The 452500-nt window shown below is 70.5% G+C and carries 417 protein-coding genes, 1 tRNA gene, 3 pseudogenes and 1 riboswitch (2 of these 422 cut by a window edge); of the genes and pseudogenes, 176 read left to right on the forward strand and 245 right to left on the reverse strand.

What is annotated here, in order from left to right; all coding sequences use genetic code 11:
* Together ACIGEP_RS08170 and ACIGEP_RS08175 are read right to left on the reverse strand one after the other, a co-directional pair.
* Positions 1–1082, reverse strand: partial view of a DUF4012 domain-containing protein gene (locus ACIGEP_RS08170; protein ID WP_396661128.1) — the 5' portion only. It extends 700 nt beyond the left edge of the window; only the first 1082 of its 1782 coding nucleotides appear in the window; the start codon lies at positions 1080–1082; its stop codon lies beyond the left edge, outside the window.
* Between the two features lie 10 nt (positions 1083–1092).
* On the reverse strand, positions 1093–3207 hold the full coding sequence (locus ACIGEP_RS08175; RefSeq protein WP_396661129.1) for a hypothetical protein: 2115 nt from the start codon (positions 3205–3207) through the stop codon (positions 1093–1095).
* A 101-nt stretch (positions 3208–3308) separates the two neighbouring features.
* On the opposite strand from ACIGEP_RS08175, the gene ACIGEP_RS08180 reads away from it, so the two are divergent.
* Positions 3309–5645 carry a glycosyltransferase gene (locus ACIGEP_RS08180; RefSeq protein ID WP_396661130.1) on the forward strand — a complete coding sequence of 779 codons (2337 nt, stop codon included), beginning with the start codon at positions 3309–3311 and terminating at the stop codon, positions 5643–5645.
* 14 nt (positions 5646–5659) lie between these two features.
* Here the strand turns inward: ACIGEP_RS08180 and ACIGEP_RS08185 are convergent, their stop codons facing one another.
* Positions 5660–7453, reverse strand: a complete 1794-nt coding sequence (locus tag ACIGEP_RS08185; protein ID WP_396661131.1) for an ATP-binding cassette domain-containing protein — start codon at positions 7451–7453, stop codon at positions 5660–5662.
* A 7-nt stretch (positions 7454–7460) separates the two neighbouring features.
* Complete coding sequence (locus tag ACIGEP_RS08190; RefSeq protein WP_396661132.1) at positions 7461–8315, reverse strand: ABC transporter permease; 855 nt, start codon at positions 8313–8315, stop codon at positions 7461–7463.
* 244 nt (positions 8316–8559) lie between these two features.
* Here ACIGEP_RS08190 and ACIGEP_RS08195 point away from each other — a divergent pair, with 244 nt between their 5' ends.
* Genes ACIGEP_RS08195 through ACIGEP_RS08220 form a run of 6 tightly spaced genes read left to right on the forward strand, consistent with a single transcriptional unit; the run spans position 8560 to position 17790 of the window.
* The gene (locus tag ACIGEP_RS08195) at positions 8560–9666 is read left to right on the forward strand and encodes a polysaccharide pyruvyl transferase family protein (protein WP_396661133.1); all 1107 of its coding nucleotides are present in this window, start codon (positions 8560–8562) and stop codon (positions 9664–9666) included.
* Between the two features lie 26 nt (positions 9667–9692).
* Complete coding sequence (locus tag ACIGEP_RS08200) at positions 9693–12056, forward strand: glycosyltransferase (protein ID WP_396661134.1); 2364 nt, start codon at positions 9693–9695, stop codon at positions 12054–12056.
* Complete coding sequence (locus ACIGEP_RS08205) at positions 12053–12985, forward strand: glycosyltransferase (RefSeq protein WP_396661135.1); 933 nt, start codon at positions 12053–12055, stop codon at positions 12983–12985. Before ACIGEP_RS08200 ends, ACIGEP_RS08205 begins: the two co-directional genes overlap by 4 nt.
* Positions 12986–13034: 49 nt before the next feature.
* Positions 13035–15650, forward strand: coding sequence for a glycosyltransferase (locus tag ACIGEP_RS08210; protein ID WP_396661967.1), 2616 nt, complete (start codon positions 13035–13037; stop codon positions 15648–15650).
* Positions 15647–16723: a hypothetical protein gene (locus ACIGEP_RS08215; protein WP_396661136.1), complete on the forward strand. Its 1077-nt coding sequence runs from the start codon at positions 15647–15649 to the stop codon at positions 16721–16723. The genes ACIGEP_RS08210 and ACIGEP_RS08215 overlap by 4 nt, the downstream gene beginning before the upstream one ends.
* Positions 16720–17790: a glycosyltransferase gene (locus ACIGEP_RS08220; protein WP_396661137.1), complete on the forward strand. Its 1071-nt coding sequence runs from the start codon at positions 16720–16722 to the stop codon at positions 17788–17790. The genes ACIGEP_RS08215 and ACIGEP_RS08220 overlap by 4 nt, the downstream gene beginning before the upstream one ends.
* 7 nt (positions 17791–17797) lie before the next feature.
* Here the strand turns inward: ACIGEP_RS08220 and ACIGEP_RS08225 are convergent, their stop codons facing one another.
* From ACIGEP_RS08225 to ACIGEP_RS08275, 11 genes are all read right to left on the reverse strand, one after another.
* Positions 17798–18766, reverse strand: a complete 969-nt coding sequence (locus ACIGEP_RS08225; protein WP_396661138.1) for a glycosyltransferase — start codon at positions 18764–18766, stop codon at positions 17798–17800.
* Complete coding sequence (locus ACIGEP_RS08230; RefSeq protein ID WP_396661139.1) at positions 18763–19854, reverse strand: glycosyltransferase; 1092 nt, start codon at positions 19852–19854, stop codon at positions 18763–18765. Before ACIGEP_RS08230 ends, ACIGEP_RS08225 begins: the two co-directional genes overlap by 4 nt.
* Positions 19855–19979: 125 nt before the next feature.
* On the reverse strand, positions 19980–20195 hold the full coding sequence (locus ACIGEP_RS08235) for a hypothetical protein (RefSeq protein WP_396661140.1): 216 nt from the start codon (positions 20193–20195) through the stop codon (positions 19980–19982).
* A gap of 137 nt (positions 20196–20332) precedes the next feature.
* On the reverse strand, positions 20333–21526 hold the full coding sequence (tuf, locus tag ACIGEP_RS08240) for an elongation factor Tu (RefSeq protein ID WP_064003334.1): 1194 nt from the start codon (positions 21524–21526) through the stop codon (positions 20333–20335).
* Positions 21527–21673: 147 nt separating this feature from the next.
* Positions 21674–23788 carry an elongation factor G gene (gene fusA / locus ACIGEP_RS08245; RefSeq protein WP_396661141.1) on the reverse strand — a complete coding sequence of 705 codons (2115 nt, stop codon included), beginning with the start codon at positions 23786–23788 and terminating at the stop codon, positions 21674–21676.
* Positions 23789–23865: 77 nt separating this feature from the next.
* Entirely contained in the window at positions 23866–24336 is a 471-nt protein-coding gene (gene rpsG, locus ACIGEP_RS08250; protein ID WP_018187368.1) for a 30S ribosomal protein S7, read from the reverse strand.
* Positions 24337–24341: 5 nt separating this feature from the next.
* Positions 24342–24710: a 30S ribosomal protein S12 gene (rpsL, locus tag ACIGEP_RS08255; protein ID WP_018171438.1), complete on the reverse strand. Its 369-nt coding sequence runs from the start codon at positions 24708–24710 to the stop codon at positions 24342–24344.
* Positions 24711–25015: 305 nt separating this feature from the next.
* Positions 25016–26410 carry a DUF5684 domain-containing protein gene (locus ACIGEP_RS08260; protein WP_396661142.1) on the reverse strand — a complete coding sequence of 465 codons (1395 nt, stop codon included), beginning with the start codon at positions 26408–26410 and terminating at the stop codon, positions 25016–25018.
* Between the two features lie 52 nt (positions 26411–26462).
* Positions 26463–27122, reverse strand: coding sequence for a spermidine/putrescine ABC transporter substrate-binding protein (locus ACIGEP_RS08265; RefSeq protein ID WP_396661143.1), 660 nt, complete (start codon positions 27120–27122; stop codon positions 26463–26465).
* A gap of 63 nt (positions 27123–27185) precedes the next feature.
* The gene (locus ACIGEP_RS08270) at positions 27186–27653 is read right to left on the reverse strand and encodes a hypothetical protein (RefSeq protein WP_396661144.1); all 468 of its coding nucleotides are present in this window, start codon (positions 27651–27653) and stop codon (positions 27186–27188) included.
* Between the two features lie 16 nt (positions 27654–27669).
* Positions 27670–28755 (reverse strand): ABC transporter, encoded by a 1086-nt coding sequence (locus tag ACIGEP_RS08275; RefSeq protein WP_396661145.1) that lies wholly within the window; start codon positions 28753–28755, stop codon positions 27670–27672.
* Positions 28756–28885: 130 nt separating this feature from the next.
* Between ACIGEP_RS08275 and ACIGEP_RS08280 the strand changes: the two genes are divergently transcribed.
* Positions 28886–29494: a hypothetical protein gene (locus tag ACIGEP_RS08280; protein ID WP_396661146.1), complete on the forward strand. Its 609-nt coding sequence runs from the start codon at positions 28886–28888 to the stop codon at positions 29492–29494.
* Between the two features lie 3 nt (positions 29495–29497).
* On the opposite strand, the gene ACIGEP_RS08285 is transcribed toward ACIGEP_RS08280, so the two are convergent.
* The 6 genes from ACIGEP_RS08285 to pxpA form a co-directional block, all read right to left on the reverse strand.
* Positions 29498–30091: a hypothetical protein gene (locus ACIGEP_RS08285; RefSeq protein ID WP_396661147.1), complete on the reverse strand. Its 594-nt coding sequence runs from the start codon at positions 30089–30091 to the stop codon at positions 29498–29500.
* A 100-nt stretch (positions 30092–30191) separates the two neighbouring features.
* A complete protein-coding gene (rpoC, locus tag ACIGEP_RS08290) occupies positions 30192–34067 on the reverse strand; it encodes a DNA-directed RNA polymerase subunit beta' (protein ID WP_396661148.1) in 3876 nt (1291 codons plus the stop codon).
* 41 nt (positions 34068–34108) lie between these two features.
* Positions 34109–37609 (reverse strand): DNA-directed RNA polymerase subunit beta, encoded by a 3501-nt coding sequence (locus ACIGEP_RS08295; RefSeq protein WP_396661149.1) that lies wholly within the window; start codon positions 37607–37609, stop codon positions 34109–34111.
* 234 nt (positions 37610–37843) lie between these two features.
* Positions 37844–38449: a hypothetical protein gene (locus tag ACIGEP_RS08300; RefSeq protein WP_396661150.1), complete on the reverse strand. Its 606-nt coding sequence runs from the start codon at positions 38447–38449 to the stop codon at positions 37844–37846.
* A 27-nt stretch (positions 38450–38476) separates the two neighbouring features.
* The gene (locus tag ACIGEP_RS08305; protein ID WP_396661151.1) at positions 38477–40015 is read right to left on the reverse strand and encodes a carboxyltransferase domain-containing protein; all 1539 of its coding nucleotides are present in this window, start codon (positions 40013–40015) and stop codon (positions 38477–38479) included.
* Positions 40009–40764, reverse strand: coding sequence for a 5-oxoprolinase subunit PxpA (gene pxpA / locus ACIGEP_RS08310; protein WP_396661152.1), 756 nt, complete (start codon positions 40762–40764; stop codon positions 40009–40011). The genes ACIGEP_RS08305 and pxpA overlap by 7 nt, the downstream gene beginning before the upstream one ends.
* A gap of 130 nt (positions 40765–40894) precedes the next feature.
* Between pxpA and ACIGEP_RS08315 the strand changes: the two genes are divergently transcribed.
* Both ACIGEP_RS08315 and ACIGEP_RS08320 read left to right on the forward strand, forming a co-directional pair.
* Positions 40895–41731, forward strand: a complete 837-nt coding sequence (locus ACIGEP_RS08315) for an alpha/beta fold hydrolase (RefSeq protein ID WP_396661153.1) — start codon at positions 40895–40897, stop codon at positions 41729–41731.
* A 120-nt stretch (positions 41732–41851) separates the two neighbouring features.
* A complete protein-coding gene (locus tag ACIGEP_RS08320) occupies positions 41852–42373 on the forward strand; it encodes a hypothetical protein (protein ID WP_396661154.1) in 522 nt (173 codons plus the stop codon).
* Positions 42374–42375: 2 nt separating this feature from the next.
* On the opposite strand, the gene ACIGEP_RS08325 is transcribed toward ACIGEP_RS08320, so the two are convergent.
* From ACIGEP_RS08325 to ACIGEP_RS08335, 3 genes are read right to left on the reverse strand one after another with little or no spacing between them, the layout of a single operon-like run.
* Complete coding sequence (locus tag ACIGEP_RS08325) at positions 42376–43323, reverse strand: DNA-methyltransferase (RefSeq protein ID WP_396661155.1); 948 nt, start codon at positions 43321–43323, stop codon at positions 42376–42378.
* Positions 43320–44369, reverse strand: coding sequence for a biotin/lipoate A/B protein ligase family protein (locus ACIGEP_RS08330; protein WP_396661156.1), 1050 nt, complete (start codon positions 44367–44369; stop codon positions 43320–43322). The genes ACIGEP_RS08325 and ACIGEP_RS08330 overlap by 4 nt, the downstream gene beginning before the upstream one ends.
* 4 nt (positions 44370–44373) lie before the next feature.
* A complete protein-coding gene (locus ACIGEP_RS08335; RefSeq protein ID WP_396661157.1) occupies positions 44374–45270 on the reverse strand; it encodes an alpha/beta fold hydrolase in 897 nt (298 codons plus the stop codon).
* A 74-nt stretch (positions 45271–45344) separates the two neighbouring features.
* Between ACIGEP_RS08335 and ACIGEP_RS08340 the strand changes: the two genes are divergently transcribed.
* Together ACIGEP_RS08340 and ACIGEP_RS08345 are read left to right on the forward strand one after the other, a co-directional pair.
* Complete coding sequence (locus ACIGEP_RS08340; protein ID WP_396661158.1) at positions 45345–45791, forward strand: MarR family winged helix-turn-helix transcriptional regulator; 447 nt, start codon at positions 45345–45347, stop codon at positions 45789–45791.
* Complete coding sequence (locus ACIGEP_RS08345) at positions 45788–47128, forward strand: MFS transporter (RefSeq protein ID WP_396661159.1); 1341 nt, start codon at positions 45788–45790, stop codon at positions 47126–47128. The genes ACIGEP_RS08340 and ACIGEP_RS08345 overlap by 4 nt, the downstream gene beginning before the upstream one ends.
* Positions 47129–47293: 165 nt before the next feature.
* On the opposite strand, the gene ACIGEP_RS08350 is transcribed toward ACIGEP_RS08345, so the two are convergent.
* A complete protein-coding gene (locus ACIGEP_RS08350) occupies positions 47294–49705 on the reverse strand; it encodes a glycoside hydrolase family 2 TIM barrel-domain containing protein (RefSeq protein ID WP_396661160.1) in 2412 nt (803 codons plus the stop codon).
* The gene (locus ACIGEP_RS08355) at positions 49702–50373 is read right to left on the reverse strand and encodes a TetR/AcrR family transcriptional regulator (protein WP_396661161.1); all 672 of its coding nucleotides are present in this window, start codon (positions 50371–50373) and stop codon (positions 49702–49704) included. The genes ACIGEP_RS08350 and ACIGEP_RS08355 overlap by 4 nt, the downstream gene beginning before the upstream one ends.
* Positions 50374–50557: 184 nt before the next feature.
* Here ACIGEP_RS08355 and ACIGEP_RS08360 point away from each other — a divergent pair, with 184 nt between their 5' ends.
* The 8 genes from ACIGEP_RS08360 to ACIGEP_RS08395 all read left to right on the forward strand — a co-directional run bounded on the left by ACIGEP_RS08360 (position 50558) and on the right by ACIGEP_RS08395 (position 64032).
* The gene (locus ACIGEP_RS08360) at positions 50558–52090 is read left to right on the forward strand and encodes an ABC transporter substrate-binding protein (RefSeq protein WP_396661162.1); all 1533 of its coding nucleotides are present in this window, start codon (positions 50558–50560) and stop codon (positions 52088–52090) included.
* Positions 52091–52151: 61 nt separating this feature from the next.
* Positions 52152–53093 (forward strand): ABC transporter permease, encoded by a 942-nt coding sequence (locus tag ACIGEP_RS08365; RefSeq protein WP_396661163.1) that lies wholly within the window; start codon positions 52152–52154, stop codon positions 53091–53093.
* Positions 53090–54979 carry a dipeptide/oligopeptide/nickel ABC transporter permease/ATP-binding protein gene (locus ACIGEP_RS08370; RefSeq protein WP_396661164.1) on the forward strand — a complete coding sequence of 630 codons (1890 nt, stop codon included), beginning with the start codon at positions 53090–53092 and terminating at the stop codon, positions 54977–54979. Before ACIGEP_RS08365 ends, ACIGEP_RS08370 begins: the two co-directional genes overlap by 4 nt.
* Positions 54976–55833, forward strand: a complete 858-nt coding sequence (locus ACIGEP_RS08375; RefSeq protein WP_396661165.1) for an ATP-binding cassette domain-containing protein — start codon at positions 54976–54978, stop codon at positions 55831–55833. Before ACIGEP_RS08370 ends, ACIGEP_RS08375 begins: the two co-directional genes overlap by 4 nt.
* Before the next feature lie 69 nt (positions 55834–55902).
* On the forward strand, positions 55903–58329 hold the full coding sequence (locus tag ACIGEP_RS08380; protein WP_396661166.1) for a beta-glucosidase: 2427 nt from the start codon (positions 55903–55905) through the stop codon (positions 58327–58329).
* The gene (locus ACIGEP_RS08385; protein ID WP_396661167.1) at positions 58326–59438 is read left to right on the forward strand and encodes a serine hydrolase domain-containing protein; all 1113 of its coding nucleotides are present in this window, start codon (positions 58326–58328) and stop codon (positions 59436–59438) included. The genes ACIGEP_RS08380 and ACIGEP_RS08385 overlap by 4 nt, the downstream gene beginning before the upstream one ends.
* Before the next feature lie 17 nt (positions 59439–59455).
* Entirely contained in the window at positions 59456–62242 is a 2787-nt protein-coding gene (locus ACIGEP_RS08390) for a family 78 glycoside hydrolase catalytic domain (protein WP_396661168.1), read from the forward strand.
* 17 nt (positions 62243–62259) lie between these two features.
* Complete coding sequence (locus ACIGEP_RS08395; RefSeq protein ID WP_396661169.1) at positions 62260–64032, forward strand: DUF5605 domain-containing protein; 1773 nt, start codon at positions 62260–62262, stop codon at positions 64030–64032.
* A 42-nt stretch (positions 64033–64074) separates the two neighbouring features.
* Here ACIGEP_RS08395 and ACIGEP_RS08400 read toward each other — a convergent pair whose 3' ends face one another.
* The 3 genes from ACIGEP_RS08400 to ACIGEP_RS08410 form a co-directional block, all read right to left on the reverse strand.
* The gene (locus ACIGEP_RS08400) at positions 64075–64650 is read right to left on the reverse strand and encodes a TetR/AcrR family transcriptional regulator (RefSeq protein ID WP_396661170.1); all 576 of its coding nucleotides are present in this window, start codon (positions 64648–64650) and stop codon (positions 64075–64077) included.
* The gene (locus tag ACIGEP_RS08405) at positions 64643–66502 is read right to left on the reverse strand and encodes a glycoside hydrolase family 3 protein (protein WP_396661171.1); all 1860 of its coding nucleotides are present in this window, start codon (positions 66500–66502) and stop codon (positions 64643–64645) included. Before ACIGEP_RS08405 ends, ACIGEP_RS08400 begins: the two co-directional genes overlap by 8 nt.
* A gap of 189 nt (positions 66503–66691) precedes the next feature.
* Positions 66692–67429: a FadR/GntR family transcriptional regulator gene (locus ACIGEP_RS08410; protein ID WP_396661172.1), complete on the reverse strand. Its 738-nt coding sequence runs from the start codon at positions 67427–67429 to the stop codon at positions 66692–66694.
* Between the two features lie 113 nt (positions 67430–67542).
* Between ACIGEP_RS08410 and ACIGEP_RS08415 the strand changes: the two are divergent.
* The 8 genes and pseudogenes from ACIGEP_RS08415 to ACIGEP_RS08450 all read left to right on the forward strand — a co-directional run.
* Positions 67543–69252 (forward strand): annotated as a pseudogene (locus tag ACIGEP_RS08415) (dihydroxyacetone kinase family protein); the annotation flags it as partial.
* A 48-nt stretch (positions 69253–69300) separates the two neighbouring features.
* Entirely contained in the window at positions 69301–69771 is a 471-nt protein-coding gene (locus tag ACIGEP_RS08420) for a ribose-5-phosphate isomerase (RefSeq protein ID WP_396661968.1), read from the forward strand.
* Entirely contained in the window at positions 69771–70535 is a 765-nt protein-coding gene (locus ACIGEP_RS08425) for a triose-phosphate isomerase family protein (protein ID WP_396661173.1), read from the forward strand. The genes ACIGEP_RS08420 and ACIGEP_RS08425 overlap by 1 nt, the downstream gene beginning before the upstream one ends.
* On the forward strand, positions 70532–71326 hold the full coding sequence (locus tag ACIGEP_RS08430) for a sugar phosphate isomerase/epimerase family protein (RefSeq protein ID WP_396661174.1): 795 nt from the start codon (positions 70532–70534) through the stop codon (positions 71324–71326). Before ACIGEP_RS08425 ends, ACIGEP_RS08430 begins: the two co-directional genes overlap by 4 nt.
* Positions 71323–72171, forward strand: coding sequence for a phosphogluconate dehydrogenase C-terminal domain-containing protein (locus ACIGEP_RS08435; RefSeq protein WP_396661175.1), 849 nt, complete (start codon positions 71323–71325; stop codon positions 72169–72171). Before ACIGEP_RS08430 ends, ACIGEP_RS08435 begins: the two co-directional genes overlap by 4 nt.
* 16 nt (positions 72172–72187) lie before the next feature.
* The gene (locus tag ACIGEP_RS08440; RefSeq protein WP_396661176.1) at positions 72188–72943 is read left to right on the forward strand and encodes an SDR family NAD(P)-dependent oxidoreductase; all 756 of its coding nucleotides are present in this window, start codon (positions 72188–72190) and stop codon (positions 72941–72943) included.
* A gap of 13 nt (positions 72944–72956) precedes the next feature.
* A complete protein-coding gene (locus ACIGEP_RS08445; RefSeq protein ID WP_396661177.1) occupies positions 72957–74705 on the forward strand; it encodes a hypothetical protein in 1749 nt (582 codons plus the stop codon).
* Entirely contained in the window at positions 74702–75967 is a 1266-nt protein-coding gene (locus tag ACIGEP_RS08450; protein ID WP_396661178.1) for an MGH1-like glycoside hydrolase domain-containing protein, read from the forward strand. Before ACIGEP_RS08445 ends, ACIGEP_RS08450 begins: the two co-directional genes overlap by 4 nt.
* A 22-nt stretch (positions 75968–75989) precedes the next feature.
* Here the strand turns inward: ACIGEP_RS08450 and ACIGEP_RS08455 are convergent, their stop codons facing one another.
* Positions 75990–77006: a LacI family DNA-binding transcriptional regulator gene (locus ACIGEP_RS08455; protein ID WP_396661179.1), complete on the reverse strand. Its 1017-nt coding sequence runs from the start codon at positions 77004–77006 to the stop codon at positions 75990–75992.
* A gap of 160 nt (positions 77007–77166) precedes the next feature.
* On the opposite strand from ACIGEP_RS08455, the gene ACIGEP_RS08460 reads away from it, so the two are divergent.
* From ACIGEP_RS08460 to ACIGEP_RS08470, 3 genes are all read left to right on the forward strand, one after another.
* Positions 77167–78486: an ABC transporter substrate-binding protein gene (locus ACIGEP_RS08460; RefSeq protein ID WP_396661180.1), complete on the forward strand. Its 1320-nt coding sequence runs from the start codon at positions 77167–77169 to the stop codon at positions 78484–78486.
* Positions 78487–78571: 85 nt separating this feature from the next.
* Positions 78572–79453 carry a carbohydrate ABC transporter permease gene (locus ACIGEP_RS08465; RefSeq protein WP_396661181.1) on the forward strand — a complete coding sequence of 294 codons (882 nt, stop codon included), beginning with the start codon at positions 78572–78574 and terminating at the stop codon, positions 79451–79453.
* Between the two features lie 10 nt (positions 79454–79463).
* Positions 79464–80372: a carbohydrate ABC transporter permease gene (locus ACIGEP_RS08470; protein ID WP_396661182.1), complete on the forward strand. Its 909-nt coding sequence runs from the start codon at positions 79464–79466 to the stop codon at positions 80370–80372.
* An 8-nt stretch (positions 80373–80380) separates the two neighbouring features.
* Here the strand turns inward: ACIGEP_RS08470 and ACIGEP_RS08475 are convergent, their stop codons facing one another.
* Positions 80381–81211, reverse strand: coding sequence for an NAD-dependent epimerase/dehydratase family protein (locus ACIGEP_RS08475; RefSeq protein ID WP_396661183.1), 831 nt, complete (start codon positions 81209–81211; stop codon positions 80381–80383).
* 125 nt (positions 81212–81336) lie between these two features.
* Between ACIGEP_RS08475 and ACIGEP_RS08480 the strand changes: the two genes are divergently transcribed.
* From ACIGEP_RS08480 to ACIGEP_RS08505, 6 genes are all read left to right on the forward strand, one after another.
* Positions 81337–83946, forward strand: coding sequence for a family 78 glycoside hydrolase catalytic domain (locus ACIGEP_RS08480; RefSeq protein WP_396661184.1), 2610 nt, complete (start codon positions 81337–81339; stop codon positions 83944–83946).
* Positions 83943–84605 carry an aspartate/glutamate racemase family protein gene (locus tag ACIGEP_RS08485; protein ID WP_396661185.1) on the forward strand — a complete coding sequence of 221 codons (663 nt, stop codon included), beginning with the start codon at positions 83943–83945 and terminating at the stop codon, positions 84603–84605. The genes ACIGEP_RS08480 and ACIGEP_RS08485 overlap by 4 nt, the downstream gene beginning before the upstream one ends.
* Positions 84602–86566, forward strand: a complete 1965-nt coding sequence (locus ACIGEP_RS08490) for a glycoside hydrolase family 127 protein (RefSeq protein ID WP_396661186.1) — start codon at positions 84602–84604, stop codon at positions 86564–86566. The genes ACIGEP_RS08485 and ACIGEP_RS08490 overlap by 4 nt, the downstream gene beginning before the upstream one ends.
* Positions 86563–87816 (forward strand): RuBisCO large subunit C-terminal-like domain-containing protein, encoded by a 1254-nt coding sequence (locus ACIGEP_RS08495; RefSeq protein ID WP_396661187.1) that lies wholly within the window; start codon positions 86563–86565, stop codon positions 87814–87816. The genes ACIGEP_RS08490 and ACIGEP_RS08495 overlap by 4 nt, the downstream gene beginning before the upstream one ends.
* A complete protein-coding gene (locus tag ACIGEP_RS08500; RefSeq protein ID WP_396661188.1) occupies positions 87809–89080 on the forward strand; it encodes a four-carbon acid sugar kinase family protein in 1272 nt (423 codons plus the stop codon). The genes ACIGEP_RS08495 and ACIGEP_RS08500 overlap by 8 nt, the downstream gene beginning before the upstream one ends.
* Before the next feature lie 192 nt (positions 89081–89272).
* Entirely contained in the window at positions 89273–89416 is a 144-nt protein-coding gene (locus tag ACIGEP_RS08505) for a hypothetical protein (protein WP_396661189.1), read from the forward strand.
* Positions 89417–89528: 112 nt separating this feature from the next.
* Here the strand turns inward: ACIGEP_RS08505 and ACIGEP_RS08510 are convergent, their stop codons facing one another.
* The 5 genes from ACIGEP_RS08510 to ddaH are packed head-to-tail and all read right to left on the reverse strand — an operon-like array spanning position 89529 to position 95115.
* A complete protein-coding gene (locus ACIGEP_RS08510) occupies positions 89529–90374 on the reverse strand; it encodes a transglutaminase N-terminal domain-containing protein (RefSeq protein ID WP_396661190.1) in 846 nt (281 codons plus the stop codon).
* The gene (locus tag ACIGEP_RS08515; protein WP_396661191.1) at positions 90371–91303 is read right to left on the reverse strand and encodes an alpha-E domain-containing protein; all 933 of its coding nucleotides are present in this window, start codon (positions 91301–91303) and stop codon (positions 90371–90373) included. The genes ACIGEP_RS08510 and ACIGEP_RS08515 overlap by 4 nt, the downstream gene beginning before the upstream one ends.
* Complete coding sequence (locus ACIGEP_RS08520; RefSeq protein ID WP_396661192.1) at positions 91297–92982, reverse strand: circularly permuted type 2 ATP-grasp protein; 1686 nt, start codon at positions 92980–92982, stop codon at positions 91297–91299. The genes ACIGEP_RS08515 and ACIGEP_RS08520 overlap by 7 nt, the downstream gene beginning before the upstream one ends.
* 49 nt (positions 92983–93031) lie before the next feature.
* Positions 93032–94252: an ornithine--oxo-acid transaminase gene (gene rocD, locus ACIGEP_RS08525; protein ID WP_396661193.1), complete on the reverse strand. Its 1221-nt coding sequence runs from the start codon at positions 94250–94252 to the stop codon at positions 93032–93034.
* Positions 94249–95115 (reverse strand): dimethylargininase, encoded by an 867-nt coding sequence (ddaH, locus tag ACIGEP_RS08530; protein ID WP_396661194.1) that lies wholly within the window; start codon positions 95113–95115, stop codon positions 94249–94251. The genes rocD and ddaH overlap by 4 nt, the downstream gene beginning before the upstream one ends.
* Positions 95116–95280: 165 nt before the next feature.
* Here ddaH and ACIGEP_RS08535 point away from each other — a divergent pair, with 165 nt between their 5' ends.
* Entirely contained in the window at positions 95281–96030 is a 750-nt protein-coding gene (locus ACIGEP_RS08535) for a hypothetical protein (protein WP_396661195.1), read from the forward strand.
* A 202-nt stretch (positions 96031–96232) separates the two neighbouring features.
* Here ACIGEP_RS08535 and ACIGEP_RS08540 read toward each other — a convergent pair whose 3' ends face one another.
* Together ACIGEP_RS08540 and ACIGEP_RS08545 are read right to left on the reverse strand one after the other, a co-directional pair.
* Entirely contained in the window at positions 96233–99949 is a 3717-nt protein-coding gene (locus ACIGEP_RS08540) for a proline dehydrogenase family protein (RefSeq protein WP_396661196.1), read from the reverse strand.
* A gap of 44 nt (positions 99950–99993) precedes the next feature.
* Positions 99994–100554 (reverse strand): acyl-CoA thioesterase, encoded by a 561-nt coding sequence (locus ACIGEP_RS08545; protein WP_396661197.1) that lies wholly within the window; start codon positions 100552–100554, stop codon positions 99994–99996.
* Positions 100555–100686: 132 nt separating this feature from the next.
* Here ACIGEP_RS08545 and ACIGEP_RS08550 point away from each other — a divergent pair, with 132 nt between their 5' ends.
* Positions 100687–101196, forward strand: a complete 510-nt coding sequence (locus ACIGEP_RS08550) for a GNAT family N-acetyltransferase (RefSeq protein WP_396661198.1) — start codon at positions 100687–100689, stop codon at positions 101194–101196.
* A 200-nt stretch (positions 101197–101396) separates the two neighbouring features.
* On the opposite strand, the gene ACIGEP_RS08555 is transcribed toward ACIGEP_RS08550, so the two are convergent.
* From ACIGEP_RS08555 to ACIGEP_RS08580, 6 genes are all read right to left on the reverse strand, one after another.
* Positions 101397–103058 (reverse strand): cytochrome b/b6 domain-containing protein, encoded by a 1662-nt coding sequence (locus ACIGEP_RS08555; RefSeq protein ID WP_396661199.1) that lies wholly within the window; start codon positions 103056–103058, stop codon positions 101397–101399.
* Positions 103059–103085: 27 nt separating this feature from the next.
* Complete coding sequence (locus ACIGEP_RS08560) at positions 103086–104075, reverse strand: electron transfer flavoprotein subunit alpha/FixB family protein (RefSeq protein ID WP_396661200.1); 990 nt, start codon at positions 104073–104075, stop codon at positions 103086–103088.
* 17 nt (positions 104076–104092) lie between these two features.
* Positions 104093–104869: an electron transfer flavoprotein subunit beta/FixA family protein gene (locus ACIGEP_RS08565; RefSeq protein WP_396661969.1), complete on the reverse strand. Its 777-nt coding sequence runs from the start codon at positions 104867–104869 to the stop codon at positions 104093–104095.
* A gap of 158 nt (positions 104870–105027) precedes the next feature.
* Positions 105028–105348 (reverse strand): SH3 domain-containing protein, encoded by a 321-nt coding sequence (locus ACIGEP_RS08570; protein WP_396661201.1) that lies wholly within the window; start codon positions 105346–105348, stop codon positions 105028–105030.
* Positions 105349–105355: 7 nt separating this feature from the next.
* Positions 105356–105760, reverse strand: a complete 405-nt coding sequence (locus tag ACIGEP_RS08575; protein WP_396661202.1) for a RidA family protein — start codon at positions 105758–105760, stop codon at positions 105356–105358.
* A complete protein-coding gene (locus tag ACIGEP_RS08580; protein ID WP_396661203.1) occupies positions 105757–106533 on the reverse strand; it encodes an enoyl-CoA hydratase-related protein in 777 nt (258 codons plus the stop codon). The genes ACIGEP_RS08575 and ACIGEP_RS08580 overlap by 4 nt, the downstream gene beginning before the upstream one ends.
* 143 nt (positions 106534–106676) lie before the next feature.
* On the opposite strand from ACIGEP_RS08580, the gene ACIGEP_RS08585 reads away from it, so the two are divergent.
* Positions 106677–110363: a choice-of-anchor I family protein gene (locus tag ACIGEP_RS08585; RefSeq protein ID WP_396661204.1), complete on the forward strand. Its 3687-nt coding sequence runs from the start codon at positions 106677–106679 to the stop codon at positions 110361–110363.
* A gap of 24 nt (positions 110364–110387) precedes the next feature.
* On the opposite strand, the gene ACIGEP_RS08590 is transcribed toward ACIGEP_RS08585, so the two are convergent.
* The 6 genes from ACIGEP_RS08590 to ACIGEP_RS08615 all read right to left on the reverse strand — a co-directional run bounded on the left by ACIGEP_RS08590 (position 110388) and on the right by ACIGEP_RS08615 (position 118049).
* Entirely contained in the window at positions 110388–111581 is a 1194-nt protein-coding gene (locus ACIGEP_RS08590; protein WP_396661205.1) for a thiolase family protein, read from the reverse strand.
* A 57-nt stretch (positions 111582–111638) separates the two neighbouring features.
* The gene (locus tag ACIGEP_RS08595) at positions 111639–113489 is read right to left on the reverse strand and encodes a hypothetical protein (protein ID WP_396661206.1); all 1851 of its coding nucleotides are present in this window, start codon (positions 113487–113489) and stop codon (positions 111639–111641) included.
* A 97-nt stretch (positions 113490–113586) separates the two neighbouring features.
* Complete coding sequence (locus ACIGEP_RS08600) at positions 113587–114777, reverse strand: bifunctional 2-methylcitrate synthase/citrate synthase (RefSeq protein ID WP_396661207.1); 1191 nt, start codon at positions 114775–114777, stop codon at positions 113587–113589.
* 23 nt (positions 114778–114800) lie between these two features.
* Positions 114801–115700, reverse strand: a complete 900-nt coding sequence (gene prpB / locus ACIGEP_RS08605; RefSeq protein WP_396661208.1) for a methylisocitrate lyase — start codon at positions 115698–115700, stop codon at positions 114801–114803.
* A 160-nt stretch (positions 115701–115860) separates the two neighbouring features.
* Complete coding sequence (locus ACIGEP_RS08610) at positions 115861–117387, reverse strand: MmgE/PrpD family protein (RefSeq protein WP_396661209.1); 1527 nt, start codon at positions 117385–117387, stop codon at positions 115861–115863.
* Positions 117384–118049, reverse strand: a complete 666-nt coding sequence (locus ACIGEP_RS08615) for a GntR family transcriptional regulator (protein WP_396661210.1) — start codon at positions 118047–118049, stop codon at positions 117384–117386. Before ACIGEP_RS08615 ends, ACIGEP_RS08610 begins: the two co-directional genes overlap by 4 nt.
* A 113-nt stretch (positions 118050–118162) precedes the next feature.
* Between ACIGEP_RS08615 and ACIGEP_RS08620 the strand changes: the two genes are divergently transcribed.
* Together ACIGEP_RS08620 and ACIGEP_RS08625 are read left to right on the forward strand one after the other, a co-directional pair.
* Entirely contained in the window at positions 118163–119077 is a 915-nt protein-coding gene (locus ACIGEP_RS08620; RefSeq protein ID WP_396661211.1) for an ATP-binding cassette domain-containing protein, read from the forward strand.
* Complete coding sequence (locus tag ACIGEP_RS08625; protein ID WP_396661212.1) at positions 119074–120687, forward strand: polyketide antibiotic transporter; 1614 nt, start codon at positions 119074–119076, stop codon at positions 120685–120687. Before ACIGEP_RS08620 ends, ACIGEP_RS08625 begins: the two co-directional genes overlap by 4 nt.
* 1 nt (position 120688) lies before the next feature.
* Here ACIGEP_RS08625 and ACIGEP_RS08630 read toward each other — a convergent pair whose 3' ends face one another.
* Positions 120689–121276, reverse strand: a complete 588-nt coding sequence (locus tag ACIGEP_RS08630) for a TetR/AcrR family transcriptional regulator (RefSeq protein WP_396661213.1) — start codon at positions 121274–121276, stop codon at positions 120689–120691.
* Between the two features lie 67 nt (positions 121277–121343).
* On the opposite strand from ACIGEP_RS08630, the gene ACIGEP_RS08635 reads away from it, so the two are divergent.
* Positions 121344–122321, forward strand: coding sequence for a zinc-binding dehydrogenase (locus ACIGEP_RS08635; RefSeq protein ID WP_396661214.1), 978 nt, complete (start codon positions 121344–121346; stop codon positions 122319–122321).
* Between the two features lie 49 nt (positions 122322–122370).
* Positions 122371–122904, forward strand: a complete 534-nt coding sequence (locus ACIGEP_RS08640) for a ribonuclease H (RefSeq protein ID WP_396661215.1) — start codon at positions 122371–122373, stop codon at positions 122902–122904.
* Between the two features lies 1 nt (position 122905).
* Here ACIGEP_RS08640 and ACIGEP_RS08645 read toward each other — a convergent pair whose 3' ends face one another.
* The 3 genes from ACIGEP_RS08645 to rlmN all read right to left on the reverse strand — a co-directional run bounded on the left by ACIGEP_RS08645 (position 122906) and on the right by rlmN (position 125749).
* Entirely contained in the window at positions 122906–123382 is a 477-nt protein-coding gene (locus ACIGEP_RS08645; protein WP_396661216.1) for an NUDIX domain-containing protein, read from the reverse strand.
* A gap of 16 nt (positions 123383–123398) precedes the next feature.
* The gene (locus ACIGEP_RS08650) at positions 123399–124412 is read right to left on the reverse strand and encodes an aldo/keto reductase family protein (RefSeq protein ID WP_396661217.1); all 1014 of its coding nucleotides are present in this window, start codon (positions 124410–124412) and stop codon (positions 123399–123401) included.
* An 80-nt stretch (positions 124413–124492) separates the two neighbouring features.
* Positions 124493–125749 carry a 23S rRNA (adenine(2503)-C(2))-methyltransferase RlmN gene (gene rlmN, locus ACIGEP_RS08655; RefSeq protein WP_396661218.1) on the reverse strand — a complete coding sequence of 419 codons (1257 nt, stop codon included), beginning with the start codon at positions 125747–125749 and terminating at the stop codon, positions 124493–124495.
* A 104-nt stretch (positions 125750–125853) separates the two neighbouring features.
* On the opposite strand from rlmN, the gene ACIGEP_RS08660 reads away from it, so the two are divergent.
* Positions 125854–126549, forward strand: a complete 696-nt coding sequence (locus tag ACIGEP_RS08660; protein WP_396661219.1) for a GntR family transcriptional regulator — start codon at positions 125854–125856, stop codon at positions 126547–126549.
* On the forward strand, positions 126546–127739 hold the full coding sequence (locus ACIGEP_RS08665; protein WP_396661220.1) for an amidohydrolase family protein: 1194 nt from the start codon (positions 126546–126548) through the stop codon (positions 127737–127739). The genes ACIGEP_RS08660 and ACIGEP_RS08665 overlap by 4 nt, the downstream gene beginning before the upstream one ends.
* A gap of 92 nt (positions 127740–127831) precedes the next feature.
* On the opposite strand, the gene ACIGEP_RS08670 is transcribed toward ACIGEP_RS08665, so the two are convergent.
* The 13 genes from ACIGEP_RS08670 to ACIGEP_RS08730 form a co-directional block, all read right to left on the reverse strand.
* The gene (locus ACIGEP_RS08670) at positions 127832–129265 is read right to left on the reverse strand and encodes an amidase (protein ID WP_396661221.1); all 1434 of its coding nucleotides are present in this window, start codon (positions 129263–129265) and stop codon (positions 127832–127834) included.
* Positions 129266–129273: 8 nt separating this feature from the next.
* The gene (locus ACIGEP_RS08675; protein ID WP_396661222.1) at positions 129274–130305 is read right to left on the reverse strand and encodes a D-2-hydroxyacid dehydrogenase; all 1032 of its coding nucleotides are present in this window, start codon (positions 130303–130305) and stop codon (positions 129274–129276) included.
* Positions 130302–131996 carry an ABC transporter ATP-binding protein gene (locus ACIGEP_RS08680; protein WP_396661223.1) on the reverse strand — a complete coding sequence of 565 codons (1695 nt, stop codon included), beginning with the start codon at positions 131994–131996 and terminating at the stop codon, positions 130302–130304. The genes ACIGEP_RS08675 and ACIGEP_RS08680 overlap by 4 nt, the downstream gene beginning before the upstream one ends.
* Positions 131993–132934 (reverse strand): ABC transporter permease, encoded by a 942-nt coding sequence (locus tag ACIGEP_RS08685; RefSeq protein WP_396661224.1) that lies wholly within the window; start codon positions 132932–132934, stop codon positions 131993–131995. Before ACIGEP_RS08685 ends, ACIGEP_RS08680 begins: the two co-directional genes overlap by 4 nt.
* On the reverse strand, positions 132931–133881 hold the full coding sequence (locus ACIGEP_RS08690; RefSeq protein ID WP_396661225.1) for an ABC transporter permease: 951 nt from the start codon (positions 133879–133881) through the stop codon (positions 132931–132933). The genes ACIGEP_RS08685 and ACIGEP_RS08690 overlap by 4 nt, the downstream gene beginning before the upstream one ends.
* A 111-nt stretch (positions 133882–133992) precedes the next feature.
* Complete coding sequence (locus ACIGEP_RS08695) at positions 133993–135561, reverse strand: ABC transporter substrate-binding protein (RefSeq protein WP_366222840.1); 1569 nt, start codon at positions 135559–135561, stop codon at positions 133993–133995.
* A gap of 79 nt (positions 135562–135640) precedes the next feature.
* A complete protein-coding gene (locus ACIGEP_RS08700) occupies positions 135641–136042 on the reverse strand; it encodes a RidA family protein (RefSeq protein WP_396661226.1) in 402 nt (133 codons plus the stop codon).
* Positions 136035–137300: a pyridoxal phosphate-dependent aminotransferase gene (locus ACIGEP_RS08705; RefSeq protein WP_396661227.1), complete on the reverse strand. Its 1266-nt coding sequence runs from the start codon at positions 137298–137300 to the stop codon at positions 136035–136037. Before ACIGEP_RS08705 ends, ACIGEP_RS08700 begins: the two co-directional genes overlap by 8 nt.
* A gap of 48 nt (positions 137301–137348) precedes the next feature.
* Positions 137349–138380 carry a ketopantoate reductase family protein gene (locus ACIGEP_RS08710; protein ID WP_396661228.1) on the reverse strand — a complete coding sequence of 344 codons (1032 nt, stop codon included), beginning with the start codon at positions 138378–138380 and terminating at the stop codon, positions 137349–137351.
* Positions 138377–139597, reverse strand: coding sequence for a M20 family metallopeptidase (locus ACIGEP_RS08715; RefSeq protein ID WP_396661229.1), 1221 nt, complete (start codon positions 139595–139597; stop codon positions 138377–138379). Before ACIGEP_RS08715 ends, ACIGEP_RS08710 begins: the two co-directional genes overlap by 4 nt.
* Complete coding sequence (locus tag ACIGEP_RS08720; protein WP_396661230.1) at positions 139594–140700, reverse strand: dipeptidase; 1107 nt, start codon at positions 140698–140700, stop codon at positions 139594–139596. The genes ACIGEP_RS08715 and ACIGEP_RS08720 overlap by 4 nt, the downstream gene beginning before the upstream one ends.
* Positions 140693–141520 carry an SDR family NAD(P)-dependent oxidoreductase gene (locus tag ACIGEP_RS08725; RefSeq protein ID WP_396661231.1) on the reverse strand — a complete coding sequence of 276 codons (828 nt, stop codon included), beginning with the start codon at positions 141518–141520 and terminating at the stop codon, positions 140693–140695. The genes ACIGEP_RS08720 and ACIGEP_RS08725 overlap by 8 nt, the downstream gene beginning before the upstream one ends.
* Complete coding sequence (locus tag ACIGEP_RS08730; RefSeq protein WP_396661232.1) at positions 141513–142424, reverse strand: isoaspartyl peptidase/L-asparaginase family protein; 912 nt, start codon at positions 142422–142424, stop codon at positions 141513–141515. Before ACIGEP_RS08730 ends, ACIGEP_RS08725 begins: the two co-directional genes overlap by 8 nt.
* Positions 142425–142586: 162 nt before the next feature.
* Between ACIGEP_RS08730 and ACIGEP_RS08735 the strand changes: the two genes are divergently transcribed.
* The 4 genes from ACIGEP_RS08735 (at position 142587) to ACIGEP_RS08750 (ending at position 147970) form a co-directional block, all read left to right on the forward strand.
* Positions 142587–143435, forward strand: coding sequence for a MurR/RpiR family transcriptional regulator (locus tag ACIGEP_RS08735; RefSeq protein ID WP_366222827.1), 849 nt, complete (start codon positions 142587–142589; stop codon positions 143433–143435).
* Between the two features lie 58 nt (positions 143436–143493).
* Positions 143494–144387 carry a PRD domain-containing protein gene (locus ACIGEP_RS08740; RefSeq protein WP_396661233.1) on the forward strand — a complete coding sequence of 298 codons (894 nt, stop codon included), beginning with the start codon at positions 143494–143496 and terminating at the stop codon, positions 144385–144387.
* A 217-nt stretch (positions 144388–144604) separates the two neighbouring features.
* A complete protein-coding gene (locus ACIGEP_RS08745; protein WP_396661234.1) occupies positions 144605–146464 on the forward strand; it encodes a beta-glucoside-specific PTS transporter subunit IIABC in 1860 nt (619 codons plus the stop codon).
* An 87-nt stretch (positions 146465–146551) separates the two neighbouring features.
* Positions 146552–147970 (forward strand): glycoside hydrolase family 1 protein, encoded by a 1419-nt coding sequence (locus tag ACIGEP_RS08750; RefSeq protein ID WP_396661235.1) that lies wholly within the window; start codon positions 146552–146554, stop codon positions 147968–147970.
* A 65-nt stretch (positions 147971–148035) separates the two neighbouring features.
* Here the strand turns inward: ACIGEP_RS08750 and mmuM are convergent, their stop codons facing one another.
* Complete coding sequence (gene mmuM / locus ACIGEP_RS08755; protein WP_396661236.1) at positions 148036–148914, reverse strand: homocysteine S-methyltransferase; 879 nt, start codon at positions 148912–148914, stop codon at positions 148036–148038.
* A gap of 55 nt (positions 148915–148969) precedes the next feature.
* On the opposite strand from mmuM, the gene ACIGEP_RS08760 reads away from it, so the two are divergent.
* Together ACIGEP_RS08760 and ACIGEP_RS08765 are read left to right on the forward strand one after the other, a co-directional pair.
* Positions 148970–149437, forward strand: coding sequence for a GNAT family N-acetyltransferase (locus ACIGEP_RS08760; RefSeq protein ID WP_396661237.1), 468 nt, complete (start codon positions 148970–148972; stop codon positions 149435–149437).
* A 46-nt stretch (positions 149438–149483) separates the two neighbouring features.
* Entirely contained in the window at positions 149484–150332 is an 849-nt protein-coding gene (locus tag ACIGEP_RS08765; protein ID WP_396661238.1) for a Cof-type HAD-IIB family hydrolase, read from the forward strand.
* Positions 150333–150437: 105 nt separating this feature from the next.
* Here ACIGEP_RS08765 and ACIGEP_RS08770 read toward each other — a convergent pair whose 3' ends face one another.
* Genes ACIGEP_RS08770 through ACIGEP_RS08780 form a run of 3 tightly spaced genes read right to left on the reverse strand, consistent with a single transcriptional unit; the run spans position 150438 to position 152828 of the window.
* Positions 150438–151268 carry an SDR family oxidoreductase gene (locus tag ACIGEP_RS08770; RefSeq protein ID WP_396661239.1) on the reverse strand — a complete coding sequence of 277 codons (831 nt, stop codon included), beginning with the start codon at positions 151266–151268 and terminating at the stop codon, positions 150438–150440.
* A gap of 14 nt (positions 151269–151282) precedes the next feature.
* Complete coding sequence (locus ACIGEP_RS08775; protein WP_396661240.1) at positions 151283–152053, reverse strand: enoyl-CoA hydratase/isomerase family protein; 771 nt, start codon at positions 152051–152053, stop codon at positions 151283–151285.
* A gap of 13 nt (positions 152054–152066) precedes the next feature.
* Positions 152067–152828: an SDR family NAD(P)-dependent oxidoreductase gene (locus ACIGEP_RS08780; protein WP_396661241.1), complete on the reverse strand. Its 762-nt coding sequence runs from the start codon at positions 152826–152828 to the stop codon at positions 152067–152069.
* Positions 152829–152937: 109 nt separating this feature from the next.
* On the opposite strand from ACIGEP_RS08780, the gene ACIGEP_RS08785 reads away from it, so the two are divergent.
* The gene (locus ACIGEP_RS08785) at positions 152938–153663 is read left to right on the forward strand and encodes a phosphotransferase (protein WP_396661242.1); all 726 of its coding nucleotides are present in this window, start codon (positions 152938–152940) and stop codon (positions 153661–153663) included.
* Positions 153664–153667: 4 nt separating this feature from the next.
* Here the strand turns inward: ACIGEP_RS08785 and ACIGEP_RS08790 are convergent, their stop codons facing one another.
* The gene (locus ACIGEP_RS08790) at positions 153668–154012 is read right to left on the reverse strand and encodes a hypothetical protein (RefSeq protein ID WP_396661243.1); all 345 of its coding nucleotides are present in this window, start codon (positions 154010–154012) and stop codon (positions 153668–153670) included.
* A gap of 47 nt (positions 154013–154059) precedes the next feature.
* Here ACIGEP_RS08790 and ACIGEP_RS08795 point away from each other — a divergent pair, with 47 nt between their 5' ends.
* The gene (locus ACIGEP_RS08795; RefSeq protein ID WP_396661244.1) at positions 154060–154464 is read left to right on the forward strand and encodes an MmcQ/YjbR family DNA-binding protein; all 405 of its coding nucleotides are present in this window, start codon (positions 154060–154062) and stop codon (positions 154462–154464) included.
* A 9-nt stretch (positions 154465–154473) separates the two neighbouring features.
* A complete protein-coding gene (locus tag ACIGEP_RS08800; RefSeq protein WP_396661245.1) occupies positions 154474–154977 on the forward strand; it encodes a GNAT family N-acetyltransferase in 504 nt (167 codons plus the stop codon).
* Positions 154978–155165: 188 nt separating this feature from the next.
* Here the strand turns inward: ACIGEP_RS08800 and ACIGEP_RS08805 are convergent, their stop codons facing one another.
* The 3 genes from ACIGEP_RS08805 to ACIGEP_RS08815 all read right to left on the reverse strand — a co-directional run bounded on the left by ACIGEP_RS08805 (position 155166) and on the right by ACIGEP_RS08815 (position 158041).
* Positions 155166–155954 (reverse strand): energy-coupling factor transporter transmembrane component T family protein, encoded by a 789-nt coding sequence (locus tag ACIGEP_RS08805; RefSeq protein WP_396661246.1) that lies wholly within the window; start codon positions 155952–155954, stop codon positions 155166–155168.
* Positions 155951–157405, reverse strand: a complete 1455-nt coding sequence (locus ACIGEP_RS08810) for an ABC transporter ATP-binding protein (protein WP_396661247.1) — start codon at positions 157403–157405, stop codon at positions 155951–155953. Before ACIGEP_RS08810 ends, ACIGEP_RS08805 begins: the two co-directional genes overlap by 4 nt.
* 3 nt (positions 157406–157408) lie before the next feature.
* Positions 157409–158041, reverse strand: a complete 633-nt coding sequence (locus ACIGEP_RS08815; protein ID WP_396661248.1) for an ECF transporter S component — start codon at positions 158039–158041, stop codon at positions 157409–157411.
* A riboswitch (TPP riboswitch) is annotated at positions 158035–158144 on the reverse strand. (Overlaps the previous gene by 7 nt.)
* Positions 158145–158182: 38 nt before the next feature.
* Between ACIGEP_RS08815 and ACIGEP_RS08820 the strand changes: the two genes are divergently transcribed.
* Positions 158183–159568 carry a D-alanyl-D-alanine carboxypeptidase family protein gene (locus ACIGEP_RS08820; RefSeq protein WP_396661249.1) on the forward strand — a complete coding sequence of 462 codons (1386 nt, stop codon included), beginning with the start codon at positions 158183–158185 and terminating at the stop codon, positions 159566–159568.
* 3 nt (positions 159569–159571) lie between these two features.
* Here the strand turns inward: ACIGEP_RS08820 and ACIGEP_RS08825 are convergent, their stop codons facing one another.
* The 8 genes from ACIGEP_RS08825 to ACIGEP_RS08860 all read right to left on the reverse strand — a co-directional run bounded on the left by ACIGEP_RS08825 (position 159572) and on the right by ACIGEP_RS08860 (position 165747).
* A complete protein-coding gene (locus tag ACIGEP_RS08825) occupies positions 159572–160504 on the reverse strand; it encodes a DnaJ domain-containing protein (protein ID WP_396661250.1) in 933 nt (310 codons plus the stop codon).
* A gap of 1 nt (position 160505) precedes the next feature.
* On the reverse strand, positions 160506–161567 hold the full coding sequence (locus ACIGEP_RS08830) for an enoyl-CoA hydratase/isomerase family protein (RefSeq protein WP_396661251.1): 1062 nt from the start codon (positions 161565–161567) through the stop codon (positions 160506–160508).
* 45 nt (positions 161568–161612) lie between these two features.
* Positions 161613–162089, reverse strand: a complete 477-nt coding sequence (locus ACIGEP_RS08835) for a hypothetical protein (RefSeq protein WP_396661252.1) — start codon at positions 162087–162089, stop codon at positions 161613–161615.
* A 72-nt stretch (positions 162090–162161) separates the two neighbouring features.
* Positions 162162–162989 (reverse strand): uroporphyrinogen-III synthase, encoded by an 828-nt coding sequence (locus ACIGEP_RS08840; protein ID WP_396661253.1) that lies wholly within the window; start codon positions 162987–162989, stop codon positions 162162–162164.
* 183 nt (positions 162990–163172) lie between these two features.
* Positions 163173–163439 carry a hypothetical protein gene (locus ACIGEP_RS08845; protein WP_396661254.1) on the reverse strand — a complete coding sequence of 89 codons (267 nt, stop codon included), beginning with the start codon at positions 163437–163439 and terminating at the stop codon, positions 163173–163175.
* Positions 163429–163839, reverse strand: a complete 411-nt coding sequence (locus ACIGEP_RS08850; protein ID WP_396661255.1) for a phage holin family protein — start codon at positions 163837–163839, stop codon at positions 163429–163431. Before ACIGEP_RS08850 ends, ACIGEP_RS08845 begins: the two co-directional genes overlap by 11 nt.
* Positions 163836–164252, reverse strand: a complete 417-nt coding sequence (locus ACIGEP_RS08855; protein ID WP_396661256.1) for a hypothetical protein — start codon at positions 164250–164252, stop codon at positions 163836–163838. Before ACIGEP_RS08855 ends, ACIGEP_RS08850 begins: the two co-directional genes overlap by 4 nt.
* 88 nt (positions 164253–164340) lie before the next feature.
* Entirely contained in the window at positions 164341–165747 is a 1407-nt protein-coding gene (locus tag ACIGEP_RS08860; RefSeq protein WP_396661257.1) for a protoporphyrinogen/coproporphyrinogen oxidase, read from the reverse strand.
* A 51-nt stretch (positions 165748–165798) separates the two neighbouring features.
* On the opposite strand from ACIGEP_RS08860, the gene ACIGEP_RS08865 reads away from it, so the two are divergent.
* The gene (locus ACIGEP_RS08865) at positions 165799–166374 is read left to right on the forward strand and encodes an HhH-GPD-type base excision DNA repair protein (protein WP_396661258.1); all 576 of its coding nucleotides are present in this window, start codon (positions 165799–165801) and stop codon (positions 166372–166374) included.
* A gap of 129 nt (positions 166375–166503) precedes the next feature.
* On the opposite strand, the gene ACIGEP_RS08870 is transcribed toward ACIGEP_RS08865, so the two are convergent.
* Both ACIGEP_RS08870 and ACIGEP_RS08875 read right to left on the reverse strand, forming a co-directional pair.
* Positions 166504–167892, reverse strand: a complete 1389-nt coding sequence (locus tag ACIGEP_RS08870; RefSeq protein ID WP_396661259.1) for a glycine--tRNA ligase — start codon at positions 167890–167892, stop codon at positions 166504–166506.
* Between the two features lie 101 nt (positions 167893–167993).
* Complete coding sequence (locus ACIGEP_RS08875; protein WP_396661260.1) at positions 167994–168371, reverse strand: DUF4870 domain-containing protein; 378 nt, start codon at positions 168369–168371, stop codon at positions 167994–167996.
* 128 nt (positions 168372–168499) lie between these two features.
* Between ACIGEP_RS08875 and ACIGEP_RS08880 the strand changes: the two genes are divergently transcribed.
* The 3 genes from ACIGEP_RS08880 (at position 168500) to ACIGEP_RS08890 (ending at position 172370) form a co-directional block, all read left to right on the forward strand.
* On the forward strand, positions 168500–169954 hold the full coding sequence (locus tag ACIGEP_RS08880) for an SPFH domain-containing protein (RefSeq protein WP_396661261.1): 1455 nt from the start codon (positions 168500–168502) through the stop codon (positions 169952–169954).
* Between the two features lie 143 nt (positions 169955–170097).
* Positions 170098–170898 (forward strand): SDR family oxidoreductase, encoded by an 801-nt coding sequence (locus ACIGEP_RS08885; protein ID WP_396661262.1) that lies wholly within the window; start codon positions 170098–170100, stop codon positions 170896–170898.
* 71 nt (positions 170899–170969) lie between these two features.
* On the forward strand, positions 170970–172370 hold the full coding sequence (locus ACIGEP_RS08890) for an MFS transporter (RefSeq protein ID WP_396661263.1): 1401 nt from the start codon (positions 170970–170972) through the stop codon (positions 172368–172370).
* A gap of 159 nt (positions 172371–172529) precedes the next feature.
* Here the strand turns inward: ACIGEP_RS08890 and ACIGEP_RS08895 are convergent, their stop codons facing one another.
* Positions 172530–173735 (reverse strand): MFS transporter, encoded by a 1206-nt coding sequence (locus ACIGEP_RS08895; RefSeq protein ID WP_396661264.1) that lies wholly within the window; start codon positions 173733–173735, stop codon positions 172530–172532.
* A gap of 56 nt (positions 173736–173791) precedes the next feature.
* Between ACIGEP_RS08895 and ACIGEP_RS08900 the strand changes: the two genes are divergently transcribed.
* Together ACIGEP_RS08900 and ACIGEP_RS08905 are read left to right on the forward strand one after the other, a co-directional pair.
* Positions 173792–174166 carry a MerR family transcriptional regulator gene (locus ACIGEP_RS08900; protein ID WP_396661265.1) on the forward strand — a complete coding sequence of 125 codons (375 nt, stop codon included), beginning with the start codon at positions 173792–173794 and terminating at the stop codon, positions 174164–174166.
* Positions 174167–174228: 62 nt separating this feature from the next.
* Positions 174229–174498 (forward strand): hypothetical protein, encoded by a 270-nt coding sequence (locus ACIGEP_RS08905; protein ID WP_396661266.1) that lies wholly within the window; start codon positions 174229–174231, stop codon positions 174496–174498.
* A gap of 17 nt (positions 174499–174515) precedes the next feature.
* Here ACIGEP_RS08905 and menC read toward each other — a convergent pair whose 3' ends face one another.
* The 3 genes from menC to ACIGEP_RS08920 are packed head-to-tail and all read right to left on the reverse strand — an operon-like array spanning position 174516 to position 177261.
* The gene (menC, locus tag ACIGEP_RS08910; protein WP_396661267.1) at positions 174516–175649 is read right to left on the reverse strand and encodes an o-succinylbenzoate synthase; all 1134 of its coding nucleotides are present in this window, start codon (positions 175647–175649) and stop codon (positions 174516–174518) included.
* 4 nt (positions 175650–175653) lie between these two features.
* Positions 175654–176355 carry a GNAT family N-acetyltransferase gene (locus tag ACIGEP_RS08915; protein ID WP_396661268.1) on the reverse strand — a complete coding sequence of 234 codons (702 nt, stop codon included), beginning with the start codon at positions 176353–176355 and terminating at the stop codon, positions 175654–175656.
* 18 nt (positions 176356–176373) lie between these two features.
* On the reverse strand, positions 176374–177261 hold the full coding sequence (locus tag ACIGEP_RS08920; protein WP_396661269.1) for a WcbI family polysaccharide biosynthesis putative acetyltransferase: 888 nt from the start codon (positions 177259–177261) through the stop codon (positions 176374–176376).
* Between the two features lie 111 nt (positions 177262–177372).
* Here ACIGEP_RS08920 and purU point away from each other — a divergent pair, with 111 nt between their 5' ends.
* Positions 177373–178251, forward strand: a complete 879-nt coding sequence (gene purU / locus ACIGEP_RS08925; RefSeq protein ID WP_396661270.1) for a formyltetrahydrofolate deformylase — start codon at positions 177373–177375, stop codon at positions 178249–178251.
* 82 nt (positions 178252–178333) lie between these two features.
* On the opposite strand, the gene ACIGEP_RS08930 is transcribed toward purU, so the two are convergent.
* Entirely contained in the window at positions 178334–179113 is a 780-nt protein-coding gene (locus ACIGEP_RS08930) for an SDR family NAD(P)-dependent oxidoreductase (RefSeq protein WP_396661271.1), read from the reverse strand.
* A gap of 78 nt (positions 179114–179191) precedes the next feature.
* Here ACIGEP_RS08930 and ACIGEP_RS08935 point away from each other — a divergent pair, with 78 nt between their 5' ends.
* Entirely contained in the window at positions 179192–179674 is a 483-nt protein-coding gene (locus ACIGEP_RS08935) for a MarR family winged helix-turn-helix transcriptional regulator (RefSeq protein WP_396661272.1), read from the forward strand.
* A 10-nt stretch (positions 179675–179684) separates the two neighbouring features.
* Here the strand turns inward: ACIGEP_RS08935 and ACIGEP_RS08940 are convergent, their stop codons facing one another.
* The 4 genes from ACIGEP_RS08940 to ACIGEP_RS08955 are packed head-to-tail and all read right to left on the reverse strand — an operon-like array spanning position 179685 to position 184859.
* Complete coding sequence (locus ACIGEP_RS08940; protein ID WP_396661273.1) at positions 179685–180488, reverse strand: MerR family transcriptional regulator; 804 nt, start codon at positions 180486–180488, stop codon at positions 179685–179687.
* A 36-nt stretch (positions 180489–180524) separates the two neighbouring features.
* Positions 180525–181055 carry a 2'-5' RNA ligase family protein gene (locus tag ACIGEP_RS08945; protein ID WP_396661274.1) on the reverse strand — a complete coding sequence of 177 codons (531 nt, stop codon included), beginning with the start codon at positions 181053–181055 and terminating at the stop codon, positions 180525–180527.
* Positions 181052–183034: a M13 family metallopeptidase gene (locus ACIGEP_RS08950; RefSeq protein ID WP_396661275.1), complete on the reverse strand. Its 1983-nt coding sequence runs from the start codon at positions 183032–183034 to the stop codon at positions 181052–181054. The genes ACIGEP_RS08945 and ACIGEP_RS08950 overlap by 4 nt, the downstream gene beginning before the upstream one ends.
* 34 nt (positions 183035–183068) lie before the next feature.
* Positions 183069–184859 carry an alpha/beta fold hydrolase gene (locus ACIGEP_RS08955; protein ID WP_396661276.1) on the reverse strand — a complete coding sequence of 597 codons (1791 nt, stop codon included), beginning with the start codon at positions 184857–184859 and terminating at the stop codon, positions 183069–183071.
* Positions 184860–184977: 118 nt separating this feature from the next.
* Between ACIGEP_RS08955 and ACIGEP_RS08960 the strand changes: the two genes are divergently transcribed.
* The 4 genes from ACIGEP_RS08960 to araA all read left to right on the forward strand — a co-directional run bounded on the left by ACIGEP_RS08960 (position 184978) and on the right by araA (position 189898).
* The gene (locus ACIGEP_RS08960; protein ID WP_396661277.1) at positions 184978–185970 is read left to right on the forward strand and encodes a LacI family DNA-binding transcriptional regulator; all 993 of its coding nucleotides are present in this window, start codon (positions 184978–184980) and stop codon (positions 185968–185970) included.
* Positions 185971–186039: 69 nt separating this feature from the next.
* Positions 186040–186735, forward strand: a complete 696-nt coding sequence (locus tag ACIGEP_RS08965; protein WP_396661278.1) for an L-ribulose-5-phosphate 4-epimerase — start codon at positions 186040–186042, stop codon at positions 186733–186735.
* The gene (locus ACIGEP_RS08970; protein WP_396661279.1) at positions 186732–188399 is read left to right on the forward strand and encodes a xylulokinase; all 1668 of its coding nucleotides are present in this window, start codon (positions 186732–186734) and stop codon (positions 188397–188399) included. Before ACIGEP_RS08965 ends, ACIGEP_RS08970 begins: the two co-directional genes overlap by 4 nt.
* Entirely contained in the window at positions 188396–189898 is a 1503-nt protein-coding gene (gene araA / locus ACIGEP_RS08975) for an L-arabinose isomerase (RefSeq protein ID WP_396661280.1), read from the forward strand. The genes ACIGEP_RS08970 and araA overlap by 4 nt, the downstream gene beginning before the upstream one ends.
* 177 nt (positions 189899–190075) lie before the next feature.
* On the opposite strand, the gene ACIGEP_RS08980 is transcribed toward araA, so the two are convergent.
* The 8 genes from ACIGEP_RS08980 to ACIGEP_RS09015 form a co-directional block, all read right to left on the reverse strand.
* Positions 190076–190627 carry a hypothetical protein gene (locus ACIGEP_RS08980; RefSeq protein WP_396661281.1) on the reverse strand — a complete coding sequence of 184 codons (552 nt, stop codon included), beginning with the start codon at positions 190625–190627 and terminating at the stop codon, positions 190076–190078.
* On the reverse strand, positions 190627–191037 hold the full coding sequence (locus tag ACIGEP_RS08985; protein ID WP_396661282.1) for a DUF4383 domain-containing protein: 411 nt from the start codon (positions 191035–191037) through the stop codon (positions 190627–190629). Before ACIGEP_RS08985 ends, ACIGEP_RS08980 begins: the two co-directional genes overlap by 1 nt.
* Positions 191038–191229: 192 nt before the next feature.
* On the reverse strand, positions 191230–193164 hold the full coding sequence (locus tag ACIGEP_RS08990) for a DUF2264 domain-containing protein (RefSeq protein ID WP_396661283.1): 1935 nt from the start codon (positions 193162–193164) through the stop codon (positions 191230–191232).
* Positions 193165–193178: 14 nt separating this feature from the next.
* Entirely contained in the window at positions 193179–194285 is a 1107-nt protein-coding gene (locus ACIGEP_RS08995) for a glycerate kinase (protein WP_396661284.1), read from the reverse strand.
* Entirely contained in the window at positions 194282–195325 is a 1044-nt protein-coding gene (locus tag ACIGEP_RS09000) for a LacI family DNA-binding transcriptional regulator (protein WP_396661285.1), read from the reverse strand. Before ACIGEP_RS09000 ends, ACIGEP_RS08995 begins: the two co-directional genes overlap by 4 nt.
* 45 nt (positions 195326–195370) lie before the next feature.
* On the reverse strand, positions 195371–196243 hold the full coding sequence (locus tag ACIGEP_RS09005; protein ID WP_396661286.1) for a sugar phosphate isomerase/epimerase family protein: 873 nt from the start codon (positions 196241–196243) through the stop codon (positions 195371–195373).
* Positions 196240–197442 carry a dihydrodipicolinate synthase family protein gene (locus tag ACIGEP_RS09010; protein WP_396661287.1) on the reverse strand — a complete coding sequence of 401 codons (1203 nt, stop codon included), beginning with the start codon at positions 197440–197442 and terminating at the stop codon, positions 196240–196242. Before ACIGEP_RS09010 ends, ACIGEP_RS09005 begins: the two co-directional genes overlap by 4 nt.
* Before the next feature lie 3 nt (positions 197443–197445).
* On the reverse strand, positions 197446–198573 hold the full coding sequence (locus tag ACIGEP_RS09015; RefSeq protein ID WP_396661970.1) for a Gfo/Idh/MocA family protein: 1128 nt from the start codon (positions 198571–198573) through the stop codon (positions 197446–197448).
* Positions 198574–198962: 389 nt separating this feature from the next.
* Between ACIGEP_RS09015 and ACIGEP_RS09020 the strand changes: the two genes are divergently transcribed.
* The 5 genes from ACIGEP_RS09020 to ACIGEP_RS09040 are packed head-to-tail and all read left to right on the forward strand — an operon-like array spanning position 198963 to position 206856.
* Positions 198963–200237, forward strand: coding sequence for an ABC transporter substrate-binding protein (locus ACIGEP_RS09020; protein ID WP_396661288.1), 1275 nt, complete (start codon positions 198963–198965; stop codon positions 200235–200237).
* A 19-nt stretch (positions 200238–200256) separates the two neighbouring features.
* Positions 200257–201210 (forward strand): carbohydrate ABC transporter permease, encoded by a 954-nt coding sequence (locus tag ACIGEP_RS09025; RefSeq protein WP_396661289.1) that lies wholly within the window; start codon positions 200257–200259, stop codon positions 201208–201210.
* Positions 201204–202097, forward strand: coding sequence for a carbohydrate ABC transporter permease (locus tag ACIGEP_RS09030; RefSeq protein ID WP_396661290.1), 894 nt, complete (start codon positions 201204–201206; stop codon positions 202095–202097). Before ACIGEP_RS09025 ends, ACIGEP_RS09030 begins: the two co-directional genes overlap by 7 nt.
* Positions 202097–205159, forward strand: a complete 3063-nt coding sequence (locus ACIGEP_RS09035) for an alpha-mannosidase (RefSeq protein ID WP_396661291.1) — start codon at positions 202097–202099, stop codon at positions 205157–205159. The genes ACIGEP_RS09030 and ACIGEP_RS09035 overlap by 1 nt, the downstream gene beginning before the upstream one ends.
* Complete coding sequence (locus ACIGEP_RS09040; RefSeq protein WP_396661292.1) at positions 205156–206856, forward strand: hypothetical protein; 1701 nt, start codon at positions 205156–205158, stop codon at positions 206854–206856. Before ACIGEP_RS09035 ends, ACIGEP_RS09040 begins: the two co-directional genes overlap by 4 nt.
* Before the next feature lies 1 nt (position 206857).
* Here the strand turns inward: ACIGEP_RS09040 and ACIGEP_RS09045 are convergent, their stop codons facing one another.
* From ACIGEP_RS09045 to ACIGEP_RS09070, 6 genes are all read right to left on the reverse strand, one after another.
* Entirely contained in the window at positions 206858–207517 is a 660-nt protein-coding gene (locus ACIGEP_RS09045) for a hypothetical protein (RefSeq protein ID WP_396661293.1), read from the reverse strand.
* A gap of 5 nt (positions 207518–207522) precedes the next feature.
* A complete protein-coding gene (locus tag ACIGEP_RS09050) occupies positions 207523–208455 on the reverse strand; it encodes a carbohydrate ABC transporter permease (RefSeq protein WP_396661294.1) in 933 nt (310 codons plus the stop codon).
* The gene (locus tag ACIGEP_RS09055) at positions 208452–209444 is read right to left on the reverse strand and encodes a carbohydrate ABC transporter permease (RefSeq protein ID WP_396661295.1); all 993 of its coding nucleotides are present in this window, start codon (positions 209442–209444) and stop codon (positions 208452–208454) included. The genes ACIGEP_RS09050 and ACIGEP_RS09055 overlap by 4 nt, the downstream gene beginning before the upstream one ends.
* Positions 209445–209532: 88 nt before the next feature.
* Positions 209533–210822, reverse strand: a complete 1290-nt coding sequence (locus tag ACIGEP_RS09060; protein WP_396661296.1) for an ABC transporter substrate-binding protein — start codon at positions 210820–210822, stop codon at positions 209533–209535.
* A 209-nt stretch (positions 210823–211031) separates the two neighbouring features.
* Positions 211032–211925: a hypothetical protein gene (locus ACIGEP_RS09065; protein WP_396661297.1), complete on the reverse strand. Its 894-nt coding sequence runs from the start codon at positions 211923–211925 to the stop codon at positions 211032–211034.
* A complete protein-coding gene (locus tag ACIGEP_RS09070) occupies positions 211922–213697 on the reverse strand; it encodes an ABC transporter ATP-binding protein (protein WP_396661298.1) in 1776 nt (591 codons plus the stop codon). The genes ACIGEP_RS09065 and ACIGEP_RS09070 overlap by 4 nt, the downstream gene beginning before the upstream one ends.
* Positions 213698–213776: 79 nt before the next feature.
* Here ACIGEP_RS09070 and ACIGEP_RS09075 point away from each other — a divergent pair, with 79 nt between their 5' ends.
* The 3 genes from ACIGEP_RS09075 (at position 213777) to ACIGEP_RS09085 (ending at position 216679) form a co-directional block, all read left to right on the forward strand.
* The gene (locus ACIGEP_RS09075) at positions 213777–214262 is read left to right on the forward strand and encodes a fluoride efflux transporter FluC (protein ID WP_396661299.1); all 486 of its coding nucleotides are present in this window, start codon (positions 213777–213779) and stop codon (positions 214260–214262) included.
* Positions 214259–214642 (forward strand): fluoride efflux transporter CrcB, encoded by a 384-nt coding sequence (crcB, locus tag ACIGEP_RS09080; RefSeq protein WP_396661300.1) that lies wholly within the window; start codon positions 214259–214261, stop codon positions 214640–214642. Before ACIGEP_RS09075 ends, crcB begins: the two co-directional genes overlap by 4 nt.
* A 78-nt stretch (positions 214643–214720) precedes the next feature.
* A complete protein-coding gene (locus tag ACIGEP_RS09085) occupies positions 214721–216679 on the forward strand; it encodes a DUF6807 family protein (protein WP_396661301.1) in 1959 nt (652 codons plus the stop codon).
* 158 nt (positions 216680–216837) lie between these two features.
* Here ACIGEP_RS09085 and ACIGEP_RS09090 read toward each other — a convergent pair whose 3' ends face one another.
* Together ACIGEP_RS09090 and ACIGEP_RS09095 are read right to left on the reverse strand one after the other, a co-directional pair.
* The gene (locus ACIGEP_RS09090; RefSeq protein ID WP_396661302.1) at positions 216838–217755 is read right to left on the reverse strand and encodes a carbohydrate ABC transporter permease; all 918 of its coding nucleotides are present in this window, start codon (positions 217753–217755) and stop codon (positions 216838–216840) included.
* Entirely contained in the window at positions 217745–218680 is a 936-nt protein-coding gene (locus tag ACIGEP_RS09095; RefSeq protein ID WP_396661303.1) for a carbohydrate ABC transporter permease, read from the reverse strand. Before ACIGEP_RS09095 ends, ACIGEP_RS09090 begins: the two co-directional genes overlap by 11 nt.
* A gap of 125 nt (positions 218681–218805) precedes the next feature.
* Between ACIGEP_RS09095 and ACIGEP_RS09100 the strand changes: the two genes are divergently transcribed.
* The 4 genes from ACIGEP_RS09100 to ACIGEP_RS09115 all read left to right on the forward strand — a co-directional run bounded on the left by ACIGEP_RS09100 (position 218806) and on the right by ACIGEP_RS09115 (position 222944).
* The gene (locus tag ACIGEP_RS09100; RefSeq protein WP_396661304.1) at positions 218806–219936 is read left to right on the forward strand and encodes an acetylxylan esterase; all 1131 of its coding nucleotides are present in this window, start codon (positions 218806–218808) and stop codon (positions 219934–219936) included.
* A gap of 238 nt (positions 219937–220174) precedes the next feature.
* Positions 220175–221458 (forward strand): ABC transporter substrate-binding protein, encoded by a 1284-nt coding sequence (locus ACIGEP_RS09105; RefSeq protein WP_396661305.1) that lies wholly within the window; start codon positions 220175–220177, stop codon positions 221456–221458.
* 69 nt (positions 221459–221527) lie between these two features.
* Positions 221528–222202 (forward strand): rhamnogalacturonan acetylesterase, encoded by a 675-nt coding sequence (locus tag ACIGEP_RS09110; RefSeq protein ID WP_396661306.1) that lies wholly within the window; start codon positions 221528–221530, stop codon positions 222200–222202.
* A 25-nt stretch (positions 222203–222227) separates the two neighbouring features.
* The gene (locus tag ACIGEP_RS09115) at positions 222228–222944 is read left to right on the forward strand and encodes a class I SAM-dependent methyltransferase (protein ID WP_396661307.1); all 717 of its coding nucleotides are present in this window, start codon (positions 222228–222230) and stop codon (positions 222942–222944) included.
* 184 nt (positions 222945–223128) lie between these two features.
* Here the strand turns inward: ACIGEP_RS09115 and ACIGEP_RS09120 are convergent.
* Together ACIGEP_RS09120 and ACIGEP_RS09125 are read right to left on the reverse strand one after the other, a co-directional pair.
* Positions 223129–223743, reverse strand: a pseudogene (locus tag ACIGEP_RS09120) (HNH endonuclease signature motif containing protein); the annotation flags it as partial.
* A 43-nt stretch (positions 223744–223786) separates the two neighbouring features.
* Positions 223787–224743: a M24 family metallopeptidase gene (locus tag ACIGEP_RS09125; RefSeq protein WP_396661971.1), complete on the reverse strand. Its 957-nt coding sequence runs from the start codon at positions 224741–224743 to the stop codon at positions 223787–223789.
* A gap of 171 nt (positions 224744–224914) precedes the next feature.
* Between ACIGEP_RS09125 and ACIGEP_RS09130 the strand changes: the two genes are divergently transcribed.
* The 7 genes from ACIGEP_RS09130 (at position 224915) to ACIGEP_RS09160 (ending at position 232675) form a co-directional block, all read left to right on the forward strand.
* Entirely contained in the window at positions 224915–225907 is a 993-nt protein-coding gene (locus ACIGEP_RS09130; RefSeq protein WP_396661308.1) for a LacI family DNA-binding transcriptional regulator, read from the forward strand.
* 107 nt (positions 225908–226014) lie between these two features.
* Positions 226015–227361 (forward strand): Gfo/Idh/MocA family protein, encoded by a 1347-nt coding sequence (locus ACIGEP_RS09135; RefSeq protein WP_396661309.1) that lies wholly within the window; start codon positions 226015–226017, stop codon positions 227359–227361.
* Positions 227358–228290, forward strand: a complete 933-nt coding sequence (locus ACIGEP_RS09140) for an NAD-dependent epimerase/dehydratase family protein (RefSeq protein WP_396661310.1) — start codon at positions 227358–227360, stop codon at positions 228288–228290. Before ACIGEP_RS09135 ends, ACIGEP_RS09140 begins: the two co-directional genes overlap by 4 nt.
* Entirely contained in the window at positions 228287–229186 is a 900-nt protein-coding gene (locus ACIGEP_RS09145; protein ID WP_396661311.1) for a 5-dehydro-4-deoxyglucarate dehydratase, read from the forward strand. The genes ACIGEP_RS09140 and ACIGEP_RS09145 overlap by 4 nt, the downstream gene beginning before the upstream one ends.
* Positions 229183–230274 (forward strand): mandelate racemase/muconate lactonizing enzyme family protein, encoded by a 1092-nt coding sequence (locus tag ACIGEP_RS09150; protein ID WP_396661312.1) that lies wholly within the window; start codon positions 229183–229185, stop codon positions 230272–230274. The genes ACIGEP_RS09145 and ACIGEP_RS09150 overlap by 4 nt, the downstream gene beginning before the upstream one ends.
* On the forward strand, positions 230271–231719 hold the full coding sequence (locus ACIGEP_RS09155) for an aldehyde dehydrogenase (NADP(+)) (protein WP_396661313.1): 1449 nt from the start codon (positions 230271–230273) through the stop codon (positions 231717–231719). The genes ACIGEP_RS09150 and ACIGEP_RS09155 overlap by 4 nt, the downstream gene beginning before the upstream one ends.
* Positions 231716–232675, forward strand: coding sequence for a serine hydrolase domain-containing protein (locus tag ACIGEP_RS09160; RefSeq protein ID WP_396661314.1), 960 nt, complete (start codon positions 231716–231718; stop codon positions 232673–232675). Before ACIGEP_RS09155 ends, ACIGEP_RS09160 begins: the two co-directional genes overlap by 4 nt.
* Before the next feature lie 154 nt (positions 232676–232829).
* Here the strand turns inward: ACIGEP_RS09160 and ACIGEP_RS09165 are convergent, their stop codons facing one another.
* Together ACIGEP_RS09165 and ACIGEP_RS09170 are read right to left on the reverse strand one after the other, a co-directional pair.
* Positions 232830–233870, reverse strand: a complete 1041-nt coding sequence (locus ACIGEP_RS09165) for a hypothetical protein (RefSeq protein WP_396661315.1) — start codon at positions 233868–233870, stop codon at positions 232830–232832.
* A 49-nt stretch (positions 233871–233919) separates the two neighbouring features.
* A pseudogene (locus tag ACIGEP_RS09170) lies at positions 233920–236051 on the reverse strand (beta-galactosidase).
* A 252-nt stretch (positions 236052–236303) separates the two neighbouring features.
* Between ACIGEP_RS09170 and ACIGEP_RS09175 the strand changes: the two are divergent.
* From ACIGEP_RS09175 to ACIGEP_RS09185, 3 genes are all read left to right on the forward strand, one after another.
* Positions 236304–237629, forward strand: a complete 1326-nt coding sequence (locus ACIGEP_RS09175; RefSeq protein WP_396661316.1) for an ABC transporter substrate-binding protein — start codon at positions 236304–236306, stop codon at positions 237627–237629.
* A 68-nt stretch (positions 237630–237697) separates the two neighbouring features.
* Positions 237698–238609 carry a carbohydrate ABC transporter permease gene (locus ACIGEP_RS09180; RefSeq protein WP_396661317.1) on the forward strand — a complete coding sequence of 304 codons (912 nt, stop codon included), beginning with the start codon at positions 237698–237700 and terminating at the stop codon, positions 238607–238609.
* Positions 238603–239469 (forward strand): carbohydrate ABC transporter permease, encoded by an 867-nt coding sequence (locus tag ACIGEP_RS09185; RefSeq protein WP_396661318.1) that lies wholly within the window; start codon positions 238603–238605, stop codon positions 239467–239469. The genes ACIGEP_RS09180 and ACIGEP_RS09185 overlap by 7 nt, the downstream gene beginning before the upstream one ends.
* 7 nt (positions 239470–239476) lie before the next feature.
* Here ACIGEP_RS09185 and ACIGEP_RS09190 read toward each other — a convergent pair whose 3' ends face one another.
* Complete coding sequence (locus ACIGEP_RS09190) at positions 239477–240340, reverse strand: helix-turn-helix domain-containing protein (RefSeq protein ID WP_396661319.1); 864 nt, start codon at positions 240338–240340, stop codon at positions 239477–239479.
* Positions 240341–240433: 93 nt separating this feature from the next.
* Between ACIGEP_RS09190 and ACIGEP_RS09195 the strand changes: the two genes are divergently transcribed.
* Positions 240434–243676 carry a DUF5107 domain-containing protein gene (locus ACIGEP_RS09195; RefSeq protein ID WP_396661320.1) on the forward strand — a complete coding sequence of 1081 codons (3243 nt, stop codon included), beginning with the start codon at positions 240434–240436 and terminating at the stop codon, positions 243674–243676.
* The gene (locus ACIGEP_RS09200) at positions 243673–244977 is read left to right on the forward strand and encodes a cellulase-like family protein (RefSeq protein ID WP_396661321.1); all 1305 of its coding nucleotides are present in this window, start codon (positions 243673–243675) and stop codon (positions 244975–244977) included. Before ACIGEP_RS09195 ends, ACIGEP_RS09200 begins: the two co-directional genes overlap by 4 nt.
* A gap of 191 nt (positions 244978–245168) precedes the next feature.
* On the opposite strand, the gene ACIGEP_RS09205 is transcribed toward ACIGEP_RS09200, so the two are convergent.
* Positions 245169–247463, reverse strand: a complete 2295-nt coding sequence (locus tag ACIGEP_RS09205) for a rhamnogalacturonan lyase (protein WP_396661322.1) — start codon at positions 247461–247463, stop codon at positions 245169–245171.
* A gap of 291 nt (positions 247464–247754) precedes the next feature.
* Here ACIGEP_RS09205 and ACIGEP_RS09210 point away from each other — a divergent pair, with 291 nt between their 5' ends.
* The 6 genes from ACIGEP_RS09210 to ACIGEP_RS09235 are packed head-to-tail and all read left to right on the forward strand — an operon-like array spanning position 247755 to position 255215.
* Entirely contained in the window at positions 247755–248936 is a 1182-nt protein-coding gene (locus ACIGEP_RS09210; RefSeq protein ID WP_396661323.1) for a glycosyltransferase family protein, read from the forward strand.
* A complete protein-coding gene (locus ACIGEP_RS09215; protein ID WP_396661324.1) occupies positions 248926–250164 on the forward strand; it encodes a glycosyltransferase in 1239 nt (412 codons plus the stop codon). The genes ACIGEP_RS09210 and ACIGEP_RS09215 overlap by 11 nt, the downstream gene beginning before the upstream one ends.
* Positions 250164–251300 (forward strand): glycosyltransferase family 4 protein, encoded by a 1137-nt coding sequence (locus tag ACIGEP_RS09220; protein WP_396661972.1) that lies wholly within the window; start codon positions 250164–250166, stop codon positions 251298–251300. The genes ACIGEP_RS09215 and ACIGEP_RS09220 overlap by 1 nt, the downstream gene beginning before the upstream one ends.
* Positions 251297–253153: an ABC transporter ATP-binding protein gene (locus ACIGEP_RS09225; protein ID WP_396661325.1), complete on the forward strand. Its 1857-nt coding sequence runs from the start codon at positions 251297–251299 to the stop codon at positions 253151–253153. Before ACIGEP_RS09220 ends, ACIGEP_RS09225 begins: the two co-directional genes overlap by 4 nt.
* Positions 253150–254220 carry a phosphotransferase family protein gene (locus ACIGEP_RS09230; protein WP_396661326.1) on the forward strand — a complete coding sequence of 357 codons (1071 nt, stop codon included), beginning with the start codon at positions 253150–253152 and terminating at the stop codon, positions 254218–254220. The genes ACIGEP_RS09225 and ACIGEP_RS09230 overlap by 4 nt, the downstream gene beginning before the upstream one ends.
* Entirely contained in the window at positions 254217–255215 is a 999-nt protein-coding gene (locus ACIGEP_RS09235; RefSeq protein WP_396661327.1) for a hypothetical protein, read from the forward strand. The genes ACIGEP_RS09230 and ACIGEP_RS09235 overlap by 4 nt, the downstream gene beginning before the upstream one ends.
* Before the next feature lie 150 nt (positions 255216–255365).
* Here the strand turns inward: ACIGEP_RS09235 and ACIGEP_RS09240 are convergent, their stop codons facing one another.
* Complete coding sequence (locus tag ACIGEP_RS09240; protein ID WP_396661328.1) at positions 255366–256367, reverse strand: LacI family DNA-binding transcriptional regulator; 1002 nt, start codon at positions 256365–256367, stop codon at positions 255366–255368.
* Positions 256368–256473: 106 nt separating this feature from the next.
* Here ACIGEP_RS09240 and ACIGEP_RS09245 point away from each other — a divergent pair, with 106 nt between their 5' ends.
* Genes ACIGEP_RS09245 through ACIGEP_RS09265 form a run of 5 tightly spaced genes read left to right on the forward strand, consistent with a single transcriptional unit; the run spans position 256474 to position 261663 of the window.
* Positions 256474–256839, forward strand: coding sequence for an L-rhamnose mutarotase (locus ACIGEP_RS09245; RefSeq protein WP_396661329.1), 366 nt, complete (start codon positions 256474–256476; stop codon positions 256837–256839).
* Positions 256836–258002: an L-rhamnose isomerase gene (gene rhaI / locus ACIGEP_RS09250; protein WP_396661330.1), complete on the forward strand. Its 1167-nt coding sequence runs from the start codon at positions 256836–256838 to the stop codon at positions 258000–258002. The genes ACIGEP_RS09245 and rhaI overlap by 4 nt, the downstream gene beginning before the upstream one ends.
* 7 nt (positions 258003–258009) lie before the next feature.
* Positions 258010–258867: an alpha/beta hydrolase fold domain-containing protein gene (locus ACIGEP_RS09255; RefSeq protein WP_396661331.1), complete on the forward strand. Its 858-nt coding sequence runs from the start codon at positions 258010–258012 to the stop codon at positions 258865–258867.
* Positions 258864–260285 carry a rhamnulokinase family protein gene (locus ACIGEP_RS09260; RefSeq protein WP_396661332.1) on the forward strand — a complete coding sequence of 474 codons (1422 nt, stop codon included), beginning with the start codon at positions 258864–258866 and terminating at the stop codon, positions 260283–260285. The genes ACIGEP_RS09255 and ACIGEP_RS09260 overlap by 4 nt, the downstream gene beginning before the upstream one ends.
* Positions 260286–260343: 58 nt before the next feature.
* On the forward strand, positions 260344–261663 hold the full coding sequence (locus ACIGEP_RS09265; protein ID WP_396661333.1) for an MATE family efflux transporter: 1320 nt from the start codon (positions 260344–260346) through the stop codon (positions 261661–261663).
* Positions 261664–261783: 120 nt separating this feature from the next.
* On the opposite strand, the gene ACIGEP_RS09270 is transcribed toward ACIGEP_RS09265, so the two are convergent.
* On the reverse strand, positions 261784–263304 hold the full coding sequence (locus ACIGEP_RS09270; RefSeq protein ID WP_396661334.1) for a CitMHS family transporter: 1521 nt from the start codon (positions 263302–263304) through the stop codon (positions 261784–261786).
* Between the two features lie 152 nt (positions 263305–263456).
* On the opposite strand from ACIGEP_RS09270, the gene ACIGEP_RS09275 reads away from it, so the two are divergent.
* From ACIGEP_RS09275 to ACIGEP_RS09290, 4 genes are all read left to right on the forward strand, one after another.
* Positions 263457–265127 carry an ATP-binding protein gene (locus ACIGEP_RS09275; RefSeq protein WP_396661335.1) on the forward strand — a complete coding sequence of 557 codons (1671 nt, stop codon included), beginning with the start codon at positions 263457–263459 and terminating at the stop codon, positions 265125–265127.
* Complete coding sequence (locus tag ACIGEP_RS09280) at positions 265120–265767, forward strand: response regulator (protein WP_396661336.1); 648 nt, start codon at positions 265120–265122, stop codon at positions 265765–265767. The genes ACIGEP_RS09275 and ACIGEP_RS09280 overlap by 8 nt, the downstream gene beginning before the upstream one ends.
* A 37-nt stretch (positions 265768–265804) precedes the next feature.
* The gene (locus tag ACIGEP_RS09285; protein WP_396661337.1) at positions 265805–267229 is read left to right on the forward strand and encodes an AAA family ATPase; all 1425 of its coding nucleotides are present in this window, start codon (positions 265805–265807) and stop codon (positions 267227–267229) included.
* Between the two features lie 177 nt (positions 267230–267406).
* A complete protein-coding gene (locus tag ACIGEP_RS09290) occupies positions 267407–267631 on the forward strand; it encodes a hypothetical protein (protein WP_396661338.1) in 225 nt (74 codons plus the stop codon).
* Between the two features lie 81 nt (positions 267632–267712).
* On the opposite strand, the gene ACIGEP_RS09295 is transcribed toward ACIGEP_RS09290, so the two are convergent.
* Positions 267713–268354, reverse strand: a complete 642-nt coding sequence (locus ACIGEP_RS09295; RefSeq protein WP_396661339.1) for a TrmH family RNA methyltransferase — start codon at positions 268352–268354, stop codon at positions 267713–267715.
* Positions 268355–268457: 103 nt separating this feature from the next.
* Between ACIGEP_RS09295 and ACIGEP_RS09300 the strand changes: the two genes are divergently transcribed.
* Both ACIGEP_RS09300 and ACIGEP_RS09305 read left to right on the forward strand, forming a co-directional pair.
* Entirely contained in the window at positions 268458–269726 is a 1269-nt protein-coding gene (locus tag ACIGEP_RS09300; RefSeq protein ID WP_396661973.1) for an Nramp family divalent metal transporter, read from the forward strand.
* A 10-nt stretch (positions 269727–269736) separates the two neighbouring features.
* Complete coding sequence (locus ACIGEP_RS09305) at positions 269737–270381, forward strand: metal-dependent transcriptional regulator (RefSeq protein ID WP_396661340.1); 645 nt, start codon at positions 269737–269739, stop codon at positions 270379–270381.
* 2 nt (positions 270382–270383) lie between these two features.
* On the opposite strand, the gene ACIGEP_RS09310 is transcribed toward ACIGEP_RS09305, so the two are convergent.
* Positions 270384–270728, reverse strand: a complete 345-nt coding sequence (locus ACIGEP_RS09310) for a TfoX/Sxy family protein (protein WP_396661341.1) — start codon at positions 270726–270728, stop codon at positions 270384–270386.
* Between the two features lie 155 nt (positions 270729–270883).
* Positions 270884–271837 carry an SDR family NAD(P)-dependent oxidoreductase gene (locus tag ACIGEP_RS09315; protein WP_396661975.1) on the reverse strand — a complete coding sequence of 318 codons (954 nt, stop codon included), beginning with the start codon at positions 271835–271837 and terminating at the stop codon, positions 270884–270886.
* 83 nt (positions 271838–271920) lie between these two features.
* Here ACIGEP_RS09315 and ACIGEP_RS09320 point away from each other — a divergent pair, with 83 nt between their 5' ends.
* Positions 271921–272067: a hypothetical protein gene (locus ACIGEP_RS09320; protein WP_396661342.1), complete on the forward strand. Its 147-nt coding sequence runs from the start codon at positions 271921–271923 to the stop codon at positions 272065–272067.
* Positions 272068–272070: 3 nt separating this feature from the next.
* Here ACIGEP_RS09320 and pyrE read toward each other — a convergent pair whose 3' ends face one another.
* Complete coding sequence (pyrE, locus tag ACIGEP_RS09325; protein ID WP_396661343.1) at positions 272071–272649, reverse strand: orotate phosphoribosyltransferase; 579 nt, start codon at positions 272647–272649, stop codon at positions 272071–272073.
* Positions 272650–272701: 52 nt separating this feature from the next.
* On the opposite strand from pyrE, the gene ACIGEP_RS09330 reads away from it, so the two are divergent.
* The gene (locus ACIGEP_RS09330; protein ID WP_396661344.1) at positions 272702–273544 is read left to right on the forward strand and encodes an exodeoxyribonuclease III; all 843 of its coding nucleotides are present in this window, start codon (positions 272702–272704) and stop codon (positions 273542–273544) included.
* Positions 273545–273580: 36 nt separating this feature from the next.
* Here ACIGEP_RS09330 and ACIGEP_RS09335 read toward each other — a convergent pair whose 3' ends face one another.
* Positions 273581–274207, reverse strand: a complete 627-nt coding sequence (locus tag ACIGEP_RS09335; RefSeq protein WP_396661345.1) for a dihydrofolate reductase family protein — start codon at positions 274205–274207, stop codon at positions 273581–273583.
* 120 nt (positions 274208–274327) lie between these two features.
* Here ACIGEP_RS09335 and ACIGEP_RS09340 point away from each other — a divergent pair, with 120 nt between their 5' ends.
* Both ACIGEP_RS09340 and ACIGEP_RS09345 read left to right on the forward strand, forming a co-directional pair.
* The gene (locus tag ACIGEP_RS09340; protein WP_396661346.1) at positions 274328–275572 is read left to right on the forward strand and encodes a sensor histidine kinase; all 1245 of its coding nucleotides are present in this window, start codon (positions 274328–274330) and stop codon (positions 275570–275572) included.
* Positions 275569–276231, forward strand: coding sequence for a response regulator (locus tag ACIGEP_RS09345; protein ID WP_396661347.1), 663 nt, complete (start codon positions 275569–275571; stop codon positions 276229–276231). Before ACIGEP_RS09340 ends, ACIGEP_RS09345 begins: the two co-directional genes overlap by 4 nt.
* 58 nt (positions 276232–276289) lie before the next feature.
* Here ACIGEP_RS09345 and ACIGEP_RS09350 read toward each other — a convergent pair whose 3' ends face one another.
* Entirely contained in the window at positions 276290–276859 is a 570-nt protein-coding gene (locus ACIGEP_RS09350; RefSeq protein ID WP_396661348.1) for an NADPH-dependent FMN reductase, read from the reverse strand.
* A gap of 214 nt (positions 276860–277073) precedes the next feature.
* Here ACIGEP_RS09350 and ACIGEP_RS09355 point away from each other — a divergent pair, with 214 nt between their 5' ends.
* Both ACIGEP_RS09355 and ACIGEP_RS09360 read left to right on the forward strand, forming a co-directional pair.
* A complete protein-coding gene (locus tag ACIGEP_RS09355) occupies positions 277074–277958 on the forward strand; it encodes an ABC transporter ATP-binding protein (RefSeq protein WP_396661349.1) in 885 nt (294 codons plus the stop codon).
* Entirely contained in the window at positions 277955–279040 is a 1086-nt protein-coding gene (locus ACIGEP_RS09360; protein ID WP_396661350.1) for an ABC transporter permease, read from the forward strand. Before ACIGEP_RS09355 ends, ACIGEP_RS09360 begins: the two co-directional genes overlap by 4 nt.
* 62 nt (positions 279041–279102) lie before the next feature.
* On the opposite strand, the gene ACIGEP_RS09365 is transcribed toward ACIGEP_RS09360, so the two are convergent.
* Together ACIGEP_RS09365 and ACIGEP_RS09370 are read right to left on the reverse strand one after the other, a co-directional pair.
* A complete protein-coding gene (locus ACIGEP_RS09365; RefSeq protein ID WP_396661351.1) occupies positions 279103–280632 on the reverse strand; it encodes a serine/threonine-protein kinase in 1530 nt (509 codons plus the stop codon).
* A complete protein-coding gene (locus ACIGEP_RS09370) occupies positions 280589–282388 on the reverse strand; it encodes a glycoside hydrolase family 15 protein (RefSeq protein WP_396661352.1) in 1800 nt (599 codons plus the stop codon). The genes ACIGEP_RS09365 and ACIGEP_RS09370 overlap by 44 nt, the downstream gene beginning before the upstream one ends.
* 79 nt (positions 282389–282467) lie before the next feature.
* Here ACIGEP_RS09370 and ACIGEP_RS09375 point away from each other — a divergent pair, with 79 nt between their 5' ends.
* The 6 genes from ACIGEP_RS09375 (at position 282468) to ACIGEP_RS09400 (ending at position 288192) form a co-directional block, all read left to right on the forward strand.
* On the forward strand, positions 282468–283832 hold the full coding sequence (locus ACIGEP_RS09375) for a glucose-6-phosphate dehydrogenase (RefSeq protein WP_396661353.1): 1365 nt from the start codon (positions 282468–282470) through the stop codon (positions 283830–283832).
* Between the two features lie 43 nt (positions 283833–283875).
* Positions 283876–284448 (forward strand): nitroreductase family protein, encoded by a 573-nt coding sequence (locus ACIGEP_RS09380; protein ID WP_396661354.1) that lies wholly within the window; start codon positions 283876–283878, stop codon positions 284446–284448.
* A gap of 60 nt (positions 284449–284508) precedes the next feature.
* Entirely contained in the window at positions 284509–285192 is a 684-nt protein-coding gene (locus ACIGEP_RS09385; protein ID WP_396661355.1) for a hypothetical protein, read from the forward strand.
* A gap of 75 nt (positions 285193–285267) precedes the next feature.
* Positions 285268–286389 carry a type III polyketide synthase gene (locus ACIGEP_RS09390; protein ID WP_396661356.1) on the forward strand — a complete coding sequence of 374 codons (1122 nt, stop codon included), beginning with the start codon at positions 285268–285270 and terminating at the stop codon, positions 286387–286389.
* Positions 286386–287078: a methyltransferase domain-containing protein gene (locus ACIGEP_RS09395; protein ID WP_396661357.1), complete on the forward strand. Its 693-nt coding sequence runs from the start codon at positions 286386–286388 to the stop codon at positions 287076–287078. The genes ACIGEP_RS09390 and ACIGEP_RS09395 overlap by 4 nt, the downstream gene beginning before the upstream one ends.
* Entirely contained in the window at positions 287071–288192 is a 1122-nt protein-coding gene (locus ACIGEP_RS09400) for an FAD-dependent oxidoreductase (protein ID WP_396661358.1), read from the forward strand. The genes ACIGEP_RS09395 and ACIGEP_RS09400 overlap by 8 nt, the downstream gene beginning before the upstream one ends.
* 179 nt (positions 288193–288371) lie before the next feature.
* Here ACIGEP_RS09400 and ACIGEP_RS09405 read toward each other — a convergent pair whose 3' ends face one another.
* From ACIGEP_RS09405 to ACIGEP_RS09420, 4 genes are read right to left on the reverse strand one after another with little or no spacing between them, the layout of a single operon-like run.
* Positions 288372–289202, reverse strand: a complete 831-nt coding sequence (locus tag ACIGEP_RS09405; RefSeq protein WP_396661359.1) for a UbiA family prenyltransferase — start codon at positions 289200–289202, stop codon at positions 288372–288374.
* Between the two features lie 50 nt (positions 289203–289252).
* Positions 289253–289786, reverse strand: a complete 534-nt coding sequence (locus ACIGEP_RS09410; protein ID WP_396661360.1) for a GNAT family N-acetyltransferase — start codon at positions 289784–289786, stop codon at positions 289253–289255.
* The gene (locus ACIGEP_RS09415) at positions 289783–291999 is read right to left on the reverse strand and encodes an ATP-dependent Clp protease ATP-binding subunit (protein WP_396661361.1); all 2217 of its coding nucleotides are present in this window, start codon (positions 291997–291999) and stop codon (positions 289783–289785) included. The genes ACIGEP_RS09410 and ACIGEP_RS09415 overlap by 4 nt, the downstream gene beginning before the upstream one ends.
* Positions 292000–292047: 48 nt before the next feature.
* On the reverse strand, positions 292048–293013 hold the full coding sequence (locus ACIGEP_RS09420) for a GlxA family transcriptional regulator (protein WP_396661976.1): 966 nt from the start codon (positions 293011–293013) through the stop codon (positions 292048–292050).
* Between the two features lie 97 nt (positions 293014–293110).
* On the opposite strand from ACIGEP_RS09420, the gene ACIGEP_RS09425 reads away from it, so the two are divergent.
* Together ACIGEP_RS09425 and ACIGEP_RS09430 are read left to right on the forward strand one after the other, a co-directional pair.
* Positions 293111–293242: a hypothetical protein gene (locus tag ACIGEP_RS09425; protein ID WP_396661362.1), complete on the forward strand. Its 132-nt coding sequence runs from the start codon at positions 293111–293113 to the stop codon at positions 293240–293242.
* Positions 293243–293268: 26 nt separating this feature from the next.
* A complete protein-coding gene (locus tag ACIGEP_RS09430) occupies positions 293269–293667 on the forward strand; it encodes a hypothetical protein (protein WP_396661363.1) in 399 nt (132 codons plus the stop codon).
* Between the two features lie 18 nt (positions 293668–293685).
* On the opposite strand, the gene ACIGEP_RS09435 is transcribed toward ACIGEP_RS09430, so the two are convergent.
* From ACIGEP_RS09435 to ACIGEP_RS09445, 3 genes are all read right to left on the reverse strand, one after another.
* Positions 293686–294780, reverse strand: a complete 1095-nt coding sequence (locus tag ACIGEP_RS09435) for a glycosyltransferase family 4 protein (RefSeq protein WP_396661364.1) — start codon at positions 294778–294780, stop codon at positions 293686–293688.
* Between the two features lies 1 nt (position 294781).
* On the reverse strand, positions 294782–295981 hold the full coding sequence (locus ACIGEP_RS09440) for a glycosyltransferase (RefSeq protein WP_396661365.1): 1200 nt from the start codon (positions 295979–295981) through the stop codon (positions 294782–294784).
* Between the two features lie 147 nt (positions 295982–296128).
* Positions 296129–297343: an endonuclease/exonuclease/phosphatase family protein gene (locus tag ACIGEP_RS09445; RefSeq protein WP_396661366.1), complete on the reverse strand. Its 1215-nt coding sequence runs from the start codon at positions 297341–297343 to the stop codon at positions 296129–296131.
* 31 nt (positions 297344–297374) lie between these two features.
* Here ACIGEP_RS09445 and ACIGEP_RS09450 point away from each other — a divergent pair, with 31 nt between their 5' ends.
* Positions 297375–297965, forward strand: coding sequence for a hypothetical protein (locus ACIGEP_RS09450; protein ID WP_396661367.1), 591 nt, complete (start codon positions 297375–297377; stop codon positions 297963–297965).
* A gap of 43 nt (positions 297966–298008) precedes the next feature.
* Here the strand turns inward: ACIGEP_RS09450 and ACIGEP_RS09455 are convergent, their stop codons facing one another.
* From ACIGEP_RS09455 to dnaK, 5 genes are all read right to left on the reverse strand, one after another.
* Entirely contained in the window at positions 298009–298929 is a 921-nt protein-coding gene (locus ACIGEP_RS09455; RefSeq protein WP_396661368.1) for a hypothetical protein, read from the reverse strand.
* Between the two features lie 162 nt (positions 298930–299091).
* Complete coding sequence (locus ACIGEP_RS09460) at positions 299092–299532, reverse strand: heat shock protein transcriptional repressor HspR (protein WP_064002620.1); 441 nt, start codon at positions 299530–299532, stop codon at positions 299092–299094.
* Positions 299533–299542: 10 nt separating this feature from the next.
* Positions 299543–300523 (reverse strand): DnaJ C-terminal domain-containing protein, encoded by a 981-nt coding sequence (locus ACIGEP_RS09465; RefSeq protein ID WP_396661369.1) that lies wholly within the window; start codon positions 300521–300523, stop codon positions 299543–299545.
* A gap of 11 nt (positions 300524–300534) precedes the next feature.
* Complete coding sequence (locus tag ACIGEP_RS09470) at positions 300535–301134, reverse strand: nucleotide exchange factor GrpE (protein ID WP_396661370.1); 600 nt, start codon at positions 301132–301134, stop codon at positions 300535–300537.
* Positions 301135–301136: 2 nt separating this feature from the next.
* Positions 301137–302996 (reverse strand): molecular chaperone DnaK, encoded by a 1860-nt coding sequence (gene dnaK, locus ACIGEP_RS09475; protein ID WP_396661371.1) that lies wholly within the window; start codon positions 302994–302996, stop codon positions 301137–301139.
* Positions 302997–303178: 182 nt separating this feature from the next.
* Between dnaK and ACIGEP_RS09480 the strand changes: the two genes are divergently transcribed.
* The gene (locus ACIGEP_RS09480; RefSeq protein ID WP_396661372.1) at positions 303179–303721 is read left to right on the forward strand and encodes a GNAT family N-acetyltransferase; all 543 of its coding nucleotides are present in this window, start codon (positions 303179–303181) and stop codon (positions 303719–303721) included.
* Between the two features lie 53 nt (positions 303722–303774).
* Positions 303775–305181 carry an MFS transporter gene (locus ACIGEP_RS09485; RefSeq protein ID WP_396661373.1) on the forward strand — a complete coding sequence of 469 codons (1407 nt, stop codon included), beginning with the start codon at positions 303775–303777 and terminating at the stop codon, positions 305179–305181.
* A gap of 88 nt (positions 305182–305269) precedes the next feature.
* Here the strand turns inward: ACIGEP_RS09485 and ACIGEP_RS09490 are convergent, their stop codons facing one another.
* Both ACIGEP_RS09490 and ACIGEP_RS09495 read right to left on the reverse strand, forming a co-directional pair.
* Positions 305270–305905 (reverse strand): NADPH-dependent F420 reductase, encoded by a 636-nt coding sequence (locus ACIGEP_RS09490; protein WP_396661374.1) that lies wholly within the window; start codon positions 305903–305905, stop codon positions 305270–305272.
* A 59-nt stretch (positions 305906–305964) separates the two neighbouring features.
* Complete coding sequence (locus ACIGEP_RS09495) at positions 305965–308313, reverse strand: glycosyl hydrolase family 95 catalytic domain-containing protein (RefSeq protein ID WP_396661375.1); 2349 nt, start codon at positions 308311–308313, stop codon at positions 305965–305967.
* Positions 308314–308512: 199 nt separating this feature from the next.
* On the opposite strand from ACIGEP_RS09495, the gene ACIGEP_RS09500 reads away from it, so the two are divergent.
* The 4 genes from ACIGEP_RS09500 to ACIGEP_RS09515 are packed head-to-tail and all read left to right on the forward strand — an operon-like array spanning position 308513 to position 314328.
* Entirely contained in the window at positions 308513–309697 is a 1185-nt protein-coding gene (locus ACIGEP_RS09500; RefSeq protein WP_396661376.1) for an ROK family protein, read from the forward strand.
* A complete protein-coding gene (locus ACIGEP_RS09505) occupies positions 309690–310634 on the forward strand; it encodes a BadF/BadG/BcrA/BcrD ATPase family protein (protein ID WP_396661377.1) in 945 nt (314 codons plus the stop codon). Before ACIGEP_RS09500 ends, ACIGEP_RS09505 begins: the two co-directional genes overlap by 8 nt.
* Entirely contained in the window at positions 310631–311389 is a 759-nt protein-coding gene (locus ACIGEP_RS09510; protein WP_396661378.1) for a glucosamine-6-phosphate deaminase, read from the forward strand. Before ACIGEP_RS09505 ends, ACIGEP_RS09510 begins: the two co-directional genes overlap by 4 nt.
* On the forward strand, positions 311386–314328 hold the full coding sequence (locus tag ACIGEP_RS09515) for a glycoside hydrolase family 2 TIM barrel-domain containing protein (protein ID WP_396661379.1): 2943 nt from the start codon (positions 311386–311388) through the stop codon (positions 314326–314328). The genes ACIGEP_RS09510 and ACIGEP_RS09515 overlap by 4 nt, the downstream gene beginning before the upstream one ends.
* 15 nt (positions 314329–314343) lie before the next feature.
* Here ACIGEP_RS09515 and ACIGEP_RS09520 read toward each other — a convergent pair whose 3' ends face one another.
* Positions 314344–316011: a BCCT family transporter gene (locus ACIGEP_RS09520; protein WP_396661380.1), complete on the reverse strand. Its 1668-nt coding sequence runs from the start codon at positions 316009–316011 to the stop codon at positions 314344–314346.
* 69 nt (positions 316012–316080) lie between these two features.
* Complete coding sequence (locus ACIGEP_RS09525) at positions 316081–316590, reverse strand: MarR family winged helix-turn-helix transcriptional regulator (protein WP_396661381.1); 510 nt, start codon at positions 316588–316590, stop codon at positions 316081–316083.
* A gap of 144 nt (positions 316591–316734) precedes the next feature.
* On the opposite strand from ACIGEP_RS09525, the gene ACIGEP_RS09530 reads away from it, so the two are divergent.
* The gene (locus ACIGEP_RS09530) at positions 316735–317250 is read left to right on the forward strand and encodes a hypothetical protein (protein WP_396661382.1); all 516 of its coding nucleotides are present in this window, start codon (positions 316735–316737) and stop codon (positions 317248–317250) included.
* Positions 317251–317256: 6 nt separating this feature from the next.
* Here ACIGEP_RS09530 and dcd read toward each other — a convergent pair whose 3' ends face one another.
* Both dcd and ACIGEP_RS09540 read right to left on the reverse strand, forming a co-directional pair.
* Complete coding sequence (gene dcd, locus ACIGEP_RS09535) at positions 317257–317862, reverse strand: dCTP deaminase (protein ID WP_396661383.1); 606 nt, start codon at positions 317860–317862, stop codon at positions 317257–317259.
* 136 nt (positions 317863–317998) lie between these two features.
* Positions 317999–320020, reverse strand: coding sequence for a beta-galactosidase (locus ACIGEP_RS09540; RefSeq protein ID WP_396661384.1), 2022 nt, complete (start codon positions 320018–320020; stop codon positions 317999–318001).
* Between the two features lie 61 nt (positions 320021–320081).
* Between ACIGEP_RS09540 and ACIGEP_RS09545 the strand changes: the two genes are divergently transcribed.
* Complete coding sequence (locus ACIGEP_RS09545; RefSeq protein ID WP_396661385.1) at positions 320082–320690, forward strand: TetR/AcrR family transcriptional regulator; 609 nt, start codon at positions 320082–320084, stop codon at positions 320688–320690.
* On the opposite strand, the gene ACIGEP_RS09550 is transcribed toward ACIGEP_RS09545, so the two are convergent.
* Both ACIGEP_RS09550 and ACIGEP_RS09555 read right to left on the reverse strand, forming a co-directional pair.
* Positions 320671–321708, reverse strand: coding sequence for a zinc-dependent alcohol dehydrogenase family protein (locus ACIGEP_RS09550; protein WP_396661386.1), 1038 nt, complete (start codon positions 321706–321708; stop codon positions 320671–320673). The two genes, ACIGEP_RS09545 and ACIGEP_RS09550, sit on opposite strands and share 20 nt — an antisense overlap.
* 53 nt (positions 321709–321761) lie before the next feature.
* On the reverse strand, positions 321762–322640 hold the full coding sequence (locus ACIGEP_RS09555; protein WP_396661387.1) for a LysR family transcriptional regulator: 879 nt from the start codon (positions 322638–322640) through the stop codon (positions 321762–321764).
* A gap of 69 nt (positions 322641–322709) precedes the next feature.
* Between ACIGEP_RS09555 and ACIGEP_RS09560 the strand changes: the two genes are divergently transcribed.
* From ACIGEP_RS09560 to ACIGEP_RS09570, 3 genes are all read left to right on the forward strand, one after another.
* The gene (locus ACIGEP_RS09560; protein ID WP_396661388.1) at positions 322710–323882 is read left to right on the forward strand and encodes an MFS transporter; all 1173 of its coding nucleotides are present in this window, start codon (positions 322710–322712) and stop codon (positions 323880–323882) included.
* Positions 323883–323910: 28 nt separating this feature from the next.
* Positions 323911–324198 (forward strand): hypothetical protein, encoded by a 288-nt coding sequence (locus tag ACIGEP_RS09565; RefSeq protein ID WP_396661389.1) that lies wholly within the window; start codon positions 323911–323913, stop codon positions 324196–324198.
* 65 nt (positions 324199–324263) lie between these two features.
* Positions 324264–324337 (forward strand) — tRNA-Gly (locus ACIGEP_RS09570).
* A gap of 111 nt (positions 324338–324448) precedes the next feature.
* Here ACIGEP_RS09570 and ACIGEP_RS09575 read toward each other — a convergent pair.
* The 5 genes from ACIGEP_RS09575 to ACIGEP_RS09595 form a co-directional block, all read right to left on the reverse strand.
* Positions 324449–325486 carry a family 43 glycosylhydrolase gene (locus ACIGEP_RS09575; protein ID WP_396661390.1) on the reverse strand — a complete coding sequence of 346 codons (1038 nt, stop codon included), beginning with the start codon at positions 325484–325486 and terminating at the stop codon, positions 324449–324451.
* A gap of 21 nt (positions 325487–325507) precedes the next feature.
* Positions 325508–328105 (reverse strand): family 78 glycoside hydrolase catalytic domain, encoded by a 2598-nt coding sequence (locus tag ACIGEP_RS09580; RefSeq protein ID WP_396661391.1) that lies wholly within the window; start codon positions 328103–328105, stop codon positions 325508–325510.
* Position 328106: 1 nt separating this feature from the next.
* Positions 328107–329015: a carbohydrate ABC transporter permease gene (locus ACIGEP_RS09585; protein ID WP_396661392.1), complete on the reverse strand. Its 909-nt coding sequence runs from the start codon at positions 329013–329015 to the stop codon at positions 328107–328109.
* A 2-nt stretch (positions 329016–329017) separates the two neighbouring features.
* The gene (locus ACIGEP_RS09590; protein ID WP_091358116.1) at positions 329018–329905 is read right to left on the reverse strand and encodes a carbohydrate ABC transporter permease; all 888 of its coding nucleotides are present in this window, start codon (positions 329903–329905) and stop codon (positions 329018–329020) included.
* A gap of 70 nt (positions 329906–329975) precedes the next feature.
* The gene (locus tag ACIGEP_RS09595; RefSeq protein ID WP_396661393.1) at positions 329976–331295 is read right to left on the reverse strand and encodes an ABC transporter substrate-binding protein; all 1320 of its coding nucleotides are present in this window, start codon (positions 331293–331295) and stop codon (positions 329976–329978) included.
* Between the two features lie 179 nt (positions 331296–331474).
* Between ACIGEP_RS09595 and ACIGEP_RS09600 the strand changes: the two genes are divergently transcribed.
* The gene (locus ACIGEP_RS09600) at positions 331475–332524 is read left to right on the forward strand and encodes a LacI family DNA-binding transcriptional regulator (RefSeq protein ID WP_396661394.1); all 1050 of its coding nucleotides are present in this window, start codon (positions 331475–331477) and stop codon (positions 332522–332524) included.
* A gap of 47 nt (positions 332525–332571) precedes the next feature.
* Here the strand turns inward: ACIGEP_RS09600 and ACIGEP_RS09605 are convergent, their stop codons facing one another.
* From ACIGEP_RS09605 to ACIGEP_RS09640, 8 genes are all read right to left on the reverse strand, one after another.
* A complete protein-coding gene (locus tag ACIGEP_RS09605; protein ID WP_396661395.1) occupies positions 332572–333426 on the reverse strand; it encodes a sulfurtransferase in 855 nt (284 codons plus the stop codon).
* Between the two features lie 111 nt (positions 333427–333537).
* On the reverse strand, positions 333538–334926 hold the full coding sequence (locus ACIGEP_RS09610) for an NtaA/DmoA family FMN-dependent monooxygenase (RefSeq protein WP_396661397.1): 1389 nt from the start codon (positions 334924–334926) through the stop codon (positions 333538–333540).
* A gap of 22 nt (positions 334927–334948) precedes the next feature.
* Entirely contained in the window at positions 334949–336142 is a 1194-nt protein-coding gene (locus ACIGEP_RS09615; RefSeq protein WP_396661398.1) for an acyl-CoA dehydrogenase family protein, read from the reverse strand.
* The gene (locus tag ACIGEP_RS09620) at positions 336139–337152 is read right to left on the reverse strand and encodes an aldo/keto reductase (protein WP_396661399.1); all 1014 of its coding nucleotides are present in this window, start codon (positions 337150–337152) and stop codon (positions 336139–336141) included. The genes ACIGEP_RS09615 and ACIGEP_RS09620 overlap by 4 nt, the downstream gene beginning before the upstream one ends.
* Entirely contained in the window at positions 337149–338318 is a 1170-nt protein-coding gene (locus ACIGEP_RS09625) for an acyl-CoA dehydrogenase family protein (protein WP_396661400.1), read from the reverse strand. Before ACIGEP_RS09625 ends, ACIGEP_RS09620 begins: the two co-directional genes overlap by 4 nt.
* Positions 338315–338980 carry a methionine ABC transporter permease gene (locus ACIGEP_RS09630; protein WP_396661401.1) on the reverse strand — a complete coding sequence of 222 codons (666 nt, stop codon included), beginning with the start codon at positions 338978–338980 and terminating at the stop codon, positions 338315–338317. Before ACIGEP_RS09630 ends, ACIGEP_RS09625 begins: the two co-directional genes overlap by 4 nt.
* The gene (locus tag ACIGEP_RS09635) at positions 338973–340022 is read right to left on the reverse strand and encodes a methionine ABC transporter ATP-binding protein (protein ID WP_396661402.1); all 1050 of its coding nucleotides are present in this window, start codon (positions 340020–340022) and stop codon (positions 338973–338975) included. Before ACIGEP_RS09635 ends, ACIGEP_RS09630 begins: the two co-directional genes overlap by 8 nt.
* 80 nt (positions 340023–340102) lie before the next feature.
* Positions 340103–341092, reverse strand: a complete 990-nt coding sequence (locus tag ACIGEP_RS09640; RefSeq protein WP_396661403.1) for a MetQ/NlpA family ABC transporter substrate-binding protein — start codon at positions 341090–341092, stop codon at positions 340103–340105.
* 284 nt (positions 341093–341376) lie between these two features.
* On the opposite strand from ACIGEP_RS09640, the gene ACIGEP_RS09645 reads away from it, so the two are divergent.
* The 3 genes from ACIGEP_RS09645 (at position 341377) to ACIGEP_RS09655 (ending at position 343746) form a co-directional block, all read left to right on the forward strand.
* Entirely contained in the window at positions 341377–341784 is a 408-nt protein-coding gene (locus tag ACIGEP_RS09645) for a hypothetical protein (protein ID WP_396661404.1), read from the forward strand.
* Positions 341785–341871: 87 nt separating this feature from the next.
* Positions 341872–343233, forward strand: coding sequence for a Na+/H+ antiporter NhaA (gene nhaA, locus ACIGEP_RS09650; RefSeq protein WP_396661405.1), 1362 nt, complete (start codon positions 341872–341874; stop codon positions 343231–343233).
* 12 nt (positions 343234–343245) lie between these two features.
* On the forward strand, positions 343246–343746 hold the full coding sequence (locus ACIGEP_RS09655) for a hypothetical protein (RefSeq protein WP_396661406.1): 501 nt from the start codon (positions 343246–343248) through the stop codon (positions 343744–343746).
* A gap of 23 nt (positions 343747–343769) precedes the next feature.
* Here the strand turns inward: ACIGEP_RS09655 and ACIGEP_RS09660 are convergent, their stop codons facing one another.
* Entirely contained in the window at positions 343770–344114 is a 345-nt protein-coding gene (locus ACIGEP_RS09660; protein WP_396661407.1) for a hypothetical protein, read from the reverse strand.
* 109 nt (positions 344115–344223) lie between these two features.
* Positions 344224–345270 (reverse strand): NAD(P)-dependent alcohol dehydrogenase, encoded by a 1047-nt coding sequence (locus ACIGEP_RS09665; RefSeq protein ID WP_396661408.1) that lies wholly within the window; start codon positions 345268–345270, stop codon positions 344224–344226.
* A gap of 121 nt (positions 345271–345391) precedes the next feature.
* Between ACIGEP_RS09665 and ACIGEP_RS09670 the strand changes: the two genes are divergently transcribed.
* Entirely contained in the window at positions 345392–346270 is an 879-nt protein-coding gene (locus ACIGEP_RS09670; protein ID WP_396661410.1) for an aldo/keto reductase, read from the forward strand.
* Between the two features lie 9 nt (positions 346271–346279).
* Here the strand turns inward: ACIGEP_RS09670 and ACIGEP_RS09675 are convergent, their stop codons facing one another.
* From ACIGEP_RS09675 to ACIGEP_RS09685, 3 genes are all read right to left on the reverse strand, one after another.
* Positions 346280–348532: a family 78 glycoside hydrolase catalytic domain gene (locus ACIGEP_RS09675; protein ID WP_396661411.1), complete on the reverse strand. Its 2253-nt coding sequence runs from the start codon at positions 348530–348532 to the stop codon at positions 346280–346282.
* A gap of 35 nt (positions 348533–348567) precedes the next feature.
* Complete coding sequence (locus tag ACIGEP_RS09680) at positions 348568–348927, reverse strand: hypothetical protein (RefSeq protein WP_396661412.1); 360 nt, start codon at positions 348925–348927, stop codon at positions 348568–348570.
* Between the two features lie 81 nt (positions 348928–349008).
* A complete protein-coding gene (locus ACIGEP_RS09685; protein WP_396661414.1) occupies positions 349009–349515 on the reverse strand; it encodes a MarR family winged helix-turn-helix transcriptional regulator in 507 nt (168 codons plus the stop codon).
* Positions 349516–349646: 131 nt separating this feature from the next.
* On the opposite strand from ACIGEP_RS09685, the gene ACIGEP_RS09690 reads away from it, so the two are divergent.
* A complete protein-coding gene (locus ACIGEP_RS09690) occupies positions 349647–349988 on the forward strand; it encodes a hypothetical protein (RefSeq protein WP_396661415.1) in 342 nt (113 codons plus the stop codon).
* 107 nt (positions 349989–350095) lie between these two features.
* Here ACIGEP_RS09690 and ACIGEP_RS09695 read toward each other — a convergent pair whose 3' ends face one another.
* Both ACIGEP_RS09695 and ACIGEP_RS09700 read right to left on the reverse strand, forming a co-directional pair.
* Positions 350096–350971, reverse strand: coding sequence for an EamA family transporter (locus tag ACIGEP_RS09695; protein ID WP_396661416.1), 876 nt, complete (start codon positions 350969–350971; stop codon positions 350096–350098).
* Entirely contained in the window at positions 350968–352221 is a 1254-nt protein-coding gene (locus tag ACIGEP_RS09700) for a serine hydrolase domain-containing protein (protein WP_396661417.1), read from the reverse strand. Before ACIGEP_RS09700 ends, ACIGEP_RS09695 begins: the two co-directional genes overlap by 4 nt.
* A gap of 83 nt (positions 352222–352304) precedes the next feature.
* On the opposite strand from ACIGEP_RS09700, the gene ACIGEP_RS09705 reads away from it, so the two are divergent.
* Complete coding sequence (locus ACIGEP_RS09705) at positions 352305–352616, forward strand: DUF2470 domain-containing protein (protein ID WP_396661418.1); 312 nt, start codon at positions 352305–352307, stop codon at positions 352614–352616.
* Positions 352617–352663: 47 nt separating this feature from the next.
* A complete protein-coding gene (locus ACIGEP_RS09710; protein WP_396661419.1) occupies positions 352664–353317 on the forward strand; it encodes a heme oxygenase (biliverdin-producing) in 654 nt (217 codons plus the stop codon).
* 22 nt (positions 353318–353339) lie between these two features.
* On the opposite strand, the gene ACIGEP_RS09715 is transcribed toward ACIGEP_RS09710, so the two are convergent.
* A complete protein-coding gene (locus ACIGEP_RS09715) occupies positions 353340–354722 on the reverse strand; it encodes an ATP-dependent RecD-like DNA helicase (protein ID WP_396661420.1) in 1383 nt (460 codons plus the stop codon).
* A 44-nt stretch (positions 354723–354766) separates the two neighbouring features.
* Here ACIGEP_RS09715 and ACIGEP_RS09720 point away from each other — a divergent pair, with 44 nt between their 5' ends.
* Positions 354767–355909: a hypothetical protein gene (locus ACIGEP_RS09720; protein ID WP_396661421.1), complete on the forward strand. Its 1143-nt coding sequence runs from the start codon at positions 354767–354769 to the stop codon at positions 355907–355909.
* 6 nt (positions 355910–355915) lie between these two features.
* Here ACIGEP_RS09720 and ACIGEP_RS09725 read toward each other — a convergent pair whose 3' ends face one another.
* From ACIGEP_RS09725 to ACIGEP_RS09765, 9 genes are all read right to left on the reverse strand, one after another.
* Positions 355916–357907 (reverse strand): cytochrome c oxidase assembly protein, encoded by a 1992-nt coding sequence (locus ACIGEP_RS09725; protein ID WP_396661422.1) that lies wholly within the window; start codon positions 357905–357907, stop codon positions 355916–355918.
* Between the two features lie 82 nt (positions 357908–357989).
* Positions 357990–358268, reverse strand: coding sequence for an HU family DNA-binding protein (locus ACIGEP_RS09730; protein ID WP_064002669.1), 279 nt, complete (start codon positions 358266–358268; stop codon positions 357990–357992).
* Between the two features lie 339 nt (positions 358269–358607).
* Complete coding sequence (locus ACIGEP_RS09735; protein WP_396661423.1) at positions 358608–359543, reverse strand: alpha/beta fold hydrolase; 936 nt, start codon at positions 359541–359543, stop codon at positions 358608–358610.
* Positions 359544–359581: 38 nt separating this feature from the next.
* Positions 359582–360613, reverse strand: a complete 1032-nt coding sequence (locus ACIGEP_RS09740) for an alpha/beta hydrolase (RefSeq protein WP_396661424.1) — start codon at positions 360611–360613, stop codon at positions 359582–359584.
* An 86-nt stretch (positions 360614–360699) separates the two neighbouring features.
* Complete coding sequence (gene rpsN / locus ACIGEP_RS09745; RefSeq protein WP_018187657.1) at positions 360700–361005, reverse strand: 30S ribosomal protein S14; 306 nt, start codon at positions 361003–361005, stop codon at positions 360700–360702.
* 4 nt (positions 361006–361009) lie between these two features.
* Entirely contained in the window at positions 361010–361180 is a 171-nt protein-coding gene (gene rpmG / locus ACIGEP_RS09750) for a 50S ribosomal protein L33 (RefSeq protein WP_005051772.1), read from the reverse strand.
* Positions 361180–361416 (reverse strand): 50S ribosomal protein L28, encoded by a 237-nt coding sequence (rpmB, locus tag ACIGEP_RS09755; protein ID WP_018187658.1) that lies wholly within the window; start codon positions 361414–361416, stop codon positions 361180–361182. The genes rpmG and rpmB overlap by 1 nt, the downstream gene beginning before the upstream one ends.
* Positions 361417–361588: 172 nt before the next feature.
* Entirely contained in the window at positions 361589–362227 is a 639-nt protein-coding gene (locus ACIGEP_RS09760; protein ID WP_396661425.1) for a HEAT repeat domain-containing protein, read from the reverse strand.
* A 98-nt stretch (positions 362228–362325) separates the two neighbouring features.
* Positions 362326–363570, reverse strand: a complete 1245-nt coding sequence (locus tag ACIGEP_RS09765; protein WP_396661426.1) for an MFS transporter — start codon at positions 363568–363570, stop codon at positions 362326–362328.
* 82 nt (positions 363571–363652) lie between these two features.
* On the opposite strand from ACIGEP_RS09765, the gene ACIGEP_RS09770 reads away from it, so the two are divergent.
* On the forward strand, positions 363653–364528 hold the full coding sequence (locus ACIGEP_RS09770) for a LysR family transcriptional regulator (protein WP_396661427.1): 876 nt from the start codon (positions 363653–363655) through the stop codon (positions 364526–364528).
* A 9-nt stretch (positions 364529–364537) separates the two neighbouring features.
* Here the strand turns inward: ACIGEP_RS09770 and ACIGEP_RS09775 are convergent, their stop codons facing one another.
* From ACIGEP_RS09775 to ACIGEP_RS09815, 9 genes are read right to left on the reverse strand one after another with little or no spacing between them, the layout of a single operon-like run.
* The gene (locus tag ACIGEP_RS09775) at positions 364538–365230 is read right to left on the reverse strand and encodes a DNA-3-methyladenine glycosylase (RefSeq protein WP_396661428.1); all 693 of its coding nucleotides are present in this window, start codon (positions 365228–365230) and stop codon (positions 364538–364540) included.
* Positions 365203–366591: a hypothetical protein gene (locus ACIGEP_RS09780; protein ID WP_396661429.1), complete on the reverse strand. Its 1389-nt coding sequence runs from the start codon at positions 366589–366591 to the stop codon at positions 365203–365205. The genes ACIGEP_RS09775 and ACIGEP_RS09780 overlap by 28 nt, the downstream gene beginning before the upstream one ends.
* Positions 366581–367327 carry a TIGR03943 family putative permease subunit gene (locus ACIGEP_RS09785; protein ID WP_396661977.1) on the reverse strand — a complete coding sequence of 249 codons (747 nt, stop codon included), beginning with the start codon at positions 367325–367327 and terminating at the stop codon, positions 366581–366583. The genes ACIGEP_RS09780 and ACIGEP_RS09785 overlap by 11 nt, the downstream gene beginning before the upstream one ends.
* Positions 367328–367331: 4 nt before the next feature.
* Positions 367332–368363 (reverse strand): permease, encoded by a 1032-nt coding sequence (locus ACIGEP_RS09790; protein ID WP_396661430.1) that lies wholly within the window; start codon positions 368361–368363, stop codon positions 367332–367334.
* Positions 368353–368766, reverse strand: a complete 414-nt coding sequence (locus ACIGEP_RS09795) for a Fur family transcriptional regulator (RefSeq protein ID WP_396661431.1) — start codon at positions 368764–368766, stop codon at positions 368353–368355. The genes ACIGEP_RS09790 and ACIGEP_RS09795 overlap by 11 nt, the downstream gene beginning before the upstream one ends.
* Positions 368767–368776: 10 nt before the next feature.
* Complete coding sequence (locus tag ACIGEP_RS09800) at positions 368777–369676, reverse strand: metal ABC transporter permease (protein ID WP_396661432.1); 900 nt, start codon at positions 369674–369676, stop codon at positions 368777–368779.
* Positions 369673–370485 (reverse strand): metal ABC transporter ATP-binding protein, encoded by an 813-nt coding sequence (locus tag ACIGEP_RS09805; protein ID WP_396661433.1) that lies wholly within the window; start codon positions 370483–370485, stop codon positions 369673–369675. Before ACIGEP_RS09805 ends, ACIGEP_RS09800 begins: the two co-directional genes overlap by 4 nt.
* Entirely contained in the window at positions 370482–371471 is a 990-nt protein-coding gene (locus tag ACIGEP_RS09810) for a metal ABC transporter solute-binding protein, Zn/Mn family (protein ID WP_396661434.1), read from the reverse strand. Before ACIGEP_RS09810 ends, ACIGEP_RS09805 begins: the two co-directional genes overlap by 4 nt.
* Positions 371472–371504: 33 nt before the next feature.
* Positions 371505–371708 carry a hypothetical protein gene (locus ACIGEP_RS09815; protein WP_396661435.1) on the reverse strand — a complete coding sequence of 68 codons (204 nt, stop codon included), beginning with the start codon at positions 371706–371708 and terminating at the stop codon, positions 371505–371507.
* 159 nt (positions 371709–371867) lie between these two features.
* Here ACIGEP_RS09815 and ACIGEP_RS09820 point away from each other — a divergent pair, with 159 nt between their 5' ends.
* Positions 371868–372296, forward strand: coding sequence for a BLUF domain-containing protein (locus ACIGEP_RS09820; RefSeq protein WP_396661436.1), 429 nt, complete (start codon positions 371868–371870; stop codon positions 372294–372296).
* A gap of 13 nt (positions 372297–372309) precedes the next feature.
* Here the strand turns inward: ACIGEP_RS09820 and ACIGEP_RS09825 are convergent, their stop codons facing one another.
* The 5 genes from ACIGEP_RS09825 to ACIGEP_RS09845 are packed head-to-tail and all read right to left on the reverse strand — an operon-like array spanning position 372310 to position 375643.
* Positions 372310–372519: a ferredoxin gene (locus ACIGEP_RS09825; RefSeq protein ID WP_396661437.1), complete on the reverse strand. Its 210-nt coding sequence runs from the start codon at positions 372517–372519 to the stop codon at positions 372310–372312.
* Positions 372516–373715, reverse strand: coding sequence for an NADH-ubiquinone oxidoreductase-F iron-sulfur binding region domain-containing protein (locus ACIGEP_RS09830; RefSeq protein ID WP_396661438.1), 1200 nt, complete (start codon positions 373713–373715; stop codon positions 372516–372518). The genes ACIGEP_RS09825 and ACIGEP_RS09830 overlap by 4 nt, the downstream gene beginning before the upstream one ends.
* Complete coding sequence (locus ACIGEP_RS09835) at positions 373712–374293, reverse strand: ferric reductase-like transmembrane domain-containing protein (RefSeq protein WP_396661439.1); 582 nt, start codon at positions 374291–374293, stop codon at positions 373712–373714. Before ACIGEP_RS09835 ends, ACIGEP_RS09830 begins: the two co-directional genes overlap by 4 nt.
* Entirely contained in the window at positions 374286–375221 is a 936-nt protein-coding gene (locus ACIGEP_RS09840) for an FAD:protein FMN transferase (protein ID WP_396661440.1), read from the reverse strand. Before ACIGEP_RS09840 ends, ACIGEP_RS09835 begins: the two co-directional genes overlap by 8 nt.
* Positions 375221–375643: a hypothetical protein gene (locus ACIGEP_RS09845; RefSeq protein WP_396661441.1), complete on the reverse strand. Its 423-nt coding sequence runs from the start codon at positions 375641–375643 to the stop codon at positions 375221–375223. Before ACIGEP_RS09845 ends, ACIGEP_RS09840 begins: the two co-directional genes overlap by 1 nt.
* Positions 375644–375810: 167 nt before the next feature.
* Between ACIGEP_RS09845 and ACIGEP_RS09850 the strand changes: the two genes are divergently transcribed.
* Positions 375811–376419 (forward strand): TetR/AcrR family transcriptional regulator, encoded by a 609-nt coding sequence (locus ACIGEP_RS09850; RefSeq protein ID WP_396661442.1) that lies wholly within the window; start codon positions 375811–375813, stop codon positions 376417–376419.
* A 1-nt stretch (position 376420) separates the two neighbouring features.
* Entirely contained in the window at positions 376421–376957 is a 537-nt protein-coding gene (locus ACIGEP_RS09855) for a PaaI family thioesterase (protein WP_396661443.1), read from the forward strand.
* On the opposite strand, the gene ACIGEP_RS09860 is transcribed toward ACIGEP_RS09855, so the two are convergent.
* The 12 genes from ACIGEP_RS09860 to ACIGEP_RS09915 form a co-directional block, all read right to left on the reverse strand.
* Entirely contained in the window at positions 376927–377640 is a 714-nt protein-coding gene (locus ACIGEP_RS09860; protein ID WP_396661444.1) for an SDR family oxidoreductase, read from the reverse strand. The genes ACIGEP_RS09855 and ACIGEP_RS09860 overlap by 31 nt on opposite strands.
* A 2-nt stretch (positions 377641–377642) precedes the next feature.
* Positions 377643–378497: an alpha/beta fold hydrolase gene (locus ACIGEP_RS09865; protein ID WP_396661445.1), complete on the reverse strand. Its 855-nt coding sequence runs from the start codon at positions 378495–378497 to the stop codon at positions 377643–377645.
* 45 nt (positions 378498–378542) lie between these two features.
* Positions 378543–379538, reverse strand: coding sequence for an NADP-dependent oxidoreductase (locus ACIGEP_RS09870; protein ID WP_396661446.1), 996 nt, complete (start codon positions 379536–379538; stop codon positions 378543–378545).
* A gap of 111 nt (positions 379539–379649) precedes the next feature.
* Positions 379650–379925 (reverse strand): DUF6510 family protein, encoded by a 276-nt coding sequence (locus ACIGEP_RS09875; RefSeq protein WP_396661447.1) that lies wholly within the window; start codon positions 379923–379925, stop codon positions 379650–379652.
* A complete protein-coding gene (locus ACIGEP_RS09880; protein ID WP_396661448.1) occupies positions 379922–380656 on the reverse strand; it encodes an FAD-binding oxidoreductase in 735 nt (244 codons plus the stop codon). The genes ACIGEP_RS09875 and ACIGEP_RS09880 overlap by 4 nt, the downstream gene beginning before the upstream one ends.
* The gene (locus ACIGEP_RS09885) at positions 380653–381246 is read right to left on the reverse strand and encodes a molybdopterin-dependent oxidoreductase (protein WP_396661449.1); all 594 of its coding nucleotides are present in this window, start codon (positions 381244–381246) and stop codon (positions 380653–380655) included. Before ACIGEP_RS09885 ends, ACIGEP_RS09880 begins: the two co-directional genes overlap by 4 nt.
* Before the next feature lie 57 nt (positions 381247–381303).
* Positions 381304–382638 carry a dihydrolipoamide acetyltransferase family protein gene (locus ACIGEP_RS09890; RefSeq protein ID WP_396661450.1) on the reverse strand — a complete coding sequence of 445 codons (1335 nt, stop codon included), beginning with the start codon at positions 382636–382638 and terminating at the stop codon, positions 381304–381306.
* A 124-nt stretch (positions 382639–382762) separates the two neighbouring features.
* A complete protein-coding gene (locus ACIGEP_RS09895) occupies positions 382763–383686 on the reverse strand; it encodes an alpha-ketoacid dehydrogenase subunit beta (RefSeq protein WP_396661978.1) in 924 nt (307 codons plus the stop codon).
* A gap of 56 nt (positions 383687–383742) precedes the next feature.
* Positions 383743–384882, reverse strand: a complete 1140-nt coding sequence (locus ACIGEP_RS09900; RefSeq protein ID WP_396661451.1) for a thiamine pyrophosphate-dependent dehydrogenase E1 component subunit alpha — start codon at positions 384880–384882, stop codon at positions 383743–383745.
* 91 nt (positions 384883–384973) lie between these two features.
* Complete coding sequence (locus tag ACIGEP_RS09905) at positions 384974–385486, reverse strand: ASCH domain-containing protein (protein ID WP_396661452.1); 513 nt, start codon at positions 385484–385486, stop codon at positions 384974–384976.
* Positions 385487–385552: 66 nt separating this feature from the next.
* Positions 385553–386740, reverse strand: coding sequence for a glycoside hydrolase family 1 protein (locus ACIGEP_RS09910; protein ID WP_396661453.1), 1188 nt, complete (start codon positions 386738–386740; stop codon positions 385553–385555).
* A complete protein-coding gene (locus ACIGEP_RS09915; RefSeq protein WP_396661454.1) occupies positions 386737–388350 on the reverse strand; it encodes an alpha-amylase family glycosyl hydrolase in 1614 nt (537 codons plus the stop codon). The genes ACIGEP_RS09910 and ACIGEP_RS09915 overlap by 4 nt, the downstream gene beginning before the upstream one ends.
* Before the next feature lie 173 nt (positions 388351–388523).
* Between ACIGEP_RS09915 and ACIGEP_RS09920 the strand changes: the two genes are divergently transcribed.
* Both ACIGEP_RS09920 and ACIGEP_RS09925 read left to right on the forward strand, forming a co-directional pair.
* Positions 388524–389933 (forward strand): carboxylesterase/lipase family protein, encoded by a 1410-nt coding sequence (locus ACIGEP_RS09920; protein ID WP_396661455.1) that lies wholly within the window; start codon positions 388524–388526, stop codon positions 389931–389933.
* 40 nt (positions 389934–389973) lie between these two features.
* Positions 389974–390405 (forward strand): GIY-YIG nuclease family protein, encoded by a 432-nt coding sequence (locus ACIGEP_RS09925; RefSeq protein WP_396661456.1) that lies wholly within the window; start codon positions 389974–389976, stop codon positions 390403–390405.
* Between the two features lie 392 nt (positions 390406–390797).
* Here the strand turns inward: ACIGEP_RS09925 and ACIGEP_RS09930 are convergent, their stop codons facing one another.
* Positions 390798–391376: an NAD(P)H-dependent oxidoreductase gene (locus ACIGEP_RS09930; protein WP_396661457.1), complete on the reverse strand. Its 579-nt coding sequence runs from the start codon at positions 391374–391376 to the stop codon at positions 390798–390800.
* A 114-nt stretch (positions 391377–391490) separates the two neighbouring features.
* On the opposite strand from ACIGEP_RS09930, the gene ACIGEP_RS09935 reads away from it, so the two are divergent.
* The 6 genes from ACIGEP_RS09935 to ACIGEP_RS09960 are packed head-to-tail and all read left to right on the forward strand — an operon-like array spanning position 391491 to position 399253.
* Entirely contained in the window at positions 391491–392540 is a 1050-nt protein-coding gene (locus tag ACIGEP_RS09935) for a LacI family DNA-binding transcriptional regulator (RefSeq protein ID WP_396661458.1), read from the forward strand.
* Between the two features lie 46 nt (positions 392541–392586).
* Positions 392587–394290, forward strand: coding sequence for an ABC transporter substrate-binding protein (locus tag ACIGEP_RS09940; RefSeq protein WP_396661459.1), 1704 nt, complete (start codon positions 392587–392589; stop codon positions 394288–394290).
* 3 nt (positions 394291–394293) lie between these two features.
* Positions 394294–395277: an ABC transporter permease gene (locus tag ACIGEP_RS09945; RefSeq protein WP_396661460.1), complete on the forward strand. Its 984-nt coding sequence runs from the start codon at positions 394294–394296 to the stop codon at positions 395275–395277.
* Positions 395278–395292: 15 nt separating this feature from the next.
* Positions 395293–396297, forward strand: a complete 1005-nt coding sequence (locus tag ACIGEP_RS09950) for an ABC transporter permease (protein ID WP_396661461.1) — start codon at positions 395293–395295, stop codon at positions 396295–396297.
* Positions 396297–397988, forward strand: a complete 1692-nt coding sequence (locus tag ACIGEP_RS09955) for an ABC transporter ATP-binding protein (RefSeq protein ID WP_396661462.1) — start codon at positions 396297–396299, stop codon at positions 397986–397988. The genes ACIGEP_RS09950 and ACIGEP_RS09955 overlap by 1 nt, the downstream gene beginning before the upstream one ends.
* Positions 397985–399253, forward strand: coding sequence for a glucoamylase family protein (locus tag ACIGEP_RS09960; protein WP_396661463.1), 1269 nt, complete (start codon positions 397985–397987; stop codon positions 399251–399253). Before ACIGEP_RS09955 ends, ACIGEP_RS09960 begins: the two co-directional genes overlap by 4 nt.
* Before the next feature lie 3 nt (positions 399254–399256).
* Here the strand turns inward: ACIGEP_RS09960 and ACIGEP_RS09965 are convergent, their stop codons facing one another.
* On the reverse strand, positions 399257–400027 hold the full coding sequence (locus tag ACIGEP_RS09965) for a hypothetical protein (RefSeq protein WP_396661464.1): 771 nt from the start codon (positions 400025–400027) through the stop codon (positions 399257–399259).
* Positions 400028–400118: 91 nt separating this feature from the next.
* Here ACIGEP_RS09965 and ACIGEP_RS09970 point away from each other — a divergent pair, with 91 nt between their 5' ends.
* Positions 400119–401579: a sugar porter family MFS transporter gene (locus ACIGEP_RS09970; protein WP_396661465.1), complete on the forward strand. Its 1461-nt coding sequence runs from the start codon at positions 400119–400121 to the stop codon at positions 401577–401579.
* Between the two features lie 100 nt (positions 401580–401679).
* Here the strand turns inward: ACIGEP_RS09970 and ACIGEP_RS09975 are convergent, their stop codons facing one another.
* Complete coding sequence (locus ACIGEP_RS09975; protein ID WP_396661466.1) at positions 401680–402744, reverse strand: histidinol-phosphate transaminase; 1065 nt, start codon at positions 402742–402744, stop codon at positions 401680–401682.
* 72 nt (positions 402745–402816) lie between these two features.
* Between ACIGEP_RS09975 and ACIGEP_RS09980 the strand changes: the two genes are divergently transcribed.
* Positions 402817–403209, forward strand: a complete 393-nt coding sequence (locus tag ACIGEP_RS09980; RefSeq protein ID WP_396661467.1) for a phage holin family protein — start codon at positions 402817–402819, stop codon at positions 403207–403209.
* Here ACIGEP_RS09980 and ACIGEP_RS09985 read toward each other — a convergent pair.
* Positions 403181–404482, reverse strand: a complete 1302-nt coding sequence (locus tag ACIGEP_RS09985) for a hypothetical protein (RefSeq protein ID WP_396661468.1) — start codon at positions 404480–404482, stop codon at positions 403181–403183. The two genes, ACIGEP_RS09980 and ACIGEP_RS09985, sit on opposite strands and share 29 nt — an antisense overlap.
* Positions 404482–404775: a hypothetical protein gene (locus ACIGEP_RS09990; protein WP_396661469.1), complete on the reverse strand. Its 294-nt coding sequence runs from the start codon at positions 404773–404775 to the stop codon at positions 404482–404484. The genes ACIGEP_RS09985 and ACIGEP_RS09990 overlap by 1 nt, the downstream gene beginning before the upstream one ends.
* Before the next feature lie 113 nt (positions 404776–404888).
* On the opposite strand from ACIGEP_RS09990, the gene ACIGEP_RS09995 reads away from it, so the two are divergent.
* Entirely contained in the window at positions 404889–405389 is a 501-nt protein-coding gene (locus ACIGEP_RS09995; RefSeq protein ID WP_396661470.1) for a low molecular weight protein-tyrosine-phosphatase, read from the forward strand.
* Between the two features lie 26 nt (positions 405390–405415).
* Positions 405416–406798, forward strand: a complete 1383-nt coding sequence (gene purB, locus ACIGEP_RS10000) for an adenylosuccinate lyase (RefSeq protein ID WP_396661471.1) — start codon at positions 405416–405418, stop codon at positions 406796–406798.
* A gap of 21 nt (positions 406799–406819) precedes the next feature.
* On the opposite strand, the gene ACIGEP_RS10005 is transcribed toward purB, so the two are convergent.
* Positions 406820–407182 carry a hypothetical protein gene (locus tag ACIGEP_RS10005; protein ID WP_396661472.1) on the reverse strand — a complete coding sequence of 121 codons (363 nt, stop codon included), beginning with the start codon at positions 407180–407182 and terminating at the stop codon, positions 406820–406822.
* A complete protein-coding gene (locus ACIGEP_RS10010) occupies positions 407179–407820 on the reverse strand; it encodes an acyl-CoA synthetase (protein WP_396661473.1) in 642 nt (213 codons plus the stop codon). Before ACIGEP_RS10010 ends, ACIGEP_RS10005 begins: the two co-directional genes overlap by 4 nt.
* 94 nt (positions 407821–407914) lie before the next feature.
* Between ACIGEP_RS10010 and ACIGEP_RS10015 the strand changes: the two genes are divergently transcribed.
* Entirely contained in the window at positions 407915–409054 is a 1140-nt protein-coding gene (locus tag ACIGEP_RS10015) for a PQQ-dependent sugar dehydrogenase (protein WP_396661474.1), read from the forward strand.
* Here the strand turns inward: ACIGEP_RS10015 and ACIGEP_RS10020 are convergent.
* From ACIGEP_RS10020 to ACIGEP_RS10035, 4 genes are all read right to left on the reverse strand, one after another.
* Positions 409029–409481: a hypothetical protein gene (locus tag ACIGEP_RS10020; protein WP_396661475.1), complete on the reverse strand. Its 453-nt coding sequence runs from the start codon at positions 409479–409481 to the stop codon at positions 409029–409031. The two genes, ACIGEP_RS10015 and ACIGEP_RS10020, sit on opposite strands and share 26 nt — an antisense overlap.
* A 127-nt stretch (positions 409482–409608) precedes the next feature.
* On the reverse strand, positions 409609–410601 hold the full coding sequence (locus ACIGEP_RS10025; RefSeq protein ID WP_396661476.1) for a DUF2332 domain-containing protein: 993 nt from the start codon (positions 410599–410601) through the stop codon (positions 409609–409611).
* 30 nt (positions 410602–410631) lie between these two features.
* Positions 410632–411429: an alpha/beta fold hydrolase gene (locus tag ACIGEP_RS10030; RefSeq protein ID WP_396661477.1), complete on the reverse strand. Its 798-nt coding sequence runs from the start codon at positions 411427–411429 to the stop codon at positions 410632–410634.
* A gap of 29 nt (positions 411430–411458) precedes the next feature.
* A complete protein-coding gene (locus ACIGEP_RS10035) occupies positions 411459–412073 on the reverse strand; it encodes a MerR family transcriptional regulator (protein ID WP_396661478.1) in 615 nt (204 codons plus the stop codon).
* A 67-nt stretch (positions 412074–412140) separates the two neighbouring features.
* On the opposite strand from ACIGEP_RS10035, the gene ACIGEP_RS10040 reads away from it, so the two are divergent.
* Positions 412141–412608 carry a DUF4188 domain-containing protein gene (locus ACIGEP_RS10040; protein ID WP_396661479.1) on the forward strand — a complete coding sequence of 156 codons (468 nt, stop codon included), beginning with the start codon at positions 412141–412143 and terminating at the stop codon, positions 412606–412608.
* Between the two features lie 6 nt (positions 412609–412614).
* On the opposite strand, the gene ACIGEP_RS10045 is transcribed toward ACIGEP_RS10040, so the two are convergent.
* The 6 genes from ACIGEP_RS10045 to ACIGEP_RS10070 form a co-directional block, all read right to left on the reverse strand.
* Positions 412615–414126 (reverse strand): MATE family efflux transporter, encoded by a 1512-nt coding sequence (locus ACIGEP_RS10045; protein ID WP_396661480.1) that lies wholly within the window; start codon positions 414124–414126, stop codon positions 412615–412617.
* Positions 414127–414253: 127 nt separating this feature from the next.
* Complete coding sequence (locus tag ACIGEP_RS10050; protein ID WP_396661481.1) at positions 414254–415084, reverse strand: aldo/keto reductase; 831 nt, start codon at positions 415082–415084, stop codon at positions 414254–414256.
* A gap of 71 nt (positions 415085–415155) precedes the next feature.
* Positions 415156–415914, reverse strand: coding sequence for an ABC transporter permease (locus tag ACIGEP_RS10055; RefSeq protein ID WP_396661482.1), 759 nt, complete (start codon positions 415912–415914; stop codon positions 415156–415158).
* Entirely contained in the window at positions 415911–416705 is a 795-nt protein-coding gene (locus ACIGEP_RS10060; protein WP_396661483.1) for an ABC transporter ATP-binding protein, read from the reverse strand. The genes ACIGEP_RS10055 and ACIGEP_RS10060 overlap by 4 nt, the downstream gene beginning before the upstream one ends.
* Complete coding sequence (locus ACIGEP_RS10065; RefSeq protein ID WP_396661484.1) at positions 416702–417076, reverse strand: DUF1048 domain-containing protein; 375 nt, start codon at positions 417074–417076, stop codon at positions 416702–416704. Before ACIGEP_RS10065 ends, ACIGEP_RS10060 begins: the two co-directional genes overlap by 4 nt.
* A 1-nt stretch (position 417077) precedes the next feature.
* A complete protein-coding gene (locus tag ACIGEP_RS10070) occupies positions 417078–417422 on the reverse strand; it encodes a PadR family transcriptional regulator (RefSeq protein ID WP_396661485.1) in 345 nt (114 codons plus the stop codon).
* A gap of 138 nt (positions 417423–417560) precedes the next feature.
* On the opposite strand from ACIGEP_RS10070, the gene ACIGEP_RS10075 reads away from it, so the two are divergent.
* Positions 417561–418076 (forward strand): sigma factor-like helix-turn-helix DNA-binding protein, encoded by a 516-nt coding sequence (locus ACIGEP_RS10075; protein ID WP_396661486.1) that lies wholly within the window; start codon positions 417561–417563, stop codon positions 418074–418076.
* A gap of 8 nt (positions 418077–418084) precedes the next feature.
* Here the strand turns inward: ACIGEP_RS10075 and ACIGEP_RS10080 are convergent, their stop codons facing one another.
* From ACIGEP_RS10080 to ACIGEP_RS10095, 4 genes are all read right to left on the reverse strand, one after another.
* A complete protein-coding gene (locus ACIGEP_RS10080) occupies positions 418085–419737 on the reverse strand; it encodes an FAD-binding dehydrogenase (RefSeq protein WP_396661487.1) in 1653 nt (550 codons plus the stop codon).
* Positions 419738–419921: 184 nt separating this feature from the next.
* The gene (locus ACIGEP_RS10085; protein ID WP_396661488.1) at positions 419922–420782 is read right to left on the reverse strand and encodes an SDR family oxidoreductase; all 861 of its coding nucleotides are present in this window, start codon (positions 420780–420782) and stop codon (positions 419922–419924) included.
* Positions 420779–421573, reverse strand: a complete 795-nt coding sequence (locus tag ACIGEP_RS10090; RefSeq protein ID WP_396661489.1) for a thioesterase family protein — start codon at positions 421571–421573, stop codon at positions 420779–420781. Before ACIGEP_RS10090 ends, ACIGEP_RS10085 begins: the two co-directional genes overlap by 4 nt.
* Positions 421574–421615: 42 nt before the next feature.
* On the reverse strand, positions 421616–422623 hold the full coding sequence (locus ACIGEP_RS10095) for an SDR family oxidoreductase (protein WP_396661490.1): 1008 nt from the start codon (positions 422621–422623) through the stop codon (positions 421616–421618).
* Between the two features lie 199 nt (positions 422624–422822).
* On the opposite strand from ACIGEP_RS10095, the gene ACIGEP_RS10100 reads away from it, so the two are divergent.
* Positions 422823–423068, forward strand: coding sequence for a hypothetical protein (locus ACIGEP_RS10100; protein ID WP_396661491.1), 246 nt, complete (start codon positions 422823–422825; stop codon positions 423066–423068).
* Positions 423069–423099: 31 nt separating this feature from the next.
* Here the strand turns inward: ACIGEP_RS10100 and ACIGEP_RS10105 are convergent, their stop codons facing one another.
* Positions 423100–424350 carry an FAD-binding protein gene (locus tag ACIGEP_RS10105; protein WP_396661492.1) on the reverse strand — a complete coding sequence of 417 codons (1251 nt, stop codon included), beginning with the start codon at positions 424348–424350 and terminating at the stop codon, positions 423100–423102.
* 31 nt (positions 424351–424381) lie between these two features.
* Entirely contained in the window at positions 424382–424939 is a 558-nt protein-coding gene (locus ACIGEP_RS10110) for a M15 family metallopeptidase (protein ID WP_396661493.1), read from the reverse strand.
* Positions 424940–425025: 86 nt separating this feature from the next.
* On the opposite strand from ACIGEP_RS10110, the gene ACIGEP_RS10115 reads away from it, so the two are divergent.
* Both ACIGEP_RS10115 and ACIGEP_RS10120 read left to right on the forward strand, forming a co-directional pair.
* A complete protein-coding gene (locus tag ACIGEP_RS10115) occupies positions 425026–425691 on the forward strand; it encodes a response regulator transcription factor (protein WP_396661494.1) in 666 nt (221 codons plus the stop codon).
* Positions 425688–426767 carry a sensor histidine kinase gene (locus ACIGEP_RS10120; RefSeq protein ID WP_396661495.1) on the forward strand — a complete coding sequence of 360 codons (1080 nt, stop codon included), beginning with the start codon at positions 425688–425690 and terminating at the stop codon, positions 426765–426767. Before ACIGEP_RS10115 ends, ACIGEP_RS10120 begins: the two co-directional genes overlap by 4 nt.
* A 40-nt stretch (positions 426768–426807) precedes the next feature.
* On the opposite strand, the gene ACIGEP_RS10125 is transcribed toward ACIGEP_RS10120, so the two are convergent.
* Both ACIGEP_RS10125 and ACIGEP_RS10130 read right to left on the reverse strand, forming a co-directional pair.
* Complete coding sequence (locus ACIGEP_RS10125) at positions 426808–428130, reverse strand: Nramp family divalent metal transporter (protein ID WP_396661496.1); 1323 nt, start codon at positions 428128–428130, stop codon at positions 426808–426810.
* 133 nt (positions 428131–428263) lie between these two features.
* Positions 428264–429199 (reverse strand): dihydrodipicolinate synthase family protein, encoded by a 936-nt coding sequence (locus ACIGEP_RS10130; protein WP_396661497.1) that lies wholly within the window; start codon positions 429197–429199, stop codon positions 428264–428266.
* 110 nt (positions 429200–429309) lie between these two features.
* Here ACIGEP_RS10130 and ACIGEP_RS10135 point away from each other — a divergent pair, with 110 nt between their 5' ends.
* The gene (locus tag ACIGEP_RS10135; RefSeq protein WP_396661498.1) at positions 429310–430332 is read left to right on the forward strand and encodes a LacI family DNA-binding transcriptional regulator; all 1023 of its coding nucleotides are present in this window, start codon (positions 429310–429312) and stop codon (positions 430330–430332) included.
* Between the two features lie 13 nt (positions 430333–430345).
* On the opposite strand, the gene ACIGEP_RS10140 is transcribed toward ACIGEP_RS10135, so the two are convergent.
* The 4 genes from ACIGEP_RS10140 to ACIGEP_RS10155 all read right to left on the reverse strand — a co-directional run bounded on the left by ACIGEP_RS10140 (position 430346) and on the right by ACIGEP_RS10155 (position 433294).
* Positions 430346–431023 (reverse strand): cation diffusion facilitator family transporter, encoded by a 678-nt coding sequence (locus ACIGEP_RS10140; RefSeq protein ID WP_396661499.1) that lies wholly within the window; start codon positions 431021–431023, stop codon positions 430346–430348.
* Positions 431005–431340: an ArsR/SmtB family transcription factor gene (locus ACIGEP_RS10145; RefSeq protein WP_396661500.1), complete on the reverse strand. Its 336-nt coding sequence runs from the start codon at positions 431338–431340 to the stop codon at positions 431005–431007. Before ACIGEP_RS10145 ends, ACIGEP_RS10140 begins: the two co-directional genes overlap by 19 nt.
* 38 nt (positions 431341–431378) lie before the next feature.
* A complete protein-coding gene (locus tag ACIGEP_RS10150) occupies positions 431379–432746 on the reverse strand; it encodes an APC family permease (protein ID WP_396661501.1) in 1368 nt (455 codons plus the stop codon).
* A gap of 83 nt (positions 432747–432829) precedes the next feature.
* Complete coding sequence (locus ACIGEP_RS10155) at positions 432830–433294, reverse strand: DUF2975 domain-containing protein (protein ID WP_396661502.1); 465 nt, start codon at positions 433292–433294, stop codon at positions 432830–432832.
* Between the two features lie 94 nt (positions 433295–433388).
* Here ACIGEP_RS10155 and ACIGEP_RS10160 point away from each other — a divergent pair, with 94 nt between their 5' ends.
* A complete protein-coding gene (locus ACIGEP_RS10160; protein ID WP_396661503.1) occupies positions 433389–434207 on the forward strand; it encodes an EI24 domain-containing protein in 819 nt (272 codons plus the stop codon).
* Positions 434207–435142 carry an aldo/keto reductase family oxidoreductase gene (locus ACIGEP_RS10165; protein WP_396661504.1) on the forward strand — a complete coding sequence of 312 codons (936 nt, stop codon included), beginning with the start codon at positions 434207–434209 and terminating at the stop codon, positions 435140–435142. The genes ACIGEP_RS10160 and ACIGEP_RS10165 overlap by 1 nt, the downstream gene beginning before the upstream one ends.
* A gap of 9 nt (positions 435143–435151) precedes the next feature.
* Here the strand turns inward: ACIGEP_RS10165 and ACIGEP_RS10170 are convergent, their stop codons facing one another.
* From ACIGEP_RS10170 to ACIGEP_RS10180, 3 genes are all read right to left on the reverse strand, one after another.
* A complete protein-coding gene (locus ACIGEP_RS10170) occupies positions 435152–435490 on the reverse strand; it encodes a DUF6804 family protein (RefSeq protein WP_396661505.1) in 339 nt (112 codons plus the stop codon).
* Entirely contained in the window at positions 435487–436773 is a 1287-nt protein-coding gene (gene nhaA / locus ACIGEP_RS10175) for a Na+/H+ antiporter NhaA (protein WP_396661506.1), read from the reverse strand. The genes ACIGEP_RS10170 and nhaA (ACIGEP_RS10175) overlap by 4 nt, the downstream gene beginning before the upstream one ends.
* Positions 436774–436902: 129 nt before the next feature.
* Entirely contained in the window at positions 436903–437352 is a 450-nt protein-coding gene (locus ACIGEP_RS10180; RefSeq protein WP_396661507.1) for a DUF805 domain-containing protein, read from the reverse strand.
* 183 nt (positions 437353–437535) lie between these two features.
* On the opposite strand from ACIGEP_RS10180, the gene ACIGEP_RS10185 reads away from it, so the two are divergent.
* Genes ACIGEP_RS10185 through ACIGEP_RS10195 form a run of 3 tightly spaced genes read left to right on the forward strand, consistent with a single transcriptional unit; the run spans position 437536 to position 439353 of the window.
* Positions 437536–438006 carry an Asp23/Gls24 family envelope stress response protein gene (locus ACIGEP_RS10185; protein WP_396661508.1) on the forward strand — a complete coding sequence of 157 codons (471 nt, stop codon included), beginning with the start codon at positions 437536–437538 and terminating at the stop codon, positions 438004–438006.
* Between the two features lie 41 nt (positions 438007–438047).
* Positions 438048–438296 carry a hypothetical protein gene (locus tag ACIGEP_RS10190; protein WP_396661509.1) on the forward strand — a complete coding sequence of 83 codons (249 nt, stop codon included), beginning with the start codon at positions 438048–438050 and terminating at the stop codon, positions 438294–438296.
* A 52-nt stretch (positions 438297–438348) separates the two neighbouring features.
* Positions 438349–439353 (forward strand): adenosine deaminase, encoded by a 1005-nt coding sequence (locus ACIGEP_RS10195; RefSeq protein WP_396661510.1) that lies wholly within the window; start codon positions 438349–438351, stop codon positions 439351–439353.
* Between the two features lies 1 nt (position 439354).
* Here ACIGEP_RS10195 and ACIGEP_RS10200 read toward each other — a convergent pair whose 3' ends face one another.
* The 8 genes from ACIGEP_RS10200 to ACIGEP_RS10235 all read right to left on the reverse strand — a co-directional run bounded on the left by ACIGEP_RS10200 (position 439355) and on the right by ACIGEP_RS10235 (position 446697).
* Positions 439355–439807 (reverse strand): MSMEG_6728 family protein, encoded by a 453-nt coding sequence (locus ACIGEP_RS10200; protein ID WP_396661511.1) that lies wholly within the window; start codon positions 439805–439807, stop codon positions 439355–439357.
* Between the two features lies 1 nt (position 439808).
* Complete coding sequence (locus ACIGEP_RS10205; protein ID WP_396661512.1) at positions 439809–440183, reverse strand: DUF3253 domain-containing protein; 375 nt, start codon at positions 440181–440183, stop codon at positions 439809–439811.
* A gap of 73 nt (positions 440184–440256) precedes the next feature.
* Positions 440257–440907 (reverse strand): GNAT family N-acetyltransferase, encoded by a 651-nt coding sequence (locus ACIGEP_RS10210; RefSeq protein ID WP_396661513.1) that lies wholly within the window; start codon positions 440905–440907, stop codon positions 440257–440259.
* 49 nt (positions 440908–440956) lie between these two features.
* The gene (locus tag ACIGEP_RS10215) at positions 440957–441754 is read right to left on the reverse strand and encodes a DNA-formamidopyrimidine glycosylase family protein (RefSeq protein ID WP_396661514.1); all 798 of its coding nucleotides are present in this window, start codon (positions 441752–441754) and stop codon (positions 440957–440959) included.
* A gap of 76 nt (positions 441755–441830) precedes the next feature.
* The gene (locus tag ACIGEP_RS10220; protein ID WP_396661515.1) at positions 441831–443525 is read right to left on the reverse strand and encodes a glycoside hydrolase family 13 protein; all 1695 of its coding nucleotides are present in this window, start codon (positions 443523–443525) and stop codon (positions 441831–441833) included.
* A 27-nt stretch (positions 443526–443552) separates the two neighbouring features.
* Entirely contained in the window at positions 443553–444473 is a 921-nt protein-coding gene (locus ACIGEP_RS10225; protein WP_396661516.1) for a carbohydrate ABC transporter permease, read from the reverse strand.
* The gene (locus tag ACIGEP_RS10230; RefSeq protein ID WP_396661517.1) at positions 444473–445396 is read right to left on the reverse strand and encodes a carbohydrate ABC transporter permease; all 924 of its coding nucleotides are present in this window, start codon (positions 445394–445396) and stop codon (positions 444473–444475) included. The genes ACIGEP_RS10225 and ACIGEP_RS10230 overlap by 1 nt, the downstream gene beginning before the upstream one ends.
* Positions 445393–446697 (reverse strand): ABC transporter substrate-binding protein, encoded by a 1305-nt coding sequence (locus ACIGEP_RS10235; RefSeq protein WP_396661518.1) that lies wholly within the window; start codon positions 446695–446697, stop codon positions 445393–445395. The genes ACIGEP_RS10230 and ACIGEP_RS10235 overlap by 4 nt, the downstream gene beginning before the upstream one ends.
* A gap of 127 nt (positions 446698–446824) precedes the next feature.
* Between ACIGEP_RS10235 and ACIGEP_RS10240 the strand changes: the two genes are divergently transcribed.
* Entirely contained in the window at positions 446825–448018 is a 1194-nt protein-coding gene (locus tag ACIGEP_RS10240) for an ROK family protein (protein ID WP_396661519.1), read from the forward strand.
* Between the two features lies 1 nt (position 448019).
* On the opposite strand, the gene ACIGEP_RS10245 is transcribed toward ACIGEP_RS10240, so the two are convergent.
* Positions 448020–449012 (reverse strand): alpha/beta fold hydrolase, encoded by a 993-nt coding sequence (locus ACIGEP_RS10245; protein ID WP_396661520.1) that lies wholly within the window; start codon positions 449010–449012, stop codon positions 448020–448022.
* Positions 449013–449140: 128 nt separating this feature from the next.
* On the opposite strand from ACIGEP_RS10245, the gene ACIGEP_RS10250 reads away from it, so the two are divergent.
* Together ACIGEP_RS10250 and ACIGEP_RS10255 are read left to right on the forward strand one after the other, a co-directional pair.
* The gene (locus tag ACIGEP_RS10250) at positions 449141–450691 is read left to right on the forward strand and encodes a cryptochrome/photolyase family protein (protein WP_396661521.1); all 1551 of its coding nucleotides are present in this window, start codon (positions 449141–449143) and stop codon (positions 450689–450691) included.
* Between the two features lie 14 nt (positions 450692–450705).
* Positions 450706–451443 carry an SDR family NAD(P)-dependent oxidoreductase gene (locus ACIGEP_RS10255; RefSeq protein WP_396661522.1) on the forward strand — a complete coding sequence of 246 codons (738 nt, stop codon included), beginning with the start codon at positions 450706–450708 and terminating at the stop codon, positions 451441–451443.
* A 1-nt stretch (position 451444) separates the two neighbouring features.
* Here ACIGEP_RS10255 and ACIGEP_RS10260 read toward each other — a convergent pair whose 3' ends face one another.
* Positions 451445–451876: a hypothetical protein gene (locus ACIGEP_RS10260; protein WP_396661523.1), complete on the reverse strand. Its 432-nt coding sequence runs from the start codon at positions 451874–451876 to the stop codon at positions 451445–451447.
* Positions 451877–451953: 77 nt separating this feature from the next.
* On the reverse strand, positions 451954–452382 hold the full coding sequence (locus ACIGEP_RS10265; RefSeq protein WP_396661524.1) for an SRPBCC family protein: 429 nt from the start codon (positions 452380–452382) through the stop codon (positions 451954–451956).
* A 48-nt stretch (positions 452383–452430) separates the two neighbouring features.
* Between ACIGEP_RS10265 and ACIGEP_RS10270 the strand changes: the two genes are divergently transcribed.
* Positions 452431–452500, forward strand: the 5' end (the start) of a protein-coding gene (locus ACIGEP_RS10270; RefSeq protein ID WP_396661525.1) for a hypothetical protein. Its footprint extends 299 nt past the window's final position; 70 of the gene's 369 nt are visible here — the first part of the coding sequence; the start codon lies at positions 452431–452433; its stop codon lies beyond the right edge, outside the window.

Genomic DNA, 452500 nt, shown 5'->3' on the forward strand with positions numbered 1-452500 from the left:
CACTGGTAGACGTCGCTGAGCAGTGTCGTGACGGCGTTCTTGTTGTCGAGCGTCTTGCCGTCCACCTCGATAGGGCCGGTCGCGAGAAGGATGCGCTGAAGCGCGATGGGATCGACCGAGATGACGCCGTCGATGTGCGTGTCGTCGATGTCGCGGTTCCAGAAGGCCTTCACCATCTCGGACACACCCGGCCAGTCAGGCTGGGAGGGAGCAAGGTTGATGTAGCTGCCGTATCGGCTGCCGTACAGCGCCTTCGCCGACTCTGAGATGTCGAGATCGAGTGCCTCGCCCTCCACGAACGAGGCGCTGCTGGCCTGCCCGGCGATCTCGAGGTCGCCCTTGTCCGCGGTGATGAGCGTCTGTGAGGCCGAGCTGCCGCCGAGCGGCAGCGCCTCGGCGTTGTTCTGGAAGACCAGGAGGTAGTTCTGCTTCTCGTCCGCTCCGAGGAGCTTCGGCAGGAGCGTGAACATCGGACCGGCGGCGCCGGCCACCTCGGACACCTGATCGACGCCCGAACGGACGGGGCCGATGAGGGCGTCGGATCCCGCGACATCCTTCAGCTCGGAGCTCAGCTTGGAGATCTCCGGGGCGGCCGCTTCGATCAGCGGGAGAGCCCGGGCGAGGATCTTGCCCTGACCGTCCTCCTGCATCTCGAAGACCGGTCCACCGACGTCGTTCGCGAACACGTCGAGAGTCTCGGCGGCCAGGCGCACCCCGCGCAGGTTGTCTCCGGCGCCGGGAATCAGCTCCGCCATCCGCCACACCGGGTCCGCCGCCGCACCGGCCGCATCCGCCGCGCCGGAGGACAACTGCGGAAGCGCGTCCGAGACGCTCTCACCCTTCTGGATCGAGCTGACTGCGGCCTGCGCCGATTCGAGACCGTTCTTCGCGATCACGACCTTGATCACGAGCCACACCGCGAGGGCAAGGAGAAGGATCACGACGATCAGGATCACGCGTCCGACGATGCGGCCACGGGACGTCCGGGGAATCTCGTCGTCAGAGTCGTCGGGCGCGGCGGAACGTTCGGCCGCGTCCCGCTCGGCCGCCTCGCGGGCGGCGCGTCGGGTCTCGGGAGGCATGGGTCACATCCTAATCAGCGGGCGTCTGGGAGACCGTCGGGGAGGGGGTCGGGGTGGCGGGCTCGAGCGCGCTCTCGACGAACTGCGGGCGAACGGTCACCGGAATCGTCGCCACGCCGTCGACCGGCTCGATGGTCTTCGCGGCGCCGTTCATGGTCGTCACCGTCACTGCGACGTCGCTGCGGACGGACAACGTCGCCTCGCCCTTCGGTGCCCAGACGACGCGGACGGCATCCTTCTCGTCGCCGAAGAGCACCGAATGGACACCCTTGGCCGATTCATCCGCCGCCAGGGCACGCCCACCGAGGCGAGCGATCATCAGCGCCTGGGCGTATCCCACGGGCTTGGGCTGGAAGGCGGCCACACCTGATGCCTTCTGGTAGTACATGCCGAAGTTGCCCTCGTGCTTGGCCGGGTCCGGGTCGTCGTTGATGAGGTCGTACCAGAAGAACTTCTCGGCACCGCCGGCGAGCGCCGTGATCGACGTCCGCACCAGGTAGTCGGCTTGCGCGGAGACGCTCCGGCCACCGGTCTTCGAGGAGCTGCCCAACTCGGTGATCCAGATCGGGCGGGTCGTTTTGCCGTTGTCCGTCATGCTGCGGTTCGCCTCGGCGATCACGTCGGCGAGCGACTCGGGATCGCTCGTGACCTCGTAGGGGTGGAAGCTCATGGCGTCCGCGTACTTCATCCCTCCGGCGCTCCACAGCCCGTCGAACCACGGAGCGTCGTAACGCGCCGTCGAGCCCGCGATGATCGGGAGGTCCGGGTCCACCTTCTCGACCGCGGTGTGCACCGAGTCGAGGAGCGGCACGTAGCACGACGGCTTCGTCCCACAGGCGGTCTTGTTGAAGCGCGTGTGGTTGAACTCGTTGAAGACCTCGAGTCCGACGAGATCGAAACGGTCGGCGATGGCTGCTGCATAGTCACCGTAGGCGGCGATCGCCGCCTTGCTGGTGGGCACCTTGCCGTTGCCGTAGAGCTCGTTGCCGTAGTTGACGATGCCCAGGAGGTGGATGCCGTGCGCGTGAAGACGGTCGAATCCGTCGACGTAGTGGTCGGCCCAGTCGTATTCGCCCTTGGTGGTCTCGTTGAAGCGCCACAGAACGTCGTTGCGCGCAAGACCGAGACCGAGCGAAGCGGTCAGATCGGCGGCGTCGGTGTAGAGGTCGTTCTCCACGTGCAGACCGACACCGAAACGTGGGTCGGCGGCGATCGTCGTGCCCTCGTAGTCGATGACTCCGAGCAGCGTCGTCACCTTGGATGCGCCCGTCGTCAGCGCCACGCTGTAGTACCCCTCCGCAAGGCCGGTCAGCGGGACCGCCTCCAGCGAGTTGGAGACCTTGGCCGTGCCCTTGGCCGCGACGTTGCCACCGGCATCCGTCGCCGTCCATGACACGTCGCCGGCCGGCGCACGGACGGCGAGCATCGGATTCGACGCAGGGAGGATGAGGGAGCGGTTGACGATGGTGTTGTTGCCCTCGACCTTTTCGAAAGACGGGTTGGGGACGACGTTCTTCCCATCGGCGCCCACAAGGGAGACCGCGTCGATGCCGAGAGCCTCGACGGGGCCGTCGAGGACGACGCGGACCTGCGCGACCTCCGCATCCTTCGGAGCGACGAACGTTCCGGACACCGTCGACCAGGCCGCGCTCAGATCCGGCAGGGCCATGCGCTGACCGTCGATCTCGATCGCGGCATCCACCGCTTCGGGCAGGGGCGTCAGGGAGCGGACCTGCGCGGAGAACTCGTAGGACGCACCGGCGACGACTGCGGCATCCACGGCGAGGGCGGCCGTCTTGCCGTCGATGACCGGCGCATCGATGTACGCGGCGACCGAACCGTCCGCAGCCTGGCCGACCTGGGGGACGACGCGCGCGACCTTGGTTGTGGGGGCACGCTTCCACGAGGCGAACTGCCCCGCCGCAGCGACGGATTGGGGCGCCGCGACCGGGGTGGGCTCAGGAGTCGGCGTCGGGGTGGGGGCGGCAGCCGAGGTGGACGGCGCCGGTCGCGCTGCCGGCGGTGCCGACGAGCCGCTGGTCGTGAGCGCGACGGCGGTCCCGGTGAGGGCCCCGACGAGAACGATAGCCGCGCCGATGTAGATGGTTCGCCGGCGAATCTGCATGGCGATGCCCCTCCAAGGGTGTGGGAAGTGAGCGTCCATCATCACAGACCAGCCTGCGAGCGCAGAATCGACCGCGGATGCCGGGCCGTATGATCTGTGCGATGTCACCTGCACCTCTCGTCTCCATCGTCGTCCCCGTGCACAACGACGAGGGCACCATCGAGGCGGCCCTCGCGTCCTGCCTGGCACAGACGCTCCGGGAGATCGAGGTCGTCTGCGTCGACGACGCATCCGACGACGGTACGGTCGCCGCCATCGAGCGGATGCAGCGGAAGGACAGCCGCATCCGCCTCGTCCGTCACGAGGAGAACCGGTCGGCGTTGCAGGCGCGCCGGACCGGTGTGATGCAGGCACGCGGCGACGCGGTGCTGTTCCTCGATGGAGACGACGAACTCGCCGCGCGAGCGGCGGAGGTGTCGTCGGCTCTCATGCGATCTGCGGACGCCGACCTCGTCCAGTTCGACGTCAGTGTCATCGACCGTCACGGGCGCTCCGGCGGCACCTACGAGCAGCGGCTCGCTCCTCGGCACTCGGGACTGGTCGGCAGCGACATCCTCGGGGAGCTCTTCGCGCCGGGGACGCCCGCACAGGGTCAGCTCTGGCGCTACCTTTTCCGCACGGCCGTGGTACGCCGGGCATACTCTCTTATCCCCGACGGGCTGATCCTCGTCCGGGTCAATGACCTTCCGCTCATGTTCCTCGTCGCGGCCCTCTCGGAGCGTTTCGTTTCGACGAACGAGAAGCTCTACCGTTATCACCTCGGGCGCGGCGGGAGCGGGCACGACGTCGACACGATCGAGCGCGCAGAGTTCTACGCGGCCGCGATCGACTCGATCGAGAGCATCCGCGGCGCCGTGGAGGCGATCGCGTCTGCAGCCGGCGACCCTCATCAGATCCTCACGTCGTACAGCGCCGCGCGCCGCTGGATCATTGGGTACGTCTGCCTCCAGTTGATCGAACGGGCGGATCCCGTGATCGTCGATGCGGCGATCGATCACGTCCGCTCGAGGGTGGCCGATGACGACCTGCTAGCGGCCGCTGCGGCTTTCTCGCCGCGGTCCCTCACAGCCCTCGCACGTCACATGTCGCCAGTGCCGCTCAGCGGACGCCCCCTTCGTACCGTCCTCCTGGCCACGTCGAGCTGGCGAACGGGCGGGGTCGCGGCGGTCCTGGCGACGCAGGCTCGCCACCTGATGGACGCCGGCTATCGAGTCGTGGTCGTCGCCCGCAACGGCGGTAGCGATCTCAGCCTCGTCCCAAAGGGGATCCAGTTCGTGGAGCTCACCGAGGGGAATCTCACGCGACGCCTCGAGGCGTGGGCAGATCTGTGCCGCCGTTTCGCGGTTGACCTCGTCATCGATCATCAGATGCTCTACACCCGGTACTGGCCGGAGTTCGCGGCGATGGCACGCGCACACGGCGCCGCGACCGTCGGATGGCTGCACAACTTCGTCGCGAGGCCGTTGCTGGACCGTGACGATCGTCTCCGCATCATCGAGGAGAACGCCGGCGTCCTTGCTCACGTCGTCGCACTCTCGCCGCTGGATGTCGCCTACCTGAAGCTGAGGGGCGTGTCGCATGCGTCCTACGTCCCGAATCCCCCCTCCGCGATGCTGTCAGAACCTGCCCACCCCGCGCCTCGGGCAGTAGGAAAGGGTCCGCTCCGCCTGGTCTGGTGGGGACGGCTCGAAGAGGGAACCAAGCGGGTGAGCGAACTCATCGAGGTCGCCGTCCACCTCCGGCGGCATCGGGAGAATTTCACGCTCACCGTGATCGGCCCGGACTGGGAGGGCTCCACCGCAGCGAAGTTCAACGCAGCGGCGAAACGCAGGGGTGTCGGCCGACACGTCACAGCTGTTGGACCCCGTCGCGGCGCAGACCTCGTGAGGTTGATCGACGGAGCCCACGGCTTCGTGTCCACGAGCATCATTGAGGGTTACCAGCTGACCATCGCGGAAGCCCAATCTCGCGGACTGCCCGTCTTCATGTACGAGCTGCCCTGGCTCACGCTCGTGCAGGGCAACGAAGGCATCATCGCGACGGCCCAATCGGATGCCGCGGCCCTCGCCGCGGCGATCGTGCGCGCCACGAGCGATCCCACGGAGTATGCGAAGCTCTCGGGCGCGTCGTTGATCGCAGCAGAGCGCGCCGCCGCATTCGATTTCACACACCTCCTCCAGGACGTCATCAGCGGAACAGTGACACCGGACTTCACGCCAGAGCCGACGATTGATGACGCACAGACACTGCTCGGCCTGTTCCGCTTCTATGCGGAGGCGGGCGCTGCCACGGTCGTTTCGCGTCCGGCTACGGATTCCTGGATCGGCGCGCGGCTGTGGCGAGCAGTCGCCCCGGTCGGGCGCCGCGCGCTGGAAACGTTCCCCGGACTTCGTCCCCTCGCCCACCGGTTGAAGAAGCGACTGGGTATCGGCGGCTGACGACGATGACCAGCTCAGCCGGTCGGCTCAGATGAGCCGGGCAGCGGGAGGTCGATCGTGGGCAGAGGATCTGGCGTCACGACAGGCTCCGGATTCGCGGTCGGCTCAGGCGTCGGCTCGCTGGGTTCCGGGTCAGGCACCTCGGTCGGCTGCGGGTCCGGCACCGGCGAGGTGGGAGACGGCTGGGCCGAGGGAGCGGGTTCCGGATCGGACGAATCGCCGGGGACTTGAACCGGGTCGGACTGCGGCACGGATCCGCTGACGGGCGCGTCAGGCGAGGTGGTCTCGACGTCTCCGGACGAATCCGCCACCGCAGACACTCGCTCGACCACCAGCGAGGCACTCGTCCGGCTTCCATCGGAACTCTGCGCCGTGAGTGTGTAGGCGTGCGTTGCGTGGGCGCAGGGATACTTCATCGTCTGGGCCACACTCTGCTTCGGCAGATCCTCCAGCGTGGGAGATTCCAACGCATCGACATGGGTCGTCGCTGACGCGAGAGCTATCTTGACGGCACCGGACACCGTCCAGGACAGCGCGACGGCTGATTCGGTCGCACCGTTCTCGCACATGGTTGTCGGTTCCGCCACTGCGAAGGAATCGATGGTCGGGGCGTGCGCGGTCCGGTTTTCGGACGTCACAGCCGCCGCGGGGGCAGTCGCCGGTTCGGGCGCGTTGGCGAGCAGTGCGATGGCCGCACCGGCGGCGGCGGCCACCAGCAAAGTCACGATCGTCGCCACCACCGCGATCACGCGGCGACGCTTGCGCGCGCGCACCGTCTGCCGATAGCGCTCGCGCCGCGCGATGGTACGCGAGCTTTCTGGAGCGGGCGCAGTGGACACGACGCCGGCCGGTTCGATCAGGCCTCCAAAAACTTCCTCGATGCCGCCGGAGGAAGCCTGATCGGCCCGACGCGAACGACCAGCGGGCACGCGGGGCACCACTTCCACCGGGGAAGACGTGCGCTCCACCTGCCGGGGGCGGGGGTTCGGCTTCACCATGTGTGTGCCGCCCACCGCGAAGCTCTGCGGGTCTTTGGTCCACTTGATGTAGTCCCGTATCACTGGTCCGGCGGGGCCGTCGGCACGGAGCTCGCCCTTGTGGATCCAGAGGACGCGTTCGCAAGAATCTCTGAGCGAGCTGACGGAATGGCTCACGATCATGACGAGCCCGGCACTGTCTCGCAGGTTCCGGATGCGCTGCTCACTCTTCGTGCGGAACTTACGGTCCCCGACGGCGAGGGCTTCATCGATCAAAAGGATCGAGTGTGTCTTCGCTGAAGCGATCGCGAACCGCAACCGCGCGCCCATTCCAGAGGAATACGTTCGCATCGGGTGGTGGATGAACTCGTTCAACTCCGCGAAGTCCGCGATCTCGTCGACGTGTTCAGCAGCTTCGGCCTTGCTGAAGCCCATCGCGAGAAGGCCGAGCTTGATGTTGTCCTCGCCCGAAAGCTCGGGGACGAGCGCAGCGTTGACCCCGAGGAGAACGGGACGATCTCTCGCCCAGATTCGCCCCTCCGACGTCGGAATGAGCCCGCTCATCGCCTTGAAGAGCGTGGACTTTCCGGAGCCGTTGTGCCCGATTACACCGATGGTCTCGCCCTCGCGGGCTGTGAAGGTGACTCCACGCAGGGCGTGCACAGCCTTCAACTCCCGGCCGCCGCGGGCTGCGCTGAGGCTGAGGAGGCTCTCCCTGGGTCCGACTCGCTTGCCCGACGCGTGAACTCGATACGTGACGTGAGCATCGTCCGCGACCATCATCGGTAGCGGTTCGCGCCCCTGGTCGTCCGCAGCGACGTCGCCGGGCATTGTGGAACTACTCACTGAGCCCGTACCTAGCCTCCGCCTGCCAGAAGTACACCGCCCCGACGATCAACGTCACGATCGCCCAGGCCGGAGCAGCGATCCACGCAAGAAGCGGCGCATCGTGCGAGTCCAGGAGCACCGCCCGCGCAATGGCGATGAAGTCGTATGTGGGCACCAGGTGGGCAACGGTGAGGAGAACGGGCGCGTCTGCCAGTGCTCCATCCACGTCGAAGAAGATCCCACTGACGTAGAAGAGCACCCGATTGATGATGGGGATCAGCTGCTGAACGTCTCTCGCGTGGACGGACAGGCGCGCGACGATCATCGCCACACCGAGGTTGAAGACTCCCATCGTGAACAGGATCGGGATCAGGAGGCCCCATGAGAGACGGGGCGGTACTCCCAGCACGATCAGGAGGACCGCAAGGAGCAACATCACGGGGATGATTCGCAGCGCCTGCTCGATGACCACAGCGACGGGAAGCAGGATACGGGGGAAGCCGATGCTCTGGACAAGCTTCGCGTTCCCGGTGATCGACTTGGCCCCGGCCCCGAACGAGCCGGTGAAGAACTCGAAGATGAAAACTCCGACGATCAAGAAAGGCACGAAATCCGCTGGGCGTGCAGCGCCAGAGAGGACGAAGTGGAAGATCGTGCCGTAGATGATCGCCAACGCCAGCGGCTTGATCACGATCCACAAGACGCCCAGTCGGTTTGGGAGCAGGCTACCGACCAGACGATGGCTGGCGAGGGTGAAGGCAAAAGACCTACGCTGCCAGGCGTCCCTGAGGTAGGCGAAAAAAGGCGGTCTCTGACCGACGAGGGTCAACCCCTCGGCGTCGAACTGAGGAAGAGCGCGAACCATCTAGCCGCCCCTTCCACGACGTAATGAATCGGCGCGTTCCCCAACTTGCACGAACGCACGCCGAATCAATCATACCGCCGCGTCTCAACGCAGCCCCGCAGAGACACCGCGAGACGCCGATGCGCGGCGAAGGGGGCGAGCACGCTCTCGACCGACGGCCCAAGTCGACTCGTGCATGAAGGCGACATCTATATGCTGGTGCACGCGCCCACTGATCGTGGGCGCGTGCTTTCGAAGGAGACTCATGCTATTGCTCGTCGGCGGCGGGGGAATTCCCAACTACGGGGATGAGCTCATCATTCGCAATTGGCTTACCTGGCACGATTCTCACTCGACTGCCGCTCGAGACATCGTGGTGGAGGGTTACCGCTCACGAGTTCTGCAGAGCACCTTCAGCGACTCGTTCCCACGGGCGAAGTGGTCCCACAACGTGCGCAACGCTCGCCTCGCCTTCCGTGAGAAGGGCTTCTGGGGCGCCCTCGGCGGTGGGCTGACTTCAGGCGACAGCGAAACGGCGTCGGTCAAGTCGGCGTATGCGCAGGCGAAGTCGGCATTGGTCTTGCACATCCACGGTGGCGGGTACATCAACCAGAAGTGGCCGAGTCACGCGTTCGTGCTGGGTCTTGCAGCGGCTGCGCATTCAGCATCGGGCACGCACGCCGTGGCGACCGGGCTCGGGTTGGGGCCGTTAGACGACCCGAACCCCGATCAGCAGCGACTGCTCGATGAGGTGGTCGAAGCGTTTGAGCTGATCGAGGTCCGCGACACTTTCTCGTACAACTATCTCCAGCGAAATCTCACCGGAAGCCGCAGGGACAAGATCATCCAAGGTCTCGACGACGCTTTCCTCTACCCCGTGCCTCCCCAGCAGTCATCCCGCCGCACCCTGCATGTGTCGTTGCGGGACGACAGCGCCGGTGAGGGGATGATCCAGCGGATGTCACCGGAGTTTGTCGGGGCGTTCGAGCGTCACGTCTTCTGGGCATGTAAGCCTGCCGACACCGTGGCGTACGCCAAGTTGGCGAAGAAGTACCCCTTCTTCGAGTCAGCCGGCGTCCGACAGCTCCTCGAAGAGCCTCGTCTCGGCGCTCGCGACGTCATGATCACCGAACGATTCCACCCGCACCTGATGGCGGCGCGCGCCGGTGCCAGCGGCGTTTTCTGGTCCGGCTCCTCGTACTACGACACCAAGCACGGCTCTCTGGTCGAACTCGGTTCACCCTTCACTCCAGACGAGGGGGGCGAGTTCAGCGTTCCGGAGCACGGCCAGGCGTCTCGAATGGCCCTCAACGACGCGATGAACGTTGCTCAGAAGCAAGCCGTTGGATGGCGGATCAGCACGCTGTCGTGACACGCTCAGGACAGGAGATTTCCCGCATGTCTACCGCCCCCTTGGTCTCCATCGTTGTCCCCCTCTTCAACGACGAGGAGCACGTAGCTGCAGCGCTCGAAAGTTGTCTGCGGCAGACATCGGGCGACTTCGAGGTGATCTGCGTAGATGACGCCTCAACTGACGCGACAGTCACGATCGTGAGGGGTTTCTGCGACCGAGACTCACGAGTTCGACTCATTGAGCAGACCAATAACGCGTCCGCGTTCCAGGCTCGGCGAGTCGGTATCCAGGCTGCCCGCGGTCGTTTCATTCTCTTCCTCGACGGGGACGATGAACTCGCTGCGGAGGCGGTCGCGAGCAGTTCCAACACAGCAGAGCGGACGGGTGCCGACCTCGTCGGAATCGGGGTGCAGATCGTCACGGAGACAAGCGACTTTCCTGCCCGCTTCCAAGCAGCCCTGCAGCCACAGTTCGATGAACTCCATGGCCGCGAGATCGTGCCATCCCTCTTCCCGCCGGGCAAACCCGCGAACGGACACCTGTGGCGCTACCTCTACCGTCGACACCTGTTGGAGGCGGCATACGCGGGCATGCCCGTAGATGCGAAGTTCTACCGCGCGAACGACCTGCCTATTGCGTTCCTCGCCGTCGCTGCAGCAAAGGATTACGTCTCCACCAAGGAGCTGCTTTACCGTTACCACTTCCGCCGCGGGACAAGCGGTCACGCCATCCAGAATGTGAGCCATTTCGACTTTCTCGCGAGCGGCCTTCAACCCTTTACGGAAGCTGAGGGCGAGGTGCTGCGAGTCGCCTCGACGCTCGATGAGCCAGAACTACTGGTGGACAGTTACCGGTCCGCCCGCCGATATCTTGTCGGCAGCCTCCTGCGCACGTCCGCCGCAATCGATGACCGGAATCTGCGACGCACATGTGTCGACCAGCTTGCCGAGCTGGTAGGCGATCAGACGCTGGTAGAGAGTGCTGTCGAATTCGCGCCAGACACGCTCCCGCTTCTCACCGCTCGCGCAGCAGCGCTACCCGCCCCCCACCGGGAGGTCAAACATGTCCTCCTCACCACTGCCCACCTCGGCACCGGAGGACTTCAGGGAGTACTCATCGAACAGGCCGGCGCCTTGGCGCGTCGAGGGTACCGGGTCACTGTGGCGCTGACACGGGACGTCGAGCATGAGATGGAGTTGCCAGCGGGTGTATCGCGCGTCGTCACAGGGAATGCGCGCCTGCCGGAGCGCCTCGCTCGATGGCGAGAACTCTGCACAGAGCTCGAGATCGACGCGATCCTCGATCACCACATCCTGTACAACGAAAACTGGCCATGGTTCGTCCTGATGGCGCGGTCGGCGGGCGTACCGACGCACGGATGGCTTCACAACTTCGCGCTTCGACCCGTGTTCGATGGGACGACACGCATCGAGTTCCTTTCGAAGCATCTGGGCTCCCTCGCCAACGTCGTCACTCTCTCAGCCACCGATGTCGCCTTCTGGAAACTTCGCGGGCTGGGTAATGTCGTGTATCTCCCAAATCCGCTCTCCCGCTTGGCGCGCGAAGCGCTCGAGACGCCTCCGACTCGGAGTCTGGCGGAGGGACCGATCGAATTGGTGTGGTGGGGACGATTCGACCCGAGCACAAAACAAGTGCTCCACCTCATCGAGGTCGCGGAGCGGCTCCGAACGCGAGGTGTGGATTTCATACTGACCTTGATCGGGCCGGATTCCGCCGCGTTGTCCAATAGATCCGTTCTCGAATACGCAAAGAAACGAAACGTCGCCGAGCGCGTACGACTGGTGGGGGACCAGACGCCATCAGAACTCCTCACGGTTTTGTCCACGGCTCATCTCATGGTTCTCACAAGCGCGATCGAAGGCTCGCCACTCACCTTGATGGAAGCTCAGGCTTTGGGGCTGCCCGTCATCATGTACGACCTGCCATGGATCTCCAGCACTCAGGAGAGCCCCGCGATCATCCCCGTTCCCCAGGACGATCGCGACGCGATTGCCATTGAGATCTCAAAGATCGCAACCTCGCCTGAGCATTACGCCCACCTTTCCGAATCGGCCGTGTCGTTTGCCCGACAGGTCGCGGCAGTGGATATCGGCGCGCTCATCGTCGACCTGCTCGACGGGAAGCTCAGCCGTGAGTTCTCACCCGAGCCTTCGGTAGACGACGCCCGGTTGCTCCTGGCGTGGATGGTGCGGTTCTCGGAACGGAACGCGCGATACATGCGACGCACGCGCGATGCACGCAAGGATGGCGATCGTCTGCGACGGAAGATCCAGCAGGTCGAGAACGGTGCCTCGTTCCGCATCGGGCGGGCCGTCACCTACATTCCGCGGGCCGTGAGGGAATTCTTCACGCGCCAGAATCCGGCGCGGAGGCGGCGGTCAGCGTGACGGCCGACCCCGACATTTCACTAGTCGTCCCGCTGTTCAACGCGGCCCCGTGGATCGAAGAATGTCTTCGAAGCCTTCTGGGGCAGACGGGACTTGATCTTGAGGTCGTCTGCGTGGACGACGGCTCGACGGATGGCAGCGCGACCCTCGCCGGAAGAATGCGCGACGAGGATTCACGCATCACACTGATCCACCAGGCGAACGCGGGCCAATCTGCCGCTCGCAACCGGGGCATGGATGCCGCACGCGGACGTTACATCGCCTTTGTGGACAGCGACGACTACTGGATCTCCGATGTTGCGGCCACCCTCGTAGCCCAAGCGGATGCCGACCGGCTGAACGTCCTCCTCTTCGACGGTCGAGCGGAGCTGGACGGCGAGGTAGACCCGTCGCTGTGGTCCTGGTACTCCGGCTACTACGCCCGGAAGAAGTCCTATCGACGTGTGCTGGGGGGTGCCCAGCTCGCAGCGCGCATGCGTCGCAAGGGCGATTACAAGCCGCACGTGGGTCTCTACTTGACCAATCGAGACTTCCTGGCCGAGGTGGGCCCGCGCTTCATCCCCGGCATCGTCCATCAGGACAACCCCTTCACTTTCCGCCTTCTTCTCAGCGCTCAGCGCGCGGCGCACACGGCCACGGATGCGTATGCGCGCCGCCTGCGGCCCGGCTCCACGATCACGACTCTCCAGGCCAAGCGCTCCATAGAGGGCTACCTGACCGCGCATGAGGACATGCGTGACGCTCTCGATGCACACGACACTCCGCTGTCCGGCCGAGACCGACGGGCGCTCCGCGCCATCGTCGACTCGACGCTGCGCGGCGCGCAAAAGCAACTCGCGACCCTCGACGACGATGACCGCGCTCAGTTCCTCACGGACCTCGACGCCCGCGGCATCTCTAGACGTCGCCCGGGCGACGGGCCTTTCTGACCCACCGCCGACGGATGCCGCCCGGCATACGAAAACCGAAAGTACTCGCATGAAGCCCCGCGTCTCCATCATCATCCCGCTGTACAACGATGCCGATCACGTCGCCGCTGCCCTCGAGAGCAGCCTGTCTCAGACGATCAAGAACATCGAGGTGATCGCCGTCGATGACGCGTCAACGGACGACACCGCGTCGATCGTCGAGGCCTTTGCCGAGCACGACGGCCGCCTCCGCCTGGTGCGGCTGGAGATCAATCGATCAGCGTTCGTCGCGAGGCGTGTCGGCATCGAGACCGCCAGTGCAGACCACGTGCTCTTCCTCGACGGCGATGACGAACTTCACCCTCGGGCCGCGGAGATCGCTCTGGGGCTCGCGGGCGAGGAGTCGGCGGACGTCGTCGGGTTCGGTTGCACGGTGATCAGAGCAGACGGACGGCCAGGAGGCCGATACGAAGAAAGCATGCAGCCGGTCCATCCGAACCTGCGCGGGGGCTCGATCCTCACTCATCTGTTTCCACAGGGTGCCCGCGCCCAGGGCCAGCTCTGGCGTTACCTCTTCGACCGGTCGCTGCTCCTTCGCGCGTACGAGTCGCTGTCCCGCGACCTCCGCCTCGCCAGGGTGAACGACCTGCCCCTGGTGTTTCTGGCGCTCATGCATGCGAAGCGTTATGTCTCCACAACCGAGAAGCTCTACCGGTACCACTTCCGCCGCGGCGCGAGTGGGCACACGATATCGTCGCGGGAGGATTTCGACTTCCTGAGCAGCGCCATCGGCTCGATCGACGCGATCTGTGACGCTGTGCACGATGCAGCGGCCACGGTTCAAGACTCGCAGACCGTGGTTGCGACCTATGAATCGGTCCGGTTGAGTGTCATCGGCTTGATCCTCGACTACATCGTCGATATCCGGAACATCCCGCTGCGGGAGTGGTGTCTGGAGGCCCTGGTGGGTCGAGTCGGTGCGCAGACTGTCATCCTCGCAGCTGCGGACCACTGTCGCCGAGCGCTCCCGGTACTCACAGATCGCGCGGGCGCCGCCGCGCTCGGTCGGAGGCCACCGCGACACATCCTGATCCGCGCGTCGAACCTCGGAACGGGTGGTGCGCAGGGCGTCGTCGTCGCGCAGGCTCGGCATCTCGCGCGGGCCGGGTTCCGCGTCACCATCGCGGTCGAGTCCACACCGGCTGCTGCCTTCGCCCTGCCCGACGGCGTGGATGTCTTCCAGATCACGGGCCAGATCAGGAGCCAGCGTCTGCAGGCGTTCGCCAAACTTTGCGCTGAGGGTGACGTGGACGTGATCATCGATCACTACATCTTCTACAACGAGACATGGCCCTACTTCGCACTGATTGCCGCGACGCGCGGCATCCCCACGATCGGGTGGCTGCACAACTTCGCACTCAGACCGATCGTCGACGGATCGACCCGGCTGTCGTTTCTCGACCGGCACCTCCATATCCTGGCGACTGTGGTCGTCCTGTCGGAGGCGGATGTGGCGTACTGGAAGCTCCGCGGGTTCCCACAGGTCACCTACCTGCCGAACCCGCCGTCACCACTGCTGGAATCGATCGATCCAGCGCTGTCGACGAGAGACGCACCGGACCACGGGATCGAACTCGTGTGGTGGGGACGTCTGCAACAGTCCACCAAGCAGGTTCGAGAGATCATCGAGATCACCGCGCTGCTGCGTTCCAGGGGCATCCCGGCTAGAGCGAAGATCGTCGGGCCCGATGGACCGGACCTGAGTGCTGAGCAGCTCGCATCGCTCGCCGCGGAGCGTGGCATCGGAACCGACGTGGAACTGGTCGGCGCCGTCAACGGCCCCGAACTGCTGAGCCTGGCCGCCCAGGCGCACATCTACGTGAGCACCAGCGTCATCGAGGGCTACCCCCTAGCCCTGGTCGAGGCTCAGGCGCTCGGTCTGCCGATCGTCATGTACGAATTGCCCTGGCTCGCGACCGTGCAAGGTAACGAAGGGATGGTAGCTGTTCCGCAGGGCGATCGTGAGGCTGCGGCGGACGCCATCGCCGACCTCGCAAGCGACCGGGACGCGTACGTGAGACTGTCCGCGGGTTCACGTGCAGCGGCGCACCGTGCGACCGCTCACGACTACGACCGCCTGTACGCGGATCTGATCCACGGGCGCCTCGCCAAGGACGAAACGGAGGCACCGAGCGCGGCCGCGACCCGCGTGCTGTTCCATCAGAACGTGCTGTTCCTCGAACGCCTGATCAGGCGGGAGCGGAGGGCCCTTGACCGCGCCCGGAGCGAGCGCGACCGCGAGAAGCGAGCAGTCCGACGAGCTCAGGCGAGGCTCGCCGAGGCCGAGATGGAGATTGAGCGCCTCCGGGAAGAGAATGCCGCCTCGATGACGGCGCCCGTGTCTCGCGAAACCACTGAGCGCCCTCAGATCATGCCGCCGTCCATTGCGCGGACCGGTATCCGCCGACTTCTCAGCAGAATCATTCCGGCGTCCATGTACCAGGCGAGCTTCTATGCGCGTCACGAGTACGGGGTCTCCCTCCAGCAGTATGAGCGCCTCGTCGCTAACCAGACGGCCCTGAGGGACCAGATCGATCAGCTGCAGGCTCTGATGCTGACGGGTCTGGCGGAGCCCGGTGGACGGCGGGGAGGCTCAGGGGAGGAGAGATCGGGGAGACAGCCATGACCGCACGCCCCACCCGCACCCTCGTCTCCGCAACCGGTCCGGCCGGCAACATCGGCGACGCGCTCATCCGGCGCGGGGCGGTCCGGTGGGCGGCGGGCACGTCCGACGAGCTCGTCGTCTACGTCGGCGAGGCGCCGGACACCTGGCTGCACCAACTCGGCCTCCCCTCCGGCACCCGCGTGCTCCGCTCGAAGCGGAGCGTCGCGAGGTGGCTCTGGCTCATCGCGACGGCGCCGCGGCATCCGGTGCTCGTGTTCGAATCCGGCGAGATCCCCCTCGACCGCGGCAACGTCCTGCGCGAGCTGGTCTTCCTCGCTGAGACACTCCTCGTCCGACTGAAGGGTGGCGTGGTGGTCCGGCCGCCGCGCGGCATCCGTGCAGCCACCCAATCGGCAGCAGCGATCCACTCGGTCGCGGCCCGTCTGTCTCAGTTCGCCCTCTGGCGGGATGCCGCGAGTGCGGTCCTCGCCGGCGGAGCCCGCGTCGTGCCCGACATCGGCTTCGCCGCCGGCATCCGCCCCGGGACCCCGTGGGCGGACCGCCGCGATCTCATCGTCAGCCTCCGCGGCACGCGACCGATGCCCGACGGGAACTGGCACGAGGCCGTGCACGCCTTCGCCGCATCCGAGGGGCTCCGCATCCGCACGGTCGTTCAGGTCCGCGAGGACGAGACACGCGCCCGCGAGCTCGCCGACGCCCTCGGCGGCACCTTCGAGCCCTGGGGCGACGCCGACCCGCTCGCCCGCGAAGCCCGCCTGCGCGAGCGCTACGACGATGCTCGCCTGGTGATCAGCGACCGCATGCACGTGCTCGTCCTCGCCGCCCTCTCGGGCGCGGCTCCGCTCGAGCTCGTCCCCTCCCCGACCCACAAGATCACCGCGGCGTTCGCCACCATCGGGCTCACCGAGCTCACCGCCGACGCGGCGACCCTAAGCCCCGCCGAGATGCAGGAGCGGATGCGGCGACAGATCGACCGCGCCGACGAGGTCACCGACCGGGTCGCCGCCGCAGCCGCCGACCTCACGGCGCTCGAGGACGAGATCCGCACCGCGATCCGAAAGGCACGGGCGTGACCGGCGCCCGCATCCTCTTCCTCTCGCACACGCACGTCTTCGGCGCCTTCCGCGTCGGCAGCCACCACTACGCCCGCGAACTCGCCCGCCTGGGCGCCGAGGTCGTGCACCTGTCCACGCCGATCTCCCTCGCTCACCGGGTCACCGGACGCGTGCCCCCGGGCGTGGCTGCAACCGTCCCTCGCGACGCACACCGCGACGCCGACGGCGTCACCCATCTGGTCCCCCGCACTCTCCTCCCCCGCCCGTGGGGGTCCTTCCGGGTCGCGCGCGCGCTCACCCGCGCCGGGATCGAGGCGCGCTTCGACGCGATCCTCATCGACCAGCCCCTTCTGTGGGACGACACCGTCCGCGACCTGAGCGACACGCTCGTCTACCGGCCCACCGACCTCTATCCGGACGGACTCAAGCGCTCGCTGCAAGAACGGATCCTCGCCTCCGCAGATGCCGTCGTCGCCACCTCGGGCGCCGTCCTGCAGGGCCTCGGCCACCTCACCCTCCCGTCGCTCGTCATCGAGAACGGCGTCGACCTCGGCGCGTTCACCGACACGACGACGGATGCCGAGACCCGCCCCGTCGTGTGCGTGTACGTCGGCGCCCTCGACGCCCGCTTCGACTGGCAGCAGGTGCGGACGTGGGCGACCGCGCACCCGGACGTCCCCTTCGTCATCGCCGGCCCGCAGCCCGCACCGCCTGCTTCCCTGCCGCAGAACGTCGAGCTCGTGGGACCGGTGCCGTACGCGGAGCTCCCCCGACTCCTGCACGGGGCCCGTGCCGGGCTCCTCCCCCTCTCAGACGACCCATCCAACGAGAGTCGCAGCCCCATGAAGCTGTACGAGTATCTCGCCGCGGGCCTGGCCGTCGTCTCGCGGGAGACCCCCGGCATCCGAACCGACACCGAGGCCGGGATCCACACCTACGACTCGCCCGAGACGGCTGACGCGGCGCTCGTGGCCGCGCTGCGGCATCCCTCCCCCAACGTCGCCGGTCGGCGCGCGGCCGAGAACCACTCCTGGGCGGCGAAGGCCGGCGAGCTCGCGACCTTCCTCGCCGGGCTCGCCGACTGAACGCGCGTCACCCCCGCGCCGCGGCGAGGGTCTCGGACACGATCCGAGCCGTCCGGTCCCAGTCGTAGACGCCGACGGGGGCCGAGACCGTCCGCGGCGATCCGACTGCCTCGACCATCGCCGCCGCCCACTCCCGCGCGTCGTGCGCATCCGCCAGGGACCAGCCGCGCTGCGCCACGATCTCGGCGACGGCGCGGCATCCACTCCAGTGGATCACCGGCGTTCCGCTGGCCACCGACTCGAGCGCGGGCAGGCCGAACCCTTCGAGCAGCGACGGCATCACGGTCGCCGCAGCGCCGCGGTACAGCTCGGCGAGCCGCTCGTCCTCGACCCCCGTCAGGACGTCGACCCGCGAGGAGACGCCTGCGGCCGCGGCCAGACTACGCACCTCATCCGCCTCGTCCGCGGGGACGACGGTGCGCAGACGCACGCCCGGCGCCACGGCCACACCGCGCAGCACGACGTCGAGGTTCTTGTGCGCCCGCGTGTTCCCGACGAAGAGGACGTAGGGATCGGATGCCGCCTCCCGCGGCCCCTCGGGCGTGAACGCCGCCGAGCATCCGTTCCCCGCATTGACGACCCGCACCGCGTCGTCCCGCACCCACGCACGGATCGCCTCCGCCGATGTCTCGGACACCGTGAGGACGACCCCCGCACGCCGCACGACCCGGCGCACCGGCCCGTTGTAATAGGCGAGGAACTTCGCGCGCCCCGGCAAGGCCGACTGCAGTTGGATCAGATCGTGCACCGTGAGCACCTGCCGCGGGGCGCGCAGCAGCGCGCCGTACCCCGGCGAATAGACGACATCGTCGGCCGCGACCCCGCTGAGCCGTCGGAAGGCATCGAGCGGCGCGTACGGGGTCCCGCTCAACCCCAGGCCCCGCCACGGCACCTCGACGCGGCCGAGCACCTCGCGCGCGTAGCGCCCGATGCCGTGAGCGCCGCGATACCGGTCGTCGACGAACACCCCGCTCATCCGGTCTCCCGCGCAACCCAGGCGGCGATCTCCGCCTCGAACACGGGCCGGTCGAACTCGTACGCCCGGCGCACGCACACCTCACGATCCGACGCGGCTGCGCGTCCTACCGCAGCGGCGAGCTCAGACGCCGTCCACTCGTGCACCAGTGCGCCGGTCACCCCGTCGACGACACTCTCCGCCACACCCCCGACGGCGTTGCCGACCACGGGGGTACCGGTCGCCATCGCCTCGACGGGCATGATGCCGAAATCCTCGACGGCAGGGAACACGAGCGCGACGGCGGCGCGGTACAGGGCGGCCAACAGCGTCGACGACGGATCCCGCACGATCGTAACGGGGTGGCCTCGGTCATCCGCATAGGCGCGCAGCCGCGCTTCGTCGGCCCCGCCACCCGCGAGCACCACCGGCAGCCCCGACGCGATCCCGGCATCGATCACCAGCTCGAGCCGCTTGTACGGGACGAACCGCGAGACCCCCAGCAGGTAGTCGCCCGGCAGCGTCGCGAGCACCGCCTCGGTCTGCTCCGTCGCCCGGGCCTCGGCGAACCGCGCCACGTCGATCGGCGGATGGATGACCGTCGCCTCGCGTTCCCACGCGCGGGCGACACGCTCGGCGATGAACGCGCTGTTGGCTGCGATCGCCACCGGCTCTGCCGCGCGCCGACGATCGAGCGGCTTCAGCAGCGCCGACGCCGCACGTGCCGCCACCCCCTGGCCGCGACCGTCGAGCTCGGGCGCCCAGATGTACCGCGCCGGTGTGTGGGCGTACACGAGCTTCGGCGCCTCGCCGGCGCGCCCATCGAAGCGCGCATGATGGGAGAAGAGGTGACTGCTGCACAGGACCCAGTCCGCGTCGCGCTCCGGCAGCATCCGCCAGGCGAACGGCATGAGCGGGAGGGCAGCGGCCTTGCGCCCCTTCAGCGGGGTGCGCGCCAGCACGGTCTCTTCGACCCCCTCGAACCGTCCGCCGCTCTCGTTCCACAGGCACCAGCGCTCCGCGTCGGGGAACACATCACCGAGCACCGCGAAGACGTTCTCGGAACCGCCCCGGGGAGAGAGCCACTCGTGGACCAGGATGCCGCTCACGATGCGACCCGCTTCACCTGCGTCATCCGATCCTCACCATCCGACGTTCATTCTGTCAGACGTGCAGTCCCCGGCCGGGCAGAGCAGAGGGGCCGGATGCGGCTGCATCCGACCCCTCGCAGACCTCACTCGTTCCCGATGCGCCGATCGACGTTGTCGCGAACCTCGTCGACCTTCGCGTCGACCGAGTCGGGAGCCACCTTCTTCACGAACTCGGCCGCAGCGTCGAGGACCTTGTCGCTCACGTCCTCTGCCTTGTCCGACTTCAGGTTGCGGTCGATCTCGTCCTTGTGCTGCTCGAGGAACTGCTTGCCCTTGTTGACCACGTCGTCGATACCCATGGGATTCCTTCCGTCTCGGACCGCGGTGGCCGCGGCGCGGTCAGTCTAGGACGAGCGCAGGAGCCCCGCACCCCCTTTCCGGGACGGCGAAGGGGCCGGGCCCGAAGGCCCGACCCCTGTCGGTGAGTCCGAAGGACTTACTTGATGATCTTGGTCACCGTGCCGGCGCCGACGGTGCGGCCACCCTCACGGATCGCGAACCCGAGACCGTCTTCCATGGCGATGGGCTGGATGAGCTCCACCGTCATGTCCGTGGTGTCACCGGGCATGACCATCTCGGTGCCCTCGGGCAGCGTGATGACGCCGGTGACGTCCGTGGTACGGAAGTAGAACTGCGGGCGGTAGTTCGTGTAGAAGGGGTTGTGACGGCCACCCTCCTCCTTCGAGAGGATGTAGGCAGTGCCCTCGAAGTTGGTGTGCGGGGTAACCGAACCCGGCTTCACGACGACCTGGCCACGCTCGACGTCGTCGCGCTTGAGGCCACGGAGGAGCAGACCACAGTTCTCGCCGGCCCAGGCCTCGTCGAGCTGCTTGTGGAACATCTCGATACCCGTGACCGTGGTCTTCTGCGTCGGGCGGATGCCGACGATCTCGACCTCGGAGTTGATGGCGAGGGTGCCACGCTCGGCGCGACCGGTGACGACCGTGCCACGACCGGTGATCGTGAAGACGTCCTCGATCGGCATGAGGAAGGGCTTGTCCTTGTCGCGGACCGGGTCGGGGATCGACTCGTCAGCGGCGTCCATCAGGTCGAGGATCGACTGGACCCAGGTCTCGTCGCCCTCGAGAGCCTTGAGGCCCGAGACGCGGACGACCGGAGCGTCGTCGCCGGGGAAGCCCTGGCTGGACAGCAGCTCGCGGACCTCGAGCTCGACGAGCTCCAGGATCTCCTCGTCGTCGACCATGTCGGACTTGTTCAGCGCGACCATCAGGTACGGAACGCCGACCTGCTTGGCGAGCAGGACGTGCTCACGCGTCTGAGCCATCGGGCCGTCGGTGGCGGCGACCACGAGGATCGCGCCGTCCATCTGAGCCGCACCGGTGATCATATTCTTGATGTAGTCAGCGTGACCCGGGGCGTCGACGTGTGCGTAGTGACGCTTCGGGGTCTCGTACTCGACGTGCGAGATGTTGATCGTGATACCACGCTGACGCTCTTCGGGAGCCGAGTCGATCGACGCGAAGTCACGCTGCACGTTGGTGGCCGACGGGAACTTGTCGGCGAGCACCTTCGAGATGGCAGCGGTGAGCGTGGTCTTGCCGTGGTCGACGTGACCGATCGTTCCGATGTTGACGTGCGGCTTGGTCCGCTCGAACTTGGCCTTGGCCACTGGGTCCTCCTCAGGACTGTCGTGTAGTCATCCGGGCGCTGGATTGCGACCGGGTTTCTACGGGGATGTTGTCAGTGTAGTTGACGTGTCGATATTCAGTTTGGGCGGATGCCGGGGGCCGGGCCCCCGGCATCCGAAGAACGAGTGTTACTCGCCCTTGGTCTTCTGGACGATCTCGTCGGCCACCGCGCGCGGGACCTCGGAGTAGCTGTCGAACTCCATCGCGTAGACCGCGCGGCCCGAGGTCTTCGAGCGCAGGTCACCGATGTAGCCGAACATCTCCGACAGGGGGACGAGAGCGCGGACGATCTTGATGCCCGAGCCGTCCTCCATCGACTGGATCTGGCCACGACGCGAGTTCAGGTCGCCGATGACGTCGCCCATGTACTCCTCGGGAGTACGGACCTCGACGGCCATGAGCGGCTCGAGCAGCACGGGGCTCGCCTTGCGGACGGCCTCCTTGAAGCCCATGGATCCGGCGATCTTGAACGCCATCTCGGACGAGTCGACGTCGTGCGACGCGCCGTCCGTGAGGATCGCCTTCACGCCCACCATGGGGAAGCCGGCGAGGACACCGACCTGCATGGCGTCCTGGAAGCCCTGGTTGGTCGGCTCGATGTACTCGCGCGGGATGCGGCCACCGGTGACCTTGTTCTCGAACTCGTACGTCTTGTCGGCCGTGACCTCGAGGGGCTCGAGCGCGAACTGGATCTTCGCGAACTGACCCGACCCACCGGTCTGCTTCTTGTGCGTGTAGTCGTAGCGCTCGACGGTCTTCTTGATCGTCTCGCGGTACGCGACCTGCGGCTTGCCGACGTTCGCCTCGACGCGGAACTCGCGCTTCATGCGGTCGACGAGGATGTCGAGGTGCAGCTCGCCCATGCCCTTGATGACGGTCTGACCGGTCTCGGGGTTGAGCTCGGTGCGGAACGTCGGGTCCTCTTCGGCGAGCTTCTGGATCGCGATGCCCAGCTTCTCCTGGTCGGCCTTGGTCTTCGGCTCGATGGCGACCTCGATGACGGGCTCGGGGAAGGTCATCGACTCGAGGACGACGGGCTCGTTCGGGTCGGCCAGGGTGTCACCGGTGGTGGTGTCCTTCAGGCCGATGACGGCGTAGATGTTGCCGGCGGTGACCGCGTCGACCGGGTTCTCCTTGTTGGCGTGCATCTGGAAGATCTTCCCGATGCGCTCCTTCTTGCCCTTGGTCGAGTTGATGACCTGCGCACCCGAGTCGAGCTGACCCGAGTAGACGCGGATGTAGGTCAGGCGACCGAAGAACGGGTGCACGGCGACCTTGAAGGCCAGGGCGGCGAACGGGTCGTTGGCGTCGGGGTGACGCTCGATGACCTTCTCCTCGTCCTTCGGGTCGTGCGCCTCGATGGCGGGCACGTCGAGGGGCGACGGCAGGTAGTCGACGACCGCGTCGAGCATCGGCTGGACACCGCGGTTCTTGAACGCGGAGCCGCAGAGCACGGGGTAGAGCTCGCCGGCGACGGTCATCTTGCGGATGGCGCCCTTGATCTCGGCGACCGAGAGCTCCTCGCCACCGAAGAACTTCTCGAGGAGTTCCTCGTCGCTCTCGGCGACGGTCTCGAGCAGCTGCTGACGGTACTCGTCGGCACGGTCCTTGAGGTCCGCGGGGATCTCCTGGACCTCGTACTTGGCGCCCATAGTCACGTCACCCTTGGCGTCGCCGGGCCAGACCAGCGCGCGCATCTCGACGAGGTCGATGACGCCGACGAAGTCGTTCTCGGCACCGATCGGGAGCTGCAGCACGAGCGGCTTGGCGCCGAGGCGCTTGATGATCGTGTCGACCGTGAAGTAGAAGTCGGCGCCCAGCTTGTCCATCTTGTTGACGAAGCAGATGCGGGGGACGTCGTACTTGTCGGCCTGACGCCACACGGTCTCGGACTGGGGCTCGACGCCCTCCTTGCCGTCGAAGACGGCGACGGCACCGTCGAGGACGCGGAGCGAGCGCTCCACCTCGACCGTGAAGTCGACGTGACCGGGGGTGTCGATGATGTTGATCTGGTTCTTGTTCCAGAAGCAGGTCACGGCGGCCGACGTGATCGTGATGCCGCGCTCCTTCTCCTGCTCCATCCAGTCGGTGGTCGAGGCACCGTCGTGGGTCTCGCCCAGCTTGTGGTTGACACCCGTGTAGAAGAGGATGCGCTCGGTCGTCGTCGTCTTGCCGGCATCGATGTGCGCCATGATGCCGATGTTGCGGACCTTGTTGAGGTCGGTGAGCACTTCTTGTGCCACGGGGTGTCCTTACGTGTAGTGACGGATGTCGCGGGGCGACCGGCCGGGGGTTGCCCGGCCGGTCGCCGAGGTGCTGATTACCAGCGGTAGTGCGCGAAGGCGCGGTTCGACTCGGCCATCTTGTGGGTGTCCTCGCGGCGCTTCACCGCGGCACCGAGGCCGTTCGAGGCATCCAGGATCTCGTTCTGGAGGCGCTCGGTCATGGTCTTCTCACGGCGACCCTTCGCGTACGAGACGAGCCAGCGCAGCGCGAGCGTGTTCGCGCGGTGCGGCTTGACCTCGACGGGAACCTGGTAGGTCGAGCCACCGACGCGGCGGCTCTTGACCTCGAGGGTGGGGCGGACGTTGTCGAGCGCCTTCTTGAGCGTCGCGACGGCGTCCTGGCCGTTCTTCGCCTCGACACCCTTGAGGGCGTTGTAGACGATGGCCTCGGCGATGGACTTCTTGCCATCGACGAGGATCTTGTTCACCAGCTGGGTGACGATCGGAGCACCGTAGACCGGGTCGTTGACGACGACGCGGCGGGGTGCGGGTCCCTTGCGAGGCATCTAACTCAACCCTTCTTCGCGCCGTAGCGGCTGCGAGCCTGCTTACGGTTCTTGACGGCCTGGGTGTCCAGGGCGCCGCGGACGATCTTGTAACGCACACCGGGGAGGTCCTTCACACGACCGCCGCGGACGAGCACCAGCGAGTGCTCCTGCAGGTTGTGGCCCTCACCGGGGATGTAGGCGGTGACCTCGGTCCCGTTGCGGAGCTTCACACGGGCGACCTTGCGCATGGCCGAGTTCGGCTTCTTGGGCGTGGTCGTGTACACGCGGGTGCAGACACCCGCCTGCTGCGGGTTCGCCTTCAGGGCGGGCGCCTTGGTCTTCGAGACCTTCGGCGAGCGACCCTTGCGAACCAACTGCTGAATGGTTGGCACGTTCTCTCCTTGTCGATCTGCGCGCGACTCTCGCCTCGCACAGGTGCTGCACGGTGACAGCGTTCGTGGTTTCACCACAGATCCATCGGCACGCCGCGACCGCGACGAACGGGAGTGATGGATATGCCGTGGGGGTGGCCTGTTCGCAGGCCCTGTCCCTGATGCGCTCGCCTCGCCTGTCCCGTGCCGGGGCACGTCGCAGGGCGCGCGTGTGCGCACACCCGATCAATGATACGCGGGATCGCGAAGGTGGGTCAAACGAGGGCGGACTTCACCGCGACTGCTCAGCTGGGCGCTGCGACCGGTCAGGAACCGGCTTCCGTCCGCTGCAACCGGAGGGCCGCGTCGCCGAGGAGGAACCGATCGGCCACCTCTGCCTCTCCGCCGGCGTCCACCTCGACGTCGGCACCGAGTGCATTCGGCAACAGGATGCCGTTGGTCGAGCGCAAGTCGATGATGCGCCAGGCCTCGCCGCGTCGCTCGAGCCGCGCGTGCGTCTTCGAGACGGTGCGTGTCGGGTCGGCGATCGCGATCAACTGTGCGCTGGGGCGTGCGGGGTCCGCGAGGGGGTTGCGCCCCAGGATGACGACGTCCGACGAGAGCGCAGTGGTCGTGCCGTCGGGGAGCACGAGCTCCCACCGGGCGTGACCGCGGCGCACGACGACGGTGCGCTCGAGATCCTCGTCCCACGACGACGATGCCTCCGCCTCGCGGTTCTCGCGCTCCTGCGCGGAGACCGACGCCGCCGCCGACACCGGTGCGCCGGCTGCAGGCGATCCGGGCACGGCCGACACCTCGCCCGTCAACTCGGGGAACACGTCGCTCTCGTCGCGCTCGGCGCCGACGGCGGGCGGGCGCAGCCGGGTGACCGGCGCCTCCTCCCGCCCGGGGACGGAGGAGACGATCCCCGGCGCGGCGGCGATCGGGGGGCTGACGTCGCGCGGCGCGTGCGGTGCCGCGTGCGGCGGGAAGGGAGCCTGCGGGCCGGCGGGTGTCTCACCGGCGGCGACCCAGCCGGCCGCCGAACGCAGCGTGGGCGTGGGCGCGGTCGGATCGGGCCGCTCGTCGGCGCCCGTCGGCTCCGGAGTCGTCCCGCGCGCTTCACCGGGAGCCGCGAATGCGGCGGACTCGGGCACCCACGGCTGCGGCGCGACGGATGCCGCCGGTGCCGGCGCGGACCCCGACCGGAGATCGCCCGTCGCCGGGGCCGGTCCCGGCAACGGCGGCGGCGGCAACGGCGCACCGAACTCCGGCGCGATCGATCCGAAGGGCGCGTACGGCGGCGACGCGGGACGCGGGTCGATCCGGAGGTGTGCGGGTCGGGCACCCCGCCAGTCCGCCGGACCGAAGCCCACGATCGTCGCCCACACCGGGAACAGCAGAGCGCCGACGACCGTCATCCCCGCGCCGTAACCGAAGCCCGGGTTGATCCGGTGCACCGCGAGGATGACGAGGATCCAGACGGCGATCGTGCCCGGCCCCGGCACGAGTGCGAGGAGCGCCAGCCACATCGAGAAACCGGCCCAACGGAGCAGCACCGCGATGTTGAGCAGGGGGACCCAGGCGCGCCACGACTCCTCGCCCATCTTGCGGAACGCGGCGGACAACGCGAGCGCCACCCAGACGTAGACCGCGACGCTCAGGATGACGGCCAGGAGTCCGAGGACGACACCCGCACCGCTGTCGACACCCGTGATCATCCCCCCACCCTAAGCGAGCCCGCCCCGCGCCTTCCGGCACGTCGACGACACGTCAGACCCCGGGCAGGCCGTCGCCCGCATCGAAGGGGGCGTCGAGGGACCGCGTCAACTCGTCGAGGAGCGCGGCGATCTGCGGTTCGACGTACTGCGCGACGGCGGTCTGGATGCGCAGGCGGTGGCGCAGCAGGATCGTGCACACCTCGCGCCCCACCATGCTGGCGTACTCGTCCGCGAGCCTCACCTCCTGCCGGAGCGCCGCCTTCGCGTCCTCGGTGAGGGGAGGGAGGGCGGGCACCTCGGCATCCGCTTCGTCCGCCATCCCGGCGATCGTGAACAGGAACGGAGCGCCGGGAACCGGGTCGGGGTCCATCGGGAGCCCGTCGAACTCGGGCTCGAGCCCTTCGGCGGGGCGGTAGGTCCGGGAGCGGTTGCGATCGGCCTGCTGGTCGAGCTCCGCCTGCAGCATTGGCAGATTGCGGGCCGTGTAGTGGGCGACGGCGGTGTCGACGATCGTCTTGATCCGCGTCGATAGGCCGTGCTGCACACCGTGCGGCACGTCCGAGCCGAGCCCGGCGGCCGAGAGCACAGGAGAACCCAGACATCGCCGGCAGGGGGCCACCCGTCCGCGGTGCGTCGCGGGCTCCCAGCGCGGCAGCCAGCGCAGCCAGGCGTCGACGGCCTGGCTCACCTGCGTCTCGAGCGAGCGCTCCACGGCTCCATTGTCGCGGAGATCCGCGCCGATCGGGGCATTTCCGAGGTGCGGGATGCCGCCGCGTCAGCCGTCCTCGTCCTCGCGCTCCCACGGCCACTCGGGTCGGCTCGCGCGGGTACGACCGAGGGCGATCCCCGCCCAGGCAGCCACCGCCGCGGTCGCCGCGAGCACGAGCGCGTACCACGACAGCGCGAACTCGCCCGCAACCCCCAGCGCGAGCGCAGGGTCGGCACCGGTGAGGATGCCGCCGAGCACGACGCCGACGAGGTAAGCCGCCACCGTGGCCACCATGACCCAGACCGCACCGGCGTAGCGTGCGCGACGGATCGCGCCGAACACCGTCGCCGCGAAGACGACACCGGCCAGGAGCATCGCCGTGATGCCGGCGCCCTGCCCGAGCCTCGGCTCAGCGATCACGTCGGTGTCGGTCAGCAGGCTCGTGAACCCGAACCCGCAGATCGCGAGCGCCGCGAAGCCGATCGTCGCGAAGAACGCGGCGATCGGCCGCGCGACGCCCTCGGACGGCGACATCGGTCGCGTTGGGCCGTCAGTACTGGTGCAGCTGCGGGCCGGCCTCGAGGGTGCGCTCGTACTCGCGCTGCGCCTCGTCGTTGAGCTCGGTCACGCGGCGGCCGCGTCGGGCCACCCAGGCACCGAACCACACCGTGATCTCGCGCCCCAGGACGAAGGCGATGACCGCGAGCGGGGCGAGCAGCTGCTCCCCCACGATCTGCGCCGCCTGCGACGGTGCGATCGACCAGAAGGGAGCCTGGAACAGCTGGCCGAGCAGGTGCCCGCCGTAGGCCGCGGCACCCACGAGCAGTCCGAAGACCACCCACAGACCCCACCGGCCGCGGTTGATGAACGCACCGAGGATCCAGAAGCCGAGGAAGAAGACGGCGACCGGCACCCAGAAGGCCCAGGTGGTGAGGATGTCGAGGGTCCGCTGGCCCAGGTCGGCGACCGCGATCGGCTCGTCGAGCGCATCGAGTCCGAGCGTGGCGGCCAGGTAGAGAAGGGCGAAGACGACCGCGGCGACGAGACCGATCGCACCGGCAGCGCCGCGGTTGCCGCGGGGGCGCGGGGCTTCGGGAGCCTGCACGAAGATCGGCTGCTGAGAGTAGACCGCAGTGGGCGCCGGCGCGGCGGCAGCTGGCGGCTCGCTCGAGGTGACCGTCGTCGGAGTCTGGTCGGCGTGCGGGTACGCGGCCGTCGCGGCGGCGGGGGCTGCCGCAGTGGCGTGCTCCGCATCGTCGTCGTGACGGGCGGGCGCGTCGACGACGGCGGTGTCGGCCGTGGGCGACGACCCCTCGGCGGGCTCCGTCGCAGCCGGGCGATAGAGGGGCTCATCGTCGACGGCCGATGCCGTGACGGGCGCATCCGGCTCGCTGTACTTGCCGTAGTCGATCGAGAGGTCCGAACCGCGATCGGCCGCGGTGAACTCGGCGTCACCGCGGGGGCGGTCGTCGGTGGCGCGCGAGGCGGCCTCCGCCTCGGCGAGGCTGTCGTTGGCACTGCCCACGACGTGGTCGACGTCGCGCGGCTCGCCGGTGGACGTGGGCTCCTCGACGGGCTCACCGTAGGCAGGCTCGCGCGTCCGTTCGTTCCGCTCGCCGAACTGGGGGTCGCTCATGGCGGTGTCACTCCTCACGCGGAGGCGTGGGCCACCGCTGCAGTGAGCGTATCCTCGGCGTCCGCACCTGCCGCGGAGGCGCCCCGACGTGTCTCGACGTGGCGTCCACCCCGCGACGTATCGTGGACGCATGACGAGCCGACGCCCCCGGATCCGCCGCGCCCTGGTCGGTGCGATCGCGGGGCTCGCCCTCACGTTCGTCACGGCGGCCTGCGCCCCCGAGCCCGACAGCGTGCCGCCCGCGCCGACCGACGCGGCATCCGGAACACCCACGCCCGTCGTCACCCCGGTCGCGATCGCGGAGTTCCCGTTCGGTCCGTCGACCTCGACCACCCCGCTGCCGAAGGACTGCGAGAGCATCCTGACCCCGGACATCCTCGCCACCCTGCAGGGGATCCCCCTCAACGCACCCGGGATGGGCGGCGGCATCCGTCCCGACAGCAGCCGCGTGTGCGTCTGGGCGGACCCCGGCGCGAGCCGGACGAGCCTGGTCACCGTGGTGGGCTACTCCCCCGAACGCGAGGCACGTGACGCGCTCTACCTGCTCGGCGTCGACGAGGGCTACACCTGCTACGAACCGGATGAAGGGCTGCGGTGCGAGAAGAGCGGCACCGACGAACTAGGACTCCCTGTGGGGCGCACCGTCTACTGGCGCGACGGGGTGGCCATCGACACGCAGTACTCGAACCTCGCCCCCCAGGGCTACACGGCGGCGATCGTCCGGTCGATCTGGGGCTGACCCTCAGCCTTCGCGTGACCAGACGGCGGCGGCGACTCCGTCGGCGTAACGGGTCGGATGCCACGCCTGCTGCGACGTCGACACCCACCGCCCACCGCCGGCTTCGATCGTCTCGAGCAGCTCACCGTCGGTGCGCGCGCAGCGGGTGCGGTCGCCCTCGGGGCCGCACTCGAACCCGAGCGGCGGAAGCGCGGCCGTCGCGATGGCCCCGGCATCGGGTGGCACGGTCGCGACCGTCGTGGAGATCTCGCCCCGTGCGGAGGTCCATGTGCACGTGACGAGCACCTGGGGCTCGAGAGCCGCGACGAGGTCGGAGGCCGTCGACACCGGTGCGTCGGTCGAGGCGACCATCTCGGCGCCCTCCGTCCACCGCAGACCCGCCCAGGCCGCCTCGTTGTAGAGGTCGCGGCAGCCGAGCGGCGCCGAGGTCGGAGCAGCGGATGCCGTGGGCTGCGGCACACCTGCCGCCTCGGCGATCCAGCGCGATGCGGCCGGGAACATCGGGACGGCCAGGACCAGGAGCGTCACGACGATCGCTGCGCTGACCACGCCGACGAACCACGCGAACCCGGCGTTGCGCCCTCCCACCCCTGCCATGCGTCCCAGGGTAGCCGTCCCCCGCGCCGGTTCCCGCGCCGACGACGCCGAAGGCCCCCGGGAGATCCCGGGGGCCTTCGGTCAGACGATCAGACCTCGATCAGTTGTAGCTGCCGGGGGTGAAGTCGTCGGTCGAGAAGCTGTCGAAGTCGACGTAGCTCAGGTCGGCGTCGCTGTAGGCGCCGTCCGAGGCGAAGATGCGGTTGGGGTACCGCTCGCTCTTGGCCTCCTCCGTCGCCTCGACCACGACGTTGCGGTACTTCGCAAGGCCGGTGCCGGCGGGGATGAGCTTTCCGATGATGACGTTCTCCTTGAGGCCGACGAGCGGGTCGCTCTTGCCCTCCATGGCCGCCTGCGTGAGGACGCGGGTGGTCTCCTGGAACGATGCGGCCGACAGCCACGACTCCGTCGCGAGCGACGCCTTCGTGATACCCATCAGCTCGGGGCGACCCGAGGCGGGGCGCTTGCCCGCCGCGACCGCCTCGCGGTTCATCTGCTGGTAGCGCTTGAAGTCCACCAGCTCACCGGGAAGCAGGTCCGTCTCGCCGTGGTCGACGACCGTGACCTTGCGCAGCATCTGGCGCACGATGACCTCGATGTGCTTGTCGTGGATCGGCACACCCTGCGAGCGGTACACGCCCTGCACGCCGCCGACGAGGTACTTCTGCACCTCGCGGGCACCCTGCACGCGCATGACCTCCTTGGGGTCGAGCGTTCCGACCTGCAGCGGCTGACCGACCACGACGCGCTGCCCGTCCTCGACGAGGAGGGTGGCGCGCTTGAGGACCGGGTAGACGTGCGGCTCGTCGCCGTTGTCCGGGGTCAGGATGACCTTCTTGGCCTTCTCGGTCTCGTCGATCTTGATGACACCGTCGGCCTCGGCGATCGGGGACGCACCCTTGGGGGTACGGGCCTCGAACAGCTCCTGGACGCGGGGAAGACCCTGGGTGATGTCATCCGCCGACGCCGAACCACCGGTGTGGAAGGTACGCATCGTCAGCTGGGTACCGGGCTCACCGATCGACTGAGCGGCGATGATGCCGACGGCCTCGCCGATGTCGACGAGCTTGCCGCTGGCCAGCGAACGGCCGTAGCACTTCGCGCACACACCGACGGCCGAGTCACAGGTGAGGACCGAGCGCACCTTGATGCTCTCGATGCCACCGGCGACCAGCTTGTCGATGAGGACGTCGCCCACGTCGTCGCCGGCGTCGGCCAGGACGGTGCCCTGCGCGTCGACCACGTCGGCGGCGAGGGTACGGGCGAACACCGAGTTCTCGACGTTGGCGTCACGCACGAGCGTGCCGTCGGTGCCGGGAGCGGCGATCGTGAACTCGAGACCCTTGGTCGTGCCGCAGTCCTCCTCGCGGATGATGACATCCTGCGAGACGTCGACGAGTCGACGGGTGAGGTAACCCGAGTCGGCGGTACGGAGGGCCGTGTCGGCCAGACCCTTACGCGCACCGTGCGTCGCGATGAAGTACTCCGCCACCGACAGACCCTCGCGGTACGAGGAGATGATCGGACGGGGGATGATCTCACCCTTGGGGTTGTTCACCAGGCCTCGCATACCCGCGATGTTGCGGATCTGCAGCCAGTTACCACGGGCGCCCGAGCTCACCATGCGGTTGATGGTGTTGTCGGCCGGGAAGTTGTCCCGCATCGCCTTCTGGACCTCGTCGGTCGCCTCGGTCCAGATCTTGATGAGCTCCTGACGACGCTCGGCGTCGGTCGTGAGACCCTTCTCGAACTGGCCTTGGACCTTCGCGGCCTGCTTCTCGTAGGCGGCGACGATCTCCTTCTTGTTCGGCGGCGTGAGGACGTCGCTGAGGGCGACGGTCACACCCGAACGGGTGGCCCAGTAGAAGCCGGCGTCCTTGATCCGGTCGAGGGATGCCGCGACCTCGGTCTTCGGGTACTCCTCGGCCAGCTTGTTGACGATCTGCGACAGCTTGCCCTTGTCGGCCTGCTCGCGGACGAACGGGTACCCCTTGGGGAGCGTGTCGTTGAAGATCGCCTGGCCCAGCGAGGCGTCCACGAGACCGTGGCGCTCGTAGCCCTCGGGGGCTTCGCCCTCGAGGAAGGTCAGACCGGGGACGCGGATGCGGACCTTGGCCTGCAGGTCGAGGGTGCCCTCGTCCTTGGCCAGGATCGCCTCGCCGACGGAGCCGAACACGCGACCCTCACCGGCAGCACCCTCCTTGATGGTCGTCAGGTGGTGCAGACCGATGATCATGTCCTGCGAGGGCAGGGTCACCGGGCGGCCGTCCGACGGCTTGAGGATGTTGTTCGAGGCGAGCATCAGCACGCGGGCCTCGGCCTGAGCCTCGACCGACAGCGGCAGGTGGACGGCCATCTGGTCACCGTCGAAGTCCGCGTTGAAGGCGGCGCAGACGAGCGGGTGGAGCTGGATGGCCTTGCCCTCGACGAGCTGCGGCTCGAACGCCTGGATGCCGAGACGGTGCAGCGTGGGCGCACGGTTCAGCAGCACGGGGCGCTCGCGGATGATCTCCTCGAGCACGTCCCAGACCTCGGGACGGGTGCGCTCGACGGCGCGCTTGGCGGCCTTGATGTTCTGCGAGTGACCCAGGTCGATGAGGCGCTTGATCACGAACGGCTTGAACAGCTCCAGCGCCATCTGCTTGGGCAGACCGCACTGGTGCAGCTTCAGCTGCGGACCGACGATGATGACCGAACGGCCCGAGTAGTCGACGCGCTTACCGAGCAGGTTCTGGCGGAAACGACCCTGCTTACCCTTCAGCATGTCGCTGAGGGACTTCAGGGCACGGTTGCCGGTGCCGGTGACGGGACGACCGCGACGGCCGTTGTCGAACAGGGCGTCGACGGCCTCCTGCAGCATCCGCTTCTCGTTGTTGACGATGATCTCGGGGGCACCGAGGTCGATCAGGCGACGGAGGCGGTTGTTGCGGTTGATGACGCGACGGTAGAGGTCGTTCAGGTCGGAGGTGGCGAAACGGCCACCGTCGAGCTGGACCATCGGGCGCAGCTCCGGCGGGATGACCGGGACGACGTCCAGGACCATCGACGCCGGGCTCATGCCGGTCGACAGGAACGAGTTGACGACCTTGAGTCGCTTGATCGCACGGATCTTGCGCTGGCCCTTGCCCTCGGAGATCTGCAGGTGCAGCGACTCGGCCTCGGCGGCCAGGTCGAAGGCCAGCAGGCGACGCTTGATCGACTCGGCGCCCATGTAGGCCTCGAAGTACTGACCGAAGCGGTCCTGCAGCTCCTGGAAGATGTCGTCTTCCTGCTTGAGCTGACCGACCTCGAGGTTACGGAACTCGTCCCACATCCGCTCGAGCTTGGCGACCTGCTCGTCGCCGCGCTTGCGGATGGTGGCCATCTCCTTCTCGGCGGCGTCCTTGGCCTTCTTCTTCTGGTCGGCCTTGGCTCCCTCCGCCTCGAGGGCGGCGAGCTCGTCTTCCAGCTTCTGCAGGCGGTCGGCGACGCGGGCGTCACGACGGTCGGCGATGTTCTTGATCTCGAGACGGAGGTTCGCCTCGTGGGTCGGCAGGTCGCGGTGGCGTGCGTCCTCGTCGACCGAGATCACCATGTAGGCGGCGAAGTAGATGACCTTCTCGAGGTCCTTCGGCGCCATGTCCAGCAGGTACCCGAGGCGCGAGGGCACGCCCTTGAAGTACCAGATGTGGGTGACGGGGGCGGCGAGCTCGATGTGCCCCATGCGCTCACGGCGGACGGAGGACTTGGTGACCTCCACGCCGCAGCGCTCGCAGACGATGCCCTTGAAGCGGACACGCTTGTACTTGCCGCAGGCGCACTCCCAGTCGCGGGACGGTCCGAAGATCTGCTCTCCGAAGAGGCCGTCCTTCTCGGGCTTCAGCGTGCGGTAGTTGATGGTCTCGGGCTTCTTGACCTCGCCGAAGGACCAACGACGGATGTCGTCGGCGGTGGCGAGACCGATGCGAAGCTGATCGAAGGTGTGTGACTCGAGCACTGATTCTCCTGTGTCGGAATTCTGTTCGTTGCCGGTACGGGTCAGATCTCGTCGATCGACGTCGACTCGAACCGGGTGGAGATGTTGATGCCGAGCTCCTCCGCTGCGCGGAAGGCCTCGTCGTCACTGTCACGCAGGTTCACCTCGGTGCCGTCGGCCGAGAGGACCTCGACGTTCAGGCAGAGGGACTGCATCTCCTTCATGAGGACCTTGAACGACTCCGGGATGCCGGGCTCCTGGATGTTCTCGCCTTTGACGATGGCTTCGTAGACCTTGACGCGACCCACGATGTCGTCGGACTTGATCGTCAGCAGCTCCTGCAGCGCGTAAGCGGCGCCGTAGGCCTCGAGCGCCCAGACCTCCATCTCACCGAAGCGCTGGCCACCGAACTGGGCCTTACCGCCGAGCGGCTGCTGGGTGATCATCGAGTAGGGACCCGTCGAGCGTGCGTGGATCTTGTCGTCGACAAGGTGGTGCAGCTTCAGGATGTACATGTAGCCGACCGAGATCGGAGCCGGGAAGGGCTCACCGGAGCGGCCGTCGAACAGCTTCGCCTTGCCGGAGCTGTCGATCAGACGCTCTCCGTCACGGGTCAGGTTCGTGGAGTCGAGGAGACCTGCGATCTCCTCCTCGAACGCACCGTCGAACACCGGGGTGGCGACCTTCGTGCCGGGAGCGGCCTCGCGGGCCTGCTCGGGGAGCTTGGCAGCCCACTCCGGCGACCCTTCGACCTTCCAGCCCTGCTTCGCGACCCAGCCGAGGTGCGTCTCGAGGACCTGACCGAAGTTCATTCGACCGGGGATGCCGAGCGGGTTGAGCACGACGTCGACCGGGGTGCCGTCGGCGAGGAAGGGCATGTCCTCGACGGGCAGGATCTTCGCGATGACACCCTTGTTGCCGTGGCGGCCGGCGAGCTTGTCACCCGCGGTGATCTTGCGCTTCTGGGCGATGTAGACCACGACGCGGCGGTTGACGCCCGAGCCGAGCTCGTCGTCGCCGTCCTCGGCGTTGAACTCCTTGACGGCGATGATCGTGCCCTGCTCGCCGTGGGGCACCTTCAGCGAGGTGTCACGGACTTCGCGGCTCTTCTCGTTGAAGATCGCGCGGAGCAGGCGCTCCTCGGCCGAGAGCTCGGTCTCGCCCTTGGGCGTGACCTTGCCGACCAGGATGTCGCCGGGGCGGACCTCGGCGCCGATGCGGATGATGCCGCGCTCGTCGAGGTCCTTCAGCAGGTCGGGGCTGACGTTGGGGAGGTCACGGGTGATCTCCTCCTTGCCCAGCTTGGTGTCGCGAGCGTCGACCTCGTACTCCTCGATGTGGATCGAGGAGAGGGTGTCATTCTTGACGAGCTCCTGGCTGAGGATGATGGCGTCCTCGAAGTTGTGACCCTCCCACGTCATGAACGCGACGAGGAGGTTCTTGCCGAGCGCCAGCTCGCCGTCCTCGGTGGCGGGGCCGTCGGCGATGACCTCGCCGACCTCGACCCGGTCGCCGGCCGAGACCACGACGCGCTGGTTGTAGGACGTGCCCTGGTTGGAGCGGTCGAACTTGCGCAGGAAGTAGTCCTGCGTGCCGCCCTCGTCGAGCTGCACGGTGACGACGTCGGCCGAGACCTCGGAGACGACACCGGCCTTGTCGGCGGTGATGACGTCACCCGCGTCGATGGCGGCGTAGCCCTCCATACCGGTACCGACGATCGGCGACTCGCTGCGCAGCAGCGGAACGGCCTGACGCTGCATGTTGGCACCCATGAGGGCGCGGTTCGCGTCGTCGTGCTCGAGGAAGGGGATGAGGGAGGTCGCGACCGACACCATCTGGCGGGGCGAGACGTCCATGTAGCCGATCTCGTCGACCGGGAACAGGTCGACCTCGCCGCCCTGGCCGCGGCGGGCCAGGATGCGGTCGTTGACGAACGTGCCGTCGGCGTTGAGCTCGACACCGGCCTGGGCCACGACGTAGTCGGCCTCTTCTGCGGCGGTCAGGTAGTCGATCTGGTCGGTGACCTTGTTGCCCACGACGCGGCGGTACGGCGTCTCGATGAAGCCGAACGCGTTGATGCGCGCGAACGAGGCGAGCGAACCGATGAGGCCGATGTTCGGGCCTTCCGGCGTCTCGATCGGGCACATGCGGCCGTAGTGCGACGGGTGGACGTCACGGACCTCGACGCCGGCACGCTCACGCGAGAGACCGCCGGGGCCGAGCGCCGAGAGGCGACGCTTGTGGGTCAGACCCGCGAGCGGGTTGTTCTGGTCCATGAACTGCGACAGCTGCGACGTTCCGAAGAACTCCTTGATCGCGGCCACGACGGGGCGGACGTTGATCAGGGTCTGCGGCGTGATCGCCTCGATGTCCTGCGTGGTCATGCGCTCGCGGACGACGCGCTCCATACGGGACAGACCGGTGCGGACCTGGTTCTGGATGAGCTCGCCGACGGCGCGGATGCGACGGTTGCCGAAGTTGTCGATGTCATCGACGTCCAGGCGGATCTCGGCGGCCTTGCCGCTGCGGACGCCGTCGTAGCTGACGTCGCCGCGGTGCAGGCGGACGAGGTACTTGATCGTCGCGACGATGTCCTCGACGGTCAGGACCGAGTCGCTGAGCGGCTTGTCGATGCCGAGCTTCTGGTTGATCTTGTAGCGACCCACCTTGGCCAGGTCGTAGCGCTTCGGGTTGAAGTAGAAGTTGTCCAGCAGCGCGCGGGCGGCCTCGGCGGCGACCTGCTCGCCCGGACGGAGCTTGCGGTAGATGTCGCGGAGCGCGTCCTCCTTGGTGAGGATCGTGTCCTTCTCGAGGGTCTCCTCGATCGAGCTGAAGCCCGCGAACTCCTGCATGATGTCCTCGCTCGAGAGGCCGAGGGCCTTGAGGAAGACGGTCACGGACTGCTTGCGCTTGCGGTCGATGCGCACGCCCACCTGGTCGCGCTTGTCGATCTCGAACTCGAGCCAGGCACCACGGCTCGGGATGACGCGCGCCGAGACGATGTCCTTGTCGGAGGTCTTGTCGGGCGTCTTGTCGAAGTAGACACCGGGCGAACGCACGAGCTGCGAGACGACGACGCGCTCGGTGCCGTTGATGATGAACGTGCCCTTGGCGGTCTGGAGCGGGAAGTCGCCCATGAAGACCGTCTGCGTCTTGATCTCACCCGTGAGGTGGTTCATGAACTCGGCCTCGACGTAGAGCGGGGCGGCGTAGGTCTTGCCGCGCTCCTTGCACTCCTCGATCGAGTACTTCTCGGGCTCGAGGTAGGGGTTCGTGAACGAGAGCTGCATCGTCTCGCCCAGGTCCTCGATCGGCGAGATCTCCTCGAAGATCTCCTCGAGGCCGCTGATCTCGGGCACATCGGTGCGGCCGGCGGCCTGCGCCTCGGCGACGCGCGCCTTCCACGCCTCGTTGCCGACGAGCCAGTCGAACGACTCGGTCTGCAGCGCGAGAAGGTCGGGGACCGTCAGCGTGTCGGAGATCTTGGCGAACGAGAGGCGGGATGCCCCGCGGCCGTTCTTGGTGGTGGTGGTGGTGGAAGTTGCGTTGCGCGCAGCAGCCAAGGGAATTACCTCCGTGAGCCCGGGGAGGGCTGGTTTTCCTTGTCGTCAGGTGGAGTACTCCCGCATCCACGCCTGCGGCGCGCGCCGACGGGGACCGTCGGGGGCGCAGGCACAAGCCGACCACCATATGAGGGCAAGTAGAGGGGAGCGCAACTACCCACTATAGGACGCGCGACGCGCCGTGTCCAGTCGGATCGTTGACGACTTTCGGATGCTGCGGTATAACCTGCGCGCTCAGACCCACTGCCACGTCGAAAGGACCGAGAGCGCGAGCGCATCGCGGTCCTCCTGCGGGACGTCGACACTCGACGAGAACGTGACGATGTAGGTCTGCCCCGCGTCGACGAGGTAGTACTGGTCGATGACGTAGGGGACCTCGCCCGTCGACACGGTCGCGGTCAGGTGCGCGGACTCGGACCCCGCCGCGGTGACCCGAGCGAGCGCCCGCGCGTCGGTGGCGCCCGCACCCTCGAGCTCGGCGATGCCGGTCTCCTCGACCTGGTCGGAGGTCACCTCGCCGCCGGGCGAGACGAGGATGTTGACGTTGTCGGGGTAGTCGTCGCCGTCCTGAAGATCGGCGGCGAAGGTCGTCGGATCGAAACCGTCCGGTGCGCCGTCGGGGAAGCCCCACCCCTCGGGCAGGCGGAACGTGTACTCGTCGGTCGCGACCTCCGCCCCGGTCGCGGGGGCGAACTCCACCGCGTCGGTCTCGGAGGGCGCAGCGGACTCCGACTCGGCGGGCGGCGCGGACTCCGGTGTGCACCCGGTCAGCCCCAGCACCGACGCTCCACCCAGGACGGCGACGAGCGCGAGTGCGGCGGAGGCGCGACGGAAGGGCATGGGGCAGACCCTACGCGCCCGCGACGATCACGGCCGAGGGCTTGCGCTCCGCAGCCGGAGATGCGATCCGGGGCGGGCCTGTGCGAGCGCCGCGCGCCCTGCGGCCATCACGACGCCGATCACGGGGTACCCCCCGGTCACGGGTCCGTCGGGTCCGAGGATCACCGGCTGACCGTCGGGCGGCACCTGGACGGCGCCCGGCAGCATGCCCTCGCTCGCGAGTTCGCGGCCGACCGCATCCGGAAGGCGCTCCAGGGGCGGGCCGTCGAGTCGGATGCCGACGCGGTCGGCGCGGGCTCCCACCATCCATCCCGTCTCGAGAAACGCGCGTCGCACCTCCGGAGGGAACCAGTCGGCGCGCGGCCCCGCCGCGACGGGGACGTCGAGGACGGCCGGCGGCGGGGTCCACGGCCACAGATCGACGGGCGGGACCGGATGCCGCGCGGCATCCGCCGTCGTGATCCCGTCGCCCGCGCGCAGCGGCGGGACGCCGAGACCCGCGAGGGTGTCGGCGGCGATCGACCCGAACACGGGCGACCCCGAGATGCCCCCGCGGACGGCGAGCACGGCGCGGACGCCGGCGCGGAAGGCACCGAGGGTGAGCTCCGCGTCGGCGGGCCAGAGGACCGGCCGGTACGGATCGACCTCGCGACCCGCGACGTGGATGCTCCCCCACGCCCCGGTGACGGCGATCCACAGGTCGCGGACGGCCGTCGCGCGGAATCCGCCGAGGGTGACTTCGATCGCCGCGGCGCCCGGCGCGTTGCCGACGAGACGGTTCGCTGCGGCGAGGGCGGGGCGGTCGGCGGCCCCGGAGATCGACACGCCGTCGGCGAGCGCGCCGGGGCGACCGGCATCCTGCACCGTCGCGAGCGGACCCGGGTCCAGGACGACCGCGGCGGGCGTGCCCGCCGGCGCGGCCTCAGGTGGGACGAGCGATGCGGGCGCCGCCTGTGCGCGCCGGAAGCGCACGCGCGCGCCGGGGCGTAACAGGGCGGGGCGCTCGGCGTGCGGGTCGAACAGGGGCGCGTGCGTCGTGCCGATGAGCTGCCAGCCGCCCGGGGTCTCGCGGGGGTAGGCGCCCGTGAACTCCCCCGCCAGCGCGACGGCCCCCCGCGGCACCCGCGTGCGGGGCGTCGCCCGGCGCGGCACGTCGAGCCGCCAGTCCTCGCTCACCAGGTAGCCGAAGCCGGGGGCGAACCCCGTGAACGCGACGCTCCAGCGCGCGGCGAGGTGCCGGCCGATGAGGTCGTCGCGCGTCAGTCCGAGCAGCGATGCCGTCTCGTCGAGATCAGGCCCGTCGTAGACGACCGGGATCTCGATCTCGTCGGTCGACGCATCCCGGGCCGGGGGGCCTGCGGCATCCACCCCTTCCATCCAGGCGCGCGCGGCGGCCAGCGGCAGGACGGCCGGGTCCAGGTGGACGAGCACGGTGCGCGCAGCGGGGACGAGGTCGACGACGCCGCGGGGCCGGGTCCGCGCCAGGGCGGCATGGAGCGCGAGGACGTCGGCGAGCGCAGCGACCTCGGCGAGCAGCGCGCTGTCGCCGAACGGGCGGATCACCACGGCGCGCGCACCTCGACCCCCGCCGCGTCGAGGGCCGCCCGCACCGCGCGCGCCATCGCGACCGAGCCGGGGGTGTCGCCGTGAAGGCAGAGGGATGCCGCGTCGACCTCGATGATCGAGCCGTCGACCGCCGCCACGCCGCCGCCGGTCGCGAGCGTCACGGCGCGGGCGGCGACGACCTCCGCGTCGTGCAGGAGGGCGCCGGGATCCGAGCGGGGGACGAGGGCGCCCGACGGCAGGTAGCCGCGGTCGAGGAAGGCTTCGACGAAAAAGGGGATGCCGCGGCTCGCGGCGGCATCGACGATCGCCCCCGGCATCCCGAGCAGCGGGAGCGTGCGCCCGAGGTCCGCGGCGACGTCCGCGACGGCGGCGGCGACGGCGCCCGCCGCCTCGGGGTCGGCGGAGACCGCGTGGTACAGCGCGCCGTGGGGTTTGACGTAGCGGAGGTCGGCACCGACTCTCGCCAAGGCCGCGATCTGTGCCCGCACCTGCTCGCGGAGGAGGTCAGGCGGGACGGCGAGCGCCACCCGGCCGAACCCGGCGCGGTCGACGAAGGAAGGGTGCGCCCCGACCGCGACGCCCTGCGCGACCGCGCCCCTGACAGCATCAGTCATCGATGCGACGTCGCCGGCGTGGCCGCCGCAGGCGACGGACGCACTCGAGACGACGGCGAACATCGCCTCGTCGTCGGCGGTGGGCACGCCGTCGACGGTCTCGCCGAGGTCCGCGTTGAGGTCGATCGCCGCCATGAGGCCACGGTACCGGCGTCGTTCCATGAACAGCGGGCGAAGGATCCGTCAAGCGCTAGTCACGGCCGGGCGGGAAACATAGCGTCGGGGATGTCGCCGGACGACCGTTCCGGCGGGAAGGAGCGCCGTCGTGGCGTACATCACCGTGGGGACCGAGAACTCGGTCGACGTCGACATCTTCTACACCGATCAGGGGTCGGGTCAGCCGGTCGTGCTGATCCACGGATTCCCCCTCAACGGCGAATCGTGGGGCAAGCAGCAGGCCGCGCTCCTCGACGCCGGCTACCGCGTCATCGCCTACGACCGGCGCGGATTCGGGGCTTCGACGAAGACCGCATCGGGCTCGGACTACGACACCTTCGCGGCCGACCTGCACGCCCTCATCGAGGAACTCGAGCTCACCGACGCCGTGCTCGTCGGGTTCTCGATGGGCACCGGCGAGATCGCCCGCTACCTGTCGCGCTACGGCGCCGACCGCATCGCGAAGGTCGCCTTCCTCGGTTCGCTCGAGCCGTGGCTGCTGAAGACCGAGGAGAACCCCGACGGCGCCGGCGACCAGGCGTTCTTCGACGGCACCTCCGCGGCCGTCGCCGAGGATCGCTACGCGTTCCTGACCGGCTTCTTCCGGGACTTCTACAACCTCGACGACTACCTCGGGAACCGCATCTCGCAGGAGGCGCTCGACGCGTCGGTCGGCGTCGCCAATCAGGCGGGCAACGCCGCGATCGCGGCCGCCCCGCTGACCTGGGCGACGGACTTCCGCGCCGACATCCCCGCCGTCACCGTGCCGGCACTGATCCTGCACGGCACTGCCGACAACATCCTCCCGATCGACGTGACCGCCCGCCGCTTCCGCGAGCTCCTCCCCGAGGCGACGTACGTCGAGATCGAGGGCGCCCCGCACGGCCTGCTCTGGACCCACGGCGCCGAGGTCAACGAGGCGCTGCTGAGCTTCCTGCGCGGCTGAGCCCTCCCGCCGAGGAACGGCGTCCGGGATGCGTGTCCTCCCGGACGCCGTTTCTCGATCCGGTGGTGGAACCGCGAGCGCGGGTCATGTCACGATGAGGGCACGAGCGAGGGGGTCGCGATGACGGATGCCGCGGTGCAGCACACGGATACGAGCAAGAGCATGCTCGTCGGTCACGCGCTCTCGAGGCGTCTCGCGCGGGACCACCAGCGGAAGAAGCAGCCGGCGCTGTGGATAGGCGGGACGGCGATCGTCCTGCTCTTCGGATTCGGCATCTTCGCGCTCAACGGGAACGCCCGCTCCCTCATCATGGCCGCGTTCTGGGGGCTGGTCATCGCGATCGGGTTCGTCGCGATCCGCCACCTCGGCACGCAGAAGCTCACCCGCGTCATCGAGGGCCTCTATCCGGCGGGCGATCGCCTGACCGTCACCGTCTCCGACACGGGACTGACGGTGACCACGTCGGCCACGAGTCTCACGGTCGCGGCATCCGCTCTCTGGCGCATCTCGACAGCGCCGCACTCGGTGATGGTGCGCATCCACGGACTCATCGGGCCGGCGATGATCCTGCCGCGCGAGCTGCTGGACGACGCCGACGTCGCCCGGCTGCGCGCTCTGGCCCCTCGCATCCGTCGCGGCTGAGCTCAGCCGACCACGAGCGCATCGGGGATGCGTGCACGCATGACCGCGAGCGCGTCGGGACTGTGGTCGACGAGGACCGCGTCGCGCCCGAGGGCGTCGGCGACGGCGCCGGTGGTCCCGGAGCCGGCGAAGAGGTCGAGCACACGGTCGCCGGGTCGGCTGGAGGCCTGCACGATCCGCCGCAGGATGCCCTCAGGCTTCTGCGTCGGGTAGCCGGTCTTCTCCCGCCCGGACGTCGGGACGATCGTGTGCCACCAGACGTCCGTCGGCAGCTTGCCGCGCGCGGCCTTCTCGGGCGTCACGAGTCCCGGTGCCATGTAGGGCTCTCGGTCGACGGCATCCGAGTCGAAGAAGTACGCGGACGGGTCCTTCACGTAGACGAGGATCGTGTCGTGCTTGCTCGGCCAGCGTTTGCGCGACTTCGCACCGTAGTCGTAGGCCCAGATGAGCTCGTTGAGGAAGCAGTCCCGCCCGAAGACGGCGTCGAGCATGACCTTCGCGTAGTGCGCCTCGCGGTAGTCGAGGTGCAGGTAGAGCGTGCCGTCATCGGCGAGCAGCCGCCACGCCTCGCGCAGCCGCGGCTCGAGGAAGCCCCAGTAGTCGTCGAATCGGTCGTCGTAGAGCTTCAGCGCGCCGCGCGTGCGGGCGTAGGAGCTGCCTCGGAACCCGCCCTTGACCGGGCCCGCCGGCGGCCGCGGAGCATCGGGGTCGGGCACGAGGTGTCCCGTATTCAGTCCGGTCGGCGCCGCGGCGGCGCCGGCGGGGCGGGAATCCGCGGATGCCGGGGCCGCGGCATCCGCTGCGGACTGAATACGGAGCGCGGACTCGATCGCACGCTCCTGGGTGCGGCCGGTGTTGAAGGGCGGGTCGAGGTAGACCAGGGCGAACGAGGCGTCCGGCAGGCGCCGGGCGACCTCCAGGTTGTCGCCGAGATGGATCTCGACGGTCACGGGACGCGGCGCAGCCAGGCGTCCGTCGAGAACTTGGACTCGACGAGCGCCTCGGCCTCGGCGTACTCCTCCTCGGAGATCGACCCGGGCTTCGCGCCGTAGAGCGAGGTGAATGTCTCCGTGAACCGTTCGATGATCTCGGCGCGCGGCAGACCGGTCTGGCTGCGCAGCGGGTCGACGCGCTTCGCAGCCGATGCCGTCCCCTTGTCGGACAGCTTCTCGCGACCGATCCGGAGGACCTCGGTCAGCACCTGGCCGTCCATGTCGTAGCTGAGGGTGGCGTGGTGGAGCACTCCCCCGTTGGCGAGACGCTTCTGCGCGGCGCCTCCGATCTTGCCCTTCGACGAGGCGATGTCGTTGAGCGGCTGATAGGTCGCGTCGATGCCGAGGGAGCGGAGCGCGTGCAGCACCCAGTCGTCGAGGAACGCGTACGAATCCGCGAACGTCATCCCCGCGACGAGGGATGCCGGGACGTACAGCGAATAGGTCACGATCGACCCGGCGGCCATGAGCATCGCGCCGCCGCCGGAGATGCGCCGGACGACCTGGAAGCCGTGCCTCGCCGCTCCCTCGGGGTCGACCTCGTTGCGGAGGGACTGGAAGGAGCCGATGACGACGGCGGACTCGTCCCACTCCCAGATGCGGAGCGTCGGCGTGCGGCGACCGTCGCCGACGCGGGTCGTGAGCACCTCGTCGAGCGCGAGGTTCATCGCGGGCGACACGGCCTTCTCGTGGACGACCTCCCAGTCGAACTCGTTCCAGCCCGGCGCCACGATGAGCGCGCGACGGACGGCGGTGGCGACCGACTCGGGGGTGAAGCCGAGCAGCTGCGCGCCCTCGGGGAGCGCGCCGCGCACCGCGGCGGCGATCGTGGCGACGTCGGCCTCGGCCGGGAGCCCGGTGACGGCCGCGTCGATGTCGGCGAGGGCGTCGTCGGGCTCGAGGAAGAAGTCACCCGCCAGGTGGAAGTCCGCGATACGGCCGTCGGCCACCTCGAGGTCGACGACGACCAGCTTGCCGCCAGGAACCTTGTACTCGCCGTGCATGCCCCTATTCTCCCGTCTCCGCAGTGCCATCGGCGCCGGGAGCGGATGCCGCGTCGCGCCGCGCGATACGCGCGTCGAGCCACGCGAGCAGGTCAGCGCGCACCTCGGCGGCGCAGTGCTCGTTGAAGATCTCGTGGCGCGCGTCGGGGTACACGAGGGTCGTGACATCCGACAGCCCCGACCGGGTGCGGTACGCGTCGGCGAGACGGTGGACGCTGCGCGGCCCGCCGACGGGGTCGTCCCGCCCGACCATGAGGAGGACGGGGACGTCGACGCCGAGATTGCGCGTCGGCTTGCCGATCAGCCGCACCGTGTCGGCGGGCCCGAAGAGCGTCGGCAGCGGCGTCATGGTCGTCAGGGGGTCATCGAGGAAGGCGCGGCCGACCGCGGCATCCGTGGACAGCCATTCGACGCCCGTCGCGCCGGCACCTGCCCACCGCTTGTTCAGCGGCGCGGCGTTGAGCGCCCCCGGCCAGAGCAGCGATGAGCCGGACAGGACGACGGCGTCGTAGGCGCGGGGATCCGCGTTCAGGAGCTTCTGCGCGAGGAAGGATCCCCAGGAATGGCCGAGGAGGACCAGCGGCAGATCGGGATGCCGGCCGCGGATGAGCTCGGTGAACTGCCGGCACGCCGCGATCGCGGCGCGCAGGCCACCGGGCCCGAGTCGGCCGAGGCGCGAGTGGTCGCCGTTCCACTGCCGCAGGCCGGTGCGGCCGTGACCGCGGTGGTCGTCGGCGTAGACCGTGAAACCGTCGGCAGTGAGGGCGGCGATGAGGGCGCCGTACCGACCGGCGTGCTCGCCGACCCCGTGGAGCAGCTGGACGACGCCGCGCGGCGTCCCCTCGGCGGGGTAGACGTCGTAGACGATCGCGATGCCGTGTGCATCGATGAACTCGGGCATGGCTCGAATCCTAGGCCCGGCCCGGCAGGTGACTCCGAGCCGTTAGCAAGACTAATGAGCTAGGCTAAAAAAACATGAGCGATGCGACCGGTGACCCGACCCAGGACCTCGCTCACGCGGCATCCGACTTCCGGATGGCGACCTTCCGTCTCGCGCGGCGCCTGCGATCGCAGCGCGCGGTCGACACGATGAGCGACGGGCAGTTCGCCGTGCTGGCGGCGCTGAAGGTGCACGGTCCGCACACACTGGGCGAGCTCGCCGAGCGCGAGCGCGTCTCAGCTCCCTCGATGAACCGCACGGTCAACTGCCTCGAAGAGCTCGGTTACCTGAGCCGCACCCCCGACGAGAACGACCGTCGCAAGGTGGTCATCGACCTCACCGACAGCGGACGCGAGGTCGTCGTCGAGACCGTCCGCCGTCGGGACTCCTGGCTCGAGCACGCGTTCGGGGAGCTCACCGCCACGCAGCGCGCGACCCTCGCGAAGGCCTCCGCGATCATGCAGGAGGTGGCCGAACGATGAGTTCCGCGATGTTCCGCTCCTTCTCCGTCTTCAACTACCGCGTCTGGTTCATCGGCGCGCTCGTCTCGAACGTCGGCGCGTGGATGCAGGCGACCGCCCTCAGCTGGGTGGTGCTGACGCAGCTGACCGACAACGACGCGACCGCCATGGGCGTCACGATGGCACTGCAGTTCGCGCCTCCTCTGCTGCTCGTGGGCGTCACCGGACTCGTCGCCGACCGGTTCGACCGCCGCAAGCTGCTGTTCGTCACGCAGGGTTCGCTCATGCTGCTCGGGGTCACGATCGGCGTCCTGCTGCTGATCGGCGCGATGGACCTGTGGACGATGTACGCCTTCGCCTTCGCGCTCGGCGTTGTCGCCGCCTTCGACAACCCGACCCGGCAGGCCTTCGTCTCGGACCTCGTCGCCCGCGAGAACGCGTCGAACGCGGTCGCGCTGAACGCGGCATCCTTCAACACGGCCCGCATGATCGGCCCGGCAGTCGCGGGCCTCGTGATCGTCGCGGTCGGGACCGGATGGGTCTTCCTCGTGAACGCGTTGACGTTCCTCGCGATGCTCGTCGCGCTCCTGCTCATCCGCTCGTCCGAACTCGTTCCGCGCCCGAAGCTGCGCAGCTCCGCGCGGATGGCGGACGGGCTGCGCTACGTGGGCAGCCGCCCCGACCTCGTCGTCACCTTCATCATGGTGTTCCTGCTCGGCGCCTTCGGCATGAACTTCCCGATCCTCGCCTCGACCATGGCCCTCGAGTTCGGTCAGAACGCGGACGGCTACGGCGTGCTCAGTTCGATCCTCGCGATCGGGTCGCTCGCGGGCGCGCTGCTCGCGGCCCGGCGCGACCGCGCCCGGATGCGGCTCGTGATCGGCGGACTCGGTCTGTTCGCGATCGCGTCGGTGCTGTCGGCGGCGATGCCGGTGTACATCGCCTATGCGGCGACCCTGATGCTGATCGGGTTCGCGACCGTCACGACGCTCACGACCGCCAACGGCTACGTGCAGACCACGACCGAACCCGCTCTGCGGGGTCGCGTGCTCGCGCTCTACATGGCGATCCTCATGGGCGGCACGCCGTTCGGCGCCCCGATCGTCGGTTGGGTCGCGGACGCGTTCGGCCCGCGCACGGCGATCCTGCTCGGCGCCGCCGCGGCCCTCGTGGCGTTCTGCGTCGGCGGCGGCTGGCTGCTGTTCTCGGGTCGCCTGCACCGTCACGAGACGCGCCGCTTCGCGATGACGATCGACGAGACCCGCCCGATCAGCGTCATCGCCCCCGAGGAGTTCAGCGACGAGGTCGCCGCGACGACGCCGATCCGGTTGCCCGAGGGCGAGACGCGGCGCAGCTGAGCCGGTTCCGGGGACGCGATGTGTCGCATCCCCGGCGTGCGAGCGACAGGCGGCGTCCCCGGGGCAGAGCGCGCGCGGGTTCCGGGGACGCGAAGCGTCGCGTCGCGCCGCCGGGAGCGGCATCGTGAGTCCCCGGACCGGGAGGGGGATGCCGCGCGGCGCCGCTCAGACGCCGGTGACCACCGTGCGCACGGCGTCGAACCCCGCTGCGGAGGCGGTGACGACCACCTCGCCCGGCCCGTCGACGCGGACCACGGCGAGCAGGCGGCCGTCGTAGGTCGTGTAGGCGCTGTCGCCGAACGACTCCTCCGTCCGGGCACGGCCGGAGCCCAGACCCGCCAGGAGCCCGGGACCCGAGACCTGGACCTCTACCCGCACGTCGCGGTCGACGACGGCGATGCCGTCGTCGTCCGCGAGGGTGATCGCGACGAACGCGAGCCCGCCGACCGCGACCTCGTCGCGTTCGGCGTGCGCCTGCAGGCGCGGGGTGCCGGCCGTGCGCAGGACGTGGCGACCGGTCTCGCGGGCACCGCGGCGAGCGACCGCGACGAGCTCGCCCGGGTGGAACGGGGTCTCGAAGCGCGCCACGAACGCCTTCTCGGCGCCCACCGGTGCGATGCCCAGGCTCTCGCCGTCGAGGAGCAGTTCGACCTCGTCGGCATCCACGTAGACGTCGACCGTCACGGGAACGCCGGGCGCGGCATCCCAGCTCCACGTCGACACGGTGTCGGTCCAGGACCACGGCGTCGTCGCGGTCGGCCGGCCGTGGTGCTGCGGGCGGTGGACAGCGATGTACGGCTCGGTGCGCAGGCCGTAGACGATCTCGCGGTAGTACGAGATCGTCCGCCGGTACCCGGTGATGTCGAGGTCGCCCGACTCGGCCAGTCGGTACGGGTACGGGCCCGCGGTCCCGGTGTCGGTGTAGCCGGGCTCGTCGGTGTAGTCGACTCGGCCGATGCCGGCCTCGCCCAGGTAGTCCCAGCCCGTCCAGGTGAAGTCGCCGATGACGTGCGGCAGCTCCTCGACGAGCCCCCACATCACGTCGATGCGCGCCGGGAACGTCTCGGAACCGACGATGACGCGGTTCGGGTGGTCGACGGCATCCTGTCGGTACCGGGAATCGGCGTAGTTGAACCCGACGATGTCGAGCACCGCGGCCGACTCCTCGATCGAGGCGCTCACCAGCGGCGACGCGTTCATGAGCCCCATCTGGTCGCCCATGTTCGCCATCATCGTGTTCGCGTCCTCTACCTGCTCGCGGGCCTCGGCCATGCGCGGCAGGTTGGCGATGATCCCGTTGATGCCGTTCGTCACGAAGCGGGTCGGATCCGCCGCACGGACGGCCTCGGCGAGCCGCCGACTCCACGTCGATCCGATCGGGGTGCCGAGTTCGAGGATCTCATTCCCGATCGAGTACATGATCACGCTCGGGTGGTTGCGGTCCTTTTCGACCAGTGAGCGGATGTCGCGCTGCCACCGCTCCGGGAACGTGATCGTGGCGTCGAAGGGCGCCTTCGCGCGCGTCCAGGCGTCGGCGAGCTCGTCCATGACGAGCACGCCGTGCCGGTCGCACGCGTCGAGCATCGCTCGGCTCATCGGGTTGTGCGCGCTCCGCAGCGCGTTGAACCCGGCGTCCTTGAGGAGTCGCACGCGTCGATCCTCGGCGTCGTCGTGCGTCGCCGCACCGAGCACGCCGTTGTCGTGGTGCACGCATGCGCCGCGGAGCTTCACCGGCTGCCCGTTGATGCGGAGGCCCCGCACGGGGTCGACCTGCAGGGTCCGGATGCCGAAGGTCGTCGACTCCTCGTCGAGCACCGCACCGGCGGCGTCCGTCACCGTCGTCCGCACCGCGTACAGGTGCGGGTGATCGGGGTGCCAGCGGTGCGGCGCGGTGACGACGAGACGCGCGCGGGCGACGGCATCCACTCCGGGCAGCACCGTCGCGGGAGACGTGCCGGAGGCGACCGGTGCGCCGTCCGGTCCGACGATCGTCCACTCGACCCGCGTCTCGCGCGTATGCCGTGCGGCGTTGCGCACGGTGACCGCGACCTCGACGATCGCGCGCTCTTCGTCGACGTCGGGGGTCGTGACGATGACGCCGTGGGTCGGGATGTGTACCGGATCGGCGACGACGAGGTGGAAGGGGCGGTAGATCCCGGCGCCGCTGTACCAGCGGCTGTCGCGGTGCGCGCGGGCCTCGACGGTCAGCCGGTTCGTCTCGCCGAAGCGGAGGTAGGGGTCGAGCTCGGCGGTGAACCCGGCGTAGCCGTTCGCCTCGTGGGTGACGACCTCGCCGTTCAGGAGCACGACCGCGTCGCGATAGACCCCTTCGAACTCGAGTCGGACGGTCTTCTCGCGCCACGACTCGGGGACGTCCAGCTCGCGGACGTACTCGAACGCGCCACCGGGGGTGTAGCCGGAGTGGACGCCCTGGACCTCGTCGGCGGAGCGGGGCAGATCACGCAGCGCGTCATGCGGCAGGACGACGGGCACGGGTCCGTGGCCCTCGGCGGGCGATTCGAAGGGGCCGAGTTTGGGGCCTGCGGTCCAGCCGTCGTGAAGGAGCAAACGGGTCATGATGCGACCTCGGCGGTTTCGTCATCCCCAGCCGTGTCGACGTCCCAGTCGATGTCGGCGAAGGTCGCGAAGAGGGCCTTCAGTTCCTCGGCCATGTCCAGAACGGAGCGGTCGAGGAGCCACTGGACCTGAAGTCCGTCCATCATCGCGATGATGGTGATGGCGGCACGGCGCGGCGTCATCCCGTGCCGGAGGCGACCGTCCCGCTCGAGGTTGTCGAGGGCACGCTCGATCGTGGTCCGGGTGAAGTTGTAGCGGCGGACGAAGTACGCGTGCGCCGGATGGTCGGGCGCGGTCGCCTCGCCGGAGAGCGTCGCGAACAGCTCGACGACGCCGGGGATCGACGCGTTGTAGGCGGCGAGATCCACGAGGCCGCGCAGGACCGCTGCACCATCCTCCGAGCCCGTCGGGACGATGGTCCGCGCACGTTCGTCTTTCTCCTCGAGCACCGCCTCGAGGAGGGCGCTCTTGTTGCGGAAGTGGTGCAGCAGCCCCGCCTCGCTCATGCCGACACGCAGCGCGATCTCGCGCAGCGACCCGGCCCGGTACCCGGAGCCGGAGAAGACCTCAAGCGCCGCGTCGAGGATCGCCTGACGTGTCGCCTCGGTCTTGGCGTAGGTGCCGCGCCGGCGTCCCTGCGCCGTCGCCGTGGTGTCCGTGTTCGTCATCACCGTCATTCTCTCCAGACGCCCCCGTCGGCGCCTGTCGCGGCCCAGTCTGCACGGTTCGATAACGAAAACCTAGCGATGACTAGATTTTTGTTTTGAAAACCTAGTCCTCGTTCGGATTTGCTGCTAGCGTCCGTCGGCAGAGCGATCCGCAGGGGTATCGCCACCCGAAATGAGGACAAAGATGTTCCGATGGAAGGCCACAGCAGCCGTCGCCGTCGTCGCAGCACTCGCACTGACCGGATGCGCCGGCGGTGGGGAGACGACGAACTCCAGCGGGGAGGGTGGGAAGGCTGACCGCCTGACCCTCATCTCGATCGCCGCGCCGACGAGCTACGACATCGGCGCCGGCGCCGAATGGGGTAACCGCAGCGAGTTCTTCGAGGCGGTCTTCGACACGCTGCTGCGCAAGGACTCCTCGGGCGAGATCCAGCCCAACCTCGCCACGGCGTGGGAGTACAACGAGGACAACACCGTCCTGACCCTCACGCTCCGCGATGACGCGAAGTTCACGGACGGCACCGCGGTCGACGCGGAGGCGGTCGTCGGCAGCCTCGAGCGCTTCCGCGACGGCACCTCGCCGCAGGCCGCCACGCTCGCCGGCAAGGAGTTCGCCGCCGTCGACGCGACCACGGTCACCATCTCGCAGGACGCCCCGGACCCGTCGCTCGAGAACCTCCTCTCCATCGCCCCCGGCCTCGTGCAGGCCCCCTCGAGCTTCGACGACGAGAACTCCGCGACCACTCCGGTCGGCTCGGGCCCCTACATCCTCGACAGCGCGTCGAGCGTCACTGGCACCACGTACAACTACACGGCGAACCCCGACTACTGGAACAAGGACGCCGTCAAGTACGAGAACCTGACGATCAACGTCATGGAGGACACCACCGCCATCCTCAACGCCATCAAGGCCGGCGAGGCGAACGGCGCCAAGATCGCCGACAACAACACCATCGCCGAGGTGGAGGGCGCCGGCTGGACGATCGAGTCGAACGAGCTCGACTTCCAGGGTCTGCTCCTGCTCGACCGCGCCGGAACGATGGCGCCCGAGCTCGCCGACGTCAAGGTCCGCCAGGCGATCAACATGGCCTTCGACCGCGAGGCGCTGCTGCAGTCGCTGCAGAGCGGCTACGGCACCGTGACCGAGCAGGTCTTCCCCGCGACGAGCGAGGCGTACGACGAGTCGCTCGACAGCACGTACGCGTACGACCCGGATGCCGCCAAGGCGTTGCTCTCCGAGGCGGGCTACCCGAACGGGTTCACGCTGAACATGATGTCGACTCCGGCCTTCCAGACCACGTTCGACCTCGTCGCCCAGCAGCTCGCCGACATCGGGATCACGGTGAACTACACCGACCCCGGAACGGGCAACTTCATCACCGACATGCTCGCGCCGAAGTACCCCGCGACGTGGATGGCCCTGGAGCAGAACCCCGACTGGCAGCTCATCAACTTCATGATCGCGCCGAGCGCCACCTTCAACCCCTTCAAGTACCAGGACGACACCGTCGACGGCTACATCTCGACGGTCCAGAACGGCACGGAGGAAGAGGCGACCGCCGCGGTCAAGGAGCTGAACAAGTACATCGTCGACCAGGCCTGGTTCGCCCCGTTCTTCCGGGTGCAGGGCTCGTTCGGTGTGGACGCCAACACCGATCTGGCCTTCTGGCCGACCAACGCCTACCCGTCGATCTTCGACTTCTCGCCGAAGAACTGATCGATCCGGCAGATGGCGGCGTCCGCGCCGCCATCTGCCGGCCATGCCCGGGAAGGTCATCATGCTGTCATTCATCGTCAGACGCGTCGTGTCCGGCGTCGTCCTCGTCGCGGTCATCTCCGCCGTCGCCTTCCTCCTGCTCTACGCAGGTGGCGGTGACATCGCCCGTCGCATCCTGGGTGAGAACGCGACCGCTGAGACGGTCGCCAAGAAGACCGAGGAGCTCGGTCTCAACCGGCCGCTCCTCACCCAGTACACCGACTGGCTGACCTCGGCGATCACGGGCAACCTCGGTCGCAGCTGGTTCACCGGCGAGCTCGTCAGCGTCAGCGTCACGAACCGCCTCGCGGTCACGCTCTCGCTCGTGATCGGCGCGACGCTCATCTCGGCGGTCATCGCCATCGTGCTCGGCGTCCTCGCCGCCCGCCGCGGCGGCGCCATCGACGGGACCGTCCAGATCCTCTCGCTCATCGGCTTCGCCGTGCCGGGCTTCCTCATCGCGCTGATCCTCGTGCTCGTCTTCGCCGTCAACCTCCACTGGTTCAAGGCGACCGGGTACGTCCCGATCGCGACATCCTTCAGCGGGTGGCTCGCCTCGGTGACGCTGCCGATCATCGCGCTCTCGATCGGGGCCATCGCCTCGGTCGCCGTGCAGGTACGCGGATCCGTGATCGACGCGACCTCCCGCGACTACGTCCGCACCCTCCGCGCCCGCGGCCTCAGCGAGACGTCCGTCATCTACAAGCACGTGCTGCGGAACGCCGGCGGACCGGCGCTCGCCGTCCTCGCCCTGCAGTTCGTCGGTCTCCTCGGCGGCGCCGTCGTCGTCGAGCAGATCTTCTCCATCCCCGGGATGGGACAGCTGAGCGTCCGCTCGACCGTCCTGGGCGACATCCCGGTGGTGATGGGGCTCGTGATCGCGTTCGCCATCCTCGTCGTCATCGTCAATCTCCTGATCGACCTCGCCCAGGCCGCTCTGAACCCGAAGGTGAGGCTCTCATGACCGACACGATGGGCTCCCCCGCCAACCCCGCCCTGTCGCTCGCCCCGGCGAACGCCGCGCCGGTGCGCATGCACCTCGCACGACGTCTGCTCAAGCGTCCTGTCGGGGTCGGTGCCGCACTCTTCCTCCTGCTCATCGCCGTCATCGCCGTCATCGGCACGACGATCGCACCGCTCGACCCGAACTACGCCGACATCCGCAACGTCCTCGCCGCCCCGGGTGGTGAGAACCTGCTCGGTACCGACAGCAGCGGTCGTGACGTCTGGTCGCGACTTCTCGCCGCCACCCAGACGAGCGTCCTCGCCGCCCTGCTGGCGGTGATCGTGGCCATCGTCATCGGCGTGGTGAGCGGCCTTATCGCCGGCTACTACCAGGGGTGGTTCAACGCCGTCGCGACGTGGGTCACCGAGCTCAACATGGCGCTTCCCGGCATCGTGATCCTGCTCGCCGCGAGGGCCGTCCTCGGCCCATCGGTCTGGATCTCGATGTTCATCTTCGGCATCCTGCTCGCCCCCTCCTTCTTCCGGCTCGTCTATGCCGCTGTGACCGCGGTGCGCGGCGAACTGTACGTCGACGCGGCGCGGGTGTCGGGCCTCAGCGACACCCGGATCATCGGGCGGCACGTCCTCTCGGTCGTGCGGGCGCCGATCATCATCCAGGCGGCGATCATCGCCGGCATCGCCCTCGCGATCCAGTCCGGGCTCGAGTTCCTCGGCCTCGGCGACGTCAAGGTCCCCACCTGGGGGTCGATGCTCAACGACGGCTTCAAGAACATCGCCCGGACACCGCTGCTCCTGATCTGGCCGTCGCTCGCGATCGCGCTCACCTGCATCGCCCTGACGCTGCTCGCCAACGTCATGCGCGACGAGCTCGAGCGCACCGTCTCGGTCCGTCGCAAGCGGCGCCGCGCCGTCACGACCGCGACCGGCTCGATCGCCGCGGTCACGACCTCCGTCTCCCTCAGCGGGGGCGAGCCCATCGAGGATCCCGACGAACTGCCCGTCATCGAGAACGAAGGTGTCATCCGTCACGCCGAGGATGCCCGCAGCAAGGCGACGGAGAAGGTGCTCGAGGTCCGCGATCTGCGGGTCGGCTACGACCAGCCTGACGGGTCGCACATCGAGGTCGTCCACGGCGTCTCGCTCGACATCCGCAAGGGTGAGGTGCACGGCCTCATCGGCGAGTCCGGCTCGGGCAAGACCCAGACCGCCTTCGCGGTCCTGGGACTCCTTCCCCGCGGCGGCCATGTCACGGGCGGCTCGATCCTGTACGAAGGCACCGAGCTGGCGGATGCGTCGGAGCGCACGTACGCGGGCATCCGCGGCAAGCGCATCGGCTACATCCCGCAGGAGCCGATGAGCAACCTCGACCCGTCGTTCACGATCGGCAGCCAGCTCGTCGAACCGCTGCGCAAGCACCTCGGACTGTCCAAGAAGGAGGCGACGGAGCGTTCGCTGGACCTGCTGGCCCGTGTCGGAATCCCGCAGCCCAAGCGCACGTTCGACGCCTACCCCTTCGAGGTCTCGGGCGGCATGGCGCAGCGTGTGCTCATCGCCGGCGCCGTCTCGACCGACCCCGATCTGATCGTCGCGGACGAGCCCACGACGGCGCTCGACGTGACGGTGCAGGCCGAGGTCCTGGATCTGCTCCGCGACCTGCAGGCCGAGCGGAACATGGCGATGCTGCTGGTGACGCACAACTTCGGTGTCGTCGCCGACCTCTGCGACCGGGTGACGGTCATGCAGAACGGCCTGTTCGTCGAGCAGGGTCCGGTGCGGAGCATCTTCCACCAGGCCCGCCACCCGTACACCCAGGCGCTCCTGGACGCGATCCTCGACGAGGGTCCCGCCCGCCCGCCGCTGGCCACGAAGGGAGCACGGGCATGACCGCTCCGCTGCTCGAGGTGAAGGACCTCGTCGTCGAATACCCCGGCAAGGGCTTCCGCGCCGAACCCTTCCGCGCCCTCAAGGGCGTCTCGCTCGACATCCTGCCCGGCGAGACCGTCGGCCTCGTCGGCGAGTCCGGGTCGGGCAAGACCACCCTCGGCCGCGCCGCCCTCGGGCTGGCACCTGTCACCGAGGGGACGATCACGTACGACGGGCGTGACATCTCACACCTGTCGCGGCGGCAGCGCCGCACGCTCACCTCCGAGATTCAGGTGGTGTTCCAGGACCCCTACTCGTCGCTCAACCCGTCGATGACGATCGAGGAGATCCTCATCGAGCCGCTGACGGCGGCGGGGGTCGCCAAGAACATCGCCCGGACGCGGGTGCGCGACCTTCTCGACCAAGTGGGCCTGCCGTCGGATGCCCGGAGCCGACTCCCCCGCGAGTTCTCGGGCGGCCAGCGCCAGCGCGTCGCGATCGCGCGCGCCCTCGCGCTCGAGCCACGACTGATCGTCTGCGACGAACCCGTCTCGGCGCTCGACCTGTCGACGCAGGCGCGGGTGCTCGACCTCTTCGTCGAGATCCAGGAACGCACCGGCGTGGCCTACCTCTTCGTGACGCACGACCTCGCCGTCGTCCGCCACGTGAGCCACCGCGTCGCGGTCATGTACCGCGGCGAGATCGTCGAGTACGGCGACGGCGACCGGGTGACCTCCGAGCCCGAGCACCCCTATACGCAGCGGCTGTTCATGGCAGCGCCCGTGCCCGACCCCGACAAGCAGGAGGAGCGCCGCGCCGCGCGCAAGGCGTTCCTCGCGTCGGAAGCCGGCTCGTCCGTCGCCGGCGCCGCCTGATCGGATGCCGGCGCACAGACGCTCGCGCGTCGGCATCCCCCACCTCCTCTTCGACTGCAAGGAAGCACCGTGACTGACACGACGACGTCGACCGCGTCCACCGACCACCTCCGCCCGCTCCTCGAGAAGCTGACGCTCGAGCGGAAGTCGGCCCTCGTCCAGGGCGCGGACTTCTGGACGACGGTGCCGCTGCCCGAGATCGGGCTGCGCGCGATGACCCTCTCGGACGGTCCCGCTGGCGTCCGCGGACCCCGTTGGGACGAGCGCGACCCGTCGCTCAACATGCCCTCGGGGTCGGCGCTCGCGGCATCCTGGGACGTCGACCTCGCCCACCGGTACGGTGCCGCAGCCGCCGCGGAGGCGCGCCGCAAGGGTGTCGACGTCGTCCTCGGCCCGACTATCAACCTGCACCGCTCGCCCCTCGGCGGCCGCCACTTCGAGTGCTTCTCGGAGGATCCCGAGCTCTCCGCCGGCCTCGGTGCCGCGTACGTCCGCGGCCTGCAGGACAACGGCGTCGCCGCCACCCCCAAGCACTACGTCGCGAACGACTCCGAGACCGACCGCTTCACGGTCGACGTCCAGGTCGACGACCGCGCCCTGCGCGAGCTCTACCTGGCGCCCTTCGAGCGCACCGTCGAGGCGGGCACGTGGAGCGTCATGAGCGCCTACAACTCCGTCGACGGCGTCACCATGACCGAGAACGACCTGCTCGAGACGCCGCTGAACAGCGAGTGGGGCTTCGACGGCGTGGTGATCAGCGACTGGACGGCCGTGCGCTCGCTGGGCTCCGTCCCCGCCTCGCAGGACCTCGCCATGCCGGGGCCCGCGCCGGCATGGGCGGACCTCGCCGACGCCGTGCGCGACGGCCGGCTCGACGAAGCCGATCTCGACCGCAAGGTGCTGCGGATGCTGCTGCTCGCCGAGCGCGTCGGCGCACTCGCCGGCCACGAGGCGGCCGAGCCGGACGCGGTCGACGGCGTCGCCTTCGTCCGCGAGGCCGCCGTGGAAGGCTCCGTTCTCCTGCGCAACGAGGGCGTGCTGCCTCTGGACGCCGGCGCGCTCCGCCGCGTCGCGGTGATCGGCCAGAACGCCCGCGACGCCCGCACGCAGGGTGGTGGTTCGGCCACGGTCCTTCCCGAGCGCACCGTCTCGCCGCTCGACGGCATCCGCGAGGCGCTTCGGGGGGCCGACGTGGTCTACGAGATCGGCGCGGTCGTCCAGGAGGGCGTCGCCGAGCTCGACCTCGACCGCATGACGAACCCGGCGACAGGCGAATCCGGCCTGCGGGTCACCTTCCTCGGCGACGACGGCGAGGTCCTGTTCACCGAGGACCGCCGCTCGAGCGCCCTCGTCTGGTTCGGCGGTGACGCTCCGATCGCCGCGAGCCGCACGGTCGTGTTCGAGACCCGTTACACCCCGGAGTCCACCGGCGACGTCGAGCTCGGGTTCGCCGGCGCGAACCCCGGCCGGCTGCTGGTGAACGGCGACCTGCTGCTGGACGACTCGCCCGTGATCGAGGGAACGGACCTCGGCGCCGCCTTCCTCAACCCGCCTTCGCTCACCGCCACCGTCGCGGTGCAGGAGGGGAACCCGATCGACGTGCGGGTCGAGTTCGACCGCGCCGACATGGGTGCACTGTCGGGTGCGATGTCGGCCACCGTCGGGATCGCCCCCGAGCGCACCGACCCCGCCGAGCTCATCGCCCGGGCCGTCGAGGCGGCGACCGCCGCCGACGTGGCCGTCGTGGTCGTCGGCACCAACGCGAAGGTCGAGTCCGAGGGGTACGACCGCACCGACCTCGACCTGCCGGGCCGCCAGGACGACCTCGTCCGCGCCGTCGCCGCCACCGGCACCCCGGTGGTCGTCGTCGTGAACGCCGGCTCCCCCGTCGTCCTCCCCTGGGCAGACGACGTCGCCGCCATCCTGCAGGGCTACTTCGGCGGTCAGGAGTTCGGGCACGCCGTCGCCGACATCCTCACGGGTGCCGCCGAGCCCGGCGGCCGCCTCCCCACCACGTGGCCCGCCTCGCTCGCCGATGTCCCGGTCACGCAGGTCACGCCCGACGAGGGCGTCCTCCGCTACACCGAGGGCATCCACATCGGCTACCGCGCGTGGCTGCGCGCGGGTGCCGAGCCGGCGTACGCCTTCGGCCACGGACTGGGCTACACGACCTGGGACTGGGAGTCCGCGACCCGTCAGGGCGACACCCTCGAGGTGACCGTGCGCAACACCGGCGCGCGCGCCGGCAAGCAGGTCGTGCAGGTCTACGCCGAGCGCGCGGACTCGTCCGTCGAGCGCCCGGTGCGATGGCTCGTCGGTCACGCCGTCGTCCGAGCGGATGCCGGGGCCACCGCGACGGCATCCGTTCCGCTGCCGCCCCGCCGCTTCGCGTACTGGGCGGACGGCTGGGTTGTCGAGCCCGGCGTCTTCACGCTCGGCGTGGGAGCGTCGGTCGCTGATCTGCCGCTCGAGCTCGCGTGGGAGGCGGACGCGTGAGCCTGCTCGACGGCACGGTCGACGACCGGCTCTCGGGGATCGCCGACCGTCTCGACGGCTGGCTGCAGGCGGACCCGGACCTGTCGTTCCAGGTCGCGGCGTATCACCGCGGGGAGCTCGTCCTCGACGCGTGGGGCGGCCCGCACCTCGGGCGCGACTCGGTCATGGTTCCGTACTCGGTGACGAAGAACACGATCGGCCTGTCGGTCGGCCTGCTCGTCGAACGCAGCGAGCTGGACCTCGACGAGCGCGTGTCCACGTACTGGCCCGAGTTCGCCGCGAAGGGCAAGGGGGCCGTCACCGTCCGCCAGCTGCTGTCGCACCAGGCCGGCCTGCCCCAGGCCGACACGAGCCTCACGTGGGACGAGCTGCTCGACAACCACGCGGCGGCGGCACGCCTGGCGGAGTCGACGCCGTTCTGGCACCCGGGAAGCGCGTTCGGGTACCACGCCATCACCATCGGGAATCTCGGCGACGAGCTCGTGTACCGCGTCACCGGCCGCACGCTCCACGAGTTCTACGAGCAGGAGATCCGCGCTCCGCACGGCATCGACTTCTACCTCGGCCTCCCGGCGGAGCTCGAGGACCGGCGCACGGACGTGCTCCCGATGATCCGCCCGGTGTCGGACACCCTCGTCCGCGAGTACTCCGCGCTCGGCCCCCTCGTCTTCGGATCGATGAGCGGAGACGTCGATCTGGGCAACTCGCCCCGGAGCTGGCGCTACGGTCACCCGGGCGGCAGCGGCACCGGCAGCGCGCGCGGCCTCGCCCGACTCTTCGCCTCGGCGGTCACCGGCGTCGACGGCGCCGAACCGTTCCTCCGCGCCGACACCGTGTCGCAGATCGGGCAGCAGCAGATCCGCGGATACGACGAGGTGCTGCACCAGCACGACCGTGCGCACGCGATCGTCTTCCAGAAGCCGTCGCAGCAGCTCGCCTTCGGCGGTCCGCGCTCGTTCGGCCACGACGGCGCGGCGGGCGCGCTCGCGTGCGTCGACCCCGACACCGGTGTCGCCTTCGCCTGGACCATCGCCCGCGGGCCGTGGCCCGGGGGCGCCGATCCGCGTGCCGTCGCCCTCGCCGCCGAGCTCGGCCGCGTCCTCTCCTGACCCCGACCGGAGACCCTGTGACCCCCGCATCCCGCATCGCCGCCTTCCGCGCCGAACTGCGCGACGACACCGCGTTCGTCGCCACGCCCAGCCCCCGGCTGAGCTGGACGGTCGACACCGACGAGCCCGGCTGGATGCAGGTCGCGGCAGACGTCGACGACGGCACCGGCATCGTCGCGCTCACCGGCGAGGAGAGCGCCCTGATCGCGTGGCCGTTCGCGCCGCTGTCGGCCGGGGAGCAGCGCGAGGTGCGGGTGCGCGCACAGGCGGCATCCGGCACGTGGACGAGCTGGTCGGAGCCGCTCACCGTCGCCGCCGGCTTCCTCGCACCGGGCGAATGGGTCGCACAGCCGGTCGGACTGGCCGCCCCCGACCGCGACGCCCAGCCGACCGTGGTGCGCACGCGCTTCCGGCTGGGGCGACCGGTCACCCGGGCGCTGCTGTTCTGGACGGCGCTCGGCGTCGCCGAGCCCGAGGTGAATGACACCCCCGTGTCGGAGGATGTGCTCTCACCCGGCTGGACGGCGTACCGCGACCGGCTCGTGCACGAGACCGTCGATGTCACGGCGCTGGTCCGGGAGGGCGAGAACGTGCTCTCGGCGACGCTCGCGGGCGCCTGGTACACCGAGAAGTACGGCTTCTTCGCCTTCGCCGACCGGCTCTACGGGACGCAGCCCTCGTTCCTCGCACAGCTGCGAGTGACCTTCGACGACGGCACGACCACGACCGTGGCCGCGACCGGCGAGGGGTGGCAGGCAGCATCCGACGGCCCGATGGTCGACAGCGGCATCTACGCGGGCGAGCATCAGGACCTGCGCCGCGACGTGGGCGGGTTCTCGCCCGTCCGCGTGGGAGCCGCCGCGAAGCCGGGCTACGAGAACATCCCCGTGCCCGAGGCGCGCATCGCCCCGCCGGTGCGCCGGATCGAGTCCCTCCCGGTGGTGGGCACCCTCGCCACGCCGTCCGGCGGCACGATCCTCGATCTCGGCCAGAACCTCGTCGGACGTCTCCGCGTGCGGGTGCGCGGCGCCGCCGGCACGACGGTGACGATCCGTCACGCCGAGGTGCTCGAGGATGGCGAGCTCGCGCTCCGGCCGCTGCGCAACGCGGCGGCGACCGCGACGTTCGAGCTCTCCGGCGGCGAGGACGTGCTCGAATCCCGCTTCACCTTCTACGGATTCCGGTACGCGCAGATCACGGGTGCGGAGGTGGACCCCGCCGACGTCGAGGCCGTCGTGGTCCACACCGACATGACGCGGACCGGGTGGTTCGCGGCATCCGATCCGCTCATCGACCGGCTGCACGAGAACGTCGTGTGGGGCATGCGCGGCAACTTCCTCTCGATCCCGACCGACTGCCCGCAGCGCGATGAGCGCCTCGGCTGGACGGGCGACCTGCAGGTGTTCGCACCGACGGCATCCTTCCTCTACGACAGCGCGGGGTTCCTCACGTCCTGGCTGCGCGACCTCGCGCACGAGCAGGCCCGCAACGACGGATCGGTGCCCGTGGTCGTGCCCTCCGCCCTGGGCGGGTTCACCGGAGGCGGTGCCTCCCCCGCCGCCTGGGGCGACGCGGCCACCGTGGTGCCGACCGTGATGCACGAGCGCTTCGGCGACCGCGACATCCTCGCCGCACAGTACGAGAGCATGCGCGCGTGGGTGGATGCCGTGGGGCGCGACGCCGGCGAGGGCGGCCTGTGGGCGGGCCGCATGCAGCTCGGCGACTGGCTCGACCCGTCGGCACCGCCCGACAAGCCGGGCCAGGCGAAGGTCGACAGCGACATCGTCGCCTCCGCGTACTACGCCAGGTCGCTGCGTCAGGTCGCAGAGGCCGCACGGCTGCTCGGGCTGGAGACGGATGCCGCGCACTACGGCACGCTCGCCGAGCGCAGCCGGCGCGCCTTCGTCGCCGAATACGTCACCCCCGCCGGTCGCATGATGAGCGACGCCCCCACCGCGTACGCCCTCGCCCTGGAGTTCGACCTCGTGACCGACACCGCGGTGCGCGGGTCGCTCGCCGACCGCCTCGCGGCGCTCGTGCGCGAGGGCGGGTACCGGATCGGCACGGGCTTCGTCGGCACCCCGCTCGTGGCCGACGCCCTCACCGGGGCCGGTCATCTCGCGGCGGCCGAGCGCCTGCTCACCCAGACCGAGTGCCCCTCATGGCTTTACCCCGTGACGCAGGGGGCGACGACCGTCTGGGAGCGCTGGGATTCGCTGCTGCCGGACGGCAGCGTCAACCCGGGCGAGATGACCTCGTTCAACCACTACGCGCTCGGCGCGGTCGCCGACTGGCTGCACCGCACGGTCGCCGGGCTCGCACCCGCTGCGCCCGGGTACCGACGGCTGCGGATCGCGCCGCAGCCGCTCGAGAGCCTGTCGTCCGCCTCGGCACGCCACCTCACGCCGTACGGCGAGGCGTCCGTGTCGTGGCGCCGGGACGGCGGCGAAATCGTCGTGATCGCCGTCGTGCCCGCCAACACGCGCGCCGAGGTCGCGATCCCCGGCGCCCCGGACGAGGTCGGTTCGGGCAGCCACGAGTGGCGCTTCGCCGCGCCGACGGCCCCGGCCCGCCCGGAGCTCGACGGTCTGCACGCGTCGCTCGCCGACGTCATCGACGACCCGCGCGCCCACGCGGCGCTCATCGACACGATCGCTGCGGTCGACCCGGATCGTGCGCAGGCGATCCGGTCCGAGACCCGCTGGGGCGCCGGGCGCCCCGTCACGACCGCACTCATGTTCACCCCGCCCGACCTGCTCGCGTCCGTCGACGACGCGATCCGGCGGGCGACGGCATCCGCCTGACCCTTCGAGGAGACACCATGTTCGATCGCGCCAGCACCTTCGGCGAGGCCCTCGACGACCCCGACGCCCGCGCGATCCTCGAGCGGTATCTGCCGGGCGTCGCCGCCTCGCCGATGGCGACGCAATTCCGCGGCGGCCGTCTGGGGCAGCTCGTCGCGATCGTCCCCGCCCTCGAGGACCTCGAGGTGCGCGAGCAGTTCTTCGCCGCGCTCGCCGCCGTCGGGTCCGGAGCCGGGCGCCCGCCGTACGCGCCGGCGATCGCCCCGGATCCCACGTACGAGGGCGACGACGTCGCGCGGGCGTCTGCGACCGTGACGGTTCCGGGGCCGGCGCCGCTGTGGGATCCGCTCGAGCTGCGCTTCGCCGGGCCCTCGCACGGTAACCCGTTCGTCGACGTCGAGCTCGACGCGGTCTTCCGCCGCGGCGAGGACGAGATCCGGGTCGGCGGCTTCTACGACGGCGACGGCGTGTACATCGTCCGGGCCCTGGCCGACACGGTCGGCACCTGGACGTTCGAGACGCGGTCCACGGCACGGTCGCTCGACGGCATCACCGGGTCGGTCGAGGTCGTCGGCGCACGGGAGGGCTCGCACGGTCCGGTGCGGGTCGACGGGTTCCACTTCCGGCACGCGGACGGCACGCGCCACCGCCCGATCGGCACGACCGCGTATGCGTGGACCCACCAACCCGACGAACTGCAGGGGAAGACCCTCGAGACGCTCGCCGAGGCTCCGTTCGCGAAGCTCCGCATGTGCGTCTTCCCGAAGTCGTACCTCTACAACGCGAACGAGCCGGCCGACTTCCCGTTCGTCGGGAGCCTGAAGGGCGGTTTCGACCACACCCGGTTCGACCCCGCGCACTTCCGGCGGCTGGAGCAGCGGATCGGCGAGCTGGCGGCCCTCGGCATCCAGGCCGACCTCATCCTCTTCCACGCGTACGACCGGTGGGGGTTCGCCGACCTCGGCCCCGCCGTCGACGAGCGGTACCTGCGGTACGTGGTGCGGCGCCTGTCGGGATTCGCCAACGTGTGGTGGTCGATGGCGAACGAGTACGACCTGCTGTGGTCGAAGGACCTCGACGATTGGGAGCGTCTCGCTGCGGTGGTGAGCGAGGAGGATGCCTTCGGTCACCTCAACTCGATCCACAACTGCCGGCCCGTCTACGACTACACGAAACCGTGGATCACCCACGTCAGCATCCAGCGGGTCGACGTCTACCGCACGGCCGAGAACACCGACCAGTGGCGCGAGGAGTGGGGCAAGCCCGTCGTCATCGACGAGTGCGCCTACGAGGGCGACATCGACCAGGGCTGGGGCAACATCACCGGCGAGGAGATGGTCCGCCGGTTCTGGGAGGGCGCCGTCCGCGGCGGGTACGTCGGCCACGGCGAGACCTACTACCCGCCCGCGCTCGAGGGCGCGGCATCCGTCGGCGACGACGACGAGGTGCTCTGGTGGTCGAAGGGCGGCGCGCTGCACGGCACCTCGCCCGAGCGCATCGCCTTCCTCGAACGGCTGCAGGCCGAGGCGCCGGACGGGGTCTGGGATCCGCTCCCGAGCGACTGGGACGTGCCCTGGGGCGGCGCCGCCGGGCAGCAGAAGGTGGCGTACTTCGGCTTCAACCGGCCGCGGTTCCGCAACGTCATCCTCGACGAGGGCGACTGGCGCGTCGAGGTCATCGACACCTGGGGGATGACGGTGGAGGAGCTGCCCGGGACGTACCGCGGCCAGGTGCGCGTCGAGCTGCCGGGACGGCAGTTCATGGCGATCCGGGTGACGCGCGCCGACTGAATACGGTACGCGAGCCGCGGGCGCGGCCCAGGCGCGGGCCGCTCAGTTCGCCGCCGCGATCCGCTCCCAGGTCCACGCGAGGACGGCGGCGATGTCGATCGACGGGTCGACCCCCTGCTGCAGCTGCAGGCCGTCCGAGAGGGCGAGCAGCACCGTCGCAGCCGTGTCGGCGTCGAGGCCGGATGACATCTCACCGGCGTCCTGTCGCGACCGGATGTCGGCCGCGACGACCGCGTGCACACTCCGCTGGCGCTCCTCGAAGAAGACGCGGGCGGGGTGGTCTGCAGCGGATGCCGCCGACTGCAGGCTCGTGTAGAGGTGCACGAGCGCGGGGGTCTCCGCGTTGCGACGCGCGACCCGCACCGAGGGAGGCTCGTCGCCGTCCTGCTCGGTGAGCGCCTCGCGCGTTGCGACGTCGCGCTCCCGGAGCACCTCGACGAGCAGGTTCTCCTTGGTGCCGAAGTGGTGGAGCATGCCGGCCTGCGTCATCCCGACCTCGGCGGCGATGTCGCGGAGCGAGGTGGCGCCGTATCCGCGCCGCCCGATGACCTCGAGCGCCGTCTGCAGGATCAGCTCCCGACTCTCCCGACCCTGCGCCGAATTCCGCCGTTCACGCATCCGCGGTCACCACGAGCGAAGGGGTGCCCGCCTCGTACACGGGGTCCGCCGTCCCACCCGGGACGTCGGACTGACCCGCGAGCACAGCCGCCTCGTCGCGCGGGATCTCGAACGGCAGTCGCCCTGCGGCGGGCACCCGGCCGGTGAGCACGTCGAGGAGCGCCTGCTCCGACGCGCCGAACGTCGCGACGACCGCGTGGGCGTGCGCCGCGACGGGCGCCAGCAGCGCGGGGCGCTCGAGGTGGATCGCCACGACGGCCGGGGTCGCCTCCGCGACCTCGGCGACCTCCGCGACGACGCGGTCGTCGAAGGCGAGCGAGCCGGCGTGGAAGTGCGCCTCGAGCATGTACTCGTCGCGCGGGTCGAACGGCGGCTGCAGCCTCACGACGCTCACGTCGGCACCCGCGGCATCCGCGGCCGGCACCAGCCCCGCCGCACGGAGCGCATCGTCCGAGACCTCGGGTGCGTGCACCGCCGTCCCCGGACGCAGGGGCAGGACGGATGCCGCCTCCCCCGCCCCACCGGGCAGGATCACCGCCGAGCGGGACTGGGCCCGGTCCCCGGCCGCCCGGAACTCGGCGCTGCCGACGATCTCGCCCGCGGCATCCTCGTCGACGAACGGGTCGTCGAACAGGCCGAGCTCGAACTTGACGGTCAACAGCCGCGCGACCGAGACGTCGAGGCGGGACTCCGGAACGGCTCCCGAGCGCACGAGCTCGAGCACGAGCGCCGGGTCGTCCTCGCCGCCGAACTGGTCGACGCCGGCGTCGAGAGCCTTGCGCACCCGCTCGATCTCGCTGAGGTGTTCGACGCCCCACGACCGCGGCGGCAGCACCTTGCCCATCAGCCGCGACTCGGTGATGAGCCCCCAGTCGGTGCAGACGACCCCCGTGAACCCGAGCTTCTCGCGCAGCAGCCCGGTGATGATCTGGTGGTTGAAGCCGAAGGCGACCTCCTCGACCCGCTCACCGTCGAGGACGACACCCCGGGGGATCCCGTAGGACGGCATGATCGCCGAGACCCCGCGGTCGATCACGCGGCGGAACGGCTCGAGGTGGTACTCGAACATGCCCCCGGGGTAGACCTGGTCGGTGCCGTACGGGAAGTGCGGGTCCTCGCCGTCCTTCTCGGGCCCGCCGCCCGGGAAGTGCTTGGCCATGCAGGCGACGCTCGCCGCCGTCAGCCGGTCGCCCTCGAAGCCGTCGACGTAGGCGACCCCGAGGCGTCCGACGAGCTCGGCATCCTGCCCGAACGTGCCGTACTGACGCGGCCAGCGCGGTTCGGTCGCGACGTCGAGCATCGGGTGCAGGGCCGAGCGGATGCCGACGGCCAGGTACTCCTGCCGTGCAATGTCGGCGAACTCCCGCACGGAGCCCGGGTCGGCGAGCGCGCCGAGGCCCAGCGGCTCTGGCCAGGCCGAGAGGTGGCCGGCCGTGAACGAGGCGCCGACGTTCTCGGTGAACGAGTGGCGGGGGTCGGTCGAGATGGTGACCGGGATGCCGTGGCCCGATGCGGCGGCCACGCGCTGCAGCCCGTTCACCCAGCGGGCCATCGCCCGGGGGTCCGGGATCTGGTGGATGTTCAGGTGCGTGACGTGCATGCCCTCGATGAACTCGCGCGCCGAGGTGCGCCCCGGCATCGTCGAGGGCCCGTCGACCTCGCCGTCGGTCGTCGTCGGGACGATCGTCTGGATCATGAGCCCCGCCTTCTCTTCGAGCGAGAGTCGTGCGACGAGGTCGGCGACGCGCTCGGCGATCGGCAGGCGCGGGTCCTCGTAGGGGTCCATCACGCCGTTGCGGTTCAGGTCGCGGTAGCGCGTGCCGTCGGGGGCGGTGGAAAAGGATGCGGTCACTGCGGTCTCCTGCGACGTCGTCGTGGCGGCGGGACGCGGCATGGTCCCGACGTCGAAAGACTAAATAACGTTCAGTGGTTTCCGCAACGCGGTGCGCATGCGCTTCCGGGGACTCGTTGTGCCGCGTCGGTGCGACACGGGCGACAGCTCGCGTCCCCGGAGCGTCGGTGGCGTGCGACGCCGGGCGCGTCAGTCCCGCGACGACGCGGCGAGACGGGCGGCCGCCGTGGCCATGTGCACGGCCATGGCGGATGCCGCGGCATCCTCATCCCTCGCCTCGACCGCCCGGAACACGGCGTCGTGCTCGGCGATCGCGAGGCGCGCGGCGTCGTCGTCGTGCACGGCGCGGTCGGCGTAGACCTGCAGGAGCGAGCGGACGACGTGCAGCAGATCGACGAGCGCGTCATTGCCGGCGGCGCGGGCGAGCGCATCGTGGAACGCCGCGTCCGCGCGGGCGAAGGCCGCCAGGTCGGTGCCGGCCGAGTTCATGCGCGCGAGCGACTCCGCCAGGCGGGCGATGTCGCCGGCATCCGCTCGTGACGCGGCGAGGCGGGCGCAGTAGATCTCGAGCCCGGAGCGGACGTCGAGCAGGTCGTCGGTGCTGCGCTTTCCGATCAGCAGCCCCCAGCGCAGCGTCTGCGGCAGGAGGTCGCTCGCCGTTCCGCGCAGGTACGTGCCCGAGCCCGGGCGTACGTCGACGATCCCCAGGATCTCGAGCGCGGCGAGCGCCTCGCGCACCGCGGAACGGCCGACACCGAGCGTGAGCGACAGCTGCCGCTCGGGGGGGAGGCGGGTCCCCGGCTCGATCTCGCCGCTCGTGAACAGGTCCATCAGGCGGCGCGCGACCTCCGAGACGGGGGTTCCCGAGGGAAGCGCACCGAGGGCGGCCGTAATCTCAGCCGAACGGTCGGAGGGGTAAGCGGGCACGGCCCCAAGATACGGGAGCGGGAGCCCGAGGCCGACCCCGACGCGCTTGCAATTGGTCAACCGGTTGTGCACAATAGCGACCAGGACCCATCCAACCCGAGGAGCAGAACGCGATGACGCGCCTGTGGAACGACCCGGCCGATTTCGCCGATGAGATGATCGACGGCTTCGTCGCCGCGAACGGCCGCTACGTCGAACGCGTCACGGGCGGCGTCGTCCGCAGCACGCGGGTTCCCGAGGGTCAGGTCGCCGTGGTCATCGGCGGCGGCTCAGGGCACTACCCCGCGTTCGGCGGGCTCGTCGGCCCCGGCCTCGCCCATGGCGCTGCGATGGGCAACCTCTTCGCCTCCCCCTCGACCCAGCAGGTCCACGCCGTCGCGCGCGCGGCCGAGACCGGCGGCGGGGTACTGCTGAGCTATGGCAACTACGCCGGCGACGTGCTCAACTTCGACGCTGCACAGGAGCGGCTGCGCAGCGACGGGATCGCCTGCGAGACCGTCGTCGTGACCGACGACATCGCGAGCGCGGCACCCGGTGAGCGCGAACGCCGGCGCGGCATCGCGGGCGATCTGACCGTCTTCCGAGCCGCGGCCGCCGCGGCCGCCTCGGGGTACGACCTCGCCGGCGTCGCCCGGGTCGCGCGTCTCGCGAACGACCGCACCCGCTCCTTCGGCGTCGCCTTCACGGGGTGCACACTGCCGGGTGCCGAGGCACCGCTGTTCTCGGTGCCCGACGGGCGCATGGCGGTGGGCCTCGGCATCCACGGCGAACCCGGCATCGACGAGACCGACATCCCCACCGCCGACGGCCTCGCCGAGATGCTCGTGGCGCGGCTGCTCGCCGAGCGGCCCGAGGGCGCCGACGGCCGGATCGTGCCGCTGCTCAACGGACTCGGCTCACTGAAGTACGAGGAGCTCTTCGTCGTCTACCGCCGGGTCGCCGCACTCCTCGACGCGGCGGGCCTCGAGATCGTCGACCCCCACGTGGGCGAGTACTGCACGAGCTTCGACATGTCGGGCACGTCGCTGACCCTGTTCTGGCTCGACGACGAGCTCGCCGAGCTGTGGGAGACCCCGGTCGATACGCCGGCGTACCGTCGCGGCGCGGTTCCGACGGCCGAGCGACGGGATGCCGCAGCAGCCGACACGTCCGTCGTCGCCGACGAGGTCGCCGGGGATGCGGCATCCGTCCTGCTCGCGTCGACGGTCGTGGCCGCCCTCGACACCGTCGCACGGACCGTCGACGAGAACGTCGACGAGCTCGGCCGCATCGATGCGGTCGCGGGCGACGGCGACCACGGCATCGGGATGCAGCGCGGCTCGCGCGCGGCCGCCCGCGCCGCGCGGCAGGCTGCCGCATCCGGTGCGGGCGCGGCGACGACCCTCGCACGAGCGGCCGACGCCTGGTCGGACCGGGCCGGTGGCACGTCCGGAGCGCTCTGGGGCCTCCTCCTCGCCGAGCTCGCCTACCGCCTCGGCGACGCAGGCCGACCCGACGCGACACGAATCGCCGCCGGGGTCGCCGCCGGCGTCGGCGCGGTCGTCGCGCACGGCAAGGCCGAGATCGGCGACAAGACCATGGTCGACGCGCTGCTGCCCTTCACCGAGACGCTCACGCGCGGGGTCGCGTCGGGTGCCCGTCTCGCGGATGCGTGGCGCACCGCTGCCGCAGCCGCGACCGCCGCGGCCGCCGCGACGGCGGACCTGCTGCCCCGCAAGGGCCGCGCCCGCACGCACGGCGAGCACGCCGTCGGCACCGTCGATGCCGGCGCCCACTCCTTCGCCCTCATCGTCACCGCCGTCGGCGACACCCTCGCCGCGGCCCCCGTCATCAGCCGGACGGCGACGCCCGACTCCCCGAGAGGATCTGACATGACCGCACCCCTGCGCATCGTCATCGGCAGCGACGACGCCGGTTACGACTACAAGGAGATCCTCAAGCGCGATCTGGAGCAGAGCGACGGCGTGGTCTCGGTGCTCGACGTCGGGGTGGATGCCGACGGGCACACCGCCTATCCGAAGGTCGCGATCGAGGCGGCCGAGCGTGTCGCGCGCGGCGAGGCCGACCGCGCCCTGCTCATCTGCGGCACGGGCCTCGGCGTCGCGATCGCCGCGAACAAGGTCGCCGGCATCCGTGCCGTCACCGCGCACGACTCGTTCTCCGTCGAGCGCGGCGTCCTCTCCAACGACGCCCAGGTGCTGACGATGGGCCAGCGCGTCGTCGGCATCGAGCTCGCCCGCCGCCTCGTGCGGGAGTGGCTGACCTACCGCTTCGACCCGTCGTCGGCGTCGGCCGAGAAGGTGGCCGTCATCGACGAGTACGAGACCACCGGATCCTGCTGATGGCGCCGGTCCTCGTGGGGGTGAGCCTGAAGGCATATTTCGGACGCCGCCAGGCGCGCGTCTGGTTCGCGGCGGCCGCGGCAGTGCTGCGCGCGCACGAGGGCGTGCGATCCGGAGCCGTCGAGGCGTTCGTCATCCCCACGTACCTCCAGCTCGAGGACGCCGCGGGCGCCTTCGCCGGCACCCGCGTGCACCTCGGCGTACAGGACGTCTCGGCGTTCGAATCCGGTGCGTACACGGGCGAGGTGACCGCGGCGGAGGTCGCCGAGTCCGGCGCGGCGTACGCCGAGGTCGGCCACGCCGAACGCCGCCGGCTCTTCGGCGAGACCGACGCCGACGTCGCCGCCAAGTCCGCCGCCGCGCTCCGCCACGGGCTCGCCCCCCTGCTCTGCCTCGGCGAGGACGAGCGGACGGATGCCGCCGGTGCCGCCGCGGCGACCGTCGCCCAGCTGGGCCGTAGCCTCGCCGGTGCTCCCGCCGGACCGGTCGTCGTCGCCTACGAACCCGTCTGGGCGATCGGCGCCCCCTCCCCCGCGCCGATCGACCACATCACGACCGTCGCCGGCGCCGTGCGCGACGCCCTCGCCGCCGACCCGGCTCGCGCCGGCTCGCGTGTCATCTACGGCGGCTCGGCGGGACCGGGCCTGCTGACCGCTCTCGGCCCCGCGGTGGACGGGCTCTTCCTCGGTCGCTTCGCCCACGATCCGGCTGCGTTCGGTGACGTGCTCGACGAGGCGTACGCCCTCGCGCGGGGTGGGTCGTGATCGGGCTCGGCACCTACGCCTTCTTCTGGCAGCACTCCGATCGCGTCCCCGAGCCGCTCAGCCTCATCGGAGCGTTCGAAGCCACGCGCGAGCTCGGGGTCGACCTCTTCCAGATCTGCGACTTCGCACCCCTGACGACGATGACCGATCACGAGGTGACGGATGCCGCCCGCGCCGCCCGCGAGCTGGGCCTCACGATCGAGCTCGGCACGAAGGGCATCGAGACCGCGCATCTGCAGCGGTTCCTCTCCCTCGCCGACGCCTTCGGCGCCCGTCTCGTGCGGAGCATGGTCTTCGGGGCCGGGTCCCGGCCGTCGCTCGCCGAGGCGGGTGCGCTGCTGCGCGGCATCCTCCCCTCGTTCGAGGCTGCGGGGGTGACCCTCGCCCTCGAGACGTACGAGCAGATCGCGACGACCGACCTCGTCGGGCTCGTGCGCGAGGCGGAGAGCCCGAACATCGGGATCTGCCTCGACCCCGCCAACGTCGTCGCCCGGTTGGAGGCGCCGCGCGCCTGCGTCGAGACGGCCGCCGACCTCGTCGTCAATGTGCACGCGAAGGACTTCGCCTTCGCGCGGCAGCCGGGCTGGGTCGGCTTCACCTACTCGGGCGCCCGCATGGGCGAGGGCCTCCACGACTACCGCCACCTGCTCGACACGGTCCGGCCGCGCACGCGCGGCGTGAACGAGATCGTCGAGCACTGGTTGCCCTGGCAGGGCGACCCCGAGACCACCGTCCGCACCGAGCGGGACTGGACCCGCACCACCCTGAGCCACCTGAGGAGCTTCGAATGAGCCACACCATCGCCGTCATCGGCGCCGGAGGGAAGATGGGCATGCGCGTGTCCGACAACCTCGTGAAGACCGACCACATCGTCCGCTACGTCGAGAACTCGTCCGCCGGCCGCGAGCGGACGATCGCAGCGGGACGCGAGTTGACCGAGGCATCCGTCGCCGTCGCGGACGCCGACATCCTCGTGCTCGCCGTTCCCGACTTGGCCCTCGGCGCCGTGACCGCCGAACTGGTCCCTCAGCTGAAGCCCGGTGCGATCGTCCTCACGCTCGACCCGGCGGCCGCCTACGCGGGGCTGCTAACCACGCGCGAGGACGTCGTCCAGGCGGTCGCGCACCCGTGCCACCCGTCCGTGTTCCTCGAGCGCACGACGAAGGAGGAGTGGGCCGACACCTTCGGCGGCATCGCCGCGCCGCAGGACGCGATCGCCGCCGTCGAGTCCGACGACCCCGAGCATGCCCGCATCGTCGAGGAGACGGTCCGCGCCATCTACGCTCCGGTCATCGACGTCCACTTCGTCACCGTGAAGCAGCTCGCCCAGCTCGAGCCCACACTCGTCGAGACGGTCGCGTGCATGATCGGATCGCTCCTGAACGAGGCGCTCGACGAGGCGATCCACACGATGGGCGTGCCCGAGGCGGCGGCCCGCAGCATCCTCTACGGGCACACCCAGGTGGCGCTCGCGAACGGCCTGCGCGGCGACAACCCGTTCAGCGACGCGTGCCTGATCGCCATGGACTACGGTCGCGAGAGCATCATCAAGGAGGACTGGAAGAAGATCTTCCGCGACGACGAGCTCGACAGGAACCTCGCGCGCATGCTGCACCTCGACCACATCGAGCGCTGACCCGGAGATGACCGACATGACACGACTCGCCGGCAGGACCGCCCTCGTCACCGGGGGCGCCCTCGGCATCGGCGCGGCCGTCGCCGAGCGGTTCGCCCGCGAAGGCGCGCGCGTGATCGTCGCCGACCGCAACGGCGAGGGTGCCGAGGCCACCGCCGCCCGCATCGGCGGCGCCGCCATGGCCGTCACGATGGACATCTCCGACGAGGCGTCGGTAGCAGCCGGCTTCGCCGCGGCGACGGATGCCGGATGGGCACCGAACGTGGTGGTGGCCAACGCCGGCATCCAACTCTTCGGAGAGGACGCCCCCGCTGCCGACCTCGACCTCGACGTCTGGCGCCGCACGATCGACGTCAACCTGACCGGCGCCTTCCTCACGGTGAAGTACGCCGTGCGGACGATGCTCGCCCTCGGCGGCGGATCGATCATCCTCACCGGCAGCCCGACGGCCGTCAACGGCGAGGGCAAGGACTTCACCGCCTACAGCGCCTCGAAAGCCGGCACGCACGGACTGTCGCGCACCGTCGCGGCGGCCTACGCCGATCGCGGCATCCGGGTGAACACGGTGCAGCCCGCCTACACCGAGACACCGCTCGTCTCGGCGATCAGCGAAGACCCCGCCTCGCGCGCCGCGATCGTCGGCCGTATCCCGATCGGTCGCGCCGGAACGCCCGACGACGTCGCGGGGATCATGGTCTACCTAGCCAGCGACGACGGCTCGTTCGCGACCGGTGCGACGTTCCAGGTCGACGGCGGGATGACCTCGCTCTGATGCCGGCGCCGTCATGAGCTGGTGGAGCGAGGGGATGCCGTGGCGCAGCGGCCCGTGGTCGTTGACGCTCCGCGGCGACGAGCTCGCGGACGTCGCGTACGAGGGCCGCGCGGTGCTGCGGAGCGTCCGCGCCGTCGTCCGTGACGCCGACTGGAACACCGCCGACCTCGTCGTCGACCGGGTGAGCGAGACCGACACGTCCCTCACGCTCCACGTCCGCTCGGAGGGTCTCGGCTCCTCGTTCGCCGGGGTGGTGCGGGTCGAGAGGCGAACCGCGGGACTGCGGGTCGTCCTCGACCTCGAGACCGCCGACGCGTTCGACACGAATCGCACGGGGCTCGTCGTGCTGCATCCGCCGTCCGTCGCCGGGGCGCCGCTCGAGGTCCATCACACCGACGGTCGCGCGTCCCGGACCGCGTTCCCCCGACGGATCAGCCCGCACCAGCCCGTGACCGACGTCGCCGCCCTGAGCTGGCCCGTCGCGGGAGCCGAGATCGGCGCGCGCTTCGACGGCGACGTGTTCGAGATGGAGGATCAGCGCAACTGGACGGACGCGTCGTTCAAGACGTACAGCCGGCCGCTCGATCTGCCGTTCCCCTACCGCCTCGCCGCCGGGGAGCGGGTGCGGCAGAGCATCGCCCTGACGGTGACGGGACAGATGCCTCCCCGCGAACCCGCCGGCGACACCGCCATCGGCCTGCGACCGGGCGGCGTGTTCCCGGCCATGCTCCTCGGTGCGGCCACCGCCCCCGACCCGGCGCCGCCGACACGCCCCGTGGGCGACGGCGTACTCGTCGAACTCGACCTCGGCACCCCCACATGGCGCGCCGCACTGGCCCGCGCCCGAGAAGCGGGCCTCCCCCTCGACGTCCGGTTCACGATCGGCGACGATCCGGCAGCGGCAGCGGCCGTCCTGGGCGACGCCGTCGCGGCGCTCCGCGGCATCCCGCTCCTGCGCATCGCCGTGTTCCACTCGGCGGGCCCTGCCCGGCACGTGTCGGACGTCGACGCCGTCGCCGCCCTGCGTCGGGCGATGGCGGATGCCGGGATCGAGGCGCCCGTCGTCGGCGGGTCCCGGTCGCACTTCACCGAGCTGAACCGCGAACGCCACCGCCTGCCCGCCGACCTCGACGCCCTCACCACGACCGTGACCCCGCTGTTCCACGCGACCGGCACGGACCAGCTCGTCGAGTCCGTCGCGATGCAGCGTCTCGTCGCCCGCCAGACGGTCGACACGGCGGGCGGTCTGCCGGTGCACCTCGGTCCCATCGCCCTGCGCCCCCGCTTCAACGACGTCGCCACCGGCGCGCAGCCCGCCCCCACGCGCCCCGACCTCGCCGAGGGCTACGGCGCGGCCTTCACCGGCGGCACCGACCCGCGGCAGGATGCGCCCAAGCTCGCCGCCTGGACGATCGCGAGCGCCGCGGCTCACGCCGTTCCCGGGGTCGCCTCGCTGGCCTGGTTCGAGGAGTGGGGACCCCGCGGCATCCGCTCATCGGACGGCACCGACCGACCGGTCGCGGCCGCGCTCCGCGACCTGGCCGCACTGTCCGGCGCCGAGCTGCTCACGGGAGAGAGCCCCGACGGGCTCGTGTGGGCGGTCGGGGCGCGGCGCGAGGACACCGCCACCGTGCTGGCCGCCAACCTCGACCGGGTGCCGCGGACGGTCACCGTCGACGTCGCCGGGCGACCGATCGACCTCGCTCTCGCGGCCGGGACCTTCCGGCGCACCGACCTCGCCCCGAACCAGGAGTCACCATGATCGAGCGCTGGATGCGGTCGCTGACCGAGCATGTCCACGAGCACGGCGCTCAGATGACCCGGGAGCCCGGCGGCGTCCTGACCCACCCGTACACGGTGCCGAGCTCCCCCGACTCGCCGTACTACTCGTCGGCGCTGTGGGACTGGGACTCGTGGTTCATCAGCGTCGTCCTCGGGCAGATCGAGGCCGACCGCGGCGAGCCGGGGCGGTTCGCCGCCTACGAACGCGGCACCATCCAGAACTTCCTCGACCACACCGACGCCGACGGCGTGATGCCGATCCTGCTGAAACCCGACGGGCCGCTCCGCCACGGCGACCCGAGCAGGGCGGGCGGATTCGCCGAGAACATGCACAAGCCGGTGATCGCGCAGCAGACGGCGCTGCTCGCCCGGCGCGGCGGGCACGACGCCTGGGTGGCTGACGCGCTCCCCGTGATCGAGCGCTTCCTCGAGCGCTACCTCGAGAGCCACGTGCACGCCGAGACCGGTCTCGCCTATTGGCAGAGCGACTTCGCGATCGGCGTCGACAACGACCCGTCGGTCTACTACCGGCCCGGCCGCAGCACGGCGTCGATCTACCTCAACTCCCTCCTCTACCGGGAGCTGCTCGCGTTCGGTTCGCTGCTGGAGGATGCTGACCGCCCGGCCGAGTCGGTGCGGTGGCGTCGACGGGCGCAGGACCTCGCCGACGCGGTCGACGAGCACCTCTGGGACGAGCGGGACGGCACGTACTACAGCGCCGACCTGAACCTCCGGGCGATCGACCCCGACGACTGGCTCCACCGGGGTGCGCCGCGCGCCTGGTCGGCCGTCCTCCTGCGCGTCGACTCGTGGTCGAGCTTCCTGCCGATGTGGGCGGGCATCGCGTCGCAGGAGCGCGCCGACCGCATGCGCGCGCGGCTGCAGGAGCGACGGACCTTCCGCGCCGGGTACGGGGTACGCACCCTCTCCGCGCTCGAGAAGCAGTACGACCTGCGCGCCTCGAACAATCCCTCCAACTGGCTCGGACCGGTCTGGGGGATCAGCAACTACCTGGTGTTCCGGGGGCTGCAGAAGTACGGCTTCACCGACGACGCGCGCGCCCTCGCCGAGGAGACCGTCACCCTTTTCGGTCGCGATCTCGAGACCACGGGCTGCCTGCACGAGTATTACCACCCCGACACCGGCGAGCCGATCATGACGAGGAACTTCCAGAACTGGAACTTCCTCGTGCTCAACATGATCGCCTGGCTGGAGGGACGCCCCGTCGTCGCCGAGTTCTGACCGGATGCCCCGCTGCGGCGTCTCAGCCGACGCCGAAGCCCGTCGTGCTCGCCCGGACGACGAGTTCGGGGTCGAACATCCGGTGCGGTTCGGCGATCTCGCGGCGTTCGATGGCGTCGAAGAGCAGGTCGACGACGGCGACACCGAACCCCTCGTGCCGGCCGCGGACGCTCGAGAGCGGGATGAGGGATGCCTCGGCGAACTCGTTGTCGTCGTACCCGACGATCGCGACCTCGCGCGGCACGGTCACGCCGGCGAGCACGAGCTGCTGCATGATGCCGATGGCGAGCAGGTCGTTGACGGCGAAGATGCCGTCGGGACGCTCGGATGCCGGGCGGGCGGCGAGGGCGCGTCCGACCTCGATCCCGCCCTGGACGGTGCGGTCGGGCTGATCGATGACCTCGAGGGTGGCCGGTCCCGACGACCGCACTTCGGCGCTCGCCCCGCTCAGCCGATCGGCGACCTGGGGGATCCCGACGGGCCCGCCGACGAACGCCACACGGCGGCAGCCGACCTCCAGCAGGTGGCGCATCGCCTGGCGTCCGCCCGACACGTCGTCGAGCGACACCGACGCCTGCTCATCGGTGTGCGCGCGCTGCCCGACGAGGACGGAGGGCGTGCCGCGACGACGCAGCTGCGCCAGGCGGTCCTCGATCGGCAGATGCGACGAGACGAGCATGCCCTTGACACGGTGCTGCTCGAAGACGGCGAGGTACGCGTCCTCGCGCTCGCGGCTGCGGTGCGAGTTCGCGAGGAAGACGGTCACCCCGCGCTCGTCGGCACGCCGCTCGACGCGCTCGGCGATGCCGGCGAAGTACGGATTGCTGACGTCCGGGGCCAGATATCCGATCACCTGGCTCGTGCCGAGTCGGAGCTGGCGGCCGGCGTTGCTGGGGACGAACCCGAGGGTCTCGATGGCCGATCGGATGCGCTCGGCCTTGTCGCTCGAGACCCGATCGGGATGGTTGAGGTAGTTCGACACCGTGCCGACGGCGACCTCCGCCAGGACCGCAACGTCGCGGATGCCCACTCTGGCCATGCGTCGACTCCTTGTCTTGCGCAGGCCGTCAGACTATCCCACCCGTTACGTCTTTGTGACGTTTCAAGTTTGCCCGAAGGCTATTGACGGCGCGGTGCGTGCGTCCTAACATCACTTTTGAAACGTCTCAAAGCTGAGGCGACATTTTCAAGGAGGAAAAGTGTTCACAGCAGAACGTCGCCGTCTCCGCGGGCCGGTCGTCGGCACCGCCGCATTGATCGGTGCGAGCGTCCTGGTCCTGGCCGGTTGCTCGGGCGGCGGCGGGCAGGGCGGCGAAGCCGAGGCCCCCTCGTCCCTCGAGTTCCTGAAGAACGCGGAGAACACCACGACCCAGCCCGTCCTCGACGCGCTCGCCGCAGGTTCGTGCGAAGCCGAGAACGAGGCCATGCCGCTCGAGGTCAACTCGATCCCGCAGGCCGAGCTCGACGCACAGGTGCAGCTGCTCGCCACGCAGGACGGCCTGCCCCCGATGTTCTCCGCCGGCGGCAACCCGGCCGAAGGTGCGAAGCTCGCCGACGCCGGCTACCTCGTCGACTTCGACGAGGCGCTCGAGGAGCTCGGCGTCCGCGACAAGGTCGCCGAAGGTGCCGTCTCGACCATCAAGAAGCTCTACGGCGGCAAGTTCAGCTTCCTGCCGTTCCAGTACAACATCGAGGGCATCTTCTACAACAAGACCGTGTTCGAGGAGAACGGCTGGGAGGTCCCCGAGACGTGGGACGACCTCCTGACGGTCGCCGGCGAGGCGCAGGATGCCGGGCTCACCGCGTTCGCCGCCTCCGGCGAGCAGGGCTGGCCCCTCACGCGCCTGGTCAGCGGATACCTCTTCCGCTCGCTCGGACCCGACGCGCTGCAGAAGGTCGCCGACGGCGACGCGAAGCTCACCGACCCCGAGTACGTCGAAGCCGCACAGGCCATCGCCGACCTCGGTGAGGCCGGCTACTTCGGCGACAACGTGGCCTCGCTCGACTACGACGCCGCCTCGAACGAGTTCCTCACCGGCAACGCCGCGATGATCTACATGGGCAGCTGGCTGCTCGGCAACATCAACGCCGAGGGCAACGCGATCGGCGCCGAGAACGTCGGGTTCTTCAAGTTCCCCGCCGTCGACGGCGGCGCGGGCTCGATCGACGAGTACCCGTCCAACGTGGGCCTCCCGGCGACCTTCAACGCCGCGACGTACTCGGCCGACAACGGCGTGGGCGACTGGCTCGCCTGCATCGTCGACAACTACGGCACCGAAGCACTCGCCCAGGGCCAGATCACGGGCTTCATCTCCGACGAGGAAGCCGATCTGCCCGAGATCTCGCAGACGGTCGCCGACGAGATCGCCGGTGCGACCGACAGTGTGCTCTGGTTCGAGGCGCTGTTCAACGCGAAGGCGAGCAGCATCTCGTCGACCAACGCCGCTCTGCTGGTGACCGGCCAGCTGTCCGCGGAGGAGTTCATGAAGCTCGTCCAGGACGCGCTCGACGCGGGCTGACCCCGACCTCGGCCCGGGATGCCCGTCGCGGCATCCCGGGCCGATCCTCGCCCGCCCGCCCGAACCGCACCCGAAAGGCCGCCTCATGAAGTCCGTCCTCGGCGACCGCAAGGCGATCGTCCTCCTGCTCGCCCCCGCCCTGCTCGTCTACACGCTGATCATGATCGTGCCGGTGGCGTGGTCGTTCGGCCTCACCTTCTTCACGGGAAGCGTCCTCGGCGGCTTCGAGTTCAACGGTGTCGAGAATTTCACGCGACTGGCCGGCGATCCCTACATCTGGGACGCCTTCTGGTTCACGGTCCGCTACGCGCTCGTGACGACGCTGCTGCAGGTCGTCATCGGCTACGGGCTCGCGCTGCTGTACCAGTACGTCCTGCGGCGGTCGTCGGTGATCGTGCGCACCCTCGTCTTCTTCCCCGTCGTCCTGCCGACGGTGGCCATCGGCATCCTGTACCAGAAGCTCTTCCAGTCCGCCCCGAACGACGGTCTCGCCAACGAGCTCCTCGTCAACGTCGGACTCTCCTCGGTCGACTGGCTCGGCACCGGCGACTCGGCGTTCTACGTCGTCGTCATCATGGACGTCTGGCGCTCGGTCGGCTTCTACGGCGTCCTCGTGTTCTCGGGGCTGCTCGACATCCCGGACGACATCATCGAGTCGGCGCGTCTCGACGGCGCGCAGCGGTTCGGCCTCTTCCGCCACATCATCCTGCCGATGTCGCTGCCGATCCTCTTCGCCTCGTTCATCTTCAGCATCAACGGCACGATCAAGGTGTTCGACTCGGTCTTCGCCCTCACCGGCGGCGGTCCCGGCAATCAGACGACGCCGCTGACGCTGTACATGTACCGGACCGCGTTCCAGTACAGCGATTTCGGCTACGGCTCGACGATCGCCCTCCTGCTGACGATCATGTGCCTGCTCGTCACCCTCGCCATCTTCCGCTCGTCGCGTCGCGACAACACCGTCTGAGGAGCACGCGATGACCTCCACCCTCGAGACGACCGCCGTCCACACGTCACGGGCCTTCGTTCCCCCGCACCGCTCCACCGGGGCGAACGCACTCCGGCTGCTGGGGAAGATCCCCGTGGTCCTGACGACCACGTTCCTCATCGTGGTGACGGCCTATCCGCTCTTCTGGATGTTCATCAACTCGCTGAAATCCAACAGCGACTTCCTGAACAATCCGTCGTACACCTTCCCGGAGGAGTGGCGCTGGGACAACTACGCGAACGCGTGGGAGACGGGCAACCTGTCGACCACGGTGCTCAACTCCGTGATCGTGACGGTCCCCTCGCTCGTGTTCATCGTGCTGCTCGGGACGGCGGCCGGCTTCGCGCTCGAGGTGCTCGTGTTCCGGGGCCGCGGAGGCATCCTGCTGCTGTTCCTCGCCGGCATCATGATCCCCGGGCAGATGATCATCCTGCCGCTGTTCAACACGTTCTACGAGCTCGGTGTGAACGGCTCGCACCTGCCGATGATCCTCATCTACATCGCCAGCGGCCTGCCGCTCACCGTGTTCATGATGGCGACCTACTTCCGAGCGATCCCGCGTGAGATCTTCGAGGCCGCGACGATCGACGGCGCGTCGATGATCCGCGCGTTCTTCTCGATCGGCTTCCCGATGATGCGGAACGCCATCCTCACGGTGGCGATCGTGCAGTTCTTCCTCATCTGGAACGACCTGCTCATCGCGCTCGTCTTCGGCGGCAAGCGCAGCCTCAACACCATCCAGGTCGGGCTGCTCAACTTCTCGGGCGAGTACGGCGCGATCAACTACGGTCCGCTTTTCGCCGCGATCTGCCTGACCGTCTTCGGCATCCTGTTCCTGTACCTCTTCCTGAACCAGCGCATCATGAAGGGCCTCGCGGCCGGCGCTGTGAAGGGGTGAGGCCGGTGTCAGCGCCAGTCGTAGCGGGCGCGGAAGCCGAGACGATCCCGGATGCGGCGCGTCGAGAGCAAGGACTCGAACTCGCCCAGGTCGTCGGCGACCGGCGTGCCGGGGAACCATCGCTCGGCCACCTCTCGCGACGGCGCCGCAGTGCCCGAGGTGGGGGCGGCGACGTTGTAGACCTCGAAGCCGGGCTGCGCGGCGCCGAGCGCGAGCACGACCGCCTCGGCGCCGTCGCGGGCGTCGACCCACGAACCGACGAGGTCGCGACGGTAGTCGGGTTCGGCGGCGCGCATGAACGTGTCATACGCCTCGGGGGCGACCACGTTGGTGAAGCGGAGCGCGGTGATCGAGAGGTCGTCGCGCCAGCCGACCAGCTGTGCCGCCATGGCCTCCTCGACCACCTTCCCGAGTCCGTAGGTGGTGTGCGCGCTCGTGTACCCCTCGTCGACGGGCAGCCGGGGCGGCGCCACATCGAACGGGAATCCGGCGGCCGTGATGCTCGAGGCCAGCACGATCGTCCGGATGCCGGCGCGGTGGGCGGCGAACAGCACGTGCGAGCTGACGAGGACGTTGTTCTCGAACGTGGCGACGTCCGGCACGAGGCCGTTCACCGGGATCGCCGCCAGGTGGACGACCGCATCCACCCCGTCGTGACGCGCGGTGACACCGAGCAGCGCATCGAGGGTCTGCCCGTAGTCGCGCAGATCCACGCGCGTGAAGCCGGCGCCGGCGGGGCCGGTGAGATCGAAGCCGATGACCTCGTGGCCGTCCTGGACGAGACGGGCGACGACGGCGCGCCCGAGCGTGCCGTTACTGCCGGTGACGGCGATCTTCATGACGGGGCCTCCGGTGTCTGCGCGTCGGTGCGCACGGGATTGAAACGTCACAATCCTAGGACTCGCATGCTCTCCCTCACAACGACCCCACCATCTGAAACGTTTCGAACCATCAGGAGCACGCTATGACGCCGACCGTCTCGGCCCCCCGTTTCGAGCACCATCGGGAGCCCCTCGGCATCGGGGAACGCACCCCCCGGATCTCGTGGACCCTGACGCACGCCCCGGCGGAGTGGGTGCAGGACGCCGCGCGGATCGACATCGACCGCGACGGCGCCGTGCAGACGCACGAGCTCGCCGGCCCCGAGCAGGTCCTCGTGGCGTGGCCGGGCGGGCCGTTGCGGTCCCGCGAGATCGTCCACGTGCGCGTGAGCGTGCGCGGCCGGGACGGCCGGTGGAGCGACCCCGGGCCGTGGACGACCGCCGAAGCGGGCCTCCTCGAGCCCGCCGACTGGCGGGCCGGCCCCGTCGGCGCGATGTGGAACGAGAACCCGCTCACCGACACCCGTCGACCCTCGCTCGTGCGGCGCGGGTTCGTCGCCCGCGACGGACTCGTCCGCGCCCGGCTCTACGCGACCGCCCACGGCCTGTACGAGGCGGAGATCAACGGGCAGCGGGTCGGCGACGACGTGCTCTCGCCCGGCTGGACCGTGTACCGCGAGCGCCTGCGCTACTACACGTACGACGTGACCGCCCTCCTCGCTCCGGGTGAGAACGCCGTCGGGGCCTGGCTCGGCGACGGCTGGTACCGCGGCCGATTGGGGTGGCGCGGCGGGTTCCGCAACCTCTCCGGCGACGACCTCTCCTTCCTCGCGCAGCTCGAGCTCGTCTACGACGACGGATCGACCGACGTGATCGCGACCGACACCACGTGGCGTGCGGCGCGGAGCCCCATCCTCACCTCGGGGCTCTACGACGGCGAGACCCACGACGCACGGCAGGAGTGGGCCGGCTGGTCCAGCCCCGGATTCGACGACTCCGGCTGGGAGCGCGTCCAGGTGCGCCGCCGCGATCCCGCCACGCTCGTCGCTCCGACCGCTCCTCCGGTCCGCGTGGTCGAGGACGTCGCGCCCGTGGCGGTGCTGACATCGCCGTCGGGCCGCCGCATCCTGGACTTCGGTCAGAACCTCGTCGGCGTGGTGCGTCTGCGGGGGACGGGCGCCGAAGGCGACACGGTGACCTTCCGGACGGCCGAGGTCCTGCAGGACGGCGAGCTGTACACCCGACCCCTGCGCGACGCGCTCTCGACCGATCGCTACGTCTTCGCGGGGCGACCCGGCGGCGAGCAGTGGCAGCCGCGATTCACGTTCCACGGCTTCCGCTACGTCGAGGTCGAGGGGTGGCCCGGCGACCTCGATGCCGACAGCGCCGCCGGTGCCTTCACCGCGCGGGTCCTCCACACCGACCTCGAGCGCACCGGCTGGTTCGACTCGTCCGACCCCCAGCTCGACCAGCTGCACCGCAACATCGTGTGGGGCATGCGGGGCAACTTCGTCGACGTGCCCACCGACTGCCCGCAGCGCGACGAGCGGCTCGGCTGGACGGGCGACATCCAGGTGTTCGCGCCGACGGCATCCTTCCTCTTCGACTGCTCGGGCATGCTCACGGGGTGGCTGCGCGACCTCGCCGCCGAACAGCTGCCGGACGGCACCGTGCCCTGGTTCGTGCCCGTGATCCCGGCCGACTCGATGTGGACGCCGCAGCGCCCCGGTGCCGCATGGGGGGATGCCGCGACGGTCGTCCCCTGGACGCTCTACGAGCGCTTCGGCGACACCGGAGTCGTGCGCGACCAGTACGCGAGCGCCCGCGCCTGGGTCGACCTCGTGGCCGACCTCGCCGGACCCACACGCCTGTGGGAATCCGACTACCAGCTCGGCGACTGGCTCGACCCGGCGGCGCCACCGGAAGACCCGGCGGACGCCCGCACCGATCGCCACCTCGTCTCCACCGCGTACTTCGCCCGGTCGACTCGCCTGGTCGCACGGATGGCGGCGGTGCTCGACGACGCCGCCGATGCGGCCTGCTACGACGCACTCGCCGACGAGGTCACCGCGGCGTTCCAGGCGGCCTACGTCCTGCCGGACGGGCGGATGACCTCGGATGCGCAGACCGCCTACGCGCTCGCGCTGCAGTTCGACCTGCTGCCCGACGGTCTCCGCTCGCCCGCTGCCGAGCGTCTCGCCGACCTGGTCGCCCAGGAGGGCAACCGCATCGGCACGGGCTTCGTCGGAACCCCGCTCGTCACCGACGCGCTCAGCGCGAACGGGCGTCTCGACACCGCGTACGACCTCGTCCTCGAACGCGAGTGCCCGTCCTGGCTGTACCAGGTGGGGATGGGGGCGACCACTGTGTGGGAGCGCTGGGACTCGATGCTCCCCGACGGCACGGTCAACCCCGGCTCGATGACCTCGTTCAATCACTACGCGCTCGGCGCGGTCGCGGACTGGATGCACCGGGTCGTCGCCGGTCTCGCGCCGGAGGATGCCGGGTACCGCCGCATCCGCTTCGCGCCGCGTCCCGGCGGGGGTCTCACCTCGGCCCGCGCACGGCATCTCACGCCGTTCGGCGAGGCGTCCATCGCCTGGTCGATCGAGGGCACTGAGCTGCGCGTCGAGGTCGAGGTGCCCGTGGGCGCCACGGCCGTGCTCGACCTGCCGGGCGCGGCACCCGAGGACCTCGGCCACGGCCGATTCGAGCGGACCGTCGCCGCGGCGCCGTCGGCGGTGACGGCATGACCAGGGTCGCACTGCTGCACACCGGCGCCGTCGTCATCGGGCCCATCGCGTCGGCCGTCCGCGACGCGCTGCCCGACGCGACCGTCGTGAACTACCTGGACGACCGGATCGTCGCCGACCTCGGTGACGAGCGCCGTGCCGCCTCGGTGCCGGAGCGGGTGGCGGACCTCGTCCGCGCGGCCCGCCGCGGCGGCGCCGACGTGGTGATGCTCACCTGCTCGTCGATCTCGGCCCTGGCGGGGGCCGCAGCCGAGGCCGTCGGCATCCCCGTCCTGCGCATCGACGAGGCGATGGCCGACGACGCGGTCGCCTATCGGCGGATCGCCGTCGTGGCCACCCTTCCGACGACCCTTCGCCCCACGGTGGCCCTCCTCCGCGAGCGCGCCGAGCGGGCCGGAGCGGTCGTCGAGATCGAGGAACGCCTCGTCGTGGGGGCGTTCGACGCCGTCGTCTCGGGCGACCGCGACCGTCACGACGCGCTGGTCGTCGCAGAGATCGAACGCGTCGCACCCGGGAGCGACGTCGTCGTGCTTGCCCAGGCCTCGATGGCCTCGGCCGCCGAGGCCGCCGCGGTCGACGTGCGCGTGCTCTCGAGCGTCGCCCCCGGCGTCGCGCGGCTCGCGCAGCACGTCTCCGAGCAGGAAGGACGCGACGGATGACCGTGCTCACCGCGCTCGACGCGGGCGGCGCCCGCTGGGCGAGCGGCTTCTGGGGCGCCGTCGGCGAGCGCACGCGGAGCGTAACCGTGCCCGACATGTGGCAGGCGCTGAGCGACCCGTCGGTCAGCCCGGCCGTGCGGAACTTCCGCATCGCCGCGGGGCTCGAGGAGGGCCGGCACGAAGGACCGCCGTTCATGGACGGCGACTTCTACAAGTGGCTCGAGGCGGCCGTCGCGCAGCTCGAGACGCATCCCGACCCCGATCTCGCGCGGACTATCGACGAGATGGCGCATCTGATCGCGAGCGTGCAGCGCGAGGACGGCTACCTCCACACCGCGACCCTCATCGCAGCGCGCAACCAGGAGGCCGCCACCGCGCTCGCCGACCGCTTCCACTTCGAGACCTACAACCTGGGGCACCTCATCACCGTCGGCGTGCGCCACTTCGAGGTGACGGGGTCCCGCCTCCTGCTCGACGTCGCCCGACGAGCAGCCGGGTTCCTCGAGAGGCTCGCGACCGAGGAGCCCCTCGACCTCGCGCGGAGCGCGATCTGCCCGTCGCACTACATGGCCGTGCTGGAGCTGTACCGGGCGACCGGCGAACGGCGCTACCTCGCATTGGCGGAGTCGTTCGTCCGCGTGCGCGATGCGTTCGAGGAAGGCGGCGACGACAACCAGGACCGTCTGCCGGTGCTCGACCAAGCGGTCGTCGCCGGGCATGCCGTGCGCGCCAACTACCTCTACGCCGGACTGGCGGACCTCGTCGCCGAGACGGCGGACGCCGCGCTGCAACGGGTGCTCGAGCGCCTGTGGGACGACGTCGTCGACACGAAGCTGTACCTCACTGGAGGATGCGGCGCGCTGTATGACGGGGCCTCCCCCGACGGCCACCCCTGGCAGGAGGACATCAGCCGCATCCATCAGGCCTACGGCCGCGCCTATCAACTGCCGCACACGACGGCACACGCCGAATCGTGCGCGAACATCGGCATGATCCTGTGGAGCGAGCGGATGCTGGCGCTCACCGGCGAGGCGAAGTACGCCGACGTCATCGAGCAGATCGCGGTCAACGCCCTGCTCGCCGGAATCTCGCTCAACGGGCGCGAGTACTTCTACACGAACGCCCTCCGCCAGGTGCGGGACCTCCCGTTCGAGCTCCGACGCCCGGGCGACACCGGCCTGCACCCCGTGCCGGCCCCGCCGGCCTCGGACGAGCGGCTGCGGGAACGCTACCTCAGCTGCTTCTGCTGCCCACCGAACACCGCCCGCACCCTCTCGCGGTTCCACGAGCGCGCCGCATCGGTCGGCGACGACGGACTGCACATCCATCAGTACGGCGGCAGCGATCTGCGCGTCACCCGCCCCGACGGCGGCACGCTCGCGCTCCGGGAGACGAGCGACTACCCCTGGGACGGACGCATCGTCTTCACCGTGACCGAGGTGGCCGGGGGCGGCGTGCCGGTGCACCTGCGGATCCCCGGCTGGTCGGCGGGCGCGACCCTCACCGTGAACGGGCGGTCGGTCGCGGCATCCGCCCCCGGCACCTACACGCCGATCGAGCACGCGTGGTCGATCGGGGACGAGATCGTCCTCGACCTGCCGATGCCGGTCCGGATGCTGCGGGGTCACCGCCTCGTCGAGGAGACCACCGGACAGGTCGCACTCCGGCGCGGCCCGGTGGTGTACTGCCTCGAGAGCGCCGACCTTCCCGCGGGCGTCCTGCTCGAGCAGGCCGCGATCCGGCGCGGAGCGGAGGTCCGCCCGGTGCAAACCGAGATCGCAGGGGCTGAGCTCATCGCCCTGGAGACCGAGCTCGTCGTGCTCCCGGCCTCCGCCGAGACGCTCTACGACGAGCTCCCGACGGACGCCATCGGGGCGGCATCCGCCCGGCTCGTCCCCTACTTCGCGTGGGGCAACCGCGGCGCAGGCGAGATGTCGGTCTGGCTGCCGGTGGTGTGGTGAGCGAGCGGGTGATCGCGACCTACGCGATCGAGACGTCGCTGCCGCTCGAGCGGGCGGCCGAGATCCTCGCCGGCGAGCAGTCCACCGGCACGTTCGTGCGCGTGGCCCGCGAGACCGACGATGTGCGTGCGCGTTTCGCCGCGCAGGTGGAGAGCCTCACCGAGGTCGCCCGGGGCGACGCCGCCCCGCTCCCGGGCACGGTCGGCGATCCGGCCGAGCGGCGCCGCGCGGTGCTGCGGCTGAGCTTCCCGCTCGACAACTTCGGACCCTCGATCCCCAACATGCAGGCGGCCGTGGCGGGCAACCTCTTCGAGATCAAGGAGCTCGCGGCCGTCAAGCTCCTCGACCTCGACCTGCCGGCCGCGTTCGGCGAGCGCTACGGCGGCCCCCGCTTCGGCGTCTCGGGTACGCGAGAACTCACGGGGCGCCCCACGGGTGCTCTCATCGGCACGATCGTGAAGCCCAGCATCGGCCTGTCGCCCGAGGAACTCGCCACCGTGGTGGACGAGCTCGTGACCGCCGGCGTCGACTTCATCAAGGACGACGAACTGCAGGGCAACGGCCCGCACTCGCCGCTCGCCGATCGCGTCGCCGCGGTGATGCCGGTGCTGCACCGGCACGCCGACCGCACCGGGCGCATGCCGATGTACGCGTTTAACATCACCGACGACATCGACCTGCTCGAGGCAAACCACGACCTGGTCGTCGCGGCGGGCGGCACGTGCGTCATGGCGTGCATCAACATGGTCGGGCTCGCGGGACTCGCTCACCTCGCGCGACGGGCGACCGTGCCGATCCATGGGCATCGCGCCATGTTCGGGGCGATCAGCCGGTCGGATCAGCTGGGGTTCGCGTTCCGGGCATGGCAGAAGCTGGCCCGGCTGAGCGGGGCGGACCACCTGCACACGAACGGCATCGCGAACAAGTTCTACGAGTCCGACGACCAGGTGCTGGCCGCGATCGCCGACGTCCGAAGTCCGATCGTCGGCATCGGCGAGACCCTTCCGGTGCTGTCGTCGGGCCAGTGGGCGGGCCTCGCCCATGCGACGCGCGCCGCGGTCGGTACGGACGACCTGCTCGTGCTGGCGGGCGGCGGCATCCACGGTCACCCGGACGGGTCCGCCGGCGGTGTCGCGAGCATGCGCGACGCGTGGGATTCCGCCGAGCGCGGTGAGACGGTGGCGCAGGCGATGGCGACCAGCCCGGCCCTGCGCCGGGCGGTGGAGCTGTTCGGGGCGCCGCGTGGCTGAGCCGCAGGGCGCGCCACGGGCGACTCTCGCGTACTACGGCGACGACGTCACCGGCAGCGTCGACGTGCTGCTGCAGTTCTCGCACCGGGGCCGGACCGGACGCCTGTTCGTGGGCGTGCCCGATCCGGCCGATCTGCGCCGGGCCGCCGCCGAGGTCGACGTCGTCGGCATCGCCGGGATCGCCCGCTCCCTGCCGACGGAGCACTTGGATGCCGAGGTCCGCCCCGCGCTGACGGCGCTCCGCGACGCGGGCGCACCGCTGGTGCAGTACAAGGCGTGCTCGACTGTGGACTCCTCGCCCGACACCGGCAGTCTCGGCCGGGTGCTCGAGATCGCGCGCGAGGTCTTCGGGACGGCGACCGTGCCCCTGCTGTTCGCCCAACCCGACTTCGGGCGCTACACGGCCTTCGGCCATCACTTCGCCGCGGAGGGCGGCACGGTGCACCGACTCGACCGGCAGCCGACGATGTCGACGCACCCCTCGACGCCCATGGACGAGTCCGACATCTCGCGCCATCTCTCCCGCCAGACCGACCTGGCGATCGGGTCGCTGCCGCTGACCTCCCTCACGTCATCCGACCGAGTCGCCGCGGAGCTGAGGGACGCCGACGCGGCGGCGGTCGTCCTCGACACCCTCTCGGACGACCACCTCGCCCTCATCGGCGGTGCTCTCACGTCCCCCGGCGAGGCGCCGCGGTTCGTCCTCGGATCGGGGGGACTCAGCCGCGCCGTCGCCCTCGCACTCCCCGATGCTCCCTCGGTCGACGCGGTGCGCCCGGCTGCCGGCGGTCCGGTGCTCGTCGTCTCGGGCAGCCGATCCCGCGCGACGCGTCGCCAGTTCGACGCCGCCGCCGACGCGGGGTGGACGGTCGGCGGGTTCGATCTCGTCGCGCCCGACGCCGATCCCGCGATCGCCGCGCTCCGCGCCGGCCGGAGCGTCGCCGTCACGGGCGACGCCGCCGTCGCGCCCGCCGACGAGGACCCGCTCCCCGCCATCGCTCGAGCCGCCGCGCACGTCGTCCTCGGAGCCGTTCGCGCGGGCGCGACACGGCGCGTCGTCGTGTGCGGCGGCGACACGTCCAGCCGAGTGGTGGCCCTCCTCGGCATCCGCTCGGTCTCGCTCGTCGCCGCCCTGGGAGGCAACGTCGTCCTCCTGCGCGCCGACTCCGACGACACCGACATCGACGGGATCGAGCTTCTGCTCAAAGGCGGCCAGGTCGGGGCGGACGACCTGTTCGAGCGCGTACGTCTCGCCGGCGGCTGATCAGCAGGCGTCGCCGCGGCGGACAGGCGTACGCGGATGCAACAGATCGCACGCGACACCCCGACATCCGCCCGCGTCTCACCGCGTGTCGCGGCGGATCCCTTGCAATCGCGCACACCACCCCGCCGCACCACCCGCACGGCCTGTCAAGGGGGGCGGATGCCGCGCCGCACCGCGCGTAGCGTCGCGACCATGAGCGACCCCCGCGAGCACGAGACACCCGACCAGGACGACCCGACCGGTGGCGACGAGCGCACCGAGGAACAGCTCGGCGCCGACAACGCCGTCGAGGAGGACACCCTCAAGGCACTCGACCCGGACAACTCCCCCGCCTGAGCGGGGCCCCGCCCGACGACCCGCGAGAAACGGCATCCGGGCCGGGACACGCGTGCGCGCCCCGTGTCCCGTCCGCATCGGCGTTTCTCGCCGAAAGCGCGCGCGAATGCCGTCAGGCTTCGCGCGTGATCAGCACCCGGACGTCGAGCCGGCTCTTGAACGGACCTGCATAGACCCCGCGCAGCGGTGGAACGTCGTTGTAGTCCCGCCCGCGCCCCACCGTCACGTGACGGTCGCCGATCTCGGCGTCGTTCGTGGGGTCGAAGCCGTGCCACGACCCGGCGTACCACTCGATCCAGGCGTGCGACTCCCCCACGACCGCCACTCCCACCTCGGCGGTGGGGTTGGGGTGCAGGTAGCCCGAGACGTACCGCGCGGGGATGCCGACCGAGCGCAGCGCACCGAGAGCGATGTGGGCCATGTCCTGGCAGACGCCCTTGCGCACGATCCAGGCCTCCGCCCCGGTCGACTGCACCTCGGTCGCGCCGGGCACGTACTCGACGGCCTCGCCGATCGCGGTCGCGATCGCGAGCGCCGCGTGCGACGGGTTCTCGTGCTGGGCGGCGATGGCCGACGCGAGCGCGGCCACTTCGGGGTGGGGGTCGGTCCGGCTCGTCTGCGACAGCATCTCGACCGTCGCGATCGAGCGCTGCGCGTCGCGCGCGAGCGCCTCCCACGAGATGTCCGGATGGGTGAGCGGCCGGGCGCGCACTTCGACGAGCGAGCGTGCCGTGATGGCGAGCGCCGAGTGCTTCGCGAGCACGTCGAAGGCCGCGACCCGGGTGCCGAAGTAGTCGACGTAGTAGTTCACGTTCGTCGAGGGATCGATGTCGAGCTGCGAGCTGAGCACGAACTGGCTGTCGCTCGTCGTCGGCAGCATCCGCGCCTCGTTGTACGACGCTCCGACCTCGCCCGGATAGTCGAAGCCCGTCGTGTGCTCGATGCGCAGACGCTTCATGAGGTCTCTCCGATCCAGCTGGGTTCCGCCTGGGTGGGGAAGAAGCGCGCCCGGATGGCTTCGGATGCCTCACGGGTGACCGACTGCACGCTCTGCATGTGCACGGGCAGCTCGGCGAGGACTTCCTCGATCGGCCGGTATTCGAGCTCGTTGCGGATGCGTCCGAGTGCCCGCGACACGGAGTTCGAGTGCCCCACCCGGTCGGCGACGGGGTCGATCGCACTCATGCACTGCTCGGCGGTCCGGATCGAGTGGATGATCGACCGGGGGAACAGCCGGTCGAGCAGCAGGAACTCGGCCGCGTTCTGAGAGCTCGGCATCCCCCGGTAGGTCCGCAGGTACGCCTCGTAGGCGCCGCACGAGCGCAGGATGGTCGTCCAGGACGGACCGGATGCCTCGGTCAGCGACCGCGTCGCCAGCATCCGCGCCGTCATGTCGGTGCGCTCGATCGCGCGTCCGAGGGTGAAGAACTGCCAGGCCTCGTCGTGGCTCGCGGAGTTGTCGGTGACGCCGACGGCGAGCGCGGCGCGCTCACGGACCCACTGGAAGAACTCGTGCGTCTTCTCGTCGTTGAGGCGGCGCGGCATCCGCGAATAGGTCGTGTTGAGGGTCTCCCAGAGCTCGGTGGAGACGATCTCACGGGCGCGCCGCGCGTTCTCACGCGCTGCCTGCAGCGAGTAGGCGATGGACGACGGGTTGGTGCGGTCGACCGCCAGGTGCGTGAGCACGTCGCCCCGGGTGACGACCTCGGCGCCGGCGGGGGGTGTCGTGCCCATGACCCCCATGAGCGATCGGCACGCGGTGTCCTCGTCGATCCACGGGTCTTCGAGCAGGAGCTGCAGGTGGACGTCGAGGATGCGGGCGGTGCCGTCCGAGCGCTCGATGTACCGCCCGATCCAGAACAGGCTCTCAGCGATGCGGCTCAGCATGCGCCCTCGCCTCCCGTCGTGTCGCGTCCCTGCTGCTGCTGTTCCTGCTGCTCGGCCGTGGTCCGCGGGCGGTCCTGCGGCGAATGGGCGGGCTCTTCCTGCGCGTCGTAGATGATCGGGATGGCGGAGGTCGCCGTGGCCTGCTCGGCGACGAGACCGGCGAGCGACGGGGACTGCCCGTACTCGCCGCGGTTCGGTGCGTCGCCGCCGACGATCCAGGTGTCCTTCGAGCCGCCGCCCTGGCTGGAGTTGACGACGAGCTGCCCCTCGGGGAGGGCGACCCGCGTGAGGCCGCCGGGCAGCACCCACACCTCGTCGCCGTTGTTGACGGCGAAGGGACGCAGGTCCGCGTGGCGCGGCCGCATCCCGTCGTCGACCAGGGTCGGGATCGTCGAGAGCATCACGACCGGCTGCGCGATCCAGCCGCGCGGGTCGGCGAGCAGCTTCGTGCGCAGGGCGTCGAGCTCGGCGGGGCTCGCGTCGGGGCCGACGACCAGGCCCTTCCCGCCCGAGCCGTCGACGGGCTTCACGACGAGCTCGTCGAGTCGGTCGAGCACCTCTTCGAGGGCGCCCGGGTCCTCGAGCCGCCACGTGTCGACGTTCTTGAGGATAGGTTCCTCGGCGAGGTAGTACCGGATGAGGTCGGGGACGTACGTATAGAGCAGCTTGTCGTCGGCGACGCCGTTGCCGACCGCGTTGGCGATCGTGACGTTGCCGAGGCGTGCGGCCAGCATGAGCCCGGGGGCGCCGAGCATCGAGTCGGCACGGAACTGCAGCGGGTCGAGGAAGTCGTCGTCGACGCGACGGTAGATGACGTCGACCCGGCGGGGACCGCGCGTCGTGCGCATGAACACCTTGCCGCCCTGGCAGACGAGGTCGCGGCCCTCGACGAGCTCGACACCCATGAGTCGCGCGAGCAGCGTGTGCTCGAAGTAGGCGGAGTTGTAGACGCCCGGGGTGAGGACGACCACGTTCGGGTCGTCGACTCCCGGGGGCGCGGAATTGCGCAGCGCCTGCAGCAGCTTGTTCGGGTAGTCGCCGACGGGACGCACCCGCATCGAGACGAAGAGCTCGGGCAGGGTCTGCGCCATGACGCGACGGTTGGAGATGACGTAGCTCACGCCCGACGGGACGCGGACGTTGTCCTCGAGGACGCGCATCTCGCCGTGCTCGTCTCGGATGAGGTCGATACCGGCGACCTGGATGCGGACGCCGTTGGCCGAGCGGATGCCCGCGGCCTGACGGTAGAAGTACTGCGACGACGCGATCAGCTTCGCCGGCAGCACCCCGTCGCGGACGACGTGCTGGTGACCGTACGCATCGTCGAGGAACGCCTCGAGGGCGCGGACGCGTTGCTGCACGCCCTTCTCGACACGCGACCACTCGTCGTAGGCGATGACCCGGGGGACCGCGTCGAGCGGGAACGGCCGTTCCTCGCCCGCGAAGTCGAACGTGACGCCCTGCGCGAGGTACGAGCTCGCGAGCGATTCGGTGCGTCCGCGCAGTTCCTCCTGCGTCATCTGCGCCAGCGCCTGATAGAGCTCACGGTATGTCGAGCGGGACTGCGCGGCCTCGCCCGGATGCGCCACCTCCGCGAACATCTCGTCGAACGCGGGGACGCCGGAGGGCGTCTTGCGCGGCGCCAGTGTGGAGCCGTATCCGTCGAAGAGGTCACCCATGCGATGAGCCTAATCGGGGCGGTGTTGCCGGAGTGTTTCGCCCCGCGGGTCAGTCCGCGAGGGCGAGGCGCAGCTGCTCTACGGCCCAGTCGATCTCGGTGGCGCGGATGACGAGGGGCGGCGCCATCCGGATGGTCTGGCCGTGCGTGTCCTTGACGAGGACCCCCCGCGCGAGCAGGCGCTCGGCGACCTCGCGGCCGGTGCCGACGGCCGGGTCGATGTCGACGCCCGCCCAGAGGCCCGCCACCCGGATGGCCGTGACACCCGCCCCGAGGAGCGGCTCGAGCCGCGAACGCAAGTGGTCGCCGAGCGACAGCGCGCGCCGCTGCAGGTCGCCGGTCGCAAGCAGATCGACGACCGCGTGGCCGACCGCCGCCGCGAGCGGGTTGCCGCCGAAGGTGGAGCCGTGCTCTCCGGGGTGGATGACGCCCAGCACGTCACGGTCGCCGACGACGGCCGAGACCGGCAGGATGCCGCCGCCGAGGGCCTTGCCGAGCAGATAGAGATCGGGGACGACCCCGTCGCGCTCGCACGCGAAGGTCGTCCCGACGCGACCGAGGCCGGACTGGATCTCATCCGCGATGAGCAGCACGTTCGCCGCCGTGCAGGCCTCGCGGACGGCGCGGAGATAGCCGTCCGGCGGAATCACGACGCCGGCCTCGCCCTGGATCGGTTCGATCAGCACGGCGGCGGTGTTCTCGTCGATCGCGGCGACCAGGGCCGCGGCATCCCCGTACGGCACGATCTCGAAGCCGGGCGCGAACGGGCCGAATCCGTCCCGCGCCTGCGGGTCGTCGCTGAACCCCACGATCGTGGTCGTCCGACCGTGGAAGTTGCCGGCGGCGACGATGATCTTCGCGGCGCCCTCGGGCACACCCTTCACGCGGTAGGCCCAGGCCCGGGCGACCTTGATGCCGGTCTCGACCGCTTCGGCACCCGTGTTCATCGGCAGGACCATGTCCTTGCCGGCCAGCTCGGCGAGCGCGTCGGCGAAGGCCCCGAGCCGGTCGTTGTGGAACGCACGGCTGGTGAGGGTGAGGCGGCCGAGCTGCTCGGTCGCGGCGGCGACGAGGGCGGGATGCCGGTGCCCGAAGTTGAGGGCCGAGTACGCCGACAGCAGGTCGAGGTAGCGCCGTCCCTCCACGTCGGTGACCCACGATCCGTCGCCCTCGGCGACCACCACGGGAAGCGGGTGGTAGTTATGCGCGACGTGCGCCTCTTCGGCGGCGATGAGATCCGCGGTCGGGGCCTCGGGACGGACGTCGGTCATCGCGCACCTCCGCGCAGTTCGAGCGTGCAGCACTTGATGCCGCCGCCGCCGAGCAGCAGCTCGGACAGGTCGATGGGGACGGGGATGTAGCCCCGCTCGGTGAGCTGCGCGGCGAAGCCGGTCGCTCGCGGTGAGACGAAGACGTGCCGCCCGTCACTGGCCGCGTTCAGCCCGAAGACGGCACCGTCGGCATCCGACACGTGGATGGCGTCGGAGTAGCGCTCGGCCAGCACCCGCTGCGACGCGTCGTCGAAGGCGGACGGCAGGTAGGCGATGTTCGCCCGGTCGACGCCCTGGGCGCCCTCGACGGGGTCGAGCACGGTGATCGCGGTGTCGAGGTGGTAGAACCGCGGGTCGATGAGACGCAGCGAGACGACCTCTCGCCCGAAGACCTCGGCGAGCTCGCGGTGGCTGTCGCCGACCGAGCGGAACCCGGTGCCGGCGAGGATCGTGTCGCCGACCAGCAGGAAGTCGCCCTCGCCCTCCTGCACCTCGACGGGCTCGACGACCTCGAAGCCGTGAGCGGCGAACCACTCCATGAAGGGCCGCTCCTCGCCGCGGCGCTCATCCACCCGGAAGCGGACGCCGAGTGCGCGCCCGTCGACGATGAATCCGCCGTTCGCGGTGTAGACCATGTCGGGCAGGCCCGGCACCGGATCGATGAGCTCCACCTCGTGGCCGAGGGCGATGTACGCGTCGTACAGGTCCTGCCACTGGCGGACGGCCTTCGCCGTGTCGGTGGGGTGGGCCGGCTCCATCCACGGGTTGATGCTGTACGACACCGTGAAGTGGTCGGGCCGGCACATCAGGTATCGACGCTGCTGGGCGATCCGCGTGGGCGCCGTCTCGTTCTGCGTCGTCATTCTCGCTCCTCGTTCCCGGGGCGGCGGACGCTGTCCAGAGGCCCGACGGAGCTTGCAGAAGCCGACGAATCGGGCACGCCGGCATCCATCATGCCAGGAAGACCCCTCGAGGCGGCGGTGGACAGGCGCCGCAGCGGGATGCCGAGGGATGACAGGATGCAGAGCATGGCCAGACGCACGGGTGAACAGACGAAGGCCCTCCTTCTGCGCACCGGCATGCAGATGCTCCTCGAGCGCGGAGTCAGTGCGGGCGTCCAGCACATCCGACTGCAGGACGTCCTCCGACGTGCGGGACTCACGACCGGTGCGGCCTACCGACTCTGGAGCGACCAGGCCGACTATCACCGCGAGCTCGCCGTCGCGATGATGCGGATGCGGGTGGCCGGACCCGCCGACGCGATGCGCGCCCAGGTCGAGGAGCTGATCGGCGGCGAGGCCACCGGCGAGGAGATCATCCGGCAGGCGGCCCTGCAGCACGTGCGCTCCGCGGAGCTGTCGACGGAGGATGCGACCGACCTGCTCGAGGCACAGTCGTTCCGGATCGCCCTCGCCCTCCGGACGGCGGCCGATTCCTGGCCCGAACTGACCGCGGCCAGCCACGATCGTCACCGCGAATCGATCCAGGCGTTCACCGACCTCTACCAGCACGTCATCGACGCCTACGGCATGCGGATGCGGGACGGGCTGACCATCGAGGACTTCGCCGAGTCGATGGCGGCGATGGCCGAGGGGTTCGCGATCCGTTCGCTCGAGCGCATCCCGCATCCGACGTATCGCCTGTCGGGTCGGGACGGCAACCCGGAGGGCGAGTGGACGCTCCTCGGCCTCACCGTGCGCGCGCTCGTGGACTCGTTCATGGTGCCGCGGGACGACGCCGACCCGGATGCCTCTGTGCGCCGACCCCGGTACGCCTGACCAGGCCCGGACAGCGAGATGCCCCGGGCCGAGGACGCTGGTCCTCGATCCGGGGCGACACTCCCCCCGAAGTGTTCTCTTGCGCGCTCCCCAGAAGCACGCTCAGCAATTACAACAACCGTTGGCGTCTTCGCGCTAGAAAGATAAGTTGTTTTCTTCGCCGGATGGATAAATCCGACTGGATCGACCTTCCACCGCTCGGTCAGATCACCGATTCGCTCCAGGAGTCGGGGTTTCCGAACCGGTGCGCCGTGATCGTGATGGACTGCTCGCGCAGGAACGGCAGGAGCTCGATCCGCCCCGCCTGCGTCACCTCGTGCGCATGGACGGCCAGGTCGGGGTCGCCGGCGATCGCCGCCGTGAGCGCCGTCCGCACCTCGTGCACCTGCGCGGACGGTCCGACGAGGCGCACGCGATCGGCACGAGAGGGGGCGTCCTCCCCGCGCGGCGCCGCCATCCGCGCGATCCAGTCCTCGTCCGATTCGACGAACACCGGCACCTCGAGCACACCGAGCGCCTGCCGCACCGTGGCCGGCAGCCCCGCAGGGGTGCTGACCGCGAAGGTCGATCGGGCACGGACGGCGGCGATGATCGCCCGCACGAGCGCCTGCGGCGCGGCATCCGCCGTCGACCGGATCTCGACGCTCGCGGGGCGGTACCGGAACAGGTTCCGTTCGACGCCCAGGTGCGAGACGTCGACGACCTTGCCGAACGTGCGATCCCAGGCCACGGCATCGGACAGCGCCGCCCGGCGCAACCACTCGAACGCCTCGTAACCGAGCGCGGGCTGCGCCGCCTCGATGACGTCGGCGATCGCGGAATCGAGTCCCCTGAGATGCAGAGTCGACGATGCGGCCGTCCCCGACGTGGGCCGCCACGATCCGAGCCCGATGAGGTGATTCGGTCCGCCGGCCTTCGCGCCACCGCCGACCGACGACCGCTTCCAGCCGCCGAACGGCTGTCGCTGGACGATGGCCCCCGTCGTGCCGCGGTTGACGTAGAGGTTGCCAGCCTCGACACGGTCGAGCCAGACCGCGAGGTCGTCGGGGTTCTGCGTGTAGAGACCCGCGGTGAGGCCGTAGTCGACGGCGTTCTGCAGCTCGATCGCGTGCTCGAGCGAACGGGCGTGCATGACCCCCAGGACGGGGCCGAAGAACTCCTCGAGGTGCACCCGCGAGCCGGGCTTCACCCCGGTGCGGATGCCGGGTGTCCACAGCCTGCCGCCGTACCGCTGGTGCGGCAGTTCGCGCGGTTCGACGAGCCACTGCTCGCCCTCTTCGAGGGTCGTCAGGGCCCAGGCGAGCTTGCCGGACGGCGCCTCGACGAGCGGACCGACCTCGGTCAGCGGGTCTTCCGGCGCGCCCACGCGCAATGAGGTGGCGGCATCCACCAGCTGGCGCGAGAAGCGCTGCGAGCGGGCGACGGGGCCGACCAGGATCGCGAGCGAGGCCGCGGAGCACTTCTGCCCCGCGTGGCCGAACGCCGAACGGACGAGATCGGATGCTGCGAGGTCGAGGTCCGCCGAGGGCATGACGATCATGGCGTTCTTCCCGCTCGTCTCGGCCTGCAGGGCGAGGTCCGGACGCCAGGAGCGGAACAGTGCGGCCGTCTCGAACGACCCCGTCAGGATGACGCGATCGACGGCGGGGTGGGTGATGAGCTGCTTTCCGAGGTCCCCTTCGTCGAGGTCGACGAGGGAGAGGATGTCGCGGCCGACACCCGACTGGTCGAGGGCCTCCCAGATCGCCTCGGCGACGACCGCAGCGCACCGGCGCGCCTGCGGTGCGGGCTTGAACACGACACCCGAACCTGCCGCGAGGGCGGCGAGCGCACCTCCGGCGGGGATGGCGACGGGGAAGTTCCACGGCGGCGTCACCACCGTCACGCGGTCGGGCACGAAGACGGCGCCGCTCACACGGTCGAGCTCGCGGGCGGTGGCGGCGTAGTAGCGCGCGAAATCGACCGCCTCGCTCACTTCGACATCCGCCTCGGCGAGCGTCTTACCCGTCTCGGATGCCGCGACCTCGATGAGCTCGCCCCGGCGTCGCTCCAGCGCGCCCGCCGCACGAAGCAGGATCTCGGCCCGGTCGGCGGCCGGCAGCGCGCCCCACGCGCGGGCAGCGGTGCCGAGACGGGTGAGCACGGCCTCGAGTTCGGACTCGGTACCGATGCGGGCCGCCGCGATCGCGGCATCCCCCGCCGTCGACGAGGCGATGCGACCGAGGATCTCGCGCGCCCACGCGCGGTTCGCGGGGAGCGCGGGGTCCGTGTCGGCGGTGTTGCGGAAGCCGGGGGCGCCCGCGGCGGTGACACTCTCGCGCGGCGAGAAGACGGCGGTCTCGACGAACGCGTCGCCGCCGAACCGCCCCGGCAGATCCGCCGGCTGCGTCTCGTCCGGGTCGGCGTCCTTCGCCGCGATGCCGAGCACAACCTGCGTGAGGGCGGTGTCGTCGGGGACGGCAGGATGCGCGGTGTCGAGCGGCGCGGCATTCGTCGTCACCGCCCTCTCGTCGACCTCGACCGCGGCCCTGTCCTGCCGACGACGCGGCCCGGCCAGGAGGGAACGATCCGCCGCGCGGGCGATGGAGGCCGCGAACCGGTCCCGCTCCCGGACGAACATCGCCCGGTCGTACGCGAGATCGAACGCGGCCGATAGGAAGTTCTCACTCGATGCGTTCTCTTCGAGTCGGCGCACGAGGTAGCTGATCGCGACGTCGAACTCGTCGGGGCGGACGACGGGGACGTAGAGCAGGACGTGACCGACCTCGCGGGCCACTGCCTGCACCTGCCCCTGCGCCATGCCGAGCAGCATCTCGACCTCGACGTCGCGCTGCACCCCCCGCTCGCCGGCCAGCAGCCAGGCGTACGCGATGTGGAAGAGGTTGTGCCCGGCGACACCGATCCGCACGGCCGCGGTGTTCTCGGGGCGCAGTGCCTCGTCGAGACAGCGCACGTAGTTCGCGTCGGTGTCGAGCTTCGAGTCGAAGGGAGCCGCGGGCCAGTCGTGCATGACGGCGTCCACGTGCTCCATCGCGAGGTTGGCACCCTTGACGAGGCGGATCTTGATGCGCGCGCCGCCGGCAGCCACCCGGTCGCGCGCCCACGTGGTCAGGGTCTGCAGCGCCGGAAGCGCGTCGGGCAGGTACGCCTGCAGGACGATGCCGGCCTCGAGACCCTTCAGGCGAGGGTCGTCGAGCACCCGCATGAACACCGCCATCGTCAGGTCGAGGTCGCGGTACTCCTCCATGTCGAGGTTGAGGAACGTGCCGTCCTCCGCCGCCGACAGGTACAGCGGCCGAAGGCGCTCCACGACCCGGTCGACGATCTCGTCGAATGCCCACATCGAGAGGTGGCTCGCGATCGCCGAGACCTTCACCGAGACGTAGTCGACGTCGTCGCGGCGGACGAGCTCGTGGATGCCTTCCAGCCGACGCAGGGCCTCGGACTCGCCGAGCACCGCCTCGCCGAGGAGGTTGAGGTTCAGACGGGCGCCCGACTCCCGCAGGGTCTGCAGGGCGGGTCCGAGCTTGTCGGGTCGGGCGTCCACGATGAGGTGCCCCACCATCTCGCGCAGCACACGTCGGGCGATCGGGACGACCGGGGTCGGCAGCACGGGCGCGACGACGCCTCCGGTGCGCACCGCGGCGCGCAGGTACCAGGGGAGGAACGCCGGGGCGAGCGGCGCGACGCGCTGCAGGTTGGTGGCGGCGGCGGTGAGGGACTCCGGCCGCATCACTCCGTCGACGAAGCCGAGGGTGAACGGAAGGCCGTTCGGGTCTTTCAACACCCCCGCGAGACGCTCGGCCGACGGGTCGACGGTGACCTCGGCGGATTCGGCGACCCAACGCTCTGCGAGGGCGATGGCCCGCTCGGCGAGGTCGGAGGAAGGCGCTTGTGGCGCGACAGAGCTGTCCGACATGACGCTCAGCCTATGCGCGCCTCCGGCCGCCGGGGCGGGACACGCTAGGGCCAGATACTGGGCGCGTCGGCGCGGGTCGAAGGAAGAGCGGATGCCGCGGCCCAGTCGTGTATCCACTGCGGGATCTCGGGCAGAGTGTCGGGCCGGTGGAGGGCGTCGAACAGCTCCTCGAGCGGGACGATGCCACCGGTCTTGCGCAGGAAACGGACGCGCAGGACCATCTCGGCGTAGACCTCGCCCTTCACGACCGCGCGGTGCATCTGGAAGACCGACTTGTCGTCGTGGCCGATGATGCGGGTCTCGACGGTGAACCGCTGCCAGAGCTGCAGGGACTTGCGGAACGTGACCGTCTCGCTGGCGACCACCCCGTACCAGCCGCGCTCGGTCATCGTCTGCCAGATGCCCGTGCGGGTGAGGAGGTCGAAGCGCCCGAGGTCGAACAGCGAGGCGTATCGACCGTTGTTCATGTGCCCCAACAGGTCGATATCGGTCGGCAGGGTCCGCAGCCGGATCCGGCCGACCGTGTCGGGAGGGAGGGGGCCGCGGCGGCGGTACAGGACCCGCGCGCGCATCAAGGTCAGAAGGGTCCGCCACCATACGTTCACGAGCGGCGAGCCTAGTCATGGTCACGCGCACAGTGCGGCATCCGTTGTCGCTCTCCGACAGTCGCGGCGCGCCCGGAACGGGTCCTCCCCTGTCGATTTCACGATCCGACGGGCCGTGCGTAGAGTCTGGCCATGGACCCCGAACTCCAGACCGACACCGTCGTCCGTCCCGTTCGCGATGTGGATGCCGAGGCGCTCGGTCGCGTGCACGCGACGTGCTGGCACGAGACCTACGACCACCTCATCAGCAAGGCCGCGCTCGAGAACGTGTCGGCCCGCCGGCTCGCCGAGCTGTGGACCCATTGGGCGCAGCAGGGCCCCGACTTCCTCATGGTGGCCGCTCTCGTGAACGGGGAGATCGTGGGGTTCGCCGGGTCCGGCCCCGCCCGCGATCGCGACGCCCCGCGAAACCGTGAGCTCTACTTCATCTACCTGCTCGACGCATGGCACGGCACCGGGATCGGGCAGCGCCTGTTCGACGCGGTCGTCCCCGAGGACGAGACCGAGCTCTACCTCTGGGTCGCCGAGGACAACCCCCGCGCGCACCGCTTCTACACCCGCAACGGGTTCACCCTCGACGGGGCGAGCCACACCGAACCCTTCCTCGGCGAGACGCTGACGGAGGTCCGCTTCGTGCGCTGACGCACGCTCGGAGACTCGACGGCGCGGCATCCCGTTTCGGATCCCGCGCCGTCGGCCTTTTCCCGGGCGGTCGGTCGCCGCGTCGCCGGACGGATGCACGACCCACGGTGCGGGAGTGAAGCCGCCGGCTCGGCGGGGCGACACCAGCCCCAGCGGTCGTGCATCCGTCCCGCGGTCTGGTCGGTCGCCGCGCCGCCGGGTCAGCGACTCTTGACCTCGCCGAACAGGCGGGCGATGGGAGCGACGACGAGCGGGCGCATCGCGACGTAGGCCGCGATGATCACCGCGGTGGAGAGGACGAAGAGCCAGAATCCGGTCCAGTTGTCGGCGTAGGCGTCGGGGTCGGTCGAGCCCTGCGCCGCGTACATGTGGTTCAGGTTGCGGAGCGCCCCGGTCGAGAGCACGAGAGCGACGTGGACGACGATGAAGGCCACGAAGTACAACATCGTCGGGAAGTGCAGACTGCGGGCCCACTCGACCGGATAGAGCCGATTGAGCCTCGTCGCCTGCTTCGGCCACATCGCACTCATCCGGTAGCCGGTGATGGCGGCGACGGGAGCGGCGATGAAGATGGTCGTGAAGTAGGCCAGCTGCTGCAGCGCGTTGTAGTTCACCCAGCCGTTCTCGGTCGGCCAGTCCAGCGAGACGTACTGCAGCGCGGCGGACAGCGCGTTGGGGAACACCTCCCACGAGGTCGGGATCACCCGCATCCACTGCCCGGTCACGAACAGGAGGATGACGAAGATCACGCCGTTGACGAGCCACAGGATGTCGAGGGCCTGGTGCAGCCAGAGCGTGAGGCTCATGCGGCGCTTGCGGTCCTTCTTCGAGATCCACATGGCGGCCGGGCGCTTCTCGGATCGGACCTGGAGCCCCGTCCGGATGATCAGCACCATGAAGAACGCGTTGAGGAAGTGCGACCAGTTGAGCCATGCGGGCAGGCCCACGGGAGCCCCCTCGGGCAGGTGGTACTCGCCGGGGTAGGTGGTGAGGAAGTCCTGCAGCGGGTCGAGGCTGAGGATCCAGCGGACGGCGAGCACGGCCATCGCGGCGGCGTAGAGCAGGGCGCCACCGCCCAAGACCACGACGCCCGCCCACTGCGCCCTCGTGAAAGGCCCCAAGCGTGCGGGTTCTGGACGGGGCGCGGGGCGACGGGCCACGCCCGCGTGCGCGAGCGGTCGCTCGGCCAGCGGCGCGCGCGGGGCGACGGGCACGGACGTGGTGACGGGCTCCGGCTGCGAAGACGCCGAGACTGCATGTGCGCGCCGAGACTGCGGCGCGAGATCGCTGTCTGGGCCGCCACGTGCAGTCTCGCGGAAAGAGGGCGGGGCGGGCGTGGTCTCGGCGGGGGGCCAGGCGTCTCCGCCGACGGCGCGCGGGAGACCTCGGCGGACCGCGCCGGGCGCGGGGATGGATGCGGCGACGGGCGCGCTCTCGAGGGTCGCCGCTCCCGGGTCGTCGGCGGGGTGGGGCGCTGATGCCGCCGCGGATGCGGGGGGTGCTGCCTCCGGGTCCGGGCGATGCTCCGCCGGTGCGCCACTTTCGGCCGGCACCGGGCCGGTGGATGTGGGGGGCCAGGGCGCGCCGCCGGGGGTTCGCGGCAGTCCGCGTCGTGTCGCGGTCGCGGGGGTCGAGGCGGGGTGCGAGGCCGCAGCATCCCCCGCCGTCGTCGGAGCGGGAGCCGGCATTGCAGGCTCGGCCGACGGTGTCGTCGCGGCCTCGGAGGGCGGCGTCACCACGTCGGCGGCGAGAGTCTCCGCGGCCGCGTCGGCGACTGGAGCAGCGGCTGCGTCGGCGACCGGCGCCGACCCTTCGGGCGGCCACGGGTCTCCGCCGGCCACGCGCGGGAGTCCCCGACGCACGGAACGCGCGTATGTCGCCATCCGCTCCTACTTCTTTCCCGCCTCGAGCGCCGCGATCAGCTGCGGCACGACGGTGAACAGGTCCCCGACGACACCGAAATCGGCGATGTCGAAGATCGGTGCATCTCCATCTTTGTTCACCGCGACGATCGTCTTCGCCGTCTGCATTCCCGCTTTGTGCTGGATCGCGCCCGAGATGCCGAGAGCGACATACAGCTGAGGCGAGACCGACACGCCGGTCTGACCGACCTGGTACGCGTACGGGACGTATCCGGCGTCGACGGCGGCACGCGAGGCGCCGACGGCCGCGCCGAGGGTGTCGGCGAGCTGCTCGACGAGGACGAACTGGTCTGCGGACCCGAGTCCTCGTCCGCCCGAGACGACCTTGGCCGCTCCGCGCAGCTCGGGTCGGCTCGACGCCACAACGGCCTCGTCGAAGCCGGTGATGGACGCGGCGGGAGCACCGGACGCGGTGACCTCGAGCGGCACGACGACGGGCGAGTCGACGGCCGTCGCGCGCGCGTCGACGGCCCCCTGCCGCACCGTCACGACGAGCGGACCGTAGGTCGCCGCGGCGGTGACGTTGTACGCGCCGCCGTAGACGGAATGATGCGCGAGCACACCCTCGTCGTCGCGCGAGACGCCGACCGCATCGACGCAGACAGCGGCCGAGGTGCGCGCCGCGAACCGGCCCGCGACATCCCGTCCTTCGATCGAGTTCGACACCAGGACGGCGTCCGGCTGCACGAGAGCGGATGCCGCGGCCACCGCATCGACGATGGGCACGGTCAGAGCGGTGTCAGCACCGCCGAAACCGGCCGTGAGGACTGTCGATGCGCCGAGGGCGCCCGCTGCCCCGGCGAGGTCGTCGTGGCGCGACGGGTCGGCGACGATGACGGCGACGGGGGAGCCGATCGATGCGGCAGCGCCGAGGAGGCCGGCGGCCGAGGCTGCGAGCTCGCCGGCGGGGGTCACGTCGAGCCAGACGAGGACGGCGTCAGGGGCGAAGTCGGTCACGTTGTTCTCCTCGGTCCTCAGGCCAGCCGGTTCTCGATCAGGAACGCCGCGAGCTTCTCGCCGGCATCCCCCTCGTCCACGATCTTCGTACCCGCCTGGCGGGGCGGCTTCTGCGCGATCGCCGTCATGATCGACTGCGGGGCGGATGCCGGGTCGACGTCGACCTCGAGGTCGGCGAGGGACAGCGTCTCGAAGGGCTTCTTCTTGGCCGCCATGATCCCCTTGAAGTTCGCGAAGCGAGCGTCGGGAAGGGCTTCGGTGACGGAGATGACGGCGGGAAGCGGGGCGGTCACCGAGGCGGTGCCGAAATCGGTGGCGCGCGTGCCGATGACGGCATCCGGGGTGATCTCGACGGCCGAGAGCGCGGTCGCCTGCGGCACGCCGAGGTGCTCGGCGAGCATCGCGGGCAGCACGCCGCCGACGCCGTCGGTCGACAGGTTCCCCGTGATGACGAGGTCGAACCCGGTGCGGCGCAGCGCCGCGGCGAGAACGCGGGCGGTGACGCCGAGATCGGCGCCACGCAGGGCGTCGTCGGCGATCTGCACCGCGGAGTGGGCGCCCATCGCGAGCCCCTTGCGGAGAGAGGCGGCGGCGGCCTCGGACGCCATCGTCATGACGACGACCTCGGTGTCCTCGTGGGCCTCGGAGTAGGTGAGCGCGGCCTCGAGCGCGCGTTCCCCGATCTCGTCGAGCACGCGCTCCGACGCGTCGCGCACGGCGAGACCGGTCTCGAGGTCGAGCGTGCGGTCACCCCACGTGTCCGGCACTTCTTTCAGCAGGACGACGATCTTCATTGACTCCTCCTCGGCATCGTCCTCGAGTCTACGGTCGGGGCCGAGGCGGATGCCGCTGTGCTGCGGTGCGGCACGAGGCACGATCGGCGACGGTGTCGCGCGCGGGGTGGCGTCACGCGATGCAATGGATGCCGGGCGACGCGCCGCGGCATCCGCCCTCAGCCCGCCGGACCCAGCGCGCGATGCGGGATCCACCCCTCCCGACCGCGCACGTCGCGACACCACGCCCATCCGCTCTCGACGTCGTCTGCTACGACCTCGACGACGTCGCCGGCCACAGCCCGCAGTTCGGTCGTGTCGTACTCCGTCACCACGACGCCCTCGTCGATGTGACGCGCCGGCACCCACCCCGAGCCGCTCTCGGCGGTCACGAACACGAACGCCGGCCACTCGTCGTCGCGCCGACCGACCTGCACCCGCTCCCCCACAGCGACCTGCACGGGCGGCCGCGCCGGCGGCTCGTGGTCGACCCGCAGCATCCGCCGATCACCCACGGCGCACCGCCGCGACGACCTCGACCTCCACCAGCTGATCCTCGTACCCGAGCGCGGCCACGCCCATCAGAGTGCTCGGCACATCATGATCGCCGAACGCGGCACGGACCACATCCCATGCCGCGACCAGATCACGTCGGTCGGACGACGCGACCAGCACCCTCGTCGACGCGACGTCCGCGAGCCCGGCACCCGCGGCATCCAACGCGACGAGCATGTTCTCGACGCACCGCCGCGCCTGACCCGCCACATCCCCCACCGCGACCGTCGACCCGTCCTCGGCCAGCGGACACGTCCCTGCCAGGAAGATCACCTCAGCACCCGGCTCGACCCGCGACGCGTACGCGTAGGGCGCCGCCGCGAGGTCCTTCGACCGCACGAGACGCACAGCGCTCATCGGTGCCCGAACTCCGGTGCCCGCTTCTCGCGGAAGGCCGCCATGCCCTCCTTCTGGTCGGCTGTGTCGAACAGCCCCGCGAACGCCTGCCGCTCGAATCGCAGCCCCTCCGCGAGCGTCGACTCGAGTGCGACGTCGAGCGCCGCCGTCGCCGCATAGAGCGCGGGCAGCGGCTTGGACGCGATCGCCTCCGCCGTCCGCTGCGCCTCGTCGAGCAGATCCGCAGTGGCCACCACGCGGGAGACGAGTCCCGCCCGATCAGCCTCCTCCGCCGTCATCTGACGCCCCGTCAGCACCAGCTCCGCCGCCTTGAACGACCCGATCGCCCGCACCAGCCGCTGCGTGCCGCCGAGCCCCGGGATCACCCCCAGGGTGATCTCCGGCTGACCGAACCGCGCCGAGTCGGCCGCGAGGATGATGTCGCACATCATCGCCAACTCGCATCCGCCGCCGAGCGCATACCCCGCCACCGCCGCGATCGTCGGCGTCCGCACCGCAGCGAACCTCGACCACTTCCCGAAGTGATCCGCGAGCAGCATCTCGTTGCCGCTGAGCGCTTCCATCTCCTTGATGTCCGCTCCCGCAACGAACGCCCGCTCGCTGCCGGTGACGACGATCGCTCCGATCCCAGGATCGGCGTCATAGGCCTCCGCGGCATCCACCACATCGTGCATGACCTGTGCGTTCAGCGCGTTCAGCGCCTCGGGTCGGTTGAGGGTGATCCACCCGACGCGTCCGCGCGTCTCGGTGACGATGGTCTCGTAATCCGTCATGCCGCCATGCTCGCAGACGGATGCCCCCACCCGCCCGTCACGCTCCGTTCACCCCGCGGCCACCTCGCGACACGCCCCGGACACCCTGCGCCGATAGGACGGAGGGGCGCACCTCGCGCAGCACTCCGATCATGAGGAATCCGATGCCTTCGCACGCCTTCCGCAGCACCGCCCGACGCGCCTTCGCGCTGGGCACCGTCACCGCCCTGACCTGCACACTCGCCGTCACGGCCGCCACCTCGGCGACCGCGGCCATCGTGCCCGACCCCGTGAGCACCTCCGCCGAGGGCGCCGCCCTCACCTTCACCCCGGTGGGCTCCTACGAGACCGGGATCTTCGACGCCTCGGCCGCCGAGATCGTCGCCGCCCACCAGGACCGCCTGTTCGTCGTCAACGCGCAAGCCGGCGTCGTCGACGTCCTCGACGCCTCCGATCCCGCGGCTCCCGCGAAGCTCTTCTCGATCGCCTCCGACGGCGTCGCGAACTCCGTCGCGATCCGCGAGGACGGCCTCGGAGTCGTCGCCATCGAGGCGACCGACAAGACCGCTCCCGGCCACCTCGTCTTCTTCGACGCGGATGCCGCCACCGCCGACACCGCCACGCTCGGCACCGTGCAGGTCGGTTCACTGCCCGACATGGTCACCATCTCGGCGGACGGCGCCTACGCGGTCGTCGCCAACGAAGGCGAACCCGCCGACGACTTCAGCAGCGACCCCGAGGGATCCGTCGGCGTCGTCGCGCTCCCCGGTGGGACGACCGCCCCGGCGCAGAGCGCCGTCCGCATCGCGGACTTCCACGCCTTCGAGGCCGAGGGCGCGCTCGACCCCGACGTCCGTGTGTTCGGCCCGACGCCCGAGGCCGACTTCCCCGTCAGCCGCAACCTCGAGCCCGAGTACATCACCGTCGACGGCGGCACCGCCTACGCGACCCTCCAGGAGGCGAACGCGATCGCCGTCGTCGACCTCGCCTCGGCGACCGTCACGGACATCCACGCCCTCGGGTTCACAGACCATGGCCGGGAGGAGAACGCTCTCGACCCGAGCGACCGCGACGACACCGTCGAGCTCCGCACGTACGAGGGGCTCAAGGGCATGTACCAGCCCGACGCGATCGACTCCTACACCGCGGGCGGCACCACCTACCTGGTCACGGCCAACGAGGGCGACGCCCGCGAATGGGGCGACTACGTCGAAGCCGCGCGGGTGAAGGACCTCGGCGACGACGGCCTCTCGCCCGTCTGCGACGACAGCCCGGTCGCCGGGTTCCTCGACGACGCCGACCTCGGTCGCCTCAACGTCACCATCGAGAACGGACTCGACGAGGCGCGCGACTGCTACGAGGAGCTCTACTCCTTCGGCGGACGCTCGTTCGCGATCTGGACGACCGACGGCGAGCTCGTCTGGGACTCGGGCTCGGGCTTCGAGGAGATCACCGCGGCTGCCGCCCCGGAGTTCTTCAACTCCAACCACTCCGAGTCGAACCTGGAGGGCCGCAGCGACGACAAGGGCCCCGAGCCCGAGAGCGTCGTGATCGGCGAACTGAGCGGACGCACCTACGCGTTCATCGGCTTCGAGCGCGTGGGCGGGATCGCTGCCTACGACATCACCGACCCGGCATCCCCCGCCTTCGTCACCTACATCAACAACCGCGACTTCTCGCAGTCGGTGGAGGACGGCGGCGACCTCGCGACGGCGGGCGACCTGGGACCCGAGGGCATTGCCTTCATCCCGGCTGACGCGTCGCCCACCGGCATCCCGATGCTCGCCGTCGGCAACGAGGTCTCAGGTACGACCACGCTGTTCGCGATCGAGGACGCCCTCGATCCGATCGACGTCGACATCCTCACGATCAACGACTTCCACGGGCGCATCGAGGCCAACGGGAACGAGGTCGGCGCCGCCGTCCTCGCGGGCGCGGTCGACGCGGCCGAGGCGGAGAACCCGAACACGCTCTTCGTCTCGGCGGGTGACAACATCGGCGCCTCGACCTTCACGTCGTTCATCCAGGACGACGAGCCCACGATCGACGCCCTCACCGCGGCGGGGCTCGACGTCTCGGCCGTCGGCAACCACGAGTTCGATCGCGGCTTCGCCGACCTGACGGACCGCGTCATCCCCCGATACGGCAGCGACGAGCTCGCGCTCGGTGCGAACGTCTACGAGAAGGGGACGACGACGCCGGCGCTGCGCGAGTACACGGTCAAGACCGTCGACGGCGTGCGCGTCGCGTTCATCGGAACCGTCACGACGGACACGGCCACGATGGTGAGCCCCGACGGCATCGCCGACATCGAGTTCGGCGACCAGCTCGAGGCAGCCAACCGCGTCGCCGCGCAGATCGCCGACGAGGACCTCGCCGACGTGACGGTGCTGCTGACCCACTCGGGAACGGCGACGTCGAACGACTGCGACGTCGTGGCATCCGACCCCTCCGACTTCGGCACGCTGGTCCGTGGCGCCTCCGAGGAGATCGACGCGATCGTCTCAGCGCACACGCACCAGACCTATGCGTGCGAGGTCGCCGGACCCGGCGGCGAGACCCGACCCGTGATCCAGGCCGCGCAGTACGGCACCGCTATGGGCCGCCTGTCACTCGAGGTCGACCGGTCCAGCAAGGAGCTCCTGTCGATCACCGGCACGACCGAGGTCCTCGCCGAGGGCGAGTACACCGCCGATCCCGAGGTCGCCGAGATCGTCGCCGACGCGACCGCGTTCGCTGACGAGGAGGGCTCGAAGGAGGTCGGCCGCATCAGCGGCGACATCCTCCGCGGCGGCACAGAGGGATCGGACCGCGGCGTCGAGTCCTCGCTCGGCAACGGGGTCGCGGACGTCTACCTCTGGGCCACGTCGAACGAGGACTACAGCGGCACGCCTGCGCAGATCGCCCTCATGAACCCGGGCGGCCTCCGCGCCGACCTGCTCTACGGCGAGGACGGTGTCGTCAGCTACCGCGAGGCGGCCGACGTGCAGCCGTTCGCGAACACCCTGGTGACGGTGCCGCTGACCGGCGCGCAGCTGAAAGCCGTCCTCGAACAGCAGTGGAAGGCCGAAGGCGAGCGCCCGAAGCTGCACCTCGGCGTCTCGGAGGGCTTCAGCTACGAGTACACCGAGATCGCGCCCCTCACGGGCGAGAGCGTCGGACGCGTGGGCGAGGTCACGTCGATGACCTACCAGGGCGAGGAGATCCAGCCGGACGACGTCTTCACGGTCGTCACGAACTCCTTCCTCGCGGCCGGCGGCGACGGCTTCTCGGCCTTGGCCGAGGGCACCACGCGGACCGACACGGGCCAGATCGACCTCGCCGCCACCATCGACTACTTCGCCTCGCGCGACGTCGTCGACCCGGCTCCACTCGGCCGTGCCGTGAAGGTGTCCGAGCCGACGGAGCCCGGCGAGCCTGGTGAGCCCGGTGAGCCGACCGAGCCGGGCACAGGCGGCGACGACGCCTGGGCGACCGTCACGCTGAGCGCGACGACCGTCGAGCAGGGCGACTCGTTCCGCGTCGAGCTCTCGGGGCTGACGCCGGGCCGGCAGGTCGGCGCCACCCTGTTCAGCGAGCCGCTCGTGATCGATGGGATCCCCGCCGCGGATGCCGACGGCCGCACCGCGTTCACGGTCACCGTCCCCGGCGACTTCGCGACCGGCGCGCACACCCTCGTGCTCACCGCCGACGGCGAGGACGACATCCGCATCCCGATCACGGTCGTCCTGGCCGGGAGCCTCGCGAGCACCGGCGGCGACGCCGCACCGCTCGCCGCGCTCCTCGGCGGCGCGGGCGTCCTGCTCGTGCTCGGCGCGGTGCTGGTGCGCCGCCGCCGGCAGCGGGTCTGACCCCCGGTCAGGCGCTCGCCGCGCTCAGCCGTCCCAGCGACGCAGCAGCGCGGCGAGCGCCTGACCGCCGCCAATGCACATCGTGACCACGGCGTACTCGGCCCCGGTGCGCTGCAGGGTCAGTGCAGCGCGAACCGTCAGGATCGTCCCGGTCGCTCCGACGGGGTGCCCGAGGGCGATCGCCCCGCCGTAGGGGTTGGTCCGCTCGGAGTCGAGTCCCGTGTCCCGCATCACGGCGATGACCTGCGACGCGAACGCCTCGTTCAGCTCGACGGTGGCGATGTCGGCCGGGGCGAGGCCCGTCTGCGCGAAGAGCTTCTTGAGGGCCAGCGTCGGCGCGTACCCCATGATCGCCGGATCGAGCGCCGCGGTCGTGACCGCCTCGATCGTCGCCAGAGCCGACAAGCCCTCCGCGCGCACGTCGGACTCGCGCATGAGCACCGTCGCGGCAGCGCCGTCGTTGATGCCCGAGGCGTTGCCGGCCGTCACGGTCCCGTCCGGGGTGAAGGCGGGACGAAGCCTTGCGAGGGCCTCGAGGGTCGTGTCGGGTCGGGGGTGCTCATCGACCGTGACCTCGACCGGCCGGCGCCCGGTGGTCGTCGTCCGTGCGATCTCCTCCGCGAAGGCCGCGCGGGCGGCATCCGTCGATGCGCGTCGCTGCGACTCGAGGGCGTACGCGTCCTGCTCCTCGCGGGTCACTCCGAACCGTTCCGCGACTGTCTCGGCCGTCGTCCCCATGTGCTTCCCGCTGAACGGGTCGGTGAGCATCGCGAGGGTGCCGTCCAGAAGCCGGCGGTGACCGAGGGTGGCACCCGCCCGCGCGTCCATGTCGTAGAACGGCATCCGCGTCATGTTCTCGGCACCGCCCGCGACGGCGACGTCGATGCCGCCCCAGCGCAGCTCCTGCGCGGCCGACCAGATGGACTGCAGACCCGACCCGCACAGCCGGTTCACCGTGAACGCCGGGGTGTCGTCGGCGAGACCCGCGGCCAGCGCGATGCGACGGGCGATGTAGGCGTCACCCGCGACCTGTCCGATCGTGCCGATCACGACCTCGCCGACACGCGCCGGGTCGACTCCCGACCGGCCGAGTGCCGCCGTCACCGCCTGGGCGCCGAGCTCATGGGCGGGGGTGTCGCGGAACGCGCCGTCGAACCGGCCGACGGGGGTGCGCGCGCCGGCGACGATGGCGATGCGCTCGGATGAGGTGTCCGTCATCCCCTCATGCTCGCAAACCGGCCGCCGCCCGTACAGGGCGACGGCCGGTCCGGGCGCTCAGCGAGCGGCGGTCGGCGCCTCGAGCTGGAACGTGAACGATGCACCGTCGGCCACGAGAGCCGTCGAGACCACGTCGTCCACGACGCGGGTCCTGCGCGGGCCGGAGGTCGGCATGTACCACGCTTCCCTCTCGAGCACGTCGGAGCGGAAGTTGGCATCGACCTCGGTCAGGAACTCTGCGAAGTTCCGCGCCCGGCTCTCCTGGTACTCGTCCTCGGAGTAGGGGGCGGTCAGCGTCACCTTGTAGAGCTTCTTCACGTCCTTGGGCATGGTCACCGTGAACGTGTCATACGTCGTGACGCGCTTCGAGCCGGGGACGGGCGAGAGGACGGTGCGGAACGAGGTGGACGATCCGCGCGACACCTTCAGGATGCTGTCGGGCTTCACGTTAACCCACGCCCCGTTCTTGCGCATCTGCACGCCGGACAGGCGTGCGACGCGGTGATCGGGATCGAACCTCGAGACGACGTTCACGGAGAGGATGCGGATGTCCTCGAACGGGTTCGCCTGGAGCTTCGCGATGTCCTCTGCGAGGCCCATGCCGACCATCCCGGGGAGATCGTAGACATCCGAGTAGCGGTTGGCGTTGGTGATCGTCCCCACCTTGCCGTTCGCACGCCGGAACTCGATCGTCCACTGCGCGTAGGCCGAACCCTCCTGCACGTTGTCGAGCATGCGGACGGCTTCGCCCGCCAGCTGCACGTAGGCGGCCGTGGCGAGGAAGTCGGGTTCCGACACCTGCGTCGAGACGGCCGTGCGGGTGTCGCCGACCGCACTCGACGTGCGCAACGGGATCGTGGTCGCGCCCGCGCCGAGCACTCCGCGGACGCCCGCAAGGCGGTCGTCGACGAGCTTGCCCTTGACCTTGCCGATGGCGCTGACGAGCTTGTACGACCCCATCAGATCGGGGACGATGCGCGCCGCGGATGCGCCGTGGATGTTGGCGGCGAGCTTCGAGTTGCCCATGTTGGGATGCCCGTACGCGAACACCTCGGTGCCGCAGACCGCCGTGACGGTGCCGACGCTCGCCTCGGTGATCGCACCGTATCCGTACGAGACGGCGATGTTGCCGCCGGCGACGATCGGGTAGTCGGATGACCGCCGCTCCCCACCCGGGACGGCGCGACCGCTCGCCGTGACCCCGCGGAATCCCGCCACCCGGTCGGCGAGCGCGTCGGTCTGATCGTCGAGCTGCTGGGCGGATGCGCCGATCGTCACCCGGACCGGTTCGATCCGATTCAGGGTGCTGCTGGACGGTGCGCTGCGGCGGGACGACGACGACTCGTCGGCGAGACCCTGCACCTTCTGCGTCTGCGACGCGCTGAGCTTCTTCGTCGTCGGCAGGGTGCCGATCGACTTCATGTACGCCGCGGGGGTGACCCCGGCGACGTTGTCGGGCAGCGCACTGAACCCGTACGACACCGCGCCGATGAGGGCGCCGTCGGCGTCGTATACCGGCGATCCCGAGGCACCTGCCCACACTCCCGCCGCCAGCGAGCCGTCCGCGCCGTCGACGACGTCGCCCTCGAGCTTGACGAGGAGCAGGTCGCGGGGCTTTCCGTTCGCATCCGTGCCGAGTCCGTTCTCGAGCTTGCCGACGTACTCACCGGTGAAGGTCGTCGGCGTCGTGCCCTTGACGGTCGAGCGCCAGGTGACCTTCTGGCCGTCTTTCAGACCGCTGATCGGAGAGATCGCGAGTCGCTGGCCCGGCAGGTCGCAGAACAGCTTCGGATCCTTCGAGACGGCATTCGCGGGCGCCGCGGTCAGCGAGCCGATGAGGACAGCGGTCACGGCAGCGGCGAGCGCGATGCGCGCCGCCCCCCGCGTCCGCGCAGGACGTACGGTCATGAATTCCCCCCAGGGTGGCGCGCCGGGGAGAAATGGGCTCGACCCCGATCACGCAGAAGTCCTGAATACCACGTCCGCGTGTCCGGTGTGGGGAGGATCAGCCCGCCGCTTCCTCGGGCCGTTCCAGTGCCTCGACCTCGGCGGCATCCGGCACGTACCCGTCGATGTGGCGCTCGGCCGCACCGTCGTACGCCGACAGCGGCCGGATGAGGGAGTTGGATGCCTGCTGCTCCATGATGTGCGCCGTCCACCCCGTGATCCGCGCCGCGATGAACAGGGGCGTGAAGGTGAGGGTGTCGAAGCCGATCAGGCTGTAGGCCGGCCCCGACGGATAGTCCAGGTTCGGGTAGATCCCCTTGCGCGAGACGAACTCCGACTCGAGCGTCTCGTACAGCTCGGCGACGTCCGGGCGGTCGTAGTGGGCGACGAGGGCATCGAGCGCCCCCTTCATCGTCGGCACGCGCGAATCGCCGCGCTTGTACACGCGGTGCCCGAAGCCCATGATCTTGCGCTTGGCGGCGAGGGCCTCGTCGAGCCAGCGCACGACGGCATCGGCCGAACCGATCTCGTCGAAGATATGCATGACGGCCTCGTTCGCCCCGCCGTGCAGCGGCCCCTTGAGCGCCCCGATCGCGCCGACCACCGACGAGTACAGATCGCTCAGCGTCGAGGCGATCACCCGCGCCGTGAAGGTCGAGGCGTTGAACGAGTGCTCCGCATACAGGACCATCGAGCGGTTGAACGCGTCGACGACGACCTCGTCCGGCTCCTCGCCGAAGGTCATCCAGAGGAAGTTGGCCGCGTACCCCAGGTCTTCGCGCGGCTCGACGATCTCCTGACCGCGGCGACGACGCTGCCCGTAGGCGACGACCGCGGGGAGGATCGCGAACAGACGGATGCTGCGGTCCAGGTTCTCCGCCGGTGTCCCCGCGGCATCCAACACGTTGGCGATCCCCGCCGTCTCGAACGCGCCGAGCAAACTGACGACCGTGCGCGCCTCGTCCATGGGGTGGGCCGAAACCGGCATCGCGTCGATGAACGCCCTCACGTCGTCCGGGAGCGCACGGTTCGCCCGCTCGACCGCCTGCAGTTCCGCGAGCTGGTCTGCGGTGGGCAGCTCCCCGTGCCACAGCAGGTAGGCGACCGCTTCGAACGGCTGCGTGGCCGCCAGCTCTTGCACGGGATACCCGCGGTACAGCAGCGAGTTCGTCTCGGGGTTGACCTTGCTGATCGAGGTCGTGTCGGCGTAGACGCCCGCGAGCCCCTTCTTGATGTCGGGATCGGTCATGCTCGCTCCTGTTTTCTCGACCGTCATCGGTCGATGCGGAAGGTGAAGACGTTCGTGTCGAAGTGGTTGTACGACTCGTAGTCGATGAGGTCGTACAGATCGGCGCGGTGCTGCATCTCGCCGAGGCGGGACGTGAGGTGCCCCTCGTCGATCAGCGTATCGAGCGCACGCTCGGCCGCACCCATCGCCATCCGCAGGAGCGACACCGGCCAGATCACGATGTTCACCCCGACATCCCGCAGCTGGTCGACCGTGAACAGGTCGCTCTTGCCGAACTCCGTCATGTTGGCGAGGATCGGCACGTCCACGGCGGCGCGCACGGCGGCGAACTCCTCGAGCGTGCGCATCGCCTCGGGGAAGATCGCATCGGCGCCGGCGTCCACCAGTTTGCGCGCGCGATCGGTCGCGGCATCCAGTCCTTCGACGGCGCGGATGTCGGTGCGCGCCATCACGAGGAAGTTCGGGTCGCGACGCGCGTCGACGGCCGCGCGGATGCGCCCCAGCGCCGTACCCTCGTCGACGACCTCCTTGCCGTCGAGGTGGCCGCACCGCTTGGGGTTGACCTGATCCTCGATGTGGGCCCCGGCGATGCCGGCATCCTCGAGCGTCTGGATCGTGCGGGCGACGTTCATCGGCTCACCGAATCCGGTGTCGGCGTCGATGATCGCGGGCAGCTCGGTCGTGCGCGCGATCTGCTGTCCGCGCGCGGCGACCTCGGTCAGCGTCGTCAGGCCGATGTCGGGCAGACCCAGGTCCGCCGAGAGCACGGCGCCCGAGATGTAGACCCCCTCGAACCCCTTCCGCTCGATGAGCCGGGCCGACAGCGGGTTGAACGCGCCGGGGAAGCGCAGCAGCTCACCTGTCGCGAGCCGCTCGCGGAACAGGCGGCGCTTTTCGTGCGCCGGTGTCTGCGCGTAGAGCATCAGCGTGCTCCTGCCTCGACGCGGCCGCGTTCCGACATCAGTCGCGACGGCTGCCGCGCCTCGCCGCAGGCCCCGGGATCACGGGGTGCCACGGCGGGACGACGGCCGGTCCCCGAGAGCAGGGACTGAATACCGAACGCGCGGCCGACCACGCTCTCCATCAGAACAGCCCCTTCGGGGCGGGGGCGGCCTCGAGGACGCCGGGCGCGGCCACGATGTCCAGCTGACGCACCTCGTCTCGGGTGAGTTCGGGCAGTCGCTGGACGAGTGCGAGGAACCGCTCGATCTCGGCCGGCTCGAGCACGGGCTCGGCCAGCAGGCGGAACTTGCGGATGTAGTCCTCCCGCGCGAACGGGCGGGCACCGAGGGGGTGGGCGTCGGCGACCGCGATCTCGTCGACGACGGTCGACCCGTCGGCGAGGGTGATCTCCACGCGTCCGCCGAACGCCTTCTCGTCGGGATCCTCCGAGTGATAGCGCCGCGTCCACTCGGCGTCTTCGGCCGTGGTGACCTTGTGCCACAGCTCGACGGTGTCGGGCCGGCCGGCACGCTCAGGAGTGTAGGAATCGACGTGGTGCCAGCCGCCGTCCTGCAGCGCGACCGCGAAGATGTACGGGATCGAGTGGTCGAGGGTCTCGCGGGATGCCGTGGGGTCGTACTTCTGCGGATCGCCGGCCCCCGAGCCGATCACGTAGTGCGTGTGGTGGCTCGTGTGCAGGACGATCTGCGCGACGTTCGCCGGGTCGCGCAGCTCGGGACGCTCGGTGCCGAGCTTGCGGGCGAGGTCGATCCACGCCTGCGCCTGGTACTCGGCGGAGTGCTCCTTCGTGTACGTGTCGAGGATGCCGCGCTTCGGCTCGCCGGCGCCGGGCAGCGGCACGTCGTACGCGGCGTCCTTGCCGTCGAGGAGCCACGCGATGACGCCGTCCTCGCCCTCGTAGACCGGCGACGGCGAGGTCTCGCCGCGCATCGCACGGTCCACCGCTTCGACGGCCATCTTGCCGGCGAAGGCGGGCGCGTGCGCCTTCCACGTCGAGATCTCGCCCTTGCGGGACTGCCGGGTGGCGGTGGTCGTGTGGAGGGCCTGCCCGACGGCCTGGTAGATCGTGTCGACGTCGAGCCCGAGCAGAGTTCCGATGCCGGCGGCGGCCGAGGGGCCGAGGTGGGCGACGTGGTCGATCTTGTGCTTGTGCAGGCTGATCGCCCGCACGAGGTCGACCTGGATCTCGTACCCGGTCGCGAGCCCCCGGACGAGCGCAGCGCCGTCGGCGCCGACGTGCTGCGCGACGGCGAGGATCGCCGGGATGTTGTCGCCCGGGTGCGAGTACTCGGCTGCGAGGAACGTGTCGTGGTAGTCGAGCTCGCGCACGGCGACGCCGTTCGCCCACGCCGCCCATTCCGGGCTCGTGCGGGTCTCGTTCGGGACCCCGAACACCGTCCCGCCGTGGCCGCCGGTCGACACGGGGTGCGAGAGCGCCTGCGCCCGCGCGGCGCTGACGGGGCGACGGGTGACGGATGCCGCGGCCACAGCCGCATTGTCGATCATGCGGTTCACGATCATCTCGACGACCTCGGGAGCGACGGCGACCGGGTCGACGGCGACCTGCGCGATCTTGAAGGCGAGCTGCTCCTCGCGGGGCAGCGGCTCATCGCTGCGGTACACGCGGACGTGGTGGGTGACGGTCATGTCGTTTCCTCCGGGGTGTCAAACAGGGAGCCCTGGATCGAGGCCAAAGCGTTGTGCAGGTGGACGTGGGTGGCGTGCGCCGCCAGGTCCCCGTCGCCGGCGGCGATCGCGCTCGCGATGAGGCGGTGTTCGGCGACCGAGGCGGTGAGCCGTTCCGGGTTGTCGCGCGCGAGTCGACGCACCCGGACCAGGTGGGTGCGGACGGTACGCAGCGCCGAGGTGAGGTAGTCGTTGCGCACGGATGCGTCGAGCTCGGCGTCGAAGCGCGCGATGAGGGCGTAGTAGGCGTCGGCGTCCGCGGCGGGGCCGCCCGCCGCCTGGATGTCGGCGAAGGCTGCGGCGAGGTCCGCGAACACCGCGCGGTCGACGGTGCGCGCGGCCAGACGCGCGGCCGTCTCCTCGAGTGCGCGGCGCACGTCGAAGAGGGCGCGGATGTCGTCGGCCTCGACACCGCTGACGACGGTGACGCGCGGGGACACCTGCGTGACCAGCCCGTGTGCCGCGAGCCGGGCGAGCGCCTCGCGGAGCGGCGTGCGGCTGACGCCGAGGCGAGCCGCCTGCTCCGTCTCACTGAGGACGATTCCCGGGGCGAGGGCGCCGGACTGGATCTCGTCGAGCAGGGTCGCGTAGGCCCGGTCGCTGGCGCGCTTCCCGTGGCTCATCCCGCCATTGTATGCACAGAAGAAGCAATGGCGGCTCCAGCCGGCGAGAAGAGTCGCTCAACGTACACATTGTCGATCTTCCGTCCAGGGCGGCCCGGGCGTATCCTCCGCTCATGGACACCGTGATCCGGATGTCGGACGTGCACAAGCGCTATGGCAGGGTCGCCGCCCTCGACGGGCTCGACCTGGCCGTCGCCCGGGAGGAGGTCCACGGCTTCCTCGGCCCCAACGGCGCCGGCAAGTCGACGACCATCCGCATCCTGCTCGGGCTTTCGAAGGCGACCTCGGGCCACCTCTCGGTGCTCGGCCGATCGCCGTGGCGCGACGGTGCGCAGCTCCGCCGACGCATCGCCTACGTCCCGGGCGATGTCTCCGTCTGGCCGAACCTGAGTGGTGGCGAGGCGATCGATCTGCTCGCCCGCCTGCGCGGCATCGACGACGTCGACGCGTACCGCCGCGAGCGCGACCGGCTCGCGAAGGAGTTTCGATTCGACCCTCGCACGAAAGGGCGGGCGTACTCGAAGGGCAACAGGCAGAAGGTGGCGCTGATCGCCGCCCTCGCCCTGCCCGCCGATCTGTACGTCTTCGACGAGCCCACGAGCGGACTCGACCCGCTGATGGAGATCGTGTTCCGGCAGGAGCTGGCCCGGGTGAAGGGTGCCGGGGCCACGGTGCTCCTCTCGAGCCACATCCTCTCCGAGGTCGAACTGCTTTGCGACCGGGTGAGCATCGTGCGCGCGGGTCGGGTCGTCGAGACGGGGACGCTGGCGGAACTGCGCCACCTCACGCGGACGGAGGTGTCGTATGCGCGGGACGGCGACGCCGCTGCCGTCCCGCCGGGCGTGCACGACGTCGACACGTCGGGCGACCGGGTGCGATTCACGGTGGACAGCGATCGCGTCGCCGGCATCCTCCCGACCCTCGCGGAGCTCGGCGTGACGGGGCTCCGGGTCGAGCCACCCTCGCTCGAGGAGCTCTTCCTGCGCCACTACGGCGACGACACGAGCCGCAAAGCCGCCCGCCGATGATGACTCTCCTGGCGCTGCGCCTGCGACGCGACCGCGTGCAGCTGCTCCTGTGGATCCTGGGGGCGGCGGCGCTGGCCGCCGCATCGGCGGCCGGCATCGACCGCTCGTTCGGGACGGAGGCGGACCGCCGCGCGCTGCTCGCGGCGGCGCTCGCGAACCCCGTCATCCTGTTGTTCCGCGGCCTGCCCTCGGGCTCCGGCATGGGGGCGTTCCTCGCGTTCCTGGTGCTCCCGTTCCTCGCCCTGATGGCGGCGCTGATGAGCGCGTTCCTCGTGGTGCGCCACACGCGCGCCGAGGAGGAGGCGGGCCGTGCCGAGCTCGTCGCTGCGACACGTGCCGGCAGGCTCGCACCATTGGCCGCCACCCTGTTCCACGGCGCGCTCGCAAACGTCGTCTTCGGGGCGGTCGTCGCCGCATCGTTGATCACGATCGGACTGGATGCCGCCGGCAGCGTGTTGTCCGGGCTCGCCGCCGCGGCGACCGGGCTCGCGTTCGTCGGGGTCGCCGCCGTCGCGGCGCAGCTCGCCCGCACGGCCCGCACCGCGTCGGCGATCTCAGTGTGGGCGATCCTGCTCACCTACCTCCTCTGCGGCATCGGGAACGCGGCGGGCACGCCGAGCGCCGATCTGCAGCGCATGGAGAGCGGCTGGCTGACGTGGCTCAGCCCGTTCGGATGGGCGGAGAACGTGCGCCCCTACGACGCCGACGACCCGACACCCCTGCTGCTCACCGGCGGGCTGACGCTGGTCACCGTCGGGGTCGCCGTCGCCCTGCATCGCGCGCGCGACCTCGGCGAGGGCATCCTGCCCGAGCGCAAAGGACGCGCCGAGGCGACCCGAGGCCTCCGCGGATCGACGGCACTCGCGTGGCGCCTCTCGCGCGGCGCGGTGCTGGGGTGGGTCGTCGGCGCGCTCCTGTCGGGCGCGCTCTCGACCCGACTCGCCTCAGTGATCTCCGGCATCGCCGGGACGATCCCGTCGCTCGAGGCCGTCGTCCGCTCGCTCGCCTCGCAGGGATCGCTCGCGCAGTCCATCGTGACGGTCTTCTTCGCGCTGGTCGGCATCCTCGCGGCCGCCGCCGGCGTGCAGACCGTCCTGCGCGCACGGCAGGAGGAGGCGAGGGGCACGGCGGAGGCGGTGCGCGCCGGCGCGCTCGGACGCGCGCGCTGGATGTCGTCGTGGCTCCTCGTCGCAGCGCTGGCGATCCTCGTCGTCGCGGCGGCCGCCGTGGCGGGCGCCGCGGTCGGACTGCTCACGCAGGCCGACGCGGACTGGACGTTGATGCGGGATGCCGCAGTCACCGCGACCGGCCAGGCCCTCGCGGCATCCGTCGTGGCGATCCTCGCCGCCGCCGTGTTCGTCGTCCTGCCGCGGGCGACGATCCCCGCCGGGTGGGGACTGCTCGCCGTCGCCACGATCGTCGGACTGTTCGGCCCGATCGTTGGCCTGCCGGAACAGGTCGTCGACGCGTCACCGTTCGCGGCGGCGCCGACCCTGTCGGGCGACGAGATCGACGGCCGCGGGATCGTCTGGCTCCTCGCTGCTCTCGCGGCGGGGCTCGTGATCGTGTTCACCGCCGTCCGCCGGCGGGAGCTGCACCCGGACGGGTGAGTCAGCCGCTCCAGCCAGCGACAAGCGGGGCCACGGCGTCGAGGCTGCGGACGGCCGCCTCGGGATCCGTCCGGGCGATGGCCAGTGCCGCGATCACGAGGGAGGCGACCGCCTCCGCGAGCGGCGCCCGGGCGCTCTCCGACAGGTCGGGTCGGGCGGCGGAGACCCCGGTGGCCACGCCTCGGCGCAGCTCGGCCGCGTAGCGCGTGACGACTTCGCGCAGCTCCGGCTCGTCGTCGACGAGCGGGCCGCAGGCGGCGTTGATGAGCAGACACCCCGATCGTGCGCGCGGCGACCCGCCGGCGATGGCGTCGCGCATCTCGGCGACGTAGTCGGCGAGCACGGCGGCCCCGGCATCCGCTCGTTGCAGCGGCGCGAGGCGCCGGCGGACGACCTCCTCGAGGTACGCGGCGACGACCGCCTCGAACAGGCCCTTCTTGCTGCCGAACGCGTGGTAGAGGCTCGAGCGGTTCAGCCCGGTGGCCTCTTCGAGCTCGCCGATGCCCGTCTCCGCATACCCGCGCGCCCAGAAGACGTCGCGCGCGGCGCGCACGACGTCTTCCCGGTCGAATGTCGCCGTGCGTCCCATGGATGCCCCTCTCAGCCGTCCGTACTATATTAGACCGATCGTTACACAATGACGCCTGGAGGAAATCATGCGCGCAGTCACCCACCCCGTCTTCGGCGAACCGGCCGAGGTCCTCGAGACCACCGAGGTCCCCGACCCCACCCCCGGCGCCGGTGAGGTCCGCGTCCGTCTGCTCGCGTCGCCGATCCACAACCACGACCTGTGGACGATCCGCGGCACCTACGGGTACAAGCCCGAACTCCCCGCGCGTTCCGGCACCGAGGCCGTCGGCGTCGTCGAGGAGCTCGGCGAGGGCGTCGACAACCTCCAGGTCGGTCAGCGCGTCGCCACCGGCGGCACCTTCGGCGTGTGGGCCGAACAGTTCGTCGCCCGCGCCGCCACCCTCATCCCCGTTCCCGAGGGCCTCCCCGACGAGCAGGCCGCTCAGCTCGTCTCGATGCCGTTCAGCGCCATCAGCCTCATCGACTTCCTCGACCTGAAGCCCGGCGACTGGATCGTCCAGAACGCCGCCAACGGCGCCGTCGGACGCATGGTCGCGCAGATCGGCCGCGCACGCGGTCTCAACGTCATCGGCCTCGTCCGTCGCAGCGCCGCCGTCACCGAGCTCGCCGAGCAGGGCATCGACCGCATCGTCGCCGTCGACACCGACGACTGGCAGGACGAGGTCGCCGAGATCACCGGCGGCGCCTCGATCATCGCCGGCGTCGACTCGGTCGGCGGCGAATCGAGCGGCCACGTCCTCTCGCTCCTCGGCGAGAACGCCACGCTCGTCGTCTTCGGCGCGATGGACGCCCCAGTCATGCAGCTCGCCTCGGGCCCGGTCATCTTCCGCCACATCACGATCAAGGGATTCTGGGGCAGCAAGGTGAGCACCGAGATGGATGCCGAGAAGCGCGGCCGCCTCTTCGGCGAGCTCGCTCAGCACCTCGCATCCGGTGTCCTGACGCTCCCGGTGTCGGCGACGTTCCCGCTCGAGCAGGCGCGCGACGCCGCCCGTGCGAGCCTGACCGCCGGCCGCGTCGGCAAGGTGCTGCTGCGCCCGTGACACCCCTCCCGCGCGCGGCGGTCGTGCCGCGCGCGGGTAGCGTTGTCGGGTGACCGATTCCTCCCGTTATGTCGTGGCCACCGACGGCGCCTGCAAGGGCAACCCCGGACCGACGGGCTGGGCATGGGTCGGTGAGGACGGCCACTGGGCGGCGGGCTCGGTCATCCAGGGGACGAACAACGTCGGCGAGCTGATGGGGCTCCTGAAGGCCATCGAAGACCACACCGATGTACGCGACCTCGTCGTGCAGGCCGACTCGAAGTATGCGATCGACACCTACGAGAAGTGGATGGACGGCCACCGCCGTCGCGGCTGGAAGACCTCGACGGGCGCGCCGACGAAGAACGTCGACCTGCTCGAGAAGCTCATCGAGGCCCGCGACGCACGACGCGCGGCGGGCCTCCCCGACGTCGTGCTCGAGCACGTCCGGGGGCATCGCGGCCACGTGTTGAACGAGTGGGCGGACGAGCGAGCGGTGCGCGGGGCGGAACACGCGGCATCCGGCAAGGAATCCGCCTGGTCGTCGCTCGGCGGACTCCACGAGAAGCTCGACGTCTCCGAGGCGCCGAAGAAGAAGCGCTGACTCAGCGGGCTTCGGCGATCAGGTCCACCAGGCGGTCCAACGCCGGCCGCTGGCCCTTCACGACCCGCTCGCGCGCTCGGGCCAACGGCATCCACTCGGCGCGGTCGACCTCGGGGAACGAGGCGCTCCTCCCCGAGCGGGGCGGCCACTCCATCTCGAACTCGCCGAACGTGAACTCGTCGGCGTCGAAGCCGGCGCCGTCGGCCACGAACACGGTCACCCGCTTGCCCGACGAGTAGGCGAACGTGCCGAGCTCGGCGTAGTCGGCCTCGGGCGCGTCGACGCCGAGCTCCTCGCGGAACTCCCGCTTAGCGGCATCCAGCGCGTCCTCGCCGTCCTCGAGCTCCCCCTTCGGGATCGACCAGGCGCCCTCGTCCTTCTTCGCCCAGTACGGCCCGCCCATGTGCGCGACGAACGCCGACACCCCGCCCTCACCGTCGAGACGGTAGAGCAGGATGCCGGCGCTGTGCGTGGCCACGGACGGGCGGCGCTCGTCAGATCAGGCGGGACTTCGGCGAGACGGAGTACGTCTCCTCGGGGTCGGTGACCGCGACAGGCGCGAGCGCGTCGTTGATCGCGGCGTACGTGTCGTCGTCGAGCTCGACGCCCGACGCCTTCACGGTGTCCTCGAGCTGCTCGGGACGCGACGCCCCGATGATCGCGGCGGCGATGTTCGGGTTGTGCAGCACCCACGCGAGGGCGAGCTGCGGCATCGTGATGCCCACCGACTCGGCGATCGGCTGCAGTTTCTGGACCGCGGTGAGAATCTCGTCCTTCATGAAGCGCTTGATCATGTCGGACCCGCCCTTCTCATCGGTGGCGCGCGAACCCTCGGGCGCCGGCTGACCGGGCTGGTACTTGCCGGTCAGGACGCCCTGCGCCAGCGGAGACCAGACGATCTGCGAGATACCGAGCTCCTCGGAGGTCGGGACGACCTTGCCCTCGATGACCCGCCACAATGCGGAGTACTGCGGCTGGTTCGAGACGAGCTGTAAGCCGAGCTCCTTCGACAGTGCGTGGCCGGCGCGGAGCTGCTCGGCGGTCCACTCGCTGACGCCGATGTACAGCGCCTTGCCCTGGCGGACGATGTCGGCGAACGCCTGCATCGTCTCTTCGAGCGGGGTCTCGTAGTCGTAGCGGTGCGCCTGGTAGAGGTCGACGTAGTCCGTGTTCAGTCGCTTGAGCGAGCCGTTGATGCCCTCGAGGAGGTGCTTGCGCGACAGACCGTGGTCGTTCGGACCCTTGGGGCCGGTCGGCCAGTAGACCTTCGTGAAGATCTCCAGCGACTCGCGACGCTGTCCCTTGAGCGCTTCGGCGAGGACCGACTCGGCCGCGGTGTTCGCATAGGCGTCGGCGGTGTCGAACGAGCTGATACCGAGGTCGAGGGCCTTGTGGACCGTGGCGATCGCCGCGTCGTTCTCGACCTGCGATCCGTGCGTGAGCCAGTTGCCGTAGGTGAGTTCGGTGACCTTGAGGCCGCTGTTGCCGAGGAATCGATAATTGACCATGCGTTCGACGCTACTCCCGCGTGCCGCGCACACGCGGGGCTCTTGACAGCGTTACGCCGCGGGCAGAATCGACCGCGACATCAGACGGATGCGGCTGCGGCTTGGTCCTCTTCGGTCGCGACGAGCTGGCCGCAGGCGCCGTCGATCTCCTTGCCGCGGGTGTCGCGCAGGGTCGTCGGGATGCCGGCGTCGTTGAGGCGGCGGACGAACTCGTTCTGCACGTCGACGTCGGACGACGTCCAGATCGAGCCGGGCGTCGGGTTGAGCGGGATGGGGTTCACGTGCACCCAGCCGCGACCGCGTGCGTTGAGCTTCTCGGCGAGAAGGTCGGCGCGCCAGGCGTGGTCGTTCATGTCCTTGATGAGCGCGTACTCGATCGAGACGCGTCGCCCGGTCTTCTCGAAGTACTCGCGGGCGGCGTCGAGGGCCTCATCCACCTTCCAGCGGGAGTTGACCGGGATCAGCTCGTCGCGCAGGTGGTCGTCGGGGGCGTGGAGGGACAGCGCGAAGGTGACCGGGATCTCCTCGGCGCTCAGCTTGCGGATCGCGGGCACGAGGCCCACGGTCGAGACGGTGATGCCGCGGGCGCTCATGCCGAGGCCGTGCTTCTTGTCGACCATCGTGCGGACGGCCTGCATGACGCGGGCGTAGTTGGCGAGCGGCTCGCCCATCCCCATGAAGACGATGTTGGTGACGCGCTCGTCCTTGTGCCCGACCTTGCGGGGGTCGCCGAGGCCGCCGTCGGCGATGAGGCGGTTGGCGCGCACGACCTGGTCGACGATCTCGGCCGCCGACATGTTGCGGGTGAGGCCGGCCTGCCCGGTGGCGCAGAACGGGCAGTTCATGCCGCATCCGGCCTGGCTCGACACGCACAACGTGATGCGCCCGGTGTAGCGCATGAGGACCGACTCGACGAGCGCACCGTCGTGCAGGCGCCACAGGAACTTGATCGTGTCGCCGCCGTCGGTCTCGAGTCGGCGCACCTCGGTCATGAGGTTCGGCAGCAGCCCGCCGACGAGCTCGTCGCGGCTCGCCGCAGGGAGGTCGGTCATCTGGGCGGGGTCGGACGTGTAGTGCTGGAAGTAGTGCTTCTCGAGCTGCGCGGCGCGGAAGCCCGGCATCCCGAGCTCCTTCAGCTTCTCGACGCGGGCGTCGTGGTCGAGGTCCGCGAGGTGCACGGGCGGCTTGCCGCGCTTCGGGCTCGCGAACTGCAGAAGCGGGCGACCCTCGGCATCCTTCGCCTGCGTCCACCCCTCGGTCGCGGGACGGACCTGCTTGGCCGTCGTCGTGCGCACGGCGGACATGCCCTCGGGGCGCGCGGGAGTGGACTCGGTCATGCCGTCCAGGCTACCGGGGGCGGGCTGGGCGGATGCCGGGCGGCTCCACGGACCGCCACCTGCTAAATTGCAAGTTGTCGACAATCATACGATCCGGGGGCAATATGAGCGGCAGTATCGAAGGCATCCGTCCGGCGAAACGGACCGGACTCGCGGACGAGGTCACCTCGAGCATTCGTCAAGCAATCTTCGATGGCGTCTTCGCCGTCGGCGATCGGCTCGGCGAGGTGGAGATCGCGCATCAACTCGACGTGAGCCGCGGACCGGTACGAGAAGCGCTCATGCAACTCCGGAACGAGGGTCTGGTCACCATAGAGCTGCATCGCGGTGCTTCCGTCGTCCGCCTCGGCATCGACGACATCGCCGAGCTCACAAGCCTGCGAACGACGCTGGAGGCGTTCGCGATCGAACGCGCGACCGAGCTCGCCACCGAGGAGGATCTGAAGGCGATGCACGCCGTCACCGTCGAGATGGAAGCCGCGATCGCGAACGGTGACCTCCATCAACTCAGCCAGATGGACATCCGCTTTCACGACGCCATCTATGCCGCCGCGGGGCACGAGCGCCTCACCACCGCGTGGCACACGATCCGTTCACAGATGCTGCTCTTCCTCCTCACCCGGGCCAACGCCAATCACGACTACCTCGCGATCTCACTCACCGAGCACCGCGATCTCGTCGAAGTCATCCGACGCCGGGATGCGGCCATCGCACGCGAGATGATCACGACGCACGTGCAGGGCGCATACGACCGACTGCGCGCGACGATGACGGATGCTGCGGACGGGACATCCGGATGACCCTCGCTCTGCTCGTCGGTGCCGTCGTCGATCCCGAAGACGGCACCTCCGGCCCGTCGGCCGTCTTCGTCGACAACGGCACCGTCACCGCCATCGTCCCCGGTCATGACGCACCGGAGGACGCAACTGTGCTCGATCATCGCGACGCGACACTCGTTCCCGGACTCATCGACGCGCACGTGCACCTGAACCTCCGCGCCGACGGCGAGATGATGGCGAACATCGCGAAGCCGTCCGACGACGAACTGGTGGAGACCACGCTCGCGAATGCGCGCGTCGCGCTGCGTGGCGGCATCACGACCGTCCGCGACGTCGGCTCGAAGACCGACACCGGCTTCGCTGCACGGCGCGCGGGCGACGCGGCATCCCTCCCCCATCTCCTCCTTGCGGGCCCACCCATCACGACGACCGCGGGGCACGGCTGGTTCTTCGGCGGCGTCGCCGACGGCGAAGCGGGTGTGCGGGACCGCGTCGACCTGCAGATCGACGCCGGCGCCGACTGGATCAAGGTCATGGCGACAGGCGGCGGGACCCCCGGGACGATCCCGTGGGAGCCTTCGTACTCCGAAGCGGAGCTCGCCTCGATCGTGGGCGCGGCACATGCTCGAGGCGTGAAGGTGACGATGCACTGCCTGAGCGCGGAGGGGATGCGGCGCGCCGTCCGCGCCGGGGCCGACCACATCGAGCACGCCGGCTTCGCGACCGACGGTGCCGGCGGGAGCGCCTTCGACGCCGAGCTCGCGGACGCCATGGCCGAAGCTGGTGTCGTCGTCACGCCCACTCTGTCGGTGCGGCTGTACATGCGCGACCACCAGATCGCGCTCGGCGCGGATGCCGCGACGGTCGACGCCTGGCAGCGACGCTTCGACAACGGGATGTCGCAGTTCGCGAAGCTCGCCGCCGCCGGCGTCCGCTACGCGGCCGGCACCGACGCGGGCTGGCACCGGTCGCCGTTCGACTCCCTCGCGACCGAGATCGCCTGCATCGCGGAGTGCGGCCCCGGCGCCGCCGCGGCCTTCCGCAGCGCGACGTCGGCGACCGCCGAGCACTTCGGCATGACCGGCCACGGCCGCGTACGCGCCGGCGCGCCCGCCGACCTGGTCCTCATCGACGGCAACCCGACTCGCGACATCGCTGCACTCGGCCGTGTGCGCGGCGTGCTGCGCGCCGGCAAGTTCGTCGCCCGCTGACGCCGGCGCCCGGTGGCGCGGCATCCGCTCGCGAGAGAACATCTGGCGCCCGAAGGTACACGCAGACCGTTCCCTCGGGGCGCGCTCGCTGCTCAGCGGTTGTAGGGGCGGGATGCCACAGGCACCCGGCCCTGCGCCTCGATGGCTCGAGCGGCGGCGAGCGCCAGGTCGTCGCGGCCCGGACCGGCGAGGATCTGCAGGCCGATCGGTCCCCCGCCGGCGCCCACGCCGACGGGCACGCTCGTCGCGGGAACGCCACCCAGGTTGGCGATGCGGGTGAGCGGCGCAACTGCGGCGACGCCTTGGTACTCCTGGCCCGGCACCACCTCCGGCGGCGGGCCTTCGGCCGGGATGTCGGCGGTCGAGAGCGTCGGCATGATGATGAGATCCACCTCGTCGAACCACGCGTGGATCTCGCGGCGGAGACGGCGGCGGTGCTGCAGCGCGAGCCCGAGCTGCTGGATGGTCACCGCACCGGTGCGCTCGAGTCGCGTCGCGAAGTAGTCGGAGAAAAGCGGCATCGTCTGCTCCAGGTCGCCGAAGTCGTTCAGCGACCACGGGTCGACGCTGCCCGCGGCGACGAAGACCTCATTCGCACCGGCATCCAACTCGACGACACCCTCGACGTCGCGCAGGCCGAACTGCGCGCGCAGGGCGTCGACCGCGTCGCGGCATGCGGCCCGCACCTCGTCGGTCGCGCCCGCGCGGTCGAGCTCTGGGACGTAGGCGATGCGGAGACCGTTCAGGTCGACATCGTCGATGCGCGAGACCACCGGCGGTGCCGCGACGGCCGCGGAGTGCGCGTCACCGCGCAGCGGTCCCGCCATGACGTCGAGAATCGCGACCGTGTCGGCGACGTCCCAGGTGAGTACGCCGACGGTCGAGGTCTCGGACACGGCACGGTCGAGCTCGGGGACGAGCCCGAAGGTCGTCTTATGGCCGACGAGGCCAGTGATGCCGGCCGGGATACGGATCGACCCGCCACCGTCCGACCCCGTCGCGAACGGGACGTGCCCCGCGGCGACCGCGGCGGCCGACCCGCCGCTCGATCCGCCGGGCGTGAGCTCGGGGTTCCAGGGGTTGCGGGTCGTCCCCGTCGCGCGGCTCTCGCAGAGCAGCCCGCTCGCGAATTCCGGCGTCGTCGTCTTGCCGATCGCGACGGCGTCGGCCGCCCGCAACCGGGAGATGTAGGGATCGTCGGATGCCGCAGGCACGGCATCGGCCTTCAGTAGCGAGCCCCAACGCGTGGGGAGCCCGGCGAGGTCCTGCGTGTCCTTGACTCCGAACGGGACGCCCGCGAGCGCACCGACCCGGAGCCCCGCGGCCACGCGACGGTCGATGTCGGCGGCGTGCTCGGCCGCCGCATCCCACGCGAAGCAGACCCACGCGTTCGTGACGGTGTCGGCTTCGACGCGACGACGCGTCTCGGTGAGCACGTCGGTCGCCGAGACCTCGCCCGCGGCGACGGCCGCGGCGATCTCGAGGGCCGACCAGGTAGGGAAGCGTGAGGCGAGCGAGACGGTCATCGGGTCCTTCAGTAGCCGCGGGCGGGGTCGTACACGTTGCGCATCTCGCGCCCCGAGCGGAACCGCTCGAGGTTGTCGAGGAAGATCTCGAGGATGCGGCCGTTCTCCTGGTCGACGGTCGACGCGGAGTGCGGCGAGACGAGCACGTCGTCTCGCGCCCAGAGGGGCGAGTCCGTCGGCAGCGGCTCGGCCGCGAACACGTCGAGCGCCGCGCCGCCGAGACGGCCCGACTCGAGTGCGGCGAGCATGGCGGGTTCGTCGACGACACCGCCGCGGGCGATGTTCACGAGCGCGGCGCCGTGCTGGAGCAGACCGAAACGCTGCTCGTCCATCAGTCCGCGCGTCTCGTCGGTGAGCGGGCAGCACAAGACGAGCGCGTCGGTGGCCGGCAGCAGCTCGTCGAGCTGCGACATCCCGATGACGCGCGTCGCGCCGGGGACGTCGTACGAGCGCCCGTCGCGGCCGACCGCAGTGACCTCGAGGCCGGCAGCGGCGAGCAGCCGCACGGACTCGCGCCCGACGGTGCCGAGGCCCACGACGACGGTGTGCAAGCCCTGCACCTGCCGAGTCGTGTACCGCTGCCACGTGCGCTCCGCCTGTAAACGGCGCAGCATCGGCAGGCCTTTCACGACGTGCAGGATGCCGGTGAGCGCGAACTCCGCGAGCGGCACGGCGTGCACGCCGGCTGCGGTCGTGATCGTATAGGCGGGCGTCTCCGTGATGCCGAAGCGCACCAGCACCTGCCCGACGCCGGAGCTCGTCGCCTGCACCCAGCGCAGCTTCGGCGCATGGTCGGCGAGATGATTCGCGTCCTGCCAGTCGAAGTCCCAGAGTACGTCGGCCTCGGCGAGCATGCCGCGCCAGCGCGCGAGCTGCTCGTCGTCGAGCGCCGGGTGGACGCCCTTGTGATCGGCGACATACGTGGGCGACGGGATGAGCGCCGGGTCGTGCAGCACGCGGACGCCCGGGACAGCGGCGATACGCGCGACGTACTCGGCCTCGAGCGGCGAGGCGATGACGACGGTGAGGTCCTCGGTCATGCGATTCCCTTCGAGGCGAGCTGCGGGATCGACGCGAGCAGTCGCTGCGTGTACTCGTCCTGCGGGTCGGAGAAGATGCGGTCGGACTCCCCGACCTCGACGAGCTCACCGGCGCGCATGACGGCCATGCGCTGCGCGAGGTGGCGGACCACCGCGAGGTTGTGCGAGATGAACAGGTAGGTCACGCCGGTGCGGTTCTGGATCTCGGTGAGCAGGTTCAGGATCTGCGCCTGCACCGAAACGTCGAGCGCGCTCGTCGCCTCGTCGAGCACGACGAACTCGGGGTCGGTGACCATGGCACGTGCGATCGCGATGCGCTGGCGCTGGCCACCCGAGAACTCGTGCGGGCGACGGGTCGCGGCATCCTCGGGAAGACCGACCTCCTCGAGCGCGGTGGCGACCTTGGCTCGGGCCTCGTCGCGTGAGAGCCGCAGATTGTGCAGCGGCTCCGCGACCGAACGACCGACCGTGTAGCGGGGGTCGAGCGAGTCGTTCGGGTCTTGAAAGACGACCTGGATCTTCGCGCGGAAGTCGCGGATCGCGCGGCCCTTCGCACGGGTCACGTCCACACCGTCGAAGACGACGGCTCCGGTCGTCGGCCGCTCGATCAGCGTGCCGAGGCGCGACAGCGTCGACTTGCCCGAGCCCGACTCGCCCACGACGCCGAAAGTCTCGCCGCGGCGAACCTGCAGTGAGACGCCCGCCAGGGCGGGGATGTCCTCGCGGCGCGTGCGGTAGACCTTCGTGACGTCGTCGAATCGCAAGATCACGTCGTCGCCGCGCGGCACGCGGACGGGCTCGGGGAATGCCGCCGGTTCGACGATCTCGATGCGGTCCGCCGACACGAGCGGCATCCCGTCCGCGTCGACGAAATCGCCGTCGATCGTGCGCAGTCGCGTGCGCGGCTCCTGCTGCCCGGTGAGGACGCTGTCCAAGAGGGCCTGGGTGTACGGATGCCGCGGGGCGGTGAGCACCTGCGCGGTCTCGCCGTGCTCGACGATCTGACCCCGGTACATGACGTTCACGCGGTCGCAGAGGCGCCCGATGACGCCGAGGTCGTGCGAGATGAGCAACACGCCCATGCCGGTGCGATCGCGCAGCTCGACGAGCAGATCGAGGATCTGCGCCTGCACGGTGACGTCGAGGGCCGTCGTCGGCTCGTCGGCGATGAGCAGCTTGGGCGACGCCGCCATCGCCATGGCGATCATGACACGCTGACGCTGCCCGCCCGAGAGCTGGAACGGGTACTGCCCCAGCCGGGTGCGGGGCTGCGGCAGGCGCACGAGCTCGAGCAGTTCGAGGGCGCGGACATGGGCGTCTCTCGCGGCCGCCGGCGCGTGGACGGTGAGCGCCTCGACGAGCTGCGCACCGACCGTCATCGACGGACTGAGCGCCGTCATCGGCTCCTGGAAGATCATTGAGGCGTCGGCACCGCGGATCTTCCGCCAGCCGCGCTCATCGAGGGACACCGCGTCGTGGCCGGCGACGGTGAACGACTCGGCGGTGACGCCGGCGGTCTCCGGGAGGAGTCCCAGCGAGGCCATCGCGATCGTGGACTTGCCGGAGCCAGACTCGCCGATGACGCCGACGATCTCGCCGGGGGCGACGTCGATCGACACGCCCCGGACGGCCGGGCCGCGGCCGTAGTCGATCGTCAGGTCGCGGAGGTGCAGGACCGGTGCGGTTGTCATCGGATCTCCTTATACGTGCGGCGGGCGGGCACGACGAGTGACGCGAACCGCGACGCGAGCGAGATCGGCGCGAGGAAGGCGTAGCTGCCGTCGCCGCGCGGGGCGAAGGTCGCTTGCAGACCGTCGGCGACGAGGTTCCATCCGGCCGCCATGAGGATGATGACGAGGCCGGGGAGGAGGATCAGCAGCGGCGCCTCTTGCGCGTACTTCTGGAACTCGCTGATCATCATGCCGACCGAAGGGTTCGGCGGCTGAACGCCCTGCCCCAGGTAACTCAGACCGGCTTCGAGCAGTACCGCCTCGCTGGCGGTGACTGCGGCCTGGACCATGAGCGGCGTAGTCGCGTTCGGGAGCAGGTGGCGCAGCGCGATGAGCGGGCCCGGGATGCCGGAGAGCTGCGCGGCCACGACGAAGTCGCGGTTCCGCATGGCGAGCACCGGCGCACGCATGATCTTCGTGAAGGTCGGCGTGTAGATGATCGCCATGGCGATGATGAGCGGGACGACGCCAGGACCGATGATGACGCGGACGAGCAGCGCCATGAGGATCGCGGGGATGGTCATGACCACGTCGCAGGCGCGCATGATGATCGCGTCCGCGATGCCGCCGCGATAGGCGGCGACCATGCCGAGCGTCGTGCCCAGCACCATCGAGATTCCGGTGGCGGCGGCGGCGATCATGAGACTCGTACCGGCGGCGACGAACAGGCGCGTGAACGTGTCGCGCCCGAGGTTGTCGGTGCCGAGCAGGTGGTCGCCGCCGGGCGGGGCGAACGGCGCGTCGCTGATGCCGCCCACGGAGTAGGTCGGGAACACGGTCACCACGAGCGAGGCGAGCGCGATCGCGCCGAGGATCGACAGGCCGACGATCAGCTCGGGGGCGAGCCGGGCGCGCCGGCGGGTTCGACCGGCGAGGCGGGCGGGGTCGGTGAGGGTCATGCGCGCACCATCCGGATTCGGGGGTCGATGAGCGGATAGAGAAGGTCGACCACGAGGCTGATGCCGACGTACATCGCGCCGATGATGAGCACGCACGCCTGGATCGTGGTGTAGTCGCTCGTGTTGACGGCCTGGATGAGCATCGATCCCATCCCGGGGAGGGCGAAGACGTTCTCCATGATGATCGTGCCGCCGACGAGCGTCGCGAGCTGAACGCCGACGATGGTGACGACGGGCGCGAGCGCATTCCGGAGCGCGTGTCGCCGCACGATGCGGTCGGGGCTGACCCCTTTGGCGCGCGCGGTGCGGATGTAGTCGGACCCGAAGGTGTCCAGCAGCATCCCTCGTGTGTATCGGGCGACGAGTGCCAGTGTGCCGAGGCTGAGCAGCAGAGCCGGCAGCAGGAGCTTCAGGAGGTGCTGGAGCGGGTCCTCGGAGAACTCGACGAAGCCGAGCAGGCGCAGCTTCAGTGTCCGCGAGTTGAGCAGCAGGAGCACGGTGCCGAGCAAGAACGGCGGCGCCGAGATGAGGAGGAAAGTGAGCGCGCGGCTCACCTGGTCGAAGATGCGACCGCGGCGACGAGCCGCGGCGATGCCGAGGGGGATGCCGAGCGTGACACCCATGAGCGTGGCGAGGATGCCGAGTTCGAGGCTGACCGGCAGCCGGAGGGCGAGCTGCTCGGCGACCGTGTAGGGCTGGGTCAGCGAGCGGCCGAAGTCACCCGTGAGGATGCCGCCGAGCCAGGTGAAGTACTGGGTCACCCAGGGCTCGTTGAGCCCGAGCTGCTCGTGGATGCGCTCGCGCACTGACGGGTCGGGGTTGCCGGGGTCCATGAAGGCCGCGGCGGGGTCGCCGGGCATGATCCGGACCATGAGGAAGACGAGGATCGACAGCACGACGAGCACGAGCGCCGCTTCGCCGACACGGCGTGCGAGGTACTTCAGCACGGTGACTCCTGTCTGTGGGTGGGGATTGTTCGGGTGGTCCGCCGGGCTGCGGACGGATGCCGCCCGGGCGCCGCGATCGCGCGGGAACGCGGCGCCCGGGCGGCGGCGTGATCACTTGAGGAACGCGTCCTTCAGGTGCATGCGCCAGGTGTACGGGTCGGACTCGTAGCCGCCGACGGCGGTGTCGTCCCAGACCTCGATGGCCTCGGCCTTGGCCGCCGGGATCAGGACGAGGACCTGCTCCGCGACTTCGTAGTTGAGCTCGTCCGAGAGTTCCTGGCGTGCGGCCGGGTCGGTTTCGCTCATCAGCTCGGCGTACAGCTCACGGGCACGGTCGGCGTCTGGTAGACCGTCGAAGTACGCCATCGCCTGGTCGTCGACGAGCAGCTGCGTGAAGTAGCCGCCCATGTCGGGGTTCCAGCGGTTCCAGATGGCGACCATGTCGGTCCAGCTCTCGCCGTAGGTGAAGATGCGCGAGATATCGGCCCACGGGGTCGCGACCAGCTCGACGTTGATGCCCGCGTCGGCGGCCTGCTGCTGCAGAACCTCGAAGACGGGGATGTCGTCGGTGGTGTAATCGCTCGGGTACGAGAGCTCGATCGGCTCGCCGTCGTAACCCGCGTCCTCGAGGAGAGCCTTCGCAGCATCGAGGTCACGCGTGTACATCGGTGTGCTCTGGTCGATCTCCGGGGCTGCCGGGTCGCCCGCCGCGACGTGCAGCGAGACGGCGCCGAAGCCGCCGGTGGCGAGTTCGACGATCTGCTCGCGGTCGAGCGACAGCGACAGGGCCTGGCGGATGCGGACGTCCGCGAGCGGGGAGTCCTCGGCCGGGTTCAGGTAGACCGAGAGCTTGCGCGTATAGGCGGCGTCACCGATGGTGTAGCCGGCGTCCTCGGCCTGCTGGGCGACAGCGGCATCCGTGAACGAGGCGATGTCGACCGAGCCCTGCTGGACGAGCGCGAGGCGAGCGGACTCGTCGGGGACGATCTGGAAGTTGATCGCGTCGACGACGGGCTGGTCCTCGCCCCAGTAGTGCTCGTTGCGGTCGAGCGTGAGGTTCACGCCGTCGTTCCACTCCGAGAGCGCGAACGGGCCGGTGCCGAGGGCCGACCTCTGACGATCCTCTTCGGAGGTCGACTCGTACCAGGCCCGGCTGAAGACGTAGAAGACGTTGTTGCCTGCGGTGCCGTTCAGGAACGAACCGTTGGGCTCGGTGAACGTGAAGCGGACGGTCGACTCATCGGTCGCCTCGACAGTCGCGAGACCGCGGATGAGAGCCTTGCGCGAGCTTGTGGACGCGTTCCAGGTGTTGAAGCTGAACACGACGTCGTCGACGGTGAGATCGGTGCCGTCGCTGAACTTCACACCCTCGCGGATCGTGAAGTCGTAGGTCAGCTCGTCGACGATCTCGTAGTCCGTGGCGAGCGACGGCTGGATCTCGCCGCTCTCGTCGCGGGTCAGCAGGCCTTCGTAGATCTGGGCCTGGAAGACAGCGCTGGCCTGGTTGGACGCGAGGATGGGGTCGAGGCCGCCGGTGCCGGGCTGGGCGTTGATGGCGTATTCGAGCGTGCCGCCCTGCGCGGGCTCCGCCGAGTCGCCGGAGGTGGCGGTCGGGGCGCACGCGGCGAGGCCGAGCATGGCTGCGAGGGCGACGCCCGTGACCAGGATCCTGGTTTTCATGGGATGAGTGCTCCTACGGTGAGAGATATCGGGAGGTCGGGTGGTGCTCGGTGCCGGTCCGCGCGCGCACGGCGTCCGATCAGGGGCGATCGGCTCCCGCCCGGCTGGCGGGGAGATGAAGGATCGCATCGACTTCGACCTCGCCGATCGCGAGGTCTGAGACGGTGAGGGTCCGCGCGGGGTACGGCGCGGAGACGTAGTCGCGGTAGATCGCGTCGAAGGCCTTCACGTCGATGCCCGGGCGGACGAAGACGCTGACCTTGACCGCGTCGGCGAGGCTGCCGCCCGCGGCGTGCGCGACGGCCGCCAGGTTGTCGAGTGCCTGACGGGCCTGCACCTCGAAGGGCTGGTCGAGCAGGCGCACGCCGTCCGGGCGTCGCGGCGTCTGCCCGGCGAGGAAGACGAATTCCCCCGCACGGATGCCGGCGCTGTACGACCCGGCCGGGTCGGGCGCGTCGGTCGTCGAGATCGGCTCACGCATGGGCTGCCTCCGCGGTGTTCCGTGCGCCGAGTGCGGTGAGGGCGGTGACCATGCGCTCGAGCGCGGCCGCCCACTCGGCCTCGTCGCGGGCGTAGCAGACACGGAAGCGTCCGATGCCGCTGGGCCCGAACTGGTAGCCGGGCGAGACGACGACACCCGCCTCGACCTGGAGAACGCGGGCGACCTCGACATCCGTGGCGCCGAGCGCGCTCACGTCGCAGTAGAGATACGCGGTGCCCTCGTGCGGGGTCACCTGGAGGCCTGGCACCCGGCGGAGCGCGGTGACCGTCATGTCGCGGAGGGCGGCGAGCTCGGTGATGCGCTGGGCGACGAAGTCCGCGTCGTCTGCGATCCAATGCGCGAGGAGGCGCTGCGCGTAGGCGGGGGCGCGCAGGGCGGTCACTGCGAGGGTCTGCTCGACCGCGGCCATCACGTCCTCGGGGCCGACGACGACGCCGAGGCGGAAGCCCGAGAGCGATTCCGTCTTGCTCGGGCCGAGCATCGTGACGCAGCGCTCGGCCATACCGGGGAGCGTGCGCATGTGGGTGAACTCGGCTCCCGGGTAGACCAGGCGCGAGTACAGCTCGTCGGCGAGGATGCGGAAGCCGTGCTCGACGGACAGCGCGGCGATCTTCTCGAGCGATGCGCGCGGGAAGATCGCGCCGCTCGGGTTGTTCGGGTGCGAGAACACGAGGAGCGTCGGCTGCTGCGGCAGCGCCGCCTCGATCGCGGCGAGGTCGAGCGTCGGTTCGGCGGCATCCACATCGATCGGGATGCGCACGACGGTGGCACCGACGAACTCGAGCATGCGCTCGGTGAAGAGGTACTCGGGGTCGGCGAGCATGACGACGTCGCCGGGGTTCACGATGGCGGAGAGCGTCGCGAAGAGCCCGCCCTGCGTGCCGGGGGTGAACGCGATGTTCTCGGCGGCGACGGGCACGCCCATGAAGCCGGTAAGGGTCTCGGCGACGCTCGCGATGACGTCGGGGGCACCGCGGTAGGGCGTGTACGCGGTGGCGCCGTCGGCCATCACCTCGGCCATGACACCAGCGGCCCAGTCGGGAGCGGGGAAGCGGACTGTGTCGAAGTGCGTGGTGTCGAGCAGACCGTCGCCGTCGCCGTTGAGCTTCAGCTCACGGTCGGCCTCGCGCACCGTGCTGCCGAGGACGGCTGCACGGGCGGGGATGTGCATGCGCTTGACGCGCGCGCTCTCCGCCTCGGGGAGAGTCCCGATTGACTGGTTGTTTACAATCTGCATGTCTTATGTCTACCCAAGATTCGTTTCCGATGTGTGACGCGGTGGTCACTACTCGGTCTCGTTCGGCACGAACGAGGCGATATGCGCCTCGTCGTGACCGATCTCGTCGCGCTCGATCCGGCCGATGAGCTCCAGCAGCGTACGGAGCGCGGGCACCTCGAGGCCGTGACGCTCGGCTGCGGCAATCACGGGCAGGAAGTGCGACGGCACTTCGGTGGCGCGACGACGCACGGCGATGTCGCGCCAGACGCCCGAGCGGGTCTTCGGTTGCGTCTGCAGCCACGCGACGACGTCGTCGAAGACGGCGTCCTGCTCGGCGCGCGTGCCCGTCGGCGCGAACGCCATCGCCCGGTAGGCGTCGAAGTCCTCGAGACGGATGCCCTCGGCGAGCGCGACAGCGCTCACTTCGCCTGCCAGCAGGCGCATGGTGTCGCGGTAGCGGTCGACGAGGTCCCACATCTCGGCGTCGGCGAGCGCCGTCACCGACGACCATGAACCGAAGGCGAGCTTCGCCCACAGGTATCCCTGCACGTTGTCGGAGATGACCGGCTCGCCGATCCCCCTCAGCGCGTGGGCGAGGTCGCGCACGCGGGGGCTGCCAGGCACGCCGGTGTACTCCCCGAGCGACATCGCACCGGGGCCGCCTTCCTTCACGACGCCCGGCTCCACCACGTCGGCGAACAGATCGACGAAGGCCGCAACGGTGCGCTCGGCGCCTATGGCCTCGGCGATCTCGCCCTCGTTGAGACCGTTCTGCATCGACACGACGAAGCCGTCCTCAGCCAGCCGCGGCGCAATCCACGCCATCGCCGCGCCGGTCGCCTGCCCCTTGACGGCGAGCAGTACCGCACCGAACTCGGCCGGCGCATCGTCGAGCCCGAACGCGGGCACCCATCCGACGCGGTCGCCCGCGGCCCCGGTGACGCGCAAGCCGCGCTCGCGGATCGCGGTGACGTGCGCAGCATCCGCGTCGATGATCTGCACCGGACGGCCCGCCTCGAGCAGGGCGACCGCGAGGCTGCCGCCGATCGCGCCACCGCCGACGACGGTGAACGGGCGGGTCGTGCGGATGGTGCTCATCGGGTCTCCAGAGAGGTGTTCGGGTCGGTTGCCGCGCGCGGGCGCTCGACGGCACGGCGCAAGCGCTCGATCGCCCAGCGAGTCTCGAGCTCGATCGCGTCGCCGAGGACGGCGTCGTCGAAGCGGGCGGTCGCGGCGTGGTTGGCTGCGGGGTCGGCCACGCCGTCGGGACGGGCACCGAGGAAGGCGAACCACGAGGGCATGAGCGCCGCGATACGGGAGAAGTCCTCGGTCATCGCGGCGGGTCGGGGTGCGTCGCCGACGAGATCCGCGCCGAAGACATCCGCGGCGACGGCGCTCGCGAACCGGTGCTCGGCGGCATCCACGATCACCGATGGGTAGCCCTGCGTGATCGCGATGTCTACGGCTGCGCCGTGTGCCGCCGCAAGGCCCTCGCAGACGCGCTCGATGATCGCGACCGCACGCTCGCGCACTGTGGGGTCGAACGTGCGCAGGGTCGCGTCGAACTCGGCGCTCTCGGGGATGACGTTGCGGCGCGTGCCGGCGTGGACGTACCCAGGCGTGAAGACGACGGCCTCGTGCGCGTCGATGCCACGACTGAGCGCCACCGGGATGTGGCCGAGCGCACCCACCAGCGCAGGGATCGGGTCGACGGCGAGGTGCGGCGTGGCGCCGTGTCCTCCGACGCCGCGGAACACCGCGTGCACGGACGTGCCACTGCCGGTGACGGCACCGGCCCGCGAGCGGATCTCACCTCGGGGACGGTCCGAGAGCACGTGCAGGGCGAAGCCGGCGACCCACTCGGCACCGACGAGGTCGAGCAGCCCCTCCTCGACGAGCAGGCGGGCACCGTCGAGGGCTTCTTCGCCGGCCTGGAACAGCAGTGCGACATCGCCCGCGAGGTCAGCGCGGCGGGCGGCGAGCGCATGGGCGGCGCCGACCAGGGCTGCGGTGTGGAGATCGTGGCCGCAGGCGTGCATCGCCTCGGTCGCGCTGGCGAAAGCTTCACCGGACGCCTCGACGACGGGCAGCGCGTCCATGTCGGCGCGCAGCAGCACGGCACGGCGAGCGCCCTCGGAGGTGGTGGCGCCGCGGATGACCGCGATGAAGGAGCTGGTCTCGCGCGAGTCGAGGATCTCGAGCCTGAGGGGCGCCAGCGCCGTGCGCACGCGGCGGACGGTGCGCGGGAGGCGCAGTCCGATCTCGGGGTCGGCGTGCAGGTCGCGGCGGAGCGCGACGGCGTCGAAGGTGGTCATGCGGCACGCTCCGGGAGGACGGCGGTGAGCAGGCGGCGGGCATTACCGCCGAGCACGGCGGCGATGTCGACGTCGGCCCAGCCTCGGGTGATGAGCGCACGGCAGACCTGCACGGGCAGCTCTGACGGATTGTCGGCGCCCGCGACCGGCTCGAGATCGAACGGCACGGCACCGGCGGGCGGCTCGCTGCCGCGCGAGTCGAGGGCACGGTACAGCCCGACGTGGTCGCCGTAGAACGTGTCGCCGCCGAGGGCGACCGCGCCGACGCCGAACGACTCGGCGCAGTACTCGATGTGGCGCACGACATCGTGGACGGTGTGGCCCGCGGCATCCGCGTCGGTCCGGGTCGAACCGGGCGCCGCCTCGATGCCGATGACCCCGCCCCGCTCGGCGGCGGCGCGGATCACCCGGTCCGGGACCATCCGGGTCGACCCCCACAGCGACTGCGCGCCGGCGTGGTTGATCGCGACCGGGGCGGTGGACGCCTCGATCGCCTCGAGCGAGGTGCGGTCACCGGCGTGCGACACGTCGACGACCATGCCGAGGGCGTTCATGCGGGCGATCGCCTCGTGCCCGAAGTTGGTGAGTCCGGTGTCGTGCTGAGCCAGCCCGCAGCCGAGCGGCGAGCCGTGGTTGTAGGCGACGCCCGCCATGACGATCCCGAGGCGCTGCAATTCGTCGAGGTCGCCGAGCGTTCGGACCGTGCCGAGGTCTTCGAGCCCGAGCGCGACGCCGACTCCGGGGCCGTCGAGGTCGGTCCAGGTGCGCACCGGGCGGAGGCCGGACTGCGCGGCGATCTGCCCAGACATCGATGCGGCCCACGAGGCGACGAATGCCGGGTCGGGCTGCGAGAAGCAGGTCGCGACGACGAGGTCGAGGACGGATGCCGCGAGCTCGTCGCCCGCGAGCACGTCGACCGCACCCCGCATGTGGGCCGCCCACGTGTCCGCGGTGAGCGGCTCGGGCAGGCGGACGGGGTGCTCATGCAGCGACGCGACGGGACCGGCGAGGAGCGCGCGTGCGCGCGCCTCACCGGCGGCGTCGAGCGGGACTGTGGGGGCGGTCGCCGCGTCGCCTCCCGTCGCGTAGCCGAGCTCAGGCATCCGTCGTGGAGACCTCTCCGTGGATACCGAGCGACATGACCGGCCACGAGCGGGGCAGGCCGGCGTTGCCGGTGCTGGAGCCACCGTCCACGCGGATGATCGTCCCGGTCACCCAGTTGGCCGCGTCGGAGGCGACCCAGAGCACGGCTTCGCCGATGTCTTCAGGCGTGCCGTCGCGGCCGAGCGGGTTCTGGTCGGCGCCCTGACGGTACTTCTCCTCGTACGGGTTCACCGGGCTTTGCACCGCAACGAAGCCGGGCGAGACCGCGTTGACGCGGATGCCGAGGGGGCCGAGCTCGAGCGCCGACGCCTTCGTCCACATCTCGAGGGCGGCCTTCGAGGTGGAGTACGGCGCCGCCGCCGTACGGGCACGGAGCGCGGCACCGGAGGTGATGTTCACGACGCTGCCGATGCGACCTTCGGCCTTCGCGCGCTTCGCGAACGCGACGGTCGTGAGGACGGCGGAGCGGACGTTGACGTCTTGGATCGCGTCCCACACCTTCGCGGTGAGCTCGAGCAGCGGCGTGGAGGGGTAGATGCCCGCTCCGTTGACGACGAGGTCGACCGGGCCGGTGCGCTCCCACGCGGTGTCGATCGCGGCACCGGGGTCGGTCTCGCTCGTGAGGTCGGCGACGATGTTGCCGACGGTGGCGCCTGCGACGGATGCCGCGATCTGCCCGGCCGCGTCGCGCAGTGCGTCCGCGCGGTAGTCGACGAGCGTGACGGCCGCGCCGGCCCGGGCGAGCACGGTCGCGATGCCGATGCCGATGCCGCCGGCACCGCCGGTGACGACGGCGTGGGTGATGGTGGTGTCAGACATGCGTGTGGATCTCTCCTCGGTCGAGCCAGCCGGAGAACATGCCCTCCGTGTTGTAGGTCAGGTGGATGCCGCCACGCGCGTCGACGGCGATGAGCCCGCCGCGGCCGTCGGCGTCACCGAGATCAGCCATGGCAGCGTGGACGGCGTCACCGAGCGTCGCGTCGGTGTGTTTCAGGTGGGCGTGCACGGAGTGCGCGAGCGCCTGGCGCATGAACTCCTCACCGACGCCGGTGCATGAGATCGCGACCGTGTCGTTCGCGGCCCAGGTGCCGGCGCCGATGATCGGGCTGTCCCCGACCCGTCCGGGCAGCTGGTTGGCTGTGCCGCCGGTCGAGGTCGCCGCAGCGAGCGCCCCGGACGCATCACGGGCGACAGCGCCGACCGTGCCGTGACGCGGACCGGTGAGCTCCTTCGCACGCAGCTTCTCGAGCTGGGCGACGCGGGCGGGGGTGATGAAGTACTCGGGCGGGACAAGGTCGAGCCCCCACGCCTCGACCATCGACAGCGAAGGGTCGACGAGCAGCACGTGCGAGGTCTGCTCCATCACCGCACGCGCCGCCAGCACGGGGTTGCGAACGGCCCGCACGCCGGCGACGCCACCGGCGTCGCCGGCACCCACCATGACAGCCGCGTCGAGCTCGGCGTATCCGTCGGCGTTCAACGCGGCGCCGTGCGCCGCGTTGAACAGGGGCGAGTCCTCGAGGACGAGCACGGCCGCGCAGACGGCGTCGAGGGCAGGGCCACCGGCGTCCAGCACGACTTTGCCTGCTCGCACCGCCTTCGCGAGCGCGGCGTGGTACTCGGCCTTTTCATCATCGACGAGCAGGGAGGGTCGGGCTCCAGCGCCGCCGTGGATAGCGAGGGCGGGACCGTCACTGACGTCCGCGCGCAGGGTCGTGAGCATAGGGAGGAACTCTCGGATCGGGGGAGCGACGGGTTCGGGGCCGCCACATCCAAGCTGACACGAACGATTCACATGTCCAACCCGAGGCGCAATCTGTAACATGCATTTCACATCTCGCCTATCGATGCACGCTACGTTCGGGGTGTGCCCGAACCTTCCGCCGTGCCCGCACCCTCCGATGAGCAGGTCTCCGTGGTCGAGTTGATCCACGACGCGATGCCGCGCATGTCGACCACCGACCGTCGCATCGCGCACATCCTCCTGGCCGACCTCCCTCGCGGTGCACTCGGAACCGCGAGCGAGCTGGCGGCGCGTGCCGAAGTGTCAGCAGCCAGCGTCGTGCGGTTCTGCCGACGCATCGGGTTCGCCGGCTTCACGGACCTCGGCGAACGCGTCCGCACCGAGGTATCGCGCACCGCGAACAGTCCCGTCGCCCGCGCTCGCACCCTCCGGCCCGACACTGCGCTCGACCGCGAACTCGAGCATCGCGCGGAACTCGTCCGGACCGTCATGTCGTCGGTGCCCGCGAACGAAATCGATCGCGTCCTCACCCTCCTGTCCGACACGGCGCGCACCGTCATGACGGCAGGTGGCACGCTCTCCCAGCTCGCGGCGAGATACCTGCAGCTGCAGCTGCGGCACGTGCGCCCCCGGGTTCTCCACCTCGCCGATCCCGACCAGTCCGATGTCGGGACCGTCCTCGACCTCCGGCGTCGTGACATCGTCGTGCTGTTCGACTTCCGCCGCTACGAGCCCCGCTCAATGCGCCTGGCTGAGCGGGCGCGCGAGCGCGGAGCGTCCGTCATCCTCGTGACCGATGCGTGGCTCTCACCGGTCGCCCGGATCGCCGACATCGTGCTCCCTCTCGACGTCGAGGCGAGTTTCCTCGACAGCCTCACGCCCGCGTTCGCGCTCGTCGAATCACTTGTACCGGCTCTTGCCGCCCGCCTCGGCGAGAAGTCGTTGCACCAGATGGACCGCATCGAGAGCCTGCGTCAACGAGCCGACTGACTCGCCCTGCTGTCGATGGCGGCCTGGGCGGATGCCGAGCGGCTCTAGACTCGTCGCCATGACGGAAGGGGCTCCGCAGCGACGTGGCACGGTCGCCCACAAGGTGCTCAACAACAACGTCGTCATCTCGCTCGACGAGCACGGTGGCGAGCGGGTGCTCATGGGACGCGGCCTCGGATTCCAGCTCAAGCCCACCGACACGATCGACCCGGCGAAGGTCGAGAAGACCTTCATCCTCGACACGGGCGAGGATGGCGAGCGCGAGCGGCGCATGCTGGCCGACACCCCCTATGCCATCGTCGAGGCCGTCTCACGCGCCGTCGATCAGGCGGAGCGCTCGCTCGGTCACCACCTCGGTCGCCGCCTCACGATGGCCGTCATCGATCACGTCCAGTTCGTACTGGAGCGGCTCGAGAAGGGGATCCGGATCCCAGGAGCGAGCATGCCCGAGCTGCGGGTTCTGCACCCGGCGGAGTTCGCCGCCGCCAAGGCGATGGCCGAATCGATCTCCACCGCGCTCGAAACCGAGCTCCCCGCGGAGGAGGCCGTGTTCCTCACGATGCACGTCCTGAACGCCACGCGCGACGAACCGAACGGCACCGCCGCCCTGCTGTTCCGCCGTGTGCAGCACGTCGTCCTGACCGTCGAGAACGGGCTCGGGGTGAAGCTCGACGTCGAGAGCCCGGACTACGCCCGCTTCGTCCTTCACATCCAGTTCCTCCTGCAGCGCCTCGTGTCGAGGTCGATGCTGCGCAGCGCCGACAGCTCGTTCTTCGAGTTCGCCAAGCACAGCTACCCGCGCTCGTTCGCGATCGCTCAGGAGGTCAAGGCCTACGTCAAGGCCGCGACCGAGTCCGCGCTCACCGACGAGGAGCTCCTCTACGTCATCGTGCACGTCGAACGGCTGGCGTCGCAGGTCGCGGCACCGCCGGCATCCCGCCCCGAGGAGTGACACTGGCGTCCTATTCGGATGCATGCTAATGTCTCGGATCGCGGGCCGATGCAGACCTGCGACGCGACGGATTGTTACTGCTGCAGCAGGCAAAACCTGAACTCACATCGCTTTCGAGCGATGAACGAGTTCAGGTTTTTTTGTTGCCCGGAAACGGCTCCGACGCGTGTTCCACCCGAGAATGCCGCGCCGATGCGGCAAGAAAGAGCGTGTCCCGATGGACTACTCGAAGACCGCGGCCGGCGTCCTGAAGGGCGTCGGCGGAGAAGAGAACGTCAGTTCGCTCGTGCACTGCGCCACCCGCCTGCGCTTCGTGCTGAAGGACGAGTCGAAGGCCGACACCGCCGCCGTCAAGGCGACCCCGGGTGTCGTGACCGTGGCCCAGGCAGGCGGGCAGTACCAGGTGGTCATCGGCAACGACGTCCCCGACGTCTTCGCCGAGATCGGCAAGATCTCGAAGCTCGGCGCCGCGTCCGCCGACGGCGCCGCAACGGATGCGCCGAAGGGCAACCTGTTCAACCGCTTCATCTCGATGATCTCGTCGATCTTCACCCCCGTGCTGTGGGCCCTCGCCGGTACCGGTCTGCTGAAGGCCTTCCTCGCCGCCGCCGTCACCTTCGGCTGGATCGCCACCGACACCTCGACCTACGCCGTGCTGAACGCTCTGTCGGATGCGTTCATCAACTTCCTGCCGATCGCGCTGTCGATCACGGCCGCGCGCTACTTCAAGGCGAACGAGTGGACGTCGCTCGCGATCGCCGGCGCCCTCGTCTACCCGACGATGGCGGGCCTCGTCGGCCAGCCGGGCCTCACGTTCTTCGGCATCCCGTTCACGATGGTCAGCTATGTGTCGAGCGTCATCCCGATCATCGTGATCGTGTGGCTGCAGAGCCACGCCGAGAAGGTCCTGTACCGCGTGCTCCCCGGCGCCGTGAAGCGCTTCATGACTCCGATGATCGTCGTGCTCATCGCCGTTCCGCTCGTCTTCGTCGTGATCGGTCCGATCTCCGACCTCCTCGGCGGCGGCCTCGGCACGGGCATCGGCTGGGTGTTCGATACGCTGCCGTGGCTCGGCGGCGCCATCATGGGCGGTCTCTGGCAGGTGTTCGTCATCTTCGGCCTGCACTGGGGACTCGTCCCGCTGTTCACCCTCGAGTTCCAGACCACGGGCCAGATTCTCCTCGTCGGCCCCGTGTTCGCCGCCGTCCTCGCACAGGCCGCGGCCGTCGCCGGCGTCTGGGTGCGGGCGCGCAACAAGAACCTCAAGTCGCTCGCCGCTCCGGCGACCCTCTCGGGCTTCCTCGCCGGCATCACCGAGCCCGCCATCTACGGCATCAACCTGCCGCTCAAGCGACCGTTCGCCTTCGGTATTGTCGGCGGTGCGATCGGTGGTGCGATCATCGCCCTTGGCGGCGTGTTCGCGAAGGCGTTCGTCGTGCCCTCAGGCCTCGCCCTCCCTGCGCTCCTGGGCAACGGGAACATGGTGTTCCTCGGCGTCGGCCTCCTCGTCGCGATCGTCGTACCGTTCCTGCTGACGATCATCGTCGGCTTCAACGAGCCGACCGAGGATGCCGCTCCCGCGCCGGCCTCGGCCGAGAACGACCTCGCGGTCCTCAGCCCGCTCGACGGCACGGTCGTGCCGCTGTCCGAGACCCCGGACGCCGCGTTCGCCGAGGGCGCCCTCGGTGACGGTGTCGCGATCCTCCCCCGCAGCGGTGCCCTGTACGCGCCGTTCGACGCGACGATCGCAGCGGCCTTCCCCACCGGTCACGCGATCGGCCTGCGTCACGCCGACGGCGCCGAGGTGCTCATCCACATCGGCATCGACACGGTCAAGCTCGGCGGCACCCACTTCGACGTGAAGGTCACGACGGGTCAGCAGGTGAAGGCCGGCGACCTGCTCGTCGAGTTCGACGGCGACGCGATCGAGCGTGCAGGCTACGACCTCACCACGCCGATCGTCGTCACGAACGGCGAGCTCTACCCGGCGATCACCGACCGGGCATCCGGGCCGATCGCCCACGGCGAGCCGCTGTTCACGGCCGTCTCGGTCGAGTCCGCGGCCGTCACGGCCTGACACCGACCGGATGCCGGGCGTCCCCGCCCGAGGGGCGCCCGGCATCCATCCACACCTGGCACACACGACACGACACGAAAGCGACTCATGAGCACCATCTCGTTCCCCGACGGTTTTCTCTGGGGCGGCGCGACCGCCGCGAACCAGCTCGAGGGGGCTTACCTGGAAGAGGGCAAGGGACTCTCGATCCAGGACGTGATGCCGCAGGGCATCATGACCCCGCGGAGCGCCGGCCCGACGGATGACAACCTCAAGCAGGTCGGCATCGACTTCTACCACCGCTACGCGGAGGACATCGCCCTCTTCGCAGAGATGGGCTTCAAGACCTTCCGCTTCTCGATCGCCTGGAGTCGCATCTTCCCGAAGGGTGACGAGAGCGAGCCCAACGAAGCCGGCCTCGCCTTCTACGATCGCGTCCTCGACGAGCTGGAGCGCCACGGCATCGAACCGCTGGTCACGATCTCGCATTACGAGACCCCGCTGCACCTCGCCGAGACCTACGACGGCTGGGTGAACCGCGACATGATCGGCTTCTACGAGCGCTACGTGCGGACACTCTTCTCGCGCTACGGCGCCCGCGTGAAGTACTGGCTGACCTTCAACGAGATCAACTCGATCGTCCACGCCCCGTTCATGTCGGGTGGTATCAACACTCCCAAGGACCAGCTGTCGGCGACCGACCTGTACCAGGCGATCCACCACGAGCTCGTCGCCTCCGCCCTGGCGACGAAGGTCGCCCGCGAACTGGCTCCGAACGCGCAGATCGGCTGCATGGTGCTGTCGATGCCTGTCTACCCGCTCACTCCGAACCCCGACGATGTGTTCGCGGCGCTCACGACCGAGCGCGTCAACCTCGCCTTCGGCGACATCCACGTGCGCGGTGAGTACCCGGGGTACTACCTGCGGAGCCTGCGCGAGCAGGGCGTCGAGCTGAACATCACCGACGAGGACCGGACCCTCCTCAAGGAGAACACCGTCGACTTCGTGTCGTTCAGCTACTACTCCTCCATCTGCGAGACGACCGACGAGTCGAAGCGGGTCATGGGCGAGGGCAACCTGTTCGGCGGCGTCAAGAACCCGACGCTCAAGGAATCGGAGTGGGGCTGGCAGATCGACCCCGTCGGCCTGCGCCTCGTGCTCAACCAGTTCTGGGACCGGTGGCAGAAGCCGCTGTTCATCGTCGAGAACGGCCTCGGTGCGAAGGACCAGCTCGTCGAGGTCGACGGTGAGAAGACGGTCGTCGACGACTACCGCATCGCCTACCTGCAGGCGCACCTCGAAGCGGTCGGCGAGGCGATCGCCGACGGCGTCGACCTCATGGGCTACACGACGTGGGGCTGCATCGACCTGGTCTCGGCGTCGACGGCGCAGCTCAGCAAGCGCTACGGGTTCATCTACGTCGACCGCAACGACGACGGCACCGGGTCGCTGGAGCGCTACAGGAAGAAGTCCTTCGACTGGTACGCGGAGGTCATCCGCACCAACGGCGCATCCCTCACGCGCTGACCCGACCGGTGCGGCCGCGGTGACCCGAACCCGCGGCCGCGCCACCCACGGCTCGCCCTCGGCGCTCAGCCCTTGAGCCGCCGCCCGAGGCCGGCGATGTCCGCGGGCGTCGTGCGGCAGCATCCGCCGATCAGCCGGGCACCGGCATCCAGCCACGCGTCGAGGTCCGCGAAGGTCGCCGTCGCGTCGCCGTGCCACGAACGCGACACGGCATCCCAGGCCTCGCCGCTGTTCGGGTAGACGACGGCCGGTGTGGACTCCGGCATCGCCGCCAGGAGGCGGGCGATGTCGCGCGGCGGACAGCAGTTGGCGCCGACGGCGACCACCTCGGCGGGCGATGCAGCGGCCGCGAGCGCGGCCGCGAGTGCGCCGCCGTCGGCGAACGCCGTACTCGCTCCCGAGAGCGAGATCCACGCCGGGATCCCCACCCCCTCGAGCGCGATCGCCACCGCCTCGGCCTCGGCGGGCGAGGCGATCGTCTCGACCGCGAGCAGATCCGACCCGGCCTCGGCCAGCACGTGCAGCCGTCGCCGGTGCCACTCGGCCAGCTCGGCGACCGACATGCCGTACGCACCGGTGTACTCGCTCCCGTCCGCGCGCACCGCGCCGAACGGACCGACGGATGCCGCGACCCAGGCACGACCGTCCGCCGCCTCGCGGGCGAGGCGAACGGAGGTCTCGAGCAGGGCGTCGACCTCGGCGGCATCCTTCCCGGCCCCCGCCAGGTTGTCGTAGCCGAGCTGATACGACGCCGTCGTCACGATGTCGGCGCCGACGTCGACGAAGGCGGCGTGCACGTCACGCACCTCGTCCGGGCCGTCGATCAGCACACCGGCCGACCACAGCGCCCCGCTGAGATCGTGCCCGCGCTTCTCGAGCATCGTGCCGAGTCCACCGTCGAGCACGAGCGGACGGGCGGCGATCGCGGTACGCACATCGGGCATGCGGTCACTCTAGGCGCGGGGCGGCCGCCCCCCGCGCGCGGATTACGCTGAACGAATGAGCACCGCCCGCATCCGACCCATCTCCATCGACGACGCGGGCGAGGTGCTCACCCTGCAGCGAGCGGCCTTCGTTCAAGAGGCCCTCATCTACGACGCGGTCGACATGCCTCCGCTCACGCAGACCCTCGACGAGGTGCGCGGCGAGCTCGAGGAGAACCTCGGATGCGTCGCCCTCGACGGCGAGCGCATGGTCGGCTGCGTGCGCGCCCGCGTCGACGGCGATCTGCTGCTCATCGGTCGCATCGCGATCGCCCCCGACCAGCAGGGCTCCGGCCTCGGGACCGAGCTGCTGTCGGCGGTCGAGGAGCGCGGCCGCGAGGCGGGCGCCACGCGCGCGGAGCTCTTCACCGGGTCGCTGAGCGAGGCGAACCTGCGTCTCTACGAGCGCGAGGGATACGAGGAGAGCGAGCGGGTCCCGGGCGACGACGGTACCGAGCAGGTCTTCCTCCGCAAGCGGCTCTGACCCGCCCGTGGACCGCGCGTTCATCCGCATCCGGGAGAATGGACGGATGACGCGCATCGCTTTCCTGGACGTGGACGGAACCATCCTCGAGCATGGGACGGCCATCGCCGACTCGACGATCACCGCGATCCGGACGGCACGCGAGAACGGTCACCTCGTCTACCTGTGCACCGGTCGCGCGGCCGGCGACATCCACCCGAAGGTCCGCGAGATCGGCTACGACGGCGCGATCACCAACGGCGGCGCCTACGCCGTGCGTGGAGACGAACTGCTGTTCGCCGACCCGATGCCGCGCGAGGACACCGACCGCCTGATCGCCTACTTCGAGGCGGAGGACATCGACTACTTCCTGCAGTCCGACAAGGCTGTCTACGCCAGCGAGGGCGTCGGCGCGATGCTCGACGAGTACTTCGCCGAGCGTCGCAAGCGTCACCTCGAGGACGCCCGTCGCCTCGGCCAGACCGACGTCGTCGAGCCGAAGCCGATCGTGACCTACCGCCCGGTCCACGAGGCGGACCTCGATGCGATCGCGAAGACGACGTTCATCAGCAAGCGCTCCGACAGCGTCGACAAGGCCCAGGCCGACCTCGGCGAGCGGTTCCACGTGATCCCCGGCAGCATCCCCCTGCCTGGCGGCTCCAACGGCGAGATCGGCCTGGCGGGAACGAACAAGGGCTCCGCGATCGTGCGGGTGCTCGACATCCTCGGGCTCGACGCGGCCGACGCCATCGGCATCGGCGACAGCTGGAACGACGCCGAGATGTTCGACGTCGTCGGCTCCCCCGTCGCCATGGGCAACGCCGACCCCGCCCTCAAGGAGCGCGCGGGCGACGTCACGACCGACGTCCTCGACGACGGTGTGTGGAACGCCTTCGTGAAGCTCGGACTGGTCTGACGCGCGCCGCGGCGCGTGTGCGGATGCAACAGATCGTGCGCGGCACCCCGGCATCCGCTCGTAAACGACGGCGTGTCGGCCCGGATCTATTGCATCCGTGAACGGTCAGTCGAGGAAGATGTCGGGGAACAGCTCGCTGTCGGGCGTGCCCGGCGTCGCGGCGTAGCCCGAGAAGTCCGTGACGCCGGCCTCGCGCAGGACGTCCTCGACGATGAGCGCCTGACCGGTGTACTCGCGCGCCGGCTTGCAGAGCACCTCGTACGCGGCATCGGCGTAGACCTCGGGAGTGCGACTGACCTTCATCATCCGGTCGCCGCCGAGGGCGAACTGCACGGCGGCGGTCGCGATCGTGGTCTGCGGCCAGAGGGTGTTGGCTGCGACGCCGTCCTTCGCAAACTCCGCGGCCATGCCGAGGGTCGCCATCGTCATGCCGTACTTCGCCAGGGTGTACCCGGTGTGGGCACCGAGCCACTTCGGCGAGAGGTTGAGGGGCGGCGACAGAGAGAGGATGTGGGGGTTCGCGGCATCCTTCAGCATCGGCAACGCCGCGCGCGACAGCATGAACGTCCCCCGCACGTTGACGTCCTGCATCAGGTCGTACTTCTTGGCCGCGAGATCGAGCGAGCCCGACAGGTCGATCACCGACGCGTTGTTGACGACGATGTCGATACCGCCGAACTCGCCCTGGGTCTTCAGCACGGCCTCGGTGATGTCGCCGTCGTCGCGGACGTCGCCGACGATCGGCAGCGCCCGCCCCCCGACCGCGCGGATCTGCTCGGCCGCGGAGTGCACGGTGCCCTCGAGCTTGGGATGCGGGGTGTCGGTCTTCGCGAGCAGCGCGATGTTCGCGCCGTCCCGCGCGGCGCGCAGGGCGATCGCGAGGCCGATGCCGCGGCTGCCGCCCGACATGAGGATGGTCTTTCCGGCGAGGGTCATGGGGTCTCCAGGGATCAGGATCGACGCGAACGGGATGCCGCGGCGAACGCGGCGACGCGGGTCTTCGAGTCGTCGGTGTCGAACGCCGCGCCGATCGTGCGGGCCTCGTCGTCGAGGTTCTCGGTGAGGGGCCGGTGGGCACCGGTGCGGACGAGGCGCTTGGCCTGTCCGAACGCGCCGGTGGCGCCGTCGAGCCAGGCCCGGGCGATCTGCTCGGCCCGGTCGCCGGGCTCATCGACCACCTCGGCCACGAGCCCCCACTCGAGCGCGGTCGGCGCGTCGATCGTGGTGTCGGTGAGCAGCAACTGCAGCGCGCGTCGCTGACCGACGGCGGCGGGCAGCAGGGTCGAGACACCGAGGTCGGGCGTCAGCCCGATGTTCGCGTACTTGCTGACGAACACCGCTCGCGGCGACGCCACGACGTAGTCCGCCGTCAGCATCAGGCCGAGCCCGCCACCGGCGACCGCACCCTGTACCGCCGCGACCATCGGGATGGACGACTCCACGAACGTCCGGATCCCGTCGTGGATCACCCCGGCCATCTCGGTGATCGTGGCGCCGTTGCCACCGGAGGAAGCCATCTGCACGACGTCGCCGCCGGCGCAGAAGGCCGGGCCCGCGGCATCCAGTACGATCGCGCCGACCGTGCTGTCGCTGGTCACCTCGTGCGCGAGGTCGCGCCAGCGGGTGCCCATCTCGAAGTCCATCGCGTTGAGGGATGCCGGGCGGTTGAAGGTCAGCCGCGCGAGCGCGCCGTCGCGCTGCAGCAGGATCGTGTCGCTCATCGGTTCTCCTGGGTCATTTGGGGGCCATGCGGATCGAGCCGTCGAGGCGGATCGTCTCGCCGTTGAGGTACCCGTTCTCGACGATGTGCTGCACCAGGGCGGCGTACTCGTCGGGCCGGCCGAGCCGCGCCGGGTACGGGACCTGCTGACCGAGCGACTCCTGCGCCGCTTCGGGGAGTCCCGCGAGCATCGGCGTCTCCATGATGCCGGGCGCGATCGTGCAGACCCGGATCGCCGAACGAGCGAGCTCCCGCGCGATCGGCAGGGTCATGGCGTGCACGCCGCCTTTGCTCGCCGAGTACGCGGGCTGCCCGATCTGGCCGTCGAAGGCCGCGACCGAGGCGGTGTTGACGATGACGCCGCGGTCACCGGATGCCGTGGGCTCGGTCGCGGCCATCGCCGCCGCCGCGTGCGCGATGACGGTATAGGTGCCGATGAGGTTGATGCGGACGATGCGCTCAAAGTCGGCGACGGGGTTCGGCGACCCGTCGCGGGAGAGCACCTTGGCGGGTGGGGCGATGCCGGCGCAGTTGACGGCGACGCGCAATGGTGCGACCGCGGATGCCGCAGCCACGGCAGCCTCGACCTGTGCGGCATCCGTCACATCGGCGGCGGCGAACGTGCCGTCGAGCTCGGCAGCGACGTCGGATCCCGCCGAGGTGGGCAGGTCGACGACGACGACGTGCGCTCCCTGGGCGGCAAGACGGCGGGCGGTCGCGAGGCCGAGTCCGCTCGCGCCGCCGGTGACGAGGGCCGATGCTCCGGCGATGTCCATGCGCTCTCCTTCGAACGGGATCGGGTTCCACCTTATGCGCGACTCGGTGCCACGAGGATGGGGTGCCTCCAGGGTAGCCGTCCGCGGCATCCGACGACAGGATGGAGGGATGTCCATCCCCCTGCCAGACGCACCGGTGCCGCCGATCGTGCGTCGCCTCGCGCGTGGCGCGGCACTCGTGCCGGTGTGGGCGAACAAGCTCGGCGGACAGACGTTCCGCACCGACGACGACAGATTCATCAAGGTCGGTCCGGTGCACCTCGAGACCTCGATGGCGGATGAAGCGGAGCGGATGGCATGGGCCGCTCCCTACCTGCGTGTGCCGACGGTGGTCGAACAGGGCGACGACGGCGAGACGGAGTGGCTCGTGACCCGGACGATCGCGGGGCGTTCCGCCGTCGACCCAGAGTGGGTTGCGCGTCCCGAGACGGCCGTCCGGGCTGTCGGCGAGGGCCTGCGAGCCCTGCACGAGAGCCTGCCGGTGACATCCTGCCCCTTCGACTGGACGGTGCCGTCGCGGGTCGCGAACGCCGCCGCGCGGGGGGTGATCGTGCCCGACCCGCTGCGCGAGCCGCCCCCGATCGACCGCCTCGTGGTGTGCCACGGCGACGCGTGCGCCCCGAACACCCTCATCGGCGACGACGGCCGCTGGAGCGGACACGTCGACCTCGGCCAACTGGGCCTCGGCGACCGCTGGGCGGACATCGCCGTCGCCGCGATGAGCACCGGCTGGAACTACGGGCCCGGCTGGGACGGTCCGCTGCTCGAGGCCTACGGTGTCGAGCCCGACGGGGAGCGCCTGGCGTACTACCGCGACCTCTGGAACGCGACCTGACCGCTCAGCGCATCGCGCCGTCGAAGAGCGCCGCCGCCGCCAGGTAGCCGGCGATCACCAGAGCGGTCGAGACCAGGGGTACCCACGTGAGGTCGCGCCCGGTGCGCCAGGCGACGAGGGCGGCCGCCGACGTGACGGCGACGCTCGCGAGGATCGACGCGCCGAACAGCATGCCCGCGGCATCCGCTGCCATCCCATCGCAGCCGGGCGTGCAGGCGCCGCCGGCGAAGACGGTGTGAAAGAACCACAGCGCCCCGGTGACCACGACGGCGACCACCTGCAGGACGGCGACGGCGAGAACGGCCCCGGCACCGCTCCACCGCAGGCGCCGAGGGACGGTCGTCGTCATGTCGCGGACGCTAGCAGGAGGATGCCCACGAGGGCCAGGATGGATCCGTGGCCGAGCACCCGCTGATGTTCCGCGAGGGCGACCCGTTGCTCGCCTTCGTCCGGCGTCACGCCCTCGCCCTCCCCGAGGCGAGGGAGAAGGTCAGTCACGGCCGGCCGGCGTTCTTCACCACGAAAGTCTTCGCCTACTTCGGCGGCTCGGTACGCCGTGGTCCCGGCGTCTTCGAGCGCCATGACGCGGCGGTCATGGTCCTGCCGGATCGAGACGACGAGCCGGCCCTGCGCCAGGACGCGCGGTTCTGGTCGCCGGCCTACCTGGGCCCGTCGGGGTGGCTCGGGATCGATCTCGACGAGACCGATGAGACCGAGCTCGCCGAACTGCTCGACGCCTCGTACCGACGGACCGCGCCGGCACGCCTCGTGCGCCGCCTCGACGGAGTCGAGGACGCATAGGCTCGTCCGGTGAGCGAACGGACGAGCACCGGGTCCCGCATCCTCGAGGTCGCCTGGGACGACCCTCGCGCCGCGGCTCTGCGCGAAGAATTGGATGCCGACCTCGGCGCGCGGTACGACGGGTTCCACGGCGACGAACCCGCCGAGCGCAAGGTGGCGCGCTCCCGGGCGCTCGCCATGCACCCGGAGGAGATCGTCGCGACCCTCATCACGGCGGACGAGGACGGCACCCCGACAGGTCATGTCATCCTGCGCCGCCTCGGCACCGAATGGGAGATCAAGCGCCTCGTCGTCACCGCAGCAGCCCGAGGTCGCGGATTGGCGCGGGCGTTGATGACTGCGGCGCTGGACCGGGCGCGCGGGGGCGGCGCCGATCGGGTCATCCTGCAGACCGGCATCCCGCAGCCGGAGTCCATCGCGCTGTACGAGTCGCTCGGGTTCACCCGCATCCCGGTCTACGAGCCCTACATCGAGACGATGCCGCGCTCGGTGTGCTTCGCCTACCGGTTCTGACCCCCGCGACGGATGCACGACCGGCGGTGCAGGAGTCGAGTCCCGGCCCGCCGCACCGCTCAGTAGCCCCCGCGATCGTGCAGACGTCGCGCCAGACCAACGATCAGGCCGGGCCGGCGATCAGGCCAGGCCGGCGATCAGGCCAGGCCGGCGATCAGGCCAGGCCGGCGATCAGGCCAGGCCGGCGATCAGGACGGGCCAAGGATGAAGTTCCAGGTGCCGGCGGCGACGGCGGCGACCACCGCCACCGCAGCGATGCCCGCGCCGATCGCGATCAGGGCCCACTCGCGGCCCCCGAACGTCGACGTGCGCGCCCAGGTGCGGCGGCCCGGCGCTCCGAAGCCGCGGGCCTCCATCGCCGTCGCGAGCTTCGATCCCCGCCGGATCGACAGCACCAGGAGCGCGAAGGCCATCCCCGCGAACCGCCGCAGGCGCCCCCGATCCGCGACTCCGCGCGCGCGACGGGCAAGCTCCAGCGATCGCCAATCGTCGATGAACAGGCCGATCATCCGCAGGCCGGCGAGCGCTCCCAGCACGAACCGCGCCGGCAGCCGGACGATCTGCGCCAGGCCGTCCGCGAGATCGGTCGGATCGACCGTGATGAACAGGACGACCGACGGCAGAGCGACGGCGAGCACGCGGAGCAGCGTCGCCGCGGCGAGTTCGAGGGAGCCTTCGCTGACGCGGATGAGCAGCCACTCGACGTACACGCGGCCGCCGGCTTCGCCGTACAGCGCGATCGTGACCGCTGTCAGCGGCGCCGCGATCCACACCGGCCAGGTGCGACGCCAGAACTCCGCCCAGCGGAGGCCTGCGAAGGGGATCAGGAGGCACTCGAGGAGGAGCGCCACCGCCGCCGAGACCCAGTCCAGGGTGAACACCAGCGGGATCGCGACGAGACCACTGGCCGCCAGCTTCGCGACCGGGTTGATGCGGGCGACGACGCCGGTCCGAGCCGGACCGTCCAGGAGCGTCACGATCCGACCCCCAGACGCACCTCGCGGGCGTGGAGCGCGCGGACCGCCTCGAGATCGTGGGTGATGACGACGACCGCCGACCCCGCGTCGCGGAGCTCGGCGAGGAGCGCGATCAGCTGGGACCACGTCGTCGCGTCCTGCCCGAAGGTCGGTTCATCCAGCACGAGCACCCGGGGCGCCGTCGCCAGCATCGAGGCGACCGTGAGGCGCCGCTTCTCGCCTCCCGACAGCGTGTAGGGGTTCGCCGCGGCGAGGCGGGTCAGCCGCATCCGTTCCAGCAACCCGTCGACGGTGGCTGCGATCTCCGGCTCCGCGAGCCCGAGCGCCGTTGGGCCGATCATCAGTTCGGCGCGCACCGTCCGCGCGAGGAACTGGTGCTCGGGGTCCTGGAAGACCGTCCCGATGCGTGTCAGGAGCTCTCGGGACGACCAGCGGATCGGATGCGGCCCGATGCCGCCCTGCAGAGCGCTCGTCGCCACGACCTCCCCCGCCGCCGGCGGCAGGAGCCCGGCCAGGGTCAGTCCGAGCGTCGACTTCCCGGCACCGTTCGGCCCGGTCACGGCGAGGACCTCACCCGCCCGCACGTCGAGGTCGATGTCGGTGGCGACGGGATGGCCGGCGACGCGCTGCACCGCGAGGGCGCGCGCGGTCAGCAGCGTCTCGCCCGGTGCGGCGACGGGCGGGGCGGGTGCGACGGGCGGATGCCCCGGCACCCACACCCCTGCCTGCGCGAGAGTCGCACCGAGCGCCCCCAGCACCTGCTCCGGGGTGCCGTCGGCGACCACCCCGGGCGCGTCGGCACCACCGAGCACGATGACCCGGTCCACCAGGGGCAGCCACACGTCCACGCGATGCTCGACCACGACGAGGGTCGCGGGGTGGGCCCGCAGCATCGCCGCGACCGCGTCGCGCACCTCGGCGACCCCGTCCGGGTCGAGGTTCGCGGTCGGCTCGTCGAGCAGCACCAGCCCCGGCCGCATCGCGACCACGCCCGCGAGGGCGAGTCGCTGCTTCTGGCCACCCGAGAGCGCCTTCGTCGGTCGGTCCCGCGGGACGTCGAGACCCACCGCGGCCAGGGCCGCCTCCACCCGCGGCCAGATCTGCTCCCGCGGCACACCCAGGTTCTCGCACCCGAACGCGACGTCGTCACCGACGCGGGCGAGGATCACCTGCGAGTCCGGGTCCTGCAGGACGAGGCCGGCACGCCCGCGCTGCTCGGCGGCGCGGACGCCGTCGAGGAGGATGTCCCCCTCCATCTCCCCCTCGTCGGCTCCGCCGAGGACCCCCGCGAGGCCGTGGAGCAGCGTGGACTTGCCGGCGCCGGACGCGCCGAGCAGCAGGACGCGCTCCCCGGGTGCGATCGTGACGTCGACCCCGCGCACGGCCCAGGCGTTGCGCGACGCGTGGCGCCACCCCCACCCTCGGACCTCGACGCGTGCGGGATGCGTCATGCGTCAGACACGACTGCGCGCTTCGCGTCCGATGGCGAATCGGTCGAGCGCACCGGTGGCGGCGAGTCCGCGAGCCAGGAACCATGAGAGGGCGCCCGCGATGACCGCGCCCGACAGGACGGTGGAGACGAGGTAGACACCCGTGAACGCGGCGTCCGCCCCCGCGTACCAGAGGACGAGGTTGTTGATGCCGCCGGCGAGCGCAGCGCCTGCGCCGGCGAGGATCGCGACCGGAAGGGTGAACCGACGGTACAGGAAGAGGAGCACGATCAGCTCGGCGCCGAGGCCCTGGACGAGTCCCGCCTCGATGGTGAGGAAGCCGCCCCAGCTGTTGCCCACGAGCGCCGACACGACGGCCGCGAGGGTCTCGGTGTACATCGCGGCGCCGGGCTTGCGGATGATCAGGGCACCGAGCACCCCGGCGAACAGCCAGGGTCCGTCCAGGAGCCCCTGCAGGCCGGGCAGCAACGGCTCGAGCAGCGTCTTCGGGCCGAGGTAGCCGATGTTCCAGAGCAGGAAGATGAGGCCGGACGCGACACCGAGCACGGAGGCCACGACGATGTCGATGACCCGCCAGCGGAAGCGGTTCGGCGATGAGGTGGTCCGGGTCTCGGACGTGGACGCGACAGCGTGCATTTCGTTCTCCTCCCTGCGCCGGCATGATCCGGATCAGGTTCGACGGTCGAAGCGTGGATCGCTTCCTCTCAGCCCGGCTCACCGGACTCCCGTGGTTGTGCGTCGAGTATAGCCACAGGCAGACCGCGCTACCGTGGTCCGGTGACCGTGGACGACGCTGATCCCCGTATGCGCCGGCGCCGGCGCGATGCGAAGCCTGCCTCCCCCTCCCCCGACCACACGGCGCTCGGCTGGGTGGATGACGAGGGGCGCCCGGTGAGCGCCGCACAGCCGCGCCCGGCCACCTTCGACCTGCTGCCTCCCCCGCGTCGACGCCGCGGCATCCCCCTGGCGGTCCTCGGTGTCCCGGCCCTCGCCGTGCTCGCGATCGCCACGGCCTACACCACCGCCATGCTGCTCTGGCCGCTGAACAACGTGTCGCCCACGACGACCACGACCGATGCCGCTGCGCTGACCGGCGCGCCGTCCGCGATCGCGTGGCCGGCGGACGGTGAGTCCGCCGTCGGCATCGCCGGATTCGCTCCGGCGGCCTCGTCCACGACGCCCGCGCAGATGGCCAGCACGGCCAAGCTGGTCACGGCGCTCGTGATCCTCGACCAGGCGCCTCTCGCCGCGGGCGAGCAGGGTCCCGCCTACGAGTTCACCTACGCCGATCGTCAGGAGTACTGGCGCTACGTCGCGCAGAACCAGTCCGCCCTCAACGTGCCCGACGACGGGTCCCTGACGGAGTACCAGATGCTCCAGGGGATGCTCATCGCCTCGGCCAGCAACTACGCCGACCGCCTCGCCACCGACGCCTTCGGATCCGTCGAGGACTACGTCACCGCCGCGAACGCCTGGCTCGCCGAGAACGGACTCGACGGGATCACGGTGACGGATGCCTCCGGCTACGACCGTGGCAACGTCGCGACGCCGGCGGCCATGGTCGCGCTGGCGGAGAAGGCCATGGCCGACCCCGTCGTCGCGGAGATCGTCGCGACGGAGTCCGCGGAGCTGCCCGGCGCCGGCGAGTTCGAGAACACGAATGCCCTCCTCGGCACCGACGGTGTCGTGGGCCTGAAGACCGGAAGCTACGCCGGCTCGTACAACCTCGTCGCCGCCCGGACGGTCGATCTGGGCGGCGGCGCCACGACGCTGTTCGCGTCGGTCGCCGAGGCGCCCACCGATGGCGCCCGCGTCGACGAGACCGAGGCCCTGCTCGACGCGGTCGCCCAGGAGGCATCCGTCACCACGACCCTGCCAGCCGGGACCGTCGTCGGAGAGGTCACCACCGCCTGGGGGGCGACCACCACGGTCGTCACCGACGAGGACGCCGCGTTGCACCTGTGGAACGGCGCGACGGCCACGACCGAGGCATCCTTCGACATCGATGCCGACGCCGCGGCCGGAGCGGATGCCGGCACGGTCACACTCTCGGGCCCGGCCGACGAGGTCGACGTGCCGGTGAGTGTGACGACGGCGATCTCCGGCCCCGACCCGTGGTGGCGTCTCACCCACCCGATGGAGCTCGTGGGCGCGAACGGCTGACCCTCAGGCGAAGCGGACCGTCTGCTGCAGCCGCGTCCGCACGTCGAACAGCTCGTTTCCCCCGATGTCGCGGGCGCCGCTGACACCGCGGCGCAGGACGGTCGCGAGCACACTCCGGGCGACGACGGCTACGGGCAGACCCTTCACCTTTCCGAGCTCCTCGACCGCCGTGGCGACGTCGTCGTCGGGCAGCACGACGAGAGCCGCACTGAAGCGCACCTTCGCCGCGCGGCCGAGCGCGCGCGCCGCGAGCACGAGCTGTGCGACCGGCGCCCCCACGACGGCGTCGCCCTCCAGCTCGCCGCGTCGGGTGCGCACCGGGGCACCGAAGTCCTCGGACAGCACAGCGTAGAGTCCGCTCGGCCCGAGCACGATGTGATCGAGCTTCACGTCGGGATCCCTCCGGTCGGCGGCGACGTCGTGCCACACCGTGTACCCCATGCCGAGTTCGGCGACGATGCGTGCCGTCGCCTCCTCGGCGAGCGCGTCGGCCAGCAGCCGGCGGACCTCGTGCGGCGCGCTGCGGACGAGAGCGGGGTCGTAGGGGTCGGCGAGGTCCACACCGCGCCCGGCCCACTCGCGGATGAGATCCAGGTAGCGCTCGCGGCGCCATCCGCCGGGCTGTCCGAACGACCGGGCGCGCGGGCGGGTGTCGGCCTGGCGCGCGTGCGGGCGCCACATCGGGGCCTCCGCATCCGGACCGTACGAGACGGTCTGCCCGAAGCCGTGCCCGCGGTCGTACGCGGCGCGCGCGCCCGCGGTCCCGACCAGTTCCCAGGCACGCTGCACCTGCACGAACTGCGCCGCGTCGCCACCGGTGTCGGGGTGCGTCTGACGCAGACGCAGGCGATACGCCTTGCGGAGGTCGTCCTCGCTCGCGTCCGCGGCCACGCCGAGGACCTCGTAGGCGGAGGCCGAAAGAGGACTGTCGAACACGTCAGCTCCAGAGGGGGACGCTCGGACGGAACGCGAGCGCCCTGTCGGCGGTGTCGGCCGGCACCTCCTCGAGGCGAGCGGGCCGCCACCGCGGCATGCGGTCCTTGTCGACGAGCTGTGCACGGATGCCCTCGACGAGATCGGGCTGCGTCCGCCCGAACCACTCGACGAGCGCGTACTCCTGCGCCAGCGCGGAGCGCAGGCCCGGCAGGGTCCGCGCCGAACGCACGGCGGCGAGCGTGACGGTGAGTGCGGTCGGTGCCTGGGTCTCGAGCAGGTCCGCGGTGGCCGCGGCATCCGGTTCCGGCCTGTCGCGCAGACGGGCGATGATGCTCGCGACGGTGTCGGCAGCGAACGCGTCGTCGACCCACTCCCGCGACGCCTCGAGGCGCGAGGGCTCGGGGGTCTCGTCGAACAGCATCGCGATCTCGGTGGGTGTGTCGGGGTCGGCCCGGGTCACGAGCGCGTGGCGCACGTCGTCGAGGCGGTCGGCGGGCACGAGATGGTCGGCGAACCCCGCATAGACCGCGTCGGCGGCATCCATCGTCCCGCCGGTGAGCGCGAGGTATTCGCCGACGCGTCCGGGGGCGTGCGCGAGCAGCCACGAACCGCCGACGTCGGGGGTGAACCCGATGCGGGTCTCGGGCATCGCCAGTCGTGATCGTTCGGTGACGATCCGCACCGAGGCGTGACCGGCCAGCCCGATACCGCCGCCCATCGTGACGCCGTCCGCGAAAGCGACAATCTGCTTCGGGTACTCCGCGATCCTCGCGTTCAGCGCGTACTCGTCGCGGAAGAAGCCCATCGCAGCCTCGGCGTCGCCGGCGAGGATCTGCTCCCGCAGCGTCCGCACGTCGCCACCCGCGCAGAACCCACGGTCGCCGGCGCCGTCGAGCAGGACGAGACGGATGTCGGGGTGATGCTCCCACGCGTCGAGCGCCTCGGCGATGCCCTGGATCATGCCGTGGTCGACGGCGTTGATCGCCTCGGGCCGGTCGAGCGTGATGCGTCCGACGCTCCCCTCCGCGCGGACGAGCAGACGGGATGCCGCGGGTTCACTCACCCGGGCAACGTTACCGGCCCGATCCTCGGCGCGAGCCGTGCGGGATCAGGCCCGGGCAGGGCGCGGAGCCCGACGGCGCGGCGCCCGCGCGGGCGCGGCCGTCTCGACATCCGGCCGCTGCACGGGGATCTCGGTCGTCACGAGCTCGACGACGTCGACCGGCTCGTCGTCCGCCTCGAGACGCAGCGCCTGGACAAGGGCCAGTCCGTGACGCGTCGTGATGACGAGCCGCTGGAACTCGGGGTCGCCCTCGAGGTCGATCACGACCGACGGACGACGTCGCCGGATGAGGACGAAATCGTCGCCGCCGGCAGAGCGCCACCGCCCCATGGCCACCGCCCGTGGGATGACGGTCCCGGGGGTCGGGACACCCCGCAGCCACGTCCACGGGTCGTCGACGAGCTGCACCTTCGCGATGTGCGTCCGCTCGACGCGGACGGCCTCCTTGCGGAACGACAGCGCACGCTCGGTGGCCGAGAGAGCGACCTCCAGTCGCGACGAGTCGAGCAGCAGCGTCACCATGGAATCAGTCTGCCAAACAGGTCCGGTGAGACGGATGCCGCCTGGGCAACGATCCGATCTCGACCACGGACATCACCCCTGGATGCGGGGAAAAGAACCGGTCGGAGGGGCGAACTCGTCGATCGCGTGCGGTAGCGGGAACTGGGCCACCGCGGCGATCAGCCCCGCGACGGTCTGCTCCTTCGCGATGACGCTGACACCGAGCCCCGCACGACGGGCATCCTTGGCCGTGCGCGGGCCGATGGCGGCGATGACGGTGCCGGACGGGATGTCGGGGAACTGCTCGTGGACCTGCTCGGCGACCGACCCGCTGGTGACGAGGATCGCGTTGATGCGTCCCGAGCGGACGTCGGTGGCCACCTTCTCGGTCACGGGCACGCCGACGGTGCGGTAGGCGACCACGCTGCGGACATCGTGCCCCGCCTCGACCAGCAGCCGCGTCAGTACCGGCTTGGCGAGTTCGCTGCGGAGGGTGAGCACGCGCATCGGTTGCGGCTCGAGTGCGATGAGCTGCGCGGCCATGCCGGCGGCGGAGTTGTCGTCGTCGGGGACGAGATCGACGCGGTAGCCGACCGCCCCCAGGGCTGCGGCGGTCGTCTCACCGACGGCGGCGACGCGTGTGGTGTGCGGGATGACGGCGCGGTACGCGTGCAGGACGTCGACGGTCGTCGAACTGGTGAGGGTCACCCAGTCGAATTCGCCGGCCGCCAGGTCCCGCAGCGCCGACTCGAGGTCAGTGGGGTCTTCGGACGGTGCGAAATTGATGAGCGGTGCGATGACCGGCGTCGCCCCCTGTGCGCGCAAGGCGGCAGCGACGCTGTCTCCCCACGGACCACCGCGAGGCACGAGCACCCGCCACCCCTTGAGGGGTTTCGGTGCTGCCGCAGCAGGTGTGTTCATGGTTCGACTCTCGTATAGGCGGTGGCCGCCCCAGAGCGAGACGGCCGACGCTCAGCGGAACGATGCACGACGTGCGACGTTCGGGACCCTGTCGTCGGCAGCATCTGCGCCATCGCCGCTGCCTGTTCCGAGCATACCCCGGGTCGTCAGCGGCGATGCGGAGACGGAATCCCGTCGCCGCGGTCAGCGGGTGTACAGCCGGACGGCACCCCAGACGACGAGCCCGATCGCGGCGGCGGCGCCGACGGCGGCGATCACGGCGCCCGTCGGGTTGCGGTCCGCGAACTCGCGAGCCGAGACCTGCGCCCGGCGGGTGGCCCGCGCGGCACGCTTGGGGACGTTCGCCTTCTCTTCGATCGCGGCGAGCGCCGCCTTCAACTCCGCGCGTGCCCGCTCGACGGGATCCGAGATGCCGAGGGGGACGGCGGTACGGGGGAGATCAGAACTCATCGGCCACTTCCTTCACGATTCGGGCGTCGGTCGACAGGGCCTTCGCTGGGTTCTCACGGTTCTTCATCCGCTTGATGCGCAGCATGCCCAGCAGAGCGAAGACGACGACGAGCAGCAGACCGAGCACGACAAGGATGAGGGCTGCCAGCCACGGCGCCATCCACGAGGACAGGCCGATGACGGTGAACGCGCCGATCGCGGGCAGCGTCCAGAAAAGCACGAACAGGGCCAGGACGAACCAGATGCCGACGACGCCGGCATCCTTTCCGGTCCGGGTCGCCCACGCCTTGGCAGCGTTGATCTCCGCGACGATGAGGTTCTTGACGAGCTCGGGGAGCTCGCCCACCAGACCGAGGAGGCTGTCGTCACCCCGATCGCGGAATCCGCGGGGCGTGCTCATGAGGCGGACGAGCTCTTCTTGGTGGAGGTCGAACGCTTCGTGGTGCCCGACCCGGTCGAGCGCTTCGACGTTCCCGAGCCCGACACGGCGTCGGCGGTCGTCTCGGCGGCATCCTTCACGTCGTCGGCGGCGTCCTTCGAGGCGTCGAGGGCGGCGTCGAGCTTGTCGCCGGGGGTGCCCTTCGTGGTCGCGGCGCGGGTGATCTTCACCGCGCTGCTCCACAGGACGCTCGGCAGGGCGAAGGCCGCCGACTTGCCGAACTCGCCGACCTTGTCGACCTGCTTCTGCACGGCCGGGGTGTTGTAAACCCGGAGGTAGGCGTCTTTGATCTGCTCGTAGCGCTGGCGGCCCGCGCGGGCCCCGAGGACGTAGCCGGCGGTGAGTCCGACGACGATTCCGATCTTGCCCTTCATGGCGATTCCTCACGTTCGTAGCGATGTGATGCCGAGAACCCAGAGTAACGGCGCATTCCATTCGCGGCATCCACCCTTGACAGCCGGGTCAGGTCGATGCAGCGCGACCGTCGGCGTACCAGAGGAGGCCCGATCTGATGCGCTCCGCCTCGTCTTTCGCGTCGGCCACGACCCGAGTGATCCCCGTCCCGTCGATCCACGCGCCCACGACCCCGAGTCGCTCGTCGCGGCGAGCGACTCGGCGGACCTCGTCCCGCTCGGGCGACAGCGCCGAGGAGGGCAGTGACCGGGGCCAGCGAGCACGATGCGTCCCCCGCACAGTGCCGAGATCGACGCCGAGAAGCTGCGCGGCGGCCGCGGTCGACACCGCGATCGCGTCACCGTCGGCGAGATCAGTCGCCGGCGTCGTGACCCGCACGACGTGCGGCTCCCGCTCGCCGCGCGGCCAGGTCGCCGTCGCGTGGACGACCGCGATCGCGGCGGCGGTGCCGGGCGCCGCGTAGACGGCGTGACCGCGCGGTCGGGCATCGAGAGCGGGCGCGTCGAGAGCCAGGGTGACGACGTCGACGTCATCGGGCGAGAGCGCGGTCCCGTCGAGACCGGGAAGGTGCGGCGCGAGCAGTCGACGTGCGGCTCGCTCCGGCGTGGCGACGATGACCGCGTCGACCTGCACACCGTCACCGGCGGCGGTGGTCAGCGTCCACTCCTTCGCTGCGCGCGAGATGCCCGTCACCTCCGTCGCGGTGCGGACGTCCACCTCGAGGTCGGCGAGGCGCTGCGCGAGCGCGTCGACGAACACGGACATGCCTCCGGCCACGGTCGCCCGAGTCGGACCGGCATCCGCACCCGGCAACTGCTGCGCGACCGCGCCGGACAACGACCCGGTCCGGGTCAGGGCGGCGTTCAGCCCTCGGGCGGCGCGGTCGACGTCGACCTGCTCGGGCGGAACACCGTGGATGCCGAAGGTGAGCGGCGCGACCATCCGCTCGAGCACCCGCGAGCCCATCCGGCTCTCGACCAGGGCGGCGAGGTTGCGCTCCGCGCCGATCGTGAGCGGCGGGCGCAGCCGGTCGACATAGGCGCGCCACGCGCCGGACCAGCCGATGATGCGCCGCACCCTCGTGTCGAAGGGGTTGGCGGGGATGCCGAGGATCGAGGCATCCGGCAGCGGCGCCACCCCGTGGACGCCCGCCACCCAGGTCTCGGCCTCGCGGGCCGTGACGATCGCGTCGCGCAGTCCGAGCTCGTCGAAGAGGTCGCTCAGAGCGCCCGGCGCCACCCGGAACCCGTCGGCGGCGACGTCGACGCGGCGACCGCCCAGTTCGGCGGAGGCGACGATCCCGCCCAGCTGTTCCGCCGCCTCGAAAAGGGTCACGCGGATGCCGAGCTTCGCGCACTCGAGCGCGGCGACGAGACCGGCGACGCCCCCGCCGACCACGGCGACGCGCGCGCGGCGCGCCTGGGAGACGAGATCGGGTGCGGCCGAGGGATCCATGCCGTCCATCCTCCCCCACCCCGATGCGGCGGAGAGTGCGAACATAGGCCTATGGCCCTCCACATCACCGGCGACGAGGCAGCCGACGCGCTCCTCACCGACGAACCCCTCGCCCTCCTCATCGGGATGCTGCTGGATCAGCAGATCGCCATGGAGACCGCCTTCGCCGGGCCCCTGAAGATCCGGGAGCGCACCGGTGGACTCGATGCCGCGGGCATCGCCGCCGCCGACCCGGAGGAGTTCGCGGCCGCGTTCGGTCAGACCCCCGCCGTGCACCGGTTCCCCGGGTCGATGGCGGGCCGGGTGCAGGCGTTGTGCCAGACGCTCGTCGACGAGTGGGGCGGTGACGCCTCGGCGCTGTGGACCGAGGGCGATCCCGACGGCGCGACGGTGCTGAAGCGCCTCAAGGCCCTGCCGGGGTTCGGCGATCAGAAGGCGCGGATCTTCCTCGCCCTCCTCGGCAAGCAGTACGGCTTCACGGGAGCCGGATGGCGCGAGGCCGCCGGCGCGTACGGCGAAGAGGGCTCGTTCCGCTCGGTCGCCGACATCGTCTCTCCCGAGTCGCTCGCAAAGGTCCGCGAGCACAAGCGCGCCGCGAAGGCGGCGGCGAAGGCCGCGAAGGGCTGACCCGACGCAGTCGGTCGCCCGCATCACCGCGCTGGTGTGACGAGGCTTTCAGGGACGGACGTCGTCGCGAGCGCTGCCCGCGAGCGACGTTTCGCGTCCCCGGAACGCGGGTCAGCGCCTGCGCGTGGGTCAGGCGCCGCGCAGGCGCGGAGCGAGGTACGCGTGCAGGTCGGCGAGCGCGATCCGCTCCTGCGCCATCGAGTCGCGGTCGCGGACGGTCACGGCGTCGTCGTCCAGCGAGTCGAAGTCGACCGTGACGCAGAACGGCGTGCCGATCTCGTCCTGGCGACGGTACCGGCGACCGATCGCACCGGCGTCGTCGAAGTCGACGTTCCAGCCCTCCGCCCGCAGGTCGTCGGCCACCTTCCGGGCCAGCGGCGACAGCCGCTCGTTGCGGCTCAGCGGCAGCACGGCCACCTTGACCGGGGCCAGGCGCGGGTCGAGGCCGAGCACGGTGCGGGTGTCGGTCCCGCCCTTGGCGTTCGGCACCTCCTCCTCGCGGTAGGCGTCGACGAGGAAGGCCATCATCGCGCGCGTCAGACCGAAGGACGGCTCGATCACGTAGGGCACGTAGGTCTCGCCCGAGGCCTGATCGAAGTACGTGAGCTTCTGCCCCGACGCCTCGATGTGGCTCGAGAGGTCGTAGTCGGTGCGGTTGGCGACGCCCATGAGCTCGCCCCACTCCTTGCCGGCGAAGCCGAAGCGGTATTCGACGTCGATCGTGCCGGCGGAGTAGTGCGCGCGGTCCTCTTCGGGCACGTCGAACTGCCGCATGTTCTCGGGGTCGATGCCGAGGTCGATGAACCAGTCCCAGCACGCCTTCACCCAGTGGTCGAACCACTCCTCGGCTTCGGCGGGCGGGGTGAAGAACTCGATCTCCATCTGCTCGAACTCGCGCGTGCGGAAGATGAAGTTGCCGGGGGTGATCTCGTTGCGGAACGCCTTGCCGACCTGGCCGATGCCGAACGGCGGCTTCTTGCGGCTCGCGGTGAGTACGTTCGAGAAGTTCACGAAGATGCCCTGCGCCGTCTCGGGACGCAGGAAGTACAAGCCGCTCTCGTCGTCGACGACGCCGAGGTAGGTCTTGACGAGACCTGAGAACGACTTGGGCTCGGTGTACTGCCCCTTCGTGCCGCAGTTGGGGCAGGGCACGTCGCCCAGCCCGTTCTCGGCCTTGCGCCCCTTACGCGCCTCGAAGTCCTCGATCAAGGTGTCCTCGCGGAAGCGCTTGTGGCACTGCAGGCACTCCACCAGCGGGTCCGTGAACGTCGCGACGTGACCGGAGGCCTCCCACACCCGCTTGGGCAGGATGATCGACGAGTCGAGCCCGACCATGTCGCCGCGACCGCGGACGAAGGTCTGCCACCACTGCTGACGGATGTTCTCCTTCAGCTCGGTGCCGAGGGGGCCGTAGTCCCACGCCGACCGCGACCCGCCGTAGATCTCGCCGGCCTGGAAGACGAACCCGCGGTGACGGGCGAGGGCGATGACTTTGTCGAGACGGGACTGCTCGGCCACGGTGGCTCCAATGGTCGTTGTGAGGGGGTGCGCGAGAGCGCGGAGGCCGCGACACGCGGCATCCTCCAGTCTATCCGCGCCCGTTCCGGCCGACGACGGGGTCAGGAGACGAAGCGGATGCTGAGGGGCGGCGTGTACCACTGCCCCTGGCTGGCCTTCACGGCGGCCACGATCTCGATCACCAGGGCGAAGATGCCCGCCACGAGCAGCAGGAGGAAGCCGATTCCGATGAACGCCAGCGGGATGGAGACGAGGGCGACGATGAGGATCGTCAGCTGGAAGTTGAGGGCCCCGGCGCTGTGAGCACGGATGAACGGACCCCGGTCGCGCATCACCAGGTACACGACGAGCGGTCCGAGGAAGGCGAACAGGATGCCGCTGACATGGGTCAACGACGCCCACGTCTTCTCGTCCTCGGGACGCATCGGAGGTGCGTACGGGGAGGGCGGGACGGGCGGCTGCGGCGGCGGGGTCGTCATGGCGTCAGCGTAGGGGCAGGCCTTCTGCCTCCGCGAACCTCGTCACGCGGATGGAGTAACCGATACGTTCGTGGTGGGCACCTTCTCGGTGCCGCGCCAAGACATCGAGACTCAGGGGGAACTCACGCATGGACGCACTCATCGCCGGAGGGGCGGTCGTGATCGGCGGCATCGTCGTCGTCGCCGTCATCGTCTTCATCATCATCTTCATGGTGGTCCTGCGCGCCTGGTACAAGGTCGCCAAGGCCGACCAGGCGCTCGTCATCGTCGGACGCAACCAGAAGAACGCCTCGGGCGACTCCTCGCGGATCTCCGTCATCACCGGCGGCGGTGCTCTCGTCAACCCGCTCACCCAGCGCGCCGAGATGATCTCGCTGCGTGCCCGCCAGATCAAGATGGAGCCCACCGCGCAGTCGTCCACCGGTGTCACGGTCAACGTGAGCGGTGTGGCGCTCGTGAAGATCGGATCCGACCCGGAACTCGTCCGCCGCGCAGCCGAGCGATTCCTGTCGCAGGACGGCGCGATCGAGCAGTTCACGACCGAGCAGCTCGAAGGCGCGCTCCGCGGCGTCGTGGCGACGCTGACCGTCGAGCAGCTGATGAACGACCGTCAGAAGCTGAGCGACCAGATCGCCGACGGCATCAAGAGCGACCTGCTCTCGCAGGGCCTCATCCTCGACTCGTTCCAGATCCAGGGCGTCACCGACAAGAACGGCTACATCGACGCCCTCGGCGCGACCGAGGTCGAGCGCGTCCGCCGCGAGGCCGAGGTCGCCCGCATCAACGCGGCCCGCGAGGTGAAGGCCCGTCAGATCGCGACGGACGAAGCCAACCTGATCGAGCAGACCGCGTACGACAAGAACTCCGCCGCCGCCGCGGCCGAGGTCGGGCGCGCCCGCGCCGAGGCCGAGCAGGCCGAAGCCCTCGCCCGCGCCGAGCGCGAGCAGGCCGTCCTCCTGCAGCAGGCCGAGAACCGTCAGGCCCAGCTCGACGCAGACGTCAAGAAGGTCGCCGACGCCTCGCTCTACGAGCGCCAGCGCTCCGCCGACGGTGACGCCTACACCCAGGTCAAGGCCGCCGAGGCGCGCGCGCAGATCGCCGCCCAGGAAGCAGAGGCGACGCGCCTGCGCGCCGAGGCCGACGCCGCTGCCGTGCGCCTCGAGGGTGAGGCCCGCGCTGCGGCCCTCACCGCCGAGGCTCTCGCCCTCGCCGAGAACCAGCAGGCGCTGCTCGCCCAGCGGGCGATCGAGGCGCTGGTGCCGCTCATGACCGAGTTCGCGCGCGGGTTCGACAAGGTCGGCTCGATCACCGTCCTCGGCGGCGAGGGCGCGTCGAGCCACATCGCGGGCGAGAGCGCGTCGAGCATGCGTGCCACGTTCGACGCCGTCCAGGCGGCGACCGGCATCGACCTCCGCGGCATCATCCAGGGCCAGGCCACCGGCCGCGGCATCGCCCAGGGCCTGCAGCACGAGCAGGGCCTGCAGCACGAGCAGGACTCCGCCCCGCTGCGTCGCCGGGCGACGGCTGCTGCGGAACCTGCCGCGACGGAGGCGACCGACGCACCGTCACCGGACGCCGTCTGAGACACACCGCACGGAACCGGCCGCCCATCGTCGATGGGTGGCCGGTTCGCGTTCTGCCGCACGCGGGATCCGAAGGGGTAGGACGGGCGCGCAAGACTGTCAACCCCGCGCACGGTCCGCGCGGCGGTCCGTAGCGTCGCAGAATGACCTTCACTCCTCGCCGCGCCATCGTGACCGCTTCCGACTCCGGCATCGGACGTGCCACGGCTCTCGCGCTGGCCGATGCCGGGATGGATGTCGGGGTCACCTGGCACTCCGACGAGGAGGGCGCGAACGAGACGGCCGCCGAGGTGCGACGCCGCGGCCGGAAGGCCGTCGTCGCACAGTTCGACGCCACCGAGCTGGAGGCGGTGCCCGGCATCGTGCGGGCTCTCGCAGAGGAGCTCGGCGGTCTCGACGTCTTCGTCAACAACGCCGGCGGCGGGACGGGCGGACCGTTCCTCGACATGGACGTCGCGGGCTGGCGCACCGTCGTCGGCCTCAACCTCGACGGCGCGTTCGTCGGGATGCACACGGCCGCGAAGCTCATGGCGGAGGCCGGTCAGGAGGGCCGGATCATCGCGGTGACGAGCGTCCATGGTTCGCAGCCGCGGGTCGGCTCGGCGGCCTACGTCGCCTCGAAGCACGGCCTCGAAGGCCTCGTGAAGACGATGGCGCAGGAGCTCGGCGCGAGGGGCATCACGGTCAATTCCGTCGCCCCCGGCGAGATCGCGACACCCATCAACGACATGGAGGGCGAGGATGCGGAGACCACCCACCGCCCCGGCATCCCCATCCCCCGCCCCGGCAAGCCCGAGGAGATCGCCGACGTCATCGCCTTCCTCGCCTCCCCCGCGTCCTCCTACGTGACCGGCGCGACGTGGGTCGTCGACGGCGGGATGCTGCAGATGGGCCCGCAGGCGGGCTCCCACATGGAGTCGGACACCTGGCGCGACGCCGGCTGACGACGACCGACGTCGCCGGCCGGGGATAGCCTGGAGGGATGGCTCCGGACGACAGACGCAGACTCACCCGGATGCCACGACAGGGCGCGATCGTCGCGGTTCTGGCGATCGCGGGGCTCGCGTCGTCGTTCATGTTCACTCTCGTGGTGCCGATCCAGTCGAAGCTGCCCGAGCTGCTGAACGCGAGCCGCGAGGACACCGCCTGGGTCGTGACGGCGACGCTGCTCGCTGCGGCCGTCTTCACCCCGATCGCGGGCCGGCTGGGCGACATGTACGGCAAGCGCCGCATCGTCCTCGTGCTCCTGGGGCTGCTGATCCTCGGGTCGGTGATTGCAGCGCTGTCGCCGGGAATCGGCGGCGTCATCGTCGGGCGCGCCCTGCAGGGAGCCGTGACCGGTGTCGTGCCGCTCGGGATCTCGATCATGCGCGACGTCCTCCACGAGGACCGGGTGGATGCCGCGATCGCCTTCATGTCGGCGACGCTGGGGGTCGGCGGTGCCGTCGGCATGCCCGTGAGCGCGATCATCACCGAGACGAGCGACTGGCACGTCCTGTTCTGGATGGCTGCCGGCCTCGGCGCTGTCGTGTTCGTCCTCGTCGTCCTCGTGGTGCCGCCGAGCGTGCTGCGCACGGCGGGTCGCTTCGACTTCGCCGGCGCGGCAGGGCTCGCCATCGGCCTCACCGGCGTGCTGCTCGCCGTCTCACGCGGCAACGAGTGGGGCTGGACCTCGCCCGCGACCCTCGCGCTCGGCATCGGCGGGCTCGTCGTGCTGCTCGCGTGGGGATGGTTCGAGCTCCGCATCCGCGAACCGCTGCTCGACCTGCGCGTCGCGGCGCGGCCCGCCGTGCTGTTGACCAACCTCGCCTCGGTCGCGATGGGCTTCTCGCTGTTCGGCTCGAACGTGTCGTACCCGCAGATGCTCGAGTTGCCGGCATCCGTCGGCGGGTTCGGACTCACCCTCTTCCAGGCCAGCCTGATCGTCATGCCCGCCGGCCTCGTGATGATGGTGCTCTCGCCGTTCTCGGGGCGCCTCGCCCGGACGATCGGACCGCGGGTGCTGCTGATCATGGGCGCGAGCGCCCTCATCGTCGCGTACGGGTATTCACTGCTGTGGGCGTCGGAGGTGTGGCACATCCTCGTCGCCAACCTCCTCATCGGCGTGGGGATCGGCTTCGGCTACGCCGGGATGCCGATGCTCATCATGCGCTCGGTGCCGCAGAGCGAGACGGGCGCCTCGAACGGGCTCAACGCCCTGTTCCGCTCGCTCGGCACCTCGATCGCCGCGGCGGTCGTGGGTGCGGTGCTCGCCGCACTCTCGACGACGCAGGGCGGCGTCGCGGTGCCGACGCCGGCGGCGTTCCAGGTCTCGTTCGCCCTCGGCCTCGGGGCCGCCGTCATCGCGCTCGGGGTCGCTTTGTTCATCCCGCAGCAACGCGACCCGCACGAGGCGCATCCGTCGCTCCCGCGCTGACGCGGGTCGGGTGTCGCGGCCCGGGCGGCACGCGATGGGCGGGCGTCCCGGGCCGGGCGTCACGCGATGCAATGGATGCCGGGCGACACGCCGCGGCATCCGCTCTCGCGCCGGGGTGTCGCGGCGGATCTGTTGCATCCGTTGACGCGGGGGCGCGGGTCAGCGGCGGCGGGCCCCGGCGAGCAGGGCGGCGACCACCAGGGCGAGGGCGATGAGCACGGCGCCGGCCGAGAGTGCGGTGGCGCCCGTCGGGTGCGCGGCGCCGCCGACGAGGTCGCCGAGCCAGGGACCCGCGGCGATGCCGACGTTGAAGGTGACGACCACTCCGGCGCTGGCGAGCGTGCGGGTGCGGTCGGTCGCGATGCGCATGAGCATCGATTGCTGCAGCGGGAAGTACGCACCGATCGTGAGGCCCCACACCGCGAGCGCGACGTACATGAGCGGGGTGTCGGCCGCGAAGCTCAGGATGCCGAAGGCCACCACCAGGCTCGCGAGGGCGGTGATGAGCGATCCGCGCGGCCACCGATCGGCCAGGGGCCCGGCTGCCACGACACCGACGAGGCCCGCCGCCCCGTAGGCGAACAGCAGCACGGGGACCTGAGCCTCCGGCGCGCCCGCCGAGACCTCGAGCAGGGGACGCACGTAGGTGAAGGTCGCGAACTGCGCGAGCGCGAAGACCAGGGCCGCTGCCGCGAAGAGCACGATCGGCACGAGCGAGGCATCCGTCCCCGTTGGCTGCTCCGCTCGCGGCAGCGCGGGCTCGGGCGTCCGGCGCGGCAGCCGGACCGCGATGGCTGCGGCGAGCGCGAAGGCGACGATCGCGAGGACGCCGAACGACCAGCGCCACGACAGCAGCTGCGCGATGAGGGCGCCGGCCGGCAGACCCGCGAGGGTCGCCACGGTGCCGCCGGCCGTCACGAGCGCGAGTCCGCGCCCGAGGTGCGAGGGAGCGAGCAGCGAGGTCGCGTACACGATGACGATCGCCCAGAAGAGGCCGTGCGCGACTCCGGCCGCGATACGGGTCGCGACGGCGACCTCGTAGGTCGGGGCGAGGGCGGTCGCGGCGTTGGCGACCGCGAAGGCCGCGAGGGCGCCGGCGGCCACGAGACGGCGGTCGAAACGAGCGGTCAGGCGGGCGAGCGGGATGCTCGTGACGATGACCGTCAGTGCCCACACCGAGATGAGCAGTCCCACCCCGAGCGGGTCGGTCTGCAGCCCCTCGACCATCTCGGGCAGCAGACCCGCCGGCAGTGACTCGGCCGTGACGGTCACGAAGACGGCGAGGCTGAGCAGCAGGAGGGCTCCGAGCGGGAACCGCGGCGCAGAGGTCGCCGTGGTGGGGACGGAGGCGGTGGACGTGCTCATGCCTCGAGCGTAGAGTCTCACATCAATGTGAAGGTCAAGCGGCGAGCGGAGACGCGATGAGGATCGGCGAGGTCACGGCGCGCACCGGCATCCCGCAACGGATGCTGCGCTACTACGAGGAGCAGGGACTGCTCGCCTCGGACCGCGCCGGCAACGGCTACCGCGAGTACGACGACGACGCGGTCGAGCGCGCGCAGCGCGTGCGCGGGCTGATCCAGGCGGGGTTGTCCACCCGCATGGTCAAGGTCGTCCTCGACCTCGAGGCGGACTGCCGGATGACGCAGCCGCCCTCGTGCACGCGGGCTCTCGCGGAGGAGCTCGCCGCGGAGCTGCAGGCCCTCGACGATCGGCTCGCCTGCCTGACGAAGAGTCGTGACGCGGTCGCGATGTACCTCGGGCGCTCTGCCCACGCCGACCTCCTGGCGCACTAGCACGTCGCACGATTCGGGACAGCCCCATCGCGGCGTCCCGCGCCGCGCGCGAGGATGGGATCATGTCCTACGCCACCGAACGCCGCTCGAACCCGACCGCCTGGGCCGCCTTCTGGGTCGGTCTGCTCGGTCTCATCCTCATGCCGATCCCGCTGTTCATCGGCTTCTTCCTCGGCGGCGGGCTCTCGATCGTCGCCGCGATCCTCGTCGTGATCGCTCTGCTGAAGGGCCTCGCGCGCAGCGGCAGAGGCATCGCCCCCGTCGTCTTCGCGGCGATCTTCGTGCTGCTGACCTGGGGCGGGATCTCCATCGGCGGCGGCACCGTCTGGTGACGCCCGCCTGAGCGCGCTCAGCGCCGCAGCGTCTCGCGCGCGACGGTGAACCGCTCCAGCAGCGCCTCGTCGACCTCGACCCCGAGCCCCGGCCCGGTCGGGACGCGGACGTGCCCGTCCTCGAGGACGGCGGGCTCGGTCACGATGTCGTCGCGGTAGAACCGGGCGGATGCCGAGACGTCGCCCGGCAGCGTGAACGCGGGGTGCGCGGCGAGCGCCGCATTCGCCGCGCGTCCGATGCCGGTCTCGAGCATGCCGCCGCACCACACCGGGATTCCCGCCGCCTCGCAGAGGTCGGCGATGCGCAGCGCCTCGAGGTAGCCGCCCACCCGACCGGCCTTGACGTTGATGACCGTCGTCGCGCCGAGGGCCAGCGCGTCGCGCGCGGCCTTGGCCGAGGTGATTGACTCGTCGAGGCAGATCGGGGTCTTGAGGTGCTGAGCGAGCGCAGCATGGTCGACGATGTCGTCCTCCTGCAGCGGCTGCTCGATGAGCAGGAGCCCGAAGCGGTCGAGCTGCGCGAGCAGGTCAGCGTCGGCGAGCGTGTAGGCGGAGTTCGCGTCGACCTGCAGGGGGACGTCCGGGAACGCGAAGCGCACGGCATCCGTCTCGGCGATGTCGCGACCGGGCTTGATCTTGATCTTGATCCGCACGTACCCCTCGTCGACGTAGCCGCGGACGGTCTCGACCAGCGCGGCGGGGTCGGATTGGATGCCGACGCTCACCCCCGACGGAATGGTCGCCGCCGTCGCACCGAGGTACGACGCGAACGAGCGCCCCTCGGCCCGCAGCGCCGCGTCGAGGATCGCGAGTTCGAGCCCCGCCTTCGCCATGCGATGGCCGACGAACGGCTCGAGCGTCGGGGCGACCTCCTCGGGAGCGAGGTCGCGGCGGTCGAGCAGGGCGGGAACGAGCCAGCGCGTCGCGACGTCCCACGCGCCGTGCGTGTACTCGCTCGAATAGAGCGGCGCGTTCTGCGTGACGATCTCGCCCCACCCCTCGCCCGCCTCGGTGCGCGCGCGGACGACGATGACCTCGCGAACGGTCTCGGTCCCGAAGGACGTGGTGAACGGGGCGACGAGCGGCAGGTGCAGCACCCGCAGCTCGATCTCGTCGAGGCGGACGGATGCGGCGGACTGGGCGAGCGGCATGGGGTCAGGCTACGCGGGGGACGAAGAGGTAGCCCTCGCCGGTGCGGAACCCGCCGACCACGAGCCCCGCGTCGAGCTGCGCCCGGAACGCGGCGCGCACCTCGTGACGTGCGCGCGCAGCGCCATCCGGATCCGTTCGACGGAGGCCTTCGATGTCGGTCGGGATCGCGACGGTGGCGACGACCTCCTCGGGCGCGGGCGTCGGCACGGGCGAGGCGAGGTGCCACGCGACGTGCAACCGGTCGCTCTCGTCGCCGCGGTTGATCGCGTCGCCCATGTCGCCGTAGTGGTCGACGAGGTAGTCGGTGACCCGGGCACCGAGGACCTCGAGGTTGAAGTGGGCGTTGCGGGCGATGAGCGGGTCGAACGTCCAGGTGATGGTGCCCACGTCGCGGATGAATGCCCACTCCCGCTGGTGCGCCTTCAGCGCGCGTCCGATGCCCTGCGCCTGCGCGTCGGGGAGCACACCCGTCACGTGGGAGTGCATGCTGCGGGATGCCGGGGGGCCGAAGAACGCCGCCGAGGCGCCGACCATGCGGTCACCGTCATAGACCCCGACGACGTAGTTGCCGGAGTGTTCGAGCGCGCGCAGGAGGTTGGGCGGCATCCCACCGTCCGGCGAGCCCCAGACCGCCTCGAACACGGCGCTCGCGGCGACCATGTCGTGGATCGTGTGCAGTTCGCGGATGTCGAGCCCGTCAGCCATGCCGCCACGCTACGCCCGTCAGCGGCGCCAGCGCTCGAACGTCGGCCGCAGCCGCTCGACGGCGCCGAGGACGAACTGCGGATGCCGGCGGTACCACTCGAGATGCGCCTCGCGGACCTCGGCGGGGTCGACCGAGCGCCCGTCGACCGACCAGGAAGGGTCGGGGTCGTCGTCCAGCCCCCACGCATCGATCACCCAGTCCTCCCGCGGCGCATGGACCGAGTTCAGGAGCGGTCGCCCCGGATCGATCGGCTCGCCGTCGCGCCCCAGCGCGCGGAGCACCCGGGCGCCGATGGCGAGGATCACCTCGTTGCCCGGATGGTTCACGGTGCGTACGAGCTCGAAATGCGGCCGGGCGAACACGTCCGAGACGCCGACGTCGAGCGGCTCCTCCCGGCGCCGCAGTTCCGCGAGCGACGCGGCGGCCTCCGCCTGCACCGCGTCGCGGTCCAGCCGTGTGCGTACTGGGGCACCGGCGGCCTCGGCGAGCGTGCGGACGTCGTGGTAGGCGACGATCGGCGGCGTCTCCTCGACCCCGGGCACGTGAAGGGCCGCCTGGAACGGGTACAGGCCGGCGTAGCGGACGACGGGGAAGGTGACCGTCCGACCCGAGGGGGGAAGGGATGCCGCGAGCTGGCGCGTCCCGAGCGGGAGGTCGTGGTAGTCGTCCTTCACCGGCTGAGCGATGAGAATCGAGGCGCCGGAGACGAGTTCGTGCAGGCGGGCGGCGCCGGCGGCATCCAATTCGAACACCGGCGGGACGCGCACGAGCCTCAGCTCGTCGGAATTGAGGACGAGCCGCACCGACTCGGCCTGGCAGTTGCCGACCACGACGCCGTACTCGCCGTTCGGCGGCGCAGCCCAGGAGCCCGCCTCGTGGCCTTCATGCGATGGTGTCGTCGTCATCGGACGAGCGTGGCACCTCGAGCCCGCCATGGCCACGGGGTTGCGGCGACGGCGGACGGACCGCGCGTCTCGCGGTCGGCGGCATCCGCCGTCACAGGGCAGAATCGAGGGATGACGTCGCCCGCCCCGCAGTTCCACGCCGACCACGCCTGCCTCATCGTGCACGGCAAGGACACCCCGGGGATCATCGCGGCCGTCTCTGCGATGATCACGCGGATCGGCGGCAACATCGTGCAGTTCGACCAGTACTCCGACGACCCGCGTGGCGGCGCCTACTTCCAGCGCGTCGTGTTCCACCGGCCGGGATTCGGGGCCCAGCGGCCCGCGATCGAGAGCGAGATTGCCGAGACCCTCGCCCCGTTCGAGCTGGAGTGGTCGCTGACGGATCAGTCGGTGCCCAAGCGCATGGCGATCCTGGCCTCGAAGCAGGATCACTGCCTGCTCGATCTGCTGTGGCGCAACCGTCGCGGCGAGCTGCCCACCAGCATCCCGATGGTCATCTCGAACCACACGTCGTCGGCGGAGGACGTCCGCTCGTTCGGGGTTCCCTTCTTCCACGTGCCGTCGACGCCCGGCCCCGACAAGTCGGAGTCCGAGGCGAAGATCCTCGAGCTGCTGAAGGGCAACGTCGACTTCGTCGTGCTCGCCCGGTACATGCAGATCCTGTCGCCGGAGTTCCTCGACGAGCTCGGGGTGCCGGTCATCAACATCCACCACTCGTTCCTGCCGGCCTTCATCGGCGCCGAGCCCTATCGCAAGGCGAAGGAGCGCGGCGTCAAGCTCATCGGTGCGACGAGCCACTACGTCACCGGTGACCTCGACGAGGGTCCGATCATCGAGCAGGACACGATCCGCGTCACGCACGCCGACACGACCGCCGAGCTCGTCCGCCGCGGCGCCGACGTCGAGCGCCAGGTGCTGTCTCGCGCGGTCCGCTGGCACGCTGAGGACCGGATCATCCGCCACGGGAACCACACGATCGTCTTCTGACGCGCGCGGCCGCGTTCCGGGGACGCGAGTCGTCGCCTGCGCGGGGCGGGTGCGACACGTCGGTTCCCCGGAACACCGGGCGTCACAGCATCCCGGTCAGCACCCCACCGTCCGCCCGGAGCGCCGCGCCGTTGATCGCCGACGCACGAGGGCTCGCCAGGAACGCGACGAGCGCTGCGATCTCGTCCGGTCGGATGAATCGCTGCAGCAGCGTGGTCGTGTTCTGACCGATGACGGATGCCGCGACAGCATCCGCCGGCACGCCTTGGGCCGCCGCGATCGACCCGACGACCGATGCGACGCCGTCCGAGTAGGTCGGGCCGCCGAGCACGGTGTTGACGGTGACCTCCGTGCCGCGCGTGAGCTTCGCGAGGCCGTTGCCGAGCGCGATCGTCGCGGCCTTCGAGACGCCGTACGGGATCATGTCGGCCGGGACGTTCACCCCCGACTCGCTCGCGATGAACAGGATGCGGCCCCACCCCCGCTCCCGCATGCCGGGCAGGACGCGGCGTGACAGCCGGGCTCCCGCCAAGAGGTTCACGTCCAGGTATCGCTGCCACTCGGCGTCATCCGTGTCGGCGAAGTCGCTCAACCCGAACGCGCCGGCGTTGTTGACGAGGATGTCGATCTCCGGGAGATCCGGGAGCGCGGTCGGGTCGGTGACATCGCCGGGGGCGACCTCGATGTCGGCCCCGGGGACGAGCGTGCGCAGTCGGTCGGCTGCGGCACGGGTCCGGTCGGTATGCCGTCCGTTGAGGATCACGGTCGCCCGTTCGGCCGCGAGGGCCTCGGCGATCGCGAACCCGATGCCCTGAGTCGAGCCGGTGACGAACGCGCGCTTGTCGCGCAGCTGAAGATCCATGGGTGCCCTTCACTTGACTGAGCAAGTGACGGTATCCCGAATGACTTGACTGAGCAAGTCATCACCTAGGATCGGAGAGTGCCCGAGCCCGACGACTTCTTCCCCGACGACCTCGAGACCTGGTCGAAACTGGCGACGCTGCTCGAGTGGCTTCCGGCGGCGCTCGACGCCCAGTTGCAGCGGGATGCCGGGCTCACCCACTTCGAGTACGGCATCCTCTACGCGCTCTCCCGCGCCGACGACGGCCGCCTGCGGATGAGCACCCTCGCCGGGTACGCGCACAGCTCGCTGTCGCGCCTGTCACGCGCGGCGACCCGCCTGGAATCTCGCGGCTACCTGCGCCGTGAGACCGACCCCGCGGACGGTCGCTACACCCTCGCGATCCTCACCGGGGCCGGGGCCGAAGCCCGCCGTGCGGCGGGCCCCGGCCATGTCGACCTGGTGCGCAGGGTCGTGCTCGACCGGCTCACGCCCGCGCAGCAGAAGCAGCTCGGAGCGATCACCGTCCGCATCCTGACGGGCCTCGGCGACGAGCCGGGCTGGAGACCCGCCAAGGCCTGATCGGCCGGACTTAGGCGACCGGCTGCTGCAGGTCCACGATCCACCGTGCGCCCGGACCGTCGTAGGGAGTCTGCTCGTAGATCTCCCGCGAAGGGCCGTCAGGCCGCAGACCTCGACGCTCGATCTCGCCCACGAGCCCCTGCCAGGCTGACTGGATCCCGGAGAGGTCCGGTGCTTGGAGCCGCGTCGAGACGGCCCGCGGATGCGGCGGCACCACCGCTGCCTCGAGCCCGTCAGGCACCGGCGCGTCGCCGATCTGCTCGGCGGCCGCAGCGATCATGCCGTCGTCGATCGTGGTGTAGACAGCCACCCCCGGACCGACGTGCGACGCTCCCGCGGCGGCGATCAACTCGCCGACCCGCTGGAACATGCCGCCGATCTCCTGCTCGATCTGCGCCATCTCATCGACCTTTGTCGACAGCTGGACGACGCGGAGCTCGGCCAGTGGACCTTCGGTGTATTCGGACATGGGATTCTCCTTCTCGATCGATCGGAGCCTCGCCTCGACCTCGCGCAGCCGCTGCAGGTCCGCATCGATCTGAGCCGCGAGAGCCTCTCGCCGCGTCCGCAGAAGATCGGCCACCTCGCCCGACGACATCCCGTCGTCGAGCATGCGGCCGACCTGCTCCAGCGTGAAGCCGAGGTCCTTCAGTGCGACCAGTCGATTGGCGCGGTCCAGCTGCGACGCGGCGTACGAGCGGTACCCCGAGAAGGGGTCGACCCGCTGCGGGCGCAGCAGACCGAGCTGGTCGTAGTGACGCAGCATCCGCACCGACACACCGGCGAAGCGGGCGAACTCTCCGATACTCAACATGGTGATCCCAGACGACAGTCTGACACCGTGTCAGGGTCAAGCCCCGGTCGCGAACTCCCCGAGCTCGGTGACGGTGGCGGATGCCGCATCCCACCGCCGGAGCCCGCGGGCGGTACCAACGATCGGCTCGCCCAGGAGGGGCAGCGCGCGCTCGAGGTCCGAGACCTTGAGCCGCCGCGCGAGGGTGACGTGCGGCATCCATTCCCCCGGCGCGGTGTGCGGAGCGTCGTCACCGGGGCCGGCGACCTCGTGCACAGCGGCGTGCAGCGCGAGCAACTCCGCCGACGGCACCACCGACCGCGCGAGCACCCGTCGCTCCCCCGCCCCGAACAGCACCACGGCGCCGAGCGTCACGGCGAACGCCGCGGGCAGCGGAACCGATGCCAGCGTCACAGCCTCACGCACGAGCAGCGTCACGTGCGGCGCGTTCGACGGCGACGTGTGCGCGGCGAGGCTCGACAGGCCGGCGTCGGCGAGCGCCTGCCACTCCGCGCGCACGGCGCGCTCGGTCGCGGCATCGAATACGAGCTCGATGCTGACGACCGGCGCGCCGCGCACCACGGTCACCAGATCGTGACGCGCTTGTCCTCGTCGAGCCACAGCTCGTCCGACGGGGTGACGTCGAACGCGGCGTAGAACTCGTCGATGTTGCGGACGATCTGGTTGCAGCGGAACTCGTTGGGCGAGTGCGGGTCGATCGTCAGCAGGCGGATCGTCTCGGCATCCCGCCCCTTCTGCTGCCAGATCTGACCCCAGCTCAGCAGCAGACGCTGGATGCCGGTGAGCCCGTCGATGACGGGACCGTCGGCGTCCGTGGAGCCCGACGCCTTGAGGTGCAGCCGGTACGCCTTGATCGCGATGCCGAGGCCGCCCAGGTCGCCGATGTTCTCGCCGATCGTGAGGGCGCCGTTGACCCTGTGACCCTCCGACAGCCCCTGCGGCACGAGTGCGTTGTACTGCTCGATGAGCGTCGACGTGCGCTCCGTGAAGGCCCCGCGATCCTCGTCGGTCCACCAGTCGTTCAGGGCACCGGTGCCGTCGAAGGCGCTCCCCTGGTCGTCGAAGCCGTGACCGATCTCGTGACCGATGACCGCGCCGATGCCGCCGTAGTTCGCGGCGGCATCGCGGTCCATGTCGAAGAACGGGTGCTGCAGGATCGCCGCGGGGAACACGATCTCGTTCATCAGCGGGTTGTAGTAGGCGTTGACCGTCTGCGGGGTCATGAACCACTCGTCGCGGTCGATCGGAGCGCCGAGCTTCGCGAGCTGCTGATCGTGCTGCCACGCGTTCGAGCGGCGGACGTTGCCGATGAGGTCGGATGCCTCGATCTCGAGGTCCGAGTAGTCCTTCCACTTCACCGGGTAGCCGACTTTCGGCGTGAACGCCTCGAGCTTCTCGAGGGCGCGCTCGCGCGTGGCGGGCGTCATCCACTCGAGCGACGAGATCGACTGCCGATACGCCTCGATGAGGTTGTCGACGAGGACGTCCATCTCCTCCTTCGCGCGCGGCGGGAAGTGACGCTCGACGTAGACCTTGCCGACCGCCTCGCCGAGGGCGGCCTCGACGAGCGAGACACCGCGCTTCCATCGCTCGCGGTTGACCGGGACGCCGGTCATCTCGGTGCCGTAGAAGGCGAAGTTCGCGTCGACGAACGCCTGCGACAGGAAGGGCGCCGACGAGCGGATGACCTGCAGGCGCAGCCACGCCTTCCAGTCCTCGAGCCGGTCTTCGACGAGCAGCGTGCCGAGTCCCTCGAAGAAGCTGGGCTGATTGACGTCGACCTCCTCGATGACGCCCGCCTTGCCGGGGGCGACGGCGTCGCGCCAGGGCGCCAGGTCGACGCCGGTGAGCTGCACCGCGGCATCCCAGCTCATCAGGTTGTAGGTCGCGACGGCGTCGCGGCTGCGGACGTTGTCCCAGTGGTGCGAGGCGATCTCGGTCTCGAGCGCGAGCACCCGGTCGGCCTGCGCCTCGGCGTCGGCGACCCCGGCGAGGCCGAAGACCGTCGCGACGTACGCGCGGAAGGCTGCCCGGGTCTTCTCGAAGTTGTCGAGGCGGTAGTAGCTCTCGTCGGGCAGCGACAGACCGCCCTGCACGAGGAACATCACATACCGCTGCGGGTTGCCCGGATCCGGCTCGATGTACGTGCCGAAGATGCCCGACACGCCCTCGCGTTCGAGCGTCCCGGAGGTCTGCAGCAGGCTCGGGATGCCGGTGACCTGGTCGACGTACGCCAGCTGCGGCGCGATCGCCTCGGCGCCCTTCGCCTCGATCGCGGCGGTGTCCATGAAGCTCGCGTACAGGTCGCCGATCTTGCGGGTCTCGGTGCCGGGCTCGGCATCCGTCGACTCCTCGATGATCGTCTTGACGTCCTTCTCGGCCTGCTCGGCGATGAGGTGGAACGACCCCCAGCGCGCCTTGTCCTCGGGGATCTCGGTGCGCTCCAGCCACGCGCCGTTGACGTGGCGGAACAGGTCGTCCTGCGGCCGGATGTCGGCGCTCAGTTCGTCGAGCTGGATGCCGGAGGGAAGCGTGTTCTCGGTCATGCGTCCACCCTATGGGCGCTCTCCGACCACCGGCTCATTCCCGGGTGGTCGAGCATTCCTCGGGTGCGGGCTCACCCGCGAAGCGCGCGGCGGTCCAGTCGATGAGCTCCTCGAGAAGCGGCGACGGGCGCTCCACCACCGCCGCGTGCTCGTACCCGTCGTAGATCCGGTAGTCGACGACCTGACCGGCCATGCACATCCTCTCGACGTACGCGGTCTGCGTCGTGACCGGGATGACACTGTCGGCGCCGCCATGGGCGATGAGCAGCGGGGCGTTCTGACGCAGCGGAGCCGCGTTGGCCCGCAAATGGATGCCGAGGGGTCCGGTGGCCGGCGGCGTCGAGAACAGGCGCGGGTCGCCGCTCATCCCGAGCGCCGCCGCGACCGACACGACGATCGCCGGGTCGGACAGGCACCGCTCGGACATCTGTCGCAGCACGGTGTCGGCACCGGGCCGGACGTAGTCGTCGTACGAGACGTCGTCGTAGATCGACGAGAACGAGGCGAAGGCGTACGACGCGAAGATGCTGCCTCCGGTCACGCTCGAGATGTTCTGCACGAGCGCGGGCGGGTCACTGGCCGGCGCGAGCGCGGCGACCCCCTGGACGTACAGCTCGGGCGCGTACTCGCGCGCCATCGCGCCGGCCCACAGCGCGGCGCCGCCGCCCTGCGAGTGCCCCCAGATGACCGTGCGGGTGCCGAGGTCGGCATCCTGCAGCTCCCGCGCGGCGCGCACCGCGTCGAGCGACGCCGTCGCGCTCGGCGGGCCGATGAGGTACGGATGCGGGCCCTCGGTGCCCAGGCCGATGTAGTCCGTCGCCACGACCGCCCACCCCTGCCGGATGATCGTCGGCAGGTTGTAGAGCGCCCCCGACCAGAGTCCGCGCGGCTGCAGCGAGGGTGCGCAGTGCTCGGAGTACCCCGTCGTGCCGTGGTTCCAGTCGATGATCGGCCACTGGCCGTCACCCTCCTTCGGCACGACGACGACGCCGCTCGCGACGCGCACCTCGCCATCGACACCCGTCGTCGTGTAGAGGATGCGCCACGCCGTCGCCGACACCGGGATGCCGTTCGTGAACGGCTCGGCGCGGATGAGGCGCCCGGGCTCCCCCGGCATGTCTCGAGGCGCGGCGTAGAAGTCGTCGACGACGGTGGACCCCTCACGGAGTGGCACGGTCACGAGCGCGGTGCTCACGGCGAGGGCGACCGAGACGAGCGCGGTGACCGTCCGGCCCCATCGGCGCAGGCGCTGCGGCTGGTGGCGGCGCTCCCGCTCGGTGTCGCGGCGGCGGCGCACGCGCGTCCACAGGTCGGTGACACCGCTCATGATGAGCCGCGCCCCGAAGACGACCGCGACGACGAGCAGGGTGATGTCGGGCCAGAACAACGCCAGCACACCGAAGATCACGCCCGAGACCGAGAAAGCGGCATCCGCGATGCGCGCATCGACCGTGCGGCCCTTCGCGAAGACGGCGACGACCCCGAGCGCCCCCGCGACCAGCAGCAGGACGCCGACGAGGGTCGCCACGACGCGCACCGTCAGTCCGGGCGTCAGCAGGACGACGAGACCGCCGACGAGCCACGCGCCACCGGTCAGCACGCGCCAGCGCGGCCGGGGGCCCTCCGCGTCGCGACCCGTGAGCTCGGTGACCCCGGTCAGCACCATGCCGCCGCCGATCAGCCACGCGAGCACACCCAGCGCGGTCGTCGGCCGGATGACGATGACCACGCCGAGCACCACGGCCGCCGCTGCGACCACCAGGCGCACCCATTCGGGCAGGCGCAGGTAGAAGCGTCCGAGCGCGAGGCGCTGCCGCAGCCGCATCCGGTCCCTCCTCCGTGCATCGGCGTGGATCTTCCACGTTAACCGCGGGTGCGGGATAGAGCCGGGTGCTCGACAGCGGCCGCATCCGCATGAGATGGCGCCCGCTACAGTGAGCGCCATGGGACGGGCCGGGACGATGCGCGCCGGCGTGCGCGACGTCGCCGCGCGCGCCGGGGTGTCGACGCAGACCGTCTCACGAGTCATCAACGACAGCCCTAACCTGCGACCCGAAACCCGCGCCCGCGTCGAGGCCGCCATGGCCGAGCTCGGCTACCGCGTCAACAACGCCGCCCGGGCCCTCGGCACCTCGACGACCCGGACCGTCGGGGTCGTCGCCTCCGACGCGACCCTGTGGGGGCCCGGCGCCGGCATCGCCGCCCTCGACACGGCGGCTCGTGAGGCGGACCGCTGGTTGGCGACGGCTTACGCGGATGCCGCGGACCCGGCATCCGTCACCGATGCCGCCCAGCGCCTGCTGTCGCAGGGGGTGGATGCGCTCATCGTCGTGGCGGCGCACACCGCGACCCTGCCGGCACTGCGGGAGGTCGCCGGTGACACCCCGCTCGCCGCGCTGCACACTGGCGCAGGCGCCGAGCGCCAGCGGAGGGGCGCCGCGCTCGCGATCGACCACCTCGTCGGGCTCGGACACCGCCGCATCGCGCTGCTGGCGGGGCCTGCGGACTGGCTCGAGGCGACGGCCCGCGACGAGGGCGCCGCCGCAGCGGCGGCGACCGCCGGCATCCGTCCCGCGGCGATCTGGCGGGGGGACTGGAGCGCGGCAGCAGGCGCGGCCGTCGCACACGAGGTGGCTGCGGCCGTCCGAAGTTCAGACGGCCCGACCGCCGTCGCCGCGGCGAACGACCAGATGGCGCTGGGGCTCATCGCGGGTCTCGTCGCCGCAGGGTTGCGCGTGCCCGAGGACGTCTCGGTGACCGGGTTCGACGACAACGCGGATGCCGCCTTCTACACCCCCGCGCTCACGACGGTGCGTGTCGACACGGCGGGCGAGGCGCGTCGCGTCGTCGCCGAGGCGCTCGGGCTGCCGGCGCCGGGCGAGGTCGCCGAGCCGGTGCTCATCGCACGCGCGTCGACGGGCGCGCCGCGCGGCTGAGTCCGGCGGGGTGCGGCGTCTAGCGGCCTACCGTGGCGAAGCCGCGATGTTACCGATAACATCGACGACATGACCGATCTCGATGAGGCGATCGCCGACGTCCGCGCGGACGTCGCCGCCCTGCACGCCGAACTCGTCCGCTACGGCCTCGTCATCTGGACCGGAGGCAACGTCTCGGGCCGCGTTCCCGGCGCGGACCTCTTCGTCATCAAGCCGTCGGGCGTCTCGTACGACGACCTCGCACCCGAGAATATGATCCTCTGCGACCTCGACGGCAACGTCGTGCCCGGCAGTCCGGGCAGCGATCGCGCTCCGTCGAGCGACACCGCCGCGCACGCCTACGTCTACCGGAACATGCCCGAGGTCGGCGGCGTCGTGCACACCCACTCCCCCTACGCCGTGGCGTGGGCCGCGCGCGGCGAGGAGATCCCCTGCGTCATCACGGGCATGGCCGACGAGTTCGGCGGTCCGATCCCCGTCGGACCGTTCGCGATCATCGGCGACGACTCGATCGGCCGGGGCATCGTCGAGACGCTGCGCGGCCACCGCTCCCGCGCCGTGCTCATGCAGAACCACGGCCCGTTCACGATCGGCGTCAGCGCGAAGGATGCCGTCAAGGCCGCCGTCATGTGCGAGGACGCCGCTCGCACGGTGCACTTCGCCCGCCAGGGCGGTGAGCTGATCCCCATCCCGCAGGACAAGATCGACGCCCTCTACAACCGCTACCAGAACGTGTACGGTCAGAGCACGGACGCCCGCCGATGAGCGCCATCGCTTCCGGCCGGACATCGCTGGGCATCGAGCTCGGATCGACCCGCATCAAGGCCTGCCTCGTCGACGCGGAGAACCCGACCACCGTGCTCGCCGTCGGCAGCCACGAGTGGGAGAACGCGCTCGAAGACGGCGTCTGGACCTACGCCGAGGACGCCATCTGGTCGGGGCTGCAGGCGGCCTACGCCGACCTCGTCGCCGACGTCCGTCGCCAGGGCGCAGAGCTTACCGAGCTCGCCGGCATCGGCGTCTCGGCGATGATGCACGGCTACCTCGCCTTCGACGAGGGCGGCAACCTCCTCGTTCCGTTCCGCACTTGGCGCAACACCTCCACGGGGGCCGCCGCGGCCGAGCTGACCGAGCTGCTCGGCGTCAACATCCCGCTGCGCTGGTCGATCGCCCATCTGCACCAGGCGATCCTCGACGACGAGGCGCACCTCGCCTCGCTGGCGAAGATCAACACCCTCGCCGGGTGGGTGCATGAGAAGCTCACCGGACGTTTCGCGCTGGGCGTCGGCGACGCGTCGGGCATGTTCCCCGTCGGCTCGGACGGCCAGTACGACCGCGAGCGCGTGGCCGCGTACGACGCGCACGCCACGGGATTCCTCGCGGGCCGCAGCCTCACGGACCTGCTGCCCGAGGTGCTCCCCGCGGGAGCGGACGCCGGGACCCTCAGCGCCGAGGGCGCCGCCCTCCTCGACCCCACCGGAACGCTCCGGCCGGGTGCCGTGGCGGCCCCCGCCGAGGGCGACGCCGGCACCGGCATGGTCGCCACGAATGCGGTCTCGCCGCGCACCGGCAACGTCAGCGCCGGCACGAGCATCTTCGCGATGGTCGTCCTCGAGCGCCCGCTCGAGCGGGTGCACACCGAGATCGACCTCGTCACCACGCCCGCGGGCGATCCGGTCGCCATGGTCCACTGCAACAACGGCGCGAGCGAGCTGGCGTCGTTCGTGTCGCTGTTCTCGCGGTTCGCCGCGGCATCCGGTCAGTCGCTGACGAACGATGCCGTCTACGAGACGCTCCTGCGCGAAGCCCTCGAGGGCGCCGCGGATGCCGGCGGCGTGCTCGCGTACAACCACTTGAGCGGCGAGCCGATCGCCGGCCTCGACGAGGGCCGCCCGCTCGTCGTGCGCACGCCGGACGCGGAGTTCTCGCTCGCGAACGTCATGCGGGCACAGGTCTACGGCGTTTTCGCGACGCTGGCGATCGGCATGCAGACCCTCGCTGAGGAGGGTGTCGGGCTCGACCAGATGTTCGCCCACGGCGGGGTGTTCCGCACCGCGGGGGTCGCGCAGCGCTTCCTTGCCGGAGCCCTCGACGCTCCCGTCACGGTCGGCGACACGGCGGCAGAGGGCGGCGCGTGGGGCATGGCCGTGCTCGCGGCGTTCGCGGCAGCGCAGCGCGACGTTCCGGGGACGCGGGATGCCACCGGAGCGGCAACCGAGCGACAGGACGCGTCCCCGGAGCTTGCCGCCTACCTCACCGACCACGTGTTCGCGGGGGCGGCATCCGTCACCGTGGACCCGGATCCGGCGGACGTCGCCGGGTTCGCCGACTACCTCACCCGCTACCGCGCTGGTCTCGCCGCCGAGGCCGCCGCCGTCACCGCACTGCCGCTGCGCGGCATCCGCTCATCGAACGAAGGAACAGCATGACCCTCTCCACCAGCCTCGAGCAGTACACCGTCTGGTTCGTCACCGGCAGCCAGAACCTCTACGGCGAGGAGACGCTGCGCCAGGTCGCCGAGCAGTCGCAGGCCGTCGCCGAGGGCCTCGCCGGTCTTCCGGTGACCGTCGAGTGGAAGCCCGTCCTGAAGGACTCGGACTCGATCAAGCGACTCGCGCTCGACGCCAACGCGGACGATTCGGTCATCGGCGTCATCGCCTGGATGCACACCTTCAGCCCCGCCAAGATGTGGATCTCGGGCCTCGACGCACTCCGCAAGCCCCTGCTGCACCTGCACACGCAGGCGAACGTCGAGCTGCCCTGGAACGACATCGACTTCGACTTCATGAACCTCAACCAGGCCGCCCACGGCGACCGCGAGTTCGGGTACATCCAGACGCGCCTGGGCGTGCCGCGCAAGACGGTCGTCGGCCACGTCTCGAACCCGGTCGTCGTGCAGCAGATCGAGGATTGGGAGCGCGCCGCCGCGGGCTGGCAGGCCGTGAACACCCTCAAGCTCGCGCGCTTCGGCGACAACATGCGCTACGTCGCCGTCACCGAGGGCGACAAGACCGAGGCCGAGCTGCAGTTCGGCGTGCAGGTGAACACGTGGGGCGTGAACGAGTTGGCGGATGCCGTGGCCCAGGCATCCGAGGCGCAGATCGACGCCCTCGTCGAGGAGTACGTCGCCTCCTACGACGTGGCCGACGAGCTGCTGCCGGGAGCCGAGCGGCACCAGTCGCTGCGCGACGGCGCGGCGATCGAGATCGGGCTGCGCTCGTTCCTCGAAGCAGGCGGCTTCGGAGCGTTCACGACGTCGTTCGAGGACCTGGGTGCGCTGACGCAGCTGCCCGGTCTCGCCGTGCAGCGCCTGATGGCCGAGGGCTACGGCTTCGGCGCCGAGGGCGACTGGAAGACCGCGATCCTCGTCCGCGTCGCGAACGTCATGGGCTCGGGGCTGCCCGGTGGAGCGAGCCTCATGGAGGACTACACGTACGACCTCGTCCCCGGTAACGAGCGGATCCTCGGCGCCCACATGCTCGAGGTCTCGCCGTCGCTGACGACGTCGAAGCCGCGCCTCGAGGTGCACGAGCTCGGCATCGGCGGCAAGGCCGACCCCGTCCGTCTCGTCTTCACGGCGGACGCGGGTCCCGCGCTCGTGGTCGCGATGAGCGACATGCGCGACCGGTTCCGCCTCGTCGCGAACGTCGTCGAGAACGTCGACGCCCCCGACCTGCCGAAGCTGCCGGTCGGCCGCGCCGTCTGGAAGCCGTCGCCCGACTTCGCGACCTCGGCATCCTGCTGGCTCGCGGCGGGCGCCGCACACCACACCGTCATGACGACGGCCGTGTGCATCGAGGTGTTCCGCGACTTCGCCGAGATCGCCGGCACCGAGCTGCTCGTCATCGACGAGGACACGACGGTGCGCGGATTCCAGAAGGAGCTCCGCTGGAACCAGGCGTACTACCGCCTCGCGCGCGGGCTGTAAGGGACGTGCGGAACGCCCCGGCATCCTTGCGGCGCCGGGGCGTTTCGCGTGTCGAGTCGTGGCGGGTGTCACGCGATGCAATGGATGCCGGGCGGCGCGCCGCTGCATCCCCTCAGGCGTCGGCGTGTCGCCGCGGATCTGTTGCATCCGTGAGCGCGATACGGAGCGGACGGGGAGTCAGTGCCCGCCGTGTCCGCCGTGCCCGGGCATGAAGACCTCGTTGACCTCGGCGCCGGGCGCATCGCTGCCGATGGGCGTGGCCGCGAGAGCGGGGGTCACGAGACCCGCCATCAGGAACGCCCCGACGATCAGCCCGCCGACGCTCGTGCGGGCCGCGGTGCGTGCGGCCGGACTCGACGAGCGCGAACGGTCCGCCCTGCGGAGGGCGACCGCTGAGACGACGCCGAGCGCCAGGCCCAGCCCGGCCGAGACGACGACGGGGTAGATGCTGGTCTGCGGCGGACCGACCACCAGCAGGGCGGTCACGGCGAGAAGACCCGCGAGCGAGATCACGATGCCGGCGCGCGGAGCGATGACCCGCCCCCGCATCAGGGCGAAGACCCCCCACGCGACGGTGCCGGCCCCGATGGTGGCGAGAAGGACGCCGACGCCGCGATCAGCAGCGTCGACGCCCTTCACGATGGCGCCCGCGCCCAGTCCGAGCTGCAGCAGTCCCGCGCCCCACGCGGCGAGCGCGGGCCAGGAACGGACCAGGACGGACGGCGACATCAGACGGCCGCGCGAGCCGAGACCTGCTTGTCAGCGGCGATGCCGACGCCGAGCAGCACGAGCGCGCTGGCCAGGTGCAGGAAGTGGTCGGCGGTGTTCAGCGCCAGGATGTTCGCGGCGGTGCCGACGAGGAAGAAGCCCACGACGCCGAGCAGCAGGTACGCGGCACCGACGACGATGTTGACGCCCTTGGCGGCGCGGACGTTGGACAGACCGCCGATGAGCAGCGCCGCTCCGATGAGAAGGTGCGCGACGTTGTGCAGCGGGTTGACCATGAAGATGCCGAGCAGCAGCTGGCCGTCCGTGGCGAGGAAGTCCACGCCACCGGTCACGGCGAAGCCGAGCAGCCCGACGAGGATGTAGACGGCGCCGAAGATGACGGCGACGAGGCGGTTGGGTGAGCTGGTCATGGGATTGTCCCTCCGTGTGATGCGGCGGATGCCGCGGGCCCTGCAGACATGTGGTGCTGCAAGACATTCGGTGCGACGCCCCGAACGGATTGCGTCGGATGCGTCGTCGCCGACAGTAGGGAGGTGCTCACCCCGCGGCATAGCGGTTGTGGCCGCAGACCTTCGGTGCTATGAGCAGGCTGTGAACAGCGGTCAGTCCCGCAACAGCGTCCTCGTGCGGGTCCCGTCCGGCCAGACGACCTCAACCGCCTCGCCCTCGACACGAACGGACACCTCGAGACGCGCGTACAACCCCGCGCCGCGCAGGTCGAGCACGACGGCGGCAACGCGCCCGACCGCCACGTCGAGGTCGACGACGGGCACCGCGATGCGCGCGCCGAGCGGCCCGGCATCCGCCCTCGTCACGACCTCCGCCGTCCCTCCCGAGTGCGAGCGGATGCCGCTGCGCAACGCACCGGCGACGGCGACCGCCTCGGCGCCGTCGATGCGAGCCTCGGGATCGTCGCCGGCTACGGCCCAGCCGCCGACCCGCAGGCGCACCTCCTCGGGGGCCACGCCGGGGGCGAGTTCCTCGACGCGGACGAGGCGGACCTCGAGGCCGCCCCGCACGAGCGAATCCACCCGCAGGCGACCGGCACGACGGCCGACGCCCGCGAACCCCGGACCGTGGTTGCGGGTCGGCGCGTCGGTCGTGACCCAGTGGGCGTCCCAGACCGCCGCAGCCACCCCCACCTTCTCGTCCGCAATTCCGTCGATCCGAACGCCCCGCAGGCGCATCCCGGCGCGATGCGTCGCCCGCCCGTCGGGCGCCCGCAGCACGACGGACTGCTCGAGCGGTTCCGCCCAGGCCCGCGCGTCGAGCAGCGGCGCGGTCGCGGTGGAGTAGCCGATGCGGGCGTACAGCGGCGAGTCCGTCGACACGGTGCCCGGCTGCGCGTGGTCCTTGCCGTGGTTGACGACGCGGACGATCCCGTCGTCGCGGGTGGCTGAGATGATCCAGCCCGGCGAGCGCACCGCGCGGAGCGCGTCGCCCGCCTCGACGGGCAGCGGCTCGGGGGCGGCGGTCCACACCGGGTGGTCGGCGGGAAGCATGATGCCCATGAGTCCCTTCACCGCCCAGTAGGGCGACCCCGGCCCGGAGTACGACTGCGCCATCGCGCGCCACGGGCCGTGCCAGCCCATCGTGAGGACGCCGTCGGCGTCGGGGACACCCCGGTCGGCGAAGTGGCGGACGACGGCTTCGGCCGCATGCCGCAGTCTGCCGGGCGCGTGGGAGGGCGCCTCGGCGATCACACCGATCCAGAAGACGGCGGCCGCGGCGAAGCGGTAGATGAGGCTGCGCCCCTGGATGAGCGGCGACCCGTCGGCACCGACCAGAGCGAGCGCATCGTCGAGGAAGCTATCCAGTCGGGCGATGTCGCCCGCCGTCCTGCCGGCGGCGAGGTCCGCCGCCCCCGACATCCGCGACCACAGGATCGGGTACGTGTGCAGCGCCCACCCGACGTAGTGGTCGTACGAGCGATCATCACCGTCGGAGAGCCAGCCGTCGTCGCGGATGAAGGAGTCGTGCCGAGCGAGGTCGGCCGCGATGTCGTCCGCCGACCACGGCCCACCCACCGATCGCAGGAAGGTCTGCACGACGATCCGGAACCACACCCAGTTGTTGCGCGGGTAGCCGTCGTCGCCCACCACCGACGCGAACCAGTCGATCGCCCGCTGCCGTGTGACGGCGTCGAGGGTGTCCCAGACCCACGGCCGGGTCAGGTCGAGGACGATCGCGATGGATGCCGCTTCGACCTTCGCCTGCCCGTGCTCGTCCGGGCGCACCCACCGGTCCGGTGCCTGCGGATCGACGCCGGAGGCGACACCTCTGCGGACGAACGCGAGCAGCTCGTCGACACCCTCGCCCCGCGCACTCGCGATGCGGAAGCCGGCGACCAGCAGCGTGCGGGCGAACCCCTCCAGGCCGTCGATGTCGTGGCCGTAGCCGCCTTCGGCACCCGGGAAGTGGATGCGTCCGCCGCCCGCCGTCGCGTGCCGCTGGGCGCCATCCAGCAGCCGGTCGGCGTACGCGACCCAGTCGTCGCGGGACCATTCCCGTCGTTCGGATCGCGCGTCGGCTGCCATGGACGACCTCCCGGTCAGGTTCTCCGCTGGGCCAGGCGCCGCCCGGCTTCGGTCAGCCACCGCGACGGATCGGCCATGGATGCGGCGGCGCTGCCCGCGAGCTCGGTCAGCGAGATCGCGTGCGCGAAGCCCGACGTGTCGGCATCCGGTCCGATCCGCCCGGCGACGACCGCGACGGGCACACCGTGCGCCGTGGCCAGCCCGTGGACGAAACCGGGCACCTTGCCCGCGGCGGACTGCCCGTCGAACGAGCCCTCGCCCGTGACGACGAGGGATGCCGCGGCCACCGCCCCGGCCAGATCCACGAGGTCGGCGACGCGCTGCGCGCCGGGCACCAGCTCGGCGCCCCAGGCGGCGAGGGCGAAGCCCGTGCCACCCGCCGCTCCCGCGCCCGGCAGGAGGGGGTCGGCGGCGGGGACACGTCGGGCGATGCAGGCGGCGTAGCGCTCGAGCACACCGTCGACCACCTCGACGTCCGCGGCCGTCAGGCCCTTCTGCGGGCCGAAGACAGCGGCGGCGCCCGCCGGTCCCGTGAGCGGGTTGGTCACGTCGCTGAGCACCGTGACGCCGCCGGCCGGCGGGGCGAGCAGGTGGGAGAAGTCGATCGCCGAGACCGCGGCGAGCCCGCGCGCGCCCGCGGGGACGTCGCGCCCGTCGGCGTCGACCATGCGCGCACCGAGGGCCCGCAGCATCCCGCTCCCCCCGTCGGTCGAGGCGGACGACCCGATACCGAGGACGAGCCGGTCCACTCCTGCGTCCAGCGCTGCGGCGATCGCCTGCCCGAAGCCGGTCGTGTCGGCGTCCCAGGGCAGGCGGTCCTCCCCGAGGAGCTCGATGCCGCTCGTAGATGCGAGCTCGACGACACCCGTCCCGTCGGGGAGCAGCAGCCAGGAGGCGTCGACCGGGGTACCGCGGGGGCCGCGCACCCGAACCGGCTGCCGGTTCGCCCCGGGGACGGCGGCGGCGAAGGCGTCGAGCGTCCCCTCGCCCCCGTCCGCCATCGGGCGCAGGACGACGTCGGCCGTCGGGTCGACCTCGCGCCATCCCGCCGCGAACGCGACGGATGCCGCGGCGGCAGGAAGCGAGCCCTTGAGACTGTCGAGGGCGACGACGAGGGTCATGCGCGCGGCGGGGTGCTCTCGCGCAGCAGCACGTCGAGCCGGAGATCGTCGGGATGCGGCTCCCACTGGGCGTCGGTCGCGGCGCGGAACGCCTGGTAGCCGACCTCTTCGAGCGGGACGTGCACGGTGGTGAGGGCGGGTGTCACGTCGCGACCGGTGGGGATGTCGTCGAAGCCCGCCAGGGCGATGTCGGCGCCGGCGGTGCGCCCGGCCGCGCGGATCGCCGTCAGCGCGCCGATCGCGACGACGTCGCTGATGCCGAACACGACCGTGCCCGCCTCGACGCCGTTCGCGAGCGCACGGGTCATCGCCTCGTAGCCGGACTCGCGGGTGAACCCGCCGCGGTAGACGCGGGGCTCTTCGCCGCCGCCGCCCGTGAAGCCGGCGCGGAAGCCGTCGAGACGGGTGTCGCTCGTCGCGGTCCCCTCCTCGGCGGCGAGGACGATCGCCCGGCGGTAGCCGCGCTCGACGAGCGCACGTCCGAGAGCCTCGGCCCCCGCGCGGTTGTCGAGGACGAGCGAGCGCACGCTCCCCGCTCCGGGGCCGAGGGCGACGACCTGACCGCCCATCGCGGCGAGCAGGTCGAGTTCACGGGTGAGCTCGGGGGCGGGGCCGGCCGACGTGCGCGACGCGGCGAGGATGAGTCCGCGCGGACGCTGGCCGCGCAGTGCGCGGACGAGGCGCACCTCGCGTTCCGCGTCGCGTTCGGTGATCGCCACCGTGACGACGAGGCCGGCCTCATCCGCTCCGCGGGCGACACCCGAGGCGATGAGCCCGAAGTAGGGGTCGGCGATGTCGGCCACCAGCAGTGCGATGATCGCCGAGGTCCCGCGCGCGGTCGCCTGCGCCGAGAGGTTCGCGGTGTAACCGAGACGGGCCGCGGCCGCCTCGACGCGCTCGCGGTACGAGTCCGCGACCTTGCGGGTCGAGCCGTTGAGGGCGCGCGACGCGGTCGCGAGCGACACGCCCGCCTCGCGTGCGACGTCGTCGAGGGTCACCGCGCCCGAAGGGCCCGGTCGACGCAGGGTACGGTCCGTCATGGTGCGAAGTCTACGGGCGGCCCTCGGCGTGCCCGCCGCGACCCGTCATCGACCGACGAGGTGCGGCGACACGGATGCCGCGAACCCCGCCACGGTCCGGCGAACCGCCTCGAGCGGCTCGGTGGCCCACACATCCGCGTTGAAGATCTCCACCTCGATGTCGCCCGTGTACCCCGTGTCGACGACGGCGCGGGTGAGGCCCGCCAGGTCGATCACGCCGTCGCCCGGATAGTGCCGGCCGAGCAGGACGTCCGCCGGGAGCGGGGTCTTCCAGTCGCAGACCTGGTACGTCGCGATCCGGCCCTCGCGGCCGGCACGCGCGATCGAGTCGAGGACGTCGGGATCCCAGAAGATGTGGAACGTGTCGACGGCGACGCCCACGACCGACGGGTCGAAGTCCGCCGCGAGGTCGAGCGCCTGCCCGAGCGTCGAGACGACGCACCGGTCGGTCGCGTACATCGGATGCAGCGGCTCGATCGCAAGCGTCACTCCGGCCTCGGCCGCGAAGGGCGCGAGTTCTCCCAACGCGTCGCGCACCCGCTCCCGGGCACCGAGCAGGTCGCGGGAGCCGTCGGGCAGTCCGCCGGCCACGAGCACGAGCACGGCCTCCGAACCGGGGGCACCGGCCGCGGCGAGCGTGGCCGCCTCGTCGATGGCGACACGGTTGTCGTCGATCGACGCGCGACGGGCCGGGCCCTCGGGCATCGTGAAGAAGCCCGAGCGGCAGTGCGTCGAGAACCGCAGGCCCGAATCGGTCAGCATCGAGGCGGCGGTCTGCAGCCCGACCTCCTGCACCGGCTCGCGCCACAGACCGATCGACTGCACTCCCGCCGCTGCGGTCACGCGCAGCGCGGTCGCGAGGTCGGCGTGCTTGATCGTGCCTTGATTGATCGACAGGCGCGGGTCGACGGCGCTCACGCGTCGAGACCGTTCAGCCGCAGCATCCCGTTCCACCGCTCTGCGGCCAGCTCGGGACGCTCGAACGCCTTCGCCTCGTTCGCGAGCTCGACGATGCGCGAGAGGTGAGGCAGGCTGCGTGCGGAGTGCAGCCCGCCGACCATCTGGAACGCGGGCTGGTGCCCGTTGAGCCAGGCGAGGAAGGCCACGCCGGTCTTGTAGTAGAACGTGGGAGCGGCGAACACCTGACGTGACAGCGCCTCGGTGGGGGCGAGCACCTCGAGGTAGCGGGCCGGGTCGCCCGCGTCGAGCGCCTGGATGGCCGCCGACGCGACGGGGGTCAGCGCGGCGAACGCCCCGAGCAGTGCGTCCGAGTGCTGCCGGGCGGATGCCGGGTCGCGCGTCGGCTGCGGTGCGTCGGGCACGTCGGCGCCGCCGATGAGGCCGACGTAGTTGAAGTCGTCGCCCGTGAACATACGCACGGACTCGGGCAGGCGCTCGCGCACCGAGACCTCGGAGGCCGCGTCGAGCAGGCTCATCTTGACACCCGCGACCTTGTCGACGTTCGCCTCGATGACCTCCAGCAGCACGGCCGACGCGGTCTGCCAGTCGGCCGCCCCGAAGTAGCCCGCCAGCTGCGGATCGAAGGCGGTGCCGAGCCAGTGCAGCACGACCGGGCCGGACGCGCGCGAGAGCACTGCGTCGTAGACCCGGCGGTAGTCATCGGCGCTCTCGGCGACGCGGGCGAGGTGGCGGGACGCCATGAGCACGGGGCCGGCACCCTGTTCCTCGGTGAAGTGGAGCTGCTCGAGGTAGGCCGAGACGACCTCGTCGAGCGTGATCCGCTCCTCCTCGACGTGGTCGGTGTTCACGCCGACGACGACGGAGCCGCCCTCTTCGCGGGCCACCTCGGCGGAGCGGGAGATCAGCTCACGGGTCGCCGCGGCATCCAGGCCCATGTTGCGCTGCGCGGTGTCCATCGCGTCGGCGACGCCCAGGCCCCAGGAGTAGACGTTGCGTCGGAACGCGAGCGTCGCCTCCCAATCGATGTCGGCCGGCTGCCCGGGGGTGTTGTCGGCGTGGGTCTTCGGCACGACGTGTGCCGCGGCGTAGGCGACGCGGCTGCGGAGTGCTCCGTCGGGGCGCGTGTAGCCGGACGTGTCGACGAGCGGGACGCGGCGGAGGACGCCGTCGCCCGACAGCAGGGTGAGATCGGTCACGGCTCAGTCCAGCGTGAGCGCGTCGAGCTCGACCTTGCGACGCTCGCGGCTCGAGCGCAGGCCCGCCTCAGCCAGCTGCACGCCGCGTGCACCCGCGAGGAGGTCGAACTCGTAGTCGGTTCCCTCGACGTACGAGACGAGGAACTCCTCCCACTGCTGGCGGAAGCCGTTCATGAAGACGTCGTTCGTCGGCACCTGCTGCCAGTCGGCGTCGTAGTCGTGCGAGTCCTCGAGGTCGGGGTTCCACACCGGCTTGGGCGTCGCGTTGCGCGGCTGGATCTTGGCGCCGAACAGGCCCACGACGGCCGAGCCGTGCGTGCCGTCGACGTGGAACTCCACGAGCTCGTCGCGGTTGACGCGGACGGTCCACGAGGAGTTGATCTGCGCGACGACGCCGCCCTCGAGCTCGAACACGCCGTAGGCGGCGTCCTCGGCGGTGGCGGTGTAGTGCTCGCCCTTCTCGTCCCAGCGGTCGGCGATGTGCACAGCCGCCTGCGCGTAGACGGAGTCGACCTTGCCGAAGAGGTTCTCGAGCACGTAGTTCCAGTGCGGGAACATGTCGACGATGATGCCGCCACCGTCCTCGGCACGGTAGTTCCACGAGGGGCGCTGCGCGGGCTGCCAGTCGCCCTCGAAGACCCAGTAGCCGAACTCGCCGCGGACGGAGAGGATGCGGCCGAAGAAGCCCGAGTCGATCAGGCGCTTGAGCTTCTGCAGGCCGGGCAGGTAGAGCTTGTCGTGCACGACGCCGGTCTTGACGCCCGCCTCGGCGGCGAGCTTCGCGAGTTCGAGTGCCTCTTCGAGGGACTCGGCGGTCGGCTTCTCGGTGTAGATCGTCTTGCCGGCGGCGATCGCCTTGCGCAGCGCCGTGGCCCGCGCCTTCGTCACGAGGAAGTCGGCGTAGATCTCCCAGCGCGGGTCGGCGAGCGCGGCATCCAGATCGGTCGTGTAGTCCTCGATGCCGTGCTTCGCAGCGAGCTCGGCGAGCTTCGCCTCGCTGCGACCCACGAGGAGCGGCTTGACCGTGACCTTCGACCCGTCGGGCAGCTCGATGCCGCCCTGGTCGCGGATCGCGAGGATGGAGCGCACGAGGTGCTGACGGTATCCCATGCGGCCCGAGACGCCGTTCATGATGATGCCGATCTCGCGGACGGCAGGGGCGGCGGGAGCAGCCGCCGGGGCGGGAGCGGTGATGGTCGTCTCTGACACGGTGTGGTCCTTCGTCTGGTTCTCCGCGCGGCGTGGGGCCCGCCCAGTGCGGGTAAGCGCTTTCCCTTCAGTGTGTCATCGCTGTCCGGAATCCGCAAGAACGATCGGATGAGGCTCCGCAACCCCGTCCGGGAGAGGATGGAGGGGGTTGTCGCAAAGACGTTACATATCCGACACAGGTAAGCGCTTGCCGCGAAACCGTCTCGGGGTTACCTTATGAGCACCCCTTGTCATGACATGCCGACAAATACCCGGTTGCCCGCTCATGACTCACCCCGCGCTCACCGAGGAGCGCACGCGAAGGAGAAGCAGTGAAGAGTTCCCGCACCATCCGTACCGCCACAGTCATCGCCGCAGCGGTGGGCGCTCTCGTGCTCGCCGGCTGCTCGTCGTCCAACGGCGGCGGCAGCGGCGAAGGTCAGGACGTCACCCTCGAGTTCGTCCAGTCGGGCGACGCCGCACAGGGTGGCGGCTACGCCATGCTCGCGAAGAAGTACGAGGAGGAGACCGGCGTCAAGGTCAAGGTCGTCGAGGTCCCGAACGACGACCTCCGTACCCGTCTCCGCACCGCTTCGCAGGCCAACGACCTGCCTGCGCTCGCTGCGGCGCCCGACGCCGACCCGGCGTGGACCGACCGCATGCTCGACCTCACCGACATCGCCGAAGAGGCGAAGGTCATCCCCGCGCTGCGCGTCGAGGACCCCGAAGACGGCAAGGTCAAGGCGCTCCCGACGACCCTCACCGGCGTCGGCATGTTCCTCAACAAGACCCTCTGGGACGAGGCCGGCGTCGAGTACCCCACCACGCTGGACCAGCAGTGGACGTGGGACGAGTACGTCGAGAAGGCGTCCGAGGTCGTCGACAAGACGGATGCCGAGTTCGGCGGCGTCATCGACAGCTCGGCGCACCGCCTCCGCGCGTTCCTCTTCGAGTTCGGCAGCCAGGGCGTCACCGAGCAGAGCGACGGCACCTGGGCACTCGACTCCGAGGGTGCCACGGCGCTCGAGTACTTCAAGAAGCTGAACGATGACGGCTTCCTGCCGAAGGCCGTCTGGGCCGCTGGTGACGACCCCAGCGCGACCTTCAAGAGCGGTCGCGTCGCCGGCTACATGTCGGGCGTCTGGCAGATCGCCGACTTCCAGGCCAACATCAAGGACTTCGAGTGGATCTCGGTGCCGCTGCCGCAGCAGCCGGTCCGCTCGACGAACTACGGTGCCGCGTCCTGGATCGTCGCGTACGACGGCACAGGAGTCGAGCAGGAGACGCTCGACTTCGTGAAGTGGATGTACCAGCCGGAGAACTACACCGAGTACTGCGAGATCTCGGGCTGCCTGCCCGCGATCGAGGACGTCGACATCGAGTACAAGGACGACGCCTACGCGTTCGACCTCTACAACGGCGAGATCGCCGCGTCGCCCGAGATCGCGGCGCGTCAGACCGTCGACGGCCTCAAGAACAGCTACACCGGCCTCGCGATCGACAGCGAGCCGCTGAAGGATGAGACCGTGAAGTACCTCAACGGCGAGCAGACGCTCGAGCAGACCGTCGAGAACATCAACACGATCTCCACCGATCAGATGAAGTGATCTCCCTAGGGAACCCCGCATGACTGCAACCATCACGCCGGACGCCTCCGCCCCCGCGGCGGGGGCGCCCGGCGCGCCCTCCCGTCCCCGCCGCAAGCGTGCTTTCGGCCGGTACCGCATGGCGCCGTTCCTTTTCACGGTCATCACGGCCGCGCTCTTCGCCCTGTTCTTCCTGTGGCCGGGCGTCCTCGGGCTCTCGTACTCGCTCACGGACTTCCGTGGGTGGGGCGACGCCAATTTCGTCGGCCTCGACAATTACGGCGCACTCCTGAGCGACCCGAGCTTCTACGCCGCCCTCGGCCGCACGTTCGTTTTCGCCCTGTTCTCCGTGCCGCTGAGCTACGCGCTCTCGCTCGGCATGGCCGTCGCCATCAACGCGACGCACGCCCGCGGCAAGACGGCCGCGCGCATCATCTTCTTCCTGCCCTGGCTCGTCTCCCCCATCGTCACCGGTGTCATCTGGCGGTGGATGTTCGGAGAGAGCTTCGGCTTCGTGAACTTCGTCATCAGCCTCCTCGGCGGCGATCGGGTGCCGTGGTCCTCCAACGCCGACCTCTCGCTCTTCGTCGTCATCGTGGCGTCGTCGTGGGGCGGTGCGGCCTTCAACATGCTGCTGTTCGTCGCGGCGCTCAACAACGTGCCCCAGTCGTACTACGAGGCAGCCGAGCTCGACGGTGCGAACGGGTGGCAGCGCTTCGTCCACATCACTCTGCCCTCGATCGCCCCGACCTCCGTGCTCGTGGTCCTGCTGTCCACACTGGGGCACATGAAGGAATTCGCGCTGATCCAGTCGCTCAACGGCGGTGGGCCGGGCACGCAGAACCGTTTGATCGTCCAGTACATCTACGAGACCGGCTTCAAGCAGTCCGAGATCGGCTATGCCAGCGCCGCGTCGATGATCCTCCTGGTGATCCTCATGGTCATCGCGATCATCCAGCTGCGCATCAGCCGGAGGAGCAACAACTCATGGTGACCACCTACGCCCTCACCGTCCCCGACGAGAAGAAGCAGGAGCGCTTCGAGCGTCGCCGGCGGGCCAAGAACCTGCGCCGCCGCGCAGTCGTGCCCACCACGATGCTGTGGGTCCTGGCGCTGCTCATGCTGTTCCCACTCGCGTGGTTTCTCCTCTCATCGTTCAAGCCGGGTAGTGAACTCTTCAGCTACCCGCTGTCGTTCTTCCCGAAGGAGTGGACGCTCGGCGGGTACTCCGCGGCCCTGGAGCGCATCGATTTCGCCCGCTACTTCATGAACACCGCGATCGTGGCGACCGTGACGACGGTACTCACCGTCTTCCTCTGCGCGACGACGGGCTACGCACTGGCGAAGTACAAGAACCCCTGGCTGAGCGTCCTGGGATTGTTCATCCTGTCGATGACGATGCTGCCGGGCGAGGTCATCCTCAACCCGATGTTCATCGTGATCCGCGACCTCGGGCTCTACAACCAGCTCGCCGGTGTCATCATCCCTTCGATCGTGACCCCGACCGGCGTGTTCATGTTCCGACAGTTCTTCATCACGATCCCCGACGAGCTGATGCAGGCGGCGCGGATCGACGGCGCGAGCGAGTACGGGATCTTCTTCCGGATCATGCTGCCGCTGGCGCGACCCATCGCGCTGACGCTGGCGATCATGTCGTTCCAGTGGCGCTGGAACGACTACATCTTCCCGCTCATCATCCTCGGCGACCGCGAGCAGTTCACGCTGCAGATCGCCCTCCGCGCACTGGTGGGTGCCGAGAACATCGAGTGGACGATCCTGCTGGCAGCGTCGGTACTGTCGATGATCCCGCTGGTCGCGCTCTACCTGGTGTTCCAGAAGTACGTGACCTCGTCGAACATCAACGCAGGACTCAAGGACTGATGCCCTCGCGGGATCACCTCGTCCTGGAACGCGTCGACCGCTTCAGCGGGGAATACCTCGATCGGGCGGTCGTCGCGGACCGTCGCCCCCTCCAGGTGTCGGCCTGGCAGGTCCCCGACCGCGGGGAGCTGCCGGGCGAACCCGTGTCCGTCGAGCGGATGCGGCGCGACGCCGCCTTCGCCCCCGTCGAGGCCGGACACCGGTGGGGTCGCGCCTGGGGCACGACGTGGTTCACGGTCGAGGGCGAGGTCCCCGCGGAGTGGTCCGCACGGGACGGCCGCATCGAGCTCTCTCTCGACCTGGGCTTCTCTCAGGCCAAACCCGGCTTCCAGTGCGAAGGCCTCGTCCGCACGACCGAGGGTGTCGTGGTCAAGGGCCTCGAACCCCGCAACCACCACGTGCCGGTCGCGAGCGCGCCCGGCGAACGCGTCGTCTTCACGGTCGAGGCCGCCGCCAACCCCGACCTCTCGGGCGGCGACGACTTCAAGAGCCCTCTCGCCTTCGCCCCGACGCCGCTCGGCGACCCGTCGACCGCCGGGCCACAGCCGCTGTACCGTCTCGGTCGGATGGAGGTGCGCCTGGTCGACGAGACCGTCGAGCGCCTCCGCCGCGAGGTCATCGTGCTCGTCGGCCTCGCCCGCGAACTGGTCGACTCCGACCCGCGCCGGGCCCGCATCCTCGACGGTCTCGAGCGGGCGCTGTACGCGCTAGACCCCGACGATCCCGCTCCCGGGGCGGCGGCGGCCCGCGGCATCTTCGCTCCCCTGCTCGCGGCGCCGGCCGCGGCATCCGCTCACCGCATCACCGCGACGGGGCACGCGCACATCGACTCCGCGTGGCTCTGGCCGAGCCGCGAGACGGTGCGCAAAGTCACCCGCACGTTCGCCAACGTGCTCGAACTCATGGACTCCGACCCCGACGCCGTGTTCGTCAGCTCGTCGGCGCAGCACTTCGAGTGGGTGCGGCGCAGCGACCCCGAGCTGTTCGCGCGCGTGACGGCCCGCGTCGCCGAGGGCCGGTTCATCCCGGTCGGCAACATGTGGGTCGAATCCGACGTCAACATGCCGTCGGGCGAATCGCTCGCCCGTCAGCTGCTCGCCGGCACGCGCTTCTTCGAGGAGCACTTCGGCGCCCGCAGCGACGTGGGGTGGCTGCCGGACTCCTTCGGATTCCCCGCCGGCCTGCCGCAGCTGCTGCGCGGCGCGGGCCTCGAGTGGTTCTTCACGCAGAAGATGTGCTGGAACGACGTCGACACGATGCCGCACCACTCCTTCGTGTGGGAGGGACTCGACGGCTCGCGGATCTTCACGCACTTCCCGCCGAACAACACCTACAGCGGCGACATGCGTCCGACCGAGCTGGCGCGGAGCGTCCGCAACTTCGCCGACCACGCCGCGAGCACCCGGTCGCTCATGCCGTTCGGCTTCGGCGACGGCGGCGGCGGCCCGACGCGAGAGATGATGGCCGACGCGCGCCTTCAGGCGGACCTCGAGGGCTCTCCGACCGTCGCGTTCGGCACGCCGCGCGAGTTCTTCGTCGAGGCGGCCTCCGAGCCGGTCGACCCGCCTGTCTGGTCGGGAGAGATGTACCTGCAGTTCCACCGCGGCATCTACACCTCGCAGATGCGCACCAAGCGCGGCAACCGTCGCAACGAGGCCCTGCTCGTCGAAGCGGAGCACTGGAGCGCGGCCGCGACGCTGCGCCGCGGCATCCCGTACCCCGCTGCCGAACTCGAGGAGCTCTGGCGCGAGGTGCTGCTGCTGCAGTTCCACGACATCCTGCCCGGCAGCGCGATCGCGTGGGTGCATCGCGAGGCCGAACGCTCGCACGCCGAGACGACCGAGCGACTGGAGCGGATCATCGCGGATGCCGTGGCCGCGCTCGTCGGTGACGGTTCCACGCGCCTGGTGCTCAACCCCGCCGCCGTCACGGCCGGCGGTGTCGCCGCGGGCGGCGCGGGACCGGCCCCACAGCCTGCCGCCGCGTCGGCCGAAGAGGTCGACGGCGGCTTCCGGCTGCGTTCGGATGCGATCGACGTCCTCGTCGGACCCGACGGCACTCTCCGCAGCGTGCGCGAGCTCGCGACGGGTCGGGAGCTGATCCCCGAGGGGCGACGCGGCGGCCTGTTGCAGCTGCACGTCGACGCTCCCTCGAAGTGGGACGCGTGGGAACTCGACGCCGCCTACCGCCTGTCGACCACCGATGTCGACGGCGGCTCGGCGACGCTGACGGATGACGGCGTGGTCCACGTCGTGCACCCGCTGCCGAACGGCGCCGCCCAGCAGTGGATCGACATCCATCCCGAGGGCGGTGCCGTCCGTATCCGCACCCGCGTCGATTGGCACGAGCGGCACCGACTGCTGAAGCTCGCCTTCCCCGTCGCGGTGCACGCGCAGGATGCCGCGTACGAGACCCAGTTCGGTCACGTACGGCGCCCGCTCCACACCAACACCTCATGGGACGAGGCGCGCTACGAGGTCTGCGCGCATCGCTGGGTGCACGTGGGTGAGCCCGGCACCGGCGCCGCGATCGTCAACGACGGCGTCTACGGCCACGACGCGACGCGGACCACCGACGAGCACGGCACGGTGACGACGGTGCGCCAGTCGCTGCTGCGCGCCCCGACGTTCCCCGACCCCGACGCCGATCAGGGCGTGCACGAGTTCACGTCGGTCTTCGCGCCGGCCGAGACGACGACGGATGCCGCCCACTGGGGCACGCTCGTCGGCTCACCGCTGCGCGAGGTCGCCGGCGCGGAGGCCGTCGCCCCGCTCGTGACGAGCACCGTGCCCGGCATCGTCGTCTCGGCCGTCAAGCTCGCCGCCGACGGCACCGGTGACCTGATCGTGCGGGTGTTCGAACAGCGCGGTGCCCGCACCGGCGGCATCCTCCGGTTCGATCTGCCCGTCGCCTCACTCGAGGTGTGCGACCTCGTCGAGACCCCCGGGCGCGGCCGCGTCGGGGCCGCGCGCCTCGAGGACGAGACCACCGTGAACCTCGATCTGCGCGCCTTCGAGGTCGTCACCCTGCGCGCCCGTCCGCACCGACCGGAGACGTCATGACCCTGCACACGGACACGACACAGTCCGATACGTTCGTCGCCGATGTCATCGCCGCGGCGGATGCCGAGACGGCGGCGCTCCTGCAGGCATCGACGGATGTGTCCACGGCCGGGCTCGGGCCGCACCGCGAGTCGATGCGCCGCGCGAAGCTGCTCGTGGCGGTCTTCCTCGAGCCCGCATCGGCGTTCACCGGGTCCCCCGCCGTCGTCGGTCTCGCCGAGACGTACGCGCGGATCCTGCACGACCTGCAATCGCCGACGGGCCTGTTCCTCGGCGGCGACAACGTCGAATCGCCGCCCGACACGGGCTTCACGATCAACGACGTGGGCGACATCCTCGAACTCGCGCGACGCTCGGGTGACCCCCGACTCGACCGGGTCGCCGAGATCCTCGGCGGCATCGCGGATCGGGCGGCTCCGGCGATGCTCGCAGGCGGCGTCCACACCCCGAACCACCGCTGGGAGCTCAGCGCCGCCCTCGTCCGGCTGCACCGGCACCGCCCCGACGAGCGCCTGACGGCGCGTGCCCGCGAATGGCTGGCCGAGGGCGTCGACATCGACGCCGACGGCCTGTACTCCGAACGCAGCGCAAACTACGCCGTCTACGTCTCGAACCCGTCGCTGCTCGTCATCGCCGACATCCTCGACCTGCCCGAACTGCACGAGGTCGTCGCGCGCAACCTCGAGGCGACGCTCGGATTGATCCACCCCGACGGATCGGTCGAGACCGTGCATTCCCGGCGGCAGGACCAGCGCGAGCCGGTCTTCCCGCTGGCTCCCTACGCCCTGCACTACCGCCACCTCGCCCTCGAGACCGGACGCGGTGACTTCGCGTGGGCGGCGCGGGTCGCGGCATCCGCTCCGGTGATCGATCCGCAGACCGCGCTCGCCGACATGCTGCTGCACCCGGCGCTGCGCGAGGCGCTCCCCTCCGCGGTGCCGCCGGCCACGCGGGTCCGGCACGCCTGGCCGGTCTCGGGACTCGTCGTCGACCGCACGCCCGAGCGCACGCTGGTGGTGTTCGGCGGATCCGACTACGCCGTCGCGCGCCGCATCCGCTCGGGACTCGCGAGCAACCCCACGTTCCTGAGGCTGTTCGGCGGCGACGCCGTGCTCGAGTCCGTGCGCCTGTCGCGTCACTTCTTCGGGTTGGGTCCGTTCCGCGCCGACCGGATGACCGTCGCCGACGACCGTATCGTGCTCGAGGAGCACCTCTCCCCCGCGTACTTCGGGCCGCTGGATGCCGCACGTCGCCGCCCCGACGGGGACTACCGCGTCGTCGACGAGGGGCGCTTCTCCGCCGCGATGTCGTTCGACGAGCGCCCGCGGCACGAGGTGCCGCTCGACACCCGCATCGAGATCGTCCCGATCGAGGACGGCGCCGAGGTGACGGTCGAGACGGACGGTCCGATCTGCGCGTGGAACCTCGAGTTCGCGTTCCGCGCGGGGGGCGCGTTCGAGGGGGTCACCCCTGCCGCCGACGGCACCGTCGTCCTCGGCTCGGGATCGGCGCGGTACCGGGTCGGGGCGGACGCGATCGAGGTGGGTCCGGGGACGGGCTCGTCCGCGGCCGCGGGATACCTGCCCGGCGAGGACTACGACTACCTGGGCGGCACCGATGCACTCGGCGGACCCCGGCTCTATGTGAGCGGTACGACACCCGGCCGCGCGACGGTCACGGTCCGCCGCGTGCGCTGAGTCAGCGGCGTCGGCGGTGCGGCACCGCCACGACGGCGAGCACGGCGCACCCCAAGGCAGCGGGCAGCAGCGGCGGCAGCATCCACGTCAGGATGACGACCAGAGCGACGGCCGCGACGTAGAACGCGAGTCCCCGCACGTCGTCCCGGACGATCCCCGGGATGCTGCGGACCGCTTCTCGCCACCCGGACACCGGTCCCCACGCACCGGCGGCGACGAGCAGCGCGACGGACAGCGCGGCGAGTCCCGCCCATCCGACCGCCTCGACGACGACACCGCCCGGCAGCGTGCCCGTGCGGGCGAGGAGGATGTCGACGCCCAGGACCGCGGCGATCACGACGGCGACCAGTCCGACGACGCTCCCACCCGCGATCCCGGCGCGCACGTCGCGCCAGAACAGCCCGAGTCGGGAGTCCTCCGCCGCAATGAATCGACCGAGATGACGGATGCCGGCGGCCAGCGCCACCGGCAGGGTCACGATGAGGGCGGCCACGAGCAGGACGAGCAGTCCCACCACGAGCACCTCGCCGAACAGCGCGAACTTCGCCGCGGCGCCGGGGAACCGGACCGGCGGACGCTCTTCGAGGACGGGACCGCTCCCCGAACGGTCGGCGCGCACCGCGGCGCGCTCGGCGCGTCGAGCCGATCGGATCCCGGCCACCGTCGTCAGCCCTTCAGGCCCTGGGTCGCGACGCCGTCGACGAGGAAGCGCTGGAACACGAGGAAGAACAGGAGCACCGGCACGAGGGCGAGGAAGGACGCCGTGACCGTGGCACCGAAGTCGCTCGTCGAGGACTGGTCGTTGTAAAGGCGCAGCGCGATCGGGAGCGGGTAGTTCTCGGGGCTCGTGAGGTACAGGAGAGGCCCGAGGAAGTCGTTCCACGACCAGATGAACGCGAAGATCGCGCAGGTGATGAGCGCGGGCTTCACGAGGGGCAGGATGATCGCCCAGAAGATCCGGATGTGACCGGCGCCGTCGATGCGCGCCGCCTCATCCATGTCGCGCGGCATCTGCCGCATGAACTGGACGAGGAGGAACACGAAGAACGCCTCGGTGGCGAGGAACTTCGGCAGGATCAGCGGCCAGAACGTGTCGACCAGACCCAGGTTGTTGAACAGGATGTACTGGGGGATGATCACGACGTGGAACGGCAGCAGCAGCGTGCCGATCATCGCGGCGAACAGGATGCCGAGACCCTTGAACGGGATGCGGGCGAACGCGTAGGCGGCCAGGGCACTCGAGAGCACGGTCCCGACGACCGCGGCGACGGCGAGGACCAGCGAGTTCCAGAAGAACTGGAGCAGTGGCACACCCGCGATGCCCTCGAAGACTTTCGTGTAGTTGTCGAACGACGGCGAGTTCGGGATGAGTCCCGAGTTCTGCCCGAACTCCGAGTTCGGCTTGAGGGTCGAGACCGCGAGCCAGACGAGCGGGTAGAGGACGAGAGCCGTCAATGCGATGAGCACGACGAGCCAGATGACCGTCTGCCACGTCTTGCGCTTCACGCGGCGACGCGGCGGACTGGCGATGACCTGCTGCGCGGCGAAGACGGGGGTGGATGCCGCGCCCGAGGTCGTGGTGACGTTGGAGGTGCTCATCGGTTGTCTCCGGCGTAGTGCACCCAGGAGCGCTGGGTGCGGAAGAGGATGAAGGCGATGATCGCGACGACGATCAGCAGGACCCAGGCGATCGCGGCGGCATAGCCCATCTGGCCATCGGCGAAGCCGCGCTTGTAGAGGTACAGCGTGACGAAGTTCGTCATGCCGGCGGGGCCGCCGGAGCCGTTAGAGATGATGTACGCCGACGCGAAGACCTGGAACGCGCCGATGAGGCCCAGCAGCAGGTTGAAGAAGATGACCGGAGAGAGCATCGGCAGGGTGACGGCACGGAACCGGTGCCACGGACCGGCACCGTCCATCTCCGCCGCCTCGTACAGCTCCTTCGGGACCTGCTTGAGCCCAGCGAGGAAGATGACCATGGTGGCGCCGAACTGCCAGATCGACAGGACGATCATCGCCGGGAGCACGAGGCTCGGGTTGCCGATCCAGCCGCCGAGGTCGATGCCGAAGAACGACAGCGACGAGTCGACCGGACCGTCGGAACCGAACATCGCCCGCCAGACGATCGCGACGGAGACCGAACCGCCGATGAGAGAGGGCGCGTAGAACGCGGAGCGGAAGAACCCGGCGCCCTTGTCGCGGTAGTTCAGCAGCATCGCCACGAGGAGGGCGGCGACCAGAGTGATCGGGGTGCCGACGAAGACGTAGACGAGCGTGATCTGCGCCGACTGGATGAACTGCGGGTCGTTCGTGAACAGGCGGACATAGTTGTCGACGCCGATCCAGCGGGGCGGCTGGAAGATGTTGTACCGCGTGAACGACAGGTACAGCGAATACCCCATCGGGATGATCGTCAATCCGAAGAAGCCGATCAGCCAAGGGAGGAGGAATCCGTAACCGGCGAGGGTTTCCCGGCGGGCACGGGCGCGCTGCGTCGGACGGCCCAACTCTTCGGGGCGTCGGGTGTTCGCGAGGGCGCGACGTCGCTTCTCGCCGGTGACGATGACCCTCGTCGCGGTTGTACTCACGGGCTGCTCCAGGTGTCGGGACGGTCGGAGGGAGAGGGGTGGGGGGGGGGGGGGGGGCCCCCCCCCCCCCCCCCCCCCCCTCCACCGGTCACTGGTTCAGGACGACGTCCATCTCGGTGAAGAACTGCGACACGGCCTCGTCGACGGTGATGGTGCCGAAGTTGAGCTCGACACCGAGCTGACGGAACTTCTCCTCGAGGCTCCCATATCCGACGATCGGAACGGGAGGGGCATCGCCGAGACGGTCGGCGATGGATGCCTCATAGTCCTTGACCTGCTGGCTCAGCGGGTCGAGGTCCGCGGCCGCGAGAGCCGTCTCGGAGGCGGGCAGGCCACGGTTCGTCCCGAAGATCTCGCCCGCCTCGGGCGAGTTGACCAGGAAGTTGACGAGAGTGGCTGCCGCCTCGGGCGCATCGGTGTTCGCCGCGATCGAGTGCAGCATCGAGGGCTTGAGATACAGATCCTTCGCTCCCTCCTCCGTGACCGGCGGGGCCACGAGGCCGAGCTCGGTGTAGCCCTCACCCAGGTTGCCGAGGTAGCCGGCGCCGAAGTTGTCCCACGTGAGTTCGCTCGCGGTCAGGGCCGTGTCGAACCCGCCCAGCGGGAGGGCCTCCTCGACGGTCTGCTGCGGGACGCCGATGCCGTCGCGGATCGACTGACCCTCTTCCCAGAACGCCTTCAGCCGTGCCTCGTCGAAGCCAGGCTCACCCTCCTCGGTGAAGAGCTCGCCTCCCTCCGAGCGCAGCTGCAGTTCGAAGTTCTGGATGCGGCCGGTGTAGTCGCTGCCACCCCAAAACTCGCCACCGCTGGCGTCGGTGATCTCGCTCATCCAGGCGGTGTAGTCGTCCCAGGAACCACCGGCGAACTCGTCGACGCCGGCCTGCTCGAGCAGGACGGGGTTGGTGAAAAGGCCCCACGCGTTCGTGGAGGTCGCGATGCCGTACGTCGTGTCGTTCACGACGCCGATGTCGAGGATGTTCTGCGGCAGGGGGTCTGTCTCGATGATCCCGCCGAGGTAGGGGTCGAGGTCGAGGAGAAGGCCGTTCTCGGAGTACTGCCGCAGGTACGAGTAGTCGAACTGCATGACGTCGGGCAGGTTCTTGCCCGCCGCCTCGGTCTGGCGCTTCTCCCAGAACTCGGGGAAGGTCAGGAAGCTCGAGTTGACCGTGATGTTGGGGTACTTCTCGTTGAACGCCTCGATCGCCTTGTTGTACAGGTCGGCGCGGACGTCGTTGCCCCAGAACGCGAGGTCGATCGACACCTTCTCGTCGGGGTCATAGGTGCCGGCCGGCTCAGGCGACCCGGCGCACCCTGCGAGGGCGATGGCCGAGCCGGTCGCGAGTGCGACGGCGGCGAGCGCGCGCTTACTGATGAACATCTTTGTCCTCTCTCGAACGTCCGTGTTGCGAGTGCTGCTGGACGTCATGGTCCGTGATCTGGCATTCCTGGTGCAGTGGACCTGAGTCCACGGGAAAGCGCTTGCCTCGCACTGTAGTCCGGATTGAAACGTTTTTCAAGGGCAAAACTGTGACCGGTCCCAGGCTACCCGTCGTCTGTGCGGCGTGCAGATCAGGACCGTCTGGACGCCTAGATGACGAATATCTCCCCGTCGCGCACCACGAGCTCCACCCGGAGGACGACGCTGCGCCGCTCGTCGGGGACGCCCGGGTGCGTGAAGAAGTAGAACCACATCCTGTCGTTCTCGCGCACCGGTGCCCCGTGGTGGCCGAGGCCCGAGCCCGGCACGGCCCCAGCGCCGAGAATGACGGCATCCGCCCCACCCTGCCGCTGCCACGCGACGGCATCGGTCGAGCGGTACACCCCCATGCCGCGCCACTCGTCGACGATCATCCACCAGGAGCCGTCGAGCTCGAAAACCGTCGGTCCCTCGTGGGGCCGGCCGCCGATCGCGGTGCCCTCCGACCGCCACGCAGCGAGGTCGTCGGAGACCGCGACCTTCGTCACCGAATCGGCGGCCTCGTCCTTGTACCAGAGCCGCCACCGGCCGTCGGGAATCCGAGCGACCGCAGCATCGATGACGCGGTCGCTGTCGAGGGTGATCCGGCCGATCCGATGCCACCGGGCGAGGTCGGCGGATCGGTACTCGACGATGTGACGGGCGTACCCCGGCCACTGGTCGGGGACCCCGTCGATCTCGGTGAGGTACATCCGCCAGCCGATGCCGTCGTGCGCGACCTCGGGCGCCCAATGGGTACGATCCGTGCTCGCGGGCGGGCCGGCGGCATCCAGGTGCAACCCTGAGAGGGTCGGCTCGAGGGTTCCCGCGTACGACCAGCGGATGCCGTCGGTCGAGCGCGCGACCCCGACGCGACTGCCGTGCACCCAGGCGACGCCCGGACCCGGATCGGGGTGGGTCGCGCGGCGCTGGGTGTAGAACATCCACCAGTCACCGGGACCGGCGATCACGACGAGCGGATCGGTTGCGCCGTCGTAGACGGGGTCGCGGTAGACCTCCCTCACGCGAGACCCGCCTGCGTGAGGTGCAGGTGCGCGTACCGGCCGCCCCGTTCGAGGAGCTCGTCGTGCGATCCGCGTTCGACGATCTCGCCCCGTTCGAGCACGACGATGACGTCGGCCTGGCGCACGGTCGACAGGCGATGGGCGACGACCAGGGTGGTGCGCCCGGTCATGAGGCGACCGAGGGCATCCTTCACGAGCTCCTCCGACTCGGGGTCGAGGGCGCTCGTGGCCTCGTCGAGCAGCAGGATGCGTGGGTCGCGGATGAGCGCGCGGGCGATCGCGAGCCGCTGACGCTGGCCGCCCGAGAGTCGGGCGCCGCGCTCACCCACGACGGTGTCCCAGCCCTGCGGCTGGTCGTGCACGAAGCCCCACGCGTTCGCGTCGCGGAGGGCGCGTTCGATCCGCTCGTCGTCGACCTCGCCGAGCCCGTAGGCGACGTTCTCGCGGATGGTGCCCTCGAAGAGCACCGACTCCTGCGGCACGACCGAGACGAAGCGGCGGACGGTCCGCAGATCGAGTTCCTGCGTGTCCTGCCCGTCGATGAGGATGCGTCCTCCGGTGGGGCGCAGGAACCCGAGGATGAGGTTGAGCATCGTCGACTTGCCCGAGCCCGACGACCCGACGAAGGCGACGGTCGCCCCGGCGGGGACGTGCAGGTCGATGGCGTGCAGCGCATCCTCGGTGGCCCCGGCGTACCGGTGCGACGCGCGGTCGAGGACGAGGTCGCCCTCGACCTCGTCGACCCGGCGCTTGCCGGCGTTCTGTTCGAGATCGGGCTCCTGCAGGACCTCCGCGATCGAGCGCACCGACTCGAGGCCCCGGGCGCCCACCGGGATCAGCATGAGCAGCTGCGTGAGCCCCTGTGTCAGCAGCGTGAAGTAGGTCGAGAGGAGGACGACTTCACCCGGGGTGATCGGCAGGATGCCGGTGAGCGAGAAGATCGCGGCGAGCACGAGGCATCCCACCCCGAGCACCTGCATCGCGACCCACGACACCGACGCGACGTGGCCGTTGAGCATGTCGAGGTGCAGGCCCGCCCGGCGCACGCCGTCGGCGCCGGTCGCGACACGCGTGACGGCGGTCTGCTCGAGCCCATGCGCACGCGTGACGGGAATGAGCGAGGCCATTTCGCCGACGCGCGCCGACAGGGTCTCGACCTCGCGGCGGAACACGGCGTTGCGGGCGTGGGAGCGCTGGCGCATGGCATAGCGGATGCCGAGGGCGATGGGCACGGCGAGCGCGTAGACCGGCAGGAAGGCGGGCACCGCGATCGCCGTCATGCTGATCGCACCGATCATGACCATGGTCGCCGAGAGGAGGGGATGCGTGACCTGCTGCAGCATGAGCTCGACGTTCTCGACATCGCGGACGACCTTGGTCTGCACGATCGAGGAGCTGATGCGTGTGTGGTACCCGATCGACAGGGTCTGCAGCCGTTCGGCAAGGGCGTTGCGGAGATCGGCGCCGGTGTCGCGGACTACGGTCATGAAGTTGCGCGTGTAGAGGATGTGGTTCGGGTAGTTCTGCAGGAGCAGGACGGCGGCGACGACGAACCACCAGATGACGTCCGACACAGCGCCGCGCCCCGCGACGATGTCGATGACCGCGGCCGTGATCACCGGGAGGAACCACAGCGGGATCTCCTTCGCCGCGAACGCCAGGACCGCGACGATCATGCGACCGGGCCGACGGGCGAGCAGGCGCAGCACGGAACGGGCCGGGCGGGCACCGTCGACGAGGCCGGTCAAATCGGAAAGCGTTTTCCGTGACATGTGTCCATCGTACGGGCGAGGGTGCGGGGCGGGAAGCCCCAGGGCTCCGAACCGACCCGCCAGGTCTATCGTGGACGCGATGACCACGCCCGGCCCCGCGCACGACCCGCACGGCGAACTCCCGATCGACGGCGACACGATCGGCGGGGTGCGTCCGGTCCACCTCTCACCGGCGTCCATCGCGCTCGTGCTCGTCGGCGGGACCGTCGGGACGGCAGCCCGCGAGGCGCTCTCGCTCGCGATTCCTCCGCTCGGCGGCATCCCGGTCGCGATCTTCGCGATCAACGTCGTCGGAGCGTTCTTCCTCGGCGTGCTGCTCGAGGCCCTCGCGAACCGCGGCCCCGACGTCGGTCGCCGTCGGACGCTGCGCCTGCTGCTCGGCACGGGGTTCGCGGGCGGGTTCACGACGTACAGCGCGCTCGCGGTCGACACGGGACTGCTCCTGACGGGCGGCGACGCACTGGGCGGCATCCTCTACGGCCTCGGCACGGTCGCCGTCGGAGCCCTCGCGACGGTCGGCGGTATCACCCTCGCAGGGACCCGTCGGGAGGCGGCGGCGCGATGACGCCCCTCCTCTTCGTCGCACTGTCGCTCGCGGGCGGGGTCGGCGCGGCGCTTCGCCTGGTCGTCGACGGCGCCGTGAAGGCGCGCGTGCGCACGGCGATGCCCGTCGGCACTCTGCTCATCAACGTGTCGGGCTCGCTCGTGCTGGGGTTCGTGACGCAGCTCGCGCTCGGCGGCACCCTCGACGACGCCTGGCGACTCGTCATCGGAACGGGCCTGTGCGGCGGCTTCACGACGTTCAGCACCGCGAGCTTCGAGACCGTCCGCCTCGTGCAACAGCGTCGGTTCGCGCTCGCCTGGATGAACGCGGTCGGGATGCTGGTGCTCGCCGTCGCCGCAGGGCTGCTCGGCGTGGCTCTGGCGCGCGCGCTGACCGGCTGAGAAGGGCGGATGTCGCCGCGGAACAACTCAGGGAAAGCGCTTGCTGGCATACTCGAAGGAGCCGACGAAGGAGTCCCCGTGACTGTCCCCCGACGAACCCGCATCGTCCTCGCCGGAGCCCAGGGCTTCGGCACCGTCCACCTCGAGAACCTGCGTCGCCTCGGCGAGCGCGTCGAACTCGTCGCCGTCGCCGACCCGACCCCCGTGCCGCCCGAGAACCTGCCCGCCGGTACGCAGGCGTTCGCCTCGCTGGCCGATGCCCTCGATGCCGTCGACGACGTCCACGTCGTCATCGTCGCGACGCCGCTGCACACCCACGCCGCCCTCGCCGGTCTCGTCGTCTCGCGCGGCATCGACCTGTACCTCGAGAAGCCGCCGGTGCTGTCGTCCGCCGATCTCGCCGTGCTCGCGGACGCCGCATCCGCATCCGGCGCGCGGGTGCAGGTAGGGTTCCAGAGCCTCGGATCGCTCGCCATCCCCGCCCTCATCGCCGACGATTTCGGTCTCGGACCGATCCAGGCGATCGGCGCCGTCGGCCTCTGGTGCCGCGACCGGGCGTACTGGTCGCGCAGCCGCTGGGCGGGCCACCGCATCCTCGACGGCTTCCCCGTGCTCGACGGTGTCGTCGCCAACCCGCTCGCCCACGCGACGGCCACCGCCCTCGCGGTCGCGCAGTCGACCGCCGCGTCGGACGTGAGCCAGGTCACCGCCGACCTGTACCGCGCGAACGCCATCCAAGGCGACGACACGAGCGTCATCCGCCTGTCGACCGGCCGCGGTGTGCGCGTCACCTCGGCTCTGACGCTGTGCGCCGAAGAGGACGAGGACCCGTACGTCCTCATCCGCGGCACCCGCGGGTCGGCGAAGTTCTTCTACACCGAGGACGTCGTCGAGACGGCCGATCGCCGCGTCGAGTTCGGCCGGATCGACCTCGTCGAGAACCTGCTCGACCACCGCGACCACGGCACGCCGCTGCTCGCCCCGCTGCACGAGACCGGGGCTTTCGTCCGCGTGATGGATGCCGTCGCCGACACCGAACCCGTCGCGATCGACGCGGCGCACGTCAGCTGGAACGACAGCGGCCCCTCCCCGCGCATCGTGCTCGCCGGCGTCCGCGACGCGGTCGAGCGCGCGGTCGACGCGGAGGCGACCTTCGCGGAGCTGCATCTGCCGTGGGCGGCGAAGACCGAGCCCGCCGTGCTGGCCGACCTTGCCGCGTCGGACGACGCCCCGCATCCGGTCGCCGTACTCGTCGACGGAACAGACGTCACCCGCTCCTCGAGCCCGCGACCGTACCTGCACCCCGTGCGCACCCCCGGCGGCGTCGTCGTCTCGGACACGCACCCCGCCGACCACGACTGGCACCTCGGCATCAGCGTCACGCTGCAGGACGTCTCGGGCGTGAACTTCTGGGGCGGCCGCACCTACACCCCCGGGCGCGACTACGTCTGGCGCGACGACCACGGGCGCATCGTCGCGACGAGGGTCGAGGGGGCGGCATCCGCTCTCGAGGCCGAGTTCGCCTGGATCGGTCGCGACGGCGCGCACATGCTGACTGAGTGCCGGCGGATGACGGTGGCCGAGGCCGGCCCCGGCGCGACCACGATCGACCTGTCGTTCGAGCTCGCCTCGCGGGCTGCGACCCTGCACCTCGGCGGCCCGGGCAGCAACGGCCGCGTCGGCGGCGGGTACGGCGGGCTCTCATGGCGCCTGCCCTCCGCGACGGAGGTCGATGTGCGTACCGCGTCGGCGCGCGGAGAGGACGCGGTGCATGGCACCGTCGCGCCCTGGCTCGCGTGGTCGGCCGAGTTCGAGGGCGGCTCCGCGACGGTCGCGATGGCGCCGCTCGACGACGACTCGGCAGCAGACCCGTGGTTCGTGCGCGTCGCCGGGTACCCCGGGATCGGGGCCGCACTCGCCTGGGACCGAGCGGTCACGCTGACCCCCGGCATCCCCGTGTCGCGGTCGTACCGCCTGCTGGTGGCCGACGGCCGCCTGTCGGACGACGAGGTCGTCGCCGCGCTGCGGCTCGGCTGACGCGCGGGGGACGTGCTCCTGCGCCGTAACACCGCATCTCCGTCCACATCATGTGTTGCGGACCAGACCACACGATACGGACGAGCCAGATCGTGTGTTCTCGTCCAGAGCACATGATGTGGACGGGAATCGGGGGATGCCGCCGGCCCCCGCGCGCGCTACTTGATGCCGGTCGTGGCGATGCCGCGGATGAGGAAGCGCTGACCGAACAGGAACGCGAGGAACACCGGCACGAGTGAGACGACCGACATCGCGAACATGCCGCCGAAGTTGGACGCGCCCTGCGCCGACATGAACTGGCGCAGCGCCAGCGGCACGGTGAACAGGTCGGGGTTGTTCAGGTAGATGAGGGCGCCGAAGAAGTCGTTCCACACCCAGACGAAGGTGAAGATCGCCGTCGTCGCGAGGGCCGGCGTCATCATCGGCAGAAGGATCTGCAGGAAGATGCGCGCGTGACCAGCCCCGTCGATGCGGGCAGCTTCGTCGAGGTCGCGGGGGATGCCGCGAATGAACTGCACCATCAAGAAGATGAAGAACGCGTCGGTCGCCAGTGCCTTCGGCAGGATGAGCGGCCAGAACGTGTTCACCAGGCCGAGCTGACTGAACATGATGTACTGCGGCACGATCACGATGTGCACGGGCAGCATGATCGTGACAAGCATGATCGCGAACATGGTGCGCTTGAAGTGGAAGTTCAACCGCGCGAACGCGTAGGCCGCCATCGAGCACGAGATGAGGTTGCCGACGATCGATCCGGCGACGACGACGATCGAGTTCCAGAGGTACGTGCCGAACGAGGGCGACAGCGCGTTCCAGCCCTCGGTGTAGTTCGACACCTCGAACGAGAGCGGCCACAGACCCGGCAGACGGAAGATCTCGTCGTTGGGTCGCAGCGAGCTGACGACCATCCACAGCAGCGGGTACAGCATCAGCGCGGACGTTGCGATGAGGAAGACGTGCCGGGCGACGATGCTGACCTTCGAGCGTCCGCCGAGACCCGCGCTCTGTCGGCGACGGATGCGCTGGCGCTCCTGGGCGAAGCGGCGGTCGCGGGTCGTGATCAGTTCAGTCGTCATAGAACACCCACAGCTTGGAGAGAGCGAAGTTCACGGCAGTGAAGCCCGCGATGATGGCGACCAGCAGCCAGGCCATGGCCGAGGCGTAGCCCATGTCGAACGCCGTGAACCCCTTCTGGTAGAGGTACAGCGTGTAGAAGAGGGTCGAATCCGACGGGCCGCCAGATCCTCCCGAGATGATGAAGGCCTGCGTGAAGGCCTGGAACGCACCGATCATCGACAGCACGAGGTTGAAGAAGACGATGGGGCTCAGCAGCGGCAGCGTGATCGAGAAGAACTGCCGCACCGGTCCCGCCCCGTCGACGGATGCCGCTTCGTAGTACATGACCGGGATCTGCCGGAGACCGGCGAGGAAGATCACCATCGGGGCGCCGAAGCCCCAGACGCTGAGCAGGATGATCGTGGACAGCGCGGTGTCGGGGTTCGAGATCCAGCCGGGCCCCTCGATCCCGAAGACCGCCAGGAACTGATTCACGATGCCGTCGACGCCGAAGATCTGCTTCCACAGGATCGCGACGGCCACCGACGAGCCGAGCAGCGAGGGCAGGTAGAACATCGAGCGGTAGAAGGCGAGCCCCCGCAGCCCCTTGTCGAGCAGGAGGGCGACGCCGAGGGCGGCGGCCATCGCGAGGGGGACACCGACGAGCACGTACACGAAGGTGACGCCGAGGGATGCCGCGAGCCGCGGGTCCTGCGCCATGCGCACGTAGTTGTCGAGCCCGATCCACTCGGGGGCGTTGAAGAGGTCGTACTTCGTGAACGACAGGTAGAGCGACGCCAGGATCGGCAGCACCGTCACGAGGATGAGGCCGAGCAACCACGGCGCCAGGAAGACCAGGGCGGCTTTGGTGTCCTTCGGCCGCTCGCGCGCGCCTCTCTTGCCGCCGCCGCGGCGCAGCTGGGACAGCTCGCTGATCGCGCTCATCCGGGTCCTCCTCGACACTTCCGACGGTCGTCTACGACCGCCGGGTTCACGCTCAGAAAGCGCTTTCTGTGACGATACACTATCGAGCGGAGCGCACAAGCGGTCCCCGACGACGAGGAGCCGCCATGGCCGATTCCGCCGATCACGCGACGACCGGATCCGGCCTCGGACCGATCGCCGGATACCCCGACTGGCCGGCCTTCCTCGAGCGGACCCCGGTCCCGACGGACGGTCCGGGCATTCGACCGGCACTCGCCCGCGCCCTCGGGGTGCGGCGCGCGTCCGCGAGTGATCTGCGGGTCGAGCGCGAGTGGCGGGCCGGCGGCATCCACGGTCGCGAACTCACCTGGCAGCTGCCCTACGGGCCGCGCACGCGCGCCTGGCTGCTGCGCCCCGACGACGACGGTCGCCCCTTGCCGGGTCTGCTGGGACTCCACTGCCACGGCGGCGTCCGCTCGGTCGGCGGCGAGCAGCTCGTCGAGACGAATGCCGCGCCGCACCCGTCCGCCGTGGCGCTGCGCGCAAGCGTCTACGGGGGCCGCGCCCCGGCGAACGACCTCGCCCGCGACGGGTTCGTGGTGCTGGCGCACGACACGTTCTCGTGGGGCAGCCGCGCGTTCGACCTCTCGCAGCCGACGCCGCGACTGGCCGGGCTGATCGCTGCGCGCGAGGCGCTGTGGCGCGAGGAGGGCGTCATCCCGACCGAGGCCGAGCGGTTCGACGCCGTCGCCTCGCTGCACGAGGACTCGCTCGCGAAGGCGGCCGGCATGCTCGGCACCTCGCTCGCCGGCGCTGTCGCGACCGACGACCTCACCGCGCTCGACGTGCTCGCCTCTGTCGACGGAGTGGATGCCGCGCGCCTCGGCGCGTTCGGACTGTCGGGCGGCGGCGGGCGCGCCGTGGTGCTGCGCGCGCTCGACGATCGGGTCCGTGCGACCGTCGTCACGTGCATGATGGCGACCTTCGCGTCGATCGTCCCCGCCGAGCTCGACACCCACTCGTGGCTGCTGAACAGCCCCGGCATCCGCACCGCGGGGGACCTGCCCGAGATCGCGGCATCCGCTGCGCCGCGGGACCTGCTCGTGCAGTACGGCGAGCACGATCCGCTGTTCCCGGTCGAGGGGATGCGGGATGCCGACCGCGCCCTGCGGGGCACGTCGGGCTATCGCGGAACGTTCTTCGATGACGGGCACGTCTCGAGCGCGGCGATGCAGGACGAGGCCCGGTCGTTCTTCGCCGCCGCGCTCGCGGCGTGACCCAAGCGAGACACATCGGTCGTTGACAATCGCGCCGCGGCGGCGCTACCGTCCGTCAGTAAGCGTTTTCTCACGGTCGAGAAAACGTTTGATCCGCGAAGGAGCGGCATGACCACGATCACCCCCGGCCCGACCCGACACGACCGTACGGCCGCGGACCGATCGACCTTCCGTTCCGCCCGGATCACCCCTGTCCTGCTGCGCGCCTTCCGCCGCCGCACCGTCTGAGAGGAACCCCATGAAGAACCGACGCCTCCTCGCCTTCGCCGCTGCCGGCGTGGCGCTGGCCGTCACACTGACCGGTTGCGGCGTAGGCTCCGGCGCCGGCAACGGCGACGAGAAGATCACGCTCCGCTTCGCCTGGTGGGGCAGCGACGAGCTGAACGCCATCAAGGACGAGCAGATCGCACTGTTCGAGAAGGCGCACCCGAACATCACCGTCGAGGGTGAGCCGAGCGAGTACAACGGCTACTACGACAAGCTCGCGACGCAGGTCGCCGGCGGTGGCGCGCCCGACGCGCTGCAGATCACGTACGACGCACTGCCGCTCTACGTCAGCAAGAACGCGATCGCCGACATCAGCGGTGACATCGACCAGGAGAAGTTCCAGGCCGGTTCGCTCGACGCGGGTGTCATCGACGGCAAGCTCTACGCTCTGCCGACGGGTGTCGGCTCTCGCGGCATCATCGTCAACCCGGCCGTCTTCGAGGCCGCGGGTGTCGAGATCCCCGACGACACGTCGTGGACGTGGGACGACTACATCGAGATCGCCAAGGAGATCTCCGACAAGGCCGGCGACGGTGTGTACGGGTCGTCCGCGATCTCGAACGATCAGTCGCTCATGGCTTTCGCTCGCCAGAACGGCGAAGACCTGTATACGGCCGACGGCGAGTTCGGCGTCAGCGAGGCGACCGCGCAGAAGTTCTTCGAGTTCTCGAAGGACCTGCAGGACTCGGGCGGATCGCCCGACGCCTCGACCGCGGCGGAGGATGCCTCGGCGTCGCTCGAGCAGAGCCTCATGGGTCAGGGCAAGATCGGCATGACCTTCGCGCCGCTGAACTTCATCGGCATCTACGCGGGGGCGTCGGGTCAGGAGCTGAAGATCCTCAACGTGCCCGGTGACAGTGCCGGCAAGGTGGGTCTCGTCATCCAGCCGACCGTGCAGTACGCGGTGTACTCCAAGTCGAAGCACCCGAAGGAAGCCGCCATGCTGATCGACTTCCTGCTGAACAGCGAAGAGGCGGGCCCGCTCAACAAGCTGACCCTCGGCATCCCGGCCGACCCGACGGTGCTCGAGGCCATCACGCCTGACCTGACCGACTCCGAGAAGGAGCAGGTGGCCTTCATCGACCGGCTGTCGCAGGCCGGTGGGACGCCGCAGAACCCGATCGCGCTGCCGACCTCGCAGCTCGGCCCGATCATCACGAAGCTGCTCGACGACGTCACGTTCGGCAAGACGACTCCGGCGGATGCCGCCAAGGAGCTCATCTCGCAGGTCGACACGGCGCTCGCCGCGAGCTGACAGACGGATGCGGCGGTCGGGATCACCCGGCCGCCGCATCGCCATGTCCGGGATCATCGGAGGATGCGCATGACCTATCACCTGGCCGGGGACTCGACCGTCGCCCCCATGGCAGCCGGCGAGGAGCCGATGGCGGGCTGGGGCGAATGCCTCAGCGAGTTCGTCTCTGCTCCGGTGCGGAATCACGCATTCGGCGGGGCGACGACCGAGTCGTTCCTTGCGAGTGGGACGTGGGACGAGCTGCTGGCGGGGGTGGTCGAGGGCGACACGGTGGTGATCCAGTTCGGCCACAACGATCAGAAGCAGCCCGAACTGCTCGCTTCGCGCGGCGGGTACACCGATCGGCTGCGGCGGATGGTGGCGGACGTGCGCGAGCGCGGCGCGCGGCCCGTACTGTGCACGTCGTGCGAGCGGCGCTGGTTCGATGGTGAGCGCGTGACGCCGACGCACGGCGACTACCCGAACGCGGTCCGCGATCTCGCCGCGAGCGAGGTCGTCGACCTCATCGACCTGACGGCGTTCACGACCTGGCTCTACGAGGATCTGGGCGATGCGGCATCCGCTCGTCTGCTGTCGCACTACGCGCCCGGTGAGACGGCGGCGTGGCCGGAAGGCCTCGTCGACGACACGCACTTCCGGATCGAGGGGGCGCGGCGCATCGCGCGCTTCGTCGCGCAGAGCCTGCGGGCGATCGAGCGTCGCGACGGGGATCAGCCGGCGAAGGGGTCGACGTTCACGGCGTGAGAGACGCCGCTTCTACGCTGGGTAGGTGAGCGACTACGACCCGCGCCTCGTCGATCTCTACGACGTCGACAATCCCGACGGTCCGGATCACGACTTCTACCGCGCGCTGGCCGACGAGTGCGAGGCGCGGAGCGTCCTCGATCTCGGGTGCGGGACCGGGATGCTGACGGTCACCCTGGCCCGTGACGGGCGGCGGGTGGTGGGGGTCGATCCGTCTCGCTCGATGCTCTCCTTCGCTCGCCGTCGCGACGATGCGGATGGCGTCGAGTGGGTCGAGGGTGACAGCAGCGCGGCGCCGTCGGGGCCGTTCGATCTCGTCCTGATGACCGGCAACGCGGTGCAGCACATCCCCGACGACGAGTGGCCGCGCACCCTCGGCGACCTGCGCGCACGGATGCGACCGGGTGGCACGCTGTCGTTCGAGAGCCGGAATCCCGCGTTCCGCGAGTGGGAGTCGTGGTCGTCGGCACCCGCACGCCGCGATACTCCGCACGGGATCCTGACCGAGTGGATGGATGTCGAGGTGGTCGACGACCGCGTCGTACGATTCCGCGCCCACAACCGCTTTGCATCGGGCGAGACCGTCGTCGAAGAGCAGTCCCTCGTGTTCCGGGACCGGGGTGAGATCACGTCTGATCTGGCGGCAGCGGGCTTCGCCGTGGACCGCATCGCTGGCGAGTGGGACGGCACTGCCTTCGACGGAACGTCGCGCGTGATGATCTTCGTGGCACGCGCGCTGTAGCGCAGGGGTCCGGATGCTCGTTCTCGGGCGGATCGGCTCGGCACAGGTTTCGAGGGTCAGACGGAAGAGCGCGCCCGCGGCGCAGCCGGGCAGGCCGGCGCGGCGGGAACGGGCGTCGAGCGGCCCTCAGGCGGTGTGGGCCGCGATGAGGGACGGCAGGCTGGTCACACCGCCGAGCTGGATCTCAGAATGGTGCGGGTCCCACAGGTGGTGCGGGGGGTGTGGGTGATGGTGGTGGTTCGGCGGGGGTGAACGCGACGGCCGGTGTGGGTGCGTCTTCTCTGTAGGTCCTGCCGAGGGGTGAGATCCATTCGAGGACGCCACCCTCCAGTTGTCGGACCCGTCAGGCGGTGAACTGCTTCATCGAGTGATGCCGTTGACACAGGTGCGCCAGGTTCCCGAGCTCGGTCTTCCCGCCGAGGGCGTGATCGTGGGTGTGATCGACCTCGCAGCGGATCGCGGCGACCCGGCATCCGGGGAATCGGCAATGCTGGTCGCGGGCTTGCAGGAACCGTCGCATCCCCGACGGCACCCGGTACGAGTCGGTGGCGATCGTGACCCCGGTGGTGGGGTCGTGGAGAAGCCGCTCCCACATCCCGGCGCCGCCCGCGAGGGTGCGTGCGCTTGTCGGGTCGATGGGCGACCGGCCTGTCAGGCCGCAGGGGCCGTCGTCGTCTCCGATGAGTGTCACGGCGGGCACGAGGACCTGGACGCGGGCACGGATCGCCCCCAGTGGCCCGGCGGTGGTGTCGCGGGTGTCGTCGAGCGCGGGTGTTCCGGCGAGGAGCAGGTCGGCGAATTCGGCGCGCCCACCGCCCGCCGGCGGCCCAACGCCGGCTCAGCTAGCCGAACGCGCGCGCCACCGGCCGGCGCAACCCGGCGAACGCCACGGTCGGCCACTCCGGGTCGACCGTCAGCACTTCGATACCCGACTCCGTCACGAGCACCGTGTCCTCGGCCTTCGCGCCGAGCGCGCTCGGGTTCCACGCGAACGCATGGTTCGAGACCACGGCATCCGTCGTCAGCGTCGTCGCGCGAGGGTCGCGCCCGGCGTACCCGGTCGGTCCGCCCTGGTGGTGCTTCGTCCACTCATCCGCGTCGAAACCAGATGCCGCGTACCCGGCCGTCCCGGCCGCGAAGACGTCGTTCAACCGGGCATCGGGACGGGTCGCAGCGAAGTACGCGGCCTCGACCTCGAGGATGCGCTCGTCGTCCCTGCCCGCGTCGCCGACCCACCGCGTCGCGTTCGCGATCAGCCCGTGTCGCCGACCGCAGACGACGAGCATGGCCCGGTTCCCGAGCGGACCGTCGGTGGGGAGCGGATGCCGGTGGGGCAGCCGCTCCTCACCCGCGACCAGGATCACGAGCGGGTCGATCCCCCGCGCCGCGAGACCCGACGCGAGCGCGGCCGCGGCCGACCGCTCGGTCGATGACGCACTCAGGCTGCGGGCGGCCGCCGTCAGCACCTCCGCCGTCTCGCGCCCGAGTGCCCGGTATCGGTCGACCTCGGCGGGCAGCAGCGACGCCCGCGCCGCGCGCAAACCGAGAGCGACCTCGGCCTCTGCCACCCCGGCCCCGGCCGCCTCGATCACCGACTGATGCCACGGCACCCGCACGACGCGGTCGGCATCCTCCGGCAGCAGCTCCTCGGCGATCAGACGGTCCGCCTCGTTCGCACTGACGTACACGGTGTCGCCGTCGTCGTCCACCCGCACCGCGAGCACGGGCGGACCGGCGAGCGACACGTGGGTGCGCGCACCCTCCAGGTACCAGGCAAGCGCTTCGTGCGACGAGAGCACGAGCGGGCGGCCACCGGCCTCCCGCCGCACCGCCTCGACCCGCACCCTTTTCGCGGCGCGGTCGGCAGCAGATCCGGACATCGTCGTCTCCCGTCATAAAACGTTTCCTCGCATAGTATGGCCACACCGACACGCGCGACGCGCACGCCGGGAAGGCGCGAGGGGGAGCCGATGGCAGGGGCCAAGCAGACGACGATCACCGACGTCGCCAAGCACGCCGGGGTATCGCTGGCGACCGTCTCGCGGGTCATGAACGGCAACGCGACGGTCGACCCCGCCCTCGCCGAACGGGTGCGCGCCTCGGCCGCCGAGCTCGGCTACTCGGCCAACCCGCTTGCTCGCAGCCTCGTCCTCGGCAAGACGCAGACGATCTCCGTCGTCGTCCCCGACCTCTCCAACCCGACCTTCCAGGGCATGCTCCGGGGCCTCAGCCGCGCCGCCGTCGCCGACGGGTATCACGTGCTCGTCGCCGACTCCGACGAGCACGAAGACCAGGAACGCCTGCTCGCCCTCGAGTCCCGCCGCCGGTCCGACGGCCTCGTGCTCTGCGCTCCGCGCATGTCGGATGCCGCCCTCGCCGAGGTCCTCGCCGAAGTCGCCCCCGTCGTGCTCGTGAACCGCGCGGGCGACGCCCCGAGCGTCGCCGCCGACTATCGCACGCCGCTCCGCGAGGTCATCGACCACCTCTACGGCTTGGGTCACCGCCGCATCGCCTACCTCGCCGGCGCCAAGCGCAGCGCCTCGAACGCGCAGCGCCTCGCCGCGCTCGACGACGCCCGCGCAACACTCGACGGCTGCGAGATCGTCGAGATCCCCGCGGGTGTCGACTTCGCCGCCGGTGCGAACTCGCTCGAGGCCGTTCTCGACACGGGCGCTACCGCCGTGCTCGCGTTCAACGACCTCTCCGCCATGGGCCTCCTCAGCGCCGCGACCGAGCGCGGCCTGTCCGTGCCCGGCGACCTGTCGATCGCCGGCTTCGACGACATTCCCTTCGCGCGGTACACCTCCCCCGCCCTCACGACGGCCGCCGTCCCGACGGCCGAGCTCGGCGCCCTCGCCTGGCGCGCGCTGCGCGCCCTGCTGCAGGGGGAATCCCCCGAGGCGACGCACACCGTCGTGCCCGAGGTCATCCTCCGCGGCACGACCGCCGCGCCCGCTCGCTGACCGGAGCAGATCCCTCCTCGCGGTCTCGCCGCTATCCGTGCTACCGTCGAGAAAACGTTTCCTGAGCCGGTTTCCCGGCTCGGAGGAGTCCGGCACGAAGGAGAGCCATGACCACCCGGTACGCCCTCGTCGGCGCTGGCCACCGCGCACAGATGTACGTGGACGCCATCGCCGACGACTACCGCGACCGCGCCGACCTCGTCGCGATCTGCGAGCCGAACCCGACGCGCGCGCAGTTCTACGTCGACCGCCTCGTCGGCCACGGCCTCGCCGCCCCCACGACCTGGCAGCCCGACCAGCTCGAGGAGATGATCCGCGCCGAGCGCATCGAGCGGGTCATCGTGACCGCCCGCGACGACCTCCACGCCGAGCTGATCGTCCGATCGATGGATGCCGGGGCCGACGTCGTCGTCGAGAAGCCCCTCACCATCGACGCAGCCAGCGCCGCCGCGATCGAGGCGGCCGCCGAGCGCACCGGCCGCTCCGTCGTCCTGACCTTCAACTACCGGTACGCGCCCCGCAACACCGCCCTTCGCCAGGTCATCGCCGAGGGCCGCATCGGCCGCGTCACCTCGATCGACTTCTCCTGGATGCTCGACACCCAGCACGGGGCGGACTACTTCCGGCGCTGGCACCGCGAGAAGGAGCACTCCGGCGGTCTCCTCGTGCACAAGTCCAGCCACCACTTCGACCTCGTCAACTGGTGGATCGGGCAGCGTCCGCGCCGCGTATTCGCCTCGGGCGCCCTCCGCTTCTACGGCGCCGAGAACGCCGCCGCCCGCGGCCTCGGCGACCGGCCCGACCGCGGCACGCACGACGGCGAGCGCGACCCGTTCGAGCTCGACCTGCGCGGCGACGCGCGCCTGCGCGCGCTGTACCTCGACGCCGAGCAGCACGACGGCTACGTCCGCGACCGAGACGTGTTCGGCCCGGGCATCACGATCGAGGACAACCTCGCCCTCGTCGTCGACTACTCCGACGGCGCGACCCTGTCGTACTCCCTCAACGCGCACGCCCCTTGGGAGGGCTACCGCGTCGCGATCAACGGCACCGAGGGCCGCGCCGAGCTCGAGGTCGTCGAGCGGGGCGCCGTCCTCGTCGGCGACGGTCTGCATCCGGTCGTCGACCCGAGCGCCGTGCACGATGCCGATCAGTCGAGCCTGCGCCCCATGGGCGAGCGCCTGCTGGTGCAGCGCCACTGGGAGGAAGCCATCGAGGTCCCGATCGTCTCGGGCGAATCCGCCCACGGCGGCGGCGACGCCCTGCTGCTGGCCGACGTCTTCGCCGGACCGGTGGACGACCCGCTCGGCCGCCCCGCCGACTGGACCGACGGCGTCCGCTCGATCGCCGTCGGCATCGCCGGCAACCGCTCGCTCGAGACCGGCATGCCCGTCCAGGTCGCCGACCTCGGCGTCGCGATCCTCCGCGACTCGACTGCCAGGGCCCCCCGGTGAGCCGGGTCGTCGTCACCGGCGGGTCCGGCAGACTCGGCCGCAATCTCGTCGCCGGGCTCGCCGCCCGCGGGCACGAGGTGGTCTCGCTCGACCGCATCCCGTCGGACGACCTGCGCATCGACGGGGTCGAGCAGATCTCGATCGACCTCCTCGATGCCGCGGCGACCCGCGACGTGCTCACCCGGGCCAAGGCCGACTCGATCGTGCATCTGGCCGCGATCGCCGTGCCCTTCAGCGCGCCCGAAGACGTCATCATGCGCACGAACACGGGGCTCGCGGTCTCGGTCCTCGGCGGCGCGGTCGAGGCGGGTATCGGGCGCATCGTCGCGGCATCCAGCCCCACCGTGCTCGGCTACGGCAACCCGTCCGGCTGGCTGCCGGATTCCCTGCCGCTCGACGAGACGTCGACGCCGCGGCCGTGGAACGCGTACGCGCTGTCGAAGCTCATGATCGAGCAGACCGTCTCGATGCTCCATCGGCGCACCGGCGACCACGTTCGCTACGCGACGTTCCGCCCCTGTTACGTCATCGCCCCCGAGGAATGGGCGGGCGCCCCGACTCAGCAGGGTCACACGGTCGCCGAGCGCATCGCCGATCCTGCACTGTCGGCCCCGGCGCTGTTCAACTACGTCGACGCGCGCGACGTCGCCTCGTTCACCGATCTGCTGCTGACCGCGCTGCCCGACATCCCGAACGCCGAGCTGTTCTTCGTCGGCGCCGACGACGCCCTCGCCGACGCCCCGCTGGCCGAGCTCCTGCCGCGCTTCGTCCCCGGCACCGACGACCTCGCCCGCGCGCTGACGGGCACCTCGCCCGCCTTCTCGAACGCGAAGGCGGCGCGCGTGCTCGGGTGGCGGCCGCAGCACTCCTGGCGCGGCGAGCTCACCGCAGCGCCGTCCCCCCTCGATCGAAAGGACGTGCCGGTATGAACTTCGACGGCATCCTCTTCTTCCCCGTCACCCCGTTCGACTCCGCGGACCGCGTCGAGACCGACCTCCTGAGCCAGCACGTCACCGCAGGGGTGGATGCCGGGGCCGGCGGCGTCTTCCCCGCGTGCGGCACGGGCGAGTTCCACGCCCTGTCCGCGAGCGAGTCGGCGCTCGTGGTCCGCACCGCGGTCGACGCCGTCGCGGGCCGCGTCCCCGTCGTCGCGGGAGCGGGCGGTCCGCTGGGTCACGCGATCGAGGTCGCGCGCTCGGCCGCCGATGCGGGCGCCGACGCCCTGCTCGTCCTGCCGCCCTACCTCGTGGGCGCTCCGCAGCGCGGGCTCATCGCCTACGTCGAGGCGATCGCTGCGGCATCCGATCTGCCCGTCATCGTGTACCACCGCGGCTCGGCGGCGTTCACGGCCGAGTCGATCCGCACCCTGGCCGCGAACCCGAAGGTCGTCGGCTTCAAGGACGGTGTCGGCGACATCGGCGCGACGCAGCTGATCGTCCGCGCCGTCGCGGATGCCGGGCGTGAGGACTTCGCCTTCTTCAACGGTCTGCTGACCGCCGAACTGACGCAAGGGGCGTACCGCGGGATCGGCGTGCCGCTGTACTCGTCGGCGGCGTTCGCGATGATCCCCGAGGTGGCGAACGCGTACTACCGCGCGTACGTGGACGGCGACGAGGCGCGACGCCTGGCGATCCTCGACGGCTTCTACTCTCCGCTCGTCGCTCTGCGCGACGAGACCCCCGGCTTCGGTGTCTCGCTCATCAAGGCGGGGCTGCGCCTTGAGGGTCTGCCGGTGGGGTCCGTCCGCGCTCCCCTGGTCGACCCGACCCCGGCGCAGGAGGCCCGCCTGACCGAGATCCTCTCGGCGGGCCGCGCACTGCTGTGACGACGATCGCCTCGCTGGGTGCCCGGCTGATCCGGGTGCCGCTGACGCGCCCGTGGGCGGCGGACGTCACCTCGGTCGGCGTCATCGCGACCCACGTGGAGCGCTCCGACGGCGGCGAGGGGTGGGGATTCTCGTGGACCCCGCAGATCGGCGCCGAGGCGGTGCTCGCGCTGCTGCAGCACGACATCCCGGCCTTCGCCGTCGGCCGCTCGGCGGACCCGGCCGAGGTCTGGCCCGAGCTGTGGCGCCACCTGCACGAGGCGGGTGGCGGCGGTCTCACGACGATCGCGATCGCGGGTCTCGACCTCGCGCTGTGGGATGCCGCGGCCCGGGCCGGCGGCGCGTCGGTGTCGACCGCGATCGGTCGCCGCCGCGCATCGGTGCGCTCCTACGGCAGCGGCATCAACCTGCACTACGAGCTCGACGACCTGCTCGCGCAGGCGCAGCGCTGGGTCGACGCAGGCTTCGACGCCGTGAAGATGAAGGTCGGCAGCCCCGACCTCGCCCGCGACGTCGGGCGCGTCGCGGCGGTGCGGGACGTCATCGGACCGGACCGCGCCCTCATGGTCGACGCGAATCAGCGCTGGGACCTCGATCGGGCGACGACCGCCATCGAGGCACTGGCGGCATCCGACATCGCCTGGATCGAGGAGCCGCTGCGCGCCGACGACCTCGCCGGCCACATCGAGCTCGCGAGGCGCCTGCGCGAGGGATCGGCCGTGCCGATCGCGCTCGGCGAGAACGTGCACACCCGCTACCGCTTCGACGACTTCGTGCGCTCGGGGGCGGCGCAGGTCGTGCAGCCGAACATCGTCCGCGTCGGCGGGATCACCCCGTTCCTCGAGATCGCGGGCGACGCGCACAGCTCCGGCGTCGACCTGCACCCCCACCTGTTGCCCGAACTGTCGGGCCAGCTCGCGCTGACCCTGCCCCAGGAGGTCATGGTCGAGGACATCGAGGATGCCGCGTTCGGCGCCCTCGGCGCCCTCGACGGCCCCTCCCCCGTCGCCATCGTCGACGGCACCCTCACCGAGGTTCCCCACGAGGGCCTCGGACTGCGCTTCACCCACCCGGAAGGACTGCGATGACCACCGCCCCCGAAGATCTCGCCCGCCTCGCCGACGCCGCCGCGGCCGCCGCGCCGATCTGGCGCACCTCGTCCGCCGACGATCGCGCTCGCTGGCTGAGCGCCGTCGCCGACGCGCTCGACGCGCACGCCGACGAGCTCGTCGCGATCGCCGACCGCGAGACGCGCCTCGGCGCCGTGCGCCTGCGCGGCGAGGTCGGTCGCACGACCGGCCAGCTGCGCCTGTTCGCCGCGGTCGTCCGCGAGGGGTCGTACCTCGAGCTGACGGTCGACGACGCGGATGCCGCGGCCACCCCGCCCCGCCCGGAGCTGCGTCGCCTGCTCGTCGGCGTCGGCCCGGTCGCCGTGTTCTCGGCATCCAACTTCCCCTTCGCGTTCTCGGTCTGCGGCGGCGACACCGCCTCGGCGTGGGCGGCGGGCAACCCCGTCATCGTGAAGGCGCACTCCGGCCACCCCGAGCTGTCGGAGCGCACCGCCGCGATCGCGATCGAGGCCCTCGCCGCGGCCGGCGCACCCGACGGGTCGCTCGCCCTCATCGAGGGACGCGAGGCCGGGAACGCGCTGGTGCAGCACCCCGCCATCCAGGCCGCCGGCTTCACCGGCTCGCTCTCGGGCGGACGCGCGCTGTTCGACCTCGCGAACGGGCGGCCCGACCCGATCCCGTTCTACGGCGAGCTCGGCAGCGTGAACCCCGTCGTCGTCACGGCGGGTGCGGCGGCGGCTCGGGGCGCGGCGCTCGCGACCGGACTCGTCGGATCGTTCACCCTCGGCGCCGGCCAGTTCTGCACGAAGCCGGGTGTCGTGTTCATCCCGCGGGATGCCGGTATCGAGCAGCTCGTGGCCGACGCCGTCACCGGCGCGGCGGGCGGACCCCTGCTGACCGAGCGCATCACGACCGCCTTCCCCGACGGCATCCGCGAGCTCGAGGCCGACCCGTCGGTCGCGGTGCTCGCGCAGGGCGCCGAGACGCCCGACGGCGCCCGCCCGGTGGTGCTGACGACGGATGCCGCCGCGGTCGCCGAGCGCCCCGAGACGCTCATCGCCGAGGTGTTCGGACCGGTCACGCTGCTCGTCCGCTACAGCGACGAGGCCGAGCTGCTCCGCGCGCTTCGCGCCGTGCCGGGAAGCCTCACCGCGACGCTGCACAGCGAGGCGGGCGAGGACGTCACCGAGGTGCTCGAGCTGCTGCAGCTGCGCGCCGGACGCGTGCTGTTCGCGGGCTGGCCCACGGGCGTCGCCGTGACCTGGTCGCAGCAGCACGGCGGACCGTGGCCCGCGACGACGTCGCTGCACACCTCGGTCGGAGCGACCGCGATCCGCCGGTTCCTGCGGCCCGTCGCGTTCCAGGACGCACCCGAGGCGCTGCTGCCCGAGGCGCTCCGCGACGCATCGCTGGCTCGACTGCCCCACCGCCGCAACGGCGTGCTGCAGGTGCCGACCGCATGAGCGCGGCGTTCGACCTCGTCCGCGGGCACGTCGAGGCGGGCCGGTTGCCGTCGGCCGTGCTCGGCGTGGCCACCGCCGACGGGACGGTCGCGCTCGAGGGGTTCGGGGCCGCGGCATCCGACCGGTACCCGCTCTTCTCGATCACCAAGCCCCTGCTCGGGATCGCGGCGGCGCGGGCGATCGAGCGCGGACTGCTCACACCCGAGACGCCGCTGACCGCAGCCGTGCCGGAGTTCGGCTCGGGGCGCGACGACACCGTGCTGCTGCGGCATCTCGTGTCGCACACCGCGGGCATCGCGGAGCCGCCGCTCGACCCCGTGACGCCACTGCGCACCGAGCTCGTCACGCGCGGGCGGGACTTCGTCGCCGGCAGCGCCTCGCGGTACTCCTCGCTCGCGTTCGAGGGCATCGCGGCGCTCGTCGAGCACGCGACGGCACAGGACTGGGCGGATGCCGTCGGCCAGTGGGCCGGCGAGATCGGCGCGGACGGGCTCAGCCTCGAGCACGCCGGCGCGGTCGAGGTCGTCGACGCCGCGCGCTCGGGTGTCGACATGGCGCGGTTCGCCGCGCTGCGGCATCCCGGCGCCGGCATGGCCGGTCGGGCGGAGGACCTGCTGCGACTCGGGTCGGAGCTGCTGCGCATCGGCGGCGGGGCGACCGGCGGCATCCTGCAGCCGGCGACGCTGACGATGATGCGACGTCCGTTGACCGGCGACATCCCGCGGCTCGAGCCGTACATCGCCGAGCGCGGGCAGGACTGGGGCTTCACCTGGAACCTCCGCACGCGCGCGCCCGGCCTCATCGACCGGGATGTCTACGGCCACGGCGGCTGGGCCGGCACCGAGTTCTGGGTGCACCCCGGTGCGGGCGTCGCGTGGGTGCTGCTCACCAACGCCGTCTCTCGCCCCGGCGTCGACCTCGACGCGATCGACAACGCTGTGGTGTCGGGGCGCTGAGGGGTTCTGGTGCGCGCGGCGCGGCGCCCTTCGCGTCCAGATCATGTTCTCTCGCCGAGACCACACGTCGCGCACGTTCGCAGCGTGTGCTTTCGGCGAGAGGACATGATTCGGATGCCGCATGGCAGGCCCGGCGACGGCCACCCCGCCTTCGCTACCGGAAGGCGTAGACGAGGATCAGGACGGGCACCACGACGAGGTAGCAGAAGCCCAACACCATGAGGACGGCTGTTCGCGGCGAGGTCACCTGCCGCAACCGCCGACCGTCATCGCCCACGCCGGGCGGCGGGGTGAGGACCTCGGGGATCGGCTCCCCCGCGGAATCCGTCCCCGCGAGGTTGTCGTCACGCCATCGCGCCCACTGATCGACCTTCCTGCTGAGGGCGCGAACCGTGACCAGCAGCCACGTCCATGTGTCGGGGTCGACGGTGACGAGCGGCCCCTTCGCGTATAGGAACAGCCAGTCGTCGATGATCTCGGCATCCAGCCGCGCAGCGGTGTCGATGAAGCGGGCCATGATGTCGGGCGCGAACAGGTAGAGCGCGTCCTTCTCGTAGCCCGCCGGACAGTACAGGGCGAAGTGCTGATCGAACTCGCCCTCCAGACGCAATCGCTGGTCGGGGTCGGGGACGTACATCGATTCGCGGCCGCCGACCACGCCGCGTTCGGCGAGGCCGTCGAGCACGATGTGCGGCAGCGGGGTGTCGAGCTTGATGGCGACGTATCCGCGTCCGGAGTAGTTCCCGATCTCCACGAGGCGGTTGCCCGGGAGGTGGATCGTCGGATCGGCCGCCTTCGAGCGCCAGTCCGTGAAGAGGATGCCGGGATACCGCGGCTCGTACTCGCGGCCCGCGTAGATGAGCCCGTTCGCCTTCGTGAACTCTGCCACGCGGTAGGGAGATTCCACCCGCGGGTCCCAGGCGGTGTTCACGTAGCCCCACGTCACCGGAACCACCATGACGACGACCGCGAGGAGGAGGACCTCCCACGGCTCCGGCCATGTCCACGGACTGAGGCGGCCGAGGATCACCGCAGGGACGAAGATCAGGGCCACCAGCGCCGCCAGCATCAGCAGGATCCAGGCGGCCGTGAGGGCCGGTGCCGGTCGTCCGACCGACCACCTCGGCATGTGCCTCTTGTTGTACGCCTTCACCTCTGCGCGATCCACCGGATCGGTGAGGGCCGAGAAGTCCATGCCGTCACGCTAGCGGGCCGGTGACGCAGCGGTGCGCCAGGGCGCGGGCTCAGATGCGCACGCTCGCGCGCGGCTCGAACTCTGCATGCGTGATCCCGGTACCGACAGGCGGCGCGCCCGGGAACCGCACGCGCTCGGCCGGAGGCGCGGGGAGGATCTCGATGCGCAGCTCGCTCGCACCGCCGCGCGCGGCGGACGGGATGCGCCAGGGTCGCCCGGTCCACAGCGCGTCGGCGATGAGCCGATCGCCGACCCACGCGCGGGCGACGTCGCCGGTCCACTCCAGGCGCAGCGTGCGCTCGTCGGCCGGGTCGACCGCGAGCGTCACGACCGCCGCGGCATCCCACTCCGTCGGGATCGACGCGCGACCGCCCTGCTCGGCACCGACCGGCGGCGCTCCGGCGGACCGTTCGAGCGTGACCGCCACCTCGGACGCGTCCCCGGGCGCGACGTCGATCGCCGACCAGCCGTCCTCGCCCAGCACTTCCACACGCGGCGCCACCGCGGCATCCCCCGCGAACATCACCTCGCCGTCTGCGGCAACGACACCGCCCGGCGCCCACACGATTCGCGCATCGACCACCGCGACGGCGTCGGCATCCGTCTCGTCGAGCACGAGCACCCGCGCGACGACACCGCCGTCACGCGTGAGCTCCCACCGGCGCCCGCGTTCGGTGGCGACCTCGGCGACGTCCGCGTCGGCCGAGAGGTGAGGCGGGATGCCGTCGGTCGCCGCCGCGACCAGCAGCGGCGCTCCCCGCCACGTCACCTCGGTCACGGGCTGCGCGGTCATCCAGCGCAGCGTCTCATCGCCGAGGGGCATCCCGAACGGCCAAGCGAACACCGCGCCGGTCGGGATGTCGACCTCGGGGAAGACGGTGTCGCCGACCTCGAATCGCACGCCCTCGTGCGCGGGAAGGTCGACGCCGGGATGACGGTTCACGACGAACACGAAGCCACGGTGCCCGTCGGAGCGGACCGACCAGCGCAGTCCCGTGAGGTCGGGCGAATCGACCGGGTCGTCGGGGAAGGATGCAGGCATCGCGGCGAGGGTCGCACCCCACCGCGCGAGCATCAGGTGCTGCCGGCGGAGCGCCGCCCAGCTCGGCCGTGTCGCGCCGTCGACCTGCACGGGCGCGCCGAAGTCGTAGGCGATCTCGGGGAAGTCGTTCGGTCCGGCCGCGGCATGCGATTCCTGCAGACCGCGGCGCGGGTTCCGGCCGTCGGCGTACATGTAGTAGCCCTGCCAGACGCTGCCCGACGCGAGCTTGGCCATGGCGACGGCGGCGACGTCCGCGGCGGGCACGTCGAGGCGCCGGTGGTACGCCGAGGTCATGCCCGACCCGAGCTCGCAGGTCGTGAACGGATGCGGCGGCCGCACCGCCTCGGCCACCGCAGGGCCGGCGCGGTGCTCGGCGCCGATCGAGTCGTCGTCGCGACGGGCCGAGGGGTAGAAGTTCGCGTGGCTGCGCAGGTCGGGCTCGACGTCGGCATCGACCCAGAACGACTCGGGGTACCCGCCGTAGACCGGAAGGAACCCCGCGGGCAGCTGAGCGCCGCCCCAGCCGGTCGCGGTCCAGATCGGCGCGCGGAGGCCCAGCCCCTCTGCCATCCCACGCAGCCGGGTGAGATGATCGGCTCCGTCGTACAGCTCGTTGTCGACCTGGATCGAAAAGAAGGGGATGCCGCGCACCTGCTCCGCGAGCACGGAGTACCAGCGTTCGACCTCCGCGAGGTACTCCGGGTCGTTGGTGCGCAGCGGCAGCCCGGAGTCCACGAGCCAATCGGGCAGTCCGCCGTGGCGCGCCTCGGCGTGGGCGTAGGGACCGATCCGCAGGATGAGCCCGAGCCCCGCGTCGCGCGTCGCCTCGAGGAAGGCGCGCACGTCGAGTCCGCCGGTGAAGTCCGGCCGACCGCGCTCCGGCTCGTGGTGTTCCAGAGGACATAGGTCGACACGTGGGTGAGGCCGCCGGCGCGGGCGGCGGTGAGCACCGGCATCCACGTCTCACGGGGGATGCGGGAGTAGTGGATCTCGCCTGAGATCGGGAACACCGGGGTGCCGCCCTGGCGCACCGACCGCGCAGTGACGTCGATGCCGGAGTCGTCGCCCACCGAGGGTCGGATGTCCGCGGGCTCGGCCGGGGCGGGCAGGCGGACGGTGAGGGCGTGAACGCGCGTCATCGGGACTCCAACGGTCGGGGACGGTTCCGAGCCTAGGAGCGGGGTCGCCACACGACAGGTGAGGCCGTCGGATCGTCCAGGTATGCCGCCGCATCCGCCATGCCGAGAGTACCCCCGGGGCGAATAGCCTCAGTCCGCACCGCGACGAGCCGTCCATGCCCGAGCAGCACGACACGACGCGTTTCGCCCGCATACCGCCACCCGAGGCATCGGCGGTACGAGTCCTCGCCTCGTTCCATGCAAAGGAGCATCATGACCCTCACCGTCCGACTCCGACGGCCGCTCGTCGGCCTCGCCGCGGTCACCGCCGCCACCGTGATCCTTGCCGGATGCTCCGGCGGAGGCGGTGGCGAGTCCCCCGCCGACGGGGAACCCGTCGAGATCACGTTCCAGTCCTGGGTGCCGAACATCGACCGAGCCGTCGACGCGTTCAACGCCTCTCACGACGACATCCAGGTCACCCTCGAGACGATCACCGCCGGGCCCGACGGCGGCTACGCCACGATGCTCTCGGCGGTCCAGGCGGGCAATGCGGCGGACGTCGCACAGGTCGGCTACGACTCGATCCCGGACTTCCTCATCAACGACGGACTGGAGGACATCACAAACTACGCGGCGGACTCCGCGGACCTCTTCGTGCCGTGGCAGTGGGAGACGGGCGTCTTCGACGGCGCCGTCTACTCGATCCCCCAGGCCTCCGGTCCGCTCGGACAGTTCTACCGCGCCGACATCTTCGAGGAGCTCGGACTGGAGGCTCCCACCACCTGGGACGAGTATTACGAGGCCGCGAAGGTTATCCGCGCCTCGGATCCCGACCGCTACATCGCCGCGTTCGCGTTCAACCAGGCTCCGTGGATGATCGGCCTCGCGCAGCAGGGCGGCGCGAGCTGGTTCGGTACCGAGGGGGACGCCTGGACCGTTGACATCGACGGAGCGGAAACCCTCAAGGTCGCCGAGTACTGGCAGAAGCTCGTCGACGAGGACCTCGTCAAGGTCGTCGCCGACATGTCGAACGAGTGGAACGCCGACATCCAGAACGGGAACATCCTGAGCTGGATCTCCGGCTCCTGGGCCGACGCGATCGTGCGCGGGACCGCGCCCGAGACGGCGGGGTCGTGGGCGGTCAGCGCCGTGCCGCAGTGGGAGGCCGGCCAGAACGTGTCGGCGACCTGGGCCGGCGGCTCGGCGAGCGTCGTCCTGCGCGGGACCGACCACCCGGCCGAGGCGACCGAGTTCGCCGTCTGGCTGAACTCCGACCCCGAGTCGGTGTCGATCCTGACCAGCATCGGTGCGGGCTGGCCGGCACTGGCCGACACCAGCGCCATCGCATCCCTCCAGGACGACCCGGAGGTGTTCGACTTCTACGGCGGCCAGGACATCTGGGACCTCTTCGCAGAATCGGATGCCGCCGTCGACACCTCGTGGAAGTGGCCGCCGCTGTCCTCGACGCTGTTCGCCTCACTCAGCGACAACGTCTCCGCGGCCGTCGAGAACGGCACCCCCCTCGTCGACGCCTACCGGCAGACGCAGGAGGACGTGGTGTCGGCGCTGACCGAGCGCGGCATCAACGTCCAGTGATCCACCGGTGGGAGGGCGCCTAGCGCCCTCCCACCTCCGTCTCTCCCGACATCGACCGGAGTACCTGCGTGAGCACAGCCTCTTCCCCCGCACGCGGCATGCGTCACCCCGCGAAGTGGGTCCTGCTCCTGCCGTTCGTCGTGATGTTCATTCTCTTCTTCGTCGCTCCGATCGTGTACGCGGTCGCACAGAGCATGTTCGCGACGAAGAGCTCCGGACTGGGTCTCGGCCGGCCCGAGACGACGTTCGTCCTCTTCGAGAACTACGCTCGCGCGCTCGCCGACCCCGCGTTCGTCGAGAGCGTCGGGAGGCTCGTCACGTTCGCAGCGATCGAGGTGCCCCTGATGGTGGTGACCGCTCTCGGCCTCGCCCTCCTCCTCGATTCGGGGAAGGCCCGGTTCCCGCGGTTCTTCCGCGTGCTCTACTTCGCGCCGTACGGGGTGCCCGGGGTCATCGCGACGCTGCTGTGGGGGTTCCTGTACATCCCGGCGACGAGCCCGGTCCTGCAGTTGCTCGGCGGCGTCGGGATCGACGTGAACCCACTGACGAGTGCAGGGGTGCTCTTCGCGATCGCGAACATCGCCTTGTGGGGGTTCGCCGGCTACAACATGGTGATCCTCATGGCAGCGCTGGACGCGATCCCCTCGGAACTCTATGAGGCAGCGCGGGTCGACGGCGCCTCGATCTGGTCGACGACGTGGCACATCAAGCTGCCGCTCGTGCGTCCCTCGATCGTCCTCGTGACCGTCTTCACGATCATCGGCACCCTCCAGCTGTTCGTCGAGCCTCTCGTCCTGCAGCCGCTCACCTCAGCCATCAGCACGACCTTCACGCCTAATCTCGCCGCGTACAACCAGGCGTTCGCCCAGGGCAACCCGAATCTCGCTGCCGCCATGGCGGTTCTGGTCGCCGCGCTCGGGTTCGTCTTCTCGTTCGGATTCCTCCGACTCGTCAACCGGAAGGGGTCCCGCGCATGGTGAACCGCGCACCTGCACAGCGCACCGGCGTTCCGAGCACTCTGGCGGTCAACGTCGTGCTCGCTGTCGCGGGCATCTACTTCCTGCTCCCGCTCGTCTGGGTCGTCGTGGCCGCGACCAAGTCCCCGGGTGACCTGTTCGGCACATTCGGCCTGTGGTTCAGCGACTCCCCCCGCGCGTGGGAGAACCTCACGGCCCTCTTCACTCAGAGCGGGGGCGTCTTCACCCGATGGGTGGGCAACAGCATCCTGTACTCGGGTGTCGGCGCCCTGATCGCGATGATCCTGTCGGCAGCCGCTGGGTACGCGATCGCGAAGTACCGCTTCCGCGGCAAGGAGGCGCTGTTCTCGGTCATCCTCGGGGGCGTCCTGGTCCCCGCGACCGTCATCGCGCTGCCGCTGTACTTCCTGCTGAACACCGTGGGCCTCACCGGCTCGTACTGGGCTGTGCTCCTGCCGAGCATGGTGAGCCCGTTCGGGGTCTACCTGGCGCGGATCCACGCCAACGCCAGCGTGCCTGACGAGATCATCGAGGCCGCCCGCCTCGACGGCGCAGGAGACCTGCGCATTTTCGGCACGATCGCGACCCGCATGATGGCACCGGCCCTGGTGACCATCTTCCTGTTCCAGTTCGTCACGATCTGGAACAACTACCTGCTTCCCCTCGTCATGCTCAACGACACGAAGACGTTCCCTGTCACCCTCGGGCTCACGCTGTGGAACTCGCAGACGCAGCGGGATCCCGCTTTCTACTCCCTCGTCGTGATGGGATCGGCGGTGTCAGCGGTCATCCTGGTCGGGCTGATGATCGCGCTCCAGCGCTTCTGGCGCGCAGACCTCACCGCAGGAGCTACGAAGGGCTGAGGCAGCCTCACCCCTTCCGCTGGTCGCGATACGCCGTGGGCGAGACGCCGTGCGTGAGCCGGAATCTCCGCGAGAAGTAGAACGGGTCGTCGATGCCGACGCGACGCCCCACCTCTGCGACCGGTAGATCCGTCGTGTCCAGCAGATGACGCGCCCGCGCCATCTTCAGGGCGAGGTGGTGCGCGATGACCCCGCCGCCGGTCGCGTCGCGGAAGAGCGCCGCGAGATGCGAAGGCGAGACGCCGACCATCGCGGCGAGCTCCCCCACATGGACGTTGCCCTCGACGCGCTCCTCGAGATACCGCAGCGCGCGCTCAAGCGGAGTGCCGTGTTCGGGCAGCAGGCGGTCGACCGCGAGCTGGGTGAACAGGCGCCAAGCCATACCGGATACCGCAATCAACCGGGCGGGGGTGGTGTCGCGTGCCAGCGACGTCGACATCTCGTCCAGCAGCGCCGTGACCCGCTCCACCCCGCGCAAGGACAGCGTCACCTTCTCCGGCGTCACCCCGGCCACCTCGAGCAGGTCCGGCACATCGGTCCCGCGCACGTGACACCACCAGATCGTCCAGGGATCGCCTGCGTCGGCGCCGTAGGAGTGGGGGACGCCGCCGGGCAGCACGATCGCCGTGGCCGTGCCCACCCTCATCTGCTGGCCCTGCGTCTCGACCCAGCCTGATCCCGATACGCAGACGATCACGATCGTCTCGGCCGCCCCGGCGGGCCGGTGGCGACCGTGCTCCGAGGCGCGCGGGAAGTAGCCCGCGTCGGTGACGACTATACGGCGCGTCACCGGTCGCGCGAGGGCTGCCTCGACGAGGGGACGCGGCACCACGTTGAGCCGTTGATGCTCGAAACCGTCCGCGCGTTCCATGACTCCATCATGACGCACCTGATCGTCGGATCATCCATGCGTGCGCCCCTTTCTGACATGGCTCCGCACTGGCACGCCACGTAGATTCGCCCCATGCCCGACGACGCCGACGCCGCGCCCAGCCGCATCCGCCTTCCCAACGCCCCCGCCGACCAGCAAGCGCTGCTCGACGCGGGCGGCGTCGCGTGCTGGGCAGACGACGTCGTCATCGACACCTACGAGCCCGGTGCCCCCGATCCGTACCCGGCTTTCCTCGATCGCCGCGTGTACCAGGGCTCGAGTGGGCGGGTCTATCCGTTGCCGATGATCGAGTCGATCTCGCACGAGAAGCGGCCCCGCGCGTGGCGGGCCATCCACCTCGAGAACGCGTACGTCCGACTCATGCTGCTGCCCGAGCTGGGCGGCCGCATCCACATCGGGTACGACAAGGTCGCCGGCTACGACTTCTTCTACCGGAACAACGTCATCAAGCCCGCCCTCGTCGGCCTGGCCGGCCCGTGGATCTCGGGCGGCGTCGAATTCAACTGGCCGCAGCACCACCGCCCGGCGACCTACCTCCCCGTCGACACCCGCATCGAGCGCGGCGACGACGACAGCGCGGTCGTCTGGCACAGCGACCTCGACCCCCTGCAGCGGATGCGGGGCGTCCACGGTGTGCGCCTGCGACCCGGCTCGTCGCTCATCGAGCTCGACGTGCGCCTGCACAACCGCACCGACGTGCCGCAGACCTTCCTGTGGTGGGCCAACGTCGCCGCACGCTCCCACGAGCAGTACCAGTCGTTCTTCCCCGACGACGTCCGCTTCGTCGCCGACCACGCCCGCCGAGCGATCACCGCGTTCCCTCGAGCCGACCGGCCGTACTACGGCGTGGACTACCCCGCGCTCGCCGCCGAGCACCCCGACGCCGACCGGATCGACGTCTACAGCAACATCCCCGTGCCGACCTCGTACATGATCACCGACACCGACGACGGGTTCTTCGGTGGCTACGACCACGCCGCCGACGCCGGTTTCGTCCACTGGGCCGACCCCGCGATCTCGCCCGGCAAGAAGCAGTGGACCTGGGGCGACGGGCCTATCGGCCGCGCGTGGGACGACCAGCTCACCGACACCGACGGTCCGTACGTCGAGCTCATGGCCGGCGTCTACACCGATAACCAGCCCGACTTCGCGTGGCTCCTGCCCGGCGAGACCAAGACGTTCTCGCAGCACTGGTTCCCGGTCCACGCGATCGGTCCGGTGCAGCAGGCGACGACGGATGCCGCGGTCTCGGTCGCGACCGACGGCGGCCGGTCGCGGGTGGGGGTCATCGCGACGCGATCGCACGGCGCGGCACGCATCGACGTCGACCTCGACGACGGCGGTCGGGAGAGGTTCGACGTCGCCGTCGGACCGAGTGCGCCCGTCGTCGTCGAGGTCGCCGGGACGGCGATCGGGGTGACGCTCGTCGCCGACGACACCGTGCTGGTCCGCTGGGTCCGGCGCGACGCCGAGCCCGTCGAGCCCTGGGTCGCGACCGCGCCCGAGCCGCCCGAGCGCATCGCGAGCACCGACGAGCTGATGCTCACCGCGACGCATCTGCTGCAGTACCGGCATCCGACGCGGTCACCCCTCCCCTACCTGCGCGAGGTGCTGCGACGCGACCCCGACGACGCGCGCGCCCGCACGATGCTCGGCGCATGGCACCTCGCCCGAGCGGAATACGTCCCGGCACGGGAGCACCTCGAGGCCGCCGTGACCCGCGAGACCCGTCGCAATCTCAACCCGCGCGACGGCGAGGCGCACTACCTGCTCGGCCTCGTTCTCGAGCGTCTCGGCGAGCGTGCCGACGCCGACCGCCACCTCGCACGCGCGGCGTGGAATGCGGCGTGGGCAGGCGCGGCATCCCTCGCCCGTGCCCGGCTCGCCCTGGCGAACGGGCGCCCGACCGACGCGTTGCGGCTGGCCGACGCAGCAGGCGCGATCCCCGAGGCACGGCGCCTGCGCGTGCTCGTCCTGCGACGGCTCGGGCGCGTCGACGAGGCGGCGGCGTCGCTGCGCGGACTCGTCGGCGACGACCCGCTCGACCCCCTCACCGCCCTGCTCGCGGGCGGACCGCTGCCGTCCGATCCGCGCGCGGCGCTCGACGCAGGCGCCGAGTTCACGCGTTGCGGAGAGATCGACGCCGCGCTCTCGGCGACAGCCGCCCCCGCGACCGGGCCCGCCGGTTTCGGCTCCCTCGAGCCGGTCCGGCTGATCCTGCGTGCCGCGTGGGCGGATGCCGCCGGCCGCCCCGACCTCGCCGCCGCCGAGCGCGCCGCGGCGGATCGCCTCGACCTCGGCGGAGCGTTCCCCGCGGGGCTCGACCAGCACGACGCGCTCGTCGCGGGTGCCGCCGCCGGATCGTCCGCGGCAGCAGGCATGCTCGGCGCCTGGTTGCTCGACGCCGGCCGCGACAGCGACGCCCGCGCAGCCCTCGACCGGGCGCGCGCGCTCGGCGCCGACGACCCCGTCGTCCTGCGGGGCCTCGCCCTCGCGACCGTCCGCACCGGCGGCGCGGCAGCCGACGCGGCAGCCCTCTACGAGACCGCCCTCGCCCGTCGCGCCGACCCCCGCCTCGTCCTCGAACGCGACCTCCTGGCGCAGCTCGCGGGGACGGATGCCGCGGGCCGCCTCACGCTGCTCGAACGCCACCCGGCGGCGCTCGACGCCCGCGACGACCTCGCCGTCACACACATCGGTCTGTTGCTCGACGCCGGGCGGCTCGACGACGCGTGGCGGATCCTCACCGGGAGGGTCTTCCGCCCGTTCGAGGGCGGCGAGGGCGTCGTGCTCGCCGCGTACGACCGCGCCGCCTGCCTGCTCGCGCGCCGCGCCTGCGACGAGGGCCGCCCGGACGCCGCGATCGCCCTGCTCACCGCCGGGATCGACGCCCCCGCGAACCTGGGCGAGGGGCGGCATCCCGCCGTGCCGCAGGCGGAACGCTTCGTGGCCCTCGGCGACGCCCACCGCCTCGCCGGGAACGTCGATGCCGCGCGCGCCGCCTGGCAACTCGCCCGCGCGATGACACCCCTCGCGGTCGCCCCCCGCCCGGCGGATGAGGCGACCTTCTGGGTCGGTGTCGCGCACACCCGCCTCGGCGAGGGCGCTGCCGCCGACGCCGTGTGGTCCGCGCTCGAGAATCGCGCCGCCCAGGTCGAGGCCGCACCCGACGACGTCGACTACTTCGCGACGTCGCTGCCGGAGCTGCTCGTCTTCGACCTCGACACCGCCGAACGCCGAATGCTGCAGGCCGCCCGCCTGCGCGAACTCGCCGCCGTGGGACGCACGACGGCACACGAAAGGATGAACGCATGACCGAGCGCTACATGGGTTCCGGCAACGTCGCCGAGGCGCCCTACGGACCGACAGGCCCGATCCCCGCGCATCTACCGGACCGTCTCGCGATCACCCTGTGGGACTTCTCCTGGTACACCCGCGCCGGCGACGGCGACGTCTACGCCGACCTGGATGCCGCATGCGCCGACGCGGCCTCGCTCGGCTACAACGCCATCCGCATCTGCGCGGCACCGCTGCTGCTGTTCGGCGAGCTGGGGCTCGACGACCTCGCCCGCGACCTCGAGATCGAGGGGCTGGGACCGGCGGCATCCGGCGGGTACTACGGTCAGCGCACCCGCTGGTACGACACCCCCGGCGGCTACGCGCTCGACCTGTACGCCCACCTCGAGGCGCTGTTCACGGCAGCTCGGCGGCACGGGCTGGTGCTGATCCTCTCGAGCTGGGAGTACCAGCAGTCGCCCGCGTTCGCCGCCTCGCCGCGCTGGTTCGACGCGATCGACGCGGTCCCGTTCGAGGCCCGCTACCGCGCGCTCGCGGAGGCCTGGGATCGGATGCTGGCATGGGTCGACGCGCGCGGCTTCCGCGACCTCGTCGCCCTCGTCGAAATCCACAACGAGGTGGAGTTCTCGATCCTGCCACTGCTGACCGAAGAGGCGGCGAGCGAGGTCGTGCGGCTGGGCCGGCGGCATCCGGATCTGATCGTCACCGCGAGCTACGGCAAACCGCCCCACCTCGCGATGCACCGGATCCCCGAGGGCCTCGGCGCCGCGCAGTGCCACGTCTACAGCTACGGCGTGCTCGACGCGCTGCAGAAGCGCATCGACATCCGGTCCGAGGGGAGCGAGGGGTTCCCGAACGCCGACCTGCGTGCCCTGCTGCGCACCGACGCCCCGACCTTCGCCGAGTACGGCCGTCCGGCGGAGTGGAAGCTGCGCGCGACGGTCGTCACCGACCAGATGATCTACGGCTACGACTGGGTGGATGCCGCGGCCTGGGACGCCTGGCTCGACGCGGAGTACCCGCGCTACGCCGAGGTGATGCACCGCGAGATCGAATCCCGCGTCATCGCGATCGCCGAGTGGGCGCGCTGGCAGGGTGTGCCCGCGCTGATCGGCGAGGGCTGGGTCGGTTACACCCCGCTGCACGGCGGGTTCGAGGAGTCGGCGACCGGGCGGGAGCTGGCCGAACACGGCATCCGCACCGCCCTGGAGCGCGGCGCGTGGGGTGTCGTCCTCTGCTCGAACGCCGCCCCGCATCACCCGATGTGGCAGCTGCGCGACTGGCAGCAGCGCGTGAACGCGCTTGTGCGCGGGCGCTGACGCTCACGCACCGGGGTTGACTACGACCTTCCTGACCACATCATGTGTCGTGGACGAGAACACCCGTTCCGGACGGCTCGGATCGTGTGCGGTGGTCCGGAACACATGATGTGGACACTCTCGCGACTCGCGCCCGCGCCCACAACGAAGGGGCGGATGCCACCGGCATCCGCCCCTTCTCACGCCACCCGTCAGCGCAACGGCACGTCCGCGAAGGACATGTCGGACGCCAGATAGAAGTCCGTGTACGCGGGCTGGTTGTACGTCGTCTGCTGGCGCGCGATCTCGGCCCGATACTGCGGGTCGTGCATGAGCGTGTAGAGCTTGTGCTCGGAGGGCTCGGTCGAGACGTAGATCCGCAGCGCCGACGAGTCCGCCGTCCGCACGAGCAGCTCCTCACGCCAGTCCCCCAGCACGTCGGCGACAAGCGACGGGTTGCCCTTCGTGCCGTTGTTCGTCAGGGTGCCGGATGCCGTGAGCATCGTCCCGCGCGTCCAGTCGTCGATCGTGGGCGTCACGTCCTGCGCGCCGTTCACGATCTGCGTCGTCAGGTCGCCGGCCCACCGGATCGACATGTTCGTGCCGGGATTGGTGGGCTGCAGGATGTCTCCAGCGGCGGAGAGGAGGCCCGAGGCATCCGTCCCTGCGGGCATGCTCGACCAGGCTTCGATCCCAGGAACGTCGGGGCGGACGTCGCCGACCATCCCCCGGCCGGTGTCGCGGCCGGAGTAGGCGCCGAAGAGCACCTCGCCCGTCGCGGCATCCCGCATCGCCGTCCCGTACGGGGCGTACGCACCGCCCTCGTGGACGGTGAAGATCTCCTTGCCGGGGCGGTTCGGGTCGAAGTCGCCGACGTGCATCGCGTCGCCGTGACCGAGACGCACGTTCTCGCCGGGCGTCGCACTGCCGTCGGGCATCGTGTCGAACGACGAGTACAGCAGACCGCCGTCGTCGTCGAGCGTGGCGGAGCCGTAGACGATCTCCTGCTTGCCGTCGCCGTCGACGTCGGCCGCACTCAGGCTGTGGAAGCCCTGGGTCGTGAGCGTGCCGTACTCGGGGTCGGTGCCGTCGCGCCCGTGCGGACCGTCGTTGAACGGGTTCGTCATCGGGACGTGCCCGCTGTCGACCAACCAGCGCTGCGTGAGGTGCTTGCCGTTCCAGTCGTACGTCGCGACGGTCGAACGCGTGTAGTACCCGCGGGCGAACACCGCCGACGGACGCTTCCCGTCGAGGTACGCGACGCCCGACAGGAAGCGGTCGACGCGGTTTCCGGGCTCGATGCGAGACATCGCATAGTCGCCCCAGAGCAGGCCGTTGTCACCGCGGCCCGGCTCGTATCGGACCGTCTCGAGCTCCTTGCCGGTCTTGCCCTCGAACACTGTCAGGTACTCGGGACCGTCGACGATGAAGCCCTCGAAGTTCCGCAGCACGTTGCGGGCCGAGCGCGAGGGGGCGTAGACGTCGATGAAGTAGTCGACGAGCTCTTCGGCGTCGGCGCGGGAGAGCGGGTAGTCGTACTTCGGCTCGGTGCCGAACGCCTCCTCCAGCGTCGCCGGCCACTGACCCGAGACGACCTCGTCGCGCTCCGACCAGCCCTGGAAGACATCGGCCAGGTGCGCGGCGTAGTCCTCGGCGCTCATCCGGTAGTCGTCGGAGTGCGCGTAGCCGGCCTTGCGGTCGGCCTTCGGCATCGTGACGTACTCGGCCTTCTTGGCCTTGCCCTTCTTGTACTCCGTGCTCTTCGTTCCCGGAGCCGTCTTCATCATGATCTCGGCCTTGCCGTCGCCGTCGAAGTCGAAGACGAGGAACTGCGTGTAGTGCGCGCCGGCGCGGATGTTCACGCCGAGGTCGATGCGGTTGAGCAGCGTGCCGTCCAGCTCGTACGTGTCGATGTAGACGGGTCCGGTGTAGCCGACCTGCGAGACGTCCTTCGAGTTCGACGGGTCCCACTTGACGACGTACTCGTACGCGCCGTCGCCGTCCACGTCGCCGACCGAGACGTCGTTCGCCGAGTAGGTGTACGCCTCGCCCGCAGGTGTGACGCCGCCCTGGGGCTTCGTGAGCGGGATGTCGAGGTACGGCGACCCCTCCACGGTCACCTTCTCGGACGGCTTGCCCTCACGCTTCCCCTGCAGCGGCGAGACGGTGTACCGCGAGCGGTCGGTGCCATCGGGGTCGACGTAGGTCGTCGAGTCGGTGACGGTCGCGATGCGCTTTCCGTCGCGCTTCACGACGAAATCGGTGCCGGTGAGGCCGGTCGCGGATGACCCGGTCGCCTCGCTCTTGAACAGGCGCCAGGTGAGGTGGACACCGTCCTCGCCGGGGAGGGCGACGAGCCCGCGGTCGAGCTTCTCGAGCTGCGGCGAGGCGCCGGGGGTCGGCTTTCCCGGACCGTGACCCGGGTGGGCGATCGCGGCCTGGGCCGGGACCAGCAGGGCCGCCGCGGCGAGCGCGGCGACGACGGACGTGCGGACGGGTCTTCTCATGCTGTTCACCTTCGAACTCGTGATGGAATGCGCTTTCCCCAGTCGCGCCCCGAGCCTACGTGCGGTGTTGAATCGTGTCAACGGGTGCCGCGGCCGCCGCCCGGCATCGTCGGCATGAGCGCGCGCTTTCGCGCGAAGGATGGATGCCGCGCCTCACCCGCACCACCCGCGCCCCACCCCTCGAAACACACACGACATAAGTGCGCTCTCATCGACGCCTCACATGCGACTTAGCGGCGGCCGACACGGTGGACACATCGACGTCCACTCCTCGGCTCCGGAGGCTCCCGCATGGTGATCCGCATCGCGCTCTATTCGCACGACTCCGTCGGCCTCGGCCACGTCCGCCGCAACCTGGCCATCGCCCACGCACTCAGCGAACGCCTCCCCGCGCTGCTCGGCGACGAGGTCACCGGGCTGCTGATCAGCGGACAGTCCGCGGCCACGGCCTTCCCCACCCCGGCCGGCTGGGACTGGCTCATCCTCCCCAGCATCACGACCGGCCCCGAGGGCTACTCGTCGCAGCACCTCGCGGCGGGGCTGCAGCGGGTCACCGGCATCCGCGGCGGCAGCGTGCAGGCGGCGATGGCGGCCTTCCGCCCCGACCTGTTCGTCGTCGACCGGCATGCCTTCGGGGTCGAGCGCGAGCTCGAACCGACGCTGCGCTGGCTGCGACAGCACCGCCCCTCGTGCACGACCGTCCTCGGCCTGCGGGACGTCCTCGACGAGCCGGCGGCCACGCGCGGCGAGTGGGCCGCGATCGGTGGAGCGGATGCCGTGCGCCGGGCCTTCGACGAGATCTGGGTCTACGGCGACCCCCGCGTCCACGACCTCACGCGCACCGGCGAGATCCCGGCGGGTCTGGTCCCCCTCGTCCGCCACACCGGGTATCTCAGCCACGGACGACCGGGCCGCGGCCACCCCGTCGCCGATGAGCCGTTCGTGTTGACCACCGTCGGCGGCGGATCGGACGGCGGCGCGATCGCCGCCGCGGCCGCGCGGGCCACGGTGCCCACCGGCATCCGTCACGTCATCGTCACCGGGCCCGAGATGCCCGCTGAGGACCGCCGGGCGATCCGCGCTGCGGCTGGGCCCCTGACGACCGTGACGCGATCGGTGCCCGACGCGCTGGCCCTCATCCGCCGCGCGGACGCGGTCGTGAGCATGGGCGGCTACAACGCGGTCGCCGAGATCATGAGCACGGCGACTCCCGCACTGATCGTGCCGCGCGACAACCGCCGCGTCGAGCAGCCGCTGCGGGCCGCGGCGCTCGCCTCGCTCGGCGCGGTCGAGACCCTCTCATCGGCGCATGCCACCCCTGAGGCTCTCACCGCGTTCTTCGCCCGCACCGTCGGCACCCGCGTCGCGCGTGCCGGAATCGATCTCGACGGTCTCGCGACCGTCGCCGACCACGCCGCCGAGCTCGTCGCCGCGGCCCGCACCCGGAAGGAGCTGATGGAGCATGCCGTCTGACGCCGCACCTCGCATCGGCTACGTCGTCAAGGTCTACCCGAGGTTCTCCGAGACGTTCGTCGTGACCGAGATCCTCGCCCGGGAGGCCCTCGGCGAAGACCTCGTCGTCTTCGCGCTCCGCCCCACCGACGACGCCCGCTTCCATCCCGAGCTGGCCCGCGTGCAGGCGCCGGTCTTCCACCTCGGGCGCGCGACGAAGCCGTCGGCGCTCTGGTCCGTCCTGCGGGATGCCGCGGCCGGCCCGCCGCTGGCCGACGCGATCGCCGCGCACCTCGGCGAACTCCTCTCCGCCGAGGTCGATGACGCCGTGCAGGCGGTGCTGCTCGCCGCCGCCGCCCGCCGCGAGGGCATCACCCACCTGCACGCGCACTTCGGCTCGGTCGCCACGACTGTGGCACGGCTCGCGTCGCGACTCACCGGCATCCCGTACTCGTTCACCGCGCACGCGAAGGATCTGTTCCACGAGAGCGTCGACCGCGCGGCCCTCGCACAGAAGCTCACCGACGCGGCCTTCACCGTGACGGTCAGCGACTACAACCTCGCTTTCGTTCGCGAGGCGTTCCCCGGCACGGGCGACGTGCACCGGCTGTACAACGGGCTCGAGCTCGACCGGTTCCGCTTCCGTCCCCGCCCGCTCCGGCGCGGCCCGTTGCGGATCGCGGCGGTCGGGCGGCTCGTCGAGAAGAAGGGGTTCGACATCCTCATCGACGCGGTGGCGCTCCTGCGCGACACCGGCGTCGATGTGACCGCCGACATCGCCGGCACGGGCGAACTCGCCCTCGATCTCGCCGACCGCATCGAGCGGGCGGGCGTCGGAGACCGGGTCCGCCTGCTCGGTCCGCTCCCCCAGCATGAGATCGCGCGGCTGCTCGCCGAGTCCGACGTCTTCGTCGCGCCGTGCGTCGTCTCGGACGACGGGAACGCCGACGGGCTGCCGACGGTCCTGCTCGAAGCCATGGCCACCGGCATCCCGTGCATCTCGACCGACGTGACCGGCATCCCCGAGGTCGTCCGCAACGGCGAGACCGGGGTGCTGTGCCGGGCCGGCTCGGCCCCGGACCTCGTCGCCGCGCTGCGCGGCTTCGCCGAGGGGACGACGGATGCCGCGGCCCTCGCCGCGCGCGCTCGTCGCCTCGTCGAGGAGCGGTTCGACTCGCGCCGGCAGGCCGCGGCGCTCGCCGCGCTCACCTCGAACGCGGGACGCCGCGCGCTCGAGGAGGTGGCGTGATGCGCATCGCCTACCTCTGCGTCGACCCGGGGATCCCGGTGTTCGGCACGAAGGGCGCCTCGGTGCACGTGCAGGAGATCGTGCGGGCGTTCCGCGCGCGCGGCGACGAGGTGACTGTGTACTGCACGCGCCGTGGCGACCACGTGCCGCGCGACCTCGCGGAGGTGTCGGTCGTCGAGGTGCCCGTGGGTAAGGGGGCGCCCGCCGAGCGGGAGCAGTGGGTCGCCGAGGCGGCCCGGCGGCTCGCCGCGCGCATCGTCACCGACGGCTGCGACCTGGTCTACGAACGCTTCGCGCTCTTCAGCCGGGCCGGCGCGGTCGTCGCGGGCGCGACGGGCGCCCACTACGTGCTCGAGGTGAACGCGCCCCTCATCGAGGAGCAACGGCAGCACCGCGATCTCGTCGACGAGGCCGAGGCGGCGGCCGCAGCGCACGACGCCCTCGCGACCGCCGACGCCGTCGCGTGCGTGTCGGAGCCGGTCGCCGCCTGGGCCGCCGCGCACGGTGCGACCCACCCGCTCGTGGCGCCGAACGGCGTCAACACCTCCCGTATCCGTCCGACCTCGCGGCCGTCCGGCGGACCGCTGCGGGTCGGATTCGTGGGGACGCTGAAGCCGTGGCACGGCGTCGAAGTGCTCATCGACGCGCTCGCCGTCCTCGGCGACCGCGCGACGCTCACCCTCGTCGGCGACGGCCCCGAAGGCCCGGCGCTGCTCGCCCGCGCGGCGGAGCGAGGCGTCGCCGTCACCTCGACGGGAGCCCTGCGGCCGGCCGACGTGCCCGACGCGCTCGCCGACCTCGACGTCGGCGTCGCGCCGTACCCACCCGGGGCCGCCTACTTCTCGCCGCTGAAGGTCTATGAATACCTGGCCGCCGGCCTCGCGGTCGTCGCCTCGGCCGTCGGCCAGGTGCCCGCGATCATCGACCACGGACGCACCGGCCTGCTGGTCGAGCCGGGCTCGGCCGCAGCTCTCGCCACCGCCCTCGGACGGCTCGCCGACGACCCCGCCCTCGCCGCGCGACTCGGCGCGGCCGCCCGCGCCGACGCCGTCGCCCACCACGACTGGACGCGGGTCCTCGATCGCATCCTGACCGCCCTGCCCGACCGCGCCCGCCGCGAGGAGGTGTCCGCATGATCCGCTCCCCCCGCACGCGACGGTCCCGCGCCGACCGTGCCGCTGACCGCGCGGCCGGACCCGTCCGCCGCACCCTGGCGACCGTCCGCCCGCTGCTGCGCCCGCACGCCCTCCTGCTCGTCCTCGGTCTGCTCGTCCTGCTGCTCGAGGTCGCGTTCCGCGTCCTCGAACCCTGGCCGCTCAAGCTCGTCGTCGATTCGCTCGCGGTCAGTCTGGGCGCGACCGGGGCGGCGACCACCGGCATCCCGCCCGCCACGATCGACCTGTTGATCGGATGCGGCGTGGCCCTGCTCGTCATCGTCTGCCTCCGCGCGCTCAGCTCGTACCTCAGCACGATCGCGTTCGCCCTCGTCGGGTCGCGCGTCGCCACGGCGCTGCGGGCCCGCGTCTTCGACCACCTGCAGGCGCTGTCGATTCGCTTCCACGCGACGGCGCCGTCCGGAGACATCGTGCAGCGCCTGGTGGGCGACGTCGGCAGGCTCCAAGAGGTCGCCGTCAGCGCCGGCCTGCCCCTCATCGGCAACGTCATCACCCTCGTGACGCTCGCTGCCGTGATGATGTGGCTCGACCCGATGCTGACGGTCGTGGTCGCGGCATCCGCTCTCGCCTACTGGGTGCTCTCGCGCCGGTCGAGCAAGGCCATCACCGCCGCCTCCCGGACGACCCGCAAGGGCGAGGGCCGGCTCGCCGAGTCGGCCTCCGAGACGCTCGATGCGATCCGCGTCGTGCAGGCGTTCGGCCTCGAGCGCGAACGCTCCAGCGTCTTCGCGCGGGGCAACGCCGTCGCCCTCCGCGAAGGCGTCAAGGCGCGGCGCCTCGCCGCCGCCCTCGAGCGCCGTACCGACGTCATCGTTGGCCTCGCGCTCGCACTGGTGCTCGTCGGCGGCGGATGGCAGGTGCTGCAGAACCGGATGTCGCCGGGTGACCTCGTCGTCTTCACCGCCTACCTCAAGCTCGCGATGCGACCGCTGAAGGATCTCGCGAAGTACACCGGGCGCATCGCGCGGGCCGCGGCATCCGGCGAGCGCGTCGCGGATCTGCTAGAGACCCCCGTCGAGGTCGTCGAATCCCCCGACGCCGCACCGCTCGAGGTCCGTGCCGGCGCGGTGTCGTTCGAGAACGTGACCCTCGCCGACGGTCGCGGCACCCTGTTGTTCCGCGGACTGTCGGTCGATCTGCGCGCCGGCGAGTCGGTGTGCCTGCTCGGCCCCTCGGGGGCGGGAAAGTCGACGCTCGCCGCGCTCGTCGGCCGGTCGATGGACCCGGCCTGGGGACGCGTCACGATCGACGGTGTCGACCTGCGGGCGGCGACGCTCGAGAGCGTGCGCGGGGCCGTCTCGGTCGTGCTGCAGGACACCGTGCTGTTCGCGACGACGGTGCGCGAGAACATCCGGCACGGGCGTCTGGACGCGACCGATGCGGAGGTCGAGGCGGCGGCTCGCCGGGCGCGGGCGCATGAGTTCATCGCCGCGCTGCCCGAAGGCTACGACACGGTGCTGGGCGGCCGCGGCAACACGCTCTCGGGCGGCCAGCGCCAACGCATCGCGATCGCGCGCGCCCTGCTCCGCGACGCGCCGATCGTGATCCTCGACGAGGCGACCACCGGGCTCGACCCCGAGTCCAAACACGCCGTGCAGCGCTCGCTCGACGAGCTCACCGCGGGGCGCACGACCCTCACGATCACCCACGATCCGGTCGCGGTGACCGGTGCCGACCGCGTCCTCTGGCTCGAGGACGGACGCATCGTCGAGGACGGCGACCCGGCCGTCCTGCTCGCTGATGCCGATACGCGCCTGTCGCAGTGGTTCCGCACCGCGCGCCGGGCGATGCACACCGAGGAGGTCGCCTCGTGATCGCCGCCGACACGCTGCACGACCCCGTCCTCGCGCTGGACGTCCTGCTGGATGCAGCGCGACTCTCCGAGGCGCTGGGCCGTGAGGTCGAGATCACCCGCGTCCGGTGGAAGCCGGCGACGAGCCTTGTGCTCGGGGTGCGCACGGGCGAGGACCATGGCTGGGTCGCCGCGTACGCCGACCCGGGCAAGCTCCTCAAGCTGTACGCGCGGGCCGCAAGCATCGGCGCGCAGGTCACCCGGCTCCGCGCCGTCGACGCCGCCTGCGCGGGACCCCTCGCGGCCGACCGCGCGCTCGCGAAACCGCTCGGACGCGCGCGCCGTGTGCTCGGCGACGGCGCGACCGTGCTGAGGTACAACCCGCACCGCCGCGTCGTGCTGCGCACGGGCGGCGACGTCGTGAAAGTCGCGACGACGGATGCCGGTCGTGCCGACCTGACGCAGCGCCTCGCCGCCGGCGGGGCCGCCGTGCTCCCCGCCGAGCTTGTGCGCCCCGGCATCCAGCGCACGCGCTGGTGGGGCGCGGGAGACCTCGCCGCGTCGCCCTCGCGCGCCGCGGCCGCCGCGGCCGGGCGCGCGCTCGCGGCGCTGCATGACGCGCCCGCGGACGATGCGCCCGATGCCTCACCCGCCGAGGGCGATCTCGCGACGGCCGTGGCGGCCATCGGCCGCCTCGACGCCGACGCCGGTGCCCGTGCCGCTGCGCTCGCGGAACGCGTCCGCGCCCTGCCGACGGGAGAGCGTTCGGCGCTCGTCCACGGCGACTTCACCGCCGACCAGGTGCTGCGCCGCGGCGACGAGGTGCGTCTCATCGACTTCGACCGCGCGGGCCGGGGCGAACCCGAGCGCGACCTCGGCGCGTTCACTGCCGGAGAGCTGCTGGCCGGTCGCGCCCTCACCGATGCCCTCCGATCCGGCTACGACGCCCCGGTGAACGAGCGCGCCGTCGACCGGTGGACGGCGACGGCCGCCCTCCAGCGGGCGGTCGAACCGTTCCGTACCGGCCGGGCGGACTGGCGCGACGGTCTGCATGCGGCGATCGACGTCGGCACGGGGGCCGCCCGATGATCGCCCTGCCCGAGCGCGTGCGGCACGAGGGCGTGGAGTGGACCGTGTCCCGCGCCTGGCCCGCCGCAGAGGGACCGGTCCCGGTCGAGCTGCGTGCGGCCGACCGTGTGCGCGGGGCGTGGTGGTCGGGCGGACGCCTCGCCGTCCCGCCGGCCGGCGACGACCCCGCCCTCCCGGGGCTGCGCGGTCTCGCCGGCGACCTTGTCTCGCACCGCCCGGGCAAGCGTGCCGTCGTCCGCACCCCGGATGGGGCGGCCTACCTCAAGGTCGTCCGCCCCAAGAAGGCCGCCGCGGTGATCGCGGCATCCGACCATGCGGCGGCGTTCGGCGCGGCCTTCGCGCTCCCCGAGCTCGACCGCGACGGCGAGGCTGAGGCACGGGGCGTCGTGCGGTTCTCAGCACTGCCGGGCACGACCTTGCACGCGTGGGTCGCGGACCCGGCCGGCGACCCGCACGCGCCGTGGACCGCCTGGCACGAGTCGTGGGTGGCCCTCGCCGGGACGGATGCCGCGGGTGCGGCCGTCCACGACGCCGCGGCCGAGGCGGGAGTGGTCGCGGACTGGGCGGCGCACGCGACACGCGCCCTGCCCGTCGCGGGGGATGCGATCCGGCGCAGGGTCGACGCCGTGCAGGAGGGGTTGCTGGGGCATCCGTCGTCCCGTCACGTCCTTGCTCACCGCGACCTGCACGACAAGCAGCTGCTGTGGGACGGCGAGCGTCTCGGGCTGCTCGACGTCGACACGGTGAGCGCCGCCGAGCCCGAACTCGACCTCGCCAATCTGCGCGAGCACGTCGACCTGCGCGTCGCGCAGGGCATGTGGGCCCCGGCGCGGGCCGACGTCGCGCGCACCTGGATCGACCGGACCGCGGCCGCCATCGGAGCCGACCCCGAGCGCACGGCCGCGTACGCCGCCGCTACCCGCCTGCGCCTGGCGTGCCTCTACCTCTTCCGCCCCCGCTGGCGCGGCTGGGCCGAGCGCGCGCTGCTCGAGTGAGCGGGCGGATGGCGCGCACCCTCGGTGTCCACATCACGTGCTCTCGACGAGGTCACATGTCGTGTACCGCGCACAGCGTGTGTTGTCGTCGCGAGCACATGATGTCGACCACAACGGCGCGTGACCCACGCACGTGCCGTGGCGAGCGGATCAGCCCCCGGTCGAGGCGCGGACGACGAGCTCGGGCCGGAAGCGGATGCGCTGCGGCGCGGCATCCGGGTCCTCCAGCGCGGCGAACAGCGCGTCGACGGCGGCGGCGCCGATCTCGCGCGCGGGCTGGCGGATCGAGCTGAGCGGCACGACCGTCGACTGCGCGAAGTCGATGTCGTCGTAGCCGATGAGCGCGAGATCCTCGGGCACACGGAGCGACCCGAGGATGCCGGCACCCTGCAGGACCCCGACCGCGACCAGGTCGTTGGCGCAGAACACGCCGTCGGGCCGGTCGGCCGCATCGCGATGGGCGAGCTGCTCGCCGACGAGCCGGCCCGCGAGCACGGTCAGCTCGTCGGTCGAGGCGACCTCGAGCGTGGCGTCCGGCACCTCGGCGAGCGCGCGTCGGGCGCCGTCGAGGCGGTCCGCCACCTGGCGGACGGATGCCGGTCCCCCGGCGAACAGGATGCGACGGCGCCCCTGCTGCAGCAGGTGCTGCACGGCCAGGTAGCCGCCTTCGACATCGTCGACGGCGACGGAGGGGAGGTCGCCGTCGGCCTCCGCGTCGAGGAGCACGACGGGCACCCCGGCGGTCTCGAGCATGGCGGCCCGGGTCTCGTCGAGCGCGATCGGGGTCAGCAGCACCCCGTTGACCCGCTGCTCGCGGAAGAGGTCGAGGTAGGTGTTCTCGCGGGCGGCATCCTGTCCGCTGCTGCCGAAGAGGACGATCACGCCGTGCTCGGCGGCCCGCTCCTCGGCGCCGCGGGCGACCTCGGCGAAGAAGGGGTTGGCCGAGTCGAGGACGACCAGGCCGATGGTGCGACTACGGCCGGCGCGCAGCTGGCGGGCGGCATCGTTGCGGACGAAGCCGAGCGCGGAGATGGCGGCGTGCACGCGCTCGACGGTCGCCGGAGCGACCTTCGCGGGGCGGTTGAGGACGTTCGAGACGGTCCCCACCGAGACGCCCGCGGTGCGAGCGACGTCCTTCACACTGACTGCCACGTGACCTGCCTTGACGGATGCTTCGCACCCACGTTACTGTTCTGATTCTTGAATCGTTTCATACAACGCTTCCCCGATCAACGACCCCCGCTCACGAAGGAGTGACATGCCCCGCGTCGCCTTCCAGCTGCAGATCGACCCTGCGCTCATCGACGAGTACGTCGCCCGCCACACCCCGGTGTGGCCCGAGATGCTCGCCGAGATCGCCGCCGCCGGCCGGCGCAACTACTCCCTTTTTCTCGGCGACGGCGGTCGTCTGTTCGGCTACTACGAGGTCGACGACGACACCGCCGCGCAGGCCTACCTCGCCGCCTCGCCCATCGCCGCCCGGTGGGAGGCCGAGATGGGCCGCTTCTTCGTCGGCCTCGACGGCCGTCCCGACCAGGCGGCGACCCCGCTCGTCGAAGTCTTCAACCTGCACGACCAGTCGGCGGCCGCCGCCGACGCCCCTTCAGAAAGCGATCCGTCATGACCACGTTCTCGCCCGAGATCCTCACTCAGCTCGAAGGCCAGGGCATCGAACTGCCCAGCTGGGCGTTCGGCAACTCCGGGACCCGGTTCCGCGTCTTCGCGACGGCGGGCACCCCGCGCGACCCCTTCGAGAAGATTGCGGATGCCGCCGAGGTCAACCGCTACACCGCGCTGGCCCCGAGCGTCGCGCTGCACATCCCGTGGGACAAGGTCGACGACTACGCCGCGCTCCGTCGCCACGCCGAGGACCTGGGCGTCCAGCTCGGCACGATCAACTCGAACACGTTCCAGGACGAGGACTACAAGTTCGGCGCGCTCACCCACCACGACGAGCGCATCCGCCGCAAGGCCATCGACCACCACCTCGAGTGCATCGACATCATGCACGAGACGGGCTCGCGCGACCTCAAGATCTGGCTCGCCGAGGGCTCGAACTACCCCGGCCAGAACGACATGCGCGGCCGCCAGGACCGTCTGCAGGATTCGCTGCAGCAGATCTACGCACGCCTCGGCGACGCGCAGCGCCTCGTGCTCGAGTACAAGTTCTTCGAGCCGTCGTTCTACCACACCGACGTCCCCGACTGGGGGACGTCCTACGCGCAGGTGGCCGCCCTCGGCGAGCGGGCGATGGTCTGCCTCGACACCGGGCACCACGCGCCCGGCACGAACATCGAGTTCATCGTCATGCAGCTGCTGCGCCTCGGAAAGCTCGGCTCGTTCGACTTCAACTCGCGCTTCTACGCCGACGACGATCTCATCGTCGGCGCCGCCGACCCGTTCCAGTTGTTCCGCATCCTCGTCGAGGTCGTCCGCGGCGGCGGACTGAACAACCCCGACGTCGCCTTCATGCTCGACCAGTGCCACAACATCGAGGACAAGATCCCGGGCCAGATCCGCTCGGTCCTCAACGTCCAGGAGATGACCGCCCGCGCCCTGCTCGTCGACCGCGAGGCACTGACCGCGGCGCAGCAGGCCAACGACGTCCTCGGCGCCAACGGCATCCTGATGGACGCCTTCTACACCGATGTCCGTCCTGCCCTCGCCGAGTGGCGTGAGTCGCGCGGCCTCGCCGCCGACCCCATGGCGGCGTATGCGGCATCCGGTCACCTGCAGAAGATCGCCGACGAGCGCGTCGGCGGCACGCAGGCCGGCTGGGGTGCATGATCTACCGATGAGCGAGACCCCTACCCCCTACGGCGCCGCCGGCGGACTCGTCCGCGTCTACCCCGCGCGCGTCCTCGATCGGCCGGCCCCCGGACTCGTCTGGCTGCACGGCGGCGGATTCGCCGCGGGCGACATCGACATGCCTGAAGCCGATCACGTGGCACGGACGTTGGCGGATGCCGGGACCACGGTCCTCTCCGTCGACTACCGTCTCGCGCCCCTGCCGGACGGGTGGGAGCCTCCTGCCGCCGAGCCCGGGCGCGAGCGTGCCGGGTTCCCCGCGGCATCCGATGACACCCTCGCGGTGTGGGACTGGCTGCACGCCGAGGCGGCCACCCTCGGGGTCGACCCGGCGCGCCTCGCGATCGGCGGGGCCAGCGCGGGGGCGAACATCGCGACCGGTGCGGTGCTGCGCCTCATCGCGAACGACCGCGCTCTGCCGGCGCTCGTGCTGCTCGCGTACCCGACGCTGCTCGCCGAGCAGCCGGCGCCCGACGCGGCGCTGCGGGCGGCGCTCGACGCGCAGCCCGAGGCCGACCGCTTCGGTCGGGATGCCGTTCTCGGGATGTACGAGAACTACCTCGGTGGATCGGTCGTCGGCGCTCCCCTGGTAGCGATCCCGGGCCTCGCGACGGCGGATGAGCTCGCCGAGTTCCCGCCGACGCTCATCGTCGCCGGCGACATCGACGAGCTGCGCGTCTCGAGTGAGCACTTCGCGCGCACGCTCGCGGCCGCCGGACGCGAGGTCGAGCACGTCATCGAGCCCGGCACCGATCACGGCCACCTCAACCGCCCCGATGAGGGGGATGCCGCATCCCTCACGCTGGCCCGCTTCGCCGCGCGGCTGGCCGCCCTGACCCCGTGACCGGCAGCCAGGGAGCGGTCGCGGCCGTCGACCTCGGGGCGACGAGCGGTCGCGTCATCGTCGGCCGCGTGGGTCCTGCCACGCTCGAGACGACGACGGTCGCACGATTCGCGAACGATCCGGTGCGCCTGCCCGACGGGCTGCACTGGAACCTGCTCGGGCTGTACGGATCCGTCCTCGACGGGTTGCGCGAAGCGCTGCGCCGCGACGCCGGCATCGCCAGCATCGGCGTCGATTCGTGGGCCGTCGACTACGGTCTCGTCGCGCGCTCGCGCCTGCTGGGCGAACCGTTCCACTATCGCGACGAGCGCACCGGCCGCGGTGTCGAGGCGGTGCAGGCGAGCCACCCGCACGCGGCGCTGTTCGCCCGCAACGGGCTGCAGTTCCTGCCGTTCAACACGCTGTACCAACTCGCCGCCGAAGACCGCGACCTCCTCGACCTCGCCGACCACGCCCTCCTCATCCCCGACCTCATCGGGTTCTGGTTGACAGGGCAGGCGCGCACCGAGCGCACGAACGCGTCGACGACGGGACTCCTCCGCGCCGACACGGGCGAATGGGATGCCGAGCTGATCGCCGCGCTCGGGCTGTCGCCGCACCTGCTCGCGCCGCTCGCCTCCCCGGGCGAGACGATCGGTGAGCTGTCGGCCGACGTCGCCGCGAGCCTCGGCGCCCGCGTCCCGGTGACGGCCGTCGGGTCGCACGACACGGCATCCGCCGTCGTCGCCGTGCCGATGGCGTCGGGCGACGCGGCATACATCTCCTGCGGGACGTGGGGGCTCGTCGGCGTCGAGGTCGAACAGCCCGTCCTCACCGACGCCGCACGCGAGGCGAAGTTCACGAACGAGGGCGGGGTCGACGGACGCACCCGGCTGCTCCGCAACGTCATGGGGCTGTGGATCCTCAGCGAGACCGTCCGCGGGTGGCAGCGCGAGGGCCACGAGATCGAGCTCGCCGAGCTGCTGGCAGCCGCGGCCGCCGCGCCGACCACGGTCGCCGTCTTCGACGTCGACGATCCGCGCTTCCTGCCGCCGGGCGACATGCCGGCGCGGATCGCCGCCTGGTGCGCCGAACACGGCATCGCCGCGCCGCAGAGCCCCGCCGAGATCGCCCGCAGCATCATCGAGTCTCTCGCGCAGGCCTTCGCCGATGCCGCGCACGAAGCCGGGCGGGTCGGCGGGGTCGACGTGCGCGTCATCCACGTCGTCGGAGGCGGCGCGCTCAACGAGCTGCTGTGCCGGCGCACCGCCGACCGCGCAGGAGTTCCGGTGCTGGCCGGCCCGGTCGAGGCGACCGCGCTCGGGAACATCCTCGTGCAGGCCCGGGCCGCCGGCCTCGTGAGCGGCTCGCTCGAGGCGCTCCGCGACCTCGTGGTCCGCACGCACCTCCCCCGCCGGTACGAACCGCGCGCCGGCTGAGCCGTGCGGCAGCGCACGGCGCGCGGCATCGTCGGCGGGCACCCCTAGGCTGAAAATCATGGCCGCGCAGACCCTGAACCGCGAGATCCTGCGCCTGGCGGTGCCCGCGCTCGGGGCGCTGGTGGCCGAGCCGATGTTCCTGATCGTGGATGCCGCGCTGATCGGCCACCTCGGTGTCGTCCCGCTCGCGGGGCTCGGGATCGCGAGCGCCGTGCTGCAGACGATCGTCGGCCTGATGATCTTCCTGGCGTACTCGACGACCCCGGCCGTCGCGCGACGGTTCGGCGCGGGCGACAGCAAGAGCGCCGTCGGCGTCGGCATCGACGGGCTCTGGCTCGCCCTCGGGCTCGGAGCGCTGCTCGCCCTGGCCGGGTCGCTCGCGACGCCGTGGCTCGTCGACCTCTTCGGTCCCACCCGCGAGGTGGCCGAGCAGGCCGTGACCTACCTCGCACTGTCGATGTGGGGCTTGCCCGCCATGCTCATCGTCTTCGCCGCGACCGGCCTGTTGCGCGGGATGCAGGACACCGTGACCCCGCTGTGGATCGCCGGTCTCGGCTTCGGCGCGAACGCCCTGCTGAACTGGCTGTTCATCTACGGGTTCGGGTGGGGCATCGCCGGCTCCGCGGCCGGCACGGTCGCCGCTCAGTGGGGCATGGTCGCCGCCTACGCGGTCGTGATCGGACGGCTCGCGCGGCGGCACTCGGCATCCGTCCTGCCCCAGCGCGAGGGCGTGCGCGGGTCGGCACGCTCGGGCGGATGGCTGTTCCTGCGAACGGTCTCGTTGCGCGCCGCGCTGCTCGCGACCGTCGGCGTCGCGACCGGACTCGGCACCGACGAGCTCGCCGGCTGGCAGGTCGCGTTCACGATCTTCTCGACCGCGGCGTTCGCTCTCGATGCGCTCGCGATCGCCGCACAGGCGCTGATCGGCCGCGGCCTCGGCGCCGGCGACGAACCGTTCGTGCGGCGGGTGCTCGGCCGCACCGTGGCGTGGGGCGTCTGGTTCGGCGTCATCGTCGGTGCGCTCATCGCGGCGCTCTCGGGGGTCATCGGACTGGCCTTCACGGGTGATCCCGGGCTCGCGGCCCTGATCCAGCCCGCCCTGCTCGTGCTCGCCGTGGCTCAGCCGATCTGCGGGGTGGTGTTCGTCCTCGACGGCGTGCTCATGGGTGCGGGTGACGCGAAGTACCTCGCGGTCGCCGGCGGGCTCAACCTCGTGCCGTACCTGCCGGTGCTGCTGATCCTCATCGCCGTCCACCCCGCCGGGGCGGGTGGACTGGCCTGGCTCGCGGTGTGCTTCTTCGGCGTCTACATGCTCGCCCGCCTCGTCACCCTCGGCTGGCGCGTGCGCCGCGCCGAATGGCTGACCGTCGCGGTCTGAGACCCGTCGTCAGCCTCGGCGCTGCGGGCGGAGATCCGCGTTCGAGCGGACGGATGCGGGCCCGAAGGTCCGCTCGAACGCCGATGTCCGCAGCACGGCTGAACGCAGGCCCGCCCCGACTCAGGCCATCAGCGGCACGGCTCCCACGACAACGGCGACGGCGAGCATCACGAGCGAGACGACGACCGCGCGCCACAGCACCTTCTTGTGGTGGTCGCCGAGGTTCACACCCGCCAGCGACACCAGCAGCAGGATCGCGGGGACGAGCGGGCTCTGCAGGTGGACCGGCTGACCCGTCACCGACGCGCGGGCCATCTCGACGGGATCGATGCCGTAGGTCGTGGCGCTCTCGGCGAGGATCGGCAGGATCCCGAAGTAGAACGCGTCGTTCGACATGAAGAAGGTGAACGGGATCGACAGGATGCCGGTGATCACCGCCATGAAGGGTCCGAGCGACGGCGGGATGACCTGGGTCACCCAGCTCGCCATCGCGCTGACCATTCCGGTGCCGTTGAGCACGCCGACCAGGACGCCTGCGGCGAGGACCATCGAGACGACTCCGACGATGCTGGGGGCGTGGGCGACGATCTCGTCCGCCTGGCTCTTCAGCCGCGGGAAGTTGACGATGAGGGCGACGGCCGCGCCGACCATGAAGACGTACGCGAGCGGGTAGATGTCGAGGACGAGCATCACCATGACGGCGAGGGTGAGGGCGAGGTTGAACCAGATGAGCTTCGGGCGCAGGCTCGCGCGGTTCGGGTCGAGCAGCGTGTCGGCCATCGCGGTGTCGGCGTTGTCGACGAGCTCCGAGGCGGCCACCGCGGTGCGGGCGCCGCGAACCGTGACGATGTTGCCGGTGCGCAGGTGCGCGAGGGCGCCCGGCTTGTTCTCGGCGCCGCGGAAGAGGCGGGGTGCCCCGAGGCGTCCGTCGCCGGTCGCGCCGTCGAGGCGGGAGGTGTCGACCGACCCCGCGAGGCGGCGACGCTCGGAGAGCCCGAGGAACCAGGCGAACAGCAACGAGATGACGATGCCGGTGGCGAGCGAGGGCAGCATCGGCACGAAGATGTCGGTCGGCTGCAGGCCCAGCGCCGAGGCGGCGCGCACCGTCGGGCCGCCCCACGGGACGATGTTGAGCGTGCCGTTCATCAGACCGGCGACGCAGGTCAGCACGACAGGGCTCATGCCGAGGCGCAGGTAGATCGGCAGCATCGCCGAGGTCGTGATGATGAAGGTCGTGGATCCGTCGCCGTCGAGCGACACCGCACCTGCGAGGATCGCGGTGCCCAGCACCACCTTCGCCGGGTCGTCGCCGAGGAGGCGTGTGATGAGGCGGATCAGGGGATCGAACAGGCCGACGTCGATCATGATGCCGAAGTACATGATCGCGAACATCAACAGGGCGGCGGTCGGCGCGAGGTCGCCGATCGCGTCGATCACCATGTCGCCGAGGCCGAGTCCCGCGCCGGCGAAGAGGCCGAAGATCGTCGGCACCGTGATGAGGGCGACCATCGGCGTCAGCCGCCGGGTCATGATCAGCGCCATGAAGGTCAGCACCATCACGAACCCGAGGATGACCAGGACGGTGTCCGGCGGCGTGAATGCCACGGGGTACTCGACTGCCTCGGTCTGCACGATGCTCATCGCGACTCCTTCGTCGTGAATCGGCACGAGGGGTTCGGTGCCTGATCCCGCGATGCTAGGGAGTGCCACGATCGGACCGCGCGCTACGGCGCATTCCCCGTCGTTGTGCGCGTAACCTGTGTTCTGCTCATTGTGCGCAGGGAGGTGACGCGATGCGGTTCGCCAGCCGGATGCTGGTCCTCCAGCTCGTGACGCAGGTGTGCGTCGTGGCGGCGTGCGCGGCCGTGTTCCTCGTCCTGGGCGTGCAGCAGCTGCGGGCAGAGGCGGAATCGTCCGCTCTGAACATCGCGCGGAGCGTCGCGGCGGCGCCGGATGTCCGCCGGCTCGTCGCGGAGTACTCCGCCGATCCCGGCACGCCTGCTGCCGCCGAGCTCCGCGACGGACCTCTCCAGGAGTACGCGGGCGCGGTGACCGGCCGCACCGACGTCCTGTTCGTCGTGATCACCGACGACCACGGCATCCGGCTCGCCCATCCCGATCCGGCTCGCCTCGGCGAGGTCGTGAGCACGAGCTTCGACGACGCTCTCGCCGGTCGAGAGGTCGTGACGTGGGAATCGGGCACGCTCGGAGAGTCGGCCCGCGCCAAGGTCCCGGTCTACGGTCCGGACGACGCGGTCTCGCCCGTCGGCGAGGTGAGTGTCGGCTTCGAGCGCGCCAGCGTGTTCCGCGATCTGCCGACCCTCGTCCTCGGGATCGCCGCGGCGGTCCTCGCGGCGCTGGCACTGGGCGCGATCGCCGCCCTGCTGCTGCGCCGTCGGCTCGAGAGGGTGACGCTCGGCGTCCAACCCGAGGAGCTCGCCGCTCTCGTGCAGACACAGACCGCCGTCCTCGAGAGCTCGGACGACGGCATCGTCGCCGTCGACGACGCCGGCGTCGTGCGCGTATGGAGCGACGCCGCGACGCGGATGCTGGGCACCGCGGCCGAGCCGGGCACCCCTCTTCGCGACGTCCCTGTCGACGACCGGGTCCGCGAGGCGCTCACGGCGGGAGCGCCGTCGGGGATCGCGGTGGGGGACCGCATCGTCTACGTCGACGTCCGCCCGGTGCGCCGGGGGCCACGTGGGCTCGGGACGGCGGCGGTGCTGCGCGATCGCACCGACCTGCTCGCGCTGACCGAACGACTCGACGGCGTCCGCACCCTGAGCGATGCGCTCCGCGCCCAGCGGCACGAGTTCGCCAACCGTCTGCGCGCGGCGTCGGGACTCCTCGACGCCGGTCGCACCGGCGAGGCGCGCGACTTCCTCCGCGACGTGTCGGCGCGTGGTGCCGTCGATGCCCGCGTCGAAGGACTGGACGCCGTCGCCGACCCCGTCCTGCAGTCGTTCCTCGGCGCCATGGCCGAGACCGCCCGCGAGAGGGGCGTCGAGCTGCGCGTCGGCGAGGCCACTCTGCTGCGCAGCAGCCTCCGCGACGTGGAGGACACCCTCGCGATCCTCGGCAACCTCGTCGGCAACGCGGTGACCGCGGCCGCCGCGGCGGGCCCGGCATCCGGGTCACAGCCCTGGGTCGAGGTGACCCTCCTCGACGAGCTGGACGGATCCGGCGGCGGCGAACTCGTCCTGACGGTGGCGGACTCGGGCGGCGGGATAAAGGACACGGCCGCCGTCTTCGCGGCGCGGGTGCGGTCGGACACCGATGCATCCATCCACGGCCTCGGCATCGGGCTGCCCCTCTCGCGCGAGCTCGCGAGGCGCCGGGGCGGCGACGTATGGGTCATCGAAGCGGGCGGTAGCGGGGAGGGTGCAGTGTTCGGCGCGCGTCTGCCCGGCGTCATGAGCGCCGGTCCCGACGGATCCGAGAGCGAGGGGAAGGGCGATGAGTGACATCCGCGTGCTGATCATCGACGACGACTTCCGCGTTGCCGGGGTGCATCGCGACATCGTGGCAGGAACGCCGGGCTTCACGGCGCTCGATCCGGCCCGGACGGCGGCAGAGGCGCTGCAGGCAGTGCGGACCGCCGCGCCCGACCTGATCCTCGCCGATGTCTACCTGCCCGACGGCGACGGGATCGAAGTCGTCCGCTCGTGCGGTGTCGACGCCTTCGTCCTGTCGGCGGCGACCGACGCCAGGTCGGTGCGCCGGGCCTTCCGCGCCGGCGCGCTCGCCTATCTCGTCAAGCCGTTCGAGAGCCGGGTCCTCGCCGATCGGTTGGGCCGGTACGCGCGCTATCGCAATCTCCTCTCCGACGCCGCTCCTCTCACGCAGGATCAGATCGACCGTGCCGCGACAGCCCTGCGCGGCGCGCCGGAACAGGCTTCCCTGTCGCGCTCGGCCACCGAGCGGACGATCATCACCGCTCTGGCGGACGGCGAGGCGTCGGCCAGCGAGGTCGCCGAACGCGGGGGCATCTCGCGCGCGACCGCACAACGTCACCTCACCGCCCTGGCCGCACGGGGGGTCGTGGAGATCAGCCTGCGCTACGGCACGACCGGTCGCCCCGAGCACCGCTTCCGCCTGGCGTGACGACGTGGGCGTCACCCCCGTCCCCTAGAGTGCGGGCATGGACCCGCGCGACGACGACTTCCTGAAGGATCTTCACCGCCTCGTGCAGCGGTTGAATCGGATGCCGGAGGCCGAGGAGGCCCCGCTGACCCCGCTGGGCGAGCGGGTGCGCGATCACCTCGGCGCCGACCCGACCGCGCTTCCGATGGTGTCCGAGTCGGTCCCACCGCACCGTCTCGTAGATCTCGACCTCGCGCTCGACGCCCTCGCCGGCGACGACGCGGAGGTGCTCGGCCTGCGCGGCGGCCGGCACCTGCGGCACGAGGAGTTCGCGGGCCTGCTCGCCTCGCCGTACGCCCGTATCCAGCCGGGGCCGGTCGAGTACGTGTCGGTCCCGACGGGTCCGGGAACGAGCCGGCAGACCAAGTCGACGGCGCTGCGACTGTTCCGATTCGACGGGATGCCGGTGGCCGCCCTGCAGCGCGCCGCCGACCCGCAGACGGGCCGGGAGACCGCGACGCTCGACGTGGTCGCCGCTGCGCCCGAGGTCGCCTCCGGGCTGCTCACGGAGGTGCGCCGGCTGATGGCCGAGCTCAGTGTCGTGCGCGGAAACGTGGTGAGCTTCGCGCGCGGAGAGTTCGGTCACAACGGCATCGGCAAGATGACGTTCCTCGAGCGGCCGACGGTGACGGCCGAGCAGGTGATCCTGCCCGACGGGCTGCTCGACCGCATCCGCGCGCACGTCGTCGACATCGGCGGGCGGGCGGACGACCTGCGCGCGCGCGGGCAGCACCTCAAGCGCGGCGTGCTGCTGTACGGCCCGCCCGGAACCGGCAAGACCCTGACGATCCGACACCTCATCCACGAGACGCCCGGAACGACGGTGGTGCTGCTCCAGGGCGCCGCGCTCGGTCTGATCGGCGAGGCCGCCGCGCTCGCGCGGGCGATGAGCCCCGCGCTCGTCGTGCTCGAGGACGTCGACCTCGTGGCCGCCGACCGCGGCGACTTCGGCCTGCAACCGCTGCTGTTCGAGGTCCTCGACGCGCTGGACGGCCTCGACGGGGATGCCGATGTCGCGTTCGTCCTCACCACGAACCGAGCCGAGATCCTCGAGCCCGCCCTGGCCGCGCGTCCGGGCCGCGTCGACCTGGCGCTCGAGATCCCCCTCCCCGACCTGCCCGCCCGCGAGCGGCTGTTCCAGGTGTACGGCGGCGAACTGCCGCTGTCGGCCGAGGCGCTCACGGCGGCCGCGGAGCGCGCCGAGGGGGTCACGGCATCCTTCGTCAAGGAGGTCATCCGCCGCGCAGTGCTGCGCGCCGTCAGCGACGACCGCGACGTGACCGACGACGACCTCGCCGTCGCACTCGACGCGATGCTCGAGGACACCCGCGGCATCTCGCGCGTGCTCTTCGGCGGCGACGCCGCGGCGGACGCGCAGGCCGCCGGCGGACCGGGCGGGGTCGAGTTCGGGATGTTCGGTTGATGCGACGGGGGTGGGGCGTGCTCGCGGCGGCGGTCGTGGCTGTCGCCCTCACCGGCTGCGGCGGCGGGGGTCTGCTTGTCGGAGGCACGGCGGACGGGGCCTGCGAGGCGCCGACGCTGGCGGTGTCACCGGCGACGGCATCGCGACACCATCACCGTCACCGGGGACGGGTGGACCGTGTGCAACGACACCCCCAATGACCCGCCGGCAGAGGCACCCTGGCGGGAGGTCACCGTCGAGCTGAGCCAGGACGGCGAATCTCATACGCTCGGCACCGCGTCGATCGAGGACGGTCGACTCGACACGGAGGTCAGCGTCCCCGCCGATGCACGACCCGGGTCAGCCCTGCTGGTCGGCCGAACCGACGCCACCTACACCGTCGACCTCACGATCGAGGACTGACCGTCGGCGGCGGAGCCTCACCCGCGCTGCCGACGGTGTGGACGGCGACGACACCCGCACACCACGGTGGCCGCCTGAGCGTCACGCGTAGCGGCGGCACCACTCGTACATGACGACCGCCGCCGCGGCCGAGGCGTTGATCGACCGGGTCGACCCGTACTGGGTGATCTCGACGACGCCGGATGCCGCGGCCAGCGCCTCGGGCGAGAGCCCGGGACCCTCCTGCCCGAACAGCAGCACGCAGCGCTCCGGCAGATCCGCGCGGTCGACCGGCACCGACCCGTCGACGTTGTCGATCGCGAGGACCGGCAGGCCGGCGGCATCCGCCCATGCGGCGAAGGCCGCGACGTCCTCGTGATGGCGGACGTGCTGGTAGCGGTCGGTCACCATCGCGCCGCGTCGGTTCCAGCGCCGCTTGCCGATGATGTGCACCTCGGCCGCACCGAACGCGTTGGCGCTTCGGACGATCGAGCCGATGTTCATGTCGTGCTGCCAGTTCTCGATCGCGACGTGGAACGGATGCCGCTTCTCGTCGAGGTCCGCCACGATCGCCGCCATCGTCCAATAGCGGTAGCGGTCGATCACGTTGCGACGGTCGCCGTGCTCGAGAAGGTCGCGGTCGAAGCGCGGGTCGTCCGGCCAGGCATCCGGACCGCCCGGCCAGGGACCCACACCGACGGGCAGCTGCGGCTCCGCGTCGGCGGGATCGATCGGCTCGGGCACCGGTCCAGGCTAGCCGCGCCGCGCCGGGCGGCGGGCGCGGCGGGCACCGGCTTTCGGTGCACCGAAAAGTCCTGCTAGATTTTTCGGCGTGCCGAAAACAGCGATGGAGACCACGCCGCGACCGCGGACGGGCACCCGCGCGGCGTGGCTGCTGGGACCTGCCCTCGTCGCCGGCGTGGCCTACCTCGACCCCGGGAACGTCGCCAGCAACATGACCGCCGGCGCCCGGTACGGCTACCTGCTGGTCTGGGTCGTCGTGCTCGGCAACGTCATGGCCTGGCTCATCCAGTACCTCTCGGCCAAGCTCGGCGTCGTCACCGGGCAGAGCCTGCCCGAAGTGCTCGGCACCCGCATCCGCAACAACACCGCCCGCCGGGCCTATTGGCTGCAGGCCGAGCTCGTCGCGATGGCGACCGACGTCGCCGAGATCATCGGCGGCGCCGTCGCCCTGTGGCTGCTCTTCGGCGTGCCGCTGGTCTGGGGCGGCCTGATCACCGGAGCCGTGTCGATCGTGCTCCTGCTCATCCAGTCGCGCCGCGGCGCCCGCAGCTTCGAATTCGTCATCATCGGGCTGATGGCGATCATCGCGCTCGGCTTCACCTACGGCGTCTTCATCGGACCGCCCGAGGCGACCGGCGTCGTCGAAGGCCTCCTGCCGCGCTTCGACGGCACCGACTCGGTGCTGCTGGCGGCATCCATACTCGGCGCGACGATCATGCCGCACGCGATCTACGCGCACAGCTCGCTCGCCCGCGACCGGTTCCGGCCCGCCGAGTCCCGCCTGACGACGGATGCCGCGGCCGCCGACGCCGCGATCGACACCCGCCGCATCCTCCGCGCCACGCGCTGGGACGTGACGATCGCCCTCGCCATCGCGGGCACCGTGAACCTCTGCATCCTGCTGCTCGCCGCCGCGAACCTTTCCGGCGTGCCCGGCACCGACAGCCTCGAGGGAGCGTACGCCGCACTGCAAGGCGGAATCGGCCCCGTCGTCGCGACCCTGTTCGCCGTCGGTCTGCTCGCGAGCGGACTGGCCAGCAGCGCCGTCGGGGCATACGCGGGAGCCGAGATCATGCACGGCCTGCTGCGCGTCCGCATCCCGCTGCTCGCCCGCCGCCTCGTCACCCTCGTCCCGGCGCTCGTGATCCTCGCCCTCGGCGTCGACCCGACATTCGCACTGATCCTCAGCCAGGTCATCCTGAGCTTCGGCATCCCGTTCGCCCTCATCCCGTTGGTCGCATTGACGGCGAAGACCGACGTGCTCGGGACCTATCGCAACCGCGCGTGGACGACCGCCGCCGGCATCCTCGCGTCGGTCTTCCTGGTCACGCTCAACGGTCTGCTGCTCTGGCTGACCCTGTTCGGCGGATAACCTGGGCTCCGTGCCCGCCTCTGCGTCCACGGTCGACGACTACCTGAAGACGATCTACCACCACACCGAGTGGCAGACCGATCCCGTCACCCCGTCGGTGCTCGCCGCCGAACTCGGGCTCGCGCCGTCGTCGGTCACCGAGATGATCAAGAAGCTCGCCGCGCAGGGCCTGGTGTCGCACCGTCCCTACGGCCCGATCTCGCTGACGGATGCCGGGACCTCCCGCGCGACCGCGGTGATCCGCCGGCACCGCCTCATCGAGACCTGGCTCGTCCGCGAGTTCGACTACTCGTGGGACGAGGTGCACGACGAGGCCGAGGTGCTGGAGCACACCATCAGCGACCGGCTGCTCGCCGGCATCGACTCGCGCCTCGGCCACCCGCGGTTCGACCCGCACGGCGACGCCATCCCGGGGCCCGACGGCAGCGTCGAAAGGGAGCCCTTCGTGCTGCTCGCCGAGGCGACGATCGGGCACACCGGGCGGGTGCTGCGCGTCTCGGACCGCGACCCCGCCCTGCTGCGATCCCTCGAGGAACTCGGCATCGACGTCGGCCACACCCTGACGGCGACCGGTCGCGATGCCGTGCAGCTCGACGGCGGTCCGACGATCGCCCTGCCACCCGCCGCCGCGCAGGCGGTCTGGCTGACCGCCTGAGGTCAGCGCGCGCGCTTGCCGGGGCGGCGCAGGGCCGCGCGCACCCAGAACTCCAGGCGGGAGTGCTGCGGGTCGAGTGCGATCCGCAGCCAGCTCAGCCCCATCGATCGCTCGCCCATGTACGACCGGGTCGCGTCCGGTTCGGCGAGCAATGCGGCATCCTCGTCATCGCGCACCCGGACCAGGAGCGACTCGTTCTTGAGGACCGCGACGGCCATCGAGTCGTCGACCATCAGCGCGACGGCGCCGAACATCGCGATCTCACGCACGGCGCGGTCGCCGATGATCGTGCGCGCCTCGTCGAGGATCTCGCGCACCTCGGGCGTCGCCCGCACCATCTCAGCCATGCCCCATCCCTACCGCCCCGGGGTGCTGCGGGGCAAGCACCGACGCGGCGCCGCACGCCTGCACGACCTCCGGTGCGGATGCCGCCGCGCACGACGGCCTGAATACACTCCCGCCCCACCGGTCGTGCATCCGTCGCCCCATCGAGGGACGCGGCTCAGCGCAGACGCAGCCGCCGACCCTTCAGGTACGGCCACTCGGTGCGCGTCGCATGCTCGGCGTAGTGCCACATGCGCGAGCCCACGTCGGGGTCGATCGCGATGCGCGGCGCACGCTCGAGCACGGGAGCACCGGTGTACATGCGGGCTGGGCCCCAGTACTGCCCGCCCTCGGCGTCGGGATCGACCAGCGCGCGCACGGGCGCCCACGCCCCGCGCTCCTTCGACTGCGCGACGGCCGACTGCAGTCCGCCGAGCAGACGCTTGCGCCGCGAGGGCGCGCTGACGCCCGGAATCCGTCGGGTGCGCCCGCCGAGCGAATAGCCGGGGTGCGCGACGAGGCTCTGCACGGGGACGGATGCCGCACGCAGCCGCCGATCCGCTTCGAACCCGAGGGCGGCTGCGGCGACCTTGGACTGGACGTACGCCCGCCACGGGGTGTAGCCGTCGACGAGGTCGGGGTCGATCGGATCCCACGGGAAGAGCTTGGTCGCGACCGATCCGAGCCACACCATGCGGCCGCGTGCCGCGGCGAGCGCGGGCAGCACGGCACCGGCGAGCGCGTAGTGACCGAGCGCGTTCGTGGCGATGACGAGTTCGTGCCCGTCCCGGGTGATCTCGCGCTTTTTCGGCGGGTGGACGATGCCCGCGTTGAACAGGGCGCCGTGCAGTCCGACGCGTCCGCGCACGGTCGCGGCGGCCGCGCGCACCGACCCGAGGTTGCTCGTGTCGAGGGCGAGGGTCTCGAGGTCGGCATCCGGCACCTGGTCGAGGATCGCGGCCCGCGCGCGGGACAGCCGTGATGGATTCCGCGCCGTCATGATGACGTGCGCCCCCGCCCCTGCGAGCTGCAGGCAGCAGAAGAATCCGACGCCGGTGTTCGACCCGGTGACGAGGTATCGCCGGCCGCTCAGATCGGGCAGATCGTCCGGGTCCCAGTCATCGCGCGCCACATCCTCGACCCTACGCTCGGGCACCTGTGTGCGACATCCTCTTGCGCGGTCCGTCGTCCGACCCGTCGTGCGAGAGTGGACGCATGAACGAACTCGAGCAGAACCTGCTCTACGGCGTCGTCGGACTGACGATGCTGACCTCGCTCGTGATCATCATCGTGCGCGCGGTCCGGCGCCGCGGCGACGACCGGCGGGGCCGTCAGCCGTGGGACGACCTCGAGCCCAAGTAGGGACTACTGCGGCGCCAGCCCCAGGTCGTCGAGGTCGATCGCGGCGAGCCAGGTGAGACCCTCGGCCTCGACCGCGGCCTGAGCTCCGGTCTTGCGGTCGACGATGACGGCGACGGCGACGGGCTCGGCGCCCTCGCGGCGCAGCGCCTCGACCGCCTTCAGCGCCGACTGGCCGGTGGTCGAGGTGTCCTCGACCACGACGACGCGCTTGCCCGCGACATCCGCTCCCTCGACCTGCCGGCCGCGGCCGTGGTCCTTGGGCTCCTTGCGCACGACGAAGGCGTCGAGCGGGGCATCGGTGCGCGCCGACTCGTGCATGACGGCGTTCGCGATCGGGTCGGCGCCGAGGGTCAGTCCGCCGACCGCGACGATGCCGTCGACGTCGCGGATGAGGTCGAGCATGATGCGCCCGATCGCGGGAGCCGCGCGGTGGTCGAGCGTCAGCTTGCGCATGTCGACGTAGTACGACGCCTTCTTGCCGCTCGACAGGGTGAAGTCGCCGTGGAAGACCGCCTCCTCCTGGATGAGCGAGATGAGGCGCCGGCGGTCGGCTTCGAGTTCGGGCGTGGAGGCGACAGTCACGGCTCCGAGTCTACGACCGGCGGCGTCCGACGCCCGATCTAGGCTGGGAACCATGCGGCTTGCCACCTGGAACGTCAACTCCATCCGCGCGCGCGTCGTGCGCACCGTCGAGTTCGCCGTGCGCGAGAACATCGACGTGCTCGCGATGCAGGAGATCAAGTGCAAGCCCGAGCAGTTCCCCTACGAGGCATTCGAAGAGGCCGGATACCACGTCGAGGCGCACGGCCTGAACCAGTGGAACGGCGTCGCGATCGCGAGCCGTGAGCCGATCACCGAGGTCGAGTACGCCTTCCCCGACATGCCCGGCTTCCTGAAGGGTCATGAAGGACCGGATGCCCCGCAGGAGGCGCGCGCACTCGGCGCGACGATCGACGGCGTCAAGGTCTGGAGCCTCTACGTCCCCAACGGACGCGGCCTCGACGACCCCCACTTCACCTACAAGCTGCACTGGCTCGAGGCGCTGCGCGCCTACACGCAGTCGACGCTCGCCGCGCAGCCCGATCTGCCGCTCGCGCTCGTCGGCGACTTCAACATCGCCCCGACGGACGCCGACAACGGCGACCCGACGGTCGTCGAGGGTGTGACGACCCACGTCTCCCCCGAGGAGCGCGCGGCGTTCCAATCGCTGCTGGACGCCGGTCTGATCGACACCGTCCGCCCGCTCGTGCCCACGGGCTACACGTACTGGGACTACAAGCAGCTGCGCTTTCCGCGCAACGAGGGTCTGCGCATCGACTTCATCCTCGGCTCGTCGGCCTTCGCCGACGGCGTGGCCGGGGCCTCCATCCACCGCGAGGAGCGCAAGGGCGAGATCCCCAGCGACCACGTCCCGGTCGTCGTCGACCTCGAGCTCGGTGGCGAGGACGAGGACGACGACCGCCCGATGATCTTCTGACGCGTCGGGCGTGGTCCGCGCCTGAGCGGGTTGCGCTCAGGCGCCGTCGTCCATGTCACCGGTCACCACCGGACCCGCCGGCTCGTACCTCACCTGCACCACTCCGTGGTCCCCGACCTTCGGCGGCTCGATGAGACGAAGCGTCTGCGGCGTCGCGCCGGCGGGGAACACCTGACGACCCTCCCCGAGAACGACGGGGTGTACCCACATCCGCAGCTCGTCGAACGCCGCCGAGTCGAGCAGAGTGTGAACGAGGCCGACACTGCCGACCACGTGGATCTCCTCATGCCGGTCGCGGAGGCCGTCGACTTCCCGCACGGTGTCGCCCCCGATCCTCGTCGTCCCCGCCCACGTCGGCTCCATCTCTGATCTCGAGGCGACGTACTTGGGAACGCGGTCGAACACACGGCCGATCTCGCCGACCGCGCCGTCGGTGTGATGAGGCCAGTAGGCGGCGAAGATGTCGTAAGTGCGACGCCCGAGCAGGAGGGCATCCATCGAGCGGATGTAGGCGCCGACCTGCGCGCCGACCATGTCGTCAGGGAAGGGTGCCTGCCATCCGCCGAAGCGGAACCCGTCCGAGGTGTCCTCGTCACGACCGCCCGGCGCCTGCGCGACGCCGTCCAGGGTCGTGAACAGGTCGATGATGATGCGTCCGCGCATGACCGTCCCCTCCCCGTCAGTCCCGATACGCGAGGGACTGTACTCCGCGCTGCGACCGCGGGCCAGGTCTCCCCCGCGCGACGGATGCCGCGCCGCATCCGCCCCTCTAGCGTGGGAAGCATGTCCGACTCGACGCTCCGCCGCGCCGTCACCGCGACCGAACGGCGTCACGACGCCTGGCTCGCCGCCGGGATGCTTGTCGCCGGCATGCTCAGCGCGGCCCTCGGCTCGGTCTCGAACATCTACGGCGGAGACCCCCCTGCGCTGTACTGGGCGATGCTCTACGCCGCCGCGCTGACCGTGCCGCTCGCCTTCCGCCGGCGCTACCCGAGCATCGTGCTGATCGCCGTATCGGCGGCGTTCTTCGTCGGCGTCTCCGTGGGAATCCCCGAGGTCTATGTGGGCAACGTCGCCATCTTCATCGCGATGTACACCGTCGGCGCGTGGCTCGCCGATCGGCGCCGCGCGGCGCTCGTGCGGATCCTGCTGATCGTCGCGATGTTCGTGTGGCTGCTCGTGACGGTGTTCCAGTCCGCGGCATCCGGCAACAGCCTGTCGCAGGAGGGTCCCTTCTCACCGTTCGCGGCCTTCGCGATGATCCAGTTCCTCGTCAACGTCGCCTTCTTCGGCGGTGCGTACCTGTTCGGCGAACGCGCCTATGCGAGCGCGATGGACAAGGCCGCGCTGGAGGAGCGCACCGCCGAGCTCGAGCGGGAACGCGAACGCACGGCCGCGCAGGCCGTCGCCCTCGACCGGGTGCGCATCGCCCGCGAGCTGCACGACGTCGTCGCCCACCACGTCTCGGCGATGGGGGTGCAGGCGGGGGCGGCGCGTACCGTGCTCGACCGCGACAAGAATGCCGCGAAGACCGCACTCACGGGGGTGGAGACTTCGGCACGCCAGGCGTTGACCGAACTGCGCCAGCTGCTCGAAACGCTCCGGACCCCCGACGCCGACGCACCGGGGGGATCCACGCTGCGCCTCGACGCCCTGCCGGAGCTCGTCGCGCACGCGAACGCGAACGGCCTGCCGACCGAGCTCTCGGTCGTCGGGGAGCCGGTCGAGACGTCCGAGATCGTCCAGGTGAACCTGTACCGCATCGCGCAGGAGGCGCTGACGAACGCGCGCCGCCACGGCGGCCCCGGCGCCACCGCCGACGTGCGGCTGCGTTACGCCGAGGACGCGGTCGAGCTGGAGGTTTCGAACACGGGTCGCGCACCGATCTCCGGAAGAGCAGGTCTCGGACTGGTCGGCATGCGCGAACGGGCCGCTTCCTCCGGAGGAACGCTCGAAGCGCGCGCACGCGACCGCGGGGGATTCCTCGTGCGAGCGCGCGTGCCGCGCACCCAGGCGGTGCCGGCATGATCCGGGTGCTGCTGGTCGACGACCACGCCGTCATGCGCGCGGGATTCCGCATGATCCTCGAGGCCGCGGGCGACATCGAGGTCGTCGGCGAGGCCGGTGACGGTCGCGCCGCAGTCGCAGCAGCGCGCGAGTTGCACCCCGACGTCATCTGCATGGACGTGCAGATGCCCGACATGGACGGCCTCGAGGCGACGCGGCGGATCGTGGCGGACGCGGAGGTCGCGGCATCCGTCGTCATCGTGACGACCTTCGGCCGTGACGACTACCTCTTCCAGGCGCTGTCCGCCGGTGCGAGCGGGTTCCTGCTGAAAAACGCTGGTCCCGAGGAGCTCACGAACGCCGTGCGGGTCTCGTACTCGGGCGACGCGCTGCTGTCGCCCTCGGTGACGCGTCGCGTGATCGAGCGGTTCGCGCACGCAGAGGCGACGCCCCTCCCCCGTGAGACGGATGCCGCACCCGCCCTTCCGGTCGAGCTCACCGATCGCGAGGCCGAGGTGCTGCGGCTGCTCGCGCAGGCGATGAGCAACGGCGAGATCGCCCGGGAGCTCTACATCGGCGAGGCGACGGTGAAGACGCACGTGTCGAACGTGCTGCAGAAGCTCGGCGCGCGCGACCGCGTCGCCGCCGTCGTCTGGGCCTATCGACACGGCCTGGCCTGACGGCCGGACACGCGAAACGGCCCCGCCCGAATCGGGGCCGTTCCAGCCGGAGCGCGGGTCAGACGCCCGCGGGGAGCTTGGCGTAGCGGTCGATCAGGTCGCCGAACGCCTCGAGGTAGCCGCTGAGGAAGCCGGCGGTCTCGTCGCTCGTGACCTCGCCGTCCTCGCCGAAAAGGCCCGGCGTGCTCTGGACGTAGCCCTCGGGCTGGCCGAGCGTGGGGGCGTTGAAGTGGCTGAGGATCGCCTTCAGGTGCTGCTGCGCCGCGGCGGTGCCGATGCCGCTGCCCGAGGTGCCGATGACGGCGGTGGGCTTGAGGTTGAAGGCGTTCTGACCGTAGGGGCGGGCGGCCCAGTCGAGCGCGTTCTTCAGGACGCCCGGGATCGAGCGGCTGTACTCGGGGGTCACGATGATGACGCCATCGACGTCCGCGATCGCCTGCTTGAAGTCGACGGCGACCTGAGGGAAGTTCCCGTCGTGGTCGACCGAGTAGAAGGGCAGGTCCTTGATCGGGATCTCGACCAACGTGGTGCCTTCAGGTGCCAGGCGCTCCAGCGCCTTGGCGAGGCGGCGGTTGATCGACGTCGACGAGATGCTGCCGACGATGTAGCCGATGGTGCGGTTCGTCATGGGTCCTCCATAAGAGTCGAAACGGATGCCGTTCGGCACCGCAGACTCCAACGTGACCACCGTCATCCGTATTCCAGTGAATGCACTCGGAACACACGCTCCCCCTCTCGGCGGGGCAGCAGGATCAGCCGCCCGGGGGAGGTCCGCGGCATCCGATCTTCCTAACGTGGGACACGTGCCGCCGCCGGTGGCGCACCGATCACAGGAGGAACGGATGCTGCAGCTACGCGGGATCACCAAGAGCTACGGCTCGCGGCGGGTGCTCGACGACGTCGCGTTCGACGTCGCGCCCGGCCGCTTGACGGGGTTCGTCGGCGGGAACGGTGCCGGCAAGACCACCACGATGCGGATCATGCTCGGCGTGCTCGGCCGCGACAGCGGCGAGGTGACGCTGAACGGCTCCCCCGTCACGACCGCCGACCGCCGCCGCTTCGGGTACATGCCCGAGGAGCGCGGCCTGTACCCGAAGATGAAGGTGCTCGAGCACATCGTCTACCTCGCTCGACTGCACGGGTTCTCGAAGGCGGATGCCACGACCCGCGCGACGGCCCTGCTCGAGGAGCTCGGGCTCGGGGAGCGCCTGAACGACAACGTCGAGACCCTGTCGCTCGGCAACCAGCAGCGCGCGCAGATCGCGGCGGCTCTCGTGCACGACCCCGAGGTGCTGATCCTGGACGAGCCGTTCTCGGGCCTCGACCCGCTCGCGGTCGACGTCGTCGCCGACGTTTTGCAGGCCCGTGCCGCCCAGGGTGCGTCGGTGCTCTTCTCGTCGCATCAGCTCGACGTCGTCGAGCGTCTGTGCGACGACCTCGTCATCATCGCCGGCGGCACGATCCGGGCGGCCGGCACCCGCGACGGCCTGCGCGCCGAGCACGCGTCGCGTCGCTTCGAGCTCGTCTCGGCGACCGACGCCGGCTGGCTGCGCGACGAGCCGGGCGTCGAGGTCGTCGACTTCGACGGCGGGTACGCGGTGTTCGAGGCCGACTCGGAAGAGACCGTCCAGCGCGTCCTGCAGCGCGCGGTCGCCGCCGGCGCCGTCACCAGCTTCGCCCCCCGTCGCCCCACCCTCGCCCAGATCTTCACGGAGGTCATCCAGTGAACACGTCACCGTCCTTCGGCCAGAGCGTCTGGCTGGTCACCGAGCGCGAGATCGGTTCGAAGCTGCGCTCGAAGTCGTTCATCATCTCCACCGTCGTCATGTTCGTCATCGTGCTCGCGGCGGTCCTCTGGGCCGGTTTCACGGCGCAGAGCGACAACCGCACCCCGATCGCGGTGACCGCCGAGACGGCGTCCGTCATCGCCGACCCCGACGCCTTCGATGTGACCGATGCCGCGACCGCCGACGAGGCGCGCGACCTGGTCCGCGAGGGCACGGTCGATGCGGCCGTCATCCCGGGCGGCGCCGACCCGCTCGGCTACATCGTGGTGTTCGACGAGCAGGTGTCCAACGGCCTGCTCCAGCAGCTGAGCATCGCGCCCGAGGTGGAGATCCTCGAGCCGGCGAGCACCGACGGCTTCCTGCGATACATCATCGCGATCGCCTTCGGCGGTGTGTTCTTCGCCGCAGCCCTCACCTTCGGCACGACGATCGCCACGAGCGTCGTCGAGGAGAAGCAGACCCGCGTCGTCGAGCTGCTGATCTCGGCCATCCCGACCCGGGCCCTCCTGGCCGGCAAGGTGCTGGGCAACACCGTGCTCGCGATGGGACAGATCGTCGGCATCGCCGCGGTCGCGATCGTCGGCCTGACAGTGACGGATCAGGACTTCCTGATCGCGGGACTCGGCGGCCCGATCGCCTGGTTCGCCGTCTTCTTCCTGTTCGGGTTCGTGCTGCTCGCGGCGCTGTTCGCGGCGGCGGGGGCGATGGTCTCGCGCCAGGAGGACATCGGGCCGTCGATCACACCGCTGACCTACATCGTGATGGCGCCGTACTTCCTCGTCATCTTCTTCAACGACAACCCCGTCGTGCTGACGATCATGTCGTACGTGCCGTTCTCGGCCCCGGTCGGGATGCCGGTGCGCATCTTCGTCGGCGAGGCGCAGTGGTGGGAGCCGCTGCTGGCCCTCGTGGTCATGCTCGCCGCGTGCGTCGGAGCGATCCTGCTGGGCGCGAAGATCTACGAGAACTCGCTCCTGCGCATGGGCGCACGCGTCAAGCTGCGCGAGGCCCTCTCGCGCTGAGTCCGTCGCGCTGAGTCGCGGCATCCGCTGAACCGCTCCGTCCGCACCCGCGGCGGGGCGGTTCAGTTCTTTCCGGAGTTCCCCTTGCCGGGCTTGTCGGGCTTGTCCGGCTTCTCGGGCTTGTCCTGCTTGCCGGGCCCCTTGTCGTCTGCGGGTGTGTCGTCCGCGCCCGAGTCGTCGACGGTCGAGACCGTCGGGGTGGGGGTGGGGGCCGGCTCGGTCGGACTCACCTGCACGGTGCTCGCCGGCGTCGGTTCCGTCTGGGCGGGATCGGTCGTGCTCGACTGCTGACCGCCGATGAGGGACGCGGTCCAGATGCTGGCGCCGGCGATGAGCGCGACGGCCGCGACGGCCAGCCCGATGACGAGCGGACGCCGTGACCGTCGACGGGGCTCTTCCGCGGGGGATGCCGGCGACGCCGCCCCGAAGGCGACCGTCGCCGCGGTCGGATTGCGGCGCGTCGGCGCGTCGCCGTCCGCGCGGGCGGCCGCGGGCTCGAGCAGCGTCGGGGCGTCGTCCGCGACCGGCGTGCCGGCCCGGGTCGCGTCCGGGTCGGCGGCCGCCGCGATCGGGATGCCGGCGGCCACCGCCGCGCGCACCGGCGGCAGCGGCGGGGCGCCCTCGACCGGGGCCGTGCGCAGGCGCTCGGCCGCCTCGACGACCTGCAGCGCGGTCGGACGTTCCTGCGGGCGGGTGGCGGTCATCCGCGACAGGAGGGACGTCCATCCCGGACCGAGGGAATCGGGGACGGTCGGCGGCGTCGTCAGGCGCGCGAGCGCCGCACCCACACCGTCGGTGTGCGGGTAGGCACGTTCACCCGTCAACGCTTCGAGCAGCACGAGACCCAGGGCGTACACATCGGCGGGAGGAGCCGGATCGCCGCCCTGCACCTGCTCGGGGGCGAGGTAGGCGGCGGTGCCGATGATCGTGCCCGGGGTGGTCAGCCGCGCGCTGTCGATGAGCAGCGCGATACCGAAGTCGGCGAGCTTCGCACGGGCGCGGCCGCCCGGCAGATGCGGCGGGGCGAGCAGGACGTTCGACGGCTTCACATCCCGATGCACGACACCCGACGCATGCACCACGTGCAGCGCCTCACCGAGCTCCGCGGCGATCGCCGCGACCTCTGCAGGGGGCATCGGCCCCTGCTCGATGCGGCTGGTGAGCGTCGGCCCGTCGACGAACTCCATCACGAGGTACTCGGGCGAGCCGGTCAGATGCGCGTCGAAGAGCGTGACGAGGGAGGGGTGGTTCAGCGAGGCGAGCAGGGTCACTTCACTCCGCGCACGCTCCGGCGCGCCGGCCGTCCCATCGATGCCCGGCCGCAGCACCTTGACCGCGACGGTCCGGCCGAGTGCGGTGTCGTCGGCGCGGAACACACGCGCCATCCCGCCCTGACCGACCTGCGCGGTCAGGCGGTACCGCTCCGCCAGCGTGTCGCCGACGAGAGGCTCGGGTGCGTCCGTCATCGTCTCCTCCTCCGCACGGGTCGGCGGCATCCCCTCGACGCTACCTCCGGCATCCGCTCCGTGCAGGGTCTTGACCTGGCGGCTACGTCCGGTGGGCGGCGCGGCCCACGTGGCCGGCCAGCGCATCGGCGGCGCCGACGAGGGCGAGGTGCGAGAGCGCCTGCGGGGTGTTGCCGATGTGGCGGCCTGCGATGGGGTCGTACTCCTCCGACAGCAGGCCGACGTCGTTGGCGACGGCGCACAGGCGGTCCATGAGGCCCGTCGCGTCGTCGATGCGCCCGGTCGCCGCGTACTGCTCGACGAGCCAGAACGAGCAGGCGAGGAACGGGTGCTCGTCGCCCGGCAGACCGTCCGTCCCCGCAGTGGTCCGATATCGCATCACGAAGCCGTCGCGGAGGAGGTCGCGCTCGATCCGCGCGACGGTCGCGAGCATCCGCGGGTCGTCGGCCGCGCAGAACCCGACGAGGGGCAGCAGCAGCAGCGAGGCGTCGACCTCGTCGGTGGTGTCGTGCTGCGTGAAGTGGCCACCCGCAGCATCCACTCCGGTCCTGTCGATCTCTGCGCGGACGCGGTCGCGCAGCCGCTCCCAGGTGTCGGCGTCGCCGTCGAGACCCTGCTCGCGGACCGCGCGGACACCGCGGTCGAGGGCGGCCCACACCATGGCGCGGGAGTGGGTGAAGTGGTGCAGGTCTCCGCGCATCTCCCAGATGCCGTGATCGGGACGGTCCACCCACGCCACGACCTGGGCGAGCAGCGCCCGCTGCAACGACCACGACGACGGCGTCTCGGCGACCCCCGCCAGGCGTGCCGCCTCGAGAGCGACGAGCACCTCGCCGATCACATCCCCCTGGTACTGGTCCACCGCGCCGTTGCCGATGCGCACCGGGGCCGAGCCCGCGTACCCGGGCAGGCTCGTCAGCTCGCGCTCGGGCAGGTCGCGCTCGCCGCCGAGGCCGTACATGATCTGCACGTCGGCGGGGTCCCCGGCCACCGCGCGCAGCAGCCACCCCCGCCACCGCTCGGCCGCGCGGGTGTACCCGTGGGCGAGGTACGCCTCGAGGGTCAGAGCGGCGTCGCGCAGCCATACGAAGCGGTAGTCCCAGTTGCGGGACCCGCCGGGGTCCTCGGGGAGCGAGGTCGTCGCGGCAGCGACGATGCCGCCGGTGTCGGGATGCGTCAGGGCACGGAGGACGAGCATCGAGCGCATCACGTGCTCCGCCCAGCGGCCGTGCCCCTCGACGCCGGACGCCCAGTCGGTCCACCACCCGCGAGTGCGGGCGAGGGCGGCATCCACGTCGCGCGCGACCGGATGCGGCTGGTACGACCGGTCCCACGCGAGCACCGAGTCGACCGTCGCGCCCGCTGCGACCGTGAACGACCCGCGGTGCGTCGTGCCGTCGGGGCGCAGCCGCGGTCCGCGGACGACGACGGCGTCGGGGCCGGCGATCGCGAGGAGCACCGCGGCGGCATCGTCGTCACCGATCTGACGCACCCACGGCAGGGCCCGCGCGTAGTCGAAGCGCAGGCGCAGTTCGCTCTCGAAGGCGACGGTCCCCTCGACCCCCACGACGCGGCGCACCACGGCGTCGGCGTCGATGGGCAGGAACTCGATCACGTCGGCGACGCCCGCCGCCGTCCTCCAGGTGGTCACGAGCACGAACGTGTCGCCGTCGTAGCGCCGGGTCGCGGTCGCGTCGGGGTCCGCGGGGCGCAGGCTCCACCGGCCGTGCTCCTCGTCGCCGAGCAGCGCACCGAAGATCGACGCCGCGTCGTAGCGAGGCAAACAGAGCCAGTCGATGCTCCCGGCATCCGACACCAGGGCCGCCGTCCGACAGTTGCTGAGCAGGGCGTAAGACTCGATCGGCGCAGGCATCGTCGTCATTGTCGCCCCGCGGTCCTGCTGGGGCAAGGGATAGCCCCTGCCTCGGACCCGCACACGCGTCGCGACTAGGGTGACGCGCATGACGGCCGACACGACCCTGCTCATCCTCGGCGCCTCGGGCGACCTCACGTCGCGCCTGCTCCTGCCTGCGCTCGGGCAGCTGCTCGCGCGCGAACCCGACCGCAGCGTGCGCCTCGCGGGCGCGGGCGTCGAGGAGTGGACCGACGAAGCGTGGCGCGACACCGTCCGCACGGCGTTCGCGACGACCGATTCCGAGTCCGCGTTCGACGGCCTCTCCGACACGACCTATACGCAGGCGGACATCACCGACCCGGCGCAGCTGCAGAAGCTGCTGGATGCCGCCGAGGGCCGCCCCGCGCTCTACTTCGCCGTCCCGCCCGCGATCGCCGCGAAAGCCTGCGAAGCGCTGCGGTCGGCCACGATCCCCGAGGGGACGATCCTCGCGCTCGAGAAGCCCTTCGGGTCGGATGCCGCCAGCGCCGAACACCTCAACGCGACGCTCGCCGATCTCGTACCCGAGCGGCAGGTGTTCCGCGTCGACCACTTCCTCGGCCGGTCGACCGTCCTCAATCTGCTCGGCGTGCGCTTCGCGAACCGACTCATCGAACCGGCGTGGTCGGCCGACCACATCGCCTCGATCCTCGTGCAGTTCGACGAGCCGCTGGGGCTCGAGGGCCGCGCCGGCTACTACGACAAGGCCGGCGCGCTCACCGACATGATCCAGAGCCACCTGCTGCAGGTGATGGCGTTCGTGACGATGGAGCCGCCGGCATCCCTCGACGAACGCGACCTCCGCGACGCCACGGGGGCGGCACTGCGCGCGACGGCGGTGTGGGGCGACGACCCCGTCGCCTCGTCGCGACGCGCGCGGTACACCGCGGGTTCCGTCGACGGTCGCGAGTTCCCGTCCTACGTCGACGAACCAGGAGTCGACCCGGCGCGCGAGACCGAGACCCTCGCCGAGATGACGGTCGAGGTGCGCAACGCCCGCTGGCAGGGGGTGCCGATCACGCTGCGCTCGGGCAAGGCCCTCGGGCACGCCGAGGCGAAGGTCGAGGTGCGCTTCCACCCCGTGCGGCACCTGCCCCGCGGGTTCACCGGCGACCCCGGTCCGACGGTGCTGTGCTTCTCGCTCGGTCCCGACTCGATCTCGCTCGAACTCAACGTGAACGGCGAAGCCGACCCCCTCGAGCTCGAGCGCGCGACGCTCGAAGCCCGCCTCGGCGAGGGTGCGCTCAAGGCGTACGCCGAGGTGCTCTCGGGCATCCTCGACGGCGACGCGATGCTCTCGGTGCGCGGCGACGCGGCCGTCGACTGCTGGCACATCGTGCAGCCCGTGATCGACGCGTGGCGGGATGGCCGCGTGCCGCTCGACGAGTACACCGCCGGCACGTCCGGACCGGAGGACTGGCCGACCTCCTGACTCCGGCGACGCCGACCCGTGCGAGCAGTGGTGGAATGGAAGGATGCCGAATCGCACCGCCACTACCGACGCCCCCATCCTCGACGTGCTCACCGAGCGCTGGAGCACGCGCATCTTCGATGCGTCCGCGCCGATCGACGAGCAGGCGCTGCAGTCCGCCCTCGAGGCGGCACGGTGGTCGCCGTCGGCGTCGAACACCCAGCCCTGGCGGTTCATCGTGACCCGGCGGGGATCGGCATCCCACACCGCCGTCGTCGACAGCCTCATGGGATTCAACCGCTCGTGGGCGGCGGACGCCGCGGCGCTCGTCGTGTTCGTCGCCACCACGGAGCAGGACGGCAAGGCGCTGCGCTGGGCCGCATACGACGTCGGGCAGGCCGCCGCGCACTTCACCGTGCAGGCGCACGCGGACGGTCTCGGCACGCACCAGATGGGCGGGTTCCACGCCGACCGCATCGCGGCGGCGTTCGACCTGAGCGATCAGCAGCGCGCGATGACCGTCATGGCCGTCGGGGCGCTCGGCGACCCCGACGCGGCGCCGGACGAACTCCGCGCCCGCGAGAACGCCCCCCGTGAGCGTCGCCCGATCGCCGAGTCGCTCCTCGTCGACGACTGATCCGGCGCGGCGACGACCGTTTCGGCCCGCACCGCGTCGTTTTGTTGTTGAGTGATCCCGATGGACGACGACGAGGCCGCCGAGCTCACCCGACTGCGCGAGCGCGCGTACGGGCGCACCCCCGACATCGCGGATGACGCCGCCGCGCTCGCCCGCCTGCGCGAACTCGAGGATCGCGCCCTTCGACGCGAGAGCGCAGAGCCGTTCCCCGGTGACGCGGCGCCCGCCGACGAACCGGCTGTCGAGGATCCCCCGGTCGGACAGACGCCGACGCCCGTCGCTGCGCCTCGCCGCGCACCGCGCTGGCTCGTCGCGCTCGGAGCGGTGGTCGCGGCCGCCGTGCTCGTCGCCGCGACCGTCGCGATCACGCAGGCGGTCCCCGACGAGACGACACGCTACTCCGGTGCCGAGCGGGCCACGACGCTCTCCGTCATCGACGGTGGGGGCGCCCAGGCGAACGCCTCTGCCGGGCGCCGCTATGTGGACTTCCGCGGGTACTCCGTGTTCGCCTTCACGGCCACGAGCCCCGACCGGCCGAACGCCGAGTGCCTGAGCATCGTGAGTCCGCAGGAGGCGGCCGACGATTCCCTCTCCACGTGCGGCGCCGCCCCGTTCCCGGTCTCCGTGACGACGGTGGTCAGCGAACAGAGCCCCGATGCCGCGCGCGCCTCGTATCGACTCGGCACCGTCCTGAACTTCACCCTCACGAGCGCCGGCGTCGAAGTCTGGGTCTCCGAGCGCTGACCGCCGGCCGGCGCTTCTCCGCCGGCGATCGGCGCCGGTTGGCCCTCGGCATCCGTCCGCCGGTTACGGTGAGGCATGACCACCCGCATCCTGTCGATCGGCACCGCCGTGCCCGAAGCCCGTCTGCGACAGGACCAGGTGCGTGACCTGTTCGCGGCGCAGCCCGGCGCCGATCGGCTGACCCGACGGCTGATCGGGGCCGCGTTCGACGCGTCGGCGATCGAGACGCGCCACACGGTGCTCGGCGACCTGGCCGCCGCGGCGGCGGCGACGTCCGCGCCGGAGGGCGACGAGCGGATGCCGACGGTCACCGACACCGGCGCCCTGCTGGCGCCGTCCACCGGTGCCCGCAACGACGCCTACATCCGGCTCGCGCCGCCGCTGTTCGCAGAGGCCGCCCGGACGGCGCTCGCTGCGGCATCCGTCGACGCCTCGGAGGTGACCCACGTGGTCACCGTCTCGTGCACGGGCATGTTCGCGCCCGGGCCCGACTATCGGCTCGTGCGCGACCTCGATCTGCCGACGACGGTCGCACGAGCCCACCTCGGGTTCATGGGGTGCGCGGCGGCGGTTCCGGCACTGCGCACGGCGGCGCAGACGTGCGCAGCCGATCCCACGGCGGTCGTGCTGGTCGTCTGCGCCGAGCTGTGCTCGCTGCACGTCCGGTCGCCCGCCGACCACGATGAGATCGTCGCCGCCTCGGTGTTCGCCGACGGTGCGGCGGCCGCCGTCGTGAGCGCGGACCCGTCGCGGGCGGGCGGCAGCTCGTTCGAGCTCGACGGCTTCGCGACGGTGCTGACCGACGAGGGCGAGAAGGACATGGCCTGGACGATCGGCGACACCGGGTTCGAGATGGTGCTGTCGGCCGAGGTGCCGCGCATCATCGGACGCGAGATCCGCGCCGCGGTCGAATCTTTCCTGGGCGACGAGGGCGTCGACACGTGGGCGGTGCACCCCGGCGGGCGGAGCGTGCTCGACCGCGTCGAGACGGGACTCGGGCTGTCGGCCGATGCGCTCGCCGTCTCGCGCGACGTGCTGCGCGACTACGGCAACATGTCGAGCGCGACGATCCTGTTCATCCTCGGCGCGCTGCTCAGGTCTGGTCTCGACGACGGGGATCGGGTGGCGACGCTCGCCTTCGGCCCGGGCCTCACGCTCGAGGCCGCCCGGCTCACCTTCCGGCGGGGGCGGGCGTGAACCTCGGCGTGCGCGACACCGCGCTGCGCGAGCTGATGGACGATCCCGACTGCGATCCGGCGCTGCTCGCCGCGACCCTGCGGCGGTTCGACCTCGTGAACCGCGCGATCGGCGGATGGGGCCGGGTGTGGCGGCGCGGCATCCGTCCCCGGCTGCAGCGGCTCGGGCGTCCCGCCCGGGTGCTCGACGTCGGCAGCGGAGGCGGCGATGTGGTCGCCCGGCTCGCCGGGTGGGCGGAGCGGGACGGGCTCGACGTGCAGTGGCTCGGGATCGATCCCGACCCGCGTGCGCTCGAGGTGGCGCGGCAGCGCGAGAGCGCGCGGGTGTCCTTCGCCGCGACGGATGCCGCCGGTCTCCGCGCCGCCGGCGAGCGGTTCGACCTCGTGCTGTCGAACCACGTGCTGCACCATCTGAGCGCGGACGAGCTCGCCGATTTCGCGTCGGACACGCGCGCGCTCGCGACGGGCACCGTCCTTCACGCCGACATCGCGCGCAGCACGCTGGCATATGCGTTGTACGGCATAGGGGTCACGAGCGTCGAGCGCGGCACGTTCCTGCGAACGGACGGCCTGCGCTCGATCCGGCGCAGCTACCGCGCCGATGAGCTCGCCTCGGCGCTGGGGGCGCCGTGGCGCGTGGCGTCACCGGCGCCGTTCCGCCTGCTCGCCGTGGCGGACGGCGATGGCTGAGGTCCTCATCGTGGGGGCGGGCCCGGTGGGCACGCTGCTGGCCGCGGAACTGACGCGCTTCGGGGTGGAGGTCGAGGTCGTCGAACGGCGCGCGACCGCGGGCGGCGGCTCCCGCGCGATCGGACTGCACGCCCCGGTGCTCGCCGCACTCGAGGCGGGCGGCGCGACCGAGCGGATTCTGAGCTCGGCGGTCCGCGTGCGGCGCGGTGAGGCCCGCAGCGACGGGCGCACGATCGGGGTGGTCGACTTCGCGCGGCTGGATGTGCGGCATCCGTATGTCGCGACACTCGCTCAGGCGCAGACCGAGCAGGCGCTGCGGGGGGGAGGTCCGGAGCCGGAGCGGGGTGTGACCGTCACCGGACTTCACGCAGAAGCGGGTGGCGTGCGGGTCGAGACCGACCGGGGAGGGCGCCGCGCGCCGATCGTCGTCCTCGCCGGAGGCGTCGGCGCCCGGGATCTCGTCTACCGCCCGGCGGCACTGCGGCGGACCGTATACGCCGATCGGTATTTGATGACGGATGCCGCCGTGCCGCCGCGCGAGGACGCCGAGACCGCCGTCGTGCACCTGGCTCCCGGCGGAGTGCTCGAGTCGTTCCCGCTCCCGGGCGGGCGGCGGCGGTTCGTCGCGTGGGACGCGGGCGGGAGTGTCGAGACGCGGACGGCTCGGCTCTTGCAGGCGTTGCGCGAGCGCGGCGAAGCCGAGGCGGCCGAGGCGGTGGACGACGCGACCGAGTTCGGAGTGAAGCGAGTGCTGACACGCGCGATGCGTCGCGATCGGCTGTTCGTGATCGGGGACGCCGGGCACGAGATCAGCCCGATCGGCGGGCAGGGCATGAACCTCGGGTTGCTGGACGCCGCGACGCTCGCGCCCCTGCTGGCCGCCTGGATCCGGCTCGGATCGGCGCCGGATGCCGACCTCGCCGAATGGGAGCGCGATCGGCTGCGTTCCGCGCGTACCGCCGGTCGCCTGGCGGCCGTGAACATGGCCCTGGGTCGTCCCGTGTCCGGTGCGGTGCACGCCGCGCGCTCGCGGGTGCTCGGGTCGGTGCTCGCCGCGACCGGCGCGCTCGTGCCGCACGCCTACGCGATGGGACTCGACCGCTCCGCGCGCTGACCCGTGCTCACCACGCTCCGGGGACGCAAACCGCCGCCTCAGTCGTCGCCACCCGACAGATCGCGCCCCTGGAACCGCGCGCCCGTCCCCCTTCCCGCGCTCCGGGGACGCAAGCTGCCGCTCTCGCAACCGCCACCCGACACGTCGCACCCCCGGAATCGCGGCGCGCCGCGCGCGGGTCAGGACAGGGCGGATGCCGCGACGAGCTGGATCGCGAGGACGAGCGCTGCGGTCATCACGAGCCGGAACCCGGCGCGGTCGGCTCCGCGGCGCCGCATGCGGATCACGACGGCGGCGGCGAGGAGCGTCACGACCAGGGCGAACGGGATCATCGCGGCGACCGGCGCGCCGTCGGCGAGGCTGCCGAACAGGACCGCGACCGCCGCGACGACGGTGGCCGCGACCGCGAGAAGGACGGATGCCGCGGCCCCGATCCGATGCGGCAGCCCCCGCACCCCGGTCCGGCGGTCGTCGTCGAGGTCCGGGAGGACGTTGGTGAGGTGGACGGCAGCGCCGAGGACGGCGCCCGCGAGGGTCGCCCACACCGCCGCCGGCTGCGGATCGGATGCCGAGAGGGTGGCGAGCGACGGGAAGATCCCGAAGCTGACGAGGAACGGGACCAGCGACGCGGGTGTCGCCTTCAGGCCGGCGTTGTAGCTCCACGCCGAGACGAGCGCGACGACGTGCGCCAGCAGCATCCCCCCTCCCAGGACGGCGGAGAGCGTGACGGCCACGGCCAGCGAGACGAAGGCCGCGACCCACGCCGTGCGCAGGCGGGTGTCGCCGCGGACGAGCGGCTTGTCCGACCGACCGACCGTCGCATCGCGGAAGAGATCGATCGCATCGTTCGACAGGCCGACCGAGACCTGCCCCGCGAACACCGCGAGGACGAGGACGAGGAGGCGCCACGGCTCGAGCCCCGCCGCGAGACCGAGGGCGAGGGCGAGGGCGGTGACCACGAGCGAGGGACCCGGGTGGGTGGCACCCCACAGGGCGCGCGCGGTTCGCATGCTCGATCCTTTCACGCCCGGGCTATGCGCCGGCTGCGGCGGGCCCGCCGTCAGTCCTCGAGGATGCGCTGGAACAGCCGGTGGTCCTGCCAGCGCCCCGCGATCTTCAGGTATCGCGGCGCGACACCGATCTCGGTGAACCCGCACCGCCGCAGCACCGCCTGCGACGGGGCGTTGTGCAGCAGCGTCCCGGCCTGCACGCGGTGCAGGCCCCACTCGTCGGCCGCGATCCGCACCACGGCATCCACCGCCGCCGCCATCACCCCTCGACCGGCGAAGTCCTGGTCGATCCAGTAGCCGAGGGTGGCGCTCTGGAACACGCCCCGCACGATTCCCGACAGGTTCACCCGCCCGACGACGCGCTCCCTCGCCACCAGCACGAAGGGCGCCGCGACCCCGGCAGCACGGTCGCGCAGCACCGCCTCGAGCTCGGCACGCTGACCGGTCTCGCTGAAGAATGACTCCGCCCTCACGGGTTCCCACGGCGCCAGGCGCTCGCGGTTCCGGCGGTAGGCGTCCGCGAGAGCCGCGGCATCCGTCACCACCGGCTCGCGCAGCTGGACCCCCGCACCGAGCGAGGTCACCCGTCGAGCAGCTCCGCCTCGATCACGTCGTCGTCCGTGGGATCCGCCGGTGACGGCCCGCTGCTCGTCAGCACGAGCTGCGACCCGTCGACCGCGACGTCCACACGCACGATGTCACCGTCGTGCACGCCGCCCGACAGCAGCGCCATCGCGAGGCGGTCCTGGATCTCGGACTGGATCAGACGCCGCAGCGGTCGCGCACCGAACAGCGGGTCGTACCCCCGCTCGGCGAGCCACGCCCGCGCATCCGGCGTCACGGCGAGCGTCAGCCGACGAGCACGCAGCCGGCGCTGCAGCGCATCGACGGTGAGCTCGACGATCTGCGCGAGATCCGACTCGCTCAGCGGCGAGAACATCACGACGTCGTCGAGGCGGTTGAGGAACTCGGGGCGGAAGACCTGCCGCACCATCGTCATCACCTGGTCGCGCTTGGTCTCGTCGGTGAGCGTCGGATCGATCAGCACCGGCGAACCGATGTTGCTCGTCAGCACGAGGATCGTGTTCGTGAAGTCCACCGTGCGGCCCTGGCCGTCGGTCAACCGCCCGTCATCGAGCACCTGCAGCAGCACGTCGAACACCTCGGGGTGCGCCTTCTCGACCTCGTCGAGCAGCACCACCGAGTACGGCCGGCGTCGGACGGCCTCGGTCAGCTGGCCGCCCTGCTCGTACCCGACGTACCCCGGAGGGGCACCGACCAGCCGCGCGACGGCGTGCTTCTCGCCGTACTCGCTCATGTCGATGCGCACCATCGCGCGCTCGTCGTCGAACAGGAACTCCGCCAGCGCTTTGGCGAGCTCGGTCTTGCCGACACCGGTCGGTCCGAGGAACAGGAACGAGCCGGTCGGCCGGTTCGGATCGCTGATACCTGCGCGGGAACGGCGCACCGCATCCGACACCGTCTTCACGGCCGCCTTCTGCCCGATCAGACGCTTGCCGAGCTCCGACTCCAGGTGCACGAGTCGAGCGCTCTCGCTCTGCAGCAGCTTTCCGACTGGGATGCCGGTCCACGCCGCGATGACCTCCGCGATGTCCTCCTCGGTCACCCGGTCGCCCACCATCCGCTCGGCACCGTCTCCGACGGCGCCCTCGGCCTTCTCCGCCTCGGCCAGCTTCCGCTCGAGCGCGGGGATCTCGGCGTACAGCAGCCGCGACGCCCGCTCGAGGTCGCCCTCGCGCTGCGCGCGCTCGGCTTCGACCCGCAGGGCGTCGAGACGCGTCTTGAAGTCACCGACGGCGTTGAGCGAGGCGCGCTCGCGCTCCCACCGGGCCTGCAGGTCGTCGAGCTCCTGCTGCACCTTCACGAGCTGGTCGCGCAGCGCCGCGAGGCGCTCCTTCGAGGCGTCGTCCTTCTCCTTCTTCAGCGCGAGTTCCTCGAGCTTCAGCCGGTCGGCGTGCCGCCGCAGCTCGTCGATCTCGAGCGGCGCGGAGTCGATCTCCATGCGCAGCCGCGAGGCGGCCTCGTCGATCAGGTCGATCGCCTTGTCGGGCAGCTGCCGCGCCGGGATGTACCGGTTCGACAGCGCCGCCGCCGCCACGAGCGCGCCGTCCGAGATCGCGACCTTGTGGTGCGCCTCGTAGCGCTCCTTGAGTCCACGGAGGATCGCGATCGTGTCCTCGACACTCGGCTCGCCGACGTACACCTGCTGGAAGCGCCGCTCCAAGGCGGCATCCTTCTCGATGAACTCGCGGTACTCGTCGAGCGTGGTCGCGCCGATCAGGCGCAGCTCGCCGCGCGCGAGCATGGGCTTCAGCATGTTGGATGCCGCGACCGACCCCTCGCCGCCGCCGGCACCCATGAGGGTGTGCAGCTCGTCGATGAACGTGATCACGCGCCCCTCGGACTCGGTGATCTCCTTGAGCACGCTCTTCAGGCGCTCCTCGAATTGCCCCCGGTACATGGCCCCGGCCACGAGCGCGGAGATGTCGAGGGCGATGAGCTCCTTGCCCTTGAGCGACTCGGCGACGTCGCCGGCCACGATGCGCTGCGCGAGACCTTCCACCACCGCGGTCTTGCCGACGCCCGGCTCGCCGATGAGCACGGGGTTGTTCTTCGTGCGCCGTGTGAGCACCTGGCTGACCCGGCGGATCTCGCCGTCCCGACCGATGACGGGGTCGAGCTTGCCCTGACGGGCGCGGTCGGTGAGGTTGATGCCGAACTGTTCGAGGGCGCTGCCCTGCTCACCCTGCCCGGAGGCCGGTTGTGCGTTCATCATCTGCTCCTGAGGGTTGATGCAAACTTGAGCCTGACGGACTCAAGTTTATCACGAGACCATCTCGCCGGCGCAGGCGAACCGGGAGCGGTATGCCGTCGGCGTGGTCCCGAGCACGCGCGCGAAGTTCTGCCGCAGCACCGCCGCCGACCCGAACCCGCACTCGTAGGCGATGGCGTCCAGCCCCAGCTCGGTCTGCTCCAGCAGCCGCTGCGCGTGCAGGATCCGCTGCCTCCCCAACCACGCGCCCGGAGTCGTGCCGTAGTCCGCCTTGAACCGGCGCGCGAACGTCCGCGGCGACATGTGCGCCTTGGCCGCCAACTGGTCGACCGACAGGTCGAGTCGCAGGTTCTCGAGCATCCAATCGGTCACCGGGGTCAGCGACAGCGACGCCGACACGGGCAACGGCGTCGCGATGAACTGCGCCTGACCGCCGTCGCGCTGCGGCGGCACGACCATCCGCCGCGCGATCGTGTTCGCCGCCTCCGCCCCGAGCTCGAGGCGCAGAAGGTGCAGGCACGCGTCGAGCCCGGCGGCGGTCCCGGCGCTCGTGATGATGCGATCCGACTGGACGTAGAGCACGTTCGGGTCGACCTCGATGTCGGGGTACATGCGCGCCATCGTCTCGGCGTATCGCCAGTGCGTCGTCGCGCGCCGTCCCGAGAGCACGCCGGATGCCGCCACCGCGAACGCCCCGCTGCACACCGTCAGCACCCACGCGCCGCGATCCACCGCGCGTCGGATGACATCGAGCACGCGCTCGTCGACGTTCGCCCACGCCTCCCGCGGAATCGGGGTCACGACCACGACGTCCGCCTCGTGGGCGAAGGCCAGGTCCTCGTCGATGTTGATCGAGAACGCCAGGTTGCTCGGCACGGCGCCGGGCTCGGGCGTCACGATCCGGAAGTCGAAGTTCGGGATGCCGTCGTCGCTGCGGTCGAGCCCGAACGCCTCGCAGGCGAGCCCGAACTCGAAAGGCGCGAACCCGGGTTGGACGATGCAGGCGACGGTGCGGATCACGACAGACCTCCGAAACAGGCGTTGGCAGAAATCCTGCGAACAGTGTCGCGACTGACACTCGTGGCAGGATGCCGCCAAGCATAGCGTTTCTGCCATGATCTCCGCACTCCTCCTCGTCGCCCTTCTGCTCATCGTCGTCGCCGCCGTGATCGGCGCGATCCGTCTCGTCGCCACGGACGGCTACCGGCCGCAGCCCACCCGGCCGCGGACGCCCCGACTCCCCTAGACTCGGGGCCTCGCGAGAGGATCCCCATGAGCACCCCCGTCCCGCCATCGCAGCCGCCGTACCCGCAGCAACCGACGTATCCGCAGCAGCCCTACGGTGCGGCAGCGTCGGCGTCCGGTCGCGGCCTCGCCGTCGCCGCCGTCATCGTCGGCGCCGTGCCGATCCTGCTCGGCGGCCTGTGGCCCGCGATCTCGATCCAGCTCTACACCTCGTCGAACTACACCTTCGCCGGTGTCGTCAACGCCGCCTTCGCGCTGTTCACCTGCCTCGTCGCGGCCGTAGCGCTCGTCCTCGGCATCCTCGCCGCCCGACGCCACGTCGGCGGCCGCCTTCTGGGCGGCATCGCGATCGGCTTGGCAGCCGCGCAAATCGTCGGCACCGTGCTGAGCTTCGCGTCGTCGACGATCGGCTCCGCACTCTACTGACCCGGCGGCCCCATCTGATCAGCGCCTGACGAGGTCCCGCGCCGCGGCGAGCAGGATCTCGGCCGACCGACCCCAGTCGAAGGTGCGGATGTGGGCGGTTCCCGCCTCGACGAGCCGCTCGCGCACCCCGGGCTCGTCGAGCGAACGGACGGCCCGCGCCACCGCCTCGGGGTCGAGCGGGTCGACGTACAGCGCGCCGTCGCCGGCCACTTCGCGGAAGATCTCCATGTCGGTCACGACGGCGGGCACGCCGAGCTCCAGCGCTTCGGCCACCGGCAGCCCGTAGCCCTCGTCGAGGCTCGTCGTGACGAGAACGGCGTCGTCGGCGAGGAGCGCCGCGTAGGCGGCATCCGTCACCCCGTCGTGGAAGACGACCGACGCGCCGCCGGCGAGCGCGGTGAGTTCCGCGCGACGCTCCGAGGTGATGCGCGAGAGGAGGTGCAGGGTGTGCTCGGGCAGCTGACGCATCGCCGCCACGAGGGTCTCGACGTTCTTGTACGGCATGAACGACCCCATGTAGACGAGGTTGCGTACCGCACCCGCGCCCACCGTCGCACCCTCGGGCAGGAGCGCGGCGAGCCGCTGCGGTGCGTTCGGGATCACCACGACCGGCCGCTTCGTCAGGCGCACGCGCGCGAACTGTCGCGCGCTCGTCTCACTGACGGTCGCGACGAGGTCGGCGGCGTTGAGCGTCCACCGCTGCGGCCAGTACGACAGGTGGAACAGCCGCCATCCCGCCCGGACGTACCAGGGCAGCGCCCGCGGGGGTGTGCGGTGCCGGTAGTAGATCGTGTCGTGAAGGGTGAGTATCAGGCGGAACCGCCGCCCCGCCGACCCGATCGTCTGCATCGGCGAGAACACCACGTCGGGGCGGTGCCGGTTCAGCAGCAGTGAAGTGAAGGGTTCCTTGGCCGAGGTGGGCGAGTGGATCGTGAGCGTGATCGCACCGCCCGGCAGGAACGCGCGCTGTCGGTCGTCGTGGATGAGGAAGGTGACCTCGGTGCGATGGGCGGATGCGGCATCCGACACCGCCTGCGCGAGTTCCGCCGAGTACCGGCTGATGCCGTCGTGGAAGTCCGTGCGGATGTATCGCGCGTCGAAGAACAGCCGCATGTCAGGCGTCGAGGGGTTCGCCGCGGTACAGCTTCTCGAACGTGTCGAGGGTGCGCTCGATGTCGTGGATGGCGACACCGTCGAGCGACGCCTGCTGCATGCGCGCGTACTCGGCCTGGTCTGCGGTGAGGACGGTGCGGATCTTCGCGGCCAGCTCGTCGACGTTGCCGGGCTCGAAGAGATAGCCGTTCTCGCCGTCGTGAACGAGGTGCGGCAGGGCGACCGCATTCGCGGCGATGACGGGCAGGCCCGAGGCCATGGCCTCCATCGTCGCGATCGACTGCAGCTCGGCGACCGAGGCGATGACGAAGACGTCGGCGCGGGTGTACGCCGCGCGCAGCTCCTCCTCCGAGACCCGACCGCGGAAGGTGACCCGGTCCTCCAGGCCGAGACGCTGCGTGACCTGACCCAGGTTCTTGCGCTGGTCGCCGCCGCCGATGATCTCGAACTCGATGTCGAGGTCGGGCAGTTTCGCGATCGCCTCGAGCGTGACCTCGACGTGCTTCTCGGTCGTGAGGCGCCCGACGAACAGCACGCGCCGGCGCGTTTCGCGCGGCTCGAGGTTCGGGGTGTAGTTGCTCCCCCGGATGCCGCAGCTGATCGGGATGACGTTCTGGATGTCGATCGTGTTCTCGAGGAACTCCGCCGCCCTGCGCGTGGGCGTCGTGACCGCGCGCGACATCTTGAATGTGCGCTCCGCGTCGGCCCACGCGATCTTGAGGAAGATGTCATAGAGGAACTTCGGCAGCAGCGTGAAGTCGAGGATGTTGTCGGCCATGATGTGGTTCGTCGCCACGACCGGGATGCCGCGCTGATTCGCGATGCGTGTCAGCGCACGACCGATGACGATGTGCGACTGGCTGTGCACGACGTCGACGTCGACCGTGTCAAGGATCTGCCGCGCGTAGTGCTTGCCGCGCCACGGCAGCACGAAGCGCAGCCAGTCGTGGGGCCGGTAGCGCCATCCGGGCAGACGGTGGACGGTGAGCGGCTGCCCCTCGATGTCCTCGGTGAACACGCCGTGGTTGCGGTGACCGACGCTCGGCGTCACGACGTGCACGTGGTGACCGCGCTCGGCGAGTCCGGCCGCGAGGCGCTCGGTGAAGCGCGCGCCGCCGTTCACGTCGGGCGCGAACGTGTCGGCCGCGATCGCGATGGTGAGAGGTCCGCGCTCGGAAGCGGAATCGTCCGGGGGCGTCATGGTCACGAGGTACGGGCCAATCTGTGCGTCGGTGGTGGGACTGTTCCTTCCCACCGGTGGGGCGCAGGGATGCGGGGGCGCCGGGCCTCGATTCTAGCCCGGGACCGGGGAGTCACTTGCTGGGAGCGCGGCGCGCCCGGCCCCGGATCAGCGCAGACCGACGCGTACCGAGAGCGGGTGGTGGTCCGATCCGAGGGGCCCGATCCACTTGCCGTTCGCCGTCTTGCCGGCGTTCGCCCACCGGAACACGACCGACCGCGAGGGCCGCACGAGCACCTTGTCGATGTGGTCGCCCCACGTGACGCTGACGAACGGGGTGAGCGACATGGTCGGGTTCGCGGTGTTGTAGTGCTGCAGGCTGAGCACGCGCGCCTGGTCGTACGCGTCGTGCCATCCGCGCTGCTCGAGCACCGCCATGGTCTTGTCGCCCGTCCGGGACTTGTGCGTGTTGAAGTCGCCCATGACGATGACCGGTGCCTTCGTCCAGTCGGTGAGCGACCGGTGGGTCTTGTTGAGCTTTGTCAGCGTCGCCGAGATCGCGTCCGCGAGCTTGCCGGCCTCGTACTCGCGCTGACGGACGAGGGATGCCGAGGTGCCGACCACGAGGTGCGTGTCCACGACGAGCAGGTAGGCACTCGAACTGTGCCGGACCGCGGCCCACGACATCCCCTTGCCGGCGGGCGCGTAGGTCGACGGGAAGACGGCCGCGCCGGAGGTCGCACCACCGGACTTCGCTGCGACGGGCGCGAACCGGCCGTTCCGGATGAGGATGTCGTTCTGTCCGTTGTAGGCGAAGCGGTAGCCCGAGGGCGCGGCGGTGTACTTCGACGCCTCCTGCAGTCCGACGATGTCGGGCGCGAGCTCCGCGATCCTCCTGTCGATGACGGTCTTGCGCGACGAGAAGCCCGAGCAGACGTTGGAGCAGACGTTCCAGCTCACCGCGTGGTAGCTCGGCCACGTCGACGGCAGGGTCGCCTGTGCCGTGATCGTCTCGTGCGCGACCGGGGACGAGCGCGGGCCCATCCCGGCAGACGACACTCCGCGGACCTGGATGAAGTAGGCGACGCCCGGCTTCAGTCCCGTGACCGTCGCCTTCGAGGTCGTGACCTTCTGGTTCACGGGATGCTCGGGCCGGGTGACCTGCGCGTGGCTCGTCCCGGCGTAGACGTAGTAGCTCGTCGCTCCCGGGATGTCGGCCCAGTCGACGGTCAGCGACGTCGTCGAGGCACCGACGTAGTTCACCAGACCGGGCTTGGCGGGCACCGCAGCCGCGGCGGATGCCGGGGAGACGGGGAGGACGAGGGCGAGCGCGATCGCGACGATCACTGCGACGGCGCTGCGAGCGTGGGGGACGCGCAGCATAGGCGGATGATAGCAACCTACGCTTGTCGGCATGACGCGAATCTCTGCCCAGGCGGACCCCGCGCGATGGGTCCCGATCACCGGGTCCTTCGGGTTCCGCGGACGACGCGCCCGCAAGAAGGCGATCGGGATGCTGCTCGCCCAGGCGAATGCCGCCTTCGGGCGTGAGCAGCCCGGCAGCAAGGTGGCGGCCTGGGCGATGAGCCAGGCGATCCCGGCGCTCATGCGTCGGGCGGACGGACGTCTGCTGGCGTGGGTGTGGAAGGACGACCCCGAGCTGCTGGTGGCGATGGCGCAGGTGCAGGAGCTCACGCCGCAACTGCGCACGATGCGCGCGAGCATGCCGATCGAGTACGACGACACCGTCACGTTCACCGGCTCGACTCTCGGCGTCGGCGAGAAGCTCGAGATGCCGCTGCCGCCGAACCCCCGGCAGACGCCGTTCGCGTCCTACACCTGGGACACCGGCACGCACCTGGTCACGCTCACCGCGGTCATCTCCGACCGCGAGCGCTTCGGCACCGTCATCCCCGCCGTCGACGCCCTCGCCCGCTCCCTGCGCCTGGTCGACGACCTCACCGTCGGCGAGGGCCCCGGCACCCTGCGCATCGATCCCGCCTGACCCCCGGCATCCGCTCGCCCGCTCGCCGAGCCGTCTCAGATGGTCACCTTCCACGCCGCTGGGCAACCATGTGCGACGGTTCGGGACGCCAGCCGCGCTCGATGAGCGCGCAGCGGACGCGGTCGAGGGCGTGCCGGCGCGCGATGCCCCGGTGAGAGCGGTTCACGCGGATGACGCGCCATCCTGCGGCCGCGAGGTCGTCGAGTCGATCGACGTCGCGGGCGTACTGACGGTCGTCGAGTCGATGCTGTTGGCCGTCGTACTCGAGAAGCACCTTCGTCGGCGCGTGCACCAGATCGCCGTACGCGAGGAAACGACCGCGCGCATCGCGGATCTCCGCGTTCACCTCGGACCGCGGGAGCCCGGCTTCACGCGCGTCCAGCCGGAGGAGAGTCTCGGCAACGGAGTCCGTGCGCGGTTCAGTCAGCTCGAGCGCTCGACGCAGCCGACGGATGCCGCGGCGACCCGCTCGATCGGCGACCTCATCGGACAGCTGGTCGAGGGTGAGTATCTGCTGGTGGCGGCGCAGGAGCGCGTCCGCTGCGATGACCAGTTCTCGGTCGTCGAGAAGGGATGCTGCCTGGCACCACGCGACCGCCGGGTCGGCCACCGGCACTCCGTGAGCGGAGCGCACCCGCGCGACCGTCAGCTCGTGGCCTCGGACACCGTCCCCGCGCGCCCGGACCGCGGGCGGGGTCACATCGAGCGCACGACGCAGCCGGACCGGAGCCCAACCGCCGACGAGGAGCAGCGCAGTGGCGTGCGAGAAGTGCTCGTTCTCGCGCAGCTTGGGCGCGTAGGCGAGAGCGAGCGCGCGGACATCGTCGGGTGGGTGACGAGTGCGCACGCCGTAGAAGGGGGCAGCCAGCGCCGGGTTGCGGAGTCGTTGTCGAGTGAGGCCGGCCTCGAGGCCCTGCGCGACCGTGAAGCGCTCAGGCAGACCCCGGGACGACGGACTCGACATGGGAGCAGGGTCTCCCGCTCACGCGGCATCCGGTCGCCCATCTCACCACCTGGGGAGCCTCCGCTTCTTCCCCCGCCCGGGGAGGAACCTCGACCCGTCGCAGATGGTCACCGCCAGCGCGAACCAGCGACCATCTGCGACGGCTCGACGCAGCCCCAGGCGTCAGTCGTCAGAGGGGGACGGATGCGGGCGCCACAGGACGACATCGGTCGCGCGGCGCACGCGGGTGCCCTGGCGGAGGGTCACGACCGAGCCGGTCGCGCCCGCCGCGAAGACCCGGGCCCCGCGGCGGGCGGCGACCTCGTCGCGCAGGCGCGCCTGCAGACCCGAGACCTCGCGGCGCAGCATCCGCACCTCGTTCTCGAGCTCGATGATGCGCGAGATCGCCGGCAGGCTCACGCCGTCGGCCGACATCTGGGCAACCTCGCGCAGCTGCGCGACGTGCCGGAGGGAGTACCGGCGCGACCCGCCTCGGGTGCGCGCCGGTACCACGAGTCCCAGCCGGTCGTACTGGCGCAGCGTCTGCGGGTGCATGCCGGCGAGTTCCGCAGCCACCGCGATCGCGAGGATCGGCGCTTCTTCGTCGACCTGCTCGTTCGCCATGCCTCTCACCTCACTCGCGCGCCTTGGCCATCAGATCGGCGCGGGGATTCTCCTTGGGTTCCAGCTCGTGGAAGCGTTCCAGCGCCTCGCGCGCCGGTCCGTCCAGGTGCGTCGGGACCGCGACCTGCACCTCGGCGAGCAGGTCGCCTGTGCCCTTCGTCGTCTGCACGCCCCGACCCTTGACGCGCAGCACGCGCCCCGACGGGGTCCCGGGAGCGACGCGCAGCTTGACGACGTCGCCGCCGAGCGTGGGCACCTCGATCGTCGCGCCGAGGGCCGCTTCGGTGAACGTCACGGGGACGTGGATGCGGAGGTTCAGCCCCTCGCGCGTGAAGACGGGATGCGGGCGCACGCCGACCGTGAGCACGATGTCACCGGCTTCGCCGCCGTCCGGCGACGGGCGGCCACGTCGACGCAGCTTGATCTTCTGCCCGTCCGAGACCCCCGCGGGGATCTTGACCTTGATCGGCTTGCCGTCCTCACCCTGCAGGGTGATCGTGTCGCCCTTGACGGCGGTGGTGAAGTCCAGCGTCGTGCGAGCGGTCACGTCGGCACCGCGCTGCGGGCCGCCGAAGCCGCGGAACCCGCCGCTCGACTGCCCGAACCGACCGGAGCCGAACCGGCCGCCGCCCTGCTGCCCGAACATCGCGAACAGATCGTCGAAGTCGGCCTGCTGGGCTCCCCCGCCGGTCGAGAAGCGGCTGAACACGTCCTCGAAGCCGCCGCCGCTCGCCCCGGGCTGGAAGCGCGCTCCCGAGCCCATCGCGCGCAGCTGGTCGTACTCGGCGCGCTGCTCCTTGTCGCTGAGCACCGAGTACGCCTCGCTGATCTCCTTGAACTTCGCCTCGGCCGCGGCATCCCCCGCGTTCGAGTCGGGGTGGTAGGTGCGCGCCAGCTTGCGGTACGTCTTCTTCAGGTCGGCGTCCGAGACATCCTTGGACACCCCGAGCACCTTGTAGAAGTCCTTGTCGAACCAATCCTGACTGGCCATGAGCGCGCCCCTTACTCGGCCGGAACGGCGACCACGACCTTCGCCGGACGCAGTTCGAGATCACCCAGACGGTATCCGACCTCGACCACTTCGAGGATGGTCGCCTCGGTGGTGCCGGGGGTCGGCGCCTGGAAGATCGCCTCGTGCTGCTGCGGGTCGAAGGCCTCGCCGGCTTCGCCGTAGCGCTCGACGCCCAGGCGGGCGACGACGGTGCGGATCTTGTCGGCGATCGCCGCGAGGGGCGTCCCCTCCTGGAGGTCGCCGTGCTTCTCGGCACGGTCGAGGTCGTCGAGGACCGGAAGCATCCCCTTGGCGACGGAACCCTTGGCGCGCGCGATCTCCACTTCGCGCTGGTCCTCGGTGCGGCGGCGGTAGTTGGCGTACTCGGCCTGGACGCGCTTGAGGTCGAGGACGAGGTCGTGCTCCTCGGCGGGAGCATCGGCGACCGCGGCCTCGTCGGACTGGGCGGCGCCGAGGATGTCGTCGACCGTCAGCTCTTCCGGCTGCGTGTCGGGACCCTCGGCGGCACCCTCCGGGGCCGCCTGGTCGGCAGCCCCGGAGTCCACGACCTCGTCGCCGTCGTCCGGCTTGTCGAAGTCCTTGTCCGCCATGCTTACTTCTTCTCGTCCTCGTCGTCGACGACCTCGGCGTCCACGACGTCCTCATCGGATGCCGCCTGCTCACCGGCCGGCGCGTCGGTCGGGGCCTGCGCGGCCTCAGCCTGGCTCGCGGCGTAGATCGCCTCGCCGATCTTCGTCTGCGACGAGTTGAGCTTGTCGTAGGCGTCCTTGACGGTGTCGTCGTTGTCGCCCGCGAGCGCCGTCTTGAGCGCGTCGACGTCGGCCTGGACCTCGGTCTTCACGTCCTCGGGCAGCTTGTCGGCGTTCTCGGTGAGCAGCTTCTCGATCGAGTACGAGAGCGTCTCGGCCTGGTTGCGGACCTCGGCGGCCTCGCGGCGCTTCTTGTCCTCGGCCGCGTGCTCCTCGGCCTCGCGCACCATGCGCTCGATGTCGTCCTTGGGCAGCGAGGAGCCACCCGTGATCGTCATCGACTGCTCCTTGCCGGTGCCCTTGTCCTTGGCGGACACGTGCACGATGCCGTTCGCGTCGATGTCGAAGGTGACCTCGATCTGGGGGATGCCGCGGGGCGCCGGCGCGATGCCGGTGAGCTCGAACGTGCCGAGCGGCTTGTTGTCGCGGGTGAAGTCGCGCTCGCCCTGGAAGACCTGGATGGCGACCGACGGCTGGTTGTCGTCGGCGGTCGTGAAGGTCTCGCTGCGCTTGGTCGGGATGGCCGTGTTGCGCTCGATGAGCTTGGTCATGATGCCGCCCTTGGTCTCGATGCCGAGGCTCAGCGGGGTGACGTCGATGAGCAGCACGTCCTTGCGCTCACCCTTGAGGACACCGGCCTGCAACGCGGCGCCGACGGCGACGACCTCGTCCGGGTTGACGCCCTTGTTGGGCTCCTTGCCGGCTTCCTTCTTCACGAGCTCGCTCACGGCGGGCATACGCGTCGATCCACCGACGAGCACGACGTGGTCGATGTCGGCGACCTTGATGCCGGCCTCGCGGATGACGTCCTCGAACGGCTTCTTGGTGCGGTCGAGCAGGTCCTTGGTGAGGTCCTCGAACTTGGCGCGGCTCAGCGTCTCGGACAGCGACACGGGGCCGGAGTCGGTCAGCGAGAGGTACGGCAGGTTGATCGAGGTCGACTGCGAGCTCGAGAGCTCCTTCTTCGCCTGCTCGGCAGCCTCCTTGAGGCGCTGCAGCGCGATCTTGTCGTTCGAGACGTCGACACCGCTGGTGTCCTTGAACTGCTTGATCAGGTAGTCGACGATGCGCTGATCCCAGTCGTCACCGCCGAGGCGGTTGTCACCGGCGGTCGAGCGCACCTGGATGGTCGAGAAGTCGTCGTCCTTGCCCACCTCGAGGAGCGAGACGTCGAAGGTTCCACCACCGAGGTCGAAGACGAGGATGAGCTCGTCCTCCTTGCCCTTGTCGAGGCCGTAGGCGAGGGCGGCGGCGGTGGGCTCGTTGATGATGCGGAGCACGTTGAGGCCCGCGATCTCGCCGGCCTCCTTCGTGGCCTGACGCTCGGCGTCGTTGAAGTAGGCGGGGACGGTGATGACGGCATCCGTCACCGTGTCGCCCAGGTACTGCTCGGCGTCGCGCTTGAGCTTCTGGAGGATGCGGGCCGAGATCTCCTGCGGCGTGTAGTTCTTGCCGTCGATCGCCTGGGTCTTCCAGTCGGTGCCCATGTGGCGCTTGACGGAGGTCAGGGTGCGGTCGACGTTCGTGACGGCCTGGCGCTTCGCGGTCTCGCCGACGAGCACCTCGCCGTCCTTCGTGAACGCGACGACCGAGGGGGTCGTGCGCAGACCCTCGGCGTTGGCGATGACCTTCGGCTCGCCACCTTCGAGGACGGCGACAACCGAGTTGGTCGTTCCGAGGTCGATTCCCACTGCACGTGCCATGTGTTTCTCCTTCGTGTGGCGTTTGCGTAGATCTGAAGTCTTCTCGCGACTTCGGCCACAACCTGAGCCGCGATGACTCAAGGATAATCCGGCGCCGTCGCCGTGTCAAAGTAACTTGAGTCCACTCATATCAAGTTTGCAGGGCTGACTCACCGCTTCCCGCCCGCCGTTAGCGTGGACGGATGCCGATCCGTTTCACCCCCCTCGACCCGACCGGCGCCGACCGCGACGCCCTCTTCGCGTTCATGACCTCGCAGCCCTTCCCCTTCCACGTGCGGACGCACCCCACGGCGGCGCAGATCGCGCAGGCGATCGACGATGGTGCGTACGCAGACGAGGATCATGCGTCTTTCTGGATCGACTCCGAAGAGCACGGTCGCCTGGGCTTCTTCCGCCTCGAGGACCTGAGCGAGGACGCTCCGCTGTTCGATCTGCGCCTCGATACCACCCACCGCGGTCGTGGGCTCGCTGCAGACGTCCTCCGCGCCGCGACCGACCACGTGTTCACGACCATGCCAGAGGTGAACAGGTTCGAGGGGCAGACGCGGGAGGACAACATGGCGATGCGCCGCGTGTTCGTCCGCTGCGGATGGGTGCAGGAGGCCTACTACCGCGAGGGCTGGCCTGTCGACGACGGGCGGCTGCTGGCGTCCGTCGCGTACAGCATCCTGCGCCGCGACTGGCGCGACGGCACCGTCACTCCGGTCGTGTGGGACGCCCCCTGACCGGGTGAGTCCACGTCACCGGGAAGTACCGAACGCGCGGTAGTGTGCGCCTCATGACGCGTTCCACCGGCGGGACGCCCGAGATCCCCGCCACCGCCGACAGCGGCGCACTGCCCGTGATGTTCCAGGACCTCGAGGAGCGTCCCGTCGCCCGCAAGAGCGTCGTCTCCTGGGCGATGTGGGACTGGGCGACGCAGCCGTTCAACTCGGTCATCCTGACTTTCGTCTTCGTGTCGCTATACCTCGTGTCCGACACGTTCCTGCCCGAGGACATCGCCCGGCTCGCCGCGGACGACCCGATCAAGGAGTCGGCCCTCGCCGAGCTCTCGAGCGGATACGGGCTCGTATCGACCCTCGCGGGGCTCGCGATCCTGCTGCTGGCCCCGATCCTCGGCCAGGTCGCCGACCGCAAGGGCCGCAAGAAGCGCTGGCTGCTGATCGCGACCGCCCTTCTCGCCCTCCTCCAGTTCGCCCTCTTCTTCGTCTTCGCCGAGCCCTCGTACTTCTGGCTCGGAGCGATCCTGGTCTCGCTCGGAGCGGTCGCGTCCGAGATCGCCGGCGTGAACTACAACGCGCTGCTGGTCAGCGTGTCGACGCCGCGCACGATCGGCAAGGTGTCGGGCCTCGGCTGGGGACTCGGGTACATCGGCGGCATCCTCGCGCTTGTCGCCGTCGTCGTCCTCAACGCGGCGGACTGGTTCGGGCTCGACACGTCGAACGGCCTCGCGTACCGCCTCATCGCCGTCGGCTGCGCCGCGTGGACGATCGTCTTCGCAATCCCCCTGTTCCGCAACGTCCCCGAACCTCCCGCCCCGGCCGGCACACCCCCGCTCGGGTTCGGCGCGTGGTTCCGCGAGTTCTTCCGCTCGATCAAGAACCTCTTCCGCACGCACCGCCCGACGGCGTGGTTCCTGCTCGCGAGCGCCGTCTACCGCGACGGCCTCGGCGGCGTCTTCGCCTTCGGTGGCGTTCTCGCCTCCGTCGCCTTCGGGTTCTCGCCGAACGAGGTCATCCTGTTCGGCATCGCCGCCAATCTCGTCGCCGGCATCTCGACGGTCATCGCCGGTCGCCTCGACGACCGGTACGGCGCCCGCGCGATCATCCTGGTCTCGCTCGGCGGTCTCGTCGTCACCGCCCTCGCGGTCTTCCTGCTGCACGACGCCGGCAAGCTGCCGTTCTGGATCCTCGGGCTGCTCCTGTGCGCGTTCGTCGGTCCCGCCCAGGCGTCGACCCGCTCGCTCCTCGCGCGCGTCACGCCGGAGCACATGCAGGGTGAGGTCTTCGGGCTCTACGCGACCACCGGCCGCGTCGTGAGCTTCCTGGCGCCGGCGATGTGGACCCTGTTCATCGCCGTTTTCGGGGCGACCTACTGGGGCATCCTGGGCATCGCTATCGTCCTGGCGCTCGGGCTCGTGCTCATGCTCTTCGTCAAGCTGCCGCGCCCCGCCCACCTGCGCTGACCCCCGCAACGCCGCGAGCCGACGCGTCCGGCATCCATCCGCAGCGGATGAGCGCCGTTCGCGTCGGCTCGTGAGCGGATGCCGGGGGTCAGCGCTCGGCGCGGGCGAGGTTCTCGCGCAGCTCGTCGGCGGTCTGCCGCACGCCGTAGGCGGGCTGGTCGCGCTCGACGCGCCAGCTGTCGTCGAGCCCGCCGATCGAGACGGTGTCGAAGCCGAAGTCGTCGTAGAGCTTCGTGATGAAGGTCACGCCGTCCTGCGAGTCGCTCGCGGTCGCGAGGGCACGACGGTTCGGCGACCCGGCCGGAGCGCCGGTGGTCGGGATGTCAGCGGCTCCGATGTGGTTGAAGCCCTTGACGACGGTCGACTGCGGCAGCCGCTCCTGCAGCATGCGCGAGGTCGTGGTCTTCTTCTCGTCGAGCTCGGCGATGTGCCCGTCGCGCTCCCAGTAGTAGTTGTTCGTGTCGACGACGATCTTGCCGGCGAGCTCCGCGACGGGAAGGTCGTCGATCGCCTTGAGCGGCACCGTCACCACGACCCACTCACCGAAGGCGGCGGCCTCCGCTGCCGTCATGGCCTGCGCGTTCTCGCCGAGCTCGGCGACGAGCGCTGCGAGGGTCTCCGGCCCGCGCGAGTTCGCGATCGCGACCTGATGGCCCTGCCCGACCAGCATCTGTGCGATGGCCGAGCCGATGTGTCCTGCGCCGATGATTCCTACGTGTGTCATGTCTCGAGGGAACGCCACGAGACCGTGGGCATTCCCGAACGAGGGCTGGGGGATGCCGATCACTCCCCGATGAGCACGCTCCACGCCGAGCCGACCACAGCCTCGATCCGCTGGTCGCCGTGCCGGAACGCGTGCGTTCCCTCGGCACCCGCTGAGCGGGCCCGCGCTCGCGCCGAGGTGACGACACCGTCGGCATCCCAGGCGAGGTCGACTTCGATGCCGGGGCGCGCGACGAGCCCCCGCACCGCGCCGGCGCCGAGCGCCGCCGGCAACGCCGGGAGCAGGTCGATCGTGTCGCCGTGCGACTGCAGCAGGCACTCGGCGAGCCCCGCTGTGTAGCCGAAGTTGCCGTCGATCTGGAAGGGCGGGTGCGCGGCGAGCATGTTGTCGTACAGCCCACCGGACTGGTCGCCTCGGTCGACGGACATGTCGCGGAAGACGAGCTCGAGCAGCGCGGCGACGCGCTCGGGCTGGCCCAGCCGGGCGCGGAGCGCGATCTTCCACGCGAGCGACCAGCCGGTCGACTCGTCCTCGCGCAGGTCGAGGAAGCGGGATGCCGCGGCGGCGAGCTCGTCGGTGAGCGGCTCGGTCCCGGGGTAGACGAAGACGAGCGGCGAGAGGTGGCGGTGGTGCGGGTCGACCGCCTCGCGCCCAGCCGGCCACTCGGCGATCGTCCCGTCGACGACGGGGATCTCGGGCAGCTGTGCGCGAGCATCGGTCGCCTGGGCGACGAGCGGGTCGTCCTCCTGGCCGACGAGATGTGCGGCGCGGACGAAGGAGTCCAGGTGCGCGCGCAGCAGGACGACGTCGAGGGTCGCCGACTCCGCGACGGCCGCCGAGCCGCCGCTCGCGGTGCGGAAGACGTTCTCGGGCGAGGTCGACAGCGCGGTCCCGCGCACCCCGTCGTCCGACACCGTCGTCCACGCGAGGGCGAACGCCGTCGCTCCGCGCAGCAGCCGGAACGCGCGCAGGCGTTCGGCGCGGTCGGTCACGCCGAAGGCCTCCCGCTCTGCGAGATGCAGGCCCAGCCAGAGGCCGGCCATCGGCCAGAACGCCCAGGCGGCGTCGTGCCGACCGTCGCCGACGGGCTGGGTGTAGCCCCAGGCATCCGTGTTGTGGTGCGCGACCCAGCCGGGGGCGTCGTACAGCCGGCGCGCGGTCTCGGCGCCGCTGTCGGCGAGTGCGTCCAGCAGCCCGAGCAGGGGCTCCTCGGTCTCGCTGAGGTTGGTGGTGTGCGCCGCCCAGTAGTTCATCTCGACGTTGATGTTCGTCGTGTAGTTCGAGCTCCACTCGGGGCGGACGTCCTGGTTCCAGATGCCCTGCAGCGTCGCCGGCAGGCCGCCCGGGCGCGAGGAGCAGATGAGCAGGTACCGGCCGTAGTGGAACAGCAGCGCGGCCATGCCGGGGTCGCGCGCCACGTCGACGGCGTCGCCTTCGCCGAGCGCCCGGAGCCGCTCGGCGGTGTCGAGCTCGCCCACCTCCGGCGCGGCTGCGAGCGTCAGCTCGGCGCGGTCGTAGAGGCGGGCGTGGTCGCGCAGCTGCGCGGTGCGCACCTCGTCGAGACCCTCTGCGACCGCGGCGTTCACCAGCTCGGTCGCGCGCCGGGCCGCGGCACGCTCGGTACCCTCGGGCATCCGCCCCATCCCGGTGAAGGTGGTCGCGGTGGCGAGGACGACCGTCACCCGCGTGGCGCGAAGGACCCGACCGCCGCGCACGAGGGTTCCGTCGGTGAGGATCCGCAGGTGCAGCGCACCCCGCACCGAGGGCGCCTCGTCGTCGAAGACGATCGGCTCGTCGACCTCGTCGTGCGGCGGCGTCACGTCCGACGGCACCTGGACGAGCAGCGTCGTGGCGGCGTCGTTCTCGACGCGTCCGAGTTCGCGCAGCGGTGTCTCGATCTCAACGCGCACGTCGATCGGGTCGTCGCTCTCGAGCTCGTGCACGAGCACGTGGTGGGGCGCGCTGATCCAGGTGCGGTGGTGCACGCGGTTGCCGTCGAGTCCGCCGACAGCCGTGTGCGTCGCGGTGCCCAGGTCGAGTTCGCGTCGGTACCCGGTGAGCTCGGCGGCATCCGCCCCGTCGATGCGCAGACGCAGATCGGCGAACGGCAGGAACGACTGCGCGTGGCGGTGCTGCAGACGGCGCACGAGCACGTCCGCCTCGTCCTCGCGGCCGTCGGCGACGGCGTCGCGCGCAGCGGCGAGCGCGTCGCGGGCCTCCTCGGCCGTGACGATCGGCGCCGCGAGTTCACTGGCCGGGCTGCCCGACCACACGGTCTCGTCGTTCAGGCGCAGCAGCGCGTCGGCGACGCCGCCGAAGCACATCGCCCCCAGGGCGCCGTTGCCCAGCGGGAGCGCCTCGTTCCAGGTCTCGGCGGGGCGGCGGTACCACAGCACGTGCTCGGTCATGGGGTTTCCTCTCGGCCGGTGACGGCCGGATGCCGCAGCGGGGGGATGCGGGGCCGCGACGGGCATGGGGGCCTCGCGCGCGGGACGCGCGCCTGCGAGGGCACCGTTCCGACGATAGACGGTGCCGCGGCCGGCCTTGCGCCCCCGGCATCCGTCTGCTTTTATCTCAGAGTAAGACGAAAAGGCGCGAAAGGGAATCGTGAACGGCGAGCGGACAGCGGGGAGCAGGGGCACGGCGACCAACGCCGACGTCACCCGCATCAACCGCACCGCGATCCTCGATGCCCTCGCGGCCGGCCCCCTGGGCCGCGCCGAGCTCGTCGCCGCCACCGGACTCGCCTCGGCGACCGTGCACCGCCTGTGCGCCCGCATGGTCGACGAGGGCCTGCTCGGCGTCGAACGCGACAACGGCGGTATCGGCCGCCCCACCCACCGCTACCGCCACCTGGGCGAGGCCCGCACGGTCGTCGCCGTCGACGTCACCTCCGCCGTCGCCCGCGGGGCGCTCATCGATCTGGGCGGCCAGACCCGTCGCACCGACGTCCAGTCGCTGCAGGATGCCGAGGGGCGGCTCACGGCGTCGTCGCGCCTCGAGGGGGTCGGGGTGCTCGCCGACCGCCTCATCCGTGCCGCCGCCGACCTCGGGAGTCCCGCCCAGGGGGTCGGCCTGTCCGTCCCCGGCGTCGTCGGCGCCGACGGTTCCGTGAGCGATTCGGTCGAACTCGAGTGGAACGGTCTCGCCGCCCGCGATCTGCTGCAGGCGCGCACGGGCCTGCCCGTCGTCGTCGAGAACGACGCGAACGCCGTGACGATCGGCGAGTGGACCCGCGGCGCCGGGCAGGGCACCGGCGACCTCGCAGCCCTCGTCTTCGGGATCGGCGTGGGCGCCGGCATCGTCTCGGGCGACCGCCTCGTCCGCGGCGCGGGTGCTGCGGCCGGTGAGATCGGATACCTGATCACCGACCCGCAGGCCTTCGCCGCCCCTCGCGCGACCGGCGGCGACCTCGAGACGCGTGTGCTCAGCCTCGGAGCGACCGGCGGCGCCGCCGCATCCGGCGCCGAGGCCTCGGGAGCCGAGGCCTCCACGATGGTCGTCCTCGACGACGAGAGCGCCGCCGGCGGCGAGCGCGCCGAGCGGCTGCTCGACCACATCGCGATGTCCGTCGCCGCCCTGTCGGTGATCCTCGACTGTCGTGTCGTGATCCTCGCGGGTCGCCTGCCGCGGCGCACCGACCGGCTCGTCGACGGTGTCGCCCGCCGCCTCGACGGTCGCATCCCCCGACCACCCGCCCTGGTCGTCGGGGCCCTCGGCGAAGACGCCGCCCTCGTCGGCATCGGGCAGCTCATCATCGACCACGTGAAAGGGGCGGTGTACCTTGCCTGACCTCATCGAGACCACCGGCGCGATCGTCGGCGTCGACGTCGGCGGCACGAAGACGCACCTGCGTGCGCTCGTCGCCGGCGAGACCGTCGATCGCGTCGTGCCGAGCGAGCTGTGGCGCGCCGGCGCGATCTTCGACGACACCGTCAACTTCGATCGGCTCGCGCAGCTCGTCCTCGAGACGGCCGGTACCGTCCCCGACGTGACGATCGTCGGCTCCCATGGGATCGACAGCACGCGGCAGCGTCTGCAGGCGACGGCGCTGCTGGGCGAGCGGATGCCGGGACACGTCGAGGTCGTGAACGATGCGGTCCTCCTCGCCCCGGCCATGGGGCTCGAGACCGCCGTGTGCGTCATCGCCGGAACCGGTTCGGTGATCGTCGGCTTCGACGCCGACGGTGAGCCGGTGACGGCGGACGGCTACGGCTGGCTCATCGCCGACGACGCGAGCGCGCCCGGGATCTCGCGACGTGCCGCCGTGGCGCTGCTGCGCGCCGTCGACGAGAGCGGTGCGGCCGCGATGGCCGATCCGCTCGGGGCACGATTCCTCGCCGCCTTCGAGGCGGTCGACCACGTCGACCTCGCGCTGCGCTTTCAGGCCGCCGCGAGCGAGGCGTCCTGGGGCGGTTTCGCGCCGGAGGTGTTCGCGGCCGTCGCGGACGGCTCGACGATCGCGCAGACGGTCATCGCGGCGTCGGCCACCCACCTCGCCGACGCGGTCGTCGCCGTGCGCCGGCGCGGCGCGCGCGGCTCGGACGTCGTCGCGGCCGGCGGTGTCATGACGGCGCAACCGCTGCTCGCCGAACTCCTGCGCACCGAGCTGCGGACCCGCGACGGTGCGCTCCACCTGCACGTGCTCGACGAACCCCCCGTCGTCGGCGCCCTCGCCCTCGCGGCCGCCCGCCGCGACCAGTTCTCCCCCCGAAAGGTGCTCCTGTGAGGATCCTGCTCTCCCCCGATGCCGCCGGCGCCGGCGAGATCGCCGCGACGCTCGTCGCCGCCGCGATCGCCGACCTGCCCGCCCCCGTCCTCGGCGTCGCGACCGGATCGAGCCCGCAGCCGCTGTACCGCGCTCTCACCGAACGCGTGCAGCACGGCCTCGACCTCACGCGCGCCGCGGCCTTCGCGCTCGACGAGTACGTCGGTCTGCCGCTCGACCACCCCGAGAGCTATCACGCCGTGATCGCCCGCGAGGTCACCGAGCCCCTGCGCCTCGACCCCTCGCGCGTGCACGTGCCCGACGGTTCCGCCGCGGACCCGGCCGGGGCCGCCGCCCGCTACGAGGCGGCGATCGCCGGGGCCGGCGGGGTCGACCTGCAGATCCTCGGCATCGGCGCGAACGGGCACATCGGCTTCAACGAGCCCGGCTCCGCCCCCGACTCCCGCACGCGTGTCGTCGAGCTGGCGCCCCGCACCGTCGCCGACAACAGCCGCTTCTTCGACGGCGACGCGGGCCAGGTCCCCACGCACGCCCTCACCCAGGGCATCGGCACCATCCTCGACGCCCGCGAGATCGTCCTCATCGCGTGGGGCGAGTCGAAGGCCGAGGCTGTCGCCCGCGCCGTCGAAGGACCGCAGACGGCCGACCTGCCGGCATCCTTCCTGCAGCGCCACGACCGCGTCACCCTCGTCCTCGACGCCGCGGCAGCCTCGCGGTTGAGCCCCGCGTCGCTCCCCACCGAGGCCGTGCGATGACGGCGTTCGACGTCGCGCGCATCGGCCCCGGCGAGGGCTCGCTCCCGCCCCGCACCCGCCTGCGGTCCGACGCGCCCACGCAGTCGCTCGACGGACCGTGGCGGTTCCGCCTGTCGCCCTCCCCCGCCCTCGCGCCGCAGGACGACTGGACGGCGGGCGCGACCGACGGCTGGGACGAGATCAGCGTCCCCTCGCACTGGAACATGAGCGGCTTCGGCACACCGGCGTACTCGAACGTGCAGTTCCCGTTCCCCATCGACCCGCCCTACCCGCCCGACGAGAACCCGGTCGGCGACTACGTGCGCCGCATCGACGTCGACGACGCGATCCGACGGGTGACGGATGCCGGGGGCCGCGTCGTCCTGCGCTTCGACGGCATCGAGTCCGCCGCCGACGTGTTCGTCAACGGCGCACGCCTGGGGTCGACCCGCGGCAGCCGCCTGACGCACGAGTTCGACGTCACCGACGTTCTCACCGGCGAGGGCGACGTGATCGCGGTGCGCGTGGCGCAGTTCTCGGACGGGACGTACCTCGAGAACCAGGACATGTGGTGGCTGCCCGGCATCTTCCGCAGTGTCACCCTGCTCGCCCGCCCCGCCGGCGGCATCGACGACGCGGTCCTGACCGGCGACTTCGACCACGAGACCGGGCACGGCACGATCGAGGTGACGACGCCCGCCGACGCCGTGCTCGAGGTCCCCGAGCTGGGGATCCGCACAGGCGTCGCGGCCGGCCGTGCCCCCGTGGATGCCGGCGCCGTCGAACCGTGGTCCGCCGAGACGCCGCGCCTCTACGACGCGACGCTCCGCACGGCATCCGAGACCGTCTCGGTGCGCATCGGCTTCCGCCGCGTCCGCGCCGACGGCGGCGTGCTCACCCTCAACGGCCGGCCGATCATGCTGCGCGGCGTGAACCGTCACGAGCACGACCCCGAGCGCGGACGCGTGCACACCACCGAGCTCGCCCGCCGCGACCTCGTGCTGATGAAGCAGCACAACATCAACGCCGTGCGCACGTCGCACTACCCGCCGCATCCGGAGTTCCTCGACCTGACCGACGAGCTGGGCCTCTACGTCATCGATGAATGCGACCTCGAGACCCACGAGTACGAGTACGTCTCGTGGCGCGGCAACCCGAGCGACGACCCGGCGTGGGAGGCATCCTTCGTCGACCGTATCCGCCGCACCGTCACGCGCGACCGCACCCACCCCAGCGTCATCATGTGGTCGCTCGGCAACGAGTCGGGCGCGGGCTGCAACATCCGGGCGATGGCGCGGTGGGTGCGCGAGAACGACCCGACCCGCCTCATCCACTACGAGGGCGACCGCTCGAGCCGCGACACCGACGTGTACTCGCGCATGTACGCGTCGCACGACGAGGTCCACGAGATCGGCGAGGAGGCCGACGCGATCCCGCCGGCCGACATCGGCGCCGCCGAGCTGCGCCGTCGCTCGCTGCCGTTCGTGCACTGCGAGTTCGGACACGCGATGGGCAACAGCCCCGGCGGCGTGAAGGAGTACTGGGAGCTCTACGAACGGTTCCCGCGGCTGGCGGGCGGCTTCATCTGGGAATGGGTGGAGCATGCGATCGCGATCGAGGACGAGAACGGCCGACGCGCGTTCCGCTACGGCGGCGACTTCGGCGAATCGGTCCACGACCACAACTTCGTGATCGACGGCCTGATCAGCGCCGACCGGGAACCGCGCCCCGGGCTCGTGGACTACGCCGCGATCATCGCCCCCGTCGTGATCGAGGTGGATGCCGACCGTCGCCGCATCCGACTGCAGAACCGCTACGACCACGTCGACACCGACCGCCTCGTCTTCACGTGGCGACGCGAGGTCGACGGAGCGGTCGTGGCGCAGGGCGAGCTGGCGGTCCCGGCCGTGGGGCCGCGTCAGCGCGGCGAGGTCGACCTGCCCGTCGAGGCCCGCGCGGTGTCCACCTCGCGCGTCGCCGATGTGGTGAGCGTCGACGCCGTCCTGCGCGAGGCGACCGACTGGGCCGCCGCCGGCCACGTCGTCGCGACGGGACAGCACGTCGCGGCCGGCTCGCCCGAGGTAGGGGCTGCGACCGCACCCGACCCCGACGGCTTCGACCGACGCGGGCGTCCGCTGCGGCTCGGCTCCCTCGATGTCGTCGAAGGCCCCGGCATCGGCATCTGGCGGGCGCCGACCGACAACGACCTCTTTCCCGGGTGGGACGAGCCGACCCTGCCGCCCATGGCGGAGCGGTGGGCACTGGCCCGGATCGACCGGATGCAGACCCGTGTCCGCAGCGTCGAGTCGGATGCCGCGGCCCTGGTCGCCGACACCCGTGTCGGCGCGCCCTCGTTCGACAGCGGCGTCGACGCGCTGTGGCGCTGGTCGAGCGTGCCCGAGGGACTGCTCCTCGAGATCGACCTGCGCAGCATCGGGTCGTGGGACAACTCGTGGATCGAGAAGGCGCCGTTCTCGTGGACCGTCGACTGGGCGCGACTGGGCATCGACGTCACCCTCGCGGGCGCGCCGCTCGGCATGGAGTTCGCGGGCCTCGGTCCGGGGCCCAGCTACCCCGACACCGACTCGGGCGTGCACTTCGGCTGGTTCACGGCCGGTGGCGACGAGCTCGTCACCCCGCACGTGAGGCCGCAGGAGAGCGGATCGCGACGCGGGGTGCGCACCGCCGTCATCCGCACGACCGACGGCGCCGTGCGGGTGAGCGTCGTCGGCGGTGAAGCGCTCGATGCGGGGGTCGCCCTCACCGTCTCACCCTGGGATCGGACGATGCTCAGCACGACATCGCACGCGTCGCTGCTGCCCGAACCGACCGCGACCCACGTCTCGATCGACATCGCGCAGTCGGGCGTCGGGACCGCGACCTGCGGACCCGGCGTCCTGCCGCGCTACCGCCTGCCGGCGCGCGACGCGTCCTTCGCGCTGCTGTTCGAGACCGTCTGACTCCGGAGGCGGGGCTCAGTCGCCCCGCTTCCGGATCCACGGGATGCGGATGCCGCGCTCGTTCTCGGACTCGACCTCGAGTCCGTAGTGCTCGCCGATGTGCTCGAGCAGTTGCGCGCGCTCGGCCTTGTCGTAGATACGCCTCTCCCGCTGGAACGCCACGACGGTCGCCCAGCAGATGAGCAGCATGACGACGCTGAACGGCAGCGCGATGATGATCGCCGCAGTCTGCAGGGCGGTGAGACCACCAGCGATGAGCAGGGAGATGGCCAGCAGCGCGGTGATGAGCGTGAACAGGGTGCGCACCGGCTTGCTCGGTTCGGGGTCGCCCCCGGTCGCGATCATGCCCATGACGAGGGCACCCGAGTCCGCCGAGGTGACGAAGAAGAGCGCGATGAGGATGAGGGCGCCGATCGTCAGCAGCAGCGGCGCGGGCAGGTTATCGAAGAGCTGGAAGAGCGCGCCCTCGACATTCACGGAACCGTCGGACTGGGTCATCGTGCCGGGTCGGTCGAGCTCGAGCTTGATCGCCGACCCACCGAGCACGGCGAACCACAGCACCCCGACGAGAGTCGGGACGATGAGCACACCCATCACGAACTCCCGAACGGTGCGGCCCCGACTCACTCGGGCGATGAAGATCCCGACGAACGGCGCCCAGGAGATCCACCATCCCCAGTAGAAGGACGTCCACGTGGCCTGCCACGCCTGCCCTTCCACACCCTGGAACGCACTCACGCTGAAGCTCAGACCGATGAAGTCCTGCAGGTAGGAGCCGATCGACTGGACCCACTCGCGCAGAAGATAGAACGTGTCGTTGGTGAAGAGGACGAACAGGAGCAGGAGCCCGGCGAGGATCAGGTTGAGCGACGACAGCCACTTCATCCCCTTGGTCACGCCCGACAGGACCGAGAAGAGCACGGCCGTCGTGATGACGGCGATGATGATCACCTGCACGAGGAGGCTGGGGTTCGCGATGATCCCGGCGCTGTCGAGGCCCGAACTGATCTGCAGCACGCCGAGGCCGAGGCTCGTGGCGACACCGAAGAGCGTGCCGACGAGGGCGATCGCGTCGATCGCGTTGCCCCATCCGCCGCGCACGCGTCGGCCGAGGATGGGCTCGAGCGCCCAGCGGATCGACAAGGGGCGTCCCCGGCGGTGGATGGCGTAGGCCAGGGCGATGCCGACCACGACGTAGACGGCCCAGGCCTGCACGCCCCAGTGCAGGTAGGTCTGCGTCAGCGCGGACTGCGCGAGTTGTGCGGGCGTTCCCTCGACACCCGGCTTCGGGTCGACGAAATGGCTGAGCGGCTCGCTCACCCCGTAGAAGACGAGTCCGATGCCCATCCCCGCCGCGAACAGCAGCGAGAACCACGCGCCTGTGGAGAACTCGGGCTTGTCGTCGTCCTTGCCCAAGCGAATGTCGCCGAAGCGGCTGAACCCGAGGAAGAGGCAGAAGGCGACGAAGAACGCCGTGATGAGAACGTAGTACCAGCTGAACGTGTCGATGATGGCGCCCTGGATCGTCCCGAAGAACGCCTCGGCCTGCGTGGGGAACGCGATGGCGAACGCACTGAAGACGACCGCGACGATCGCCGCGGGGGCGATCACCCAGACGCTCGGCTTCGCCCGCACTCCCGGCGTGGTCGCGGCGGTCTCTGACACAGGGGCGCTGTCGGACATCCCGCCAGGCTACTGAGGCCGCGGCATCCGCTCACCTTCTTGCGTCGGCGGCGGTCCCCGGGTTAGGGGTCAGTCCCTCGGCCAGGACGCCGCGAGCTTGCCGAGCAGACGGACGAGCTCGGCACGCTCGTCATCGGTGAAGTCGGCGAGCGCGCGGGTGAGGCGCTCGCGCCGCTCGCCGCGGAAGTCTCCCGCGCGGCGGCGCCCCTCTGACGTGAGTGCGATGCGGGTGCGTCGAGCGTCATCGGGGTCCGCCTCGCGGGCGGCCAGTCCCATGTCGACCGCCTGCTGCACCAGTCGCGAGGCGCGCGGCTGGTCGACGCCGATCGCGTCGGCGATCTCGCTCACCGACAGCGGGTGCTCGGCGTGGACGAGGGCGTCCAGCAGGCGGATGCGGGCAGGTGCGCCCGCCATCCGCATCCCCGGGCCGAATCCCGGTCCGCCGCGCATCCAGGGCGGAGGGCCCTCGTGCGGACCTCTGCCGTGGGGACCGCCGTGCGGTCGGTGCGGGCCGCCGCGGGGGCGCATCTGCGCGAACGCCGCGAGGAGCGCGTCGAGGTCGGCGGTCGGGTCGGTCACCCTCCGACGATACCGCGCGGTGACGCATACATGTCACTTGACATATGTCGGTAATGCATGTCACACTGCATGTACTTGCACAGTGACATGCAATGGTCATCGCGGAGAGCCCGCCGGTGACACGACGTCCCGGAAGGACACCCCATGAACACCCCATACGACAACCACACCCTGCCCCTCGGATACCGCCTCAAGCTCGTCCATCGTCTGCTCGCCCGCGAGGTGCGCCGACAGCTGGACGAAGCCGGGCCCGAGGCATCCGCTCGTCGCGACGAGATCGTCGCCGGCGTGCAGGACCGGATCACCGCCGCCGTCCCCCAGGACGACCTCGACGCGATGGTCCGCTCGCTCGATGCGATCGCCCGCGAACTGGGCTGGGATGAGTCCCAGCCGATGCCGTCCCGTCCCGTCCGGGAGCACCGCGGCCCGCGCGGGCCGTTCGGCCGCCGCTTCGGCCGCGGCTTCGGCCCCGGTTTCGGCGGTCGGTTCCCGCACCCCGGCTTCGCCCATGGTGAGCCCGGGCGGTTCGGACACCACGAGCGGCACGGCCACCACGGCCACGGCTGCGGCGACCGTGCCGGATTCGCGCAGCATCCCGCCGTCGCCGAGGCGTACGAGCGCGGCTTCAGCCGCGGCTACGCGCAGGCGCAGCAGGACTGAGTGCGGTCAGTTCCCCTTCGCACCGGCGTCGGTGGTCCCGACGTCGGTGCGGTGGAAGTTCTGGAACGAGCGGGATGCCGTCGGCCCCCGCTGCCCCTGATACCGGTTCTTGTAGGGCCCGGTGCCGTAGGGGTTCTCGGCGGGCGAGCTCAGCCGGAAGAAGCAGAACTGGCCGATCTTCATCCCTGGCCAGAGCTTGATCGGCAGGGTCGCGACGTTCGCGAGCTCGAGCGTCACGTGCCCTGAGAAGCCCGGGTCGATGAACCCGGCCGTGGAGTGCGTGATGAGCCCGAGGCGACCGAGCGAGCTCTTGCCCTCGAGACGCGCGGCGACGTCGTCGGGCAGCGTGATCTGCTCGAACGTCGCGCCGAGCGCGAACTCACCCGGGTGCAGGATGAACGGCTCGTCGGGGGCGACCTCGATGAGCCGGGTTAGCTCGGGCTGATCCTCGGTGGGGTCGATGAACGGGTACTTGTGGTTGTCGAACAACCGGAAGTACCGGTCGAGCCGCACGTCGACGCTCGAGGGCTGGACCATCGCCGGGTCCCACGGGTCGAGGCCGATGCGGCCGCCGTCGATCTCGAGTCGGATGTCGCGGTCGCTGAGCAGCACGCGGCCAGCCTACTGGCCGCCCCCTCCGCTTTTCGCACGACGGATGCACGATAGGCGGGGCTGCAGTCGCCGAGGCCGCCGCCGCGGGGCGACACCAGCCCCACCGGTCGTGCATTCGTCACCGCATCGGCCCCGCTCACCGCGCGACGCGCACCACCCCCACGCCCCGCGGTGCCACGACGACACCGGATGCCGCGGCTTCCCCGACGAGCACGTCGCCGATGACGGGCGACTCGACCGCCTCGTCCGTCCGGTTCGAGAGGAAGACGTACCGCGCGTCGGCATCGCCGCGCTCGATGACATCGAGCCGCCCGTCGACCGACCGCGGATCGGCGACGAGCGCATCGAGACCGAGACCCGCGAGCACACCGCGGACACCGTCGCGACCGATGTCGGCCGAGACGTACGTCGCCGACCCGCCCGTGGGCAGGCGGCGACGCGTCACGGCTGGAGCGCCCGCGAGGTCGCCGTCGGCGTAGGTGTCGAGCACCTCGACGTCGTCGCCGACGTGGACGATCCGCTCGGTCCACGCCGTCGCGGCGGCGCCCGAGGCGAGGGCGACGCCCTCGCCGGGCAGCAGCGGCACGAACTCCTCGACGATCACGCCGATCAGGTCGCGCAGCGCGCCGGGGTACCCGCCGAGCCAGACGCGGTCGTTTCCGTCGACGATGCCCGAGAAGTAGGTCGTGACGAGGTGGCCACCGGCATCCGTGTAGGTCGTCAGCCGGGCGCGCAAGTCGTCCGGCATCACGTGCAGCATGGGCGCGATGAGCACCTCGTAGCCGTCGAACGCTGCGCCCACCGGGATGACGTCGGCGCGGACGCCGAGATCGAGCAGCGCCCGGTACCAGGCGATCGTCTCGGCGTCGTAGGCGAGCGCTTCGGTCGGGTGGGCGTCGCGTCCGCTGACCCACCACGACTCGTAGTCGAAGACAATCGCGACGCGCGCCTTCTCGCGCCGTGACCCGTGCACCGGCGACAGGTCGCGCAGCGCCCCGCCGAGCGCGACCACGTCACGGAACACGCGGCTGTCCTCGCCCGCGTGGGGCACCATGCCCGAGTGGTACCGCTCACCGCCGGCCCGCGACTGCCGCCACTGGAAGTAGCAGACGGCATCGGCACCGTGCCCGACGTGGGTGAGCGCGTCGCGGACGAGCTCGCCCGAGCGCTTCGGCGGATTGACCTCGCGCCAGTTCACGGCGCTGGTCGCGTGCTCCATGAGGAACCACGGCCGACCGCCGGCGATGTTGCTGGTGAGGTTCGCCCAGAACGACAGGTCGTCGCGGCCGAGCTCGCCGGGTCGCAGGTAGTGGTCGTTCGAGACGAAGTCGACGTCGGGCGTCCACGACGGGTAGTCGATGTCGCGGACGTTCTGCGCGACCATGAAGTTCGTCGTCCGCGGGATGCCGGGGGTCACCTCGGCGAGCACGGCCGCCTCGGCGCGCAGGTGGTCGCGGACGGCGTCCGACGAGAAGCGTTCGAAGTCGAGTTGCTGCCCGGGGTTGCGGATTGTGGGCGCCGAGCGCGGCGGCAGGATCTCGTCCCACTCCTCGTAGTGCTGCGACCAGAAGGCCGTCCCCCAGGCGTCGTTGAGCGCCTCGATCGTGCCGTAGCGCGCTTCGAGCCAGACGCGGAACGCCCGCGCGGCGTCGTCGGAGTAGTCGTAGAGGTTGTGGCATCCGAGCTCGTTGGAGATGTGCCACGCGACGACGGCGGGGTGATCGCCGTAGCGCTCGGCGAGCGCTCGCACGAGGCGCAGGGCGTACTCGCGGAAGATCGGGGAGGTCGGCCGCCAGTGCTGCCGGGCGCCGGGCCACAGGATCGTGCCGTCGACGGTCTGCGGCAGGATCTCGGGATGCCGCCGGGCCATCCACGAGGGAGGCGAAGCGGTCGCGGTCGCGAGGTCGACATCGATGCCGTTCGCGTGCAGCAGGTCGATGATCTCGTCGAGCCAGGCGAAGTCGTACTGGCCGGGGCGGGGCTCGAGCAGGCCCCACGAGAAGATCCCGAGCGAGACGATGTTGACCCCCGCCTCGCGCATGAGCCGCACGTCGTCGTCCCACACCTCGCGCGGCCACTGCTCGGGGTTGTAGTCCGCGCCGTAGCGCATGGTCCCCGGTTGCTGCGAGCCGTCCTTCACCCAGCGGTAGTTCTGCACGCGACCACGCTAGTGCCAAAAACGTGCATATGCACGGTTTCGATCGATCTACACTGCCCTCATGACCGATGCGCCCTCTCGGGGCCCCTACGCCAAGTCCGCCGCGCGGCGCAGCGAGATCATCGCGAGCGCGACGGCCGTCTTCGGCACGCACGGCTACCGGGGCGGGTCGCTCCGTCAGATCGCGAAGCAGCTCGACCTGAGCCTCACGACGGTCATGCACCACTTCCCCACCAAGGTGTCACTGCTGGCCGCGGTCCTGTCGCAGGAGGATGCCGCCGACACCGACTTCTCGGCGCGCTCCGCGCGCGACGGCTTCCTCCCGACCGTGCTGGCGATCGTCGAACGCAACCTCGGCCGTCGCGAGCTCGTCCGCATGTTCACGGTCGTCCAGGCCGAGGCCACGCACGCCGACCACGAGGCGCACGCGTGGCTGCGACAGCGCTACGCGTCGGTCATCCCGGAGTACGCCGCCGCGATCGAGCACGACCGGTCGCTCGGCAGACTGACGACGACGACGGATGCCACGATGCTCGCCGACCTGGTGATCGGGACATGGGAGGGAATCCAGGTGCGCTGGCTCGCCGACGGCACCGATCCCGTCGCGGCGATGCGCGTCGCGCTCGACGCGCTGCTCCTACCCGCGCCGGTCAGCGCCGCGGATCGATGATCGTCATCCCCGCGGGCGATGCCGTGTCCATGGCGGGCAGCAGCTCCGCCGCCTCGGCGAGCGACACCGTGCGTTCGACGAGGTCCTGCGGGCGCAGCGCGCCTCGCGTGATCAGCTGCAGCATCCCGGGGTAGTCCTCAGCGGCCATCCCGTGGCTGCCGAGCAGGTCGAGCTCCCACGCGATCGCGCGTGCCATGGGCACCGCGGAGAGACCGGATGCCGAGGGCAGCAGCCCGACCTGAACGTGCCTCCCACGGCGGCGCAGGCTGTGGACGGCATCCGCGCAGGTCTGCTCGCTGCCGACCGCGTCGACCGAGACGTGCGCGCCGCCCCCGGTGAGGCTGTGGACCTCGGCGGGGATGTCCGATCCGTCGGCGAGGAGGGCGTGCTCGGCGCCCAGTGACCGTGCGACCTCGAGCGCCGACGCCGACCGGTCGACGGCGATGACGCGGGCTCCGAGTGCGGTCGCGATCATGACGGCGCTGAGGCCGACGCCGCCGGCACCGACGATGACGACCCACTCTCCCGCGCGCAGCCGGGCACGGGCGGTGAGGGCGCGGTAGGCGGTGGCGAAGCGGCATCCGAGCGCTGCGGCTGCGGCGAGCGAGATCTGCTCCGGCACGGCGACGAGGTTGCGGTCGGCGGCGTGGATCGCGACGCGTTCGGCGAACGACCCCCAGTGGGTGAAGCCCGGCTGCTCCTGGTTCGGGCACACCTGCGCGTCGCCGGCGAGGCACCACTCGCACCGGCCGCATCCGCACACGAAGGGCACGGTCACGCGGTCGCCGACGTGCCACCGCTCGACGCCGCGTCCGACGGAGGCGACCACACCCGCGAACTCGTGGCCGGGCACATGCGGCAGGGCGATGTCGTCGTGCCCGACCCACGCGTGCCAGTCGCTGCGGCACAGACCCGTGGCGTGCACCTCGATGACCACGCCGCCGTCGGGGGCGACCGGATCCGGCACCTCGGCGACCGTGAGGGGGCCGGCGATCCGGTCCATGATCATCGCGCGCATTGTGCCCTCCGTCGCATCCGCTCGTCCGATTCTGCCGTCGCGGGGGGGCGCGCTCACGCGCGCGCGACCTCGATGAGCACCTGCATCACGTCGTCGACGGCCGGCGGACGGGTGCTCGGATGGAAGACGACCCCCATGTCGCGCACGGCGCGCGGGTCGTCGATCGGACGCTGGACGCAGCCGTCGAGCGGATGCGGCACCTCGGGCCCCACCGCGATGCCGAGGCCCGCCGCGACGAGGCCGTGCAGCGTGCGCAGGTCGTCGCCCTCGAAAGCGATCCGCAGCTCGGCGTCTTCGGCGGCGAAGAGCTGCTCGAGCGTGCGGCGCAGGCCGTAGCCCGGCTTGAGGGTGACGTGGGTCTCGGCGACGACGTCGGCGAGCGCGACCCGCCGGGCGCTCGCGAGGCGGTGGCCGGCGGGCACGACGGCGACGAGCGGCTCGTCGTAGAGGTGAACGGATGCCGCGCCCCCGGCGGCCGCCCCCGAGACGATCGCGAGGTCGGTGCGCCCTGAGGCGAGCTCGGCGAGGCACGCGTCGCGCGCGCCCTGCCAGAGACGGACGTGGATGTCGGGGCGTTCCTCACGAAGGCGCCGCACCAGACGGGGCACGAGGTTCTCGCCGAGCGAGTTCTGGAAGGCGAGCGAGACCGTGGCGCGCGCCTCGTCGAGCGAGTCGATCGCGTCCTGCGCGGCGCGGAGTGCGACCCGGACGCCCGGCAGCATGCGCCGCGCGGCCGGCGTGAGGCGGATGCCGCGCCCCTCGGGGGCGACGAGGGCGACACCCAGCTGCGCCTCGAGATGGCGGAGCGCTCGACTGACGCTCGGCTGCGGAACACCGAGCGCGTGCGCCGCGCGGGTGACGTGCTCATCGCGTCCGAGTGCGTCGAGCAGTGGCAGGTGCGGAAGCAGCGCCGTGAGACGGTCCGGATTCATACGCTGATGCTATCGCTGCACAGGTATCGGTATTGGATGTGAATGGAAAACGTGCCTACCGTGGGGTGAGTGACGACCCTCGACATCCCGATCGTGACCGCGGCGCCCCGCCGGCTCGGCGCGGCGATGTGGACGACGGGGATCGCGACCTTCGGAGTGCTCTACGCCCCGCAGGGACTGCTCACGGGCATCGCCGAAACCTACGGGCTGACTGCCGCCGACGCGTCGTGGGTCGTGTCATCCGCCACGTTGGGTCTCGCGCTCGCGATCGTGCCGTGGGCCCTAGCCGCCGACCGGTTCGGCCGTCGACGGATGCTGCAGGTCGCCGCGGTGGCCGCCGCCGTCATCGCGATCGCGTCGCCCCTGCTGCCGGGGTTCGCCGGGTTGCTCGCGGGACGCTTCCTGCTCGGCGCGGCGCTCGGCGGCATCCCCGCCCTCGCCGTCGCCTACCTGCACGAGGCCGCCGGTCCGCACCGGGCCGGCGTCGCGGCGGGGGCGTATGTGGCGGCGACGAGCGTCGGCGGTCTCGCCGGGCGGCTCGTGGCCGCTCCCGTCGGCGAGCTCGTCGGCTGGCGTCTGTCGCTCGAGCTGCTGGGAGTGCTGGCTGCCGCTCTCACGATCCTGTTCGCCGTGCTGCTGCCCCCCACGGCGCCGCACCGTGGGGTGCCATTGCGGACGAGTCTGCGGACCCTGCTGCGTCAGGCGGTCAACGTGCGGGCGCTGCCGCTCTACGGGATCGGGGCCATGGTGGTCGGCGCGATGGTCGCGGTGTTCAACGCCGTCGGGTTCCGGCTCGAGGCGGCGCCGTACTTCCTCAGCGCGACCGCGGTCTCGCTCGTGTTCCTGACCTACCTGTCGGGCACGGTCACCTCGCGACTGTCGGGAGCCCTCGTCCACCGATGGGGCACACGGATGCCGCTGGTCGCCGGTGGGGCGGCGATGGCCGTCGGCGCCGCGGTCACGGTCGCACCGGCCGTGCCGGTGATCGTGGCCGGCATCCTGCTCATCACCGCGGGGATGTTCCTCGCGCACGCGACCGCCAACGCGGCGACCGCACGGGCGGGCGGGTCCGGACGACAGCACGCGGTCGCGCTCTACAGCGTCGCGTACTACGTCGGGTCGAGTGTGCTCGGCACCGTCGGGGCCGCGGCCTGGACGGCGGGTGGATGGCTGGCACTGGCTGGTCTCGTCGCGGTCCTGGGCGTGCTCGTGGCGATCTCATCGCTTGCCGTGCGTGACTGACGCGGACTGCGCCGATAGGGTGCGGGGCATGAACAGATACGGGGAATTCGCAGGACTCGGTGTCGGCCTGATCATCCTCATGATCGTGCTCTACGTGGGATTCATCGCCCTCATGATCTGGGTGGGCTATCTCATCCAGCGGACGGCGGTGAAGAACGGGATGCTGCGCGCGATGCAGGAGAGCGGCATGACCTTCGCGCCCCGCCCGGGACCGCCCTACCCCGGTGGTGGGTACCCCGGTGGCCAGCCCCCGCACCCCGGGCAGCCGCCCGCACCCCCGCAGGGCCCGGGCACACCGCCTCCGTCGACGGACTGAGCGCCCGCGCCTTCGAACGGAAGGCTCCCGGTCTTGCTAGGCTTGCCGGGTGCCTCCGGGCGCACGGGGCTGTAGTTCAATGGCAGAACTTCTGCTTCCCAAGCAGACAGCGCGGGTTCGATTCCCGTCAGCCCCTCCACTGTCACTTCTCACGCCTCCTTGATTGCACCTGCGATCGAAGGCTACGCAGGCAGTCGGCCGCTACTCGGCCATCGAGGACTTCGCGACGACGGAGCCGCGTTGCGCGGATCTAGTCGAACTCCTCGATGGTCCATTCGTCGCGCCATTCGATGACGGGCCGGTCGCCGTCGAAACGGATGGGCAGCCAGACGTAGTCCGCGATGGTCGTGTCGACATCGGCGAACTCCTCCATCGGCTCATCGCCGTCCTTGCCAGGGGCAAAGTGCTCGACGAACGCGTCGTGGGCGCGGGCGCCGTGGTCTAGATACCTCGGCAGCCACCGGTCCGCGATCGCGATGTAGAGGTCCTTCTTATCCGGGTGCGTGAAGACGGAGGAGATCTGGGAGTGGAACGAGGTGCGGGATTCGTCGGTCGGGTGCAGGTCCCCGAGCACCTCGAACGGACCATGGTAGGAGCGCGATACGGCCGCTTCTGACGGGTTCGGGTAGTACCCGGTCGTTCCCGAGGTCAGGAGGTAGTGCAGCCGGTTGCGATACAGGTGGGCGGGAGCTTCGCGGACGAAAGGCGGCTGAGGCTGCGGGAAGTGGGTGGAGTAATAGCCGGTGACGTCGGTGTAGTCGGTGGTGAGATCGGCGCAGATCATCTCCGAGTGCACGCGTTCGAAGTAGTAGTACCCCTTGCCGTCGTGCGGGTCGACGACCAGATCGAAGTCCCCGGCGCTCATGTCCAACGGCTTCAGCCAGGTGCGCACGATCTCGTAGGGACCGAGGATGTGATCCGCTGTCAGAACCGTGGAGCGCTGCAGGGATCCCTTGGTCATGATCTTGAGCCACGCGACGAACTTCTTCGTCTCGGCGTTGTAGATGATGTGCGGCCGGTCGACGAGCTGCTTGGGGTGCAGCGGAGAGTCTTCTTCGTCTTCCACCGGCGGGATGATCAGCCCGCGGTCCTCCCAGTTGTAGAGGTCGGTCGACGAGTAGCACCGGACACCCCAGTGCCAGATACCGCTTCCGGGTGCGGAGAACTCTTTGTTCTCGCCGTACCAGTAGTGGACACCGTCGACGGTGATCACAGAGCCGCCGTGCGCGTGGATACGTTCGCCCTTGGTGTCGAGCCACACCTGGCCGGGCTTGATGGATGTCTGCATGGACGTCTTTCTATGACGCGCTCAGGCGTCAACGGGTTCGGGTTTGCGCCATCCGACGACCGGTGCCGCCGGATCGTCGCTGGCGGGTCGGAATGACTCGGTGAAGGTGTGCTCGCCGGGGCCGACCTCGATCTCCCGGCCGCTGCCGGGTAGGACGACGACACCGGTGGAGGCGGCGGGCACCTCGACGCGGATGGTCAGGGCGTCCCCGTCGCGCGTCCATCGGATGGAAGCGGTGCCGCGCACGCTGTCATAGCGAGCGGATGCGTGGGTCAGTCCGCCCCCGGGTCGCGGCTGGTACCGCACGCGCTCCCATCCGGGGGCGTCGCTGGCGAGGCCGGCGACGGACTGGTGCAAGAAGCTCGCCACGGCGCCCAACGCGTAGTGATTGAAGGACGTCATGTCACCGGGATTGATGTTGCCGTCAGGCAGCATCGAGTCCCACCGCTCCCAGATAGTGGTGGCTCCCATCGACACCGGGTAGAGCCACGACGGCAACTCCTCCTGCCGAAGCAGGTGGTACGCGTAGTCGACACTTCCTGCGAGGACGAGCGCGTCGCAGATGATGGGCGTGCCTACGAATCCCGTGGAGATATGGAACCCGCCTTGCTCCACCAGCTCGAGGAGCCGCCTTCCGGCCCGTGCAGCCTGAGCCTCGCTCTCGAAGAGGTCGAACACGAGGGCGACGGCGATGGACGTGGGTGTGTCGCTGACAACCCGACCGGATCCGGAGATGAACTCGTCCTGGAACGCACGTGTGGCGCGATCGGCGATCGCCGCATACCGCTGTGCGTCCTCCTCTTTGCGGAGGAGCGCTGCGGTGTCCGCGAGGATGCGTGCGGTGCGTACGTGGTAGGCAGTCGCTACGAGGTACTTATCGGTGTGGGACTTGCCCGGGTCCTCCGGCGGTGCGGTGGGGTCAAGCCAGTCGCCGAGCTGGAAGCCGCTGTTCCAGAGGCCGCTATTGCCGGTGAGGTTGTCGACCAGGTCCACCCAGGCGCACATGCTCGCGTACTGCTCGGCGAGGATCCGGGTATCGCCGTCGGCGAGGTACATCTCCCACGGCACGACCACCGCGGCGTCTCCCCACGCGGCTGTCGGGAAGTTGGGGAAACCGCATTCGATCCACGGCACGAACTGGGGCACATGCCCCTGCTCGGCCTGCTCGAAGGCGAGATCCCTGAGCCATCCCGTCAAAGTTCCCTGAGCAGCGAAGAGGCGCAGCGCGGTGGGTGCGAAGACCTGGATGTCGCCGGTCCAGCCGACGCGCTCATCGCGTTGCGGACAGTCGGTGGGGAGGTCGACGAAGTTGTCGCGCATGCTCCACTGCACGTTCGAGTGGAGCTTGTTCAGACCGGGATGGGATGACTCGAACCAGGCCGTCTGACGCATGCTGGTGTGGATGACCACGGCTTCCACGTCCCCGTCAGTGAGTTCGCCGGGCCAGTTCTCCAGTTCCGCGTACTGGAACCCGTGGATGGTAAACCGCGGCGTGTAGACCTCTTCCCCGCCTCCGCGCGTCGTGTACGTGTCGATGGACGTGGCGCCGCGGAGCGGTCGAGTTCCGAGTTCGCCGTTCTCGATGACTTCGGCGTGATGGAGCCGCACAGTGCGGCCGGCTTCAGCTCGTACTCGGATCCGGATGACGCCGGAGATGTTCTGACCGAAGTCCAGGCGGATGCGACCGTTCGGTCGACGCTCCGCGGACACCGGCGCGATGGTTTCGACCTGTTGTACGGGAAGGGCCGTGGGTGATTCGATGCGCGCGGTGAAGTCGGCGCGGGGCAGGACCTGGACCGGGCTCCAGGCAGCGGCGTCGAAGGATCGCGTCGACCACCCGCGCGGCAGGAGTCTCGCGTCGAAGGTTTCCCCTTCGTACAGGCCGACCGCCGTGATGGGTGACGCGGACCACGCCCACTCCAGCGGAATGTGATGCATGGTGCCGTCGGTGGTGGTGACCTCGAGCTGAGCGAGCAGGGCGACGTCGGTGCCGTAGATGTCCCACAGCCCGCCATCGAAGCCGATATGGCCTCTGTACCAGCCGTCCGCGAGCCAGGCTCCGATGACGTTCGTTCCGCCGACGAGCGCGTCGGTGACATCGTGCGTCTGATAGCGGATCCGGTGGCCGTAGCTGGTCCAGCCGGGTGCCAGGACGTCGTCCCCGACGCGCGCGCCGTTGAGTTCCAGTTCGTAGACTCCGTGCGCCGTCGCGTAAACGCGGGCGCGGGCGATGTCGCCGGGGACTCGCGCGAGGTCGAAGGCTGCACGCAAGAGCCATGCAGGGCGAGGTCCTTCGTGGTCCGCTTCGACGGAAGGTGAGACGAAGTCGACGTTCCAGTCGTGCCCGAGGCCTGTCTCAACCCGGACCGAGAGGGCGTCCTCGGTGGACCCGGCGCGCAGTTCGCCGCCCTCCCGGGCGCTCAGCGGCGCAAAGGGCCAAGCGACAAGCTGCGTGTCCGAAACGGTGGTCATCTCTACGCGGCCGTCGTCGTGCGCGAAGCGAAGGTCGAACGGTCCGGGCCCGACGGCGGTGAAGGAGATGCGGGGTGCCGCTTCTCCGATACCGATCGTCTTTCCGCCGCGCCTGTTCTCGAGCCAGAGCTCGGTGATGGTGGTCATGTCAGCCTTTCACTGATCCTGCGGTGAGGCCCTTCATGACCTGCTGGTTGAGGAAGAGGTAGATGAGGAGGGTGCCGAAGACATTCACGGCGATGGCGGCGAAGGTAGGCCCGTATTGGACAGCTCCGTACTGGCCGGTGAAGTTGAGCAATCCGACCTGGATCGTGCGGAGATCGCTGCTGTTGGTGAACGTCAGCGCGATGAGCAGGTCGTTCCAGAGGAAGAAGAACTGGACGAGTCCCACGGTGAACAGCGCGTTCCTCACCAGCGGGAGGCCGACTGACCAGAAGGACCGGAAGATGTTGGCACCATCGAGCGTGGAGGCTTCGAAGATCTCGCGGGGCACGGCTCGGAAGAACGTGGCCATCATGAAGACGGTCAGCGGCATGCCGATCGCCGTGTAGGTGAGGATCAGCGGCCAGAGCGATCCGTTCAGGCCCGTCCGGAAGTAGATCGTGAACAGCGGCAGCAGGATCATCTGAGCCGGAACCATGATCCCGGCAAGGAATAGGAGCAGGACCGTGCCCCGTCCTCTCCACACCATCACCTCGAGAGCGAAGCCAGCTGCGGCGCCGAAGACGAGGATGATCGCGAGGGATGGGAAGACGGCGATCACGCTGTTGAGGACGTACTTGCCGAACTCGCCGGTCGTGAACACCTCGACGTAGTTCTCGAAGCCGAACGAGCTCGGGAGCGCCCAGAACGGCTCGTTGAGGAACTCGTTCTGCGTTTTGAAGGAACCGAGCAGCATCCAGACCATCGGGTAGATCTCGATGATCAGCAGGATCGCGATGCCGATCCGTAGGGGGAGACGTCCGAAGAAGTCCTTCGGGCCTCGGCGGCGGCGAGCGGGGGGTCGCGTCGCGGTCTCGAGTCGCTTGCCGGATACCAGCAGGCTGGTGGTCGTCATGGTCAGCTCTCCTTCGTGAGGTCGCGGCGCGTTGACCGGAAGATGAACACGGTGAACAGGAGGCAGAGGATGGTGAGCATGAGCGCGATCGTGCTTCCGTACCCGTACTGGCCGTAGGTGAAGGACGTGCGGAACATGTAGAGGGTGAGCGGGGTGGTGGCGCTGCCTGGACCGCCGTTGGTGAGCGCTACGACGGTGTCGAAGACTTTGAGGGTGCCGTTGATGCTGAAGATCAGCGAGGACAGCAGCACCGGCAGCGACAGGGGTAGGACGATGGTCCGGACGAGCTTCCACCCAGCGGCACCGTCGATGCGTGCGGATTCGAGGAGTTCGTCGGGGATGTCGACGAGGCCTGCGTACAGGAGCACGGCGTAGAACCCCATCGACCGCCACAGGTCCATCAGGATGATGATCCAGAAAGCGGCTCCTGGCGTCCCGAACCAGTCGACCGACTCCAGCCCGAAGGCGTTGAGCAGGGAGTTCACGGGGCCTGTGGTGGGTGCTGCTTCGAAGAGCCGCTGGAACAGGAGAGCGACGGCGACGGTGGGAAGAACGACCGGGAAGAAGACGATCGTCCGGATGAGGCCCGACGCCTTCCTCAGCCAGAAGACGTACATCAGCGCAAGCAGGTAGCCGACGCCCACCTGGAGGACCGTCAGGATCGCGGCGTACATCAGGGTGAATCCGATGGCGTTCCACGCGGCGGGGTCCTGGAAGAACGTGACGAAGTTGTCGACGCCGTTGAACTCGAACCCCGTGATGGGGTTACCGTCCTGAACCGTGTAGAAGAGCGACCACACGATCGGGATCAGCATGATCAGGGAGTAGACCAACAGGGCTGGGCCTACGAGGACGAAGATGGCGCGCTTGTCGCCCAGGACTTTGTTCATTGGGGGTCTTTCGGGTGTGGATGAGCGGAGGTCAGGGCGGGCCCAGGGCCCGCCCTGACCGTGGTGTGGCTCAGCCCTTGTCGTTGGCTGCCTGGACCAGTTCCATGAACTGCTGACCGGAGACCGAGCCCGTGGCGAGACCGCCTCCGTTGGTCTGGCTGACGCTGGTGCCCTCCGAGCTGAACAGCGCCTCGAACCAGAGCACGCTCGAGGGCGCCGCCTCGATCTCGGCCTGGACGGCCTGAGTGGTCGAGGGGAGGTCTGCCGGCGGGTTGTCGACGACGAACCCGGATACGACACCGCTGTCGGCAAGCACGGTGTCGCCGTAGTTCTCGGCGATGCACTTGATCCACGCGCCGGTGTCGTCGCCGTAGTTCTTCTGCGCGAACATCACGGGGATGCCGACGTTGGCCGGGATCTCGTCGATGCTGCCGGAGCCGCCGTCGACGGCAGGGAAGCGGGCGAACCCGATGTTGTCCGGTCCGCCGATCTGGTTCTGGGCTTCGTCGGCGAAGTTCGCCAGGGCCCAGCTGCCCATGTAGAAGAAGGCGGCCTTGCCGGTCAGGAAGGTGTTCATCGCGGCGTTGTAGTCGACAGACCCGACCGCGTCGCCGAAGTATCCGGCCTTCCCGAGCTCGGCGACGGCGTCAGCGGCTGCGACATACTCGGGGTCGGTCAGCTTCGCTTCTCCGTCGGCGACCTTCTGGAGCGCGTCGGCGCCCAGGTCGCGGAAGATGTAGTCGCCGACCAGACGGGTGACGGGCCAGCCGTCCTTGCCCGCCGCGCTGAAGGGCTGGACGCCGGCGGCATCGAGGGTTTCGGCTGCCGAAACGAGGTCGTCCCAGGTCTCCGGGACCTCGACGCCGTTGTCGGAGAGAAGCCCCTTGTTGTACCAGAAACCCTCGATGTTGAACTCTGTCGGGAGAGCGTAGAGGCTGCCGTCACCGTACAGAGCCTTGATCGTCGACTCGGCTGCGGGCTGGATGCGATCCGCCACCCCGAGCTCATCGAGGGTCTCGGACAGGTTGAGAACCTGGCCTGCGTCGATGAACTGGCTCATCAGCGAGGGGGTCCCCGCTGCCATCGACATGCTCGACAGGCCATCCTGGCTGGCCAACAACTGGAGCTGCTGGTCCCACTGCGTACCGGCGATGTCGTCCGCCTTCAGCGGAGCGGCCTTCTCTTCGGCGGCGCACTGGTCCTTGGACAGCGTCTCGAGGGTGCCGATGATCGTCGTGTTCTCGGTCTGGCCGAGGTAGGTGAACTCGCCTGTCGACTCCCCGGAAGACGGGCTTCCGGCCGGACCACAGGCCGCAAGCGCGAAAGCGCCTACGCCGAGAGCGGCGAGAGCAGGAACGAGGCGACGGGCGCGCCGCGATGCTGTGGACACTATTCCTCCTTGAATGTGACGCCTTTTTTTGAAGCGCTTCAACAAAGGATGGCACCAGAGCGCCTGGGTGTCAACCGCGCGGTGGGTAACGAATATGAAACGCTTCATTTGTTGTGAACGCCCGTTAAGATCACATCAGTCGTCGGCGTCACCCGATTTGCCGCGGCGAAGGGGATCACATGGTCGTGGAGCGGTCACCGGCACCGAAGCCGCAGCCCAGCATGGCCGACGTTGCCGCGCACGCCGGGGTCGCTCTGGGCACCGTGTCGAACACGCTCAACAACCCCGAGAAGGTCCGAGAAGCCACGAGGCGACGAGTCATGGCTTCGATAGCCGAATTGGGTTTCGTCAGAAACGACGCGGCCCGCTCGCTCGCGGCGGGCGTCAGCACCTCCGTGGGGCTCGTCCTCGCCGACCTCGGCAACTCCTTCTTCGTCGACATCGCTCGCGGGGTCGAAGACGTGATGCGGCGGCGCGGGATGGACGTCCTCATCGTCAACTCGGACATCGAACCAACCCGAGAGGTCCACAACCTCGAATTGCTCGATAGGTCGAGGGTCGCCGGCATTATCTTCGCCCCCCTCGACACCGCACTCGCGCGATCCAGCGTTCTGCCCACGCGATCGACTCCGACTGTGCTCGTCAACTACGAGTCGCCCGCACTCGCCTACTCAGGCGTGACCGTCGACGAACGCCACGGCGGACGCCTGGCGGCGGAGCATCTCCTCGCTCTCGGCCGGCGGCGACTGCTGTTCACAGGTGGACCTCTCTTCTTGTCGGCGGTCTCCTCTCGTCTTGACGGCGCGAGGGAAGCTGTCGCCAAGGTTCCCGGTGCCACGCTCGACGTCATCGAAACCCGGGGTCTCAACATCCGTCACGGACGCGAAGTCGCGAAGCGGCTCCTTGCGGATGAGTCACAGGCCTTCGACGCCGTCATCGCGGCATCCGACCTCCTGGCCATCGGGCTCGTTCAGCTCCTCGGAGAGGCCCCTGGGTTCTCGGTGCCCGAAGACATCGCCGTCACCGGCTACGACAACAACCACTTCGCTTCCGAAAGCGCCGTGCCGATCTCGACGGTCGCCCAGCCCGGAGAAGAGATGGGTCACGCGGCGGCGGACCTCTTGCTGGAGCGCATCGAGAACCCGACCATCCGGAACCGGACGGTGACCCTCGAGCCGCGACTCATTCCCCGCACGTCCTCCCTGGGCGCAGCGTGGCGTCGAGACTGAGCAGATGCTCGTCGAGCGGCCACGGCTCGATCAACGCATGTCGAGTGTCACGCCGCCACGATGATGTCGGCGGGGGTTCGCCCGATGGCGATCGGACGCCCGGGCGAGCTGCTCCACTGGCTCCACCCGCCGGGGTAGAGCTGTGGCTGATAGCCCGCCGACTCGAACGCGAGCGCCGAATGGGCCGAAGCGATCCCGTTGTTGCAGTAGACGGTGACGGAGGCGTCCGGCTCCAGGCCGTGGGACCTCAGTGTCTCGCGGATGCGCTCCGGCGGCAGGAGACGCCCGCGCGAGTCGATGTGCGTCACCGTGGGGATGTTGATGGCACCCGGGATGTGCCCGGCGTCGGCCTCGAGGCCGGGGACCTGACCTCGATACTGCTGCGGCGCGCGGACGTCGACGAGGAATCCCGGACGCTCGGCGCTCGCGACCTCGTCGATCGAGACGGCGTGGAGGTGCGAAGCGCCCAGCTTCACGTCCCCTGGAGCGGAGATGTGATCGCCGCGAGCGAGGCGATTTCCGGAGTACAGCCATGCCGGAAATCCGCCGTCGAGGAGCCGAACGTCCACCCCGTAGCCCCGGAGAAGCCACCACGCACGAGCGGCCGCCACTCCGTCGTTGTCGTCGTAGACGACCACGCGGTCACCGCCGTTGACGCCCCAGCGACGTGCCGCCTGTTCGAGTTGCGAGGTGTCCGGCAGCGGGTAGCGACCCTCCTCCGGGTGTCCGGGTCGTGAGAGCTCGCGCTCGAGGTCGACGTACACGGCCCCAGGAACGTGGCTGCTCAAGTACGCCGGACGACCCTCGGGCTCATTCAGCCGCCACCGCACGTCCAGCAGACGCAGGGGCGCACCGGAGGACAGCTCGGTGGCGAGCTCCTCGACAGTGACCAGGTGCGACATCCTCCCATCGTCCAGGCGTTGCGCCGACCCAGAACGGGCACGTGAAACACGACGTAGAGGTTCGTCATATTCATTCACACGCGCGACCGTACGAGTCGTCCGCGCACTCCCTCAGCCGAAGAGGGGTGGAACCGGGACGGTGAGATTCGCCCCACCGCGGTAGCGTGCGGCGATGTGATTCTCGGGCAGTCGTGGTCCCCGATCGAACAGACGCTCCCGCAGCGTCGGTCCGCCCTCGAGCAACCGCCCCCGCGCGCGCAGCTCGGGCACGACGAGCTCAGCGAAGTCACGAGCCGTGTCGAAGGAGTGGTACTGGCGCAGGTTGATCCCGTCGACGCCGTCCTCGTCCAGCCACCGTTCGATCTCGTCGGCGACGACGCCCGGCGTCCCGGCGACGAAGAACCGGCCCTCCCGTCCACCGGCAATCCCGTCGATGAGCTGACCGATCGTAGTGTCAGGGGCGGCAGTCGGCACCGCTTTCTCGGGGATCCCGGCCTGCGCGAGGGCGTCACGAACGAGGGTCTCCCTGGGGAACACCGTCGGGTCGAACGGGAATCCGGAGTGGGCGAGGATGCCCTCCACGCTGGTCTGCTCGCGATAGGTGCGCCACTTGTCCGACGCTTCCTCTTCCGTGCGTCCCACGACGACGCCCGCCTGAACGACGAACTTGAGGTCGTCCGCCGTGCGCCCGTGACGCGCGGCGGCCCCCCGCATCCGCTCGGCGTTCTGAACGAACTCCGCGGTCGTCCGTCCCCCGGTGAAGACGAGCTCGGCGTGGCGGCCGGCGAATTCGATCCCGGCCGCTGACCCTGTGGCCTGGTAGAGGACGGGCGTGCGCTGCGGGGAAGGCTGACTGAGGTGGGGACCGGCGACACGGAAGTTCTCGCCGACATGGTCGATGTAGCGCACCTTCGAGGGATCGGTGTAGGTCTTCCCAGCCGCGTCGGCGATGACCGCGCCGTCATCCCACGAGCCCTCCCAGAGCTTGTACACGACGTCGAGGAACTCGTCGGCGATGGCGTAGCGACGGTCGTGCGGGATCTCGTCGGCAAGGCCGAAGTTGCGCGCGGCGTTCGGGAGGTAGGACGTGACGATGTTCCACCCGACGCGCCCGTCGGTGAGGTGATCGAGGGTCGACATGCGACGCGCGAAGGCGAACGGCGGCTCGTAGCTCGTCGAGAAGGTGACTCCGAATCCGAGCCGCTCGGTGACCGCGGCCATGGCGGGGATGACGAGCAGCGGGTCGTTCGACGGAATCTGCAGCCCTTCGCGGATCGCCGTCTCCGGACCCCCGCGGAAGACGTCGTACGCACCGACGACGTCGGCAAGGAAGATGCCGTCGAACCCGCCGTGCTCGAGGATCTGGGCCAGCTCGAGCCAGTAGGAGATGTCGTTGAAACGGTGCCGGTTGTTGCCCGGCAAGGTCCACAGTCCATGGGTGATGTGGCTCACCGTGTTCATCTCGAACAGATTCAGGATGAGCTTCTTGGGCTCGGTCATTCTGTGCCTTTCCGGGTCTTCGTCACGCCTCACCTGTGCTCCACCATCCCGGAACGGGAACGTCGTTGAGGAGCAGATCGCCGAGGGCTCGGGCTTTGAAGGGCGCGGGATTGTGGGACGCGATCGTTCGGGCATTACGCCAGTGCCTGTCGAGGGCGAGCCGCGTATCGACCGCGCTCGCGCCACCCACCTCGAAGAGGAGCGTGGCGGCTTCGAGGACCGACGGAAGGACGACGAGCTGTGCACGGGTGGTGGATGCCTCCACGGGCTCGATGATCGCACGGAGCGGCTCCCCCGAGACCCCGCTCCGCTGCGCCGTCGTCGACTCGTCCAGGCCCGCGGCGGCGGCGGCGAGCGCCGAGTCGGCGGCGAATGCGAGAGCGGACAGTCTGCCGACGGTTTCCTGCACGATCGGGTCTTCGCGGGCCGTGGCCGCCGAGCCGTGGCTGAAGGTCCGGGTGCGGGTCTGCACGAACTGGACGGCATCGTCGACGATCGCCCGACCGATGCCCGCGACCGTCGCGAGCAGGACCAGTTGCACGAAGGCTCCGCCGTGTGACGGTCCGCCCGTGAGTCGGCGCGAGACGGCATCCTCCGTCACCGTGACAGCACGGAAGACCGTCGTACCGCTGCCGGTCATGCGCTGACCGAAGCCTGTCCAATCGTCGATGACCTCGACGCCCGCGGCGTTCGTGGGGACCAGAGCCGACACGAGAGCCCCGTCGTCATCTTGGGCGGCGACGGAGACGAGGTCCGCGAACAGGGTGCCAGTGCTGTAGTACTTCGTGCCGTCCAGCACGAGTCCGCCCGGCGAGTCGCTGAGCGTCGTGGCCAGAGTCCCCACCTTCGCGGCCGACCGTTCATGACTGGCGTTGCCGACGATCGCGCCCGACGAGATCAGTTCGAGGCGGCGGGTGCGCTGCGGTGACGGCGCCGCCAGGACGGTGCGATCGACGAAGGAGAAGTGCGAACGGAACAGCTGCGCGAGGTTCGGGTCCCGACGGGCGAGCTCGGCGAGGAGCTCGAACAGGACAGACGGCGGCTCCCCTCCACCGCCGTACTCCTCGGGAAGCGTCACTTTCGTGAAGCCGGCCTCGCGCAGCGCTGACACCTCGGCGTGCGGAAGCCGCCGGTCGCGTTCGCGGGTGACGGCCTCCCGGCCCACCTCGTCGAAGACGGCGCTGAACCTCCGGACGGCATCGCTGGTGCGACTCATGCGCCAGCGGTCCGCTCGCGCCCCTGCGAGATCGTGAGCGGATCGCGCGCCCGATCCCCTTGCACCAGCGCCGCGAGGCGATCGAGCTCTACGACCGTGTCGGTGGACGGGCTGTACCCGAGCGCGGAGATGTTCTCCCGGACCCGGTCGGCGCGACGCGTGCCGGGAACCGCCGCGAGCGCCACACCAAGCGCATCCGCCCGGTCGTAGAGCCAGGCCAATGCAAGCCGGGCGGGGCTCACTCCCTCGTCGTCCGCGAGTCGACGCACCGCATCGGCGATCACCTCGTTCGAGCCGAGACGTTCCGCGTCGAACCGCGGGAAGTTGCGACGACTGTCGGTCGGATCCGGCGGGGCATCCGCGCTGACGGCCCCGGTCAGGAAACCTCGCCCGAGCGGCGAGTACGCCACGAAGCCCACTCCCCTGTCCACCGCCGTAGGGATGACGTGATCCTCGACATCCCGGCTCCAGATCGACCATTCACTCTGCACGGCCGCGATGGGGTGCACGGCGTGTGCGCGCGCGAGCTCCGCAGCCGTCGCCTCACTCAAGCCGATGTGGCCGATCAGTCCGTCATCGACGAGCTCCGCCATCGCGCCCACGGTGTCCTCGATCGGCACCCGCGGGTCGACCCGGTGGTAGTAGTACAGGTCGATGCGCTCCACACCGAGCCTCCGGAGGCTCCGCTGCACGGCCGCGCGGACGTAAGGCCTATCTCCACGGACCCGCAGACCGTCGGCATCCGGGTCGGGCAGGAAGCCGAACTTCGAGGCGAGGACGACCTCGTCGCGGCGGGCGCGGACCACACGTCCGACGAGCTCCTCGTTCGCGCCGTTGCCGTAGATGTCGGCGGTGTCGATGAGGGACGCCCCCACGTCGATGGCGGCGTGAAGTGTGGCGATCGACTCCTGCTCATCCGCCGGCCCGTAGGCGTGTGTGAGCGACATCGTCCCGAAGCCCTGCGCGGGAACGATGAGCCCGTCGCCGAGCGTGATCGAGGGAAGGGTCATCGGGATGCCTCCGAGCGGTCCGCAGCGGGCGCCTGCCAGTCGGGGAGATCGCCGGTCAGCGCGAACTGTCCGAGCGCACGGGTCCGCTGGATGACCGGGTTGTGGGACGCGATCGTGCGGACGTTGCGCCAGTGACGGTCGAGCGCGTACCCGTTGCCTACCGCCGAAGCTCCGCCGACCTCGAACAGACGGGTCGTCGCATCGAGCACGAGCCGAGGTACCAGCTCCTGTAGTCGGAACACGTCGAACTGGATGTCGCGCATGCGCTCGACGCTGGCGCCCGACTCCGACGCATCCCCGAGGTCGGCCGCGACCGACAGCACCAGCCGCCGCGCGGTCGACGCGGCGACGCTGAGTTCGCCGACCACGAGCTGGACGAGGGGGTCCTCACGAGGCAGGGTTTCGCCCGCGAACCCGAACGTGCGACGGCGTGGCGTCACGAAGGCGACGGTGTCGTCGAGAGCGCGCTGCGCGATTCCCGCGACGACGGCGACGAGCGCCAGCTGGAGAATCGACCCGAGATGGTGCCACGCAGCCCCGGCGGGATCACTCGAGGGCGGAAGGATGCCGTCCACGCCGACCGGCACGCTGTCGAAGACGGTCGTGCCGCTGCCGGTCAGCACCTGACCGAAGCCATCCCAATCGTCGGTCGAGCGCACACCGTCGTGGTGCGCCGACACAGTGACGGCGACCCGCTCGTCACCGTCCAACGCTGCGAGATGGATCCAGTCGGCGTAGATACTCCCTGTCGTGTAGTACTTCGTGCCCGAAAGGAGAGGGGAACCAGCGGAGCGATCGATGCGGGTCTCGAGCCGAGCGGTGTCGTGACGCTCCGACTGGGCGTTGCCGACGAAATCGCCCGAGAGAATGCGTTCGAACCACGGTGCCGCGACGGCCGCCGGCTGCTGTCGCAGCGACTCCACGAAGGCGATGTGCCCACGCCAGACATGCCCCAGACTCGCGTCGGCGCCGGCGAGACGGATGAGGCGGGCGAACAGTTCTTCGAGGCGCAGGGGCGACCCGCCGAAGGCCGCCGGCACTCGCCACGCGCCGAAGCCGATCCCGCGCAGCTCGGCGAGTTCGGCGGTCAGCAGACACCGATCGCGCTCCCGCCGAGCCGCGTCAGGCGCGACGCGTGCCAGGAACTCATCGAAGGCGAGGGTCATCGGTGCATCACCTTCCGAGCCACCGCATTGCCGAGGAACTGCGCCGCCTGGACGAGGGCGATGAGGACGAGGACGACGATCGCCACCGAGATCCAGTCGAAGCGCTGGTACCCGTAGTTCATCGCGAGCGACCCGAGCCCGCCTCCCCCGAGGACGCCCGCCACCGCAGTCGCGTCGACGAGCGCGACGAGGATGTAGGTGAGGCCCAGGGTGAGAGGGCCGAGCGCCTCCGGCACGACGATGGAGAACAGCACTCGCGCGGGGCTCGCCCCCATCGCCGTGCCCGCCTCGATCGATCCCGGACTGACTGCGACGAGGTTGGACTCCGAGACGCGGGCGATGGCGACGCACGCGACGATGATGAGCGGGATCGTCTGCGGCAGCGGGCCCAGACCCGTCCCGAAGATCACGCGCGTGAGGGGGATGACCGCAATGGCGACGATGAGGAACGGGATCGGGCGGATCACGTTGATCACGAAGTTGAGCACGCCGAAGACGAACCGGTTCTGCAGCAGGTTGCCGGGACGGCTCGCGTAGAGCAGAAGTCCCAACAGGACTCCGATGACCGCAGCACCGGCGAAGGCGACGGTCACCATGAGGCCGGTCTCGGCGATGGCATCCCACAGCCGTGGGAAGAAGGCATCGGGGTCGAAATCACGCATGAGCCACCTCCGGTATACGTGCGTCGAGCTCGGTGACGGAAGTCGTCCGCCGCAGTCCGCCGATCGCGGCATCCACTGCCTCATCGGCGCCAATCAGCTCGACGGTCAGGCTGCCGAACAGGCGTCCCTGCAGTTCGTCGACGCCTCCGAAGACGACGTTGAAGTCGACGCCGTGGTCACGGGCGACCTGAGACAGGAACGGGTGATTGGTGTCCCGATCCTCGACGTGCAACTGCACGAGCCGACCGTGGTGGACGGCACGGATCTTGTCGAGCGCGTCGGGTGACGGTACGTGGTGCAGGACGGACGAGACGAACCGTCTGGTCGTGGGATGCCGCGGCGCGGAGAAGACGTCGTAGACGCTGCCGTGCTCCACGACCTCGCCGTTCTCCATGACGGCCACCTTGTCGGCGATCTCGCGGATCACATCGATCTCGTGGGTCACGAGCAGGATCGTGACGCCGTACTCCTGGTTAACTCTGCGAAGGAGGTCGAGGACCTCACCCGTCGTCTGGGGGTCGAGGGCGCTGGTCGCCTCGTCGGAGATGAGGACGTCGGGACGGGTGGCGAGGGCGCGGGCGATGCCGACGCGCTGCTTCTGCCCGCCGGAGAGCTGCGAAGGGTAGGACAGCGCCTTGTCTGTGAGCCCGACGAAGCGAAGCAGCTCCTCGACGCGGTCGAGCGTCTCGTCCGCGGAGAGCCCCGCGAGCCGCAACGGGTAGGCGATGTTCTTGTAGACGTTCCGCGACTCGAGCAGGTTGAACTGCTGGAACACCATGCCGATGCTCTGCCGTGCGGCGTAGAGCGCTTTTCCGTGCAGAGCGGAGATCTCGCGACCGTCGACGACGACCCGGCCGCTCGTCGGTCGCTCGAGCGCGTTGACGGTGCGCAGGAGCGTGGATTTGCCGGCGCCGGAGAATCCGACGATGCCGAAGATCTCCCCCTTTTCGACCGTCAGGGTGACGTCGTTGAGGGCGGCGAAGGTTCGTCCTTTCACCGTGAAGGACTTGGAGACGTTCTCGAAGGAAATGGCGGTGCTCATGAGTGCTCTTCTCCGGTCGAGGGGGTCGTGGCGGACGTGAGTCCACCACGACCCCGAGAGGAATGGCGCGGGCGGCGGGTCTACTCGGAGGCTGCCTGCTCCTCGAGATCGGCCAACTTTGCGCGGAGCTTCTCCACGGGCACGTCGACCAGGACGGTCGTGTCGGCGTTCTCCTCCACATTCGCCTCAGCGACGCGCTCGTCCGCGTAGACCTCCTTGAGGATCGCCCACGCCGGGTCGTCCTTGTTGTCGTCACGGGTGGCGATGACGTTCACGTAGGGGAGGTTCTGCTCGGAGAGCGAGTCGTCGAGGAACAGCGCGTCGTCGGTCGTGATGCCCTGGCTGGGATCGAAGTAGGAGGTGCCCACGACGACCGCCGCGAGGCTCGGGTCGTCGAACTGCTGCGCGATCGACGTGGCGGCGATCTCCACGAACTGGAGCTTCTTCGGGTTCCCGGTCACGTCATCGGTCGAGGGGAAGTCGCCCTTGTCGGCCGAGAGCTCGATCAGGCCGGCCGCTTCGAGGATGTTCAGCGCGCGGCCCCCGTTGGACGGGTCGTCCGGAATGGCGATCTTCGCGCCGTCGGGCACGTCCTCGACCGAGCCCAGGGAGGCCGAGAAGATGCCCCACTGCGTGATGAGGGTTGAGAAGACGGGAGTCAGGTCCTCGTTGTTCTCGGCGTTGAACGCGCTCAGGTAGAGGATGTGCTGGAAGGCATTGGCGTCGACCGTACCGGCCGCCAGTTCGGTGTTCGGAAGAACCCAGTCCTCGACGTTGACCCATTCGATGTCGAGGCCCTTCTCGGCCGCGACCTCCTTGACGGCGTCCTGGAACGGGCTGTCCTCGGACACGGCGATCTTGACGCTGAAGGGCTCCGCCGCAGCGGCGGGGTCACCGGCCGCGCCGGCCGCCGGAGTGCGGAACGCGTTGGTGGCGAGCACGACACCGCCCACGATGGCGGCGACGGCGACCACTCCGATGGCGACGGAGAGCACGACGCGAGCGCGCTTCTTCTCTCCGGCGACCGCCGTCCGGAGGTCGTTCTGTGGGGACTGAGGCTGGTCGGACATGGTGGGTGATCCTTCGTGCGAGCTGTGGGTGTGTGACTGAGACACATTCCTAACCCGCGGGGCACCGGTCCGTTCGGTGCGGGACGTTCCGTGACGAGGCGTTACCGCGTCTTACGACCAGAGTTGAGGCCCGCCTCCGAGACCGCGCACCCGGTCCCGGAAGGGAAGACGGACATGGCTCGAGCCGTCCTCTCCCAGGTCACCGAGTGGTTCGAGGAACACGTTTTCACACTCTTGCGGACGGCGACGATGCGGCTGACGCCGTCCGTGCGATGGCCCGCGACGTGACCGAGTACTTCGTGCTCAAGCGGATGGGGGTGCGTTCCATCTGGGCGAAGGCCATCAGCGAGCAGCACGGGCTCATCCTCGAGCAGCTCGGCATCGAGCACGTCATCTTCCCCGAGGCCGACATGGGTCGCCGGATCGCCCACCTGGTGCGCGGCGCCATGCTGGACTACGTCGAGTTCGACCGCGACCTCGTCCTCGCCAAGACCGTCGCGCCCGCCGAGATGGTGGGACTCAGTCTCGAGCAGGCCGCGGTTCGCCGCCGCTACGGCGTCACGGTCGTCAAGATCAAGGGCGCCGACGGCGAATGGCACGCCGCAGGAGCCTCCTCCGTGGTCGGCAGCGGCAATCTGCTCATCGTCATCGGGCCGGTCGAGAAGACGGAGCGCTTCGCCGCCCTCTCATGATCCGTGCAGGTCCCTCGGATAGGGTGGATGCGGCGCGTCGGGAAGCCTGGTCGACATCATCATTCGTCGACCTCCGGAGGACCTCCCGTGACCGCGCCCCATAACGATCGAGCCGACCTCCGCACTCCTCGGTGGCCAGGCTATGCCGAAGCCGCTCGAGTCTCTGCGATCCTCCGCAAGGAAGCCGTCGGGGGCGCACTGCTCGTCGTTGCGGCCGTCGCGGCCATCGTGTGGGCCAACTCACCGGCATCCGACAGCTATTTCGCTCTGCGCGACTTCCGCTTCGGCTACGAGCCGTGGCACCTCGAGCTCTCCCTGGGCGCGTGGGCGGCCGACGGCCTCCTCGCGATCTTCTTCTTCCTCGTGGGACTCGAGCTCAAGCGCGAGATCGTCGTCGGCGACCTGCGGCGGTTCAGCACCGCGGTCGTCCCGGTCACCGCGGCGATCGGCGGAGTGGCTGTGCCCGCCCTGATCTACGTCGCCGTCGTCCGCGCACAGGACGGGCTCGTACAGGGGTGGGCGATCCCGACCGCCACCGACATCGCCTTCGCGGTCGCCGTTCTTGCGCTCGTGGGATCGCACCTGCCGAGCCCGCTCCGCATCTTCCTGCTGACGCTCGCGGTCGTGGACGACCTCATCGCCATCGGGATCATCGCCGTCTTCTACACCGACGAGATCGCCGTCGTGCCCCTGCTCGTGGCAGCCGGCGTCATCGCCGTCTACGGCTTCGTCGCCCAGCGGTACCGGTCGCTGTTCGCGAACCGGCCCTTCGCCGCATGGCTCGTGCTGCTCCCGATCGGGTTCGTCGCGTGGGCGTTCCTGCACGCGTCCGGGGTGCACGCCACGATTGCGGGCGTCGCCCTCGCATTCACGATCCCCGTCAAGCCGGCGCGCGGCGCGACCGATGGCCCCCGTGCGGCAGACCTCGCGCACGAGTTCGAGCACCGGTTCCGTCCTCTGTCCGCCGGCTTCGCCGTGCCCGTGTTCGCGTTCTTCGCCGCGGGCGTTGCCGTGGGCGGTGCGGACGGAATCCTCCGCGCCGCAACCGACCCAGTCGCCCTCGGCATCGTCGCGGGGCTCGTGCTCGGCAAGCCCATCGGCATCCTCCTCGCGGTGCGGACGCTCACCCTCGTGACGAGGATCCGGCTGCACCCGGCACTGCGCTGGGTCGACATGCTCGGCGTGGCGCTGCTCGCCGGCATCGGGTTCACTGTGTCGCTCCTCATCGCTGAACTCAGTTTCCCGGCGGGATCGACCGAGGGCGACGACGCCAAGATCGCGATCATGATCGCGTCGATCGTCGCGGCAGCGGTCGCCTCCGTCATCCTGGTCGCTCGCAATCGCCGCTACCGGCAGATCGCCGCCGCAGAGCAGATCGACGAGGATGCCGACGGTACGCCCGACATCTACCAGGACGCGCCTGGCGCGCAAACGCGGTCGGCGGAGTAAGGTCGCTGACTCATGGAACACTCCGTCCTCACCCTCGGCGACACCGACACATCCGTGGCTCGGGGAATCGCCGCGCTCACGAACGCGCGGGGCCACGACGGCGAACGGCCTCGCGCGGTTCTCGCCTTCGCGGATCTGCGCGAACACACGCGACAGAGCGGCAAGGACAGGCTTCGTGCCATCGCTTCGCTGGCCGCGGTCGAGACCAAACGCCACACCGGCATCCGTCATGTCGTCTTCGCCGTGGTGCTTGCGCCGCGACACACGTCCGCGTTCGACCGCATCGCGTCCGCACTCGGCGCCCGCGTGCACGCCGAGCTCGAGCGCGACAACGCGCGCGACGTCGAGATCACCTTCCTCGACGTCAGCGAGTGCGGTGACGGATCCGCCCTCACCGAGCGTCTGCTGGCTCGCTGCGGCGACCCGGTGGGGCAGCACGGCGTCGTCGTCCTCGATTGGGACGACATCCGAGACCACTCGATCCGCCAGGCCGCCCGGGATCAGTACCTCTGACCGCAGACGGCTGGCGCACGGGCTCAGGCCGTCGGTGCGGCCTCGTTGTGCGCGACCGACCGGACCTCGAGGTATCCGCACAGTTCGGCGGCGGTAGCGAGCTCGGCGACGAGGGCAGCCGTCTCTTCCGCGCTGAGGGCGACCTCGTCGAGCTGCGGCTCGAACACCACCCGCCAACGAGGATCTTCACCCATCGGCGGACGAACGTACACCGTGGTCGATGCGTTCCGCAGCGGCACGACGACCAGGCCGCCGTCGTCCCCCCACGAATCGTCCTGGATCACGACCTTGATCAGGTCGCCGCCCTCCCGAGCGGCACTGAAGTCCTCGAGCCAGAGCTGCAGGGTGGCACGACTGCGGTACGGCATGTGTTCGTCTTTCCATGCGCGACCGAGCCGGCATACCCGGCGAAAGATGACGCGCTCTGCCGCGAGGGTAACACCCTCAGGTGATCTGAAACCGCAGAGTTTTTCGGGGTCAGTCCTTCAGCGTCTCGATGTCGATGACGAAGCGGTATCGCACGTCCGAGCGCAGTACCCGCTCGTACGCCTCGTTGACCTCGTCGACGCCGATCAGCTCGGTCTCGGGGACGATGCCGTGCTCGGCGCAGAAGTCGAGCATCTCCTGCGTCTCGGCGATCGACCCGATGCTCGATCCGGCGAACGACCGACGATTCCCGAACAGGGTGAACACCCGCAGCGGAAGGGGCTCGGGCGGGGCGCCGACATTGACCATGGTGCCGTCGAGGCGCAGCATCCGCAGGTAGGAATCGAGCTTCAGCGGCGCACTCACCGTGTTGAGGATCAGGTCGAACGTGTTCGCGAGGGTGCGGAAGGTGGCGTCGTCGCTTGTGGCGAAGTAGTGGGCGGCACCGAAGCGCAGGCCGTCCTCCTGCTTCGACAGGGTCTGCGAGAGGACCGTCACCTCGGCACCCATCGCGGCAGCGATCTTCACGCCCAGGTGCCCGAGCCCGCCCATGCCGACGACCGCGACCTTCGAGCCGGGCCCGACCTTCCAGTGCGCGAGCGGCGAGTACGTCGTGATCCCGGCGCACAGCAGCGGCGCGACGGACTCGTAGGGGATCGACTCGGGGATGCGCAGCACGAAGTCGTGATCGACGACGACGTGCGTCGAGTAGCCGCCCTGCGTGATCGTGCCGTCACGGTCGACCGAGGCGTACGTCTGCGTGTTCCCCTTCAGGCAGTAGTTCTCCATGCCGGCGCGGCAGTTCTCGCACTCGCGGCACGAGTTCACCATGCAGCCGACGCCGACCCGGTCACCGATCGCGAAGCCGGTCACCTCGCTCCCGACCTCGACGACCTCGCCGGCGATCTCATGTCCGACGACCTGCGGATAGGTCACCGGTCCCCAGTCCCCGCGGACGGTGTGGATGTCGGAGTGGCAGATCCCGGCGTAGCGGATCGCGATGAGGACGTCGCGCGGCCCCGTCTCGCGTCGCTCGATCGTCGTCCGGACGAGCGGATCGGTGGCTGAGGGGGCTGCGTACGCGGCGACGGTGGGCATGGGTTCTCCTTGCTGCTCGAGAGACGGATGCCGCGGGTCGGCGCATCCGTCCCGTCACACGCTACGCGCACGCCGGTGGGTATCGTCGGAGGTGACCGTGCACCGACGCCGGGAGGCCCCGATGAAGACCCTCTCCCCCACATCCATCATCCTCGGCGCCTCGCGCCTGGGCGAGCGTCCCGGCGCGGACGAGCTCGCCGACGCCCTGATCCGCTCGCGGCTCGGCTACGTCGACACGAGCAACAACTACGCCGGCGGACACAGCGAGCAGGCGCTCGGCGACGCGATCCGTCGCGCGGGCGGGCTCCCTGGTCACACCCGGATCTACTCGAAGGCCGACAGCGACCCCGACACCGGAGTCTTCGACGGCGACCGGGTGAAGCGGTCGCTCGACGAGTCGCTGACCCGGCTGGGGCTCGACAGCCTTCCCCTCTATCAACTGCACGACCCGTACGGCCTGACCGTCGCGGAGGCGATGGGGCCGGGCGGCGCCGTTCCCGCCCTGATCGACCTGCGCGACCAGGGCGTCATCGGCGCGATCGGGATCGCGTCGGGCACGCTGTCGCAGGTGCAGGAGTACGTCGACACCGGCGCGTTCGACGTCGTCCTGTCGCACAACCGCTACACGCTCGTGACGCGCACGGCCGAGCCGGTCTTCCAGGCGGCGCGTGCTCAGGGGATGACCGTCCTCAATGCGGCGCCCTTCGGGGGCGGCACGCTCGCCAACGGCGACACCTCGTTCGGCTACCGCACGATGCCCGCCGACTTCGCAGCCCACGTGAGCCGCGTCCGCAGCCTCGCCGTCGACCACGGCGTGGACCTCGCTGCCGCCGCGTTGCACTTCTCGATGCGCAGCCCGCTCGTCGATGCCACTGTGGTCGGCATCACCTCGACCGCGCGGCTCGAGGCCCTCGGCCCCCTGATCGACGCACGGATCCCGGACGACTTCTTCGACGCGGTGGAGTCGCTCGGCACCCCGCCGCCGGGTGTCGACGACTGAGCGGTCCCGTCAGACCCGCGACGTGAAGGTGTGTCCGCCGCCGTCGACCTCGATGACGCGGCCGTCCGGCAGAGCGATGTCGGCGGACAGACCGTCGGGCAGGGCGACCTCGAGATCGAGCTGCCCGTCCGTCATCCGCCACGCGACACTGACGTGCCCCAGACGCGTGTGGAGGGAGGTCTCCGCCCAATCGATGCCGGGCCCCGGCCGCGGCTCGACGCGCACGCGAGCGTAGCCGGGTGAGGCGGGACGCAGGCCGCCGACCACCTGATGGACCCAGTCGACGACCGCGCCCAGCGCGTAGTGGTTGAAGCTCGTCATCTCACCGGGGTTGATGCTCCCGTCGGGAAGCATCGAGTCCCACCGCTCCCACACGCTGGTCGCCCCCATCGTGACGGGGTAGAGCCACGACGGGCACTCCCGCTCCAGCAGCAGCCGGTACGCATCCTCGACATGGCCGGTCTCCGAGAGGGCCCACGTCACGAACGGTGTTCCTGCGAAACCCGTGGTGACGCGGTATCCGGACTCACGGACGAGGGCCACGAGTCGGTCCGCCGCACGGTCGCGCACGTCACCCTCGAGCACGTCGAACGTGATCGCGAGCGCGTAGACCGTCGCGCAGTCCGAGTGGATGCGCCCGTCGCTCTGGACGTAGTGGCGGAGGAAGGCTGCCCGGGTTCGCTCGGCGAGCGCGCGCCAACGGGCGGCATCCGTCTGCTCCCCGAGTTCCGCGGCGGCTTCGGCGGCGAAGGTCGCCGACCGGTAGAGGCAGGCGGTCGCGACGACGGCGGGGTCGGCCTTGGCCGCCTCGGGGCTCTCGGGCGGGGCGTCGGGGTCGAGCCAGTCGCCGAACTGGTTGCCGTGCTCCCAGAGGCCCCGCTCGGAGATCAGCGGCTCGATCGAGGTCAGGTGCAGGACCATCGCGGGGTAGTGCTCGGCGAGGCGCTCGCGGTCGCCGTATGCGTGCCAGAGCGCCTGCGGCACCCACACCGCGGCATCGCCCCAGATCGCGGTCGGCCCGGACCAGCCGTCGAAGTGTCCCGCCGGGAAGTTCGCATACTTCAGCACCGCGGGCACCACGAAGGGCACGGCACGATTGGGGGCGTGCTCGGTCTCGAGCCGCAGATCGCGCAGCCAGCTGCCGAGGAAGTCGGCCGTGTCGAACGGGAACGAGGCGGATGCCGCATACGCGGCGATGTCGCCGGTCCACCCCAACCGCTCATCACGCTGCGGGCAGTCGGTCGGGACGCTGAGGAAGTTGCCGCGCTGGCTCCAGACGGCGTTCTCGACCAACTGGTTCACGAGGTCGTCGGAGCATCGGAAGTGCCCCGTGCGCGCCATCTCGGAGTGCACCACCACCGCTTCGAGGTCCTCCGGATGCAGTTCGACCGGCCACCCCTCGACCTCGACGTAGCGAAAGCCGTGGAACGTGAAGGTGGGCTCGAACACGTCGTCCCCGCCCGAGAGGATCAGCTCGTCCATCGCGTCGGCGTGACGGAGCGGGCGTGTCCCCAGCTCGCCGTCCTCGAGGACCTCGGCGTGACGGATGCGGATGACGTCCCCGCGCCGGCCGCGGACGGTGAATCGCAGCCAGCCCACGAGGTTCTGCCCGAAATCGATGAGGAGCCGCCCCGACGGGGAATGCCAGACCCGACGCAGGGCGAGCGTTTCGTGTCGCAGGATCGGCGGCGCCGCCTGCGGTTCGAGCGTTCGCCGATCGACCTCCACTGTGCGGACCGCGAGAACCTGCTCGTCCTCGCGGATCCGGGCGTCGACGGTCTGGCCTTTGTAGAGCGAGTTGCGCGTGATGTCGGATGCCGTCGCCCGCCAGTCCGGCGAAGTGGACACCCGCTGACGTCTCCCGTCGCGGAACTCGATTTCGAGCATCGCGGCGACGGCGATCCGATCGCCGTATGAGGCGTTCGCGTCCCCGAACCCGAGACGCCCACGCCACCACCCGTTGCCCACGAGGAGGGAGACCTCGAGGTCGCCGTGTCCGCTCCGCACGATCGTCGACACGTCGAACGCCTGATAGGCGAGCCGCCACTCGTACGACGTCCACCCGGGGTTCAGGACCGACTCGGTGACCGGCACACCGTCGACGGTCGCTTCGTAGACCCCCTGCGCCGTCGCCCACAACGTGGCCGAAAGGACCTCGTCCCGCGGGGCGTGAAGAGGCGCCGATCCGCGGAACCGAGGGGCGACTCCCTCCTCCGCGTCCGCTGTCAGAAAGGCAGCATCGTCGAGAGGGGATCCACGCATGTCGCGACCTTCCATTCGGGCGGAGCCCGACGAGGTCACGCCCGGCCGAACCCGTCGAGGTCGGGATCCCAGAACGAGTCGGGTCCCTCGTCGTAGATGCTCTCACCCGAACTCTGGTCCCCGCGAGGGAAGTGCGGGTGGTGCCGCAACTGCGTGGCAGCGAAGGAGAAATCAGGCTCCGGCCGGTCCCACTCGGTCGCGACCGAGAGGACATCGTTCCCGACGCCGATCACGAGGGAGGCCTCTCCGATCTGGCCGTTCTTCTCGAAGACGATCGGGATGGTGACGGCGTCCGCCCGGCCCGATTCCGCGACGGCCGCAGTCAGAATGACGAGTGCCTCGGCGACGTCATCGGTCGTGACCACGGTCTCGCCGGCGTACGTGATGCATCTCATACGCACCACTATGTGCCGTGGAAACGCATTCGCGAGAGCGGTTGCATTCCCGGCGCCCGGCGAGTACAGCGGATGCCGCGGTCAGGCCTCAGCGGTCACGGGAGCGACGTCGTCAACCGCATCCGTCATCTTCTGCAGGAAGGCGACGACGTGCTCCTGCTCGTCGGGGGTCATCCCGACGGCGACGTCGTACATGAGCCCGTGCATCCGCCCGAGCGTTTCGCGCACCTCGTCGTTCGCATGCGTCGTCGCCCGGACGAAGATGCTGCGCCGGTCGGTGGGATTGGCGATCCGCTCGACGCGTCCGGTCTTCTCGAGCCGGTCGAGCATCGTCGTGATCGAGGCCGAGGTGACCCCGAGGTACTTGACGAGTTCGGCGGGGCGGGCGGAGTGATCCGGCTGGCGGATGAGGTAACGCAGCGCGAGCAGCTCGTTCTCGCCCATCGCCATCGAGTCCCGGGTGCGGCGGCGCATGGCGGCTTCGGCGGCGCGGTAGGTGCGAAGAGCCTCCAGCACACGTCGGGCACGATCCCGCTCCCCCGGAGCCTCGTCGTACCAGTAACCGGCCGTGTGCTCGCCGTCCGCCACATCCACTCCCTACCGGTCGCGCCGAATGCGACGACATCGTCGAGAATAGGGGATGGGAGCAGGCGGACAGCCGCCAGTAGCCACGTGTCCCAGGATCCGCTACTCTCCCGCAACCGTGAGAGGGGAAGCCCATGCCGTTCCGAAGCAGAGAAACCCTCGAACGCTGGGTCGACGAGTTCCACGAGGCGCGCGGCGCCGGCGAGCGCATCAAAGTCATCGTGCAGGACGGGACCGACGGTGACGACACCGGCCTCGTCATCGTGCCCCTCGAGAACGCGACCGTCACTATCTTCATGCAGCCGGTGGAGGTCGGCTCCGCGACCTGGAGCGTGACCATCGAGCCGCATCCCGACTCCACGACGCTGAGCAGCTTCCAACTGCACGGGATGGCCGTCGAGCTCTCCGTCGCCGCCGAGCTGTGCGCCTACCTCGAGGCCCGCTCCGTCGGCCACGAGGAGACCAGCGGCGACTGACCCGCGGCATCCGTTCTCGAAAGCGCCCTCGCGTGCTGAGAGCGTGCCTCTTGCACCGTCACCAGCCGGCGCTCCGAGCACCGATGCGCGCTCTCGAGAAGAGCGCCTCAGCCGACGGGCTCGGCCACCTCTCGCGCCCGGCGTCCTGCGGCGCGGACGGCGCCGATCGACGCGATGATGACGAGCGCGATCCCGGCGATCTCGAGCGGCGACAGATGCTGGCCGAGCAGCAGGAATCCGGCGATCGACGCAGTCGCTGGGGCGAGCGCCATGAGGATCGAGAACGCCGCCGCCGGCAGTCGCCGCAGGGCGATGAGTTCGAGGGCGTACGGGATGGTCGACGACAGCACGGCGACCGCCGCGCCGAGCGCGACGAGGTCCAGGCGTAGCAGTGACGCACCGGCATCCGCGACACCGAAGGGCAGCGCGAGGAGCGCGCCGACCGCCATGGCGAGGGCCAGACCGTCGAGCTTCGGGATGGCGGCACCCACCTTGGCGGATGCCAGGATGTAGAACGCCCAGCTGACCGCCGCACCGAGGGCGAAGACGACCCCGAGCGGATCGAGGCGGTCGAAGCCGCCCCCACCGAGGGCGACGACGCCCACGAGCGCGAGACCCGCCCACAGCCACGCGGACGCGCGACGGCTGGCGATGATCGACAGGGCGAGCGGCCCCAGGATCTCGATCGTCACCGTGACCCCGAGGGCGAGCCGCTCGAGCGCGAGGTAGAAGAAGCCGTTCATGACGGCGAGCGCGATCCCGAGCTGCACGACGGCGACCCACGCACTGCGGGTGCGGCCACGCAGCGACGGGCGGGCGATCGCCCACAGGATGAGGGCCGAGAACACCAGGCGCAGCATCACCATGCCGATCGGTCCGACCTGCGGGAACAGCAGGACGGCGAGCGAGGCGCCGACCTCCTGACAGCACAGGCCCACGACCACCAGGACGACGGCGGTCGTGGGAGCGCTGCGTGTGGTCACTCCCCGCAGATGGCGTAGCCGGCGAGTTCCTCGCCGAGGCTCTCGACCGTCCACGGCAGGCCCATCTCCGGAGCGGTGCGGCCGTCGGCAGCCGGAGCCTTCGACGCCAGCGCCGCGAGCTGCCACGCCAGCAGTCGCGCCACGTTCGACGAGGCGCGCGAGTCGTTCAGGACGACGACGACCGACATGCCCGTCTCGCGGTCGGCGAATGCCGCGACCATGTAGCCGGGAAGCGATCCGTACTGCCCGACGAGGCTGTCGCCCTGGTACGTGCCGCCCGTGGCCGCGAACCAGGTGGGCTGCGAGTCGGCGACCGGGCGAGCGTCCGCGAGGCGCTGCTCGACGTCGTAGGGGCGTGCGCCGACGGCCAGCGCGCGGACGTAGGTCGAGAGGTCCGCGACGCTCGACACCGCTCCGGCCGCAGCAGAACCCACGCTCGAGGTGAGGTCCGTCATGTCCGTCGGAGCGCTGCAGTCGGCCTTGCCGTCCTCACCCGAGGCGAGGTAGGACCCCTTGAGCCGGTCACCGCCGCCGACACCGGTCGGCAGCGAGCTCGACGTCATGCCGAGGGGTTGGAAGACGTACTCGTCGAAGAGCTCGTTCAACGGCGTGTTCGCCGCGCGCTCGAGCACGACGCCGAGCAGCACGTAACCCGTGTCGGACTCGGCGAAACGCGCGCCGGGCTCGAACGCCCGCGGCTGGCCGAGCCCGTAAGCGATGAGCTCGCGCGGGTTCCAGGTGCGCTCGGGCGTGGCCAGGACCCGGTCGAAGATCGCGCCGAGGTAGCCGTGCAGCCCGCTCGTGCTGTCGCACAGCTCGCCGAGCGTGATGTCGCTCTCACCCGGATACGAGTCGACGTACTCCGTGATGCTGTCGTCGAGGGCGACCGTGCCGTTCTCGACGAGCGCGTAGAGCACGTCGCAGGTCATGGCGCGGGTGACGTTGACGGCCTTGAAGGTCATGGCGGGGTCGACCGCGGGCCCGCCCGCGCCCGACGTACCGACGCCGGCGACCCACTCACCCGACCAGGGCACCGAGACCGAGACGATCGCCCCACTCGCGCCGACGGCGGTCATCGCCGTCTCGGTGAGCGCCTGCATCTGATCGGTCAGCTCCGACGGGAGCGCCCCGTCCACCTGGTCGACGCCGATGTCGATGCGCTCGGGCTCCGGTGCGCAGGCGCCGAGACCGATCGCGAGACCGAGCGCCGTCACTGCTGCGACCACTCGCCTCGACACTCGTCCTGCCACGCGCAGATCACCCCCGTTTTTCCCGTCCCATGATTACAGCACACCCGCCGACCGCGACCGTCGCGCCCTCGTAGGCTGTGCGCATGACCGCCGTCTTCGACGACGCCGTGCTGCGCGCCGTCCTCCATCACATGAACGCCGACCACGCCGACGACAACGTGCTCATCGCACGAGCGTTCTCGCCGATCCCCGACGTCATCTCCGCGACGATGACGACGTTCGACGGCGACGCGGGCCAGTGGCACGTCATCACGGCGGACGGCGCCGAAGAGGTCATCCGCGTCCCCTGGCCCGGCGGCACCATCACCGAGCGCAGCGAGGTGCGGCGCGAGATCGTCGCGCTGTACGACGCAGCCTGCATGCGGCTCGGCATCGAACCCCGCGCGCATTCCTAAGGAATCCGACCTTCAGGTTAGCTGAGCCTTACTGTACGCTCGGGGCCATGTCCGAGCCCGTCCCCTTCTCCGCCGCCGTCCGCGCCCGCTCCGCCAGCGCCCACTCGTCGAGCGAGGGTGCCGACTTCATGTCGGACCTCATGCGCGGCGAAGGTTCCCGCGAGGACTACGTCGCCCTCGTCGCGCAGCACTGGTTCATCTACGAGGCGCTCGAGTCGGCGGCCGCCCGCATGAGCGGCGATCCCGTGGCATCCCGGTTCCTCAGCGACAAGCTGACCCGCCTGCCCGCCCTCGAGGCGGACCTCGAGTTCCTCATCGGCCAGGACTGGCGCGACCGCATCGCCCCGCTGCCGACCACCGCCCGCTACGTCGCGCGTATCGCCGAGGTCGGCGCGACCTGGCCCGGCGGCTTCGTCGCCCACCACTACACGCGCTACCTCGGCGACCTGTCGGGCGGTCAGTTCATCGCGCGGGTGATGTCGCGCCGGTTCGGCTTCGAGACCAACGGGATCGGCTTCTACCTCTTCGACGACATCGCCGACCCCGACGCCTTCAAGGACGTCTACCGCGAGCAGCTCGACGCAGTGCCGTGGGATGCCGCCGAGCGCGAGCGCGTGATCGACGAGGTCCTGCTCGCCTACCGCTTCAACACCGACCTGTTCGCCGATCTCGCGGCCGCGAAGCGTACCTCCGCCGCCTGATCCGCGCGACGGAAGCCGCGGCTCACCCCGCGTTCTGCGCAGCCCGCACCCCGGCCATGAACCGGCGCACGTCGCGGTCGACGAGGATGTCGGCCGGGCGTAGCGGCCGCGACAGGTAGAGCCCGTCGAGCGTGGTCAACCGCGACAGCGCGACGTATGTCTGCCCGGGCGCGAAGGCGCCGTTCCCGAGGTCGACGATGGCCCGGTCGTACGTCTTGCCCTGCGATTTGTGGATGGTGACGGCCCACGCGAGGCGCAGGGGGAACTGCGTGTACTCGGCGACGATCTCGCGCGTGAGCTTGCGGGTGCCCGGGTCGTAGGCGTAGCGGAACTTCTCCCACACGGTCGGTTCGACGTCGTGCTCCTCGCCGTCGAGCTCGACGCGGACGGTTCCTCCGGCGATGCGTGTGACGGTGCCGATCGAGCCGTTGACCCACCGGGGTCCGTCGCCGCCGAACCCGCCGATGTCGTTGCGCAGGAACATCACCTGCGCGCCCACCTTCAACTGCAGCTCCTGGTCGGCGGGGTAGGCGTCACCGCGGCCGAAGTCGCCGCTGATCTCCGCGCGGGCGGTCTGAGCGGGCCCGGGCAGCGCGTCGAGGTGTCGCTGGTTGATACGCGAGACGATGTCGTTGCGCGTCGCGAGGGTGATGATCGGCACCTCGCCCGCCGCGGGCTCCGGGGGCTTGCGGGCGCCGGCGGCGTTCAGGGCCCCCGCGATGTCGGCCGTCACGATCCCGTGCCGGACGGCGTTGAGCATCGCCTTGAAGTCGTCGTCGGATTGCCGGTGGATGTCGCGGAGCTCGGCGATGTGCAGCGGAGCGCCGACCCGGCCGAGGTCGAGCAGCCCGTCGGAGCGGATCGCCCCGGCATCCGCTCGGGGTCCCGCCCACACCTGCGCGTCGAAGAACCAGAACGAGCGGTAGTGGTCCTGGATGTAGCGCAGCTCGTCGCCGCGAGGCGGCACCGGGGAGAGCTGATAGGGGTCGCCGAACATGACGACCTGCACGCCGCCGAAGGCCTCGGCGCGCTTGCGGCGCGCCTGCCGCAGCGAACGGTCGATGGCGTCCATGACGTCGGCGTTCACCATCGAGACCTCGTCGATGATGAGCGTGTCGATCGCATTGAGGATCTTGCGGGTCGCGTCGGTCTGCTCGATCTCGCTGTCGGCGATGAGGCCGATCGGCAGCTTGAACAGCGAGTGGATCGTCTGGCCCTCGACGTTCAGGGCCGCGACTCCGGTGGGCGCGCAGACGGCGATCTGCTTGTTCGTGTTCCAGGCGAGGTGCTGCAGGAGGGTCGACTTGCCGGTGCCGGCACGACCGGTCACGAACACGTGCTCGCGGGTGTCCTCGATGAGACGGAAGAGCGCGTCCTGTTCGGGAGACAGGGGCGGCGTGCTCACCGGAACAATGCTAGCTACCAGCCGGGCTTTCCTAGACTGAGCGTGTGGAACAGGCGGCGGATGAAGCGGTGACGGATGCCGCCGCGCCCACCGCCTCCGCACCGGACGCTCCTGCGGCCGCCACGCGCACGGCCACCGTCGCGGGGCCGCGGCGTCGCCGCAAGCTCGCGTTCGACCTGACGGTGCTCGGCATCGTCGGAGTCCTCTTCCTCGGCGCCGTCGGAGCGACCTCCGGCGTCCTCTACCGTCAGCTCTACAGCCCGACGGCGTTCGTGCTCGACTACCTGCACCTGCTCGCCGACGGCCGTGCCGCCGACGCCCTGCTCGTGCCGGGCGTCTCGGCGACGTCCAAGGACCTCGCCGCGGCGGGACTGCCCGCCGACGCCAGCGCCGCGCTCCTGCGCAGCACGACGCTCACGCCGCTGTCCGAGGTCGAACCGGTCTCGGAAGAAGCGGATGCCGACGGCACGGTCTCCGTCGCTGTCACCTACCGGGTGGGCGGTCACGCGGGCGAGACGACGTTCGAGGTCGAGCGCGATGAGGAGGAGGGCGGCATCCTGCCCCGCTGGCGGTTCGCGCAGAGTCCCCTCGCCGTCATCGAACTGGGTGTCCGCGGGTCGATGCAGTTCCAGGTGAACGGGTTCGAGATCGACAAGCGTCAGGTGTCGCCGGACGGCGAGGACGCCGATCCCCTCGAGCCGATCCGGATGCTCGCGTTCTCGCCCGGCCTGTACTCGATCACCGTCGACACCGCCGCGACGACGAGCCCCGGGGTCGCGGTGCTCTCCGACACTCCGCTCGCCGAGATCCCGGTCTCGTTCCAGGCGGAACCGACGGACGAGTTCGTCGGCGTCGTCCAGCGAGAGGTCGACGCGTTCCTCGCGGAGTGTGCCACGCAGAAGGTGCTCCAGCCGACGGGATGCCCCTTCGGCTACTACGTGCGCAACCGCATCGTCGAGCCGCCCACCTGGTCGATGGAGGAGAACCCCGTCGTCACCCTCGAACCCGACGGCGCGGGCTGGGCGATCACCCGCACCCAGGCGGTCGCGAAGATCGACGTGCAGATCCAGTCGATCTTCGACGGCTCGATCTACCCCGTGACCGAGTTGGTGCCGTTCTTCCTGACGGGCAAGATCTCGATCCTCCCCGACGGCACCGCCTCGATCGCCGTGTCGGCCGCGGACTGACCGGGCTCAGCGCGCTGCTTCGCGCCGGGCGTTGCGCTCGTCTCGCGCCGCGATCGCGGCGAGCGTGGCGTTGTAGGCCTCGAGTTCGGCGTCGCCGCTGCGGTCGGCCTGGCGGTCGCTGCTACGCTGGCGCCGTTCGTCGGACCGGCTCCACTGCACGGCCACGACGATCGCGAGGATGAGGGTCGGGATCTCGCCGATCGACCAGGCGATGCCGCCGCCCGTGTACTGGTCGGCGAGCGGATCGAGACCCCAGGTGCGTCCCATCGAGCCGAACCACTCCGCGACGAACAGCCCGGACGACATCATGATCGAGATGCCGAAGAACGCGTGCATCGCCATGACGCCGATCAGGGTCAGCAGGCGACCGGGGTGGGGAAGCCGGTAGGGCACGGGGTCGATGCCGACGAGCGAGAGCACGAAGAGGTAGCCGACCGTGAGGAAGTGGAGCACCATCCACTCGTGCCCCAGGTGGTCGTACAGGGTCCACCGGAAGATGTCGGTGTAGTAGAACGCCCAGAGCGACACGATGAACAGCGCGGCAGCCACGAGCGGATGCGTGATGACCTTCGCGTACGGGCTGTGGACCGCCCACAGGATCCACTCCCGGCCGCCGCGGGTGCCGTCATCGCGCTTGCGGATCGCGCGCGAGGCGAGCGTCACGGGAGCGCCGAACACGAGGCACATCGGAATCGCCATCGACAGCAGCATGTGGCCGACCATGTGCATGCTGAACAGGTAGTCCTGATAGGCGTTCACCGGGCCGCACGTCACGTAGAGCAGGAGCAGCAGCCCCGTCACCCACAGAATGGTGCGACCGATCGGCCAGGCGTCGCCGCGGCGCCGCAGGCGGCGGACACCCGCCAGGTAGAAGAACAGGCCGAAGCCGACCGCGAACGCCCACAGCAGGTCGACATCCCACGCGGTCACGAAGCGCAGCGGCGTCAGCTCGGGCGGGAGCGGGGAGCCGGTGAGCACCTCGGCAGCCGTCGCATCGGTCGGGATCGTCGTGTCGACCGGAGGAGGGGTGAGCGAGAGCGCGACCGCGGCGCCCGAGGCGATGCCCATGACGGCGACCTCGACGGCGACCAGGGTCCAGAACCGGGCGGCGACGGCGGTGTCGCGGATGCCGGCGATCAGCCGGCGTCGATAAATCGCACCGAGCACGCCGAGGGCGAGCAGTGCGCCGACCTTGACCGTGACGAGCGCGCCGTACGGCGAGAAGACGTTGGCCGGGGTGACGAGACCGATGAGCGCGCGGGCGACACCGGAGAGGGTGACGACGACGAAGGCGGCGAGCGCGATGCTCGAGTAGCGCTGCAGGACGACGGCCAGCTTGTCGCGCGAGAGCACCGGGCGCAGCAGCACGATGAGCAGCAACCCGCCCAGCCAGGCGGCGGCCGCGATGATGTGGAGCGAGAGCGAGGTGACGGCCGAATTGTGGTTGGCCTCGCTGCCGGTGTGGCCGGCGGTCGCCATGGGCACCATCGCCGCGATCGCGAGGATGGTCACGAGGAGAGTCGCGAGCCATCCGCGCACGGCGAAGGCGAGGACGGTCAGCGCCGCCGCCGCCACCGTGGTCATGAGCCACGCGCGGCCAGGGTCGGTGTCGACGAGGAAACGGCCGAGCTGCTCACCGAAGGCCGCGTCCGCACTCGGACGCGCTGGAATCACCTTGAGGAAGGTGAGGTAGGCGGTCGTGCCCGCCGAGACGGTGAGGATCGCGGCGCCGGCAGAGGCGGCATCCAGCGCCAGGTCGAACTCCTTCGTACCCGACGCGAACGCGAACATGGCGAGCACGAGCGAGCCGACGAGGAGGGCCGCCGAGAGGTTCACGACCAGTTCCGCCACCGGAAGGCCCCAGCGCACGACCGGTCCCGGGTCCGCGATGACGAGCGGTGCGGCACCGCCGCCGTAGGCGAGGCCTAGCAGGAGCGCGACCAGGCCTGCGCCCGCGAGGATCGCCGGGCCGGCGAGTCGGAGAGCGCGGGGGTTCACCCGTCAAGCCTACGCGCGGACGGGTGGGGGAACGCCGAAGGGGGATGCCTCGCGGCATCCCCCTTCGTTCGTCTGCAGCGTCTTACTTGACGGCAGCCTTCAGCTTCGAGCCGGCGCTGACCTTGACGCGCTTGCCGGCGGGGATGTTGATCTCGGCACCCGTCTGCGGGTTGCGGCCGGTGCGAGCCGAGGTCTCGACCTGCTCGAACGCGATCCAGCCCGGGATCGAGACCTTCTCGCCCTTGGCGACGGCCTCGGAGACGGACGAGAACAGGCCGTCGACGACGCGCGAGACGGTGGCCTGGCTCTCGCCGGTGGCGCTGGCGATGCTGGCGACGAGTTCGGTCTTAGTGATGGCCATGGTGCTCCTCCAGACGGCGGGTCGCCGTCTTCAGTTACTCGGACCGACGGGATTCCGCCGGTTGGTCGTTGCGACCGGTCCCGAATATACCCACGAACCGCGGAATTCCGCGGATCTTCGGTCATCTGAGCCGTAATCGACCGGCGTGTCGCGTGTCAGACGTGGTTTTTGTGGCAGATGTTGCCGATTCGGCGGGATTCCGCGGATTTCCGCGGAGGGGGGTTGCTTTTCCGCGGTGTTGTACCGACGGCATCCGTCATCGGATTCGGATGGTGTCGTCGGAGTCGGATGCGGCAGCGTGCGCGCCTCCGGATCCGAGACGCTTCACCGAACCCGAGGTCAGCCGCGCGCGAACGCGTCGGCGGCGTCGCAGGCGAGTTGCGTGGATGCATGCCCGCCGTGGCCCTCGTCCTCGAGGATGTGGAGGCGGCTGCCCGCCCAGGCGCGGTGCAGCAGCCACGGCGTGAGGGCGGGTCCGCTCACATCGAGGCGACCGTGGATGAGGACACCCGGGATTCCGGTGAGCCGGTCCATCCGCTCGAGCACGGGGACCTCGAGGAAGCAGTCCTGCGACCAGTAGTGGGTCGCGAGCGTGGCGAAGTTCTCGCGCATACGCGGGTCGTCGTGCAGCGGGCCGGGAGTCGCCCAGGGCGAGAGCGAGATGTGCGCTGACTCCCAGTCGTCCCAGGCGTCGGCGGCGCGTGTGCGGAGCGCCGGGTCGGGGCTCCGCAGCATCCGCGCGTAGGCGTCGACGACCCGCTCTCCGGGCGGGACGAGCTCGCCCAGTCGCTCGCGGGCTTCGGGGAAGATGCGACCGACACCGTCGCTGATCCACTCGATCTCGTCGCGCGCCCCGGCAGTGACCGCGAGAAGGATGATCTCGCTGACCCGCTCGGGATGCTCCTGCGCGTAGGCGAGGGCGAGGGTCGACCCCCACGAGACGCCGTAGACCAGCCAGCGGTCGATCCCGAGGTGCTCACGGAGCGCCTCGATGTCGGCGATCAGCGCGGGTGTGGTGTTGGTGTCGAGATGCTCGAGGTCGTCGATGGCCCAGGGGGTGCTGGCGCCGCATCCGCGCTGATCCAGACCCACGATGCGGTACCGCTCGGGGTCGAACACCCGTCGGTAGCCGCCCCTGCCGAGGCTGCCGCCCGGCCCGCCGTGCAGGTAGAGCGCGGCGCGGCCGGTGTCGGAGCCCGAGACCTCATAGTGGAGGCGGGCTCCGTCGGGCCGGTCGAGCATGCCGGACGTGTGGGGCTCGATGGGCGGGTGCACGTCGGGCACGCTACCAGGCGGGCGGGAGCGTCTGCGCGTCAGATGCGGCGGAGCGCCGCGACGACCTCGTCCTCCCAGCGGCGGGCCGCCGGCAGAGCGCCCACATACAGAGGAGTGTCGTGCGTGACGCCGAGATAGCGCGTCGCGCTCGCGTCGACGCCGGCCGCGCGCAGCTTCGCCGCGTACGTCGCGCCGTCGCGACGCAGCGGGTCGTACTCGGCGGTGAGGATGACGGCGGGCGGAAGGCCCTCGTGCGAGGCCGCCCGCATCGGCGACGCGTAGTACTCCCGCGCGCGGGAGCGGTCGCCGAGGTAGGTGCGGGCGACCGAGCGCAGCTCGCGCAGCGCGATGAACGCCGGCACGCCGAGCGCGTAGGTCGCACGCAGGTCGATCCACCGGCCGGTCAGGTCGGTGACCGGCACTTCGAGGATCTGCAGCGTCGCCTGCCGGGTTCCGCGATCGCGGCCCAGGAGGGTGAGGGATGCCGCGAGGCATCCCCCGGCCGACGCGCCGTTCAGTCCGATGCGGTCCGGGTCGACGCCGAGGTCGGCAGCGTGCGCGTGCAGCCACACCCACGCCGCGTGGACCTGCTCGACCTGCGTCGGGTACCGGTGCTCGGGGGCGAGGGAGTACCCGACGGCGACGAGCACGACACCGGAACGGTCGGCGCGGCGGCGACACGCGGCATCCGCCGTCGGGTAATCGATGCCGCCGATGCGGAACGCGCCGCCGCCGACGACGAGGCACGCCGGTGCGTTCCGGTCGGCGGAGGCCGGGCGGTAGACGCGGATGCGGACGTCCGGGTACCCGTCGACCGGCAGGGTGTGCTCGGTCGTCTCCATGTCCGGACCCGGGATGCCGGCGGTGCGCAGCTCCATGCGGTCCCAGTTGAGCGCCGCGCGACGGTGGCGTTCACGGGGTGTGGGCGGCTTCCGCGTCGGCTTCGCCGAACCGGATGGCAGCGCCGGCGCCGCGGGCCGGAAGCGTGTGGTCAGGTCGGTCCACGCCTTCTTCGCGAGGTAGCGGCGGTGCGTGCGCAGCCGCTCACGGAAGAACGGATCCAGCGGCATGGAGCTCCCCTCGACCGTTCGAGCGTAGCCCCCGGGAACGACGAAGCCCCCGTCCGAGGACGGGGGCTTCGTACGGATGCTGTCGCTTACCAGCTCGACTTGGTGACACCGGGCAGCTCGCCACGGTGCGCCATCTCGCGGAAGCGGACACGCGAGATGCCGAACTTCGACAGGTGGCCGCGGGGGCGTCCGTCGATGGCGTCGCGGTTGCGCAGGCGGACCGGCGACGCGTTGCGGGGAAGCTTCTGCAGGCCGACGCGGGCGGCCTCGCGGGCCTCGTCGGTCGCGTTCGGGTCCACGAGGGTCTTCTTCAGCTCGGCACGCTTCTCGGCGTAACGGGCGACGATGACCTCGCGCTGGTTGTTGCGCGCGATCTTGCTCTTCTTCGCCATGCGATCAGCGCTCCTCTCGGAATTCGACGTGCTTGCGGATCACCGGGTCGTACTTCTTGAGCACGATGCGGTCGGGGTTGTTGCGGCGGTTCTTGCGCGTCACGTAGGTGTACCCCGTGCCGGCGGTCGACCGCAGCTTGATGATCGGACGGACGTCCTGAGCCTTCTTCGCCATTAGAGCTTCACACCCTTCGCGAGGAGGTCCTTCACGACCGACTCGATGCCGCGGGCGTCGATGACCTTGATGCCCTTAGCCGAGACGTTCAGCGTGATCTTGCGACCAAGCGAAGGAACGAAATAGGTCTTCTTCTGCACGTTCGGGTCGAAGCGGCGCTTCGTCCGGCGGTGCGAGTGCGAGATGTTGTGACCGAAGCCGGGAACAGCTCCAGTCACCTGGCACACTGCTGCCATAGTGATTCTCCTTAGTACCGTGACACCGGACGGTGCCACCCAAGATCCCTTGTCTGCACCCCGCTTCCGGACACGGCTGTAGAGCCGTCTTCTGAAGGTGGGATGCGAACTGCGTGCTGGAGTGCGCGCAGACGAAGAGTCAGTCTAGCACGGCCGGGCGTGTCGCCTTGACTCAGGCGGATTCGGCCACCGCGGCGACAGCCTCGGCGTAGGTCACCTCGGGGTCATCCATCAACCGGGCGGTCACCGCCGCGTGGGCGCGCGTGTACGGCCCGCCGGTCGCGAGCGCCCAGTCCACCTGGGGCCTTGCGGGCTCCCCGATCGTCGCGAACGCCTCGCTGAGGCTCCGCCGGGTGTCGTCCTCGCCGCGCGCGAACTGCGTCGCCAGCACATCGGCCAGAGCGGATGCCTCGCCCGCCGGCACGTGCCGCGCTGCGGTCCGCCACGCGGTGCGCGCGACGGCGTCGTCGGCATCCGTCAGCAGTTCGGTCGTGACCGCCGGCCACACGCGCGGACCGCCGATCTTCGACATCGTGTGCAGCGCCTGGGCGCGCACCTGCGCACCGCGGGAGCGGAGCTCCCCCACGAGCAGGTCGAGCACCTCGTCGGCGTCGTGCCGGGTCAGCGCCCACGTGAGCATCTCGCGCACGAGGAACTGCGGCTCGATGCGGCACTGCGCCACGAGCACGGGGATGTACTCCGACCGCGGGTGCGTTCCCGCCGTCATCGCGGCCTGCACGCGCGACGACGGATCGAGCGACGCGAGGGCGGCCTCGAGCCGGGCGGCGGCGTCGATCGGAGCGTCGGTCATGGGGATCACCTCACGGGGTCGGGCGGTATGCGGCATCCCGCCCTGTTCCGAACGCCACGGCGTTCGCGTGTGTTCCCGCGCGGATCCCGGCGACAGGCTCAGCGCGTCGCGCTCTCGCGCAGCACGACGGCGCCCGCCCACACGGTGAGGGCGAGAACGAGCACCACGAACGTGAGGAACACGGGCACCAGCGGGACGACCAGCAGAGCGGCGCCCACCGCCACCGGCGGAACGGTCATGCCCGCGAAGGCGAGGAGGAAGATGCCCGAGGTGATCTCGCTACGGGTGCGTGCGTCGGCGAGCGAGCCGGCGATCGCCAGTGCGCCGCGGAACAGCAGACCCACGCCCGCACCGGCGACCACACCCCCGGCGACGAAGAACGGACCGGACCCGATCAGATCGGCGGAGCCGAGCACGACGAGCCCCGCCACCATCGCACCCACGCCGATCCGCAGCTGGTCGCGCAGGGCGAGCCGTGCGAACACGACCTGGGCGAGCGCCGCCGCCCCGAAGACCGAAAACGTGACGGCACCGGCGGCGAGCCGATCGGTCTGCCCCAGGATGCGGGCGAGGAAGGTCGGTGCGACCGAACCGAACAGGCCGGTCACAGCGAAGGCGGCGAACGCGGCGATGCCCGCGGCCCAGTACGCGCGGCGGCCGGCGGCGGGGATCCGCACGCGCTGCGGCCGGTAGCGGAACCGCTCCGCCGGCCGCTCGACCGTCTCGGGCACGAGCAGGTAGGCGAGCCCCAGACCGAGGAAGGCGAACAGGAACACGACGTACGGCAGGACGAGGGGCGCCGGCGCGAACTCCGCGAATGCGCCGCCGATGAGCGCTCCCATCGCGAGACCGCCCATGTTCGCGATGCCCGCCACCGACGCGGCGAAGGCGGTGCTGTCGGGCCGGTGCGCGCGGCGCAGGTCGGCGAGGTGGGCCGTCGCCGACGCGGTGAGGATGCCGATACCGAGGCCCGCAACGAGGCGGGAGGTGATGACGCCGGCGGCGTCCTGCCACAGCACGAACATGACGGCGGCGACGATCTCGACGCCCGTCGCGGCGAGGATCAGGGGACGACGCCCGACACGGTCGCTCAGGTGCCCGGCGAGATAGAGGGAGATCATCACGCCCACCGCGTAGGCCGCGAACATGACGGTGATGAGGAAGGTCGGGAACTCGTCGCGCTCCTGGTACACCGCGTACAGCGGAGTGGGGACCGTGTTGAAGGCCATCAGCGCGAAGAACGTCGCCGCGGTCACCCAGAAGCCCGACCGGTGCGACAGCCGACGCGGTCGCACCGCGATGCTCGGGGTGGCGAGGGAGCGGATGTCGATCGTGCTGGTCATGCGTCGATGATGCGCCAGCGAGTCACATCGAGTCCAACGAATGTTCTCGAAGGTAATCATCGATGCGATCTATGATCAGGGCATGGAGACCCGCCTGCTCGAGTACTTCGTGACCGTCGCCGACGAGCGGAGCGTGACCGCGGCATCCGCTCGGCTCTTCGCGGCGCAGTCCACCGTGTCGGCCGGACTGCAGAGCCTCGAGCGCGACCTCGGCGTACGTCTGCTCGACCGCACGACGAAGGCGGTGCAGCTGACACCCGCGGGCGAGACGCTGCTGCCCCTCGCGCGGACGGTGCTCGACGACGTCGCCGCCGTGCGTCTGGTGGCCGGCGAGTCCGGCACGGGGCTGCGCGGCCGCATCCGCATCGGGACGTTCGCGGGACTGCGGATCATCGACCTCCCCGGCTTCCTCGGTGACTTCCGCCGGTCGCATCCGCTCGTCGACATCCGCCTGAGCGTGTCGCCGACGGGGTCGGTCGGCCTGCTCGACGATCTGCAGCGCGACCGGCTCGACCTCGCACTGACGGCGGTGACTCCCCCGCCCGGCATGAGCGCCTGGGAACTCGGCGCCTACCCGTACGTCGCCCTGCTGCCGCCGGACCACGAGCGGGCCGCGCACCGGGCGATCGCCCTCGCCGACCTGTCGGGCGACGACTGGGTCGACGTGCTGCCGGGGTACGGCAACCGCGTGCAGCTCGAGACCGAGCTGGCGCGACGCGGCATCACCAGGCGCGTCTCGGCCGAGCTCGGCGAACTACCCGACGTACCGCGGTACGTCGCGGCCGGGCTCGGTGTCGCCGTGGTGCCCGACGTCGTCGACACCGACGGCTGCGTCGCCGTGCCGCTGTCCGATCCGGTGCCGCCGTGGACCGTCTCGCTCACCGCGGGGCGCAGCGCGGCTCGGCGCCCGCACGTGCGCGCCCTGCTCGAGGCGATCGTCGCGACGCGGTCGGCGTAGGTCGCCGCGTCAGCCGCCGGCGGCCTCGCGCGCGCCGCGCCCCCAGCGGAATGTCGACACGGTCGGATCGCCCGGGATCCAGAAGCGCCACGGAAAGGCATCCGTCCCGGCGACACCCGCGACGCCGACCCGCGGTCCGGTCGCGATCTCCCCCAGCGGCTCCGCGCGCAGGAACAGCCGGGCGCTCGCGCCGGCCTGCTCCGCCCCGGTGACGGCGTCGATCCCGTCGTGCACCGGATGCCGCAACCCCACCGCATCGCCGAGCCGGCCGGGCCCGCGGGCCAGGTCCCGCGCGAGCCGCGCCGCGGGCCGGCGGGCGTGCGCGACATCGGCACCCTCGACGACCTCACCGGCGCGCAGCAGGATCCCGCCGGCGACGCCGTCGGGTCCGCAGACGACGTTGACGCACGAATGGATGCCGTGGCTCAGGTACACGTACAGATGACCGGGTTCGCCCCACATCTTCGCGTTGCGGGCGGTCGGCCCCATGCGGGCGTGGGATCCCGGATCGACGAGCGCGCCGGTACCGCGCCCGTGGTACGCCTCGACCTCGGTGATCCGCAGGGCGACGGCGCCGCTTGCCGTCGTCACCCGCAGCTCGCCGCCGAGCAGAGTCGGCGCGACCTCGGCGGGAAGCCCCTCGAGCACGTCGCGCGTCGCGGCGACGAGGTCGCTCACAGCGCCGGCGCCTTGCGACACCATGAGACGTCGAACCCGCGCAGCACCACGACCTGCGTGCCGTCGAGAGCGTAGATCCGCGTCTCGAGGGTGGTCGGCAACGGCAGGGTGTAGCCGTCGTAGGTGTTCTCGACGACGTTCGGCGCGACGACGAGGGCTGCGTATCGGCCGCTCGGTGACACGCACGTCTGCAGCAGCGCGTCGGTCGGGGCGACCTCGGCGACCGGGGTGGCGGCACCGTCGGCGTCCACCCGCGTGATGGTGGTCGCCAGCGGTGTCATCCCGTCGAAGGGGGTCAGGGCGCGCAGGGTGGAACCGTCGGAGAGCGCGGTCACCGACCCGGTCTGCCCGAGCTCTTCGGGGGTCGGGGGGAGCGGGTTCTCGTCGGCGGAGCTCAGATCGACCACCGCGGGACCGTCGACCCGCTCGATGAACGCGGTCGTCCCCGCGATGTCGTCGATCCCGATCGCGTTGCCGAGCTCGACGGGGGCGCCTCCCGACGGCGAGACGAGACTCAACGCGCCGTCGAAGGTGAGCATGAGGATGCTGTCGGTCCCGGGGACGAACCGCCAGTCCTCGACCCGCGGATCGGCGCCGGACACCGCGACCTCGGCCGGCTTAGCGGTCGGGTCCGCCGTGGAGCCGCTGAACAGGAGACTCTCGCGTCCACCGGATGCCGAGATGTCGGCATCCGTGAAGGTGTAGCCGATCGTGTTGCCGCGTTCCGCGCTCTGCAGGTTGGTCACGATCCCCGCGCCGGGCAGGGTCAGCTCCTGCGGGTGCGAGCCGTCGGCGCGCGTGACGATCAGGCGCGACACCCCGTCCTCGAGCGTCGAGACCACGAGGTGACCGGCTGTCGCGCGGAAGTCCTCGATGTGATCGGCCGCGAACACCTCGGTCGCGTCGCCGGCGAGGTCGACCCGGTAGATCTTGTCGGCCGCCTCGTTGCGTTGCAGCACGAAGGCGTGCAGCTTCGGCGTGGTGAACGACTCCTCGATCGTCGAGGTGGGGCCGCCGCCCACGCCCGCGAGGCCGTCGATCCGGATCGAGTAGGTGGTCTCGTCCCAGAGCGGATCTGTGAAGCGGAGCCCCACACTGCGCCCCGAGGTGTCGACCGTGAAGGCGGCGGCGGGGGTCACGGTGACCTGGGCGGCATCCACCTTCTGCAGCGACTGCGTGGTCTCGAAGATGAGCCGCGAGCCCGCCGACGAGACGGCGGCGACGGCGTCGGACTGCACCGAGGTGACTCGCGGACCCTGCAGCGTGGTCACGACACCGGCGGCGACCGCGACCACGCCGAGCACCGCGACGACCGCGACGACGCGCAGCGAGAACCCGCGGGCCAGGCGCCGACGGCGCTGCGCCCGGCGGCCCTCAGAACTCATACGGGTCCTCGGGCTCGTCGATCGGTTGCACGGATGCCGCGGCCACCTGCAGCTGCCCGTTCACATCGCGGATGGTCCCCGTCACGGTGACCCACTGGCCGTCGTCCGGGATGTCGTCCGCCGCGACCGGCAGGCTCGCCGGCTGCGCGTCGATGACGCAGTGCGTGATGATCAGGCGCGTCAGGTCGAACCCGTCGTCGCCGGGGGCGACGAAGCCGGTCAGTGAGATCTCGGTGCCGTCGAACACCTCCGGATCGGTGGCCGTGGCGAACACGCTCGCCCAGTCGCCGATGCCGAACGAGGCGGTGTCGCCCGTGATCGCGAGCGCGACGGTGTCGGCGCCCTGGAACAGCGGGGCGGCACCGGTGTCGCGCGAGGCGGCGAGCTCGGCGGAGAGTGTCGCCGGAGGGACGACGAGCATAGTGCCCGCGACGCCGAGCGCGAGCACGCCGCCCGCCGCCGTCGCCACGGTTCCCGCAAGGCGCCGCGGCGACCGCGCCTCGTGATCATGATCGTGGTCCGCTTCGTCGCCGTGGTCGTGACCGTGGTCCTCGGCCGCGCCCAGCGGCAGCAAGAAGCTCAGCACGACACCGACCAGGGCGAGGGCCGCCATCGAGACCGCGAACCACGACGACTCCGGGTTGATGTAGAGCGCGAGGCGGCCGGTGACGGCGAGGGCAATCGTCAGGGCGGAGATGGATGCCACGGCGCCGACGCCCAGCATCCGGAACCAGATCGTGTCACGCAAGGAGGTTCACCACCCCTCCGATCGCGGCGGCGGCGAGGACGACGGCCGCCACGAGCACGCCCAGCACCCGCGTGCGGAACGTCGTACGCAGCAGCGCCAGCATCTTCACGTCGACGAGGGGTCCCACGAGCAGGAACGCCACGATCGCGCCCGGGGTGAACGTCGAGGCGAACGACAGCGCGAAGAAGGAGTCGACGTTCGAGCAGATCGACACGATCATCGCGAGCACGATCATGGCCGCGATCGACAGCGCCGGGTTCGAACCGATCGACAGCAGCACGTCGCGCGGCACGACGACCTGCACGGCGCCCGCTACCGCCGACCCGATCACGAGCGCGGGCATGACAGCGCGCAGCTCGACGACGAACTGCGCGAGGCTGCGTCGACCCTTGTCCCCCGACACACCCTGCTCGGCGAGGCACGCGTCGCGGAAGCGGTCGGTGACGAGCGCGTCCTGATCGGGATGCCGGCTGTACAGCCACCCGATCACGTTCGCGATGAGGTAGCCGCCGAGCAGCCGGGCGACGAGGATGCCGTCGTCGAACCCGAAGGCCTGGTGCGTCGTGATGATGACGATCGGGTTGACGATGGGGGCGGCGACGAGGAACGTCAGCGTCTCGGCCACCGAGAAGCCCCGCATCATGAGACCGCGGGCGAAGGGGACGTTGCCGCACTCGCAGACCGGGATCAGCATGCCCAGCAGCGACAGCACGGCCCGCCGGCCCCAGGGATTGCGCGGCATCCACCGCTCGATCACGCCCGGCGGGACCCACACCTGCACGACGATCGACAGGACGACGCCGAGCACGACGAACGGCAACGACTCGATGAGCACGCTGAGCGCGAGGGTCAGGCCGTCCTGCGCCCGGGTCGGGAGCTCGGGTGAGGGGCTCCAGAGGGCGACCCCGATCAGGGCGAGGACGGCGAGGAGCCCGAGCCCCAGCCAGAGCGCGCCGCGACCCGCCGGCCCCACAGGCGAGGTCGACGTCGTGCGCGGAGCCGCGGGGCGGGCCTCAGTCCGCACGTGCCTCGACGGCGGCGCGCGCCGCGCAGTCCGCGCAGGTGCCGAAGATGTCGACCACGTGCTCGGCGTCGGTGAAGCCGTTCGCGGCGGCGATGCGCTTGGCCCACGCCTCGACCTCGTCGGCCTGGATCTCGACGGCCTTGCCGCAGACCCGGCAGATGAGGTGGTGGTGGTGACCCGTGCTCGCGCACGCGCGGTAGATCGCCTCGCCGTCCGGCGACTGCAGCTGGTCGGCCTCGCCGCTGGCGGCGAGTGTGGCGAGCGCGCGGTAGACGGTCGCGAGGCCGATGCCGGTGTTCTCGTCGCGGAGCGCGGCGTGCAGGTCCTGGGCGCTGACGAACCCCGGGGCGTCGGACAGCGCCGAGCGCACGCGCTCTCGCTGCCAGGTGTTGCGCTGGGCCATGGCCGGGATTCTACGCCCGCGCCCTGGCGGCGGCCTGGGTGCCGCGGGCGGCATCCGTCCGCAGGACACGCCCCTGGCGGTCGCCGACGACGCGGCAGACGAGGTAGATGAGGAACGAGATGGTCGTGATGTAGGGGCTCACCGGAAGCGTGCCCGCGACGGCCAGCAGGATGCCGCCGACTGCCGAGACGACGCCGAAGAGCGCGGCGAGCAGCGGCACGGCGATGGGGCCGTGCGCGATCCGCGAGGCCGCCGCCGCCGGCGTCACGAGGAGCGCGAGGACGAGGAGTGCGCCGATGATGTGCACCGCGACGGCGACGGCGAGGCCGAGAAGCAGCATGAAGGCGAGCGAGATGAGCCCGGTCGGGACGCCGCGGGCGGCCGCGGACTGCGGGTCGAGCGAGTCGAAGCGCAGCGGCCGCCAGATCATCAGGAGGGCGATGAGCACGACGGCCGAGATGACGATCAGCCAGGTCAGCTGATCGGACTGCACCGAGACGATCTGCCCGGTCAGCAGGCTGAAGCGGTTCGCGCTGCGTCCGTTGTAGAGGGCGAGGAAGAGGATGCCGAGGCCCAGGCCGAACGGCATGAGCACCCCGATGATCGAGTTGCGGTCGCGCGCCCGTGCGCCGAGCCACCCGATGAGCGCGGCGGCGATCATCGAGCCGACGATCGACCCGGTGACCACGTCGGCGCCGATCAGAAGGGCGGCGGCGGCACCCGCGAACGAGAGCTCGCTGATGCCGTGCACGGCGAACGCCATGTCGCGCTGCAGCACGAAGACGCCGATGAGTCCGCCGACGAGGCCGAGGATCGCCCCCGCCCAGACCGAGTTCTGCACGAGCGCGAGGATCTGCCCGTACACCGGCACGCCGCCGAACATGGCGTCGGCGATGTCGTCCCAGTTCATGCGTGGTCCTCGTGATGGTGATGGGATGCCTCGGCGTCGGGCGCGCCGACGACGACCAGGCGGTCGCCGGCGCGCAGCACGAACACCGGCGCCCCGTAGAGGTCGGTCAGCACCGGCGATGTGAGGACGTCCTTGGGTGTGCCCAGCGTGAAGCGACCGTTCGCGATGTAGAGGATGCGGTCGACCTTGCCGAGCAGCGGATTGATGTCGTGGGTGACGAGCAGGACGGCGGCGCCGCTGCGGCGGTGGCGGTCGATGAGTCCGACGACGGCCTGCTGGTTGGCGAGGTCGAGACTCGTCAGGGGCTCGTCGCACAGCAGCAGCGGAGGGTTGTCAGCGAGCGCCTGCCCGACGCGCAGGCGCTGCTGTTCGCCGCCGGAGAGGATGCCTACGGGACGGTCGGCGAACTCGGTCGCCCCGACCTCGGCGAGCAGCTGATCGACCCGCTGCCGGTCCTTCCGGCGCGGAATCGGTGGTCCGAAGCGGTGACCGTTGACGCCGAGGGCGACGAGGTCGCGCCCGCGGAGCGCGGTGTCGCGCGGGAGCGGCCGGGTCTGCGGCAGGTAGCCGATCCCGCGGTTGCCTGCGCGGTGGACCCGCTTGCCGTCGACCTCGACCGTGCCTTCGCTGAGGTCCTCGAGCCCGAGGATCGCGCGGAGCAGGGTCGTCTTGCCCGAGCCGCTGGGGCCGAGCACCGCGATCAGCTCGCCCGGCTGGACGTCGAGGTCGAGGCCGCTCCAGAGCTCCCGCCCACCGCGGCGGAGCGCAGCACCCCGGATGCGGAGGGGGATGTTGTCGGGCCGGGTCACCGAGTCAGGCTATCGGCCAGCTCGTCGATGTTCTGCTGCATCCACTCGACGTAGGTCAGCCCTTCGGGAAGGAGCTCGGTGAACTTCAGCACGGAAATGTCGTTCGTCGCCGCGAGCTTCTCGACCTCGGTGGTCTCGGCGCCGCCGGTCTGGGCGTTGACGATGACCGTGCGCACCTCACCCGAGTCGAGGATGTCGGTGGCCTCGAGCATCGTCGCGGGCGGGACGTCCTGCCCCTCTTCAACGGCTTCGCTGAACGCCTCGGGTGTCGCGTTCTCGAGGCCGGCGGCCGCGGTGAGGTACAGCGGCACGGGCTCGGTCACGAAGATCTTCTCGCCGGCGTGCTCGGTCTTGATCTGCTCGAGGGAGCCCTCGAGGCGGGCGATGCCGTCGATCAGCTTCTTCGCGTTCGCCTCGAAGGTGTCGGCCTTCGCGGCATCCAACTCGCCCAGTTCGTGCGCGATGTCCTCGACGACGTGCTCCATCGTGTGCGGGTCGTACCAGACGTGCTCGTTGAAGCCCTCGATGTGGTCGTGACCCGCGTGATCGCCGTCCTCGGCGTGGTCGTGGTCCTCGCCCTCTGCGTGGGCGTCGTCGGAATGCCCCTCGTTGCCGGGGTAGTCGTGCGAGTACTCGACGGCCGTGATCACGGGGGCCTCCGTGCCGGTCGCCTCGATCAGGCCGTCGAGGAACGCGTCGTAGCCGCCGCCGTTCTCGATCACGAGATCGGCCTGCGACACGGTGAGCTGATCGCGGGCCGAGGCTTCGTAGGAGTGCGGGTCTTGCGACAGCGAGTCGATGATCGACGTCACCTCGACGTCGTCGCCGCCGACCGCAGCCGCGAGCGAGCCGTAGACGTTGGTGGAGGCTACGACCGAGAGACGGTCGCCGCCGCCCGCCGCCGGCGCTGTCGCCGTCGCACAGCCGGCGAGGACGAGGACCGATCCGACGGAGAGGGCGAGCAGCGCGGGCACACGAGAGGTCATGTCCCGCAGTCTATGCGGTGTTGATAATCGTTCTCAAATCGACGCGGTGTCGTCGAAGTGGATCAGGAACTTTCGCCCCGGCCCCGCGTCGCTGCGCACGAGGCCGCGGACGACGACATCGGCGGGGCCGATCGGAATCGCCTCGGGCGGTCGAGACGGCATCCGCTCGCTGCGCCACACCGCCCCGCCGGGGCCGAAACGTTCGATGCGCAACCGCCGCACCCGCGTGCTGTCCACAGCGCGACGCTATCGGAGCCCGGGCCCGTCTCCGAGCGCCCTTCGCGCATCGCCCAGGGCGTGCGCAAGGGGCGGATCCAGTCCTCACCGGGTGTTACTGTCAACGGACCCGGCGGCACCTGCATCCGCCGACTCGTCACCGCCCTGGAGAGTTCGAGCATGACCGAACAGCTGACCTTCATCGTGTACGCGAGCCGTGCCGTCGAGCCCTTCGACCACGACCGACTCGTCGACCTGCTCACCGAGAGCCGCGCGAACAACTCGCGCGACGGCATCACGGGGATGCTCGTCTACCGCGACCTCGACTTCATCCAGATCCTCGAAGGGCCGGATGCCGCGGTCCGCGCGCTCCTCGAGCGGATCGCCCGCGACCCCCGTCACACCGACGTGCGTGTGCTGCTCGAGGAGCAGACGACCGAGCGGAAGTATGCGGCGTGGTCGATGGGCTACGAGCCGACGACGCCCGGCGACGGATCCGACGGCGCAGTCGACGCCCTCCAGTCCTCGGATGGCGACGAGTCGACCCGCGAGTCGGCCGACGTCCTCGGCGGCTGGTTCCACGGCAGAGCCGGCGGCTCGGGCGCCTGACCCCGGAGGGCCCCTAGCGCCGTTCGACGAACGACAGGGCGAGCCGCGGGCACATCGCGACGGCGTCTCGCGCGTCCCGTTCACGATCCAGCGGGATCGTCACGTCGGTGCCGTCCGGGCTGAGCGGATATCCCCACTCGTCCGAGGCGACGACCCCGGTCAGCAGTTCGATGCAGGCGCCCCGACCTCGGCACGCGGTCCAGTCGATGTGCAGCTTCGTCATGCCCGTGCCTCCTGATACTGAGCCACGCACCGCCCGCGCGCGTGCGCGGCGACATCGTCCGCGAACGTCGTCAGCGCACTGCGCAGCATGTGGATGCTCCCGTCCGGATGCGAGCAGGCCCCGCGCCCTTCGGCGAGACACGACAGCCGGACGAGTTCTGCCCGGGCGTCCTGACCGGCGGCAAGTTGCCGCATCGCCATGGCGATCGCGGGGAGCCCGTTGACGCACGACCCGCACTGGCCGGCCGAGGCGTGTGCCAGGAAGTCAAGGATGTCCGCGGTGGCGCGGAGGCCGCACTCGCCTCGGGTCAGGACATGCACCACGCCCGCGCCCGGAGCTGCCCCCCAGCTCGCCCACCCGGTCGCGCTCGACGGAACGTGGAATGCGGCTTCGGGAATCCAGGTGCCCGAGAAGCCGCCGACGAGCGCGAAAGCTGCCGGTCGCCCGGGCGGGAGTGCCGAGAGCAGCGAATCGATCGTGACGCCGCTCTCGGCTTCGACGACCATCGGCGGCATGCCGGGGCGACTGAGACTGAAGAGGCGGGTTCCGGCATCCGGCCCCTGCCCGACCTGTCGGTACCAGTCCGCCCCGAACCGGCCGATCAGACCGATGTGGGCCAGAGTCTCGACGTTCTGCACTAGCGTCGGACGGCGCCGCAGGCCCTTCTCAGCGAGGCGCACACGACGATCGGTCGGGAGAGGGAGGTTGCCTCCCAATCTTTGGACGAGGGCGGATGCCTCCCCCGCCACGTACTCGTGCGCTGCCGCGTGGACGACGATCCTCGCGGCGTCAGACCGTTCCGACACCGCCGCGGCCACATTCGCCGCAGACTCCGGCGTAATCACGAGGTGCACGTCGTCGGTCTGCAGCACCTCGGCGCACATGAGAAGGCCGTCGAGCACGAGGTGTGGCGCATGGAGGAGCAGCGTGCGGTCCTTCGCACTGAGGGGTTCACCCTCTGATCCGTTCCCCACCACCACAGCGGACTTCCCGCGCGCCACGAGTCGACCGACGGCGGCCATCTTGATGTGCACCGGGAATCCGGCGCCACCGCGACCTGTCAGGCCGGATCGTTCCAGTGCGCGAAGCAACGGCTCAAGAGTGACTGCGGGCCTCGGACCGAACGTGTCGCGGTGATCCGCCGCGGATGCCGAGGGAGAGGCGAACAGCCGGCGGGTGACGGGAGCGACGATCACGATCTCACCTCCACGACGGACGCCGACCGTGCCACCGGTGCGGACGTGAGCGGGTTGCGGAGCCGGAAGGAGAGCCGCCACAGGACGGCGGAGACGACGGCGACGACGCAGACGGCTGTGGTCACGAGGAACCAGGGCTCGGCGGCATCCGTTCCCGCGCCGACGGCGTGGGCGACGGCGAGCGGCCAGAGCAGATATGTCCCGAAGTGCACGACGCGAAAAGCGCGTGCCCCGATGCGGTGCCGGAGGAGCGCGGTGACGACGACGGCGAGGGCGATGTCCACGGCCAGCGTGCCGAGCCCGAGCCAGAGCGGCCGATACTCGGCCAGGAACGGCAGGACGACGTCGACCAGGTCGAGCTGCGCGTAGCTGTCGAAGAAGAGGCTGACGAGGTGGATACCGATGAAGGCGGTCGCCATGAGGGCGACGTCGCGGTGCAGACGTGCGACGCCGAAGCGCGGCAGGCCGACCGCAGCCCGCCCGCCGCGCACAGTGATCCCCAACACCAGCGCGAGACTGAACATGACGAGACCGACGACGCCGGTTCCCCGGCCGAGCGCCCACATCGCCTCATCCATGGGATCCTCCCTCCGTCGGCTCCGGCGGCCAGCCGCCCACCGTGTGCACACGACCGTCTGCTGCCACCAGCCGGGCCGCGGCACGTTCCGCAAGCCATGCCGGCGCCGATTCGCCGTGGATCACAGCCGCGGTCGAGTAGGTGTTGGCGAGGACGCAGGTCTCGGCGGCGACGGTGACCGTCCGCCAGACCGGATCGGCGGATCGGCCGGTGCGGGGATCGAGGATGTGGTGCACCGTCTCATCCGCGCGATGCCACCGTCGACGCAAGGTGCTCGACGTCGCGATCCCGAAGCCCCGCGCGAGCCTCACGGTGCTGGCCGGTTCGCCCGGCACGTCTTCGACACGGACATGCCATCCCCCGTCGGGGTCGGGACCGGCCGTAGCGATGTCGCCACCCAGGGAGATGAGCACGCCGCATCCGAGCTGCTCAGCCACCAGGGTCGCCGCACGATCGGCGGCCAATGCCTTCGCGGTCGCACCCAGGTCGAGCGCGCGATGTCCCGGAACCGTCAGCCGCCTCCCCTCCAGTCGCACCCGCCGCCATCCGGGAACATCGCTCGCGACCGCCTTCACGGGGCGGTCGTCATCGAGGATGAGACGGATGTCGCGGTCGTATCCGACGAGCGCAAGCTCACGGCCGAGCGTGGGGTCGACCAGCCCGTCAGTGTGGCGGGCGGCGTCGATCGCTGCGGCGACGAACGTCGACAGCAGCGGACTGATCTCCGCCCCTTCGGGCAGCCGTGGCGCGATCTGGTTGAGTTCCGAGTCGCTGCGGAACCGGCTCACAGCCTCGTCGATGCGCGCGAACTCGTCGTCAACGATCCGCCGTGCCCTCTCGATGACATCGGCAGACGTATGCGCGTCGGGGTGATCGACGACGAGTCGGGCGTCGGTGGACCAGAGGGGCCACTCGGCGACGGCGCGCATCACGACCCGCTCGAGGTGGCGTCGGAACGACCGCCGGTGGAGGGCGACACCGCGGAACCGCTCGTACCCTCGGCCGTCGCGTCCTGGCTGCTCGACTGCTCCGACGAAGAGTCGGTCACGACGGAGTCGGCGTCTTCTTGCGCAGCGGAGTCGGAGGTGCCGGACGAGGAGTCCGTGGTCGTGCTCCCGACATCCGTGTCGTCGGTCGCCGATCCGGAGTCGTCCGTCGTCGCACCCGTCGAGTCGGTCGCGGCGTCATCCGTCGTGACCCCTGCAGAGGTGCCCGTCGAGACGTCGCCGGAGGAGGCCGATTGGTCATCGAGGGCGAAGGCGGCGACGGCACCCACGCCACCGAGACCCATGATCGCGACCATTGCGGTCGCGACCCGTATACGTAGCCGGGCTTTCTGAAGAGCGTTCATCGGCGTTCCTTTCGACAACGCCATGGTGAGCGCGCTGCCAGAGAGACGCACTAAGGGCTCAGATGGCGCTGACTAACGATCGCTATGAGTGCGCTGGGAGCGCGCCGCTCGACAGGGTGACTATGGTCAATGTCGAGGGCGGTCGGGAATCGCTTCGGGAGGTTCGAATGACGGTGGCATCACCGGCCCCGGGGCGCCGGGAACGCAACAAGCAGGCCAAGCTCGCGCGCATCGTCGCCGCGGCGAGCAGCCTGTTCGCGGAACACGGCGTGGACGACGTGACGACGCAGCAGATCGCGGACGCCGCCGACATCGGCACCGGCACCCTCTTCCTGTACGCGCGAACGAAGGGCGAACTGCTCCTCCTCGTGCAGAACACGCACTACGAGCGGGCGCTGCGCGAGGGCAGGGATGCCGCGACCGCCGCATCCGGCCCCATCGATGCGATCCTCGCCCTGATCGCGCCGATCGTGCGGTGCAACCGGGTGCAGGTCGAGAACGGGCGGACCTACCTGCGCGAGATGGTCTTCGGCGATGCGGGAGAGCCGCATCACGCCGAGGCACTCCGCATCGTCGCCGAGACCGAGGACACGGTGCGGGGCATCCTGACCGAGCGGGCGGGGCGCCCCTCCGATGATGCCGCGGTGCTCGCCCGGGTCTTCTCGTCGACGCTCTTCACCGCGATGGCGGGGGCAACGAGCCCGGAGATCACCGTGGACGAGATCCTGGCGGCTGTCCGCGACCAGGTGACGGTCGTCCTCGGCGGGCAGGGCTGAGATGACCGAGCCGACCTCCGATACGGTGCGGAGCCGCACCATCCGGTACGAGGTGCCCGGACGCGATCCCCAGACGCTCTTCGCGCGCTCGGGGCTCGAGCAGTTGCAGGCGATCGCCGACGGGACGCACCCCGCCCCGCCCATCAGTGCGCACATCGGCCTCGAGATCGTCGGCGTCGCCGACGGGGACGTCGTGATGACCGCCCAGCCTGACGAATCGCACTACAACCCGATCGGAGCGGTCCACGGCGGATTCTTCGCGACCCTGCTCGATTCGGCGTGCGGCTGCGCGGTCCACTCCACCCTGCCCGCCGGCGTCGGCTACACGAGCCTCGAGATCAAGGTCGCATTCCTGCGCCCGATCACAGCAGACACGGGGACGGTCACCGCCCATGGGTGGGTCACCAAGCGCGGCCGCAGCGCGAGCTTCGCCGAGGCCGACATCCGCGACGGCGAGGGCAGTGTGCTGGCCACCGCGACCAGCACCTGCCTCATCCTCACGCCGCGTCAGGACGGCGGTGTCAGCAGCTCGGGGTAGAGCGCCTCGAGGGGCTGCGCGAGCGCAGCCCGCACCTGGCGGGTGATCTCATCGGCGAGCACCTCGAACCGGTCGGCCTCGAGACCGTCGAGGATCTGCGCGGCCAGATCGGATGCCGCGAGCTTGGGGCCCTCGGCGTGAGCAGCCATGGGCGTGTCGACGTACCCCATGTGCACGCCGAGGACGTGCACGCCTCGTGGAGCGAGCTCGAGGCGGAGCGAGTTGGTCGCCGACCACAGGGCTGCCTTCGCCGCGGAGTAGACGCCACCGAAGGCGTACCACGACGCGATCGAGTGCACGTCGACGATCGCCGCGCCCGGCCGCCCGGTGATGACGGGAACGAATGCCCGCGCGACCCGGACGGGGCCGAGGAAGTTCACCTCGACGTTGGCGACCAGCGCGTCGTCATCGATGTCGATCAGGCTCGCCGTCGGCGGGTTCGCCCCGGCGTTGTTGATGAGGACGGTCGCGTCCGCCGCGGCATCCGCTGCTGCCGACACCGACGCCGGGTCGGTGACGTCGAGAGCGAGCGGGACGACGCGCGGATCGCTCCATGCCTGCGGCGTGCGCGCGGTGGCGTAGACCTTCGCCGCGCCGCGGGAGAGCGTCTGGGTCACGAGCTCGCGGCCGATGCCGCCGTTCGCTCCGGTGATGACGACGACGGCGTCAGTGAGAGTGGGCATGGTCAGTCCTTCAAGAAGTCGGCGGCGACGGGGGCGAACTGCTCCACGTACTGGAAGATGCCGCCGTGGCCGGAGTTCGGGTAGATGATGAGCTCGGATCCGGGGATGCGGCGGTGCATGTCCTCGGAAAGGACGCTCGGCACCATGCGGTCGTTGTCGCCGTTGGCGATGAGCGTCGGGCCGGTGATGACCGAAAGGTCGGCCGGCGCGGATCGGCCGTAGCGCGTGATCGCCTTGAGCTGGGTCCGGAACGCGGAAAGTTTCGCCCCCTTGTCGCGGTCGGCCGTGCGCTCCGTGAGACGCCGGATGAACGCCTTCGCGGCCTTCTTGCCGACCTCGTCACGATGGAAGAAGAGGAACTCCTTCGGGTCGGCGCCGGCGAAGGTCGCCCGCACCATGTCGCGGTACGTGGTCCCTGCGACGTTGTCGATGTCCTTGCCGCCGCGAGGGCCGGTCCCGGTGAGCACGAGCTTGCGGATGAGACTCGGGTGCTTCACCGCGAGGTCCTGCGCGATCATGCCGCCCAGGGAGAACGAGAAGACGTCGATGCGGCTGTAACCGAGGGCGGAGATGAACGCGTACGCGTCGTCCGCGGCCGCCTCGATCGTGTCGGGGAAGCTGCCGGTGGAGGCGCCGATGCCGCGCTGGTCGAACGTGATCACGTGCCGGTGCTGCGCGATGGCGTCGATGATGCGGGGGTCCCAGTTGTCGAGCGTGCCGGCGAGGTGGACGAAGAAGACCACGGGGATCTCCTGGGTCGGGCCGAGCTCGCGGTAGGCGTAGGTGATGCCGCCGGCGCTCACGGCCTTGGTGGGCGCGAGCGCGTAGGAGGTGAGGGGCGGGGTGGAAGTGCTCACGGTGGTGTTCCTCTGTCGTTGCGGTCGGTGCGGAGGTGATGCGGATCAGGCGCCGAGGACGACGGTCTTGCCCGGGGTGCCGCCGGTGTGGAGCGAGGCGAGGGCTGCGGGGGTCTGGTCGAAGGGGTAGGTGGCGCCCACGACGGGGTGGATCGCCCCGGCATCCACCAGTTCGGCGATCCGGCGGAGCTGCTCGCCGTCGGCGCGCATGAAGAGGAACTCATAGCGGACGCCGAGCTGGGATGCCGCAGAGCGGACCTTGCGGCTGAGCGCGCCCATGACCAGACGCAGGACGGAGTTCAGCCCGAGCTGCTTCGCGAAGGCGGGCGTCGGCGGGCCGGCGATGCCCACCGCGATGCCGCCGCGGCGCAGGACACCGAGCGACGCCTGCAGGTTCGCGCCGCCGAGGCTGTCGAGCACGAGGTCGTACCCGCTCAGTTCGGCCGCGAAGTCCTGCGACCGATAGTCGATGACCTCGTCGGCGCCGAGCCCGTGGAGGAACTCCGCGTTCTTGGCGGACGCCGTCGTGGCGACGTGCGCGCCAAGGTGCTTGGCGAGCTGGATCGCGATCGTGCCGACGCCTCCGGCGCCGGCGTGGATGAGCACCTTCTGACCGGCGGTGACCCTGCCGATCTCCACGAGCGCCTGCCACGCGGTCAGGGCGACCAGCGGCAACGAGGCGGCTTCGACGATGTCGACGGATGCCGGGGCGAGGGCGACGTCGGCCTGGTCGACCGCGATGCGCTCGGTGAGCGTGCCGATGCGGTGGTCACGAACGCGGGCGTAGACGCGGTCGCCAGGCTGGAACGAGCGCACACCACTTCCGGTCCGGATGACGGTGCCCGCGACATCGTGGCCGAGCGTGAGCGGGGTCGTGTAGGGCAGGAGGACCTTGAACTCGCCCTCGCGGATCTTCTCGTCGAGCAGGTTGAGGCCGACCGCTTCGACCGTGATGAGCAGGTCGGTGTCGCCCATGACGGGCTCGGAGATCTGGACCTCGTGGGCGGGTTTCTTGTAGGCGTCAAACGCGAATGCGCGCATGGATGAGCTCCTCGTGAGTGTGCGGGGTGCCGGACGAGACACATTCGAGGCACCTGACTACCCTCAACACTGAGGGTAGTCAGTTATTCCGAGAAAGTATTCCGTCCGCCGCTACGAGTCCTCGGGGAGGGCTGAGCGGGCGATCGACACGAACGCCAGCCCCGAGAGGTTGAGGATCACATCACGCGGCGTGCGGACGACGACCGCGAGCACCCCGCGACAGGCCTCGCAGCGTACGACTGCGCCCATCGCGGTCGCATACGCCTGGGCCCGCGCCAGCGCAGCGCGATGGCGGCATCCCGCACACTGACCGATCGCGTCGGTGACCTCGATGCCGAGGATGTCGGCGAAGGTACCGGCGAGGGCATTCCCATCGACGTGCGTCATCCGCTGCCTCCGAAGCGTTCTGTGCGTATCCGCGCAGGGTCATGACCGAGCTCCGAGAGCCACCCCGAGACGGTCTCCACGAACGGCGTGGGTCCGCATACGAAGATGCGCGGTGCCGCCTCGGCGGGGAGGGTCAGCTCGGCGAGGGACTCGCGGGTCAGCCGACCGGGGCGACGCGCGGAACCGGCGGGGGTGCGACGCGTATGCACGATATCGACCCGCGTCTTGGCCAGCGCGGCGAGGTCGTCGGCGAAGAAGACGTCGTCGGGCGTCCGCACCGAATACAGGAGTCGGAAGTCCGCCCCCTGCGACTCCTGCTCCCGCGCTGACGCCATGGCGAACAGGGGAACGACCCCGGAGCCGCCCGCGATGAGCTGCACCGGCGCGGGGTCGGGGGCGTCCGGCGTCCAGACGAAGTAGCGCCCCAGCGGCCCGTGGACCTCCAGCTCGTCGCCCTCCCGCAGATCGTGGACCAGGTACGGCGAGACCTCGCCCGAGGGGACTTCGTCGACCGCGAGGACGACCCGCGTGGTCGGTCCCGACGACGCGATCGAGTACGACCGCGACGCCTGGTACCCGTCGGGCGCGGTCAGTCGGATGTCGAGATGGGAGCCGGCGTGATTGCCCGGCCAGGTGGGCACGTCGATCTCGAGTCGAACGGCGGACGCGGTCTCGGGGCGGCGGGACACGACGCGGCCCACGTGCCATCCCGCTCGGAACCGCTCCGTCACCAGTAGCGCTCCTCCCGCCACGGGTCGCCGCGGAGGTGGTAGCCGTTCTGCTCCCAGAATCCCGGCTCGTCGGTGGGCATCATCCGCATCTCGGCGACCCACTTGGCGCTCTTCCAGAAGTACAGGTGCGGCACGAGCAGCCGCGCCGGTCCGCCGTGCTCGGAGGTCAGGGGCTCGCCGTCCGCCTCGGTCGCGATCCACGCCTGCCCCTCGAGGAGGTCATCGAGCGGGAGGTTCGTCGTGTACCCGTCGTGGGTGCGCACCATGACGAAGTCGTAGGAGGTCTCGACATCCTCGAACAGTCGATCGAGGGAGACACCGCGCCACGGCATCCCGAGGCGAGACCAGTGGGTCACGCAGTGGATGTCGGTGACGATGTCCTCCACGCCCGCGTCGTGCAGGGTCGCCCAGTCCCAGCGATGCTGAGCCCCCGTCTCGGTGGTGATCGTGAACGACCACTCGTCCGTGGAGATGTCGGGAGTCGGGCCGGCTGTGAGAACGGGCCAGTCGTCGACGAGGGTCTGACCCGGCGGCAGCCGCGGATCGCTCGTGCCGCGCCGACCGCCGAACCCGCGATTGATGACTGCCATGGGAGATGCCTACCGGCTCGCCCCCGCCGCGTCAACGTCGGGCCCTGCCGCCCGCCCTCAGTCGAGCAGGAGCGCCGGCTCCTCGAGCACCGAGGCGACATCGGCGATGAAGCGACTGATGCCGTCGCCGTCGATGACGCGGTGGTCGAACGAACCCGAGACCGTCGTCACGAACCGCGGACGCACCTCGCCGTCGACGACCCACGGCTTCTGTCGGATCGTGCCCATCGCGATGATGCCGGATTCCCCCGGATTGATGATCGGAGTCCCGGCATCCATCCCGAAGACACCGATGTTCGTGATCGTGAAGGTGCCGCCCTGCTGGTCGGCGGGCGTCGTCTTGCCGTCGCGCGCCGTCACGGTGAGCTTTTCGAGCGCCTTCGCGAGGCCGCGCATGTTGAGGTCCTGCGCGTCCTTAATGTTGGGGACGAGCAGGCCGCGCGGCGTCGCGGCAGCGATGCCGAGGTTCACGTAGTGGCGCACGCGGATCTCGGCGCCGTTCTCGGTCTCGACCCACGCGGCGTTGATCATGGGCGTGCGACGCAGCGCCCAGATGACCGCGCGCGAGAAGATCAGCAGCGGCGAGATCTTGACGTCGGCGAAGTCGGGCGAAGCCCTCAGTCGCTTGACGAGCTCCATCGTGCGCGTCGCGTCGACGTCGGTCCACACCGACACGTGGGGTGCCGTGTACGCGCTCGAAGTCATCGCGTTGGCGGTCGCCTTGCGCACGCCCTTGACGGTGATCGCCTCTTCACGCGCGTCCGCCTGCGGCGCCGCCGCGGATGGTGCGGATGCCGCGGGTGCCGCGACGGGGATCGAGAGCTCGCGCTCCTCGGGCAGGTCCGGAGTCGCGATGTTGCGGAAGACCGAGGCCTGCTGCGCGTGACGGACGACGTCCTCGCGGGTCACCTCGCCGGCCGCGCCGCTGGGCGCCACGTCCGACAGATCGACACCCAGGTCGCGGGCGAGCTTGCGGATCGGGGGCTTGGCGACGACGCCGACCGCCTTCGTGACGGGCTTCTCGGCGGGCTTGCGCCGACGCGACTTCACCTCGCCGCCGGTCCCGTAGCCGACGAGCACCGAGCCACCGGGCTCCTCGGCGGGCTTCTCGCCGTGCTCGGAGCGCCCGATGTCGGCATCCGGCTGTCCCTCGCCGCCGGCGATCGTGATGATCGCGGCGCCGACTTCGACGGTCGTACCCTCGGTGGCGAGGATGTCGCCGACCGTGCCGCTGAACGGCGACGGCAGCTCGACGAGCGACTTGGCCGTCTCGATCTCGACGAGGACGTCGTTCACGTCGACCGCATCGCCGGGCGCCACACGCCACTGCACGATCTCGGCCTCGGTGAGGCCTTCGCCGACGTCCGGCAGGTGGAAGGTCTGCGTGCTCATGTCATCTCCATCCCCGCGAGACTGCAGCCGGGCGCCGAGACAGCGGGCTGACACCGCAGTCTCGGGGCACACGTGCAGTCTCGCGGACGTGAGGGGGTCGCGGGTAGGGGGGCATCGTCGGGGGTCAGTAGGCGAGGGCGCGGTCGACGGCCTCGAGGATGCGGTCCGCGTCGGGGAGGTACTGGCCCTCCAGCTTCGCGGGCGGGAACGGCACGTCGAAGCCCGACACCCGGAGGACCGGGGCCTCCAGGGCGTAGAACGCACGCTCCATGACGGTCGCGGCGACCTCGGAGCCGACCGACACATTGCCAGGGGCCTCCTGCGCGTAGACCATGCGGCCCGTGCGACGCACCGACTCGAGGATCGGCTCGTAGTCGATGGGCGACAGGGAGCGGACGTCGATGACCTCGCAGGACGTGCCCTCTCCCTCGGCGAGCGCCGCTGCCTGCAGCAGCGTCGTCACCATCGCGCCGTGGCCGACGAGGGTGATGTCGGTGCCGCGGCGGACGACACGCGAGGCGTGCAGCGGGAGCGCCCGCTCCGCGACATCCACCTCACCCTTCATCCAGTACTTCGCCTTCGGCTCGAGGAAGATCACCGGGTCGGGCGAGGCGATCGCGTCCTGGATCATCCAGTAGGCGTCGTTCGGGGTCGACGGCGACACGACCCGCAGACCGGGGGTGTGCGCGAAGTACGCCTCGGGGCTCTCCTGGTGGTGCTCGACCGCACCGATGTGCCCGCCGTAGGGGATACGGATGACGAGAGGGAAATTCGCGTGACCCTCGTGACGGTTCGTGAGCTTCGCGAGCTGCGTCGTGATCTGGTCGAAGGCGGGGAAGACGAAGCCGTCGAACTGGATCTCGATCACGGGACGGAAGCCGGCCATCGCGAGGCCGATCGCGGTGCCGACGATCCCCGACTCGGCGAGCGGGGTGTCGAGCACGCGCTGCGATCCGAACTCGGCGTGCAGACCCTCGGTCACGCGGAAGACGCCGCCGAGGGGACCGATGTCCTCCCCCATGAGCAGAACGTGGTCGTCGGCGGTCATCGCGGCGCGCAGGCCCGCGTTCAGCGCCTTCGCGAAGGGCAGGGTCTGGATCTCGCTCACGCGTTCCCCTCCTCGAACGACGCCTCGTACTCGGCGAGCCAGCGCTGCTGCTCCTGCACGAGCGGGTGGACGTCGCCGTAGACGTGGTCGAACATGACGCCGGCGGGGATCTCGCCGAGCGCGTTGGTGCGCACGCGCACGTCGTCGGCGTAGGCGGCGGCCGCGGCATCCACCTCGTCGAAGAAGGATGCCGAGGCGCCCCGGTTCTGCAGGAACGCCCGCATGCGCGCGATCGGGTCGCGCTGCACCCACGACTGCTCTTCGTCGCTGGTGCGGTACTTCGTCGGGTCGTCGCTGGTCGTGTGCGCGCCCATCCGGTAGGTCAGCGCCTCGATGGCGCGCGGGCCGCCGCCGGCGCGCGCCTCGTCGAGTGCGACCTTGCTCACCGCGTAGCTGGCGAGGACGTCGTTGCCGTCGACCCGGATGGCGGGGATGCCGTAGCCGTCGCCGCGGCGGGCGAGCGGGACGCGGGACTGGGTCGACACCGGGACCGAGATCGCCCAATGGTTGTTCTGCAGGAAGAAGACCTGCGGGGTCTGGTAGCTCGCGGCGAACACCATCGCCTCGTGCACGTCGCCCTGGCTCGAGGCGCCGTCGCCGTAGTAGACGATGACCGCCTCATCCTTCTCGGGGTCGCCGGTTCCGGTGCGGCCGTCGAAGACGAGGCCCATGCCGAGGCCGGTGGCGTGCAGGGTCTGCGCGCCCAGGACGAGCGTGTAGAGGTGCGTGTTCTGGTGCTCGGCCGGCTTCCACCCACCGTGCGTGAGGCCCCGCATCAGGCGGATGATGTCGATCGGGTCGACGCCGCGCGTCGTGACGACGACGTGCTCGCGGTACGACGGGAACACGTGGTCGTGGGCGCGCGCCGCGCGCACCGAACCCACCTGCGCGGCCTCCTGTCCGAGCGAGGGCGGCCACAGCGCGAGCTGCCCCTGACGCTGCAGGTTGGTCGCCTGGCGGTCGAAGGCGCGCACCACGACCATGTCGCGGTAGAACGTCTCGAGCTCGGTGTCGGTGAGCGCGTCGATGAGCGGCAGGTAGCGCTCAGCCGACTCGGAGGGGTGGTACGAACCGTCGGCGGCGAGGACGCGGACGACGTCGGATGCTTCGGCCGGAGCCTCGAACGAGGGGGTCACCCTCCCACGCTAGACCCCGACGCATGAGCGGTTCTGCATGAGGTCGACAATGGATGCCGCGATTCGCCGTCCCTCCGCGACAAGCGCGGGCTCAGTCGGCGTGCTCGGGCGGCCACACCACCGAGAAGCGCTCGAAGACGATCTCGTCCTCTTCGGACCACACCGCACCCCTGGCCGCCGCCACCCGGGTGAAGTAGCGGCGGTGCTCCCGCTGCCAGCTCTCCAGGGTGCGATCGTCCTCGCCCTCGTCGTACGCGAACGCCGCGTCGACGCTCCCGAACTGGCCGACGCGCAGTTCGGTGCTCCGGATGATGATCCGCGGCGCGCCGGTGCCGTCGCATGCGATCCAGTGCCCGCCGATCCGCGGCAGCTCGTCGCCGTGAGTCGTGAACTCGGCGACCAGTTCGGCGGTGGCGCGCTTCGGGCCGCTGATGACGGCTTCGAGCAGCTGGTCCGCGAGCCGCGGGCTGTCGCCGAAGTGTTCGACGGTGTACTCGGACCCCGCGGCGGCGGCAGCCGGATGGGCGGCGCGGTAATCGGCCCACATGCGGTCCGCGGCGGCGCGGTCGAGCGGGAAGGCGGCGGAGGAGAGGCTCTCGGACACCCGACGATCCTCCCAGCCCGTCGGCGATCGCGCGAGCCGACCGCGTGAAGCGACCCCCCGGCCGGGTCAGCCCGCCGGGATCACCCCGCGCTTCACGAGGTCGCCCAGCCACGCGAGGCTCGGCTTGGGCGTGCGGGCGAACGTCTCGTGGTCGACGTGGATGAGTCCGAAGGTCGGCCGGTACGAACCCCACTCGTAGTTGTCGAGCAGCGACCAGTGCAGGTAGCCGCGCACGTCGAGGCCGTCGCGCAGCGCGGCCGAGACCCCCTCGAGCGCACCGGTCGTGTAGTCGATGCGCCGGCTGTCGTCGGCGGTCGCCATGCCGTTCTCGGTGACGATCATGGGGATGCCGCCGGTCACCTCATGCGTGTGGCGCAGCGCGTGGCCGAGCGCCTCGGGGTAGTACTCCCAGCCCGTGAGCGTGCGCTCGACGTCGTCGGGGAACGGCACGGGCCCGTCGGGTCCGATGATCGTGCGCAGGTAGGACTGCACGCCGATGAAGTCGTCGCCCTGCGCCTGCTCGAGGTAGTAGTCCTCACGCCAGTAGCCCCACTCGTCGCGCTCCTTCTCGTACCCCGGGACCGCCTGGTACACCTGGTTCGCGACCGACCAGCCGCTTTTGACGTGGCCGAGGCCCGACAGCACCTCGCGCGAGGCGTGATGCGCCTGCGCGATGACCTGCGCGACGTGCGGAGAGGGACCGGGGAAGTTGACCCCCTGCTCGGTGTCGATCTTCGCCTCGGTCTGATTGACCATCATGTTCGGCTCGTTGATCGTGACGACGTACTCGACGTCGTCGAGGATGCGGGTCGCCGTCTCGGTGTACCGGCGGAACCGGTCGACGACGTCGTCCGCGTACCAGCCGCCGTCGCGGCCCTGCCAGCGCGGGACGGTGAAGTGGTGGAGCGTGACGAACGGGGTGATGCCGGCATCCCGGCAGGTGTCGATCATGCGGCGGTAGTGGTCGAGCTGCGCGCGGGAGACGATCCCCTTCTCGGGCTCGATGCGCGCCCACTCGATCGAGAAGCGGTAGGTGTCGAGACCCGACTCGGCGAGCAGCCGGATGTCCTCGGGGTACCGGTGGTACGAGTCGCACGCGTCGCCCGAGGGCTCCTCGACGGTGGTGTCGGACGCGTGCTCGAACTCCCAGTGCGCCGTGTTCACGTTGCCACCCTCGATCTGGTGCGCAGCGGTGGCGGCACCCCAGAGGAATCCGTCGGGCGCGGGGGTCGTGGGGCCGGTGTGCGTCGTCATGCGGGGTTCCTTTCATCGGATGCCGCGGGTGCCGCGGCCGGGGTCTGGTCGAGCTCGACGACGGCGCAGCCGAAGCCGTCGAGATGGAGGGTGTCGCCGTCCAGGCGCGCGGCGTATCCGTGGACGAGGCGACCGCCGGCATCCGTCACCGTGCGCGGGGTGCGCGAGGGGTTGAGTGCCACGAGCAGCGAGCCGCCGCGGACGTAGGTGAACGGATAGCCCGTCGTGCGCACCTCGACGGGAGCGTGGGCCGAGAGCCGCGGATCCCCGCGTCGCAGCGCGATCGCCTCGCGCACGAAGGTCAGCAGCGATCGCGGATCGTCGCGTTGATCGGCGACCGTCGGGCGCGCGGGGTCGGGGTCCTCGGGAAGGTATCGCGAGGGGCGGATGCCGCCGCCCGGGTCGCCCCATTGCATGGGCGTGCGCGAGCCGGCGCGCTCGTACCGTGGCCCGAGCGAGGAGCCCTCGTGCGACGGGAGGCCGGGGACGTACCGCATCCCGATCTCGTCGCCGTAGTAGAGGGAAGGCATCGCGGGCCACGTGAGCACGAGCAGCAGAGCGGCCCGCGCCTGTTCGGCGTCGCGCGGACCGCTGACCAGGCGCGTGAAGTCGTGATTCGCGGTCGGCAGGCCGACGACGCCGCCGCGCCCGTCGCGCTCGATGGCCGCGGCCGCCTCACGCCACGCGGCGACGAAGTCGGCGGCATCGCCCGTGCCGTCGGCGCCCGCCCACACGGTCGTCTGGTTCCACGCTTCGTGGACCGTTCCGGCGTTGTCGTTGAAGAGGGACTTGAGAGGCCACCCGTCGCTGTCGCCGCCGAACTGGAGGAAGAAGTCGCTGTGGAACCCCGCCGGGATCGCCCGCGCGGGATCTCCCCACTCCGAGATGAGTACCCGTCCTCGGTGGGTGGCGTCGAGCCGGGACCGGATCTCGTTCCAGAGCTTCGCCGTCTCGACGTGTCCGGGGTCGTCCTTCACCAGCGAGGCCGCCATGTCGACGCGGAAGCCCTGCACCCCTCGGTCGTACCAGCGGCGGATGATGTCCACGAGGGCGTCGCGGTTCTGCCGGGGGCCGTCGGCGTCGACGGACTGCCGCCACGGCTCGTCTGCCGACGGCCGCGCGTACCCGAAGTTCAGGGCGGGCTGGAATGCGAAGAAGTTCGGCTTGTAGTAGCCGCCACGCGGACCGGGCACCGGCTCGAAGCCTTCGGCGGCCCGGTCCGAGAAGACGTAACGGTGGTCCTCCACGTCGGCCACGGCGGACCGGAACCACGGGTGCTGGTCGGAGGTGTGCCCGGCGACGAGGTCGAGGAGCACCGCGATCCCGCGGCGGTCCGCCTCGGCGACGAGCCGGTCGAGGGCGACGTCGCCGCCGTACCGGGGGTCGATGTGATCGAAGTCGGCGACGTCGTACCCCGCGTCCCGCATGGGGGAGACGAAGCACGGATTGACCCAGACGGCGTCGACCCCCAACCAGGAGAGGTGGTCGAGCCGAGCCGCGAGGCCGTCGAGGTCGCCGATGCCGTCACCGTCGGCATCCGCGAAGCTCTGCGGATAGGCCTGGTACAGCACGATCCGATCCAGACGATCGGCGAGCGTGGATGCCGACATGCCTCGTTCCTCTCTGCGTCGTTGCAGTCATGTAACCGGTTACCTCGGGGACTGTACCCGATGTATCCGGTTACATCCAGGCCGCGGAAGTCGAGACGCGCACAGAGGCGGGGCAAAGACACCGATGACACGATGAGACTCGATCGCCCCTCGGGCTCGACGGAAGGATGCCGATGCCCCTCCCCGCACCGCACATCACGCTCACCACCGGAACCATCGCCGGAACCGAGGCCGACGGCATCCGCCGGTTCCTCGGCATCCGCTACGCGGAGCCCCCGATCGGCGAGCGCCGCTTCGCCGATCCCGTGCCGGCGAGGCCATGGAACGGCGTGCGCGATGCGACGCGGTTCGGGCCGACGGCGCCGCAGAGCCCCTACCAGGGTGAGACGGCGACACTGCTGGCGAGCGTCGCGATCCCGGGCGACGACGTCCTGACCGTCAACGTCTGGACGCCCGCCGACGCCGCCGGCGCCGCCGTGGTGGTCTGGGTGCACGGCGGGGCCCTCGAACGGGGGACGGCCGCCTTGGAGGGGTACGACGGCACCGCCTTCGCACAGGACGGAGTGGTCTTCGTGTCGATGAACTATCGGCTCGGCTCCGAGGGCTTCTCGGTGCTGGAGGGCGCACCGCGCAACATCGGACTGCGCGACGTCATCGCGGCGATCGACTGGGTCTTCCGCGAGATCAGCACGTTCGGTGGAGACCCCGACCGCGTCACCCTGATGGGCGAATCCGCCGGCGGTGCCCTGGTCGCGGCGGCGATGTGCGTGCCGCGGATCGCGGAGCGAGCGCACGGCGCGATCATCCAGTCCGGCCCCCTCGACGCGGCGCCGCCGTCCCGCGCGGGCCGCGCGACGCGGGCGCTCGCGAAGCACCTCGGGATCCCCGCGACGCGGGAGGCCTTCCTCGAGGTGAGTCCGGACCGCTTGGTGGAGGCCCGCCTCGAGCTGTCGCGCCGGTCGTCACCGCTGGCGGGAGCCGGATTCTCCCTCGCGCTCGACCCGGACACGGTGCCGCAGCCCCCGGAGCAGGCCCTGGCGGCCGTCCGCGCTCCGATCCTGATCGGATCGAACACCGACGAGTACCGCCTCTGGCTCTCCCCCGCCGCGCTGGCGTCCCTCGGATCCGTCAAGGTCGCCGCGCTCGCGCTGCTGGCCCGGCTCCCCCGTCGGGCGCTGCGCGCGGCACGCGCCGCCGGATCCACGCGTGCCGAGTCCCTCGGTCAGGCGCTCGGCGACAAGATCCTCCGTGCACCGCTCACCCGCCTGGCCCGTCGCCGGACGACGTCGACGTATGTGTACGAGTTCGCCTGGAAGAGCCCCGTCCGCGACCTGCGAGCCGCCCACGCCGTCGAGATCGCCTTCGCGTTCGGTCGACTCGACGGCCCCGACGCCGTCGCCCTGTCGGGTCCTGGCGCGCCGCAGGCTCTCGCGGACGAGATGCACGACGCGTGGCTCTCGTTCATCCGCACCGGTGAGCCGGGCTGGCGAGCCTTCGGCGCGGAGCGGACGACCCGGGTGTTCGACACGGACTCCCGTACGGTTCCCCAGCGACGGACAGGGGTCGTCGACGCATTCGACTGACGACGCAACCGGTGTCGGACGCCAGGGGAAGGATGGGCGCGTGCCCGATCCGTTGCCCTCGCGCTGCCGCGTCTGCGGCGGCCACACCGGCGAGCGCCGCGACGACACCTGGGTCTGCACGCGGTGCGGGTGGCGCCTCGGCGACGCGCCGGACCCCGACATCCCGCCGCCCCGCGTCGACGTCGTCTACTACCTGCGGTATCGGGACCGGGTGAAGATCGGTACCTCCGCGACGCCACGTCGACGCCTGAACGCGATCATGCACGACGAGCTGCTCGCCTTCGAGACTGGGGACCGCCACCTCGAGCAGCAGCGGCATCAGCAGTTCGCCGACCTGCGAGAAGGTGGCGAATGGTTCACCCTGACGGGTCCACTCGTCCCCCACATCGCCGGGCTGCGGACACGGATCGGCGAGCCGTGGGCGGCCTACGACCGCTGGCTGGGCGAGGCATTCCGACGCCTGTCCTCGTGAGCGGGCCGTATGTGTACCACATCAACCTTGTCCCCCGAAAGGGGGACAAGCCACCTGCCGTGGGTCGGTACATTTTCTCTGCTGTAGGACCATCACTTGGGGAGCTGGTTGAGACCCGCACTCGGATCGGTCATTGGGGGACAAAGGCGTTCCGCGTGCGGGCCCCGCTACAGCACACAATGACCCGGCTGGGGTCCGGGGGAGACCCCCCTCCAGCCGGGTCTTGCTGTCGGCCTTCCGTTTCGTCTGCGCCGGGCGTATCGTCGCCCGCAACCCAGCCCCGGGTTGTCTGCGCGGGACCGCGTCTCCCCTGTCACGGCGACGCGTCCGGGAGCCTCGGGTCGTCGAGCCGATCTCCCCCGCGGCTCCGACCCGGGGGTCTTCCCGGGCTCTCAGGCGCCGACTGCAGCGGCGACCTTCGCGACGACCCGATCGACGTCGTCCGCGGCCCCACCGGCATCCGCGTCGTACAGGAACTCGGTGAGCCCGCGACGCACCCCGCAGTAGTCGAGGATCCCGGTCCCGATCTGCGTCTCGAACGAACGGTCGTACCCGCGACGCTCGTAGAGGGCGGCATCCGATCCGGCGACGGGGATGAGGTGGGCGGTGAGCCGACCGAGGCCGGGACGGATGCCGCCTCCCTCACCGACGCCGAAGGCCCACCCGTTCGCGAACACCCGGTCGATCCATCCCTTCAGGAGAGCGGGCATCGACCACCAGAACACCGGGAAGACGAGCACCAGCTGGTCAGCCCGGTCGAGGCGCGCCATCTCGGCGGCCACATCCGCCGGATAGTCCCCCGCGACGAGGTAGGAATGCCGGTCGGCCAACGTGAACCGCGGATCGAAATCCTCCGCGGCGAGATCGGCGACCTCGACCCCGCCGGCCGGCAGGGCAGCCGCGAGTCGATCCGCCACATGGTGCGTGAAGGAGGTGCGGTCGGGGTGCGCGATGACGATCAGCGTGCTCATCCGTCCATTCTCGGCCCACGAGGGGTTGATGTAACCGGTTACCGGCGCTACAGTCTCTCGATGTATCCGGTTACATCGCCGGATCCCGATCTCACGAGGAGGTGACGGAGGGACATGACGAACTCGGACGCGCGGCCCCCCCGGACCCGCACCCGCACGCACAGCGGCAGCTCCCGCCCCACGATCCGCGACATCGCGCGCGAGGTCGGCGTCTCGGTCGCGACGGTCTCGCGCGTGACGCACGACGACCCGCGCGTCACCGGCGAGACGAAGGAGCGGGTCCGCGAGGCGATCGACCGACTCGGCTACACCCCGTCCTCTCTCGGACGCGCCCTCTCGTACCAGCGCACGAACACGCTCGGCATCGTGCTGCCGGGCCTCGGCGGCCCCTACTTCGCCGCGCTCATCGAGGGCGCCGAGTCGATCGCGGTCGAGCGCGGCGTCGCGATCAACGTGCTCGGAACCCACCTGCGCCCCGACGCCGTGGCATCCGTCCGCCAGTTGGCGGAGCGCACCGACGGACTCATCGTCGCCGGCGGGACGGTTCCGGATGCCGAGATCGCACGGCTCGCCGCGGTCGGGCGGGTCGTGGTCGTCGCCGGTGAGAGCGAGGACGCTCCCGCCGTGCTCACCGACGGGCGGGCCGCCGCCGCGGAGCTCACGCGTCATCTCATCGAGGTGCACGGCCACCGGCGGCTGTCGTTCGTGGGGGAACCCGCCGGCTCCCCCGACACCACGCTGCGCTACGAGGGGTTCCGCGACGCGCTGCGCGAAGCCGGGCTCGACGAGGCGGGAGAGCCGCTCCGATACGGACTCGACGTCCGCAGCGGCGCCCTCGCCGCACGTCAGGTGCACGAGACCGGCCTCCCCGACGCCCTCGTCTGCGCGAACGACGAGCTCGCGATCGGCCTGCTGGCGACGCTGCCCGGCCTCGGCCACCGCATCCCGCACGACGTCGCGATCACCGGCTTCGACGACCAGTCGCTCGCCGAGATCGCCTCGCCCCGGCTGACCACCGTCCACCAGCCCGTCACCGAACTGGGCGCTCGCGCCGCCGCCGGCGCGCTCGGCGAGACGCTCGACGCGCGCACGGTGCTGCCGACGCGGCTCGTGATCCGCGAGTCCTGCGGATGCGCCGCCGACCCCGAGGCGAACGCCGACTGAGACCCGGGCGCACGGCGCCCCACACCCGAGGAACGAGGAGGTTCCGATGAGAAAGCGCACGAGAGCTGCGGCGAGCGCCGCCCTGGTGTCCGCACTGCTGGCGACGTCCGCCTGCGCGAACATCGGGCTCGAGCCGGCGCCGCCGGCGGCAGAGGGCATGATCGCCGAGATCCGGATGCCGTCCGAGGCGTCCGGCTCGGTGCAGGGCATCCTGAACTACAACTGGCTGTCGCCGAACGCGACGGTGCAGACCTGGCTGTTCGAGCCGCTCATGATCCGTGACCGGTTCACGTGCGAGGCCATCCCGTGGCTCGCCACCTCGTACGAGTGGCCGACGCCCGACCGCATGGTCCTGACGCTGCGCGAAGGCGTGGAGTGGAGCGACGGCGAACCGTTCACGGCGGACGACGTCGTCTACACGTTCATGGTCGGCAAGGAGTTCCCCGCCGCCGATCGCGCGGGCCTCTGGGGCGAGTACTTCGGCGCCCCCGCCGAGAGCGTCACCGCCCTCGACGACTACACGGTCGAGATCCAGTTCGCCGGCGCCGCCGTGCCGAAGACCGACGGCATCCTCTCGACGATGAAAATCCTGCCCGAGCACATCTACGCCGAGCAGGGCGACCCGACTCTCTTCGTCGACACCGTCGGCGTTGCGACCGGACCCTTCACGCCGAAGGACTACAACGGCCGCCGGCTGATCCTGGAGCGCAACCCGAACTACTGGAACGCCGACGAGGTGAAGATCCAGCAGCTCTCGATGGAGGGTCAGTACGACGCCAACTCCGGCGCACTCAAGCTGCGCGGCGGAGCGCTCGACCTCTACCGCGGCGACATCCCGAACCCGAACCGTTCGGTCGTCGCGCCCGACCCCGAGGACGCGCACTTCTTCTACCCGCCGGACGCGACCACCGTGCTCGCCATCAACAACGAGCGCCCCGTCTTGAACGACCCGAAGTTCCGCGAGGGTCTGGCGTACGCGATCGACCGCGAGGCGATCACGGAGCGTGCGACCTTCGGGATCATGGAGCCCGCAAGCCAGACGATGCTGCTGCTCCCCTTCCAGGAGCAGGACATCCCCGAGAAGTGGCAGGGCGACAAGGCGTACATCCCGTACGACCCCGACAAGGCCAACGAACTCCTCGACGCCGCCGGGTACGAGCGCGGCGCCGACGGCTGGCGCGTCGACGACGCGGGCAAGCCGCTCTCGTTCGTCTTCAGCGTGCAAGCCGGCTGGATGGACATCATCGCCATGGCCGACGTGATCGTGCGCAACGCGAAGGACGTCGGTGTGCAGATCAAGATGGTCACGACCGACCCGAATGCCGTCGACGGGATGCAGCGCTCCGGTGACTTCGACATGGTCGTCGACTTCGTCGGCGGCGGATGCCAGCGCTCGAGGGACCTCGGTGCGCGTCTGCAGTCGTCGCAGATCTCGAAGGACAAGGAGCTGCTCCTCAACCGCGCCCGCTACTCGGACCCCGAGATGGACGCGCTCATCGACGAGTGGGCGAACACGACCGACCCGGCCCGCGCGAAGGAGATCGAGGGCGAGGTCATCGACGTCTTCATGACGGAATTCCCCTACATCGCCCTGCAGTACGCCCCGAACCGCCTGATCTACCGCACCGAGAACGCGGTCGGCTGGCCGAGCGAGGAGAACCCCTACCCCGTCGATCAGCTCATCCGCATCGCGACGGAACTGCGCCCTCCGGCGGATGCCGCGGCATCCACCCCCTCGGGGGAGGACTGACCGATGGTGTACTACGCACGCAAGACGGGCTACTTCCTGCTCACGCTGTGGGCGGCGATCACACTGAACTTCATCATCCCGCGGCTGCAGCCGGGCGACCCCGCCGAGATCATGGTGACCCAGCTCACCGGTCGCGGCGAGGTCGACCCGGCGCAGGTCGCCGCGATCCGGACGATGCTCGGCTACGGCGACGACAACGTGTTCGTCGCGTACTGGCAGTACCTGCAGCAGCTGTTCGCGGGCGATCTCGGCATCTCGTTCACGTACTTCCCGGCGCCGGTGATCGAGGTGCTCGGCAAGGCGCTGCCGTGGACCCTGGTGCTCGTCGGACTCACCCAGATCCTGTCGTTCTTCGTCGGAACGCTGCTCGGCGCGGTCGCGGCGTGGCGTCGCAACAGCCGGTTCGACACCACCATCTCGGTGGGGTCGACCTTCGTCGGCAATCTGCAGTCCGTCTGGATCGCGCTCATCATCGTGTTCCTCTTCGCTTACACGCTGGGCTGGTTCCCGGCGACCGGCGGGTACGGCTACACCAATCCAGGCACCCCCGAGCACATCGCCGACGTCGTCGCGCACGGCTTCCTCCCGGCGCTCACGCTCATGGTGACGGCACCGATCGGGTTCATCCTGTCGATGCGCAACACGATGGTGCAGGTGCTCGGCGAGGACTACATCCGCCTCGCCTCGGCGGCCGGGCTCAGGGAGCGCACCCTCGCTCTCGGCTACGCGGCACGCAACGCGCTGCTGCCGGTGATCACAGGCTTCGCGCTGTCACTCGGCGTGCTGATGGGCGGGTCGATCCTCATCGAGACCGTCTTCGACTACCCCGGCATGGGCCGGCTCATGGGCGAAGCCACGAGCAACCGCGACTTCCCGCTCATGCAGGCGATCCTGCTCGCGACGATCGTCATCGTCCTCACGGCGAACTTCATCGTCGACCTCATCTATCCGCTCATCGACCCCCGCGCCCGCCGGGCGTCGGTCTGAAAGCCGGGTGACCCCATGACTCCTGAAGAGACCCCCATCCCGCAGCCGGCATCGATGCCGCAGCCGGCGGGCGGCGTCCTGCCGGATCGCACCGAACCGGTGCGGACGTTCCGGCGCCGCATCACCGAGGCGGATGCCTCGACGAAAGAGGTCGTCGCGGTCGTGCGGCCGCCGCGCTGGTACCAGGTCATCTGGTCGAGCAAGAAGGCCCGCGTCGGCATCGTCATGCTGGCGATGTTCGCGCTGATCGCGATCCTCGCCGACGTGCTGACGCCGTACAGCCCGACCGACGCGTCGTTCGCGCCCTCGCAGGACCCGAGCTGGGCCCACTGGATGGGCACAAACACCCTCGGGTACGACATCGGCACGCAGCTCGTGCACGGCGCCCGCCTGTCGTTCGCGATCGGGGTGCTGGGCGGGCTCGCGACCATCGCGATCGCCATCGTCGTCGGCCTGCTCGCCGGCTACCGAGAGGGCAGCGCCCTCGATGACGTGCTCTCGTTCGCGACGAACCTGGCCCTCGTCATCCCGGTCCTCCCGCTCATGATGGTGATCGTCGCGTACAGCGAGACGCGCGGTCTCGCGCTGCTCGTGTTCGTCGTCGCGATCACGAGCTGGGCGGGAGCCTCCCGCGAGATGCGCTCGCTCATCATCTCGATGCGCAACCGCGACTACGTGACGGCGGCCCGCTTCGGCGGGGACGGGATGCTGCGCATCGTGTTCCGCGAGATCATGCCGAACATGTCGTCCCTGATCGTGTCGGGGTTCATCGGGGCGGCGACCGCGGCCATCGCCGCCGAAGCCGGCCTGTCGTTCATGGGCTTCGGCGACCCCAACACCGTGAGCTGGGGACAGATGCTCGCGCAGGCCAACGCCAACGGCGCCCTCGTGCAGGGGCTGTGGGTCTGGCTCGTCGCCCCCGGTGTCATGCTCGCGCTCCTCATGACGTCGCTGACGTTCGTGAACTTCGGCGTCGACATGCTGAGCAACCCGCACCTGCGTGAAGAGGAGGAGAAGTGATGACCACTGCGGCATCCGTTCTCTCGGTCGAGAACCTGTCGGTGCAGTACCGCCCCAAGGTCGGGGCGGCCGTCGACGCGGTGAAGAACGCGTCCCTGCAGGTCGCGCCCGGCGAGTTCGTGGGACTGGCCGGCGAGTCCGGCTCGGGCAAGACCACGTTCGCGCAGGCAGTGCTGAAGCTGCTGCGCAGCCCCGGCCGCATCACCGGCGGGACCATCCGCTGGGGCGATCAGGACGTCACCGATCTGTCGGGCGACGAGCTGCAACCCTACCGCTGGTCGTACGTGTCGACCGTGTTCCAGTCGAGCATGAACTCGCTCAACCCGGTCGTGCGCGTGCGCCGCATGTTCGAGGACGTCATGCACCAGCACACCGAGCTCACCGACCAGCAGATCCGCGACCGGTGCGAAGAGCTGTTCGATCTCGTCAGCGTCGACAAGCGGTTCCTCGGCATGTACCCGCACGAGCTCTCGGGCGGCATGCGGCAGCGGGTCAACCTCGCGCTCGCGCTCGCGCTGCAACCGCAGCTCGTCCTCTTCGACGAACCCACGACCGGTCTCGACGTCGTCGTGCAGAAGTCGATCCTCGACAAGATCCGCGAGCTGCAGGAGCGCGAGCGCTTCGGCGCAGTGCTCATCACGCACGACATGGGCACCCTGCTCGACTTCTCCGACCGGGTCGCCGTCATGTACGAGGGCGAGATCGTCGAGGACATCGCGGCGACGGATGCGGTGAGCCCCGGCCCGCGGCATCCGTACTCCATCCACCTGGTCGGTTCGTACGCGGAGCTGCTCGGCGAGGACGTGCCCGGCTACACCGGCGCCGAACTGGAGGAGCCCGACGAGGTGTCGCAGGAGGCGCCCGTCCAAGGACGGACGGTTCTCGAGATCGAGGACCTGGGCCGCCGTTTCGCGAAGCGTCAGGGGCTGAAGACCGAGTACGTCGACGCCGTGAAGGACGTCTCGTTCACGCTGCGCGAGGGCGAGGTCACCGCGCTCGTCGGCCAGTCCGGCTCGGGCAAGTCGACGATCGCGCGGATCCTCACCCGCATCGATGTGCCGTCGTCGGGGTCGGTGCGTTACGCGGCCAAGGCTGACGGTGAGATGCACGACATCGCGTCGCTGCGCGGCAAGATCGCCCGCGAGTACCGCCGCAACGTGCAGTACGTCTTCCAGGACCCGTACGCCGCCCTCAACCCGACGCTCACCGTCGGCTACTCGCTGGCGCGGCCGCTCGTGAACTTCCTGCACGTCGGCCGCCGCGAGGCGATCGAACGCTCGGCGAGCCTGCTCGAGACCGTCGGGCTCACCCCGGCCGGCCGCTTCATCGGGCGCCTCCCCCACGAGCTCTCGGGCGGGCAGCGGCAGCGCGTCGTCATCGCCCGCGCGCTCGCAGCCGAACCGCGACTCGTCATCGCCGACGAGCCGATCGCGAGCCTCGACGTGTCGATCCGTGCCGAGATCCTCGAGGTGCTGCAGTCCCTCGTCGCCGATCACGGCGTGGGGATGCTCTACATCACCCACGACCTGCTGTCGGCGAAGAGCCTCGCGAACCACGCGCTCGTGTTGAAGGACGGTGAGCTCATCGAGTCCGGTCCCGCCGAGCAGGTGATCGAGAACCCGCAGGCCGCCTACACGCGCCAGCTGCTGGACGCCATCCCCAACCCCTTCGAGAAGAGGTCCGCCGCATGACGCTCTCCGCCGTGGAGACCCTGCCCGCCGACATCCGCGAGCTCACCGAGACGGAGGTGGATGCCTCGATCCGCTGGCTCTGGCGGTTCTCGACGCCGTCGGGGCCGGGATGCGGACTCGTGCTCGACCGCGACGACCTGCCGGACGTCGCCACGGTCGCGGCGACCGGGTTCGCGCTCGCCGCGTGGTGCGTGGGCGTCGAGCGCGGCATCCTCGATCGCGACGAGGTGCTCGAACGCGTGCGCGGGACCGTGCGGACCCTCGAGCACACGGTGCCGGAGAAGAACGGCTTCCTCGCGCACTTCGTCGACGCCGCGACCGGCGAGCGGCAGGGACGGTCGGAGTACTCCACCATCGACACGACCCTCGCCCTGTGCGGCGCGGTGGTCGCGGCATCCTTCTTCGACGACGCCGAGGTGTCGGCCGCGGTGGACCGGATGCTGGCGCGGATCGACTGGAACTGGCTCTCGGCGACCGGGCCGGACGGGCGCACCGTGCTGCGGATGGCGTGGGTCGGCTCTGCCGAGGACGACTACGCCGACGGCGCGGACGCCTCGGGGTTCGTGAGCGCCTGGAGCATGACTGCGGAGCAGTTGACGATGTACCTGCTCGCCGCAGGGCACCAGGGCGTCACCGGGGAGCACGCGCAGGCGCTGTGGGACGGGTTCGACAAGCCCGTCGGGTCGTACGGCGGGCACGAGTGCGTGTACGAGCCGGGCGGCACGCTCTTCACGTACCACTTCCCGCTCGCGTTCTACCCGTTCCAGCGCGTCCGCGACAAGGACGGGCGGGACTGGTGGGTGAACTCCCGCGAGGCGTCGCTGGCGTCGAAGGCGTGGTGCGCCGACCAGGCCGGCACGTGGCGGACCTTCGCCGCGGGGCTGTGGGGGCCGGCCGCCGGCCTCGGCCCCGGCGGCTACGTCGTGAACGGCGCGCGTCCCGCTGCGCACGAGCCTCGGAACGACGGCACGGTTCCCCCGGTGTCGCTCTTCGGCGCGCTGCCGCTCGCACCTGACGAGGTCGCCCCCGCGCTCCGCGTGCTGCGCGACGAGCACCCGGGCGCCTGGAACGAATGGGGCGCCGCCGACGGCGTCAACCTCGAGGGCGACGAGCCCTGGTACGCGCCGCCCCGCTACGGCTTGAACAAGGGCGCGACGGCGCTGCTGGGCGCCGCGGCGCTCGGGTCGACCCTGGTGTGGGATGCCTTCTCGCGGCATCCGTGGATCGCGCGCGGCGCGGAGAAGCTGGGCTTCACCGACGCGTGAGGGTCAGCCGCGGTCGAGATAGACGCCGATGCGATCGCCGTCGAGGACGAACTGGATCGCACGGCCCTCGGGCAGGTCGGCGTCGGGTGCCGGGTCGTCCATCAGGGGGATGACGGTCGAGGCGCGGAAGGCGCCCGCCGAGCACCCGCCCCAGGAAATGCCCTCATACCCCCACGAATCCGGGTCGAACTCCTCGACGCTCGGGATGAGGACGGTCTGAACGACCTGGAAGCATCGGTCGGTGACCTCTTCGCCGTCCTCAGAGCCGTACATATAGTTGTAGGTCAGGGGGAAGATCGTGAGCCCGCGGTACTCGTACACGGGCGCCCCCTCCTCGTACCCGAAGAACCCGGTCGGGATCTGCGCCGTGGTACTCGGTCTCAGCGTGTCGATCTGGGCGACCCCGTCGGACGTCGGCACCGGGGCGAAGGCGACGGCGCCGTAGGTGATTCCGGCTCCCACCACGCCTGCCACCGCGACCGACGCGACCCACACGGCCAGCCGGACCCGCGGGCGCTCCCAGAGCGATCGGGCCGCCTGCACGACGGCGGGCGGCGGCGAGACGACCGCGGCCGCGGCATCCGCTTCATCCGTCGCAGCCTCGGGAGCGATGGCGATGTCGGCCTCGGCGGCGACATCGTGCCCGACCGGGCGCGCAGCATCCTCGAGTTCGGCGAGGCGTCGCTGCGCCGCGGGATCGAGGTGGATGTCCGCGGCCGGACCGTACGCACGGGCGCGCAGCGTGCGCAGTTCTTCGTCGACCGGGCTCCCCATAGGAGCATCGTGGCACACGCTTCCGTATCGGTTTTCGTCGCGCGCGCAAGGGCGGGCGCGACCCCCGCGCACGGGCGTACCCTCGATCCTCATGAGCACTACCGGGACGATCCCTGCCGACGCCTTCTCGTTGAAAAGCCCGTACGGGCGACGCGCCATCGGCCTGTCGGTGGCCGCCGCGGTCGGCGGTTTCCTCTTCGGATTCGACTCCTCCGTCATCAACGGCGCCGTCGACTCGATCGAGTCGAACTTCGACCTGAACAGCGTCCTCACCGGCTTCGTCGTCGCGGTCGCCCTGCTCGGCTGCGCCGTCGGGGCGGTGCTGGCGGGCGGTCTCTCGGACCGCTGGGGGCGCCTGAAGACGATGATGCTCGGCGCCGTCATGTTCCTGGTGTCATCGATCGGTTCGGGCCTCACCTTCAGCGTCCCCGACCTCATCGTCTGGCGTGTGATCGGCGGCATCGGCATCGGCATCGCCTCGGTCGTCGCCCCCGCCTACATCGCCGAGATCGCGCCTCGGCAGATCCGCGGCAGCCTCGCCTCGCTGCAGCAGCTCGCGATCACGCTCGGCATCTTCGCCGCCCTCCTCTCCGACGCCGTCCTCGCGAACTCGGCCGGCGGCGCCTCGGAGCAGCTGTGGCTCGGGCTCGAGGCCTGGCGCTGGATGTTCCTCGTCGGCATCGTCCCGGCCGCGGTCTACGGCATCCTCGCCTTCACCATGCCGGAGTCGCCGCGCTACCTGCTCGCCAAGGGTCGCAACGACGAGGCTCGGGAGATCTTCGCCCGCCTCGTGCCCGAAGCCGACCTCGACAAGTCCGTCAACGAGATCCGGAACGCCATCGACGAGGACCGCAAGACCAAGAGCGCCTCGCTCCGCGGCCCGGTGCTGGGTCTGCAGGGCATCGTCTGGGTCGGCATCATCCTGTCGACGTTCCAGCAGTTCGTCGGCATCAACGTGATCTTCTACTACTCGACGACCCTCTGGAAGGCGGTCGGCTTCGACGAGAGCAACTCGCTGCTCATCAGCGTCATCACCTCGGTGACGAACGTCGTCGTCACCCTCATCGCCATCTGGCTCGTCGACCGCGTCGGCCGCAAGCCGATCCTGCTGACCGGCTCGGTGCTCATGACCCTGTCGCTCGCGACCATGGCGATCGCCTTCGCGTTCGCGGTCACCGTCGACGGCGAGGTCTCGCTGCCGGGCGCCTGGGGGCCGATCGCCCTCGTCGCCGCCAACCTGTTCGTCGTCGGCTTCGGCGCCTCGTGGGGCCCGCTCGTCTGGGTGCTGCTCGGCGAGATCTTCCCCAGCCGCATCCGCGGCAAGGCCCTCGGTGTCGCCGCCGGCGCGCAGTGGATCGCGAACTTCCTCATCACGGTGTCGTTCCCGGCGATGTCGAGCTGGTCGCTGCCCCTCACCTACGGCATGTACGCGCTGTTCGCGGCGCTGTCGTTCGTCTACGTCGCCTGGCGGGTGCCCGAGACGAAGGGCATGGAGCTCGAGCAGACCGAGACGCTCTTCGTCCGCAAGGCGAAGGAGAAAGCGAAGCGCTGAGCAGGCTCGCGGGACGCGACCGGTCGTCCCGCCGCCGCCTCACCGACACGACGCGTCCCAGGAACGCCCGCGCAGGGCTCCGGGGACGCGTCGTCCGTCGTCAGGGACGAACGGATGCCGCGACCTCGACCACGCGGTCGAGCGACTCCTCCTCGCCCACCGAGACCCGCACGCCGTCCCCGGCGAAGGGGCGGACGACGAGGTCGGCGGCCTCGAAGGCCGCTGCGACCTCGAGCGAGCGGTCGCCGGCCGGAAGCCAGACGAAGTTGCCCTGCGCGGTCGGGACGTCCCATCCGATCTCGCGCAGTCGGCCGACGAGCAGGTCGCGGCGCTCGGCGACGACGGCGACCCGCTCTCGGAGCTCGTCCTCGGCGTCGAGGCTGGCGAGGGCAGCGGCCTCGGCCTGGGCCGTGACCGAGAGCGGGATGCCGGCGCTGCGGGCGGCGTCGAGGATGCGGGGGTGCCCGACGGCGTACCCGATGCGCAGGCCCGCGAGCCCGTAGGCCTTCGAGAAGGTGCGGAGGACCACGACGTTGTCGTGCCCGGCGGCGATGACCCGCTCGCCCTTCACGGCGGCGGCATCTGTGACGAACTCGGCGTACGCCTCGTCGAGGACGATCAGCACGTCCTTCGGCACCGCGGCCACGAACGCATCGAAGTCGGCCTGCGTCACGACGGCGCCGGTCGGGTTGTTGGGCGTGCAGACGAGGACGGCCCGGGTGCGGTCGGTGACGGCGGCGGCGAGCGCGGGGAGGTCGTTCGCCGCAGCGTCCGTCAGGGGCACCGTGACAGGGGTGGCGCCGGTCACCGTGACGATGCCGGGGTATGCCTCGAACGAGCGCCACGGCAGGACGATCTCGTCGCCGACCGACGCCGCGGCCTGGGCCAGCTGATAGAGGATCGAGACCGATCCGGCGGCGATGTGGATGCGGTCGTCGGTGACGCCGAACCGCTCGGCGAGCCGCGCGCGCAGCCGGGCGGCGAGCGCGTCGGGGTAGCGGTTGAAGGCGACCGCGTCTCGCACCGCCGACACGACCCCCGGGAGCGGGTCGAACGGGTTCTCGTTGCTGGAGAGCTTGTAGGCGGTGGCACCGGCTTGCTTGCCCTGCTTGTACGAGGGGAGCGCGGCGATCTCGGGACGAACCCGGACGGGGATGTCGGTCACGCGACGAGTCTACGAGCGGGCGCGCCGCCACGCTCCTCGCCCGGTCCCGCCGCTGCGTGGGAGACTGCGGGCATGCGCTTCATCGTCCGCGTCGTGATCAACGCCTTCGCGATCTGGGTCGTCACGCTCATCGACCCTCTGCGCGTCGACGTGACGCCGTTCGCCCCCGGCGAGACCCTGCAGCTCGTGCTCTCGCTCCTCGCCGTCGCCGCGGTGTTCGCGATCGTCAACACGGTGATCGGGACGGTCCTGAAGATCCTGGCGTTCCCGCTCTACATCCTGACGCTGGGTCTCATCTCGCTGGTGATCAACGGGTTCCTGTTCTGGCTGACCGGGTGGTTCACGGAGTGGTGGGGCTGGGGTCTGTCGGTCGAGTCGTTCTGGCTCGGTGTCGTGGCCGCCCTCATCATCTCGGTCATCAACTTCTTCTTCGGGATCATCCTTCGTCCGCAGACGAAGCGCTGACGCCCTCGGCGGTGGCGTAGAGGAACACCTCCACCGACTCCGCCTGCGCGAACTCCGCCAGCCGCTCGCGTACGCCGTCCATCCGGGGATCGGTCGACAGGTCCAGCATCCCGGCGGTGTCGGTGTACTTGTCCATCCAGTGCGCGGATGCGGCGAGGTCGCCGATCCACGGTGTCGGATCGGCCATGCGTTCCACGACCATGCTCCCGGGAGCGCCGATCTCGGCGTCCTGGCCCCCGCCGGCGAGCAGCGGCACCGGATCGTCGCTGTGACGGAGATCGATCTGGAGGGTGTGAGCGCCCACGTCGGCCTGGACGGGATTGCCGAACCCGATGAGGAGCGGCACCTCGTACTCGTCCTCCAGGGCGATCCGGCTCGCGATCATGGCGCCCTGCGAGTGACCGCTGACCATCACCGCGTCGCCCGGCTTCGCTCCCGCCTTCTCGAGCGCGAGGCGGCTGGCCTCGTAGGACGATGACGACATCCCGGCATAGAGCGCGAGGTTCGACGGCCAGCTGAACGTCCCGGCATCCGCTCCGAGCCGTGTGCCGGAGAGGTACAGGGCGAACCGTCTGCCGCCGTCGGGCATCGTGTAGCGCTCCACCCGGATGGTGCCGGGACCGCTGCCCGGTATGCGCCGCGCCACGTCGGCGATCGTCGCCGGCGCCGATCCGGAGTGGGTCTGCGTCTGCGCGACGATGGGCCGTGCCGGCGCACCGACCAACCGGCTGCCCTCGGACAGCGTGCCCTTGCGCCACGCCCGGATCTCCGTCTCCCCTGCACGCAGGGCGCCCATCACGGTCGGCGCGATCCCGGCCGCCAGGGTGCCCCACCGCAGCTGGTCGCCCACCGTCGCGAATGGGTCGGGTGCGGCGGCGACGGCGCGGCGTGCCGCCTCCGCCGCGGCGGGTGAGGATGCCTCGAGTTCCGCGGCCCGCCGGGAGATGAGCACGGCATCCCGGCGGTCGTGTTCGTCGCCGTCGCGGGCGATCGCAGCACGCGCGTGGAGCTCGACGAGCTCGTACGCGGCGGCGGTGTCACGGAGCGCCCGGACCAATCGCGAACCCCGCTCGACGACCTCGCCACCGGCCGCGACGAGATGGGCGGCGCCCCCACCGATCGTCACCGCGGCTGCGAGCTGGTCCGCATGCGCCAACATCGCGCGCAGGCCGTCCGCGTCGGCCGCGGCGAGTTCCGCCTGCGCGGCCGCGTGGCGCAGGGTCTCGGTGTCGACGGCGACGACGCGCCCCCCGCGGATCTCGAGCTCGCCCATCAGCCCGTCGCCTCCACCCAGCGCCGGTCACCGTACGCCTGGTCGATCGCCGACTCGATCGACGTCGACAGGCGGGCCACCTCGCCCTCCCACGCGGCGACCGCCTCTCGGAACGCATCGGCCGCCTCCGCGCGCCAGTCGACCAAGTGGGCGATCCGGCGGACATCGTCGAGCAGTCGGACCACCTGACCGTCCGCCTGCCGGAGCAGGGCGATGGCCTCGTCGAGGGCGGCGAGACGCTCCGGCAGCGGAGCACCCCACAGGTACGGGGAGGGTGCGAGCACATCGGACATGCGTCGACTGTGGCCGCGGCATCCGCTCATTCACGGATGTCGACGGCGAACGGGGGATGCCGGGCTGTGGACGCGCTCTGTGCAGGAGCCCTCTCGATCAGCACAATGGAGGGATGCCCGAGCCCGACGACGCTTTCCGTGTGCTGTTCGTTTGCACGGGCAACATCTGCCGGTCCCCCATGGCGGAGGTCGTGTTCCGCTGGTTCGCGGATCAGGCGGGCCTCGGCGAGCGCGTCGTGTCGACGAGCGCCGGCACCGGTGAATGGCACGTCGGCGAGCGGGCCGACAGTCGCACGATCGAGGCCCTCGAGCGCCGCGGCTATGACGGCACGCGGCACCGCGCGCGGCAGTTCTCGCGCGAGGACTTCGACCGCAATGACCTCGTGATCGCGCTCGACCGGTCGCACGAGCGGATCCTGTCGGAGTGGGCGCGCAGCCCCGCCGACGTCGACAAGCTCGCCCTCCTGCTCAGCTTCGACGCCCGGCGCGACGGGGCACTCGACGTCCCCGACCCCTACTACGGCGGCCCCGCGATGTTCGACGAGGTGCTCGGTATGATCGAGAGCGCCAGCCGGGCGCTGTTCCGGCAGCTCGAACCCGCGCTTCGCCGGTGAGCGCACCCCCCACCGAACGGAGTCGCGTGTCCTCCCTGCCCTCGATGTCCCTCAGCCCGCTCGACGGCCGTTATTCCGCAGCGGTCGCCCCTCTCGCCGAGTACCTCTCGGAGGCGGGTCTCAACCGGGCGCGCGTCGAGGTCGAGGTCGAGTGGATCATCACGCTGACCGATCGCGGCCTGTTCGGGTCGTCGGCGCTCACCGACGCGCAGAAGGACGCGCTCCGCGGCCTCTACCGGGACTTCGGCGACGAGGACATCGCCTGGCTCGCCGAGAAGGAAGCGGTCACCCGTCACGACGTCAAGGCGATCGAGTACCTCGTCCGCGACCGGCTGTCGTCGCTGGGGCTCGACGCGATCGCCGAGCTGACCCACTTCGCCTGCACGAGCGAGGACATCAACTCCGCCTCGTACGCCCTCACCGTGCAGCGCGCCGTCGAGCGGGTCTGGCTCCCGAAGCTGCGCGCGGTCATCGCCTCGCTGGCGGCTCTCGCAGAAGAGCATCGGGATGCCGTCATGCTCTCCCGCACGCACGGCCAGCCCGCGACGCCGTCGACCATGGGCAAGGAGCTCGCCGTCTTCGCCTGGCGCCTGCAGCGGGTCGCCGACCAGATCGCCGGCGGCGAGTACCTCGCGAAGTTCTCGGGCGCCACCGGCACGTGGTCGGCGCACCTGGCCGCCGAGCCCGACACCGACTGGCCGGCGCTCTCGCGCGGCTTCATCGAGGGGCTCGGGATCGGCTTCAACGAGCTGACGACGCAGATCGAATCGCACGACTGGCAGGTCGAGCTGTACGACCGGGTGCGTCACGCCGGCGGCATCCTGCACAACCTCGCCACGGACGTCTGGACCTACATCTCGATGGGCTTCTTCGCCCAGATCCCCGTCGCCGGCGCGACCGGGTCGTCGACGATGCCGCACAAGATCAACCCGATCCGGTTCGAGAACGCCGAGGCCAACCTCGAGATCTCGGGCGGGCTGTTCGGCACCCTCGCGCAGACCCTCGTCACGTCGCGGATGCAGCGCGACCTCACCGACTCGACCACGCAGCGCAACATCGGCGTCGCCTTCGGGCATTCGCTGCTCGCGCTCGACAACCTGCAGCGCGGGCTCACCGAGATCTCGCTCTCGCGCGACGTGCTGCTGGCCGACCTCGACGCGAACTGGGAGGTCCTCGCCGAGGCGATCCAGACCGTCGTGCGCGCCGAGATCGTCGCGGGCCGCTCGCAGATCACCGACCCGTACGCCCTGCTCAAGGACCTCACGCGCGGTCGCCGCGTCGGCGCACCCGAGCTCGCCGAGTTCGTGAACGGACTCGACATCGGGGATGCCGCGAAGCAGCGTCTGCTCGGGCTCACGCCCGCCGGCTACGCGGGCCTCGCCGACCGCCTGGTCGACCTGCTGCGCTGAGCCGCCACGGGTCAGTGCAGGTCAGTGCGGGGAAGGCGGGGTGCGGCCGCGGCCGGTCTCGGACTCCGCGGAACCCGGCTCGCCGCCGTCCTCGGGGTCGAGGAGCAGGCCGCGGTCGACCTTCTTGCCGACCTGCGCGGGGTCGACCACGAGCAGCGACAGCGCCATGATCACGAGCGTCGCGATGAAGGTCACGCCGGCGACGATCGCGGCGACACCCCAGGCACGCAGGTGCTGGTCGACCTCGCTGGTCGGGCGCTGATCCTGCAGCACGCCCATCGAGACGAGCGTCACGATGCCGGCGAACACCGCCGCCAGCAGCGCGAAGCCGAGCAGCTGAACCGGACGCATGAGGTCGCGGCGGGTGAGATTCTTGTCGGTCATGCGCGGCCTCCAGCGGCATCCGTGTCGGCCGTCTCCGCCGCGGGCACCGCGACAGGACGAGGAGAGAACGCGGCGATCCCGAGGTACACCGCGACGATCGCGGCGTACCCGCCGAACACGCCGACACCGATCGTGATCCCGGTCAGCGTGAAGGACTGCTGAGCCTGATCGATGTAGTAGTCGAGCGTGTAGCCGCGCGGGATGAACAGCAGCGCGAGGCCCAGGACGATCGTCAGCGCTCCCACGAACACCGACTCGGCCGCCGCAGCGCTGCCGCGGCGCCGGCCCATGACACCGATCACGAGCTCGGCCGCACCCGCGACGAGCGCCCAGACCAGAACGACGGTGAAGTATCCGTTGACGGTGCGGGCCGCGGGAAGGGTCGCGATCATGCCGGCGACGAGGGTGAGGATGCCGAGAAGCACCGCCGGCGACCGCTCGCCCGTCCGGAACACGAGCCAGGCGGACAGCAGCAGGATCAGTCCGGTCGCGACGGCGAACCCGCCGAAGACCGCGCCGCCGACCTGCGCGGAGTGGTCGCCCGAGAACGTGATCATGACCGCCGCGATCGCCGCGAAGAGGGCGCGCCCCATCTGCAGGTGGCGCACCTCGAAGGCACGGGCAGAAGCGTCAGGCACAGGCGGTCTCTCACGAAGGGGACGGGATGTCCCCAGTTTAGGTCGTCCGCCCGCTTCCGGCCTCCGGAGCGGCCGGATGCGGTTGACTGAACGCATGTCCCCGCGCCGACGCTCCGCCGCCTCGACCGCCGGGCTCGGTCTCGCCGCGGCCCTCACGCTCGCGGGCTGCGCCGCGCCCGAACAGCCGACGGAGCAGTCGCCGTCGCCGTCCCGCACCCCCTTGGAGTCGGCCACCCCCACGCCGAGTCCGACCCCGACCCCCACTCCGACACCGCCGCCGGTGACCCCGCGCACGGTGGCGTCGGGTCTCGACGCGCCCTGGTCGATGGCGCTTCGGGACGAGACCGTCTTCGTCAGCGAGCGCGACACCGCCCGCATCCTCGAAGTCGGCCCGGATGGCGACACACGCGTGGTCGACACGGTCGAAGGCGTCGTGCACAGCGATGAGGGCGGCTTGCTCGGACTCGCGATCGACGGCGACGACCTGTACGTCTACTCGACCGCTCGAGACGGCAACCGGGTGCAGCGCTACCCGATCTCGGGCGCGCCCGGGTCGTTCCGTCTCGGTGAGCCGGACGCCGTGATCGACGGGATGCCGGCGGGCACCCACCACAACGGCGGGCGCATCGCGTTCGGCCCCGACGGCATGCTCTACATCGCCAATGGCGACACGAGCGACGAGCCCGCCTCGCAGGACCCGGACTCGCTCGCGGGCAAGATCCTGAGGATCGCCCCGGACGGCACGATCCCCGCCGACAACCCCGACCCGGACTCCGCCGTCTACAGCCTCGGCCATCGCAACGTCCAGGGTTTCGCGTGGGCCGAGGACGGCACGATGTTCGCGAGCGAGTTCGGCCGCAACTACCGCGACGAGCTGAACGTCATCGAACCGGGCGGCAACTACGGCTGGCCGTACGTCGAGGGCACCGGCGGCGAGGCCGACGGGTTCATCGACCCGGTGCAGACGTGGCCGACGGATGCCGCCAGCCCCAGCGGCATCGCCATCGTGAACGACACGATCGTCATCGCGAACCTGCGCGGACGCGTGCTGCGGGCGGTCCCCGTCTCGGACCCGTCGACGTCGACCGAGCTGAGCGACGACTACGGGCGGCTCCGTGACGTCACCGTCGGCCCCGACGGCACCCTGTTCGTCCTCACGAACAACACCGACGGGCGCGGGTCGCCCGCAGAGGGCGACGACCGCATCGTCAGTCTCGCGGTGCCGCAGTCCTGACCAGTTCGCGGATGCGCTGCTCCACGGCATCCGTCATCTCGATCACCGCGTACGAGACCGGCCACATGACGCCGTCGTCGAGCTGCGCGGTCTCGTCGAAGCTGACGGTGCCGTAGCGGGTCGTGAACTTGGATGCCGGCTGCCAGAAGACGACGACCTTGCCGTCCTTCGCATAGGCCGGGAAGCCGTAGAACGTCTTCGGGTTGAGGTGCGGCGCCTCCTCGAGGACGATCACGTGCAGCCGTTCGGCGACGATGCGATCGGTTCCCTCGAGCGCCTCGATCGCGTCGAGACAGGCCTGGTTCTCCTTCTCGATCTTGGCGAGGCCCTTGAGGCCCTTCATGGCCTTGAGCTCTTCGGCGCGCTGCTTCATCGCGGCCTTCTCGGCGTCGCTGAAGCCGGCTCCTCCGCTGGTCTTTCCTGCCATGGTCGTTCCTTTCCGCGTCCCCTGCCGATGTTGCCACTCCCGGGCGCGCGGGGCGAGGGCCGGCTCCGGGGACGCGTCCTGTCGCCCGGCATGCCGCAAGGCGGCCGGTCGCGTCCCCGGAGCGGGATCAGAGGGCGCGGTAGCTGCGCCCGTGCGGATGCGTGAGCGCGACGGGCTCGCCGCCCACGGCCAGGACGAACCGGTGCCGCTCCCCCGGCGGGACGAGCCGCTCGAACTCCGGGAAGACACCGAGCCCCTCATTCGACAGCCAGACGGCATCCGTCTGCGCCATCGTCCGCCGGAACCGCTCGCGGTCCTCGGGCGTCAGGTACGCGAGGACCGCGGTGTGGAAGACGACGAGCGTCGCATCGCTAGGGGCGGATGCCGCGGCACCCGTGATCAGGTCGTTCAGATCGCCGGCGCGGATCGGCGCGGGATCGGATGCCGCGATCCGCGCTGCGGCGGCGAGGCGGGCACGGCGGTCGTCGTGCTCGGGCCAGACGAGGGCATCGAGCCAGGCGAGGGTGTCGGGGTCGGCCGGGTCGAGGGGATTCAGGTCGATGCCTGCGCGCCACACCACCTCGGGGATCTGCGTCGGGGGCGCCGCGTTCTCGATGCGGCAGTCGAGGACCACCTCGGTCGGGGTCGGCGGGTCGAGCCCGGTGACGCTTCCGTCGTCGGCGGTGTAGCGATACGCATAGCGGTCGGGGTGCAGGCACAGCCCCGCCGACGCCCCGACTTCGAGCAAGGCGAGCGGACCCGGGATACGCGCGAGCTGCGGCAGCAGGACGGCGCAGCGAGCGGCCTCGTTCGTCTGCGTCGCGTGGGTGAGGGCGACCTCGCGGATCTGCGGCCAGTTGTCGATCCCCGTGCGGCGGGCGTGCGGCCACGGGGCGATCGGCACACCGGCGACGCGCATCGCCGCGAAGACGAGGTTGGCCTGCCGCTTCGCCCGCGGCAGCTCGTCGATCAGGGCGAGCATCTCGGCGTCGTCGGCGACGCCGAGCGCCCAGTCCTCGTACACGGCCGACGACCCGGCGGCTTCGCGCGCGCCGAAGGTCCGGTAGTGCTCGGCCGTCGGCGAGTCCGCCGCGACGCCCCACGAGGATAGGTCGGTCATGGCGCGAGCGTAGTCGGCCGCGCTGCGCGGCTACTCGGCCAGGAAGGCGAGGGCGGCTTCGCGGAAGACGCGGGAGCCGGGGGCGTTGAAGTGGTGCCGGTCCGGGATCTCGATGAACCGTCCCTGGGGCGTCGCGGCGGCGAGGGACTTCGACCCCTCGATGATGCCGTCCTTCGTGCCGGTCGCGAAGAGTACCGGCTGGCCGGGAGCCTTCCCGGGGTCGGGGTCGACGGTGCCCGTGGCGCGCATCCCGCGCGCGATCGCGAGGAGCGCCCGCAGGTCGTTGCCGGGCACACGCTCGGTGAGGGTGATGTAGTTGTGGGTCACGGCATCCGTCACCGGCACGCCCTCGTCGACGTACGCCTGCACCTGATCGAGGTTCAGGCGTCCGAGCGGCACCCCGTCGGGGACGCCGCCGAGGACGACGCGAGGGATGCGGGGTTCCAGGTCGCGAGCGACCTCCCACCCGACTCGGGCGCCGAGGGAGTACCCGACGTACAGCGCCTCGTCGACGAGGTAGGTGTCGAGGACGGCCTCGAGGTCGGTCACCATCGTGCGCAGGGCGTAGGCGTGGGAGTCGTGCGGCTTGTCGCTCGCGCCGTGTCCGCGCTGATCGACTGCGAGCACCCGGTACCCGCCGCGCAGCAGGTCGCGGACCCACCCCGTGTTCACCCAGTTGTCTCGCGCGCTCGAGGCGAACCCGTGCACGAGGATGACGGTCGGGGCATCCGCCGGTCCCCACTCGTAGGTGGCGATGCGGTAGCCGTCGCCCACCATGACGAACTGCGGGTCGGGTGTCTCGGTCAGAGCGGGGAAGACGGTGGTCACCCCACGATTGTGCACCCCACAGGTTTCACTCAGGTATCGGCCCCGCCGAAGCGTTCCCCCGAGACGTGCTCCTCGGCGACGCGCCGGAGCGCGAGCAGGAGTGGCTCCACGAGCACGGTCCCGAGCACGACGTACCGCACCGCGTCTTCGGCCGAGGTGGTCGGGATGGCGTCGATCTCGGCCTCGACCATCTGACGGATGCCGACGAGGTAGGCATCCATCGTGGTCTCGGGGATCGCGAACCCGCCCCGCTCGATGCTGTCGAGGGCCCGCGCGACGCCGGCGACCTGCTGCGGCGTGCACGTCTCCGGCGCCCAACCCCACCGCCGAATGAGTTCCTGCGCGGCGGTCGGATCGAGGTCCTCGTCGACCGGCGGCGAGATGGCCGCGTGTGCCATGCCGAGCAGGTGGTTCGGGTTGTCGGGCGGATCGTCGAGCGCCGCGACAACCTGGCGCGCCGAGGCGATGCCGACCCCGGAGTCGACGAGGGCGCGGATCAGCCGGAGCCGTTCGACGTGGGCCTGTCCGTAGACGGCCTGCGTCGCGGACGTCCGCTCGCCCTCCGGCAGCAGCTTCTCGCGCAGGTAGTACTTGATCGTCGCAACCGGGACACCCGTCACGGTGGCGAGTTCCGAGATTCGCATCGATTCCCCCTTGACTTCGATAGTAGTGCTATCCATTCTGGATAGTGACACTATCGAAAGGCTCGACATGACCCGCATGACGCACACCCACGACGGAGAACTCGTCGTCTTCCATCTCGGCATGACGATCCGGAAGTGGTGGCGACCCGATCTCTGGATGCCGGTGTCCGCCGCCATGCCCCGGATGATGGCCGAGCTCCTCGGCGACCCCGAGTCGGGTCTGCTCGGCTCGACCATGCTCCTCGGCAGACGGGGACCGTACCTCGTCCAGTACTGGTCGTCGGTCGACAAGCTCTACGCCTACGCGTCGGCCCCGGAGCAGGCCCACCGCCCGGCGTGGACCCGCTTCAACCGGCTCGCCCGCTCGCACCCCGGCGCGATCGGGGTGTGGCACGAGACGTACCGCGTCGCCGCGGCGGAGTCGATCTACGTGAGCACCCCCGCGATGGGCCTCGGTGCGGCGACGGGACTGGTCGAGATCGGCCGCCGCCACGACCGGGCGCGCGCACGCCTCGACGACGGCGCAACGGTGTGAGGCGCGTCAGCGCTTGCGCGCCAGCCGGCGACGCGTGTCCGGGCGACGACGCAGAGCCCGTCGCATCCGTGAGGTCGGTTGCGGCAGCGGCACCGGCTGCGTCACCACGGTTTCTACGGTCATCGAGCCGTCGACCGGTCCGATGACGGCGATCGGCGTCGTCGGCGTGATGGTCATCGGCGCCATCGGCATCGTCGCCAGCATCCGGTGCGCGCGGATGTACGCGGGGATGAGGATGACGGCGGCCGATATCCACGCCAGCGGATTCGACCACGCGACGCCGATGAACCCGAACAGCGCACCCAGAAGGATCGCCGCCGCTGCGCGGGCGATGAGCTCCACGACACCGGTCACCGTCGGGATCACGGCGTTGCCGAGTCCCTGCAGCGCACCGCGGGTGACGAACAGGACGCCGAGCGCGGTGTAGCTGAACCCGTTGATGACGAGCATCGCGACCGCGAGGTGCACGACCTCGTCGGCGCCGTCGCCCACGAAGATGCGGACGATCGGGCCGCCGAGCGAGATGAGCAGGATGCCGAGCGCCACAGCCGCGCCGACGGCGATCCACGTGGCCTGCACGACCCCGCGCCGGATGCGGTCCGGGCGACCCGCACCGTAGTTCTGGGCGACGTACATCGAGACCGCCAGCGACATCGACTGCAGCAGGGCGACGGCGAGACCGTCGACACGGGATGCCGCGGTGTAGGCGGCGATCGCCTCGCCGCCGAGCGTGTTCAGCGCCACCTGCACGGTCAGCGCACCGATCGCGATGATCGACGCCTGGAATCCCATCGGCAGACCGAGTCGCAGGTGGGCGACGATGTCGGCGCGGGTGATGCGCCAGTCCTCCCGCTTGAGGTGCAGCTCGGGGATGCGGCGGCGCACGAACTCGAGGCACAGGAGCACCGAGACCGCCTGCGCGACGACGGTCGCCAGAGCCGCGCCGGCGACACCGAGGCCGAGCCAGGCGATCGCCGCGATCACGAGTACGACGTTCAGGGCGCACGCGACGATGAGGAAGATGAGCGGGGTCCGCGAGTCGCCGATGGCGCGGATGACGGCGGAGAGGAAGTTGAAGAACATGAGTGCGCCGGCACCCAGGAAGCTCACCTGGGTGAAGACGGTCGCATCCGCGAGCAGCTCGGGCGGGGTCTGCAGAGCGACGAGCGCGGGCTCGGCGATGAGCGGTGCGCCGACGGTGAGGATCACCGTCGTGATTCCGCTGAGCAGGGCGCCGGTCGCGACCGAGCGGCGCACGCCGGCGGAATCCATCGCCCCGTAGGCCTGCGCGGTCGGGATGGCGAACCCGGAGGTCAGTCCCCAGGCGAATCCGAGGAGCAGGAACAGGAGGCTGCCGGTGGCACCCACGGCGGCGAGCGCGTCGACGCCGAGCAACCGTCCCACGACGATCGTGTCAGCGAAGTGGTACAGCTGCTGCACCACATTGCCGATCATGAGCGGCAGGGTGAACAGCAGGATGACACGCCAAGGGCGGCCCGTGGTGAGGGAGGTGGCCATGGGGGGGCTTTCGGGGGTTCGAATCGATTCGAGGTCGATCGATTGTACCGAGGGCTCCCTGGGAGACGTAAGGGGGGTCCACGAGAAAAAGGGCGCCGATTTCTCGGCGCCCTTTCTCGGAGAGGGGTCAGAACGTGGCGGTCTCGGGGTTCGAGCCGACGCGCAGGCCGCGGTCGAGCGCACCGATTGCGGCGACCTCGTCGGACGTGAGCTCGAAGCCGAACACGTCGATGTTCGAGCGGATGCGCTCGGGCGTCGCCGACTTCGGGAAGACGATGAGGCCCTCCTGCAGGTGCCAGCGGATGACGACCTGCGCGGGGCTCACACCGTGGGCCTCGGCGGCATCCGCCACGGCCTTCTCGCCGAACAGGTCGTACTTGCCCTGACCCAGCGGTCCCCAGGACTCCGTCAGGATGCCCTTCGGCTCCTGGAAGGCGCGCAGCTCACGCTGGGCGAAGGCGGGGTGCAGCTCGATCTGGTTCACGACCGGGACCGTGTCGGTCTCGTCGAACAGTCGCTGCAGGTGCTGCTGGTGGAAGTTCGACACACCGATCGAGCGGGTGAGCCCTTCGGCACGGAACTTCTCGAACTCCTGCCAGGTCTCGACGTAGAGGTCCTTGTCGGGGCGCGGCCAGTGGATCAGGTACAGATCGACGTGGTCGAGGCCGAGCTTCTCGAGGCTCGCCTCGATCGCGGGACGCGCCTTCTCGCGCCCCTGCTCGGAGTTCCACAGCTTCGTGGTGATGAACAGCTCGTCGCGGGGGATGCCGGAGGCGGCGATCGCGCGGCCGACGCCTTCTTCGTTCTGGTACGCCGCCGCCGTGTCGATGTGGCGGTAGCCGGCCTCGAGGGCGACGCTGACGATGCGCTCGGCCTCGGCAGGGTCGACCTGGAAGACGCCGAAGCCCAGCTGGGGGATGGTGTGTCCGTCGTTGAGTGTGAGAGTGGGAACGGTCATGGGATTCAGCTTTCCACCGCTCGATGGGCGATCCCTATGCCTTGACGAATCGTGTCGGATGCGGCATCCGCTCAGCGCACTCGACGCCGATAGGTGAGGACGGCGCCGAGGTAGGCGAGGACGAGGATGCCCACGCACCAGGCCAGGGCGATCCAGATGTCGGCGCCCACCGGACGGGAGGTGAGCAGGTCGCGCAGCGCATCGACGATGGAGGTGGTCGGCTGGTTCTCGGCGAACCAGCGGACCGGCCCCGGCATCGATGCGGTCGGCACGAACGCCGAGCTGATGAAGGGCAGGAAGATCAGCGGATACGAGAACGCGCTCGCCCCGTCCACCGTCTTCGCCGACAGTCCCGCGATGACCGCGATCCAGGTGAGCGCCAGGATGTAGACGATCAGGATGCCGACCACGGCGAGCCAGCCGACGAGCCCCGCGGTGGGCCGAAACCCTGCGACGAACGCGACACCGACGACCAGGGCGAGCGAGACCAGGTTCGCCACGAGCGAGGTGAGCACGTGCGCCCACAGAATCGACGACCGGGCGATGGGCATCGACTGGAACCGCTCGACGATGCCGCCCTTCAGATCGAGGAAGAGGCGGTACGCGGTGTAGGCGACTCCCGAGGCGATGGTGATGAGGAGGATGCCGGGGAGCATGTAGTCGATCGACGCGTCGGGGCCGGTGTCGATGGCACCACCGAAGACGAAGACGAAGAGCAGCATCAGCGCGACGGGCGTGACCGCTGTCGTGACGATCGTGTCGGGGCTGCGGAGGACGTGGCGCAGCGACCGGCCGAGCAGGGTGGCGGTGTCGCCGACGACGTGGGTCATGACGGATCCTTCCGAGCGGAGTCGGCGCTGCGGCCGATCACGGCGAGGAAGACCTCCTCGAGGGTGGGCTGCTTCTCGACGTACTCGACGGTCGGGGCGGGGAGCAGCTTCTTGAGGTCGACGAGCGTGCCGGAGGCGTGGATGCGGCCCTCGTGCATGATCGCGATGCGATCCGCGAGCTGCTCGGCTTCGTCGAGGTACTGCGTGGTGAGCAGCACGGTCGTGCCGGCTGCCGCGAGGCGACGGACGGCATCCCACACCTCGATGCGCGCCTGCGGGTCGAGGCCCGTCGTCGGTTCGTCGAGGAACACGATTCCCGGGTCGCCGATGAGGCTCATCGCGATGTCGAGGCGGCGGCGCATGCCGCCCGAATACGTGCCGGCGCGGCGGGGACCGGCATCCGTCAGCGAGAACGTCGCGAGCAGGTCGTCCGCGATCCGTCCGGGGTCCGGCTGATGGCGCAGCCGCGCGATGAGGACGAGGTTCTCGCGTCCCGTGAGCACCTCGTCGACGGCGGCGAACTGTCCGGTGAGACTGATGGCCTCACGGACGGATGCCGGCTCGGCGGCGACGTCGATGCCCGCCACCCGGGCGGTGCCGGCGTCGGCGCGCAGGAGCGTCGAGAGGATGCGCACGAGGGTCGTCTTGCCGGCGCCGTTGGAACCCAGCAGGGCGAAGACGCTGCCCGGCGCGACGTCGAGGTCGACGCCGCGCAGCACATCGAGGTCACCGAACGACTTGTGCAGCCCCCGGATCTCGATGGCGGGGCGGGTCGCGGTGAGAACGGTCATGGCCTGCCCTCCTGCCGGGACTGCGCGTCGGCGATCGCCTGGACGAAGCGCGCGCGTTCCTTGTCGATCCATTGCTTCGCGCTGTAGGCCTGCGCGAAGGTCTCGGCGAAGTCGACCGGGTCGGACCCGACGATCTCGCGCACGGGCGTGCCGTCGACGGCGGCGCGCTCCCAGAGGTCGGCGCCATCGACGTACATCTGGACGATCGCGTCGCCGTCGATGACGCCGCCGTAGTAGGTGAGGTAGCGGCCGAACGCTTCGGCCGCCTCACGGTAGGGCTCGGGGAGCGCGCGGATGCGGCTGCGTGCCTCGCGGTACTGCTTCTTCTGTTCGAGCGGTCCGGTGACGAACTCGATCCACTTCGACGCCATGTCAGCGTCCTTCGTTCTCGGTCGTGTCTGCCTGCAGGTGGGTGAGCCGGTCGGCGAGGGAATCCCACGCCTCCCAGAACTCCGCGAGCTGGTCGTGCCCGCTGCGGTTGAGGGTGTACACCTTGCGCGGCGGACCCTTCTCGGAGGGGACCTTCTCGACGTCGACGAGGCCCTTCTGCTCGATGCGCGTGAGCAGGGCGTAGACGGTGCCTTCGGCGATGTCGGGAAAGCCGCGGTCGCGAAGCGACGCGGTGATCTCGTACCCGTAGGCGGGTCGCATCGCGAGGATCGCGAGCACGATCCCCTCGAGGACGCCCTTGAGCATCTCGGTCGTCTGCTTGCCCATCGGATCCTCCGGTACTCTGTGACACTGGGTACCGGTACATAGTGTCACTGAATACCGAAGAGTGCAAGAGCGCTAGCACCATCCCCCGCCATCGGCAACGGCTCGAACGAGCGGTCGCCGGCGGCGCACCATGATCCCATGACCCCTCCGCTCACGGACGCCGATCTGTCGGGCCTTCTGGCCCGGACAGCGCTCGGCGATGCGGAAGCTTTCGCGCAGCTGTACGACGCGACGTGCTCGGCCGCCTACACGCTCGCGACGCACATCCTAAGCAACGAGCAGCCGGCACAGCGCGTGCTGCAGCAGGTCTACGTCCATGTATGGGAACACGCCGCCGAAGCCGAGGCGCGGCATCCGCGGGCCTGGGTCCTCCTGCTCACCCACCGCCACGCGATCGCGCTCCGACGCCGCACGGACGCGCGGGCCGAGGCCGTCTCGCGACAGCGGCTCGGCGACATGAGCATCGAGCAGCATCGGGTCATCGCGCTCGCCTACTTCGGGGGCTACACCCAGACCGAGATCGCCGCGCTCACCGGGGAGACCCTCAGCGCGGTCCGCTCCCTCACCCGCGGCGCCCTCGACCAGCTGCACGCCGCGGCACGCGTCGTGACCTCACCGATCACGATTCCGCGCCCGACCGGCGTCGTCGCGTAGCGCCGGCCTCAGACGGCGGCGGCCATCGCCCGACCCGCCGCGCGGCCCGAGAAGATGCAGCCGCCTAGGAATGTGCCCTCGAGCGCGCGGTAACCGTGCACGCCGCCGCCCCCGAACCCGCTCGCCTCACCCGCGGCGTACAGCCCCGGGATCGGGTCGCCTCCCGCGGCGAGCGCACGGCCGGACAGGTCGGTCTCGATGCCGCCGAGACTCTTGCGCGTGATGATGTGCAGCTTCACCGCGATCAGCGGACCGTTCTTCGGGTCGACGATCGGGCCCGGCGTCGCGACGCGCAGCAGCTTGTCGCCCCGGTACCGCCGCGCCTGCCGCACGGCGGTGACCTGCGCGTCCTTCGTGAACGGATTCGTCATCTCGCGGTCGCGGGCCTCGAGTTCGAGGCGCACGCGATCGATGTCGAGCAGATCGGATGCCGCCCGCATCCGCTCGAACAGCTGCGGCACCGTGTCGGCGACGATGAAGTCCGCCCCGCGCTCCTTGAACGTCTCGACCGGCGGGGTGGCCCGGCCGGCCTTCAGCCGCCCCGCGAGGAGCTTCAGGTCCTTGCCGGTGAGATCGGGGTTCTGCTCGCTGCCCGAGAGGGCGAACTCCTTCTTGAGGATCGCCTGGTTGAGCACGAACCAGCTGTGATCGTGACCCGTCGCGACGATGTGCTCGAGGGTGCCGATCGTGTCGAACCCCGGGAACAGCGGGGTCGGCAGGCGGTGACCGGTGGCATCCAGCCACAGCGACGAGGGCCCCGGAAGGATCCGGATGCCGTGGCGCGGCCACACCGGGCTGTGGTTCTGGATGCCCTCGACGTAGTGCCACATGCGGTCGCCGTTGATGAGGTGCGCGCCGGCGGACTCGGCGACCCCCAGCATCCGTCCGTCGACGTGGGCGGGGACACCCGACAGCATCGTCTCCGGCGCGCGCCCCATGCGGGCGGGCCACTGCGCGCGGACGAGATCGTGGTTGCCGCCGATGCCGCCGCTCGAGACGAGCACGGCCCCGGCGCGGAACGAGAACCCACCCGTCTCGTCGCGGTTGCTCGGCGCACCGCGCTCGGCGGCGTCGGGGGCGAGCACCGCGCCGCTGACGCCGACGACGGCGCCCCCGTCGACCTCGAGGCGGTCGACGCGGTGCCGGAACGCGATGCGGGCGCGGCCCGATGCGACCCCCTCGAGCACGCGTCGGACGAACGGATCGAGCACACCGGGACCGGTGCCCCACGTGATGTGGAACCGCGGCACCGAGTTGCCGTGCGCCGTCGCGCGGTCGCCGCCGCGCTCGGCCCAGCCCACGACGGGGAAGAAGCGGATGCCGCAATCCCGCAGCCACGCACGCTTCTCGCCGGCCGCGAACTCGAGGTACGCCTCGGCCCACGCCCGCGGCCAGCGGTCCTCGGGGCGGTCGAAGCCGGCGGAGCCGAACCAGTCCTGCCGCGCGAGGTCGAGCGAATCCTTCACGCCGAGCCGGCGCTGCTCGGGCGAGTCGACGAGGAACGGTCCCCCGAACGACCACCACGCCTGCCCGCCGAGGCTCGCCTCGGGCTCCTGCTCGACGATCAGCACGCGCTTGCCGGCGTCGAGGAGCTCGGCGGCGGCGACCAGTCCGGCCAGTCCCGCTCCGACGACGATCGCGTCTGCGGCATCCGTTGTCATGCGTGCGTCTCCTTCGACGTGCCCGTCGGCGGCGACGGGTGCTGAAGAGACTCTAGGCGGATGCGGCGTGCTCGGCGCTGGTCGCCGCCCGGTCCAGGTGACGAATGCACGACCGGTGGGGCGGGTGTTGCGTGCGCGCGGCGGCGAGGCGACTCCTGCACCACCGGTCGTGCATTCGTCACCGCTATAGGCTGAAACCGCCGTCGCTCGTGAGGACCTGGCCGACGATCCAGGCGCCCTCGGCGGTGGCGAGCCAGCCGATGAGGGCGGCGGGGTCGGTCGGCACTCCGACGCGGCCGAACGCGGTCGTGCGCAGCCACTCGTCGAGCGCCGAGGTGTCGCGGTCGGCGGTGTCGGGATCCATGTACCCCGTGTTGACCGGCCCCGGGTTGATCGTGTTGAGGATGATGCCGAGGTCGAGAAGGTCGGCCGCGACCGTGCGGGTGACGCCGGCCAGCGCGGCCTTGCTCGTCGCGTAGGCGACCTCGCCGCGCATCGCGCCGTGCCCCTGCCCGGACGTCATCCAGAAGACACGCCCGGTGGGCTCCGCGTACGGCTTCGCACCCTCGACCGGGTCACCCGGCCGGCGCTGCCCGGACTGCGGCGGTGCGAGGCGGCGGGCGAACTCGGCCGTCAGCAGGAGCGTCGAGCGCGTATTGGTGTCCCAGAACGCGTCGAGCCGGTCGGCGGTCATGTCGAGGATGCCGCCGTCGTCGCCGCTCTTCGCGTGGTTGCAGACGAGGATGTCGAGGCGTCCGGTGAGCGCAGCGGCGGCATCGATGAGGCCCGGGACGGTCTCGGCATCCGTCAGATCGACCTCGGCATCGCCGAAGCGCGCGTCGCCGACGAGGGCCGAGCGGATGCCCGTACGCACCGCGTCGAGGTCGTCGCCGCCCCACGGCTGGTCGAGGTCGTGCGGACGCCAGTGCTGAATGAACACGCTCGCTCCGAGCTCCGCCAGGCGCACCGCGACGGCGTACCCGATCCCGCGCCGGCGTGAGACACCGGTGATGAGGGCGGTCGTGCCGGTCAGCGGCGCGGTCATCGGTGCGGCCTCACGGTGAGGGACTGCACGACCGAGCCGAGGACACCTCGGTCGTCGTGGAGGATCGTCTGCGTCATCCCGAGCCCCGTCGCACCGAAGGTGACGGTCGTGTCGAACCCGATCCAGCCGTCCTCGGGCGCGCGGACGAGGTGGAGCGTCAGGTCGAGGTTGGGGAAGGCGACCTCGCGCGGGTCGGCGCGCGGGGTCACGCCGTTGGCGATGTCGATGAGCGACACCAGGCGGTCCGTGGTCGAGACCGGCTCGCCCTCGAGCAGCGGGACGGCGGGCAGGATCCAGGTCTGCGCGCGCCCGGGTCCCTGCTGACGCCGGCGCACCTCGCCGACGGTCGCGATGAACTGACCGGGCCAGGCCGACGACGGGTCGACGCGCTCGACCGCGTCCCGCGGCGGCATCGACGGGTACGCCGAGCCGGCGAGCCCCTCGGTGTCCCGCGTGTGCATGAGCCATGCGCGCGCGCTGAGCGCCGGTCGGCCACCCTGCGCGAGCGTCGCCTCGACGAGCTCGATGCTGCGGCCGGGACGCAGTACTCGACACGTCACCTCGACCTCGTCGATGGGGATCACACCGAGGATGTCGACCGAGAGGCGCGACAGCTGCATCGGCTGCGGGCTGCGCGCCGCGTGGTCGACCTCGATCGCATGGGCGAGCAGGCCGATCGGCGGAGCCACGTGCTGCTCGGCGGGGTTCCACGCCCCGCCGGTGAAGGCGGTGGGGCGGAACCGGGTCGCGTCCGTCCGTTCAGAAGCGATGCGGTCGAAGTAGGCGGGCACGAGAAGGGATGCTACCCGCGGACCGGGCCCTCGGGTCAGGGGTCAGCGTCGCAGGAGCTTCGCGACCCCCGCGAGCGCCGCCACCCCCGCGACGGATGCCGCGGAGTAGAGCCCGAGCCGGTGCCGCAGCGCGCGGGTCTGCAGGCTCTCGCCGCGCGCGCGGTCGTCGAAGGCGCCGTGCGCTCCGTGGTCGCCGCCCGCGGGCTCGTAGAGGTTCGGCGGCGTGGTCGATGCGTCCTTGTCATCGGCGAACTGACCCTCCCACGCGTTCTTCGCGAGGTACCAGTCCATGAAGCGACCCGCGACGCGGGTTCCGAGGACGAGCCCGACGGTCGACTCCCCGACCCACGTGCGCCGGCGCGGCTTGTCGGCGACGTCGGCGACCGCGCGGGCGCCGACCTCGGGCTGGTAGATCGGCGGGACGGGCTGAGGATGCTGCGGGAACGGCGACTTCACCCACCCGAACTGCGTCGTGTTGAGCGCCGGCATGTCGACGATCGAGACGGCGACGGCGCTGCCTTCGTGCGTGAGCTCGGACACGACCGAGTCGGTGAAGCCGTGGATCGCGTGCTTCGATCCGCAGTACGCGGCCTGCAGCGGGATGCCGCGGTGCGCGAGCGCCGAGCCGATCTGGATGATGTGGCCGCGGTCGCGCTCCCGCATCCGTCGTAGCGCGGCGCGTGTGCCGTTCACGGTGCCGAGGTACGTGACCTGGGTCGCGCGCTCGTAGTCCTCGGGAGTGGTGTCGAGGAACGGCGCGATCGAGCCCGCCATGACGTTGTTCACCCACAGGTCGATCTCGCCGAGCTCGGCCTCGACCTCCGCCGCGGCGAGTTCGAGGGCGGCGTGGTCGGCGACGTCGACGGTGACACCGTGTGCGCGGCGGCCCTTCGCGCGCACCTCGGTGGCAGCGGCATCCACCCCTTCGAACCCGCGGGCGAGGACGGCGACGTCCCAGCCGCGCGTCGCGAGCTCGCGGACGATCGCGCGGCCGAGTCCGGCGCTCCCGCCGGTGACGACGGCGACGCCTCGGGATGTGGTGCTGCTCACGGGTGACTCCTCCGCGGGGGCCCGACCGGGTGGGGAACCCGATGGAGTCGAGCGTCGACCGCTGCATCCATCCTTCGGTCTTCCTCCGAGGTGGGGGATCCCGTTGCCAGCGCAGTGGGGATGGGGTACGGGGCAAGCGCATCGAGGCCCGGAACGCAAGCCGGGACGCGGCATCCGCCCCCCGGGCTAGCGTCGCGGCATGAAGAGCTCAGAGATCCGCTGGAACGACGAAGCCCGCGGCAAGATCCTCGACGATGCCGACCGGGTGCTGCGGGAGGCCGTGGTCGACCTCGCCCGCTCCGGTGACGAGATGTCCTCGGACGATGCCTACGCCGCACTCACCGGCGCGCTGAAGGACAAGTTCATCGACTGGGAGCCGGGCCCCGACATCCGCACCTACGCCGACGCGATCGCGAACGGCGAGATCGAGACCGATCCGGCGTAACTCACGTCGCCGGCAGCGCCGCTCGACCCGCCTACAGCCCGAGCGCGCGCAGGTAGTCGTTCACGAACGCGCCGCGCGGGTCGAGCTCGCGCTGCAGGGCGACGAAGTCCGCCCACCGCGGGTAGAGCTCGGCCGGGTCGCGCGGCGTGAAGACCTTGCCCCAGTGCGGGCGGGCGTCGAAGGGCGCGAGCGCCGACTCGAGCTCGGGCAGCACGGCGGCCACTCCCGCCTCGTCGGCGGTCCACGTGAAGTGGAACGCGACCGAATCGCGCCCTGCGCTCGGCGACAGCCACAGCTCGTCGCCCGTGATCGTGCGCACCTCGCACACCTGCAGCACCGGCTTCAACCGCTCGGCGAGCTCACGCACCGCATCGAACGCGGCGACGGCGTCGGCGATCGGCAGCAGGAACTCGGACTGCAGCTCCTCGCCGTTCGACGGGGTGAACTCCAGGCGGAAGTGCGGCAGCCGGTCGAGCCACCGTCCCGCCTTGCCGCCCTGCACCGTGCACGACGCGGCGGACACCCCGGGCAATGGATGCCGGGCGCCGGCCGCCTCGCGATCGCGCAGCGCGGCGGGGATCGGCGTCGCCGCGGCATCCGTTCGTTCCTTGCGCCACACCTGATCGACGTACATGTCCTCGCGGAAGGTGGTGAAGAACGACACGCTGTAGGCCGAGGCGGCAATGACATCGAACGCCTCGCGGACCGCCTCGACCGGCACGTTCTCGTAGACCGTCTGAGCGACCTCGAAGGTCGGCTCGATCGCGAGCTCGACCGTCGTCACGATGCCGAGGGCACCGAGTCCCACGACCGCGCCGTAGAACGTCTCGTCGGTCTCGCTCAACCGGACGAGGTCACCGGTCGAGGTGACGAGTTCCAGCCCCGTGACCGCCGCCGCGAGCGAGCGGTTCGCCACGCCGGACCCGTGCGTGCCCGTGCTCACCGCGCCCGCGACGGAGATGTGCGGCAGCGACGCGAGGTTCGCGAGCGCCGAGCCGTGCCGGTCGAGCTCCTGCGCGAGTTCGCCGTACCGGACGCCGCCGCCGACGCGCACACGGCGCTGCGCGGCATCCACCTGGATCGGCAGGTCGAGCTCGGCGGTCGAGACGAGCGTGCCGGTCGTGTCGGCGATGCGGGTGAACGAGTGCCGCGAGCCGAGTGCCTTCACGGACGCGGATGCCGCGACCACCTCGCGCAGCTCGTCGACCGTCGACGGGGCGACGATGCGCTCTGCCGAATAGCGGATGTTGCGGGACCAGTTCAGGCCGGCGTCGTCGCTCATGCGTGCCAGCCTAGGCGCGGTGCGGGGGTGGTCAGCCGGCCACCCGCGGATCCTCCGTCGGATCCAGGTACTGCCGTGGACATCCGTCGGTGGCGGCGTCCGGCCGCAGCTCGAAGTGCCACGGCTCATTGACGTAGATGCGGCACAGACCGAACGCCGCGCCGTGCCGGTCGAGCCAGTCGGCGGCATCCCACGGCCCCACATCGACCGCGTCACCCGACACGTGCGCAGAGGTCTCGGGCGTGGCGACCCACCGCGACGCCTCCTCGCGCGAACCGTAGGTGTCGATCGCGTCGCGCAGCAGCCGCTCCTGCATCTCGGGCGACCGCCATCCGCTGTTGATCCTCACCGTCAGGCCGTCGGCGGCAGCACGGCTGCTCGCGTCCTGCAGCGCCCGCCGCAGCGCGGGGTCGAGGCGAGCGATGGCGGGGACGTCGTCGTCGAAGGCGGTCGTGTTCTCGGGAACCTCCCCCTGATCACGCGCCGACACGGTGCGGATGCCGGGGCCGTCGACGCTCCCCGCGACGGCGCACCCCGCCACCACGAGGGAAACGGTTAGCAGGGCGAGCAGTGAAGCGATACGTCTCATGAGCACAGCCCAACGGAACCGATGTTGTGGGGGTGTACGCGGAATCGGATACGCGGACGATACGGCCCGGTTCGTACGATCGAGTCGTGCGTGTACTGATCGTCGAGGACGAACCCCTCATGGCGGGGGCGATCCGTGACGGTCTGCGTCTCGAGGCGATCGCGGCCGATGTCGCGGGCGACGGCGACACGGCGCTCGAGATGCTCGCCGTGAACGCGTACGACATCGCGATCCTCGATCGCGACGTCCCGGGTCCGTCCGGTGACGACATCGCCCGCACGATCGTCCGCTCGGGCAGTGGAACGCCGATCCTCATGCTGACCGCCGCCGATCGCCTCGACGACAAAGAGTCGGGCTTCGAGCTCGGCGCGGACGACTACCTCACGAAGCCCTTCGAGCTGCGGGAACTGGTCCTCCGCCTCCGCGCCCTCGACAGGCGCCGCGCCGCGCACCGCCCGCCGGTCCGCGAGTATGCGGGCCTACGGGTCGACCCGTTCCGCCGCGAGGTGTATCGCGACGGCCGGTACGTCGCACTGACCCGCAAGCAGTTCGCCGTGCTCGAGGTGCTCGTGGCCGCGGAGGGTGGTGTCGTCAGCGCCGAGTCTCTGCTCGAGCAGGCGTGGGACGCGAATGCCGACCCCTTCACCAATGCGGTGCGGATCACGGTGTCGGCGCTCCGGAAGCGCCTGGGCGAGCCGTGGCTGATCGTGACCGAGCCCGGCGTCGGATACCGCATCGAGGCTGCGGCGTGAGTCGACCGCCCGGTCTCAGCGCGCGCGTGAAGCTCACGCTGAGCTACGTGACCCTCGTGCTGGTCGCCGGTGCCCTGATCCTCACGATCGTGTGGCTCTTCCTCCTGCGGTACATCCCCGACGAGCCGCTCTTCTCCGACACCGGATTCGCCCCGAGCCAGGGCGACCTCGTGCGCGCCTTCGTCCCCCCGGCGGCGGCGGTCATGCTCGGCCTGCTGGCCGTCGGAGCCGTCGGCGGGTGGGTGCTCGCCGGCCGCATGCTCGCTCCGCTCGCGCAGCTGACTGCCGCTACGCGCCGAGCAGATGCCGGAGACCTCGCGACGAGGGTGCGGATGACGGGGCGCAACGACGAGTTCCGCGAACTGGCGGACTCGTTCGACGGGATGCTGCAGCGCGTCGAGTCGCAGGTCGCCGAGCAGCGGCGTTTCGCCGCCAACGCATCGCACGAGCTGCGCACCCCGTTGGCGATCGCTCGCACGCTGCTCGATGTCGCCCGCTCGGATCCGGACCGCGACGTGGACGAGCTGCTGGAACGCCTGGCGGCCGTGAACGACCGCGGCATCGACCTCGTCGAGGCTCTCCTCCTGCTCAGCCGTGTCGAGCGCGGCGGGTTCCCCCGCGACCCCGTCGATCTCTCGCTCCTCGCCGAGGAGGCCGTCGAGACGCTGCTGCCGCTCGCCGAGGCGCGCGGCGTCGATCTTCTCGTCCACGGCGAACCGGTGACCACCGTGGGGTCGGCGAGCCTGCTCGGGCAGGTCGCCCTGAACCTGCTGCAGAACGCCGTGATCCACGGGGATGCGGCCGAGCCGGTAACGGTCACGACGCATCGCGACCACGACGCGGCCGTCCTCATCGTGGAGAACGCTGGAGAACGGATGGATGCCGCGGCCGTCGCGACGCTCGCCGAGCCGTTCCAGCGCGGCACCACCCGCATCCGCCGGTCCGATCACGAGCGCAACGGACTCGGTCTCGCGATCGTCGCCGCGATCGCCGAGGCGCACGGCGGAACGCTCATCCTCGCGGCGCGATCGTCGGGCGGCCTCCGCGCGACGGTGCGGCTGCCATCCGCGCACTGAGGGCCGCGACCGGTGGAACGGTCGCGACTCTCAGTGGACGTCAGGACCCGATGAGGCTGATGATCAGGCGGATCGAGAGGGCGAGCACCGAGACCAGTCCGATGACACCGAACACGTTCTGCCACCACGTGTTGCGCAACGGTCCCATGAGGCGCCTGTCGTTGGCCATCACGATGATGAGCAGGGCGAGGATCGGCGCGAACAGCACGGTCAAGGCCTGCGCCAGGATGATGAGCTCCACGGGGGACGACCCCGAGAAGATGAGCGTGACCGCGACGCCGAAGGCCAGGATGAAGGCGCTGCCGAGCCGAGCGGTCTTCGTCTCGGCGGACGCTCCCTTGCCGAGCGCGTCGGAGAGCATCGTTCCGCCCGCCACGCAGTTCGGGATCATCGATGAGAACGCGGCACCGAAGAAGCCGAGCGCGAAGATCCACGCCCCGACGGGTCCGGCGATGGGCTCGAAGATCCGCGCGAGCCCACCGAACGCTCCTGGCGCATCGGTGCCGGTCGCGTTCAGGACCGCCGCGGCGACCACGATCACGAGGGCCGTCATGATGCCCGGAGCCACGATGCCGGGGATCGTGTCCACGATGGTGATCTCGCGGTAGTCCTCCTTCTTTCGCCCACGGGCCTTCGTGCCGTACGACGTGTAGAACGCCGCGTTGATCGAGAAGTTGGTGCCGACGAGCCCGATGATGAGCAGCCATGCGTTGTCGGGGACGATGGGGATGAGACCCGTGCCGGCCGCCGCCCAGTCGGGGTTGGCAGCGAACGCCGACACGATGAAGCAGACAGCCATCAGGGCGACGATCCCGATGAGGATCTTCTCGACGACCCGATAGATCCCCTTGAGGAACAGGATCGACGCGACCGCGACGGTGCAGATGATCGTCCACATAATGGGCGATGTGCCGGGGATGAGCATCGACAGGCCCACGCCGGACCCGACCGCGTTGCCGACGGAGAAGCACAGCGTGATGAGGAAGACCCCGAACCCGGCGAGGACGCCGACCCAGCCGCCGAGCCGCTCCTTGACCGACGCGATGAGCGAGACCGGCGTCCGGATGCCCAGGCGCACGCTCATGTCGGTGAGGAAGATCATGAGGATCGTCGAGACGATGATCACCCAGATGAGGGTGTAGCCGTATGCCGCGCCCGCATTCATGGCGGTCGTGAGGTTGCCGGGACCGAACTGCCACGCGCCCGCGACGAACGCCGGCCCGATGAGGGCGAGCTGCCGCCAGAACGTGCGACGGGTGTGACTGGACTCCACGATGGTCCTCACCGTCTCGGTGGAGATGCGGCCGTGCCCGGTCCCGGGTGTCGCCGGGGGTCGGGTGGTGCGCGAGCGGTCGATGCTCATGAGAGCTCCTTCTCGAGGGCGGTCCTGCCGCCCAGTCGTCGTTGACTGAAGAGCCGCACTGAAGGGTAGATCGACGGGTGCGGTGCCGTCCATGTCTCCGGGGACCGGCGGGCGACCGGTCCCCGGAGTCGGGTCACACGGAGACGCTGACCTTGCCGAGGTCGGCGGAGGCGAACGCGGCGGCGATCTCGGCATCCGCTCCGGGCTCGAGCGGCAGCAGCGGCTCGCGAACGGTGGCGTGGTCGAGGATGCCGCGGTTCACGAGGCCCCACTTGAGGGCGACCGTGCCCTCCATGTGCGAGCCGCGGTGGTAGACGGCCTTCGTCACGGGCAGGAGGCGCTCGTGGATGGCGTGCGCGGCGGCGTAGTCCTTCGCCTTGCCGGCCGCGATGAGCTCGACGAGCAGTTCGGGCGCGATGTTGCCGTACCCCACGAGCAGACCGTCGACGTCGAACATCGTCGGCAGCAGGTACTCGTCGTGGCACGACAGCACCTGGAGCTCGGGGTACGCCGCGCGCAGCGCCGGGATCTCGGTGTACCAGCGGCGCATATTGCGGACGCCGTTCTTCGTGTGGTTCACGCCCTCTTGGCCCGCGATCTCGAGCTGGGTGTCGAGGTCGTAGCTGGCCTTGGTGTTGTCGGGGTACTGGAACAGGATCTCCTCGAGCCCCGACTCCTCCCAGATCGCGCGGTAACGGGTCTGCGGGGCGCCGGGCTGGAAGCCGAAGCGCAGCCATCCGTGGGAGGGGTAGACGAGGGCGCCGGTGGCCCCGGCATCCGCGGCGGCCTTGGCCTCGAGGGCGGCGGTGAGGTTGCCCTCCTTGGTGATGCCGGCGATGATCGGCAGCGCGTCGTCGACCGAGTCGCGGAAGGCGCGGATGACGTCGAGCTGCTCGGCCTCGGTGAGGAACGTGCCCTCACCGGCGTGGCCGAGGACGACGAGGCTCTTGACGCCCTCGATCGAGCCGAGCCAGGAGCCCAGACGCTGGATCGCGGCGTAGTCGACGGCACCGTCCTCGGTGAAGGGGGTGACGGGTGCGGGGTTGAGACCACGGAGGTCGAGGACCATGGCTTGCTCCTTCTCTTCGTTGAGACCCGCCGGGTGAAAACGTTGGCGGGAACGTTTGCAGTAACGATTGCAAGTATGCTGACGATCACAGATCATGTCAAGGGGGAGCAATGGCGATCACCTCGAAGCCGGGCGGGAACGGCGGCCCGGTGACGTTGCGCGATGTCGCCGAGGCATCCGGCGTCAGCATCTCGACGGTCAGCCGCATTCTCGACGAACGCACCCCGCCCTCGAGGTCCGAGACCGCCCAGCGCGTCCGTGCCGTCGCGGACGAGCTCGGCTACCGGCGCAACGTCTTCGCCTCGAATCTGCGGCGCGGCGCCACCGGGACCATCGGCGTCCTCGTCCCTAGATTGACGGATGCCGTCATGGCGCTCATGTTCGAAGCGATAGAGCGCGCGGCGCGTCAGCGCGGTCACTTCGCCGTCGTCGCCACGTGCGGCGACGACGCCGACGAGGAACGTCGGGCGACCGAGACCCTCCTCGACCGGGGTGTCGACGGGGTGGTGCTGGCGACCGCCCGCATCGATGACGGGCTGCCGGCGTCACTACGCGACCGGAACGTCCCGCACGTCCTCGCGCTCCGCACCGACCGCGTGAGCCCGTCGTCCCTCGGCGACGACGAGACGGGCGGCTACCTCGCGGTGCGCCACCTCATCGACCTCGGGCACCGCGACATCGGCGTCGTCACCGGGCCGTGGTTCACCTCGAGCGGACGCGACCGGCGCGCGGGAGCCGAACGCGCCGCGGCGGAAGCGGGGATCACCCTCTCGGAGGAGCGCATCCTCGCCGTCGGTTACGGGCTGGATCACGGCATCGACGCCGGGCATCGCCTGTTGGGCGGCGCCGACAGGCCGACCGCGATCTTCGCGGCGAACGACAACCTGGCCCTCGGCATCCTGACCGTCGCCCAGAACCGCGGGCTCGTACCGGGCCGCGACCTGTCCCTCGTCGGCTACAACGACATCCCGCTCGTCGCGCAGCTGCCGGTCCCCCTCACCTCGGTGCGGACGCCCTTCGATCAGATCGCGACCACGGCGATCGAGCTGCTGCTCACGCCGGAGCCGGGATCATCGATGCGGCTGGCGATGCCGACGCTCATCCCCCGCGCGTCGACCGCGCACGTCGCCTGATCCGTCGGGCGCGTCAGCGCCCGAGGTGCTCGTCCTGCTCGTCCTCGAGGAGCATGCCCACCGAGGTCGCGCAGGCGTCTCCCCGCCACGCCTCGACACCTTCGCGCACCGCGAAGATCGCGATCACCAGCGCCGCCGCCGGGTCGGCCCACCACCACCCGAAGACACTGTTCAGGACGAGACCGACGAGCACCGCGCCCGAGAGGTACGCGCAGATGAGCGTCTGCCGCGAGTCGGCGACGGCCGTGGCCGAACCGAGTTCGCGCCCGGCCCGACGTTCCACCAGCGACAGGACCGGCATCGCGACCACACTCGCCGCCGCCAGGCCGATACCGACCGGCGACGAGTCGGGCTCCGTTCGCAGCAACAGCGACGCCGTCGACGACACGACGACGTAGGCAGCGAGGGCGAAGAACGCGACGGCGATCACCCGCAACGTCCCCCGCTCCCAGCGTTCGGGATCACGGCGGGTGAACTGCCACGCCACCGCCCCCGCCGACAGGACCTCGATCGTGGAGTCGAGGCCGAACCCGACGAGAGCGGCAGACGACGCGACCGTTCCCGCGGCGAGCGCGACGATCGCTTCGACGAGGTTGTACGCGATGGTGGCGACGACGATCCCTCGGATGCGGCGGCGAAGAACCTCGGTGCGCGCGAGGTCGACGGTCGCGGTCATCCGCAGCACCGGCATCCGTCGATCGTGCAGCCCTCTCCGGCGTCGACGGCGAGGACGGCGTCGAGCAGGCGTCGCATGCCGTCGGCCAGGTGCGGATCGGCGATCTCGTAGCGCGTGCGCCGCCCTTCCGGCTCGGCGACCACGAGCCCGCAGCCGCGGAGGCACGCGAGGTGGTTGGAGACGTTCGAGCGGGTGAGGTCGAGGTCACGAGCCAGATCGGCGGGGTAGCCCGGCCCCTCGAGCAGGGCGAGCAGGACGCGGGACCGCGACGGATCGGCCATGGCACGCCCCAGCCGGTTCATGACGTCGACGCGATCGGGAATGGTCAGCACCCGATGACTATACAGCAGATGCTGACCATTCCGTCAGGTCATCGGACGGTGTCGATCGCGCCCGTCCGCTCCGCGATCTTGCGGTCCCCGCGGCGCCGGGTGAAGCGGGCGATGAAGAAGAGGAGCGCTCCGACGACGACGTAGCCGGCGGTGGCGAGCCAGACCACCGCATCCTGCTGCGTGAGCAGCACGACGCTCGCGATGATGGCGAGGATCGGGACGATCCGCGGCACGGAGAAGTGCGAGTGCTCGACCTTGTCCTTCTTGAGCACGAGCACGCTCACGTTGGCCGTGATGAAGACCAGCAGCAGGAGCAGCACCGTGGTGTTGGCGAGGGTGGAGATGTCGCCGACGACGGTCAGCAGCATCGTGACGCCCGCCACGACGACGATCGACACCCACGGCGTACGACGCTTCGGCAGGACCTTCCCGAACGCGTGGGGCAGCAGGCCCGATTCGGCGAGGCCGTAGCCGACGCGGCTCGCCATCACCATGAACAGCAGGGCACCGTTGGCGATCGCGACGAGGGCGATGAGGCTGAACAGCCATCCCGGCACGGCGAGACCGCTGGCGTTCACGACCTCGAGCAGCGGGCCCGTCGATTTCGCCAGCACGGTCGGCTCGACCACGATGACCGCGCCGACGGCGATGCAGAGGTAGATGACCGCCGCCGTGAAGATCGCCCCGAAGAGTGCGCGGGGGTAGGCACGCGACGGGTTCTTGACCTCCTCGGCCATGTTCGCGGCGGCCTCGAATCCGAGGAACGAGAAAAAGGCGATGATGGACGCCGCGAAGGCACCCTCGAGCGGCGGGACGTCGGGCGCGAACTCGAAGATCCGCGACGGTTCGCCACCGCCGCTGCCGAAGACGATCGCCGCGATGACGATCACGAGGACGAGTCCGGTGACCTCGATCATCGAGGCGACCATATTGGTCGCGAGCGATTCTTTGACGCCGCGGAGGTTGATGAGCGTCAGGACGAGGATGAACCCGATCGCGACGGGGATCGGCGGGATGTCGATCAGGGCGCTGAAGTAGTCACCGGCGAACGCGTTGGCGAGCGCCGCGGCGGTGGTGATCCCCGAGGCCATCATGAGGAACCCGACGAGGAACGACAGGAACGGGATGCCGAAGGCCTTGTCGACGTAGCGTGCCGCACCGCCGGCGTGCGGGTACTTCGTGATGAGTTCCGCGTAGGTGCCGGCCGTGAGCAGCGCGACGACGAGGGCGATGAGCAGCGGCAGCCAGATGACGCCGCCCACATCGGTCGCCATCGTGCCGACGAGCGTGTAGATGCCCGCGCCGAGTGTGTCGCCGACGATGAAGGCGAAGAGCAGCCATGTGCCGACCGCGCGCTTCAGACCGGGCTTTTCCTGGGCAGGTGGAGCCGTCGTGTCGTTTGTCATCGCACCACTTCAACGAACTCGCGCGTCTGATGCAACCCCTGGCGCGATGGTCGCTCGCGTGCTGAGGACCCGGATGCCGCGGGTCACCCGCGCGCGTCGACCTGGTCCTGCAGGTTCACCGCGCTCCGGAGCACGTCTCGCAGCGCCCCGACGAGGAGCGCGACGCCGACGCCGACGACGAGGGCGAGGAACGTCATCCACACCACGAACCGGCTCCCGGCTCCCGCGCCGACGAGGACCGCGCATCCCACGACCACGACGGTCATCGCGGCGCCGACGCATCCGATCATCGCGTCGACCCAGCGGATCGCTCCGTCCTCGAAGATCCGCCCGTGAGCTGCGCGGGTCAGCAGCCGCCACACGCAGACGAGCGCGAGCTGCCCGCAGAACAGCAGGACGCCGAGGAGCACCACCCCCGCATCCCTCAGCCCGGCGACCTCGGGGATCACCTGCGCCGCCCCGTCGATGAGGTCGGGGACGACCCAGATCTGCAGGATCACGATCACCGTGAAGAGGAAACCGGCGCCCGCCTTGCCGAGAGCGATCATGCGCGTCCCATCTATCGATTGTCGATGACCATATATCGATAAACGGTGCCGACGCCAGCGTCTCGCTTCTCGCTGGGCACGGCAGGATGGGGGCATGACGACTCCCCCGCCCGCGCGTCGCCCGCTGGCGTCGTTCTTCCGCGGCGTCGGCGACCTCGGCCGCGGTTTCTCGTTCTGGGGACGGCTGCCCGGCGCGATGGCCCTCGGACTGATACCGGCCGCGATCGTCGGCGTCGTACTGCTGGCGGGCATCATCACGCTGATCGTCTTCCTGCGCGACGTGGTCGACGCGCTCACCGGCTTCGCCGACGGGTGGGCGCAGCTCGGCGCCGACCTCGTGCGCTTCGGCGTCGGCGCGGCGCTCCTCGGCGGCGCGATCGTGCTCGCCGTCGTGTCGTTCACCGCGCTCACGCTGCTGGTGGGCGACCCGTTCTACGAGCGCATCTGGCGACGGGTCGAAGAGTATGTGGGCGACGCTCCCCCGGAATCGGACTACGGCTTCTGGCGGTCGGTCGGCGACAGCATCGGACTCATCCTGCGCGGTCTCCTCGCCGCCGTCGTCGCCGGACTGGTGGGACTGATCCCCCTCGTCGGCACCGTCCTGGGCGCGGTCGTCGCCGCCTTCCTCACCGGCTGGCTCCTGGCCGACGAACTCACCTCCCGCGCGCTCGCGGCCCGAGGACTGGATGCCGCGGCCCGCCGCGACCTGCGCCGCGGGCACCGCGCGCGGGTGCTGGGGTTCGGTGTCGCGACCCAGCTCTGCTTCCTGGTGCCGCTCGGCGCCGTGCTCGCGATGCCCGCCGCGGTCGCGGGATCGACCGTGCTCGCGCGCACGCTGCTCGACGCGCGGTCCGACGTCGGCCATGCTGAAGAGTCGACCGCGTCGCCACGACGCAGAAACGGAGCACGATGATGCGCCTCGTCCCCCTCGGGCCCACCGACCGCACGGTCCCCAACGTCGTCGCCGGGATGATGCGCATCGAGGAGATGTCGGATGCCGCCATCCGCGAGCTGTACGACGCGTGTCGCGCCGCGGGCGTCGACTTCTTCGACCATGCCGACCTGTACGGCAGCTCGCGCCACGGCTGCGAACGCCGATTCGCGGAGGCGCTGAACCTGAGCTCCGCCGAGCGCGACGAGATCACCCTGCAGACCAAGACGGGCATCGTCCCCGACGAGTGGCACTTCGACCACTCCTACGAGCACATCGTCGCCTCGGCCGAGGAGTCGTTGCAGGCGCTCGGCACCGACCGAATCGACGTCCTCCTGCTGCACCGTCCCGACGCGCTCGTCGAACCCGAAGAGGTCGCGCGCGCCTTCGAGCACCTGGAGTCGTCGGGCAAGGTCCGCGCCTTCGGCGTCTCGAACCACACGCCGCGCCAGATCGACCTGCTGAAGACCGCGGTGACGCAACCGATCGTCGCCAATCAGGTGCAGCTGTCGATCACGCACTCGACGATCGTCGCCCAGGGTCTCGCGTCGAACATGGCGGGTGAGGACGACGCGATCACCCGCGACGGCGGCGGACTGGTCGACTACGCGCGCATCAACGGCATCACCCTGCAGGCGTGGTCGCCGTTCCAGAAGGGGTTCTTCGACGGGGTCATGTTCGACGCCCCCGAGCTGCCCGAGCTCAACGCACTGCTGGACCGTCTCGCCGCGAAGTACGACGTGACGCCCACGGCGATCGCGACCGCCTGGATCACGCGGCATCCCGCGCACATGCAGGTCGTGCTCGGTACGACCAACCCGCAGCGGGTGACGGATGCCGCAGCCGGCTCCGAGATCCCGCTGACCCGCGCCGAGTGGTACGGGCTGATCTCGGCGGCCGGCCACAAGGTGCCGTGAGCCGCGGGCTCAGCCCTCTCGGCGGGTCTTGATCGTCGCGCCCGCCGCCAGGAAGACGAACGCAGCGGCGACCTGAGCCGCGCCCCATATCGTCCCGAGGAACGGGAACGGGAAGATCGGGTTCCAGATCACCGCGATCGCGAGCATGGGCGGCACCCACCACCACTGCTTCGCCTGCACCGCGAACCACCCGATGATGAGCGCGAAGATCGTGGCGACGAATCGGACGGTGAGGAACCAGTCGGTCGCGAGCAGCGCCGGCGCGACGAACAGGACCACCGCCGCGAGCAGGCTCGGCGCCAGGGCGTTGCGCTGATACATCGCGGGTGTCGGCTGCGTGCGGCTCACGGGGCTCCTCGGGAGGGGGACGTCTTCTCAGTCTGCCGCACGCGTCGCGCGCGCCCGGCGAGCACCGCCCCGCCGACGATCGCCGCGACCACCGAGCCACTGAGGATGCCGATCTTCGCGTGGTCGTCCGCCAGCGATCCGACCCCGTACGACAGCTCGCCCACGAGCAGAGCGACGGTGAACCCGATGCCGGCGAGCAGGCCGACGCCCAGCATGTCACCCCACTGCAGTTCGAAGGTCCGCCGCACGGCCGGCACGCGCGTGAGCAGGAACACGGCGAGCAGGATCCCGATCGGCTTGCCGATCACGAGTCCGAAGAGGATGCCGAGGGTCACCGGATCGGCGAACGCCGAGACCAGTCCGTCCCAACCGCCGACCGCGACTCCCGCGGAGAAGAACGCGAAGATCGGGATCGCCACGAGCGTCGAGATCGGACCGAACCGGTCGGCGAAGTGCGCGGTGAGCGCATCGTGGATGGGTGCACCGTCGGCATCCGTCCCCACCCGCACCCGGGCGCGCGGCGTGACGATCGCCGGCACCGTGAAGGCCAGCAGCACGCCGGCGATCGTCGCGTGCACGCCCGACGCGTGGACGAGCGCCCAGGTGACGACCGCGAGCGGCATCAACACCCACCAGTGACGGATGCCGCGCCGCACCGCGAGCCCGAACACGACGAGCGGGATGATCGCCGCCGCGAGCCACACGGGCTGCAGGTCGTCGGTGTAGACGGTGGCGATGATCGTGATCGCGAAGAGGTCGTCGACGACGGCGAGCGTCAGCAGGAAGACGCGGAGCGCCGGCGGCAGCCCCTTGGCCACGACGGCGAAGACCGCGACGGCGAAGGCGATGTCGGTCGCCGTCGGGATCGCCCACCCGCGCACCGCGTCGCCCGGCACCGACAGGGTGAACGCCGTGAAGATGAGCGCAGGGACGATGACCCCGCCGAGTGCGCCGATGACGGGCACCGCCGCGATCCGTGGCGAGCGCAAGCGCCCGGCGACGATCTCCTCCTTCAGTTCGAGTCCGACGACGAAGAAGAAGATCGCGAGCAGGCCGTCCGCCGCCCAGTGGGCGACGGTCAGGTGCAGGTGCAGGGCTTCGGGCCCGAAGGAGGTCTCGCGCAGGCCGACGTACCAGGGCGCGGCGGGGGAGTTGGCGAGCACGAGCGCCGCGACGGTCGCGGCCAGCAGCAGGATGCCGCCGAAGGTGTCGGTCTGGACGGTCTGGCGGATGCCGCGCCAGATCTCATGCGGAGCGATGCGGGAGGACGGGGAGGAGGACATGACGGATCGCTTTCCGCGTCGGGGATCGGCGGTCGGACGGAGCGCTCTGGCGGGCAGCGCGCGTCAGCCCTCGAATGTCGACAATCGGCGACATCTCATCGTACCGAGGCGCCCCCCGGCGCCGGCCGGTCACCCGAAGCGGCGACCGGCGGGGTTCGTCGGCAGCAGCGTCAGCACGAGGAGGACGATGCCGCCGCCTGGGACGAGGGAGAGGAAGAACAGCGGTCCGGGCAGGTTCGCGTCATGCAGTCGACGCCACGTGAGCGCGGCATCCGGGATGATCGTCGCGATAAAGAAGAGGAACAGCAGGATGCCGCCGACCGCGATCAGCGGCCCCGGCTGACTCTCGCCGGTCATCGGATCGTAGGAGACAGCGACGAGCGCTCCGCCGATCATGATCACGACGAGCACCATCACGATCAGGAAGTACGCGAGCCGCATCCACCAGAACTCGCTGAGGCTCGCGCGCCCGGTGAAGGTGGCGTACTTCTTCCAGTACCGCACGAACGCCTGCGTGAAGGACGCTCCGTAGTGCGGCCATTCCAGCGGCGGTTGTCCTGGCCCGGCGGCCGGCGGCATCGGACGACCGTACGGGGGCGGTGGGGGCGGTGCGTACGACATCGGTTCCTCCGGGCGCGTTCGGTTGCGTGGGTACATCCTGACGGACACCGCGACTATTTTGTGACGAACCCGGGCCGACATCCCTCTCATGTGTAGAGGCGGAGCACTCCGCCACCCACAGACACAGAGAAGGACAGTGACATGGCTGAGAACCAGAACACCCCCACCCCGTCCGCCGCGGCCCCCGCCGCTCGCGTCGACCGCGCCCCGGTCTCGCGCAAGGCTGAGAACTCCTCGGTCGCCGGCACCATCACGATCGCCGACGGCGTCGTGTCGAAGGTCGCCGGCATCGCCGCGCGTGAAGTGTCGGGCGTCTACGCCCTGGGCGGCGGCGGAGCCCGCGCCATCGGCGCGATCCGCGACGCGATCAACGCGACCGATCTGACGCAGGGCGTCAAGGTCGAGGTCGGCGAGACCCAGGCCGCGGTCGACCTGAAGGTCGTCGTCGAGTACCCCGCCCCGATCGGCCGTGTCGCCGACGAGGTGCGCAGCTCCGTCGCCGGCGCCGTGCACCGTCTCACCGGACTCGATGTCGTCGAGGTGAACGTCGAGATCCACGACGTCCACATCGAGGACGAGTCCGACGAGCAGGCCGAACCGCGCGTCGCTTGAGGCGGCGCGGCATCCGTCACACCTGAGGAGAGATCCGGAACATGCGCAACAAGATCCTGATCATCGGCGCGATCGCCTTCGCGGCGTACGTGATCGGCAGCCGCTCCGTCACCGTGAAGAAGTCCGAGTCGGTCCCGCACCAGCTCGTGCGACTGCGGGAGGAGCGCAAGACGAAGAAGGACCGGGAGCGCAAGGCCAAGAAGATCGCCAAGGCCGCGAAGGGCACGGCGGAGGACCTGGCCGACAAGATCCGGGATGCCGCCCACGAGGTCCGTTCGCGGATCAGCTGACCGGCACCTCTCCCACCCGGCCCACCCGGGAGGGTGCGTACGATGGCTCCCCGTGAAGAGCCCCGATCTGCGCACCCTCCCGAAGGCCGAGCTCCACCTCCACATCGAGGGGACGCTCGAGCCCGAGCTCGCGTTCGCCCTCGCCGCGCGCAACGGCGTCGCACTGCCGTTCGCCGACATCGACGATCTCCGCGCGCGGTACGACTTCACCGACCTGCAGTCGTTCCTCGACCTGTACTACGCGTGCATGATGGCGCTCCGCACCGAACAGGACTTCACCGACCTCGCGGTCGCCTACTTCGAGAGGGCGGCGGCCGACGGCGTCCACCATGTGGAGATGTTCTTCGACCCGCAGATCCATGCCGCGAACGGGGTGCCCGTCGACGTCGTGATCGACGGGCTCCGTGCCGGTTTCGCGGTCGCGGCCGAACGCTTCGGCATCACCGGTGGCCTCATCGTCTGTGTCGTGCGCGACCAGCCGGTCGCGTCGGCGGAGGCACTGCTCGACGAGATCGCCCCGCGTGCGCACGAGCTGCTCGGCATCGGCCTGGACTCGGCAGAGGTCGGCTACCCGCCGTCGCTCTTCGAGGGAGTGTTCCGCCGCGCCGCCGAGCTCGGGCTGCACCGCGTCGCCCACGCCGGCGAGGAGGGACCCGCCGCCTACGTCTGGGAGGCGCTGCGCGTGCTCGAGGTCGAGCGGGTGGACCACGGCATCCGATCGGTGGAGGACCCCGACCTGCTCGCGCATCTCGTCGAGCACCGGGTGCCGCTCACCGTGTGCCCGCTGTCGAACGTACGACTGCGTGCCGTCCCCGAGCTGGCCGCGCATCCGCTGCGCGAGCTCGTCGACGCGGGCGTCGTCGTCACGATCAACTCCGACGACCCGTCCTACTTCGGCGGCTACATCGGCGACAACTACGCCGCCGTCGCCTCGCTCGGCTTCGACACGGCCGAACTGGCGCAGCTCGCCGAGAACTCGATCGAGGCGTCGTTCGCGGATGCCGCGCGCAAGGCCGATCTCATCGCTCGGGTGCGGGCGTGGGCGGCATCCGCCTGACTCACTCCGCCTCCGCCTTCGGCCACACGTACGGCAGGTCGTCGGGATCGTCGAAGCCCTGCGCCCGGTAGTACTCGAGGTCCTTGCGGAGCAGATTCGAGCGGTGCGAGCGGTGGACGTCCTCCCGGCCGAACCAGCCCGGCATCCGCACCGTCCCGGACCGGTACTCCACCCCGTCCTCGGGGATCTCGTCGAGGGTCGCGAGGGTGGACTGCCGGGTCGTGTCGGCGAAGCCGCGGCGCACCCACTCGTCGACCGTGAGGTCCTGGTAGACCATGAGTGCCGCGCGGTGGCCGCGCCACATGGCGACCGCAGGGTGGTGGCGCCAGCCGTAGTCAGGGATGGTCAGCGCCCGCATCACCTGCAGGGTCTCGACGCGCTGCTTGCCGAGGCGCTTCGTGTCGAGCGCGGCCATGCCGCGGGCGAGGTCGGCGTAGGGGACGAAGGTCTGCACGTCAGCGCACCTTCCGGATGCGGATGGGCCCCTTCGCGGTCGACGGATCGGCGACCTGCCCGCGCTGGGTGATCTCGACTTCACCAGACGCGACCAGACGCCTCGCCGCCCGACGGGCGGGTTCCATGAGGTCGCGCCACTCGTCGCCGCCGACCGCTTTCGCCGCCTCGGACGGGCAGATGGTCGCCGACGCCGCCCGCGCATCCAGCAGTTCGACGATCGTGCGCGTGAGCTTCTCATCGACGGGACGGATACCGCGCTTGCGGCACGCGTCGGAGCAGTATTTCACCTCGTCCCAGTTCTTCTCCCACTTCTTGCGCCACTGGATCTCGCGCCCGCACGAGGCGCAGGACTTGGGTGCCGGGGTGGAAGCCATGCCGCGACGGTACGTCGGAGAGCCGACACGGGCGAAGGGGTTGCGCATTCACCGCATCCGTCCCGGTCCTCAGTCAGGTGGGCACGCCGAGCTGTGCGAGGGCTGGCTCCGCACCGGAGACGGCGATGGACCAGTCAGGTCGGATGAAGGCGTCCCGATGCAACCGAACCCGCTGTTCATCTACGGGCTCACCCTGCCGAGGGACGACGCGCGTCACGCCGTTGAGTTCGTACCCGAGCTTGCGGGACACGGCGAGGGACGCCTCGTTCCAGGACGCTGCGCTGGATTCCGCCCATTCCGCCCCGAGAACGTCGAACGCGAACATCAGCAGCGCCGCCCGCATCTCGGTTCCCCAGCCCCGGCCCTGAGCAGACCTGGTGAGCCAGGAGCCCGTGTTGACGGTTCGCCGGTCGGCGAAGGTATACGCAGACAGGTCTTGCGAACCCACAACACGGCCGTTCGCGTGGACGGCGAACGCGACTGTCCAGTGTGCAGGGTTCACTCTGGTGCGAAGACTCCATTGGTACTCGGCCAGGTTCCGGGGAAGATCAGCGGGATCCGCATCGGTCCAGGGGACGCCGAACGGCATCCGCTCCGGGTCGTGCACCCCGTCCGCCGCCGCCTGAACCAATCCCGGCAGGTCGACGTCACGGACGGGGCGCAGGGTCAGATTCGGCGTGCCGATCGAGAGTTCGAACAGCGGCCAGATCTCCTCGAGTTCCATGCCGGGACCCTACCCGTCTCGGCGGGCGGCGCGCCTTCACATGACGGCGTCACACCTCGGGCTGGCAGCGCGGGCACCACCAGGTGCGGCGACGCTCGGGGTCGTTCGCGACCTCGTTGCGGACGAGGATGCGGGTGCCGCACCGCAGGCACGGGCGTCCCGCGCGCCCGACGACCCAGTGCGACTCCCCCTTGCGGGTCGAACCGGTGGTCACCTGGTACATCCCGGGCGCGGTCGCCGAGACCCGCAGCATCCGTGCCGCCCTCTCGACGAGGGGCACTAGATCGACCGACCCGATCGGTGCGAAGGGATGCGCGCCGGAGAGGAACGCGGTCTCGTTGACCCACAGGTTGCCGAGACCCGCCAGGTTGCGCTGGTCGAGGAGCGCCGCGACGACCGTTCGATCGGGCCGCGATGCGAGCCGGCGCACGGCCTCGGCGGCATCCCAGTCCTCGCGCAGCGGATCAGGACCGAGGTACCCGAGCACCGCGTCCTCGCCCGCCGTGGCGACGAGTTCGACGACGGGAAGGTCGATCCCCCACAGCGTCGACTCGTCGTCGAGGCGCATCCGCACGCGCACCCGGTGCTCCTCGCGGGACGGGATGCGGCGACCCGGCCGCGTGACTGTCCAGCTCCCCTGCATCCGCAGGTGCGTGTGCAGCGTGTGCCCCGTGTCGAACCGGGTCAGCAGGTGCTTGCCGTGGGTGTCGTACGCGACGATCCGGGCGCCGGCGAGCGGCGTGCCCGCCGCGCCACCCGAACGCAGCTCACCCGAGGCGATCGTGTGCCCGACGGATGCCGCGGCCAGCCGCTGCCGCAACCGGAACACGCTGTCGCCCTCCGGCATCCGCTCACCTCCGTCGGATGACCGTAGCGGGGTCCGCAGCCGCCCGTCGACGGCTTGCGGACCCCGCGGAGACGGGTCAGCGCGCCGCGCGCAGCCAGACCGTCGTCGCGCCGGGCAGGCGGTCGCCCGCGAGCTCGGCGCTCGCCAGCAGGATCTCGCCCGTCGGCAGCTCGGCCGGCTCGTCGCCGAAGTTCGTGACGACGGTCCAGCCGTTCGGACGAGCGAACGCCAGGACGTCGTCGCGGCCGGTGTCGATCCAGGCCAGCTCTTCGGCAGTCTGCAGCTCGTCGCGCAGATGAAGGGCGCGCCGATACAGGTTCAGGGTCGACGCGGGGTCGTCCTCCTGCGCCTCGACCGACATCGCGCCGAACCACTCCGGCTGCGGCAGGTGCGATCCGCCCTCGCCGAAGCCGAACGACGAGCCGGACTCGGTCCAGGGGATCGGCACCCGGCATCCGTCGCGACCGATGTCCTCGCCGGGGCTGCGGAAGAAGGTCGGGTCCTGCCGCTCGGCCTCGGGGATGTCCGCGACCTCCTGCAGCCCGAGCTCCTCGCCCTGGTAGACGTAGGCCGAGCCCGGCAGCCCGAGCACGAACATGCTCGCGGCGCGCGCACGACGGAGCCCCGCCTCGGCGTCGAGCGCAGGCTCGGTACCGCCCGAGAGCAGCCACTCGTTGCCGTGCTTGCGCGAGGGGCGGCCCGTGGCATCCCGCTCCGGATGCGGCAGCCCGTACCGCGTCGCATGGCGCACGACATCGTGGTTCGACAGCACCCACGTCGTCGACGATCCCGACGAGGCGGCGAGCGCGAGGTTGTCGGCGACGATCCGCCGGAACTGACCCGCGTCGAAGTCGGCTTCGAGCAGGTCGAAGTTGAACGCCTGGCCGAGGCTCTCGGCGCTCGCGTACAGCGGGATCCGCGACGGGTCGACCCACGCCTCGGCGACGGCCGTCCGCGGCGGGTCGTAGGAGTTGAACACCTGCCGCCATTCGGCGTACACCTCATGCACGTCGTCGCGGTCGATCATCGGATGTTGCCCGTCGCGCGGCATCGCGTCGAGCTCCGCCTGGGTGGGCAGGTCCTCCGGCAGGTCCTTCGTCAGCATGTGGGCGACGTCGATGCGGAACCCGTCGACGCCCCGGTCGGACCAGAAGCGCAGCGTCCGCACGAAATCGGCCCTCACCTCGGGGTTCGACCAGTCGAGGTCGGGCTGCTCGACGGCGAAGTTGTGGAAGTACCACTGTCCGTCGCCGACGGGCTCCCACGCCGGCCCGCCGAACACCGACTGCCAGTCCGCCGGCGGCTCCTCACCGTTCTCGCCCTTCCCATCGCGGAAGATGTAGCGCGCCCGCGCCGCCGATCCGCGCCCGGCGGCCAGCGCCTCCCGGAACCAGGCGTGCTGGTCGGACGTGTGGTTCGGAACGATGTCGATGACCACCTTGATCCCCGCCTCGTGGAGCGCGGCGATCAAGGCGTCGGCGTCGTCGAGGCTGCCCAGCCGCGGGTCGACGTCACGGTAGTCCGCCACGTCGTACCCGCCGTCGGCGAGCTCCGACGGGTAGAACGGGCTCATCCAGATCGCGTCGACGCCGAGTTCCTTCAGATACGGGACACGAGAGCGGATGCCGCGCAGGTCGCCGATGCCGTCACCGTCGGCATCCGCGAAGCTGCGGGGATACACCTGGTAGACGACCGCCTGCCGCCACCATTCGGGCAGCTCGGCGTCGGCGAGGTCGGCGGTGTCGGGTGCGGTCTGCACGTCGGAGGTCACGGGGGTCCTTTCGGGATCGGTGGTCGGTCAGCCCTTGACGGCGCCCTGCGTCACGCCCTCCATCACCCAGCGCTGGGTGAAGAGGTAGGCGAGGATCGCGGGGGCCATGGCCATGAGGTACGACGCGAAGGCGACGTTGTAGTTGTTGCTGAACTGCGTCTGGAACAGGTTCTGCCGCACGGGCAGGGTCTGCATCGCCGGGTCGGAGATGATCAGCGACGGCAGCATGAAGTCGTTCCACGCATAGAGGAAGGCGAAGATGCCGACCGTCGCGCTCATAGGAGCCAGCAGCGGGAAGATCAGCTTCCAGAACGTCTGCCACGTCGTCGCGCCGTCGATGCGCGCGCTCTCTTCGAGCTCGATCGGGATCGAACGGAGGAACGCCGTGAACAGCAGCACGCTGAAGCTCAGCTGGAACATCGTCGCCAGCAGGATGACCCCCACCGGGTTGTCGAGCCCGAGCCGTCCGGTCAGCTGGATCTGCGGCAGCGCGACGACGGGGAACGGGATGAACATCGCCGCGAGCAGGTAGAAGAACGAGTACCGGAAGAGCTTGCGATCCCAATTGCGGACGATCGCGTACGACGCGAACGCCGCCAGGATGATCGTCGCGACGACCGTCCCCGCCGTCACGAAGAACGAGATCGCGGCGCCGACGGGGAACTGCGTGAGGTTCCACGCCTGCACGAACCCGTCGAAGCTGAACGGCGCAGGGAGCGAGAAGGCGTTGCCGTCGACGGCCTGCCCGGTCGTCTTCAGCGCCATCGAGATGGTGACGTAGAGCGGCAGGAGCACGGTGATCGAGCAGAGGAAGAGGATGACGGTCCCCGACCAGCGGCGGCGTTCGGCGTCCGTCCTCCGGCGGCGGCGCGGCGGCTCGGCGGGGCGGTCGGGGGCGGTGACGGCGTCGGCTTGTTCGAAAGCCAGCGCGGGCTGTGTGGTGGACATCAGACCTTGTTCCTTCCCCGCGTGAGCGAGAGCTGCAGGAGAGAGATGAGGACCGCGACGATGAAGAAGATCGTCGCGTTGGCCATCTGGTAGGCGTAGTCGCCTCCGTTGAAGCCCGCGATGATCGTCATCGCGACGCTGCGGGTGGCCGTGCCCGGCCCGCCGCCGGTGAGGCCGACGATGATGTCGTACGCGTTCAAGAAGCCCTTGAAGCCGAGGATCACGTTGATGACGACGTAGCCGGCGACGAGCGGCACCGTGATCCGCAGCAGCTGCTGGCGTTTGTTGGCGCCGTCGAGGTCGGCCGCCTCGTAGACGTCGCCCGGCACCGAGAGCAGGCCTGCGATGTAGATGAGGAGCGTGCCCGGGATCGCCTGCCACGCGGTGACGATGACGATCGCGATCCACGCGAGGTCGGGGTTCGCGAGCAGGCTCTCCTGCAGCCACGGCACGCCCAGGGTCGAGCCCGCCGAGGGCAGCGAGTTCGAGAACAGGAAGTTGAAGACGTAGGCGATGATGATGCCCGAGATGACCATGGGGATCACGAAGATCGTCCGCAGTCCCGTCGTGAAGCGGATGCGGGAGGTCAACCCGACCGCCAGGAGGAACGCCGCGATGTTCACGACGATCACGGTCGCCACCGCGAAGCCGGCGGTGAACAGGTAGCTCTGCAGGATCGCCGGGTCGCTGAACAGCGCGATGTAGTTCGTGAACCCGATGAAGTTCCACTCCCCCAGTCCGATCGAATCGGTCAGGCTGAAGAAGATGCCGATGATGCCCGGGACGGTGATCGCCAGGGTGAACAGCAGCACGGTCGGCAACAGGAACAGGTAGTAGATCGGCTCGACGCGTTTCGTGCTGCGCCTGGCCGTGCGGTCTCCCTGCGTCAGGAGGGTCGTCGTCGACCCCGTCGTGGTGGTCATCGCGCGGCCTCCTCAGCCTCGTCGGTGAGGATGGGCTGGCGGAACGCGAGGCGCGACCAGTCACTGTCCATGGTGGCGAACGTCTGTGCCGGGTCCTGCCCGAACATCAGCGCCTGGGCGTAGGCGAAGACGGGGATCGTCTTCGGGACGAGCACGGACGGACCCTGGTAGATCGCCCCCGCATCGTAGAACTCCTGCATCCCCTGGACCCGCGGGTCGTCGGGAGCCGCGGCATCCGTCGTCGGCGAGAACCCGAGCTGGGACTCGTTGTAGGCCTCGATGATCTCGGGCTGGTACAGGTACTCGAGGAAGTCCCGCGCCGCGTCCTTCTTCGTCGAGGCGTCGGGGATCATCGCCGCGAGGTCCATGTTGACGCGGATCGCGCGGTCGTCCGGGTCGTCGGTCATCGGGAGCGGGAAGGTGCCGAGCGGAGCGTCGGGTGCGGTCTTCGCGATCTCGCTGAAGGCCCACGGGCCCTGCAGGTACATCGCCGCCTCACCCTCGCCGAACGCGAGGTTGCCGTCGCCGTACGCGCGGCTGTCGGCATCCTCGTTCGTGTACTCGGTGGCGAGTTGCAGCATCTTCTCGACAGGCTCCGTGAAGTCGTTCTCGAAGGAGACCTCCGAGGAGCCGTCCACCTCCGCGCCTTCGGCGGCGAGCCCGTCGAAGAAGTCGATGACGTCGATCGAGCCGCCGATGGCGTAGTCGTACCAGCCCTGCGCGACGGTCCAGTCGTCCTTGAACGTGCCGTAGAACGGCGTGACGCCGGCCGCCTCGAGCGCGTCGCACACTGCGATCAGCTCGTCCCAGGTCGTGGGGACCTCGAGCCCGTTCTCTTCGAAGATCTGCGTGTTGTAGATCACCGACGAGGCCATCACGGAGTACGGCAGGGCGGTCGTGCGCCCCTCGCAGGTGCCGTACTGCTCCATGAGCGGCTGCAGGTCCTCGCGGACGGTGGCCGCGGCATCCGTGTCGCCGAGGTCGCTCAGCGCGCACCGCTGGACGAAGCGGGCGACCTCGTAGTTGTAGTTCGCCAGCATGATGTCGGGCGGGTTGCCGCGCACGAAGCTCGCTGAGACGACATCGACACCCGAGGTGTCCATCTCGACGGTCACGGCGTCCTGCGAGGCGTTGTAGTCCTTGACGACGTCCTGCATGAAGGTCAGTGCCTCACGTTTGCTGAAGGTGAAGCGGATGGTCTCGCGGCCGTCGGCGGAGCAGCCGGCCAGGGTCGCGGCGCCCAGGGCGGCGACGGCGAGGGCGGCGGCAGCACGCCGCCTGCGGGAAGTGATCGATGACATGTGTATCCGATCGCGTCGTTGCGGACGAAGTTCTCACTCGAGTGGGGATCCGGCGAGTATATTTAGTCGCCAAATCAATGCGATGCAGGCAGTATTGCAGGGCGGATTCCGAAAGGTCAAGACCCCGATGTCGACACTCGCCTCCTCCCCGGCACGGCCGGCCAGCCAGGACGCCGTGCTCGCTTTCGCGTGGGACTCGTCCGAGTTCACCGCGACCGACGCGTTGCAGTCCACGGGGTTGACGCGCTCGACGACGATCGAAGCGACCGACGCGCTGGTCGCCCGCGGCCTCCTGCGCGAGCTGCCGAACGCCCGCCTCGCGGGGGATTACCGCAAGGGTCGCCCCGCCCGGCGCTTCGCCCTGCGCGAGGACGCGGCCGTCGTCGTCGGCGTCGACGCGGGCCACGAGCACGTCTCGGTCGCCGTCGCCGATCTGCGTGGACGGCGGATCGCGGATGCCGACGCCCGCCTCGTCCTCGACCGTGACGACGCGGCCGCCCGTGCCGCCGTGGTCGCCGACGCGATCGACCGAGCCCTGGCCGCCGCCGGCGTCTCGCGCGCCGACGTCCTCGCCGTGTGCGCCGGGGTCCCGGCGCCGGTCGACCGTACGGGGCGGTCACCGCGGCATCCGACGCGCTTCTGGGAACGGATGAACCCCGACCTCGTCGACGTCCTGTCATGGGCGCCGCTCGTGCGGATCGAGAACGACGCATCGCTCGCTGCCGTCGCGGAGGGGTCGATCGGCGCGGCCGTCGGATGCCAGGACTACATCGCCCTGCTGGCGGGGTCGCGCTTGGGCGCCGGGGTGGTCGTCGACGGCCGCCTGCTGCGCGGGAGTCACGGCGGGGTCGGCGAGATGGTCGCCTTCGACCACGTCGACGGTGTGCACGGCGCCGAGGGCCTGGGATCGCGCGCCGCGGACCTGGCGCGTGAGATGGTGCGCTCGGGCGAGGCGACCGCGGGCATCCGCGAGCTCGCGCCGGAGTCTCTGGACGCGCGTCGCGTCCTCGAGATGGCCGCGCAGGGAGACGCCGACGCGCGTCGCATCGTCGAGCGCGTGGGCCTCATTCTCGCGCGCATCGTCAGCGTCCTGGGCAGCATGTTCGACCCCGAGCGGGTCGTCGTCTCGGGCGCGATCGCCGATGGCGTCGCCGAGGTGGTCGCCGCCGCGCGGCGGTCGCTGCCGACCGACCTCGACCTGCCCGCCCCCGAGCTCGTCGCCTCGACCCTGGGCGGCGAGGTGGTCGTCGTCGGAGCGGTCGCCGCCGCCGTGGCGTCGGCGCGCGAACGGGTGCTCGACGTCTGGGGCGCAGCCGGCTGAGTCAGCTCGCGCCGCGGCGCGGGTCCTGACCGGAGCGCGTGTAGGCGCGCCACAGGATGCGGGCGTGGCGCTCCTTCGCGCGCTCGACGCCCTCTTCGTCGCCACGGGCGGCGCAGTACCACTCCGCGGCGCGCTCCCGCAGGGCGCTGAGCACGACGTCGAGCCCCGCGTGCGGCGGCGGCGGCACGATCGCCTTCTCCGCCGGCATCCGCCCCTTCGGCGCGAGGGAATCGTTCGCGTGCTTCACGATGAGGTCGGCCGCACCGACCGCGTGCGCGTTGATGATCGAGTGCGCCGCTCCCCGGATCTCCCACCGCCGCGCGCGACGGGCGGCGTCGACCAGCCGCGAGTGGAACCGCCGCGGGGACGTCGCGTCGTACTCGCCGCGGATCAACAGGACGGATGCCTTGACCCGCGGCATCCGCTCGATCAGCCGGTATCGCAGCAGGTGCGGCAGGACCTGCACGAAGTACACGAAGCCGCAAAGGACGTACGCCGACAGCGCCGTCATGGCGAGGTGGAACGTCTCGCGGGTCGCGGACTGCGCGAACCGCAGCGCGACGATCGGCAGCGACGACTCCTGGTCGTTGACCACGGGGCTGACGAGCACGGCGTGCCGCAGCTGCGGTCGGCGGATGAGCACCTCGGTCACGACCTGCGTGCCCATCGAGTGGCCGATGACCACGGGATCCTCGAGGCCGTAGTGGTCGAGGACCTCTTCGACCCGGTCGGCGAAGAACTCGGCTGTCGGCTGGTCACCGGGTCGCGGCATCCCGGCGAATCCCGGCAGGTCGAGGGCGAACACGTCGCCGTGCTCGGCGAGCGAGGGCGCGAGGAACTCGAAGTAGGTCGCCGCGACACCGACCCCCGCCACCAGCACGAACGGCCGGCCGCCGTCTCCGGCCGTCGTCTCGACGCGGGTGACGCGCGTGCGGCGGTCGCCGTGTCCGACGTGCTCGACGTCGACGTCGGGGGCGTCCTCGGTCGCGGGCATGCCCCCAGGATGCCAGGTCGCACAGGATGCCAGGTCGCACAGAGTGCCCGGTCGCACGGGTTGCTAGCGCACCCGCCTAGCCCGCACAAGCGCTGGGGATCGCGCCGGGCCGTTCCTACGCTGACGCCATGCTGCGCCACCTCGTCATCGTGCTGGGAGATCAGCTCGATCACGAGTCGAGCGCGTTCGACGACTTCGACCCCGAGCGGGATGCGGTCTGGATGGCCGAGGTCGCCGAGGAGTCCGAGCACGTCTGGAGCACGAAGCAGCGCACCGCTGTCTTCCTCGCCGCCATGCGGCACTTCGCCGCCGAACTGACGGATGTCGGGCGCGCCGTCCACTACGCGAAGCTCGATGCCCGCGGGACCAAGAGGTCTCTCGCCGATCAGCTCACCGCCGACCTGGCGAAGCTGAAGCCCGAAGGTCTCGTCATGACCGAGCCCGGGGAGTGGCGTGTGCGGGAGGCGCTCCGCGGAGTGGCGGAGACCACCGGCATCCCGTCGGAGATCCGCGAGGACCGGCACTTCTTCTGCACCGTCGCGGAGTTCGCCGAGCACGCCGAGGGGCGCGCGTCGCTGCGGATGGAGTACTTCTACCGCGAGATGCGCAAGACGCACGACGTACTGATGACGACGCGAGGGCAGCCGCACGGCGGGCAGTGGAACTACGACGCCGACAATCGCAAGTCGTTCCCGAAGCAGGGGCCAGGGCTCGTCCCGCCGCGCGCCCGGTTCGAGCCCGACGAGATCACCCGCGAGGTGCTCGCCCTCGTCGAGAAGAAGTTCAGCGACCACCCGGGGTCGCTCGACTCCTTCGCGTGGCCGGTCACCCGGGCGCAGGCGCTCGAGGCGCTCGATCTGTTCGTCGAGGAGCGACTGCCGGGCTTCGGCGAGACGCAGGACGCGATGTGGCCGGGCGAGCCGTGGCTGTGGCACGCGCACCTGTCGTCGTCGATGAACCTCAAGATGCTCACCCCCCGCGAGGTCGTCGTCGCGGCCGAAGCGGCCTACCGCGACAAGAAGGCGCCGCTCGCGTCGGTCGAAGGGTTCATCCGCCAGATCCTGGGCTGGCGGGAGTACGTCCGAGGGATCTACTGGACGCAGATGCCGGGATACCTGGAGCGGAATGCGTTCGAGGCTTTCGAGCCGCTCCCCGACTTCTACTGGACCGGCGAGACGGCGATGGCCTGCCTGCAGGACGCCATCGGCACGACGCTCGAGAACGGGTACGCGCACCACATTCAGCGACTCATGGTCACGGGCCTGTACGCGATGCTCATCGGCGTCGACCCGAAGGAGGTGCACGCCTGGTACCTCGCCGTCTATGTGGACGCCGTCGAGTGGGCGGAGCTGCCCAACACCCTCGGGATGAGCCAGTATGCCGACGGCGGGCTGATGGGCAGCAAGCCGTATGCCGCGACCGGCAGATACATCGATCGCATGAGTCCGTACTGCAAGACGTGCCCGTTCGACCCGGCGAAGCGCATCGGTGAGGATGCCTGTCCGTTCACAACGCTGTATTGGGACTACCTCATTCGGCACGAGGAGCCCCTCGCCGCCAACCATCGCATGTCGCTGCAGGTGAAGAACGTATCGCGCCTGGACGACGACGAGATCAGCGGCATCCGTGAGCGCGCCGACGCGATCCGTCGCGGCGACATCGCCGTCCCGCACGCCTGAGCAAGGAGATAGCCATGACCTCGACCGACATCGCCCTCGTGACCGGCGCCCGTGGCGGCGTCGGCAGCGCTCTGGTCGCCCGAATGCGGGCGCGCGGGCTGCGCGTCGTGGCCGTGGGCCGGGATGCCGCATCCCTCGCCTCCGTCGAGGCGGACGCGCACATCGAGGCCGACGTGACGACGCCCGAGGGTTCCGCGGCGGCGCTCGACGGATGCCGGGCCGAGTTGGGCGACGCGCCGGCATGGCTGGCGCACGCCGTGGGTAGCACGCTCATCACCCCACTGCACCGCACGAAGGCCGACGCCGCGCGGGAGATCCTTCGGGTCAACCTCGAGAGCAGCATCTGGATCCTCCAGGCGTGGCTCGAGGCCACCGGCAAAGAGCCCGGCGCTGCCGTGTTCGCGAGTTCGGTCGTCGCGCGCATCGGCGTCGCGAACCACGAAGCGATCGCCGCCGCGAAGGGCGGCGTCGAGGCGCTCGTGCGGAGCGCCGCCGCGACATATGCGAGCCGCGGCATCCGCGTGAACGCGGTCGCGCCCGGAATGACCGACACCCCGATGACGGCAGGGATGCTGAGCGTGCCGATGCAGCGCGAAGGGGCCGAGAAGCAGTACCCGCTCGGCGGGGTGCAGAGCGCGGACGAGGTCGCCGCAGTCATGGACTGGCTGCTGTCGGCTGATGCTGCCCGCATCACCGGTCAGGCGATCCCCGTCGACGGCGGATTCACCACCATCCGGCCGCTCGTGAAGTAGGTCAGCGGGTCACGACGTAGACGTCGTCGTCGCCCTGCGTGACGGTGAGAGTGGTCTCGTCACCCCCCTGGTAGACGGGCCACGCGTCGCCGGTGGAGCACAGGTCGACTCGGTCGCGCGGGAACTCGCCCGCGTCGATCCCGTCCGCCGTCACGACCACGAGCGCCTGGGCGTCGTCGCGGTCCGAGAGGTCGGGGACGGCCTTCGCGTCGACGTCGAGACGGGCGGCCACATCCTCCGCAGCCTCATACGGGCAGGCGATGGTGAATCGCTCCGCGCCGTCGTCGAAGAGCAGGTCGCGGATCGGCAGGGTCGATCCCTCGGAGGCCGCACTGAGCACGTTTTCCTCGACGTCGCCCGACGAGGGCGCGCAGGCGGTCGTCACACCGACGGCGAGGAGGGCGAGGGACAGAGCGGCGAGTGAGCGGTTCATGCCTCCTGTCTACGGGGATGCCGCGCCGACCTCATCGGCCCCGCGACGCATCCGTGTCCGTCAGAAGGATGACGCTGTCAGCCCGCCTCGAGGATGCGCTTCGCCTTCTGGAGCGAGGAGGTGAGCGTCGACCGCACTTCGCCGGCGACCATCCCCTGTGCGAGCCGCATGACGCCGGTGGGTTCCCCCTCGATCCGCACGGTCACAAGCGTCGCACCGTTCGCGTCGGCGAACCGGAGCTCGGACGAGGTCGGCATGATCCCACTCGTGCTGGTGATGGCCATCCGCTCGCCGGGCTCATACGCCGTGACGCGCCAGTCGAACGAGAACTCACGTCCCACCGCTCGCATCCGGGTGTGCAGGGTCGACCCGACACCGACCGGCGGAGGCGAGGTGACCTCCTCGCTGATGACGGACTCGTCCCACCGGGCGCGGCCCTCGGTGAAGAAGTCGAACACCTCGGCTACCGGGCGGTCGATCGTGACGGACTCAGCGACGGTGAACATCTCCTCACCCTAGGTGCGGTGCGGAGGGTGGGGGCTACTCTTCGAACGATGCCGCTCATCAAGCCACCGCATGCCGATCCGTCGCTGGATCGGTTCGACGACGGCGCGGGCGTTCTGG

It is taken from the genome of Microbacterium sp. NPDC077663 (assembly GCF_044542795.1).
Lineage (GTDB): Bacteria > Actinomycetota > Actinomycetes > Actinomycetales > Microbacteriaceae > Microbacterium.

Excerpts from the sequence above, each read along its gene's own strand:
- ACIGEP_RS08175 (WP_396661129.1), bottom strand. The coding sequence starts at position 3,207 with ATGCAGATTCGCCGGCGAACCATCTACATCGGCGCGGCTATCGTTCTC.
- ACIGEP_RS08180 (WP_396661130.1), top strand. The coding sequence starts at position 3,309 with ATGTCACCTGCACCTCTCGTCTCCATCGTCGTCCCCGTGCACAACGAC.
- ACIGEP_RS08185 (WP_396661131.1), bottom strand. The coding sequence starts at position 7,453 with ATGCCCGGCGACGTCGCTGCGGACGACCAGGGGCGCGAACCGCTACCG.
- ACIGEP_RS08190 (WP_396661132.1), bottom strand. The coding sequence starts at position 8,315 with ATGGTTCGCGCTCTTCCTCAGTTCGACGCCGAGGGGTTGACCCTCGTC.
- ACIGEP_RS08195 (WP_396661133.1), top strand. The coding sequence starts at position 8,560 with ATGCTATTGCTCGTCGGCGGCGGGGGAATTCCCAACTACGGGGATGAG.
- ACIGEP_RS08200 (WP_396661134.1), top strand. The coding sequence starts at position 9,693 with ATGTCTACCGCCCCCTTGGTCTCCATCGTTGTCCCCCTCTTCAACGAC.
- ACIGEP_RS08210 (WP_396661967.1), top strand. The coding sequence starts at position 13,035 with ATGAAGCCCCGCGTCTCCATCATCATCCCGCTGTACAACGATGCCGAT.
- ACIGEP_RS08215 (WP_396661136.1), top strand. The coding sequence starts at position 15,647 with ATGACCGCACGCCCCACCCGCACCCTCGTCTCCGCAACCGGTCCGGCC.
- ACIGEP_RS08225 (WP_396661138.1), bottom strand. The coding sequence starts at position 18,766 with ATGAGCGGGGTGTTCGTCGACGACCGGTATCGCGGCGCTCACGGCATC.
- ACIGEP_RS08235 (WP_396661140.1), bottom strand. The coding sequence starts at position 20,195 with ATGGGTATCGACGACGTGGTCAACAAGGGCAAGCAGTTCCTCGAGCAG.
- rpsG (WP_018187368.1), bottom strand. The coding sequence starts at position 24,336 with ATGCCTCGCAAGGGACCCGCACCCCGCCGCGTCGTCGTCAACGACCCG.
- ACIGEP_RS08260 (WP_396661142.1), bottom strand. The coding sequence starts at position 26,410 with ATGATCACGGGTGTCGACAGCGGTGCGGGTGTCGTCCTCGGACTCCTG.
- ACIGEP_RS08270 (WP_396661144.1), bottom strand. The coding sequence starts at position 27,653 with ATGTCGCCGTCCGAGGGCGTCGCGCGGCCGATCGCCGCGTTCTTCGCG.
- ACIGEP_RS08275 (WP_396661145.1), bottom strand. The coding sequence starts at position 28,755 with ATGAGCGACCCCCAGTTCGGCGAGCGGAACGAACGGACGCGCGAGCCT.
- ACIGEP_RS08280 (WP_396661146.1), top strand. The coding sequence starts at position 28,886 with ATGACGAGCCGACGCCCCCGGATCCGCCGCGCCCTGGTCGGTGCGATC.
- ACIGEP_RS08285 (WP_396661147.1), bottom strand. The coding sequence starts at position 30,091 with ATGGCAGGGGTGGGAGGGCGCAACGCCGGGTTCGCGTGGTTCGTCGGC.
- ACIGEP_RS08300 (WP_396661150.1), bottom strand. The coding sequence starts at position 38,449 with ATGCCCTTCCGTCGCGCCTCCGCCGCACTCGCGCTCGTCGCCGTCCTG.
- pxpA (WP_396661152.1), bottom strand. The coding sequence starts at position 40,764 with ATGGCGGCGATCGACCTCAACGCGGACCTCGGCGAGACCGTCGACGGC.
- ACIGEP_RS08320 (WP_396661154.1), top strand. The coding sequence starts at position 41,852 with ATGACGGATGCCGCGGTGCAGCACACGGATACGAGCAAGAGCATGCTC.
- ACIGEP_RS08330 (WP_396661156.1), bottom strand. The coding sequence starts at position 44,369 with ATGCACGGCGAGTACAAGGTTCCTGGCGGCAAGCTGGTCGTCGTCGAC.
- ACIGEP_RS08335 (WP_396661157.1), bottom strand. The coding sequence starts at position 45,270 with ATGCCCGAGTTCATCGATGCACACGGCATCGCGATCGTCTACGACGTC.
- ACIGEP_RS08340 (WP_396661158.1), top strand. The coding sequence starts at position 45,345 with ATGAGCGATGCGACCGGTGACCCGACCCAGGACCTCGCTCACGCGGCA.
- ACIGEP_RS08345 (WP_396661159.1), top strand. The coding sequence starts at position 45,788 with ATGAGTTCCGCGATGTTCCGCTCCTTCTCCGTCTTCAACTACCGCGTC.
- ACIGEP_RS08350 (WP_396661160.1), bottom strand. The coding sequence starts at position 49,705 with ATGACCCGTTTGCTCCTTCACGACGGCTGGACCGCAGGCCCCAAACTC.
- ACIGEP_RS08355 (WP_396661161.1), bottom strand. The coding sequence starts at position 50,373 with ATGACGAACACGGACACCACGGCGACGGCGCAGGGACGCCGGCGCGGC.
- ACIGEP_RS08360 (WP_396661162.1), top strand. The coding sequence starts at position 50,558 with ATGTTCCGATGGAAGGCCACAGCAGCCGTCGCCGTCGTCGCAGCACTC.
- ACIGEP_RS08365 (WP_396661163.1), top strand. The coding sequence starts at position 52,152 with ATGCTGTCATTCATCGTCAGACGCGTCGTGTCCGGCGTCGTCCTCGTC.
- ACIGEP_RS08370 (WP_396661164.1), top strand. The coding sequence starts at position 53,090 with ATGACCGACACGATGGGCTCCCCCGCCAACCCCGCCCTGTCGCTCGCC.
- ACIGEP_RS08375 (WP_396661165.1), top strand. The coding sequence starts at position 54,976 with ATGACCGCTCCGCTGCTCGAGGTGAAGGACCTCGTCGTCGAATACCCC.
- ACIGEP_RS08395 (WP_396661169.1), top strand. The coding sequence starts at position 62,260 with ATGTTCGATCGCGCCAGCACCTTCGGCGAGGCCCTCGACGACCCCGAC.
- ACIGEP_RS08400 (WP_396661170.1), bottom strand. The coding sequence starts at position 64,650 with ATGCGTGAACGGCGGAATTCGGCGCAGGGTCGGGAGAGTCGGGAGCTG.
- ACIGEP_RS08420 (WP_396661968.1), top strand. The coding sequence starts at position 69,301 with ATGACCGCACCCCTGCGCATCGTCATCGGCAGCGACGACGCCGGTTAC.
- ACIGEP_RS08425 (WP_396661173.1), top strand. The coding sequence starts at position 69,771 with ATGGCGCCGGTCCTCGTGGGGGTGAGCCTGAAGGCATATTTCGGACGC.
- ACIGEP_RS08435 (WP_396661175.1), top strand. The coding sequence starts at position 71,323 with ATGAGCCACACCATCGCCGTCATCGGCGCCGGAGGGAAGATGGGCATG.
- ACIGEP_RS08440 (WP_396661176.1), top strand. The coding sequence starts at position 72,188 with ATGACACGACTCGCCGGCAGGACCGCCCTCGTCACCGGGGGCGCCCTC.
- ACIGEP_RS08445 (WP_396661177.1), top strand. The coding sequence starts at position 72,957 with ATGAGCTGGTGGAGCGAGGGGATGCCGTGGCGCAGCGGCCCGTGGTCG.
- ACIGEP_RS08450 (WP_396661178.1), top strand. The coding sequence starts at position 74,702 with ATGATCGAGCGCTGGATGCGGTCGCTGACCGAGCATGTCCACGAGCAC.
- ACIGEP_RS08455 (WP_396661179.1), bottom strand. The coding sequence starts at position 77,006 with ATGGCCAGAGTGGGCATCCGCGACGTTGCGGTCCTGGCGGAGGTCGCC.
- ACIGEP_RS08465 (WP_396661181.1), top strand. The coding sequence starts at position 78,572 with ATGAAGTCCGTCCTCGGCGACCGCAAGGCGATCGTCCTCCTGCTCGCC.
- ACIGEP_RS08470 (WP_396661182.1), top strand. The coding sequence starts at position 79,464 with ATGACCTCCACCCTCGAGACGACCGCCGTCCACACGTCACGGGCCTTC.
- ACIGEP_RS08475 (WP_396661183.1), bottom strand. The coding sequence starts at position 81,211 with ATGAAGATCGCCGTCACCGGCAGTAACGGCACGCTCGGGCGCGCCGTC.
- ACIGEP_RS08480 (WP_396661184.1), top strand. The coding sequence starts at position 81,337 with ATGACGCCGACCGTCTCGGCCCCCCGTTTCGAGCACCATCGGGAGCCC.
- ACIGEP_RS08485 (WP_396661185.1), top strand. The coding sequence starts at position 83,943 with ATGACCAGGGTCGCACTGCTGCACACCGGCGCCGTCGTCATCGGGCCC.
- ACIGEP_RS08490 (WP_396661186.1), top strand. The coding sequence starts at position 84,602 with ATGACCGTGCTCACCGCGCTCGACGCGGGCGGCGCCCGCTGGGCGAGC.
- ACIGEP_RS08505 (WP_396661189.1), top strand. The coding sequence starts at position 89,273 with ATGAGCGACCCCCGCGAGCACGAGACACCCGACCAGGACGACCCGACC.
- ACIGEP_RS08510 (WP_396661190.1), bottom strand. The coding sequence starts at position 90,374 with ATGAAGCGTCTGCGCATCGAGCACACGACGGGCTTCGACTATCCGGGC.
- ACIGEP_RS08515 (WP_396661191.1), bottom strand. The coding sequence starts at position 91,303 with ATGCTGAGCCGCATCGCTGAGAGCCTGTTCTGGATCGGGCGGTACATC.
- ACIGEP_RS08520 (WP_396661192.1), bottom strand. The coding sequence starts at position 92,982 with ATGGGTGACCTCTTCGACGGATACGGCTCCACACTGGCGCCGCGCAAG.
- rocD (WP_396661193.1), bottom strand. The coding sequence starts at position 94,252 with ATGACCGACGTCCGTCCCGAGGCCCCGACCGCGGATCTCATCGCCGCC.
- ddaH (WP_396661194.1), bottom strand. The coding sequence starts at position 95,115 with ATGACGACGCAGAACGAGACGGCGCCCACGCGGATCGCCCAGCAGCGT.
- ACIGEP_RS08535 (WP_396661195.1), top strand. The coding sequence starts at position 95,281 with ATGGCCAGACGCACGGGTGAACAGACGAAGGCCCTCCTTCTGCGCACC.
- ACIGEP_RS08540 (WP_396661196.1), bottom strand. The coding sequence starts at position 99,949 with ATGTCGGACAGCTCTGTCGCGCCACAAGCGCCTTCCTCCGACCTCGCC.
- ACIGEP_RS08550 (WP_396661198.1), top strand. The coding sequence starts at position 100,687 with ATGGACCCCGAACTCCAGACCGACACCGTCGTCCGTCCCGTTCGCGAT.
- ACIGEP_RS08565 (WP_396661969.1), bottom strand. The coding sequence starts at position 104,869 with ATGAAGATCGTCGTCCTGCTGAAAGAAGTGCCGGACACGTGGGGTGAC.
- ACIGEP_RS08570 (WP_396661201.1), bottom strand. The coding sequence starts at position 105,348 with ATGCTGCGGGTCGACCACGAGCCGCCGGCGCGGCCGCCCGTGCAGGTC.
- ACIGEP_RS08575 (WP_396661202.1), bottom strand. The coding sequence starts at position 105,760 with ATGAGCGCTGTGCGTCTCGTGCGGTCGAAGGACCTCGCGGCGGCGCCC.
- ACIGEP_RS08580 (WP_396661203.1), bottom strand. The coding sequence starts at position 106,533 with ATGACGGATTACGAGACCATCGTCACCGAGACGCGCGGACGCGTCGGG.
- ACIGEP_RS08585 (WP_396661204.1), top strand. The coding sequence starts at position 106,677 with ATGCCTTCGCACGCCTTCCGCAGCACCGCCCGACGCGCCTTCGCGCTG.
- ACIGEP_RS08590 (WP_396661205.1), bottom strand. The coding sequence starts at position 111,581 with ATGACGGACACCTCATCCGAGCGCATCGCCATCGTCGCCGGCGCGCGC.
- ACIGEP_RS08595 (WP_396661206.1), bottom strand. The coding sequence starts at position 113,489 with ATGACCGTACGTCCTGCGCGGACGCGGGGGGCGGCGCGCATCGCGCTC.
- ACIGEP_RS08600 (WP_396661207.1), bottom strand. The coding sequence starts at position 114,777 with ATGACCGATCCCGACATCAAGAAGGGGCTCGCGGGCGTCTACGCCGAC.
- prpB (WP_396661208.1), bottom strand. The coding sequence starts at position 115,700 with ATGCTCTACGCGCAGACACCGGCGCACGAAAAGCGCCGCCTGTTCCGC.
- ACIGEP_RS08610 (WP_396661209.1), bottom strand. The coding sequence starts at position 117,387 with ATGACCGTCACCCACCACGTCCGCGTGTACCGCAGCGATGAGCCGCTG.
- ACIGEP_RS08615 (WP_396661210.1), bottom strand. The coding sequence starts at position 118,049 with ATGAGCCACGGGAAGCGCGCCAGCGACCGGGCCTACGCGACCCTGCTC.
- ACIGEP_RS08620 (WP_396661211.1), top strand. The coding sequence starts at position 118,163 with ATGGACACCGTGATCCGGATGTCGGACGTGCACAAGCGCTATGGCAGG.
- ACIGEP_RS08625 (WP_396661212.1), top strand. The coding sequence starts at position 119,074 with ATGATGACTCTCCTGGCGCTGCGCCTGCGACGCGACCGCGTGCAGCTG.
- ACIGEP_RS08630 (WP_396661213.1), bottom strand. The coding sequence starts at position 121,276 with ATGGGACGCACGGCGACATTCGACCGGGAAGACGTCGTGCGCGCCGCG.
- ACIGEP_RS08635 (WP_396661214.1), top strand. The coding sequence starts at position 121,344 with ATGCGCGCAGTCACCCACCCCGTCTTCGGCGAACCGGCCGAGGTCCTC.
- ACIGEP_RS08650 (WP_396661217.1), bottom strand. The coding sequence starts at position 124,412 with ATGGTCAATTATCGATTCCTCGGCAACAGCGGCCTCAAGGTCACCGAA.
- rlmN (WP_396661218.1), bottom strand. The coding sequence starts at position 125,749 with ATGACCGAGTCCACTCCCGCGCGCCCCGAGGGCATGTCCGCCGTGCGC.
- ACIGEP_RS08660 (WP_396661219.1), top strand. The coding sequence starts at position 125,854 with ATGAGCGGCAGTATCGAAGGCATCCGTCCGGCGAAACGGACCGGACTC.
- ACIGEP_RS08665 (WP_396661220.1), top strand. The coding sequence starts at position 126,546 with ATGACCCTCGCTCTGCTCGTCGGTGCCGTCGTCGATCCCGAAGACGGC.
- ACIGEP_RS08670 (WP_396661221.1), bottom strand. The coding sequence starts at position 129,265 with ATGACCGTCTCGCTCGCCTCACGCTTCCCTACCTGGTCGGCCCTCGAG.
- ACIGEP_RS08675 (WP_396661222.1), bottom strand. The coding sequence starts at position 130,305 with ATGACCGAGGACCTCACCGTCGTCATCGCCTCGCCGCTCGAGGCCGAG.
- ACIGEP_RS08680 (WP_396661223.1), bottom strand. The coding sequence starts at position 131,996 with ATGACAACCGCACCGGTCCTGCACCTCCGCGACCTGACGATCGACTAC.
- ACIGEP_RS08685 (WP_396661224.1), bottom strand. The coding sequence starts at position 132,934 with ATGACCCTCACCGACCCCGCCCGCCTCGCCGGTCGAACCCGCCGGCGC.
- ACIGEP_RS08695 (WP_366222840.1), bottom strand. The coding sequence starts at position 135,561 with ATGAAAACCAGGATCCTGGTCACGGGCGTCGCCCTCGCAGCCATGCTC.
- ACIGEP_RS08700 (WP_396661226.1), bottom strand. The coding sequence starts at position 136,042 with ATGCGTGAGCCGATCTCGACGACCGACGCGCCCGACCCGGCCGGGTCG.
- ACIGEP_RS08705 (WP_396661227.1), bottom strand. The coding sequence starts at position 137,300 with ATGCAGATTGTAAACAACCAGTCAATCGGGACTCTCCCCGAGGCGGAG.
- ACIGEP_RS08710 (WP_396661228.1), bottom strand. The coding sequence starts at position 138,380 with ATGAGCACCATCCGCACGACCCGCCCGTTCACCGTCGTCGGCGGTGGC.
- ACIGEP_RS08715 (WP_396661229.1), bottom strand. The coding sequence starts at position 139,597 with ATGACCACCTTCGACGCCGTCGCGCTCCGCCGCGACCTGCACGCCGAC.
- ACIGEP_RS08720 (WP_396661230.1), bottom strand. The coding sequence starts at position 140,700 with ATGCCTGAGCTCGGCTACGCGACGGGAGGCGACGCGGCGACCGCCCCC.
- ACIGEP_RS08725 (WP_396661231.1), bottom strand. The coding sequence starts at position 141,520 with ATGTCTGACACCACCATCACCCACGCCGTCGTCACCGGCGGTGCCGGC.
- ACIGEP_RS08730 (WP_396661232.1), bottom strand. The coding sequence starts at position 142,424 with ATGCTCACGACCCTGCGCGCGGACGTCAGTGACGGTCCCGCCCTCGCT.
- ACIGEP_RS08740 (WP_396661233.1), top strand. The coding sequence starts at position 143,494 with ATGACGGAAGGGGCTCCGCAGCGACGTGGCACGGTCGCCCACAAGGTG.
- ACIGEP_RS08745 (WP_396661234.1), top strand. The coding sequence starts at position 144,605 with ATGGACTACTCGAAGACCGCGGCCGGCGTCCTGAAGGGCGTCGGCGGA.
- ACIGEP_RS08750 (WP_396661235.1), top strand. The coding sequence starts at position 146,552 with ATGAGCACCATCTCGTTCCCCGACGGTTTTCTCTGGGGCGGCGCGACC.
- mmuM (WP_396661236.1), bottom strand. The coding sequence starts at position 148,914 with ATGCCCGATGTGCGTACCGCGATCGCCGCCCGTCCGCTCGTGCTCGAC.
- ACIGEP_RS08760 (WP_396661237.1), top strand. The coding sequence starts at position 148,970 with ATGAGCACCGCCCGCATCCGACCCATCTCCATCGACGACGCGGGCGAG.
- ACIGEP_RS08765 (WP_396661238.1), top strand. The coding sequence starts at position 149,484 with ATGACGCGCATCGCTTTCCTGGACGTGGACGGAACCATCCTCGAGCAT.
- ACIGEP_RS08770 (WP_396661239.1), bottom strand. The coding sequence starts at position 151,268 with ATGACCCTCGCCGGAAAGACCATCCTCATGTCGGGCGGCAGCCGCGGC.
- ACIGEP_RS08775 (WP_396661240.1), bottom strand. The coding sequence starts at position 152,053 with ATGAGCGACACGATCCTGCTGCAGCGCGACGGCGCGCTCGCGCGGCTG.
- ACIGEP_RS08780 (WP_396661241.1), bottom strand. The coding sequence starts at position 152,828 with ATGGACATCGCCGGAGCATCGGCCCTCGTCACCGGCGGCGCGAGCGGA.
- ACIGEP_RS08785 (WP_396661242.1), top strand. The coding sequence starts at position 152,938 with ATGTCCATCCCCCTGCCAGACGCACCGGTGCCGCCGATCGTGCGTCGC.
- ACIGEP_RS08790 (WP_396661243.1), bottom strand. The coding sequence starts at position 154,012 with ATGACGACGACCGTCCCTCGGCGCCTGCGGTGGAGCGGTGCCGGGGCC.
- ACIGEP_RS08810 (WP_396661247.1), bottom strand. The coding sequence starts at position 157,405 with ATGACGCATCCCGCACGCGTCGAGGTCCGAGGGTGGGGGTGGCGCCAC.
- ACIGEP_RS08815 (WP_396661248.1), bottom strand. The coding sequence starts at position 158,041 with ATGCACGCTGTCGCGTCCACGTCCGAGACCCGGACCACCTCATCGCCG.
- ACIGEP_RS08835 (WP_396661252.1), bottom strand. The coding sequence starts at position 162,089 with ATGGTGACGCTGCTGCTCGACTCGTCGCGACTGGAGGTCGCTCTCTCG.
- ACIGEP_RS08840 (WP_396661253.1), bottom strand. The coding sequence starts at position 162,989 with ATGAACACACCTGCTGCGGCAGCACCGAAACCCCTCAAGGGGTGGCGG.
- ACIGEP_RS08845 (WP_396661254.1), bottom strand. The coding sequence starts at position 163,439 with ATGAGTTCTGATCTCCCCCGTACCGCCGTCCCCCTCGGCATCTCGGAT.
- ACIGEP_RS08850 (WP_396661255.1), bottom strand. The coding sequence starts at position 163,839 with ATGAGCACGCCCCGCGGATTCCGCGATCGGGGTGACGACAGCCTCCTC.
- ACIGEP_RS08855 (WP_396661256.1), bottom strand. The coding sequence starts at position 164,252 with ATGAAGGGCAAGATCGGAATCGTCGTCGGACTCACCGCCGGCTACGTC.
- ACIGEP_RS08860 (WP_396661257.1), bottom strand. The coding sequence starts at position 165,747 with ATGGATCCCTCGGCCGCACCCGATCTCGTCTCCCAGGCGCGCCGCGCG.
- ACIGEP_RS08865 (WP_396661258.1), top strand. The coding sequence starts at position 165,799 with ATGGCCCTCCACATCACCGGCGACGAGGCAGCCGACGCGCTCCTCACC.
- ACIGEP_RS08875 (WP_396661260.1), bottom strand. The coding sequence starts at position 168,371 with ATGACGACCCCGCCGCCGCAGCCGCCCGTCCCGCCCTCCCCGTACGCA.
- ACIGEP_RS08880 (WP_396661261.1), top strand. The coding sequence starts at position 168,500 with ATGGACGCACTCATCGCCGGAGGGGCGGTCGTGATCGGCGGCATCGTC.
- ACIGEP_RS08885 (WP_396661262.1), top strand. The coding sequence starts at position 170,098 with ATGACCTTCACTCCTCGCCGCGCCATCGTGACCGCTTCCGACTCCGGC.
- ACIGEP_RS08890 (WP_396661263.1), top strand. The coding sequence starts at position 170,970 with ATGCCACGACAGGGCGCGATCGTCGCGGTTCTGGCGATCGCGGGGCTC.
- ACIGEP_RS08895 (WP_396661264.1), bottom strand. The coding sequence starts at position 173,735 with ATGAGCACGTCCACCGCCTCCGTCCCCACCACGGCGACCTCTGCGCCG.
- ACIGEP_RS08900 (WP_396661265.1), top strand. The coding sequence starts at position 173,792 with ATGAGGATCGGCGAGGTCACGGCGCGCACCGGCATCCCGCAACGGATG.
- ACIGEP_RS08905 (WP_396661266.1), top strand. The coding sequence starts at position 174,229 with ATGTCCTACGCCACCGAACGCCGCTCGAACCCGACCGCCTGGGCCGCC.
- menC (WP_396661267.1), bottom strand. The coding sequence starts at position 175,649 with ATGCCGCTCGCCCAGTCCGCCGCATCCGTCCGCCTCGACGAGATCGAG.
- ACIGEP_RS08915 (WP_396661268.1), bottom strand. The coding sequence starts at position 176,355 with ATGGCTGACGGGCTCGACATCCGCGAACTGCACACGATCCACGACATG.
- ACIGEP_RS08920 (WP_396661269.1), bottom strand. The coding sequence starts at position 177,261 with ATGACGACGACACCATCGCATGAAGGCCACGAGGCGGGCTCCTGGGCT.
- purU (WP_396661270.1), top strand. The coding sequence starts at position 177,373 with ATGACGTCGCCCGCCCCGCAGTTCCACGCCGACCACGCCTGCCTCATC.
- ACIGEP_RS08930 (WP_396661271.1), bottom strand. The coding sequence starts at position 179,113 with ATGGATCTTCAGCTGCGCGACAAGCGCGCGTTCGTCACCGGCTCGACT.
- ACIGEP_RS08940 (WP_396661273.1), bottom strand. The coding sequence starts at position 180,488 with ATGTTGAGTATCGGAGAGTTCGCCCGCTTCGCCGGTGTGTCGGTGCGG.
- ACIGEP_RS08950 (WP_396661275.1), bottom strand. The coding sequence starts at position 183,034 with ATGACCGAGAACACGCTTCCCTCCGGCATCCAGCTCGACGAACTGAGC.
- ACIGEP_RS08955 (WP_396661276.1), bottom strand. The coding sequence starts at position 184,859 with ATGCGGCTGCGGCAGCGCCTCGCGCTCGGACGCTTCTACCTGCGCCTG.
- ACIGEP_RS08960 (WP_396661277.1), top strand. The coding sequence starts at position 184,978 with ATGGGACGGGCCGGGACGATGCGCGCCGGCGTGCGCGACGTCGCCGCG.
- ACIGEP_RS08965 (WP_396661278.1), top strand. The coding sequence starts at position 186,040 with ATGACCGATCTCGATGAGGCGATCGCCGACGTCCGCGCGGACGTCGCC.
- ACIGEP_RS08970 (WP_396661279.1), top strand. The coding sequence starts at position 186,732 with ATGAGCGCCATCGCTTCCGGCCGGACATCGCTGGGCATCGAGCTCGGA.
- araA (WP_396661280.1), top strand. The coding sequence starts at position 188,396 with ATGACCCTCTCCACCAGCCTCGAGCAGTACACCGTCTGGTTCGTCACC.
- ACIGEP_RS08980 (WP_396661281.1), bottom strand. The coding sequence starts at position 190,627 with ATGTCGCCGTCCGTCCTGGTCCGTTCCTGGCCCGCGCTCGCCGCGTGG.
- ACIGEP_RS08985 (WP_396661282.1), bottom strand. The coding sequence starts at position 191,037 with ATGACCAGCTCACCCAACCGCCTCGTCGCCGTCATCTTCGGCGCCGTC.
- ACIGEP_RS08990 (WP_396661283.1), bottom strand. The coding sequence starts at position 193,164 with ATGGCAGCCGACGCGCGATCCGAACGACGGGAATGGTCCCGCGACGAC.
- ACIGEP_RS08995 (WP_396661284.1), bottom strand. The coding sequence starts at position 194,285 with ATGACCCTCGTCGTCGCCCTCGACAGTCTCAAGGGCTCGCTTCCTGCC.
- ACIGEP_RS09000 (WP_396661285.1), bottom strand. The coding sequence starts at position 195,325 with ATGACGGACCGTACCCTGCGTCGACCGGGCCCTTCGGGCGCGGTGACC.
- ACIGEP_RS09015 (WP_396661970.1), bottom strand. The coding sequence starts at position 198,573 with ATGAACGGCGTCTCGGGCCGCATGGGATACCGTCAGCACCTCGTGCGC.
- ACIGEP_RS09025 (WP_396661289.1), top strand. The coding sequence starts at position 200,257 with ATGACTGCAACCATCACGCCGGACGCCTCCGCCCCCGCGGCGGGGGCG.
- ACIGEP_RS09030 (WP_396661290.1), top strand. The coding sequence starts at position 201,204 with ATGGTGACCACCTACGCCCTCACCGTCCCCGACGAGAAGAAGCAGGAG.
- ACIGEP_RS09035 (WP_396661291.1), top strand. The coding sequence starts at position 202,097 with ATGCCCTCGCGGGATCACCTCGTCCTGGAACGCGTCGACCGCTTCAGC.
- ACIGEP_RS09040 (WP_396661292.1), top strand. The coding sequence starts at position 205,156 with ATGACCCTGCACACGGACACGACACAGTCCGATACGTTCGTCGCCGAT.
- ACIGEP_RS09050 (WP_396661294.1), bottom strand. The coding sequence starts at position 208,455 with ATGAGCACCTCCAACGTCACCACGACCTCGGGCGCGGCATCCACCCCC.
- ACIGEP_RS09060 (WP_396661296.1), bottom strand. The coding sequence starts at position 210,822 with ATGTTCATCAGTAAGCGCGCGCTCGCCGCCGTCGCACTCGCGACCGGC.
- ACIGEP_RS09070 (WP_396661298.1), bottom strand. The coding sequence starts at position 213,697 with ATGTCACGGAAAACGCTTTCCGATTTGACCGGCCTCGTCGACGGTGCC.
- ACIGEP_RS09075 (WP_396661299.1), top strand. The coding sequence starts at position 213,777 with ATGACCACGCCCGGCCCCGCGCACGACCCGCACGGCGAACTCCCGATC.
- crcB (WP_396661300.1), top strand. The coding sequence starts at position 214,259 with ATGACGCCCCTCCTCTTCGTCGCACTGTCGCTCGCGGGCGGGGTCGGC.
- ACIGEP_RS09090 (WP_396661302.1), bottom strand. The coding sequence starts at position 217,755 with ATGACGACTGAACTGATCACGACCCGCGACCGCCGCTTCGCCCAGGAG.
- ACIGEP_RS09095 (WP_396661303.1), bottom strand. The coding sequence starts at position 218,680 with ATGAGCGCGATCAGCGAGCTGTCCCAGCTGCGCCGCGGCGGCGGCAAG.
- ACIGEP_RS09100 (WP_396661304.1), top strand. The coding sequence starts at position 218,806 with ATGGCCGATTCCGCCGATCACGCGACGACCGGATCCGGCCTCGGACCG.
- ACIGEP_RS09105 (WP_396661305.1), top strand. The coding sequence starts at position 220,175 with ATGAAGAACCGACGCCTCCTCGCCTTCGCCGCTGCCGGCGTGGCGCTG.
- ACIGEP_RS09110 (WP_396661306.1), top strand. The coding sequence starts at position 221,528 with ATGACCTATCACCTGGCCGGGGACTCGACCGTCGCCCCCATGGCAGCC.
- ACIGEP_RS09130 (WP_396661308.1), top strand. The coding sequence starts at position 224,915 with ATGGCAGGGGCCAAGCAGACGACGATCACCGACGTCGCCAAGCACGCC.
- ACIGEP_RS09135 (WP_396661309.1), top strand. The coding sequence starts at position 226,015 with ATGACCACCCGGTACGCCCTCGTCGGCGCTGGCCACCGCGCACAGATG.
- ACIGEP_RS09145 (WP_396661311.1), top strand. The coding sequence starts at position 228,287 with ATGAACTTCGACGGCATCCTCTTCTTCCCCGTCACCCCGTTCGACTCC.
- ACIGEP_RS09155 (WP_396661313.1), top strand. The coding sequence starts at position 230,271 with ATGACCACCGCCCCCGAAGATCTCGCCCGCCTCGCCGACGCCGCCGCG.
- ACIGEP_RS09160 (WP_396661314.1), top strand. The coding sequence starts at position 231,716 with ATGAGCGCGGCGTTCGACCTCGTCCGCGGGCACGTCGAGGCGGGCCGG.
- ACIGEP_RS09165 (WP_396661315.1), bottom strand. The coding sequence starts at position 233,870 with ATGGACTTCTCGGCCCTCACCGATCCGGTGGATCGCGCAGAGGTGAAG.
- ACIGEP_RS09175 (WP_396661316.1), top strand. The coding sequence starts at position 236,304 with ATGACCCTCACCGTCCGACTCCGACGGCCGCTCGTCGGCCTCGCCGCG.
- ACIGEP_RS09185 (WP_396661318.1), top strand. The coding sequence starts at position 238,603 with ATGGTGAACCGCGCACCTGCACAGCGCACCGGCGTTCCGAGCACTCTG.
- ACIGEP_RS09190 (WP_396661319.1), bottom strand. The coding sequence starts at position 240,340 with ATGGAACGCGCGGACGGTTTCGAGCATCAACGGCTCAACGTGGTGCCG.
- ACIGEP_RS09195 (WP_396661320.1), top strand. The coding sequence starts at position 240,434 with ATGCCCGACGACGCCGACGCCGCGCCCAGCCGCATCCGCCTTCCCAAC.
- ACIGEP_RS09200 (WP_396661321.1), top strand. The coding sequence starts at position 243,673 with ATGACCGAGCGCTACATGGGTTCCGGCAACGTCGCCGAGGCGCCCTAC.
- ACIGEP_RS09205 (WP_396661322.1), bottom strand. The coding sequence starts at position 247,463 with ATGAGAAGACCCGTCCGCACGTCCGTCGTCGCCGCGCTCGCCGCGGCG.
- ACIGEP_RS09210 (WP_396661323.1), top strand. The coding sequence starts at position 247,755 with ATGGTGATCCGCATCGCGCTCTATTCGCACGACTCCGTCGGCCTCGGC.
- ACIGEP_RS09215 (WP_396661324.1), top strand. The coding sequence starts at position 248,926 with ATGCCGTCTGACGCCGCACCTCGCATCGGCTACGTCGTCAAGGTCTAC.
- ACIGEP_RS09220 (WP_396661972.1), top strand. The coding sequence starts at position 250,164 with ATGCGCATCGCCTACCTCTGCGTCGACCCGGGGATCCCGGTGTTCGGC.
- ACIGEP_RS09225 (WP_396661325.1), top strand. The coding sequence starts at position 251,297 with ATGATCCGCTCCCCCCGCACGCGACGGTCCCGCGCCGACCGTGCCGCT.
- ACIGEP_RS09235 (WP_396661327.1), top strand. The coding sequence starts at position 254,217 with ATGATCGCCCTGCCCGAGCGCGTGCGGCACGAGGGCGTGGAGTGGACC.
- ACIGEP_RS09245 (WP_396661329.1), top strand. The coding sequence starts at position 256,474 with ATGCCCCGCGTCGCCTTCCAGCTGCAGATCGACCCTGCGCTCATCGAC.
- rhaI (WP_396661330.1), top strand. The coding sequence starts at position 256,836 with ATGACCACGTTCTCGCCCGAGATCCTCACTCAGCTCGAAGGCCAGGGC.
- ACIGEP_RS09255 (WP_396661331.1), top strand. The coding sequence starts at position 258,010 with ATGAGCGAGACCCCTACCCCCTACGGCGCCGCCGGCGGACTCGTCCGC.
- ACIGEP_RS09265 (WP_396661333.1), top strand. The coding sequence starts at position 260,344 with ATGGCCGCGCAGACCCTGAACCGCGAGATCCTGCGCCTGGCGGTGCCC.
- ACIGEP_RS09270 (WP_396661334.1), bottom strand. The coding sequence starts at position 263,304 with ATGAGCATCGTGCAGACCGAGGCAGTCGAGTACCCCGTGGCATTCACG.
- ACIGEP_RS09275 (WP_396661335.1), top strand. The coding sequence starts at position 263,457 with ATGCGGTTCGCCAGCCGGATGCTGGTCCTCCAGCTCGTGACGCAGGTG.
- ACIGEP_RS09280 (WP_396661336.1), top strand. The coding sequence starts at position 265,120 with ATGAGTGACATCCGCGTGCTGATCATCGACGACGACTTCCGCGTTGCC.
- ACIGEP_RS09285 (WP_396661337.1), top strand. The coding sequence starts at position 265,805 with ATGGACCCGCGCGACGACGACTTCCTGAAGGATCTTCACCGCCTCGTG.
- ACIGEP_RS09300 (WP_396661973.1), top strand. The coding sequence starts at position 268,458 with ATGGAGACCACGCCGCGACCGCGGACGGGCACCCGCGCGGCGTGGCTG.
- ACIGEP_RS09310 (WP_396661341.1), bottom strand. The coding sequence starts at position 270,728 with ATGGCTGAGATGGTGCGGGCGACGCCCGAGGTGCGCGAGATCCTCGAC.
- ACIGEP_RS09320 (WP_396661342.1), top strand. The coding sequence starts at position 271,921 with ATGAACGAACTCGAGCAGAACCTGCTCTACGGCGTCGTCGGACTGACG.
- ACIGEP_RS09330 (WP_396661344.1), top strand. The coding sequence starts at position 272,702 with ATGCGGCTTGCCACCTGGAACGTCAACTCCATCCGCGCGCGCGTCGTG.
- ACIGEP_RS09335 (WP_396661345.1), bottom strand. The coding sequence starts at position 274,207 with ATGCGCGGACGCATCATCATCGACCTGTTCACGACCCTGGACGGCGTC.
- ACIGEP_RS09340 (WP_396661346.1), top strand. The coding sequence starts at position 274,328 with ATGTCCGACTCGACGCTCCGCCGCGCCGTCACCGCGACCGAACGGCGT.
- ACIGEP_RS09345 (WP_396661347.1), top strand. The coding sequence starts at position 275,569 with ATGATCCGGGTGCTGCTGGTCGACGACCACGCCGTCATGCGCGCGGGA.
- ACIGEP_RS09350 (WP_396661348.1), bottom strand. The coding sequence starts at position 276,859 with ATGACGAACCGCACCATCGGCTACATCGTCGGCAGCATCTCGTCGACG.
- ACIGEP_RS09355 (WP_396661349.1), top strand. The coding sequence starts at position 277,074 with ATGCTGCAGCTACGCGGGATCACCAAGAGCTACGGCTCGCGGCGGGTG.
- ACIGEP_RS09365 (WP_396661351.1), bottom strand. The coding sequence starts at position 280,632 with ATGCGCTGGCCGGCCACGTGGGCCGCGCCGCCCACCGGACGTAGCCGC.
- ACIGEP_RS09370 (WP_396661352.1), bottom strand. The coding sequence starts at position 282,388 with ATGACGACGATGCCTGCGCCGATCGAGTCTTACGCCCTGCTCAGCAAC.
- ACIGEP_RS09375 (WP_396661353.1), top strand. The coding sequence starts at position 282,468 with ATGACGGCCGACACGACCCTGCTCATCCTCGGCGCCTCGGGCGACCTC.
- ACIGEP_RS09380 (WP_396661354.1), top strand. The coding sequence starts at position 283,876 with ATGCCGAATCGCACCGCCACTACCGACGCCCCCATCCTCGACGTGCTC.
- ACIGEP_RS09385 (WP_396661355.1), top strand. The coding sequence starts at position 284,509 with ATGGACGACGACGAGGCCGCCGAGCTCACCCGACTGCGCGAGCGCGCG.
- ACIGEP_RS09390 (WP_396661356.1), top strand. The coding sequence starts at position 285,268 with ATGACCACCCGCATCCTGTCGATCGGCACCGCCGTGCCCGAAGCCCGT.
- ACIGEP_RS09400 (WP_396661358.1), top strand. The coding sequence starts at position 287,071 with ATGGCTGAGGTCCTCATCGTGGGGGCGGGCCCGGTGGGCACGCTGCTG.
- ACIGEP_RS09405 (WP_396661359.1), bottom strand. The coding sequence starts at position 289,202 with ATGCGAACCGCGCGCGCCCTGTGGGGTGCCACCCACCCGGGTCCCTCG.
- ACIGEP_RS09415 (WP_396661361.1), bottom strand. The coding sequence starts at position 291,999 with ATGATGAACGCACAACCGGCCTCCGGGCAGGGTGAGCAGGGCAGCGCC.
- ACIGEP_RS09425 (WP_396661362.1), top strand. The coding sequence starts at position 293,111 with ATGATCTCCGCACTCCTCCTCGTCGCCCTTCTGCTCATCGTCGTCGCC.
- ACIGEP_RS09430 (WP_396661363.1), top strand. The coding sequence starts at position 293,269 with ATGAGCACCCCCGTCCCGCCATCGCAGCCGCCGTACCCGCAGCAACCG.
- ACIGEP_RS09435 (WP_396661364.1), bottom strand. The coding sequence starts at position 294,780 with ATGCGGCTGTTCTTCGACGCGCGATACATCCGCACGGACTTCCACGAC.
- ACIGEP_RS09440 (WP_396661365.1), bottom strand. The coding sequence starts at position 295,981 with ATGACGCCCCCGGACGATTCCGCTTCCGAGCGCGGACCTCTCACCATC.
- ACIGEP_RS09445 (WP_396661366.1), bottom strand. The coding sequence starts at position 297,343 with ATGCTGCGCGTCCCCCACGCTCGCAGCGCCGTCGCAGTGATCGTCGCG.
- ACIGEP_RS09450 (WP_396661367.1), top strand. The coding sequence starts at position 297,375 with ATGACGCGAATCTCTGCCCAGGCGGACCCCGCGCGATGGGTCCCGATC.
- ACIGEP_RS09455 (WP_396661368.1), bottom strand. The coding sequence starts at position 298,929 with ATGTCGAGTCCGTCGTCCCGGGGTCTGCCTGAGCGCTTCACGGTCGCG.
- ACIGEP_RS09460 (WP_064002620.1), bottom strand. The coding sequence starts at position 299,532 with ATGGCGAACGAGCAGGTCGACGAAGAAGCGCCGATCCTCGCGATCGCG.
- ACIGEP_RS09465 (WP_396661369.1), bottom strand. The coding sequence starts at position 300,523 with ATGGCCAGTCAGGATTGGTTCGACAAGGACTTCTACAAGGTGCTCGGG.
- ACIGEP_RS09470 (WP_396661370.1), bottom strand. The coding sequence starts at position 301,134 with ATGGCGGACAAGGACTTCGACAAGCCGGACGACGGCGACGAGGTCGTG.
- dnaK (WP_396661371.1), bottom strand. The coding sequence starts at position 302,996 with ATGGCACGTGCAGTGGGAATCGACCTCGGAACGACCAACTCGGTTGTC.
- ACIGEP_RS09480 (WP_396661372.1), top strand. The coding sequence starts at position 303,179 with ATGCCGATCCGTTTCACCCCCCTCGACCCGACCGGCGCCGACCGCGAC.
- ACIGEP_RS09485 (WP_396661373.1), top strand. The coding sequence starts at position 303,775 with ATGACGCGTTCCACCGGCGGGACGCCCGAGATCCCCGCCACCGCCGAC.
- ACIGEP_RS09490 (WP_396661374.1), bottom strand. The coding sequence starts at position 305,905 with ATGACACACGTAGGAATCATCGGCGCAGGACACATCGGCTCGGCCATC.
- ACIGEP_RS09495 (WP_396661375.1), bottom strand. The coding sequence starts at position 308,313 with ATGACCGAGCACGTGCTGTGGTACCGCCGCCCCGCCGAGACCTGGAAC.
- ACIGEP_RS09515 (WP_396661379.1), top strand. The coding sequence starts at position 311,386 with ATGACGGCGTTCGACGTCGCGCGCATCGGCCCCGGCGAGGGCTCGCTC.
- ACIGEP_RS09520 (WP_396661380.1), bottom strand. The coding sequence starts at position 316,011 with ATGTCCGACAGCGCCCCTGTGTCAGAGACCGCCGCGACCACGCCGGGA.
- ACIGEP_RS09530 (WP_396661382.1), top strand. The coding sequence starts at position 316,735 with ATGAACACCCCATACGACAACCACACCCTGCCCCTCGGATACCGCCTC.
- ACIGEP_RS09545 (WP_396661385.1), top strand. The coding sequence starts at position 320,082 with ATGACCGATGCGCCCTCTCGGGGCCCCTACGCCAAGTCCGCCGCGCGG.
- ACIGEP_RS09550 (WP_396661386.1), bottom strand. The coding sequence starts at position 321,708 with ATGCGCGCGATGATCATGGACCGGATCGCCGGCCCCCTCACGGTCGCC.
- ACIGEP_RS09555 (WP_396661387.1), bottom strand. The coding sequence starts at position 322,640 with ATGAATCCGGACCGTCTCACGGCGCTGCTTCCGCACCTGCCACTGCTC.
- ACIGEP_RS09565 (WP_396661389.1), top strand. The coding sequence starts at position 323,911 with ATGAACAGATACGGGGAATTCGCAGGACTCGGTGTCGGCCTGATCATC.
- ACIGEP_RS09575 (WP_396661390.1), bottom strand. The coding sequence starts at position 325,486 with ATGCAGACATCCATCAAGCCCGGCCAGGTGTGGCTCGACACCAAGGGC.
- ACIGEP_RS09580 (WP_396661391.1), bottom strand. The coding sequence starts at position 328,105 with ATGACCACCATCACCGAGCTCTGGCTCGAGAACAGGCGCGGCGGAAAG.
- ACIGEP_RS09585 (WP_396661392.1), bottom strand. The coding sequence starts at position 329,015 with ATGACGACCACCAGCCTGCTGGTATCCGGCAAGCGACTCGAGACCGCG.
- ACIGEP_RS09590 (WP_091358116.1), bottom strand. The coding sequence starts at position 329,905 with ATGAACAAAGTCCTGGGCGACAAGCGCGCCATCTTCGTCCTCGTAGGC.
- ACIGEP_RS09600 (WP_396661394.1), top strand. The coding sequence starts at position 331,475 with ATGGTCGTGGAGCGGTCACCGGCACCGAAGCCGCAGCCCAGCATGGCC.
- ACIGEP_RS09605 (WP_396661395.1), bottom strand. The coding sequence starts at position 333,426 with ATGTCGCACCTGGTCACTGTCGAGGAGCTCGCCACCGAGCTGTCCTCC.
- ACIGEP_RS09610 (WP_396661397.1), bottom strand. The coding sequence starts at position 334,926 with ATGACCGAGCCCAAGAAGCTCATCCTGAATCTGTTCGAGATGAACACG.
- ACIGEP_RS09615 (WP_396661398.1), bottom strand. The coding sequence starts at position 336,142 with ATGAGTCGCACCAGCGATGCCGTCCGGAGGTTCAGCGCCGTCTTCGAC.
- ACIGEP_RS09620 (WP_396661399.1), bottom strand. The coding sequence starts at position 337,152 with ATGACCCTTCCCTCGATCACGCTCGGCGACGGGCTCATCGTTCCCGCG.
- ACIGEP_RS09625 (WP_396661400.1), bottom strand. The coding sequence starts at position 338,318 with ATGACCCTCGCCTTCGATGAGTTCCTGGCACGCGTCGCGCCTGACGCG.
- ACIGEP_RS09630 (WP_396661401.1), bottom strand. The coding sequence starts at position 338,980 with ATGCGTGATTTCGACCCCGATGCCTTCTTCCCACGGCTGTGGGATGCC.
- ACIGEP_RS09635 (WP_396661402.1), bottom strand. The coding sequence starts at position 340,022 with ATGAGCACCGCCATTTCCTTCGAGAACGTCTCCAAGTCCTTCACGGTG.
- ACIGEP_RS09640 (WP_396661403.1), bottom strand. The coding sequence starts at position 341,092 with ATGTCCGACCAGCCTCAGTCCCCACAGAACGACCTCCGGACGGCGGTC.
- ACIGEP_RS09655 (WP_396661406.1), top strand. The coding sequence starts at position 343,246 with ATGGAACACTCCGTCCTCACCCTCGGCGACACCGACACATCCGTGGCT.
- ACIGEP_RS09660 (WP_396661407.1), bottom strand. The coding sequence starts at position 344,114 with ATGCCGTACCGCAGTCGTGCCACCCTGCAGCTCTGGCTCGAGGACTTC.
- ACIGEP_RS09665 (WP_396661408.1), bottom strand. The coding sequence starts at position 345,270 with ATGCCCACCGTCGCCGCGTACGCAGCCCCCTCAGCCACCGATCCGCTC.
- ACIGEP_RS09670 (WP_396661410.1), top strand. The coding sequence starts at position 345,392 with ATGAAGACCCTCTCCCCCACATCCATCATCCTCGGCGCCTCGCGCCTG.
- ACIGEP_RS09675 (WP_396661411.1), bottom strand. The coding sequence starts at position 348,532 with ATGCGTGGATCCCCTCTCGACGATGCTGCCTTTCTGACAGCGGACGCG.
- ACIGEP_RS09680 (WP_396661412.1), bottom strand. The coding sequence starts at position 348,927 with ATGAGATGCATCACGTACGCCGGCGAGACCGTGGTCACGACCGATGAC.
- ACIGEP_RS09690 (WP_396661415.1), top strand. The coding sequence starts at position 349,647 with ATGCCGTTCCGAAGCAGAGAAACCCTCGAACGCTGGGTCGACGAGTTC.
- ACIGEP_RS09705 (WP_396661418.1), top strand. The coding sequence starts at position 352,305 with ATGACCGCCGTCTTCGACGACGCCGTGCTGCGCGCCGTCCTCCATCAC.
- ACIGEP_RS09710 (WP_396661419.1), top strand. The coding sequence starts at position 352,664 with ATGTCCGAGCCCGTCCCCTTCTCCGCCGCCGTCCGCGCCCGCTCCGCC.
- ACIGEP_RS09730 (WP_064002669.1), bottom strand. The coding sequence starts at position 358,268 with ATGGCCATCACTAAGACCGAACTCGTCGCCAGCATCGCCAGCGCCACC.
- ACIGEP_RS09740 (WP_396661424.1), bottom strand. The coding sequence starts at position 360,613 with ATGCCGCTGGATCCGTTCTTCCGTGAGCGGCTGCGCACGCACCGCCGC.
- rpsN (WP_018187657.1), bottom strand. The coding sequence starts at position 361,005 with ATGGCGAAGAAGAGCAAGATCGCGCGCAACAACCAGCGCGAGGTCATC.
- rpmG (WP_005051772.1), bottom strand. The coding sequence starts at position 361,180 with ATGGCGAAGAAGGCTCAGGACGTCCGTCCGATCATCAAGCTGCGGTCG.
- rpmB (WP_018187658.1), bottom strand. The coding sequence starts at position 361,416 with ATGGCAGCAGTGTGCCAGGTGACTGGAGCTGTTCCCGGCTTCGGTCAC.
- ACIGEP_RS09760 (WP_396661425.1), bottom strand. The coding sequence starts at position 362,227 with ATGACCGACGCTCCGATCGACGCCGCCGCCCGGCTCGAGGCCGCCCTC.
- ACIGEP_RS09765 (WP_396661426.1), bottom strand. The coding sequence starts at position 363,570 with ATGACCAGCACGATCGACATCCGCTCCCTCGCCACCCCGAGCATCGCG.
- ACIGEP_RS09770 (WP_396661427.1), top strand. The coding sequence starts at position 363,653 with ATGGAGACCCGCCTGCTCGAGTACTTCGTGACCGTCGCCGACGAGCGG.
- ACIGEP_RS09775 (WP_396661428.1), bottom strand. The coding sequence starts at position 365,230 with ATGGTGTCGCAAGGCGCCGGCGCTGTGAGCGACCTCGTCGCCGCGACG.
- ACIGEP_RS09780 (WP_396661429.1), bottom strand. The coding sequence starts at position 366,591 with ATGAGTTCTGAGGGCCGCCGGGCGCAGCGCCGTCGGCGCCTGGCCCGC.
- ACIGEP_RS09795 (WP_396661431.1), bottom strand. The coding sequence starts at position 368,766 with ATGGCCCAGCGCAACACCTGGCAGCGAGAGCGCGTGCGCTCGGCGCTG.
- ACIGEP_RS09800 (WP_396661432.1), bottom strand. The coding sequence starts at position 369,676 with ATGAACTGGGACGACATCGCCGACGCCATGTTCGGCGGCGTGCCGGTG.
- ACIGEP_RS09810 (WP_396661434.1), bottom strand. The coding sequence starts at position 371,471 with ATGACCTCTCGTGTGCCCGCGCTGCTCGCCCTCTCCGTCGGATCGGTC.
- ACIGEP_RS09820 (WP_396661436.1), top strand. The coding sequence starts at position 371,868 with ATGACCGAACAGCTGACCTTCATCGTGTACGCGAGCCGTGCCGTCGAG.
- ACIGEP_RS09825 (WP_396661437.1), bottom strand. The coding sequence starts at position 372,519 with ATGACGAAGCTGCACATCGACTGGACCGCGTGCCGAGGTCGGGGCGCC.
- ACIGEP_RS09835 (WP_396661439.1), bottom strand. The coding sequence starts at position 374,293 with ATGGATGAGGCGATGTGGGCGCTCGGCCGGGGAACCGGCGTCGTCGGT.
- ACIGEP_RS09840 (WP_396661440.1), bottom strand. The coding sequence starts at position 375,221 with ATGCGCGCCGTCGCCGAGTGGCCCCTCTGGTCCACCGACGCCCGACTC.
- ACIGEP_RS09845 (WP_396661441.1), bottom strand. The coding sequence starts at position 375,643 with ATGAACGCTCTTCAGAAAGCCCGGCTACGTATACGGGTCGCGACCGCA.
- ACIGEP_RS09850 (WP_396661442.1), top strand. The coding sequence starts at position 375,811 with ATGACGGTGGCATCACCGGCCCCGGGGCGCCGGGAACGCAACAAGCAG.
- ACIGEP_RS09855 (WP_396661443.1), top strand. The coding sequence starts at position 376,421 with ATGACCGAGCCGACCTCCGATACGGTGCGGAGCCGCACCATCCGGTAC.
- ACIGEP_RS09860 (WP_396661444.1), bottom strand. The coding sequence starts at position 377,640 with ATGCCCACTCTCACTGACGCCGTCGTCGTCATCACCGGAGCGAACGGC.
- ACIGEP_RS09870 (WP_396661446.1), bottom strand. The coding sequence starts at position 379,538 with ATGCGCGCATTCGCGTTTGACGCCTACAAGAAACCCGCCCACGAGGTC.
- ACIGEP_RS09875 (WP_396661447.1), bottom strand. The coding sequence starts at position 379,925 with ATGACGCACGTCGATGGGAATGCCCTCGCCGGTACCTTCGCCGACATC.
- ACIGEP_RS09885 (WP_396661449.1), bottom strand. The coding sequence starts at position 381,246 with ATGGCAGTCATCAATCGCGGGTTCGGCGGTCGGCGCGGCACGAGCGAT.
- ACIGEP_RS09890 (WP_396661450.1), bottom strand. The coding sequence starts at position 382,638 with ATGAGCACGCAGACCTTCCACCTGCCGGACGTCGGCGAAGGCCTCACC.
- ACIGEP_RS09895 (WP_396661978.1), bottom strand. The coding sequence starts at position 383,686 with ATGACCGCCGACGACCACGTTCTGCTCATGGGGGAGGACATCGGTCCC.
- ACIGEP_RS09910 (WP_396661453.1), bottom strand. The coding sequence starts at position 386,740 with ATGACGACGCACACCGGCCCCACGACCCCCGCGCCCGACGGATTCCTC.
- ACIGEP_RS09915 (WP_396661454.1), bottom strand. The coding sequence starts at position 388,350 with ATGTCGGCATCCACGCTCGCCGATCGTCTGGATCGGATCGTGCTGTAC.
- ACIGEP_RS09920 (WP_396661455.1), top strand. The coding sequence starts at position 388,524 with ATGCCCCTCCCCGCACCGCACATCACGCTCACCACCGGAACCATCGCC.
- ACIGEP_RS09930 (WP_396661457.1), bottom strand. The coding sequence starts at position 391,376 with ATGAGCACGCTGATCGTCATCGCGCACCCCGACCGCACCTCCTTCACG.
- ACIGEP_RS09935 (WP_396661458.1), top strand. The coding sequence starts at position 391,491 with ATGACGAACTCGGACGCGCGGCCCCCCCGGACCCGCACCCGCACGCAC.
- ACIGEP_RS09940 (WP_396661459.1), top strand. The coding sequence starts at position 392,587 with ATGAGAAAGCGCACGAGAGCTGCGGCGAGCGCCGCCCTGGTGTCCGCA.
- ACIGEP_RS09945 (WP_396661460.1), top strand. The coding sequence starts at position 394,294 with ATGGTGTACTACGCACGCAAGACGGGCTACTTCCTGCTCACGCTGTGG.
- ACIGEP_RS09950 (WP_396661461.1), top strand. The coding sequence starts at position 395,293 with ATGACTCCTGAAGAGACCCCCATCCCGCAGCCGGCATCGATGCCGCAG.
- ACIGEP_RS09955 (WP_396661462.1), top strand. The coding sequence starts at position 396,297 with ATGACCACTGCGGCATCCGTTCTCTCGGTCGAGAACCTGTCGGTGCAG.
- ACIGEP_RS09960 (WP_396661463.1), top strand. The coding sequence starts at position 397,985 with ATGACGCTCTCCGCCGTGGAGACCCTGCCCGCCGACATCCGCGAGCTC.
- ACIGEP_RS09965 (WP_396661464.1), bottom strand. The coding sequence starts at position 400,027 with ATGGGGAGCCCGGTCGACGAAGAACTGCGCACGCTGCGCGCCCGTGCG.
- ACIGEP_RS09970 (WP_396661465.1), top strand. The coding sequence starts at position 400,119 with ATGAGCACTACCGGGACGATCCCTGCCGACGCCTTCTCGTTGAAAAGC.
- ACIGEP_RS09980 (WP_396661467.1), top strand. The coding sequence starts at position 402,817 with ATGCGCTTCATCGTCCGCGTCGTGATCAACGCCTTCGCGATCTGGGTC.
- ACIGEP_RS09985 (WP_396661468.1), bottom strand. The coding sequence starts at position 404,482 with ATGGGCGAGCTCGAGATCCGCGGGGGGCGCGTCGTCGCCGTCGACACC.
- ACIGEP_RS09990 (WP_396661469.1), bottom strand. The coding sequence starts at position 404,775 with ATGTCCGATGTGCTCGCACCCTCCCCGTACCTGTGGGGTGCTCCGCTG.
- ACIGEP_RS09995 (WP_396661470.1), top strand. The coding sequence starts at position 404,889 with ATGCCCGAGCCCGACGACGCTTTCCGTGTGCTGTTCGTTTGCACGGGC.
- ACIGEP_RS10005 (WP_396661472.1), bottom strand. The coding sequence starts at position 407,182 with ATGACCGACAAGAATCTCACCCGCCGCGACCTCATGCGTCCGGTTCAG.
- ACIGEP_RS10015 (WP_396661474.1), top strand. The coding sequence starts at position 407,915 with ATGTCCCCGCGCCGACGCTCCGCCGCCTCGACCGCCGGGCTCGGTCTC.
- ACIGEP_RS10020 (WP_396661475.1), bottom strand. The coding sequence starts at position 409,481 with ATGGCAGGAAAGACCAGCGGAGGAGCCGGCTTCAGCGACGCCGAGAAG.
- ACIGEP_RS10025 (WP_396661476.1), bottom strand. The coding sequence starts at position 410,601 with ATGACCGACCTATCCTCGTGGGGCGTCGCGGCGGACTCGCCGACGGCC.
- ACIGEP_RS10035 (WP_396661478.1), bottom strand. The coding sequence starts at position 412,073 with ATGCGAATCTCGGAACTCGCCACCGTGACGGGTGTCCCGGTTGCGACG.
- ACIGEP_RS10040 (WP_396661479.1), top strand. The coding sequence starts at position 412,141 with ATGACCCGCATGACGCACACCCACGACGGAGAACTCGTCGTCTTCCAT.
- ACIGEP_RS10045 (WP_396661480.1), bottom strand. The coding sequence starts at position 414,126 with ATGGCCACCTCCCTCACCACGGGCCGCCCTTGGCGTGTCATCCTGCTG.
- ACIGEP_RS10050 (WP_396661481.1), bottom strand. The coding sequence starts at position 415,084 with ATGACCGTTCCCACTCTCACACTCAACGACGGACACACCATCCCCCAG.
- ACIGEP_RS10055 (WP_396661482.1), bottom strand. The coding sequence starts at position 415,914 with ATGACCCACGTCGTCGGCGACACCGCCACCCTGCTCGGCCGGTCGCTG.
- ACIGEP_RS10060 (WP_396661483.1), bottom strand. The coding sequence starts at position 416,705 with ATGACCGTTCTCACCGCGACCCGCCCCGCCATCGAGATCCGGGGGCTG.
- ACIGEP_RS10065 (WP_396661484.1), bottom strand. The coding sequence starts at position 417,076 with ATGGCGTCGAAGTGGATCGAGTTCGTCACCGGACCGCTCGAACAGAAG.
- ACIGEP_RS10070 (WP_396661485.1), bottom strand. The coding sequence starts at position 417,422 with ATGGGCAAGCAGACGACCGAGATGCTCAAGGGCGTCCTCGAGGGGATC.
- ACIGEP_RS10075 (WP_396661486.1), top strand. The coding sequence starts at position 417,561 with ATGACCCCTCCGCTCACGGACGCCGATCTGTCGGGCCTTCTGGCCCGG.
- ACIGEP_RS10080 (WP_396661487.1), bottom strand. The coding sequence starts at position 419,737 with ATGACAACGGATGCCGCAGACGCGATCGTCGTCGGAGCGGGACTGGCC.
- ACIGEP_RS10085 (WP_396661488.1), bottom strand. The coding sequence starts at position 420,782 with ATGACCGCGCCGCTGACCGGCACGACCGCCCTCATCACCGGTGTCTCA.
- ACIGEP_RS10100 (WP_396661491.1), top strand. The coding sequence starts at position 422,823 with ATGAAGAGCTCAGAGATCCGCTGGAACGACGAAGCCCGCGGCAAGATC.
- ACIGEP_RS10105 (WP_396661492.1), bottom strand. The coding sequence starts at position 424,350 with ATGAGCGACGACGCCGGCCTGAACTGGTCCCGCAACATCCGCTATTCG.
- ACIGEP_RS10110 (WP_396661493.1), bottom strand. The coding sequence starts at position 424,939 with ATGAGACGTATCGCTTCACTGCTCGCCCTGCTAACCGTTTCCCTCGTG.
- ACIGEP_RS10125 (WP_396661496.1), bottom strand. The coding sequence starts at position 428,130 with ATGAGCATCGACCGCTCGCGCACCACCCGACCCCCGGCGACACCCGGG.
- ACIGEP_RS10130 (WP_396661497.1), bottom strand. The coding sequence starts at position 429,199 with ATGGTCCTCGACCTCCGTGGTCTCAACCCCGCACCCGTCACCCCCTTC.
- ACIGEP_RS10135 (WP_396661498.1), top strand. The coding sequence starts at position 429,310 with ATGGCGATCACCTCGAAGCCGGGCGGGAACGGCGGCCCGGTGACGTTG.
- ACIGEP_RS10140 (WP_396661499.1), bottom strand. The coding sequence starts at position 431,023 with ATGCCGGTGCTGCGGATGACCGCGACCGTCGACCTCGCGCGCACCGAG.
- ACIGEP_RS10150 (WP_396661501.1), bottom strand. The coding sequence starts at position 432,746 with ATGACAAACGACACGACGGCTCCACCTGCCCAGGAAAAGCCCGGTCTG.
- ACIGEP_RS10155 (WP_396661502.1), bottom strand. The coding sequence starts at position 433,294 with ATGATCGCTCTCGGCAAGGCGGGCGCCGGTTTCCTCTTCACGGTGATC.
- ACIGEP_RS10160 (WP_396661503.1), top strand. The coding sequence starts at position 433,389 with ATGACGACTCCCCCGCCCGCGCGTCGCCCGCTGGCGTCGTTCTTCCGC.
- ACIGEP_RS10165 (WP_396661504.1), top strand. The coding sequence starts at position 434,207 with ATGCGCCTCGTCCCCCTCGGGCCCACCGACCGCACGGTCCCCAACGTC.
- nhaA (WP_396661506.1), bottom strand. The coding sequence starts at position 436,773 with ATGTCCTCCTCCCCGTCCTCCCGCATCGCTCCGCATGAGATCTGGCGC.
- ACIGEP_RS10180 (WP_396661507.1), bottom strand. The coding sequence starts at position 437,352 with ATGCCGCCGGCCGCCGGGCCAGGACAACCGCCGCTGGAATGGCCGCAC.
- ACIGEP_RS10185 (WP_396661508.1), top strand. The coding sequence starts at position 437,536 with ATGGCTGAGAACCAGAACACCCCCACCCCGTCCGCCGCGGCCCCCGCC.
- ACIGEP_RS10190 (WP_396661509.1), top strand. The coding sequence starts at position 438,048 with ATGCGCAACAAGATCCTGATCATCGGCGCGATCGCCTTCGCGGCGTAC.
- ACIGEP_RS10205 (WP_396661512.1), bottom strand. The coding sequence starts at position 440,183 with ATGGCTTCCACCCCGGCACCCAAGTCCTGCGCCTCGTGCGGGCGCGAG.
- ACIGEP_RS10210 (WP_396661513.1), bottom strand. The coding sequence starts at position 440,907 with ATGGAACTCGAGGAGATCTGGCCGCTGTTCGAACTCTCGATCGGCACG.
- ACIGEP_RS10215 (WP_396661514.1), bottom strand. The coding sequence starts at position 441,754 with ATGCCGGAGGGCGACAGCGTGTTCCGGTTGCGGCAGCGGCTGGCCGCG.
- ACIGEP_RS10225 (WP_396661516.1), bottom strand. The coding sequence starts at position 444,473 with ATGTCCACCACACAGCCCGCGCTGGCTTTCGAACAAGCCGACGCCGTC.
- ACIGEP_RS10230 (WP_396661517.1), bottom strand. The coding sequence starts at position 445,396 with ATGACCACCACGACGGGGTCGACGACGACCCTCCTGACGCAGGGAGAC.
- ACIGEP_RS10235 (WP_396661518.1), bottom strand. The coding sequence starts at position 446,697 with ATGTCATCGATCACTTCCCGCAGGCGGCGTGCTGCCGCCGCCCTCGCC.
- ACIGEP_RS10240 (WP_396661519.1), top strand. The coding sequence starts at position 446,825 with ATGTCGACACTCGCCTCCTCCCCGGCACGGCCGGCCAGCCAGGACGCC.
- ACIGEP_RS10245 (WP_396661520.1), bottom strand. The coding sequence starts at position 449,012 with ATGCCCGCGACCGAGGACGCCCCCGACGTCGACGTCGAGCACGTCGGA.
- ACIGEP_RS10250 (WP_396661521.1), top strand. The coding sequence starts at position 449,141 with ATGCTGCGCCACCTCGTCATCGTGCTGGGAGATCAGCTCGATCACGAG.
- ACIGEP_RS10255 (WP_396661522.1), top strand. The coding sequence starts at position 450,706 with ATGACCTCGACCGACATCGCCCTCGTGACCGGCGCCCGTGGCGGCGTC.
- ACIGEP_RS10260 (WP_396661523.1), bottom strand. The coding sequence starts at position 451,876 with ATGAACCGCTCACTCGCCGCTCTGTCCCTCGCCCTCCTCGCCGTCGGT.
- ACIGEP_RS10265 (WP_396661524.1), bottom strand. The coding sequence starts at position 452,382 with ATGTTCACCGTCGCTGAGTCCGTCACGATCGACCGCCCGGTAGCCGAG.